The organism is Bradyrhizobium sp. S3.7.6, assembly GCF_054061875.1.
Genome location: NZ_JBSSEQ010000001.1, coordinates 4110823 through 4552724, shown reverse-complemented (window position 1 = coordinate 4552724; position 441902 = coordinate 4110823). Strand labels below are relative to the sequence as shown.

General features: G+C 63.9%; 450 protein-coding genes, 8 tRNA genes and 16 pseudogenes. 179 read left to right on the top strand and 295 right to left on the bottom strand.

The genetic code is table 11. The features are described 5' to 3' along the window. Positions 1–151: 151 nt before the first annotated feature. Positions 152–853 carry a response regulator transcription factor gene (locus ACVJ5M_RS21990; protein ID WP_063986614.1) on the bottom strand — a complete coding sequence of 234 codons (702 nt, stop codon included), beginning with the start codon at positions 851–853 and terminating at the stop codon, positions 152–154. A gap of 266 nt (positions 854–1119) precedes the next feature. Between ACVJ5M_RS21990 and ACVJ5M_RS21985 the strand changes: the two are divergent. Further along, positions 1120–1332 (top strand): annotated as a pseudogene (locus tag ACVJ5M_RS21985) (hypothetical protein); the annotation flags it as partial. A 607-nt stretch (positions 1333–1939) separates the two neighbouring features. Further along, positions 1940–2632 carry a helix-turn-helix domain-containing protein gene (locus ACVJ5M_RS21980; RefSeq protein WP_063983365.1) on the top strand — a complete coding sequence of 231 codons (693 nt, stop codon included), beginning with the start codon at positions 1940–1942 and terminating at the stop codon, positions 2630–2632. A gap of 462 nt (positions 2633–3094) precedes the next feature. On the opposite strand, the gene ACVJ5M_RS21975 is transcribed toward ACVJ5M_RS21980, so the two are convergent. The 7 genes and pseudogenes from ACVJ5M_RS21975 to ACVJ5M_RS21945 all read right to left on the bottom strand — a co-directional run. Beyond that, positions 3095–3457 carry a response regulator gene (locus tag ACVJ5M_RS21975; RefSeq protein WP_354100586.1) on the bottom strand — a complete coding sequence of 121 codons (363 nt, stop codon included), beginning with the start codon at positions 3455–3457 and terminating at the stop codon, positions 3095–3097. Positions 3458–3465: 8 nt separating this feature from the next. Further along, positions 3466–3867 (bottom strand): response regulator, encoded by a 402-nt coding sequence (locus tag ACVJ5M_RS21970; RefSeq protein ID WP_085398163.1) that lies wholly within the window; start codon positions 3865–3867, stop codon positions 3466–3468. Continuing rightward, a complete protein-coding gene (locus tag ACVJ5M_RS21965) occupies positions 3864–4214 on the bottom strand; it encodes a PilZ domain-containing protein (protein ID WP_341850513.1) in 351 nt (116 codons plus the stop codon). Before ACVJ5M_RS21965 ends, ACVJ5M_RS21970 begins: the two co-directional genes overlap by 4 nt. A 202-nt stretch (positions 4215–4416) precedes the next feature. Next, on the bottom strand, positions 4417–4662 hold the full coding sequence (locus ACVJ5M_RS21960; RefSeq protein ID WP_354079306.1) for a hypothetical protein: 246 nt from the start codon (positions 4660–4662) through the stop codon (positions 4417–4419). 91 nt (positions 4663–4753) lie between these two features. Further along, positions 4754–4960: a hypothetical protein gene (locus ACVJ5M_RS21955; RefSeq protein WP_231141861.1), complete on the bottom strand. Its 207-nt coding sequence runs from the start codon at positions 4958–4960 to the stop codon at positions 4754–4756. A 439-nt stretch (positions 4961–5399) separates the two neighbouring features. Further along, positions 5400–5786 (bottom strand): DUF1236 domain-containing protein, encoded by a 387-nt coding sequence (locus ACVJ5M_RS21950; RefSeq protein ID WP_231145284.1) that lies wholly within the window; start codon positions 5784–5786, stop codon positions 5400–5402. Positions 5787–6209: 423 nt separating this feature from the next. Next, positions 6210–6608 (bottom strand): annotated as a pseudogene (locus ACVJ5M_RS21945) (ATP-dependent DNA ligase); the annotation flags it as partial. A gap of 20 nt (positions 6609–6628) precedes the next feature. Here ACVJ5M_RS21945 and ACVJ5M_RS21940 point away from each other — a divergent pair. The 7 genes from ACVJ5M_RS21940 to ACVJ5M_RS21910 all read left to right on the top strand — a co-directional run bounded on the left by ACVJ5M_RS21940 (position 6629) and on the right by ACVJ5M_RS21910 (position 14831). Continuing rightward, positions 6629–6799 (top strand): ATP dependent DNA ligase, encoded by a 171-nt coding sequence (locus ACVJ5M_RS21940; protein ID WP_456679634.1) that lies wholly within the window; start codon positions 6629–6631, stop codon positions 6797–6799. Positions 6800–6975: 176 nt separating this feature from the next. Beyond that, entirely contained in the window at positions 6976–7434 is a 459-nt protein-coding gene (locus ACVJ5M_RS21935; protein ID WP_063979756.1) for an Hsp20 family protein, read from the top strand. 70 nt (positions 7435–7504) lie between these two features. Next, on the top strand, positions 7505–7825 hold the full coding sequence (locus tag ACVJ5M_RS21930) for a hypothetical protein (RefSeq protein WP_063979757.1): 321 nt from the start codon (positions 7505–7507) through the stop codon (positions 7823–7825). 15 nt (positions 7826–7840) lie between these two features. Continuing rightward, complete coding sequence (locus ACVJ5M_RS21925; protein WP_084794892.1) at positions 7841–8062, top strand: hypothetical protein; 222 nt, start codon at positions 7841–7843, stop codon at positions 8060–8062. Between the two features lie 771 nt (positions 8063–8833). Then, complete coding sequence (locus ACVJ5M_RS21920) at positions 8834–11947, top strand: GAF domain-containing hybrid sensor histidine kinase/response regulator (protein ID WP_354100585.1); 3114 nt, start codon at positions 8834–8836, stop codon at positions 11945–11947. A gap of 450 nt (positions 11948–12397) precedes the next feature. Beyond that, the gene (locus tag ACVJ5M_RS21915) at positions 12398–13831 is read left to right on the top strand and encodes an HWE histidine kinase domain-containing protein (protein ID WP_354079303.1); all 1434 of its coding nucleotides are present in this window, start codon (positions 12398–12400) and stop codon (positions 13829–13831) included. A gap of 622 nt (positions 13832–14453) precedes the next feature. After that, positions 14454–14831, top strand: coding sequence for an ester cyclase (locus ACVJ5M_RS21910; RefSeq protein WP_063983369.1), 378 nt, complete (start codon positions 14454–14456; stop codon positions 14829–14831). Positions 14832–15665: 834 nt separating this feature from the next. Here the strand turns inward: ACVJ5M_RS21910 and ACVJ5M_RS21905 are convergent. The 3 genes and pseudogenes from ACVJ5M_RS21905 to ACVJ5M_RS21895 all read right to left on the bottom strand — a co-directional run bounded on the left by ACVJ5M_RS21905 (position 15666) and on the right by ACVJ5M_RS21895 (position 16672). Next, positions 15666–15908, bottom strand: coding sequence for a hypothetical protein (locus ACVJ5M_RS21905; protein ID WP_063983370.1), 243 nt, complete (start codon positions 15906–15908; stop codon positions 15666–15668). 51 nt (positions 15909–15959) lie between these two features. Further along, positions 15960–16356: pseudogene (locus ACVJ5M_RS21900) on the bottom strand (Ku protein); the annotation flags it as partial. A 34-nt stretch (positions 16357–16390) separates the two neighbouring features. After that, positions 16391–16672, bottom strand: a complete 282-nt coding sequence (locus ACVJ5M_RS21895) for a hypothetical protein (protein ID WP_085398433.1) — start codon at positions 16670–16672, stop codon at positions 16391–16393. A gap of 830 nt (positions 16673–17502) precedes the next feature. Here ACVJ5M_RS21895 and ACVJ5M_RS21890 point away from each other — a divergent pair. Next, positions 17503–18699, top strand: coding sequence for an MFS transporter (locus tag ACVJ5M_RS21890; protein WP_085400064.1), 1197 nt, complete (start codon positions 17503–17505; stop codon positions 18697–18699). Positions 18700–19797: 1098 nt separating this feature from the next. After that, entirely contained in the window at positions 19798–19941 is a 144-nt protein-coding gene (locus ACVJ5M_RS21885; protein ID WP_231141855.1) for a hypothetical protein, read from the top strand. On the opposite strand, the gene uvrA is transcribed toward ACVJ5M_RS21885, so the two are convergent. Further along, on the bottom strand, positions 19938–22466 hold the full coding sequence (gene uvrA / locus ACVJ5M_RS21880) for an excinuclease ABC subunit UvrA (protein WP_063983379.1): 2529 nt from the start codon (positions 22464–22466) through the stop codon (positions 19938–19940). The two genes, ACVJ5M_RS21885 and uvrA, sit on opposite strands and share 4 nt — an antisense overlap. A 189-nt stretch (positions 22467–22655) precedes the next feature. On the opposite strand from uvrA, the gene ACVJ5M_RS21875 reads away from it, so the two are divergent. The 7 genes and pseudogenes from ACVJ5M_RS21875 to ACVJ5M_RS21845 all read left to right on the top strand — a co-directional run bounded on the left by ACVJ5M_RS21875 (position 22656) and on the right by ACVJ5M_RS21845 (position 28027). Next, positions 22656–23681 (top strand): aldo/keto reductase, encoded by a 1026-nt coding sequence (locus tag ACVJ5M_RS21875; protein ID WP_456679386.1) that lies wholly within the window; start codon positions 22656–22658, stop codon positions 23679–23681. Next, positions 23678–25459 (top strand): thiamine pyrophosphate-requiring protein, encoded by a 1782-nt coding sequence (locus ACVJ5M_RS21870; protein WP_354100584.1) that lies wholly within the window; start codon positions 23678–23680, stop codon positions 25457–25459. Before ACVJ5M_RS21875 ends, ACVJ5M_RS21870 begins: the two co-directional genes overlap by 4 nt. Before the next feature lie 437 nt (positions 25460–25896). Next, a complete protein-coding gene (locus ACVJ5M_RS21865) occupies positions 25897–26217 on the top strand; it encodes a PepSY domain-containing protein (protein WP_028152961.1) in 321 nt (106 codons plus the stop codon). Positions 26218–26254: 37 nt separating this feature from the next. After that, positions 26255–26875: a general stress protein gene (locus ACVJ5M_RS21860; protein WP_038936815.1), complete on the top strand. Its 621-nt coding sequence runs from the start codon at positions 26255–26257 to the stop codon at positions 26873–26875. Positions 26876–26948: 73 nt separating this feature from the next. Next, a pseudogene (locus tag ACVJ5M_RS21855) lies at positions 26949–27409 on the top strand (YidB family protein). A gap of 9 nt (positions 27410–27418) precedes the next feature. Then, complete coding sequence (locus tag ACVJ5M_RS21850; protein WP_063983383.1) at positions 27419–27682, top strand: GlsB/YeaQ/YmgE family stress response membrane protein; 264 nt, start codon at positions 27419–27421, stop codon at positions 27680–27682. Positions 27683–27778: 96 nt separating this feature from the next. Next, a complete protein-coding gene (locus ACVJ5M_RS21845) occupies positions 27779–28027 on the top strand; it encodes a hypothetical protein (RefSeq protein WP_354079293.1) in 249 nt (82 codons plus the stop codon). A 397-nt stretch (positions 28028–28424) separates the two neighbouring features. On the opposite strand, the gene ACVJ5M_RS21840 is transcribed toward ACVJ5M_RS21845, so the two are convergent. The 4 genes from ACVJ5M_RS21840 to ACVJ5M_RS21825 are packed head-to-tail and all read right to left on the bottom strand — an operon-like array spanning position 28425 to position 30859. Then, complete coding sequence (locus ACVJ5M_RS21840) at positions 28425–29420, bottom strand: L,D-transpeptidase family protein (RefSeq protein WP_063983384.1); 996 nt, start codon at positions 29418–29420, stop codon at positions 28425–28427. Between the two features lie 12 nt (positions 29421–29432). Continuing rightward, complete coding sequence (locus tag ACVJ5M_RS21835) at positions 29433–30509, bottom strand: glycosyltransferase family 4 protein (RefSeq protein ID WP_063983385.1); 1077 nt, start codon at positions 30507–30509, stop codon at positions 29433–29435. A gap of 12 nt (positions 30510–30521) precedes the next feature. Continuing rightward, complete coding sequence (locus tag ACVJ5M_RS21830; RefSeq protein WP_256376410.1) at positions 30522–30656, bottom strand: hypothetical protein; 135 nt, start codon at positions 30654–30656, stop codon at positions 30522–30524. Continuing rightward, a complete protein-coding gene (locus tag ACVJ5M_RS21825; RefSeq protein ID WP_063983386.1) occupies positions 30650–30859 on the bottom strand; it encodes a hypothetical protein in 210 nt (69 codons plus the stop codon). Before ACVJ5M_RS21825 ends, ACVJ5M_RS21830 begins: the two co-directional genes overlap by 7 nt. A 601-nt stretch (positions 30860–31460) precedes the next feature. On the opposite strand from ACVJ5M_RS21825, the pseudogene ACVJ5M_RS21820 reads away from it, so the two are divergent. Both ACVJ5M_RS21820 and ACVJ5M_RS21815 read left to right on the top strand, forming a co-directional pair. Next, a pseudogene (locus ACVJ5M_RS21820) lies at positions 31461–32596 on the top strand (YihY/virulence factor BrkB family protein). Between the two features lie 60 nt (positions 32597–32656). After that, complete coding sequence (locus ACVJ5M_RS21815) at positions 32657–33007, top strand: response regulator (protein ID WP_084795139.1); 351 nt, start codon at positions 32657–32659, stop codon at positions 33005–33007. 331 nt (positions 33008–33338) lie between these two features. Here the strand turns inward: ACVJ5M_RS21815 and ACVJ5M_RS21810 are convergent. Then, a protein-coding gene (locus ACVJ5M_RS21810; protein WP_425364243.1) for an IS630 family transposase occupies positions 33339–34278 on the bottom strand; the annotation gives its coding sequence in 2 pieces (ribosomal slippage) (positions 33339–33941 and positions 33943–34278; 939 coding nt in all). A gap of 231 nt (positions 34279–34509) precedes the next feature. Between ACVJ5M_RS21810 and ACVJ5M_RS21805 the strand changes: the two genes are divergently transcribed. Next, complete coding sequence (locus ACVJ5M_RS21805) at positions 34510–35025, top strand: YciE/YciF ferroxidase family protein (RefSeq protein ID WP_063983388.1); 516 nt, start codon at positions 34510–34512, stop codon at positions 35023–35025. A gap of 33 nt (positions 35026–35058) precedes the next feature. On the opposite strand, the gene ACVJ5M_RS21800 is transcribed toward ACVJ5M_RS21805, so the two are convergent. Genes ACVJ5M_RS21800 through ACVJ5M_RS21785 form a run of 4 tightly spaced genes read right to left on the bottom strand, consistent with a single transcriptional unit; the run spans position 35059 to position 37043 of the window. After that, positions 35059–35526, bottom strand: a complete 468-nt coding sequence (locus ACVJ5M_RS21800) for a hypothetical protein (RefSeq protein WP_354079289.1) — start codon at positions 35524–35526, stop codon at positions 35059–35061. Then, positions 35523–35870, bottom strand: a complete 348-nt coding sequence (locus ACVJ5M_RS21795) for a DUF3147 family protein (protein WP_063983390.1) — start codon at positions 35868–35870, stop codon at positions 35523–35525. Before ACVJ5M_RS21795 ends, ACVJ5M_RS21800 begins: the two co-directional genes overlap by 4 nt. Beyond that, a complete protein-coding gene (locus ACVJ5M_RS21790; protein ID WP_085401472.1) occupies positions 35867–36472 on the bottom strand; it encodes a cupin domain-containing protein in 606 nt (201 codons plus the stop codon). The genes ACVJ5M_RS21795 and ACVJ5M_RS21790 overlap by 4 nt, the downstream gene beginning before the upstream one ends. Beyond that, on the bottom strand, positions 36459–37043 hold the full coding sequence (locus ACVJ5M_RS21785) for a phosphatase PAP2 family protein (protein WP_063983392.1): 585 nt from the start codon (positions 37041–37043) through the stop codon (positions 36459–36461). Before ACVJ5M_RS21785 ends, ACVJ5M_RS21790 begins: the two co-directional genes overlap by 14 nt. A 193-nt stretch (positions 37044–37236) precedes the next feature. Here ACVJ5M_RS21785 and ACVJ5M_RS21780 point away from each other — a divergent pair, with 193 nt between their 5' ends. The 6 genes and pseudogenes from ACVJ5M_RS21780 to ACVJ5M_RS21755 all read left to right on the top strand — a co-directional run bounded on the left by ACVJ5M_RS21780 (position 37237) and on the right by ACVJ5M_RS21755 (position 39498). Further along, the gene (locus ACVJ5M_RS21780; RefSeq protein ID WP_161495837.1) at positions 37237–37392 is read left to right on the top strand and encodes a hypothetical protein; all 156 of its coding nucleotides are present in this window, start codon (positions 37237–37239) and stop codon (positions 37390–37392) included. Positions 37393–37400: 8 nt separating this feature from the next. Further along, the gene (locus tag ACVJ5M_RS21775) at positions 37401–37691 is read left to right on the top strand and encodes a SemiSWEET family sugar transporter (RefSeq protein WP_063983394.1); all 291 of its coding nucleotides are present in this window, start codon (positions 37401–37403) and stop codon (positions 37689–37691) included. Positions 37692–37727: 36 nt separating this feature from the next. Then, a complete protein-coding gene (locus ACVJ5M_RS21770; RefSeq protein ID WP_063983395.1) occupies positions 37728–38366 on the top strand; it encodes a cysteine hydrolase family protein in 639 nt (212 codons plus the stop codon). Further along, complete coding sequence (locus ACVJ5M_RS21765) at positions 38363–38674, top strand: hypothetical protein (protein ID WP_063983396.1); 312 nt, start codon at positions 38363–38365, stop codon at positions 38672–38674. The genes ACVJ5M_RS21770 and ACVJ5M_RS21765 overlap by 4 nt, the downstream gene beginning before the upstream one ends. A 60-nt stretch (positions 38675–38734) precedes the next feature. After that, positions 38735–39240: pseudogene (locus ACVJ5M_RS21760) on the top strand (YciE/YciF ferroxidase family protein). Between the two features lie 63 nt (positions 39241–39303). Beyond that, positions 39304–39498, top strand: coding sequence for a hypothetical protein (locus tag ACVJ5M_RS21755; RefSeq protein ID WP_144030747.1), 195 nt, complete (start codon positions 39304–39306; stop codon positions 39496–39498). A gap of 1620 nt (positions 39499–41118) precedes the next feature. Here the strand turns inward: ACVJ5M_RS21755 and ACVJ5M_RS21750 are convergent. The 11 genes and pseudogenes from ACVJ5M_RS21750 to ACVJ5M_RS21700 all read right to left on the bottom strand — a co-directional run bounded on the left by ACVJ5M_RS21750 (position 41119) and on the right by ACVJ5M_RS21700 (position 49274). Next, a pseudogene (locus ACVJ5M_RS21750) lies at positions 41119–43260 on the bottom strand (DUF3987 domain-containing protein). Between the two features lie 298 nt (positions 43261–43558). Further along, positions 43559–43822: a hypothetical protein gene (locus ACVJ5M_RS21745; RefSeq protein ID WP_304490105.1), complete on the bottom strand. Its 264-nt coding sequence runs from the start codon at positions 43820–43822 to the stop codon at positions 43559–43561. Next, complete coding sequence (locus ACVJ5M_RS21740; RefSeq protein ID WP_304490106.1) at positions 43819–44022, bottom strand: hypothetical protein; 204 nt, start codon at positions 44020–44022, stop codon at positions 43819–43821. The genes ACVJ5M_RS21745 and ACVJ5M_RS21740 overlap by 4 nt, the downstream gene beginning before the upstream one ends. A gap of 53 nt (positions 44023–44075) precedes the next feature. After that, positions 44076–44282 (bottom strand): helix-turn-helix transcriptional regulator, encoded by a 207-nt coding sequence (locus ACVJ5M_RS21735; RefSeq protein WP_049808087.1) that lies wholly within the window; start codon positions 44280–44282, stop codon positions 44076–44078. Positions 44283–44529: 247 nt separating this feature from the next. Continuing rightward, positions 44530–44607, bottom strand: a tRNA-Pro gene (locus ACVJ5M_RS21730). Between the two features lie 109 nt (positions 44608–44716). Continuing rightward, entirely contained in the window at positions 44717–45301 is a 585-nt protein-coding gene (locus ACVJ5M_RS21725) for a MerR family transcriptional regulator (protein WP_071913245.1), read from the bottom strand. 24 nt (positions 45302–45325) lie between these two features. Then, positions 45326–45667 (bottom strand): integration host factor subunit alpha, encoded by a 342-nt coding sequence (locus ACVJ5M_RS21720; protein WP_028152484.1) that lies wholly within the window; start codon positions 45665–45667, stop codon positions 45326–45328. 134 nt (positions 45668–45801) lie between these two features. Continuing rightward, positions 45802–46782, bottom strand: coding sequence for a beta-ketoacyl-ACP synthase III (locus tag ACVJ5M_RS21715; RefSeq protein ID WP_456679385.1), 981 nt, complete (start codon positions 46780–46782; stop codon positions 45802–45804). After that, the gene (plsX, locus tag ACVJ5M_RS21710; protein WP_354098463.1) at positions 46779–47840 is read right to left on the bottom strand and encodes a phosphate acyltransferase PlsX; all 1062 of its coding nucleotides are present in this window, start codon (positions 47838–47840) and stop codon (positions 46779–46781) included. Before plsX ends, ACVJ5M_RS21715 begins: the two co-directional genes overlap by 4 nt. 298 nt (positions 47841–48138) lie before the next feature. Further along, positions 48139–48708 (bottom strand): YceD family protein, encoded by a 570-nt coding sequence (locus tag ACVJ5M_RS21705; RefSeq protein WP_354079241.1) that lies wholly within the window; start codon positions 48706–48708, stop codon positions 48139–48141. Continuing rightward, positions 48705–49274: a ubiquinol-cytochrome C chaperone family protein gene (locus ACVJ5M_RS21700; RefSeq protein WP_354079239.1), complete on the bottom strand. Its 570-nt coding sequence runs from the start codon at positions 49272–49274 to the stop codon at positions 48705–48707. Before ACVJ5M_RS21700 ends, ACVJ5M_RS21705 begins: the two co-directional genes overlap by 4 nt. Before the next feature lie 98 nt (positions 49275–49372). Here ACVJ5M_RS21700 and ACVJ5M_RS21695 point away from each other — a divergent pair, with 98 nt between their 5' ends. Next, the gene (locus ACVJ5M_RS21695) at positions 49373–49858 is read left to right on the top strand and encodes an outer membrane protein assembly factor BamE (protein ID WP_028152489.1); all 486 of its coding nucleotides are present in this window, start codon (positions 49373–49375) and stop codon (positions 49856–49858) included. A 117-nt stretch (positions 49859–49975) separates the two neighbouring features. Then, the gene (locus ACVJ5M_RS21690) at positions 49976–50977 is read left to right on the top strand and encodes a Bug family tripartite tricarboxylate transporter substrate binding protein (RefSeq protein ID WP_354098462.1); all 1002 of its coding nucleotides are present in this window, start codon (positions 49976–49978) and stop codon (positions 50975–50977) included. 169 nt (positions 50978–51146) lie between these two features. Here ACVJ5M_RS21690 and ACVJ5M_RS21685 read toward each other — a convergent pair whose 3' ends face one another. The 13 genes from ACVJ5M_RS21685 to ACVJ5M_RS21625 all read right to left on the bottom strand — a co-directional run bounded on the left by ACVJ5M_RS21685 (position 51147) and on the right by ACVJ5M_RS21625 (position 62677). After that, positions 51147–53267 (bottom strand): sodium-translocating pyrophosphatase, encoded by a 2121-nt coding sequence (locus ACVJ5M_RS21685; RefSeq protein ID WP_071913231.1) that lies wholly within the window; start codon positions 53265–53267, stop codon positions 51147–51149. A 281-nt stretch (positions 53268–53548) separates the two neighbouring features. Then, entirely contained in the window at positions 53549–54157 is a 609-nt protein-coding gene (locus ACVJ5M_RS21680; RefSeq protein ID WP_283016747.1) for a hypothetical protein, read from the bottom strand. Between the two features lie 121 nt (positions 54158–54278). After that, positions 54279–55277 (bottom strand): thiamine-phosphate kinase, encoded by a 999-nt coding sequence (gene thiL, locus ACVJ5M_RS21675; RefSeq protein WP_283016748.1) that lies wholly within the window; start codon positions 55275–55277, stop codon positions 54279–54281. Positions 55278–55452: 175 nt separating this feature from the next. Continuing rightward, the gene (gene nusB, locus ACVJ5M_RS21670; protein ID WP_063982855.1) at positions 55453–55950 is read right to left on the bottom strand and encodes a transcription antitermination factor NusB; all 498 of its coding nucleotides are present in this window, start codon (positions 55948–55950) and stop codon (positions 55453–55455) included. Between the two features lie 2 nt (positions 55951–55952). Then, the gene (ribH, locus tag ACVJ5M_RS21665; RefSeq protein ID WP_354098460.1) at positions 55953–56444 is read right to left on the bottom strand and encodes a 6,7-dimethyl-8-ribityllumazine synthase; all 492 of its coding nucleotides are present in this window, start codon (positions 56442–56444) and stop codon (positions 55953–55955) included. Positions 56445–56628: 184 nt separating this feature from the next. Further along, entirely contained in the window at positions 56629–57237 is a 609-nt protein-coding gene (locus tag ACVJ5M_RS21660) for a riboflavin synthase (protein WP_085399860.1), read from the bottom strand. Beyond that, positions 57237–58385, bottom strand: coding sequence for a bifunctional diaminohydroxyphosphoribosylaminopyrimidine deaminase/5-amino-6-(5-phosphoribosylamino)uracil reductase RibD (gene ribD / locus ACVJ5M_RS21655; protein WP_354079234.1), 1149 nt, complete (start codon positions 58383–58385; stop codon positions 57237–57239). The genes ACVJ5M_RS21660 and ribD overlap by 1 nt, the downstream gene beginning before the upstream one ends. Further along, positions 58382–58864 carry a transcriptional regulator NrdR gene (gene nrdR, locus ACVJ5M_RS21650; RefSeq protein ID WP_007603426.1) on the bottom strand — a complete coding sequence of 161 codons (483 nt, stop codon included), beginning with the start codon at positions 58862–58864 and terminating at the stop codon, positions 58382–58384. The genes ribD and nrdR overlap by 4 nt, the downstream gene beginning before the upstream one ends. 16 nt (positions 58865–58880) lie before the next feature. After that, positions 58881–60179 carry a serine hydroxymethyltransferase gene (gene glyA, locus ACVJ5M_RS21645; RefSeq protein ID WP_028152497.1) on the bottom strand — a complete coding sequence of 433 codons (1299 nt, stop codon included), beginning with the start codon at positions 60177–60179 and terminating at the stop codon, positions 58881–58883. A 253-nt stretch (positions 60180–60432) separates the two neighbouring features. Continuing rightward, a complete protein-coding gene (locus ACVJ5M_RS21640) occupies positions 60433–60654 on the bottom strand; it encodes a hypothetical protein (protein ID WP_008131709.1) in 222 nt (73 codons plus the stop codon). Between the two features lie 37 nt (positions 60655–60691). Further along, entirely contained in the window at positions 60692–60928 is a 237-nt protein-coding gene (locus ACVJ5M_RS21635; RefSeq protein ID WP_028152498.1) for a hypothetical protein, read from the bottom strand. Between the two features lie 199 nt (positions 60929–61127). Next, a complete protein-coding gene (gene ldtR / locus ACVJ5M_RS21630) occupies positions 61128–61646 on the bottom strand; it encodes a transcriptional regulator LdtR (protein WP_011087797.1) in 519 nt (172 codons plus the stop codon). A 527-nt stretch (positions 61647–62173) separates the two neighbouring features. After that, positions 62174–62677, bottom strand: a complete 504-nt coding sequence (locus ACVJ5M_RS21625; protein ID WP_354079230.1) for a DUF6163 family protein — start codon at positions 62675–62677, stop codon at positions 62174–62176. 138 nt (positions 62678–62815) lie between these two features. Here ACVJ5M_RS21625 and hemB point away from each other — a divergent pair, with 138 nt between their 5' ends. The 3 genes from hemB (at position 62816) to ACVJ5M_RS21610 (ending at position 65599) form a co-directional block, all read left to right on the top strand. Next, the gene (gene hemB / locus ACVJ5M_RS21620) at positions 62816–63877 is read left to right on the top strand and encodes a porphobilinogen synthase (RefSeq protein WP_063986325.1); all 1062 of its coding nucleotides are present in this window, start codon (positions 62816–62818) and stop codon (positions 63875–63877) included. A gap of 275 nt (positions 63878–64152) precedes the next feature. Next, positions 64153–64692, top strand: a complete 540-nt coding sequence (locus ACVJ5M_RS21615) for an RDD family protein (RefSeq protein ID WP_063982851.1) — start codon at positions 64153–64155, stop codon at positions 64690–64692. Positions 64693–64822: 130 nt separating this feature from the next. Then, a complete protein-coding gene (locus tag ACVJ5M_RS21610) occupies positions 64823–65599 on the top strand; it encodes an arginyltransferase (protein WP_014494765.1) in 777 nt (258 codons plus the stop codon). 130 nt (positions 65600–65729) lie between these two features. Here the strand turns inward: ACVJ5M_RS21610 and ACVJ5M_RS21605 are convergent, their stop codons facing one another. Then, positions 65730–67082: an Nramp family divalent metal transporter gene (locus ACVJ5M_RS21605; protein WP_354100281.1), complete on the bottom strand. Its 1353-nt coding sequence runs from the start codon at positions 67080–67082 to the stop codon at positions 65730–65732. A gap of 166 nt (positions 67083–67248) precedes the next feature. Here ACVJ5M_RS21605 and ACVJ5M_RS21600 point away from each other — a divergent pair, with 166 nt between their 5' ends. Next, complete coding sequence (locus ACVJ5M_RS21600; RefSeq protein ID WP_354098457.1) at positions 67249–68493, top strand: MFS transporter; 1245 nt, start codon at positions 67249–67251, stop codon at positions 68491–68493. Here ACVJ5M_RS21600 and pdxR read toward each other — a convergent pair. Next, positions 68490–69974 carry a MocR-like pyridoxine biosynthesis transcription factor PdxR gene (pdxR, locus tag ACVJ5M_RS21595; RefSeq protein ID WP_354098456.1) on the bottom strand — a complete coding sequence of 495 codons (1485 nt, stop codon included), beginning with the start codon at positions 69972–69974 and terminating at the stop codon, positions 68490–68492. The genes ACVJ5M_RS21600 and pdxR overlap by 4 nt on opposite strands. Positions 69975–70136: 162 nt before the next feature. Between pdxR and ACVJ5M_RS21590 the strand changes: the two genes are divergently transcribed. Then, positions 70137–70700, top strand: coding sequence for a pyridoxamine 5'-phosphate oxidase family protein (locus ACVJ5M_RS21590; protein ID WP_354079221.1), 564 nt, complete (start codon positions 70137–70139; stop codon positions 70698–70700). On the opposite strand, the gene ACVJ5M_RS21585 is transcribed toward ACVJ5M_RS21590, so the two are convergent. Further along, positions 70697–71956: an adenylate/guanylate cyclase domain-containing protein gene (locus ACVJ5M_RS21585; protein ID WP_354079219.1), complete on the bottom strand. Its 1260-nt coding sequence runs from the start codon at positions 71954–71956 to the stop codon at positions 70697–70699. The two genes, ACVJ5M_RS21590 and ACVJ5M_RS21585, sit on opposite strands and share 4 nt — an antisense overlap. A gap of 175 nt (positions 71957–72131) precedes the next feature. Between ACVJ5M_RS21585 and ACVJ5M_RS21580 the strand changes: the two genes are divergently transcribed. Together ACVJ5M_RS21580 and ACVJ5M_RS21575 are read left to right on the top strand one after the other, a co-directional pair. Beyond that, positions 72132–73289, top strand: coding sequence for an MFS transporter (locus tag ACVJ5M_RS21580; protein ID WP_354079324.1), 1158 nt, complete (start codon positions 72132–72134; stop codon positions 73287–73289). 31 nt (positions 73290–73320) lie between these two features. Beyond that, positions 73321–73512 (top strand): hypothetical protein, encoded by a 192-nt coding sequence (locus ACVJ5M_RS21575; RefSeq protein WP_071913207.1) that lies wholly within the window; start codon positions 73321–73323, stop codon positions 73510–73512. On the opposite strand, the gene ACVJ5M_RS21570 is transcribed toward ACVJ5M_RS21575, so the two are convergent. From ACVJ5M_RS21570 to dmeF, 3 genes are all read right to left on the bottom strand, one after another. Continuing rightward, positions 73509–74387 carry a DMT family transporter gene (locus ACVJ5M_RS21570; protein ID WP_354079217.1) on the bottom strand — a complete coding sequence of 293 codons (879 nt, stop codon included), beginning with the start codon at positions 74385–74387 and terminating at the stop codon, positions 73509–73511. The genes ACVJ5M_RS21575 and ACVJ5M_RS21570 overlap by 4 nt on opposite strands. Positions 74388–74468: 81 nt before the next feature. Then, a complete protein-coding gene (locus tag ACVJ5M_RS21565) occupies positions 74469–75302 on the bottom strand; it encodes an N-acyl homoserine lactonase family protein (RefSeq protein WP_354079215.1) in 834 nt (277 codons plus the stop codon). An 86-nt stretch (positions 75303–75388) separates the two neighbouring features. Then, complete coding sequence (dmeF, locus tag ACVJ5M_RS21560) at positions 75389–76363, bottom strand: CDF family Co(II)/Ni(II) efflux transporter DmeF (protein ID WP_354079213.1); 975 nt, start codon at positions 76361–76363, stop codon at positions 75389–75391. A gap of 194 nt (positions 76364–76557) precedes the next feature. Between dmeF and ACVJ5M_RS21555 the strand changes: the two genes are divergently transcribed. Both ACVJ5M_RS21555 and chrA read left to right on the top strand, forming a co-directional pair. Next, the gene (locus ACVJ5M_RS21555) at positions 76558–77376 is read left to right on the top strand and encodes a chromate resistance protein ChrB domain-containing protein (protein WP_354079211.1); all 819 of its coding nucleotides are present in this window, start codon (positions 76558–76560) and stop codon (positions 77374–77376) included. Continuing rightward, entirely contained in the window at positions 77376–78761 is a 1386-nt protein-coding gene (gene chrA, locus ACVJ5M_RS21550) for a chromate efflux transporter (RefSeq protein WP_354079322.1), read from the top strand. Before ACVJ5M_RS21555 ends, chrA begins: the two co-directional genes overlap by 1 nt. Here chrA and ACVJ5M_RS21545 read toward each other — a convergent pair. Next, on the bottom strand, positions 78758–80383 hold the full coding sequence (locus ACVJ5M_RS21545) for a hypothetical protein (protein ID WP_144030670.1): 1626 nt from the start codon (positions 80381–80383) through the stop codon (positions 78758–78760). The two genes, chrA and ACVJ5M_RS21545, sit on opposite strands and share 4 nt — an antisense overlap. 356 nt (positions 80384–80739) lie before the next feature. Between ACVJ5M_RS21545 and ACVJ5M_RS21540 the strand changes: the two genes are divergently transcribed. Next, positions 80740–81471 carry an outer membrane protein gene (locus tag ACVJ5M_RS21540; RefSeq protein ID WP_354079209.1) on the top strand — a complete coding sequence of 244 codons (732 nt, stop codon included), beginning with the start codon at positions 80740–80742 and terminating at the stop codon, positions 81469–81471. A 2-nt stretch (positions 81472–81473) separates the two neighbouring features. On the opposite strand, the pseudogene ACVJ5M_RS21535 reads toward ACVJ5M_RS21540, so the two are convergent. The 13 genes and pseudogenes from ACVJ5M_RS21535 to rpoZ all read right to left on the bottom strand — a co-directional run bounded on the left by ACVJ5M_RS21535 (position 81474) and on the right by rpoZ (position 95845). After that, a pseudogene (locus tag ACVJ5M_RS21535) lies at positions 81474–83019 on the bottom strand (GMC family oxidoreductase). 4 nt (positions 83020–83023) lie between these two features. Then, positions 83024–84574, bottom strand: coding sequence for an ABC transporter substrate-binding protein (locus ACVJ5M_RS21530; RefSeq protein ID WP_354079205.1), 1551 nt, complete (start codon positions 84572–84574; stop codon positions 83024–83026). Between the two features lie 380 nt (positions 84575–84954). Further along, positions 84955–87213 carry a DNA topoisomerase IV subunit A gene (gene parC / locus ACVJ5M_RS21525; protein WP_354079203.1) on the bottom strand — a complete coding sequence of 753 codons (2259 nt, stop codon included), beginning with the start codon at positions 87211–87213 and terminating at the stop codon, positions 84955–84957. Positions 87214–87273: 60 nt separating this feature from the next. After that, positions 87274–87552 carry a hypothetical protein gene (locus ACVJ5M_RS21520; RefSeq protein WP_283016766.1) on the bottom strand — a complete coding sequence of 93 codons (279 nt, stop codon included), beginning with the start codon at positions 87550–87552 and terminating at the stop codon, positions 87274–87276. A gap of 105 nt (positions 87553–87657) precedes the next feature. Further along, positions 87658–88410, bottom strand: coding sequence for a DNA repair protein RecO (recO, locus tag ACVJ5M_RS21515; protein ID WP_283016767.1), 753 nt, complete (start codon positions 88408–88410; stop codon positions 87658–87660). 140 nt (positions 88411–88550) lie between these two features. Further along, positions 88551–88931 carry a hypothetical protein gene (locus ACVJ5M_RS21510; RefSeq protein ID WP_135215711.1) on the bottom strand — a complete coding sequence of 127 codons (381 nt, stop codon included), beginning with the start codon at positions 88929–88931 and terminating at the stop codon, positions 88551–88553. Positions 88932–88952: 21 nt separating this feature from the next. Continuing rightward, positions 88953–89879, bottom strand: coding sequence for a GTPase Era (gene era / locus ACVJ5M_RS21505; protein ID WP_354100283.1), 927 nt, complete (start codon positions 89877–89879; stop codon positions 88953–88955). Further along, positions 89869–90735 (bottom strand): ribonuclease III, encoded by an 867-nt coding sequence (rnc, locus tag ACVJ5M_RS21500; protein WP_166097080.1) that lies wholly within the window; start codon positions 90733–90735, stop codon positions 89869–89871. The genes era and rnc overlap by 11 nt, the downstream gene beginning before the upstream one ends. Beyond that, positions 90732–91496, bottom strand: a complete 765-nt coding sequence (gene lepB / locus ACVJ5M_RS21495; protein WP_014494746.1) for a signal peptidase I — start codon at positions 91494–91496, stop codon at positions 90732–90734. The genes rnc and lepB overlap by 4 nt, the downstream gene beginning before the upstream one ends. A 250-nt stretch (positions 91497–91746) precedes the next feature. Further along, positions 91747–92166: a holo-ACP synthase gene (gene acpS / locus ACVJ5M_RS21490; RefSeq protein WP_014494745.1), complete on the bottom strand. Its 420-nt coding sequence runs from the start codon at positions 92164–92166 to the stop codon at positions 91747–91749. Then, positions 92163–92915 carry a pyridoxine 5'-phosphate synthase gene (locus ACVJ5M_RS21485; protein WP_354100284.1) on the bottom strand — a complete coding sequence of 251 codons (753 nt, stop codon included), beginning with the start codon at positions 92913–92915 and terminating at the stop codon, positions 92163–92165. Before ACVJ5M_RS21485 ends, acpS begins: the two co-directional genes overlap by 4 nt. Before the next feature lie 44 nt (positions 92916–92959). Then, the gene (locus ACVJ5M_RS21480; protein ID WP_071913178.1) at positions 92960–95245 is read right to left on the bottom strand and encodes a RelA/SpoT family protein; all 2286 of its coding nucleotides are present in this window, start codon (positions 95243–95245) and stop codon (positions 92960–92962) included. A 207-nt stretch (positions 95246–95452) separates the two neighbouring features. Then, the gene (gene rpoZ / locus ACVJ5M_RS21475) at positions 95453–95845 is read right to left on the bottom strand and encodes a DNA-directed RNA polymerase subunit omega (RefSeq protein WP_014494742.1); all 393 of its coding nucleotides are present in this window, start codon (positions 95843–95845) and stop codon (positions 95453–95455) included. Between the two features lie 329 nt (positions 95846–96174). Between rpoZ and ACVJ5M_RS21470 the strand changes: the two genes are divergently transcribed. Then, positions 96175–96822 carry a LabA-like NYN domain-containing protein gene (locus tag ACVJ5M_RS21470; RefSeq protein WP_071913176.1) on the top strand — a complete coding sequence of 216 codons (648 nt, stop codon included), beginning with the start codon at positions 96175–96177 and terminating at the stop codon, positions 96820–96822. After that, on the top strand, positions 96803–97477 hold the full coding sequence (locus ACVJ5M_RS21465) for a uracil-DNA glycosylase (RefSeq protein WP_354100285.1): 675 nt from the start codon (positions 96803–96805) through the stop codon (positions 97475–97477). The genes ACVJ5M_RS21470 and ACVJ5M_RS21465 overlap by 20 nt, the downstream gene beginning before the upstream one ends. Here ACVJ5M_RS21465 and ACVJ5M_RS21460 read toward each other — a convergent pair. The 4 genes from ACVJ5M_RS21460 to dapA are packed head-to-tail and all read right to left on the bottom strand — an operon-like array spanning position 97474 to position 99963. Continuing rightward, positions 97474–98055, bottom strand: a complete 582-nt coding sequence (locus ACVJ5M_RS21460) for a peroxiredoxin (protein ID WP_354096596.1) — start codon at positions 98053–98055, stop codon at positions 97474–97476. The genes ACVJ5M_RS21465 and ACVJ5M_RS21460 overlap by 4 nt on opposite strands. A 17-nt stretch (positions 98056–98072) precedes the next feature. Then, positions 98073–98546, bottom strand: a complete 474-nt coding sequence (gene smpB, locus ACVJ5M_RS21455; RefSeq protein WP_008133025.1) for an SsrA-binding protein SmpB — start codon at positions 98544–98546, stop codon at positions 98073–98075. A gap of 59 nt (positions 98547–98605) precedes the next feature. Beyond that, positions 98606–99022 carry a large conductance mechanosensitive channel protein MscL gene (mscL, locus tag ACVJ5M_RS21450; protein ID WP_135215741.1) on the bottom strand — a complete coding sequence of 139 codons (417 nt, stop codon included), beginning with the start codon at positions 99020–99022 and terminating at the stop codon, positions 98606–98608. Between the two features lie 50 nt (positions 99023–99072). Next, complete coding sequence (gene dapA, locus ACVJ5M_RS21445; protein WP_038975901.1) at positions 99073–99963, bottom strand: 4-hydroxy-tetrahydrodipicolinate synthase; 891 nt, start codon at positions 99961–99963, stop codon at positions 99073–99075. A gap of 280 nt (positions 99964–100243) precedes the next feature. Between dapA and ACVJ5M_RS21440 the strand changes: the two genes are divergently transcribed. After that, positions 100244–102640 (top strand): lytic transglycosylase domain-containing protein, encoded by a 2397-nt coding sequence (locus tag ACVJ5M_RS21440; RefSeq protein ID WP_354096595.1) that lies wholly within the window; start codon positions 100244–100246, stop codon positions 102638–102640. Positions 102641–103116: 476 nt separating this feature from the next. Here ACVJ5M_RS21440 and ACVJ5M_RS21435 read toward each other — a convergent pair whose 3' ends face one another. The 10 genes from ACVJ5M_RS21435 to ACVJ5M_RS21390 form a co-directional block, all read right to left on the bottom strand. Continuing rightward, positions 103117–104691: a porin gene (locus ACVJ5M_RS21435; protein ID WP_354096594.1), complete on the bottom strand. Its 1575-nt coding sequence runs from the start codon at positions 104689–104691 to the stop codon at positions 103117–103119. A gap of 576 nt (positions 104692–105267) precedes the next feature. Continuing rightward, a tRNA-Ser gene (locus ACVJ5M_RS21430) sits at positions 105268–105361 on the bottom strand. Between the two features lie 445 nt (positions 105362–105806). After that, positions 105807–106073, bottom strand: coding sequence for a hypothetical protein (locus ACVJ5M_RS21425; RefSeq protein ID WP_354100286.1), 267 nt, complete (start codon positions 106071–106073; stop codon positions 105807–105809). A 1501-nt stretch (positions 106074–107574) separates the two neighbouring features. Continuing rightward, positions 107575–109053: an Asp-tRNA(Asn)/Glu-tRNA(Gln) amidotransferase subunit GatB gene (gene gatB / locus ACVJ5M_RS21420; RefSeq protein ID WP_354096593.1), complete on the bottom strand. Its 1479-nt coding sequence runs from the start codon at positions 109051–109053 to the stop codon at positions 107575–107577. Continuing rightward, positions 109050–109352, bottom strand: a complete 303-nt coding sequence (locus ACVJ5M_RS21415) for a hypothetical protein (RefSeq protein WP_094183808.1) — start codon at positions 109350–109352, stop codon at positions 109050–109052. The genes gatB and ACVJ5M_RS21415 overlap by 4 nt, the downstream gene beginning before the upstream one ends. Next, positions 109343–110818: an Asp-tRNA(Asn)/Glu-tRNA(Gln) amidotransferase subunit GatA gene (gatA, locus tag ACVJ5M_RS21410; RefSeq protein ID WP_247310028.1), complete on the bottom strand. Its 1476-nt coding sequence runs from the start codon at positions 110816–110818 to the stop codon at positions 109343–109345. Before gatA ends, ACVJ5M_RS21415 begins: the two co-directional genes overlap by 10 nt. Next, positions 110815–111030, bottom strand: coding sequence for a hypothetical protein (locus ACVJ5M_RS21405; protein ID WP_014494728.1), 216 nt, complete (start codon positions 111028–111030; stop codon positions 110815–110817). The genes gatA and ACVJ5M_RS21405 overlap by 4 nt, the downstream gene beginning before the upstream one ends. Before the next feature lie 79 nt (positions 111031–111109). After that, complete coding sequence (gene gatC / locus ACVJ5M_RS21400) at positions 111110–111397, bottom strand: Asp-tRNA(Asn)/Glu-tRNA(Gln) amidotransferase subunit GatC (RefSeq protein ID WP_028150645.1); 288 nt, start codon at positions 111395–111397, stop codon at positions 111110–111112. A gap of 77 nt (positions 111398–111474) precedes the next feature. Then, positions 111475–112551 (bottom strand): NAD(P)H-dependent flavin oxidoreductase, encoded by a 1077-nt coding sequence (locus ACVJ5M_RS21395; RefSeq protein ID WP_354096591.1) that lies wholly within the window; start codon positions 112549–112551, stop codon positions 111475–111477. 105 nt (positions 112552–112656) lie between these two features. Then, complete coding sequence (locus ACVJ5M_RS21390; protein WP_354096590.1) at positions 112657–113682, bottom strand: NAD(P)H-dependent flavin oxidoreductase; 1026 nt, start codon at positions 113680–113682, stop codon at positions 112657–112659. Positions 113683–113779: 97 nt separating this feature from the next. Between ACVJ5M_RS21390 and ACVJ5M_RS21385 the strand changes: the two genes are divergently transcribed. Next, positions 113780–114670: a LysR family transcriptional regulator gene (locus ACVJ5M_RS21385; protein ID WP_354096589.1), complete on the top strand. Its 891-nt coding sequence runs from the start codon at positions 113780–113782 to the stop codon at positions 114668–114670. 187 nt (positions 114671–114857) lie between these two features. Then, a complete protein-coding gene (locus ACVJ5M_RS21380; protein ID WP_071913117.1) occupies positions 114858–115793 on the top strand; it encodes a cyclase family protein in 936 nt (311 codons plus the stop codon). Between the two features lie 67 nt (positions 115794–115860). On the opposite strand, the gene ACVJ5M_RS21375 is transcribed toward ACVJ5M_RS21380, so the two are convergent. After that, complete coding sequence (locus ACVJ5M_RS21375; protein ID WP_028155062.1) at positions 115861–116076, bottom strand: hypothetical protein; 216 nt, start codon at positions 116074–116076, stop codon at positions 115861–115863. 46 nt (positions 116077–116122) lie between these two features. On the opposite strand from ACVJ5M_RS21375, the gene ruvX reads away from it, so the two are divergent. Further along, positions 116123–116608, top strand: a complete 486-nt coding sequence (gene ruvX, locus ACVJ5M_RS21370; protein ID WP_028150651.1) for a Holliday junction resolvase RuvX — start codon at positions 116123–116125, stop codon at positions 116606–116608. 3 nt (positions 116609–116611) lie between these two features. After that, positions 116612–117535: an AEC family transporter gene (locus ACVJ5M_RS21365; RefSeq protein WP_354096588.1), complete on the top strand. Its 924-nt coding sequence runs from the start codon at positions 116612–116614 to the stop codon at positions 117533–117535. Between the two features lie 15 nt (positions 117536–117550). Here the strand turns inward: ACVJ5M_RS21365 and ACVJ5M_RS21360 are convergent, their stop codons facing one another. Both ACVJ5M_RS21360 and ACVJ5M_RS21355 read right to left on the bottom strand, forming a co-directional pair. After that, positions 117551–118315 carry a CPBP family intramembrane glutamic endopeptidase gene (locus ACVJ5M_RS21360; RefSeq protein WP_354096587.1) on the bottom strand — a complete coding sequence of 255 codons (765 nt, stop codon included), beginning with the start codon at positions 118313–118315 and terminating at the stop codon, positions 117551–117553. 54 nt (positions 118316–118369) lie between these two features. Further along, positions 118370–119128: a M15 family metallopeptidase gene (locus tag ACVJ5M_RS21355; RefSeq protein ID WP_354096604.1), complete on the bottom strand. Its 759-nt coding sequence runs from the start codon at positions 119126–119128 to the stop codon at positions 118370–118372. 213 nt (positions 119129–119341) lie between these two features. Between ACVJ5M_RS21355 and ACVJ5M_RS21350 the strand changes: the two genes are divergently transcribed. The 4 genes from ACVJ5M_RS21350 to ACVJ5M_RS21335 all read left to right on the top strand — a co-directional run bounded on the left by ACVJ5M_RS21350 (position 119342) and on the right by ACVJ5M_RS21335 (position 123654). Continuing rightward, positions 119342–120289 carry an aspartate carbamoyltransferase catalytic subunit gene (locus ACVJ5M_RS21350; RefSeq protein ID WP_014494716.1) on the top strand — a complete coding sequence of 316 codons (948 nt, stop codon included), beginning with the start codon at positions 119342–119344 and terminating at the stop codon, positions 120287–120289. Positions 120290–120294: 5 nt separating this feature from the next. Further along, positions 120295–121596 carry a dihydroorotase gene (locus tag ACVJ5M_RS21345; protein WP_354096603.1) on the top strand — a complete coding sequence of 434 codons (1302 nt, stop codon included), beginning with the start codon at positions 120295–120297 and terminating at the stop codon, positions 121594–121596. A 47-nt stretch (positions 121597–121643) separates the two neighbouring features. Further along, complete coding sequence (gene plsY / locus ACVJ5M_RS21340; protein WP_166342106.1) at positions 121644–122240, top strand: glycerol-3-phosphate 1-O-acyltransferase PlsY; 597 nt, start codon at positions 121644–121646, stop codon at positions 122238–122240. Between the two features lie 211 nt (positions 122241–122451). Then, positions 122452–123654, top strand: coding sequence for a patatin-like phospholipase family protein (locus tag ACVJ5M_RS21335; RefSeq protein WP_354096586.1), 1203 nt, complete (start codon positions 122452–122454; stop codon positions 123652–123654). Here ACVJ5M_RS21335 and ACVJ5M_RS21330 read toward each other — a convergent pair. Further along, the gene (locus ACVJ5M_RS21330) at positions 123646–124890 is read right to left on the bottom strand and encodes an amidase (RefSeq protein WP_354079153.1); all 1245 of its coding nucleotides are present in this window, start codon (positions 124888–124890) and stop codon (positions 123646–123648) included. The genes ACVJ5M_RS21335 and ACVJ5M_RS21330 overlap by 9 nt on opposite strands. 312 nt (positions 124891–125202) lie before the next feature. On the opposite strand from ACVJ5M_RS21330, the pseudogene ACVJ5M_RS21325 reads away from it, so the two are divergent. The 4 genes and pseudogenes from ACVJ5M_RS21325 to dprA all read left to right on the top strand — a co-directional run bounded on the left by ACVJ5M_RS21325 (position 125203) and on the right by dprA (position 128280). Then, positions 125203–125627: pseudogene (locus tag ACVJ5M_RS21325) on the top strand (DoxX family protein). Between the two features lie 106 nt (positions 125628–125733). After that, positions 125734–125847, top strand: a pseudogene (locus tag ACVJ5M_RS21320) (DNA-processing protein DprA); the annotation flags it as partial. Positions 125848–126176: 329 nt separating this feature from the next. After that, a complete protein-coding gene (locus ACVJ5M_RS21315) occupies positions 126177–127028 on the top strand; it encodes an ABC transporter substrate-binding protein (protein WP_354100287.1) in 852 nt (283 codons plus the stop codon). A gap of 109 nt (positions 127029–127137) precedes the next feature. After that, entirely contained in the window at positions 127138–128280 is a 1143-nt protein-coding gene (gene dprA, locus ACVJ5M_RS21310) for a DNA-processing protein DprA (protein WP_354100288.1), read from the top strand. Here the strand turns inward: dprA and ACVJ5M_RS21305 are convergent. After that, on the bottom strand, positions 128277–128687 hold the full coding sequence (locus ACVJ5M_RS21305; RefSeq protein ID WP_028152772.1) for a winged helix-turn-helix transcriptional regulator: 411 nt from the start codon (positions 128685–128687) through the stop codon (positions 128277–128279). The genes dprA and ACVJ5M_RS21305 overlap by 4 nt on opposite strands. 84 nt (positions 128688–128771) lie before the next feature. On the opposite strand from ACVJ5M_RS21305, the gene ACVJ5M_RS21300 reads away from it, so the two are divergent. Further along, entirely contained in the window at positions 128772–129380 is a 609-nt protein-coding gene (locus ACVJ5M_RS21300; protein ID WP_354079145.1) for an FMN-dependent NADH-azoreductase, read from the top strand. Positions 129381–129438: 58 nt separating this feature from the next. On the opposite strand, the gene ACVJ5M_RS21295 is transcribed toward ACVJ5M_RS21300, so the two are convergent. Both ACVJ5M_RS21295 and ACVJ5M_RS21290 read right to left on the bottom strand, forming a co-directional pair. Beyond that, positions 129439–129621, bottom strand: coding sequence for a hypothetical protein (locus ACVJ5M_RS21295; protein ID WP_354079143.1), 183 nt, complete (start codon positions 129619–129621; stop codon positions 129439–129441). Positions 129622–129795: 174 nt separating this feature from the next. Then, entirely contained in the window at positions 129796–130569 is a 774-nt protein-coding gene (locus ACVJ5M_RS21290) for an SDR family NAD(P)-dependent oxidoreductase (RefSeq protein WP_354079141.1), read from the bottom strand. Between the two features lie 123 nt (positions 130570–130692). Here ACVJ5M_RS21290 and ACVJ5M_RS21285 point away from each other — a divergent pair. Continuing rightward, a pseudogene (locus ACVJ5M_RS21285) lies at positions 130693–131161 on the top strand (winged helix-turn-helix transcriptional regulator). A 263-nt stretch (positions 131162–131424) separates the two neighbouring features. Here ACVJ5M_RS21285 and ACVJ5M_RS21280 read toward each other — a convergent pair. Further along, positions 131425–131664: a hypothetical protein gene (locus ACVJ5M_RS21280; RefSeq protein ID WP_354100289.1), complete on the bottom strand. Its 240-nt coding sequence runs from the start codon at positions 131662–131664 to the stop codon at positions 131425–131427. A 227-nt stretch (positions 131665–131891) separates the two neighbouring features. On the opposite strand from ACVJ5M_RS21280, the gene topA reads away from it, so the two are divergent. Genes topA through ACVJ5M_RS21260 form a run of 4 tightly spaced genes read left to right on the top strand, consistent with a single transcriptional unit; the run spans position 131892 to position 138229 of the window. Then, positions 131892–134636 (top strand): type I DNA topoisomerase, encoded by a 2745-nt coding sequence (gene topA / locus ACVJ5M_RS21275; protein ID WP_354096584.1) that lies wholly within the window; start codon positions 131892–131894, stop codon positions 134634–134636. Between the two features lie 19 nt (positions 134637–134655). Then, positions 134656–137013 carry a ribonuclease R gene (rnr, locus tag ACVJ5M_RS21270; RefSeq protein ID WP_354096583.1) on the top strand — a complete coding sequence of 786 codons (2358 nt, stop codon included), beginning with the start codon at positions 134656–134658 and terminating at the stop codon, positions 137011–137013. Next, complete coding sequence (locus ACVJ5M_RS21265) at positions 137007–137447, top strand: DUF983 domain-containing protein (RefSeq protein ID WP_014494700.1); 441 nt, start codon at positions 137007–137009, stop codon at positions 137445–137447. The genes rnr and ACVJ5M_RS21265 overlap by 7 nt, the downstream gene beginning before the upstream one ends. Before the next feature lie 32 nt (positions 137448–137479). Beyond that, positions 137480–138229, top strand: a complete 750-nt coding sequence (locus tag ACVJ5M_RS21260) for an NUDIX hydrolase (protein ID WP_354100290.1) — start codon at positions 137480–137482, stop codon at positions 138227–138229. Between the two features lie 27 nt (positions 138230–138256). Here ACVJ5M_RS21260 and ACVJ5M_RS21255 read toward each other — a convergent pair whose 3' ends face one another. Continuing rightward, complete coding sequence (locus ACVJ5M_RS21255; RefSeq protein ID WP_354079134.1) at positions 138257–139615, bottom strand: metallophosphoesterase family protein; 1359 nt, start codon at positions 139613–139615, stop codon at positions 138257–138259. Between the two features lie 76 nt (positions 139616–139691). Beyond that, positions 139692–140234, bottom strand: coding sequence for a hypothetical protein (locus ACVJ5M_RS21250; protein WP_354100291.1), 543 nt, complete (start codon positions 140232–140234; stop codon positions 139692–139694). A gap of 300 nt (positions 140235–140534) precedes the next feature. On the opposite strand from ACVJ5M_RS21250, the gene ACVJ5M_RS21245 reads away from it, so the two are divergent. After that, positions 140535–141860: an LLM class flavin-dependent oxidoreductase gene (locus ACVJ5M_RS21245; protein ID WP_456679384.1), complete on the top strand. Its 1326-nt coding sequence runs from the start codon at positions 140535–140537 to the stop codon at positions 141858–141860. 207 nt (positions 141861–142067) lie between these two features. Continuing rightward, positions 142068–142235, top strand: a complete 168-nt coding sequence (gene rpmG / locus ACVJ5M_RS21240) for a 50S ribosomal protein L33 (protein ID WP_007603295.1) — start codon at positions 142068–142070, stop codon at positions 142233–142235. A gap of 94 nt (positions 142236–142329) precedes the next feature. Here rpmG and ACVJ5M_RS21235 read toward each other — a convergent pair whose 3' ends face one another. From ACVJ5M_RS21235 to ACVJ5M_RS21225, 3 genes are all read right to left on the bottom strand, one after another. Then, positions 142330–143490 (bottom strand): c-type cytochrome, encoded by a 1161-nt coding sequence (locus ACVJ5M_RS21235; RefSeq protein ID WP_354096578.1) that lies wholly within the window; start codon positions 143488–143490, stop codon positions 142330–142332. 82 nt (positions 143491–143572) lie between these two features. After that, a complete protein-coding gene (locus tag ACVJ5M_RS21230; protein ID WP_354100293.1) occupies positions 143573–145351 on the bottom strand; it encodes a GMC family oxidoreductase in 1779 nt (592 codons plus the stop codon). A gap of 1 nt (position 145352) precedes the next feature. Further along, on the bottom strand, positions 145353–146102 hold the full coding sequence (locus ACVJ5M_RS21225; RefSeq protein ID WP_354098447.1) for a gluconate 2-dehydrogenase subunit 3 family protein: 750 nt from the start codon (positions 146100–146102) through the stop codon (positions 145353–145355). 1420 nt (positions 146103–147522) lie between these two features. Here ACVJ5M_RS21225 and ACVJ5M_RS21220 point away from each other — a divergent pair. The 3 genes from ACVJ5M_RS21220 (at position 147523) to ACVJ5M_RS21210 (ending at position 150619) form a co-directional block, all read left to right on the top strand. Further along, entirely contained in the window at positions 147523–147849 is a 327-nt protein-coding gene (locus tag ACVJ5M_RS21220) for a BA14K family protein (RefSeq protein ID WP_014494689.1), read from the top strand. 440 nt (positions 147850–148289) lie between these two features. After that, a complete protein-coding gene (locus ACVJ5M_RS21215; RefSeq protein ID WP_354100294.1) occupies positions 148290–149138 on the top strand; it encodes an SDR family NAD(P)-dependent oxidoreductase in 849 nt (282 codons plus the stop codon). Between the two features lie 350 nt (positions 149139–149488). Beyond that, positions 149489–150619, top strand: coding sequence for a murein L,D-transpeptidase family protein (locus ACVJ5M_RS21210; RefSeq protein WP_354266140.1), 1131 nt, complete (start codon positions 149489–149491; stop codon positions 150617–150619). A gap of 41 nt (positions 150620–150660) precedes the next feature. Here ACVJ5M_RS21210 and ACVJ5M_RS21205 read toward each other — a convergent pair whose 3' ends face one another. Beyond that, complete coding sequence (locus tag ACVJ5M_RS21205) at positions 150661–151017, bottom strand: hypothetical protein (protein ID WP_223154002.1); 357 nt, start codon at positions 151015–151017, stop codon at positions 150661–150663. A 579-nt stretch (positions 151018–151596) separates the two neighbouring features. Between ACVJ5M_RS21205 and tnpA (ACVJ5M_RS21200) the strand changes: the two genes are divergently transcribed. The 4 genes from tnpA (ACVJ5M_RS21200) to ACVJ5M_RS21185 all read left to right on the top strand — a co-directional run bounded on the left by tnpA (ACVJ5M_RS21200) (position 151597) and on the right by ACVJ5M_RS21185 (position 154740). Continuing rightward, positions 151597–152049 (top strand): IS66-like element accessory protein TnpA, encoded by a 453-nt coding sequence (gene tnpA / locus ACVJ5M_RS21200; RefSeq protein ID WP_144030647.1) that lies wholly within the window; start codon positions 151597–151599, stop codon positions 152047–152049. After that, positions 152046–152402, top strand: coding sequence for an IS66 family insertion sequence element accessory protein TnpB (gene tnpB / locus ACVJ5M_RS21195; RefSeq protein ID WP_007606730.1), 357 nt, complete (start codon positions 152046–152048; stop codon positions 152400–152402). The genes tnpA (ACVJ5M_RS21200) and tnpB (ACVJ5M_RS21195) overlap by 4 nt, the downstream gene beginning before the upstream one ends. Before the next feature lie 69 nt (positions 152403–152471). After that, positions 152472–154001, top strand: a complete 1530-nt coding sequence (gene tnpC / locus ACVJ5M_RS21190; protein WP_456679383.1) for an IS66 family transposase — start codon at positions 152472–152474, stop codon at positions 153999–154001. Between the two features lie 331 nt (positions 154002–154332). Continuing rightward, the gene (locus ACVJ5M_RS21185; RefSeq protein WP_085405561.1) at positions 154333–154740 is read left to right on the top strand and encodes a hypothetical protein; all 408 of its coding nucleotides are present in this window, start codon (positions 154333–154335) and stop codon (positions 154738–154740) included. A gap of 189 nt (positions 154741–154929) precedes the next feature. Here the strand turns inward: ACVJ5M_RS21185 and ACVJ5M_RS21180 are convergent, their stop codons facing one another. Beyond that, complete coding sequence (locus ACVJ5M_RS21180) at positions 154930–156168, bottom strand: MFS transporter (protein ID WP_135217315.1); 1239 nt, start codon at positions 156166–156168, stop codon at positions 154930–154932. Between the two features lie 129 nt (positions 156169–156297). Here ACVJ5M_RS21180 and ACVJ5M_RS21175 point away from each other — a divergent pair, with 129 nt between their 5' ends. Further along, a complete protein-coding gene (locus ACVJ5M_RS21175; protein ID WP_354078253.1) occupies positions 156298–156906 on the top strand; it encodes a TetR/AcrR family transcriptional regulator in 609 nt (202 codons plus the stop codon). A gap of 403 nt (positions 156907–157309) precedes the next feature. On the opposite strand, the gene ACVJ5M_RS21170 is transcribed toward ACVJ5M_RS21175, so the two are convergent. Next, entirely contained in the window at positions 157310–158683 is a 1374-nt protein-coding gene (locus ACVJ5M_RS21170; protein ID WP_028150565.1) for a PleD family two-component system response regulator, read from the bottom strand. Positions 158684–158697: 14 nt separating this feature from the next. After that, positions 158698–159063 carry a response regulator gene (locus ACVJ5M_RS21165; protein ID WP_008566616.1) on the bottom strand — a complete coding sequence of 122 codons (366 nt, stop codon included), beginning with the start codon at positions 159061–159063 and terminating at the stop codon, positions 158698–158700. Between the two features lie 228 nt (positions 159064–159291). On the opposite strand from ACVJ5M_RS21165, the gene ACVJ5M_RS21160 reads away from it, so the two are divergent. Beyond that, on the top strand, positions 159292–159603 hold the full coding sequence (locus ACVJ5M_RS21160; RefSeq protein ID WP_028150563.1) for a DUF3572 domain-containing protein: 312 nt from the start codon (positions 159292–159294) through the stop codon (positions 159601–159603). Beyond that, complete coding sequence (locus ACVJ5M_RS21155; protein ID WP_354078250.1) at positions 159600–160892, top strand: DNA polymerase IV; 1293 nt, start codon at positions 159600–159602, stop codon at positions 160890–160892. The genes ACVJ5M_RS21160 and ACVJ5M_RS21155 overlap by 4 nt, the downstream gene beginning before the upstream one ends. Positions 160893–160908: 16 nt before the next feature. Here ACVJ5M_RS21155 and ACVJ5M_RS21150 read toward each other — a convergent pair whose 3' ends face one another. Then, positions 160909–161064, bottom strand: coding sequence for a hypothetical protein (locus ACVJ5M_RS21150; RefSeq protein ID WP_193375984.1), 156 nt, complete (start codon positions 161062–161064; stop codon positions 160909–160911). Between the two features lie 202 nt (positions 161065–161266). Here ACVJ5M_RS21150 and ACVJ5M_RS21145 point away from each other — a divergent pair, with 202 nt between their 5' ends. Beyond that, positions 161267–161668, top strand: coding sequence for an ACT domain-containing protein (locus ACVJ5M_RS21145; protein ID WP_354078247.1), 402 nt, complete (start codon positions 161267–161269; stop codon positions 161666–161668). Between the two features lie 89 nt (positions 161669–161757). Here ACVJ5M_RS21145 and ACVJ5M_RS21140 read toward each other — a convergent pair whose 3' ends face one another. Both ACVJ5M_RS21140 and ACVJ5M_RS21135 read right to left on the bottom strand, forming a co-directional pair. After that, the gene (locus tag ACVJ5M_RS21140) at positions 161758–162159 is read right to left on the bottom strand and encodes a RidA family protein (RefSeq protein WP_014494674.1); all 402 of its coding nucleotides are present in this window, start codon (positions 162157–162159) and stop codon (positions 161758–161760) included. Between the two features lie 72 nt (positions 162160–162231). Next, positions 162232–163077, bottom strand: coding sequence for a cell envelope integrity EipB family protein (locus ACVJ5M_RS21135; RefSeq protein ID WP_247341615.1), 846 nt, complete (start codon positions 163075–163077; stop codon positions 162232–162234). 233 nt (positions 163078–163310) lie between these two features. Here ACVJ5M_RS21135 and ACVJ5M_RS21130 point away from each other — a divergent pair, with 233 nt between their 5' ends. From ACVJ5M_RS21130 to ACVJ5M_RS21115, 4 genes are all read left to right on the top strand, one after another. Continuing rightward, the gene (locus ACVJ5M_RS21130) at positions 163311–163778 is read left to right on the top strand and encodes a RidA family protein (RefSeq protein WP_008130072.1); all 468 of its coding nucleotides are present in this window, start codon (positions 163311–163313) and stop codon (positions 163776–163778) included. A 16-nt stretch (positions 163779–163794) separates the two neighbouring features. Further along, on the top strand, positions 163795–164541 hold the full coding sequence (locus ACVJ5M_RS21125; RefSeq protein ID WP_085405555.1) for a glycerophosphodiester phosphodiesterase: 747 nt from the start codon (positions 163795–163797) through the stop codon (positions 164539–164541). A 208-nt stretch (positions 164542–164749) separates the two neighbouring features. Continuing rightward, entirely contained in the window at positions 164750–165991 is a 1242-nt protein-coding gene (locus tag ACVJ5M_RS21120) for a GNAT family N-acetyltransferase (RefSeq protein WP_354078244.1), read from the top strand. 51 nt (positions 165992–166042) lie between these two features. Beyond that, positions 166043–166471, top strand: a complete 429-nt coding sequence (locus ACVJ5M_RS21115) for an HIT domain-containing protein (protein WP_063982784.1) — start codon at positions 166043–166045, stop codon at positions 166469–166471. 121 nt (positions 166472–166592) lie between these two features. Here ACVJ5M_RS21115 and tsaA read toward each other — a convergent pair whose 3' ends face one another. The 4 genes from tsaA to ACVJ5M_RS21095 form a co-directional block, all read right to left on the bottom strand. Further along, positions 166593–167084: a tRNA (N6-threonylcarbamoyladenosine(37)-N6)-methyltransferase TrmO gene (gene tsaA, locus ACVJ5M_RS21110; protein ID WP_028150555.1), complete on the bottom strand. Its 492-nt coding sequence runs from the start codon at positions 167082–167084 to the stop codon at positions 166593–166595. 31 nt (positions 167085–167115) lie between these two features. Beyond that, entirely contained in the window at positions 167116–167466 is a 351-nt protein-coding gene (locus ACVJ5M_RS21105; protein ID WP_063982782.1) for an AzlD domain-containing protein, read from the bottom strand. Then, positions 167463–168203, bottom strand: a complete 741-nt coding sequence (locus tag ACVJ5M_RS21100; protein ID WP_063982781.1) for an AzlC family ABC transporter permease — start codon at positions 168201–168203, stop codon at positions 167463–167465. Before ACVJ5M_RS21100 ends, ACVJ5M_RS21105 begins: the two co-directional genes overlap by 4 nt. A 108-nt stretch (positions 168204–168311) precedes the next feature. Next, entirely contained in the window at positions 168312–169352 is a 1041-nt protein-coding gene (locus tag ACVJ5M_RS21095) for a transglycosylase SLT domain-containing protein (protein ID WP_456679382.1), read from the bottom strand. Between the two features lie 21 nt (positions 169353–169373). Between ACVJ5M_RS21095 and ACVJ5M_RS21090 the strand changes: the two genes are divergently transcribed. Beyond that, complete coding sequence (locus tag ACVJ5M_RS21090) at positions 169374–170390, top strand: TRAP transporter substrate-binding protein (RefSeq protein ID WP_354078238.1); 1017 nt, start codon at positions 169374–169376, stop codon at positions 170388–170390. Positions 170391–170472: 82 nt separating this feature from the next. Here the strand turns inward: ACVJ5M_RS21090 and ACVJ5M_RS21085 are convergent, their stop codons facing one another. The 6 genes from ACVJ5M_RS21085 to ACVJ5M_RS21060 all read right to left on the bottom strand — a co-directional run bounded on the left by ACVJ5M_RS21085 (position 170473) and on the right by ACVJ5M_RS21060 (position 175238). Then, complete coding sequence (locus tag ACVJ5M_RS21085) at positions 170473–170667, bottom strand: hypothetical protein (RefSeq protein ID WP_063982779.1); 195 nt, start codon at positions 170665–170667, stop codon at positions 170473–170475. A gap of 42 nt (positions 170668–170709) precedes the next feature. After that, positions 170710–170952: a hypothetical protein gene (locus tag ACVJ5M_RS21080; protein WP_063982778.1), complete on the bottom strand. Its 243-nt coding sequence runs from the start codon at positions 170950–170952 to the stop codon at positions 170710–170712. 59 nt (positions 170953–171011) lie between these two features. Further along, positions 171012–172310 carry a glycoside hydrolase family 130 protein gene (locus tag ACVJ5M_RS21075; RefSeq protein WP_085405552.1) on the bottom strand — a complete coding sequence of 433 codons (1299 nt, stop codon included), beginning with the start codon at positions 172308–172310 and terminating at the stop codon, positions 171012–171014. A 34-nt stretch (positions 172311–172344) separates the two neighbouring features. Next, entirely contained in the window at positions 172345–174630 is a 2286-nt protein-coding gene (locus ACVJ5M_RS21070) for a glycosyltransferase family 4 protein (protein WP_354078235.1), read from the bottom strand. 108 nt (positions 174631–174738) lie between these two features. Next, positions 174739–174987: a type VI secretion system-associated protein TagO gene (locus ACVJ5M_RS21065; RefSeq protein ID WP_063982775.1), complete on the bottom strand. Its 249-nt coding sequence runs from the start codon at positions 174985–174987 to the stop codon at positions 174739–174741. A gap of 56 nt (positions 174988–175043) precedes the next feature. Beyond that, entirely contained in the window at positions 175044–175238 is a 195-nt protein-coding gene (locus ACVJ5M_RS21060; RefSeq protein ID WP_063982774.1) for a hypothetical protein, read from the bottom strand. 295 nt (positions 175239–175533) lie between these two features. Here ACVJ5M_RS21060 and ACVJ5M_RS21055 point away from each other — a divergent pair, with 295 nt between their 5' ends. Further along, complete coding sequence (locus ACVJ5M_RS21055) at positions 175534–176172, top strand: HAD family hydrolase (RefSeq protein WP_085405549.1); 639 nt, start codon at positions 175534–175536, stop codon at positions 176170–176172. Here the strand turns inward: ACVJ5M_RS21055 and ACVJ5M_RS21050 are convergent. Beyond that, on the bottom strand, positions 176169–177209 hold the full coding sequence (locus ACVJ5M_RS21050) for a phenylacetaldoxime dehydratase family protein (RefSeq protein WP_354099980.1): 1041 nt from the start codon (positions 177207–177209) through the stop codon (positions 176169–176171). The two genes, ACVJ5M_RS21055 and ACVJ5M_RS21050, sit on opposite strands and share 4 nt — an antisense overlap. 28 nt (positions 177210–177237) lie before the next feature. Then, a complete protein-coding gene (locus tag ACVJ5M_RS21045; protein WP_354099979.1) occupies positions 177238–178254 on the bottom strand; it encodes a carbon-nitrogen hydrolase family protein in 1017 nt (338 codons plus the stop codon). Between the two features lie 196 nt (positions 178255–178450). Here ACVJ5M_RS21045 and ACVJ5M_RS21040 point away from each other — a divergent pair, with 196 nt between their 5' ends. The 5 genes from ACVJ5M_RS21040 (at position 178451) to ACVJ5M_RS21020 (ending at position 183063) form a co-directional block, all read left to right on the top strand. Beyond that, positions 178451–179407, top strand: coding sequence for an AraC-like ligand-binding domain-containing protein (locus ACVJ5M_RS21040; protein ID WP_456679381.1), 957 nt, complete (start codon positions 178451–178453; stop codon positions 179405–179407). A 99-nt stretch (positions 179408–179506) separates the two neighbouring features. Further along, positions 179507–179743, top strand: a complete 237-nt coding sequence (locus tag ACVJ5M_RS21035; RefSeq protein WP_354095843.1) for a hypothetical protein — start codon at positions 179507–179509, stop codon at positions 179741–179743. Positions 179744–179856: 113 nt separating this feature from the next. After that, the gene (locus ACVJ5M_RS21030; RefSeq protein ID WP_354078228.1) at positions 179857–180882 is read left to right on the top strand and encodes an aldo/keto reductase; all 1026 of its coding nucleotides are present in this window, start codon (positions 179857–179859) and stop codon (positions 180880–180882) included. Between the two features lie 183 nt (positions 180883–181065). Further along, positions 181066–182487, top strand: a complete 1422-nt coding sequence (locus tag ACVJ5M_RS21025; protein ID WP_354099977.1) for an MFS transporter — start codon at positions 181066–181068, stop codon at positions 182485–182487. A 117-nt stretch (positions 182488–182604) separates the two neighbouring features. Next, positions 182605–183063 (top strand): PEGA domain-containing protein, encoded by a 459-nt coding sequence (locus ACVJ5M_RS21020; RefSeq protein WP_166342146.1) that lies wholly within the window; start codon positions 182605–182607, stop codon positions 183061–183063. A 71-nt stretch (positions 183064–183134) separates the two neighbouring features. On the opposite strand, the gene clpA is transcribed toward ACVJ5M_RS21020, so the two are convergent. Together clpA and clpS are read right to left on the bottom strand one after the other, a co-directional pair. Further along, a complete protein-coding gene (gene clpA / locus ACVJ5M_RS21015; RefSeq protein ID WP_014494656.1) occupies positions 183135–185549 on the bottom strand; it encodes an ATP-dependent Clp protease ATP-binding subunit ClpA in 2415 nt (804 codons plus the stop codon). A gap of 291 nt (positions 185550–185840) precedes the next feature. Continuing rightward, entirely contained in the window at positions 185841–186173 is a 333-nt protein-coding gene (gene clpS, locus ACVJ5M_RS21010) for an ATP-dependent Clp protease adapter ClpS (RefSeq protein ID WP_014494655.1), read from the bottom strand. A 456-nt stretch (positions 186174–186629) separates the two neighbouring features. Between clpS and ACVJ5M_RS21005 the strand changes: the two genes are divergently transcribed. After that, a complete protein-coding gene (locus tag ACVJ5M_RS21005; protein ID WP_166340944.1) occupies positions 186630–186893 on the top strand; it encodes a hypothetical protein in 264 nt (87 codons plus the stop codon). A gap of 117 nt (positions 186894–187010) precedes the next feature. Here the strand turns inward: ACVJ5M_RS21005 and ACVJ5M_RS21000 are convergent, their stop codons facing one another. Next, the gene (locus ACVJ5M_RS21000) at positions 187011–187349 is read right to left on the bottom strand and encodes a phasin family protein (RefSeq protein ID WP_014494653.1); all 339 of its coding nucleotides are present in this window, start codon (positions 187347–187349) and stop codon (positions 187011–187013) included. A gap of 389 nt (positions 187350–187738) precedes the next feature. Between ACVJ5M_RS21000 and ACVJ5M_RS20995 the strand changes: the two genes are divergently transcribed. Then, positions 187739–189589: a D-alanyl-D-alanine carboxypeptidase gene (locus ACVJ5M_RS20995; protein WP_166342147.1), complete on the top strand. Its 1851-nt coding sequence runs from the start codon at positions 187739–187741 to the stop codon at positions 189587–189589. Between the two features lie 219 nt (positions 189590–189808). Here the strand turns inward: ACVJ5M_RS20995 and ACVJ5M_RS20990 are convergent, their stop codons facing one another. The 4 genes from ACVJ5M_RS20990 to ACVJ5M_RS20975 all read right to left on the bottom strand — a co-directional run bounded on the left by ACVJ5M_RS20990 (position 189809) and on the right by ACVJ5M_RS20975 (position 193608). After that, positions 189809–190534 carry a DnaJ domain-containing protein gene (locus tag ACVJ5M_RS20990; protein WP_063982763.1) on the bottom strand — a complete coding sequence of 242 codons (726 nt, stop codon included), beginning with the start codon at positions 190532–190534 and terminating at the stop codon, positions 189809–189811. 59 nt (positions 190535–190593) lie between these two features. After that, positions 190594–191337 carry a vWA domain-containing protein gene (locus tag ACVJ5M_RS20985; RefSeq protein ID WP_039147674.1) on the bottom strand — a complete coding sequence of 248 codons (744 nt, stop codon included), beginning with the start codon at positions 191335–191337 and terminating at the stop codon, positions 190594–190596. Between the two features lie 144 nt (positions 191338–191481). Continuing rightward, entirely contained in the window at positions 191482–192342 is an 861-nt protein-coding gene (locus ACVJ5M_RS20980) for an alpha/beta fold hydrolase (protein WP_063982761.1), read from the bottom strand. Between the two features lie 342 nt (positions 192343–192684). After that, a complete protein-coding gene (locus tag ACVJ5M_RS20975; RefSeq protein WP_063982760.1) occupies positions 192685–193608 on the bottom strand; it encodes a division plane positioning ATPase MipZ in 924 nt (307 codons plus the stop codon). Positions 193609–193888: 280 nt separating this feature from the next. Here ACVJ5M_RS20975 and panC point away from each other — a divergent pair, with 280 nt between their 5' ends. Then, entirely contained in the window at positions 193889–194740 is an 852-nt protein-coding gene (panC, locus tag ACVJ5M_RS20970; protein WP_354099976.1) for a pantoate--beta-alanine ligase, read from the top strand. Positions 194741–194816: 76 nt separating this feature from the next. After that, positions 194817–195566, top strand: a complete 750-nt coding sequence (locus tag ACVJ5M_RS20965; RefSeq protein ID WP_084795098.1) for a COG3904 family protein — start codon at positions 194817–194819, stop codon at positions 195564–195566. Positions 195567–195575: 9 nt separating this feature from the next. Here the strand turns inward: ACVJ5M_RS20965 and ACVJ5M_RS20960 are convergent, their stop codons facing one another. The 5 genes from ACVJ5M_RS20960 to ACVJ5M_RS20940 form a co-directional block, all read right to left on the bottom strand. Continuing rightward, positions 195576–196016: a DUF1489 family protein gene (locus ACVJ5M_RS20960; protein ID WP_028155001.1), complete on the bottom strand. Its 441-nt coding sequence runs from the start codon at positions 196014–196016 to the stop codon at positions 195576–195578. Between the two features lie 43 nt (positions 196017–196059). Next, complete coding sequence (locus tag ACVJ5M_RS20955) at positions 196060–197055, bottom strand: hypothetical protein (protein ID WP_354099975.1); 996 nt, start codon at positions 197053–197055, stop codon at positions 196060–196062. Positions 197056–197211: 156 nt separating this feature from the next. Beyond that, complete coding sequence (locus ACVJ5M_RS20950; RefSeq protein ID WP_014494643.1) at positions 197212–197403, bottom strand: hypothetical protein; 192 nt, start codon at positions 197401–197403, stop codon at positions 197212–197214. A 205-nt stretch (positions 197404–197608) separates the two neighbouring features. Continuing rightward, the gene (locus ACVJ5M_RS20945; protein WP_166342151.1) at positions 197609–197977 is read right to left on the bottom strand and encodes a YidB family protein; all 369 of its coding nucleotides are present in this window, start codon (positions 197975–197977) and stop codon (positions 197609–197611) included. An 89-nt stretch (positions 197978–198066) separates the two neighbouring features. Next, positions 198067–198729 carry a glutathione S-transferase family protein gene (locus ACVJ5M_RS20940; RefSeq protein WP_063982756.1) on the bottom strand — a complete coding sequence of 221 codons (663 nt, stop codon included), beginning with the start codon at positions 198727–198729 and terminating at the stop codon, positions 198067–198069. A 124-nt stretch (positions 198730–198853) separates the two neighbouring features. On the opposite strand from ACVJ5M_RS20940, the gene ACVJ5M_RS20935 reads away from it, so the two are divergent. Further along, positions 198854–199570, top strand: a complete 717-nt coding sequence (locus ACVJ5M_RS20935; protein ID WP_063982755.1) for a DUF599 domain-containing protein — start codon at positions 198854–198856, stop codon at positions 199568–199570. Positions 199571–200197: 627 nt separating this feature from the next. Beyond that, positions 200198–200635: a hypothetical protein gene (locus ACVJ5M_RS20930; RefSeq protein WP_354099974.1), complete on the top strand. Its 438-nt coding sequence runs from the start codon at positions 200198–200200 to the stop codon at positions 200633–200635. 245 nt (positions 200636–200880) lie between these two features. Here ACVJ5M_RS20930 and ACVJ5M_RS20925 read toward each other — a convergent pair whose 3' ends face one another. The 4 genes from ACVJ5M_RS20925 to mgtE all read right to left on the bottom strand — a co-directional run bounded on the left by ACVJ5M_RS20925 (position 200881) and on the right by mgtE (position 204889). Then, complete coding sequence (locus ACVJ5M_RS20925; protein WP_063982753.1) at positions 200881–201885, bottom strand: hypothetical protein; 1005 nt, start codon at positions 201883–201885, stop codon at positions 200881–200883. Between the two features lie 49 nt (positions 201886–201934). Next, on the bottom strand, positions 201935–202753 hold the full coding sequence (locus ACVJ5M_RS20920) for an aldo/keto reductase (protein ID WP_231142135.1): 819 nt from the start codon (positions 202751–202753) through the stop codon (positions 201935–201937). A gap of 151 nt (positions 202754–202904) precedes the next feature. After that, positions 202905–203240, bottom strand: a complete 336-nt coding sequence (locus tag ACVJ5M_RS20915; RefSeq protein ID WP_063982751.1) for a helix-turn-helix domain-containing protein — start codon at positions 203238–203240, stop codon at positions 202905–202907. 227 nt (positions 203241–203467) lie between these two features. Further along, positions 203468–204889 carry a magnesium transporter gene (mgtE, locus tag ACVJ5M_RS20910; RefSeq protein ID WP_028150524.1) on the bottom strand — a complete coding sequence of 474 codons (1422 nt, stop codon included), beginning with the start codon at positions 204887–204889 and terminating at the stop codon, positions 203468–203470. A gap of 82 nt (positions 204890–204971) precedes the next feature. Here mgtE and ACVJ5M_RS20905 point away from each other — a divergent pair, with 82 nt between their 5' ends. Continuing rightward, entirely contained in the window at positions 204972–205778 is an 807-nt protein-coding gene (locus ACVJ5M_RS20905) for a polysaccharide deacetylase family protein (protein WP_354099973.1), read from the top strand. Between the two features lie 161 nt (positions 205779–205939). After that, on the top strand, positions 205940–207253 hold the full coding sequence (locus ACVJ5M_RS20900; protein ID WP_354078196.1) for a polysaccharide deacetylase family protein: 1314 nt from the start codon (positions 205940–205942) through the stop codon (positions 207251–207253). A gap of 3 nt (positions 207254–207256) precedes the next feature. Here the strand turns inward: ACVJ5M_RS20900 and ACVJ5M_RS20895 are convergent, their stop codons facing one another. After that, positions 207257–207631, bottom strand: a complete 375-nt coding sequence (locus tag ACVJ5M_RS20895; RefSeq protein ID WP_063982749.1) for a hypothetical protein — start codon at positions 207629–207631, stop codon at positions 207257–207259. Between the two features lie 215 nt (positions 207632–207846). Here ACVJ5M_RS20895 and ACVJ5M_RS20890 point away from each other — a divergent pair, with 215 nt between their 5' ends. The 3 genes from ACVJ5M_RS20890 to ACVJ5M_RS20880 all read left to right on the top strand — a co-directional run bounded on the left by ACVJ5M_RS20890 (position 207847) and on the right by ACVJ5M_RS20880 (position 209724). Then, entirely contained in the window at positions 207847–208104 is a 258-nt protein-coding gene (locus tag ACVJ5M_RS20890; RefSeq protein WP_225005221.1) for a hypothetical protein, read from the top strand. A 223-nt stretch (positions 208105–208327) separates the two neighbouring features. Continuing rightward, complete coding sequence (gene zigA / locus ACVJ5M_RS20885; RefSeq protein WP_354078193.1) at positions 208328–209542, top strand: zinc metallochaperone GTPase ZigA; 1215 nt, start codon at positions 208328–208330, stop codon at positions 209540–209542. Continuing rightward, on the top strand, positions 209539–209724 hold the full coding sequence (locus ACVJ5M_RS20880; RefSeq protein WP_085405527.1) for a hypothetical protein: 186 nt from the start codon (positions 209539–209541) through the stop codon (positions 209722–209724). Before zigA ends, ACVJ5M_RS20880 begins: the two co-directional genes overlap by 4 nt. A 45-nt stretch (positions 209725–209769) precedes the next feature. Here the strand turns inward: ACVJ5M_RS20880 and ACVJ5M_RS20875 are convergent, their stop codons facing one another. Beyond that, positions 209770–210945: a lipase family protein gene (locus ACVJ5M_RS20875; protein WP_354078191.1), complete on the bottom strand. Its 1176-nt coding sequence runs from the start codon at positions 210943–210945 to the stop codon at positions 209770–209772. Between the two features lie 200 nt (positions 210946–211145). Between ACVJ5M_RS20875 and ACVJ5M_RS20870 the strand changes: the two genes are divergently transcribed. The 3 genes from ACVJ5M_RS20870 (at position 211146) to ACVJ5M_RS20860 (ending at position 213207) form a co-directional block, all read left to right on the top strand. Then, positions 211146–211457 (top strand): hypothetical protein, encoded by a 312-nt coding sequence (locus ACVJ5M_RS20870; protein WP_187388027.1) that lies wholly within the window; start codon positions 211146–211148, stop codon positions 211455–211457. Positions 211458–211706: 249 nt separating this feature from the next. After that, a complete protein-coding gene (locus tag ACVJ5M_RS20865; protein WP_063982744.1) occupies positions 211707–212336 on the top strand; it encodes a DUF1326 domain-containing protein in 630 nt (209 codons plus the stop codon). Between the two features lie 49 nt (positions 212337–212385). Further along, on the top strand, positions 212386–213207 hold the full coding sequence (locus ACVJ5M_RS20860; RefSeq protein WP_354099985.1) for a DUF2182 domain-containing protein: 822 nt from the start codon (positions 212386–212388) through the stop codon (positions 213205–213207). Positions 213208–213362: 155 nt separating this feature from the next. Here ACVJ5M_RS20860 and ACVJ5M_RS20855 read toward each other — a convergent pair. Further along, a tRNA-Leu gene (locus ACVJ5M_RS20855) sits at positions 213363–213447 on the bottom strand. 218 nt (positions 213448–213665) lie between these two features. Then, a complete protein-coding gene (locus ACVJ5M_RS20850) occupies positions 213666–213908 on the bottom strand; it encodes a FliM/FliN family flagellar motor switch protein (protein ID WP_015685538.1) in 243 nt (80 codons plus the stop codon). 82 nt (positions 213909–213990) lie between these two features. Between ACVJ5M_RS20850 and lipB the strand changes: the two genes are divergently transcribed. Together lipB and ACVJ5M_RS20840 are read left to right on the top strand one after the other, a co-directional pair. Further along, positions 213991–214728 carry a lipoyl(octanoyl) transferase LipB gene (gene lipB / locus ACVJ5M_RS20845; protein ID WP_283016791.1) on the top strand — a complete coding sequence of 246 codons (738 nt, stop codon included), beginning with the start codon at positions 213991–213993 and terminating at the stop codon, positions 214726–214728. A 199-nt stretch (positions 214729–214927) separates the two neighbouring features. After that, positions 214928–215641, top strand: a complete 714-nt coding sequence (locus ACVJ5M_RS20840) for a DNA helicase (RefSeq protein WP_354078185.1) — start codon at positions 214928–214930, stop codon at positions 215639–215641. Between the two features lie 45 nt (positions 215642–215686). Here ACVJ5M_RS20840 and ACVJ5M_RS20835 read toward each other — a convergent pair whose 3' ends face one another. Next, positions 215687–216109: a tautomerase family protein gene (locus tag ACVJ5M_RS20835; RefSeq protein ID WP_354099972.1), complete on the bottom strand. Its 423-nt coding sequence runs from the start codon at positions 216107–216109 to the stop codon at positions 215687–215689. A gap of 113 nt (positions 216110–216222) precedes the next feature. Here ACVJ5M_RS20835 and ACVJ5M_RS20830 point away from each other — a divergent pair, with 113 nt between their 5' ends. Further along, positions 216223–217074 carry a LysR family transcriptional regulator gene (locus tag ACVJ5M_RS20830; RefSeq protein ID WP_063982682.1) on the top strand — a complete coding sequence of 284 codons (852 nt, stop codon included), beginning with the start codon at positions 216223–216225 and terminating at the stop codon, positions 217072–217074. On the opposite strand, the gene ACVJ5M_RS20825 is transcribed toward ACVJ5M_RS20830, so the two are convergent. From ACVJ5M_RS20825 to ACVJ5M_RS20810, 4 genes are read right to left on the bottom strand one after another with little or no spacing between them, the layout of a single operon-like run. Further along, positions 217071–217502 (bottom strand): hypothetical protein, encoded by a 432-nt coding sequence (locus ACVJ5M_RS20825; RefSeq protein WP_063982681.1) that lies wholly within the window; start codon positions 217500–217502, stop codon positions 217071–217073. The two genes, ACVJ5M_RS20830 and ACVJ5M_RS20825, sit on opposite strands and share 4 nt — an antisense overlap. A gap of 9 nt (positions 217503–217511) precedes the next feature. Continuing rightward, positions 217512–218948 (bottom strand): TIGR01777 family oxidoreductase, encoded by a 1437-nt coding sequence (locus ACVJ5M_RS20820; protein WP_354099971.1) that lies wholly within the window; start codon positions 218946–218948, stop codon positions 217512–217514. After that, positions 218945–219610 (bottom strand): DUF4166 domain-containing protein, encoded by a 666-nt coding sequence (locus ACVJ5M_RS20815; protein WP_063982679.1) that lies wholly within the window; start codon positions 219608–219610, stop codon positions 218945–218947. Before ACVJ5M_RS20815 ends, ACVJ5M_RS20820 begins: the two co-directional genes overlap by 4 nt. 16 nt (positions 219611–219626) lie before the next feature. Next, positions 219627–220184 carry a GbsR/MarR family transcriptional regulator gene (locus ACVJ5M_RS20810; RefSeq protein ID WP_063982678.1) on the bottom strand — a complete coding sequence of 186 codons (558 nt, stop codon included), beginning with the start codon at positions 220182–220184 and terminating at the stop codon, positions 219627–219629. Positions 220185–220335: 151 nt separating this feature from the next. Between ACVJ5M_RS20810 and ACVJ5M_RS20805 the strand changes: the two genes are divergently transcribed. After that, a complete protein-coding gene (locus tag ACVJ5M_RS20805; RefSeq protein ID WP_231142144.1) occupies positions 220336–221856 on the top strand; it encodes a PAS domain-containing sensor histidine kinase in 1521 nt (506 codons plus the stop codon). A 67-nt stretch (positions 221857–221923) separates the two neighbouring features. Here ACVJ5M_RS20805 and ACVJ5M_RS20800 read toward each other — a convergent pair whose 3' ends face one another. The 4 genes from ACVJ5M_RS20800 to ACVJ5M_RS20785 form a co-directional block, all read right to left on the bottom strand. After that, entirely contained in the window at positions 221924–222223 is a 300-nt protein-coding gene (locus ACVJ5M_RS20800) for an acylphosphatase (RefSeq protein ID WP_014494616.1), read from the bottom strand. After that, a complete protein-coding gene (locus tag ACVJ5M_RS20795) occupies positions 222220–223086 on the bottom strand; it encodes an isocitrate lyase/PEP mutase family protein (protein WP_063982676.1) in 867 nt (288 codons plus the stop codon). Before ACVJ5M_RS20795 ends, ACVJ5M_RS20800 begins: the two co-directional genes overlap by 4 nt. A 157-nt stretch (positions 223087–223243) precedes the next feature. Next, positions 223244–225259 (bottom strand): acetyl/propionyl/methylcrotonyl-CoA carboxylase subunit alpha, encoded by a 2016-nt coding sequence (locus ACVJ5M_RS20790; protein ID WP_354099970.1) that lies wholly within the window; start codon positions 225257–225259, stop codon positions 223244–223246. 175 nt (positions 225260–225434) lie between these two features. Next, positions 225435–226505, bottom strand: coding sequence for a zinc-binding metallopeptidase family protein (locus tag ACVJ5M_RS20785; protein WP_063982675.1), 1071 nt, complete (start codon positions 226503–226505; stop codon positions 225435–225437). A 212-nt stretch (positions 226506–226717) separates the two neighbouring features. On the opposite strand from ACVJ5M_RS20785, the gene ACVJ5M_RS20780 reads away from it, so the two are divergent. The 5 genes from ACVJ5M_RS20780 (at position 226718) to ACVJ5M_RS20760 (ending at position 232608) form a co-directional block, all read left to right on the top strand. After that, positions 226718–229195 carry a PAS domain-containing hybrid sensor histidine kinase/response regulator gene (locus ACVJ5M_RS20780; RefSeq protein WP_354099969.1) on the top strand — a complete coding sequence of 826 codons (2478 nt, stop codon included), beginning with the start codon at positions 226718–226720 and terminating at the stop codon, positions 229193–229195. A 10-nt stretch (positions 229196–229205) separates the two neighbouring features. After that, positions 229206–229646 (top strand): EamA family transporter, encoded by a 441-nt coding sequence (locus ACVJ5M_RS20775; RefSeq protein ID WP_063982673.1) that lies wholly within the window; start codon positions 229206–229208, stop codon positions 229644–229646. A gap of 68 nt (positions 229647–229714) precedes the next feature. Further along, positions 229715–231001 carry an MFS transporter gene (locus tag ACVJ5M_RS20770; RefSeq protein ID WP_354099968.1) on the top strand — a complete coding sequence of 429 codons (1287 nt, stop codon included), beginning with the start codon at positions 229715–229717 and terminating at the stop codon, positions 230999–231001. A gap of 25 nt (positions 231002–231026) precedes the next feature. Further along, the gene (locus tag ACVJ5M_RS20765; protein ID WP_063982671.1) at positions 231027–232277 is read left to right on the top strand and encodes an arsenic transporter; all 1251 of its coding nucleotides are present in this window, start codon (positions 231027–231029) and stop codon (positions 232275–232277) included. Between the two features lie 97 nt (positions 232278–232374). After that, entirely contained in the window at positions 232375–232608 is a 234-nt protein-coding gene (locus tag ACVJ5M_RS20760; RefSeq protein ID WP_063982670.1) for a hypothetical protein, read from the top strand. A 46-nt stretch (positions 232609–232654) separates the two neighbouring features. On the opposite strand, the gene ACVJ5M_RS20755 is transcribed toward ACVJ5M_RS20760, so the two are convergent. Both ACVJ5M_RS20755 and ACVJ5M_RS20750 read right to left on the bottom strand, forming a co-directional pair. Then, the gene (locus tag ACVJ5M_RS20755; RefSeq protein ID WP_063982669.1) at positions 232655–234019 is read right to left on the bottom strand and encodes an MFS transporter; all 1365 of its coding nucleotides are present in this window, start codon (positions 234017–234019) and stop codon (positions 232655–232657) included. Between the two features lie 25 nt (positions 234020–234044). Then, on the bottom strand, positions 234045–234812 hold the full coding sequence (locus tag ACVJ5M_RS20750) for a GntR family transcriptional regulator (protein ID WP_028152288.1): 768 nt from the start codon (positions 234810–234812) through the stop codon (positions 234045–234047). 174 nt (positions 234813–234986) lie between these two features. Between ACVJ5M_RS20750 and ACVJ5M_RS20745 the strand changes: the two genes are divergently transcribed. The 3 genes from ACVJ5M_RS20745 to ACVJ5M_RS20735 are packed head-to-tail and all read left to right on the top strand — an operon-like array spanning position 234987 to position 238024. Continuing rightward, positions 234987–236186, top strand: a complete 1200-nt coding sequence (locus ACVJ5M_RS20745; protein WP_085405508.1) for a mandelate racemase/muconate lactonizing enzyme family protein — start codon at positions 234987–234989, stop codon at positions 236184–236186. A 12-nt stretch (positions 236187–236198) separates the two neighbouring features. Continuing rightward, a complete protein-coding gene (locus ACVJ5M_RS20740; RefSeq protein ID WP_247301815.1) occupies positions 236199–236966 on the top strand; it encodes an SDR family oxidoreductase in 768 nt (255 codons plus the stop codon). A gap of 26 nt (positions 236967–236992) precedes the next feature. Continuing rightward, positions 236993–238024 carry an L-idonate 5-dehydrogenase gene (locus ACVJ5M_RS20735; RefSeq protein ID WP_354099967.1) on the top strand — a complete coding sequence of 344 codons (1032 nt, stop codon included), beginning with the start codon at positions 236993–236995 and terminating at the stop codon, positions 238022–238024. A gap of 14 nt (positions 238025–238038) precedes the next feature. On the opposite strand, the gene ACVJ5M_RS20730 is transcribed toward ACVJ5M_RS20735, so the two are convergent. After that, positions 238039–238905 (bottom strand): DUF3280 domain-containing protein, encoded by an 867-nt coding sequence (locus ACVJ5M_RS20730; protein ID WP_063982666.1) that lies wholly within the window; start codon positions 238903–238905, stop codon positions 238039–238041. Between the two features lie 188 nt (positions 238906–239093). Between ACVJ5M_RS20730 and ACVJ5M_RS20725 the strand changes: the two genes are divergently transcribed. Continuing rightward, positions 239094–240479: a HAMP domain-containing sensor histidine kinase gene (locus ACVJ5M_RS20725; protein WP_063982665.1), complete on the top strand. Its 1386-nt coding sequence runs from the start codon at positions 239094–239096 to the stop codon at positions 240477–240479. Beyond that, on the top strand, positions 240476–241162 hold the full coding sequence (locus ACVJ5M_RS20720; RefSeq protein ID WP_063982664.1) for a response regulator: 687 nt from the start codon (positions 240476–240478) through the stop codon (positions 241160–241162). Before ACVJ5M_RS20725 ends, ACVJ5M_RS20720 begins: the two co-directional genes overlap by 4 nt. On the opposite strand, the gene ACVJ5M_RS20715 is transcribed toward ACVJ5M_RS20720, so the two are convergent. The 3 genes from ACVJ5M_RS20715 to ACVJ5M_RS20705 all read right to left on the bottom strand — a co-directional run bounded on the left by ACVJ5M_RS20715 (position 241143) and on the right by ACVJ5M_RS20705 (position 243070). Continuing rightward, a complete protein-coding gene (locus tag ACVJ5M_RS20715; RefSeq protein ID WP_063982663.1) occupies positions 241143–241985 on the bottom strand; it encodes a hypothetical protein in 843 nt (280 codons plus the stop codon). The two genes, ACVJ5M_RS20720 and ACVJ5M_RS20715, sit on opposite strands and share 20 nt — an antisense overlap. Before the next feature lie 204 nt (positions 241986–242189). Beyond that, positions 242190–242681: an SRPBCC family protein gene (locus ACVJ5M_RS20710; RefSeq protein WP_354099966.1), complete on the bottom strand. Its 492-nt coding sequence runs from the start codon at positions 242679–242681 to the stop codon at positions 242190–242192. Further along, positions 242681–243070, bottom strand: a complete 390-nt coding sequence (locus ACVJ5M_RS20705; protein ID WP_063982661.1) for an ArsR/SmtB family transcription factor — start codon at positions 243068–243070, stop codon at positions 242681–242683. The genes ACVJ5M_RS20710 and ACVJ5M_RS20705 overlap by 1 nt, the downstream gene beginning before the upstream one ends. 280 nt (positions 243071–243350) lie before the next feature. Between ACVJ5M_RS20705 and ACVJ5M_RS20700 the strand changes: the two genes are divergently transcribed. Continuing rightward, a complete protein-coding gene (locus tag ACVJ5M_RS20700) occupies positions 243351–244406 on the top strand; it encodes a serine hydrolase (protein ID WP_166342240.1) in 1056 nt (351 codons plus the stop codon). Between the two features lie 67 nt (positions 244407–244473). Here the strand turns inward: ACVJ5M_RS20700 and ACVJ5M_RS20695 are convergent, their stop codons facing one another. After that, positions 244474–245301: an outer membrane protein gene (locus ACVJ5M_RS20695; RefSeq protein ID WP_166342241.1), complete on the bottom strand. Its 828-nt coding sequence runs from the start codon at positions 245299–245301 to the stop codon at positions 244474–244476. Between the two features lie 280 nt (positions 245302–245581). After that, on the bottom strand, positions 245582–246286 hold the full coding sequence (locus tag ACVJ5M_RS20690; RefSeq protein ID WP_166097168.1) for an SDR family oxidoreductase: 705 nt from the start codon (positions 246284–246286) through the stop codon (positions 245582–245584). Between the two features lie 100 nt (positions 246287–246386). Here ACVJ5M_RS20690 and ACVJ5M_RS20685 point away from each other — a divergent pair, with 100 nt between their 5' ends. Then, on the top strand, positions 246387–247229 hold the full coding sequence (locus tag ACVJ5M_RS20685; protein ID WP_354099965.1) for a GNAT family N-acetyltransferase: 843 nt from the start codon (positions 246387–246389) through the stop codon (positions 247227–247229). 18 nt (positions 247230–247247) lie between these two features. On the opposite strand, the gene ACVJ5M_RS20680 is transcribed toward ACVJ5M_RS20685, so the two are convergent. Continuing rightward, complete coding sequence (locus ACVJ5M_RS20680) at positions 247248–247697, bottom strand: hypothetical protein (protein WP_166342243.1); 450 nt, start codon at positions 247695–247697, stop codon at positions 247248–247250. 514 nt (positions 247698–248211) lie between these two features. On the opposite strand from ACVJ5M_RS20680, the gene ACVJ5M_RS20675 reads away from it, so the two are divergent. After that, a complete protein-coding gene (locus ACVJ5M_RS20675; protein WP_063982655.1) occupies positions 248212–250065 on the top strand; it encodes an alkaline phosphatase family protein in 1854 nt (617 codons plus the stop codon). Positions 250066–250135: 70 nt separating this feature from the next. Here the strand turns inward: ACVJ5M_RS20675 and ACVJ5M_RS20670 are convergent, their stop codons facing one another. Then, entirely contained in the window at positions 250136–250708 is a 573-nt protein-coding gene (locus tag ACVJ5M_RS20670) for a hypothetical protein (protein ID WP_354099964.1), read from the bottom strand. A gap of 381 nt (positions 250709–251089) precedes the next feature. On the opposite strand from ACVJ5M_RS20670, the gene ACVJ5M_RS20665 reads away from it, so the two are divergent. Continuing rightward, a complete protein-coding gene (locus tag ACVJ5M_RS20665; protein WP_014494579.1) occupies positions 251090–251749 on the top strand; it encodes a peroxiredoxin in 660 nt (219 codons plus the stop codon). Positions 251750–251875: 126 nt separating this feature from the next. Here ACVJ5M_RS20665 and ACVJ5M_RS20660 read toward each other — a convergent pair whose 3' ends face one another. Beyond that, positions 251876–253606, bottom strand: coding sequence for a methyl-accepting chemotaxis protein (locus tag ACVJ5M_RS20660; RefSeq protein ID WP_354099963.1), 1731 nt, complete (start codon positions 253604–253606; stop codon positions 251876–251878). Positions 253607–253775: 169 nt separating this feature from the next. Between ACVJ5M_RS20660 and ACVJ5M_RS20655 the strand changes: the two genes are divergently transcribed. Both ACVJ5M_RS20655 and ACVJ5M_RS20650 read left to right on the top strand, forming a co-directional pair. Next, positions 253776–255167 carry a cryptochrome/photolyase family protein gene (locus tag ACVJ5M_RS20655; protein WP_354099984.1) on the top strand — a complete coding sequence of 464 codons (1392 nt, stop codon included), beginning with the start codon at positions 253776–253778 and terminating at the stop codon, positions 255165–255167. A 66-nt stretch (positions 255168–255233) separates the two neighbouring features. Continuing rightward, on the top strand, positions 255234–255482 hold the full coding sequence (locus ACVJ5M_RS20650) for a histone (RefSeq protein ID WP_354099962.1): 249 nt from the start codon (positions 255234–255236) through the stop codon (positions 255480–255482). A gap of 56 nt (positions 255483–255538) precedes the next feature. Here the strand turns inward: ACVJ5M_RS20650 and ACVJ5M_RS20645 are convergent, their stop codons facing one another. From ACVJ5M_RS20645 to ACVJ5M_RS20635, 3 genes are all read right to left on the bottom strand, one after another. Next, the gene (locus ACVJ5M_RS20645) at positions 255539–256285 is read right to left on the bottom strand and encodes a hypothetical protein (RefSeq protein ID WP_063982651.1); all 747 of its coding nucleotides are present in this window, start codon (positions 256283–256285) and stop codon (positions 255539–255541) included. Between the two features lie 97 nt (positions 256286–256382). Beyond that, entirely contained in the window at positions 256383–257255 is an 873-nt protein-coding gene (locus ACVJ5M_RS20640) for a DMT family transporter (RefSeq protein ID WP_085405495.1), read from the bottom strand. Between the two features lie 98 nt (positions 257256–257353). Next, positions 257354–257800 carry a hypothetical protein gene (locus ACVJ5M_RS20635; RefSeq protein WP_063982650.1) on the bottom strand — a complete coding sequence of 149 codons (447 nt, stop codon included), beginning with the start codon at positions 257798–257800 and terminating at the stop codon, positions 257354–257356. A 291-nt stretch (positions 257801–258091) separates the two neighbouring features. Here ACVJ5M_RS20635 and ACVJ5M_RS20630 point away from each other — a divergent pair, with 291 nt between their 5' ends. Further along, positions 258092–258355, top strand: coding sequence for a hypothetical protein (locus tag ACVJ5M_RS20630; protein WP_063982649.1), 264 nt, complete (start codon positions 258092–258094; stop codon positions 258353–258355). A gap of 30 nt (positions 258356–258385) precedes the next feature. Here the strand turns inward: ACVJ5M_RS20630 and ACVJ5M_RS20625 are convergent, their stop codons facing one another. After that, on the bottom strand, positions 258386–258847 hold the full coding sequence (locus ACVJ5M_RS20625; RefSeq protein ID WP_354099961.1) for a host attachment protein: 462 nt from the start codon (positions 258845–258847) through the stop codon (positions 258386–258388). A gap of 311 nt (positions 258848–259158) precedes the next feature. Between ACVJ5M_RS20625 and ACVJ5M_RS20620 the strand changes: the two genes are divergently transcribed. From ACVJ5M_RS20620 to ACVJ5M_RS20605, 4 genes are all read left to right on the top strand, one after another. Continuing rightward, on the top strand, positions 259159–259437 hold the full coding sequence (locus ACVJ5M_RS20620) for a hypothetical protein (RefSeq protein ID WP_071912916.1): 279 nt from the start codon (positions 259159–259161) through the stop codon (positions 259435–259437). A 141-nt stretch (positions 259438–259578) separates the two neighbouring features. After that, a complete protein-coding gene (locus tag ACVJ5M_RS20615; RefSeq protein ID WP_063982646.1) occupies positions 259579–259797 on the top strand; it encodes a hypothetical protein in 219 nt (72 codons plus the stop codon). A 146-nt stretch (positions 259798–259943) separates the two neighbouring features. Then, on the top strand, positions 259944–260909 hold the full coding sequence (locus ACVJ5M_RS20610; protein WP_166342249.1) for an AraC family transcriptional regulator: 966 nt from the start codon (positions 259944–259946) through the stop codon (positions 260907–260909). Positions 260910–261096: 187 nt separating this feature from the next. After that, on the top strand, positions 261097–261249 hold the full coding sequence (locus ACVJ5M_RS20605; RefSeq protein ID WP_166342250.1) for a hypothetical protein: 153 nt from the start codon (positions 261097–261099) through the stop codon (positions 261247–261249). A 50-nt stretch (positions 261250–261299) separates the two neighbouring features. Here the strand turns inward: ACVJ5M_RS20605 and ACVJ5M_RS20600 are convergent. From ACVJ5M_RS20600 to ACVJ5M_RS20590, 3 genes are all read right to left on the bottom strand, one after another. After that, positions 261300–261376, bottom strand: a tRNA-Arg gene (locus tag ACVJ5M_RS20600). A gap of 151 nt (positions 261377–261527) precedes the next feature. Beyond that, entirely contained in the window at positions 261528–262061 is a 534-nt protein-coding gene (locus ACVJ5M_RS20595; RefSeq protein WP_166342251.1) for a hypothetical protein, read from the bottom strand. A 161-nt stretch (positions 262062–262222) separates the two neighbouring features. Next, positions 262223–262795 (bottom strand): hypothetical protein, encoded by a 573-nt coding sequence (locus ACVJ5M_RS20590; protein WP_166342252.1) that lies wholly within the window; start codon positions 262793–262795, stop codon positions 262223–262225. A 181-nt stretch (positions 262796–262976) separates the two neighbouring features. On the opposite strand from ACVJ5M_RS20590, the gene ACVJ5M_RS20585 reads away from it, so the two are divergent. Then, positions 262977–263363, top strand: a complete 387-nt coding sequence (locus tag ACVJ5M_RS20585) for a VOC family protein (RefSeq protein WP_085405489.1) — start codon at positions 262977–262979, stop codon at positions 263361–263363. A gap of 50 nt (positions 263364–263413) precedes the next feature. On the opposite strand, the gene ACVJ5M_RS20580 is transcribed toward ACVJ5M_RS20585, so the two are convergent. Next, on the bottom strand, positions 263414–263908 hold the full coding sequence (locus tag ACVJ5M_RS20580) for a hypothetical protein (RefSeq protein WP_085405488.1): 495 nt from the start codon (positions 263906–263908) through the stop codon (positions 263414–263416). A gap of 260 nt (positions 263909–264168) precedes the next feature. Here ACVJ5M_RS20580 and ACVJ5M_RS20575 point away from each other — a divergent pair, with 260 nt between their 5' ends. Beyond that, complete coding sequence (locus ACVJ5M_RS20575; RefSeq protein ID WP_063986297.1) at positions 264169–264522, top strand: GrlR family regulatory protein; 354 nt, start codon at positions 264169–264171, stop codon at positions 264520–264522. 8 nt (positions 264523–264530) lie between these two features. On the opposite strand, the gene ACVJ5M_RS20570 is transcribed toward ACVJ5M_RS20575, so the two are convergent. The 9 genes from ACVJ5M_RS20570 to ACVJ5M_RS20530 form a co-directional block, all read right to left on the bottom strand. Further along, on the bottom strand, positions 264531–267218 hold the full coding sequence (locus ACVJ5M_RS20570) for a PAS domain S-box protein (protein ID WP_283016825.1): 2688 nt from the start codon (positions 267216–267218) through the stop codon (positions 264531–264533). Positions 267219–267342: 124 nt separating this feature from the next. Then, a complete protein-coding gene (locus ACVJ5M_RS20565) occupies positions 267343–268257 on the bottom strand; it encodes a DMT family transporter (protein WP_354099960.1) in 915 nt (304 codons plus the stop codon). 80 nt (positions 268258–268337) lie between these two features. Then, on the bottom strand, positions 268338–269132 hold the full coding sequence (locus ACVJ5M_RS20560) for an NUDIX hydrolase (protein WP_354099959.1): 795 nt from the start codon (positions 269130–269132) through the stop codon (positions 268338–268340). 4 nt (positions 269133–269136) lie between these two features. Further along, a complete protein-coding gene (locus ACVJ5M_RS20555; RefSeq protein WP_354099958.1) occupies positions 269137–270090 on the bottom strand; it encodes a dihydrodipicolinate synthase family protein in 954 nt (317 codons plus the stop codon). Positions 270091–270163: 73 nt separating this feature from the next. After that, positions 270164–271042, bottom strand: coding sequence for an SDR family oxidoreductase (locus ACVJ5M_RS20550; RefSeq protein ID WP_354099957.1), 879 nt, complete (start codon positions 271040–271042; stop codon positions 270164–270166). A gap of 194 nt (positions 271043–271236) precedes the next feature. Continuing rightward, the gene (locus ACVJ5M_RS20545; protein ID WP_354099956.1) at positions 271237–272097 is read right to left on the bottom strand and encodes a MaoC family dehydratase; all 861 of its coding nucleotides are present in this window, start codon (positions 272095–272097) and stop codon (positions 271237–271239) included. Between the two features lie 292 nt (positions 272098–272389). Continuing rightward, positions 272390–272779 (bottom strand): Zn-ribbon domain-containing OB-fold protein, encoded by a 390-nt coding sequence (locus ACVJ5M_RS20540; RefSeq protein WP_135214949.1) that lies wholly within the window; start codon positions 272777–272779, stop codon positions 272390–272392. Further along, the gene (locus ACVJ5M_RS20535; RefSeq protein ID WP_354099955.1) at positions 272779–273936 is read right to left on the bottom strand and encodes a thiolase domain-containing protein; all 1158 of its coding nucleotides are present in this window, start codon (positions 273934–273936) and stop codon (positions 272779–272781) included. The genes ACVJ5M_RS20540 and ACVJ5M_RS20535 overlap by 1 nt, the downstream gene beginning before the upstream one ends. 495 nt (positions 273937–274431) lie before the next feature. Next, entirely contained in the window at positions 274432–277923 is a 3492-nt protein-coding gene (locus tag ACVJ5M_RS20530; protein ID WP_354099954.1) for an indolepyruvate ferredoxin oxidoreductase family protein, read from the bottom strand. Positions 277924–278195: 272 nt separating this feature from the next. Between ACVJ5M_RS20530 and ACVJ5M_RS20525 the strand changes: the two genes are divergently transcribed. Beyond that, the gene (locus ACVJ5M_RS20525) at positions 278196–279404 is read left to right on the top strand and encodes a c-type cytochrome (RefSeq protein ID WP_354099953.1); all 1209 of its coding nucleotides are present in this window, start codon (positions 278196–278198) and stop codon (positions 279402–279404) included. A 161-nt stretch (positions 279405–279565) separates the two neighbouring features. On the opposite strand, the gene ACVJ5M_RS20520 is transcribed toward ACVJ5M_RS20525, so the two are convergent. Continuing rightward, positions 279566–280210 carry a trimeric intracellular cation channel family protein gene (locus ACVJ5M_RS20520; RefSeq protein ID WP_354099952.1) on the bottom strand — a complete coding sequence of 215 codons (645 nt, stop codon included), beginning with the start codon at positions 280208–280210 and terminating at the stop codon, positions 279566–279568. A 167-nt stretch (positions 280211–280377) separates the two neighbouring features. Between ACVJ5M_RS20520 and ACVJ5M_RS20515 the strand changes: the two genes are divergently transcribed. Beyond that, positions 280378–280773 (top strand): hypothetical protein, encoded by a 396-nt coding sequence (locus ACVJ5M_RS20515; RefSeq protein ID WP_063982629.1) that lies wholly within the window; start codon positions 280378–280380, stop codon positions 280771–280773. A 162-nt stretch (positions 280774–280935) separates the two neighbouring features. Here the strand turns inward: ACVJ5M_RS20515 and ACVJ5M_RS20510 are convergent, their stop codons facing one another. From ACVJ5M_RS20510 to ACVJ5M_RS20500, 3 genes are all read right to left on the bottom strand, one after another. After that, positions 280936–281745, bottom strand: coding sequence for an isocitrate lyase/PEP mutase family protein (locus ACVJ5M_RS20510; RefSeq protein WP_354099951.1), 810 nt, complete (start codon positions 281743–281745; stop codon positions 280936–280938). Positions 281746–281816: 71 nt separating this feature from the next. Next, positions 281817–282167, bottom strand: coding sequence for an antibiotic biosynthesis monooxygenase family protein (locus ACVJ5M_RS20505; RefSeq protein ID WP_018456489.1), 351 nt, complete (start codon positions 282165–282167; stop codon positions 281817–281819). Positions 282168–282191: 24 nt separating this feature from the next. Continuing rightward, on the bottom strand, positions 282192–282500 hold the full coding sequence (locus tag ACVJ5M_RS20500) for an NIPSNAP family protein (RefSeq protein ID WP_028151164.1): 309 nt from the start codon (positions 282498–282500) through the stop codon (positions 282192–282194). A 149-nt stretch (positions 282501–282649) separates the two neighbouring features. On the opposite strand from ACVJ5M_RS20500, the gene ACVJ5M_RS20495 reads away from it, so the two are divergent. The 3 genes from ACVJ5M_RS20495 to ACVJ5M_RS20485 all read left to right on the top strand — a co-directional run bounded on the left by ACVJ5M_RS20495 (position 282650) and on the right by ACVJ5M_RS20485 (position 285086). Further along, a complete protein-coding gene (locus tag ACVJ5M_RS20495; protein ID WP_028154913.1) occupies positions 282650–283348 on the top strand; it encodes a winged helix-turn-helix domain-containing protein in 699 nt (232 codons plus the stop codon). A gap of 196 nt (positions 283349–283544) precedes the next feature. Then, complete coding sequence (locus ACVJ5M_RS20490; RefSeq protein ID WP_354099950.1) at positions 283545–284555, top strand: alpha/beta fold hydrolase; 1011 nt, start codon at positions 283545–283547, stop codon at positions 284553–284555. A 282-nt stretch (positions 284556–284837) separates the two neighbouring features. After that, on the top strand, positions 284838–285086 hold the full coding sequence (locus ACVJ5M_RS20485; RefSeq protein ID WP_063982626.1) for a GCG_CRPN prefix-to-repeats domain-containing protein: 249 nt from the start codon (positions 284838–284840) through the stop codon (positions 285084–285086). Positions 285087–285234: 148 nt separating this feature from the next. On the opposite strand, the gene ACVJ5M_RS20480 is transcribed toward ACVJ5M_RS20485, so the two are convergent. After that, entirely contained in the window at positions 285235–285516 is a 282-nt protein-coding gene (locus ACVJ5M_RS20480) for a hypothetical protein (RefSeq protein ID WP_028154910.1), read from the bottom strand. Positions 285517–285650: 134 nt separating this feature from the next. Next, positions 285651–285980 carry a hypothetical protein gene (locus ACVJ5M_RS20475; protein WP_071912884.1) on the bottom strand — a complete coding sequence of 110 codons (330 nt, stop codon included), beginning with the start codon at positions 285978–285980 and terminating at the stop codon, positions 285651–285653. Positions 285981–286086: 106 nt separating this feature from the next. Here ACVJ5M_RS20475 and ACVJ5M_RS20470 point away from each other — a divergent pair, with 106 nt between their 5' ends. Then, on the top strand, positions 286087–288045 hold the full coding sequence (locus tag ACVJ5M_RS20470) for an alpha/beta hydrolase domain-containing protein (RefSeq protein WP_354099949.1): 1959 nt from the start codon (positions 286087–286089) through the stop codon (positions 288043–288045). Positions 288046–288241: 196 nt separating this feature from the next. After that, positions 288242–288898, top strand: coding sequence for a glutathione S-transferase family protein (locus ACVJ5M_RS20465; protein ID WP_354099948.1), 657 nt, complete (start codon positions 288242–288244; stop codon positions 288896–288898). A gap of 105 nt (positions 288899–289003) precedes the next feature. Here ACVJ5M_RS20465 and ACVJ5M_RS20460 read toward each other — a convergent pair whose 3' ends face one another. Continuing rightward, positions 289004–289351 (bottom strand): hypothetical protein, encoded by a 348-nt coding sequence (locus ACVJ5M_RS20460; protein ID WP_354099983.1) that lies wholly within the window; start codon positions 289349–289351, stop codon positions 289004–289006. 65 nt (positions 289352–289416) lie between these two features. Beyond that, positions 289417–290949, bottom strand: coding sequence for an acyl-CoA carboxylase subunit beta (locus ACVJ5M_RS20455; RefSeq protein ID WP_247301730.1), 1533 nt, complete (start codon positions 290947–290949; stop codon positions 289417–289419). 149 nt (positions 290950–291098) lie between these two features. On the opposite strand from ACVJ5M_RS20455, the gene ACVJ5M_RS20450 reads away from it, so the two are divergent. The 3 genes from ACVJ5M_RS20450 to ACVJ5M_RS20440 all read left to right on the top strand — a co-directional run bounded on the left by ACVJ5M_RS20450 (position 291099) and on the right by ACVJ5M_RS20440 (position 293306). Beyond that, entirely contained in the window at positions 291099–291503 is a 405-nt protein-coding gene (locus ACVJ5M_RS20450; protein ID WP_354099947.1) for a DUF4260 domain-containing protein, read from the top strand. A gap of 143 nt (positions 291504–291646) precedes the next feature. Further along, entirely contained in the window at positions 291647–292240 is a 594-nt protein-coding gene (locus ACVJ5M_RS20445) for a hypothetical protein (RefSeq protein ID WP_354099946.1), read from the top strand. Between the two features lie 73 nt (positions 292241–292313). Continuing rightward, complete coding sequence (locus tag ACVJ5M_RS20440) at positions 292314–293306, top strand: dienelactone hydrolase family protein (protein ID WP_456679380.1); 993 nt, start codon at positions 292314–292316, stop codon at positions 293304–293306. A 191-nt stretch (positions 293307–293497) separates the two neighbouring features. Here the strand turns inward: ACVJ5M_RS20440 and ACVJ5M_RS20435 are convergent, their stop codons facing one another. The 5 genes and pseudogenes from ACVJ5M_RS20435 to ACVJ5M_RS20415 form a co-directional block, all read right to left on the bottom strand. After that, positions 293498–294154 carry a carboxymuconolactone decarboxylase family protein gene (locus ACVJ5M_RS20435; RefSeq protein WP_354099944.1) on the bottom strand — a complete coding sequence of 219 codons (657 nt, stop codon included), beginning with the start codon at positions 294152–294154 and terminating at the stop codon, positions 293498–293500. 63 nt (positions 294155–294217) lie between these two features. Then, a pseudogene (locus ACVJ5M_RS20430) lies at positions 294218–295076 on the bottom strand (penicillin-binding transpeptidase domain-containing protein). Between the two features lie 88 nt (positions 295077–295164). After that, complete coding sequence (locus tag ACVJ5M_RS20425; RefSeq protein WP_028151179.1) at positions 295165–295428, bottom strand: EscU/YscU/HrcU family type III secretion system export apparatus switch protein; 264 nt, start codon at positions 295426–295428, stop codon at positions 295165–295167. Next, a complete protein-coding gene (locus ACVJ5M_RS20420) occupies positions 295425–297017 on the bottom strand; it encodes a flagellar hook-length control protein FliK (RefSeq protein ID WP_354099943.1) in 1593 nt (530 codons plus the stop codon). The genes ACVJ5M_RS20425 and ACVJ5M_RS20420 overlap by 4 nt, the downstream gene beginning before the upstream one ends. A 56-nt stretch (positions 297018–297073) precedes the next feature. Continuing rightward, positions 297074–297868: an ATP12 family chaperone protein gene (locus tag ACVJ5M_RS20415; protein WP_354099942.1), complete on the bottom strand. Its 795-nt coding sequence runs from the start codon at positions 297866–297868 to the stop codon at positions 297074–297076. 68 nt (positions 297869–297936) lie between these two features. Here ACVJ5M_RS20415 and ACVJ5M_RS20410 point away from each other — a divergent pair, with 68 nt between their 5' ends. Continuing rightward, positions 297937–298383 carry a hypothetical protein gene (locus ACVJ5M_RS20410; protein ID WP_354099941.1) on the top strand — a complete coding sequence of 149 codons (447 nt, stop codon included), beginning with the start codon at positions 297937–297939 and terminating at the stop codon, positions 298381–298383. Positions 298384–298580: 197 nt separating this feature from the next. Here the strand turns inward: ACVJ5M_RS20410 and ACVJ5M_RS20405 are convergent, their stop codons facing one another. The 3 genes from ACVJ5M_RS20405 to ACVJ5M_RS20395 are packed head-to-tail and all read right to left on the bottom strand — an operon-like array spanning position 298581 to position 302588. After that, on the bottom strand, positions 298581–299795 hold the full coding sequence (locus ACVJ5M_RS20405; RefSeq protein ID WP_354099940.1) for an RluA family pseudouridine synthase: 1215 nt from the start codon (positions 299793–299795) through the stop codon (positions 298581–298583). A 52-nt stretch (positions 299796–299847) separates the two neighbouring features. Continuing rightward, positions 299848–301185 carry a replication-associated recombination protein A gene (locus ACVJ5M_RS20400; RefSeq protein WP_028151184.1) on the bottom strand — a complete coding sequence of 446 codons (1338 nt, stop codon included), beginning with the start codon at positions 301183–301185 and terminating at the stop codon, positions 299848–299850. Continuing rightward, positions 301182–302588: a DegQ family serine endoprotease gene (locus ACVJ5M_RS20395; protein WP_354099939.1), complete on the bottom strand. Its 1407-nt coding sequence runs from the start codon at positions 302586–302588 to the stop codon at positions 301182–301184. Before ACVJ5M_RS20395 ends, ACVJ5M_RS20400 begins: the two co-directional genes overlap by 4 nt. 313 nt (positions 302589–302901) lie before the next feature. Here ACVJ5M_RS20395 and ACVJ5M_RS20390 point away from each other — a divergent pair, with 313 nt between their 5' ends. Continuing rightward, on the top strand, positions 302902–304533 hold the full coding sequence (locus ACVJ5M_RS20390) for an OprO/OprP family phosphate-selective porin (protein ID WP_354099938.1): 1632 nt from the start codon (positions 302902–302904) through the stop codon (positions 304531–304533). 41 nt (positions 304534–304574) lie between these two features. Here ACVJ5M_RS20390 and ACVJ5M_RS20385 read toward each other — a convergent pair whose 3' ends face one another. After that, the gene (locus ACVJ5M_RS20385; RefSeq protein ID WP_354099937.1) at positions 304575–304958 is read right to left on the bottom strand and encodes a winged helix-turn-helix transcriptional regulator; all 384 of its coding nucleotides are present in this window, start codon (positions 304956–304958) and stop codon (positions 304575–304577) included. Between the two features lie 134 nt (positions 304959–305092). Between ACVJ5M_RS20385 and ACVJ5M_RS20380 the strand changes: the two genes are divergently transcribed. After that, on the top strand, positions 305093–306106 hold the full coding sequence (locus ACVJ5M_RS20380) for a zinc-binding alcohol dehydrogenase family protein (protein ID WP_283016849.1): 1014 nt from the start codon (positions 305093–305095) through the stop codon (positions 306104–306106). 188 nt (positions 306107–306294) lie between these two features. Here ACVJ5M_RS20380 and ACVJ5M_RS20375 read toward each other — a convergent pair whose 3' ends face one another. The 33 genes from ACVJ5M_RS20375 to rpsL all read right to left on the bottom strand — a co-directional run bounded on the left by ACVJ5M_RS20375 (position 306295) and on the right by rpsL (position 327568). Continuing rightward, entirely contained in the window at positions 306295–307083 is a 789-nt protein-coding gene (locus tag ACVJ5M_RS20375) for an SDR family NAD(P)-dependent oxidoreductase (protein ID WP_354099936.1), read from the bottom strand. Between the two features lie 210 nt (positions 307084–307293). Next, the gene (locus tag ACVJ5M_RS20370) at positions 307294–308133 is read right to left on the bottom strand and encodes a c-type cytochrome (protein WP_283016850.1); all 840 of its coding nucleotides are present in this window, start codon (positions 308131–308133) and stop codon (positions 307294–307296) included. A 120-nt stretch (positions 308134–308253) separates the two neighbouring features. After that, on the bottom strand, positions 308254–308670 hold the full coding sequence (gene rplQ / locus ACVJ5M_RS20365; protein WP_014494513.1) for a 50S ribosomal protein L17: 417 nt from the start codon (positions 308668–308670) through the stop codon (positions 308254–308256). 163 nt (positions 308671–308833) lie between these two features. Beyond that, positions 308834–309865, bottom strand: a complete 1032-nt coding sequence (locus ACVJ5M_RS20360) for a DNA-directed RNA polymerase subunit alpha (protein ID WP_038942308.1) — start codon at positions 309863–309865, stop codon at positions 308834–308836. A 112-nt stretch (positions 309866–309977) separates the two neighbouring features. Continuing rightward, positions 309978–310367 (bottom strand): 30S ribosomal protein S11, encoded by a 390-nt coding sequence (gene rpsK, locus ACVJ5M_RS20355; protein ID WP_007603045.1) that lies wholly within the window; start codon positions 310365–310367, stop codon positions 309978–309980. Positions 310368–310490: 123 nt separating this feature from the next. Beyond that, entirely contained in the window at positions 310491–310859 is a 369-nt protein-coding gene (rpsM, locus tag ACVJ5M_RS20350) for a 30S ribosomal protein S13 (RefSeq protein ID WP_014494511.1), read from the bottom strand. Positions 310860–311046: 187 nt separating this feature from the next. After that, on the bottom strand, positions 311047–311916 hold the full coding sequence (locus tag ACVJ5M_RS20345; protein WP_354099935.1) for an adenylate kinase: 870 nt from the start codon (positions 311914–311916) through the stop codon (positions 311047–311049). A gap of 276 nt (positions 311917–312192) precedes the next feature. Beyond that, complete coding sequence (secY, locus tag ACVJ5M_RS20340) at positions 312193–313524, bottom strand: preprotein translocase subunit SecY (protein ID WP_071912844.1); 1332 nt, start codon at positions 313522–313524, stop codon at positions 312193–312195. A 148-nt stretch (positions 313525–313672) separates the two neighbouring features. Continuing rightward, complete coding sequence (gene rplO, locus ACVJ5M_RS20335; RefSeq protein WP_014494508.1) at positions 313673–314158, bottom strand: 50S ribosomal protein L15; 486 nt, start codon at positions 314156–314158, stop codon at positions 313673–313675. A 75-nt stretch (positions 314159–314233) separates the two neighbouring features. After that, positions 314234–314428 carry a 50S ribosomal protein L30 gene (gene rpmD / locus ACVJ5M_RS20330; RefSeq protein ID WP_011088137.1) on the bottom strand — a complete coding sequence of 65 codons (195 nt, stop codon included), beginning with the start codon at positions 314426–314428 and terminating at the stop codon, positions 314234–314236. A gap of 25 nt (positions 314429–314453) precedes the next feature. After that, a complete protein-coding gene (rpsE, locus tag ACVJ5M_RS20325; protein WP_028152981.1) occupies positions 314454–315044 on the bottom strand; it encodes a 30S ribosomal protein S5 in 591 nt (196 codons plus the stop codon). 44 nt (positions 315045–315088) lie between these two features. Beyond that, the gene (gene rplR, locus ACVJ5M_RS20320) at positions 315089–315451 is read right to left on the bottom strand and encodes a 50S ribosomal protein L18 (protein WP_007603036.1); all 363 of its coding nucleotides are present in this window, start codon (positions 315449–315451) and stop codon (positions 315089–315091) included. An 11-nt stretch (positions 315452–315462) separates the two neighbouring features. Then, entirely contained in the window at positions 315463–315996 is a 534-nt protein-coding gene (rplF, locus tag ACVJ5M_RS20315) for a 50S ribosomal protein L6 (protein WP_063982587.1), read from the bottom strand. Positions 315997–316012: 16 nt separating this feature from the next. Further along, the gene (gene rpsH / locus ACVJ5M_RS20310; protein ID WP_008136338.1) at positions 316013–316411 is read right to left on the bottom strand and encodes a 30S ribosomal protein S8; all 399 of its coding nucleotides are present in this window, start codon (positions 316409–316411) and stop codon (positions 316013–316015) included. Between the two features lie 14 nt (positions 316412–316425). Further along, entirely contained in the window at positions 316426–316731 is a 306-nt protein-coding gene (rpsN, locus tag ACVJ5M_RS20305) for a 30S ribosomal protein S14 (RefSeq protein ID WP_063982585.1), read from the bottom strand. A 46-nt stretch (positions 316732–316777) separates the two neighbouring features. Next, positions 316778–317335 (bottom strand): 50S ribosomal protein L5, encoded by a 558-nt coding sequence (gene rplE, locus ACVJ5M_RS20300; protein WP_063982584.1) that lies wholly within the window; start codon positions 317333–317335, stop codon positions 316778–316780. Then, positions 317328–317642: a 50S ribosomal protein L24 gene (gene rplX / locus ACVJ5M_RS20295; protein ID WP_063982583.1), complete on the bottom strand. Its 315-nt coding sequence runs from the start codon at positions 317640–317642 to the stop codon at positions 317328–317330. Before rplX ends, rplE begins: the two co-directional genes overlap by 8 nt. Beyond that, positions 317642–318010 carry a 50S ribosomal protein L14 gene (rplN, locus tag ACVJ5M_RS20290; protein ID WP_007603030.1) on the bottom strand — a complete coding sequence of 123 codons (369 nt, stop codon included), beginning with the start codon at positions 318008–318010 and terminating at the stop codon, positions 317642–317644. Before rplN ends, rplX begins: the two co-directional genes overlap by 1 nt. An 84-nt stretch (positions 318011–318094) precedes the next feature. Further along, entirely contained in the window at positions 318095–318343 is a 249-nt protein-coding gene (rpsQ, locus tag ACVJ5M_RS20285) for a 30S ribosomal protein S17 (RefSeq protein ID WP_063982582.1), read from the bottom strand. A 13-nt stretch (positions 318344–318356) separates the two neighbouring features. Beyond that, complete coding sequence (gene rpmC, locus ACVJ5M_RS20280; RefSeq protein ID WP_063986292.1) at positions 318357–318563, bottom strand: 50S ribosomal protein L29; 207 nt, start codon at positions 318561–318563, stop codon at positions 318357–318359. 5 nt (positions 318564–318568) lie between these two features. Beyond that, positions 318569–318982 carry a 50S ribosomal protein L16 gene (gene rplP, locus ACVJ5M_RS20275; RefSeq protein WP_063982581.1) on the bottom strand — a complete coding sequence of 138 codons (414 nt, stop codon included), beginning with the start codon at positions 318980–318982 and terminating at the stop codon, positions 318569–318571. A gap of 32 nt (positions 318983–319014) precedes the next feature. Next, entirely contained in the window at positions 319015–319740 is a 726-nt protein-coding gene (gene rpsC / locus ACVJ5M_RS20270; protein ID WP_063982580.1) for a 30S ribosomal protein S3, read from the bottom strand. 18 nt (positions 319741–319758) lie between these two features. Then, positions 319759–320148 (bottom strand): 50S ribosomal protein L22, encoded by a 390-nt coding sequence (gene rplV / locus ACVJ5M_RS20265; protein WP_011088147.1) that lies wholly within the window; start codon positions 320146–320148, stop codon positions 319759–319761. 10 nt (positions 320149–320158) lie between these two features. Next, a complete protein-coding gene (gene rpsS, locus ACVJ5M_RS20260; protein ID WP_008136357.1) occupies positions 320159–320437 on the bottom strand; it encodes a 30S ribosomal protein S19 in 279 nt (92 codons plus the stop codon). 12 nt (positions 320438–320449) lie between these two features. Next, positions 320450–321283, bottom strand: coding sequence for a 50S ribosomal protein L2 (gene rplB, locus ACVJ5M_RS20255; RefSeq protein WP_028152985.1), 834 nt, complete (start codon positions 321281–321283; stop codon positions 320450–320452). 12 nt (positions 321284–321295) lie between these two features. After that, complete coding sequence (locus ACVJ5M_RS20250; protein ID WP_007603019.1) at positions 321296–321598, bottom strand: 50S ribosomal protein L23; 303 nt, start codon at positions 321596–321598, stop codon at positions 321296–321298. Then, on the bottom strand, positions 321595–322215 hold the full coding sequence (rplD, locus tag ACVJ5M_RS20245; protein WP_011088150.1) for a 50S ribosomal protein L4: 621 nt from the start codon (positions 322213–322215) through the stop codon (positions 321595–321597). Before rplD ends, ACVJ5M_RS20250 begins: the two co-directional genes overlap by 4 nt. Before the next feature lies 1 nt (position 322216). After that, a complete protein-coding gene (gene rplC, locus ACVJ5M_RS20240) occupies positions 322217–322930 on the bottom strand; it encodes a 50S ribosomal protein L3 (protein ID WP_063982578.1) in 714 nt (237 codons plus the stop codon). Between the two features lie 53 nt (positions 322931–322983). Then, positions 322984–323292 (bottom strand): 30S ribosomal protein S10, encoded by a 309-nt coding sequence (gene rpsJ, locus ACVJ5M_RS20235; protein WP_002712302.1) that lies wholly within the window; start codon positions 323290–323292, stop codon positions 322984–322986. 84 nt (positions 323293–323376) lie between these two features. Further along, the gene (gene tuf / locus ACVJ5M_RS20230; RefSeq protein WP_063982577.1) at positions 323377–324567 is read right to left on the bottom strand and encodes an elongation factor Tu; all 1191 of its coding nucleotides are present in this window, start codon (positions 324565–324567) and stop codon (positions 323377–323379) included. A gap of 40 nt (positions 324568–324607) precedes the next feature. Then, entirely contained in the window at positions 324608–326680 is a 2073-nt protein-coding gene (gene fusA, locus ACVJ5M_RS20225; protein WP_071912837.1) for an elongation factor G, read from the bottom strand. A 30-nt stretch (positions 326681–326710) separates the two neighbouring features. Then, complete coding sequence (rpsG, locus tag ACVJ5M_RS20220; protein ID WP_063982575.1) at positions 326711–327181, bottom strand: 30S ribosomal protein S7; 471 nt, start codon at positions 327179–327181, stop codon at positions 326711–326713. A 15-nt stretch (positions 327182–327196) separates the two neighbouring features. Further along, on the bottom strand, positions 327197–327568 hold the full coding sequence (gene rpsL, locus ACVJ5M_RS20215; RefSeq protein ID WP_007603006.1) for a 30S ribosomal protein S12: 372 nt from the start codon (positions 327566–327568) through the stop codon (positions 327197–327199). A gap of 698 nt (positions 327569–328266) precedes the next feature. Between rpsL and ACVJ5M_RS20210 the strand changes: the two genes are divergently transcribed. Next, the gene (locus ACVJ5M_RS20210) at positions 328267–329520 is read left to right on the top strand and encodes an FAD-dependent oxidoreductase (RefSeq protein ID WP_354099934.1); all 1254 of its coding nucleotides are present in this window, start codon (positions 328267–328269) and stop codon (positions 329518–329520) included. Here the strand turns inward: ACVJ5M_RS20210 and ACVJ5M_RS20205 are convergent. The 12 genes from ACVJ5M_RS20205 to ACVJ5M_RS20150 all read right to left on the bottom strand — a co-directional run bounded on the left by ACVJ5M_RS20205 (position 329433) and on the right by ACVJ5M_RS20150 (position 347817). Then, positions 329433–331466 carry an ABC transporter ATP-binding protein gene (locus tag ACVJ5M_RS20205; RefSeq protein ID WP_283016854.1) on the bottom strand — a complete coding sequence of 678 codons (2034 nt, stop codon included), beginning with the start codon at positions 331464–331466 and terminating at the stop codon, positions 329433–329435. The genes ACVJ5M_RS20210 and ACVJ5M_RS20205 overlap by 88 nt on opposite strands. Before the next feature lie 132 nt (positions 331467–331598). Further along, a complete protein-coding gene (locus ACVJ5M_RS20200; RefSeq protein ID WP_354099933.1) occupies positions 331599–333662 on the bottom strand; it encodes an FAD-dependent oxidoreductase in 2064 nt (687 codons plus the stop codon). Positions 333663–333854: 192 nt separating this feature from the next. Next, positions 333855–338051: a DNA-directed RNA polymerase subunit beta' gene (rpoC, locus tag ACVJ5M_RS20195; RefSeq protein ID WP_071912831.1), complete on the bottom strand. Its 4197-nt coding sequence runs from the start codon at positions 338049–338051 to the stop codon at positions 333855–333857. Positions 338052–338180: 129 nt separating this feature from the next. Further along, positions 338181–342299, bottom strand: coding sequence for a DNA-directed RNA polymerase subunit beta (gene rpoB / locus ACVJ5M_RS20190; protein ID WP_028152884.1), 4119 nt, complete (start codon positions 342297–342299; stop codon positions 338181–338183). Positions 342300–342782: 483 nt separating this feature from the next. Continuing rightward, a complete protein-coding gene (gene rplL / locus ACVJ5M_RS20185; RefSeq protein ID WP_063982571.1) occupies positions 342783–343160 on the bottom strand; it encodes a 50S ribosomal protein L7/L12 in 378 nt (125 codons plus the stop codon). A 54-nt stretch (positions 343161–343214) separates the two neighbouring features. Beyond that, positions 343215–343733, bottom strand: coding sequence for a 50S ribosomal protein L10 (gene rplJ, locus ACVJ5M_RS20180; RefSeq protein ID WP_063986291.1), 519 nt, complete (start codon positions 343731–343733; stop codon positions 343215–343217). 584 nt (positions 343734–344317) lie between these two features. After that, positions 344318–345271 carry a 2-hydroxyacid dehydrogenase gene (locus ACVJ5M_RS20175; protein ID WP_063982570.1) on the bottom strand — a complete coding sequence of 318 codons (954 nt, stop codon included), beginning with the start codon at positions 345269–345271 and terminating at the stop codon, positions 344318–344320. A gap of 118 nt (positions 345272–345389) precedes the next feature. Then, entirely contained in the window at positions 345390–346082 is a 693-nt protein-coding gene (gene rplA / locus ACVJ5M_RS20170; protein ID WP_014494487.1) for a 50S ribosomal protein L1, read from the bottom strand. 6 nt (positions 346083–346088) lie between these two features. After that, positions 346089–346517, bottom strand: coding sequence for a 50S ribosomal protein L11 (gene rplK / locus ACVJ5M_RS20165; protein ID WP_006611824.1), 429 nt, complete (start codon positions 346515–346517; stop codon positions 346089–346091). Between the two features lie 131 nt (positions 346518–346648). Further along, on the bottom strand, positions 346649–347206 hold the full coding sequence (nusG, locus tag ACVJ5M_RS20160) for a transcription termination/antitermination protein NusG (protein ID WP_063982569.1): 558 nt from the start codon (positions 347204–347206) through the stop codon (positions 346649–346651). Continuing rightward, positions 347206–347397, bottom strand: coding sequence for a preprotein translocase subunit SecE (secE, locus tag ACVJ5M_RS20155; protein ID WP_007611620.1), 192 nt, complete (start codon positions 347395–347397; stop codon positions 347206–347208). Before secE ends, nusG begins: the two co-directional genes overlap by 1 nt. A 344-nt stretch (positions 347398–347741) precedes the next feature. After that, a tRNA-Trp gene (locus tag ACVJ5M_RS20150) sits at positions 347742–347817 on the bottom strand. Positions 347818–347969: 152 nt separating this feature from the next. Here ACVJ5M_RS20150 and ACVJ5M_RS20145 point away from each other — a divergent pair. Next, on the top strand, positions 347970–349193 hold the full coding sequence (locus tag ACVJ5M_RS20145; protein ID WP_231142169.1) for a serine hydrolase domain-containing protein: 1224 nt from the start codon (positions 347970–347972) through the stop codon (positions 349191–349193). A gap of 176 nt (positions 349194–349369) precedes the next feature. On the opposite strand, the gene ACVJ5M_RS20140 is transcribed toward ACVJ5M_RS20145, so the two are convergent. The 3 genes from ACVJ5M_RS20140 to ACVJ5M_RS20130 form a co-directional block, all read right to left on the bottom strand. Then, positions 349370–350743 (bottom strand): IS30 family transposase, encoded by a 1374-nt coding sequence (locus ACVJ5M_RS20140; RefSeq protein WP_210168703.1) that lies wholly within the window; start codon positions 350741–350743, stop codon positions 349370–349372. A gap of 198 nt (positions 350744–350941) precedes the next feature. Then, positions 350942–351709: an SDR family NAD(P)-dependent oxidoreductase gene (locus ACVJ5M_RS20135; protein WP_063982568.1), complete on the bottom strand. Its 768-nt coding sequence runs from the start codon at positions 351707–351709 to the stop codon at positions 350942–350944. 69 nt (positions 351710–351778) lie between these two features. Further along, a complete protein-coding gene (locus ACVJ5M_RS20130) occupies positions 351779–352477 on the bottom strand; it encodes a histidine phosphatase family protein (RefSeq protein ID WP_063982567.1) in 699 nt (232 codons plus the stop codon). 134 nt (positions 352478–352611) lie between these two features. On the opposite strand from ACVJ5M_RS20130, the gene ACVJ5M_RS20125 reads away from it, so the two are divergent. Further along, entirely contained in the window at positions 352612–353397 is a 786-nt protein-coding gene (locus ACVJ5M_RS20125) for an SDR family NAD(P)-dependent oxidoreductase (RefSeq protein ID WP_063986290.1), read from the top strand. A 929-nt stretch (positions 353398–354326) separates the two neighbouring features. On the opposite strand, the gene ACVJ5M_RS20120 is transcribed toward ACVJ5M_RS20125, so the two are convergent. Next, positions 354327–354809, bottom strand: coding sequence for an anthrone oxygenase family protein (locus tag ACVJ5M_RS20120; RefSeq protein WP_063982566.1), 483 nt, complete (start codon positions 354807–354809; stop codon positions 354327–354329). A 94-nt stretch (positions 354810–354903) separates the two neighbouring features. Here ACVJ5M_RS20120 and ACVJ5M_RS20115 point away from each other — a divergent pair, with 94 nt between their 5' ends. The 3 genes from ACVJ5M_RS20115 to ACVJ5M_RS20105 all read left to right on the top strand — a co-directional run bounded on the left by ACVJ5M_RS20115 (position 354904) and on the right by ACVJ5M_RS20105 (position 357317). Then, on the top strand, positions 354904–355554 hold the full coding sequence (locus ACVJ5M_RS20115; protein WP_063982565.1) for a TetR/AcrR family transcriptional regulator: 651 nt from the start codon (positions 354904–354906) through the stop codon (positions 355552–355554). 104 nt (positions 355555–355658) lie between these two features. Beyond that, positions 355659–356846: an acetylornithine deacetylase gene (gene argE / locus ACVJ5M_RS20110; protein WP_063986289.1), complete on the top strand. Its 1188-nt coding sequence runs from the start codon at positions 355659–355661 to the stop codon at positions 356844–356846. A gap of 168 nt (positions 356847–357014) precedes the next feature. Continuing rightward, positions 357015–357317 carry a hypothetical protein gene (locus tag ACVJ5M_RS20105; RefSeq protein WP_354100622.1) on the top strand — a complete coding sequence of 101 codons (303 nt, stop codon included), beginning with the start codon at positions 357015–357017 and terminating at the stop codon, positions 357315–357317. 199 nt (positions 357318–357516) lie between these two features. Here ACVJ5M_RS20105 and ACVJ5M_RS20100 read toward each other — a convergent pair whose 3' ends face one another. The 3 genes from ACVJ5M_RS20100 to ACVJ5M_RS20090 form a co-directional block, all read right to left on the bottom strand. Beyond that, on the bottom strand, positions 357517–358143 hold the full coding sequence (locus ACVJ5M_RS20100) for a LysE family translocator (protein ID WP_063982563.1): 627 nt from the start codon (positions 358141–358143) through the stop codon (positions 357517–357519). Positions 358144–358352: 209 nt separating this feature from the next. Next, a complete protein-coding gene (locus ACVJ5M_RS20095; RefSeq protein WP_063982562.1) occupies positions 358353–359411 on the bottom strand; it encodes a phosphotransferase family protein in 1059 nt (352 codons plus the stop codon). 131 nt (positions 359412–359542) lie between these two features. Beyond that, positions 359543–360778 carry an acyl-CoA dehydrogenase family protein gene (locus ACVJ5M_RS20090; protein WP_063982561.1) on the bottom strand — a complete coding sequence of 412 codons (1236 nt, stop codon included), beginning with the start codon at positions 360776–360778 and terminating at the stop codon, positions 359543–359545. A gap of 209 nt (positions 360779–360987) precedes the next feature. On the opposite strand from ACVJ5M_RS20090, the gene ACVJ5M_RS20085 reads away from it, so the two are divergent. Beyond that, positions 360988–361650, top strand: a complete 663-nt coding sequence (locus ACVJ5M_RS20085; RefSeq protein ID WP_166092677.1) for a TetR/AcrR family transcriptional regulator — start codon at positions 360988–360990, stop codon at positions 361648–361650. 3 nt (positions 361651–361653) lie between these two features. Here the strand turns inward: ACVJ5M_RS20085 and ACVJ5M_RS20080 are convergent, their stop codons facing one another. The 13 genes from ACVJ5M_RS20080 to ACVJ5M_RS20020 all read right to left on the bottom strand — a co-directional run bounded on the left by ACVJ5M_RS20080 (position 361654) and on the right by ACVJ5M_RS20020 (position 375052). Next, complete coding sequence (locus tag ACVJ5M_RS20080) at positions 361654–362046, bottom strand: RidA family protein (RefSeq protein ID WP_354100621.1); 393 nt, start codon at positions 362044–362046, stop codon at positions 361654–361656. Positions 362047–362250: 204 nt separating this feature from the next. Continuing rightward, positions 362251–362466 (bottom strand): hypothetical protein, encoded by a 216-nt coding sequence (locus ACVJ5M_RS20075; protein ID WP_208087445.1) that lies wholly within the window; start codon positions 362464–362466, stop codon positions 362251–362253. A gap of 239 nt (positions 362467–362705) precedes the next feature. Then, the gene (locus ACVJ5M_RS20070) at positions 362706–363935 is read right to left on the bottom strand and encodes a CaiB/BaiF CoA transferase family protein (RefSeq protein ID WP_063982558.1); all 1230 of its coding nucleotides are present in this window, start codon (positions 363933–363935) and stop codon (positions 362706–362708) included. A 219-nt stretch (positions 363936–364154) separates the two neighbouring features. Beyond that, complete coding sequence (locus tag ACVJ5M_RS20065) at positions 364155–364841, bottom strand: outer membrane protein (RefSeq protein ID WP_231142171.1); 687 nt, start codon at positions 364839–364841, stop codon at positions 364155–364157. Between the two features lie 137 nt (positions 364842–364978). After that, entirely contained in the window at positions 364979–366184 is a 1206-nt protein-coding gene (locus ACVJ5M_RS20060) for an MFS transporter (protein ID WP_354078101.1), read from the bottom strand. A gap of 145 nt (positions 366185–366329) precedes the next feature. Further along, on the bottom strand, positions 366330–367157 hold the full coding sequence (locus ACVJ5M_RS20055; RefSeq protein WP_231142173.1) for a BKACE family enzyme: 828 nt from the start codon (positions 367155–367157) through the stop codon (positions 366330–366332). 120 nt (positions 367158–367277) lie between these two features. Further along, positions 367278–368675: an MFS transporter gene (locus tag ACVJ5M_RS20050; RefSeq protein WP_354100620.1), complete on the bottom strand. Its 1398-nt coding sequence runs from the start codon at positions 368673–368675 to the stop codon at positions 367278–367280. 475 nt (positions 368676–369150) lie between these two features. Then, on the bottom strand, positions 369151–370467 hold the full coding sequence (locus tag ACVJ5M_RS20045) for an NAD(P)/FAD-dependent oxidoreductase (protein ID WP_231142175.1): 1317 nt from the start codon (positions 370465–370467) through the stop codon (positions 369151–369153). A 59-nt stretch (positions 370468–370526) separates the two neighbouring features. Further along, on the bottom strand, positions 370527–371843 hold the full coding sequence (locus ACVJ5M_RS20040) for an NAD(P)/FAD-dependent oxidoreductase (RefSeq protein WP_231142176.1): 1317 nt from the start codon (positions 371841–371843) through the stop codon (positions 370527–370529). An 86-nt stretch (positions 371844–371929) separates the two neighbouring features. Beyond that, entirely contained in the window at positions 371930–372676 is a 747-nt protein-coding gene (locus ACVJ5M_RS20035) for an amino acid ABC transporter ATP-binding protein (protein ID WP_283843392.1), read from the bottom strand. Further along, a complete protein-coding gene (locus tag ACVJ5M_RS20030; RefSeq protein ID WP_231142177.1) occupies positions 372673–373491 on the bottom strand; it encodes an amino acid ABC transporter permease in 819 nt (272 codons plus the stop codon). Before ACVJ5M_RS20030 ends, ACVJ5M_RS20035 begins: the two co-directional genes overlap by 4 nt. Next, the gene (locus ACVJ5M_RS20025; protein WP_063982553.1) at positions 373488–374204 is read right to left on the bottom strand and encodes an amino acid ABC transporter permease; all 717 of its coding nucleotides are present in this window, start codon (positions 374202–374204) and stop codon (positions 373488–373490) included. The genes ACVJ5M_RS20030 and ACVJ5M_RS20025 overlap by 4 nt, the downstream gene beginning before the upstream one ends. A 17-nt stretch (positions 374205–374221) precedes the next feature. Further along, positions 374222–375052, bottom strand: coding sequence for a transporter substrate-binding domain-containing protein (locus tag ACVJ5M_RS20020; protein ID WP_231142178.1), 831 nt, complete (start codon positions 375050–375052; stop codon positions 374222–374224). A gap of 235 nt (positions 375053–375287) precedes the next feature. On the opposite strand from ACVJ5M_RS20020, the gene ACVJ5M_RS20015 reads away from it, so the two are divergent. Beyond that, positions 375288–376019, top strand: coding sequence for an IclR family transcriptional regulator (locus ACVJ5M_RS20015; protein ID WP_231142179.1), 732 nt, complete (start codon positions 375288–375290; stop codon positions 376017–376019). A 123-nt stretch (positions 376020–376142) separates the two neighbouring features. Here ACVJ5M_RS20015 and ACVJ5M_RS20010 read toward each other — a convergent pair whose 3' ends face one another. The 7 genes and pseudogenes from ACVJ5M_RS20010 to ACVJ5M_RS19980 all read right to left on the bottom strand — a co-directional run bounded on the left by ACVJ5M_RS20010 (position 376143) and on the right by ACVJ5M_RS19980 (position 378920). After that, positions 376143–376346 carry a hypothetical protein gene (locus ACVJ5M_RS20010; protein WP_063986285.1) on the bottom strand — a complete coding sequence of 68 codons (204 nt, stop codon included), beginning with the start codon at positions 376344–376346 and terminating at the stop codon, positions 376143–376145. A gap of 236 nt (positions 376347–376582) precedes the next feature. Then, a pseudogene (locus ACVJ5M_RS20005) lies at positions 376583–376750 on the bottom strand (GDP-L-fucose synthase); the annotation flags it as partial. 488 nt (positions 376751–377238) lie between these two features. Continuing rightward, positions 377239–377526, bottom strand: a complete 288-nt coding sequence (locus tag ACVJ5M_RS20000) for a hypothetical protein (protein WP_354099103.1) — start codon at positions 377524–377526, stop codon at positions 377239–377241. 40 nt (positions 377527–377566) lie between these two features. Next, positions 377567–377740 carry a hypothetical protein gene (locus tag ACVJ5M_RS19995; protein WP_231142181.1) on the bottom strand — a complete coding sequence of 58 codons (174 nt, stop codon included), beginning with the start codon at positions 377738–377740 and terminating at the stop codon, positions 377567–377569. Between the two features lie 165 nt (positions 377741–377905). Continuing rightward, positions 377906–378097, bottom strand: a complete 192-nt coding sequence (locus ACVJ5M_RS19990; protein ID WP_231142182.1) for a hypothetical protein — start codon at positions 378095–378097, stop codon at positions 377906–377908. Next, complete coding sequence (locus ACVJ5M_RS19985) at positions 378094–378561, bottom strand: hypothetical protein (RefSeq protein WP_354078087.1); 468 nt, start codon at positions 378559–378561, stop codon at positions 378094–378096. The genes ACVJ5M_RS19990 and ACVJ5M_RS19985 overlap by 4 nt, the downstream gene beginning before the upstream one ends. Then, complete coding sequence (locus ACVJ5M_RS19980; protein ID WP_231142184.1) at positions 378558–378920, bottom strand: hypothetical protein; 363 nt, start codon at positions 378918–378920, stop codon at positions 378558–378560. The genes ACVJ5M_RS19985 and ACVJ5M_RS19980 overlap by 4 nt, the downstream gene beginning before the upstream one ends. A 115-nt stretch (positions 378921–379035) precedes the next feature. On the opposite strand from ACVJ5M_RS19980, the gene ACVJ5M_RS19975 reads away from it, so the two are divergent. The 6 genes from ACVJ5M_RS19975 (at position 379036) to ACVJ5M_RS19950 (ending at position 384163) form a co-directional block, all read left to right on the top strand. Beyond that, complete coding sequence (locus tag ACVJ5M_RS19975; RefSeq protein WP_231142185.1) at positions 379036–380247, top strand: hypothetical protein; 1212 nt, start codon at positions 379036–379038, stop codon at positions 380245–380247. A 471-nt stretch (positions 380248–380718) separates the two neighbouring features. Further along, on the top strand, positions 380719–381141 hold the full coding sequence (gene tnpA / locus ACVJ5M_RS19970; RefSeq protein ID WP_231142008.1) for an IS66-like element accessory protein TnpA: 423 nt from the start codon (positions 380719–380721) through the stop codon (positions 381139–381141). Next, the gene (gene tnpB / locus ACVJ5M_RS19965; protein ID WP_231142412.1) at positions 381135–381488 is read left to right on the top strand and encodes an IS66 family insertion sequence element accessory protein TnpB; all 354 of its coding nucleotides are present in this window, start codon (positions 381135–381137) and stop codon (positions 381486–381488) included. Before tnpA (ACVJ5M_RS19970) ends, tnpB (ACVJ5M_RS19965) begins: the two co-directional genes overlap by 7 nt. Before the next feature lie 51 nt (positions 381489–381539). Beyond that, positions 381540–383105 carry an IS66 family transposase gene (gene tnpC / locus ACVJ5M_RS19960; protein ID WP_456679379.1) on the top strand — a complete coding sequence of 522 codons (1566 nt, stop codon included), beginning with the start codon at positions 381540–381542 and terminating at the stop codon, positions 383103–383105. Then, complete coding sequence (locus tag ACVJ5M_RS19955) at positions 383102–383704, top strand: plasmid pRiA4b ORF-3 family protein (protein WP_456679378.1); 603 nt, start codon at positions 383102–383104, stop codon at positions 383702–383704. Before tnpC (ACVJ5M_RS19960) ends, ACVJ5M_RS19955 begins: the two co-directional genes overlap by 4 nt. Before the next feature lie 282 nt (positions 383705–383986). Then, positions 383987–384163, top strand: coding sequence for a hypothetical protein (locus ACVJ5M_RS19950; RefSeq protein ID WP_354098544.1), 177 nt, complete (start codon positions 383987–383989; stop codon positions 384161–384163). A 246-nt stretch (positions 384164–384409) separates the two neighbouring features. Here the strand turns inward: ACVJ5M_RS19950 and ACVJ5M_RS19945 are convergent, their stop codons facing one another. The 3 genes from ACVJ5M_RS19945 to ACVJ5M_RS19935 form a co-directional block, all read right to left on the bottom strand. Next, positions 384410–384652 (bottom strand): hypothetical protein, encoded by a 243-nt coding sequence (locus ACVJ5M_RS19945; protein ID WP_354098545.1) that lies wholly within the window; start codon positions 384650–384652, stop codon positions 384410–384412. 173 nt (positions 384653–384825) lie between these two features. Continuing rightward, positions 384826–384899 (bottom strand) — tRNA-Gly (locus ACVJ5M_RS19940). A gap of 331 nt (positions 384900–385230) precedes the next feature. Further along, positions 385231–387645 (bottom strand): ATP-binding protein, encoded by a 2415-nt coding sequence (locus ACVJ5M_RS19935; RefSeq protein ID WP_354100395.1) that lies wholly within the window; start codon positions 387643–387645, stop codon positions 385231–385233. Positions 387646–387964: 319 nt separating this feature from the next. On the opposite strand from ACVJ5M_RS19935, the gene ACVJ5M_RS19930 reads away from it, so the two are divergent. After that, the gene (locus ACVJ5M_RS19930) at positions 387965–388678 is read left to right on the top strand and encodes a substrate-binding periplasmic protein (RefSeq protein WP_231142188.1); all 714 of its coding nucleotides are present in this window, start codon (positions 387965–387967) and stop codon (positions 388676–388678) included. Here the strand turns inward: ACVJ5M_RS19930 and ACVJ5M_RS19925 are convergent. Continuing rightward, a pseudogene (locus tag ACVJ5M_RS19925) lies at positions 388653–388891 on the bottom strand (hypothetical protein). The gene ACVJ5M_RS19930 and the pseudogene ACVJ5M_RS19925 overlap by 26 nt on opposite strands. 26 nt (positions 388892–388917) lie before the next feature. After that, the gene (locus ACVJ5M_RS19920) at positions 388918–389097 is read right to left on the bottom strand and encodes a hypothetical protein (RefSeq protein WP_028149875.1); all 180 of its coding nucleotides are present in this window, start codon (positions 389095–389097) and stop codon (positions 388918–388920) included. A gap of 197 nt (positions 389098–389294) precedes the next feature. Between ACVJ5M_RS19920 and ACVJ5M_RS19915 the strand changes: the two genes are divergently transcribed. Continuing rightward, the gene (locus tag ACVJ5M_RS19915) at positions 389295–389675 is read left to right on the top strand and encodes a YciI family protein (RefSeq protein ID WP_231142189.1); all 381 of its coding nucleotides are present in this window, start codon (positions 389295–389297) and stop codon (positions 389673–389675) included. Positions 389676–389684: 9 nt separating this feature from the next. On the opposite strand, the gene ACVJ5M_RS19910 is transcribed toward ACVJ5M_RS19915, so the two are convergent. Further along, positions 389685–390275, bottom strand: a complete 591-nt coding sequence (locus ACVJ5M_RS19910; RefSeq protein WP_231142190.1) for a TMEM175 family protein — start codon at positions 390273–390275, stop codon at positions 389685–389687. Positions 390276–390403: 128 nt separating this feature from the next. Between ACVJ5M_RS19910 and ACVJ5M_RS19905 the strand changes: the two genes are divergently transcribed. Further along, positions 390404–392461, top strand: coding sequence for an ATP-dependent helicase (locus ACVJ5M_RS19905; RefSeq protein WP_231142191.1), 2058 nt, complete (start codon positions 390404–390406; stop codon positions 392459–392461). Between the two features lie 62 nt (positions 392462–392523). Here ACVJ5M_RS19905 and ACVJ5M_RS19900 read toward each other — a convergent pair whose 3' ends face one another. From ACVJ5M_RS19900 to ACVJ5M_RS19890, 3 genes are read right to left on the bottom strand one after another with little or no spacing between them, the layout of a single operon-like run. Next, a complete protein-coding gene (locus tag ACVJ5M_RS19900; RefSeq protein ID WP_354078083.1) occupies positions 392524–393771 on the bottom strand; it encodes a metal-dependent hydrolase family protein in 1248 nt (415 codons plus the stop codon). Between the two features lie 12 nt (positions 393772–393783). Then, positions 393784–394287, bottom strand: a complete 504-nt coding sequence (locus tag ACVJ5M_RS19895) for a GAF domain-containing protein (RefSeq protein WP_071912729.1) — start codon at positions 394285–394287, stop codon at positions 393784–393786. Continuing rightward, complete coding sequence (locus tag ACVJ5M_RS19890; protein ID WP_166092534.1) at positions 394284–395642, bottom strand: MFS transporter; 1359 nt, start codon at positions 395640–395642, stop codon at positions 394284–394286. Before ACVJ5M_RS19890 ends, ACVJ5M_RS19895 begins: the two co-directional genes overlap by 4 nt. Positions 395643–395756: 114 nt before the next feature. Between ACVJ5M_RS19890 and ACVJ5M_RS19885 the strand changes: the two genes are divergently transcribed. Continuing rightward, positions 395757–396680: a LysR family transcriptional regulator gene (locus ACVJ5M_RS19885; protein ID WP_341850573.1), complete on the top strand. Its 924-nt coding sequence runs from the start codon at positions 395757–395759 to the stop codon at positions 396678–396680. Between the two features lie 138 nt (positions 396681–396818). Beyond that, positions 396819–397850, top strand: a complete 1032-nt coding sequence (locus tag ACVJ5M_RS19880; protein WP_231142194.1) for an LLM class flavin-dependent oxidoreductase — start codon at positions 396819–396821, stop codon at positions 397848–397850. Between the two features lie 121 nt (positions 397851–397971). Here ACVJ5M_RS19880 and ACVJ5M_RS19875 read toward each other — a convergent pair. Continuing rightward, positions 397972–398057: transfer RNA gene (locus ACVJ5M_RS19875), tRNA-Tyr, on the bottom strand. Between the two features lie 206 nt (positions 398058–398263). Between ACVJ5M_RS19875 and rlmB the strand changes: the two genes are divergently transcribed. Continuing rightward, positions 398264–399094 (top strand): 23S rRNA (guanosine(2251)-2'-O)-methyltransferase RlmB, encoded by an 831-nt coding sequence (rlmB, locus tag ACVJ5M_RS19870; protein ID WP_028149880.1) that lies wholly within the window; start codon positions 398264–398266, stop codon positions 399092–399094. Between the two features lie 123 nt (positions 399095–399217). Here the strand turns inward: rlmB and ACVJ5M_RS19865 are convergent, their stop codons facing one another. Then, positions 399218–399754, bottom strand: a complete 537-nt coding sequence (locus ACVJ5M_RS19865; RefSeq protein WP_231142195.1) for a hypothetical protein — start codon at positions 399752–399754, stop codon at positions 399218–399220. Between the two features lie 56 nt (positions 399755–399810). Next, positions 399811–400296: a hypothetical protein gene (locus ACVJ5M_RS19860; protein WP_354100397.1), complete on the bottom strand. Its 486-nt coding sequence runs from the start codon at positions 400294–400296 to the stop codon at positions 399811–399813. Between the two features lie 306 nt (positions 400297–400602). Here ACVJ5M_RS19860 and ACVJ5M_RS19855 point away from each other — a divergent pair, with 306 nt between their 5' ends. Both ACVJ5M_RS19855 and ACVJ5M_RS19850 read left to right on the top strand, forming a co-directional pair. Further along, the gene (locus ACVJ5M_RS19855) at positions 400603–401076 is read left to right on the top strand and encodes a hypothetical protein (protein WP_231142197.1); all 474 of its coding nucleotides are present in this window, start codon (positions 400603–400605) and stop codon (positions 401074–401076) included. Positions 401077–401173: 97 nt separating this feature from the next. After that, complete coding sequence (locus ACVJ5M_RS19850; protein ID WP_231142198.1) at positions 401174–401314, top strand: hypothetical protein; 141 nt, start codon at positions 401174–401176, stop codon at positions 401312–401314. Between the two features lie 109 nt (positions 401315–401423). Here the strand turns inward: ACVJ5M_RS19850 and ACVJ5M_RS19845 are convergent, their stop codons facing one another. Continuing rightward, positions 401424–401810, bottom strand: a complete 387-nt coding sequence (locus ACVJ5M_RS19845; protein ID WP_231142199.1) for a hypothetical protein — start codon at positions 401808–401810, stop codon at positions 401424–401426. 374 nt (positions 401811–402184) lie between these two features. On the opposite strand from ACVJ5M_RS19845, the gene ACVJ5M_RS19840 reads away from it, so the two are divergent. Then, positions 402185–402259 (top strand) — tRNA-Thr (locus tag ACVJ5M_RS19840). 244 nt (positions 402260–402503) lie between these two features. On the opposite strand, the gene ACVJ5M_RS19835 is transcribed toward ACVJ5M_RS19840, so the two are convergent. The 5 genes from ACVJ5M_RS19835 to ACVJ5M_RS19815 form a co-directional block, all read right to left on the bottom strand. After that, entirely contained in the window at positions 402504–403133 is a 630-nt protein-coding gene (locus ACVJ5M_RS19835) for a TerC family protein (protein ID WP_231142200.1), read from the bottom strand. A gap of 114 nt (positions 403134–403247) precedes the next feature. Continuing rightward, positions 403248–403619 (bottom strand): hypothetical protein, encoded by a 372-nt coding sequence (locus ACVJ5M_RS19830; protein WP_081369447.1) that lies wholly within the window; start codon positions 403617–403619, stop codon positions 403248–403250. Positions 403620–404142: 523 nt separating this feature from the next. Beyond that, positions 404143–404556, bottom strand: coding sequence for a GFA family protein (locus ACVJ5M_RS19825; protein WP_231145319.1), 414 nt, complete (start codon positions 404554–404556; stop codon positions 404143–404145). Positions 404557–404576: 20 nt separating this feature from the next. After that, on the bottom strand, positions 404577–406409 hold the full coding sequence (locus ACVJ5M_RS19820) for an outer membrane protein assembly factor BamB family protein (RefSeq protein ID WP_231142201.1): 1833 nt from the start codon (positions 406407–406409) through the stop codon (positions 404577–404579). A gap of 104 nt (positions 406410–406513) precedes the next feature. Beyond that, positions 406514–407227, bottom strand: a complete 714-nt coding sequence (locus ACVJ5M_RS19815; RefSeq protein ID WP_231142202.1) for a class I SAM-dependent methyltransferase — start codon at positions 407225–407227, stop codon at positions 406514–406516. Positions 407228–407314: 87 nt separating this feature from the next. Here ACVJ5M_RS19815 and ACVJ5M_RS19810 point away from each other — a divergent pair, with 87 nt between their 5' ends. Further along, a complete protein-coding gene (locus tag ACVJ5M_RS19810; RefSeq protein ID WP_231142203.1) occupies positions 407315–408076 on the top strand; it encodes a dienelactone hydrolase family protein in 762 nt (253 codons plus the stop codon). Between the two features lie 226 nt (positions 408077–408302). Here the strand turns inward: ACVJ5M_RS19810 and ACVJ5M_RS19805 are convergent, their stop codons facing one another. Further along, positions 408303–410000: a methyl-accepting chemotaxis protein gene (locus ACVJ5M_RS19805; RefSeq protein ID WP_456679377.1), complete on the bottom strand. Its 1698-nt coding sequence runs from the start codon at positions 409998–410000 to the stop codon at positions 408303–408305. Between the two features lie 246 nt (positions 410001–410246). Between ACVJ5M_RS19805 and ACVJ5M_RS19800 the strand changes: the two genes are divergently transcribed. Further along, positions 410247–410438, top strand: coding sequence for a hypothetical protein (locus tag ACVJ5M_RS19800; protein WP_456679376.1), 192 nt, complete (start codon positions 410247–410249; stop codon positions 410436–410438). A 3-nt stretch (positions 410439–410441) separates the two neighbouring features. Here ACVJ5M_RS19800 and ACVJ5M_RS19795 read toward each other — a convergent pair whose 3' ends face one another. Further along, a complete protein-coding gene (locus ACVJ5M_RS19795; protein ID WP_193375949.1) occupies positions 410442–410606 on the bottom strand; it encodes a hypothetical protein in 165 nt (54 codons plus the stop codon). 102 nt (positions 410607–410708) lie between these two features. On the opposite strand from ACVJ5M_RS19795, the gene ACVJ5M_RS19790 reads away from it, so the two are divergent. Together ACVJ5M_RS19790 and ACVJ5M_RS19785 are read left to right on the top strand one after the other, a co-directional pair. Continuing rightward, positions 410709–411098 (top strand): hypothetical protein, encoded by a 390-nt coding sequence (locus ACVJ5M_RS19790; protein WP_071912705.1) that lies wholly within the window; start codon positions 410709–410711, stop codon positions 411096–411098. A gap of 296 nt (positions 411099–411394) precedes the next feature. Then, on the top strand, positions 411395–411649 hold the full coding sequence (locus ACVJ5M_RS19785; RefSeq protein ID WP_014494365.1) for a hypothetical protein: 255 nt from the start codon (positions 411395–411397) through the stop codon (positions 411647–411649). Positions 411650–411682: 33 nt separating this feature from the next. Here the strand turns inward: ACVJ5M_RS19785 and ACVJ5M_RS19780 are convergent, their stop codons facing one another. The 4 genes from ACVJ5M_RS19780 to ACVJ5M_RS19765 all read right to left on the bottom strand — a co-directional run bounded on the left by ACVJ5M_RS19780 (position 411683) and on the right by ACVJ5M_RS19765 (position 414187). Beyond that, positions 411683–411925, bottom strand: coding sequence for a DUF6719 family protein (locus tag ACVJ5M_RS19780; protein WP_038935984.1), 243 nt, complete (start codon positions 411923–411925; stop codon positions 411683–411685). A gap of 251 nt (positions 411926–412176) precedes the next feature. Then, entirely contained in the window at positions 412177–412884 is a 708-nt protein-coding gene (locus ACVJ5M_RS19775) for an outer membrane protein (RefSeq protein WP_071917379.1), read from the bottom strand. 287 nt (positions 412885–413171) lie between these two features. Then, positions 413172–413606: a hypothetical protein gene (locus ACVJ5M_RS19770; RefSeq protein WP_187388016.1), complete on the bottom strand. Its 435-nt coding sequence runs from the start codon at positions 413604–413606 to the stop codon at positions 413172–413174. Positions 413607–413818: 212 nt separating this feature from the next. Then, a complete protein-coding gene (locus tag ACVJ5M_RS19765; protein ID WP_354098557.1) occupies positions 413819–414187 on the bottom strand; it encodes a His-rich protein BRANT in 369 nt (122 codons plus the stop codon). A 251-nt stretch (positions 414188–414438) separates the two neighbouring features. Between ACVJ5M_RS19765 and ACVJ5M_RS19760 the strand changes: the two genes are divergently transcribed. The 3 genes and pseudogenes from ACVJ5M_RS19760 to ACVJ5M_RS19750 all read left to right on the top strand — a co-directional run bounded on the left by ACVJ5M_RS19760 (position 414439) and on the right by ACVJ5M_RS19750 (position 416480). Further along, entirely contained in the window at positions 414439–414981 is a 543-nt protein-coding gene (locus ACVJ5M_RS19760) for a tetratricopeptide repeat protein (protein WP_354100398.1), read from the top strand. 109 nt (positions 414982–415090) lie between these two features. After that, positions 415091–415819, top strand: a pseudogene (locus ACVJ5M_RS19755) (serine hydrolase domain-containing protein); the annotation flags it as partial. Continuing rightward, positions 415779–416480 carry a serine hydrolase gene (locus ACVJ5M_RS19750; RefSeq protein WP_456679633.1) on the top strand — a complete coding sequence of 234 codons (702 nt, stop codon included), beginning with the start codon at positions 415779–415781 and terminating at the stop codon, positions 416478–416480. The pseudogene ACVJ5M_RS19755 and the gene ACVJ5M_RS19750, both read left to right, overlap by 41 nt. On the opposite strand, the gene ACVJ5M_RS19745 is transcribed toward ACVJ5M_RS19750, so the two are convergent. After that, positions 416467–418038 (bottom strand): S10 family peptidase, encoded by a 1572-nt coding sequence (locus tag ACVJ5M_RS19745; RefSeq protein ID WP_354098559.1) that lies wholly within the window; start codon positions 418036–418038, stop codon positions 416467–416469. The genes ACVJ5M_RS19750 and ACVJ5M_RS19745 overlap by 14 nt on opposite strands. A 250-nt stretch (positions 418039–418288) precedes the next feature. Between ACVJ5M_RS19745 and ACVJ5M_RS19740 the strand changes: the two genes are divergently transcribed. Further along, positions 418289–419068 (top strand): NAD kinase, encoded by a 780-nt coding sequence (locus ACVJ5M_RS19740; protein WP_208087499.1) that lies wholly within the window; start codon positions 418289–418291, stop codon positions 419066–419068. A 62-nt stretch (positions 419069–419130) separates the two neighbouring features. On the opposite strand, the gene ACVJ5M_RS19735 is transcribed toward ACVJ5M_RS19740, so the two are convergent. Genes ACVJ5M_RS19735 through ACVJ5M_RS19725 form a run of 3 tightly spaced genes read right to left on the bottom strand, consistent with a single transcriptional unit; the run spans position 419131 to position 420528 of the window. Next, complete coding sequence (locus ACVJ5M_RS19735; protein WP_354100399.1) at positions 419131–419673, bottom strand: hypothetical protein; 543 nt, start codon at positions 419671–419673, stop codon at positions 419131–419133. A 34-nt stretch (positions 419674–419707) separates the two neighbouring features. Next, a complete protein-coding gene (locus ACVJ5M_RS19730) occupies positions 419708–419962 on the bottom strand; it encodes a helix-turn-helix domain-containing protein (protein WP_049807677.1) in 255 nt (84 codons plus the stop codon). Between the two features lie 2 nt (positions 419963–419964). Then, positions 419965–420528: a DUF2975 domain-containing protein gene (locus ACVJ5M_RS19725; protein WP_208087501.1), complete on the bottom strand. Its 564-nt coding sequence runs from the start codon at positions 420526–420528 to the stop codon at positions 419965–419967. A 172-nt stretch (positions 420529–420700) separates the two neighbouring features. Here ACVJ5M_RS19725 and ACVJ5M_RS19720 point away from each other — a divergent pair, with 172 nt between their 5' ends. Together ACVJ5M_RS19720 and ACVJ5M_RS19715 are read left to right on the top strand one after the other, a co-directional pair. After that, a complete protein-coding gene (locus ACVJ5M_RS19720; protein ID WP_008549760.1) occupies positions 420701–421246 on the top strand; it encodes a response regulator in 546 nt (181 codons plus the stop codon). Between the two features lie 27 nt (positions 421247–421273). Then, positions 421274–421852: an Hpt domain-containing protein gene (locus ACVJ5M_RS19715; RefSeq protein ID WP_354100400.1), complete on the top strand. Its 579-nt coding sequence runs from the start codon at positions 421274–421276 to the stop codon at positions 421850–421852. 176 nt (positions 421853–422028) lie between these two features. On the opposite strand, the gene ACVJ5M_RS19710 is transcribed toward ACVJ5M_RS19715, so the two are convergent. From ACVJ5M_RS19710 to folE, 4 genes are all read right to left on the bottom strand, one after another. After that, a complete protein-coding gene (locus tag ACVJ5M_RS19710) occupies positions 422029–423204 on the bottom strand; it encodes a DUF2336 domain-containing protein (protein WP_208087502.1) in 1176 nt (391 codons plus the stop codon). Between the two features lie 180 nt (positions 423205–423384). Continuing rightward, positions 423385–424404, bottom strand: a complete 1020-nt coding sequence (locus ACVJ5M_RS19705) for a lytic transglycosylase domain-containing protein (protein ID WP_225005258.1) — start codon at positions 424402–424404, stop codon at positions 423385–423387. Positions 424405–424544: 140 nt separating this feature from the next. Beyond that, complete coding sequence (gene hisI / locus ACVJ5M_RS19700) at positions 424545–424967, bottom strand: phosphoribosyl-AMP cyclohydrolase (RefSeq protein ID WP_028150232.1); 423 nt, start codon at positions 424965–424967, stop codon at positions 424545–424547. Between the two features lie 46 nt (positions 424968–425013). Beyond that, on the bottom strand, positions 425014–425706 hold the full coding sequence (gene folE, locus ACVJ5M_RS19695; protein ID WP_063982517.1) for a GTP cyclohydrolase I FolE: 693 nt from the start codon (positions 425704–425706) through the stop codon (positions 425014–425016). A 242-nt stretch (positions 425707–425948) separates the two neighbouring features. On the opposite strand from folE, the gene ACVJ5M_RS19690 reads away from it, so the two are divergent. Continuing rightward, on the top strand, positions 425949–426404 hold the full coding sequence (locus ACVJ5M_RS19690) for an iron-sulfur cluster assembly scaffold protein (protein WP_014494348.1): 456 nt from the start codon (positions 425949–425951) through the stop codon (positions 426402–426404). Between the two features lie 51 nt (positions 426405–426455). On the opposite strand, the gene ACVJ5M_RS19685 is transcribed toward ACVJ5M_RS19690, so the two are convergent. Beyond that, entirely contained in the window at positions 426456–427352 is an 897-nt protein-coding gene (locus tag ACVJ5M_RS19685; protein WP_063982516.1) for a COG3904 family protein, read from the bottom strand. 248 nt (positions 427353–427600) lie between these two features. On the opposite strand from ACVJ5M_RS19685, the gene yidD reads away from it, so the two are divergent. Together yidD and ACVJ5M_RS19675 are read left to right on the top strand one after the other, a co-directional pair. Next, the gene (gene yidD / locus ACVJ5M_RS19680; RefSeq protein ID WP_063982515.1) at positions 427601–427939 is read left to right on the top strand and encodes a membrane protein insertion efficiency factor YidD; all 339 of its coding nucleotides are present in this window, start codon (positions 427601–427603) and stop codon (positions 427937–427939) included. Positions 427940–428040: 101 nt separating this feature from the next. Next, a complete protein-coding gene (locus tag ACVJ5M_RS19675; protein ID WP_063986275.1) occupies positions 428041–428247 on the top strand; it encodes a hypothetical protein in 207 nt (68 codons plus the stop codon). A 128-nt stretch (positions 428248–428375) separates the two neighbouring features. Here the strand turns inward: ACVJ5M_RS19675 and ACVJ5M_RS19670 are convergent, their stop codons facing one another. Further along, the gene (locus ACVJ5M_RS19670; protein WP_456679375.1) at positions 428376–429578 is read right to left on the bottom strand and encodes a hypothetical protein; all 1203 of its coding nucleotides are present in this window, start codon (positions 429576–429578) and stop codon (positions 428376–428378) included. A gap of 14 nt (positions 429579–429592) precedes the next feature. Then, positions 429593–430957 carry an APC family permease gene (locus ACVJ5M_RS19665; RefSeq protein WP_354098560.1) on the bottom strand — a complete coding sequence of 455 codons (1365 nt, stop codon included), beginning with the start codon at positions 430955–430957 and terminating at the stop codon, positions 429593–429595. 329 nt (positions 430958–431286) lie between these two features. Between ACVJ5M_RS19665 and ACVJ5M_RS19660 the strand changes: the two genes are divergently transcribed. Next, complete coding sequence (locus tag ACVJ5M_RS19660; protein WP_354100401.1) at positions 431287–432612, top strand: alpha/beta hydrolase; 1326 nt, start codon at positions 431287–431289, stop codon at positions 432610–432612. Positions 432613–432780: 168 nt separating this feature from the next. Further along, the gene (locus ACVJ5M_RS19655) at positions 432781–433107 is read left to right on the top strand and encodes a GrlR family regulatory protein (RefSeq protein ID WP_063982511.1); all 327 of its coding nucleotides are present in this window, start codon (positions 432781–432783) and stop codon (positions 433105–433107) included. Between the two features lie 54 nt (positions 433108–433161). On the opposite strand, the gene ACVJ5M_RS19650 is transcribed toward ACVJ5M_RS19655, so the two are convergent. Both ACVJ5M_RS19650 and ACVJ5M_RS19645 read right to left on the bottom strand, forming a co-directional pair. Continuing rightward, a complete protein-coding gene (locus ACVJ5M_RS19650) occupies positions 433162–433539 on the bottom strand; it encodes a hypothetical protein (RefSeq protein ID WP_028150242.1) in 378 nt (125 codons plus the stop codon). A gap of 91 nt (positions 433540–433630) precedes the next feature. Next, positions 433631–434806, bottom strand: coding sequence for an MFS transporter (locus tag ACVJ5M_RS19645; RefSeq protein ID WP_354098562.1), 1176 nt, complete (start codon positions 434804–434806; stop codon positions 433631–433633). A gap of 185 nt (positions 434807–434991) precedes the next feature. Here ACVJ5M_RS19645 and thrS point away from each other — a divergent pair, with 185 nt between their 5' ends. The 3 genes from thrS (at position 434992) to ACVJ5M_RS19630 (ending at position 439014) form a co-directional block, all read left to right on the top strand. Further along, positions 434992–437034 carry a threonine--tRNA ligase gene (gene thrS, locus ACVJ5M_RS19640; RefSeq protein WP_354098563.1) on the top strand — a complete coding sequence of 681 codons (2043 nt, stop codon included), beginning with the start codon at positions 434992–434994 and terminating at the stop codon, positions 437032–437034. A gap of 93 nt (positions 437035–437127) precedes the next feature. Further along, positions 437128–437691 carry a nitroreductase family protein gene (locus tag ACVJ5M_RS19635; RefSeq protein ID WP_231142212.1) on the top strand — a complete coding sequence of 188 codons (564 nt, stop codon included), beginning with the start codon at positions 437128–437130 and terminating at the stop codon, positions 437689–437691. Between the two features lie 63 nt (positions 437692–437754). Then, positions 437755–439014 carry a serine hydrolase domain-containing protein gene (locus tag ACVJ5M_RS19630; protein WP_354098564.1) on the top strand — a complete coding sequence of 420 codons (1260 nt, stop codon included), beginning with the start codon at positions 437755–437757 and terminating at the stop codon, positions 439012–439014. Here ACVJ5M_RS19630 and ACVJ5M_RS19625 read toward each other — a convergent pair. Beyond that, positions 439000–441463, bottom strand: a pseudogene (locus tag ACVJ5M_RS19625) (putative bifunctional diguanylate cyclase/phosphodiesterase). The gene ACVJ5M_RS19630 and the pseudogene ACVJ5M_RS19625 sit on opposite strands and share 15 nt — an antisense overlap. Positions 441464–441902: the final 439 nt, after the last annotated feature.

The window sequence follows — 441902 nt, the reverse complement described above, 5'->3', positions numbered from 1 at the left end:
TGGAGCGCGCCGGTTGCGCCTGGCGCGAGACGGATGAGGCTGACACCAACCTCGAGGGCGTCCTGCAAACTCCCCTATCGCTAGAGCCATCCCGGTCCCGATGGAACGAGAACCGGCGATGCTCTCAGTCTTTCGTGAAGGCGCGTGAGCCTCAGGCTTCCTTGAAGCGGTAGCCGACGCCGTAAAGTGTCTCGATCATCTCGAACTCGTTGTCGACCACCTTGAACTTCTTGCGCAGCCGCTTGATGTGGCTGTCGATGGTGCGGTCGTCGACATAGACCTGGTCGTCATAGGCGGCGTCCATCAGCGCGTTGCGGCTCTTCACCACGCCGGGGCGGGTCGCCAGCGCCTGGAGGATCAGGAATTCGGTGACGGTCAGCGCCACCGGCTCGTTCTTCCAGGTGCAGGTGTGCCGTTCGGGGTCCATGCGCAGCAGGCCGCGGTCGAGCGCCTTGGCATTGTTCTCCTTCGGCGCGACAGTCGGGTCCTTCGGCGCCGAGCGGCGCAGCACGGCCTTGACGCGCTCGACCAGCAGGCGCTGCGAGAATGGTTTGCGGATGAAGTCGTCGGCGCCCATCTTGAGGCCGAACAGTTCGTCGATCTCTTCGTCCTTGGAGGTCAGAAAGATCACCGGCAGGTTGGACTTCTGCCGCAGCCGGCGCAGCGTTTCCAAGCCGTCCATGCGCGGCATCTTGATGTCGAGAATGGCAAGATCGGGCTGGGTGGTGCGGAAGCCGTCGAGCGCGGAGGCGCCGTCGGTGTAAGTCATGATGCGGTAGCCTTCCGTCTCCAGCGCGATCGAGACGGATGTGAGAATGTTGCTGTCATCGTCGACCAAAGCGATTGTGGGCATGAGCCTCTGCTTTCTGCTTTCCGTTTGGGTCGTGCTTGAAACGGCGAGCAATCCACTGATGTGCCGCATACATGGGTGCCGAAGTCGGCGATCGAACCTTGTCGCCGAGCAATGCAAACTGGGCTGAGGTGTGACCAAGTTCCACAAAGCGCGACAGATTCGCCCCGTTTCGCCCCTTAACCTGACCCCCGTTTACCCGAAAAAAGACCTCCCTTGCAACCACCTGACCCGAGAAGGCCGATGCACCCGACCCCCGATTTCGACCCTCGGGCCAGTACGCCTATCCGCTCCGGATTGTATCCTTCAATCCCGTCGAGGGGTGGTCGCGGGACGCGACTTCCGAGGTAGCCGATGCGTAGGCCCGGCGCGCGGCCGACACCGACGCCGAGGTCTCGTCTGCGTTGCAAGACTTCATCGCCGCCAACGCCACAAGGCGCTTCGACACGCAGCTCGCGCTGCCCTTGCGCGGGGTCGCCTGACGGTGGCGGACTTCCGCTCTAGCAAGAGGGCAACGCAGATTCGAAACAATCGAGTCAATGACCCGGCGCTGGCTCGGCTGTTGAAGGTCGACGCTTTGGCATGGCGTGGTATCGCAAAGAGATACCGAGCTGATGCGCTTTAACAGCCACCGACGAGACGCCTCGGTTCAATTCAGCGGCTATCTCTTCGCGGCGGTGATTCCCGGCCATCGCCTTGAGCGTCTCAAGGTCTTCCGAGGTCCATGGGCGAACAGAATTGGCCATATGGCGGCCTCCCAAACAACAAATTTGGCTCACGTAGCGCAATAGCCCATGGGACCAAAAGTTTCATTCCGCCCTCTTGGATAGATCGCACGTCGGCTCTGTTATGAGCGCCACCGCGCTAACCGCAAAAATCTAGAAGCACACCGCAGAACGACCCTATGCAGACCCGGAGGCGTCCGCGCGCGAGCTCCTCGAAACGCAACATTGCGGCCAGGGACGCCAGCAACCTGACATTGTCCTTTGGTACAATGATCTAAGGGACATGGAATGAATATGGTCGCTCGTCGAACGACCTGGTGGCAAAGGATTATTCAAAGGATTTGATGCGGAAGAGGAATGACCGATGTTTGTGCGTATCACAACGGATCGACGACCTCAGCCCAATACGCTCGATGAATTCGGTTTAGCGGGTACATTCAACCGAATCATCGGCCTCAGCGAATTTAAATACCGAAAAGACACCGAAATCTTCGGTGAAAAAGAGCCCGCTGTGTATGTCTATCAAGTCAAGCATGGTGCGGTGCGAAGTTACAAGTTGCTCTCGGACGGTCGGCGTCAAATCGCCGCCTTTCACTTAGTGGGCGATATCTTCGGGATTGAGAATGGCGACACGCATCGATTTACCGCAGAGGCGGTCGTCGAAACCGTCGCGCGCCTGATTAAGCGAGAAAGCATTCAATTGGTGGCCGCAAGAGACGCGGTTGTCTCGCACAACCTGCTCAGCATGACTACCCGCAACCTGGAGCACGCAGAAAACCATATGCTGCTTCTGGGCCGCAAGACCGCGGTAGAAAGGGTTGCCGCCTTCTTACTTGAGATGGATTGCCGCACCGGAGCAGACAATGTGTCGCTCCCGATGACTCGTCGCGACATTGCGGACTATCTCGGCCTGACGTTGGAGACGGTTTCTCGCGTGCTATCTAGCTTGCGTAAAGCGGGCGTCCTTACGTTCCTCGACGGCGATCAGCGAGAGATCATGTTAAACGACAGGAGCCGGCTTGCCGATTTCGATCGGCAAGAACCGGCACAACCCTGATACCAAAAGCGACGAGCCGTACTGGCGACGATGATGAATACGCAGACTCACATCATGATCGCGGATATTGCGGGAGCTAGCACGAAGGTCCGTTGACTTAGATCAAGGATTGCCGGCGATCTAGGTTCAAGGCCTCTGCCATGAACAAGCCTTCCGATACCGAGCCCAAGCCAACCGAACCCGAGCCCAAGCCAACTCGCTTGGAGGAGGCGCGCCGGATCGTTGAGGATTATGCGAATGACCTTCGCGAGTTCATCCGAAAGCTCCGTGAGAAGATGAATTGAAGCGGATTGGCGCCGGGCTCAGATATGAGATCGAGCGCGGCTGGTGATCGCAGCATGAAAGCGGACGCCGCCCGGGGAGGATCTGCTGACTCGCAAATAGGAGGTGCTGGGCGGGGTAGCCCGCCAACTGAGGCGGCCTTGCTTCGCAAAGGGCAACCGCAACGGTTGTCTTGCGCTTTCAAGTTTCTCCGTTCGGCAAAACAGTATCGATTGTGTGCCTAAGCTTATCCAGCGTGCACCGTTTGACTAAGACGGGCGTTCCTTCAAATCCATGCGGCACGCCGCTGCTGCCGTATCCGCTCAAGAAAAAGAACGGCAGCCCTCGTCTCCTTATTGCTTGGGCAACGGGCCCCACGTTCATACCATGCAAATTGATGTCGAGGATCGCGAGATCGTATTCCCCGATCTCGGCAACGGATCGCGCATCATCTATATTCCCCACTTCAGCGATGACCCTGTGTCCGAGTTCCTCGACCATCTCGACAAGCATCATTCGAATAAGCGCCTCATCTTCCACGAGGAGTATTGATGCCTGCGTCATCTCTCGCCTCAAGCCTTGCCTAAATCGGCCACCGAGCGCTCGTTAAGGAGCTGAGAGACCGCCGTTGTAAGCTGCGCGAGGGCAAACGGTTTCTGAAGAATTATGCTGTTGGGAACGCCTTGTGCCGGCCAGTCGTGGGCCGCTGCGCCCGATATGTAGACCACGGGCAAATTGGGATCGGTCTCGCGTGCCGCCCGCGCGACCTCCCAGCCGGTGAGGCTTCCTAACAGATTGATGTCAGTCACTAGAGCGCAGTATGCAACGAGCCGACCTTTGAGCAGTGTTACCGCCTCCTCGCCGGTCTTGGCGCTGGTGAACTCGAAGCCCCCCTCCCTCAATGCTTCCTCGACAATGCCTTGGATCGCATCGTCGTCTTCTACCAGAAGAACTGTCGGCAGCACTTCCGTCATAGTTTTCCGCCGAGCACACGTGAACTGGAGGTTACAAAGTGCACACAAGCCAAAGGTTCCCGGGAAAGTTTGGCAGTCTTGAAATCCGGGGTCCAGCTCCTGTCGGAGGATTTTTTGGCCTTGACCTTTTCGCGGATGAAGCTGACCCGCAACTGGTCGCCGTTTACTCGTTCGAGCTGACAGCGACGATAGGCAAGTCCAGTGGACGAAAGCAGAAGAAAGAACTCGTTCAGGGTCAGCCCCTCAATCGAGGTCTCAACTTGAAGTGTTGCTCCGACATTTGAGACCTCCTTAAGCGTGCACGCGCGACGCCACGTGCCATCAATGGCCATCATTTGCGCAGGCAACGGATGCTCGAAGGTGACCCTTCGGTCTTCTTGCTCTTTTTATGCTGGCATCGGGTAAACGGAAGTGGTCCCCCCCTATATCCCCGATCAACTAAAAGGTAGTAGCCGCGGTCGGGAAAAGTTGGCAAATTGGGATCTGCTTGGGACACCGAAGTTGAAATACGAACAGCGTCCGTGAAGTCGCAAGCAGGCCAGTGCCGCCTTACTTCAGCTCCATTGTCTGCTCGTTCCGCGCGAGAGACGCCAGTCTATCCAGTTGGCCGGCCAAACCGACATAGGTTCGGGCGATGTTTCTCAGGGCGGTGGCGCGGTCCTTGGAGATGCCGCTCGCGGAAGAAAGTCTCTTGTAGTGGTCAGAAAGTCTCTTGTAGTGATCCGCATGTTCGCGGCACTCAGCAATGTTGTGGTCGAGAGGGGCGGCTGGCATGATCGAGAGCGAGGAACGCATACGTTACTCCGATATGACAACGTAGAGAGACGGCCCCGGCTCTAAGGGCTCAATCCAGCAATCAACACGTCCTGTTGGGACGCATCCATCGCTAATCCCGGCGGAAAATCTGGCCCCGCTCGGCCGCGAGCGCGAGCTCTGTCCATTCGCCCGCAAGCTTCAGCCAGCCTTCTCGATCGACCTGGTCGAGGCTGCGAGCCGCCTCCCCGCGACAGGCCGTCGCCTCCTTGAAAAATTGCTGAGCGGAGGCGGCCATCTTATCGTAGTGGGACAACTTCCCGGGTAGCTTGGTCTTCATCGTTGCCTCGGCGCATAACCATGCAACACAGACGGTTCGAAAACTCGTGGAATTGCCACTTGTTCCCGCAACCAATAAGTACGGCCAGCGCCTAAGGTCGGACACAAGCCAGTGCCCATTTTTGGAATGATGGTCCCAATAGGAACGACGAGCGCGGGCAATTATTGAGTCGTCGCTGGCTCGCCGGCAGAGCTGGCGGAGCGGCCTCGGCCTACCCCCTTGACCCCTGCAGCCGGGGCCGTCTCTCCGCCATTATCGTACACCCGGCTCGGCGGCCTCGAGCACGAGAAGCCCGCCACAGTTGCCTAGGGCCTTCTCGCAACGACTGATCTCCCAACCGCACCGGCGGTTCGCGCCAATTCGGCAATGACGAACTAAGGCCCCGCGGAGTGACGCTCCGCGGGGCCTTAGCTCTTAACAGCCTACACGCCTTGACCGATCAGTCGATGATTTTCACGACCCGGCGCGTGCGCGGTTCGACGATGACACGGCGGTCGTTCACGACCGCGTAGCGATACTCGGTGTAGTTCGGCACCGGGCGCAAGACCACGGTCGGGGGCAAGGGCTCGCCGACGACGACGCGCTCGTGGATCACGACGGAGTCGTCGCGCGGAATTCCGCCGAGCACGGCATTCGGAATTTCGAGGCCGGCGCCAACGGCCGCACCGACGGTGCCGCCGACCATCGCGCCGACCGGGCCACCGATGTCGCCACCCGCACGCGCGCCGTCCCTAGCGCCCTGTTCGGTCGTCGACTGGGCAAAGGCCGCAGTCGACGCCGCCAGCAGCGACACAGCAGCCAATGAAATCGCAAGACGGGTTTTCATGTCCACTCTCTCCAGTGGTTGTTGATGCGCCGTCAACCGCTGGGCCAGAGCATTGTTCCGGTTCCTCCGATGAAAGGCGCGTCTGGAGAATGTTACTGCGTAACAGTTCAGGCCGCGGTGGCGCAGCGTTGCTGTCAGGCATACGTTGCTAAGACGGGTAGCTCTTGATTGGAAAGCCGCAGTATCATGGGCCGGTTGCAAGAAGTTGCGACGAAGAAGGCTATCGCAATTATTGCAATCTTTTGCTCGACGGATTCGAAATCCGCGTTTTCTTGAACGACGCGTAGCAAATCGGATACACTGCGGCAAATCCTGAAGAAGGGTGGGTTCGGGTGATTCAAGGCGAGCTCGGCCATCATAAACGGCGAGGTCGTGATGCCGGCCGCCGATGGCAGCACCGATTTCTCCGTCTTGCAGAACGACATGGTCGACCTTGCCGGCATAGATTAGGTGGTCGCCCTTGCGCCTCGCGAGATAAATACCGTCCCATTTGCCCTCGTCGAGCGCGAAGCCGGCAATTGTTAAGGTCTCGCGTTGGGCGCATGTCTTTTTGATCCAATTGTTGCCCCGGCCGCTGGCGTAGATGCTGTCACGCACCTTCGAGACTACGCCTTCGAGCCCGACCTTGCAGGCGTGCGTGAACATCTCGCGGCCATCGATCTCGAAGCTATCGCTTAACTGTAGGTCGCTGCCGGTGATGATCTTCTTCAGCGCCGCCTTGCGCTCCAACAGCGGCACATTCCGGAGGTCCCTGCCGTTGAGATAAAGCAGGTCGAAGGCGACGAGCACGATCTTCGTCGAGGCGCCCTTGAGCTGGCTTCGACAAGACATCGGCGGCCGAGCTGCGGCGGCGCCTCGAGCCGCTGGTCCGTAAGACACAGCCCTATGCCAAGAGGATTGCGCACAAAGGCATCTGGGTCGAACCGAAGCTGCTTGCTGAGATCGAATACCAAGCGAAGTCGGCCGAGGGGAAGGTGCGGCTCCCGTTCTTCAAGGGGTGCGAGGACCTGTAACGGCGCGGCGATCGGCGGCAAAATTTTTTCAGCCCCCTCTTGAAACCAAAACCGGCTTTGCTAATTTTTTTGTCGCCATCTGACGATGTGTCCGGGCGCCTCATGGGCCCGGGCCAAGAGACGGGCACCGTGTCCGGTGCCGCTCGTAGACATCTTGCTCTTAGGAGGATTTGGCTATGCGCACCTACGATTTTGCCCCCCTCTGGCGCTCGACCATTGGTTTCGACCGCCTCTTCGACCTCGCAGAAACCGCTCAGCGGGCCAGCGAGGACAATTACCCGCCCTACAACATCGAACGGCTGGCGGAGGATCGCTATCAGATCTCGCTGGCGGTGGCGGGTTTCTCGCCCGAGGATATCGTCATCACCGCCGAGCAGAACGTGGTGACGGTTGAAGGCAGCAAATCCGACAAGACCGAACGTGATTTCCTCTATCGCGGTATCTCGCACCGCGCCTTCAAGCGCCAATTCAGCCTCGCCGAATATGTCCAGGTGAAAAGCGCCGCATTCGACAACGGCTTGCTGACCATCGAACTCGTCCGCGAGATTCCGGATGCGATGAAGCCGCGCCGGATTGCGATCGGCGATGCCTCGACCGGCAGCGTGCGGAAGCTGGAAGCCAAAGCCGCCGCCTAGTAGAGGCGCCATGGAGCCGCGCTGCAAGTCGTGCGGCTCCCATCCATTCGTCAATGAAAAGGAGAGGACCATGCGGCCGACGACCGCTGACGACAACGTTTTCGACTTCGACGCGCTGCTTCATCCCGGCACGGTCTTTGAGACACCCAAAGACGTTCTGGATCACCCTGCCCTGACGCTGGCCGAGAAGCGCGCAATCTTGGCATCATGGGCGTCCGACGCGTCCGCGATCGCCTCTTGCCCGTCGATGCGCGCACCTGCCGGCCTCAAGAAGCCGGTATCGATCGACGAAATCTTGGACGCGTTGCGCGCCTTGGACGGTGGCCCCCGGACGCCACCCGGCGGAAAGCCCTACCGTCTCCGTTCGACCGAACGTGCGGCCGCGGCGTGAAGTTCGGAGCCTCAGATGACAACGGACGAAAAACTAGCGCGGCTTCGCGCCCATCGCAACAACGTCCACCGCTACCGCCGCCTGCTGAGCACTCGGCTCTCAGATCTTGAGCGCGAGTTCTTGATGAAGCGACTCTCGGAGGAGCAAATCGCTATTGATGCGCTATCGACGACGACTTTCCCATTTTCCTTGAATCTCGACGGTCCAATCACCGGTGCAGCATCCAGGGTGGCTTAGCTTCAATGCTGGACCTTATATTGATCGATCGCAATCGGCGTGGTTGGGAATGGCGAGTTTGCGACCAGTCTGGCACTGCCCTGGGTAAGGGCCGTGAAAGAACGCGAATGGCCGCGAGATATCGCGGTTATCAGGCGATGTTTCTATTGCTCGCAAGCGGAGCCCGGTTAATCGATCCGGGGCCGTTGGCGCCATAAGATGAGCTTACGGCTCCTCCCCGGCAATGGCCGAAAGCGGCGGGCCTGCAACAATGTCCTTCCTGACCGGCCCCGGGGCCACCAGGTAGGCGCCACTCCCCTGACGGACTCAGTTTCCGTAATTGGCCGGTAGCGGTCGTCACGGCAACGATGACGAGGTGTTGGATTCACGGGGCATCAGACGTGGTCGGCAAGTCCGGCCCGGCATCCAGGGACATCCCTCCGTTACCGCGATTGCCGCTATGGGCTTCATGTCGCGCGGCACTCTTCATCGATACTTGGTGCTAAGTCCTCAGGACGCATTCCGCGGATGATCCAGCTCAGTGCGAATTGGTCCTTTGGCAGGATTTCGGGAAACCCCTCGGCCTCACGCCCTCGGCCGTCCGAACCACGGTTAGCAGCTGCTTTTTGTAGGCATATCCGGAACGGGAACCTAGGCTTGCTGCCCGCCGTTATGCAATTCCTCTGCGGATCGCCTGGCTCAGGGCACGCCCCTGAAATATTAAGAAATCAATATGCTCAAAGACACAAAGGGGGATCGATGACGTTACGGGCTACGCCATCGGTCGACCGCATGTCCGTCCTTGACACCCTGAGCGATTTCATCCGTCGGATCGACGATCCCGATGCTCTTGCGTATGCCGCGGCTGAACTTCTCGGAAGCAGCCTGGGGGTCAGCAGGGCCGGCTACGGTACGGTCGATACATCGGCCGAAACGATCACCATAAGCCGTGACTGGAATGCGCCGGGCATATCGAGCCTGGCGGGCGTTCTTCGCTTCCGCGACTACGGTAGCTACATCGAGGATCTGAAGCGCGGTGAGACGGTCATCTGTGCGGATGCGGAGAAGGACCCTCGTATCGGCGAGCGTGCCGATGCTCTTGAAGCAATATCGGCTCGCGCCCTGGTCAACATGCCAATCTCCGAGTCCGACGGTGTTGTGGCACTCCTGTACTTGAACAACGCGGAGCCACGGGAGTGGACCGCAGAAGAACTCGAACTGGTGCGCGACGTTGCCGAGCGAACCCGCACAGCTGTGGAACGTCGTCGGGCCGAGGTCGCTGTCAGGGGAAACGAGGCTCGCCTGACGTTTCTAGATGCCCTCAACAGGGAAACCGCCAAAACCAGAGACGCAGACGGCGTTTTAGCTGTGACGACTAGGATGCTTGGCGAACATCTGATGGTATCGAGCTGTGCCTACGCCGATATGGATCCGGACGAGGACGGCTTTACCATTCGGGGAGATTGGGCGGCACCAGGGGCAATGCACATTCTTGGGCACTATAGCCTGGCCGATTTCGGTCAAAAGGCCGTAACCGAGCTCGGAGCGGGCCGCCCCCTGGTCATCAATGACAATTTGAAAGAGATTGCGCCCGAAGAAGCGGCTACGTTCCAGAACATTGGAATCGGCGCTACCATTTGCATGCCCTTCGTGAAGGAAGGACGGCTAACAGCTTTGATGGCGATCCATCATCGGCAAGCGCACCGGTGGAGCAAGCGCGAACTCGCATTGCTTACAGAGGTGACCGAACGCTCGTGGGCGCACATCGAACGTGTACGGTCGGAGCAGGCAGCCCGGGAAGCGGCAGAGCGACTCGGCCTCGCCAACAAGGCTGCCGGCATAGGCACTTGGGACTATGATCCGGTCAATGACGTTCTGCGAAGGGACGATCGTTGCAAAGAATTGTTCGGCTTGTCGCCTCAGGCGGAAATAAGTTACGAAGGCGCGTTCCTGAAGGGCTTGCATCCGGACGACAGGCAACGTGCGCACGAAGCGGTCTCTGAAGCACTCGAGCCGACGTCTCCCAAGCCTTATAACATCGAATACCGAACCATAGGTGTCGAGGATGGAACCGAGCGCTGGATCGCGGCGACCGGCGAGGCGATCTTTTCGGGAGGAAAGGCCGTCCGCTTCATCGGCACCGTTCTGGACATCAGTGCGCAGAAGAAATCCGAGCGCCATCTGCGCATACTGAACGACACCGGGGCTTCCGTGGCCCGCGAACGAGATCTCGAGAAGATAGTTCAGACCGTAACCGATGCCGGCGTCGAGCTCTCGGGGGCTCAATTCGGCGCCTTCTTCTACAACGTCCTTACACCGGACGGTGGAAGCTATATGCTTTATTCGTTGTCTGGCGTACCACGATCGGCATTCGAAAACTTCCCTATGCCACGCAATACGGCGGTCTTCGAGCCGACGTTCTTGGGTACGGGCGTGGTGCGATCAGACGACATCCTGAAAGATCCGCGCTATGGCAAAAATGCTCCGCGAAAAGGAATGCCGGAAGGTCACCTTCCCGTCAGGTCATATCTGGCGGTACCCGTAATTTCACGTTCGGGCAAAGTACTTGGCGGACTTTTCTTCGGTCACGCTGAGCCAAGGAAGTTTCAAATCGAGCACGAAACCACACTTCTGGGCATCGCCGGCCACGCCGCCACTGCGATCGACAACGCGCGTCTTCTGATGCGACTGGAGTCCCTCAATGCCGATTTGGAGCGACGCGTAGCCGAGGAGATATCGGAACGTATGAAGGCCGAGGAGCAGCTCCGACAGTCTCAGAAGATGGAAGCTGTCGGTCAATTGACGGGCGGGATTGCTCACGACTTCAACAACATGCTGGCCGTGATCATCGGCAGTCTGAATCTTGCCAAACGACGACTGGGCAAGGGAGAAATCGACGTGGACCGCTTCATCGAGGGAGCCATAGATGGTGCAAATCGGGCAGCCACACTAACTCAGCGCCTACTGGCGTTTTCACGCCAACAGCCGCTTGCGCCCGAGGTCATGGACCTCAACAAGATGGTTGGCGGGATGAGCGAGCTGCTCGACCGATCGCTGGGAGAACTCGTCCGTCTCGAGATGGTTCTGGCGGCCGGAGTTTGGCGAGTCAAAGCTGACCCCGCTCAGCTGGAAAGTGTCGTGCTAAATCTCGCAGTGAATGCGCGTGACGCCATGCCGAGGGGCGGCAAGCTGACGATCGAAACAAGCAATTCGTCTATAGACCAGAAGTATGCGCGTGAGTACGCGCTGACGCCCGGTCAATATGTCCTGCTTGCCGTCACTGACAATGGCGTTGGAATGCCTGAAAACGTGCTTGGTAAAGCATTTGACCCATTCTTCACGACGAAGGCGGTGGGCAAGGGCACCGGCCTAGGTCTCAGCCAAGTCTACGGCTTCGTGCGGCAGTCGGGCGGTCACGTAAAGTTATATTCCGAAGTGGGAGTAGGAACGACGGTCAAAGTCTATCTTCCGCGCTTTTTCGGCGTCGAGGAGACATCGGGTGCGCCCGAGCCGAAGGCGAACATCGGCGCGAGCCTGCACAAAGAGACCATCCTCGTCGTGGAAGATGATGACCGGGTTCGCAATATCTCGTCGGAAAGCCTGCGTGACCTGGGCTATACCGTCGTCGAGGCGGCAGGTGCTAAAGAGGCGATCAGAAAGATCGACGACGGACTCGTCCCGGATCTGCTCTTTACGGACGTGGTCATGCCCGACACGACAGGCGCCGAATTGGCGAGCCGGGCCTTAGAGCGATTGCCCGGGTTGAAGGTGCTGTTCACGACCGGCTATACGCGCAACGCCATCGTCCACAATGGCATGCTCGATGCCGGCAGACACTTGATTTCCAAGCCATTCAATATCGAAGACCTAGCGGCGAAGGTCCGCGGACTGCTCGATGAGATCTAGGTCCAATGCTGGTCTGTCCGACTTCGCGAATCGCGCTGCTACGTTTGTTTGTTCAGTTCGGCGTAAGCTCTCTGGTGCATCGGCTTGATAGCACACTCCAGAGACATGTCTGGAGCAAGAGCTCGTGCAGAAGTGGTCCGACTCAGAGACCGCCCCCTGCCCTTGACCCGACTTCTTGCAGCACGGTAAAGCTCACTACCGGGACCAGCTGTGATTGAGCAGACTCCAAGCCCTTTCGGGGCCCCCGCCTCCTCCATGCCGCTCGGAGGGCAAGCCTGACGTTCGCTGAACAACGCCTCTGGAAGCTTTGCGAAACTGACGGACCTCGCCTCGAACTCGTCCGATTAAACCGGAAGAAACGCGGCCGGCTCAGACAGGTTCCTATCGCTCCGGAAATAAGCTTCAGGCGGCTGCATTGGTTGCCGCTGCACTTTCTGATAGCCTAGAGCGATGTCGCTTCTGAACTTCAGCCTGCCTGCCCGGGCACCCGCTCTCTTTGCGTCTTTCCTATCACTCGACCAGACCATCCTCGACGCGCTCCCGATCGGCGTTTATGCCTGCGATATTGAGGGACGGATCGTGAGGGTCAATGAGCGGGCGATCCAGCTTTGGGGACGCGCTCCGAAGCTGCTCGATCCCGAGCAGAAGTTCTGTGGCTCGTTCTGGCTCGAGACCCTGCAAGGCGATTTCATTCCGCCCCACGAAACGCCGATGGCGCGGGCCGTGCTAGCGGGGGAGAGCTTCGAAGGCGCCGAGGCCGTGGTGCGAAATCCCGACGGACGGCGATGGGTGGCGCGCGTCAATGTTGCGCCCATGCGCGACGCTGGCGGCCAAGTCGTCGGAGGGATCAATTGCTTCCTGGACGTCACGCATGAGCACGACATGCGGCTGGCACTAGAGCGTCAGCAGCGTACCTTCGATCTCGCCATGGTCGCTTCGAAGATGGGCACGTGGCGCTACAGCATGGCAGACAACGTCTGTGTCTACGATGAGAACGCCCAGCGGCTCTATGGTCTGACTGAGGCGCGCTTCCTCCACGACACGGCCGGCGTTGAAGCCAAGTTCCATCCGGACGACATGGATCTGATGTGGGCCCGCGTCGCCAGAGCGATCGATCCCGAAAGCGACGGACGCTATGAGGTTGAGTACCGGGTGAAGCAGACTGACGGGAGCTGGCGCTGGCTGAGTGCCTGGGGCCTCGTGGAGTTCGAAGGGCGCGGCGCCGAGCGCCAACCCGTCGCCATCGCCGGCGCGAGCCGCGATCTGACTGAATTGAAGCAGTCCGAGGAGTTGCAGCGCCTGCTCACCAACGAGCTGAATCACCGCGTCAAAAACAGCCTTGCCACCGTGCAATCGATCGTCAATCAGACGCTTCGGGACGCGACGAATGTGCAGGCGGCCCGCAGGACGATCGACGCACGCATCGTTGCCCTCGCCGGAGCACACGATCTGCTCACTGCCCGCAGTTGGAAGGGCGCCGATATCGCCGATCTCGCTGCGGGGGCGGTCGCGCCCTTCGCCACGGATCAGATCCTTACCGAGGGGCCTTCCCTGGATGTTTCCCCCGGCCAGGCTCTGGCACTCTCGCTGGCGCTGCACGAGCTTGCCACCAACGCCGTAAAATACGGAACGCTCTCACGGCCCTCGGGCCGGGTCGAGCTTCGCTGGCGTGTGCAGGAGGAGATGCTCAATCTGAGCTGGCGCGAAAGCGGCGGCCCGCAGGTTTCTCCGCCGACTCGCCGCGGGTTCGGCAGCCGCCTGATCGAACATGCAAGCCGCGACGTGAACGGGAAAATCCGGCTCGACTTCGCGCCGGAGGGGCTTGTCTGCTCGATCACCGCCGCGCTTGAGGCGATCGAGACACGACCGCAGACGGCCGTTTGATGTTGCTGGTCTGACTTACACGGCGAAGCTAGGCTCTGCCGACAGACGCGTCGGGTAAAACACCTATAATGTGGCACCATCACAAAACTCGTCGAGCTCGATGTCAACGGTCGCGGGCTTCTGCGCCATCCAACACTTGTGCCCCTCCGCATCGACCTCATAAACCCGATAGCTTGGCATGCCTCCCTTTCTCCCTGCGTCCTCGCTGAAGCGCTGTTCTGCCCAGAACGGCGGAGCCCGATCCTTAACATTTGTGCGCTGGATGAGAAGTGCCCAGAAAGTTAGCCTATGGACAGGAACGAAAATCGCTCACGAAGCGTTCTGCGTTCATTGGGTAGGAACTCATTCTTAAGCAAACAATCAGACAGATTGAGGGAGCAAGCTTTTCGGGCGGAGCGGCTCTCCAACACCGTCAGCGACATGTCGGCATCCCGTACCTTACGGTCCCTTGCCGAGCAATACCATGCGCAGGCCGACGAGCTCGAACAGGCAGAGATGTCAGGCCAGGCGGCTCCGCAAGCGACGCCTCTCCAAATTGCCGCTTCCAAAGGGGTAGTTAGGCGAGTCTACCTCTTAGGATGACTGGCGACATCGTTGTGGTGATGCCAAAGGTTATTCAGTGATGGACCTAAAGCAGATTTATCGCGACTATATCGACTGCCTGAATGAGCAAGCTTGGTCGCGCTTGGGCACGTTCGTCGCCGACGACATCACCCACAATAGCAATCCCCTCGGCCTGGCGGGTTATCGAAAAATGCTCGAACAGGATTACGCGGCAATTCCCGACCTTCGCTTCAACGTGGAAATGATGATTAGTGAGTATCCCCACCTAGGAAGCCGGCTACGGTTCGATTGCTCTCCAGCAGGCGTCTTTCTCGGCTTGCCGGTAAACGGCAGGCGAGTTTCCTTTCACGAGAACGTTTTCTATGAATTCGATAGCAACAAGATAATGCGCGTTCGATCGGTTATCGATAAGGCGGCCTTGGAGGCGCAACTGTAGACAGTTGGCGTCAAGCGGCTAGCGCTCACACCGCCGAGTCTCGAGCACGCCGCGCAATCACCCTAAATACGAAATGTCCTTCGCTCGCGACGCGAGCTCACCCTCCACTTTGTCGAATTCGGTTGATTGCGCTCGATGAAAGCCGCGAGCTCATCCGCGACATCTCAGAGAGGGCTTTCTGCTGGGACGACGGGTCCTTGCGAGTAGGAGCAATGTGCCCTGCCCGATCTAGAACTTTGATCGACAGATCGGCTCGGACACGGGCGCTAATGCTTGTGTCTTGGAGGAGCGACTTCGCAACTCGATAAGCAAGCGGGGCACCTACGACTGCAAGGTCAAGCTGTATCGATTCCGAGATCGCAGCCGCGGCCGCTGGCAGTCGCATTGTCTTATAACCCGATACTTGGGGTGATATCCGGCGAGGTCGGCCGCTTCTTCAAGCTTCTTCCCGTCGTTGACGATTAGGCGCACCAGCGTCCGCTGCTATTCGCTGAGGTCGTAAGCTGCAATCCACGGCATCCTAAGCCCCTTAGTTTTCACGGGATGCGTTGGCGGCCGCGATAAGACGACGCAAGTCAATGTTGTACTGCGGCACGTTCGGGTTCTTTACAGCCCGCTCCAGCAGGAGCTGCCACGTTCGGATCGAACCGAGCCATGTGCATGATCTCGTCCGCGTTCTGCTTGTTCGAAGGAAGCTGCTCGAGAAGCAACTTAAACCGCTTGATCAAGCCTCCGCCGGCGAGATCGCCCTTGAAGTGGCGAACGACCTGTTATTCGGCGCATGGTTTGCCCCCCGATCGGCGCCCAAGGCTGACCCCGCCCAACACCATCGACCTAGCGCCGACTCGCCACCCAGATCCCAAGCAGGAACGCCACAAACAGGGATTGCAGCGGCGCCTTCAAAGTCATCTCGCGCAACTGTTCGGCCCAGCGCATCGCGGCATCATGCGAATGCGACGGGCGACGGCTCGCATCCGCCTGGCGGCTCGACCTCGCTAAGGAAGCCTGCTCTATGCCGCCGTCATCATTCGTCAGCCCGGAGGCTTCCGTCATTGCCGAGGTTTCTTTCATATCCATGCGGTCCTCCTACGATAGCGTCGGAGCAACCGATCTCCCGACGGCTCGTTCCTACGCGGACTTCCGCCGCGTCCCGGCCCCCGGCTTCTTGGCGGCCGCCTCCTTCGCCGACTTCTTGCCGGCGATCGGCATCAACATCTCCTTCTGAACGGCCGAGGTCTCTTTGGCCTTCTTGGCCGACTTTTTTGGAACCTTGGCTACGGCTGCGGCGCCCCCAACGCTTTTCCGCCGCGTCCATCAGATCGACGACGTTTTCGCCGCGCGGACGCTCCTTCGGAGTGATCGGCTTGCCGGCGCGCTTCTGATTGATGAGCTCGATCAGAGCCGTTTCGTAGTGGTCCTCGAATTTCTCGGGATCGAACGTGCCGGACTTCTGGTTGACAATGTGCTTTGCGAGATCGAGCATATCCTTGGTGACTTTGACGTCTTGGATCTCGTCAAAATGCTGGTTCGCTCCTTCGCTCTAGTGTTATGGCCTAAAGCTACGTGTCAGATTGTGCATTGCGTGATGCTGAAAACTCGGCCAAAACTTGATCTGCCGCGAGTCTCGCACATCGGTCGTCATGCAATTCGTCGAGTTTTCTCAAATAGGCGACTGCCGCTATTTGCAAGAGATCGAAATCATCTTCGCCGGTATTACGAAGATGAGCGACGTAGCGATAGAGGGCGGAACACCTGTCGTCGTTCTCGCTGATGCCACTGTGGAGCAGCAAGTAGTTCCGCCACGCGAACGCGCACGCACCATCTACGGCCTGAGATGTCATGGGCGTCTCCCAAAGTCAGAGAAAGACTGACGATGCCTTTCGTTCCGCGAATCTCACAGATGTAACGTTGTTCCGTAGTTGCGCCGCAAGATGGATTCCACGGGGCAATGTCGATCGTTGCACAGAACGGTCAATGCGATTGGCTGTTCGAAAAAGCGTCGAGCTGGGCTGGCCGCCTTGCAAGTAGCTGCTTTGCCCGAATGAGCCTGCATATGTTCCCTAGAAAAGAAGATTTGGGAACATGCCACCTTTGCTCATGGGGGCCCTTAACCGACCTCGGCATCGGCACCAATGTCCGCTTTGCGCGCGACAAGCTTCCGCCCCAATGAAACGCGTCGTAGCCCAAAGCTTACCCCTGAGCTAAAAGTGCGAATTGGGTGGTGCGTCCCGACGGGTTTTGAACGGCCGACCTCCGCCATGTCACAGCGGCGCTGCTACCAACTGTGCTGCGGACGCGGGCCGGTATCGACGCTCTGACGCGTACGTCGCTGGCGTTTACCCCAGCGGCCGATCTCCGGCTCTGCCCCTTCCAATTCACATATTGCCCCTCGTCCTCGCAGTTCAGGCGCGAGGCAGGTGGATTTCCGCTGTCTGAAATCGGGCGCCGCAGGTTTCGCGGGTCCAGAGAGGCATGGCCATGATCCAGGAGAAGCAAGGGGCACCCACGAGATGACGCCGTAACCATCCCATCGCAGGGGCGGAGGAACCACCGCGATTGGCCCATATTATCCTCTGGTCCGCCCCCGCGCCAATTGGCTGGCCATGTCATCGCGTCTTGTCAGCCCTGCGTGTACGGGACCACATTCTGTCGGAAGTCGTTCAGCGTCTCGATGGCATCGCGCTCCCCTCCCCGCCTCTGGCCCCTCTACGCAGTCAACTTCTTCATGGCCGACATGCAGTCGGGCATCGGACCGTTCGTCGGCGTGTTCCTCCAGGAGCGCGGCTGGGCGACCGGACTGATCGGTACCGCGCTGACGATCGGCAATGTCGCCGGCATGCTGGTCACAACGCCGATCGGCGGCTTCATCGATTCGAGCCGCAACAAGCGCCTGTGGGTCGTCATTCCCGGCATCTGCGTGGTGCTTGCGTCCGCGATCATCCTGATCTCGCAACATTTCTGGGCGGTCACGTTGTCGCAAGTAGCGCAATCGCTCGCGAGCGCTGCGATCGTGCCGGCGGTCACAGGCATCACGCTCGGCATCGCCAGGCAAAAGGGCTTCAATGCGTTGAACGGCCGCAACCAGGCCTTCAACCACGCCGGCAACATGGTGGGCGCGGCGCTGTCGGGCTATCTCGGCTACAAGTTCGGCTACGTCGCCGTGTTCGTGCTTGCGGCGGTATTCGGCGCCATCGCGATAGCCTGCGTGCTGATGATCCCGGACAACTCCATCGACGATCGCCAGGCCCGCGGCAGCAAGGAAGACGAGAGCAAGAACCCGCCGGATGGCATGTCCGTCCTGCTCAAGCACAAGCCGCTACTGGTGCTGGCGTTTGCGCTTGCCATCTTCCATCTCGGCAATGCAGCGATCGTGCCGCTCTATGGACTTGCAGCGGTCGCCGAAGGCCAGGCCAACGGACCGAGCTTTGTTGCGACCACCGTGGTGATCGCCCAGGGCGTTATGGTGGTGACCTCGCTGATCGCCATGCAGGTCGCGGGAAAGCGCAACTACTGGCCGGTGATCCTCATCTCCTTCATGTTTCTGCCGATCCGCGGCGTGCTCGCCTTCTTCGTAACGGGATGGTGGGGGGTGATTCCGACGCAGGTGCTGGACGGCATCGGCACCGGGCTGCAGACCGTCGCCGTGCCTGGCATGGTGGCGCGCTCGCTTGACGGCACCGGCCGCATCAATCTCGGCCAGGGCGCCGTCATCACCGTGCAGGGCGTCGGCGCAAGCCTGAGCCCCGCGCTTGGCGGCTGGATCGCGCAGTGGATCGGCTACGGCCCGACCTTCTTGCTGCTGGGCGGCTTCGGGCTCGCATCGATGGGGCTGTGGCTGGCGTTCGGTGCCGCAGTGAAGAAGTATTGAGGCAAGCGGCCGGCCGGACATCACGGCGCGAATTGCTTTTGCGATCCGGGCACACCAAGCTGCGGCACCTTTGGCACAAGACCAGCCATGCGCCGAAGTCTCGCCGGTACCAATGGCGGCGACCACGGCGGTCGAGATCAGAGGGCCGACGCCCGGAATGCTCATGAGGCGACGGCAGTCAGTTTCCTTCTCACCGATCTGGTCAATCTCGCCGGAAAGGCTCTCGACCCGTTCATCGAGAGATATCCAGTCTTCGTACAAGCCAGCAATCAGGCCGCGCATTCGTGGCGATATCTCATCCTGACGGCTCTCCAGGATCGCCAATGAGCGCGGGGGCGCGAAATGCCACTGTTCCCCAGCGATACGTGAGTTGGTTCAGGCGCCCTTCATATTCGGCCCGCTAAACTGGCGGACTGGGATTTGAGACCAGCGGAATAAGCGCCGCCAGGACAATGTATTTTGAGCCTGGCGGCGTTCAATTTTAAGGCCAATGAGAAGCCCGCCCGCTGAACCGGCGCATACGAAGAGGCTGCCAATTGAGGGCTTCTTTATTTTGGCGCCGTTTCACCGATCAGATCGAATAACCGCGTTCAACGCACGACTCATGTACCGGGCGCGCGCCGGATTGGGTTATCCCGCCCGGAGGCGGTTTTCGGCGGTGCACACATTGGCGAAAGCTCGATTCTTCCCAATTCCGTTGGCTCCATCAGGACGCTTGTGCCGTCAATCTTGCGGCCGGGTGCAATCAATCTCGTGCGCCATAAGAACCACAGAGACCTAGAGCTGCGCCCGTTCGATACGAAAGTGAACTAGCGGCGTCGTGCACAACTTCCCCACGTGCCGCCGCCTCCAATGCGTTGCGCTGTGATTTGGTAAGAGTCGATCGGCCAACCCCGCTCACGATTTGACTCCGAAGCATCGCCCTTAATGGGCTCACCAGGTGTGGGCCCGCCAGCGTGAACCGGCGGGCCATGATCGCTAGCTAGCCAGAGCCGAAGCGCAATGTTGTCGCCGCGATCGAGACAGTGGCGAAGCAACTCGGCAACACGCCTGCCATCTGCCGCAAGAGCTACGTACACAGAGGTCTTGACTGCCTACATGTCCGGCGAATTCGTCGATATGATCGAAGCGAAAATAGCTCAAAAATTCAAGAAGCAGTACGCGCAACTGACGCCCATCATGGTTCTGGCCTTTCTACACATGCGCCTGGCGGCGTTGAAGGCGGCAGATTCAGGATCTTAGAGGACGGCTGCGAGATAATTCGCTGTCCGGCTCCGTGATTTCTTCGCGACCTGCGACGGCGTGCCTGAGGCTACTATCCGACCGCCTTCGTCGCCGGCACCGGGCCCGATATCGATGATCCAGTCGCTGGCGGCAGCCACCGTCATGTCGTGCTCGACCACGATGACCGTATTGCCGGCCTCAACGAGGCCGTGCAGTTGCCTCATCAATTTGGTGACGTCCGACGGATGAAGTCCAGTCGTCGGTTCATCCAAAACGTAGAGTGTCTGACCACGTTGCGCCCGTTGCAGCTCGGTGGCGAGCTTGACCCGCTGCGCCTCACCTCCTGACAGTTCGGTCGCCGACTGGCCGAGCCGGACATACCCGAGCCCGACGTCGCGAAGCACGCCCAGACAACGACGTAGAAAATCCTCACTACTGAAGAACTCGAACGCTTCGTCTACAGTCAACGCCAGCACGTCAGCGATTGATTTGTTCCGGATCTTGACCTCCAACGTTTTGGCGTTGTACCGCGCGCCTTTGCAAGTCGGACAGGGAGCGTAAACGCTCGGCAGGAAGAGAAGCTCGACACAGACGAAGCCTTCCCCTTGGCACGTCTCGCAACGGCCTTTCGCTACATTGAAGGAGAACCTTCCCGCGTCATAGCGCCTTGCACGCGCCTGTTTGGTTGAAGCGAATATCTTGCGAACATGATCCAGCAGGCCGGTGTAAGTCGCGAGGTTCGATCTCGGCGTGCGGCCGATCGGCTTCTGGTCCACTACTACCAATCGCTTGATGTCATCGAGGCCTTCCGCAATCTCGCCACCTAAGGTTTCGACCGAAGCCTCTAGCTTGTCGTCCTCGTCGCCCGCCTCTTTGCGATGGCCCAGTTCGTCGCCCACGGCATCGACAAGAAACTGACTAATGAGGCTCGACTTGCCGGATCCCGAAATCCCCGTGACGCTCGTAAACACGCCGAGCGGAATTTCCGTGTCTAGCCGATTGAGATTGTTGCGCGTGACACCGCGAAGCTTGAGCCATCCGCGGGGGTTTCGTGGAGCCCTTGCCACGCTCTCGTGCTGGCCACAGAGGTAAGGTCGCGTCCGAGACGCTTCCACGTCTTTCAGTCCTGCCAGGGGACCGCTGTACATAATACGCCCTCCCTGCGCGCCTGCGTCGGGGCCGACGTCGACGATCCAATCGGCGTGCCGCACCACGTCGAGCTCGTGTTCGACGACAAACAGCGAGTTGCCGGCCGACTTCAGGCGGTCGAGAGCGCGCAACAAGGCTTCCGTGTCCGCCGGATGCAGTCCCGCCGAGGGCTCATCCAGGACATAGACCACTCCGAACAGATTAGAGCGGACCTGCGTCGCCAATCGAAGCCGCTGAAGCTCGCCTGGCGACAGCGTCGGCGTGCTGCGTTCGGGCGTCAAATAGCCAAGACCGAGATCAAGTAGCACTTCAAGGCGTGCCGACATGTCCTCCGTTATCCGTTGCACCACGAGAGCCTTCTCAGGATGGCCGACGAATTGATTCCTTTTCTTGTCGAGATGCCCGCCGAGCAACAAGCGGAGCTGGTTCAACGGCAGTCGCGAAACCTCGGCAATGTCCATTCCGGCGAAGGTGACGGACAGCGGTTCGGGTTTAAGCCGCTTCCCCTTGCAGACTGGGCAATTTGAGCTCGACAGAAATTGCGCCACCCGGCGTTTCATCATAGCGCTCTGCGTCGTGGCGAACGTCTGCAGCACGTATTTGCGCGCGCCGGTAAAAGTACCTTGATAGCTCGGCTCCTCCTTCCGCTTCAGCGCCCGCCTCGTCTCGGCAGGCGTATAGCCGGCGTAGACCGGCACGGTCGGCTGCTCGTCAGTAAACAGAATCCAGTCCCGATCTTTCTTCGGCAATTCGCGCCACGGCCTGTCTACGTCGTAGCCGAGGGTAACGAGAACATCGCGTAGGTTCTGGCCTTGCCACGCGCTTGGCCACGCGGCTATGGCCCGCTCGCGAATGGTCAACGTGTCGTCGGGAACGAGCGAACGTTCATCGACCGCATGGACGCGTCCGATGCCATGACAGTTGGGACAAGCGCCCTCGGGCGTGTTGGGCGAGAACGACTCCGCATATAGCAACGGTTGATGCTGCGGATAGTCGCCGGCGCGCGAGTACAACATCCGCAGCAGATTGGACAGGGTCGTCACGCTGCCGACTGATGACCTTGTCGTCGGCGAGCCTCGCTGTTGCTGCAAAGCGACTGCGGGGGGAAGCCCCTCGATCGAGTCCACTTCGGGCACTGCCATTTGGTGGAAAAGGCGGCGGGCGTACGGTGAGACCGATTCCAAGTAACGCCGCTGGGCCTCTGCGTACAAGGTCCCGAAGGCGAGCGACGACTTCCCGGATCCGGACACGCCCGTGAACACCACGAGCGCATTTCGGGGTATCTCGAGCGAAACGTCCTTCAGATTGTGCTCGCGGGCTCCGCGGACGCGGACGAAACCGTCGTCTGTATGGATATTCCGCTCGCCCTTATCGCCGATCAGCGACTTGTCCATCGTACGGTTCCTCGCCACTCGCGGAACGCTATGGCCGTCTCGAAGAGGAAAGTCTCCGGGAAATGACCGGTTCCGTAACGGTCACTGTCCGTCCCTTCAGCGCCGAAAACCCAAGCTCCTGTGAATTTACATCTAGGAACCGGCTCTCGCGCCCGTCGTTCAATTCCCGACAAATGTTGAGGATTCTCTATGAATGACCGCGCGCGACAGATCTTCAAACCGGAATTCCGTTTCGGCCTCGGTGGCGTTTCCCTCGGCAACGAGTTCAACAAGCATACCGATAAAGAAGCCGAGGCAACCCTTGAAGGCGCATGGGCGATGGGCGTTCGATATTTCGATGTAGCGCCTTGGTATGGGCTCGGACTCTGCGAGCGTCGCTTCGGTCATTTTCTGCATAACCAGAAGCGCGACGATTATATGCTCTCGTCGAAGGTCGGGAAGCTTTTCAAGGCGTCAAAGAACAACAAACATGCGGATATTTATCCGCTGTCAGATTCGCCCAATGACATCATTTTTGACTATACGGCGGACGGTGTGCGCCGCTCGATCGAAGACAGCCTGCAGCGCCTCGGCGTCGACAGCCTGGACGTCGCTTTCGTGCACGACATCTCACCCGATTTCGCGTTCTTTCCGAACGGCTGGGAAGAACAGTACGAAATCGCCCGTAAAGGCGCGTTTCCGGCGCTCTCCAAAATGCGTGACGAGGGCATCATCCGCGCTTGGGGCATCGGCGTGAATACACCGCTTCCCATCCTCAAAGTCATGGAAGATGCGGATCCTGACGTCTGCCTTTGCGCCCGCCAATACTCGTTGATCGATCACGCAAGTGCGGTGAACGAACTTTTCCCGGTCGTGCGAAAAAAGAACGTTTCGCTCGTCATCGGCTCCTCTCTCAACGCCGGCTTCATCTCAGGAAGTCCACGTTACAATTACGGAAAAGAGAACTTCAAGATTCCCGCTGCTGTCATCGAGAAGCGGGAGAAGCTCAGGACGATCGCCTCTCGGTATGGCGTGGACCTCCGAACTGCCGCACTTCAGTTTTCGGCGGCGGCCGACGTCGCGGTCGCTCTGGTCGTGGGGGCACGGAGCGCTCAACAGATCCAGGAGGACTGGAATTCGCTCCAGGCCAAGATCCCTTCGGATTTCTGGGGTGATCTCAAGCAACAAGGCCTCATCGAGAAAAGCGCCTCGCTCCCTGCTGCTTCGGAGGCTTGAGCATGAAGGTCGGCGATTTTGTGGTCGAACGGCTCCACGCTTGGGGCGTGCGCCGCATCTATGGCTATCCGGACGACGGCATCAACGGTGTGATCGGCGCCCTGCAGCGCGCCGACAGCATTGAATTCATCCAGGTGCGGCACGAGGAGATGGCCGCCTTCATGGCGGTCGCACACGCCAAGTTCACCGGTGAATTAGGGGTGTGCTTGTCGACCGGCGGCCCGGGAGCAACTCACCTCATCACGGGATTGTACGATGGTAAACTGGACCATGCTCCCGTTCTTGCTATCTGCGGGCAAGCTGAGGCAACCGTTCGAGGTGCCAGTTACCAGCAGGAACTTAACTTAGACCGGATGTTTGCGGACGTCGCTGGCTTCGTACAGGAAGCGTCATCCCCTGCCCAGGTGCGGCACCTCCTTGACCGCAGCATCAGGGTCGCTAAAGCCGACAACATACCTTCCGTCATTATCTTGCCGAAAGATATTCAGGACGAGGAATACGAAGAGCCCGCGGTAGCGCACGGGTTTACGCGGTCTGGAGTGGGCTATTCCAAACCCAAGATCATTCCAGAGGATGCGGACCTATCCAAGGCGGCCGAGGTCCTGAATGCCGGCAAGAAGGTAGCCATTCTGGTCGGCGCGGGCGCTCGTGGCACCGCTCCTCAACTCATCGAAATGGCGACCTTGCTCGGCGCCGGCATTGCGAAGGCATTGCTGGGCAAGGATGTGTTGCCGGACGACCTGCCGTTCGCTACCGGCGCGATAGGCCTACTCGGGACCGAGCCAAGCTGGGATCTTATGCAAGGCTGCGATACGCTCCTGATGGTCGGCACGGGCTTTCCCTGGTCGGAGTTCTTACCCAAAGACGGGGCCGCACGCGCCGTCCAGATCGACATCAAAGCCTCGATGCTGTCGCTGCGGTATCCGGTCGACGTCGGCCTTCACGGCGATGCCGCCGCAACGCTTAAGGCGCTCCTGCCCCTAATCCAGCGCAAGGAGGACCGGGAATGGGCGAAGACGATCGAGACCAACATAACTGGGTGGTGGAAGAAGCTGGAAGGTCGGGCTAAGGCGGAAGCCAATCCCGTCAATCCGCAGCGCGTCGTTTGGGAAATGTCACCCTTGCTACCTGCTAACGCCATCGTGACCAGTGACAGCGGATCCTGCGCCAACTGGTATGCCCGCGATTTCCGGGTGCAGCAGGGCCAGGCTGCATCGCTTTCGGGAGGCTTGGCGTCGATGGGCGCAGCAGTCCCCTATGCCATCGGGGCCAAGTTCGCCCATCCGGACCGGCCGGTCATCGCACTTGTGGGCGATGGCGCAATGCAAATGAACAACATGACCGAACTCATCACGGTCCAGAAGTACTGGAAGCGTTGGGCGGATCCGCGATGGATCGTATGTGTATTCAACAATCAGGACCTCAACGAAGTCACTTGGGAGCAGCGGGTCATGGAGGGAAACCCAAGATTCGAGGCTTCGCAGGATATCCCCGACTTTGCCTATGCCAAATTTGGCGAACTGCTCGGGCTCAGGGGGATCTTCGTTGATTCTCCGGGTCGCCTGGCATCCGCATGGCAGGAGGCACTTTCGAGCGATCGCCCTGTCATCCTGGAAGTGAAGACAGATCCTGAGGTGGCTCCGCTGCCGCCGCACGTCACGTTCAAGGAGGCCCGCTCCTTTATGCCTGCGATGGCTAAAGGAGACAGAGGCGCTGGCCGTGTCATCAGCGACACCGCAAGACAAGTTGTCGACGGCCTATTCGGCAAGAGAGATTGAATTTGGGGCCCGCGGCGCTTCAACGCGTTGCGGACCTCCGCCGACGGCGGGTAGCTTACTTAACCCACGAATCTTCCAACTTCGAAGGCGATGCGGTGTTCCGAATCAAAAAGACACGGTGCACGCCTGAACACAGCTAAGGACGGATCACACGTTGCGCTTTGGGATACCGCGCCTGCCGCATCAGCCTCAGCAAATGTACTACCCGCGCTGCGCTTCTTGCGAGGTTCGCTATTACTTCTGACAGGGGCGCGTTGGCGCACGTCGCCCCAGGCCCGAGTTGGACCACGTCCGGGCTCTCCTTCTAATAGGTTCAAGTACGCGCCCCGGAGCTCGCTCCCGCTTTCTTGTAGATGCTTTGCAAGCCCTGCGGACCGGGAAAACTTGGAACTTCTCAGTTCAGCGTATGTTGGGCCTTGCCACGACAGGAGGACGATATGAAAAAGACATTTCTTTTGCTGCTGACGGCTGCTTCGCTTCTGGCGGGTCCGTCGTTTGCGCAAAATCCGCCGGCGACCGATCGGCCCAACAACAATGCGGTCAACAGTTCCGGCCAGAACAATTCCAGCAAGCCGGTTGAAGGCGCCAACAGCTTCACCGAGGGCCAGGCCAAATCGAAGATCGAGGACGCGGGCTACAGCAACGTCACATCCCTGAAGAAGGACGACAACGGCGTTTGGCGCGGAAAGGCCAGCAAAGGCGGTGCCTCGACCAATGTCAGTCTGGATTTCCAGGGCAACGTGAACGCGGCCAAGTAACCTGGCGACCACCAGCGAAAATTAAGAGGGATTCAGCATGACCGTTACGATTTCACGTCTCTACGATAACTACTCCGATGCGCAGCGCGCGGTGACGAGCCTGGAGGCCGCGGGCGTGCCGCATTCGGATCTGAGCATCGTCGCGAACAATTCCGACAACTGGTACAGCACCGACAAGAAGGTCGATCGCGATCGCGATGGGGTGGACGATCGGGCGGAAGGCGCAGCCACGGGAGCGGGCGTCGGCGCAGGTCTTGGTGGCGCTGCCGGCTTGCTCGCGGGCCTTGGTTTGTTGGCTATCCCCGGCCTGGGTCCGGTCGTGGCGGCCGGATGGCTCGCATCGACCGCGCTCGGTGCCGTTGCCGGCGGCGCCACAGGCGGGGTCGTTGGGGCGCTGACGCAGGCCGGCGTATCCGATGAGGAAGCACCACTCTACGCCGAAGGTGTGAGGCGCGGCGGTACGCTGGTTTCAGCTCGTGTGCCGGATGCGGATCGGACGCGATACGAAGCGATCTTGAATCAGTCCGCCGTCAACCTGCGCGACCGGAGCGCAGCCTGGCAGAAGGCAGGGTGGAAAAATTATGATCCATCCGCCCAGCCTTATGGCGCGGAGGAGGTCCGGAGAGAGCGCCAGCTCTACGGCACCGGCCTGCGATGAATTACCCGGCGGCCCGCCAAGGCGGGTCGCCCTTTTCTTGCGTACGTTTGCCCATCGAACTCAGGAGCCGAAGATGAGTCGCGGAATGCCATCAATGACCGCCCTCTTGGGTATGCTCGCAATCGCCGGTTACCAAAATCGGGACTCGCCGACATGTTTCGCAACGCTACCTCCGGTCAGCCGGCGGGTGCCAAGGATTCCCTGAGCGGTATGCTCGCAATCTTGGCGGCCTTGTGGGAGGCGGCGGCGTGAGTTCGCTGCTGAACGGCAGGATCGGCGAGTTGCTTGAGCACTTCAAGCAGAACGGACAGGGCGATGCGGCCCAATCCTGGATCAATCAAGGGCCAAACCGGGAAGTCACCCCGCCCGAACTCCAGCAGGCTATCGGTCCGGACGTCCTTCAAAAACTGGAGCAGCAGACCGGCCTGTCCCGGCAGGAGATTCTCGACCGATTGTCTCGCGAGCTGCCGGCAAGCGGTGGACAAATACACGCCTGATGGACGTCTTCCGGCTCCATCGGGATCGCAAGGCTAGGGGAGAGACATGAGCATCATCTGGACGATCATCATTGGCTTCGTCGCAGGCGTCATCGCGAAGTTCATCATGCCTGGCGACAACGAGCCCTCCGGCTTCATCCTGACCACTATCCTGGGAATAGTGGGAGCGTTCGTTGCGACCTATCTTGGCCAGTCACTAGGCTGGTATCGGCCCGGAGAAGGCGCAGGGCTGGTGGGGGCGGTCGTGGGCGCCATCATCGTGCTTTTTGTCTACGGTTTTGTGGCCGGTCGCAGTCGACGGGCTATCTAACCGCGGTAACCGGAAATTCTTCGCGTAAACGCGAATATCCGTCCGGCGCGAAAGGCACAGCAGATGAAATGGATGCTCGTTGTCCTGGTAGGAGGCATGACACCGGTCAACACCGACCTGGTCTTCGACAAATTCGCCGATTGCCTTGCAGCCAAGGAGCAGATGCGAAAGCACTACACCGACGCCTTCGAGGTCTGGGACCGATGGGCCGCGGCAAATATCGAGCGACGACGCGAATACTCAAAGATGCGCGACCTCCAGGCCAAACGCCTGCTTAGCAACATCGGTACGTGCGTTCCTCATGCAGGCGGCGATACCATAGCGCCGCAGCAGCCGAGCAATTGATGCCCTCTCAGCCTCCTCAAGCCGCACCCACGCCGCCGCCAAGTCCGAAACCGTGACGTCTGAACGTTCGGAACATAGGGGTCGCAAACGAGTGTTGTAGCTGCCTTGAAAAAGCTCTTCACCGCCGTTGCCGTCGGCGGGCGTAAGCTCCGGCGGCTTAGTGTGCGTCGCGAGGCAGCCTGGTAGGGAAGCTAGCGCTCGAACCTTCGGCCGTATCCATTCCGCTCCTCCTCCAATGGCTCCTCGATAAACAGCCGGCGCCAACCAGGCTACTCAACGCCAGAACAGGTTCCGGGTTCGATGCTGCGCTTACCTCGATAAACACTCGCCGACCTGACCGACCGGAGTCATTCACGCCAATCGGCGCCGGGGGGCCACGCTCGCGGTGCATTTGCTGTCATCGTGAGCCGTCGACGAAGGCGATCGGAGTGCCCTTCGCGACGCTCGTTGCAACCCGCTCCGCATCCCAGTTGGTCAGACGGACGCAGCCATGGGATTCCGCCTTCGAGACCTTGTCGGGCGACGGTGTGCCATGAATGCCGTATCCTTCAGCGGTGAGGTTGATCCACACCGTTCCAACCGGATTGTTGGGGCCCGGCTTGATGGTGAAAGGTTTTCGGGATTGAACGCCCTTAAAGTGGTAGGCCGGATTGTAGCGATAGGTCGGATTTCGGTCGACCTCGGTCACCTTCAGAGTGCCGGATGGCGACGGCTTCTCCTCGCTCCCGACCGTTGCCGGATAGAAGCCGATAAGCACGTTAGACTTGTCGAACAGCTTCACGGTCTGCCGACTCTTGTCGACCTCGACCCTGTCCGCCCTCGACGGCGCGCCGGCCTCTGCACTGCCAGTATCCACAACGATGATGTCGTCGCCGGGGCGGTCGAAGCGCTGCCCGGGATTGAGCGCCGCCAGCAGTTGCTCGCTCATATGAAATTTCTCGGCCAGTCCTTCTCGCGGACTGGTGAAACCCAGCTTCGGCAGGTCTTTCATTTCCTCCATCTTCGACGGGAGCTTGCTAAGAAAAGGTCCGGCGACATCCTGCTCGGTGATCGTGTAGTTCGCCGTGACTCGCCGATCGTCCGCGCGCAGTGCGTTCCAGACGTCCTCGGTCGGAACGTCCGAGCTCGGCAATTGCCGCGCCTCCGCGAAGGCGCGGAGGGCCTTCTTCGCGTTCTCGCCGAATCTGCCGTCGATCTCACCTGGCGAGAAGTGGGCCCGGTCGAGCAGGACTTGTAACCGAACGCCCGCCGGCGTCGGCTTCTCGTTCGACAAGATCTTCTTCGATGGTTCGGCGGCATCGATAGCAGCCGCCCCCATTTCGGCGCACCGCGCCGCCGGGTCGGCCATCACGGCCAGGAGAACAATGATGTGTTTCACCTTTCGAGGCCACATCGCCAAATCCTTTCATGGTATCGATGGCTGAGCACCTGGGCAAAGGTCCGTTTCCTTCACGCCGGGATCGGCGATCAAGCCTCGGTAGGCGCGCTCATACTCTCGCGCCATCCGGCTTGCGGAGAAGCGCGCTTCGAAGCGGGCGCGGGCTACCCTCCGGTCGAGACGGCCAAGCTCTCCAACCGCCCTTACCGCCTGGTCCTCATTCTCGACGATGAAACCCGTCACGCCGTCCTCAACGACTTCCGGCACGGATCCGGATCGGTAGGCAATAACGGGCGTTCCGCATGCCATCGCCTCGATCATGACGAGACCGAACGGCTCAGGCCAATCGATCGGGAATAGGAGGGCCGCTGCGTCGGCGAGGAACGGCTGCTTCTTCGCATCGTCGACTTCCCCCACAAGCTGAACCATTCGACCATCGATGTGCGGCTCTAGCTTCTTCTTGAAGTATCCGGTCTCACCGCGCGGGATCTTTGCGGCGATGCGCAGTGGCTTGCCGGCCGCCCGCGCGATCCGGATTGCGTCCTCGGGACCTTTCTCCGCCGTGAGGCGACCAAGGAAAGCGAGATAGGATCCCTCATCGAAAGACGGGCGGAAGAGGTGCGAAGGCAGCCCGTGCTGGATCGTGGCGATCCAGTTCGCCTCCGGAAGCGGCACGCGCTGGTGCTCGGATATCGAGACGAAGCCGGCGCCGGGAAACTCGCGCACCACGTCCGGCAGGCCCGGGAGGTCTAGCCGACCATGCATCGTGGTCAGGAAGGGCACGCCGAGCCGACTGAGCAGCGGAAGCGGCAACCAATCGATGTGTGCGTGGATCACGTCGAAGTCTTTCGCGCGCCTGGCGATGGCCTCCAGCAGCACGGCACTGGCCGCATTGGGGTCCACGCCCTTCCGACCGAGGCGCAGCGCGCGTGGCCACACGGGATGGAGTTTGCCTTTCGTCCTGGAGTCGCCGCTCGCGAATAGTGTGACCTCGTGACCGAGCTCTACCAACTCGTCCACCAACCATGCCACGACCCGCTCGGTGCCGCCGTAGAGCTTTGGGGGAACGCTTTCGGCGAGGGGAGCAAGCTGAGCAATGCGCATATTGCCGATCCTCTAGACTGGAAACATCAAAAGGAGGATCAGCATGATGGCAGCCGAAACGAGCTTGGAGATGATCAACAGCGTCCAGTCCGGCCTCGCGGTGCTTGCCACCAATTGCCTGACGAGCTTCTCCATAAGCCTCAACATTCGTCCTTGGGGAGACGGTTCAAGTAGGCCAGGCCGAACCCGGTCAGTTCTTCGACCTCGCTCACGCGCGCTTCCCATCTTCCTTGAAGGTGGCGCTGCAGCAGACAACGCCGGCTGTCCGCGGCATCCACGTCGCGATGCTTCGCACGATAGAGGGACCAAACTGTATCCACGGCTCGCCGCCGCAGGGCTTCGTCGACCATGTTCCGGGTCCAACAAAATTGACGTCGTGGGACGGCAACTCATCGCCCGAGCGGAGGTTTCCAGTTTTTCCCGAAAATCTTAAGCCCAGTGACGGAGATGGACCGTATCGAGGCCGTGACGGCTCACGGGACACCTGGAGTTCGCCATCGCCGTCCAAGCGCAATCCCATCGCTTCGAGCTCCAGTGCCAATGCTAAACCATGGCCGATGCGAATAAGATCGACGAGCAAGAGCAAGCCCTGCGCCGGATTATTTCCCTACTTGTCGAGCGGCCGGAGAAGACCCTCGATCCAACAGCGCCTAATGGGATCCTCCAACCGACTTAAGTCATAGCAGTTCATACAAACGTACCGATCCCGCCCCCGCCGGGTTCTGTCAGGCGCGCGTTCATTGGACCCGCCTCACAACGGTCAAGGCTTCCGCATCGGTTGGTCTATCGCCGACATCTGAGTATCCCCACCGAGTTAGCATAGGCTCCTCTCAGGCCGCAGCTCAGGCGCGTGGCGCATGTTTCCCCAACCGGGGGCTAAGGCCGGAAACCTCCGAAGTCGCCGCGAGGAATTCCCTTCAACCACTCCGATTAACTTTCGCGGAGAGGCTCATGAAACATGTTGTCGATGGCACGCCCCGCGGTCGCGCCGACCATAGTGGTTGGAGTATCGCCGCGGCGCTCGGCTTGTTGGCCGCGGCATTCCTGGTCGAGCGCTTTGCCCCTTTAGAGGACGAAATCCATCCGCCGCTGGCGGAGGCAAAGCGGGACACCGCCGCTGCCGGCCTGGCGGCGGAAGGCGACGGTCGCGGCCGGAGCGCGACTTCTCCGTTGGAGATCCCGGCGGAAGGGTGGAAAGACATTCTTTGGCGTGTATACGGCAACATCGGCGAACATCGCATTCTCGCGCTGGCCGCCGGTATGACCTACTACAGCATACTCGCGATCTTTCCGGCGATCGCCGCTCTCGTCGCCATCTACGGGTTGTTTTCGGATCCAGGCAGCATCGCCAGGCACCTCGACGACGTGTCCGGCTTCATCCCGGGCGGTGCCGTCGACGTGGCACGCGAACAACTCATGCGCGTTGCCACCAAGGGAGATCGGACCCTGGGCTCTTCACATTCGCGATCGGGCTGGGAATCTCGCTGTGGAGCGCGAACGCCGCTATGAAGTCGCTTTTTGACACCTTAAACATAGTCTACTGCGAACAGGAGAAGCGCGGCTTTCTGAAATTGAATGCGATGTCCCTAGGCTTCACCGCCGCCGGGATCGCGTTTGTTATAGCGGCGCTGGGTGCGGTCGTCGTCGTTCCGCTGCAGTACGTTGGCCTGTCGAACGCAGCCAAACTCCTGGTCCGGATTGGGCGCTGGCCGGCGCTCTTTGTCGTCCTCGCGCTCTCTCTCGCCTGTATCTACCGCTTCGGGCCAAGCCGCCAAGCGCCACGCTGGACGTGGATCACCTGGGGCAGCACGGGCGCGACCGTGCTCTGGCTCGTGGCTTCGGCGCTGTTCTCCTGGTACGCCGCCAACTTCGGCACGTTCAACCAGACCTACGGCTCGCTCAGCGCCGTCATCGGCTTCATGACGTGGCTCTGGATCTCAGCGATCGTGATCCTGCTCGGATGCGAACTTAACGCGGAGATAGAGCATCAGACCGCACGTGACACCACGACCGGCGCGCCTAAGCCGCTCGGCGCGCGGGGCGCGAAGATGGCGGACACGGTCGGCGCGGCCCGTGTGGACCGATAGACCAGCAGGAACCGCCCAAACATTCGGCGGTTCAGACTCCTGAGTGAATCGGAGTTCCGCGTGCGCATCCTTTTCGTCGAAGACGACCCTCTGATCCGAGAATTCATCGTCGAAGCGCTACGCGAGGAAGGCTATGACGTCATCCACGCCTGCGACGGCGAAGAAGCGCTTGCGTGGTGCAAACGTACGGCGGCCGACGTTCTTGTCACCGATGTGAGGCTGCCCGGAAAGATCGACGGCTGGCAGATCGCCGAACACTGCCGTCAACATCATCCGGAGTTGCCGGTGATCTATGCGACGGGCTTCTCTCCCGTGACGCCCCGACCGGTGCCGAACAGCCTCATGTTACGGAAGCCCTACCATCCGGAGCAGATTGTCGAAGCCGTGAGAGAGATGACGGCGGGTCGCTAACGTCTGCTAGTTTTTGCCGTTGCCGCGGTTGGTGACGCGGGCGTTGCCCAGTCCCGTCCCGATCGTCAGCACGCCCCACCGCTTCATGTCCTCGGATGCCGGTCGAGTAGTGGCGCAGCGAGCTCGTCGCGCTCTGCGTCGCGCGACGCAGGAACGGCGACCGACATCGAACGTTGAATAAGCTTCGAGGATGTCACGATACTCGAAGAGCAAAACTTAGGGCCCGCGCCCTCGTGGCGCCGGCCCCTTTTCCCGCCATCGCTCCTGCCGACGTTCGAGGAAGAGTGTCTCTTAAATATGGCGTGGCACGTCGCTCTAAAGCGTGATGGCATTAAGTTCGATAGCCTGAATTTTTCAGGTAATTGGCGCATTCCTCGGGGGTGAAGGCATCGAGTGCGTGGCCGATTGCGGCGCAGACCGCGTCGACGGTTCGCGCGGCAGCTTTGCGGAGCAGATGCTTGAGCTTGGCAAAGACCTGCTCGATCGGGTTCAGGTCGGGTGAGTATTTGGGCAGGAAGAAGAGTTTGGCGCCGACCGAACGGATGAGTTGGCGAACTGCTTTGCTCCTGTGGCTACCGAGGTTATCCAAGACGACGATATCGCCGGGTCGAAGGACAGGCAGAAGAACCTTCTCGACATAGGTGCGGAAGCTCACGCCATCGATCGGCCCCTCGATGAACCATGGTGCATCGATCCGGTCATGGCGCAGCGCCGCCAGGAAGGTCATGGTCTTCCAGCGGCCGTGGGGAACCGTGGCAGGAAGTCTGTGCCCGCGCGGCGCCCATCCCCGCAAAGGCGCCATATCGGTTCTGGTCCATGTCTCGTCGATGAAGACGAGCCGCTCAGCTTCGACGCGTCCTTGATATTTTGTCCACTGGGCTCGCCGCCGCGCGACCGCGGGTCGATCGCGTTCGCCAGCCGCCACGCTTTTTTTTGAAGCTGAGCTTCTCGGCATGCACGAAGTCCCACACCGAGTGATAGTCGACCTTCAGGCCGCGTCCAGCAAGCTCGGCAACGAGCCCCCGTATAGTGAAATCGCCGTCCTTGATCCGTTGCGACAGCCAAACCGCGTGGTCTCCCGAAACCGCCTTCGGCTTATGACCGCCCATCTGACCAGGCTCAACGCTGCCGGTCTCCTCTACCCGTTGCATCCAACCGATTGCTGTGCTGATCGCGACCCCAAACTGCTTGGCTGCCTGATTGCGGGACATCCCGCCCTCGATCGCGGACACGACACGCTTGCGAAGATCCAGAGAATAAGGCTTGCCCATCCATGCTGGCCTCCAACCCAGCCAGCATGGTGAATCAGAAACACACCGATTTGGGAATCCCAAATCGATTCAACCTAACCCCATCCTGCTTTAGTCGCCCATGGCCGCTCGATCGAGCCGCGCTACGAAGGTATTGGTTCGATCTGTCATCAGTGTCTCCGTGTCGCAAGGCGGAACCGCCGAAGACCCTTCGGCGTTCCGTTGACATCATTGCGAGAGGAGAAATCGATTATGGGCTTCTTCACCAAAGACATCAAAACCATGGATGACCTTCTGATCCACGGTATTCAGGACATCTACTACGCCGAGCAGCAAATCTTGAAAGCGCTGCCGAAGATGATCGAAAAGGCCACCAACCGCGACCTGGTTACCGGCCTCAAGAACCATCTGGAAGAGACCAATAAGCAGGTAGAGCGGCTCGAGAAGGCCTTCGCAAAGCTCGGCAAGGAGCCCAGCGGCACGAAGTGCCCGGCCATCGACGGCATCATCAAGGAAGCCGACGAGACCGCCGGCGAAATCGAAGACAAGGCGGTGCTGGACGCGGCCATCGTCGCCAACGCGCAGGCCGTCGAGCACTACGAGATGTGCCGCTACGGGACGTTGATCGCCTGGGCCGAAGAACTCGGCCATGACGAGATCGTGCGCTTCCTCACGACCAACCTGAACGAAGAGAAGGCGGCGAACACCAAGCTCAACACGGTCGCGCTGCGCAAGGGCGTCAACGCCAAGGCCTCCGACGCTGCCTGACGGCTGACCAACTTCAGAAGGGCCGGCTTCGCGTTAACGCGGGCCGGCCCTTTCGGCTACGGGCGAGCTCCGACATGATCTCGCCTTGCGTCGCACGAACCAAGCCGCGACCGACACCGCCAGCCACGCCAGCGAGGCGCTCGCAAATGCGCCGGCGACGCTTCGTTCGACCAGTAGCCAGAACACTCCGGCGAACGCCAGCATCCCGAGCGCGCCGAGCGCAGCGCCGGCGGCGTCGAGCGCTGCGGCTTGTTGCCCTCGCCGCTTTCCGTCAAGTCCGGCCTCGCGCATGCGGCGGATCTCATGCTTCTCGATGAGAGTGGCGCTGGCGCAGAAGATCGCCGGTAGAGCAAGGAATAGGCCGCCGATCGAAGCCCCGTACCAACTGCTGACCAGGCCGGCGAAGACGGTCGCTGCGCCGCCCAGCGCGAAGCGGACCGCGTATTCGTGCCAGCGTCCTTCTCGCAGCGAGGACGGCGAGATTTCAATCGGCGCGCTCATGTCTGACCTCCCGCGGCCGCCCACAGGCCGAAGGCAGCTGCGAGCCACACGACGATCGACAGCAGCGTGGCCGGCAGCGCACGCATGCGCGCCCGGATCAAGAGCTGGCAGACGACCAAGCTGTAGATCCCGAGCGCGATCGCACCGGCCATCATCGAATGGGTTTGGACGGCTGCGTAGGATTCGCCGTGCTGATAGATCGCGATGCCTAGAGTGGCGAGCGCGACCGAGGGCGCGGCTCCGAACAGGCCGGCGAAGCTCTTCGGCCTGAGCACGTCTCCGAGCATCGCGAAGGCCGACACAACGGCGCCGCCTACCAGGAAGCGGACGACGTACTCGCTCATTTCGGTTTCTTCCATAGCTTTGAGAGCAGGCCTCCCGCGCCGTACACCGGATCCTTGCGCGGGACAGGCACCTTTGGAATCGTCTTCAGAGCTTTCGGACGGTCCTCGACCTGCGTGCACTCGTCGTAGGTGCCGACGCGCGGATAGGCGCCGACGACGAGGAAGTCCTCATCTGCGAACAGGCATTGGTGTCCCGTGCCCGCCGGCAGGATGGCGACATCGCCCGCCTTAAGCTTGAAGATCCGGCCTTTGCTTCCGCCGAAGCGTACACGTCCCCTACCCCGCGCGATGCCAAGCACCTCATGGATACGTGAATGGTAGTGAACGTAGTCGTAAATCCCGTCCCGCCAAGTTTCGCCCCAGCCGTTGGCCTCGAACAGGTCCTCCATGACGGCCGCCGGATCATGCCCGTCGCCGAGATCCACAGCGCCTCGGTAGATGACGAGAGGCCAGCGCGGATGGTTCGGGATGAGACCGTCGTCCTTGAAACGAGCCGTCTGAGGCTTTCTTGGCCGCGCTAGGTCAGGCGCCTCCTTCTTTCCGGGTCGGCGCAGACCGGTCGCGCGCTGCACGTATTCCTTCACGTCCTCAAGGATTGGCATTGTCATCCTCCTTCGGTGGCGACATTGGATAGCCGGTCCAGAGACGCAGTAACCGCTCCATGATGACTCCGAGCGCGAAGCCCGCGATCACGTCGCTCGCCCAGTGCGCCAGCACTATGACCCGCGTCAGGGAAAGGCCGACCGCCAAGGTACGGATTAGTCGCCGCAGCAGAGGCGGCAATGTGCCCGCAGCGGATGCCAGGGCGCCCATGTGGAGCGCGTGGCCGGACGGAAATGCGTCCTCGCGCTTGCCGGAAAACGAGACCCCGTGCAGATGACCGAGCACCGTCGTGCGATCCGGGCGGGTCTGGTCGAAAACCGATTTCATACCGTGAGGCGCCAGGGAGGCTGCGACTGTGACCAGGAGAGCGTGGTTGCCCGCGCGCTGCAGCTGCTCCGATCTGCCCCTCGTCACGACCCAACCGGCGACGGCCAAAGCCAGGAGGATCTTTTCGTCGCCGCCCCACGTCAGGCCGCGCGAGACCCTCTCCGCGCAATGGTTGGTCTTACTCGCCACGGTCCGTGCAATGAGCACGTCAGGCTTGGTAGGTTTGACAGTGACCAGCGCCATCACCTCGATCCGTGACGGCGTCCGCGTAGTCGCGGACGCCTCGTTTGAATTGCCTTTGCCATCATAACGTCGGAGCAGGTTCCAAGTTCATCTGCCTGTCATGGAACCAATCGACCAGGCCAAGATTTGGAAAACGATGGGTACAATCGGGAAGAAGCGGAAATCGCAATGGCTCGCATCTAGTGGAGCGCTGGTGCTCGCGACCGTTTTCCTCAGTTACCCGCTGATCGGCGGGAAGAATTCCGGCTCCGTCCACGCCAACTCCGGTGTGAGCACCGAGCAGGCCGCGGCCGATGTCGGCGCGAAAGTCCTTCCTACCGATCCTAAGCTCAAGATCGAGCCCAAGTAGCTACCGGCTTGTCGACCCTTGCCCCCTACGTCGGCGCACTTGCCGCCTTTCTCGCCTCCCTGTCCTACGTGCCGCAGGTCCGGAAGGCTTGGCCACGCGGATCCACGGACGACCTCTCTCTCGGCATGCTCACGGCACTCACGCTCGGCCTGACGCTCTGGATCGTCTACGGCGCCATTAAGGGAGATTGGGTCATCGTCGGCTCCAACGTGGTCGGCGCCGCCCTCGCCGGTGCCGTCCTCGGCTGCAAGCTCCGCGACCGCAAGTGCCACTCGCACAAGCGAGGAACCAAGCCCTAGCAGGTCCGTTGGGGCTGGCTTTCGAGGATGGGAGCGATGTCAAAAAAGGACGAGCTCAGGTACGGGCCCGTGGGCGCCGAGGCGATCCACCTCTGCGTCGATATGCAGCGCATGTTCGCCGAAGACACGGATTGGAAGATGCCGTGGCTGCCCCGCGTCCTGCCGAACGTCGTGGCGATAACGGCCGCGCACCCGGCGCGCACGGTCTTCACCCGCTTCATTCCGGCGAGCGCTCCCGGCCACGGCGTCGGCATGTGGCGCCGCTACTATGAGCGCTGGAGCTCGATGACCATCGACGAGATCGGTTCCGACATGATCGATCTTGTACCGAATCTCGCCCGCTTCGTTCCACCTGCCCGCACTTTTGACAAGTACGTCTACTCGCCGTGGATCGGCAGCGACCTGCACGCGCAACTGCGCGCCGCCGGCGTCGACACCGTGATCGTCACGGGCGGCGAGACCGACGTCTGCGTGTTGGCGACCGTGCTGGGCGCGGTCGATTGGGGCTTTCGAGTCGTCCTCATGACCGACGCGATCTGCAGCTCCGCCGACGAGACCCACGACTCCATGATGACCATCTACGCGAACAGGTTCGGGCAGCAGGTGGAATGCGTGACGACGGAAACGCTCCTCGCCGCCTGGCCCGGCGGCACCCGCACGGGCCTTCTGCCATGAGCGAGTCCTATCTTGTGCAGATCCTGCTACCGAAGGAGACGGGCAAGGGAGAAAAGATCCCGAAGGATTGGTTCGACGGGCTTCTGAGAGAGCTGACCGACAAGTTCGGCGGCGCAACGAGCTTCATCCGAGCGCCCGGCGAAGGTCTGTGGCGAAGCGGCGGCGGCACCGAGCACGACAATATCGCCGTCGTTGAGGTCACGACGGAGCTTCTCCTCCCGGACTACTGGCGCGGTCTTCGCGAGCGACTGGAGTCGGAGCTCGCGCAGCATAAGATCGTCATCCCCGCGCAGCAAATCCCGCTGTAGCGCGTAGGAACGGTCCCCCCGCCGGTCGTTTGGAGTGCGAACCCAACACAGGAGGACGCCATGGGCTTTTTCACCAGGGACATTAAAACGCTGAACGACCTTCTTCGTGCATACGCTGCAGGATATCTATTACGCCGAGCAGCAGATCGCGAAGAACCTTCCGGACATGATCGAGAAGGCAAGCGATCCCGGCCTCAAGAACGGCTTCCAAACGCATCTCTCCGAAACCAAGGGCCAGATCACCCGGCTTGAGAAAGTCTTCGAAATGCATGGCGTCGCGGCGAAGGGCGTCGATTGCCCCGCGATCGACGGCATCCTCAAGGAAGCGAGTGAGGTCGCGGGCGACGTCGACGACAAGCAAGTGCTGGATGCGGCTCTGATTGTGGCGGCCCAAGCCGTCGAACACTATGAAATCACCCCGGTACGGCACACTGATCGCATGGGCCAAGATGCTCGGCCGCGATGATTGCGCCTCCGTCCTGCAGCAGAATCTCGATGAGGAGAAGGCGACGGACGAGAAGCTCAATACGATGGCGCTGCGCAGCGTGAACCGGAAAGCCGCCTAGTCCGTTGGCAGGATTGACGTGGAGGGCCGCCCGGAAGGCGGCCCTTGTTTTGAGCAGGAAAGCATGAGCCTTGAAGTATTAAGGACACTGGCAGCCGCCATGACGATTATCGCTGCCGCCATGGTGGCGGCGAACTGGAACGCGCGCATCACCGTGTGCGGGTTCGCTCTCTTTATCGCCGCGTCTCTCGCATGGATCGCCGACGGGATAATGAACCGAAGAACTCGCTCATCATCCAGAACGCCGTTCTTCTTCTGATCAACTTACTGGCGTACAGCGCTGGCTACCGCGCGCCGACAAGGAAGCCGCCGCGTCTCGGCCTGCGGATCACGCGGCCCGGTAGAGAAGATCAGGCCTGCTTCCTGTCTGAAATGGCCCGGCGCGCGAGCGCGGCTTCTCCCGCCTCCGTCAAACCGCCGATCGATGTCTGCCCTTTCCTCGCGCAGGCGATGATGCTGTCGGCGATATGGCTATCATTGATGAGGCGGCCGTCCCATGCTTGCGACTAATCGGCATCCGCAACTGATTTACTTGTCGACGACCAAAGAAAAGCGGAGCGCGTTGCTAGCGGGTTCATGAAGGATCTATTCTTCGACTACGGAGCACTGATCTCGCCGCGCTTTCGCGCGGCATGGGTCTTCTCGTCAGGTGCGTTTACAATACAACCTAAGATACCCCATATTTTGATTTGTGGATGCGCGAAATTTCGGGGGCCGCCGGTGGTTAGTGGCGAAGGTTGGAAGGATCTGACCCACCCCTCCCCGGTCCATGCGCCTCAGATGCTAAGCGAGATTTGTCGACGGCACATGCCCCCTCAACCCTGCGGCGCGCTGCCACGTCGGGATCAGCATCCCTACACTTGTATACGTTCCCAGATAGGGTCGAGGGACGCGCGTCTACAAAGACATAGGCAGTCAGTTCAGAAACTTCACGGCGAGACGGCGCTCATCACGCCATACAACCGAGCAATCCGTATCCAAGCCAGCACTTGGAACGCGCAGGCCGAAGGCTGCGGGCACGAGAGGCGCGTTATCTACTTGTACGACCGCAGAGGAATCAGTGAGGTGGCGGACCTTGCACCGCACAGGACTGCCGTCGACCATTATCTGCGCAGCATAGACATTACGTCGCCGCTCGTTCGCCACGACTCGCAGTCTCCCCCGCTCTGGCGCGCGGGAGATACTGATCGGCGATTCCAGGCTCAAATGAGGCTAGACCATGATTTCATTGCTAGGCTGCGATCTCCGGCGCGGCGAACGCCAATAGAGCGGCATCCTGCAGCCCCCGATCCTGCGCTCGCCGCCTTGCCATCGCCCCAACCGTTCGCAGCGGCAATCTCCCGCGCGGTCGCGCCATCGAGTGACTGCTCCAACACATCACGGTGTTCGCCCAGCGCAGCAGCAACGCGTGGCGTATCCAGGACGGGTGTGTTTCATGGATTGTCTCTTCGTGACGTGACGTTCTGGCCATTCACTGGCTCTTGGTATGGCTGCACACAGGGGAAAACAATTTGAAAACTTGCGGGATGACGTCCGTAACTGTGGGGCCGGAAGTTAAGGCCGATGGTGGGAGAGATTGAGTCGGCCCCACCCCTATGCAGCCAGCCACGGTAGCAGATCGCCGAGGCCACCCTCCATAAGCGACTCCACCGCAACCCATTCCCATGTCCACTCGCCAGTGGCGACGTCGCGCCCATATGCGTGCAGCGCCTCGCCATCGCATTCCTCGGCGTCTTCGATATCGTCCCCTTCGTGAAGTGGCCGCGAGAGTCCCTTGCGCGCGCGAGTCAGTAAGATTGAGAATGTCCCTTGAAGATAGAAAAGAACGGGATTTGCTCTATGTGACGCGCGCGCAAGGGCCAGTTGCGGCCACTTGCTATTACTGCAACGAGCCGGAGATAATCCGGCGGACCTCTTCACGGCGTGCCTTCTCTGCCTCGGCACGGTCAGCGAACAGTTTGTGGACCGATGGCAGCACCTGCCATGTCAAGGAGTCGCGTCGGCCTGTTTGCACGGGCTCTAGCCAGCCAAAGGCATCCAACTGCTCCAGAACCGCCTGGGCCTGGTCTACGTCCATCCCCCGCATTATGCGGTCACCTCGCCTGACGTCTCGCACCGAGATAGTCTCCAGCTTGCGCGCTAGAATAAACCCAGCCGCCGCCAACACCATGTCATGCCGATCCGAGAGTCCGAGGATATCGACGTAGAACGCGACAGCGTGCGGAAACAGGAACTTCTCAAGGAACGCAGCGGCCCGGCTCGCGGTGTCTTCCTTGATGACGGATGCCGGTCGCGCACCGTCGCTCTCAATGCAGTGAAACACGATGCAAAGACGAGCGAATAGGCCGTCATATTTCCCGAGGTGCGAAGCAAGTTTCTTATTCACCGCCTCCCACGCACACTGCATCTCGAAGTACTTCTGCGCTAGCGAGCTGCGCAGATCCTGCGCGGCGTCATCGAACTGCAGCGGCACTTCAACATAGGTACTGAGCGCACCCTCTCCTGTCGGCCTGCGTAATCGCGTCAGGCGGGCCACGGTAGCCTCATATGCGGCAGCGGCATCTGGCATGGGCTTATCGACACCGGCACCGGCGGCGCCGAGAACGATGGGAAATAGCCTCTGAAGCAAACCATCGTCATGGGCTTCGGCAGCGAGAGCGCGGATTGGCTCGGGCTGGATGCCGCCTAAGAGCGAAACCGATAGGTTCTCAATCAGCACGGCGCCGCGCCCAATGCGATTCACCGTGTACGGGCCGCCATTGAATGATTGCAGCCAGAAGCCCCGGTCCTTCGCAGAGCCACGGCCGGAACTGTACTTGTCCATAGACCCAAACCAGCCCGATAACTCATCCTGCAGGCACAGAACACCATCAGGACTATCCTTTAGGACTTCCTGTGCAGCTTCGATCGTTGTGTCTTCTAGGCGCAGACGAACATGCTTGGGTGCGGGCGCGTCCTTCTTGTCTGCTGGTGACTGAGAATCATACTTGCGCCGCGCCTAATCGTAAGTACGAAACATATCGCGATCGAGCCGTTTTAGTGGCGCGGCAGCAGCGGAAATCAGCGGGGATTTCTTCGTGGATGGGTCACCAATTGGCGCGACCCACAGGCGAGCAGATTCCAGCCAATTCGGATCATGGCGCTTAACCCTCAACCGAATGGAATCGGGAATTGCAGCTGCACATACCGCAAGGGCAGCAGCCGCCAGGCCGCCGGGATCAACACCCATCAGTTCGCCCTGTGCCAAGGCGAACTCCTCAATGACTGGCGGAAGAAGCCCAAAGGGAAGCGGTGGGTGCGCACGACGCTGCCAAAGGTCCACCGGAGGTACGTTGTCATTGGCCGCCGTCAGAGACGACGCAAGCGCTGCTCCAGCCTCACGCATCTCCGCATGCCTCTCTCCGTATTTGCCCCAGAGGCGCGTGAAGTCCACGCGAGCACGGTCTTCAGAGCTATAGCGGGCAAACCAATTGCCCCTAGCTGATAAGAAGAGAGCCGCCGCGGCCTCAGCACTGTGACCGTCGAAGGCCATCTGCTCGACGACCACTGCCGCGTAGTCAGAACGGTTGCCAACATCGTTGGCCGCAAGCATCGCCGCCAGCTTTTCCGACACCACGATGCCGTCAATATCGGGGAGGTCGCCAAGCTCCATGGGCTTTGCCTCCGTCGCTGGTGGAGATGCCCAAGGCGCCAGCGCCCCGCGGAAGGCATCCACGTTAGTCAGATCTCCGCACCATTCTTGCAGATAGCGCACCGGAGCTGGATCTGGTGATCGACCGCGCTTCAGTTTGGCTTCATTTGGCCAATTCTTTGTTCCCGGAACGCGCCACACGTGGTCGACATCAGCGGTGCCGTGATCAGATCCTGTTGCGCGCTTCAGGGCCAACGCGAGCGGCGCAGCCTCGGCCACAGACAATGGCCGGTCAAACAACCAGCATGGCTGTTGATTGCCGGGGCTGGTTTCGACGATATAGTTGGGCTCGAGCGGCAAGTCGCCAGCGTTGCCCGTGTCCGCGTCCATGTCTGCCGTCAAACCGACCACGACGACGATGTCGGCCTTCGTTCCGCGTTTACCGCGCGGCAAGCCCCGCTTCATGATGTGGGGGGCGGTGTAGACGTTCGCGCCAGGCGTATCTTGATGCGCCAGGATGGCCTCGACCATGCCGTCAACGTCGCCCACCCTGTGGTGCGTGATGGTGCCCTTGTCGCCCTTAAGATTGGCATTGAACGCAGACACAACGAACACGCCGTCAACGCGCTTAGCAAGCCCATGCAGCATTTCGCAGTGCGTGCGGATCGGATCGGTATTGTCGGTGATCTTAGCTGCGGCGAATCTCGTCACTGGCGTTCAAGCCCCCATCAAATGCATTGCTGGCAAGTTGCGTAATTTCATCGGCAAAGGTGCCAACGAAGGTCGCGGTACGCCGTCCCGCGGCGTTCTGTGAGTAAGTGAGGCGACGACCGCTTTCGGTCTGCACGAGTCTTAGGTCGTACATTCGCAGTTCTGGCGTCAGCTCAATATCAAAGCGAGCCAACGTCTTTCCCTCTCCAGGCGGTGCCGGGCGGATGGATAGGATTTTCACCGTTTCCCGTCTTCCTCTACGGCCTTAAAATACGCCGCGCACAACTGGTCGTGCTTCCACACATCGAACTCGCTGCAATCGCTCAGCGTTGCGTCGGGGATACTCGCCCGCGCGGCCCGTAACATTTCGTCCTCCAGTGCATCGATTTGGGCAGCAATGCGCGCGGATTTGCTGTCGCCGGAATCTGGCGTGCCCGTCATGTTTGGATTTCCTAGTTTGGTTACGGGTGCACCTGGCTAAAGGGCCAGTCGTGCTAGGCGGCTTGGGTGCCGCTCTTTGAATTGTCGTTGGCGATGGTGCAGGTCCGCGCCCATTCGTCGAGTGCTTCGGTAGAATAGACTACGGCTTTGCCGAAACGCATGAACGCGGGACCGCTGGTCCCGTAGCAGCGTGCTTTATCCAGAAAGGATTTCGAAACGCCGAGATATTCGGCCGCCTCCCGAACCCTGATGTTCGCCACTAGTTGCCTCCGTGTGTTGGCGTTGGAAGCACAAATGGATATCAAATCAAATTCGAACAAATAGGGCACAAACCGTAATTGCAATCGCTTTGAAACCAAACGTTATTGCGACTGGGGTTTTTGCCGCCTCTTGGGCGAGGAAGTCAATCGCGCGGGCCATTCCACACATGGGAGGTAGGCTGGCTACATAGTGGCTAAAAATCTTTTAGCCAGCTCTTCAGACCTCCGGCTAAGTCTTTGATTTTAATGGTCGGAGCGAGAGGATTTGAACCTCCGACCCCTAGTCTCCCAGACTAGTGCGCTAACCGGGCTGCGCCACGCTCCGAACGTCGTTCCATTAGCTAGGATCGCCGCTTTGCGCAAGGCGAGGTCGCAGCATTTTGGCGTCCGTGCCCACAGCCCCGGAACTGCCGGCAAAGCTCGCGAAAAGCGCCCTAGCCGTCCTTCAGCGCCTGATCCAGCATCTCCCGGCACGCGACGAGGTCAGCGAGCACCCGTCCGAGCCGCTCCCGGTCGATGGCGCTGGGCCCGGCAGGTGCGGCGGGAGTGCCGCCCTTGCGGAAGGTGGTGAGGATGTCCTCGTCGTCGACCTCCGTGAAGCGGAAGTCGATGCCTTCCTCCTCGTCGCCCTGGTAGTCGTCTTCGTCGGCATCCGTGACGCCCTTGATGGGCGCCTCGTCGTCGTCGTCGGGCTCCATCAGGCTGGCGCCGATGGCATCCTCAATGGCCCCGAACGAGACCGCGGCCGCGCCGTCGGCGAGGCCCTGCACCGACTTGACGCCGTGCTCCTTGAGAATCCGCTGCACCCCGCGGATGGTGTAGCCCTCCCCGTAGAGCAGGCGGCGGATGCCCTTGAGCAGGTCGACATCGTCGGGGCGGTAGTAGCGGCGGCCGCCGCTGCGCTTCATCGGCTTGATCTGGGAGAATCGGGTCTCCCAGAACCGCAGCACGTGCTGCGGAATGTCGAGTTCCTGCGCTACTTCGCTGATGGTTCGGAACGCATCCGGCGCCTTGTCCAAATGCCAAATCCTTCGCGCAGGCGGTTACGCCTCGGGTTGAGCCTTGCTGGCGTCGCCATTGCCGCGATGCTGGGTGTTGATCCGCTGCTTCAGGATGGCCGACGGCTTGAACACCATGACGCGGCGCGGCGAGATCGGCACCTCGGTGCCGGTCTTCGGGTTACGGCCGATACGCTGACCCTTCTTGCGGACCATGAAGGAGCCGAAAGAGGACAATTTCACCGTCTCGCCCTTCTCCAGGCAGTCGGTGATCTCCTTCAGGACGAGTTCCACGAACGCAGACGATTCCGTGCGCGACAGGCCCACCTTCTGGTAGACGGCCTCGCAGAGATCAACACGCGTTACGGTTTTGCTTTGGTCGGTCATCGCCCTGCCCCACATCACGGCGAACAATTGTTGTCTGAAATTATGAGGTTACGATACGCCGGTCAACAGCGCTCATCAATGCAGGCGCATCGATAATGGCAGCTAATTCCGGCAAAATTTTATCGAATGTGGCGCTACCAGCGCACCAGCGCGGAGCCCCAGGTGAACCCGCCGCCCATCGCCTCCAGCAAAACCAGGTCGCCGCGCTTGATGCGGCCGTCCTTGCGCGCCACCGACAGCGCCAGCGGGATCGAGGCCGCCGAGGTGTTGCCGTGGCGGTCCACCGTCAGCACCACCTTCTCCGGCGCGATGTGGAGCTTGTGGGCGGAGGCGTCGATGATTCGCTTGTTGGCCTGGTGCGGCACGAACCAGTCGATGCTGTCGGCATTGAGCCCGGTAGTCTGGAAGGCGTCGACGATCACGTCGGTGATCATGCCGACCGCGTGCTTGAAGACCTCGCGGCCCTCCATGCGCAGATGGCCGACGGTCTGGGTCGAGGACGGACCGCCGTCGACGAACAGCTTTGCCTTGTGGCGGCCGTCGGAGCGCAGGTGAGTGGTCACGATTCCGCGGTCGGTCGCGGCATTGCCCGGCTGCTCCTGTGCCTCCAGCACCACCGCGCCGGCACCGTCACCGAACAGCGCGCAGGTGCCGCGATCGTTCCAGTCGAGGATGCGCGAGAAGGTCTCGGCGCCGATCACCAGCGCGCGCTTGAAGGCGCCGGTGCGCAGGAAATTGTCGGCGGTGGCGAGCGCGAACACGAAGCCCGAGCACACCGCCTGGAGATCGAACGCCGCGCCATGGTTGATGCCGAGCGCGTGCTGCACCGCGACCGCGGTGGCGGGGAAGGTGTTGTCAGGCGTCGAGGTCGCAAGCACGATCAGCTCGATCGACTGCGCGTCCACGCCGGCGTCGCTGAGCGCAGCCTGCGCCGCCTTGATCGCCAGATGCGAGGTGAACTCGCCCTCGGCCGCGATATGCCGCTCGCGAATGCCGGTGCGCTGCACGATCCATTCGTCGGACGTGTCGATGCGCGCCGCCAGCTGGGCGTTGGTCACCACCTGCTCCGGCAAATAAGAGCCGCAGCCCAGCACGACCGAACGAATTTGAGTCACGAAACAGCCTCCTGCGCGGTCTGCACGGAACTAAGTGCACCACCCTCGCGGTTGAGCATCTGATTGATCTTGTTCAGGAGATCGTAGTGAGCCATCTCATAGCCAACATCGATCGCATAGGCAAAGCCTTCGGCGCTGATTCCACCATGGCTCTTGACCACGATCCCGTTCAATCCAAGGAACACACCGCCGTTGGACTTGTTCGGGTCCATCTTGTCCCGCAGGGCCTGGAAGGCGCTGCGCGCCAAGAGGTAGCCGAGCTTGGACAGCCAGCTCCGCTGCATCTCGTTGCGGAGTAATTCCGCCATCTGCCGTGCGGTTCCCTCGGCGGCCTTGAGCGCGATATTGCCGCTGAAGCCTTCGGTGACGATGACGTCGGCCAGCCCTTTGCCGATACCATCCCCCTCGACGAAGCCGAGATAATCGAGCTCCGGCAGGTTCACCGCACGCAGCCTGTCCCCGGCCTCGCGGATCTCCTCGTGCCCCTTGATCTCCTCGGTCCCGATATTGAGCAGGCCGACCGTGGGCCGGGGCTTGTCGAACAGGACACTCGCCATCGCGGCGCCCATGACGGCGAGCGACACCAGATGGTGTGCGTCGCCACCGATGGCGGCACCGAGGTCGAGCACGACCGATTCGCCGCGCTTGGTCGGCCATACCCCGGCAATCGCCGGGCGGTCGATGCCCGGCAGCGTGCGCAGGTGGAAGCGCGACATCGCCATCAGCGCGCCGGTATTCCCGGCGGAGATCACGACATCCGCCTCGCCCTTCTTCACCGCGTCGATGGCGAGCCACATCGAGGAGGTCTTGCGGCCGCGCCGCAGCGCCTGGCTCGGCTTATCATGCATGGCGACGGCGACGTCGGTATGGATGATCTTCGAAGCGGCCTTGAGGGCGGGATGCTTCTCGAGCTCGGGCTCGATCTTGGCGCGGTCCCCGACCAGCAGGAATTCGATCTCGCGATGCCTGTGAAGCGAGATGGCGGCGCCTGGAATGACCACGGCGGCGCCGACGTCGCCCCCCATGGCGTCAAGCGCGATGCGAACCTTGCTTGGCATAAAAGTCCTGGAAACCTGGTCTGGTGCGGTCTTGAACGAGCGGTGCCGCAAAATGGGTCCGCCATGGACATGGCGACCGGTCAGGCGCCACGCGGCGCCCGGACCGGGGCGCGACAATAGCGTTTTGTTATCCCGAAACAACCTCTTGCCCCCAGCCTTTTGCATTCGGGGCGACCCGCGGGCGGCGGCGAAAATTCACAATAAGCGCATTGAAATCAAACAGATATAAGCTCCTTTCAAAGCATCCGGACAGGCATCTCACGCACCCCGCAAAGCGATCCCCACCGGGAATGCCCAGCTATTTGCCCTTCTTCTTGTCCTGGAGCGCCTTCAGCGCCGCGAACGGATGGTCCTCGGGGTCCAGCGCGGTGACCTCGGCCTCGAACTTGACGCCCGGCTTGCGCGGATAGGGATCGACCGCCAGGAACAGCGCATCGGTGGCAATCCGGCCGAGATCGATGATGCCGTTCACGATTGCCTCCGGCGGATCGATCACCTCCGGCGGCTCCGCATCGTCCTGCCCCTCCTCGATCAGGTCGGCCATCTTCCGAACCTCGGCTTCGGGGGCGAACACCAGATCGACCTCCTCCTCGATCTCGCTCTCGATCGGATCGAGGGTGACGACGCAGATCTGGCCGATCCGGGCACGGACGTGCCCCGTAACCTGGATCCGGCCGCCGCTCTTGGGCACGACGTCGAAAGCAGCCTGGGCGGAGAGCACCTCCCGCAAGCCGCCGACCTCGGCGATGGCCTGCAGTTCGGCGGCTGAAGCCTCGAGCCTGCGGTGCAGGCCGGTGTCGGGGATCTGCGCGACGATGACGGGGGACCGCCAGGGATCGGCTCTGGATTCGGCGTTCGGTCGGCTCATCGCGTGATGTCCTCAGTGAGCGCTGGGGGATACTTGAAGGATGCGCACAGCAGCGTGGCCTCATCTGTCCGGCCGAGATCGGCCTCGGTGGCCCGGGCGTAGGCCGCGAGCTGCCGCGCCTGGTCCATGCCGGTCCCATTCAGGATATTCTTGCAGATGGCGGCCGCCAGCGCCTCGCCGCCCCCTTCGATGGCCTGGTCATAGGCCTGAACGCGGCCGTAAAACGCCTCGCCGAAGGCCCGCATCCGCTTCGGCACAGTCTGGTCGCCTATCCCCATCTCGCGCAGATTGTCGTCCATGTCCTCGCAGAAACGGTCGAACAGCGCCTGCGACAGCTCCGTGGCGCCTTGGCCCTGGTTGGCGCTCTGGACCGTGCGAAGGCGTCGCAGCAGCAGCCAGAGATGCAGCAGCAACAGGTCGAAACGCCCGTTAACCGTATCGGGCACGCCCAAGTCGCGGTAAAATATGGGTTCTCGCGCCTGCGTCACGATCATGCCATAGATGGCTTCAATGGTGCCGCGCGGGGCTTGCCGGGGTTTCCTGAAGTGATTGAACGGCCAAACCATTGTGGGTTCCGCAAGCGGGCGTGCGCGTGTTGCAATTGCAGTCTCCGCCCGGTACTTCAGCGCCTCGCGCGACGCAAGGGGACGGAATCAGTTCCACGATGACGATAACGAACCAGACCAGCCTGCGCGCCAACAAGCCGCGCGGCCTTCATGCACGCTGGCGCGGTTTGCGCATGCTCGCGGCCGTCGCCCTGGTCGGCGCCGCCCTTGCCGGCTGCACCGGCGAGCAGTTCCAGAAGGGTTACATCCTGCCGCCCGGCGCGCTGGAGCAGATTCCGATCGGCGCGAGCCAGGACCAGGTGCTGATCGTGATGGGCACGCCCTCCACGGTCGCAACCCTCGACGGTGAGGTGTTTTACTACATCTCGCAGCGCTCGGAGCGGATGGTCGCCTTCATGAACCAGAAGGTGGTCGACCAGCGCGTCATCGCGGTCTATTTCGACAAGAATCGGCGCGTGCGCCGGCTGGCGAATTACGGCCTTCAGGACGGCAAGATCTTCGACTTCATCAGCCGGACCACGGCGACGTCGGGTCAGGAGATGAACTACCTCACGCCGCTGTTCAAGCTGCTCAGCTTTAACTGAGTCTTCAGCCTGCGGCGTCGTGCCGCCCTCCGCGCGGCACTTGCCGTCGCGTGCGGCTTGCCGTTGCGCGCCCGGTTCCATACGCTCCCTGCAAAACAAGAAGCAGGGAGTGGATTCGTGCCCAAGACTTTGTTGTCCCGCCGTCGCGTGCTCGCCGGTGCTGCCGGCCTCTCGGCCGCAGCGATCCTGCCGCGATCGAGCCTGGCGGACTGGAAGCCCACCGAAAACGTCCGCATCATCGTGCCGGCTGCGGCCGGCGGCTCGACCGACGTCATGGGCCGGCTGCTGGCCGCGCATCTGCAGACCGCCTGGGGCCAGTCGGCGGTCGTGGAGAACCGCTCCGGCGGCGGCGGTACGATCGGCACGGCCGAGGCCGTCCGCGCCAAGCCTGACGGCCACACCATCCTGATCGGCAACCCCGGGCCGAACGCGATCGCCTACAGCATCTTCAAGAACCTCACCTACAAGCCGGACCAGCTCCAGCCGGTCTCCAACATGATCCGGATCCCGAACATCGTCTCGGCGCATCCGAAGACCGGCATCAAGTCGGTCGCCGAGCTGATCGCATATCTGAAGACCAACCCGGACAAGCTCAGCTACGCCTCGTCCGGCGTCGGCCAGAGCCCTCACCTCACCGGCGCCTGGTTTCTCCAGCTCACCGGACTGAAGATGACGCATATCCCGTTCCGCGGCGCGGGCCCCGCGCTCCAGGCCGCGCTGGCCGGCGACATCCAGATCCTGTTCGACAACCTCTATCCGAGCCTGCCGCAGGTGCAGAACGGCACCCTCACCGGCCTCTGCGTCACCACGACCGACCGTAGCGACCTCGCGCCGAACCTGCCGACCATGCGCGAGAGCGCGCCGGAGCTGGCCAATTTCGACGTGTCGTCGTGGTTCTCGGTGTTCCTGCCGAAGGGCGTGCAGCCCGCCGTGCTGGAAGCGCTCAATCTTCAGGTCAAGGCGATGCTGGAGCGCGACGACATCAAGAAGAACATCTCCGCCATGGGCGCCCACGCCGATTACGGCTCGCCGCAGCAGTTCGCCGACTTCGTGGACGCCGAGACGAAGAAGTTCGCCGGCATCATCCAGAAGGAAGGGCTGCAGATGGACGTGCAGTAGGCACCACATCCGTCATTGCGAGCGCAGCGAAGCAATCCAGACTTTCGCCGCGGGAAGATTCTGGATTGCTTCGCTACGCTCGCAATGACGTGGTGAGAGGCTCCGGCCCACCAAAACAAAAACCCCGCGGCTCGCGCCGCGGGGTTTTGTCTTGTGTCGCTTGCGCCGCTCAGTGCGCGAGGATCGCCAGCAGCAGCAAGGCCACGATGTTGGTGATCTTGATCATCGGGTTCACCGCCGGTCCCGCCGTATCCTTGTAGGGATCGCCGACGGTGTCGCCGGTCACGGCCGACTTGTGGGCATCACTGCCCTTGCCGCCGAAGTGACCGTCCTCGATGTACTTCTTGGCGTTGTCCCAGGCGCCGCCGCCCGAGGTCATGGAGATCGCGACGAACAGGCCCGTCACGATCACGCCGAGCAACATCGCGCCCACCGCGGAGAACGCAGCCGACTTGCCGGCCGGGCCGCCACCCGCGATCGCATAGATCACGAAGTAGACGAAGATCGGCGACAGCACCGGCAGCAGCGAGGGGATGATCATCTCCTTGATCGCCGCCTTGGTCAGCAGGTCGACCGCCTTGCCGTAATCCGGCTTGTCGGTGCCCTGCATGATGCCCGGCTTTTCGCGGAACTGCCGGCGCACCTCCTCGACGATCGCGCTTGCCGCGCGACCGACCGCAGTCATGCCCATCGCGCCGAACAGATACGGCAAGAGGCCTCCGAACAGCAGGCCGACAACCACGTAGGGGTTGTTGAGCGAGAAGTCCGGATTGACGCCGGCGAAGTACGGATGGTGCGCGGAGTCCGCAACGAAGAACTTGAGGTCCTGGTTGTAGGCCGCGAACAGCACGAGGGCACCGAGACCGGCGGAACCGATCGCGTAGCCCTTCGTCACCGCCTTGGTGGTGTTGCCGACCGCATCGAGCGCGTCGGTCGACTTGCGCACCTCCTTCGGCAGGCCCGCCATCTCGGCGATGCCGCCGGCGTTGTCGGTGACCGGGCCGAAGGCGTCGAGGGCGACGACCATGCCGGCCAGCGCCAGCATGGTGGCCGTCGCGATCGCGATGCCGAACAGGCCCGCCAGGCTGTAGGTGACCAGGATGCCGGCGATGATGACGATCGCGGGCAGCGCGGTCGCTTCCATCGAGACGGCGAGACCCTGGATCACGTTGGTGCCGTGACCGGTCACCGACGCCTGGGCGATCGACTTCACCGGACGATAGTCGGTGCCGGTGTAGTATTCGGTGATCCAGATGATCAGCGCGGTGACGACGAGGCCGACGATGCCGCATTGGAACAGCGACATGCCGGTGTAGTCGACGCCGTCGAGCTTGCCGAAGCCGATCAGATAGTAGATCACGCCGGCGATGCCGATCAGCGACAGGATGCCGGTTGCGATCAGGCCCTTGTAGAGCGCGCCCATGATCGACTGGCTCGGCCCGAGCTTCACGAAGAAGGTGCCGATGATCGAGGTGATGATGCAGATGCCGCCGATGGCGAGCGGCAGCGTCATCATGTTCATGAGGATCGGCGTCTTGGCGAAGAAGATCGCCGCGAGCACCATGGTGGCGACCGCAGTCACCGCATAGGTCTCGAACAGGTCGGCAGCCATGCCGGCGCAGTCGCCCACGTTGTCACCGACATTGTCGGCAATGGTGGCCGGGTTGCGCGGATCGTCCTCGGGGATGCCGGCCTCGACCTTGCCGACGAGGTCGCCGCCGACGTCCGCACCCTTGGTGAAGATGCCGCCGCCGAGACGGGCGAAGATCGAGATCAGCGAGGCACCGAAGCCGAGCGCCACCAGGGCGTCGACCACGAGACGGCTATCAGGCGCCAGTTTCAGCGAGTGCACCAGGAAGCCGAAATAGAGGGTCACGCCGAGCAGCGCGAGACCCGCCACCAGCATGCCCGTGATGGCGCCTGCCTTGAAGGCGAGCTCGAGGCCGCCGGCAAGCGACGTGGTCGCTGCCTGGGCGGTGCGCACATTGGCGCGAACCGAGACGTTCATGCCGATGAAGCCGGCCGCCCCCGACAGGACGGCGCCGATCAAGAAGCCGATGCCGACGTAGAGACCAAGGAAATAGACAAGCAGGACGAAGATGACGACGCCGACAATACCGATCGTCGTATACTGGCGCCGCAGATACGCCTGTGCGCCTTCAGCGACTGCGCCTGCAATTTCCTGCATGCGCGGTGACCCCGCATCCGCACTCAACACCGAAGACGTCGCCCAGATCGCGTAGACGATGGAAAGCACTCCGCAGAGCACTATCAACCATAATGCTGTCATGTGATTTTTGCCTCAGATCCTTGATGTACGTACCCCCGGCGCCTTTTGTTTTTCCGTCATGCGGTGGGCGCCCTTATTTGAACAGGGCCGCCCCTTGCACGAAGGTGTGGCCCTGGTCGGTCACAAGCTTGCCAAAATCAAATTGAGGGTGCAACGCCGGATGAGGCCGAAAAAGCCGATCTCGGCAAGTATTTAGACCTAATCCCGAGCGCTTGGCCGCCGGCCTGGCGCAGCACCGGGAGGCGACCTCAGAACCGGGCGAGGCTTGGCCTGGGCCACGCCTAGGCCATCGCCCTCACGGGATGGCGAGAGGCTGACGCCATTTCCAGGGTCTGCCCGTCGGCTGTTGTACGCCGGTTGAAGATCTTGACCTCGTAGACGCCGCCATTCGGGCCGACCTCGTGCGTCACCGAAACGACCTGCTCGCGTGTGAGGCTGCCGAGCTGCACATCCTGGTCGGGCAGGATGAGCGTCGCCAGCTCATTGACGAACACCACCACGAGATGGCCTTTCGGCATGTTGCTCTTCGACAACAAGCGCAACTGGCCGTGATAAGGCTGCCGCGTCCAGGCCGATGGCACGCCGGGATCGACCACGACCTGGATGTTGTTGGTCTCGGGGTGCAAAGTGAGCACCATCTTCGACTGATCGGGCTTCCATTGCATGGACATCGTCGGCTCGGTTTTCCAGAGACAATTGAACGCCGCGCACTCGCTCGGCAGTTTGTCGTGGATCGTGCAGCCTCGGCCGGGCTTGCAATGCGAGCACCACTTGCCGGCGGCCTTGCCGAGCTCGACCACGTTGTAAACCTTGCAGCAGAGCGTGCAGCTTCCGCACTCCCTCCCGGGAACAATCTGCGCCTCGCTCAAACCCGCAACGGCCGCCGTCATCGAATCAAATCCATTGGCTGCATTCGCACCAACGGTTCGGATACATCTACTTGCTTTCGTCGGGGTTGCGGCAAGCGGCGACCGGCAAATCCGGATAGATCGGGCTTGAGGCGAGTCGAATTCAGAAGTGGCTGTAGGACAGGCGCTTCAAGGCCAGTTCCTGGCCCTGACCGTCCAAAAAGCGCGGCCGTTCGCGGCCCGCGACGATCGTGCCGATCGCCGTGACGGCCACGCCCGCCGCCTGCCCTGCGGCAATCAGCGCCTCACTTTGCGCCGGCGGCACCGTGCACAGCACCTCGTAGTCGTCGCCCCCGGCGAGCAGCGTCTCAACGCAAATAGCGTTGCGCGCGATCAGGCCGGCCGCAGCAGCCGAGAGCGGCACGTTCGCGACGTCAACCGTGGCCGAGACGCCCGACGCTGCACAGAGTTTCGCCAGATCGCCGGCGAGCCCGTCGGAGACATCCATCGCGGCCGTCGCGTGGTCGCGCACGGCCTGCGCCAGCACATTGCGCGGCTGCGGGATGCGATAGCGCGAGACCAGCATTTCCCTCGCTTGCGGTTCGGACGCGAGCGCCCCGGCTGCGGCGCCGCCTGTGAGCAGGTCGAGGCCGAGCGCGGCATCGCCGATCGTTCCCGTCACCAGGATGCGGTCGCCCGGCCGCGCGCCGGTACGGCCGACCATCCGCCCCTTCGGCACGCGGCCGAAGGCGGTGATCGAGATCATCTGCGGCCCCGGCGTCGACACCGTGTCGCCGCCGAGCAGCGGGCACACGAAGGTCCTGCTGTCCTCGCCGAGCGCGTCCGCGAACGGCCTGAGCCAGGCATCCTCCCGGCTGCGCAGCGCCAGCGTCAGCACGAAGCCGGCGGGCGCCGCGCCCTTGGCGGCGAGATCGGACAGGTTCACCCGCAGCGCCTTGCGCGCGATGGTGTCGGGCGGATCGGTTGCAAGATAATGCACGCCCTCGACGACGGCATCGGTGGTGACCACGATGTCGTCGCCGGACGGGGACAACACCGCGGCATCATCGACCAGCCCGAACGCACCGGGGTCAGTCGCCAGCGGCTTGAAATAGCGCGCGATGAGGGAGTCTTCGGCGGAGGGGTTTTGAGAGTCTGCCATCGGCCTTAGCCACACCCAATGCTGTCATCGCCCGGCTTGACCGGGCGATCCAGTACGCCGAGACGGCAGTGATGAATTACGACCGCCGCGGCGTACTGGATCACCCGCCTTCGCGGGTGATGACAGCGGAGTATGGGGCAGCCGCATCGCATCTCTTCACCGCCCTCGTGGATAACTACCCCCGCCCGAACTCATCGCCGCGGAACTGGCGGCCGATCTGGTCGAGCACGGCGTTGACCATGCCGGTCTCCTCGCGGTCGACGAAGGCATTCGCAACGTCGACATATTCTGACACGACGACGCGGCCCGGCACGTCCTTGCGATGCTGGAGCTCATAGGCCCCTGCCCGCAGCACCGCGCGCAGGATGGCCTCGATCCGCTTCAGCGGCCAGCCCTTCGACAGCGCCTCGTCGATCAGGGGATCGAGCATCTTCTGGTCGCGCACGACGCCGGAGACCACGTCGCGAAAGAAGGCGGCTTCCGCCGGCAGATAGGTATCGCCCTCGACCTCGTTGCCGAGCCAGTGGCTCTCGAACTCCGCAAAGATGTCGTTGATGCCGGCGCCGGCGATGTCCATCTGATATAGGGCCTGGACGGCCGCGAGCCGCGCCGCACCGCGCCGGTTCGCTTTCTTCTCGGTGCCAGCCGGCGGCTTTTTGCTGTGATCGGCCATGATCAAGCCCGCGCCAGCCGGCGCTTGATGCGCAGCATCGCAAGCGCGGCGCGCGCGGCATCGCCGCCCTTGTTGAGCTCGCTGGCGCGCGCCCGCGCCCAAGCCTGCGCCTCGGTGTTGACGGTGAGGATGCCGTTGCCCAGCGGCAGCTTTCGCGAAACCGCAAGATCCATCAGCGCGCGCGAGGATTCCTGCGAGACGATCTCGAAGTGGATTGTGTCGCCGCGGATCACGCAGCCGAGCGCGATCACCGCGTCATAGGGCTTGCCGTTCGCCGCAGCGGCATCGATCGCGATGGCGACCGCCGCCGGGATTTCCAGCGCGCCGGGAACCGTGATGACGTTATGCGTCAGACCGGCTGCCTTCAGCTCGGTCACCGCGCCGTCCAGAAGCGCATCCTGGAGATCGTCATAGAACCGCGCCTCGACAATCAGCGCGCGTGCGCCGGAAATGTCGGTCTGGTCCTTCAGGGGTGCGCGTCGCGCGTCTGCCATCGTCTAAATCCGTTCTACAGAGGTCGGCGCTATGTAGTCGCCGGACGCATGTAAGCCAAGTTCAAAGACACTGTCATTCCGGGGCGATGCGAAGCATCTAGCCCGGAATCTCGAGATTCCCCGGTGCGCAATTGCGCACCTGTGGTCTGGTCCATCGGACCATCCCGGAATAACGGCTCCGCCGTCACTTCATTTCCGTCAGCCGCGCTGCATAGCGGGCCATCAGGTCGACCTCGATATTGACCTCGGCGCCCGCTTTCCAGCCGCCGATCGTCGTGACCGTCAGGGTATGCGGAATGATCAGCACCGAAAAGGTCACGTCTCTCACCGTATTGACCGTCAGCGACACGCCGTCGAGCGTGATCGAGCCCTTGGTGGCGATGAAGCGCGCGAGCTCCCGCGTGGTCGAGAGCTCGAACCGCGCCATATCAGGCAGGTCCTCGCGACTGACGAGGGTGGCGACACCGTCGGCATGGCCGGCGACGATATGGCCGCCGAGTTCGTCGCCGATCTTGAGCGCGCGCTCGAGATTGAGCCTCGTGCCGACCTTCCAGTGCTTTGCAGTTGTCAGCGCCAGCGTCTCGGCGGCGGCATCGACGTCGAACCAGGTTCTGCCGCCTTCGACTCCGGAAGCAACCACCGTCAGGCAGACGCCGTTGCAGGCGATCGAGGCGCCGTCGGCGATGGTGGTCTGATCGTAGCGGCAAGCGATGCGCAGCCTGTGCAACTGGCCCTGCGCTGTCGGCGTGAAGCCGACGATCTCGCCGATATCGGTGACAATGCCAGTGAACATTACGCGCGCTCGTAGGTGGTGAGAGTATCCTTGCCGAATGTCTCGCTAGCATGAACCTTATAGGCCTGCGACTGCGTGATTTTCGACAGGGGCAATGCATCGAGCGCATCGACGCCGCCCGGGCCGACCCCTTCCGCTCCGCGGAACAGCCAGATCTCGTCGGCGAGGTCGGCCGCGACGAAGGACGCCGCGACACGGCTGCCGCCCTCGACCATCAGCCGTGTGATGCCTTTCTCCGCCAGCACATGCAGCACGGCCGAAAGATCAAGCCCGGAAGCGTTTCCCGGCGGTACGCGGATGATCTGAGCGCCTGCCGCTCCGAGCCGCGTGGCGGCGGCGGCTTCCGCAAGCTCCGAGCCGATCACCCAGAGCGGCGTCTCCCGCGCGGAACGACCAAGCTGGCTCGCGGCCGGAATGCGCAGATTCTGGTCGAGCACGACGCGTATGGGAGAACGCGCTTCCATGCCCGGCAGGCGACAGTTGAGCTGCGGATCATCCGCCAGCACCGTGCCGATGCCGACCAGGATGGCGTCGCTCTGGGCGCGGAGCAGATGCACGCGATTGCGCACGGCCTCGCCCGTGATTGCAAGCGGCTTGCCGCCAGCCGCACCGATCTTACCGTCAGGCGAGACCGCGAGCTTCAGGATCACATGCGGGCGCTCGTCACGGATGCGGCGAAAATGCCCGGCATGGTCGAACGCGGCCTCCGCCGCGCACAGACCCACATCCACCGTGATGCCGGCGGCGCGCAAGCGCGCATGACCCTGGCCCGCGACTTCCGGATTGGGATCCTCGATCGCCGCGACCACCCGCGTGATGCCGGCGGCAATCACCGCGTCTGCGCAAGGCGGCGACTTGCCGAAATGCGAGCACGGCTCCAGCGTGACATAGAGCGTAGCGCCTCGCGCGGCCTCGCCGGCCCGGCGCAGCGCTTCGGGCTCGCCATGCGGTCGCCCGCCTGGCTGCGTCCAGCCACGGCCGATGATGAGCCCGTCTTTCACGATGACAGCGCCCACGGCAGGATTGGGCCAGGTGCGCCCCTGCCCGCGCTTGCCCAGCGCCAGCGCCAGCTGCATGAAGCGGCGATCGGCGTCCTTGGACTCGCGGGCCTTCTGCGCGAACTGATCCTCCAGGATCCGAAAGATCATTTGCGGATCGCGGCGAGCCGCGCTTCCTCCTCACCGGAGAGCTCGCCGAGCACGTCGGCGAAATCCTTGGCCTCGCGGAAATTGCGATAGACCGAGGCAAAGCGCACATAGGCGACGTCGTCGAGCGTGCGCAGATGCTCCATCACGGTCTCGCCGATCACCTCGGAGGAGATCTCGGCCTCGCCACCGGTCTCGAGCTCGCGGACGATGGTGGAGACCATCTTCTCGACCCGCTCCGGCTCGACCTGTCGCTTGCGCAAGGAGATCGACACCGAGCGCATCAGCTTGTCGCGGTCGAACGGCACGCGGCGGCCGTTGCGCTTGATCACCGTGAGCTCGCGCAACTGCACACGCTCGAAAGTGGTGAAGCGGAAATTGCAGGCGACGCACACGCGCCGCCTGCGAATCACGGAAGAATCCTCGGTCGGACGCGAGTCCTTTACCTGCGTATCGAGACTGTTGCAGTTCGGGCAGCGCATCCGTTTACCCTAGGCTTTACTGATAGATCGGGAACCGATCGGTGAGCGCCTTGACCCGCTCCTTGATCGCGGCTTCGACCAGCGGCGCCTTGCCGTCGTCGGACTGCGCGATCGCGTTGAGGACCTCGGCGATCATGCCGCCGACCTGCTGGAACTCGGCGACGCCGAAACCGCGGGTCGTCGCCGCCGGGGTGCCGAGACGCAGGCCCGAGGTAACGAAGGGCTTTTCGGGGTCGAACGGAATGCCGTTCTTGTTGCAGGTGATGGCGGCGCGGACCAGCGCCTTCTCCGAGACGTTGCCCTTCAGGCCCTTCGGCCTGAGGTCGACCAGCATCAGATGGTTATCGGTGCCGCCGGAGACAATATCGAACCCGTGGCTCTTCATCGCCTCGGCCAGCGCCTTGGCGTTCTCGACGACGTTCTTCGCATAGATCTTGAAGTCCGGACGCAGCGCTTCGCCAAAGGCGACCGCCTTCGCCGCGATCACATGCATCAGGGGCCCACCCTGCAGGCCCGGGAAGATCGCCGAGTTGAGCTTCTTGGCGAGCGCCTCGTCGTTCGAGAGGATCAGGCCACCGCGCGGACCGCGCAGCGACTTGTGAGTCGTCGTGGTGGTGACGTGGGCATACGGCACGGGCGAGGCATGCACGCCGCCGGCGACGAGACCGGCGAAGTGCGCCATGTCGACCAGGAGGTACGCGCCGACGCTGTCCGCGATCTCGCGGAAACGCTTGAAGTCCCAGGCGCGCGAATAGGCCGAGCCGCCGGCGACGATCAGCTTGGGCTTGACCTCTTCGGCCTGCTTGGCGACCGCGTCCATGTCGATGATCTGGTCCTCGCGGCGCACGGTGTAGTGCGCGGCCTTGAACCACTTGCCGCTCATGTTGACGGGCGAGCCGTGGGTGAGATGGCCGCCGGCCGCGAGGTCGAGGCCCATGAAGGTGTCGCCGGGCTGCAGCAGCGCCAGGAACACCGCCTGGTTCATCTGGCTGCCGGAGTTCGGCTGCACGTTGGCGAAGTTGGCGCCGAACAGCTTCTTGGCGCGATCGATCGCGAGGTTCTCGGCGACGTCGACCCACTCACAACCGCCATAGTAGCGCGCGCCCGGATAACCCTCTGCGTACTTGTTGGTCATCACCGAACCCTGCGCTTCCAGCACGGCACGGCTGACGATGTTCTCGGAGGCGATCAGCTCGACCTCATGGCGCTGCCGGCCGAGCTCGCCCTTGATGGCGGCGGCGATTTCCGGGTCGGCCTGGTCGAGCGAGGCGGTGAAAAACGAGTCGGGCGCGGAGGCGGTTCTGGCTGAGGTCATCTTGCGAATATCTCCACCGCCGCAGCCTTTTGGCGGGCTACGGGCGGTCTGGTGTGGCGATCGGAAGCGGCGAGCGCGATCTACCACATCACCCGCCACCGGCCAAGTATTTGCGGGTCGGGCCTGATATTTATGCAAGATATGGTGGGGATTGAAGGATCTGGGCGAACGGACGGCTGCTTGAACCGTCCGCCCCGATCAGTCCTGAAGGGTCCGATTTGGACCTTAAAATCCGTGCGGGCCGGACCTGCCCCTACAGCCCGGTATACCCCGCCTTTACGGGATCGACGCTGCCGTCGAGCTGGCGCAGATAGGTCAGTCCGCACACCGTCAACCTGTGAGTGTCTTTCTCGCCGGCTTCCATCAACGTATTGAGATAGTTCGTGACCTTGGCCCGCGCCTCCGCGCTCGCCGCGGACGTGCGGTTGGCGAGCAGGTCGTAGGTCTGCATGATGCGGTCGATGGCAGCTTCCATGGCACCCTCTGGTTCTGTCGAATTCTGGGAGTTTTGCTCAGGCAACCGCGCGGGCCCCGGACTGGGCCTCGAACCGGCCAATGGCCTTGTTGGCGAGCCTGATCTTGTTCAATTCGCCGTGCTGGAGCAGCTTGATGATGATCTCGAGCAGGCTTTCGTTGGTGACCAGCGTGTCGGGAATCGCGCCGGAGCGGCGGAGGTAATTCGCTGCGATGGCATAGGCGTCGCTCACGAGTTCGACGTTCATTGCCTGAAGCCCGCGCTCAACCAGCATCGCATCCTCCGATCCGCAGTAACAACTGCGCTGCGGGGAACTGGTTCCGCCCGGCCGGGTCATTATTTCGCAGTCGCGAAACGACAAAACGCACCGGTCCGGGCAAAGCCGGGCCGGCGCGCTTGGGGAGGTCAGGCACGTTCGGGAGGCTTGCCGGTCTTGTTGTGGGCCGGCTTGGCCAAGTCCCGTCGTAAAGAACTCAGAGACGATACAGGATCTGGTCGGTCCAGAACCGCTCGAGGCGGTGCAGCGACTTGTTGAGGGTCGAGAACTCCTCGCCCGAGATGCCGCCGACCTGCTCCACCGTCTTGACGTGCTTCTGGTAGAGGGAGTCGACGATGCGGCGGACTTCCTGGCCCTGCGGGGTCAGGCGGATGCGCACCGAGCGGCGATCAACGCGCGAGCGCTGATGATCGAGGAAGCCGAGCTCGACGAGCTTCTTCAGATTGTAGGAGACGTTGGAGCCGAGATAGTAACCGCGCGTGCGCAGCTCGCCCGCGGTCAGCTCCTTGTCGCCGATGTTGTAGAGCAGGAGCGCCTGGACCGAGTTGATGTCCGCACGGCCGCGGCGATCGAATTCATCCTTGATGACGTCGAGGAGCCGGCGATGCAGCCGCTCCACCAGAGTCAAAGCTTCCAGATAGAGCGACTGCACCGAACCCTGCTGGCCGGAGACGCGCTCTGCGGTATCTGCCGCAGTTGCGACGGCTTTCATCATGACACTTCCCCTGTTGTCGTTTTTATCGACACTCATTCGACGAAACTTGTGCTTCGTCTGATAGGTGCAACTTAAGGGGGGCGTTTGAAGATCGGCTTAAATAAGAGAATAAAGAGATCATGAATTTAAGACAGTGAATTGCGGATTAAGCCTGTGTCACAAGGGCTTTTCGCAACCGTCTGTTGACCCTCGCAAGGTCCTGTTCACCCTCCGTCCGCCACCTCTGTCGCATTCCAGTACAGGGCCGCCCCGTTTCGAAACGGGCGCGTAAGAGCTGTGGCGGAACGCACGGAGTCAATGAAAAGTTACCTCGAATTTTAGGCAACGAACGGTCAACCAAGCCACGACTTCGGAAATGCCGCTCTCGTGTCCCGGACAAGCGCAGCGAAGCGGAGCGCAGAGCCGGGACCCAGAAGCCGCAAACGAGATCGTGGAGAGCTGGGCCCCGGCTCAGCAGCGCAACACTGCGTGCTGCGCTGCGTCCGGGGCACGAGAGAGTGTGAGTGTGCGTTGAAATCGTAAGCGCGCTACGGCGGCCGCTCGCGCGCGGCCATCCAGGCGAGCGCGAGATAGGCGGCGAGCATGAAGGCTTCGACACCGACAACGATCAGGCTGCCGCCGTAGATGCCCGGGAACATCAGTTCGATCACCGCCATCGACACCACGGTCGTCAGCCACACCACCGCGCCCCAGGGCGTCGCGAGCCAGAGGCCGACCGCGGCAACGAGCTCGATCACGGCGAAATAGACAGTGGCGGCCTGCCAGGCCATCGACTGGTTTTCGAACGCCTCGTCCTCGCCGCCGACGAAGCCGGTGACCTGGGCCCAGTGATAGAGGCCCTTCAGAATCGACAGCAGCGCCATCACGCGCAGAAACAGCACGAGCCGGCGCGTCCAGACATTGTCGTCGGACTCGGAGCGCTCCGACGAGATCGCCGCCACCGACATCGCGTTGTCCTTGGCGTTGTCTCTGGCGGCGTCCCTGGCACTGGCGCCGTCGCGGGCCGCATCGCGGGTGGAGATTTCGGACATGGCCCCCTTCTGGCTGCTTCGCCCCGCAAAATCAATCGGCTGCCCGAGCGACCTCAATTTTGCCTTGCGGCAGGTCAAGCCGCGGTGGCGGGAACCATGCGAGCTGGTATAAGAATAATTCCAGCCGGAGGAAGAATGATGGCGATCAAATACGGACGTCCGATCGAATTGCGCGAGGTTTCGCGCCGGGATGGCGCCAGTGCCTCCCCTGCCCTCGATCTGGCCGTCCGCCCGCGCCGCAACCGCAAGGCCGAATGGGCCCGGCGCATGGTGCGCGAGAACGTGCTGACCACCGACGATCTGATCTGGCCGCTGTTCCTGATCGACGGCAACAACAAGCGCGAGCAGATCGCCTCAATGCCGGGCGTCGACCGCCTCAGCGTCGACCAGGCCGTGCGCGAGGCCGAGCGCGCCATGAAGCTCACCATCCCCTGCCTCGCGCTGTTTCCCTACACCGACCCGTCCCTGCGCGACGAGGAAGGCTCCGAGGCGACCAATCCGAACAACCTGGTCTGCCAGGCGGTGCGCGCGATCAAGAAGGAGTTTCCCGACATCGGCATCCTCTGCGACGTCGCGCTCGATCCCTTCACCAGCCACGGCCATGACGGCCTGATCTCCGACGGCAAGATTTTGAACGACGAGACGGTCGCGGTGCTGGTGCGTCAGGCGCTGGTCCAGGCCGAAGCCGGCTGCGACATCATCGCGCCCTCCGACATGATGGACGGCCGCGTCGCCGCGATCCGCGAGGGGCTGGACCGCTCTGGCCTGCTCGACGTGCAGATCATGGCCTATGCGGCCAAATACGCCTCCGCCTTCTACGGCCCGTTCCGCGACGCCATCGGTTCGGCCAAGACGCTGACCGGCGACAAGCGCACCTACCAGATGGACAGCGCCAACACCGACGAGGCGCTACGCGAGGTCGACCTCGACATCTCCGAGGGCGCCGACATGGTGATGGTGAAGCCCGGCATGCCCTATCTCGACGTGGTCCGGCGCGTGAAGGACACCTTTGCGATGCCGACCTTCGCCTACCAGGTCTCCGGCGAATACGCGATGATCGCAGCGGCCGCCAACAATGGCTGGCTCGACGGCGAGCGCGCGATGATGGAGAGCCTGTTGGCGTTCAAGCGCGCCGGCGCCGACGGCGTGCTCAGCTATTTTGCGCCGAAGGTGGCGGAGAAGCTGCGGAGCCAAACGTAAGGTATCGCGGGATGGGCCAAGCGGCTTGTCCGCCGTAGCTCGAAGAGCGAAGGTGGAAGCGTGCCCACCATGCCAGCTAGCGATCGCGGAACGATGGTGGGCACGGCGCTAACGCGCCTTTGCCCACCCTACGACGCCTTCCCTGAACGACAGCGGTAACAGCCCCGCCCCCGAATTGCCGGAATATTTCGGCTTGTTGACGCCCGCACGCCCTTGGCACGGGGATGACTTGCTCCCATGTCCTGCCACGGGAGTTTCCCTTGGGAGAACGGACCATGTCGTATTCGGACTCGGGCAATGCCTGGCGCAATGACGGCGCCATGCAACCGCACGCCTTCGATCCCTATCTGCACCCGGAATTGTTCCGTGGCGTGGCAACGCGGCGGGCGTTCGCGTTCCTGATCGACATGGTCGTGATCTCCGTTCCCGTGATCCTCGGCTACATCTTCATCGCGCTGTTTGGCATCGTCACGCTCGGCATCGGCTGGGCGCTGTTCTGGCTGGCCTGGCCGGCCTCCGTTGTTTGGGCGATCGTCTATTACGGTGCCTGCATCGGCGGTCCGTCGTCCGCGACGATCGGCATGCGCCTGATGGATCTGGAGTTGCGCACCTGGTACGGCGCGCCCGGCTATTTCGTGCTCGGCGCCACCCATGCCGTGCTGTTCTGGGTGACGGTCTCGTTCCTGACACCTTTCGTGGTGCTGGTTGGGCTGTTCAACGGCCGCCGGCGCCTGCTGCATGATGTCGTGCTGGGAACGGTCGTGATCAACAATTCCGTCCGCGCGCCCGTTCCGCAGGCCGCAAGGACCTACTGAGAGCCTGATGATCAAGAACCTATCAACCAGGACCGACTAAACTGACTGATCTGACCTGCCGAGTAGACCGATTGACCGAGGGCCTTCGTAGCGCGATGCTAATGCCCACTTTGGAGGCCCACGACGTCCCTTGACCCAACACTCGCGCGACACCCCCCAATTTTACCTCACGGCGCCCTCTCCCTGCCCGTATCTGCCGGGCCGGCATGAGCGCAAGGTGTTTACGCACCTCGTGGGGGAGCGCGCAGGTGACCTCAACGACCTCCTGACCCATGGCGGGTTCCGCCGCAGCCAGTCGATCGCCTACCGGCCGGCCTGTGACCAGTGCCGCGCCTGCGTCTCGGTCCGGGTGGTCGCCAACGAGTTCCGCCCCTCCCGCAACTTCCGGAAAGTCATCGCGCGCAACGCCGACATCATCGGCGAGCAGCGCAGTGCGGTGCCGACCTCCGAGCAATATTCGGTGTTCCGCGCCTATCTCGACTCCCGCCACCGCCATGGCGGCATGGCCGACATGACCGTGCTCGACTACGCCATGATGGTCGAGGACAGCCATGTCGAGACCCGCATCATCGAGTACCGCAAGCGCGGCCCCGACAGCGGCATCACGGGCCGCGGTGAGGAGCTGATCGCGGTGGCGCTGACCGACGTACTCAGCGACGGCCTGTCGATGGTCTATTCGTTCTTCGAGCCGAGCCAGGTCAGCCGGTCGATGGGCACCTTCATGATCCTCGACCACATCGCCCGCGCCCGCCGCCAGGGGCTGCCTTACGTCTATCTCGGCTACTGGATCGAAGGCTCGAAGAAGATGGACTACAAGGCCCGCTTCCTGCCGCAGCAGCGCCTAGCGCCGTCAGGCTGGCTGCGCATCGATGCGCAAGGTGACGCGACGTCAGAGCCGCAGGACTAGCTCGCTGTCATGCCCCGGCTTGACCGGGGCATCCAGTACGCCGCGGCTTCTCGGCTCAATCACAACCGTCTCTGGAATACTGGGTCGCCCGGTCAAGCCGGGCGACGACGGCGGTGTGTTGGGCGAACACTCACCCGAACAGTGTATCCACCAGCAACTTCACGTTCAAAACCACGATCACGCCCGCGACGATCCACGCGATCGCGGCGACGTATGGCGGTATCGCGAACTTCCCCATCTTGCGCCGATCCGAGACGAAGCGGACCAGCGGGATCACCGCAAAGGGCAGCTGCATCGAGAGCACGACCTGGCTGAACACCAGCAGATCCGCCGTGCCGCGTTCGCCATAGATCGCGGTGACGACGATCACCGGAACGATGGCAATGCCGCGCGTCAAGAGGCGGCGTGCCCAGCTCGGCAAACGCAGGTCGAGAAAACCCTCCATCACGATCTGGCCGGCAAGCGTCGCCGTCACCGTCGAGTTCAGGCCCGAGGCGAGCAGCGCAATCGCAAACAGCGTCGAGGCGATACCGAGGCCAAGCAGCGGCGACAACAGCTCGAAGGCCTGGCCGATTTCGGCGACGTCGGAATGGCCGCTCTTGTGGAAGGTCGCGGCTGCCACGACAAGGATCGCCGCATTGATGAACAGTGCCAGCATCAGGGCGATGGTCGAATCCGTCGTCGCCCATTTGATCGCTTCGCGCCGGCCGGTGTCGTTGCGCTCATAGGCACGCGTCTGCACGATCGACGAGTGCAGATAGAGATTATGCGGCATCACGGTCGCGCCGATGATGCCGATCGCGATGTAGAGCATTTCCGGGTTGGTGAAGATCTCGGTCTTCGGCATGAAGCCGTGCAGGACTTCCGCCATCGGCGGCGCGGCGGCCACGATCTGGACCACGAAGCAGACCGCGATCACGACAAGCATCGCGATGACGAACGCTTCGAGGAAGCGAAAGCCGCGGTTCATCAGGAGCAGCAGCAGGAACGCATCGAGCGCGGCAAGCAGCGCGCCGCCGATCAGGGGAATGCCGAACAGCAGTTTGAGCGCAATCGCTGTGCCGATGACCTCGGCGAGATCGCAGGCGATGATCGCCGCCTCGCAGGCGAGCCAGAGCAGGAAGTTCACCGCCGGCGAATAGGTCGCGCGGCAGGCCTGCGCGAGGTCGCGGTCGGTGACGATGCCGAGCCGCGCCGCCAGCGACTGGAGCAGGATCGCCATCAAATTCGAGAGCAGGATGACCGAAAGCAGCGTGTAGCCGAACCTCGACCCTCCGGCGAGGTCGGTCGCCCAGTTGCCGGGGTCCATGTAGCCGACCGAGACCAGGTAGCCGGGGCCGACAAAGGCAAGCAACCGCCGCCACCACACCCCCGCCGTGGGGATGGCGATCGTGGCGTTCACCTCGGCGAGGCTCTTGGTAGCAGGCGCATCAGTGCGCCAGCCGGCGGCATCTTGGGTCAAATCGGGGGAGCGGGCATCCATATCAGCAGAATACCGAAGTCGAAGCTTATTGCAACTCATTTGCAACTGCATCTAGCCGGTGAGGTCCCGACGCGGCGGTTATCCGCCGCCCTGTCGGGAAGCGGGTGGGTTTGGCCGTCCTCGGGGGCGGATACTGGCGCCAACACGACTTTGCAGGAAATGCGCCATGTCAAACCCCCTTCGCCTCCCCGACACCTTCAACCGCCTCGCATGGTCCAACCTGGCGGCGCAATCGGCCGAGCAGATCGCGCTGGCCGCGGCCCCGATCGTCGCCGTGCTCACGCTGGGTGTTGCGGAAGGCCAGACCGGTCTGCTCCAGACCGCCCTCACCCTGCCCTTTGTCCTGTTCGCCATTCCGGCCGGCCTGCTCGCCGACCGCATCTCCCGCCGCTCGCTGATGGCGGGTGCCGAAGCGCTGCGCGCGGTCGCGCTGGCGGCCATCGTGCTGCTGCTCACACTGGGCGCGCTCAATTTGCCGCTGCTGGCTCTGCTCGGCTTTGCCGCCGTATGCGGCACGGTCGTCTACAGCGTGGCGGCGCCGGCCCTGGTGCCCTCGCTGGTGAGCGCGGAGCTGTTGCCGTCGGCAAATGCCCGCATCGAGCTCGCCCGCACCATCGCCTTTGCGAGCGGGCCTGCGCTCGGCGGTGCGCTGGTCGGCTGGTGGGGTGCGAGCCCGGCCTTCGGCTTTGCCGCGGCGCTCTCGGCCATCGCCGTCGTGCTGCTCTCCGGCATCTACGAGCCCACCCGTACGCCCTCGCCGCGGCGCCATCCGTTCCAGGACATCCGCGAGGGCGCGGCCTTCGTGTTCCACCATCCGCTGCTGCGGCCGGTGTTCATCACCCAGTTCATCTTCAACACCGGCTGGTTCCTCCAGATCGCCGTGTTCGTGCCCTATGCGGTGCGCCATCTCGGCCTGACCGCCGCAGGCGTCGGCACCGTGCTGACGATGTACGGAATCGGCATGGTGATCGGCGCGCTGTTCGCCACGCGCGTGATGAAGCGCATCGCCTTCGGCACGGTGGTCGGCCTTGGCCCGGTCACGGGTTTCGTCGCCGCCGTGGTGATGGCGCTGACGGTGCTGGTCCCCTCGCCCTGGCTCGCGGCCTTGAGCTTCTTCCTGCTCGGCGTCGGGCCGATCCTGTGGGTGATTTCGACCACGACCCTGCGGCAGTCCGTGACGCCGCCGCGCCTGCTCGGACGCGTCTCCGCCATCAACATCATGAGCTACGGCGCCCGCCCGCTCGGCTCGGCGCTGGGCGCGATTGTCGGCGGCCTCTGGAGCGCGGAAGCGTGCCTCTATCTCGCAGCCGCCGTGTTCGGCGTGCAGGCGCTGGTGATCTGGCTGTCGCCTGCAGTGACGCTGGACCGGCAGCCGGCCATGGTAGGGGACGAAGTGCCGGCGCGGTGCTAGTCCGGTACGCAACCAGCGGCGATGGCCCGCGCCAGTCGGGCAACCGCCGGCGCAATGGTCTGCTGCGGGTAGCCGCTAAAGCCAAGCATCAGCGCCGACTGCGCCGGCGCCTCGATATAGTGGCGGCTCATCGCGCGAACGGTGACGCCGTGGTCGCGAGCGGCCCGCTCGATCTTCACGTCGGACAGTCCCCGTCGCGTGTAGGCAACCAGGTGCATGCCCTGGTCCGGCGGCTCGACCGACAAATGGTCGCCCAGGCGCCGCCTCAGTGCCGCAACGAGGGTATCGCGCTGGCGGCGGTACACTTCCCGCATTCTGCGGATGTGGGCTGCGAAATGCCCCTCTTCCATGAAGGCCGCAGCAACGGACTGGCAGAGGCTCGACGGTTGACGGTCGATCAGATAGCGCGCGGTAACGAAATTCCGCACCAGCGGGTGTGGTAGCACGGCGTAGCCAAGCCGCAGTCCGGGGAAGAGCGCCTTGTTGAGAGTTCCGACGTAAATGACACGGCCGGCCTCATCCAGGCCCTGGAGCGAAGCGAGGGGACGGCCGCCGTAGCGGAATTCGCTGGCGTAATCGTCCTCGATGATCCAGGCGCCGGACTCGCGGGCCCAGGCGAGAAGTTCGAGGCGGCGCGCCATCGACAGGGGAACGCCTGTCGGAAACTGGTGCGAGGCCGTTATGAAAACTGCGCGCGCCTTCGGGGCGCGGCGGATCCCTTCCGTGACGTTGACGCCGTGCTGGTCAACCGGGATGGCGCAAACCTTCGCGCCTGACGCAGCGAGCGTAAGACGGGTCAGGGTATAGCCGGGGTCTTCGATCCAGACCTCCTTGTCCGGCCCGGGCATGACACGTGCGACGATGTCCACGGCTTGCTGCGTGCCGGCGGTGATCACGATCTGGTCGACCTCGCAGCGCACGCCGCGTGCAGCCCGAAGGTAGTCGCAAACCGACTTGCGCAGCTCCAGCAAGCCACGCGGATCGCCATAGCCGAGATGATGTCGCTCAAACGATCGCAGCGTGCGCGCAGTGAGCTTGCGCCACAATTCGGCGCTACGTGCATCCAACAGCGTGCGACCCAGGTTGAAGGGACGCCCGTCATTCTGCGTCGTCACATCGACGAAATCGCCGAGGCCGTGAAAGGAGGCCGCGCCTGCCGCGGCCGGTGCCGCCCGCGTCTTGCGGCCATGAGGCGCGGCAAACGGTTCAGGCAGATCGGACGCAACGTAAGTCCCCGCCCCCTTCCTGCCGAAGGCATAACCTTCGGCTAGCAGCTGCTCGAAAGCCGAAACAACTGCGGTACGCGAGACACCGAGCTGCGCCGCAAGGTCGCGCGTCGAGGGCAACTTGGCCGCCGGACGAAGCGCTCCGGACAGAATTGCCGATCGTAGTTCGAGATAGATTTGGCGGAATACCGGCGCCTCCGCCGTGCGGTCGACGCTGAAGGAATAGAGTTCTGCCCAGCTCTGCCTGCTCTTCACGGGTCCTCGTCCGACAGGGTGAGCCGCACGTCGAGAAGTGGTATGCCGCAAGAGGACCAAGTGGACCTTTGCTCAAGACCACTATTTTTCTATCCTGTTTCGGATAACAAGGAAACCTGAAATGTCCGCTCATTCGGATGGCGGCGCGGAGCGTCTTGCACCATGAGTTCACCGCAAATCCGTCGCGAGGACCGCACCATGTCGCAGGAGCGGATCCTGGAGATGCTGGCACGCGGATATGCTGGCCATCTTGCGACAGTCAGCGAGGACGGCTTTCCCTACTGTATCCCGCTCCTCTATCTCTGGCTCGACGGTGAGGTGTATCTGCACACGACAGCCGCCCGGGGACATCTGCGCGCAAACATCGAGCGAGATCCCCGCGTCTGCATCGAGATCGATGAGCACGAAGGTGTCTTCGACTATGGCCGGTTCGAATGCGATTCCGGTCTCGCCTATCGAAGCATATGCCTGTTCGGCCGCATCAGGGTCGTGGGCGACACGGGCATCAAGCAGCGATTCTGCGAAACGTTGATGGCCAAATACGGCAAGCCGGATACGACGCGACCGAAGGGGTTCTTCCCGCGGCTCGACATCATCACCGTCTACGCCGTCGCCATTGAGCGCATGACCGGCAAGGAGACTTCGATGCCGCCGCTTTCCGAACAATGGCCCGCCAAGGATCGAACGAAGACGCCCAATGTCTCGGCCCCTGCGATCCGCCGCTAATTCGCCAGATACCGCTCGTAGCTCCCGGTCACCGGCTCGCTCGTATCGACCTCGGGATCGAGCGTGTAGAGGTCCTGCGCGCGGCCGATGCCGCGCAGCGCGTAGCGTCCGGTGGAGACGAGGTAGCGACGGCCGGTGGCGTCCAGGCCCTTGTAGAACTCGGCCGAGGCCAGCAGCTCGCGGTCGACCGAGCGGCTCATCGAGGCGATGCGACTGACCTCGTTGACGGTGGGGCCGACGACGGTGAAGTCGAGCCGGTCCGCGCTGCCGATATTGCCGTAAAAGACCTCGCCGACATGCAGGCCGATATAGGCCGACGTCGTGGGACGGCCATCGGCCTCCCGCCGCTTGTTCAGCGCAGCGACGTTCTTGCGGAACAGATGCTCGGCGCGTAGCGCAGCGCGCCGCGCGTCCGACATGTCCTCCCCCCAGAACATCGCGAGCACGCCATCGCCGATCAGCTTCAGGACGTCGCCGCCGGCATCGTGGATCGCGTCGATCACGGCCTGGGCATAGTCGTTGAGGAACGGGATGATCTCGTCGGGGCCGATGCTCTCGCTGATCCCGGTCGCGCCGCGCAAATCCGAATACCACAGCACGGCATTGATGCGCTCGGTGACGCCGCGTGTGATGCGCCCGCCCAGCACCTGCGCGGAGGCATCGCGGCCGAGATAGACGCGGCCGAGGGTTCGCGCGATGTCGACCTGCTGCGCCGACTTGATCGCGAGCCCCAGCACCGGCACGAGATCGCGCAGAGCTTCGAGCTCGGGTTCGGAGAAGCCGCTGTCGCGGCGCGTGGTCCAGCAGGAATAGAGGCAATCCATCAGGCCGAGCGCGCCGTTCTCGCCGAAGCGATGCACGAAGGCGAGATAGTGCTTGTGGCCTTTTTCCGCGAGCTCGCCGATCTGTGAGAAATCCATTGAGGGCGCATCGGCGAGATCAATCACCATCTCGTCGTTGCCGTGCTCGAGCATGTGGAAGAACACCGAGCGGCGCCAGCTCTTGGCCGCGTCGCCCTCGGCAGTCGAGCCGTATTCGAATGCGTCGCTCTCGTTGCTGGGACGGTCGCTCCAGCGGAAGCCGCGGCCCTCATAGATCGGATGCAGCGTGTCGATCACGACGAGCCCGCGCGAGAGTTCCAGCCCTTCGGCGCGGCAGCGCTCGCAGAAGCCGCGGAGCAGCTCGTTTTCGGGCAGGCCCGTCAGCCCTTGGCCGGTCAGCCAGTTCATCAGCGCGAGGCGCGAGGTCAATTGCATGCGCCATTATGGCGTGCATTCGTGACGAGCGAAAGGCCACGCGCGAACCGTGCGCAACCAAGGCTCCCGTCCGCAGCAGATCGAATATGTCGCGGACGCTGTTGACGCACTCTCGCCGCGGGCCGCAAATGCAACCGATGACACCGCCGCACACCGAGACCAGAATCGCACCGAGATGAGCCAGCGCCAGCTTCCAATCATCCTGGCGCTCGGCACCACGCAGACCCTGGCCTGGGCTTCCAGCTACTACCTGCCGGCGCTGCTCGCCGATCCCATGGCGCGCGACCTCGGCGTCTCCTCCAACTGGATCTTTGGCGCGTTCTCGGCCTCACTCGTGATCTCGGCGATGCTCGGCCCGCGCATCGGGCGGCAGATCGATCTGTTCGGGGGCCGGCAGGTGCTGTCGGTCTCGAACCTGACGATGGCCGCGGGTCTCGCCCTGCTCGGCCTCTCGCACTCATTGGCGGTGATGGCGTTCGCCTGGCTCGTGCTCGGCATCGGCATGGCGATGGGGCTCTATGACGCCGCCTTCGCCGCGCTCAGCCGCATCTACGGCACCGAGGCGCGCAGGCCGATCACCGGCATCACGCTGATGGCAGGCTTCGCCTCCACCGTCGGCTGGCCCCTCACCGCCTGGGGCCTGTCCCATATCGGATGGCGCGAGACCTGTTTCGCCTGGGCGGCCGCCAACATCCTGATCGGCCTGCCCCTGAACTTCTTCATGCTGCCGGCGATCAAGGGCGCCAAGCAGGCCGCGGCGACGGCCGAGAAGCCGCATCTGCCGCTCGACCGCACCATGGTGCTGCTCGCCTTCGTGTTCGCGGCGGTCTGGACCGTCACCGGCGCAATGGCCGTCCATTTCCCGCGCCTGCTGGAGGCCATGGGCGCGACGCATGTCGAGGCCATCGCCGCCGGCGCGCTGATCGGCCCGGCACAGGTGGCCGCGCGCATTCTCGAAGCGGGTTTCCTGAGCCGCTTCCATCCGCTGTGGTCGACGCGCCTTGCCTGCGTCACCCACCCCCTCGGCGCCGCCGTCCTCGCCATCTTCGGCGCGCCTGCCGCAACCGCGTTTGCGCTGCTCCACGGCTCGGGCAACGGCATTCTCACGATCGCGCGCGGCACGCTGCCGCTGTCAATCTTCGGCCCGAAGGATTTCGGCTACCGCCTCGGCATCATCGGCGCGCCGGCACGGATGGCGCAGGCGGTGGCGCCGCTGGCCTTCGGCCTGCTCATCGACGTCATGGGCGCCAAGGTGCTGATCGTCTCCTCCGCGCTCAGCCTCTCGGCGCTGGCCGCGCTGTTCCTGATCCGCGCCGAACGGCGCCCGGATTGACCGCGCAGCCCCTTTCGCGCACAAGCGGGCCATGAGCGAAGACAACAGCCCGCCCCGCACCTTCAAAGGCCTGCTGCGCTGGGCAACCACGCCGCCACAGGCCTGGGGCGTCTATCTCCTCGCCATCATCCTGGTCTGGCTGCTCTCGTTCTACGCCGGCACGCTCAAGCCGAAGAAGACACCGGACGCCAGCCCGCCCCCGGTCACGGCACCGCGCAACTAGGCCGGCTTCGCCTGGCTGGTCGCGATCCAGATGCCGGCGAACACAGCAACTAGCCCGATCAGAAGGTTTGCGGTGATCGGCTCGCCGATGAGCAGCGCCGCCAGCAAGGTCGCGGCAATCGGATTGACCGTCATGGTATTGGCAACGCGGGTCGGCGTCGCCCGCGCCAGCGCCATCACCCAGAGGATGAAGGCGAGCGCGCCGCCGCCGGCGCCGAGATAGATGCCGGCAATCCATTGCGCCGTCGTGAAGTGATCGAGCGCCGCAAAGCTGCCCTTCACGAGTCCCGCCAGCACCAGCACGGCGGCGCCCGCGCCCATGCCGACGGTGAGAAAACCCAATGCGCTGGAGCGCTGCATCAGCGGGCGCGACAGCACGTTGTAGAACGCCATGCAGAACACGGCACCGGTCATGATCAGTTCGCCGCGCCATGCGCCGGGCGGGCTCTGGGCGAGCCCCGCTGCCAGCGCGGCCGTCACACCGAGCACGGCGATGCCGACGCCAATCATCTTGCGCGCCGTCAGCCGCTCGACGCCGAGGATCGCACCGACCACCATGGTGTGGAGCGGCAGCGTCGCCAGCGCGAGACTGGCGCGCGCCGCGGTCGTGTAGGACACCGCGATATTGTAGAGGATGAAGAACAGGCCGAAGAAGCAGATGCCGAGCAGCGCCACCGCCGGCCAGTCGGGCCGCTGCGGCCAGCGCACGCCGAGCAGCAGCGCGCAAGGCAACAGGCAGAGAAAGCCGATCCCCCAGCGCAGGATCGCGAGCAGAACCGGATCGGCGCCGACGACGAGATAGCGGGTGATCGCCGCGGCGGTGCCGCCGAGGCTGCTCGACGCCAGCGCGATCGCAACCCCGGCCCACTCTCCCACGATCATCTCCTGTCGCGGAGCTCTCCGGGGCCGTAACACGCTGCTGCTGCCAGCGTCATGGCAGCAGCCTCGGCGCAAACGTTAGTCGTAAAACTCAGGCGCCATCTTCTGGCTGTCGCGCTGGGCCTTGTCGTGGTTGATCCAGAGCTGCGCCTTCTCCTTGACGAGCGTGTCCGCGATCTTCTGCATCGACGCCGCGCTCTGGTCCTTGTTGGCGTTCATGCTGGGGACGCGGCGGTTATCCCAATTGTCCTTGAAGTGGACGGCGTCGCCCGACAGCACCACCGCGCCGGTTTTCGGCAGTTTCACCAGCAGAGACTGGTGTCCCGGCGTGTGGCCGGGCGTCGACAGGATGGTCACGCTGCCGTCGCCGAATACGTCCTTGTCACCCGCGAGCAACTCGACCGGATGCGAGGGCTTGAAGCGCGGTTCGTTGTTGGCGCCGGGCCAGTCATATTCGGCCTTCTGCACGTAGAGCATGGCCTGCGGGAACAGCTCGACATTGCCGGTGTGGTCGGGATGCGTATGCGACACCGCCATCGCCTTGACGTCATCCGGCTTGAGGCCGAGCTGTTCGAGCTGGGCGGCCAACGTCTTCGGCCGGCGCCAGGTGACGGCCTTGGGATCGGCGGGGACAAGGCCATTCGGCATGGCGGCGACGGCATCGGCGATGCCGGTGTCCCACAGGAACCAGCCCTTGCTGCTGTGCTTGATGAGATAGCAGCTGTCGACGAAATCCATCGACTTGCCCTCGTTCAGGCCGGGCGTCCAGCGCGAGATGTCCCCGGCGGTGCCCTCCCCGCAATTGAGGACGTAGAGCTTTTCGACGCCCGATTTCTCGGACTGCGCAACGGCCGCGTGGCCGGACAGAGCCAGTGCTGCAACGGCGAGAGCAAACTTGATCCTGGGCATCATCCTTGGTCCCTCTTGCAGAGCCGTGTATGGCTGCGACCGAGGATCAACCCCGGCCGCGCCGCCGAATTCCGTTTCGGCAGATCACATCAATGCGGGCAGATCTCGACCTCGACCGTGACGTGGCTCAGGCCCTTCAGCCCGGCGAGCCGCTTCTTGTAGACGGCCGGCTGCTTCGGCTTGTCCGACACCACGGAGACCAGCACGGCGCAATGGCCGGGCCCGACCTGCCAGAGATGCAGGTCGGTGACGCGGTCCTCTCCGACCTCCATGCGGGCGCGGATGGTGCGTTCGAGCTTCTCGTCGGCGCGCACGTCGAGCAGCACCGCGCCTGATGACTTGACCAGGCCGAACGCCCAGCTCGCGATCACGGCGCTGCCGATCAGGCCGACGGCCGGATCGGCCCAGACCCATCCCGAATACATCGCGACCACCAGCGCTGCGATCGCCAGCACCGAGGTCGCCGCATCGGCCATGACGTGGACATAGGCCGCACGAAGATTGTTGTCGTGATGATGGTGGTGATGACCGTGATCGTCGTGATCATCATGCGCATGCCCAAGGCCGTAGTCATGGCCGTGGTCATGGCCGTGATGATGGTGATCATGGCTGTCACGCAGCAGCCACGCGCTGACGAGATTGACGCAGAGGCCGAGGGCGGCGACCGCGATCGCCTCGCCATAGACGATCGGCACCGGCGTGAACAGCCGCAGCACACTCTCATAGGCGATCTCGACCGCGATGAGGCCCAGGATGATCGCGCTGGAGAAGGCGGCGAGATCGCCGAACTTGCCCGTGCCGAAGGTGAAATGCGCATTCCCCAGATGCCGGCGCGCGAAGCGGTAGGCAAAGGCTGCAATGCCAAGCGCGGCCGCATGCGTGCCCATGTGCCAGCCGTCGGCCAAAAGCGCCATCGAGCCGAACAGCGAGCCGGCAACGATCTCGCCGACCATCATGACCAGGGTCAGGACGACCACGAGCCAGGTGCGCCGCTCGTTCTCGTCGTGCCTCTCGCCCAGAAAGGCGTGGTCATGGGTCCATTGCTCGGTCGAATGGGAATGCATCGAAAAGTCTCCGAAAGGTCCGGTCCGTTGACCCGCAATATAGACCTGCGGAATGTCCGGGCAAAATCAAGTCAACGAGCCGATTGACAGCCCGGCGCGGTTTCGTTGTAATGACGCTCATGGGGATTGAGCGATCTCCCCACGAGGCGACAAGCCCAAGTATCGCGTCCCGTTTGTCTTTACGAGGGCGCATCATGTCTTCCTACACAACGATATCTGCTGACAAATTGGCACGGCTGATCGGCACGGCGAACGCCCCTGCCCTGATCGACGTGCGCACGGACGAGGATTTCGCCGCCGACCCGCGACTGATCCCCGGCTCGATCAAGTTCAGCCACAACAACGTTCCGGACTGGGGCGGCGAATTTTCCGGCCGCTCCGCCATCGTCGCCTGCCTGCGCGGCGAAAAGCTCGCGCAGGGCACGGCCGCCTGGCTGCGCCAGCTCGGCGTGCAGGCCGAGACGCTGGAAGGCGGTTTCGAGGGCTGGAAGAACGCAAAGCTGCCGCTGGTCGATGCTGCAAAACTGCCGGCGCGCGACGCCAAGGGACGCACCGTCTGGGTGACGCGGGCCCGGCCGAAGGTCGACCGCATCGCCTGCCCCTGGCTGATCCGCCGCTTCGTCGATCCCAACGCGGTGTTCCTGTTCGTCGCGCCCTCTGAAGTGGTCGCCGTGGGCGAGCGTTTCAACGCGGCGCCGTTCGACATCGAGAACGTGTTCTGGAGCCACCGCGGCGAGCTCTGCACCTTCGACGTGATGATCGAGGAATTCGGAATTGCCACGCCACCGCTGCTGCGGCTCGCCACGCTGGTGCGCGGCGCCGACACCGCGCGGCCCGACCTCGCACCGGAAGCCCCCGGCCTGCTCGCGGCCTCGCTCGGGCTGTCGCGGATGTACGACGACGATCTTGAACAGCTCGAAGCGGGCATGACGCTCTACGACGCCTTCTACCGCTGGTGCCGCGACGCTACGGCCGAGACCCACAACTGGCCGACCAACAAGGTGAAGGCGTGATGGACACCCGCGCCAATCAAACGGGGGCTGATGCCGGTCACGGCATCAGCTTCGGTGAAGCCTTCCGCGTCTGGCTCCGCGTCGCCTGCCTGAGCTTTGGCGGCCCCGCGGGCCAGATCGCGGTCATGCATCGCATCCTGGTCGAGGAGAAGAACTGGATCTCCGAAGGCCGATTCCTGCATGCGCTGAACTACTGCATGCTCCTGCCCGGACCGGAGGCGCAGCAGCTGGCTACCTATGTCGGCTGGCTGATGCATCGCACCGCCGGCGGGCTGATGGCGGGCGGGCTCTTCATCCTGCCCGGCATCATCGCCATCATGGGCCTCAGCTACATCTACGCGGCTTTCGGCAATGTCAGCTTCGTCGAGGCGCTGTTCTTCGGGCTGAAGGCGGCCGTGCTGACCATCGTCCTCGAAGCCGTGGTGCGCGTCGGCAAGCGCGCGCTGAAGAACCGCATCATGATTGCGCTCGCCGCAATCGCCTTCGTCGCGATCTTCTTCTTCGCGGTCCCCTTCCCGATCATCATCATCGCCGCCGGCGTGATCGGATATGTCGGCGCGCGGGCCGGCCGCCCGGAGTTTGCCCCGGCGGCTCACGGCCCCGGCGGCAGCACCGCCGTGATCGACAGCATGCTCGGCGAAGCCGTTCCCGAGCATGTGCGCCCCAACACCGCGCGCGCGATCCGCGTCGGTGCGCTATGGCTCGCGCTCTGGCTGGTGCCGGTGATCGCGCTGCTTTTGATTCTTGGTCAAGCCAGCGTGTTCAGCCAGATCGCGCTGTTCTTCTCGAAGATGGCGCTGGTCACTTTCGGCGGCGCTTATGCGGTGCTGGCCTATGTCGCCCAGCAGGCGGTCGAGCATTATCACTGGCTGAAGCCGCACGAGATGCTCGACGGTCTCGGCATGGCCGAGACCACCCCAGGGCCGTTGATCATGGTGCTTCAGTTCGTTGGCTTCATGGCCGCCTATCGCGATCCAAGCGGCCTGTCGCCAATGCTTGCAGCGACGCTCGGCGGACTGCTTGCGACCTGGGTCACGTTCACCCCCTGCTTCCTCTGGATCTTCGTCGGCGCCCCCTACATCGAGCGCCTGCGCGGCAACACGGGCCTCGCCGGCGCACTCAGCGCGATCACCGCCGCCGTCGTCGGCGTGATCCTTAACCTCTCGATCTGGTTCGCGCTGCACACGCTGTTCCGCGAGACCGTGCCGGTGCACGCCTTCCCGCTGTCCTTCGACAGGCCGGTGCTGACGAGCGTTGACGTCCCGGCGCTGCTGCTGTCGATCGCGGCCGCGACCGCGATCTTCCGCTTCAAGCTCGGCATGCTCACCGTGCTCGCCGGCAGCTGCGCCGCGGGCGTGGTGCTAAGGCTGGTGGGCCTGATCTAGGCCGCGGCAGCCGCACGACCGGGGTCGAACTCTCCGTCGCGCGGCTCAAGCAGGCGCGACGGTTGCTCCGCGCCCGGCTGCGCCGAGGGACGCTGCGCGGCATCGCAGGTGCCGCGCCACTGCTCGATCAGATCGAGATTCGAATTGGTGCGGAGCGAGTCCTCCAGCGCCGGCATCGCGCTGGCGCCATCGGCCCCCTGCAAAATCCGATCGAACTCCTCGGACCTTCCCTGGAGTCGCGCCTGCCACGAAGCCCACAGCAGCGAGCTCGCCGTGCGGATACCGTGCGTGCGTAGCTTTTCGCGTGCGCTGCCTCCTTCCTTCGGCTTGGGCTGCGGCCCAAGCTGCGTGTAGAGGATGGCCTGGTCGGTCCAGTCGATGATCCGCTCCGGCGGAAGGCGCGTGTTGAGCAGGAGCTCGACGATGTCGGCAGTCGCCATATTCGGGACGTTCTCGATGTCCTCCTCCTCGAGCCTGACCTCGTGCCAGACGGTGAGACCATCGAGATCGCTGATCGGCAATTGCGAGACCATGCTCGGCAAGATGAGGCCCGCCGCCTTCTTGAACATCTGCTCCACGACCTGCCAGAGCACGCGCGGGAATACGCCGAAGACGAAGCCGGCGAGCAGAAGCAGATGGTCGTTCGCGCTAGACACAGCCGTGAAGGTCCAGATCCCGATGACGGCCAGAATGATGCGCAGCGACACCGCGACATAGGCGCTGCCACCGAGATCCTCCAGGACGTAGCGGCGAAACAGCATCTGGAGCGAGAAGAAATAGGCGCCGAGGAACGCGAGCTGGACCGGCGTGCCCGACGGCGTCAGTGCCTGCACGCCCGGACTCACGGTGAAGACAACGTCGGCCTGATACGGCGGCAGCGTGACAAACCAGCCGAGCGAAATCAGCACCGTGGCGAGCAAGACCGGGACCGTCGCAGTCGAGAGTGTCGTCACGCCGCCGGTATCCGCCCTTGAATATTTGCCGAGACGGCCGCTCAGCACATCCGCATAGACGTTCGGCGCAAGCTCGCCATAGATGGCTTCGAACTTCTGAAGATACCCCTGAACGCGACGTCCCCGGATCGCCGCATCCTCGTTCCGCACCTGGCGCAACAGCCCCAGACGATCGAGATTGACCAGGTATTCGTTCAGCAGGCTCGCCTTGCGCGTTCCGACGAAGAGATACCACATTGCGCCGGGCAGCAGGCACACCACGGCCAGGAACACGCCGCGCAGCACCGTGTACTGGTAGAATTTGCCGAGCGAGGCAACAATGGCCACGATCGACACCAACACCAGCATGAAGAATATGAAGAGTCCCGCACGTGTGGACGCCTTGCTCTCTCTCAGCCATCGCTGCCCGATCGGCATCAGCAAGATCGTCGGGATGACGACAGCGGCGAACACCACGATCGGGATGATCACCTGGCGTGAGTCCCAGATGAAATTGCGGAGCGGCTCCACGCTGAGGACCACGATGAAAACGCCGCCAAGAAATGGAATCACCTCGAAGAACGATTCCAGCCGTTTGGCGAATCCGGATGCGGGCGCCGGAGCTTCAGAATCTGCAAGGTCCGCCTGAGCCGACTCGTCGGCGGGCACGGGTTTTGGAGTGTCGCTCATTGCCAGACCTCCCTTCATTGCGGGAACAGCGTCTGAAAATGCGAACCGCCAGCGCTTATCGGGCATGGCGTAATTTGAGCCGAACTCCGGCCATGGTGCTGGGTCAGCCAGCGCTGTCGAATGCTAGCACGACCCCGCTGTGACCGCTGTGAAGTGGTTCACCTTCGATGGCACCAGGTAAAATCAGCATCGACGTCAACGAGCCGTCATGCTCGCCGCGTGCATCGGATCCGAGCGTGACATTTGCGCCACGGCTCTACCCCAAATTGTGCACATCATGCGAATTGCACTTTCCCGAGCAGCGGCATTTCTGGCAGACATGTGCCAAGTTGTCGCAGGCGGGAATGGGGACTGACATGGGGCGTTTCGCGGTCGCTTGGGTGGGCGGGCTTTTGGCAGTGGGATTTTCCAGCGCGGCCTTGGCGGCTGATCTGGCGGTGAAGGCACCTCCCCTCGCGCCCATCCCCTTCACCTGGACCGGTTGCTATGTCGGCGCACACGTCGGCGGTGTCGTCAGCGACGACCGAACCACCAACTCGCTTGGAAACTCTGTCTCCTTCAGTTCAACAGGCTTCGTTGGGGGCGGACAGGTCGGCTGCGACTATCAATTCGCGACCAGATGGGTCGTGGGTGCCGAAGGCCGCGCGGCCTGGAGCAGCCTCCGCAACTCGCACGCCGGCACCGTCAGAAACCTCGTGACCGGCGTCGTCGTCCCCAGCCAGTTCACGATGAGCAACGACTTCCTGGCCTCGGCTACCGCGCGGCTCGGCTACGCGTTCGCTGATCGCTGGCTGGTGTTCGTCCGGGGCGGCGGCGCCTGGACGCGTGAAAAGCTTGACGAGGCCTTCACGCCCGCTGGCGGCGTCCCCGTCAATCCCAGCGGAGCCAGCACCCGAACCGGCTGGACCGCCGGCACCGGCGTCGACTGGGCGTTCGCGCCGCATTGGTCTGCGGTTTTCGAATACGACTATTACGACTTCGGCGACCACAGCGCGTTCCTGAGCAACGGGGCCGGCACGACCGTCAACATCTTCAGCCTGAAGGATCGCATTCACGCAGTGACCGCAGGCGTGAACTATCACTTCTAGCGCTAACGCATCAGCATCCGCGCAATCGCCTCGCCGATCACCACCGTCGTGAAGTGGGTGTTGGCGCGGCAATCGGACGGCATGATCGATGCGTCTGCGACGCGCAGGCCTGAAATGCCTTTCACGGAGCCATCGGGGTTTACCACACCATCGGCGTCGTTGACGCCGGTCATGCGGCAACTGCCTGCGGCATGCTGGATGTCTCCTGTCTCTCGCAGCAGCAGCGCATCGAGCTCGCGATCCGGCAAGGCCGCAGCTTGCGGAAGCGTCAGATCGGTGTCGGTCAGCCTGATCCAGTCGGCAATACCTGAAAGCGCCGGCTGGGAGGTGATCACGGCCAGTCGTTTCACCGCATCCTTCATCCGCAGCATGTCGCGGGGATCGGCCAGCATGTTCTCTTCGACGATGGGATCGATCGCGGGGTCGGTCGAAGCCAGCTTGAGCGTGCCGCGCGAATAGGCGTTGAACAGGCCGGCGCCGATCGCCCCGGGCACGCCGATGCCGCGGTGGTTGAACGCGATCAGGATCATGTCGCGCTTGCCGCCATCGGCGAGGCCGGAGGAATAGGTCACGCAGCAATTGGTGTGGCGGGTGTCCGGATCGGTCGGCCGCAGGTTTTCGTGGAGCTGGATCGTGGCGCGAAACAGCGGGTGATCGAAGAAGTGGCGGCCGACCGGCAGATCGCGCTCGACCGCGATCCCCATCGCCTTCAGCTCATCCGCCGGTCCGACGCCTGAACGCAGCAGGATCGCCGGACTGTGGATGGCGCCGGCGCCAGAGCACGATCTGGCGCGCGCTGATCTCGTGGGTGCCCTGCCCTTCGATGTGAACACGAAGGCCGGTCGCCCGGCCGTCGCTGATCAGCACGCGATCGACCAGCGCATGCCCGCGAATCTCGAGATTGGCACGGCCGCGCGCCGGCTCGAGGTAGCCCTCGTTGGTCGTGATGCGGCGGCTGTCGCGGCTGTTGATGGGATAGCAGGCGACGCCCTCGCCATCAGGACCGTTGAGGTCGGCGCACCAGGGATAGCCGCTCGCCAGCGCCGCATCGCGCAGGCCGCGATCGATCGGGCCCCACTTCTCGGGCGGAGCGCGATAGACCGGCAGCGGTCCGCCGCGTCCATGGCCGGGGGCGTCACCAAATTCCAAATCATCCTCGATCACCGAGAACAGCGGCATCACGTCCTTGGCCGACCAGCCGGTGCAGCCGCCGGCGGCCCATTCGTCGAACGCGTCGGCGACGCCGCGGATGGCAATCTGGCCGTTCATCATCGATGAGCCGCCAAGCCCCTTGCCGCGCCAGTAGAAGCGCGGCTCCTGTCCAGCCACCCGGCGCGTCAGGAGATCGGGCCATTGCCATTTCTCCTGGTACTCGCGCTTGTGGATGATCGGGATGGGATTTGGCGTCATCACCTCCCAGGGCGCCTCGTCGGCGCGCCAGTCCAGCCCCGCCTCGATCAGCAGGACACGCCGTGCGGGATCTTCGGACAACCGTGCCGCAACAGCGGCGCCGGCGGAGCCGCCGCCGACAACAATGACATCGTACATCGCGTTACTTCTCAACGTTCCAGAACACCGGGATGGCGGACGGTATCAGACCACGCAGGGTGGCGCGATAGGCCGCCGGCTGCGCGAACTGGCCCCACGGGATCGCGGGCGCCTGATCGTACATGACGCTCTGAATCTCGCCGGCGATCTTCTTGCGATCCTCCTCGGCGGGCGCCTTGGCGAAGGCTTCCATCAGCGGCGTGATGCGCGCATCGCATTGCCAGCCGGTGAAGTCGGCGCAGTTGAAGGCGACCATGACGTTGGTCAGCGGCGAGCCCAGGTCAAAACCGCCGGCGTGAACGCCATAGACGCTCCAGCCCTCTTTCTTGGCGCGGCGCGCCAGCACGCTCGCCCAGTCCATCACCTGGAGATCGACGTTGAACCCGGCCTGCTTCAGCCGCTCGGCCAGCACCTGCGCCGAGACACGCGGGGCTTCGAGGTCGTTGGCTTCCATGACGACCACGGGCTCGCCGGCATATTTGGTCGCCTTCAACGCGGCTTTCGCGGCTTCAATCGACGTCTTTGCGGCCGCTTCCGTGCCGGCCTTGCTCTCATAGGTGGTGCCGCAGGTGAAGAACGTCGCGCAGGGAGCGGCGTATTTGGCATCGAGCCCGAGCGCATCCAGCACCTCGCGCTGGTCGACCAGCTTCCACAGCACGCGGCGAATTTCCGGATCATCAAACGGCTTCGATGCGGCGTTGAGACGGTAGGCGCCGGCGAACATGTTGCCGCCGGTGAAATTGACCAGCTTGACGCGGGAATTCTTTTCCAGCTGCGGCAACAGATCGAACGGCGCATATTGCATGAAGTCGACCTCGCCCGCCTGCAGCGCGGACGCGGCGGTCGCACCATCAGGGATGACGCGGATCTCGAGCGTGTCGATGCCGACGCGCTTGCCGCCGGCGAGGAAATCGGCGGGCTCGGGGCGCGGCACATAGTCGGCGAATTTCTTCAGGATCATGCGATCGCCGGTGCGGTGATCGGCCTTGCTGTAGACGAACGGGCCGGAGCCGATGATCTCCGTGATGCGCTGGTCGCCGGGTGTTTTCGCGATGCGCTCGGGCATCATGAAAGCGACCGGGCTGACGGGATTGCCGAGCGCATCGATCACGAGGCCGGACGGCTCCTTCAGCGTCAGCACGAAGGTTTTCGCATCCGTCGGCTCGAGCGAGGCCGTGATCGCGAAGATCCGACGGCCGAGCGCGCTGCGGGTGCCCCAGCGGCGCAGCGACGCCACGCAATCGGCCGCCGTGACCGGCTGGCCGTCATGCCATTTCAGGCCGTCGCGCAGCGCAAACGTATAGGTCAATCCGTCGGATGAGACTTTCCAGTCCTGCACCATCTGCGGCTTGATGTCGCCCTTGGAGTCTTTCGCAAAGAGCGTGTCGAACACCATGTAGCCAAACGTGCGCGAAATGTAGGCCGTGGAAAAATGCGGATCGAGCGTGACGATCTCCGCCTCGAGCACCGCAACGAGATTGCCCGCCGCATGCGCGGGCGCCGCGACCAGCGCGAGGCCGAACAGCGCGGGGATGAAAGCCTTCAGTTTGAACATTGGTGTATTTTTGCCTTTTGACTGAAACGTTCGCAGTCACTAGGAAAAAGCAATGTTCGTGCCCCCACGTATGCTCTCGTGGTTATCTGCCACGCGTTTGCGGGATGCGCACTTTTGAGTTGGAGAGCGGCGCTATCGCATCTCGTCATTGCGAGCGCAGCGAAGCAATCCAGAGTCTTTCCACGGCGGCAGTCTGGATTGCTTCGCTGCGCTCGCAATGACGGTGGGGAGACAGATGCGCGCCACTCTCTCGCTCTCATCGCCCGCGAAGGCGGGCGATCCAGTACTCTGTGACGTCAGTAATTGAACCGAGAAGCCCCGGCGTACTGGATGCCCCGGTCAAGCCGGGGCATGACACCGTTGTTGTGGCGTGAGCCGCCCTAGCCGATCACCTTGCCGAACTTGTTCGACTTCGGGAAACCCTTCGGCGGCATGCGGCCGGCATCCGCACGGGTACCTTGCCACTCAGCGAGCTCCTTCATGGTCGCGGAGAATTCGCGGCCGGCGGAGTCCTTCCAGGTCAGGCCCGCCTTGGCCTCGAACACGGCGACATCGGACAAGCCGCCGTCCTTGTACTTCTGCAGGCGCACGCCGCGACCGCGGGCCATCTCCGGCACCTGGTCGAGCGGGAAGATCAGCATCTTGCGGTTCTCGCCGATGACCGCGACTGTGTCCCCGATCACCTCGGTGACCGTGCGCGCCTCGTTCGGCATGTCGACGTTGAGGACCTGCTTGCCCTTCTTGGTCGTGCCGACGCAATCGTCTTCGTTGACGACGAAGCCCTGGCCCTCGTGGCTCGCGACCAGGAATTTACGCCCGCCCTTGTTGACGAACAGCGCAACGGGAGCGGCCTCCTGCTCGAGGTCGATGAACAGACGGATCGGCTCGCCGTGACCGCGACCGCCCGGAAGCTTTGCGACATCGAGCGAGTAGAATTTGCCGTTGGTGGCGAACAGCAGCAGCTTCGAGGTCGTCTCCGCAAAGAAGGCAAAACCGAGCTTGTCGTCCTGCTTGAAGGCCAGCCCCGAGAGATCCTCGACATGGCCCTTCATGGTGCGGATCCAGCCCTTTTCGGAGACCACGACCGTCACCGGCTCGCGCTCGACGAGGGCTTCTTCCATTGCGGCGAGGTCGTGCTCGGGCGCATCCGCAAAGGTGGTGCGACGCTTGCCGAGGGGCGTCTTCGGTCCAAACATGTCGCGGACCTTGCCGACCTGCTCGCCGACCTTCTTCCACTGCTCCGGCTCCGAGGCGAGCACCGCGTTGATGCCCTTGAGCTCGGCGCGGAGGTTCTTGTCCTCGGTGCGGATCTCCATTTCCTCGAGCTTGCGCAAGCTGCGCAGGCGCATGTTGAGGATGGCTTCGGCCTGCACCTCGGTGAGCTTGAACGCCTTGATCAGCGCCGGCTTCGGCTCGTCCACGGTGCGGATGATCCTGATCACCTCATCGAGGTTCAAGTACGCGATCAACAAACCGCCCAGAACTTCGAGCCGGTGCTCGATCTGCGTCTTGCGGAAGTTGGTCCGGCGGATCAGGACGTCGCGCAGATGGTCGAGCCATTCGCGCAAGCACTCCGCGAGCCCCACGACCTTGGGGATGCGGCCCTTGATCAGCACGTTGAGGTTCAGCGGAATCTTGTTTTCGAGCTCGGTCAGCCGGAACAACGATTCCATCATCAGGGCGGGATCGACGTTCTTCGACTTCGGCTCGATCACGATGCGGACGTCTTCGGCCGACTCGTCCCTGATGTCGCCGACCAGCGGCAGCTTCTTCTGGTCCAGCAGCTCGGCGACCTTCTCGATCAGGCGCGACTTCTGCACCAGGAAGGGGATCTCGGTGACGACGACGACCCAGGTGCCGCGCGTACCCTCTTCCTGCTCCCATCGAGCGCGAACACGGAACGAGCCGCGACCGGTCGCATAGGCTTCAGCGATCGCCTGCTTGGAATCGACGCAGATGCCGCCGGTCGGGAAATCCGGGCCCTTCACCCACTTCAGCAACGCCTTGGATTTCGCGTCGGGCTTCTCGATCAGGTGCAGCGCGGCGTCGCAGAGCTCGGCCGCGTTGTGCGGCGGGATCGAGGTCGCCATGCCGACCGCGATGCCTTGCGCGCCGTTGGCAAGCAGGTTCGGAAAGCCGCCGGGCAGCACGACCGGCTCTTTCGACTGGCCGTCGTAGTTGGGCCGGAACTCGACGCCGTCCTCGTCGATGCCCTCGAGCAGAAGCCGCGCGACGTCGGTCATGCGCGCTTCGGTGTAGCGATAGGCAGCCGGGTTATCGCCGTCGATATTGCCAAAATTGCCTTGGCCGTCGACCAGCGGGTAGCGCGAGGAGAAATCCTGCGCGAGGCGTACCATGGCGTCATAGATCGCCTGGTCGCCATGCGGATGGAACGAGCCCATCACGTCGCCGACGATCTTGGCGGATTTCTTGAACGCCGTGCCGGGGTCGAGCCGGAGCAAGCGCATGCCGTAGAGGATGCGCCGGTGCACCGGCTTCAGACCGTCGCGCGCATCCGGCAGCGCACGGTGCATGATGGTGGAGAGCGCATAGGCGAGATAGCGCTCTTCCAGCGCCTCACGCAGCGGCACCTCGTGAATTTCGGCCGGTTCCTCCGGCGGAATCAATCGTTTTCCCATGCCGCCCGGTTAAACCGTGGAAACGAATCGGGCAAGGATCGATTGGTTCCCTGTGGGCGGCTATTGCCCTGCCCAGCCGGCGGTCACTGGCTGCTGGGTCTTGGCTTGCGCGGTGACCGGCGCATTGGTCAGGCAACGCCGGGCGACCTCGATTTCGGCCTCCGTTGCCCCCTTGGACCGCGCCCAACTCTCTGCGGCCGCAGCGGAATATTTCGCCACGTAATACCGGATCACGGTGCAGGATGCCCGGCGAAAGACACCCAGTTGCGGCTCGCCAGCCGCGGCGTCAGGCGCGAACGCAAGCAACGCCGCCGACACGGCGAATCCCTTGATCAACATTTTTGGCTGTCCCCGTTGTGGAACCCTGCGAGGGCCAATTCGACCAGGCGGATTTCGTTCCCGGGGAACTTCCATGTCTGGCGACAGGGCAGAAGCGCTCTCAGGTCATGGCGCCGGAATGGCCAAATTCGCCTGCTGCCGCGTCAGCGCATTGATGAAGCCGGCGCGCGCGTCGGAATGGCCTTGGCCGCGCGGCTCCAGCACATGGCGCAGCAGGAACAGGCCGGTGAGCCGGAAGCCGTCCTGGAGATCCTGGTCGGTGAGGTCGCTCGCGGCCTCGCCACGACGCAGGAACGGCGGCAGGCGCAACAGCCGGTCGCGCCATGGCTCGCCGGCCCCGCGCGACACCGCGCCGCCGGATTTCGGCGAAACATAGATCAGATCCGTGGTCTCGCCGGTCACCGCGCAGTTTTCCAGCGCCAGCCCAAAGCCGAGCTCGGCGAGCATCGCCAGCTCGAAATGGATGAGGTGCACCGCGGCACTGCCGATATCGTCGAAATCATCGAGTGAATGTTCGAGCATCGCAAAGATGTCTTCGTGCGGATCGCGCTCCGGCAGCAGCCGCGCAATCGAGGCGAGATGGGTGACGCCATAGACCCCGTGGGCGGATCCCAGCAGCGTCGCCGCGCGCAGCTTGAGGCCCTCAATCGCATAGGTGCCGAGATGCTCGTCGAGCCGCGCCCGCCACACCACACCGACGCTGTTGCCGGGCTGCAAGAGCGGCCGCATCCGCGAACCGGCGCCACCGCGCACGAGGCCGAGATGCCGGCCGTGCGCACGCGTCAGCAGCTCGACGATGGCGCTGCTCTCGCCATGCCGCCGCACGCCCAGCACGATGCCTTCGTCGGTCCATTCCATGGAACGGAGCTTATCGCATTTCAGGTGAGTGTAGGACGGGCAAAGCGAAGCGTGCCCACCAATTTGATCCGCAGCGCGATTATGGTGGGCACGGCGCGCAAGGGCGCGCCTTTGCCCACCCTACGGCATCGCGCAAGACGTTAGGCGTTGAACCAGCCCTGGGCGTCGCCGCTGAACGAGAAATACAGCCCCATCGCGGTCAGCACGCAGGAGACGATCTCGATGACGCTGTCGAGCTCCAGACCCTTCTCGCCGATGATCTGGCCGAGCGAGATCACGGACAGCACGAGGGCCGCCGCCAGCACCCAGCGCGGCCAGTTCTTGCGCCAACGCGCAGCCAACCAGACGAAATAGACCAGCAGCAGGATCATGCCGCCGGCGAGCAGGGTCGCCATCATGATCATCGGCTCGGTCATCTCGGCACTGGGCGTGCGGTCCTGCACCGCGACCGACAGGGCATCCAGCATCAATGACGCATAGAGCAGCGCTTCGAAGCGCCGGACGTTGCTGGGTACGCTCATCGGTGACCGATCTTTTCTTGGTTATTCTTTGGGAAATTCCAGGCCCATCTCGCGATAGCGATCGGGATCGTCGCCCCAGTTTTCGCGCACCTTGACGAACAGGAACAGGTGCACCGGCACGCCTAGGATCTCGCCGATCTCCTTGCGCGAGTCCGCGCCGATCGACTTGATGGTGGCGCCGCCTGCGCCGAGCACGATCTTGCGCTGGCTCTCGCGCTCGACGAAGATCGTCTGCTCGATGCGCACCGACTTGTCCTTGCGCTCCTCCCACTTGTCGGTCTCGACCGTGGATTGGTAGGGCAATTCCTGGTGCAGCTTGCGATAGATCTTCTCGCGCGTGATCTCGGCCGCAAGCTGCCGCATCGGCGCGTCCGACATCTGGTCTTCGGGGTAGAGGAACGGGCCCGGCGGCACGATTTCGGCCAGCGTATGCCTGAGGTCGTCGACGCCGTCGCCCGAGATCGCCGCGATCATGAAGGTCTTTGCAAAGGCCATGCGCTCGTTGGCGGCCTGCGCCAGCGCCAGCAGCTTCTCGCGCTGGACCAGATCGACCTTGTTGATGACCAGGATCTTCTCGTGCTTGACGCTGGCGACCTTGGTGAGGATCGCCTCGGCCTCTTCATCAATCCCGGCCTTGGCGTCGAGCAGCACGCAGACGAGGTCGGCGTCGTGCGCCCCGCTCCAGGCCGTCGAGACCATGGCGCGGTCGAGCCTGCGCTTGGGCAGGAAGATGCCGGGCGTGTCGACCAGGATGATCTGCGCGTTGTCCTCGATGACGATGCCGCGGATCAGCGCGCGCGTGGTCTGCACCTTGCGCGAGACGATCGTGACCTTGGCCCCGACCAGCGCATTGACCAGTGTGGATTTTCCGACATTCGGCGCGCCGATCAGCGCAACGAAGCCGCAGCGCGTTGTGGAGGGCGCCTCGCCGCTTGCTTCAGCCGTCATTGCCGCCGCCAACACCTTCACGTTCGATCATCACTGAGGCCGCCACCTTCTCCGCTGCACGCTTGCTGCCACCGATGCCTTCGGCCGACGCCAATCCCGGCAGATCCACCGCGACGCGGAACTGCGGATCGTGATGCGGGCCGGTGCGCTCGACCTCGCGGTAGACAGGCGTCGGCAGCCCCTTCCCCTGCGCCCATTCCTGCAGCACGGTCTTGGGATCGCGCAAGGGACGCCGCGGCTTGTGCATCCGTTCGGTCCAGTTGCGCCTGACGAATTCCGCCGCCGCCGCATAGCCACCGTCGAGGAAGACGGCGCCGATCACGGCCTCGCAGATGTCGCCGAGCACGCTCTTGCGCAGGCGGGCATCGGCGCTCGGTCCGACCGAACCGAGCTTGACGTCGTCGAGCAGACCGAGCGACTTGGCAACGTCGGCGCAGCTCTCCTTGCGCACCAGTTCGGCAAGTCGCTTGGACAGCTCGCCCTCGTCGGCATTCGGGAAGGCGTGATACAGCATGTCGGAGACGACGAGCCCCAGCACGTGGTCGCCCAGGAATTCCAGCCGCTGATAGCTGTCGCCGCGCTTGCGCCCAGACTTCAGCGCCGAGACATGCGTGATCGCCTGCATCAGCAGATTCGGATCGGCAAAGCTGTGGCCGATGCGCGCCTCGAGCGCCGCGTTCGCATCCGAGGCCTTGGCCTTGCTGCTGCGCACCCGCTTCTTCTTTGCAGGCGTCTTGGTTTCAGGTGTCTTGGTTTCAGGCGTCTTGGTCGCAAGCGTCTTGGTCGCAGCTTCGCCGTCGGCGCCCGCCGCGGGCTCGGTCGATTGGATCGGGATGTCCTTGGCTTCGTCTTTCATCGGACGATTTTGAAGAAACGGTTCCAGCGCACCGCCCAAGGCCAGCGCCAGAACATCCAGGCATGCTCGCCTTCGGCGATGGAGAAGAAGATCATCTGGGCGCGGCCGATCAAATTCTCCTGCGGCACGTAGCCGACCTGGCCGAGGAAGCGGCTGTCGGTGGAGTTGTCACGGTTGTCGCCCATCATGAAGAAATGGCCCGGCGGCACGTTGTAGACGTTGGTGTTGTCCATGTAGCCGTTGTCGGCGCAGTCCAGCGTCTCATAGGACACGCCGTTCGGCAGCGTTTCCTTCCAGCGCTTCACCCGCGAGATGCCCCCGCCTTCGGAGCCGCAGGGATCCTCGCCGACAAATTCGCTCATCCGCTGCCGCTCGACCGGAGTGTCGTTGATGTAGAGCAACCCATCCTTCATCTGGATGCGGTCGCCGGGAAGGCCGATGACGCGCTTGATGTAATCGGTGGAGTCGTCCTTCGGCAGGCGGAACACGACGATGTCGCCGCGGTTCGGGTCCGAGCCCCAGATCCGCCCCGAGAACAGCGGCGGCGAGAACGGGATCGAGTAGTGGCTATAGCCGTAGGAATATTTCGAGACGAACAGATAGTCGCCGACCAGCAGCGTCGCCTTCATCGAGCCGGACGGAATGTTGAACGGCTGGAACAGGAACGTGCGGATCACGAGCGCGATCAGGAGAGCGTGGATCACGACGCGGATCGTTTCGCCGACGCCGCTTTCAGTTTTCGTTCCCGAAGTCACGCTCATTGCTCTCTCAATTCCGGCCGGCGGTCACAGAGCGCCCTCCTTCCGCGAACAGCCCATCGCTTCGCGGCCCAAGGAGATTGTCCTGATTCTGATAATGAGGGCCAATTCCGGCGTAAAGCCGAATTCGCCCAGCCTGATTTGCGTTCGCGGACTTTTAGACGGTTGTCGGGGGCCACGCAATCAAGGATCGCATCAAAACTGCATAAGACATTGATTTTTAATGTGAATTATAAAAACAGCCCGCCGACGGTCAGGGCTTGGCCAGCGGCACCGCGGAAATGATGACGAAGGCCTGCGCCAGCGGCCAGTCGTCGGTGATCGACAGGTCGATTTTCGCCTCGAACCCCTCGGGCGTCAGGGCCTGGAGCCGGGCCAGCGCCCCGCCCGTCAACTGCATGGTCGGCCGCCCTCCCGGCAGGTTGACCACCCCCATGTCGCGCCACCAGACACCGTTCCGGATGCCGGTACCTAGCGCCTTCGAGCAGGCCTCCTTGGCCGCGAAGCGCTTGGCGTAGGTTGCAACCACCATCTTCTCGCTCTTGGCGCGCCGCTCCGCCTTGGCCCGCTCGGCCGCGGTGAAGATGCGGTCGAGGAAACGCTCGCCATGGCGCTCGATCACCTTGCCGACGCGGGTGATGTCGATCAGGTCGGAGCCGATGCCGATGATCATGCCCGGCTCCGGCCGCGGTCCATCGCCGCGCGCATGCTGCGCACCGTCTCGGCGAGCCCGACGAACAGCGCCTCGCCGATCATGTAGTAGCCGATGTTGAGCTCCATGATCTCCGGCAGCGCCGCGATCGTCTCCGCCGTCGCATAGTCGAGCCCATGGCCCGCATGAACCTCGAGCCCCGCTTCCTTGGCCAGCTTCACCCCTGCCACGATCCGCTGCCATTCCGCCTCGGCCTTCCCGGTGTGGCCGTCGACGACGGCGTCGCACCAGGCCCCCGTGTGGATCTCGATCACGGGCGCACGCAGCCGCGCCGCCATCTCGATCTGCGCGGGATCGGCGGCGATGAACAGCGAGACCCGGATGCCCGCATCGTTCAGCCGTGCGATGTAGGGCGCGAGCGCATTGTGCTGGCCGACCACGTCGAGGCCGCCTTCGGTCGTCACCTCCTGGCGGCGCTCCGGCACGAGGCACACCGCGTGCGGCTTGGTCGCAAGCGAGATCCGCATCATGTCGTCGGTCGCCGCCATCTCGAAATTGAGCGGCTTGGAGATCCCGGCCTTCAGCCGCGCCATGTCCTCGTCGCGGATGTGCCGCCGATCCTCGCGCAAGTGAGCGGTGATGCCGTCGGCGCCGGCCTCGATCGCCAGCAGCGCGGCACGCACCGGATCGGGATGGCGGCCGCCGCGCGCGTTACGCACGGTTGCGACGTGGTCGATATTGACGCCGAGGCGGAGCGGAAGTGCGGGCATTTCAGGACTCGCGAGATCGGGGGACGGACGCCTACGAAAGGCGTCTATCCATTAACACGTTCGACGCGGGCGACGACCGCCTTGGCGCGCAACTGGGCGAGGATCGCGCTCAGATGCTTGAGATCGTAGACTTCGAGATCGATCGTCGTCTCCGTGAAATCGGGCGAGCGGCGCTGCATGCTGATGTTGTCGATGTTGCCGTCGTGCTCGGCGATCACGGTCGCGATCTGTGCCAGCGCGCCGGGCTCGTTGACGTTCTCGACCTTGATGCGGGCCGGGAAGCGCTGCGGGGCGGAATCCTCGATGTCCCAGCGCACGTCGAGCCAGCGCTCCGGCTCCTCCTCGAAATCCTTCAGGGCCGGCGCCTGGATCGGGTAGATCGTGATCCCCTCGCCCGGCGTGACGATGCCGACGATGCGGTCCCCGGGCACGGCGCCGCCGTTCGGCGCGAACTTCACCGGCAAATCGGAATTGATGCCGCGGATCGGGATCGCGACCGGGCTGCGCGGCGGCTCCGACGACTTCTCCCTGAGCTTGGCGGCGAGCCCCTTCTTGACGCCGTAGCGCGCGATGCGCTCCTCCTTGTAGTCGGGATACATCGCACGCGCGACGTGGGAGGCCTTGATCTCGCCGCGGCCGACCGCCGCCATGACGTCCTCGATCGAGGTGCGCGCGAGCCGCGGCAGCGCGCCCTTGAGCTTGTCGTCGGCGTATTCGATCTTGGCGCGCTCGAACAGGCGTTCGACGATGCGCCGGCCGAGACCGACATATTGGTCGCGCACCGCCGTCCTGGTGGCGCGGCGGATCGCGGCGCGCGCCTTGCCGGTGACCGCGAGCGTTTCCCAGGCCGACGGCGGCGCCGCCTGCGCCTCCGAGGTCAGCACCTCGACCTCGTCGCCGTTCTGGAGCTCCGAGGACAGCGGCGCGAACTGGCCGTTGATCTTGCAGCCGACGGCGCTGTTGCCGACGTCGGTGTGCACGGCATAGGCGAAGTCGATCACATTGGCATGGCGCGGCAGCGCGATCAGCTTGCCCTTCGGGGTGAAGCAGAACACCTGGTCGTGGAACAGCTCGAGCTTGGTGTGCTCGAGGAATTCCTCGGGGTTGGCGCTCTCCGAGAGGATGCCGATGGTGTGGCGCAACCAGGCGAACGCATTGGACTCGCGCTTGAGAAACTCGGTCGGCGAGCCCACGTCTTCCTTGTAGAACACGTGTGCGGCGATGCCGCGCTCGGCGATCTGGTCCATCGCCTCGGTACGGATCTGCAGCTCGACGCGCTGGTTGCCGGGGCCGATCACCGTGGTGTGGATCGAGCGGTAGTCGTTCTGCTTCGGCGTCGAGATGTAGTCCTTGAAACGCCCGGGCACGACCGGCCAGTTGGTGTGGACGATGCCGAGCGCGCGATAGCAGGCCTCGATGTCGTTGACGACGAGGCGGAAGCCGAAGATGTCGGACAATTGCTCGAAGCCGACCGACTTGCGTTCCATCTTGGTCCAGATCGAGAACGGCTTCTTGCGGCGGCCATAGACCCGCGCGCCCAGCCCCCGGTGGCGCAGATTGTTGGAGAGCTGGTCCTCGATCTCGCCGATCAGGTTGCGGTTGCGCTCGGCGAGCGCGTCGAGCCGCTGCATCACCACCGAATAGGCTTCGGGATCGAGGGTGCGGAAGGACAAATCCTCCAGCTCCTCGCGCATTTCCTGCATGCCCATGCGGCCGGCCAGCGGCGCATAGATGTCGAGCGTCTCCTCGGCGATGCGCCGTCGCGACTCCGGCGGCACGAAGTCCAGCGTACGCATGTTGTGCAGGCGGTCGGCGAGCTTGACCAGCAGAACGCGGACATCGTCGGCAATGGCCAGCAACAATTTGCGCAGGTTCTCGGCCTGCTTGGCCTCGCGCGACACCAGCTCCAGCCGCTTCAGCTTGGTCAGGCCCTCGACCAGCGCGCCGATCTCAGGCCCGAAGATCTGGTCGATCTCGGCACGCGTCGCCTCGGTGTCCTCGATCGTGTCGTGCAGCAGGGCGGCCACGATGGTGGCGTCGTCGAGCTTTAGATCGGTGAGAATCGCCGCCACTTCGAGCGGGTGCGAGAAGTACGGATCGCCCGAGGCACGGGTCTGCGAGCCGTGCGCCTTCATGGCGTAGACATAGGCGCGGTTCAGCAAGTCTTCGTTGGTATTGGGATTGTAGGACCTGACGCGCTCGACGAGGTCATATTGACGCATCATGCGCGCGCGAGGCTTGGCCGGGCGCCCCACCGGCGCAGTCGGGGCCACGGCAACCGATTCGGTTGCGGCCAGCATCTGCGTTTGTCTCCGGCGCCGATACACCATGCCATCCTGCCTTCAAACGGACCATGAGCCGCCCGTTGCATACATCTTAGCCCCGATCGCGCGTGCGTCCGATCAATTCGGTGACAGGCAAGCAACGCGATGCGGCAACGCTATGGTAACCACGAAAACGCCAACAAAAGCAAAGGCCCGAACACGGGTTCGGGCCTCTGATAAGATCACAAGAAATCGACGACTGCGACGGGACGATTACTCGTCCTCCTCGGGCTGTTCTTCCGGCGGCGCGAGGCCCTCGAGGCCCTTCAGGAGCTCCTCTTCGGTCATGCGCTCAACGGCAACTTCGGTATCGTCGGCATCGACGCTGGCACCGGCGGAACCGATCAGCGGGACCGTATCGGGCTCGGGCTCGTCGACCTCGACGAATTTCTGGAGCGAGTGGACCAGCTCCTCGCGGAGGTCCTCCGGCGAGATGGTTTCGTCCGCAATTTCGCGTAAAGACACAACGGGGTTCTTGTCGTTATCGCGGTCAACCGTTAGTTGTGAACCGGACGAAATCATGCGGGCCCGGTGGGCGGCCAGCAGGACCAGGTCAAACCGGTTGTCGACCTTGTCGATACAATCTTCTACGGTGACGCGAGCCATGGACTGTCGCTCCGTTGTGGGTGGGACGAAATATGTGGATGATTGGGGCTAGTTATAGGGGACAGGGCGATTTCGCAAGGCCAATTTGTGATTTGGCCTCGCCAAACGGCTCTGCTACCCCCACATTGGGGCTGGGATGGGTGGTTTGCCGGGCTGCTATTGAGGGTGGCACCGGGCGTATGCAGGTCCGCCATAACTATACCTTGATTGCGACGACTTCTCCGGATTTGCGGTTTCGACGGGCTTCGGCGGCACCATAGACCTGCGCGGCTTGCTGTCGCCGCGCCAACAATAAACGATCAATCACGAACGCTACGCGAGCAAACTGAATGTCACCTTCTGCCACTAACAAGATCGCGCTCTTCATCGATGGGGCCAATCTCTACGCGACGGCGAAAACTCTCGGCTTCGACATCGACTACAAGCGCCTGCTGAAGGAGTTTCAGAGCCGCGGGACGCTGTTGCGGGCGTTCTACTACACCGCGATCATCGAGGATCAGGAGTACTCCTCGATCCGCCCGCTGATCGACTGGCTCGACTACAACGGCTACACGGTCGTCACCAAGGCGACCAAGGAGTTCATCGACGCCTCCGGCCGCCGCAAGGTCAAGGGCAACATGGACATCGAGCTCGCCGTGGACGCCATGGAGCTCGCCGAGCACATCGACCAGATGGTGCTGTTTTCGGGTGACGGCGACTTCCGCTCCCTGGTCGAGGCAGTCCAGCGCCGCGGCGTACGGGTCACCGTGATCTCCACCATCGCGAGCCAGCCGCCGATGATCGCCGACGAGCTGCGCCGCCAGGCCGACGTCTTCACCGACCTCGTCGAGCTGCAATCCAAGCTCGGCCGCGACCCGTCCGAACGCCCCGCCCCGCGTGAGCGCGGCGAGCGTGGCGAGGGACGCCATCACGCCCCCCAGTTCCTCCAGCGCGCGACCACGATGGCGCCGAGGGGCGATGACGACTTCGAGGAGTGAGGCGGCCCGGTCAAGCCGCCAGCCTCTCACCCTCGTCCCTGACCGTGACTGTCCGCTTTGTCCGCGCCTGGTCGCCTTTCGCGAGGCGAACCGCGCGCGCGAGCCGTTGTGGCACAACGCGCCGGTCCCCCCCTTCGGCGACATCAAGGCACGCCTGCTGATCGTCGGCCTGGCGCCAGGCATGCAGGGCGCCAACCGCACTGGCCGCCCCTTCACTGGCGACTATGCCGGCGACCTGCTCTACGCCACGCTGCTCGAATACGGCTTCGCCAAGGGCACCTATCAGGCGCGGCCCGACGACGGCCTGAAGCTGGTCGACTGCCGGATCGCCAATGCCGTGCATTGCGTTCCGCCGCAGAACAAGCCGCTGCCGGTCGAGATCAACACCTGCCGCCAGTTCCTCGGGGCTACGCTCGCGACGATGCCGAACTTGCGCGCCATCGTCGCGCTCGGACGGATTGCGCACGACACGGTGCTCAAACCGCTGAACCTGAAGGCCTCGCAAGCTCCCTTCGGCCACGGCGCCGTGCATCAGGCCGGCGCATTCAGGCTCTACGACAGCTATCATTGCTCGCGCTACAACACGAACACCGGCGTGCTGACGACGGACATGTTCCGCAGCGTGTTCGCGAAGGTGAAGGCCGACCTGGACTAGGGCTCGGCTGGATTGGCCTTCAGCCAGTCCAGGACATCGCCGGCGTTCCGGTCGGGCGGAAACACCGGATAGAACACATGCGTGACTTTGGCGTCGTCGATGATCAGCGCAAGCCGCTTGATCAAGGTCAGGCCAGCGACCTCCATGGTCGGCAGATTGAGGGCGCGCGTCAGCGCCAGCTTCTCGTCCGACAGCACGGGGAACGGCAGGTGCAGCCGCGATGCCATCTCGGTCTGGTACGCGTTGCTCTGGGTCGAGAGGCCGTACACCTGGGCGGCGCCGGCAGCTTTCAGCTCGGCAAACAGATCACGAAACGCGCAAGTCTGCGGCGTGCAACCGCGCGCGCCCGGGATCATGTCCCAATCGTCGACCAGTCCGATCTTGCCGGGCTCGCCGGTGCGCGGATAGGCGAACACCACGGTCCGGCCGGAGAGTGCTGACAGATTCACCGACGTATCGTCGGTGGCGAGCAGGCTGATCGCCGGTAGCGTCGTGCCCTTGAGATGCGCGGCGCCGCCGTCGTCGGCGGGTGCGGGAATCTGGCTCCAATCGACCTCGAGCAGGTTCTTCTGAGTCATCCACCAACCTCTTGCCGCTATCCCCTCGCCCGCAACAGTCGGCCCTTCTCCCGGCTCCAGTCGCGCTTCTTCTCGGACTCGCGTTTGTCGTGCAGCTTCTTGCCCTTTGCAACCGCCAGCTGCAGCTTGGCCCGCCCGCGCTCGTTAAAATAGAGCTTGAGCGGGATCAGCGTCATGCCTTCGCGGTCGACCGCGCCCATCAGCTTGTTGATCTGCTTGCGATGCAGAAGCAGCTTTCGCGGCCGCTTGGGCTCGTGATTGAAGCGGTTGCCCTGGAGATATTCGGGAATGGTGGCGTTGATCAGCCAGATCTCGCCGTCCTTGGAATCGGCGTAGGACTCCGCGATCGTGCTCTTGCCGTTGCGGATCGATTTGACCTCGGTGCCGGTGAGCGCAATGCCCGCCTCGATCGTGTCTTCGATCGCATAGTTGAAGCGGGCCTTGCGATTTTCCGCCATGACCTTGATTGGACGTTCGTTCTTATCGGCCATGGAAGACAAACCTGATCGAGATGCGCGAGGACGCTAACAGTTTGGATGAAGCGCGCGCGTCAAGACTTCTTGAGGAGATCGCGGATCTCGGTCAGCAGCTCGACCTCGGCCGACGGTTTTGCCGGAGCCGCAGGCGCCGCCTCCTCCTTGCGCTTCAGCGTGTTCATGGCGCGGATCACCAGGAACAACACGAAGGCGACGATGATGAAGTTGATCGTCAGCGTCAGGAAGCTGCCGTAAGCAAGCACTGCACCTTGCTTTTTCGCATCCGCTAAGTTGGTGGCGGTCACCGCCTTCGACAAGGGGGCGAAGTAGTTCGAGAAGTCGAGGCCGCCGGTCGCGGCGCCGATGATCGGCATGATGACGTCACCGACCAGCGACGTGACGATGGCGCCGAAGGCCGCACCGATGATGACGCCGACGGCGAGGTCGACGACGTTGCCTTTCATGGCGAACTCGCGGAACTCCGTGAGCATCTTCCTGCCCTTCTCGTCGACGCTCATGAACGGCTCCCCGGTTGGCTAAATCAGTTGATCAGCCCAGCATGAACCATCGCGCTGCGCACGGCAACGCGCGTCGGCTCGGTGACCGGAACCATCGGCAGGCGCAGCGTCTCGTCCAGCTTGCCGAGCAGCGACATCGCGTACTTGATCGGCGCCGGATTGCTCTCGATGAAGAGGTTGTTGTGCAGCGGCATCAGCTTGTCGTGGATTGCGAGCGCCGCCTTGGTGTCGCCCTTCGCCCAAGCGGCCTGGAATTCCGAGCACAGCCGCGGCGCGACGTTCGAGGTCACCGAGATGCAGCCATGGCCGCCATGCGCCATGTAGCCGAGGATGGTCGCGTCCTCGCCGGAGAGCTGGTTGAAATCCTCGCCCATCGCCGCGCGCTGCTGCGAGACGCGGACCATGCTGGCGGTGGCGTCCTTGACGCCAGCGATGTTCTTCAGCTCCCACAGCCGCTTCATGGTGTCGACCGACATGTCGATCACCGAGCGCGGCGGAATGTTGTAGATGATGATCGGGATGCCGATCGCATCGTTGATCGCCTTGAAGTGCTGGTACATCCCTTCCTGGGTCGGCTTGTTGTAATAGGGCGTCACGACCAGCACGGCGTCCGCGCCGGCCTTCTCGGCGTGCTGCGCGAGCTCGATCGCCTCTTTCGTCGAATTGGAGCCGGCACCCGCGACCACGGGTACGCGCCCCTTGGCTTCAGCGATGCACCATTCGACGACCTTCTTGTGCTCGTCATGGCTGAGCGTCGGGCTCTCGCCGGTGGTGCCGACCGGGACCAGGCCGTTGGTGCCTTCCGAGATCTGCCAGTTGACCAGCGAGCGGAACGCCGCCTCATCCAGCGAGCCGTTCTTGAACGGCGTGACCAAGGCGGTGAACGATCCCCGGAATTTCGTCTTGGCTGCCATGGACTTCCTCCGTACGCGGCTATCTCTTGAGCAAGCTGCATTCATATCGGGTCTATCCCGCCGGTAAAAGACCCGCTTCCGTGTGACGCACCGTTTAGGCCGCGATTTTGCCGCGGTGGTGGTGCAAACCGGGCAAAGGTAAGCAGCTGTTGGTATTTTGTCCGCATATTCAAGCGAATACAGCTAGGTCTTGAGCCAACTGACTGATTCGGGGCGACCAAACGCCGTGACCTCCTTTCCTCGTTCCGCATGGCGATCCACCGGTCTGGCCGTGTGCCTCATGGCCGGGCTGTCGGTCGGCTGCGCCGCCCTGGCCAAGTCCAATGAGACGACCGCGGACGGGGCCAAGGACACCGCGAAGCCGGCGGCCAAGGACGCCGCGAAGGGATCAGCCAAAGAAACAACGAAGGGAACCGGCAAGGAAACACCGAAGGGCGCGAGCAAGGGAGCAGCTGCCGCCCCGGCCAAGGATGCCGCGAAGAAACCCGGCAAGGATGCTGGCAAGGACGCCGCCAAGGATGCAGGCAAAAGCGCCGGCAAGGAACCCGCCAAGGACAAGCCCAAGCCCGCAGCCGCCGCGCCAAAACCACAGCCGGCCGCCAACGGCTCGCCCCCCAAGACCGCACCCGCGCCGGCCGTGACGGCCACCGTCAGGCCTGCCGCCCCGGCGCCCGTCGCCAAACCCGTCGCAGCTCCTCTGCTTGCGCCGGCGACCCGCCAGCACGCCACGCCGCGCAAGCCGGTCACGCCGGCCGCGGTCGCTGCGACCTCCTCGACGTCGCAGGCCGACAAGGACACGCTTGAGAACGTCATCGAGCTCGTGCGCAAGCGCAAGGCGGCCGACGCCACCAATTACGCCGCCTCGATCTCGGATCCCGTCGCACGAAAGCTCGCCGAATGGATCATCCTGCGCAGCGAGGACAATGGCGCGACCGTGGAACGCTATCGCGCCTTCCTCTCCGCCAATCCGAGCTGGCCGTCGCAGACCTTCCTGCGCCGGCGCCTGGAGGCCGCGATGTGGGACGACAGGCGCGACGATTCGGTCGCGTGGTCGTGGTTCGAGAATGAATCGCCTGTGTCCGCCAAGGGCCGCTTCACGCTCGCCAAGGCGATGCTGGCGCGCGGCGACCGCGCCAACGCCGAGCGGCTGGTGCGCGAGGCCTGGCGTAGTGATCCGATGTCGGAGGAGACCGAGAACAACGCGCTCGACCAGTTCGGCGCCCTGCTGACGCCGAGCGACCAGAAGGCGCGGATGGACACCTTGCTCTACGGCAGCGAGAACGAAGCTGCGCTCCGCGCCGCAAAGCGCCTCGGCGCCGGCTACGTCGCGCTCGCCAAGGCCCGCATCGCCTCCGTCAAGAAGGCGCCGAACGCGCGCGCGCTGCTCGACGCCGTGCCACGCGAGCTGCACAACGATCCCGGCTTCATCTTCAGCAAGATCCAGCTCCTGCGCCGCGAGGAGAAGTTCGCCGAAGCCGCCCAGCTGATGCTGTCGGCGCCGAAGGATCCGAACCGGCTCTACAATCTCGACGAATGGTGGATCGAGCGGCGCCTGCTGGCGCGCAAGATGATCGACACCGAGGAATTCCGCAGCGCCTATCTGATCGCGCGCGACGCGGCCCTGCCCTCGCGCGACATCTACAAGACCGAGCAGGAGTTCACCGCCGGCTGGATCGCGCTGCGCTTCCTCAACGACCCCGCCGCCGCCACCCAGCATTTCGCCCGCATCGGCGTCGGCAGCGTCAATCCGACCACGCTGGCGCGCGCCGGCTATTGGCAGGGCCGCGCGGCGGAAGCGGCGGGCCGCCAGCAGGAGGCGCGCAACGCCTACGCCCGGGCGGCCGAGCAATCCACCAGCTATTACGGCCAGCTCGCGCGCGCAAAACTCGGCCTGCCGCAGATCGAGCTCAACAGCCAGCCGCGCGGCCGCGGCGCCGAACGGCTGGAGATCGTGCGCGCCGCGCACCTGCTCTACGAGCTCGACGAACGCGAGATGGCGATACCTGTTCTCGCCGACATGGGCGAGAACGGCGATCCCGAGGCGCTTGCCGGCCTTGGCGAGCTCACCCAGCGCTACAACGACGCGCGCGGCATGCTGCTGCTGGGCAAGGCCGCGCTCAACCGCGGCCTCCCCTTCGACTTCTACGCCTATCCCGTCAACGGCATTCCGCAGTTCACGCCGATCGGCCCCGAGGTCGAGCGCAGCATCGTCTATGCGATCGCGCGGCAGGAAAGCGCGTTCAACCCCTCCGTGGTCTCGCCGGCGCAGGCTTACGGCCTGATGCAGGTGACGCCGGACGCCGCGCGCTATGTCTGCAAGCGGCACGGCGCGACCTACGATCTGGGGCGGCTGAAGAACGATTCGGTCTACAACGCCACGCTCGGCTCGGCCGAGCTCGGCGGACTGCTCGAGGACTACCGCGGCTCCTACATCATGACCTTTGCCGCCTACAATGCCGGCCGCGGCAGCGTGAAGAAATGGGTCGACCGCTACGGCGACCCGCGCGATCCCAAGGTCGACGCGGTCGACTGGGTCGAGCTGATTCCGTTCTCCGAGACGCGCAACTACGTGCAGCGGATCATGGAGAATCTTCAGGTCTACCGCGCCCGCTTCGGCGGCGGCACACGGTTGCAGATCGAAGCTGACCTGCGCCGCGGCACCGGCAGCGTGGAATAGAGCCATCCTCCTGTGCGCTCCCGATTGACCGCCGAGAGCGTCGGCGGCGAGCGCCGCAGCGCCTCCGGACGTGAGCTGCTGAAGAAGAGCTGAAGCTCGCGCGTGATCTTCAGGCGAGCCTTGCTCGACGCTGAGCCCTGAGCGCTCCCTGGTCGTAGTCCGATCGGCAAGCTCGCCGTTCCACGTCCTCGAACATGAAGGCGTCGATCGCCGCCTGCTGCAGCGTCAGGACGGTGGGGCGCTTGCAAGGCCATGCCGGTCAACGGCAGGCGGCCCGTTGCATACATTGCGCGGAGATGCCCGCAGCGCAGAGGCCCTCCTCCGTAACAGCCTCGTCGAGATCGTCACGGACGATGGAGCACGGGAGCAACGCCAGCCCTCCGCCAGCATTCCGCGGCGTTAGAACAGCCATGCCGCCAAAAGAAAAGCCCCGGCGGTTTCCCGCCGGGGCTCTCTGTCAGGTCGTTAGACCGAACTTACCAGTTGCGCTGAGCGCGGAGCAGCATGCTGACCGTGCTCTGATCCTTCAGCTGGTACACGGCACCCGGCTTGGCCACAACTAGCGCAGGGCCGGCGGCCACCGTGCTGATCGTACCAGCGTACTTCTGGTCGAGCATGGTGTAAGCCACGTCCGCCGAGAAGGTCAGGTTCTTCACCGGGGTCCAGCGGGTGATCAGACCGATCGTGCCGATGTTGAAGTTCGGATTACAAGTGGTGATACCCGCAGTGGCGGCACCCAACGTAGCGAGTTGGCCGCAAATGAGAGCCGCACCACCGTTGCTGTACGTCAGCTGAGCGTACGAACCGTAGATCGCGGTGTTCCAGTACGGATCCCAGTTGTGGGTGTAGGCGCCGCGCATACCCCAGCTCGTAACCGTGTTGATACCGGTCCCGTTGGCGAACACACCATCAGCCGCACCGGCAAGGCCAATGCTCTGATAGGCGCCAGCCACGTTAGTACCGCCGAACATTGCATAGTTCTGCGAAGCCAAGCTCTGGAAGTTGTAGCGGGTCGCACCATCGGTGTAGACCGCCTGGACGTTGATCACGTCGCCCGCGCCAGTCGGAATGTTCTTGATGGACAACGCCGCTTGGACAGCCCAGCCCCACTTGTCGCCCGGATGACCGGCCGCTTCGGTTCCGACAAGACCAGGGGTCGCGTAGTATGCGACATGGTTGTTATGCGCCGCTGCGGACAACTGGAACAGACCCCAAGCCTGGTCAATACGGACCATACCCTGGATGTCAGGAGCCCGCGTGCCGCCGAAGGCATTGATGCCGTAGCCGCCGGTACCAAAACCCGCGACCGAAATGCCGGAGCTGGTGTTGTACAGGTTGCTCTGGTAGTAAGCGGTCGGGTCAACGGCCGAAATCGCGGCAGTGATGCCCTGACCAAAGTCAGCGGTGTAGGTGAACTGGTTCACACCAGTGACCGTGCCGCCGCCACCAGTCAGACCGTCGAAGTTGTTACCCGGATAATTGGTCCAGGGGGCGTCGAACTGGGCAACCGCCTTACCCATCGTGAAGCCAGCGAACTGGATGAAGGCGTAGTACACGCCGAGCGTACCGCCGGCGATTGCGCCTGCGTTGGCATTGTTAGGGGCGCTAATGCCCGAAGCGCCGAGCTGCGAGTAGATGGTGGAGCCGTTAGCGGAGGCGCCGTTGCCCGAGTAGGTGTCCGTCGTCCACGAGAACACAACGTCGGCGAAGGTACGAACCACGCCGTATTCGGTCGCGGTGCGCGTATCGACGTTGAAGTCTTCACGGGCACGAGTGACGTAGTAGTTCGTCAGACGGTTCGCAGAACCGTTAACACCGCTGAAATTACCGTTGAAATCGGTTGCGTTGACCGCGACTTCAGCACGCAGGTAACCACCCAGCTTGATGCAGGTGTCAGTGCCCGGGATGTAGTAGAATCCGGCACCGTACAGGGAGCAGATCTTCACGTATTCGACCGCTTTGGCCTTCACGGGGAGATCGGCTGCCTGTGCTCCGCCAACGGCAATCAGACCTGCCGCTGAACCGAGCAAAAGGCTCTTAACCAACTTCATGTTAAACCTCCAAGTTTGCTCTATAGGGAAGGTTCCGGATCCGCTGGGTGACGACACCCTAAGGTTGGTTCCCTTGTCCCTTAACTCACCGCTTAGTCGCTTCGCGCCTTCGGACACACCCGCTGAACGCGAGGGACTTAAGCGAACCACCTAAAACGGGACGACCTCGGGATGCCCCCCTCCGTCGCTCAGTCACAATTACCGAACGTCTTTGCACACACAACAAGAGAACGCTCCGTAGCGAGCCCATGACGTTTGTTTTCCGAAGGGTGTTGCACAAATAACACGCAGATGTGATCGAAGCGCGCTCGCAACATATTGTTTTTGCTTATGTTTCTAGGACGGTTCCGTTTGCCGTCAAAATTCCCCACCTGAGGCGTTGTGGACGGAACTCCGGCCTGAACAGGCTTTGACGCGCACGAATCGTGGAATCAGAAGGAGACTCAAGGAGAAGGCACACAGGTCTTCCCGCGACTCTCCACCAGGCGCAGACATGGTCGCGGCAACGCCCAAGGCGCGCTGCGAAGGCTCTTTGTCGATGGTGGGGATGATTGAGACCGGAGCGGACAGCTCGGCTGGCGGAGACGGAGGGATTCGAACCCTCGATAGGCCTTTACAAGCCTATAACGGTTTAGCAAACCGCCGCCTTCAGCCACTCGGCCACGTCTCCAATATGCCGGGTATGCCCGACACGGCGGCGAGCCGCAAGCGGCAGAATCAAGGTCTGTGCGTTCTTTCACCTGAAAGCGACCGCCGGACGACCGCGAAAGCCTGGCGCATGGATCAGCGCGGCACGCGCAACCGATTCGCGCTCTCTATATATGTGCGCATCCATCCACGGGATTGCCGGATCCGCCGCTGCCAGGGCGCATTCAGCACCACCTCGCCGGCTCAGATATTGAACCAGACGCCGGAGCTGCGCCGGGACGGAAGGCCCAAGACCTCTACATCCCCGGCAAGAGGCCCGTCTTGTGCGGCCGTCCGGGTTCCAGAGCGGAATCGTCGGGCGGCGGCTCGGTCATGCCGCGCGGGTCCGGGTGGCGACACGACGAAGGAACCTGATTGAGCGCAATCGGGCTACCCGTGAAGACAAGGGTGCGGATGCGATTCTCGGCTCAGTGAGCCGAGACCCACGCCCTCGCCTCGCGCTGCGCGGCCGAGATCTCGGCGTCCGACATATGCCCGGCGACTTCCTGGCGGAGCGCCACGGCGTCCTTGCGGCCCTTCAGCGCGGCGAGGTTGAACCATTTATGTGCGGCGACGAGGTCGACGAGGCCGGAGCGGCCGCTCGCCCAATAGATCCCGCGCTTGAACAACACGTCCGACAGCGCGCTCGCGTCGATCGGCGTCGCCGTCTCCAGATCGAAAGTACCCTGAAACATAACGCATCCCCTTTTTTTCTGCCGCCTCGTTCCCCCGAGCGCGGCTCCCGTCCAAAGACCTGTTCAACTCATCCCCATGCCGTTTGCCGGCTTGTTGAAGGCGATGATGGCGGGCAAATTTGAATGGCAGTTTAAGTATCGCGATGAAGCAGACGTAAACGCACCCGCACGGCGCGCGCGCGACGAATGCAAGAAGTCCCCGCTTTGCAGGCACTTCTGCGATTCGTCAGATTCGGTTTACCCTGGGATTTTGGGAGAACGATAACCATCGCGCGCGGTGACGCGCGCCCTGCGGTTACAATTCATGGGAGGGGCGCGTTGTGGGAGGGGCGCGCTGGCAAGGCCACACAGGCGCCTCGCGCGGCGGCGCCACCCCGTGGCCGGCAGGCCGCGCAGCGCGAAGCGCGCGACTTTAGGAATCGGAGCGCCGGCCTCGCATTGCGCCTGCGCGGCGAACGACAGTTCGCCCCAGCCCTCGCCTGCCCCAAGGCAGCGCGGCCACGTCACGGTCAGATCAGCAATGTGGGAAAAGGGAATGCCGGCAATACCCCGGCCTCAAGAGAACGAGGGCGTCGGCGAACACGTCAGGACCAGATTCCACGTTGGCCCGAAGGCCGCTTGTGAAATTGCGGAGCCCTTGAGAAGGAGAACCGCACCGAACGAAGAAAACTTGTTTCTTCTGCCGGACCGTACTTTGGCGAGCGAACCCGCGAAAGAGAACGATCCGACCGTTGGCCTGATGTCTCGCCGACACCCTCTATCGCCGACCAGAACCTGTTAGAAGGCGCTGATGACGTGCCGGCTCTCTAGGAGCCGGCAACTTCAGAAGCGAAGTTACTTCTTCTTCGCGACCTTGCGGGTCTTCTTCGCAGTCTTCTTCACTGCGCTCTTCGCCTTCTTCGCCTTCTTCGCCTTCTTCGCTTTCTTGGCCATGTTGCCCTCCGATGTGTGAGATGGCTGTAATCGCTGCATGCAGTCGGGGATCGAATGCACACTCATCCCGAATACACCAACACGACGAAAAAAACAGCTTCTCGCTTAAAGAAGTGTTGACGGCACAACGCGCCTGCGCTTGGCGAGCGCGATGCGGGCGCACTGCATGACGCGTGCTTGCGATCGCGGGGAGTGCCCGCATCGTCGATGTTTGCGCGAGATGCGATTGCAGAAAAACACTACACGGCAAGTATTTTTCTGCACGCGCGCATTGCGCATGCGCGATGCGATGATGTGCATCGTCGATCCCGCGATCGCCGCGCAAGGGCGCTTCGCGGACTCTGAGTCGCGAGTTTTGGCAACGAAAATATTTTCATGCTTAACGGCGCAAGCGCTCGTCAGCGCGTGTGGAAGCCGCCGTTTTGCGCGAATCGCGTGGCGGCGATTCGGCCGCCGCATCGCCGTCGGTCGGGATGGAGTTTGCCGCCGAGGGTGCGCGCGAGCGTCGCAGCGCGAACCGGAAGCGAGGTGACGAAGCGTATCCGTCACCTCGTTCGAACGTGTGACGTCAGATGCCGAGCTTCGACTTCAAGAGGTCGTTGACGCTCTGCGGGTTGGCCTTGCCGCCGGACGCCTTCATCACCTGGCCGACGAACCAGCCGAGCGACTGCGGCTTGTCCTTGACCTGCGCGGCCTTGTCGGGATTGGCCGCGATGATGTCGTCGACCACCTTCTCGATCGCCGAGAGATCGGTGACCTGCTTCATGCCGCGGCTTTCGACCAGCGCGCGCGGATCGCCGCCCTCCTGCCAGACGATCTCGAACAGATCCTTGGCGATCTTGCCGGAGATCGTGCCCTCGCCGATCAGGTCGATGATCGCAGCCAACTGCTCGGCGTTGACCGGAGCGCCCGTAATATCCCGCCCTTCCTTGTTGAGACGGCCGAACAGCTCGTTGATCACCCAGTTCGCCGCCACCTTGCCGTCGCGGGCACGGTTGCCGAGCGTATCCAGCACCGTCTCGTAGAACACCGCGCTCTCGCGCTCGGCGACCAGCACGCTCGCATCGTAAGCCGACAGGCCGAAATCAGCGACGAAGCGCGCCTTCTTCTGGTCCGGCAGCTCCGGCAGCTCTGTCTTCAGCTCGTCGACGAAGCTTTGCGAGAATTCCAGCGGCAGCAGGTCGGGATCGGGGAAGTAGCGGTAGTCATGCGCCTCTTCCTTGGACCGCATCGATCGCGTCTCGCCCTTGTTGGGATCATAGAGCCGCGTTTCCTGGTCGATCTCCCCGCCGTCCTCGAGGATCTCGATCTGGCGCCGCGCCTCGTACTCGATCGCCTGGCCGATGAAGGTGATCGAGTTCATGTTCTTGATCTCGCAGCGGGTGCCGAGCGGCGCGCCCGGCTTGCGCACGGAGACGTTGACGTCGGCGCGCAAGGATCCCTTCTCCATGTCGCCGTCGCAGGTGCCGAGATAGCGCAGGATCGAGCGCAGCTTGGTCACATAGGCCTTGGCCTGCTCGGCGTCGCGGATGTCGGGCTTGGAGACGATCTCCATCAGCGCCACGCCGCAACGGTTGAGATCGACATAGGACATGGACGGCGACTGATCGTGCAGCAACTTGCCCGCGTCCTGCTCAAGATGAAGGCGCTCGATGCCGATGGTCGCGGTCTTGCCGCCATCCAGTTCGACCACGACCTCACCTTCGCCGACGATCGGCGACTTGTACTGGCTGATCTGGTAGCCCTGCGGCGAGTCCGGATAGAAATAGTTCTTGCGGTCGAACACCGAACGCAGATTGATCTGCGCGTTCAGCCCGAGCCCGGTCCGGACAGCCTGTCTGACGCATTCCTCGTTGATGACGGGCAGCATGCCTGGCATCGCGGCATCGACCAGCGACACGTGGCTGTTCGGCTCGCCGCCGAACGTGGTCGAGGCGCCCGAGAACAGTTTTGAGTTCGAGGTCACCTGGGCGTGGATCTCCATGCCGATGACCATCTCCCAGTCACCGGTGGCGCCCTTGAGAAGCTTGTGCGTGGCCGTGCTCATGTCCTGCTCCCGAGCAGCGTGGCAGCGATCCGCTCCCACTCCGCCTCCAATGAATCCTTTGCCGCGGGTTGGCCGGCCTGGCGATACCAGTAGCCGGCATTGCCGAGATCGCCTTCGACCCGGTGCAGATAGGCGTGCACCCAGGCGGCGTCACGGCTGTTCTCGTCCTGAACGATCTTGTGCGCCTGATCCCAGTCGCCCTTCGCGGCCCACCAGAGGCCGGCGAGCGGCGCGTTCAGATCCGGCGCGGGCGCCGCGCCGTCGAGGCTCGCGATGAACGCGGCGACATTCACCACCACCTCGCGGGCGTGAAGCGGCCGGCGGCCTGCTCGATCACCTCGCCGAGCGAGAACAGCGTCTCCTCATCGAACGGACGGCCGATCAGCTGCAGGCCGAGCGGCAGGCCTTGCGCGTCCTTGCCGGCGGGCACGGCGATGCCCGGCAGGCCCGCCATGTTCACGGTCACCGTGAAGATGTCGTTGAGATACATCTCGACGGGATCCGCCCCGCCCTTCTCGCCGATGCCGAAGGCCGCCGACGGCGTCGCCGGCGTCAGGATCGCGTCGACGCCCTTGGCGAAGCAGTCCTCGAAATCCTTCTTGATCAGCGTCCGCACCTTCTGCGCGCGCAGATAATAGGCGTCGTAATAGCCGGCCGAGAGCACATAGGTGCCGATCATGACGCGGCGCTTCACCTCCGCGCCAAAACCCTCGGCGCGGCTGTTCTCGTAGAGCTCGATGATGTTCTTGCCCTGCTCGCGCAGTCCGTAGCGCACGCCGTCATAGCGCGCGAGGTTGGAGGACGCCTCCGCCGGCGCCACGATGTAATAGGCCGGCAGCGCGTATTTGGTGTGCGGCAGTGACACCTCGACGAGCTCGGCACCGGCCGCCTTCAGCCAGGCCGCGCCCTCGCTCCAGAGTTTCTCGATCTCGGCCGGCATGCCGTCGAGGCGATATTCCTTGGGGATGCCGATCCTGATGCCCTTCACGGACTTGCCGATCGCGGCCTCATAGTCCGGCACGGCAATGTCGACCGACGTCGTGTCCTTCGGATCGTGCCCGGCCATCGAGCGCAGCAGCATCGCGCTATCGCGCACGCTGCGCGCGATCGGACCGGCCTGGTCGAGCGAGGAGGCGAAGGCGACGATGCCCCAGCGCGAGCAGCGGCCGTAGGTCGGCTTGATGCCGACGGTCGCGGTGAACGCCGCCGGCTGGCGGATCGAGCCGCCGGTGTCGGTCGCGGTCGCACCCATGCACAGCAGCGCCGCCACGGCCGAAGCTGAGCCGCCGGACGAGCCGCCCGGCACCAGCGTCGTGTTGCTTCCCTCACGCCGCCAGGGATTGCCGACGGGGCCGAAGCACGAGGTCTCGTTGGCCGAGCCCATCGCGAACTCGTCATTGTTGAGCTTGCCGAGCATCACCGCACCATCGCGCCAGAGCTGGGAGGTGATCGTGGACTCATAGGTCGGCACGAAATTGCCGAGAATCTTCGAGCACGCCGTGGTGCGCACGCCCTTGGTCGCGAACAGGTCCTTGATGCCGAGCGGAATGCCGGCGAGCGGGCCGCCCTCACCCTTGGCGATCTTTTCGTCCACGGCCTTCGCCATGTCGCGCGCGCGATCGGGCGTCTCCATCACGAAGGCATTGAGCACGCGTGCTGCTTCGATCGCGTTCAGATGCGCGTCGGTCAGCTCGAGGGACGTGAAAGTCTTGGCCGCGAGACCCTTGCGGGCCTCGGCGAGCGTCAGCGATGTCAAATCGGTCATTTATTGATCGGGCTGCAGAAGAACGGAGACAGGGTTTTGTCGTTGGCCGGGTCGTCTTTTTTCTTGGCGGCGGCGTTCGCGGCGGCCTCGATCTCGTCGAGCACGGCATTGACGGCGACGTTGGGATCGGCAGCCTTGCCCTGCCGCTCCATCTTGTCGAGATAGTTCATGTAGGCCTGATAGGCCTTCTCATCGTCGCAAAGCATGCACATCGGACTTGGTCCTAAGGCTCTTTAGTTTGACGCGTTTTCTTTACGCGAACCGGCTTCCACTTCGCTCGAAAACGCTACGTCACTCGACCACCTTGGGCACAAGAAAGAAGTGACCTTCGGTCGCGGGCGCGTTGGCAACGATATCGTCGGCGATCTCGCCGTCATTGACCACGTCCTGCCGCTTCTTCATCTGCATCGGGGTGACCGAGGTCATCGGCTCCACGCCCTCGACGTTGACCTCCGAGAGCTGCTCGACAAAGGCGAGCATGGCGTTGAGCTCGCCCTGCAGATGCGGAACCTCGCCCTCGGAAACCGCAATGCGCGCCAGATGCGCGATGCGGCGGACGGTAGTGGCGTCGACGGACATTATATAAGGCCTCTCACGGCAAAATCTAACTGCCGTATAGCAGAGGCCGGTTTTGCGCCGCAACCGGCGGCGCGACCTTAGCCAGCCAGTCCCTTCATGCGGGCCAGGGCCGATTTGGCAAAATCCCGGGTCAATTCGGCTGCGGGGACCTCGCGGCCCAGGGCCACGGCCTGGCCGGCCCAGAGATTGGTGAAATCCACCCTGCCCTGCTTTTCGGCAGCTGCCTTGAGCGGCCCCAGCGCGGTCGCGGCATGGGGAAAAGGCGGCGCCTCGGGCGAGATCGGGCCGGCTTCGCGCATCAGGCGATTCTGGACGCCGCGCGCCGGACGCCCGGTCATGACGTTGGTGATGACGGTGGAATCGTCCCGCGCTTCAGCCAGCGCCTTGCGCCCGCCCGCGCTGACCTTGGATTCCGGGCAGCGCAGATAGGCGCTGCCGATCTGCACGCCGGATGCGCCGAGCGCAAAGGCTGCGGCGATGCCGCGCCCGTCGGCAATGCCGCCGGCCGCGATGACAGGCACCTTCACGGCGTCGGCGACCTGCGGCACCAGCGCAAAGGTGCCGGGCTGCTCGGAGATCTTGTCGGTCAGGAACATGCCGCGATGGCCGCCGGCCTCGGCGCCTTGCGCAATGACGGCATCGACGCCGCGCTCTTCCAGCCAGACTGCTTCCTTCACCGTCGTGGCGGACGAGATGACGAGGCAGCCGGCAGCCTTGACGCGCTTGAGCAGCGCCTGATCCGGCAGGCCGAAATGAAAGCTGACGATCTCCGGCTTCAGCTCCTCGACGACCTCGCAGAACGCGGCGTCGAACGGCGCACGGTTCGCGGCGTTGATGGGCGCTGCGGGATCGAGGCCGTGCTCGGTGTAATAGCCCGTAAGCCGCTGCTTCCAGCGCGCTTCGGCTTCGGCCGTGAGGTCAACCGGCGTGTGGCAGAAGAAGTTCATGTTCACCGGCGCCTTCACGCGCTGGCGAATGATGTTGACCTGCTCGCGCGCCTTCTCCGGCGACAGCATCGCGCTCGGCAGCGAGCCGAGCCCGCCGCCCTCCGCCACGGCGATCACCAGTTCGGCATCCATCACACCAGCCATCGGCGCCAGCACGATCGGGAATTCGGTCTTGAAGAGATCGATCAGTCGACGGTCAGGCCACATAATTCTTGCCTCATGTTCGCTCTTCCCTCGCCCCTTGTGCGAGAGGGTGGATCGCCGCGCAGCGGCGAGACGGGTGAGGGGTTTGCATCCGCGGAGACAGACCCCTCATCCGGCGCGGATTGCCTCCGCGCCACCTTCTCCCACAAGGGGGGAAGGAAAAGAAGAAACCGAGTTGCGCCGGCCGGCGAGCAATTGCCCCGCTTCAATCGCAATCCGCTCCACGATCTCGGCCGCCGGTGCAATATCATGAATCAATCCGACCGCCTCGCCCGCGATCACGGCCGCGACATCGAAATTGCCGGCTGCTTTCGCGGCCGCATAGTCCGCCGCGACTGCGGCAACATTCTGCATCAGCTCGACCTCGCGGCCGATCCAGCGCCTGGCGTGGTCGTTGATGAGGCACCTTCCCGTGAACGGCGCCGGCCAGACATTGTTGCGCGAGAGATCGAAGATGATGCCGCGCACGGTCGTGCCGCTGTTCGCTGCGCAGATACGCCGCTTGGCCTCCTCCGCGCCATCAGCCTCCTGGCTCGCATAGAAGCGCGTGCCGAGCAGCACGCCGCTCGCGCCCAGCATCATCATGGCGGCGAGACCGCGCCCGTCGGCGATGCCGCCGGCCGCGACGACAGGCACGTGGCCCGCGGCAAGATCGACGATTGCAGGCACGAGATCGACGGTGGTGCGAGAGGCGCCGTGACCACCTGCCTCCGTGCCCTGCGCGATCAGGATGTCGGCGCCGGCATCGAGCGCCTGCCGCGCCATGGCTTCATCCTGCACCTGGCAGATCAGGCGTGCACCTGCGGACTTGATCTTCGGCGCGAACGGCGCGGGATCGCCAAACGACAACATGATCGCAGACGGTTTTGCGGCAAGAGCGACATCGAGAAGCTCGGGCCGCTTGGCGAGGCTCCAGGTGATGAAGCCGATCCCGAATGGCGCCGACAACCCCGCGAGCTTCGCAGTCTCCTGCTCCAGCCACACCTTCTCGCCATAGCCGCCGCCCAGAATGCCGAAACCGCCGGCACGGCTCACGGCCGTCACAAGCCGGCTGCCGGCAACGATGTCCATCGGCGCCAGCAGGATGGGATGCTCAATCTCCAGCAGCCTAGTCAGCGACGTCTCAATGGGCATAGCCCCTCCCTGATCTGGACAGGGAGACTAGGCGCGACTAGCATTCTCGAAAAATGAATTGTTGCGAACGCTGCCATCACAAAAGCGAAACGACGCCATGGAACTCAGCGATATCCAGACCTTTGCCGCCGTCGCCCGCACCGGCGGCATCACCCGCGCCGCGGAGGAGCTCAACACGGTGCAATCCAACGTCACCCAACGCGTGAAGGCGCTGGAAGCGGAGATCGGCACACCGCTGTTCGAACGCCACAGCCGTGGCATGACGCTGACCGGCGCCGGCAAACGCCTCCTGCCCTACGCACAGCGGATGGCCGCGCTATCACGGGAGGCCGTGCTCGCCGCGCGTGACGACGGCGAGCCGAAAGGACCGCTCGCGATCGGCTCGATGGAGACGACGGCAGCCGTGCGCTTGCCGTCCCTCCTCGCCGATTTCCACCGCAACTTCCCTGCCGTACGGCTGAGCCTGCGCACCGCGACCACCGCCGACCTCGTCGCGGGCGTGCTCGAAGGCACGCTCGACGGTGCCTTCGTCGCGGGCCCCATCGCACATGCCGACCTCACTGCGACGAGCGCGTTTCGTGAAGAGCTGGTGCTGGTCAGCGCGCGGCGCTGGGCCTCGCTTGCCGAGCTGCGCGCCGGCACGCCGGAGTCCGGTCCGACCGCGCTGGTGTTCCGCACCGGCTGCACCTACCGCCAGCGTCTCGAACAGATCTTTGTCGAGTTCGGCTGGCCGTCGGCGGCACGCTTCGAGCTCGGCACGCTCGACGGCATGATCGGCTGTGTCGCCGCCGGCATGGGCGTGACGCTGCTGCCGCGCGCCGTGGTCGAACGCAGTGCGATGGCCGGCAGCGTGTCGATCCACGCGCTGAGCCCGTCACATGCGCGCGTCGAGACGCTCTTCATCCAGCGCAGCGGCGGACATCAGTACAGCGCACTCAGCGGTTTCATGTCCTGCCTGAAGAAAGACAACGACGTCATCGCGGCCTGACACCGGCGCAGCGTTCCACGTGGCGAAATTCGTCACAAATCCATCGCGCTTGAATTGGTCTGCGCTGCGTTCAGCCGCCGCAGCGCAGCACCTCGAAATGCTTTGAAGCACGCATCCGTTCTACGTTAGGATGTGTCACTGGCCAGCGCAAAAACACAACGAAGCCAAAACATCGGGAGGACTATCGATGCGCAATACGCTCGTGTTGTGCTGTGTCGCCGCGTTGTCGGCGATATCAGGAACTGCAAGCGCACAAGACTGGACCAAATCGAAATGGGGACCGAACGACGAGATCGGTGCCGCCAATTACATGACGCCGGAGCTGGTGGTGAAGGCCGCCTCGCTGGTGAAGACCGGCAAGACCTACGCCCTCGGCATTCCCGTCACGCCACAGACACCCGCCTATCCGCCACGCACGTTCAAGCTCACCATCGTTCAGCCCGGACAGGCCGGCAGCCCGGGCCTCGGTCCGAACAAGGCGACCTATAACGACGACATTCTTGATACGTGGGTCGGCATCGGCAGCCAGCTCGACGGCCTCGGCCATCTCGGCGTCGAGCACGTCTATTACAACGGCAACAAGCTCGCCGATTTCGCCGATCCGAATGGCTTGAAGAAGCTCGGTATCGAGAAGGTCCCACCGATGGTCACGCGCGGCGTGCTGCTCGACATGGCCGCCTATTTCAAAACCGACATCGTGAAGGAAGGCACCGCCTTCAACGTCAAGGAGATCGAGGAAGCCGCCAAGCAGCAGAACGTCGAGATCCGCCAGGGCGATGTCGTCATCTTCCACACCGGCTGGCTCAGTCTGATCGGCAAGGACGACAAGCGTTATTCGGCCGGCGAGCCCGGTCTCGGCGTCGAAGGCGCGAAGTACCTGACCGGCAAGGGCGTGGTCGCCATCGGTGCCGACACCTGGGCGCTCGAGGTGCTGCCGTTCGAGTCCAAGAACGTGTTCGAGGTGCACCAGATCCTGCTCGCGATGAATGGGACCTACATTCTCGAGAACATGGACACCGCCGCGCTCGCTCGCGACAAGGGCTACGAATTCCTGTTCGTGCTCGGACAGCCGCGCTGGACCGGCGGCGTGCAGGCGATGATCAACCCGATCGCGATCCGCTGATCGGCGACGTACTCAGCGGGCGAGGATCGGCCTGCCGCCCGGCAGGCGCCCTCGCCCGACCTGTCCGTCATCGCGGCCTCAGATGCCATCGCCGCAATGCAACGAAGGCCCAGATGGCTTCGACGAGACCAAACGGCCAGGCGCCTTGCAGGAAGCCGTAAGCCGAGCCGAGCGCGCAGGACACCGCGAACAGCAGCACGAACCAATGGCTGCGATCCTCCAGGGCATAGCAGACCAGCATCGCCGTCACGGCAAACAGGCCGAATAGTGTCAGTGCATCCATGTTCCGGGTTCACTCCGCAGCGCGACGCGTGATAAGCGCTAGTCCCATGCCGGCTCTTATCCTGCCCCTGATCGATGCTGCAACCCACTGGCCCGAACGCGGCGGGTTGGTCGGCCTTGACCTCGGCACCAAGACCATTGGCGTTGCCGTGTCCAATCCGGACCGGCGGTTAGCGACCGGCGTCGAGACCATCCAGCGCAAGGCGTTCAAGCAGGATGCCGCCCGGCTGCTCGCGATCGCGGCCGAGCGCAAGGCGGTCGGCTTCGTGCTCGGCCTGCCCATCAACATGGACGGCAGCGAGGGCCCGCGGGCGCAATCGACCCGCGCCTTCGCCCGCAACCTTGCCGGGCTGACCACACTCCCCATCGGCCTCTGGGACGAGCGTCTGTCGACCGCCGCCGTCGAGCGCGAACTGATCGGCATGGATGTCAGCCGCGCCAAGCGCGCCGAAGTGATCGACGAGCACGCCGCGATCTTCATCCTGCAAGGCGCGCTCGACCGCCTCGCCAATCTTCGCGCGGCATCGGGCTGATCCATGGCCGTCGTGATCGCGGCGCTGCTGCCGGTCTTCATCCTCATCGTGCTCGGCGTGGTGCTCAGGCGCACCCTGATGCGGCTCGACACGCAATGGCATGGGCTGGAGCGGCTGACTTATTTCGTGCTGTTCCCGATGCTGCTGATCCAGACGCTGGTGAAGGCCGACCTCTCCAGGGTGCCGGTCGCCGGCGTCGGCGGCGCGCTGCTGCTGTCGGTGCTGGCGATGTCGCTGCTCTGCCTCGCGCTCCGCCCAGCGCTCGCGCGGTTCGACATCGACGGTCCCGCCTTCACCTCGATCTTCCAGGGCGCGACGCGCTGGCAGACCTATGTGGCGCTCTCAGTGTCCGCCAACATGTTCGGCGATGTCGGGCTGGCGCTGGCCTCCGTGGCGATGGTCGCGATCATTCCGCTGGTCAACGTGTTCAGCGTCGCCGTGCTCGCGCACTATGCTTCACCCGAGAAGCAGTCCGCCCGCGCCATCGTCATGACGGTGGTCCGCAATCCCCTGATCTGGGCCTGCGTGGTCGGCCTCGTCATCAACGTCATTCATCTGCCGCTGCCAAGAATCTGGCACGAGGTCGCGGATGCCCTCGGCCGTTCCTCGCTCGCCATCGGCCTGCTCGTCACCGGCGCTGGTCTGCAGCTCAAGGGCCTGCTCCGCCCGAGCGTGAGCGCAACCATCGGCGTGGCGTTCAAGCTGGCGCTGATGCCCGTGCTGGCGCTGGCGCTCGCCGCCTGGTTCGGGCTCTCGGGCGACAGCCTGGCGATCGTCGCAATCTGCGCGGCGGTGCCGACCTCGCCCAGCGCCTATGTGCTGGCCCGCCAGATGGGCGGCGATGCGCCGCTGCTGGCGCAGATCATCACGCTGCAGACGATCTTGGCGGCGGTCACGATGCCGATCGCGATCGCGCTGGTGGCTTAGGCCTCGTGCGAGGCCTCAGCTCCCCAGCCACATCGTCAGCACCACCGCAGTCAGATTGTTCAGCGCATGCAGCACGATGGTGAGCCAGAGCGAGTTGGCGCGATAACGCATGTAGCCGAACCACAGGCCGATGGAGAAGACCTCGGCGAGGAAGTACATGTCGTACTGCAGGTGCACGACCGTCCACACCAGTGACGACAGGATGATCGCGCCGGGCACGCGCAGGAAGCTCGCCGACCAGCCGCGAAACAGGAAGCCGCGCGCCAAAACCTCTTCCGACATCGGCGCAGCGACACTGAACGCGAACAGCAGCATCACAGCCGCGCCCTTGTCGCGGCCCGATTTCAACAGATCGGTCATGAAGCCTGGCGTCGCCTCGCGGCCCAGGCTCCGCGACATCGTCTCCCAGGCGACAACGATCAGGACAAGCCCGATGGCGCCGAACAGCATTTGCTTCCAGGACGGCCAACGCAGCGCGAGGTAGTCGACGAACGAGGCCTTCTTGATGCGGATGGCGAGCCACACCGCGGCCAGCGTCGCCGGCAGGCCCATGGTCACCGACAGCGCGAGCGCCGCGGGCTCGCGACCGACGCGCTGTAGCGACATCAGGTCGAGGGGGTCGCCACGGTCCCAGACCAGATAGAGGATGGCACCGACCTGGCCGAGAAACATCGCGACGAAGATGAGCAGGCCCCACACCGCCGTGCCCCAGAATTTCCAGACGCGCGGCGCGGCTAGCGTCACGGTCATCGGCGGGAGATCGGGATTGAGGGAGTCCATTCAAGCGCTTTCGTTGGGACGGCACCGTCATTCCGGGGCCGTTCGCACGACGATCTACTTCGTTCGCGGCGGAATCGGGAAATCATAGGCCGCCCCGCCCGCCCCCGGCAGGGAAAAATGCCACCACTCCTTCGCATAGTTCACAAAGCCTTGCTTCGCCATCGCGGCCAACAGCCGCTTGCGCCAGGCACGCTGGTCCGGATTGATCGACGTTACAGCAGTATGCCCCTTCGCGTCCGTGCAGTCGTAGCCCGTGCCCATGTCGACGCTGCCCTCCGGCAATCGTGCCTCGACCGGCGCCGTGCAATCGGCATAGGTTTTCGACGGGTCGTATCTGGCGGAATTGTCAGCCTTGAGATCGACCAGCGTGAGATCGAGCGCCGCGCCCGTGGAATGCTGCGAGCGGCTCGCGATGTAGCCGAGGCGGAACAGCTCGCTCTTCGGGATCTTCGGATTGTAGCGCCGCTCGGCCGCCGTCTCGTAGCCGTTCTGCGACCACTTCACCATGTCGAGCGAGGCCCGCGCCGGCCGGTAGCAGTCGAACATCTTCAGCGACAGGCTTTGCGCCGCCAATTCCTGCTGGACCGCCTTCAGCCGCAGCCCCACCTCGCGCCTCACCACGCATTCGCCGGCGCCGTAGCCGGCGAGCGGACGGCCGACGAAATTGTTGGACGTGGCGTAGCGGATGTCCTGGATGATGCCGGGATCGATGTCGCGCAGATAGACGAAGCCGCCGGGGAGCGACTGGGCGTGGGCTTCGGCCGTTATCATCGTCAGCGCAATCACAATTCGGATTAACTTCACGTGATCCATCCCCATCGTCATGGCCGGGCTTGTCCCGGCCATCCACGTCCTTTGCCTCAAATGCGGTAGAAGATCGTGGATGCCCGGGACAAGCCCGGGCATGACGGAGATACTGGCGACAGGCCACGCCAGAGCGACGAACTTGACAGATCAGGGGATAACTCCCCGCCCCGGCATTGGCCCTTGCCCCCCCAGCCATCCCCGCCTATAGCTCTCGTTTTAATGACATCGAAATCGACCTTCGTCCTCGGCCACCGGCATTTGCTGGGCATCGAGGGCCTTTCCGCGGCCGACATCACCGGCCTCCTCGACCTGTCCGAAGAATATGTCGAGCTCAACCGCCAGGTTGACAAGAAGCGCACCGTCCTGCGTGGACGGACGCAGGTAAATCTGTTCTTCGAGGCCTCGACCCGGACCCAGTCCTCGTTCGAGCTCGCCGGCAAACGGCTGGGCGCCGACGTCATGAACATGTCGGTCTCCTCCTCGTCCATCAAGAAGGGCGAGACGCTGGTCGACACCGCGATGACGCTGAACGCCATGCATCCGGATATCCTGGTGGTGCGCCATCACGCCTCCGGCGCGGTGGAACTGCTGGCGCGCAAGGTCGACGGTTCCGTGATCAATGCCGGCGACGGCGCGCACGAGCATCCGACGCAGGCGCTGCTCGACGCGCTGACCATTCGCCGCAACAAGGGCCGGATCGAGGGCCTCGTGGTCGCGATCTGCGGCGACGTGCTGCATTCGCGTGTCGCCCGTTCCAACATCATCCTGCTCAACACCATGGGCGCCCGCGTCCGCGTCGTCGGCCCTTCCACGCTGCTGCCGCCCGGCATCGAGCGCATGGGGGTCGAGGTTGCGCGCGACATGCGCGAAGGGCTCAACGGCGCCGATATCGTCATGATGCTGCGGCTCCAGCGCGAGCGCATGAACGGCTCCTTCGTGCCGTCGACCTCCGAATATTTCAACTATTTCGGGCTGGACCAAAAAAAGCTCGCTTACGCCAAGCCGGATGCTCTCGTCATGCATCCCGGCCCGATGAACCGCGGCGTCGAGATCGACACAGCGGTCGCCGACGGCGCGCAATCGCTGATCCGCGAACAGGTCGAGATGGGCGTGGCGGTACGGATGGCCGTGCTCGAAGCGCTCGCCCGCAATTTGCCGAACGCGTGATGCTCATGCTGACTGACCGCCGTCCCATCCTGCTCGCCAACGCCCGCGTCGTCGATCCCAGCAGGGATTTCGACGGCCCCGGCGATGTCCTGATTGCCGACGGCATCATCCGCGAGACCCGTCGCGGGATCGGAGCGGCCGGCGTCCCCGAGGGCACCGACGTCGTCAACTGCGCCGGCAAGATCGTGGCCCCCGGCCTGGTCGACATGCGCGCCTTCGTCGGCGAGCCCGGCTTCAGCCACCGCGAGACCTTTGCCTCCGCGAGCCAGGCGGCCGCGACCGGCGGCATCACCACCATCATCTGCCAGCCCGACACGTCTCCGGTGATCGATAACTCGGCGACCGTCGACTTCGTGATGCGCCGCGCCCGCGACACCGCGATCGTCAACATCCAGCCGATGGCGGCGCTCACCAAGGGCATGCACGGCGAGGAGATGACCGAGTTCGGCCTGCTCAAGGCCGCCGGCGCGATCGCCTTCAGCGACAGCGACAAGAGCGTGATCAACGCGCAGGTGATGCGCCGCGCGCTGACCTACGCGCGCGATTTCGACGCGCTGATCGTGCATTACACCGAGGATCCCGATCTGGTCGGCGAAGGCGTGATGAACGAGGGCGAGTTCGCCTCGCGGCTCGGCCTGATGGGCATCCCGAACGCGGCGGAGGCCGTGATGCTCGAGCGCGACATGCGTCTCGTCGCGCTCACCGGCGGGCGCTATCACGCGGCCTCGCTGACCTGTATCGACTCGCTCGACGTCCTGAAGCGCGCCCGCGACGCCGGCCTCGCCGTGACCGCCTCCGTCTCGATCAATCATCTTGCGCTGAACGAGAACGATATCGGCCCCTACCGGTCGTTCCTGAAGCTGTCGCCGCCGCTGCGGACCGAGGACGACCGCCGCGCGCTGGTCGCCGCGGTCGCCTCCGGCCTCGTCGACGTCATCATGTCCGACCACAATCCGCAGGACGTCGAGGTCAAGCGCCTGCCGTTCGCGGAAGCCGCACCCGGCGCCATTGGGCTCGAGACCATGCTGCCGGCGGGCCTTCGCCTCGTGCACAACGAGGAACTCGACCTGAAGACGCTGATCCGGGCCATGTCGACGCGGCCGGCCGAGATCCTGGGCCTGCCGGGTGGAACCCTGCGCACGGGCAGCCCGGCCGATGTCATCGTGATCGATCCCGATGTGCCCTGGATCGTCGATCCCGCCGACCTCAAATCGCCCTGCAAGAACACGCCGTTCGACGAGGCCCGCTTTACAGGCCGCGTGGTGCGCACCATTGTCGGCGGACGGACGGTGTACGAGCATGTCTGACGGGCAAATTCATGCGTGGCGTCGCGGTTCAGCATGGAGATGCGGCCATGGGGCTTGAAGCCTTCCTGCCGGTGGCCTTTGTCATCGGCTACCTGCTCGGCTCGATTCCGTTCGGGCTGGTCCTGACCAGGCTCGCCGGCACGCAGGATATTCGCTCGATCGGCTCCGGCAGCATCGGCGCCACCAACGTGCTGCGCACGGGACGCAAGAGCCTTGCCGCGGGCACCCTGCTGCTTGACGCGCTCAAGGGCACGGTCGCGGTGGTGATCGCCGGCTACATCGCGGGACCCAATGCCGCCATGGTGGCCGGGCTCGGCGCCTTCCTCGGCCATCTCTTCCCGGTCTGGCTGAAGTTCAAAGGCGGCAAGGGCGTCGCCGTCTATATCGGCATCCTGCTCGGCCTGTTCTGGCCCGGCGCGATCGTGTTCTGCCTGCTTTGGCTCGCCACCGCCTTCACCACCCGCTACTCCTCGCTGTCCGCGCTGGTGGCGGCGTTCATCACCCCGATTTTCCTGTGGTGGTTCGGGCACCTCGCGCTCGCATCGCTGTTCGCCGCGCTGACGCTGCTCTTGTTCTACGCGCATCGCGAGAACATCAAGCGACTGCAATCCGGCAAGGAAAGCCGGATCGGCGAGAAGGCCTAGAGCGTTTTCGAGCGAAGTGGCTACCGGTTCGCGTCAAGAAAACGCGTCAAAACAAAATCCAAGGCCGGAAAAAGTACGGATATCGCCGCACCGCCTCCGCATTATGTGCCAATTCCTGTTCGCAACTCGGAAGCTGCTCGCGGCCGGAGTGGCGAACGAGTTCCACGCCTGTCATCCTGACAGCGGAAATGGCGTTACGCGGTAGCTCAGAATGAGCGAGAAGGTTGTCGGCACGCATGACGGGTCCGGTTCGCACGGTGCTTCCAGCACCGCAGCAAGCCGGCTGCTCTCGATGACCAATATCTGGTCCGATGCGCCATCGCCGCTGCCCGCGCCCGAGCCTGCTCCCGTACCCCCGCCAGTGACCCGGCCTGCGCCCGTCGCGCAAGCCGCCGCGCCAGTCGAGATCGTGACCATTGCAGCGCCGGTCGCGGCCGTGCAGCCGCGCTCCAGCCAATGGCCGCCGCAAAGAGTGTCGCTGGCCCTTCAGGGCGGCGGCACTTTTGCGGCCTTCACCTGGGGCGTGCTGGAGCGGTTGCTGGAACACCCGACCATCCAGATCGACACCATCAGCGGCGCCAGTGCCGGCGCCATCAATGCGCTGCTGCTCGCCTCCGGCCTCGCCGAAGGCGGACGCGAAGGCGCCCATTCGCGGTTGAACCGGTTCTGGGCCCGCCTGATGCACGAGGCCTCGTTCCGCTCCTTGATGCTGGTCGGCGGATTCTCGCCGGCGGGAAGCTCGGTCGCATTCGGTCCGACGTTGCGCTCCGGCCAGTTCGATCCGTTCGATCTCGATCCGCTGCGGCTGGCGCTATCGCGCGACATCGATTTTGCCGCCTTGCGCGACGCGGCCTGCCCAAAACTGCTGATCGCCGCGACGCGAATCCGCGATGGGCAGCAGCAGATCTTCCGCAACGATTGCATTACCGCCGACGTCGCGCTGGCCTCGACCTGCCCGCCTTTGGTTCACTGCGCCGTCGAGATCGACGGCGAGGCCTATTGGGATGGCGGCATTGGCGGCAATCCGCCGCTGGTGGGCCTGGCGCAGGAATCGACAGCCTCCGATCTGCTGCTCGTCCAGGTCACGCCCACGCGCGACAGCTACGTGCCGATCACGCTCGCCGCGATCGACCGCAGGCTCGACCAGATCGCAGCCAACGCCGCCCTCAACGCCGAGATCGCGGCACTCGAATGGGCGCGAGCCACGGCTGCACCTTCGCTGCGGCTCTCCAGGATCGCGGCCGAAGACTCCGTTGAGGGCCTGGCGCAGCGCTCATCCACCGATCTCGGCCGCGGCTTCATTCGCACGCTGCACCGGAGTGGCCGCGAGGCCGCCGAGCGTTGGCTCGGACAAGGCGCTGCAGGCGCCGAGGCCGAACGCGCGCTGCCCGCCGCTGAGCCTGCGCTAGCCTGATTTCGCCAGCGCGTCCTCCAGGAACCATGCCGCCGCAAGCGCGCCCGGATCGTTGCCGAAGCGCGCGATCACCTGCACGCCGATCGGCAGGCCGCCCACTTTCATCACCGGCACGTTGACGCACGGGTTGCCCATCAGCGTCCAGAGCCGGTTGTAACGGGGCGAGCCGGTCGAGGCGAGCTCCTTGGCCGGCGCGGTGCCCGGCGCCGAATAGGTCAGCAGCACGTCAAACCCCTCGAACAGTTCGCCGAGCTCGCGGCGGCCACGGCGGGCGATCCGACGCGCGTCGTCATACTGCTTCGGCGTCAAGCCGACGGTGTCATCGAGGCTGGCACGCAGCATCGGCGCGATCTCGTCGTGATGCTCCGAAAACTCCCAGGCCAGCGCGCGATGCGCCTCGAAATCCTGGATGATCGGGTGGATGCGCCAGGCTTCCTGCACCGACTCCGGCAGATCGATGGTCTTGACACTGGCGCCGGCCTTCTCGGCCGCCTTGATCGCAGCCTGCAAGCCCTCTTCCGCCGCCGGCTCCACGGCCTCGGCAAACTCCTGCCTCACCACGCCGATGCGCGGCGCCTTGGCCGCGGCGATGCCATCGAATTCAGTGCGGCCGGTGATCGCCAGCAGCCCGCGCGCGAGATCTTCCGCGCGCGATCCGAACAGGCCGACAGTATCGAGCGCCCACGAGTAGCACTTCACGCCGATGGTCGGCAGCATCCGGAACGACGGCTTGATCGCGGCAGCCCCGCAATAGGCGGCGGGCCGGATCACCGATCCGCCGGTCTGGGTGCCCAGCGCTAGCGGAATCATGCCGGCGCCGACGGCCGCAGCCGAGCCCGAGGACGAGCCGCCCGGCGTATGGCCGAGATTGTGCGGATTGAGCGTCGGGGTCGGATCGCGCGAGGCGAACGCCGTGGTGGTGGTCTTGCCGATGATGGTGGCGCCTGCCCGCTTCAGCATCATCACGACCGGCGCGTCCGAGCGCGGCTGCCAGCCGCGATAGATCTCCGAGCCCATCTCGGTCGGCATGTTGGCGGTGTCGATGATGTCCTTGATGCCGACGGCGATGCCGCGCAGCGGGCCGGAGGCTTGCGCCTTCGCGGATTTGTCGTGACGGACGAAGGCGTGGACGTCCTTCTCCCTGGCCTCGATCGCCGCGTGCGACTGGGCGATTGCGTCATCGGGCGAAAGCTCGCCCGCTTCGATGCGGCGCTGGAGGTCGGCGAGTGAGATCATGGCAATACCCTTCTTATTGCCATCGCTTTTAGCATCGGGACGAGGTCGCGCAAGCGCACGTGGACGCGGTCGATCCATGCGTGCAGTCGACCGGGACCAGCGGCTCGACCAGAGCATCCGCGTCCGCGGGCGCCGCGCGGATGAGATCAAAAATGGAAACAGTATCTTTCAATTATTTCTATTTTTATCGCGATTCAATCGAGCCAGTGTGAGGTCACAACGCAGGGCCCTGCGGCGCGCACTCTCTTACGAACCACAAACGCCTGGTGCGTCACCGCCGTCGGACCTCAACCAAGCACAGGAGCGATGACCATGGATACGACCCGTTATGCTTCCCTCGTTGGCCGCCTGCTGATCGGCCTCCCGTTTGCAATGAGTGGCTTCAGCAAGCTCACCGCTTATGGTGCGACGACCGCTTACATCGCCGCTGCGGGATTGCCGGTGCCCCCGTTGGCATATGCGATCGCAGTTCCCGTCGAGCTCGGTGGCGGTCTCCTGCTGATCGCGGGCTATCAAGCCCGCTCGGTGCGCTGGCGCTCGCCATATTCTCGCTAGCCGCGGCAGTCTCGTTCCACAACAACTTTGCAGACCAGAATCAGATGATCCACTTCCTCAAGAACGTGATGATGGCAGGCGGCCTGCTCCAGATCTTTGCCTTCGGTGCCGGTGCGCTTAGCCTTGACGCTCGCGTCTCCCGTGGCGGCGTCGCTGTCGCTCAGGCGGCGCACGCGCGTTGAATCGACGACCTTGCGGAAGACCCGTCGACCACGTCGGGTCTTCCGGCAGCGCCTTTGAAGCCCGATCAAGCGCACGTAACTGTTGCCCACGCCCTCAGGTTGTTCCATGCTGCTCCCACAAGGAGACGCCGTGGACGCCATCAATCCGAGCGTGGAGCTGACTGAAGCCGAGCGGATCGACCGCCTGCGGCTGATCCGCTTCGACAATGTCGGGCCGCGTGGCACTAACGCGGAAACGCCGCAACCTTTGCGTTAGTTCTAAATTGCCCCGACAATCAAGGCGATGAGATTCGAATTGCCGGACTGTTGGACGCTCACGCCGTCTCGGCTTAGGCTGTGCGCCTTCTGACCCAACCTGTTCATTGACGCGGCTGGACCAATGTCGAAAAATGCTTACTCTCTGCCAGAGGATAAGCGATTTAGCGGTGCTATGAAACGACGCGGATTCATCACTTTGGCTGGCGGGGCGTTGGCGTGGGCAACGGCCGCACGCGCTCAGCAAGTGAAGCGCGTCTCGCGGATCGGCCTTTTCCTCCCCCACCGCGAAATTTGGAGGTCGACGCGTTCCTCGTTGCGCTTCGCGGTCTCGGTTGGGTTGAGGGCGAGAACGTCCACGTTGAATATCGCGACGCCGACGGCGACGATAACCGGCTTCCGGCGCTGGCTGCTGAACTGGTCGCCCTCGGCGTCGACGTTCTCGTGACAGCCACATTTCCCGGGGTTCTTGCCGCGCACCGTGCGACGACCACAATTCCAACCGTGATGATCGTGGGTCCCGATCTGGTGACCTTGGGCCTTGCAGCCAGCATGGCTCATCCCGGTGGCAACATTACGGGACAGACCTTTTTCCTTACAGAACTAGCTGCGAAGCGGTTAGAGGTTCTTGCGAGCATAGCTCCCTCGATGACCCGCGCAGGGGTGCTCATGCAGCGAGGCAACCCCCTGAACAACGGCACCATGAGTGCCATGACGAACGCCGCGCGGGCAATGAAGGTTGAGCTGCGACCGATCGAGCTTGACGTCCCCGGCGACCTCGACAACGCGCTATCAATCTTCGGCTCCACCGCCATGGACGGTCTCGTCATCACGGACGCCAATGCGTTTGTCACCAATTCGGCGTTGGTCGCGGCGATTGTCGACAAGTGCCGCGTGCCATCGATTGCCGCACCCATCGTCGCGTCCCGGGGGGGCGCACTGGTAGGGTACGGGGTAGACTTCACCTCCATGTTTCGCCGCGCCACTGTTTTCGTTGACAAGATATTGAAGGGCGCGAACCCGGCCGACATCCCCATCGAGCAGCCGACGCTGTTTAAGACGGTCATCAACTTGAAGACCGCCAAGGCGCTCGGCCTCGAGATACCGCAGTCGTTGCAGGTGCGCGCGGACGAGGTCATCGAATAGCAAAAGCCTTGAGGAATGAGGCAGCGCGTTGCTCCATTCCTCCTCCGCCCATGATTGGGGCGATAGAAACAACCACACGCCACTGTTGCCCACGCCCTCAGGTTGTTCCATGCTGCTCCCACAAGGAGACGCCGTGGACGCCAGCAATCCGAGCGTGGAGCTGACCGAGGCTGAACGGATCGACCGCCTGCGGCTGATCCGCTCCGACAATGTCGGGCCGCGCACCTTCAAATCGCTGGTCGATCATTTCGGCAGCCCGCGCGCCGCACTGGAGCGGCTGCCCGATCTGGCGCGCCGCGGCGGCGCTCAACGATCGGGGCGCATCTGTAGCGTGGACGAGGCGAAGGCCGAGCTCGACGCAAGCCGCAAGTTCGGCATCGCGTGGCTTGCACCCGGCGAGGACGGTTATCCGGCGCGGCTCGCCACGCTCGACGATGCGCCGCCGCTGCTCGCCGTGCGTGGCGACAACGCAACCTTGATGCGGCCGATGATCGCGATCGTCGGTTCGCGCAACGCCTCCGGCGCCGGCTTGAAATTCGCCGGGCAGCTCGCGCGCGAGCTGGGCGAAGCTGGCTTCATCGTCATCTCGGGGCTCGCCCGCGGCGTCGACCAGGCCGCACACCGCGCCAGTGTCGAGAGCGGCACCATCGCCGTGCTCGCCGGCGGACATGATTGCATCTATCCGCCCGAGCATGGCGACCTGCTCGCCTCGATCCTCGATCACGCGGGCGCTGCGATTTCCGAGATGCCGCTCGGCCACGAGCCGCGCGCCCGCGACTTCCCCCGCCGCAACCGGCTGATCTCGGGCGCAGCCCTCGGCGTGGTCGTGGTCGAGGCGGCGCATCGCTCGGGCTCGCTGATCACCGCGCGCATGGCGGCAGAACAGGGCCGCGAGGCGTTCGCGGTGCCCGGCTCGCCGCTCGACCCGCGCGCCGCCGGCACCAACGATCTGATCAAGCAGGGCGCAACGCTCGTCACCGAAGCGTCCGACATCGTCAACGCTGTCGCACCGATCATGGAGCGGCCGCTGATGCATCGGGCGAGCGAGCCCGACAGCGAACCGTTCGAGAGCGATCCGCAATCACACGACCGCGACCAGATCACCGGCCTGCTCGGCCCCGCCCCCATCTCGATCGACGATCTCGTGCGGATGTCCGGCGCATCGCCAGCCATCGTGCGCACAGTGCTGCTGGAGCTCGAGCTTGCCGGCCGCCTCGAACGCCACGGCGGCGGTCTCGTTTCTCTTCTCTAGGTGTCGTTGCGCTCATCGAACCGCGTGCGTGCCGCCGCGATCTGCGCCTGGTGCTCCTTCGCCCATAGCCCAAGCGCCATCACGGGCTGCTGGAGCCCGCGGCCAAGATCGGTCAGCTCATAGTCCACGCGCGGCGGAATGGTCGGGAAGATCGTGCGCGTGACCAGGCCGTCGCGCTCCAGCCCGCGCAGGGTCAAGGTCAGCATCCGCTGCGAGATGCCGTTGATCATCCGCTTCAGCTCATTGAAGCGCTTGGGCCCGTCGCTCAGCATCATGATGACGAACACGCTCCATTTGTCGCCGACGCGCGCCAGGATCGAGGCGACCCCGCGGCAGTCCGCGTGGTCGCGATCCGGCATCTGGGGAGCAGGAAAATCGGTGTGTGCAGGTCTCAAAGATGTGCCCATGGCTCAAAAAAGTGCGTTCTTGCGGGGAATTTGACAGTCACTCATGTAGTGCGGGTTACAAATCTATACCATAGGTGAACCCCAATGAAACTCCTCCATATCGACTCCAGCGTGCTCGGCCCCCACTCCGTCTCACGGCAGGTTTCCGCCGCCATCGTCGACCGTCTCAGGCAGGCGACGCCGTCGCTCGACCTCGTCTACCGCGATTTGACGCAGATTCCGCTCGCCCACCTCTCCGGCTCGCACCTTGCGGCCGCGCAAGGCGCGCCGGCGCCGGCGGAACTCGGTCCCGACCTGGCCGCGAGCGCGGCCGTGCTCAACGAGTTCCTTGATGCCGATATCGTCGTGATCGGCGCGCCCATGTACAATTTTACGATCCCGAGCCAGCTCAAGGCCTGGATCGACCGCGTCCTCGTGGCGGGGAAAACGTTCAAATACGACGCGAACGGCCCGCAGGGTCTTGCCGGCGACAAGCGCGTGATCGTGGCGATCTCGCGCGGCGGCTATTACGGCCCGGGCACGCCGGCCGCCTCGCTCGAGCACCTCGAAACCTATTTGCGCGGCGTGTTCGCGTTCATGGGCATCACGAGCCCCGAATTCATCGTCGCCGACGGCATCCAGGTTGGCCCTGAGCATCGTGAGAAAGCGCTGGCCGGAGCGCTTCAGGCTGCCACCAGCCTGCAGGCGGCGTAACACTTACGCCGACACCAGCCGCTGCCGGACTCCGGCGGCGGCTGAGAGTTCGACAGCGCTAAAACCAGGCGCCCTGAACGCCAAGAATGACGGCGATGAGCGAAATGAAAAGCCCGATGCCTGAGAAAAGTGCCACCCCGATGAACTCGGACGTGTCGGAGTGCTTGGCGGGAATAGCGGAATGTTCGGTGTAAATACGCGGTTCTGAAATCGACGAAGAAATACGAGCTGCTTTTGACATCGCGGGCTCCCTGAAAGTGAGTCTTATGACCCTGCCCGCAAAAGGGTCTTGGCAGCGCAAGCGAAGGTTCAACGCCTCACGGAAGGTTCAGAGGAATACAGCCACCGAGGTGTAGGAACAGGCCGGCGCAACCGATGTCGTCGCGCCGACCGATTCAATTTTCGCAAACGTTGATCAGCCGCGATAGATCGGCGCGCCGCTCGGAGACGCCACCGCGCCGCCGTCGACGAAGATCTCCTGGCCCTGGATGTGCCCGGCATCGTCGGAGGCGAGGAACAGCACCGTCTTCGAGATGTGATCCGGTTCAGCAATGCGGCCGAGCGGCGTGGATAGTCCAAGGCGCTTCTCGAACGCCTTCTCCGCTTCAGGCGTTGCGATCGCGGCGCCCCAGATCGGCGTGCGGGTCGCGCCGGGCGCAACGACGTTGACGCGGATGCCGCGCGGCGACAGTTCCGAGGCCATGATCCGCGCCAGCGCGCGCACGCCGGCCTTGGCGGCCCCGTAAGCGGAGTAGCCGGGAACGCCGAGCACGGAGATCACCGAACCGTTGAGGATGATCGAGGCGTTGTCGTTGATATAGGGCAGCGCCGACTGCACCGTGAAGAACACGCCGGTGAGGTTGGTGCTGATCACCTTCTCAAAGACATCCAGCGTCGTCGAGCCCAGCGGCGTGCTGCCGGGGATGCCGGCATTCGCGAACACGATATCGAGCTTGCCGAATTTTTCGGTGCCCTTCTTGATCGCCGCTTCAGTCGCGGCGACGTCGGTCGCGTCCGCAACCAGCGCGAGCCCGTTCGGCCCGAGTTCCTTTGCTGCGGCCTCCAGCGTCTCCTTGTTGCGCCCGGTGATGATCACCTTCGCGCCCTCGGCCACGAACAGCTTTGCCGTTGCCAATCCAATTCCGCTGTTGCCGCCGGTGATGAGTGCCGTCTTGCCGCTCAGTCTCATGCTCGCCTCTCCAATAGTTTCATTATGAAACCATATTGCAATCTAGGCGGATGGTTTTATGATGCAACCACACAAGCGCGTGATTGGCGCCGACATCGTGCGAATGTGAGGGGACCTCAGACGATGGTGAAACGAACGAGTTTTGAGGGTGACGGCTGCCCGGTCGCGCGGTCGCTGGGAGGCGATCGGCGACTGGTGGACGCTGCTGATCATCCGCGAAGCGATGCTCGGTGTGCGCCGCTTCGGCGAGTTTCAGGGCAAGCTCGGCATGGCCAAGAACATCTTGTCGGCGCGCCTGCGCTCAATGCTCGAACACGGCATCCTGGCGACCGCCCCCGCCTCCGATGGCAGCGCCTACCAGGAGTATGTGCTGACGCCGAAGGGACTTGGCCTTTTCCCGATCCTGGTCGCGCTCCGGCAATGGAGCGAGGAGTTCGACGACACGCCTGAGGAGATCGACACCGTCATGGTCGATCGCGTCAAAGGCCGCCCGGTGAAGAAGCTCGAGCTGCACGCCGAGGATGGACGGTTGCTCAGCCTGGCCGACATCACGCTGAAGCCCCGACCGGCACCGCGGCGGCGGTCGGCCTGATCGCGGCACGCTGCCACCACACCGTCATTGCGAGCGCAGCGAGGCAATCCAGAGTTTCACCACGGAGGGATTCTGGATTGCTTCGCTGCGCTCGCAATGACGGGATTGATGCGGCGCGCCTCCATATATCGCCGTCACCCTGAGGTGGCCGCTTCTTCAGCGGCCCTCGAAGGGCGACGGCCCGGCTGCGGCATCTCGGCCGCTCATCCTTCGAGGCTCGCTACGCGAGCACCTCAGGATGACGGATTGGATGGTGAGCGCCGCTACGACAGCTTGCGCTTGCTCCGCAGCCGCAGTTGCTCGTCGGCCTCCAGCTTGGTCATGCCCAGGAGATAATGCAGCACGTCGAGCTTGTGGCGCTCGGCGAGCTTGCGCAACGCCCCGACCTGCTCGGCGATGAAGGCGACGGCCTCATCGACGCCGCCCTCCCCTGGTTCCTCACCGCGCGAGCCCCCCGGCGCGCCTGATGCGGCGCGCGCCCGTTTCTTTCCTGGCTTAGTCACCAGACCCCACCCGAATCCATGCCCCGGGAGGACTCTACGCCGACATTGACCGCAACTCCAAGGTGGTATTTTGCAACTTTCTCGATATGAAACTTTTCCCATTTGGGGTGCTTTCAACACCCCTCGATTTGACAGCGAGGGCCTCACCACCCATGTTCGGGTCGAAACGGCCGATCCGAATCTCATCGAAAGCGGCTCGTAATTTCCCCGTAAGCTACTGGAACTACATGAATATCGTCATTGTGGAGTCGCCGGCGAAAGCCAAGACGATCAACAAGTATCTGGGCTCGTCCTACGAGGTTCTGGCCTCGTTCGGCCATGTCCGCGACCTCCCGGCGAAGAACGGTTCCGTCGATCCGGACGCAAATTTCAAGATGATCTGGGAGGTCGACCCCAAGGCGGCCGGCCGGCTCAACGATATCGCCAAGTCCCTGAAGAACGCCGACCGCCTGATTCTGGCGACCGACCCTGATCGCGAGGGCGAGGCCATCTCCTGGCACGTTCTGGAGGTGCTGAAGGAAAAGCGCGCGCTGAAGGACCAGAAGATCGAGCGCGTGGTGTTCAACGCCATCACCAAGCAGGCGGTCACGGATGCGATGAAGAATCCGCGCCAGATCGACGGCGCGCTGGTCGACGCCTACATGGCGCGCCGCGCGCTGGACTATCTGGTCGGCTTCACCCTCTCCCCCGTGCTCTGGCGCAAGCTGCCGGGCGCCCGTTCGGCGGGCCGCGTGCAGTCGGTGGCGCTGCGGCTGGTCTGCGACCGCGAACTGGAGATCGAGAAGTTCGTCGCGCGCGAATACTGGTCGTTGATCGCGACCCTGCTGACGCCGCGCGGCGACGCCTTCGAGGCGCGCCTGGTCGGCGCCGACGGCAAGAAGATCCAGCGTCTCGACATCGGCACCGGTGCGGAAGCCGAAGACTTCAAGAAGGCGCTGGAAGCGGCCGCCTACGCCGTGACCGCGGTCGATGCCAAGCCGGCCCGGCGCAATCCGCAGGCGCCCTTCACCACCTCGACGCTGCAGCAGGAAGCCAGCCGCAAATACGGTTTTGCGCCGGCGCACACGATGCGCATCGCCCAGCGCCTTTATGAAGGCATCGACATCGGCGGCGAGACCACCGGACTCATTACTTATATGCGTACCGACGGCGTGCAGATCGATCCGTCCGCGATCACCCAGGCGCGCAAGGTGATCGGCGAGGACTACGGCAACGCCTATGTGCCGGAGGCCCCGCGCCAGTATCAGGCCAAGGCCAAGAACGCCCAGGAAGCGCACGAAGCGATCCGTCCGACCGACATGTCGCGCCGCCCCGACAGCATGAGCCGCAAGCTCGATGCCGACCAGGCGCGACTCTACGAGCTGATCTGGAAGCGCACCATCGCGAGCCAGATGGAATCGGCCGAGCTCGAGCGCACCACCGTCGACATCACCGCGAAGGCAGGCTCCCGCACGCTGGAGCTGCGGGCGACGGGCCAGGTCGTCAAGTTCGACGGCTTCCTCGCGCTCTACCAGGAAGGCCGCGACGACGAGGAAGACGAGGACTCCCGCCGCCTGCCCGCGATGAGCCCGAACGACGCGCTCAAGCGACAGTCGCTCGCCGTCACCCAGCATTTCACCGAGCCGCCGCCGCGCTTCTCGGAGGCCTCGCTGGTCAAGCGCATGGAAGAGCTCGGCATCGGCCGTCCCTCGACCTATGCCTCGATCCTCCAGGTCCTGAAGGACCGCGGCTACGTCAAGCTCGAGAAGAAGCGCCTGCACGGCGAGGACAAGGGCCGCGTCGTGGTCGCCTTCCTCGAAAGCTTCTTCAGCCGCTACGTCGAATACGACTTCACCGCCAATCTGGAGGAGCAGCTCGACCGCATCTCCAACAACGAGATCTCCTGGCAGCAGGTGCTGAAGGACTTCTGGACCGGCTTCATCGGCGCCGTCGACGAGATCAAGGATCTGCGCGTCGCCCAGGTGCTCGACGTGCTCGACGACATGCTGGGCCAGCACATCTATCCGCCCCGCGCCGATGGCGGCGATATCAGGCAGTGCCCGAGTTGCGGCAACGGCCGGCTGAATCTCAAGGCCGGCAAGTTCGGCGCCTTCGTCGGCTGCTCGAACTATCCGGAATGCCGCTACACCCGCCAGCTCGCCGCCGACAGCGAGACCACCGCCGACCGTTCGCTCGGCCAGGACCCCGACACCGGTCGCGATGTCTGGGTCAAGGCCGGCCGCTTTGGGCCCTACATCCAGCTCGGCGAGCAGAAGGATTATGAGGAAGGCGAGAAGCCGAAGCGCGCGGGCATCCCGAAGGGCACCTCGCCGGGCGACGTCGAGCTCGAGCTTGCGCTGAAGCTGTTGTCGCTGCCGCGCGAGATCGGCAAGCATCCGGAGACCGGTCAGCCGATCACGGCAGGTCTCGGCCGCTTCGGGCCGTTCGTGAAGCACGAGAAGACCTACGCCAGCCTGGAGAGCGGCGACGAGGTCTTCGACATCGGCCTCAACCGCGCGGTGACGCTGATCGCGGAGAAGGTCGCCAAGGGCCCGAGCCGCCGCTTCGGCGCCGACCCCGGCAAGGCGATCGGCGATCATCCGACGCTGGGCACCGTCACGGTGAAGAGCGGCCGTTACGGCGCCTATGTCACGGCAGGCGGCGTCAACGCGACGATCCCGGCCGAGTTCGAAAAGGACACCGTCACGCTGCCGCAGGCGATCGCGCTGATCGACGAGCGCGCGGCCAAGGGCGGCGGCAAGAAGCCGAAGAAGGCGGCGAAGCCGCCCAAGGCCAAGAAGGCTGCGGCGAAGGCCGCCGACGGCGATGACGCCGCGCCGAAGCCGAAGAAACCGGCCGCGAAGAAGGCGGCCAAACCAAAATCCGAATCCACCAGCAAGGCGCGCGCCGCCGTGTCGTCGACCGCAAAAACGTCGCCGACCAAGGCCGCCGCCCCCAAGGCTCCGGCCAAGAAGAGTGCCGGCAAGACCTAGATCAAGAATTAGAGGTTAAGTGAAACGCAAGAATGACCATGGCTTTCCCGACCGGAGCGCCATCGTCGCCTTCATCAAGGCAAATCCCGGAAAGGTCGGGACCCGCGAAATTGCGCGCGAGTTCGGCCTGAAGAACGCCGATCGCATCGAGCTCAAGCGCATGCTGCGCGAGCTCGCCGACGACGGCACCATCAAGAAAAAACGCCACAAGGTTTCCGAGCCGGACGCGCTCCCGTCGACGCTGGTCGCCGACATCACCGGCCGCGACAGTGACGGCGAGCTGATCGCCTCCCCCACCGAATGGGACGAGGTCGAAAGCGGCGAACCGCCAAAAATCCTCATCGTCATGCCGCGCCGGCCAAAGCCCGGCACCGCGGCCGGTGTCGGCGATCGCGCGCTGCTGCGCGTCGAGCGCTCGGACGAGAACGAAGGTCCGGCCTATCGCGGCCACATCATCAAGGTCTTCGACAAGACGAAGAGCCGCATCCTCGGCGTGTTCCGCGAGCTTCCCGAAGGCGGCGGACGGCTGGTCCCGGTCGACAAGAAGTCCGCCGACCGCGAGCTGAACATCGCCGCAGCCGACGCGCACGGCGCCCGGGACGGCGACCTCGTCAGCGTCGACATCATCCGCTCGCGCAGCTTTGGGCTGGCATCAGGCCGGGTCAAGGAGAAGCTCGGCTCGGTCAAGTCGGAGAAGGCAATCAGCCTGATCGCGATCTACGCGCACGACATCCCCCTGCAGTTCCGGCCCGCGGCAGAGCGTGAAGCCGAAGCGGCAGAGCCGGCCAATCTGAAGGGACGTGAAGACTGGCGCGACGTGCCGCTCGTCACCATCGACCCGCCGGATGCGAAGGATCACGACGACGCGGTGCATGCGCAGCCCGATCCTGATCCGAACAACAGAGGCGGCTTCATCGTCGATGTCGCCATTGCCGATGTGAGCTTCTACGTGCGGCCGGGCACCGCGCTCGACCGCGACGCGCTCGATCGCGGCAACTCGGTGTATTTCCCGGACCGCGTTGTGCCGATGCTGCCCGAGCGCATCTCCAACAATCTCTGCTCGCTGGTGCCGGGCGAGCCGCGCGGCGCGCTCGCGGTGCGGATGGTGCTCGGCCCCGACGGGCGCAAGCGCTCGCACAGCTTCCACCGCATCCTGATGCGCTCGGCGGCGAAGCTGAACTATGCGCAGGCGCAGGCCGCGATCGACGGCCGGCCCGACGACACCACCGGACCCCTGCTCGATCCGATCCTGAGGCCGCTCTATGCCGCCTATGCCTGCGCCAAGCGCGCCCGCGACGAACGCGATCCGCTCAATCTCGATCTGCCCGAGCGCAAGATCCTCTTGAAGAGCGACGGCACGGTTGATCGCGTCGTCGTGCCTGAACGTCTCGATGCGCACAAGCTGATCGAGGAGTTCATGATCCTCGCCAACGTCGCGGCGGCCGAGATGCTGGAGAAGAAGTCGCTCCCGCTGATCTACCGCGTGCATGACGAGCCGACGCTGGAGAAGGTCCACGCACTCGCGGAGTTTCTGGAGACGCTGGACGTTCCCTTCGCGAAAGGCGGCGCGCTGCGCCCGGCTTTGTTCAACCGCGTGCTGGCGCAGCTCGAAGGCCACGACCACTTCCCGCTGGTGAGCGAGGTCGTGCTGCGCGCGCAGGCACAGGCCGAATACTCCTCCGAGAATTACGGTCATTTCGGCCTGAATTTGCGCCGCTACGCGCATTTCACCTCGCCGATCCGCCGCTATGCCGACCTCGTCGTGCACCGCGCGCTGGTCCGCGCGCTCGGCCTCGGCGAAGGCGCACTGCCCGACAGCGAGACGCCGGAAAGCCTCGGTGAGGTCGCAGCCCATATCTCGGTGACCGAGCGGCGCGCGATGAAGGCGGAGCGCGAGACCGTCGACCGGCTGATCGCCCATCACCTCGCCGACCGCATCGGCGCAAGCTTCCAGGGCCGCGTCTCCGGCGTCACGCGCGCCGGCCTGTTCGTCAAGCTCGCCGAGACCGGCGCCGACGGCCTGATCCCGATCCGATCCCTCGGCACGGAATATTTCAACTATGACGAGAGCCGACACGCGCTCGTCGGCACGCGCAGCGGCACCATGCATCAGCTGGGTGACGTCGTTGACGTCCGTCTGATAGAAGCAGCTCCCATCGCAGGCGCGCTGCGCTTCGAGCTGCTGTCGTCGACCGGCGAGACCGCGCCGCGCGGCCGCAGGCCATCCGGTCCGCAACGCCGCCCCTCGTTCAAGGCGCATCCTGGACGCAGTCCGGATAAAAAACGCAAGCCGCCGAAGCAAAAGTCCGGCAAACCCAAGAAGGGCAAGGGCAAGAACAAAGGAAAAGGCGGGGGTCAGAAGGGCAAGGCATGGTGACGACGAGCACGGCCCCAAAGATCTGGACGCGCGAGACCGGCCTCGTCGAGAAGCGCGACGTCTGGACGGCCATGAAGCGCGGCTTTCGCAGCCGCTGCCCGCGCTGCGGCGAGGGCAAGTTGTTCCGTGCCTTTCTCAAAACCGCGGACAATTGCGCGGTCTGCGGCCTCGATTTCACGCCGCATCGCGCCGACGATCTGCCGGCCTATCTCGTGATCGTCATCGTCGGCCACATCGTGGTGCCCACGATCCTCTGGATCGAGACCAACTACACCACGCCGGTCTGGCTCAGCTTCGCGGCCTATCTGCCCTTCACCTTCGTCGCCTCGCTCGCGCTGCTCCAGCCGGTCAAGGGAGCTGTGGTCGGCTTGCAATGGGCTCTGCGCATGCACGGCTTTGACGACAACCCTCCGGATGGTATTCCGCCGGTCTAAGCAAATAATCAAAAAGCGGTTTGGGTGAGGACATGACGGATACGTCGCAGGGAGCCGAGAAGGCCAAGATCCACGAGGGCAAGGAAGCCGACCACCATCCCTATTTCCGCCCCCGCGATGCGGCGACGCTGATCCTGGTCGATCGCAGCGGCAGCATTCCAAAAGTCCTGGTCGGCAAGCGCCACGACAAGGTGGTGTTCATGCCCGGAAAGTTCGTCTTCCCCGGCGGTCGTGTCGACAAGGACGATTACCGCGTGCCGTGTGCAGCACCCATCACCGCCGAGCTGGAAGCCAATCTCGCCAAGGGCAGCCCGAAGACTCCGGCCTCGCGCGCAAAGTCGCTGGCGATTGCCGCAATCCGCGAGGCCTGCGAAGAGACCGGCCTCTGCCTCGGACGCAAGGCCGAGGGGAAAGCGAAACTCGAAGGCGCCTGGAAGCCGTTCGCGGATGCGGGCCTGCTGCCCGATCCCTCCAGCCTGTTCCTGATCGCACGCGCGATCACCCCGCCCGGCCGCGTCAAGCGGTTCGATACCCGCTTCTTCACCGCGGATGCCTCCGCGATCACCCACCGCGTCGAGGGAGTGATCCATGCGGATGCCGAGCTGGTCGAGCTGGTCTGGGTCGAGCTCGGCTCAAAGCCGCTCGCCGATCTGCATCCGATGACACGCAACGTGCTCAACGAGCTCGACACCCGCCTTGCCACCGGCCCGCTCCGCCACGACGCGCCGGTGCCGTTCTTCCATTTCTACGGCGGCAAGATGCAGAAGGATATTTTGAGTTGATCCGGCCACAAAGCTCTCCAGGCTCGTTCACGCGATCAGCAAACTCAGCGCGGCACCTCTGAAGGCGCGGTCTTCGCTGCCACCTTGTCCGTGGCCGATCGCCCATTGCTGCGGCCACACAAGCTGCCCCAACCCTCGCGCCGTCGCAGAGGTGAAGGACGACCAACGCGGGGAGCCGTGATCGCGGTACAAGAGACCGCCGGGGCCCATATCCGGGTAGATCGCGACGTGAATATCGAAACCCTCGCCCGCCGGAAGATCAGGTCCAAACCAATAGGTTGGGCTTCGCCCCGGCTCACGAGCAACGATGGCTGTCAGGGTTTGCCTCGGTCCCCGAAGCCCAAGCCAGAACGGCGCGATCGAACCCGGCGCGAAAGCCGTGAAAATCGTCTGGGCCGCTGCGACTTCGGTCGCAGCGCTTTGCCCCACAAGCCTCAGCTCGATCCGCCGCCCGCTCTCCACACATCCGCTGAACGGCGCTTCGGCTTCACCGAGCGCCAGCTCCCTCCACAGGGCGGGATCAGGATCGCGCAGCGGCCATTCCATCTTCTCCCTGACAACGCCGTCGGTATCGAGCACCTGATAACGCAGGCCTTCCTCGTCAAGCGCGGCCTGAATGCAATGCAGATACTCGACGCCTTCCGGCATCCTGTGAGCCGTTCCCGCGCCCGCAGTGCAGATCTGCAGGACACCGCGATGCGCCTGCACGTCAAAGGCGAGGATGTGGCTGCACAGATAGGCAAGCACGTTTTCGTTCACCAGGATGTCCCAGAACGGGCGAGCATATTCGTGGCCGATCTCGCGCTGATACGTCCCCGTAAAGCCGTTGATCGGAAACACCGGATGATGGCCAAGGACGAGCTTGTGTCGGGCATCGCCATGCTCTCTGAGCGTTGTTTCGAGCCACGCGAGCTCGACATGGCCCTCACCTCCCAGGCCGCTCCAGAGCGTGTTGACGAACACCATCAGGAGGTCGCCGCGCCGCACGAAGTAGGAGAGGCCCGCCTGTCCCGGCGGTCCATTTTTCGGCAGCTCGAGCACCGCACGAAACACCGCCTCGCTCATCAAATCATAGGTCGTGTGATTGCCGGTTGTGTGCCACATCGGAATGGCCGCACGGTCGAGCCATGCCATTTCCGTATCCAGCCAATAGCGCCACTGCGCGCGCAGCGCGTCCGGATCCGGCGTCAGTCCGATGATTTCATCGCCCGGGAAGAGAACGAATTCAGGCTGCGGTCTCAGGCGTTGAACGACCGCATTGACCGAGGCGAAGGTCTTTTCGTGCAAGGCACCCGGCACACCCGAGCAGGAGTCGCCATACAAGAGAAACTGATGGCCCTTGCCGCGCGGTCGAAGCGCGGGAATGGAGTTATTCGCTGAGGTCATGGCCTTCCATTGCGGTGTTCGGCCGCGAGGATGGCAATTTCCGCAACGGGTAGCAACAGGTCGTGGCTAGACCTAATCAGGAAGCATCAGGCTCGGTGCCGACATAGTCGCGCGCCGGCAATTTCAGGACGCGACCGATCTCGCTTGCGAGCTTGTCCGCCTCCTCGCGCCTGGTGAAGCTCTGAAGCGTGATCGGCTCGGTGCCCCTGTTACCGCAGAGATTGACGTCGTAGGTCGTCAGATCCGCATCATAGTCATCGGTGATGCTGACGAAGTGATAGTCGGCGAGATCGCGCTGGCTGCGGATACTGAGCGGGCCGAACTGCCTGGTGATGACAATCTGGCGCAGCGTCTCGTTGAGCACGACGAAAGTGCGGTACGTCAGCAGGATCATTCCGGGGATGCCGACGAGCAGTCCCAACCCCGTGAACACCAGTACCGGCACGAGATCATCGGCGAGCCGGCCGAAGCCGGAAAAATCCTGGCGCAGGCCGAGGCCGACATTCCACAAGAGATAACCGCTCGCGGCCAGCAGCGGCAGCGACAGCAGGCGGCCAATCCAGGGCATGGGCCGGTCGATGCGAACGGTGCCGCCGTCCACGGTCATTGCGCCTGCCATGTCGGGTCTCCTCACGAGGTCATGGCTTGGTCGGGGCGAGCGGCGGATCGGTTCGATGGTTCCCCCTTGTCATTCCGGGGCGCCGCGGAGCGGCGAGCTAGGGTGCGCAATTGCGCACCTGAGAATCCATAACCACGATCGTGAGTATGGATTCCGGGCTCGCGCTGCGCGCGCCCCGGAATGACGGAAACATGCTGAGCATGTCGCGAAAAACGAAAAAATCTTCCCGCCTCCCCCAATGGCGGAGTTCCCGCGCGCACCTATGTCTTCCCTAACGACACCCAGAACGGATACGGGGCGATGGCACAACGGCAACTCAAGCTTGGCGCGTTCATGCGCCCGATCAGCATCCACACCGGCGCCTGGCGCTATCCCGGGGCTTGGCCGGACGCCAATTTCAACTTCGGCCATATCAAGACGCCGATCCAGAAGCTCGAGGCCGGCAGGTTCGACGCCTTCTTCATGGCCGATCACCTCGCCGTGCTGAACATGCCGGTCAACGCGCTCAAGCGCAGCCACACCGTGACCTCGTTCGAGCCGTTCACGCTGCTGTCGGCGCTGTCCGCCGTCACCGAGCGCATCGGCCTGATCGCGACGGGCTCGACGACGTTTGACGAGCCCTATCACGTGGCGCGCCGCTTCGCCTCGCTCGACCATCTCAGCGGCGGGCGCGCGGGCTGGAACATCGTCACCACCTCGAATCCGGACGCGGCGCTGAATTTCGGCCTCGACGACCACATGGAGCATGCCGAGCGCTACAAGCGCGCCCGCGAGTTCTACGACGTCGTCACCGGCCTCTGGGATTCCTTCGCCGACGACGCCTTCGTGCGCGACGTCAAAAGCGGCGTGTTCGTCGATCCCGCGAAGATGCACGTGCTCGACCACAACGGCAAATATCTGAAGGTGCGCGGCCCCCTCAACATCGCGCGGCCCGTGCAGGGCTGGCCGGTGATCGTGCAGGCCGGCGCATCGGAGGACGGCAGGCAGCTTGCGGCGGAGACGGCGGAAGCCGTGTTCACCGGCGGCGGCCCCCTCGCCGACGGCCAAAAACTCTATGCCGACATCAAGGGCCGCATGGAGAAGATCGGCCGTGATCCCGAACATCTCAAGATTCTTCCCGGCGCCTTCGTCGTGGTCGGCGACAGCGTCGATGAGGCCAAGGAGAAGCGCGCGCTGCTCGACAGCCGCGTGCATTACGACAGCGCCATCGCCTCGCTCTCGGTCATCCTCGGCACGGATGCCTCGGGCTTCGATCCGGACGGGCAACTGCCGGAGATTCCGGAGACCAACGCCAGCAAGAGCGGCCGCCAGCGCATGGTCGACCTCGCCAGGCGCGACAATCTCACGGTGCGCCAGCTCGCCCAGCGCGTCGGCGGCTATGGCGGGCTGTCCTTCGTCGGCACCGCCAAGACCATCGCCGACCAGATGGAGGAATGGCTGGTCGGGCGCGGCTCCGACGGCTTCAACATCATGTTCCCGTTCCTGCCCGCCGGCCTCGACGATTTCGTCGACAAGGTGGTGCCGGAGCTGCAGCGTCGCGGGATTTTCCGCAAAGAGTATGAAGGGGCCACTTTGAGGGAGAATCTGGGCCTGCCGCGGCCGAAAAACCGGTTCTTCGAGGCGTAATGGGACCGTTTTGGGTGGTTTTCCGCCCTAGAGCCCCGTTCGGGGCTCTAGGTTGTTGTTTTTGACGCGTTTTCTTGACGCGAACCGGTGCCCACTTCGCTCGAAAACGCTTCGAAACCTTGACATCAGGCGGTTTCTGGCTAGGTTGCCGGCCAACGCGGGCCGTTTGGCCGGCTCCAGATTCCCTTCATTCCTGAGGTTCTGAACATGGCCAAAGCGGTCACCATCAAGGTCAAGCTCGTGTCCTCGGCTGACACCGGCTTCTACTACGTCGCCAAGAAGAATTCGCGCACCATGACCGACAAGCTGGTCAAGAAGAAGTACGATCCGGTCGCGCGCAAGCACGTCGAATTCCGCGAAGCCAAGATCAAGTAAGAAGATCAAGTAAGATCGCGGAATAAGCTACGGACTTTTGACGGGGCCTCACGGCCCCGTTTTTATTTTGCGGCTCACGTCTCGGACGGCCGGCTCAGTCGTTGCGTAAAGCGGTGTCGGACCGAACACGCGTCACTTCGGCTGCATCGATCGGGGCAGCGGCACCACCCCAGCTATTTCTGACAAAGCTGAGCACCGCCGCGACCTGGCGATCATCGAGCTGCCAGCCGTAGGACGGCATGCCGGGTGCCGTCGGCTCGGCCTTGGTGCCGACGCTTCGCGCACCACGGAGCACCATTCGGATTGCCGTTGTGGGATCATTTGATTGCACCATCGTAGACTCTGCGAGGGCGGGAAACAGGTGTGGAACGCCCTTGCCTTCGATCCCGTGGCAGGCGGAACATTGGTCTCGGTAGATCGCGCCTCCGGCCGCCATCACGTTCGCACCCACCGGGGCAAGCCTCGCCTCATCCTTGTTGCCCGGCAATGATTTCAGATACGTCGCAATAGCCTTCGTATCCTCATCCTTCATCCTGGACGTCGACAGCTCGACGGCCTCCGCCATCGGCCCTGTCGCAGCGGTAGCGCGATTGTGCCCCGTCTTGAGGTAGAGCGCGACATCGTCTGCCGTCCAACTGCCCAGTCCTGTCCGCCGGTTGTTGGTGATGTCAGGCGCCGACCAGCCCTGGAGATTTGCTCCCTGCAGATATTGATCGGTTCGATCGCCTCCGAGCAGCGTCTTCGGCGTGTGACAGGCTCCGCAATGCGCCGGCCCGTCGACGATGAACTTGCCGCGATTCCATTCGGCGGATTTGGTCGGTTCCGGCTTGTATTCACCTGCCGTGAAGTAGAGCGCGTTCCACACGATCATCGTTGAGCGGATATTGAATGGAAACGGAAGCGTATCCGCGTTGCGCGAATTTCGGACCGGCTCCAGCGAAGTCAGATAGGCCCGGATTGCCATCACATCGTCACGCGACATCCGAGTGTACGCATTGTAAGGCATGGCCGGATAGAGATGCGCGCCGGTTCGTCCGATACCCTTTCTCACCGCGGCATCGAATTGATCGTCGCTCCAGGCTCCAATGCCCGTTTCCAGATCGGGCGTGACATTGGGCGATATGATGTTGCCGAACGGCGTTTCGATCGGCCGCCCACCCGAAAACGGCTTGCCGCCGGGAACGGTATGGCAGCCGGCACAGTCCGACAGGATCGACAGATAGCGCCCGCGTTCGATCTGGGTGAACTCTTGCATGTTTGCGGAGCCGGCATGCGCGCGGCCAGCCAGCGACGCCGAAGCGAGCACTGCGCAAACGAGCGTGCATACGCGAGGAATCCTACGCATCGACCAGCCTTCCGGGATTCTTGAGGTACTGGTTCCGGATCGCGGCCGCCGACCAATAAGCGAGCGCGCCGACCGTGAGCGTCGGGTTGTAGCCGGCGTTCTGCGGAAAGGCGCTTGCCCCCATCACGAACAGATTCGGGACATCCCAGCTCTGCAGGTATTTGTTGAGGACGCTTGTCTTGGGATCGGCCCCCATGATCGCACCGCCGTTGAGATGCGTCGTCTGGTAGGTCGTTATGTCGTATGGCGCGGTCCGATACTGCACGGCGAGCTTTTCAGCGCCCATCGCCTTGATGATCTCGGCGAACTTGTCGGTGAGAAACTTATTCTGCTTGATCTCGTTCTCCTTGAGATCCATCGTGATCCGCATCAGCGGACGCCCGAACCGGTCCTTATAGGCGGGGTCGAGATCCAGGTAGATGTCGCGGTAGGCGTAGAAGCTGCCATGCACACCAGTGCCGGGCTTGACCGTGCTGAGATAATTGTCCTTCACCGCCTTCTTCCAGTCGGCGCCCCATGCCGGCGTTCCCGGCGGCACCAGGGTGCTTTCGATCGGACGAGCACCTGTCTGCACCTGGCCGACATAGCCGCCGCCGACGAAACCATGCGGCCCGTGATCGAAATTGTCGCCGTTGAACTCGTCGATACACATCCCGATCGAACCCGATGCGATGAACGGGTTGAAGTTGAACTTCTTGTTGTCGAAGAAGCCATTGACCGACGAGATCGTCTGGTGGGTGTAGTTTCGGCCGACGACCCCAGTGTTGGTGACGGGGTCGTAGGGCTGCCCGATTTGCGAATGCAGAAGAAGCTGCACGTTGAACATCGTGTAAGCCGACAGGATCACGAGGTCGGCCTGCTGCTCCCATTCTTCGCCGCTCGAGTCCACGAATGTCACGCCGGTAGCGCGCTTGCCTGAACGATCGACATTGATCCTGACAACCTCTGAATTGTCGCGGAGGCTGAAGTTCGATTTTCGAATGAGATGCGGCAGGATGGTTGTTTGCGGGCTAGCCTTGGAATAATTGCCGCAGCCAAACCACTCGCAGAAGCCACAATAGGTGCAGGGGCCAAGGCGCATGCCCAGCGGGTTCGTATAGGCTTGCGAGAGATTGCCCGAAGGCTGCGGGAACGGCTTGTAACCAAGCTCGCGCGCGGCTTTCCCGAACAGCGTATGGCTGAACGGCTGGGCCTGCGCCGGGGTCGGATAAGGACGGGACCGAGGCCCTTCGAACGGATTGCCGCCGTCCATGATCTTGCCGCTCAGATTTCCGGCCGTCCCCGACGTGCCGCACAGATATTCGAAGCGATCGTAATGCGGCTCAAGCTCGTCATAGGTCACGCCCCAATCCTGGATCGTCATATCCGGGGGCAGGAACGCCGCGCCATAGCGTTCGGTCAGATGTGTCTTCAGCACGAAATCCGACGGAAGAAAACGCCACATCTCGGCGTTCCAGTGCACGCCCCCGCCGCCGACACCGTTCGGCGGCATGAACGCACCCCAGCTTCGGATCGGCAGGGCGGTCTGACCCATATTGTTTCGAAACGTGAACGTCAACTGGTCCGGACGGAGGAACAACTCGTGCCGGATGCGGTAACGAAGCTCGTCCTGCATGTAGCCCGGCGGAAAGTCCGTCGGCGCATCGCGCCACGGACCGCGCTCAAAGGCGATGACCTCGAGCCCCTCGTCGGTCAGCTCATTTGCCATGATCGCGCCGGTCCAGCCGAAACCGACGATGACGACGTCCTTCCTGGGAAGCCTTCGGGACATGCTACGACCTCGTCCATTGCGCGTTGCCGGTCATCCCGACCGGCGGCAGTGGAAAGCGCTCGTTGTGGCGGTTCACCCAATCGAGATAGTTGTAGCGCGCGCCCGGATAGCCGATCATCTTCCACGCGACCATGTCGCGATTGCCGCCATAGATCGGGTCCGCGAAGAATCCCATCTGCACGTCCTTGACGAGTTGCGCGAAGAACGATTTGCCATCGACACCGTCGAGTTTGAGCTCGCCCTTCTCAACCGCCTTCAGAACCGCGATCCTGTCGTCGCCCGACAGCTCGGCGAAGGGCTTTCCCCCGCCCCTCTGCTTGCACGCACGATCGAGTGCAGCGAGGCCTTCCCGGTAGTCTTGTGCGGGGCCGTTCGCCGACTGATGGCCCTGGTTCTTCGCACCGGCCTGAAACGGCGGGCGCACATACAATCCCTCCTGCCGGCCATAAGGCCCGGCCAGCTGCCGGTCGATAAACACGGCACAGCCGGCCTCCTTGCCGCCCGGTGTCTCCGGGTCCGGCGGGATGATGCAATCCACGAGCGCCTCCATGGCCCGGCCTTCTTCCCCGTTGAAGAACTCCCACGGTCCGACCTTGATTGGCGGCGGGGGATTTCCCGCATTTGGAGCCCAGGGCAACCTCCCTGCGATTGTGGCGGCTTTGACGGTCGTCGCGCTGAACAGCAGCAGGGCCGTCCCAGCAAGAAATTCCCTGCGTCGCAGGCCGATCATTGTGGGCGTCCCCTGTTTCATTTTTCTTCCTCGTCGGTCCACCGCGCTGGAACTTCGATGAGCTTTCGGAGAAGTGAAACGCCTCCACGTCGCTCACGACCTGCATCTATCGGTCATGATCGACAACAATTGCCCGTGAACACCTCACCGACTCTCAACGCGCGGCTTCTCGTTGTACGATCGCAAATTGATCGCGTATTTCACGAAGCCGGCGCGTTTCCAAAAAAACACGGAGCCGATTGCTGCGAGCAGGCAGCGGAATCTCGCGGCAAGTCTCCTGTGTCCCGGACGCGCTGCAGTGCGCAACGTTGCTACGCTGCGTCCGGGGCACGAGACCGAAGTTGACGCGCTGCTCTTTCTCCACGCCGTCGTTGCGGGGAGTTCTTGCGACGGAGCAATCCAGAGCCGTTCCGCCGAGGGCCACGCTTTGTGTGGATGGCGAGTTTATAGGCAGATGCCACCTCAACCCTCGGTTGCCCAATCCGAAATGTATGTTACCGTGCATTTACCGGGGCGGCATCTCCGTCCCGAATTTGGGAAGGACATGCTCATGAAATTCTCGTCAAGCTTTGTCGTGCCCTCAGCCGTCGCTGTCTTATCAACTGCCTTGCTGTGCGCCCCGGCAGCGTCGCAAATCCCGACTGGCTCCGCCGCCACGATTCCCCCTGTCACGGTCGACGCGCCGAAACAGGTGGCAAAGCCGCACGTGTCGGAGCGGGGAGCAAACACAACGGCGCCGCGTCGGACTGCGTCAACCGCTCGAACGTCAACCGCGAGCACGCCTTCGTATGCGCCGGGCTCGGTGATGGGGAGGCTTGCCAGCCTGGAGAAAGTCGCCAGGAGCTGCAACGGTGGCTGTGCATCAAGCTTCCCAAGCGGCAAAGATCCCTGGGTCGGATGCAGCGAGTCGGGCGGCGGTACGGACTATGGACCTTTCTCGCCAACGTGCCGAGACACCATCACCCATAAATCCTACCTGGATTGCGTTGAAACCAAGGTGTTCCTGGGCGAAAACCGAAACAAGGCCCACTGGTTTTGCAGCAGCCTGGCCGCCGGCAACAGGTTTAAGGTCGCCGAACTCAAGCGATCAGGACGTCGCTAGTCCATACCGCCCGCTGGCTTTCTGTTTCAGTTGAACCTGGACCCGATGTCGGCCAGCGCTGGCCGCTGCTAGCCCCAGCGTCGCCCGCCGGTCGCGCGCAAGCGCACCGGCGAGGTGACGCTGCGCTGCGCCGGGGCACGAGAGCAAAGACAGGCGTGCTCCTGGCGGCGGTGGACCATTCTTTTGCGTTCCGCAAGCAAACGATTCTTTCTGTATTTGAACGACGAGATCGCGCTAGGTCGCGCGTATGCGATCAAGCGAGCTTGTTCAGCGCAGATGTCGATCCAACTCCTCTCGCACCGGCAGCACGATTGCACCGGGCAATGATGGAGATGGACCATGACTGGACTTAAAATTCTCGCTGCCGTGGCTTTGTTGTCGGGCCTGACCGCAAGCGCCGCCTACGCGCAATCCGGCTTTGCGAGCAGCCATCCCGATACGTACGAGGCCGAGAACCCCAATCGCAACCTGAACGGCACGCTGACGCCGGCCGGTCGGCTGGGCCTCGAGTTGCCGGATGGCGCAGCTCCTGCGCAAGGCGCGGACAGCGCCATGGCTCGCGCGGATGGCACTGCTTCACGTTCCTGCGCGGAGCGTTATCGATCCTACGATCCGGCAACGGGCACCTACCTCGGGTGGGACGGCAACCGCCATATCTGCAGGTAATGCAAAGCCGCAAGTCACCGGATCACGTGGACGTCCGAACGGATGGCCAGATGACCCGGTTGGATTCGAGGCGCCGTCGAGATGGCGTCTCGAACTTTCCATGACACCTTACGCGTCACGGCCAACGCGTGATTCTCCTCGGGTCTTCATGCTCATCGTTCTGCCGGAGGAGACACCTCGGGTGCCGACGCTCGTGACAGCGCGCCCCGAAGCGCCGCGTTGCCTCCAAGGCACGAGCGCAGAAGTAGATGTGTGCTCCTGACTTGTCGCGTCCGCTATGCGCATGGAAGACGACGTTGATACCTGGTTGCCCATGTCAATGATGGGCCACGAACGGACATCCGGCACGCTTCCCAATCCCTCGAAAACGCGGTCATATGGCGTCCGGGTACACTTGGCGTTTTGGCGCGAGGGTATCCGCTTGCACGGGGAGAACGCGCGTGAAGGAACTCGCTGGAAAGACTGTGTTCGTGACCGGTGCAGCGTCAGGCATTGGACTGGGGATCGCGACCGCCTTCGCCCAAGCGGGGGCGAAGGTCATGCTTTGCGACATTGAAGAAGCGGCTCTGTCCGCAGCGCTCGAGCAACTGAGGCTCACCAACGTCGATGTCGACGGCGTGAAAGCGGACGTTTCACTCAAAGCCGAACTCGCGGCGGCCGCCGAAGCCACGACTGCTCGCTATGGCAAGGTGCATATCCTCGTCAACAACGCGGGCGTCGGCGGCGGTGGGCCTTATGGCGCCTGGACCGAGGCGTCGTGGAACTGGACCTTGGGCGTCAACCTGATGGCGACCATTTGGGGGATCGAGATTTTCGGGCCGTTGATCGAGCAGCATGGCGAGGGTGGACACATCGTCTCCACAGCCTCGATCGCTGGCCTCATTTCAGGGGAGAGCAACCCATACAACGTCTCCAAGTATGGCGTTGTCGCGCTGTCCGAGGGCCTGCGGCGTGAACTTGCGCCCCGAGGGATTGGCGTATCGGTGCTGTGTCCAGGGATCATCCGCACTCAAATCATGGACTCGAGACGCAATCTCCCCAAACGCTTCGAGGGGGCGCTTCCTCCCTTGCCGACTTCGGGCCCACGTGCCGAGTGGATCAATATGCTCCGGGAACGCATCTCTCAGGGCATAGAACCCAACTATGTCGGCGAACTCGTCCGCGAAGGCGTCGAAAAGGACTTGCCATATATCTTCACCGACCTCGAATTTGAGCCGATGATCGAAGCGCGCTTCGCCGCAATCAAGCAAGGCTTTGACCACATCCGCGGGCGCACCCCGAAACGTTGAGCGCGCAGCCCTTCCACCAGCCTTAGCGGCTAACACGAATATTCGGATAGGGCTGAAACCGGCTTCAAAGCCGTTGCGCAGTGGACCGCCAATGTCTCAGTTGGATCAAAATGCGAAGAACTCAGAGTGAGCAAAGTCAGTCCGCTCTACCTCACCAGGCGGACCTCAATGAAAGGTGTCGCCACTTCGCTGATGGGCCAGAAGCGGACGACGAGACCGAGCGTCTTGGCATCCCCAAGGCCAACGATAAGCTCGAACTTCTCCGGTGACTGCGTCCATCTGGGCTTGCCTTACGAACCCACTGACTACACGCTACCCAAATGAGCAGATTCCACGCCCGAGGTAAGGTCGTGATCGGCGCCACGGCACTCCGTGCGCTTGTGCTGACTGCAGCTTTTTTCGCGGCGTTGTCGCCGGCCACCTGCCTTGGCGAAAACAGCAACCGCTTGCCGGCCAAGGCTACAAAGGAGCTACCACCCGAGTTGCTCTCGCTGCTCCGACAAAAGAAGATGCCAAAATACTCGCCTATCCTTGTGCGCGTCTTCAAGCAAGAGGCGGAGCTCGAAGTCTGGAAACAGGACACCACCGGCCTCTTCAAAATCCTCAAGGTGTACCCGATCTGTCGGTGGTCGGGGGATCTCGGGCCGAAACTGAAGGAGGGTGACCGTCAGGCTCCAGAGGGGTTCTATACGATTACTCCCGAGCTGATGAATCCCAACTCCGATTACCATCTCGCGATCAACGTCGGCTTTCCCAACAGCTTCGACAAGGCAAACAATCGCGACGGCAGCTTACTCATGATCCATGGCGACTGCTCATCGAGCGGTTGCTATGCCATGACCGACGAACAGATAAGCGAGATCTATTCGCTAGCGCGGGACTCCCTCGGCGGCCGACCGTCCTTTCAGGTCCAGGCTTATCCATTCCGCCTGACGCCGGCAAACCTGGCGCAGCATCGAAATAGCCCGAACCTCTCCTTCTGGAAAATGCTCAAAGTCGGCAACGATCACTTCGAGACGACGCATCTCGAACCTAAGGTGGGCGTGTGCAATCGACGCTATGTGTTCGATGCGCAAGCTCCACCAAATTCGCCGTATCCTCTCGTGTTCAGTCCCACCGATAAATGCCCCGCGTTTGTCATGGATTCCAAAATTGCGCGGCGGGCGCTTGAGAAGCAACGTACCGACGAACTCGAATTCGCGCGATTGCTCAATGACAACGTGCCGGCAGCCCCGATCTATAGCGGACTGGACGGCGGAATGAACGAGGCTTTTCTAGCAAAGTATCTGGTCAGAGCGACGCTTGCGAAAGTGATGCCGTATGCATCTTATCTGCCGCAACTGCCGCCAATCCCCTGGGTCACCAACGATGGTTCGTTGACGAGTAGATGGTTTGGCACCTCGTTCTCGAAACCCATTGCATGTGATCTGGCTCGTTCCAGCTTCCTGTCGACCGTCGTGGAAGGAGACGACGGGTGCTAGAGCGCCCGGTCTACTTCAGGCTTGCATCCCCGCGCTCGCTATCAGCCCATGCTCCCCGGCATGAAGCAGCGCGGCTTCGGATGACCATCTAGGTAGTAAGGCCAGACCATCGTACGGCCAGCGCGGTTCGGTCCATCCACGACAGCTTCGTTCGGAACATCAACCCACTCGCCATCAAGGCGTACGCGATAGTGACCGTCCTTAGTTTCCCAATCGGCGTCATCAACGCGCTTCGCATCACTGCCATCGCAGCAAGGCCCTTTGCCACTGTGCAAGCTCTCATACCAGCTGTTCAACTCGGGGTGCTGATAATCGTGGGCGCGAGCGTGACCGATTGTAAAGATCGGCAGCATGACAGTGAATACAGCAAGCGCTGCATGCCGAAGGTGATTGTTCATCTTACTCCTAATCCCGCAGTGGAAGTCCCACACGCCGAACACGTCAAGGCACGCCAAACTTGGGCCCGTAGTAGCCACTCCAGGGCCACACACATCGCCGCCCCGGTACCGCAAGTTTAAGCTTGCTCACTCACCACCGGATATGAAAGGCCAACAGTGCTTGTATTCTCTCTGGAGATGGAGAATCGATCGACCGATTAAAGGAATATTTCGTCACATCGTTTTCAACGATGCGCGATGTCGACGCGTCGTATGATCACGAGTTCCGGCGCATGCTGAAGAAGTTGAGTTTGGCCCTAAGCACGCCCTCCGCATCGCAGCGCCCGGTCCGCAATCTCAACGACGCAGCAGTATCTCCGTCCGAGATGACAAATCCGCCTGCTCCGATCGTCAACCCGCTATTAATTTCGATGTCGGCACAGTAGGCGGATATCGCTGCGACCACGACGCACGTCCGCTTCGGGTCACCCCCCGAAGAACTCGGGCTGAGCATATCAAGTCTGTAAGCGCTGTTTCGGTCCCACCTTCCATTGAAGGCGTCGAGCGAGGAATGATCGATCTCTGATTGGAGATCGGCTTGTGTCTAAGCTTGAACATATGCTTGAGCCCAGGACCTCGGTTCGTCTGGTCGAGGTCATCACGGAGAGCGGCCGACGCCGGCAGTTCTCGGCCGACGACAAGGCGCGGTTCGTCGAGGAGACGCTGGCCCCGGGAGCCGTGGTATCGGAGGTCGCGCGGCGGCACGGATTGTCGCCGCAACAGCTGTTTACGTGGCGCCGGCAAATGCGACAGCCGGTTGCGATCCCTGTGGCTCCCGAGCCGCAGACGTTCGTGCCCGCTGTCGTTACCCCATCGTCCACGCCGCCGGAGCGCTCACCGCGGCAGCGCCGACGCCTCCGGAAGGCGCTCGAGGGCGCCGAGAACAGCAGCATCATCGAGCTCGAGATCAACGGCGTCGCGGTCCGGGTCGGCCGCGGCGCGGATGCCGCGACGATTGCGGCCGTGATCCATGCGCTGAAGACCTGCACGTGATCGGTCCGACGGGCGCGGTGCGGGTGATGGTGGCGACCAGGCCGGTCGACTTCCGCAAGGGTGCCGAAGGGCTCGCGGCCCTGGTGCGTGAGAGCATCCAGGCCGATCCGTTCTCCGGCGCCGTGTATGTGTTCCGCGCCAAGCGCGCCGACCGGGTAAAGCTGATCTATTGGGACGGCACGGGTGTGTGCCTGTTCGCCAAGCGGCTTGAGACCGGTTCGTTCTGCTGGCCCAACGTGCAGGACGGCGTCATTCGCCTGACCGCGGCGCAGCTGTCAGCCTTGCTCGAAGGACTAGACTGGAAGCGCGTCCACGCCGCGCGCGAGACACCGTCGCCGATCCAAGCGAGTTGAACTGCGGCACAGTGAATCAGTATGCATGTCGCGCTCGCGGGATGCCGCGACGCATGGTGTAATCGCATCATGGCGACGACGGCCGACACGCTTCCGGACGATCCCGGCACGCTCAAGGCGATGCTGCTGGCCGAACGGGCGCGCGCCGCGCGGCTCGAGCAGATCATCAAGGAGTTGCAGCGTCATCGCTTCGGCCGCCGGGCCGAGACGCTGCCGGAGGACCAGTTGCTGCTCGGCCTGGAGGAGGTCGAGCAGGTCGAGGCGAGCAGTGATGCGGCGACCGATGCAGCCAATGCTGCCGAGCGATCGAGCCGAGCCGCACGGCGCCGCAGGAACAGAGGAGCGTTGCCGGCGCATCTGCCGCGGGTCGAGATGCTGGTCGACCTCGACGATCACGCCTGCCCGTGCTGTCAGCAGGCGCTGCACCGGATCGGCGAGGATGTGAGCGAACGACTGGATATCGTCCCGGCCCAGTTCCGGGTCCTAGTCGTAAGGCGGCCGAAGTATGCCTGCCGGGCCTGCGAGACCATGGTACAGGCACCGGCGCCAGCGCGGCTGATCGAGGGCGGGCTACCGACCGAAGCCACCGTGGCGCAGGTACTCGTCGCCAAATATGCCGACCATCTGCCGCTGTATCGGCAGGCTCAAATTTACGCCCGCCAGGGCCTCGAGCTGGATCGCTCGACCCTGGCCGATTGGGTCGGGCGGGCAGCCTTCCTGTTGCGGCCGGTGCATGAGCGACTGCTCGCGAGGCTGAAGCAGTCGCCAAAACTGTTTGCCGACGAGACCACCGCCCCGGTGCTCGATCCCGGACGCGGCCGCACCAAGACCGGCCAGCTCTGGGCCTATGCCCGCGACGACCGGCCCTGGGGCGGCACGGACCCGCCCGCCGTCGCCTATGTCTACGCTCCCGATCGCAAGGCCGAACGGCCGATCGTCCACCTCGCGGGTTTTGCCGGCATCCTCCAGGTCGACGGCTATGCCGGCTATCGGGTCATGGCCGAGCGCGGTGACGTAGAACTGGCGTTCTGCTGGTCCCATGTGCGCCGGCGCTTCTACGAACTCGCCGCGGCCGGTCCCGCACCGATCGCCAGCGAGGCACTCGAACGTATCGCCGGGCTCTACGTCATCGAAGCCGAGATCCGCGGCCGCACCGCCGACGAGCGTCGCGCCGTCCGCCAAGAGAAGAGCCGGCCGATCGCCGACGAGTTCGAACCCTGGATGCGCGCCAAGCTTGGTCTGATTAGCCAGAAGACCAAACTCGCGGAGGCCGTCCGATATGCGCTGTCGCGTTGGGACGGGCTGACGCGCTTCATTGCCGACGGCCGCGTCGAGATCGATTCCAACGTCGTCGAGCGCGCTATCCGCCCAATCGCGCTCAACCGCAAGAACGCCCTGTTCGCTGGCTCGGACGGCGGCGGCGAACACTGGGCCGTCATCGCCTCACTGATCGAAACCTGCAAGCTCATCGGCGTCGAACCCCACGCCTATCTCGCCGACGTCATCACCCGCATCGTCAACGTCCACCCGAACAGCCAGATCGACGAACTGCTACCCTGGGCCTATCTCGCTACCCAAGAACGCTGGCGCGTGGCCTGAGAACATCGCTTACTCAAGTCTGCTTCAGCCCCAAGGAGCGGACATCTAGCGGACATGCCGGGTCGACCGCTTGGGGCCAAATCCGGACCTTCCCGTGGGCTAGGCAGAGACTTCGTTTCACATGTTCCCCAGACTCGTCAGGTGACGTAGAATGTCGTTGCCCTTAAAGTGGGATGTGCCGAAATCACCGTCTGGGCAAACGAGCAGCACTGGTGCCATCGGCAAGCACGCTCTCTTAGAAGCCGTTCTTTTTTCGGTTTCGACCACCGTTCACCACGAACTTTGCGCGCTGCTTATGCGGCGGCTCGTTCGGTAACGTCGGGAGAAAGCGATGAGCAAGATCGATCGAAGGTCCGCACTGGGAATCGCGTTGGCAGCGGCCTCGGCTGCCATGGTCAGGCCAGCCGCCGCTCAAACCACAGGCTACAAGGATATGACGCCTTGGCCAGGTGTCGTGGTGCGTGAATATGAAGGCGAGACACCATCCCTGATCCCAGGTTTTAAGACCGTCTCAATGCGCGATGTCATCATGCAGCCGGGGGCGAAGACCATGGGGCCCCCGATGATGAATGCCATGATCTGCCATATCACCGAAGGGGAGCTTCGGCTTGAGCAGGACGGAAAGACCTTTACGGGCAAGAAGAATTTTGTCTGGACCTGCAACAAGGAAACAAAAGAACAGGCGTACAACGACGGGAATGTGGTCGCGATTATGCGGATCACGGACCTGAAAGCTTAGGGCCCATGTGGAGGAGCGGATGGCGCACGCGACGACGCGCCATCCGCCTGCAGGATCATGAATTGTTGCAACGTCACAGCCGGAGAAAAGTTCGTCCGCGCGCCAAGCTTCGGGTCACACGCTGCCATCACGACGAAACAGCACGGCGTCCCCTGCAAGCTCCCTCTGACGTTCGCGAGCACCGCCCCGCTACGCCGTCCGCAGCACCGGCGACGGCGGCTGCGATGGCCGGATCAGCGCGAATGCGACCTGGATGATGCCGCCGGCCAGACCGAGCGCCACGCCGATGCGCCAGGCCATGGTGTAGGAGCCGAGCGTGTCGTAGAGCACCCCTCCTCCGTAGGCGCCGAGGAAGCTGCCGATCTGGTGGCTCATGAAGGCGAGGCCCTGGATCATCGCCTGCCAGCGCAGGCCGAACATCTCGGCGACCGCGCCGGCGACCAGCGGGCCGACCCCCATCCAGAGAAAGCCCATGATCGCGCCGAACAGCAGCGTCGAGAACGACGTCGCCGGCAGCATGAAATACCAGGCGAGCGCGAGCGAGCGCAGGATGTAGATGCCGCCCAGCAGCGCCAGCTTGTTCCAGCGCTGGCCGGCCCAGCCGAAGAACAGCGAGCCCAGCACGTTGAAGCCGCCGATCATGCCGAGCGTCTGTGCGCTGAGCATCGGATCGAGGCCGCAGATCGCCAGATAGGACGGCAGATGCGTGGTGAGAAACACGAGCTGCATGCCGCAGACGAGATAGGCGCAGGTCATCACCACGAAGGACGCGTTGCCGAACGCCGTCTTCGCAGCCGTCGCGGCGGTGGCATCCCCGATGTCGTCGGCGGTCGGCTTCGGCAGCGGAATCGCGTCGACACGGCCGGCATACCAGGCCGCAGGGATCATCAGCACCGACATGATCACGAAACCGGCGAGCCCGACGCGCCAGCCAAATCCTTCGTTGAGCATCTGTCCGAGCGGCGCCGACAACAGCGCGCCGAGCGAGCCCGCGCCGGAGACGATGCCGAGCACGGTCGAGCGTACAGTCTCCGGCACCGCGCGCGCCGCCACCGACATCGCGATCGCGGCCGCGGTGCAGGCCAGCGACGTCCCGATCAGCACGCCGGCGCCGATCATGATGCTGACGAGCCCGTTCGCGGTCGCCATCAGAATGAGGCCCACGATGTACATCAGCGAGCCCACGATCATGATCGGGCGGAAGCCGTAGCGCACCGTCATCGCGCCGGCGAGCGGCTGGAGAAAGCCCCAGGCGAGGTTCTGCACGGCCAGCGCCAGCGTGAAATCCGAGATCGAAATGTGGATGTCATGCGTCAAAGGCTGCATGAAGATGCCGAGGCTCTGCCGCAGCCCCATGCTCAGTGTCAGCATGATCGAGGCGCCAATCAGGATGGGCAATGTCGGACGCAGGACCTGCAAAAGGGGCATATTTTTCTCCCTCGTCGGCGCGACGCGCGCGCCGGCGTCTGCAATTCTCGATGTTTTTAGTTACACAGACCTGTGTACTTAGGCTATGAAAGGTGCACGCTGTCAAGCGAACAGGACGCACGCTGCCGCATGGCTCCCCCGCCCACACCACAGACGATGAAGGAGCGGATCCTCGAGACCGCCGACAAGCTGTTCTATCTGCAAGGCATTCGCGCCATCGGCGTCGACACCATCGCGGCCGAGATCGGCATCTCCAAGCGCACGCTCTACAACCACTTCCCCTCCAAGGACGCGCTGATCGCGGCCTATCTGGAGCGCCGTTTCGTCGCTCCGCGCCCCTCCGACAAGCCGCCGGCCGAGCAGATTCTTGGTACCTTCGATTCGCTGGAGCGGCGCTTTGCGGCCAAGGATTTTCGCGGCTGCCCGTTCGTCAATGCGGTCGCCGAGCTCGGCCCAAAGGACCGCGCCGTGAAGAAGATCGCAATCGCCTTCAAGGAAAGCCGCCGCGTCTGGTTTCGCGAGCGGTTGAACGAGCTAGGTGTTGCGGATGCGGATGCGCTCGCCACACAGCTCGTGCTCCTGGTCGATGGCTCGATCGCACAGGACCTCGTGCGTGACGACCCCGCGATGGCCCGCGCCGCGAAGGAAGCGGCGAAGGTGCTGCTGCGGAATGCCGGGGTGGATGTGGGTGATGCGGAGAAGACGGCCGTGACGCACAGCAAGCGCACGCCGCACTAATCAGCATGGCCGTATCGTTCGGTGTCATCACCCGCGAAAGCGGGTGATCCAGTATTCCAGCGGCGGTTGTGATTGAACCGCGAGGCCGCGGCGTACTGGATTCCCCGCCTGCCGCCTACGCTAAAGCTTCGGCGCCCCTCGACCTCAAACCCCGGCGAAGCCTTGGCGTAGCCGGGTCGCGGGGAATGACGGCGGAGCTTGTGGAACAGCGGAGCTTGGGGAGAGGGCTTCGCGCAACAACCGCGCCCTGCCCGATCCTATCAAAATGCTCCTGTTTTGCCCGACGTGTCAAACCCCCGGGCAATCGGCATAGGCCCGCCTCGCTACCCGCATAAGCCATTGATCCGGCTAACGCCGGCCACTGTGCATGGGGTTGTTCTCGCAGTTTTTGTTGCAGGCGGCCTCACGCCGCCTGCGACACCACCCGATTGCGGCCGTCGTGCTTGGCGCGGTAGAGCGCGGTGTCGGCGCGCTTGAGGACGTCGGCGACCGCCTCGCCCTTCTGCTCCAGCGTGGTGAGGCCGATCGAGATCGTGACCTCGATGCGCTTGGTGCCCTTGTGGACGGCGAACGGCTCGCCCGCGATTGAGCGGCGCAGGCGCTCGGCGACCATGCCGGCGACGTGGAGATCGGTCTCCGGCATCACGATGACGAACTCCTCGCCGCCGTAGCGGCAGGCCAGGTCGATGCCGCGGATCGACTTGCGCACGCGCACCGCGAACTCGCGCAGCACGTCGTCCCCGGCGTCGTGGCCGTAATTGTCGTTGATCGACTTGAAATAGTCGATGTCCAGAATCATCAGCGCCAGGGGCTTGCCGCGGGTCGAGGCTTGGTCAGCGAGCGTCGCCAGATGGCTCTCCATGTAGCGGCGATTGTGCAGGCCGGTGAGCGCGTCGGTGATCGCCATCTCGATCGAGTTCTGCACGTTGTCGCGCAAATGATCGGTGTAGCGGCGGCGGCGGATCTGGGTGCGGGCGCGGGCCAGCAGCTCGGTCTTGTCGATCGGGCGCAGCAGGTAGTCGTTGACGCCGATCTCGAGGCCGCGGAGCAGCCGCGTCGAGTTCTCGGGGTCCGCGATCGCCAGGATCGGCACGTGGCGCGTGCGCTCCAGCGAGCGCGCCTGGCTGCACAGCCGCAGACCATCGAAATTGTTGAGGTCGAGCGAGACGATCAGCAGATCGTAATTGCCCTCGGCGGCGTGGAACAGCGCCTCTGTCGGGTTCGGCTCGACGTCGATGGTGTGCTCGGCGGCGAGGATCGTCGCCAGCCGCTCATAGGAGGACTGACGGTCGTCGACCAGCAGAATGCGGCCGCCCCGGCCGGTGTCGGCCACGGCGCTGCGCTCGGGCGCCTGCATGCCGATCTCGAGCGAAGTGATGGCGCGCATGCGCAGCTCATCGGTCATCATCTTCAACCGCGTCAGCGAGCGCACGCGCGCGATCAGCACGACGTCGGAGACGGGTTTTGTCAGGAAATCGTCGGCGCCGGCTTCCAGCCCGCGATTGCGGTCGGCGGGGCTGTCGAGCGCGGTGACCATCACGACGGGGATGTGGTGCGTCGCCGGATCGGTCTTGAGACGGCGGCAGACTTCAAAGCCGTCCATGTCGGGCATCATCACGTCGAGCAGGATGATGTCGCATTCGGCGCGGCTGGCCAGCGCCAGCGCTTCGGTGCCGTTCGAGGCGGTCATCACGTCGAAATATTCGGCAGACAGGCGAGCTTCGAGGAGTTTGACGTTGGCGGGAACGTCATCGACAACCAGGATACGCGCGGACACTTTGAACTCACTTCCTATCCGATAAAACGCCGGACCGTCTCAATGAATTTGCCGACCGAGATCGGCTTGGACAAATAGGCCTCGCAGCCGCCCTCGCGGATGCGCTCTTCGTCGCCCTTCATCGCGAACGCCGTGACCGCGACGACGGGAATGGCACGCAGCTCCGGATCGTCCTTGATCCAGCGCGTGACCTCGAGGCCCGAGACCTGCGGCAATTGGATATCCATCAGCACGAGGTCGGGTCGCATCTTGCGAACGAGGTCGAGCGCCTCGTAGCCGTTGCTGGTGCCGGAGGTCTGGTAACCGTGCGCCTCCAACAGGTCGCGGAAGAGCTTCATGTTGAGCTCGTTGTCTTCCACGATCAGGACGGTCTTAGCCATCCCGCCCTCCTGATTGGCACGAAGCCCTATACATGTGACGCCTCAGGCGCCGCTCGCCGGCGCTTCGAAAACTGGATTCAAACTAGCCTCAGATTCGCTTGAGTTTCGTTAAACCCGAGGGCCGACTTTCTGCGATGTGGTTTCCAGTTGCTTGTCGGGGGTCTTGAGACTCGGGCATGATGGTTTCAAAGTAGACACCGAAAGTTAACGGAAAGGCAAACCGAACCCTTGAAAAAGCCTGTTCACAACCCTCGCGAAGTCGCTGAAATCGTTGCGATTCAGGCGCTCTCCTTCGTGGCCGGCGATCCGGAGCGGCTTGGCCTGTTCCTAGCTGAGACAGGCGTCGGTCCGGAGACCCTGCGCAATGCCGCCTCGGACCCGAATTTCCTCCTCAGCGTACTCGATTTCGTGATGCGCGATGACGCCACCGTAAAGGCCTTTGCCTCGACCGCGGAGCTGCATCCGACCAACGTTGCTGCGGCGCGGCAGGTGCTGGGCGACGCGCTCGGCGACCCCTCCTGGGAGCGCGACGTGCCGTGACCGTCCCTGATACGGCCGGACCCCGCTGCTTCTGCCGGGATTGTCTGGCTGATCTGGATATGGGCGTGCGGCGCTGCTCCGCCTGCGGTTCCCCTCGCCTCGTCCGCCACCGCGCGCTCGCAGGCCTGACCATCGCCCATATCGACTGCGACGCCTTCTATGCGACGGTCGAGAAGCGCGACAATCCTGACATCGCCGACAAGCCCGTCATCATCGGCGGAGGCAAGCGCGGCGTGGTGTCGGCCGCCTGCTACATCGCCCGCACCTATGGCGTCCGCTCGGCTATGCCGATGTATAGGGCGCTCGAGGCCTGCCCGCACGCGACCGTGATTCCGCCCGACATGGCCAAGTACGTCCGTGTCGGCCGCGAGGTGCGCCAGGCCATGCAGGCGCTGACACCGCTGGTCGAACCGCTCTCGATCGACGAGGCCTTTCTCGATCTGTCGGGCACCGAGCGGGTGCACGGCATGATTCCGGCCAAGGTGCTGGCGCGGTTCGCGCGCAACATCGAGCGCGACATCGGCATCTCCGTCTCGGTCGGCCTGTCCTGCAACAAGTTCCTGGCCAAGATCGCCTCCGACCTCGACAAGCCGCGCGGCTTTGCCGCGCTCGATCAGGAGGAAGCCCGTTTGATGCTGGCGGAGAAGCCGGTCGGCTTCATCTTCGGCGTCGGCCCGGCCACGCAGGAGCGTCTGGTGCAGCGCGGCTTCCGCATCATCGCCGACCTGCAAAAGGCCGACGAGATCGAGATGATGCGTCAGTTTCCGAGCGACGGCCGCAGGCTGTGGCGGCTCGCCCGCGGCATCGACGACCGCCACGTCGAGCCCGATCGGGGCGCCAAGACGATTTCGAGCGAAACCACCTTCGAGACCGACATCCGCGATTTCGCGACGCTGGAGAAGATCCTGTGGCGGCTCTGCGAGAAGACGTCGTCGCGGCTCAAGAACAGCGAGCTTGCCGGCTCGACCGTCACACTGAAGCTGAAGACCGCCGATTTCCGCCAGCGCACCCGCTCGCAATCGATCGCAGGCCCGACGCAGCTTGCCGCCAAGATCTTCTCGATCTGCCGCGAGATGCTGGCGAAGGAGATCGACGGCACCGCGTTTCGCCTGATGGGCGCCGGCGTCAGCGCGCTGCGCGAAGGCTCGCCCGCCGACGACACCGACATGCTCGACCGCCGTGCTGCGCATGCCGAGCGCGCGGTGGACAGCCTGCGCAAGAAGTTCGGCAACTCCGCCGTCATTCGCGGCATCGCGTATGATGGCCCTGAAACAGGACAGCAGGAATGATCGAGTCCTGCTCAATTCAGTCGCGTTCGAAGATCCGTGCACCCGGATAGACACGCCGGGCATACTGAATGACCAACTGCCGATCCTGAGTCGCCAGGAACGGAGTTCGGATCTGACAAGACCCGACTATGAGGTGCCACAGGCCGTTGAGCTTTCCAATCATGACGTTCATTTGAGCTTCCTCGCAGTGACCCGAGTAGACTCAAATTGTAAGAATCTCCGGCCGTCGCTCAATTGTACCAGCGTAAGGTCAGCGTATGAGAAGGATTGGAAGAGATATACAAAGGTATGTTGGCGAGGCCCCTGTCAGGTTCCGGCGTTGATGGGTTTCGCAAGGGCTGTACGCATCCGAACGCGCTGAGAGGCTGGCCATCGTGACAGGCGAACGCGACCTCGACGCGCTGTTGAGAAACATGAAGCCGGAGCTGCTGGACGGCACCTTCGTGTTTTGCACGATCCCACCCAGCGAGCCGATTCCCGCAGCGGTCAACCCGCTGCTGACGTTCCGCGAGCAGGAAGGAACCACGCTGGTGATCCTGCGCGAAGAAGCCGAGGCGTCAGGCTTACGCTACGCGTTCGCCTCGCGCCTGATCACCCTGACGGTTCACTCCGCGCTCGATGCGGTGGGCTTCCTGGCTGCGGTCACGGCCCGCCTGGCCGAAGCCGGCATCAGCGTGAATGCGGTGTCGGCCTTCCACCACGATCATCTTTTCGTACCTGCCGACAGGGCCGATGAAGCGATGACTGTTTTGCGAGCTATGTCCGCAGCAAAGTAGGATGGGTAGAGCGAAGCGAAACCCATCGAGCTCTTCCCGCGCAACAAGGGTGATGGGTTTGGCTTCGCTCTACCCATCCCACGGTCGGATCAATCCGCGACCGCCACCGCCTCGATCTCGATCAGCCATTCCGGCGCGGCGAGCGCGGAGACGCCGACGAGGGTGCTGGCCGGCGGCTCCATGCCTTCGAAGAAGGCCGAGCGGGCCTTGCCGATGATAGGGCGCAGCTCCGGCTTGTAGTTCACGACGAAGGTCGTGATCTTGACGATGTTGGCGTAGGTCGCGCCGGCCGCCTTCAGCGCATGGCCGAGATTCTGCATCACCTGCGTCGTCTGCGCGGCAATATCGCCCTCGCCGACGATCCGCCCTTCCTCGTCCACCGACACCTGGCCGGAGATGTAAATCGTGCGCGCACCGGAAGCGGTGACGACGTGGGAATAGGCCGGATTGTGATGCAGGCCGCTGGGGCGGAGATGGTCGAGCTTGGGCATGGTGCTTGCCTCCCGGGTTTGTGGTTGGGAGGGAGCGTAGCTGGAGAGCGAGCGGAGGGCCAGCCTCGCCCCTCAATTGCAGGGCTTGCTGTCCTTCGCGTCGAACTTGCCCATCGCGCCGGAAATCACGAAATCATTGTAATCAAGCACGAGCTGGCGCGAAACGCCGTTTTCGTAGAGCTCGAACGCCATCGCGTAGACCGGCGTCTGCTCGCCTTCCTTCTGCTGGGACTCGCGGTCGAAATAGCTGACGGTAACCGGCCAGCGCTTGAGCGACTTCATGTGCTCGTCCGTGGTCGATGCATCGGGCGAAGCAGTGCGGTCGGCGGGAATCGGCTGACCGATCACGGTCAGCGTGTTGTAGACCTTCTGGCCGTCGTCGGAGCCGTCATAGACCGACAGCTCGAGCAGCGACTTGCCGTCCTTGGCGGCGGCAATGATGCGCTGGATCTGCTCGGTCGGGAACACGATCTTGCCGTCGAGGGTGAAGCTCTTCGGCGCCGGCAGCTTCAGCTTGACGTTGATGTGGTCACCGTCGCGCTCGGCCGAACCGTCGACCCGGCCGGCATCGGCCTCGTTCATCCGCGTCTCGATCTTGAAGCGGTAGCTTTTTCCCGCGGCGTCCTCCCAGGAGTTCGAGCGGAGGTCGCTCAGCGTGATCTTGCCCTCGCCGCTGTCGAGCTCGGAGACCTGGCGGAATTCGGAGGTGTAGCCCTCGCACGAACTTCCCGTGAAATTGTAGAGGATGCGGCCGCGCGCGCTGTTGATCGAATTGGAGCGCGATTTGACGAGGCTTAGGTCATAGAGCGCCTGGTGCGCAAGGAACGGACCGCTGGCCGCCTGCGCTCCACCGCCTGCACCGAAAGCAGCCGCCGCGAGCGCCATCACACCAAGCGAAGTCCGGAAAAGGTGCACCATGTGTCATCCCTGGGGAAAGCGCAGATTCGACATTTTAATGACCGTTCCATTGCGTCGCAACTGAGGCCGTTTCACGTAAAGTTGCGGCCCCCGCCTTGAACCTGCTGCCTGGCCACAACAAAATGCAGTCGCTCCGGTTGCTTGCATGTGACGGCACGATGGGCGAAACAGGGCGCGCCCGGCCTCCAAATGGACGCAGCCGGGCGGATGAAATTTGGACAACGAGGTCGAACATGGCGGGCACGGTCGAGCAGAAACTGGCGGAACAGGGCATCAAGCTGCACGAGGCCCCTACCCCTGTCGCCAATTACGTGCCGTTCGTGCGCACCGGTAACCTGCTGTTCGTCTCCGGCCAGGTCTGCTTCGACCCCGCCGGCAAGCTGATCGCCAAGGGCAAGCTCGGTGCCGGCGTTTCGATCGAGGAAGGCGCTGCCGCCGCACGCGGCTGCGCCGTCAACCTGCTGGCCCAGGTCAAGGCGGCGCTCGGCGACCTCGACAAGGTCGTGCGCGTGGTGCGCCTCGGCGGCTTCATCAACTCGGCACCCGACTTCCTGGACGGGCCGAAGGTGCTGAACGGCGCCTCCGACCTGATGGTCGCCGCCTTCGGTGACAAGGGCCGCCACGCCCGCACCACCGTCGGCGTCGCCTCGCTGCCCGCGGATGCGGCGGTCGAGGTCGAAGGCGTGTTCGAGGTCGCCTGACACGGAGCTGACGGCGTTGCGCGCTCCTGATTGGCTGACAGCCCGGCCGGTCGCCCATCGCGGCCTGCATGACATTTCCCGTGGCATCGTCGAGAACATGCCGGGCGCGGTGCAGGCTGCCATCGCAGGCAATTTCTCGATCGAGGTCGACATCCAGCTCTCCGCCGACGGCGAGGCCATGGTGCACCATGACCACGCGCTCGGCCGTCTCTCCGAGGCCACCGGCGAGGTGGTTGCGAAGACCGCGGCCGAGCTGAAGGCGGTCAAGTTCAAGGACACGAACGAGCGGATGATGTCGCTGTCCGACCTCTGCGCCATGGTCGCAGGCCGCGTGCCGCTGGTGATCGAGGTGAAGAGCCATTTTGGCGGCGACCGCAAGCTGGTGAAGCGGATGGCGGAGGTGCTGGCGTCCTATGACGGGCGTGCGGTCGGCATGTCCTTCGATCCCGACCAGGTGCTGGCGCTGCGTGAGCTGTTGCCCTCCCGCCCCCGCGGCATCGTCGCCCAGCGGACCTATGAAGACGAGTATTGGGCGAAGCTGACGCAGGCGCAGCGCGACAGCATGCTGTACCTGCGCCATGGCTTTCAGACCCAGCCGCATTTCGTCGCCTTCAAGGTCGACCACCTGCCGGCCCCGGCCCCCTGGATCGCCCGCAACGTCCTCGGCTGCGCCCTGCTCGGCTGGACCGTGCGCACTCCGGAGCAGCGGACGCGGGTCGGGCAATATGCGGATCAGATGATCTTTGAGGGGTTCGTCCCGTAGGGCTTGCTCACGCCCGCTCTCGTGTCCCGGACGCGCTGCAACGCGCAGCGTTGCTGTGCGGAGCCGGGACCCAGAAGGCGGCACGCTATGCGGAGAGATGGGCCCCGGCTCTGCATCGCACCGCTGCGCGCTGCGATGCGTCCGGGGCACGAGAGTGCTCGGTTCCCGCCTCTTGAAGTCGCTGCTGCAATGCACGATCTTGGGCACGATGGCATCATCTGAAATCACACTCGAGGCTGTACCCTCGATTGACGAGGTATCTGCCGAGGATTGGGACGCCTGTGCCAATCCCGACAAGGCTTGCAACGGGCATGGCGCGGGAACTTCATCCGGGCTTCCAGGCGATTCCCTCGGCCTCTCAAAACCCGCTTATAACCCGTTCGTCTCGCACGCGTTTTTATCCGCAATTGAGAAATCGGGTTCAGCAACCATTCGCACCGGCTGGGGGCCCCGGCATCTGGTGGCCAAGGTCGATGGCCGCGTCGCCGGGGTCGTGCCCTGCTATCTGAAATCGCATTCCCAAGGCGAGTACGTGTTCGACCGAGGCTGGGCGGACGCCTATGAGCGCGCCGGTGGACGGTACTATCCGAAGCTCCAGGTCTCGGTTCCCTTCACCCCGGCCACAGGGCCCCGGCTGCTGGTCCGCGACGGCGTCGATCGCGAGCGCATCGCGGAGGCACTGGCGAGCGGGCTGGTGGCGCTGTGCGGCATCAGCAAGGCCTCCTCGGTGCACGTGACCTTCGCGCGTGAGGCGGAGTGGAAGCGGCTCGCCGGGCACGGCTTCCTCCAGCGTACCGATCAGCAGTTCCACTGGCATAACGAGGGATTTGCGACCTTCGACGATTTCCTCACCACGCTCAATTCGCGCCACCGCAAGTCGATCAAGCGCGAGCGGCGCGATGCGCTTGCCACCGGCATCACCATCCACTGGCTCACCGGCAGCGACATCACCGAGGATGCCTGGGACGCCTTCTTCGAATTCTACATGGAGACCGGCTCGCGCAAATGGGGCCGGCCTTATCTCACGCGCGAATTCTTCTCGCTGATCGGCGAGACCATGAGCCAGGACGTGCTGCTGGTGATGGCCCGCCGCAACGGCCGCTGGATCGCGGGCGCGATCAACTTCATCGGCTCGGATACGCTGTTCGGCCGCAACTGGGGCGCGGTCGAGCATCATCCGTTCCTGCATTTCGAGGTCTGCTACTATCAGGCGATCGATTTCGCGATCAAACACGGCCTCGACAATGTCGAGGCCGGCGCGCAGGGCGAGCACAAGATCGCACGCGGCTACCTGCCGCGGACGACCCATTCCGCCCACTTCATCGCCGATCCCGGTCTGCGCCGCGCCATCGACGATTACCTCAAGCGCGAGCGCGCCTATGTCGCCGAGGCCGGACGGGAGCTGGCCGAGCTCGGCCCGTTCCGCAAAGGCGTCGACGAGGCGCCTTGACGGTTTGCCACGGCTGATGACAGTAAGCGCAAAATTCGAGGAGCCGCCGCCATGACCGCCTACGACCCCAACAACATCTTCGCGAAGATCCTGCGCGGCGAGTTTTCCTGCCACAAGGTCTATGAGGACGAGCATGTGTTTGCCTTCCTCGACATCATGCCGCGGGTATCGGGCCATACGCTGGTGATCCCGAAGGCCCCTGCCCGCAACATCCTCGACATCAAGCCTGACGACTACGCCCACGTCGCCCGGGGCGCGCACAAGATCGCGGCCGCTGCGATGAAAGCGTTCGAGGCCGACGGCATCACCGTGCAGCAGTTCAACGAGCCCGCCGGCGGCCAGGTGGTGTTTCATCTCCACATGCACGTGATGCCGCGCCACGACGGCGTGGCCATGCTGCCACCCGCCAGCCGCAAGGAAGACGTCAAGGTCCTGGAAGAGAATGCGGCCAAGCTGATCGCGGCGCTGAAGGCGGGATAGCGCCAGATACACTCCGTCATTGCGAGCGCAGCGAAGCAATCCAGACTGCCTCCGCGGAAACAGTCTGGATTGCTTCGTCGCAAGAGCTCCTCGCAATGACGAGGTCAGGGCGGCGCGCCCCTCACTCCGTCTGAAAATCCCCTGCCTGCGGAGCGGCCAGCGGCGTGAATTCGCAACGATCTGGCTTGATGTCGATCAGCGGCGTGTTGTCGATGCAGTCGAGCCCGCGCACCAGAATGGCATTGCCCTCGATGCCGACGAGCTTGACGATCGAGGTGCCGATCGGGTTGGGCCGGACCGGTGAGCGCAGCGAAAACGTGCCGCGGGTCTTCTCGTTGTTCTTCGGGCTTTGCAGGACGATGTCGCGGCGCGACTTGTCGAGCCAGTAGAGCACCTCGAGATTGCTGTAGAAATCGACGCCCTTGATGGCCGGCACGAACGGCTCGAAGATCTCGAGCCGGCACACCGGGCCGTCCTGACGCCCCTGTCGCGGCGTCTCCATCCGCGAGGTCCAGGGCGTGCGGATGCGGCCGATGAAGACGAGGCCGGCATCCTCCGTCGACGGCAGCTCGATGGCGATCTCGCCCTCGCGGAGCTCGTTTTCGCGAACCATATTTCCCATTCCTTGCTGTTCGCCGGTGGTTTTAGCCTAACCACCACTTTCCGGCCAGCATGAAGACTTCGCCTGTCACCACGCCCGCGAAGATCGAGCGGCGGGTCAGCAGGAAGGCGACGAGGCCTGCGCCGACCGCGCCATAGCGCAAGACGTCCGGCACGCTGGCGAGCGCCCCCGGCGGCTCCACCACGATCTGGGCGATGACGCCGGCCAGGATGGCGGTGGCGACCGCCCTCACCCAGACCAGCAGCTCCGAGCCCTCGTCGATGCCGCCGCCGAACCACAGGCCCAGCATGCGCCATATCTGGTTGGGAACAACGCCCGCAACGAACAGCACGACGAGTGCGTGCCAGTCGCCGATGAGCTGCGCAAAGCTCATGCGCGCACCTCCCGCCACCAATGCACGCCATAAGCGATCGTGCCGGCCACCAAACCGCTGACGAGAATGTCGAGCCCGGAGTTCATCTTCGCAGCTAGCGGATAGAGCAGAACCCCGAGCGTCAGCGCGACGACGTCGGCGACCTCGCGACTGTTGCGCGCGGTCGAGAACAGGAACGACAGCGGCGTCAGCATCAGGATCGCGGCGCCGAGCGTCTGCGTCAGGTTGGCGGCAAGGAAATAGCCGACCGTGTTGGCGGTGAGACACACGGAGACCAGACCAAAACCAAGTCCGTTGACGAAGGCGATGCGCCGCTCGCGCGGCACCTGCGGCAGGAAGCGATGGCATTCGACCCACAGTGTCACCGCCGTAAGATGCGCGGCGAAGAACAGCTCGCGCCGCTTGGTCGTCGGCGTGCGCATCAAGGGCAGCACCGAGACCACCATGGGAAACAGCCGGATCGCGCTGACGGTGACCGCGATCGCCGATTGGATGATGGTCGCGCCGGAGCCGAGCGTGGTGATCAAAATGATCTGCGCGGGGCCCGCCCAGACGAACAGCGTCGAGCAGAGCGCCCAAAGCAGGCTGAAATGGGTGTCATGGGCGAGCGCGCCGATGCCGAGATAGGTCGCGAACAGGACAAGCGTGAGGATCGTCTGCGTGATCGAACGCAGTCCCCACGCAAACGCGCGCCAGGAACTTTGCCATTGAGGGGAATCGAGCGGAGGAAGCGCCACGGGAGTCTTTGGCCGGATTGCGGAATCGTGCTCGCATAACGGGCAATGCCGTGGCTGGCGTCAAGGAAGCGCGCGGCGGGGCTGGCATGCGCGCGCGGGCAGACGCGCCTACCCGCTCACACCCCGGTTCTTCAGCACGAAGCAGGCACCGCCGGCCTTGCGGATACGGTTGCACAGATCATCCGCCTCGCTGCGCGTGTCCGCGCCGATGCGCACCTGGTAGAACGCGCGCGTACCGCGGCTGCGCATCACCGAGCTTAGCAGGCTCGGATCGCGGTCGCCGATCACGGTGTTCAGCCGCGTGACGGCGCGGGAATACATCGCCAGCGCCCTGTTGCGGTCGAAGCCTGCAGCGAGCTGTACGCCCCAGACCTTTGCGGCGGCGAGCTCGACATGCTGTTCGAGCTCGGCGACAAAGGCATTCGGCGCGCGCTTCAGCAGCGCCATGAGATCGCGGCAGCTCGTCGGCGGCGAACTCGGCGGTCCCTTGCCGGTCGCTCCCGCCTTGGCCCACGCGTCAACGCTCGTGCCGGTGATGGCATAGACGTAGTTGCGGGTCTGCTCCGGCATGCCGCCGGTGCCGGCGAGCCATTCCTGCACCCGGCGCGGCCCGGCGTTATAGGCGGCTGCGGCCAAGCCGAGATTGCCGAACTGGTTGCGCAGCTCGTTCAAAAATTCGGCCGACTTCGGCAGCGCCTGCACCGGGTTGAAGGGATTGAGCAGCCCGCGCTCGCTCGCAGTGCCCGGCATGAACTGCGCGATCCCCTGCGCATGCTCGCCGCTGCGCGTCATGGGTCCCACGGCATCGGCCTGGAATCGGCTTTCCTGCCAGATCACGCGGGCGAAGAATTCCAGCGGCAGATTGGCATCCCGTGCGGCGGCCTCGACGATCAGGCAGATCGATTCCCGCGTATCGCTCTCGCGCGCAGCGACCGGATTCGCCGGTGGCATCGCAAGCTCCTCGACGCTGGGGACAGCAATATTGGTCTTCGCGGGCGAACTGTCCCACGCCGCCACCCGTGTCGCCGAGACGAGCAGTGCGGCGATGATGAGTGATGCAGTTCGCGTCAGCCGTGCCCAAGCATCGCTGTGGCGTGCTCCGGCGCGGCATGCAACAAGATGATCTGCCATGTTGTGGCATCGTGCCATGGTTCGACGAGTTGCCAATATATGCTGTTTGACCCGCTTCTCCCAATGCGCTGCCCCGCCCAGGGGATCCGCGCGATCCTCGTCCTCCTAGCCCTCGTCCTGTCCGCCGCGCCCGCCATGGCGCAAGTCAACTGGCGGATGACCACGGAATATCCGCAAAACAACATTTCCGGGATCGGGCTCACCAGTTTCGCCGATCGCGTCGCGGCGCGCACAAACGGTTTCGTGACCGTAGCTAGCGCTTTCGACAACGAGCTCAAGATCAACTCGGGCGAAATGCCGCGCGCCGCGCTGGATGGTCGCATCGCCGGCGGCGACGCCTTCGCGGGCGTGCTTTCGGGCCTCGACCCGGTGCTCGGATTGTCCACCCTGCCCTTTCTGGTGCAGTCCGTCGACCTCGCCCGCGCCACCAATCTGCGGGCGCGCCCGCTCTACGAGAAGGCGCTCGCGGCGCGCGGCCTGAAGCTGCTCTACGTCACGATCTGGCCGGCCACGGGCCTCTGGTCGGACCATGCGCTGGAAGGCGCCGACGCCCTGCCGAGACTGAATTTGCGGGCCTACGACGCCAACTCCGGCGAGGTCATGCGCGCGGCCGGCGCGAATGCACAGTTCCTGCCGATGGACGCGGCACTCGCTGGCCTCAGGGAGCACCGGCTGAATGCGTTCCTGACCTCCGGCGACGGCGGCGCGGGACGCAAGCTCTGGGACTTCCTGCCCTACTTCACAGCGATCAACTACGCGATGCCGGTCTCGATCGCCTTCGTCCGCAGCGACGCATTTGCCGAACTGTCCGAGCCGGTGCAGCGCGAGGTCCTGGCCGCGGCGGCCGAGACCGAGCAAAGCCAATTCGCGCTATTGACCCATCGCACCATCGAAAATTATGCGCGCATGCGCGACAACGGCGTCCGCATCGCCGAGCCGGCGCCGGCGTCCCTCGTCGCCGCGCTCCGGAAAGCGGCAACGCCCGCGATCGCCACCTGGGAGACGCAGGCGGGCGCCGATGCCGCGGCGATCGTCGAATGGGCGAGACAGCAATAGGGCGAGCCGTGGCGGCCGCCGGCTTGCCACAGCGGTGCTGCGTTGAAATGTCCGCCAGTCCCGCCCTTCACTCGCTTCGGTCCTATGCCGAGGCCGGCTTTTCTGCGCTGATTGCGCGGTCCAGGGCATCGATCAGCGTTTGAAGCTCGACAAACTTGTTCCGTGCTCGCTCGGCATTGTCGCGATCAAAGGGAGCGGCCAGCACCTTCGCATGCGTGTCCCTGTCCTCGATCATTCGATCGCGGGCCTTCTTCAATATGTCCAGTCGCTCGTTCATCTGTGCCTCTCCGCCAATATCTGCTCGACCACGATCAGGGCCTCAGTCGAAACCAGCCGGAAGCTCGCCCTTTCGGAAGAACACCGTAGGCTCATCGTCATAGTCACCCATTTCGGGATCGCCGCTGGACGAGAACGCGACGACGCCGAGTTTGCTCAAGGCCAGTCTCTCCGCCGTGCGCAGCGCGCCGCTTTCCGACTTGCAGACGATGGGAGAGTCGGCCTTCAGATTTCCACCCTTGCCGGCGTTGAACGCCTGCACCACGTAGGTTGTTTCGCGGACCATGACGGCACCTCTGACCTGTTGACACACGGAGTTGACGTCAACGACCGCGACAACCGCGCTCAGCCGCGCATCGCTTCGATGAGCGCGGAAATCCTGATCGTTGCAAAGCTGGAGAAGGTGTCCGACACGGCATATGGCAGGATGATCTGGTCATTGTGCCTCATCGCACCGCAGGTATAGACGACGTTGGGGACATACCCTTCGCGTTCGGACGGTTCAGGCCGCAGCAGCGGCTCGGCCGAGCGAGCCAGCACCCTGGACGGGTCGCGCTTGTCGAGCAGAGCCGCTCCGATCGAGTATTTCCGGATCGGGCCGACACCGTGCGTCAGCAGCAGCCAACCTTCGTCAAGTTCGATGGGTGCCCCGCAATTGCCGATCTGGACGAACTCCCAGGGAAATTGCGGTTTCAAAAGCACCCGGCCGCCCTCCCATGTGTAGAGGTCGTCCGAATAGACCAGATACAGGTTCTCATTGTCCTGTCGCGCGATCATGGCATAGCGGCCGTCGATCTTGCGTGGGAACAGCGCCATGCCCTTGTTGTGGGCTGCAGCCCCCCGCAAAGGCGTTAGCCGAAACGACATGAAGTCGCTGGTCTCGATCAATTCAGACCGGATCGCACGTCCGCTATAGGCCGTATAGGTCGCGTAGTAGATCGCCCGATCACCGTCGTTGAATTTGACGAAGCGCGCATCCTCGATGCCGTTAGATTGGGATTCGGTCACGGGAAAGATGACCCGCTCGCTGAGGTCTTCCTCGGGCCTGAACACCAGTTCCACACGGTCGCCGTCCGATCCGGATACGCGATGGCTGATCCGGGGGACCGAGGCAAGGCGCGCCGTCGGATCGACGGCCAGGCTTCCGTCAGCCGCAATCGTTCCGGTTCGAAACGTCAGTGACGACACATGCCCCTCGCCGATGGCCCGGAGGCTGACGATGAATCGCGAACCTCCGTTCGGTGCTCCCGATTGATCGGGGTGCGGGACGATGCTGGGGTTGAACAAGGCAGAGGCTTCGAACGAATACTCACTGAGAAAATAGGCACCAATCAGCTGGCGCTGCGTCTTCGAGAAGACGCCATGCGTGGCGAAAGCGTCCTCCATTTCATCCGCTCGGGTCTCGAACCGCTCCAGGAGGTTACGATGTCGCCCCTGGAAATTGTCGAGCACATCCGCAAGCTGAACTGCAACGGCCTCCGAACTGAGCGCCAGAACCCGGTCGACGATATGATTTGCACGCATCTTGTCGGTCGGGTTCAGGTCGCGGGGTTCGGTTGCCGGCTTGAAGGGCCGCACGATGACTCGCGCTGGATCGGGGCGCAGATTAAGCCCCTGCCGGTTCAGGAAAGAAGCTTGTGACACGGTATCCTCGGCGTGCTGAATGAAAAGATGAAGTTTAGGCGCTCACGGCGCGCAAGGCTGTGGGCCTCGTCAAGCTCGGGTTGACGCGCGCAAGCTGGCGCATCTCAGCAAGCCCGAGGAGATAGCAAACAACGGACTCGCCCCCGCGGTTTTCGTTGGCGCGATCAGCGTGCAAACCATCCCGGCAACTGCCAGTGAGCGGATCGACCAGCGCCACTGAGAGATCGTTGCTGCCCAGGAACCAGGCGAAGGCCCGAGTTGCCATGGCTTTCCATTCGGCATCGCCGTCGGCACGCCACGCAGCGAGGCAGGCGGCGATCGTCGCCGTTGCCTCCACGGGCTGCTGATCAAACGCACGGGGACGTTGCCGCCGCTCGCCGAAGCCGGCGGTGCCGACCGGCCGGAAATGCCCTGCCGCGGTCGTCTGCTGCGTCATGAGCCAGCGCAGAGACCTCAATCCGGCATCGAGATATTGGGGCGCCTGCGTCGCCATGCCTGTGAGGATCAACGCCTGCGGCAGCCGCGCGTTGTCGTAGGCCAGCCCTTCCTCAAACCACACCCAGTCCGACGTCTCGACCGACGCCAGACACGCCATCAACCTGCCGGCAAGGGAATGCCGGACGTCCCTGGCGTGGAGATCGTCCGGAGCCACAGCGCAATAGGCGTCCAAACCCAGCAGCATGAATGCCCATGCGCGGGGCGAACGAAAGCTCGTCGCGATCGACAATGCCTGGGCGAACAAAGCAGCGGCCCACAGGCGCCGGGCCGGGCTCGCGTCTCTGCGTGCAGCCTCGCCCAAAGCCCATAGCGTCCGCCCGTGACTGTCTTCTGACCCTCTGTCCTCAAGCCAGGTTCGATTGAACCCCATGAAGTTGCGAAATTGCCCGGTGTCGGGATTCCAGGCGTGCTGCACGAATGCCGCAAACCGGCTCGTTAGGATTTCCGACAGCGGCTGTTCGCCTGGACCATTGAGGGCGCAGGCCAGCAGCAGCGCTCGGGCATTGTCGTCGACGCAATAGCCGTGCGCGCGATCCGGCACCGAATGGACCGCATGCTGGAACAGGCCGACATCATCGCACATCGACAGGAAATGGCCGATCTGCATATCGGGCGATGCGGGGCTACGTGGCTCCGGCACATTGATGTCCGAGCACGCGAAGAGTTTAAGCCGATGGCCTTGCCGTACATTCTCGAAGACGGACACGTAGCGCTCGGCCACCCGTTCCCATGTCATCATCCGGCTCGCCGCATAGGCGCGCCGCGACATCGCCTGCCGGCGGGCGTCGTCGGTCAGCAGGCCTGCGATCTCGTTGCCGATCGCCGCGGCGTCGCTGAAAGGCACCAGCACGCCGCACCCGTCGGCAAGCAGCTCGCGGGCGTGCCAGTAAGGCGTCGAGACGACCGGCTTCCCCAATCCGAAGCTGTAGGCCAGGGTTCCCGAGGTCATCTGGGCCTCGTTGAGATAGGGCGTGACATAGACGTCGCACATCGAGATGAATTCGAGCAGCGTGGCGAGATCCGCGAACCGGTCGAAGAATACCACGTGGTCGTCAATTCCGAGTTCGCGCACCCGCGCCATCAGGCTCTCGCGATAGGCCTCGCCCTGATTTCGGACCAGGTTGGGGTGCGTTGCGCCAAGCACGACATACACCGCATTCGCGCAGCGCTTCAGAATCGACGGCATGGCGTCGATCATGATTTCGATGCCCTTGTTCGGTGACAACAGGCCGAATGTCAGGATGACCGATTTTTGCTCAAATCCAAGCTTGGCCTTCGCTGCATCGGGCTCGACGAAGGCGACATCCGGAATGCCGTGGGCGATGACCTCGATCTTGTCATCGGCCACCCGGTAGACGTCGCGCAGCAGTTCGCGGCCCTTATTGGCCATCACCACGACCTTCGACGACGCCTCGACGATGCGCTCCATGACCGTCCGCTGCGCAGGTGTCGGATCGGCGAGCACGGTATGGAACGTCGTCACCACCGGCATGGCAAGGCGGGACAACAGCACGAGGATATGGGCCCCGGCCTCACCACCGAAAATCCCGAACTCGTGCTGCAAACACACCGCATCGAACCGGCCGGCATTGAGGAAATCCGCGGCCCGCATGTAGTCTTCGATATTGCCGTCCTTGATCTGGAACGCGACCGCCGGAGGATAATCATAGGCTTGACCGCGATCGGTCATTGCCACGATGCTGGTCTCCAGATCCTGGCGCGAAATCGATATCGCGTTCTTCAGGTCGGTCGTATAGGTCGCAATTCCGCATCGTCGAGGCAGCGAGTTGCCGATCACGGCGATACGGCGGAGCGGCGTCATGTCGGCACCTCTATGATTTCGCTTGATGTCGGAGCGTGCACGGCGGGCGGACGCGCCGGCGAATTCTGTCGTCCGTCACCTCCGCCACGCGCTGCTTGATTGCAAACCTCAACAGCCGCGACAGATATTCTTCAGCTTCGCTGCGGTTCTGGCCTCTTCCGCAATGAACGGGTCCTTGTAGGCAGCCCGCGCTGCGTCTTGTTCGGCAGCAGTGGGTTGCTTCGCTTTCGGCGGAAACGCAGCGTCGTAGCAGGCAAGCCGTCCGCTCGTGCTCTCGATCGCGCGGCAGTCCGGCTCTTTGGCGACTGCACTTTGCACGAATGTGCCAAGCGCCAATGCGACAATAAGGATTTTCATACGGGTATCGTTCCTCGCGAAGGATCCGGGCGCGCCGTTTGACGCCCCTGCGCTCCTCATGCCTCGAACTGGTCGAACTCGTCAGACAGCAGAACCCGGCCCTGCGGCGTGCATATCCGCACGTCGACATAGCCTTCCTGCAACAGCTCCCTTGCCTTCTTCAGAGCGGCGGCCGTCGTGGTGCGGGCCAGGCTGACGTAGCCGCTTTGATCGCGTCCGCTCACCAGATATTGGAGCGGCGTCCTATCCATGCAGAAAAGCTGCAGCAGCCACCAGGAGCAACAGAAACAGAGGGACGATCACCGGCGGCACGATCCAGTCGGCCAGATTAAAGCGAGGCATGCGCGCTCCTCCTCGTTCGGCGGGAGCGCTAGTGACCCTCAGTCACCGATGGATGCCATGGGAAGGGCGGTGATCGCAGGACCCTACGCTTATGCCCTGCCAATAGCGAGCCTTAAAACGGCACGCATCGACGCGGCGGCGTTGCCTTGAGCAGCGGCCTCGTTTAGGTCAAACAACGGCGGTATCAACACGGGCACGACTGGCATGGCTACAATCTTCTTCGATCTCGACGGCACGCTGACCAACCCGAAGCCCGGGATCACCCGCTCGATCCAATACGCGCTGGAGCGGCTCGACCTTGCCGTGCCGAGCGAGGACGAGCTGACCTGGTGCATCGGGCCGCCCCTGCACGCCAGCCTGAAGAAGCTCACCGGAAGCGACGAGCTCGCCGACCGTGCGCTACTGCTTTATCGCGAGCGATTTGCCGATATCGGCCTGTTCGAGAACGAGGCCTATGCCGGCATCATCGACACGTTGACGACGATCGCGGCAACCAGCCAGCGTATGTTCGTCGCCACCAGCAAGCCCGCGGTCTACGCCACCCGCATCGTCGATCATTTCGGCCTGAAACCGTATTTCGAGCGCGTGTTCGGCTCCGAGCTCGACGGCACGCGTGTCGACAAGCGCGACCTGCTGCGCTATGCGCTCGACGAAACCAAGGTCGATCCCGGCAGCGCGATCATGATCGGCGACCGCAGCCACGACGTGATCGGCGCCCGCACCAACGGCATGACCGCGATCGGCGTGCTCTATGGTTATGGCAGCGAGGCCGAGCTGCGGGATGCCGGCGCACATCACATCTGCGCCGCGCATCCCGAACTGCTCGGTCACTGCGCAGCCTAGGCGCTGACGGTCTCGACGGCCGCCAGTATGCCGGTCTTCGAATGGCAGTTCAGATATTCGAAGAGCTGCTCGTCCGCGGCCGCCACCGTGACCTCGTGATAGAGCCGTAGCTTTGCCGACGGCCCGAGCGTCGACAGGTATTTCATCGCCGCGCCGAATATCTTGACGTGGGTCAGATGTGACTCCGCCCAGCGTTCCAGTGCGGCGAGGCTCTTCCACCAGCTCTGGCCGTAGGACTTTTCGCTCACGTTGCCGTCGGCGGAGAGCACCTGCATGTAGCGGTTGGCGTAGCATCCGATGGCTAGCCCGTCGTCGCGCAGGAAATCCATGCCCTCGCGCAGCACCGGCTCGACATCGTCGAGATAGAGCTTGCGTTCCGATGCCTCCGTATCGCTCCAGTCCTGCCCGGAGCGGATCAGGCAGAGATTGTCATGCGCCTTCACCCGCAGCCGCGCGCCGTCGCGGATCAATTCCGGCGCGCCGCCCGGCGTCATCGGATCGGTCTGCGACAGCGGAATGCGATCGCGCATGCCGCCCCAATAGGCGTGCTCCTGCACCTCGCCGCTCATGCCGTCGGCGATTGCGGCCACGCCCTCGGGCCGGTCGAGCGAGGAGAACAGCGTCTCGTGCCGGGCGACCGTGGGACGCAGCACCTCGATGAAGGTGCCGATGCCCTCGCGCGCCTTCACAGTCCACGCCTCGCGTGCCGGCGCGAACCATGCGTCGAAGCGCGCGATGTCATCCCAATAGGCAACCGACACGGCGGTCTCATAACCGGCGCGGTCGACGTAGCGGGCGCGGTCCCAATGCGAAGGCCCGCCCTCGGCAGCAAACCGCGCCGCAATCTCGGCGAGTGCCTCCGTCGCAGCCGCCGGCGCCGCGCCGCGATGCTGCACACCGAAATAGGCCATCACGACGCTGCTTACGGCGGGCTTGTAGCGCGCCACGAACGACGGATATGGCGGCTGGTAATCGTCCGGCACGCGCTTGTGGCGCGTGCGCTGGGTCTCGAGATGCAGAGGAATTGCGGATTCCATGATCGTACCCTCCCCTTGATCCCGGCGATCAGCTCGCCGCCGCCGCGATGTCCGTGGGCTCAATGGTGTCGACCGGCAGCGCGAACTGCTCGACGCGCTGATATCGCTTCTTGTTAAGCAGGAGCCGCGTCACGTCGGGCCGCGAATAATGCCCGGCGGGATCGGCAGCGTTCTTGGCAACACCGATGGCACCGAGATCGATCTCGGCCATCAGCAGCCCTTCCTGGTCCGGCGCCAGCTTGTCGCCGATCTGGCTGCCGTCGGGACCGTAGATCGCGGCGAATCCGCCACCGACATGCAGCAACGCATTCTTGTCCGGCCGGTCGCAGAGCTCATCGATCATGGCCTGCGAGACCGTCGCGCACGGCGCGAGCACGAAGCAGGAGCCCTCCACCGCATAGACGCGCGAGGCGGCATTGTTGACCTCGGCGCCGAGCGCCGGCGCGAAGGGATCGTAGAGCGAGAAGCTCGGCCAGGCCGCGACATGCACCTGCTCGTTCTGGGCGTACATCGCATATTTCGACAATGGCTGGAGATGCTCCCAGCAGCACAATGCTCCGATGCGGCCAATGTCGGCTCTTGCGTGGACGGCAAGATCGCTGCCGTCACCCTCGCCATAGACCGTGCGCTCGGCATGGGTCGGCCGCAGCTTGCGGCGCTTTGCGATGGTCTCGCCGTCCGGCCCGATCAGCCATTGCGCCAGATAGAGACTGCCGCCGTCACGCTCGGACAGGCCGAGCACGGCGGTGAGCTTTGCCTTGCGTACGGCGTCGCGCAGCCGCTCGGCCTGCGGACTGTCATAGGACAGCGAGTTGTCGAAGTAGCGCTGCACGAAGCCGCGGCCGATCGCCCAGGCCGGCGAGTCCATCCAGATATGCCAGGGGTAGCCGGGGATGAAGGCCTCGGGAAAGGCGATCAGCTTGGCGCCCTTCTCGGCGGCGTCCCTGATCAGCGCGATCGACTTGTCGATCGACGCGTCGAGATCCAGCCAGGCCGGCGCCGCCTGCACCACCGCGACCTTGTATTTCGGATGTTCGATGCCCATTCCCGCCTCCATTGCCGGTTGATCGGAAGCCACGTCCGATGCAGTCTATTTGGCCAAGCCACCCGGCCGGGCGCTCGACCGCAGTGGAACAAAAACTCGACTGGCCGGGATCGCCGACGGGTACGGGACTTGCCTTCGGCCTGGCTGGATCTGCGCCTACATGCGGTTTTGCTGGATGTGACAGGGAGGCTTGCCGATGCCAATCCAGTTCACGACAAACGGCAGCCCCGGCTACCGGCGGCTGGCGCTGTGGCAGGACATTGTCTGCGACGTCTTCGTCGGGCTCGACTGCAAGTCCGACCTCGGCAGCGCCTTTCGCGGCTCGGTCACGCAGGCCCCGCTCGGCAAGGCCGTGTGCTCCGAGGTCTGCTCCGACCGCCAGCACGTGTTCCGGACGCCGTCCCGCATCGCGCGTTCGGATCAGGATTTTGTCCTGGTTGCGCTCGGCAATCGCGGCGACGGAGGCGTGGTGCAGGACGGCCGCGAGACCGTGATCCATCCCGGCGAGTTCGCGCTCTACGACACGACGCGTCCCTATGAGCTGAAGTTCAACCACGCCTTCACGCAGACCATCTTCAAGCTGCCGCGCGAGATGTTGCAGCGCCGGCTCGGCGCCACCGAGACACTCACCGCGATGTCGTTCGGCGCCGATGTGCCGCTCGAACGGCTCGCCTATGATTTCATCTTCAGGCTTTGCCAGAGCGCGGACCGACTTGCCCCGGACAACGCTGCGTCGTTGTCGGAGCAGGCCGTCGATCTGCTCGCGATGGCGCTGAGCGAACGGCTCGGCAAGACATCGCTGCCGTCCTCCACCCACCGCTCCGCCCTGCTCTATCGCTTGAAGGCCCATATCCGCGCTCATTTGGCGGATCCCGACCTCTCGCTGTCGGAGGCCGCTGCTGCACTCGGCATCTCGCCGCGCTATGTGAACGATCTCCTCGCCGACGAGGATACCTCGTTCCAGCGCCATGTGCTTGCCGAGCGTCTCGCCCAATGCCGGCGAGACCTCGCTTCGCCCGTGCTGGCCCATCGCCACGTCAGCGAGATCGCCTTCGCCTGGGGCTTCAACGATCTCTCGCATTTCGGCCGCGTTTTCCGCGAGCATTTCGGAATGTCGCCGCGCGACTTCAGGCAGAGCCAGTTGCGGCACTGACATCCAGCCAGCTATCACCTCGAGCCTTCGCTGCAGGCGAAGGCAAGGCTCGTCAATTCCAGATTGCCTTGTCCGGCTGTGCGCATCAGGCTCGCGTGCATGAGGACTCACGCCACCATAAGCGGATCGGAGCTGTTGCTGGGTGTGATCGCGATCAGGCTCGCGGTGCTGGTCCTGGTGGGGTGGGGGCTGACGCTGCTGCCGCGGCAGGCGCGTGACGGCGAAGCCGCCTGCTTCCCCTCGCCCGCAACCAGGGTCGAGGTTCAGTCATCGGTGAAGTCGCCCGGCGCGCGCGTTGCCGATGCAGCATTCGATGACATGCGCCTGCACGACTAGGCCATTCCCGAGCAAGGCCGGTATGTGAGCGCGTGATAGGACGCGGCCCGCGCTTGCATTACCATCGCCCAAAGGCCGCACCGGTCAACCAGCGGCCAGCCGAGGAGCATATCATGGAATACCGACGCTTGGGCCGATCCGGCCTCATGGTGCCCGCTTTGAGCCTGGGAACGGGCACCTTCGGCGGCGTCGGCCGCCTTGCTGCATGGGGTACGACGGACGCGGCCGAGGCGCGGCGCCTTCTTGATATCTGCCTCGATGCCGGGGTGTCGATGTTCGACACCGCCAACGTCTATTCGCTCGGCGAATCCGAGCGCGTCCTCGGCGAGGCCATCAAGGGCCGCCGCGACAAGGTTCTGATCTCGACCAAGGCCACCTTCCGCTTCGGCGATGGGCCCAACGACATCGGCTCGTCGCGGCAGCATCTGCTCGCGGCAATCGACGGTTCGCTGAGCCGGCTCGGCACCGATTACATCGACCTGTTCCAGCTTCACGGCTTCGACGCGTTCACCCCGCCTGAAGAGGTGCTTGCGACTCTCGACGTGCTCGTGCGCGCCGGCAAGATCCGCTACGTCGGCGTCTCCAACTTTTCGGGCTGGCACCTGATGAAGTCGCTCTCGGTTGCCGACAAGCATGGCTTCCCACGCTACGTCGCCAACCAGACCTACTATTCCCTGATCGGGCGCGACTACGAATGGGAGCTGATGCCGCTCGGCGTGGACCAGGGGTTGGGCGCAGTGGTCTGGTCACCGCTTGGCTGGGGGCGCCTCACCGGAAAAATCCGACGGGGTCAACCGAAGCCCGAGGTCAGTCGCCTGCCCAAGACCGCCGATTTCGGCCCGCCCGTGCCCGATGAGCACGTCTATCGCGTCGTCGAGGCGATCGACGAGGTCGCCAAGGAGACGGGCAAGAGCGTCTCGCAGATTGCGCTGAACTGGCTGCTCCAGCGTCCGACGGTCTCGACGCTGATCATCGGCGCGCGCAACGAGACGCAGCTGCGCGAAAATCTCGGCGCGGTCGGCTGGACATTGACCCAGGACCAGATCGCAAAGCTGGATGCCGCGAGCAAGGTGACCTTGCCCTATCCCTACTGGCACCAGCGCACCACCTTCACCGACCGCAATCCGCCGGCGGTGTAGAGACGGCCAACTGCCCGACCGCTCGGCTCCCCGAGCCCTCGCGAAAGCGGTCCCGACGCGTTTTCCTGTGCCGGAAGGCCTGCTTCCGGCACAGGAACCGTCCGGGTCCTGCCGGGTTGCGATCCATCCTGCAACTTCCTAATTCGGGGATGAATCAAGGCTCCAATCAGGCTCGCCTCCATCATGTCGTCTGCCCCGATCGAGCATGCCGACGGCCTGCCGCAGCCGCTGCGCAACCAGGCGGTGCTGACGATTGCACTCGGCATCATCATGGCGGTCGTCGACAGCGCCATCGCCAACGTGGCGCTGCCGACAATCGCGGCCGACCTCGATGCGAGCCCGGCCTTCTCGATCTGGATCGTCAATGGCTACCAGCTCGCGATCACGATCTCGCTGCTTCCACTGGCGTCGCTCGGCGAGATCGTCGGCTATCGCCGCGTCTATCTGGCCGGGCTCGTACTGTTCACGCTCGCATCTGCCTTCTGCGCGCTGGCGCATACGCTACCGCTGCTGACGATCGCGCGCATCATCCAGGGTTTTGGTGCGGCCGGCATCATGAGCGTCAACGCGGCATTGGTGCGCTTCACCTACCCGCGCAGCCAGCTCGGTCGCGGCATCGGGATCAACGCGCTCGTCGTCGCCTTCTCGGCCGCGGTCGGCCCGACGCTCGCCGCGGGCATCCTGGCGGTCGGAACCTGGCCCTGGCTGTTCGCCATCAACGTCCCGCTGGGTGCGGTGACGCTGGTGCTCGGCCTGCGCAGCCTGCCGCACACAAAACCCGCCAGCCGTTCCTTCGACTGGCAGAGCGCAGGACTATCCGCGATCACCTTCGGCGTCGGCATCGCGGCCGTCGACAGCGTCGGTCATGGCGAAGCCGCCATCACCTGTCTCGTTCAATTCGCCATCGCAATCGTCGCAGGCGCGCTGCTGATCTACCGCGAAACCCACATGACCTCGCCGCTGCTGCCGGTCGACCTGTTGCGCATCCCGGTGTTCGCGCTGTCGATTGCGACCTCGATCGCCTCGTTCTGCGGACAGATGCTGGCCTTCGTCGCGATCCCCTTCTACCTCCAGAGCCGCTTCGGCTATTCCGCCGTGCATATGGGACTTCTGATCACGCCCTGGCCGATCGCGGTGGCGCTCGCAGCCCCGCTCGCCGGCCGCCTGGTCGAGCATTATCCGGCCGGCCTGCTCGGCGGCATCGGGCTCACGCTGTTTGCCTGTGGCCTCGGCGCACTCGCCTTCCTGCCTGTAAGCCCGACACCGCTCGACGTGATCTGGCGGATGGCGCTGGCGGGGGCCGGCTTCGGCCTGTTCCAGACCCCCAACAACCGCACCATGATCGCGGCCGCCCCGCGCGAGCGCGCCGGCGGCGCCAGCGGCATGCTGGGCACGGCGCGCCTGCTCGGCCAGACCACCGGCGCGGCGCTGGTGGCGCTGCTGCTCGGCCGCTATCCGACCGAGGGAACCAGGATCGCGCTCCTTGTCGGCGTCGGATTTGCGCTGTGCGGTGCAGTGCTGAGCATGCTGCGGCTGTCGCCCGCGGGCGCGCGCGGCGCCGAGCACGTCCGGGTACAGGACGACCAGCGCCTGCGCGGCGAATAGCTCACGTCCAGGTTCTGCTGCTCTCGCGCGCAACTTGTGCGTGGCTTAACTATCTGGACCAATGACGTATTGCCCTCCCGGTTGCGCTTCATTGACGCGGGGAATAAGGGGCATTTCATGCGTTCATTTGGAATTGTGGCGCTCAGCGTCATGCTGGGCGGCTGCGCGTCTGTCACGCGAGGCACGACCGAAAACATCAGCATCTCATCGACACCGTCGGGCGTGGAAGCCGTCGTCAGCGGAATGGAAGTTCCGACCACCTGCACGACGCCGTGCTCCGTGGTCGTCAAGCGGAACGCCGACATTTCGATCACCTTCCAGAAGGAAGGCTATGAACCGCAGATCGTGCCGCTCAGCCGGGACATACCGACCTCCGGGGCCGCCGGCTTCGCCGGAAATCTTTTGCTCGGCGGTGTCGTCGGCATGGGCGTCGATGCTGCCACCGCGGCGGCAACCGATCACAAGCCCAACCCTGTCATCGTGACCATGCAGCCGTCAGCTCCCGCTCGCGCACGGCCACCCGCGCCGAAGAAGCCGCGGCCGCCGGCGGCGCCTGCGCCTGACACCGGCACCTAGCGCCTCGCAACTGCCACGCAAACAAAAAGGCCGGCTTTTCAGCCGGCCTTTTCAATTCATATCGCTCGCAATCAAGCCTTGACCAGCGGGCCCTTCGAGGTCGGCCCCTTCGAACCGCCGGAGCCACCACCGCCCGGCTTGGACTTGCCCGGCGGACGCTTGCGGGCGCCGGGCAGCTTCTCCTGCTTCGGCGTGATCGGACCGTCGAGGAACTCGAACCCGATCTTGTCCTTGGTCTCGTCGGCCTCGTCCTTGACCAGGACGACGCGGACGTGGCCGCCACCCTTGAGCTTGCCGAACAGCACCTCGTCAGCCAGCGGCTTCTTGATGTGCTCCTGGATGACGCGGGCCATGGGCCGTGCGCCCATCTGCTCGTCGTAACCATGCTGGACCAGCCAGGTCTTGGCGGGCTCGGACAGTTCGATGGTGACGTCGCGATCGCCGAGCTGAGCCTCGAGCTGAAGCACGAACTTCTCCACGACCGTGCCGATCACCTCGACGCTGAGATGGCCGAACGAGACGATGGCATCGAGACGGTTGCGGAATTCCGGCGCGAACTGCCGGTTGATCGCCTCGTGGTCGTCGCCTTCCCGCTTCGAGCGGGTGAAGCCGAACGCCTGCTTGGCGAGATCCGAAGCACCTGCGTTCGTGGTCATGATCAGGATCACGTTGCGGAAGTTGACCTGCTTGCCGTTGTGGTCGGTGAGCCGGCCGTGATCCATGATCTGGAGCAGCACGTTGTAGAGGTCGGGATGCGCCTTCTCGATTTCGTCGAGCAGAACCACGCAATGCGGATGCTGATCGACGCCGTCAGTGAGCAGACCGCCCTGGTCGAAGCCGACATAGCCGGGAGGCGCGCCGATCAGACGCGACACAGTGTGCCGCTCCATGTATTCGGACATGTCGAAGCGCAACAGCTCGACGCCGAGCGACGCCGCGAGCTGCTTTGCAACCTCGGTCTTGCCGACGCCGGTCGGACCCGAGAACAAATAGCAGCCGATCGGCTTCTCCGGCTCGCGCAAACCGGCACGCGCCAGCTTGATCGATGCGGCAAGCGACTCGATCGCCTTGTCCTGACCGAACACGGTGCGCTTCAGGGTCTGCTCGAGATGCTTGAGCACCTCGGCATCGTCCTTCGACACGCTCTTCGGCGGGATCCGCGCCATCGACGCGATCGTGGTCTCGATCTCCTTGATGCCGATGGTCTTCTTGCGCTTGTTCTCAGCCACCAGCATCTGCGCCGCGCCGGACTCGTCGATCACGTCGATCGCCTTGTCGGGCAGCTTGCGGTCGTGGATGTAGCGCGAGGAGAGCTGCACCGCAGCCTCGATCGCCTCGTTGGTGTACTTCAGCCGGTGGTAGTCCTCGAAGTAAGGCTTGAGGCCCTTGAGGATCGCGATCGCGTCCTCGACCGTCGGCTCGTTGATGTCGATCTTCTGGAAGCGCCGCACCAGCGCGCGGTCCTTCTCGAAGTGCTGGCGGTATTCCTTGTAGGTGGTCGAGCCCATGCAGCGGATCGTGCCCGAGGCAAGCGCCGGCTTGAGCAGGTTCGACGCATCCATCGCCCCGCCCGACGTCGCGCCCGCACCGATCACGGTGTGGATCTCGTCGATGAACAGGATGGCGTTGGGATGCGCTTCGAGCTCCTTCAGCACCTGCTTCAGGCGCTCCTCGAAGTCGCCACGATAGCGCGTGCCCGCGAGCAGCGTGCCCATGTCGAGCGAGAACACGGTCGCAGCCGCAAGAACCTCCGGCACCTCGCTGTCGACGATGCGCTTGGCGAGGCCCTCCGCGATCGCGGTCTTGCCGACACCGGCCTCGCCCACGAACAGCGGATTGTTCTTCTGCCGGCGGCACAGCACCTGGATCGCTCGGTTGATCTCGGAATTGCGTCCGATCACCGGATCGATCTTGCCGTCGCGCGCCTTCTTGTTGAGGTTGACGCAATAGGTCTCGAGCGCTTCGCCCTTCTTCTTGGCGTCCTCGGTACCCTTTGCCTCGGTCTCTTCGTCGACGCCGCGCACCGGCCGCGCCTCGGAGACGCCCGGCCGCTTGGCGATGCCGTGGCTGATGTAGTTGACGGCGTCATAGCGCGTCATGTCCTGCTCCTGCAGGAAGTACGCGGCATGGCTCTCGCGCTCGGCGAAGATCGCGATCAGCACGTTGGCGCCGGTCACCTCTTCGCGACCGGACGACTGCACATGGATCACCGCGCGCTGGATCACGCGCTGGAAACCGGCGGTCGGCTTGGCGTCGTCGGCGCCATCCGTCACCAGATTCTCGAATTCGGTTTCAAGGTAATTGACGAGGCTCGTGCGGAGCTTGTCGAGATCGACGCTACAGGCGCGCATGACGGCGGCTGCATCGGAGTCGTCGATCAGGGAGAGCAAGAGATGCTCGAGCGTCGCGTATTGGTGATGACGCTCGTTTGCGATCGCCAGCGCACGATGCAGGGATTGTTCAAGGCTTTGGGAAAAAGTCGGCATTCGCGTCCTCTATGGCCCCCACCATCATGATCGCCATCGCCCGGTCAGGCAACAACAACCTTTGTCACATATAGTTATACAAGACCGCGGCGAAAGACCGGTTCCGCGACTCAAATGGGCATTACGCGCCCACGGCATGCTCGATGCAAAACCCGTTCCGATTTGGGCAGAACTACCCATTTGGGCAGGATTGACGCCGCTGATTTTCGCGGGATCACGCAGCAGGATGTGCTGCCGTCACATACCGCGCGACCAGAACCGATCTAAATAACTCTGGATGTGAACGCGCAGCTATTTCTTTTCCATCACGCATTGCAGCGGATGCTGGTGCTTGCGGGCGAAGTCCATCACCTGCGTCACCTTGGTCTCGGCGATCTCGTAGGTGAATACGCCGCACTCGCCGATGCCGTGATGATGGACATGCAGCATGATCTTGGTCGCGGCCTCGATGTCCTTCTGGAAGAACTTCTCCAGCACATGGACGACGAATTCCATCGGCGTGTAGTCGTCGTTCAGGATCAGCACACGATACAGGTTCGGCCGTTTGGTCTTCGGCTTGACCTTGGTGATGACAGACGTATTCGGCCCCGTCGGTCCGCCCGAACGGTTCTCGTCATTGCTCATACGAGGAGCGTGGGCAGCGGCTTGCGCGGACAGGTCTAGTCTGAAAGTCAGGTGCGGCATGGCTCAGGCGTTCAAATTCCCCACGGAAGCGAGTGACGGTCAGCCGCGCGGCCCCGCCCTTCGGAGCTTTGCACGGGCGCGCCGCCTTGTTGGATCACCGCTTCCAACCGGTCCGGTCAAGCCCGGCTCGATTGTAGGGAATATGGGCCCGCCCCCGGCTCGCCGCAAGCGTGCAACGGTCTGGCCAAAATGGTCGAGGCAGTCCCGATTCCCGGTCCGGCGATCCTGACCAAGGTTAGTCAATCCGGACCGATTTGACAAAAGTTTCGGCCGGCACCGTTTAGAACATCTTCACCAGGAATCCGGCCGTTAAGCGGCAGCGGCGATTTCGCGGGATACCTCCGGTTTTCTACGGTCCCATCGAGCTGCCGTTCAATCGCTTGGCGCCTGGTGCGCATGCGCGTCGCCATGCTGCTCGACAACGCCGGCTCGATGGCCCAGGACGGCAAGATGTCGGCGATGCCGACGGCCGCGAAGAACCTGGTCGATCAGCTCAGTGGCCTCGTGCTCCTCGCCGGCGCTCTCGATGCGCAGAATCGCTGGTGGTACAGCAATGCCTCGCAGATCGACACGCGGCGGAAGAAGCTGCGCGATGACGCCGAAGCGGCGAGCATTGCGCGAGCGGCATCGACACGTTCTGTCCAGACCGTGTGGGGTTGACGTCGGTACGTCGTTGTCGAAGCTGCGCGTGGCGCGCTGAACCGGATCTCTGTCGCGACAACAAAAAAACCCGGCTGAACCAGCCGGGCTTTTCGATTCCAGGAGTTCCAGAGGACGTTAGTTGGCAGCCGGGGTGAACTTCGAAACGATGGTCTCGACCGGCTTGAACGCCTGCTTGGCGAGGTCGCTGTAAAGGCCGGCGATCTTCTGCGATTCCGCAACGAAGGTCTCGTAGCTGGAACGGGCGAAGTCGGTCTGCGCTTCCACGGCCTTGTCCAGCGACTTCACGCCGGAAAGCTTCTCGACGAAGGACTTGGTGTCTTCAAACGACTTCTTGGTGTAGTCGCCATACGCGCTGGCGATCGCCTGGAGGCCATGCTGCATCGAGGTCGCGGAAGCAACGCACTGCTCGAACTGCTCTTTCCCGTAGCTCTGAAAGTCTTCAACCTTGAACATTTCGGAATCCTTTTTCCCTGGCTTTGGTCCGGAAGCCCCGGCTCCCTGACTCCGCCCAAAAATAGTGCAACGCACAAAAAAGTCAAGAATCTTGTGCGGCGCACAAAATTAGATGCAAATCGCTGAGATTCCCGGGGTTTCCCGCAATGGTTCCTTAAGCTTTTGGAAACCGCGGACCCCTACCCTGATTCCCTGGACGTGTTCAGCTTCCGCGAACGGTCAAAAGCCGTTCGAGAACATCACCTTAGCCAGAACAGCGGCTCAGGCCCAACGTTTCCCGCAGCGAACACCAGCGGAGAGACAGCCTGAGCAGGTAATGATCCCGGGTCGAGTGGGCACAATTTCGCCTCACGGGCCGGTGATCAAGTCAGAAACGGGGACGGGGTTTCATGCTTCGTAAAAACTTGTCTTCCTCGCGCTTGGCGCGGGTTGGCGTTTTCGGGCTTCTTACGGTCACCGCCGTAGTCATCTTCACCGATGCTGCCGAGGCACGGCGTCACCGGCGCCAATACGCTCACCACCGGGTGCAGCGCGATGTGTCCGACAGCTCCAGCCCGAAATTCGCATCGATCATCGTCGACGGCAATTCCGGCTCCGTGCTCCAGGCAACGAGCCCGGACGGAATCCGCCACCCCGCCTCGCTCACCAAGATCATGACGCTCTATCTGCTGTTCGAGCGCCTCGAGTCCGGCAGGATGAAGCTCGACACCGAGATGCCGGTCTCGCAGCACGCCGCCGATCAGGATCCGACCAAGCTGAACCTCCGTGCCGGCCAGACCATCCGCGTCGAGGACGCGATCAAGGGCCTCGTCACCCGCTCCGCCAACGATGCGGCCGTCGTGATCGCGGAAGCGATCGGCGGCGACGAGGACGACTTCGCCCAGATGATGACGCGCAAGGCGCGCTCGCTCGGCATGTCCAAGACGGTCTACCGCAACGCCAACGGCCTTCCCAACGACGAGCAGGTCACGACCGCGCGCGACCAGGCCACGCTCGGCCGCGCCATCCAGGAGCGCTTCCCGCGCTACTATCGCTATTTCGCGACCTCGACGTTCAATTGGCGCGGACAGTCGATCCGCAACCATAACCACCTGCTCGGCAGCGTCGAGGGCGTGGACGGCATCAAGACCGGCTACACCCGCGCCTCCGGCTTCAACCTCGTGACCTCGATGCGTCGCGGCAACCGCCACCTGATCGGCGTGGTGCTCGGCGGCCGCAGCGGCGGCTCGCGCGACGCCACCATGCGCAACCTGCTCGCGGAGAACCTCGAGAAGGGCGCCACCACCCACACCGTCGTCGCCGTCACCGAGCGCAACGGCGCAGATGCCAATACCGACGTCGCCGATGCATCGGAGACCCCGGCCCGCCCCGCTCCGCAGGTCCAGCAGGCCGCGGCCGCCCCTGCCCCCGAAACGGCCCCGCAGCGCCTCGCCTCGCGCCTCTCAGCGCTGGCGGCTGCGACCGCCGCGATGCCGCCGGCTCAAGCCAGGCCTGACACCAGCAAGCCTGAGGTTCGGCCAACTGAATCCAGGATCGAGCCCGCGCCGCTCACCAATGGCGTGATCTCCAGCCAGCCGCTCTCCATCATCCCCGGCTCGTCCGAGCCGATGAAGCCAGTCCGGGTGAAGACGGTTCAGGTCAAGGCCGGCACCGTGAAGGTCGCCTCCGCCGCGCCGGCTCAGGTCACACCGCAGGTCACGAGCACGATTGCGGCCCGCTCCGACGTCGCGGAGACCTCCGGCGCCGTCGTCGCCCGCGCCGATCTCATCAACAAGCCCGAGATGGCGAGCCAGCCCGAAGCGCCGAAGGCCGAGCTCGCCCGCACCGAGATGCCCCGTCAGCCGGCGGGCTTCGGCACCGGCAATGGCATCCTCGGCGTGCTGCCCGCCGCAACGGCCGCGGCGCCCACTCCGGCTGCTGCGAAGCTCGCTTCGGCCGATCCTGTGCCGCAGCCGATCCAGATGAGCGCCACCACCAAGCCGGTCGTCACCCATAGCGGCTGGATCGTCCAGGTCGGCGCACTCGAGAGCGAGAACGAAGCCCAGCAGCGCATCGACGCCGCCCGCAGCTCCGCCCGCGGCCTGCTCAGCAAGGCCGACCCGTTCACCGAGCCGGTCCTCGCCAAGGACAATCGCAAGCTTTACCGGGCCCGTTTCGCCGGGCTCGAGCGGGACCAGGCCGAAGCCGTCTGCCGCGCCCTGAAGCGCGCCGACATCTCCTGCATCACCGTCCGCAACTGATCTGTCGTACCGCTCCAATCAAAATGCCCGCGCCTTGCGCGGGCATTTTTGTTTTGGGGGATGCGGCGATGCCAGTTCCGCGACAACCTCTCGTCAAGGATTTACGGTTAAAACTTTACTCAAGGGATCGACCACGCCGACAAAGGCGGGCATCGGGGCGACGGCAGACAGAGCAAGCGGAGCTTACGCGGTACGGGCGTTTGTAGCGTAGTGCCGGAGTTAGCCGTTATGCGTGCGAAGCAGAGTATCCTTGGCCTCGTTCACACGGGCAGCGAGATACGTCGAGCCCCCCTGGTCGGGATGGAGTTTCTTCATCAGGGACTTGTGCGCCCGGCTGATGTCGTCGCGCCCCGCGCCCGGCTGCAGGCCAAGGATCTGATAGGCTTCCTCCGCCGTCATTTTGCCGCTCGGCGCCGTGCGGCGCTGCCGCCCTGCCGCATCGCCCTGCGCGTTCTGACGCCAGGCGGGAAACCGGCGGTCCAGATAGCTTTCAAGTAGGGCCACGCTCTCGGCGTCGAACGCCGGAGCCATCGCCAGCAGGCCAGCGAGATCGAACTCCTGGAGATCGCGCCCGGCGTGAGGACCGGCGACGATCTGGCCGGCGAGCTGACCCGAATCGTGGTCGAGCCGCATGTCCAGGAATTGCGAGCGTACGCGCGAGGCCTGTCCGGCCGGGCGCGTTGCGCCACCGCCGAACAGCCCGCCGATATTGCCGAAGCCGGCATTCGCCAGCGGCGTCCAGCCCAGGAGCCCGGCGCCGAAAATCCCGAGCGGGATCGCCACCGCCAGCTCGCCCCGCAGGCCAGTGAACGCTGCGACCGCGAGCGCCACCACGCCGCCACCGAACTTGATGGTGCGCGCCAGCACCGCCGGATTGGCGGAGCGGAACATCTGGAGCAGCAGATAAAGCGTGATAACGGCGATGGCGCCGGCGATCAGGGTCATGGCCGGAATATAGTCGCCCTCACGGCAAAATGCATGGCGTCCGTCTCCGACGCGGGCCGCTACTTCATCTGCCCGATCAGCTTGGCCGCACCGCTCGCACTCTTGGCAAGTTTCAACAGCGCCTCGCGGCCGCCGGCGGCATAGGCCGCGGCCGCGCGCAACAGCTCGCGAAGCTGCGCCGCCGCGCCGGGATCGAACCGGCACCAGGCCCCGCCGGTCAGCCGCGCGATCTCGCGAAAGGCCTGCTCGGCCACGGCGTCGGCGCCTTCCTGAAACACGAACACGGGGACCTTGAGCATGCCGAGCTCGCCGGCCTTGGCGCAGAGCTCGTCGACCTTCTCCTCCATGGCATCGCCGACGAAGACGACGGCACGCACGCCCGAGGCGACCGCCTCGCGCCGCACGTCGCTCAGCACCTTGCCGATCTGGGTGTCGCCGCCGCGACAGTCGATCTTGCTCATCAGCGTCGCGAGCTTCGCGCTGTCGGAGATCCAGCCCGTGGCGCGACACTCGTTCAAGCCGCGATAGTAGACGAGCCGGATGTCGAGGCTGCCGATCGCTGCGGCCTCGCGGAACATGTCCGCCTGGAGCGCGCAGGCCATGTCCCAGGTCGGCTGCCGGCTCATAGTCGCATCCAGCGCGAAAATCAGCCGCCCCTTCGCGCCGGGGGCATGCGGCGACAGCGCACGCGCCTTGGCGACGAACGCGGCGATGTCCTCCGCGGTGCTGGCTTGAGGCAGCGTGCCGCCGGTTTGGCTCGAGACGGCATCACGGCCACGCGGTTTGACGGGTTCGCCGGGCATCCCTGCTCGCTTCTTGCGTGAGCGGCTAATGTGGATAGCGCCTGCGGCCCGGTCAATGTGCAAAGCCTCCGCTGGCGGATGCCGGCGGAGGCTTTGCAGGTCGTGCTGACGATCGGAGCGGGTCGGTGTCAGCTGGTGTCGGTGTCAGCTCTTGGCAGGCGCCATCAGAGCAACCGGACCGGGCTCCAGGATATTGGGCGGGGCCGAGCGCGTATCGACGGGCGCCACGGCGCTGTCGCCGTCGCTCAGGAACTTGTCGAGCATGCTCTGGATCGAGTTCTTCGCTGCATCCGGACCGGTGTCGCGCATGTCGTTGTGCTGGAATTCGGTCTTCACGACCTGGATGCCGGCCTTCTCGCATTCCTCATCGGTTGGGATGACACCCGCGTCGGTCTTGAACTGCGGATCCTGCGAACGGAACGACAGGATCTTGAACTTGCCGGCAGTGACGAAGGGCACGCGCAGATTGTCGAGCGTGACGACCTTCTTGACCTCATCGGGATACTGCTTGGCGAAATACATCGTGATGTCGCCGCCCATGGAGTGGCCGACCATCGTCACCCTGTCGTAATCGGCGTTGGGCTGAACCTTCTTCATCTCCTGCATGGCGAGATGGATGTTGGCAACGCCGCGCAGGATCTGCGGCAGCCGGCCGACATAGAGCTCACCGGGCTTCGTCACCATGGGAGGATCGGTCGGCAAATCATGCTGCGGGCTTACGACCATATAGCCGCGCGCCGCGAAGATGTTGGCGAGGAAGCCGTACTCGGTATTCTTGACGGTGTTGCCGTGATTGATCACGGCAACCGGCAGCGTGATCATGCCGGCATTGGCCTGCATTTCCTTGTCGCGGCGAACCGCGATATCGACAGGCACGGGACGGTTGTCGCGCGAGGCGTCGTAGAAGGTGACGGTCTCGTGCCTGATCGCCCACTTGCTCGCCGTGACATAGGCGACGCCGAAGAGGGCACTAACCGAAACCAGAACGGCAATTCCACGCTTCATTTTCGTCCTCAGCCTCAGGCTCTTGCGGCCTGAATCCCTGTTGAAAATCGTGTTCTTCCGGGGCTCTTCGGCCCCTGGTCGCCTATTCCCTAATATATGTCACAGCCGCGTGACAGGAAGCTTAAATATTGTGAACTTCAGCCCTTTCATTGTGCGGCGCACGCGTTTCTTGGGCATCCCATTCTCAGGCGGCTACGTCAGGTGGCAGGCTACCATCCGACGCAACCGGTCTCGATTGGCTTCAATTTCACGGTAAACACAGGGTGAAACGGCCAAGCCCGCACTCAGTTCCGGCGGGAACCGGCAGCTTCAATCGGCTGGAAGTAGCGATATACCGCCGCCTCAGGCGCCGAGGATGTCGTGGACTTCGAGCGGCTTGTCGACCTGGCTGAACCACTCGGCGCGATTTGCCGCACGGCGGCGGCCGCGTTCGTCGAGCGGCAGCTTGAGCTGGCGGAGCAGACCCGTCACCTCTTCCCGCGCGGTGAGATGGCCAAGGTTGGGCCGCATGCCGAGCGTGGCCTCGTCGATCTCATCGAGCGCGGTCAGGCCGCGCGGAAAAAATTCGCGATAGACGACGCGCTCGGCAAAGCCGTCGACGTAGCGGAAGCCGAGCCGTAGCGACAAATCCTTGAGGCCCTCGGCGACGAGCTGCTTGTTGCGGGAGCCGAGCATCGACAGGCGGTTGCGCACGACGATCCAATCGGTGCTGGAGCCGTCGAGCTGGCGCCGCTTGCGCCTCACATCCCGCACCATCTCGGCATAGTGGCTCTCGCCCGTCACTGCGTAGTTGGCGGGATCGACGGTGCCGAGCACGTCGAAATCGAGGAAGCTGTCGTTGATCGGCGTGACCAGCGTGTCGGCCATCGAGTGCGCCAAGCGCATCAGATAGCTGTCGGTGCCCGGCGTATCGATGACGATGAAGTCGAAATTGCTCTCGACCGCCGAGACCGCCTCCATGAACTGCTGGAACTCGGAATTCTCGTTCTCGGCGATCTGCATGGTCTCGCCGAGCTTGATGCAGCGATGCACCGGCAGCTCGAGGCCGAGGCCGGTGCGGCGCGCCCAGGCGGAACGGTTGCCGATGTAGCGGGTAAAGCTCTGCTGACGGCAGTCGAGGTCGATGGTGGCGACGCGCTGGCCGGCCTTCAGCAGCGCGACCGCGATGTGCAGGGCGGTGGTCGACTTGCCGGAGCCGCCTTTTTCGTTGCCGAGCACGACGACATGCGCCGAGCCGGATTGGCCTTGGCTAGCCTGCACAAGCATAGCGATCCTCAACACCCCTGATGAATATCTTCGAGTTGGCCGCGTCTGCGGTCAAGTGAAATGCGTGACAGTAAATGCAAATCGCAGCGCGCCGTGTTCGAAATGAATCACGGCACCATCTCTCGCTTGTGATTCAGCCATGTCGCGACATCGTGCGCGGCCTCGCGCGGGATGCTGTGCCGCATCCGAATGCATGGCGTCCACGATCGGCGCTTGTTAAGGTTAGCCGGCCGGGCGCCGGGACGCGCCCGCTTCCCATTCCCAACCCCGTCGAGTCCTGATGTCACGAAGCCCCTTGATCGCCCGCACGGTCCCCGCCTTGCGACGCGCCGTCGACAATCTTCGCAAGCGAAAGGCCACGATCGCGCTGGTCCCGACCATGGGGGCGCTCCATGACGGACATGTGTCGCTGGTGCGCCTCGCCAGGCGGCGCGCGAGTCGCGTCGTGGTGTCGATCTTCGTCAACCCGACCCAGTTCGCGCCGACCGAGGACTTTGGTGCCTATCCGCGCACCTGGAAGTCCGATCTCGCCAAGCTCGCCGCCGAGGACGTCGACATCGTCTGGCACCCCGGCGCCGAGGCGATGTATCCGGACGGCTTTGCGACCCGCATCGTGCCGGAGGGGCCGGCGCTGGCCGGCCTCGAGGACCGCTTCAGGCCGCACTTCTTCGGCGGCGTCGCCACCGTCGTCGGCAAGCTGTTCACGCAATGCCGGCCGGATGTCGCAATCTTCGGCGAGAAGGACTTTCAGCAACTGCGGGTGGTGACGCAGATGGCGCGCGACCTCGACCTCGGCGTCAAGGTGACCGGCTCCCGCACCGTGCGCGAGCGCGACGGGCTCGCGATGTCTTCGCGCAACGTCTATCTCTCGCCGGAGGAGCGGCAGACCGCGACCACGTTGTACCGCGCCATGAAGGACAGCGCCGGGCGCATCCGCGCCGGCGAAGCGATCGCATCCGCGATGGCGCGCGGCGCCGGGATGATCACGGCGGCCGGCTTTGCGCTCGACTATTTCGAGGCGCGCCATGCCGAGACGCTGGCGCAGGTCACCTCGCGCAAGGACGGCCCGTTGCGGATCCTGGTGGCGGCCAAGCTCGGCACGACCCGGCTGATCGACAATATCGCGGTGTAACCGCCAGGGTCGATCTTGCGCGTTGCCTCGCCCGGATGGATGATCGGGGCGAGGAAACGAGCCGACCGGCAGGGGCATGTCATTCATCCGCACGATGATCGTGAACGGCGTGCTGGCGCTTGTCGCCGCGACTGCCGCCCAGGCACAACAGCGCCCGCCGATCGGCCTCTACGGGTCGCCGCCGGATGCGATGATCTTCTACGTCGCCCATGGCGCCGCCGGGGCCTGCGGACCGGGCTGCTCCGACTGGATCGCCGCCGAGGGCACGGTGCAATGGGACAGCTACAAGCGGCTGATCGCAATTCTCGATCGCCAGGCGGGACACAAGCTGCCGCTCGTCATCCATAGCCGGGGCGGCTCCAACCTCAATGTTGCGGTCAGCATGGGCCGCATCCTGCGCGACCGCGGCCTGGATGCCACCGCCGGCGCGACCGAGGTCGAGGCCTGCGCCGGCAAACCGGAGGCGGATTGTTTTGCGCTGAAGCGCCCGGGCGGGCCGCTCGACGCCAAGGTATCCTTGCCGGATCCGGCGTGCGATTTCGCGTGCGTCCTCATGCTCGCCGGCGGGGTGCATCGCAGCCTCCCGCAAGGTGCGACGGTGGTGCTGGCCGGCCGCTCCATCCGCAATCGCCGCGCGCCCAACGTGGCGCCCGAACAGCGCGAGAGCCTGACGGCGATCTTTGGCGAGCAGTATCGCAAGTACCTGCACGAGATGGGCGTCGAGCCCGAGCTGGTCGACATCATCGACGCCATCGGCGAAGGCGGACGTCCGGTCGTGATGCCGTCCTCCGACTGGGCGCGGCTGCACATCGTCACGCCGCCATGAGCGGCCGCGTCAGAGCAGTCCGAGATCGCGCAGCTCGCGTCGCATCGGCTCCGGCATCGCCGCGATCGAGCCGGCGGCCGACTTGCCGAGATCGGGCGGCACGGAATCGTCGCTGAGGTAGCGCCAGCCCTGGAACGGCCGCATCGGCCGCGGCGATACCGAGATCACCTTCGGCTGCATCACGATCCGGCAACGGCCGATGCCGTCCTTGTCGCGGAACGGCTCGATGCCGATGATCTTTTCACGCGCGGCGATCTCGCCCTTGATCACCCAGTAGAGCGATCCGCCCGCCAGGATCTCGGCGTCGCGCTTGGGCACCATGCGGGTGATGTGGATGTGATGTTGCGGCAGACCCTTCTTCTTGGCGGTCTGCATCCGTTCGGCGACCCACCCCTTCAATTCCTTGACGGAGTCGCAGCCGACGGCGAGCTTGATCAGATGTAGCGGCATGGCCCCAGCATTAGCCGGGCCGCCACGCATTTGGAATGCCGAACTATTCGTTATCCGCAGCCGCAGGAGCCGCGGCTGGGGGGGCCGGCGGGGCGAGCGGAACCGGTGCTGCGGCCGGCGCACGCGCGGCCTTCGGCGCCGGCGGCTTCTTCGCAGCCGGCGCCGCAGGAGCAGCAGCCTGCGCCGAGGTCGGAGCGGACGCGCGCGGCGCCGAGGCTGCGCCTCCGGCAGGCGCCGCCTGTCGCACCGCCGCCGTGGGCGGCTCCGGATTCATGATGCTCACCGGCGGCGTCGAAGACGCGCTCGGGAACTCCGCATTGGTCGGCCTGCCCGTCGGCATCGATGGCGGCATCCCGGCAAGCGCCGCGGTGGCCGGCATCGCCGGGGCCGTTGCGGGCGCGTTCCAGCCCGGCGCATAGCGTGCGACCAGCGTGTCGTAGAGATGGGAATCCATGTTGGCGGCGACCCGCTGCTGATCGGTCAGCGAGCGGAAGGCGGGGCAGTCGAACTGCGTGCAGCCGTCGCGCGCAACCAGCACCTGCGCGACGAAGCCGTAGCGATCGCGCTCGAGCGCCTTGCGCAGCACCTTCACGTCCAGCGTCAGGCTCTTCTCGGCGGTCGCGGCATCGCCGAGCGCGGTGAGCCGGTCGATCCGTGCGGCGGTGTAGGAGACCGCCGCAGCCGCCGCGTCAGGCGAGCCGAACAGCGCCTTCTCGCAACCAATCGCCACGGCATTGCCGGCGAGATCGTCGAGACAGGACAGCGCCGGCAGGCTGGCGATGACCGCGCTCTGCGCGCGCGCCTCGCCGGGCGGCGCCTCCTCCGCCGGACCATAGACGCGCACGGTGGCAGCCACGGCGATGGCAATGGAAAGCAGCGTGATGACGGTCAGCGCGCCGTTGGCAACCGACCTTTCGGCGCGCACCAGCGTAATCAGGAGAATCAGGCCGAGGAGGCCGGCGGCTACCAGGATCATCCACATCGGAAAGGCCTGTGGGCGCGAGATTTGGTCGAACGAAGTGGCCCATGCCCAGTTCATGCGCGACGTCCCTCACGCGAGCAAAGAGCGAATGGTCAAAGCGAGCCCCCGCGAGTCGGCAACTGCCCCCGGTTCACCATGTCGAGGCGAAGGGGGCCTTTTGACGGCGAGCGAAGCAAATTCCTTCGCGATGTCAACGCGCGGCACCGTCATCCGTCAGGATTGGGCGAGCTGGCTTTCCTTGGCGACGCGCTCGAACGCTTCAGTCGAACTCTTGATGCGGTACTGGCAGTCGTCGCCATCCGTCGGCAGCAGGCGGATGATCTCGTATGAGCCACTCGCAGCCGGGCGCGCGACGTTGCTGGCAGTGAACAGTACGCGCGTTCCCACGGGGAATTTATGCTTCAACGCCCATCTCCATGACTCAAACAGCGCCGGCCGTGCCCAGGGTCCCACTGCGTCGGACCGGCTGAAAACCCGGCGTGACATATAGCACGCAATGCGGCGTTTTGGCCAGCGGTATACAGGCATGGCAAATAGGCCGATCCGGCAGTATTTTCAGGACGATAGTGCGGGAACCGGTGAGTGGAGGATACCGCTGGAACCGGCTCCCTCAGGCGGTGTGGGGCAGATGCCCCTCCGGGCTTGCCTGGTCCACGGCCTTGGGCAGTTCCTGGGCCAGAATCTGGCCGAGCTGATCGACCGGGATGTTGTAGCGCGCCGCAAGCTGCCGAACCGTGTCGCTGCCGAGCACCGCGCGGAGCTGGTCGGCCGAGATCGGCAGGTTCTGGCCGTTGCCGAGCCAGGATTTGACCTGGTCACCGAAGCCGGACTGCTGGAGCTTCGCGACGATTGCGCTGAGGCCGCCCTGATTGTTGCTGCCGAGCACCTCGTTCAACACCGCCGGCAGGACCGCGGCGCCGAGCTGGCCGAGCGCGCTGCGAAGCGCCGGATTGTTTTCCAGCGAGTCCAGAATTCCCATGCCCCTGCCCTCTCCCAAGCGGTCCTTCCGCCGCGATTGAGCGCCGCCAGCCTGCACATCGTCAAGCGGCGCCCGATCACATTCGCGGGTTAGACGTTCTCGAATTTCTCGATGACGAGCGTTTCGGCGATCCCGTCACGGGTCCATTCCTGGAACGCCGGCAGCGCCATCATCGTGTCCATGTAGGCTCTGGTCTCCGGCGTGACCTCGATCGCGTAGGTGCGGAAACGGTGCACGACCGGGGCGTACATCGCATCCGCCGCACCGAAGCGGCCGAACAGGAACGGTCCCTTGGCACCGTAGCGCGCCCGGCACTCCCGCCAGATCTCCTGCACGCGCGCGATGTTGGCCCTGGCGTCCGCCGACAGCGTCACGGCGCCCACGGGGCGGTGCAGGTTCATGCCGCATTCGTTGCGCAAGGCCATGAAGCCGGAATGCATCTCGGCGCACACCGAACGGGCGTGTGCGCGGGCGGCGACATCGTCGGGCCACAGCTTCACGTCCGGATAGCGCTCGGCGATGTACTCGATGATGCTGAGCGAATCCCACACCGTGATGTCGCCGTCGACCAGCACCGGCACCTTGCCGGCGCGGCTGAAGGACAGGATCCGATCCTTGTCCGCGGGATTATCCGTGTAGAGCGGAATGACGGTCTCGACGAACGGGATGTCATTGGCGCGCAGTGCGAGCCATGGCCGCATCGACCATGACGAGTAGTTCTTGTTTCCGATCGCGAGCTTGAGCGCTGCCATGTCGCTGGTCCTTCCCTAGGTCCTTTGGATGCGGCTGCTTTTAGCGCCATCGCCTGCTGCCAATCAATCGTTGCCGCACCCGGCCGCGCGTGGCAATCGTTGCGATCTTCGTGAGGAGTGAGACATGGGCAGGCATTGGGTCGACATCACGGCCGTCGGCTTCTTCATCATCGAATGGCTGGTCTATGCCCTGACGCTGGAGCACTCGGCCTATGGCCGCGACAGCCTGTCGGCGCGCATGAACCGCTATCGCGAGGTCTGGGTCCGCCGCCTGCTCGACCGCGACACCCGTATGGTCGACATGCAGATCATGGCCTCGCTCCAGAATGGCACCGCCTTCTTCGCTTCCACCAGCCTGTTCGCGCTCGGCGGCGCACTGGCATTGCTGCATGCCACCAACGACGCCATCACGATCCTGAGCAAGCTGCCGATCGACCTCAGCACCTCGCCCGCAATGTGGGAGCTGAAATGCGTCGGCCTCGTGCTGATCTGCGTCTACGCCTTCTTCAAATTCGCCTGGGCCTATCGCCTGTTCAACTATGTCGCGATCCTGTTTGGCGGCATGCCGCCGGCTGACCGGCGCGACACGCCCGAGGCCGAGGCCCACGTCATCCGCACCTCGCGCCTGTTCGAATCCGCCGGCCGCCACTTCAACCGCGGCCAGCGCGCCTTCTTCTTCGCACTCGGCTATCTCGGCTGGTTCGTCAGCCCCTGGGTGCTGTTCGTGACCACGGCGGCGGTGGTGATCGTCACCTGGCGAAGGCAGTTCGCATCGAGCGCATGGGCGGCGATGGCGCCGGAGGAGATGGATGGTGCGGAGACGCGGAAGCGCGGCTATTGAGGCATCTGCTGCGCGCGAGCGAAGGGCGGCACGCGTTTTCTCCACACCGTCACTGCGAGCGCAGCGAGCACTCCAGGATCTTTTCACGGTGACAGTCCGGATTGCTTCGCTACGTTCGCAATGACGACGCGACTAGCTCCGTCATCCCAAGGCGCGAGGCTCGCCCACTCGGCGATATCCCGGCCTACTTCCTGCGCATCGTCCCGGACCGGCAATCGAATCTGGCCACAGGCCGATCCATCTGCCAGAGCTCCACGTCGCGACCGTCGACGAGCCTCTCCGCGGAGCTGATCGCGGCTTCATCATCGATGCAATCCATGTGAATCATTCTGATAGGACGATCGTGTAGTCCCACGATCAATGCACGGTAAGCGGACATTTTTTGTCTCCAGGCAAGGCGCGATAGCACGCGCGGGCCGGAAGAATGGCGCTGACGGCATTTGAATGCGATGGGGAGTGCATCGTCTGTTTATAAGCGCGGCGTAAGTTTCCGGCAGCGCGCGGCCGAGGCCGGTCCTATGCCGATCCTATGCAACCGCGATCGCGCCAATCTCGAAATCATACAGCCTCCGGCACCATATCCGCTCCGTTGCGCAAGCTCGCGCGGCGTAGCGAACTGGTGAAATGATGTCGAACTCAGGGGTCAGCGACAGGATCATCGATCCGATGATGGCCATCGCGAACTGCTCGACGCGGCAACGCATCGTCGTGGTCGGCGCGAAGAGCATGGAATTAGTGATTGAGCTGCATCGTCGCGGATATCTGCTGGCGGCTGCTGCAGGTAATTGCGGCCGGCCGGCAGGTCAATATGAAGTCGCGCTCGTGGATTGGCGGCGACGCACGCTTCACGCACTCGATGCGACAGTGGATTGGCTCGACGATTTCCTGAGCCCCCGCGCCGTGCTGGTGATCTGGCTCGACGCGCAGAAGGCAGCTGCGAAGGACACTCTTCGTGCCGCAGTGACGAAGCGCGGCTTCGTCGTCCTGCAAGGCGCCGAGCATCCATGTGGCAGCGTGTTTCTGGCGCGGCGCTCGGAGGCCATCCCCCTTCGGCAGGCCGCGTGAACATCCACCCGAACTCATGGATTTGATCCGATGCCAAAATCGAAAATTCGACGTGCCGTCATTCGCGAGTGGATGGCTCTCGCGCCGGCGCAGCGAGGCTCCGCCGAGCAGGCCGGCGCCTTTGCACGGCGCACCATCGAAAGACATAGCTTGCCACGCAGCCGGAGAACGCCGCACGCCGTGATCATGGCATGGCTGAAGCCGCGAACCGGGAGGCCTTAGCTCGCAGGATGGGTACGAGCCGCCTACCCTCCGCCAAAATCCCGCGGCGAGAACGGCAGGTCCAAGATCTTCCATTCACCATACTTGTCGGGCGGCAGCATCTTGTAGGGCTGGCAGGCCTGGAGCGCGGCGGTCGCGGATTTCACGATGGCCACGCCCTTCGCGGATGGCGGAGCTTCGATCAGGATCGGCGGGCGGGCCAGCGTGCCGTCGGTGGCGAACACCGTGCGCAGCTTGATGTTGACGTTGTCGGTCGGGTCGACCCCGGCCGGCAGTTTGGCGCAGCTCTTCAGGTGGCGACGCAGCGCGGCGATGACCTCGGGTGGCAGCTTGGCTGCGATCGAATCCTTGGCATCGCCGCCATCGTCCTTGGGGGCGTCTTTCGGCAGCTCCGGCGGCAATTCCGGCGGCAAGCCCAGCATGACGCCGTACTTGACCGTCACGTCAGGCTCCGGCGCCTGATAGGCCGGCGGCGCCGCTTGCGGCTGCTGCATCGCTTGTGGCGGCGGCTGTTGCGACGGCGGCTGCGGCATCACCTGGGGCGGCGGTTGTTGCTGGGGTTGCGGAGGCGGCTGTTGTGACGGCTGCGGCTGTTGAGGCTGCGGCTGCACATTGGCCTCCCGCTGCTTCGGTGCCTGCGAGGGTTGCGGCTGCGGCTGTTTCTGCTGCGGTTCAGGCGAGGCCTGCGGTGACGGCGACGGCGCCGCGGCCTGCTGCTTGGTCGCAGGCTTCGGCGCGGGTTCCGCCTTGTCCTTGTCGGTGAAATCCAGCTTCGGCAGTTTCAGGTCCGGCAGCGGCTCCGGCGGCTTCTCCTTCGCCTGCTCCTGAGCCTGCTCCTGAGCCTTCTCCTCGGCCTTGGCCTCCTCCTCCTTCACCTGCTCCGGCGTGACGATGTCCACCGAAACAGTCTCGGGCACCGCGGCGTGAAACGGATGGACTTCGCTGATCAGGATGATCAGCGCCACCAGCGTCAGATGCGCGACCGCCGACGCTGCAATGTCCGTCCGTATGATCTTCCGCAGTTCCATCGATCGATCTTGGGTTGCCACGCCGGTCCTAGCATACAGCGGCCCCCTCTCAATCCCATTTTGGCGCGAAGCCGAAATCGGTCAGGCGGCCCTTGGGATTTGCCAGCGCGGCGATCTGGGCCATCTCGTCGTCCGAGAGCTCGAAATCGAAAATATCGATGTTTTCCGACAGACGTTCGACGCGCGAGGTGCGCGGGATCGCAGCGACATTCTGTTGCACCAGCCAGCGCAGGCAGATTTGTGCCGGCGTCTTGCGATGCGCGCGCCCGAGCCCGGCGAGCGTCTGGTCGGCCTTGACGCGCCCCCTGGCGATCGGGCTGTAGGCGACCAGTGCGAGGCCATGCTGGTCGCAGGTTGCCCTCACCTTCGTCTGGTCGAGATAAGGATGATATTCGACCTGGTTGCAGACGAGTGGCTCCGGCGACAGCGCCACCGCCTGCTCGGTCAGCGCCACGGTGAAATTGGAAACGCCGATGTGGCGGGTCAGGCCCATGCGCTTGGCATGCGACAGCGCACCCAGCGTCTCCTCCAGCGGCACGTGCGAATTGGGCCAGTGCAGCAACAGGAGATCGACGGAGGAGAGCCGCATCCGGGCGAGGCTCTCCTTGACCGAGCGTTCGAGATCATGGGGCGCGAAATGGTTGGTCCAGACCTTTGTCGTGAGGAAGATGTCGTCGCGGCGCACGCCTGAGCCGCGCAGGCCGTCGCCGACCTCGCGCTCATTGTCGTAGACCTGCGCAGTGTCGATGTGGCGATAGCCGAGCCGCAGCGCCTGCTCGACCACGCGGCCGCAAGCGCGCCCGCCCAGCTCCCAGGTCCCGAGCCCGATCGCCGGTATCCTTGCGCCATTGGCCTCGACGAACAGCATGAGGAATCCTCTCTGTTGCGATCGCCTCAAAACATCATCCGGGCGCCATTATGGACCCGGCCCGTGACACTGCCAACGGACGACGCCGGCGCCGGCGCCGGGCCGGATATTCAGGGCAATGCTAACGGGAGGTTCGCGCCCGGCCTTGACGTCAGGCTTTGGCGAGCGCCTGGAATACGGTGTCCGGCGCATGCGCGATCACGGCGAGCAGCGCGCGGGCGGGTCCTCGCGGGGCGCGCTTGCCCTGCTCCCAGTTGCGGATGGTCTCGACGGGAACGCCGAGCTTGGCGGCGAACTCCATCTGGGTGAGACAGGCGCGACGGCGCAGAGCGCGCACCGCAAGCGAGCTGGCATCTTCGCCAGGGGCGGCATTGGCCGCCGGCTGGACCGGCAACGGCTGGACTGGAAACGGCTGGACCGGAAGCTCCTGCCCATCCCGCAACTCGACGACCCGTCCGTCCGCCTTCAGCCGCAACCGCATGTTCATTCCCCCAAGCACGGGCAATGATGCGGCAGGTCGCTTAAGTTCGGATTAAAGATGATGGTGGGCGAAGACGGTCTCGTGCCCCGGACGCAGCGCAGCGCGCAGCGGTGCGCTGCTGAGCCGGGGCCCATTTCGCCACCACGTGCCGTGCTGCTTTCTGGGTCCCGGTTCTGCGCAGCAACGCGAAGGGCGTTGCAGCGCGCCCGGAACACGCGAGGGCATAGCGCGCCTTACCTCAACCCGAACCACAGCGTCGCGATGCCGAGGAAGGAGAAGAAGCCGACGACGTCGGTCACCGTCGTGACGAACGTGCCTGACGCGACCGCCGGATCGGCCCTGACACGTTCGAGCGCCATCGGGATCAGGATGCCGCCGAGCGCGCCCGCGACGAGGTTGCAGATGATCGCAAGCCCGATGACGATGCCGAGGCCCGGGATCTTGAACCAGGCCACCGCCGCGATGCCCGTGATCAAGGCGAAGGCAAGGCCGTTCACGAGCCCGACCAGGCCTTCGCGCATCACCACCCGCCAGGCGTTGGAGGAGCCGAGCTCGCGCGTCGCAAGCGCGCGCACCGCGACCGTCATGGTCTGGGTCGCGGCATTGCCGCCCTGGCTCGCGACGATCGGCGCCAGCACGGCAAGCGCGACCATCTTCTCGAGCTGCCCCTCGAACAGGCCGAGCACCGAGGATGCAAGAAAGGCGGTGGCGAGATTGACCAGCAGCCAGTTGAACCGCGCGCGCGCAATGGTGAACACGGTGTCGGAGAGTTCTTCGTCGCTGTTGACGCCGCCGAGCGCCTTGAGGTCTTCGTCCGCCTCCTCCTCGATCACGTCCACGACGTCGTCGACGGTGATGACGCCGACCAGGCGATCCTGGGTGTCGAGCACCGGGGCCGCGACGAGATTGTACTTGCCGAACATGCGCGCCACCTCCTCCTGGTCCTCCAGGACGGAGACGCGACGGCGATCCTCGTCGGTCAGCTCGGCAAGCGCGACCGGGCGGCGGGCGCGGAGCAGGACGTCGAGCGAGACCGCACCCTGCCAGTGCTGGTCCTTGTCCACGACGTAGATCTCGTAGAAGCGGTCGGGCAGATCCGGCGTCTCGCGCATGTAGTCGATCGCCTGCCCGACGGTGAAATCCTGCGGCACCGCGATGAACTCGGTCTGCATCCGGCGGCCGGCGGAATTTTCGGGATAAAGCAGGCTGCGCTCGAGCGCGACGCGCTCCTGCAACGGCAGCTTCTCGAGGATCTCCTCCTGCTCCGCCTCGTCGAGGGTTTCCAGCAGCTCGACCGCGTCGTCGGATTCGAGCTCGCGGACGCCTTCCGCAACGGTCTCCGGCGGCAGCTCCTCGAGGATCTCCTCGCGCACGCCCTCGTCGAGTTCGTTCAGTGCCGAGAAGTCGAAGTCGCGCCCGGTCAGCTCGACCAGGCGAACGCGGTGGTCGGGCGCGAGAGCTCCGATCAGATCGCCGAGATCGGCCTCGTGCAGCTCGGCAACGCAGGCGCGCAGCGCGGCGCTGTCGCCGGCCTCGATCGCATGGGCAATCTCCTCGACGAATTCGTGACGAATTTCGCCGTCTTCATTGCGCATCGGAACGTGGTCGAGTACCGAGGCCTCGGCGGATGGGGCACCGTCCATATGTTCATCCATGGCGCGCCTCGCCGTTTGACAGGTTGGAACGAGTGGTCTGAGCTGACGGTCAGGCAATACCCACAAGCGAACTGCGAGCGCAATGGCAAAGATGCTTCGGCTGAAATGGATGTCGATCTCGGTGGGCGCGGTCTTCGCGGGCCTCGCCGGCATCGCCGCTTCGGAGGCCGCGGACTGCCCGCGCAAGGACGCGCTCGGCACCTCGCGCGTTCTGAGCGTCGACGCCAAGACCACGCCGCGCGTGGGCCTGAAGAGCTTTCCGCAGACGCTGCCGCTCGCCGATCACGAGGTCGTGCTGACCTTCGACGATGGCCCGCATCCGCCGACGACGTCGAAGGTGCTGGCGGCGCTGGCGCAGGAATGCGTGCGCGCGACCTTCTTCCTGATCGGCCTGCACGCCTCCGAACATCCTGACATGGTCAAGCGCATTGCCCGCGAGGGCCACACCATCGGCCACCACACCTGGTCGCACCCGTTCATGGCGCGGATCCCGCTCGAGAAGGCGAAGAGCGAGATCGACCGCGGCATCGCAGCCGACGAGACGGCGCTCAAAGGCGCGTCGACGACGACGCCCTCGACGCCGTTCTTCCGCTTCCCCTATTTCGAGGGGACGCCAGCGCAGCTCGACCTGCTCCAGTCACGCGGCATCGTCGTGTTCGGGGCCGACCTCTGGGCCAGCGACTGGAACGAGATGACGCCGGAGCAGGAATTGAAGCTCGTCACCGAGCGCCTCGCCGCCGCCGGCAAGGGCATCATCCTCTTCCACGACCCCAAGGCACGCACGGCCGCGATCATGCCGGCCTTCCTGCGGTACCTCAGGGACAACGGCTATCGCGTCGTTCACGTCGTGCCGGCGGGCACATCACAGAAAAGCGCCGATGCGCATTGATGCCGTAATGTCACGCCGGTGCAAAATGGGGTGATTTGGGCCCTATTAACAGTCTGTTCATGCTACGGCATGCAAGGATGTAGAGGGTATTGCGCCTGAACCGTTTCTGGGCGTCTCCGACCAATTAAGGCGGCAGTCGCGTAAGGAGGCAGACGAGGTTCATGATCGGAAGTAGCGTTGTTGTTCGGACGCGATCGTGGATCGTCCTGTGTCTGGGGCTGTTGGTCGTCGGTTCACCGGCGGCCCTTGCGGCGGACTGTCCCGGCCATCCGGACGCGCTCGGGACTTCCCGCACCCTCGTGGTTGATCCGCGCGAGCATCCGCGCATCGGCACCATGCAGTACCGCGAAACGCTGCCGCTGAAGGACCATGAAGTCGTCCTGACCTTCGACGACGGTCCGCTGCCGAAATATTCGAACCAGATCCTCAAGATGCTCGACGACGAGTGCATCAAGGCGACCTTCTTCATCATCGGCGAGCAGGCCAAGGCGAACCCGGAAGGCGTGCGCAAGCTGATTGCCGCGGGCCACACTGTCGGCACGCACAGCATGAACCATCCGCTGACGTTCGACCGGATGCCGCTCGACAAGGCCGAGGCGCAGATCAACGGCGGCATCGAGTGGACCTCGGCCGCGATGACCGATTCGTCCAAGCTCGCGCCGTTCTTCCGCATTCCCGGCCTGATGCGCGCCGAAGGCGTCGAAAACCTGCTGATCTCGCGCGGCATCCAGGTCTGGAGCGCCGACTTCCCCGCCGACGACTGGCGCCATGTGTCGTCCGACCGCGTCTACCAGCTCGCGATCCAGCGGCTGGAAGCCAAGGGCAAGGGCATCCTGCTGCTGCACGACATCCAACCCCGTACGGTGGCGGCGCTGCCGAAGATCATCCGCGACCTCAAGGCGCGCGGCTATCGCATCGTGCATGTGGTGCCCGCGACCGCCGACCGGCCGGCAACGCCGACCACGCCGGTGGAATGGCTGCTGCATCCACCGACCGAGACCGTGCCGATCGCACGCTGGCCGTCCGTGCCGAACTTCGTGTTCGCGCAGACGAAGACGCTGCCGGCGCCCTCGCTTGCCGACCTCAACGCGCAGACCGAGCATCAGCCGCTGCTGCCGCGCAAGACGATGGCGCTGGCGAATGTCGCGGCCACCCTGCCCGTGCCCAACCGCGATCTCTTTGCCATCCCCGAGGGCTCGGTCGAGGTCCTGCTGTCGACGACCTTGTCGCGGCGCGCCGCGATGCGGCTGGCAATGGCGGCCGAGACGCCCCATGCGGCCAAGGGCAAGGCCGGCAAGTCGCGCGGACATCGGACCGCACATACGGCGCCGGCCGGAGCGAAGCACACCGCGCAGGCTACGGGCACCGCCCCCAAGAGCATTGCCCCCAAGAGCACGGCGCCCAAGGGCGCCACACCGCGGAGTTCCGCGACGCATCCGACCCGCGTCGCCAGCCTGAAGAAGCGCGCGCAGTAAGCTCTACTGGCGCATGATGTTGGCGACACAGAGCAGCACGATCAGCGCCAGGAAGAACAGGTCCATATAGGACTTGAGCTCGCCGTCGCGGCGCAGCCGGCCAACGTCGGCCACGACCTGCTTGCGCGCGTTCGTTGCGCCCGAACCGTCATTGATCGGAGCCTGCAGGCGCTTGGTCTCCGCCTCGAGCTTCTCGATCTTCTGGAAGAAATAGAACGCACGCAGCGTCGAGGCCGCGCGCATGCCGGCATAGACCAGCACCAGGATCGCGAGGATCGCCCGGTTCTGGTATTTCTCCATGAAATTCAGGCTGAAATAGACCATCGCCATGAAGGCGAAGTTCGTCACGAAGCGGTAGACGAAGCTAAGAAAGACCATGCTGGCTCCAGCCCTGAGCGGTGCGATCCGTCTACGCCATCTTTATTTCGACAAAGATACGATCGCCGGCCGCCTTTTAGCCACGCGCGTTCATAATGCAAGCGAGAGAACCGGGGCCTGCCTGTTCCACGTAAACGCAAGGTTGCCAGCTGCGCGATGGAGATTCGCCGGAAGCTACGGTACATTGGCACAGCCACCGCATGTGGGGTCTGCCGATGCCGAAGAAGGGAATCACGGGCCACGACGACTGGGTTCTGACCGAGGCCCTGGCGACCGCGCTCGTCGCGCTGGAGCAGCTCGAAGCAAAACACCAGCCGAGCGCGCATATGGACGACATCCGCAAGATGCTGGCGAACGGCAAGGAGCCGTCGGCGGTGAGCCTGCACCTCGCCCAGGCCAAATGCCGCCTGTTTCCGGACACGGATCCGCTCGAGATCTACCGCGAATACGGGATTGGCGACGAATACGGCTAAGTCCGTCGCGCCGGTCCTTCGAGCGCGCTGCCCTGGGGCTGAGCGGCAGCCGATCGCTACAACGATCATCCACCTCAATGTTCGCGTGAATTTCAGCTGAGCTGCGAAACGACTTGACGACGGCGCCGCCAGCGAATGTAATGTTATAACATTACATATCCGGTCCCAATGCCCCTCCCCAAGCGTCACCGTCCTATCCCGTTGAAAAGGCTCTTCGATCTCCATGCAAAAACTCCCCGTCACCGTCTTGTCCGGCTTCCTCGGGGCTGGAAAGACCACTTTGCTGAACCACGTCCTGAACAACCGGCACGGCCTGAAGGTGGCGGTGATCGTCAACGACATGAGCGAGGTGAACATCGATGCGGATCTGGTTCGCGATGGCGGTGCGAACCTGTCCCGGACTGACGAGAAGCTCGTCGAGATGACGAACGGCTGCATCTGCTGCACACTGCGAGACGACCTCCTGAAGGAGGTGCGCGCCCTCGCAGAAAACGGCCGCTTCGATTATCTCTTGATCGAATCCACCGGCATCTCCGAACCTCTGCCGGTTGCGGCGACCTTCGATTTCCGTTCCGAAGACGGCGAAAGCCTCTCCGATGTGGCGCGTCTCGACACCATGGTCACCGTGGTCGACGCCGTGAACCTGCTCAAAGACTATTCGTCGACGGATTTTCTCGATCAGCGCGGCGAAGCGCTTGAGAACGACAAGCGCACGCTGGTCGATCTCCTCGTCGAGCAGATCGAATTCGCCGACGTCATCGTCCTCAACAAGGTCGATGACGCGTCGCCCGCACAACGCGAGGCAGCGCGAAAGATCATCCGCGCGCTCAATCCGGACGCGGATCTAATCGAAGCCAACCACAGCCGGGTCGCCTTCGATCGCATTCTCGACACCGGACGGTTCGACTTCGAGCGGGCGCAGCAGCATCCGCTCTGGTTCAAAGAGCTCTACGGCTTTGCCGATCACGTGCCGGAGACCGAGGAATACGGCGTGACGAACTTCGTCTATCGCGCGCGCCGGCCGTTCGATCCCGAAAAGTTCGACAAGTTCGTCAGGGAGCCCTGGCCCGGCGTCATTCGCGCCAAGGGACATTTCTGGCTGGCAACGCGCCCGCAATGGCTTGGCGAGATCAGCCAGGCTGGCACGATCACGCGCACGCAGGCGCTTGGCTTCTGGTGGGCGGCCGTACCTGCGGAAAGATGGCCCGATGACCCGTCCTGGCGGAAGCAGCTGCGCGCGAACTGGAACGACATCTACGGCGATCGCCGCCAGGAAATCGTATTCATCGGCACCGGTATGGATGAAGGTTCGCTCCGCGCCCGTCTGGATGCCTGCCTCGTCCCGGGAAAGCCGGCGATGAACGTCACGGAATGGGCGAAGCTCGCGGACCCCTTCCCGGTCTGGCGCCGCGCCGACGAAGCCGCGGAACGCAAATGACCAACGTCGTTCGATTCGTTCCGAAATCCGAGCTCGAGCGGCAGCGCCTCATCCGTGAGGCGCGTGCGATCTACGACAGCATATTCCCGCCGGTCACTTTGACCGGCGGACAAGCTGATGATCGCTTGGACCAACGAGCACCGCGCGAGGCAGCCACCGAAATCCAGCCAAAACAGCGATAAGGATGAAGGTGGTGCGCTCGGAGGGCACACGCAGTCCTTCCCGGCTCAGCCGCCATATTGCTGCTTCATGTATTTCAGGTAGTTGCCGAGGTGGTGCTGCCAGAAATAGTCCAGCTTCTGGCATCCCGGCGTCCCATCGGTCGGGTTGCCGCCCGGGTTGGCGAAGAGCGGCAGCAGCGCGCCGGCGTCAGCATAGTTCAGCGAGGCCTGAAGCTGGTCGAGGATCTGTTGGATCAAGTCCGAGATCATTGACCCCGTGATCGGTGCGGCGGTTGCCGCGCCGAGATCGGCGGCGGTCAAATGGATCGTCTCGGATATCAGTCTCCGAGAAAGACTCTCGACCCGCTGCTTGAGCCGCCTCACCGCATCGTCGCGAACGCGATTGACTGCGCTCTCACCGTCGGTGACCACGCTGCCGAGCGCGATCGTTGCTTCAGGATTGAGACTGCCGCCGAACCCACGCAGCGGATTTGGCGTGTTGAGGTCTGATATCCACTCCAGGGCAAACGGTGCCTGCGGCACCCAGTCCTGCGTCGACGTCACGGCCCAACCGTATCCGTCGACGGCGGCAAGCCGCGCGTAATCGTATGCGTAATGGTCGTTGCCGGCCTTGGCAGGCGCGAAGGTATAGGTCTTGTAGGCCGGCCCCTTAAAAACATCCGTCGAGTGCCGGACCAGCGAGGTCAGCAGCGTGGCGATCGAGGCACCCTGGCTGTGCCCGGTGATGTAGACGTCGTTGCCCTGCTCCGCGAGCAGCCCCAAGGTCACGAACAATGGGCTATCGGTGGTGAACAGCATGAGCAGCAAACTCAGAGCGAAGCCCGAATGCACACCGCCTTTCACCGCACTGTCACCCTCATCGCGGGCAAGATAGAACGGCAGCGAGATCGGACCGAGCTTCACGTCAAAGCGCGCGTTGATCAGGGGGAACAGCAAGTCGGCCAACACGCTGGCCGCACTTGCGACCGTGCCGCGCACTGCGATCGCGTATTGGGTGGTGTCACTCTGGTTCTGCCAGACCTGCCAGTAATTATCCAATAGCGTGGCACTCGTCGGGGTGAGGTCCTTGCGGATCGCCCAATTTGAGCTTGGATCTGGCACGGAGGGCACGCCGCAGGTTGCCACCGCTTCGGTCAGCGATGGCGTGCCCGCGTAGGCACGCTGCGCCATCTCAAGCAGAAGTTGCGCCTCCGCGAATTGGAATCCCGACTTGAGCGTCATGCTGCCCTCCTTGCAAAGGCGCTCGACTCCAGCCGCCCGTGTTCGGACCCGGAAGCCAGCGACCGATATTTCGTGTCTCTCGGAGTTCATCAATTATAAGATGTGATATCGTAGAAACGCAATAAGAAGGTGTCGATCGACCAGCGCCCCTGGCAGACTACGTCCGGGAACAATTGCGTGAGCAGGGAGGATCCCGCGGGGTGGCCGGTGTTCCAGGCTTTGCCCGCTCCAACTCATTCCAACCGGACGACATGAGGCATCTGCGGATTCATCGGCCACAGGTTTCGATGATCACGCCGGAGGAAGTCTATAATTTCAGTTTCGACACAATCGATTGGGGACCGCCGCCGCACCAGGCTGCCGTGGTCAATCTCGGCAAATCAGATTGGCTGAATAGATTCGCTCAGACGCATCTCGTCCGATGCAGCCAGTTTCGTCTGATGTTCTATGATCAGATCGTCGACTTGATCTGCGAGGGCATTTCGGCAGAAACAGGCCCCTACCCCGGCTAAAGCGGCGCGATCCGCCGTTTGGTGCGTTCGGAGGGCGGTCGCATTTATTGAAGTTTCAATGGCTTGCGGAAATGGGCAAAGAGTTCAGGTGGATCTCCAGCTGATAGGTGCTTTTTCCAGTCGATTGACCGAGCCTCACAATAGCTTGCGGGACTTCAGCTTGCGGGACTTCGCCGCGCAGCGTAACTTTCAACTCCACGTAGCTCATTCGAAAGTGATCTGACGGGTTCGGCCTAGCGGGAGATAGCGATGGCGGATGTCCCATGGCACCTTTCCGGCGACTACTTCGAGAATTGCAGTTGCAGCATCGTGTGTCCCTGCCTCGTGTCGGCGGCTCCCCCGCTGACCGCGCGACCGACCGAGGGCTTCTGTAACGTACCGCTGATCTTCCACGTCGAGAGCGGCCGCTACGGCAACATCGAGCTCGATGGACTCAATGTCCTGGTCATCCTCCACGCGCCGGGGATCATGGCAGACGGAGATTGGTCGGTGGCCGCCTATATCGACCAGCGCGCCAACGATGAGCAGACCGAGGCTCTAGCTGCGATCTTCACTGGCGCCGCCGGTGGTCCGATGGCTGCGTTCACACCGCTGATCAGCAAGAACCTGGGGGTTCGCAAGGTCCCGATCACATTCCGAATCGAGGGCAAGACGCGATCCGCGGAAATCCCTGATATTCTGCACATGTCCGTCGACCCGTTGCCGACCATGCATCCGAGCGGGGAAATGTGGGCCAACATCGGCCATCCAGTCAGCCCCGACAGGATGGTCATGGCAGTCGGCGCCGCCGGTAATACGTTCAGCGATCATGGCATGCGCTGGGACAATTCCGGCAAGAACGGCCTCTATGCGCCGATCCGCTGGTCGAACCAGGCGTGATGCAACTCCTGATCCGGCCTTGCGAGAAGGCCGGCAACACTTATCGCAAATGACCGACGGCCCCCTGGAAACCGTGCTGCGGCGCGATCGCTGGATCGTCGGCGGCGCGATCGGGATCATTGTCGCGCTGGCATGGGGCTATGTGCTCTGGCTCGCCAAGGACATGGACATGGGCGGCATGGACATGACCGGGTTCCGCATGATCCCGGCCGGGATCGGAATCATGTTGCCGGCGAGCGAGCCTTGGCGAGCGATCGAGTTCGCGTATGTGTTGCTGATGTGGGTGGTGATGATGGTCGGAATGATGGCCCCCTCGGCAGCGCCCATGATCCTCATGTACGCCCGCGTGGGTCGACAGGGGAAAGCGCAGGGCAAGCCGTTCGCTGCGACCGGCTGGTTTGCGGCCGGTTATCTCCTCGCCTGGGGCGGCTTTTCGCTGGCAGCAACCCTACTCCAATGGGCGATCGAGCGGGCAGTTCTGCTGGATTCCCGGATGACAATCGCCAGCAATCTACTCAGTGCAATCGTGCTGATCGCAGCGGGAGTCTATCAATGGACACCGCTCAAGGACGTCTGTCTCGCCCAATGCCAGTCGCCATTTCTGTTCCTGATGCGCAACGGCGGCTTTCGCGACGACCTGCGAGGCTGCCTGCTGCTGGGGCTCCGGCACGGAGGCTATTGTGTCGGCTGCTGCTGGGTCTTGATGGCGCTTTTGTTCGTAGGCGGGGTGATGAACGTGCTTTGGATTGGGCTTTTGGCCCTGCTCGTCCTGTTGGAGAAACTTACGCCGATCGGACGATGGATCGCGCGCGCCGCCGGCATTGCGTGTGCGGCCGCCGGCGTCTGGCTACTGGTGACGTTGCCACGGTGATGAGCAACCTGCGTGATGTTCAGTACGCGTGCCCTGTTGCAAACGGCGATCACGCCGAGCCGCCAGCCCTACACTCGAACCGTCAGGCGGGGACGGCCGAACGGCGAAGACCTGGGCTGCCAGAGCCGGTCTCTCCATCGATCGGCTTTCGAGGTTGGTGCGCTCGGAGGGACTCGAACCCCCACGATTTTACTCACTGCCACCTCAAGGCAGCGCGTCTACCAATTCCGCCACGAGCGCTTTGGGGATGCCGGCTTAGGGCTTGAGGCCTGCCGGATCAACGGCGCCGATCTAACAAATCCATCAGAGGGGTACAAGCCTGCAAAGGCCCAGAATTCCACAAGCTTGGCAGGAAAAATCCGGACCCCTGCCCGGATCGGCCCTATCGAGGGCCCCGGCCCTGCCGGCTACCCCGGGCCGCTACCGCGTGCCCGGGCCGCTACCGCGTGCCCGGGCCGCTAACGCGTGCCCGTCGTGCGCGGCAGCATCTGCTTGACCTCGACCGCGATCCGGTTGCGGTCGACCAGCACGACGCCGGAGGCGACCGGCAGATTGTTGGCGAGAACCTTGACCTCGTCGGCCTCGGTTGCGTCCAGCTCGATGATGGCGCCGCGGGAAAGACGTAATACTTGATGGATCGGCATGGTGGTCGTCCCGAGGACGACCATGAGATCCACGGTGACTTTATCGAGAGTGGGCACTGTCAGGACCGCCGCAACTTGGGACTTAAGCCAAAGGACTTGGCATTTGCTCCCCAGATGATCACCACGTTATGGTTAGCCAATGGTTAATTCGCCTCAAAACCCCCGCCAAGACCTCGATTTGACGTCGTTTTCCGCCTCCACCGGCGAGCCCGTGGAGTGGCGGATCTCGGACGCGCCGGTGCCCTATCCGGAGGCCGTGGCCGCCATGGAGGCGCGAGTCGCTCAGATCGCCGCCGGCGAGGCGCCCGAGCTGGTCTGGCTGCTCGAGCACCCCCCGCTCTACACCTCCGGCACCTCGGGCAAGGAAACCGACCTGCTCGATCCCCGCTTCCCGACCTTTGCCACTGGGCGCGGCGGGCAGCTGACCTATCACGGGCCCGGCCAGCGGGTGGCCTATGTCATGCTCGACCTCAAGCGGCGCCGGCCGGATGTCCGGGCCTATGTCGCGAGCCTGGAGGAATTGATCCTGCGGACGCTCGCCGCCTTCAACATCCGCGGCGAACGGCGCGAGGACCGGGTCGGCGTCTGGGTGAAGCGCCCGGACAAGGGGCCCGAGCACGAGGACAAGATCGCGGCGATCGGCGTGCGGCTGAAGCGCTGGGTCTCGTTCCACGGCATCGCCATCAATGTCGAGCCGGAGCTGTCCCATTTCGCCGGCATCGTGCCCTGCGGCGTCGCCGACCCCCGCTACGGCGTCACCTCGCTGGTCGATCTCGGCCAGCTCGTGACCATGGCCGATGTCGACGTGGCGCTGCGCCAGGCGTTCGAGGAGCTGTTCGGACCAACCCGCGCGCTGGTGGCGGAAGCGGCGGTCTAACTTTTCCTGTTCGAGCCTGACCGGCGCATATTCTCCGCTTGTGGTGGAATCGGCTATGCTCGTTTCAGGTGCCGCCCACGCCTCCCCCCTCCGCCGGGAAAGCAGACATCATGCCGGGCGAATGATCATCGGACCGACTGTTCGAGCGCCAGGCATAAGGAGGGATTGCGCTTTCTGCTCGCAATGGGAGGTTTTAACGATGAGACTCTCTGCGCCGATCTATCATCTGAAGCGCAAGGCGAAGCGCCTGTCCCGCGAGGAAGGCATTCCGCTCCACGACGCGCTTGACCGCATCGCCGCGACGGAAGGCTTTTCCGCCTGGAGCATGCTCGCGGCAAAGGCCGCCGCACTGACGCCCGCCAATCGCCTGTTCCCGCAATTCCGGCCGGGTGATCTGGTGCTGGTGGGCGCGCGCCCCGGCCAGGGCAAGACCCTGATGACCCTCGAACTCGCGGTGGAGGCCATGAAGTCGGGCCATCGCGCTGCGTTCTTCTCGCTCGAATACACCGAGAAAGACGTCTTCGACCGCTTGCGGGCGATTGGCGTGGACCCCGCGCAATTCGCTGAGATGTTCGAGATCGACTGCTCCGACGCCATCAGCGCCGACTACGTCGTCAAGCAGATGGCCGCGGCGCCTCGTGGCACGGTCGTGGTGATCGACTATCTGCAACTGCTCGACCAGAGGCGGGAAAATCCTGATCTCGCTGTTCAGGTGCGCGCGCTGAAATCCTTCGCGCGCGACGCGGGGCTGATCGTCGTCTTCATCTCGCAGATCGATCGATCCTATGATCCGTCGGTCAAGCCGTGCCCAGACCTCGACGATATCAGGCTGCCGAACCCGCTGGACCTCAAGCTGTTCGACAAGACGTGCTTCATCAACAACGCCGAAGTCCAGTTCCGCGCGGCGGGCTGATGGCTTCAGCCCGCGGGTGAGTTTCTTCACCCGCGGCTTGCGACCTCAAGCTGCCTGCAACGCAACTTCGAGCTTGCCGGCAATGTAGCGCCGCTCCTGGGTCAGGCCGCCAAAGCCGTAGGCGTCGCCCTTGACCTCGTCGACATGCAGATACGTCTCGGGATGCAGCGGGCCCAAAATCTCGGCCATGCGCTTGAACATTGTGGCGAGATAGGCCGCCTTCTCGTCCTTGGTGTTGGTGCCTTCGCTGACATGGATGTCGATCCAGTAGCTGGCCAGTTTCTGCTCGGCGAGCGACTTGCCGCCGGCGAACCAGTCGCCTGCGTCGACCGATTTCACGATCATGGCGGTCACCCTGGGATCCTTGTGCAGGATCTTTGCGGTCAGCTCGGACACGGCGTTGGCGATATCGGCCTTCAGCGACGGCGACTGGCGGGAGGTGGTGTAGGACACGGTGATCAGGGGCATGGTGGTTCTCCTCAAGATGCTGCGCGGAGTTTGCGCGGCGTTGATGAGAAGGTAGACCTTGCTCTGTCATTTTGGTATCTTATCTCTGTTGATACCAGTGATAACACTTCATAATGACAGCAACGCTCGACATCGCCACCATCAAGGCCTTCCTGCTGGTCGCCGACCTCCAGAGTTTTACGCGCGCCGCCGAAGCACTCGGCACGACGCAGGCCGCCGTCAGCCTCAAGCTTCAGCGGCTGGAGGCTCTGCTGGGAAAACGCCTCGTCGAGCGCTCGCCGCGGGCGGTCCGGCTCACGGCCGACGGCGCCGCGTTCCTCGATCGCGCCCGCGCGCTGATGGAGGCGCATGACCGCGCGCTGTCGGACGAAACATCGACCGCGCAATCGCTCTCGCTCGGCATCTCCGATCACGCCGCGGGCCCCGAGCTGGTGCCGCTGCTCGAACGCCTGCACGCGATGTCCTCAAGCCTCACCCTCGCCGTCACCATCGGCTTCTCGCGCGAGATGCAGGACGCCTATGACGCAGGTCAGCTCGATGCCGTGATCGTGCGCCAGGAAGGCAGCCGCCGCGGCGGCGAGAAGCTGGCCGAAGACGAGTTCGGCTGGTTCGCGGCCAGACGTTTCACCCTGCCGAAGGGTGAGCCGCTGCCGCTCGCAACCCTCGCCCCGCCCTGCGGCGTCCGCGCCATCGCCGTGCGCGCGCTCGACAAGGCCGGCATCGCCTGGCGCGAACGCTTTGTCGGCGGCGGCGTTACGGCGGTCGTTGCGGCTGCGCTTGCCGGACTTGCGATCGCACCGCTGGCGCGGCGGATCGCGCCTCCCGGGCTGATCGACATCGGGCCTGCGCACAAGCTGCCGAAGCTCGGCAGCTCGAAGGTAATGCTGCATTCGAAGGTCAGCGATCCCGCCAAGCTGACAGCGCTGCGCGCGGTCGCTGCGACGTTCCGGAGCGCGGCGGCTTAGCTCTTAGGTTGCTCCGTCTCCGCGCCCGCATATCTGCCTGCGATACACCAATAATTCAGCCCGGCGAAGCAACCGGCGGTGACGTATAGCCAACCCAATTCATTGACAGACCTGTAAAGCACCATCTGGCTCGCGGACCCGATCAAACCACCGGCAAGCACGAAGAACACAAGCGAGCGGATGCAAAGCCGTTCGCTCAGCCAGATCGTGGCGATCGACGGAATGCCGCTGAGCACGCAAACGAAGAACAGGATCAGTGGCACGCCGATCAAGATCGCGAAGACAAAATCCCACGGGGACATTGGGGTGACGCGATTGGCACTAGCCAACGCCAGGATGAACAGAAAGAACAGCTGAATAACGGCCGTCGCCGTCAGGCATCCGCCCAACCAGCCTCGTGTCGTCCGGGCGCAGGTCTCGCAAGCCATGACATCACCTCACAGGATCGCCTCGAACGCGCTGCGCAGCGTTTCATGCCGAAACACAAACCCGCGGCTCAGCGCCTTGTTCGGCAGCACGCGCTGGCCGCCGAGCAGAAGCTCGTCGGCAAAGCCGCCGCCGATCCGGCGCAACAGGCCGCCGGGGATACGAAACACCGCGGGCCGGTGCAGACGGCGGCCGAGCTCTTCGGTGAACTTTGCGTTGGTGACCGGGATCGGCGCGGTGGCGTTGACGGGCCCAGTGAGATCAGGCGTCGCCATCACATAGGCAATCAGCCGGATCAGATCGTCGCGCTCGATCCAGGACATCCACTGCCGCCCGGTGCCGAGCGGACCGCCGAGGCCGAACTCGAACGGCGTCAGCATCCGCGTGATGAAGCCGCCTTCGGTGCCCAGCACGAGGCCGATGCGCAAACAGACCACGCGGACGCCGAGCTCTTCCGCCGGCCGCGCCGCCTTTTCCCACGCCGCGCACAGCTCGTGGCTGAAGCACGCATGTGACTTCGCCGATTCCGTCAGCACCTGATCGGCCCACAGGCCGTACCAGCCGATCGCAGAGCCGCTAACGAGGACCTCCGGCTTGCGCTCGAGCCGCGCGATCAGTTTGACGACCTCGCCGGTCATGTCGATGCGGGAGCCGAGAATTTTCGCGCGCTTTGCCTCGGTCCAGAGGCCGTTGCCGATCGGCTCGCCAGCGAGATTGACGATGGCGTCGATTGGCGTGTCCGATGCGAGCTGATCGAGGCTGGTGATCAGCGTGACCGGCGGCGGCAGCATCTCGGCCTTCGCGGGGTTGCGGATCAGTGCGATGACGTCGTGCCCTGCCCCGCTGAGGCTCGCGGCAAGGCGGCTGCCGATGAAGCCGGTGGCGCCAGTGATCAGCACGGTCTTGCGGCCGGCGAGCTTCTCGACGAGCCCGTGCGCGGGCACGCTTCGCATGCGGCCGAGCCGGCGCATCGCCGCAAAGTCCCTGACGCCGCAGAGCGCTGCACCGACTGCGCAGGCAGTGGCGGCGATGCTGAGCAGGCCCTGATACACGACACTCACGCCGAACGGCTGCATCGCCCATTCGATCAGCACCGGCAGCAGCAGCACCACGATGGCGCCATAGTTGATCGCAAGCAGCGTGTGGTTAATCCGCTCGCTCGGCGGCAGTTTGCGGCTCAGATCCTCCTCGACGAAATCCATCAGCGTAATGACGATCTCGGCGACCAGGACTGCCACGATCAGGATCGCCAGCACGCCGTAAACCTCCAACCAGCCGAGCAGCAGGAACAGCAGCGCATAGAGCATGTTGCGGATACCGTGCAGCTTCAATTCGAAGCGCTGCGACGGGCGCCAGGCCAGGCGCTCGGTGAATTCGTGGTGATAGAAAGTGTCGAACACGCCCATCACGATCTGGATGGCGATGAGGATCCACAACAGCGGCGTCATGATACGGCCTCCCTGAAGACGGCGTACTGGTGGATCAGCACGCCGTAACGCGGGTGAGTGACATCGAGGGTGAAACGGAAGGCGCCCTCGCCGAGATCGCTATGCGTCACCGTGAGATCGCCGGGCGTGAGCCATTGCGGCAGCGGGATCCACAAGCGTCCGAGCTGGAGTCCGTAACCGGCACTACGGAAGGTCAGCGCCTGTCCCTCGACCGCGATGCGGAGCGCCATCGAGACGCCGAAGCCGACATACTCTTCGAGCCCGGTCGGACCGGCGAAACGCTTGGCGGAATGGATCACTTGCGGAAAGCCGCGCTTGCGCGCGCAGATGCGGGTCCAGGTCTGGCCGCCGGTGCCGCCGTCCTCGGTGACCGTGACGATCATGGGCACACCGGTGTCGCGGCCGGTCGGCAGCGGTCCGCCGATCAGGCGGGCGGCTTGCGCGAACCACCAGCCGATGTCGCTGAAGCTGATTTCGTCGACCACGGCGACATAGACGACGCTGTCGCCATCAGCGACCCGTTTCGAAAAGCGCCGCCAGGTCGCGAGCGGCAGCCGGCCCCAATCCTCGTCCGACAGCAACGCGCGGAAGCGGCGGTCGTCGAGTAGTTTGACGTGAGCTGAGGGAGATGCGTTGGAGCCTGATAATCGAGCCGACGTCATCGCACCCTCCTCAACGCTATTTGGCCTTGCCCAGCGGCAGCAGGTTGGCGATCTTCTCGCCAAGCCGCACCAGGGCGACCAGCCGCGGCCGCGGCACCTTCAGCATCTGCATGAACCAGTGGTCGGCGAGCTCGGTGAAGGCGAGCATCTCCTTCAGCCGTTTGGCTGCGACCGGATTGATGGTCGGATCGTCCGCGGCATCGGACACGCAGGCCCGGAGCGCCGTGATCGCCGGATCGAGCTCCCGCTCCTTGCGCCGTGCCGCGATTCTCGCGGCGACCTCCCAGATGTCGGTCTCGGCCTCGTAATGGTCGCGACGGTCGCCGAGGATCGGCACCCGCCGGATCAGGTTCCAAGCGAGCAGCTCCTTCAGCGAGTTCGAGACGTTGGAGCGCGCCATGCCGAGCGTGTCGGCGATGTCCTCGGCCGTCATCGGCGCCTCGGCGAGATAAAGCAGCCCGTGGATCTGGCTGACCGAGCGGTTGACGCCCCACCCGTCCCCCATGTCGCCCCAATGCAGGATGAAGCGCTCGACGGCGGCAGGCAGTTTCTTCTTTCCGGTTATTTCTGTCATGACAGAAATGTCTGACGAGCGCGACTGATTGTCAAGAGCGCTCGGCGGCTTGCGTCCTGCATACCGTCCGTCATATTTGCCTAAAAACGACCCAGAGAACGGGAACCAAATACCCTTCCGGGCGTTTGCCCCGGTTCCAGGCGGGTTGAGAATGACGACAAAGTCCAGTCAACAGAGAGACTTGTTCGAAAGCGAGCGCAGTTTTCGGCTGTTGGTGGAAGGAGTCGCGGACTACGCGCTCTACATGCTCGATCCCACCGGGATCATCACGAGCTGGAACATCGGCGGCGAGCGGATCAAGGGCTATTCGCCCGAAGAGATCGTCGGCCAGCATTTCTCGCGCTTCTACACCGAGACCGACCGCGCCAACGGCAAGCCCGCGCGTGCCCTCGGCATCGCGCGAGACCATGGCCGCTACGAGGAGGAAGGCTGGCGCGTTCGTAAGGATGGCACCTTCTTCTGGGCGAGCGTCATCATCGATCCGATCTACGAGCACGGCAGCCTGGTCGGCTTCGCCAAGATCACCCGCGACATCACCGAGCGGCGCAATTCGCAGCTCAAGCTCGAAGCGATGCAGCGGCAGCTTGCCGAGTCGCAGAAGTTCGATGCGCTCGGGCAGCTCACCGGCGGCGTCGCGCACGATTTCAACAATCTCCTGATGATCATCAGCGGCAGCCTTCACATCCTCAAGAAGCGCGATGAGGACGACGCCAAGATTCAGCGCGCGATGTCCGCGATCGAGACCGCAACCAAGCGCGGCGCCGCACTGACCGCCCAGCTCCTGACCTTCGCGCGGCGGCAGAGCGTCAATCCCCAGGCGATCCGCTTCGGCGACCGCATCGAGGCGATCCGCGAAGTGCTTCACGCCGGCGTCGGGAGCGCCGTTCGTCTCGCCTTCGACATCGACCGCGAGGTCTGGTCGGTCAAGGCTGATGTCTCCGAGCTCGAGACGGGGCTGCTCAATCTCGTCATCAACGCTCGCGATGCCATGCCCGACGGCGGTACCGTGACGGTCGGCGCACGCAACGTCGTCCTGGATGATCCGCTCTACCGCGGGGAGTTCGTCGCCATCACCGTCGCCGATACCGGGCTTGGCATCCCCTCCGACGTCGTCAACAAGATCTTCGAACCGTTCTTCACGACCAAACCCGTCGGAAAAGGCACCGGCCTCGGCCTGTCGCAGGTGCACGGCTTCGCTCATCAGGCGGGCGGCACGGTCAAGGTCACAAGCGAGCTCGGCAAGGGCACGACCTTCACCATCCTGCTGCCGCGCGAAACCGCGACCGCACCAATCGATATCCCTGAAGCAGTGCCGGTTCCCGGTAGCGGCACCGTGCTGCTGGTCGAGGACAATCCCGACGTCGCGCTCGTCAGCATCGGATTGCTGGAGCAGCTCGGCTATCGCGTGCACCGGGTTGCCGACGCCGAGTCCGCCTTGCGCGAGCTCGAGAAGAACGGCGTCGACTTCGTGTTCACCGACATCGTGATGCCCGGCAAGATGGACGGGCTCGGTCTCGCCCATCATCTGCGCCAGATCCACCCTAGCCTGCCGATCCTGCTCGCCACCGGCTACAGCGAAGCCGCCGCCGATGTCCGCGGCGACTTCCCGATCCTGCGCAAGCCCTACGAGATTCACGAGCTGAGCGAGGCGATCTCGAAGCTGCCGCGGTGATTTTTCACCTCTCTCCGTAAGAACGGGGCGAGGGAGCGCACCGCCCGCGCGGAAAGAGAATCCGCTCTCACACCGTCGGCAACACCGAAAACGCTTCCCCTGCCCTCCGCAGGTTCAACTCATCCGCACCGGCCGTCTCGCTCGTCACGCTATCCACACGCGATGACGGCGGGCCGTGGCGGCACAGCGCGACCATGTCGGCGACATGCTTCGGCGTTCCTGCGAACAGTGCTTCCACGCTGCCGTCGCGGCGGTTGCGAACCCAGCCTTCGAGGCCACTTGTTGTCGCCTGGTACTCGACCCAGGCCCTGTAGCCGACGCCCTGCACGCGGCCGCGGATCATGACCTGGAGGATCGCCCGGCTCATTTCTTCAGCCCGAGAAGATCGGCGCTGCGCGCCTTGACGTCGGCCTCGCGCATGACGCGGCTGGTCAGGTCCGGCGATGGGAGGCCCTTGAGGTTCTTCGGCGGCGTGCCCTCGCGCAACGCTTTCTGCGTCTCGTAGACGGCCTGTATGGCAGCCGCGATCGGCGCGTGGCCCTGAAGCGCGATGCGGACGCGCTGGCTGGCGAGATAGTCAATCGCGTTCAACTCGTCCGGCGCGCCGCCGAGCACGATGGGGAGATGCGTCGCGGCTACGATGGCTTCAAGCTCAGCGCGCGACTTGACGCCGGTGAAGAACAGCGCGTCGACGCCGGTCGCCTCATAGGCCCTGGCGCGGCGGATCGCATCCTCGATCGAGGTGACCGAGGCAGCTCCCGTGCGGCCCATGATGACGAGCGAGGGATCGCTGCGGCCATCCAGCGCCGCCTTCATCTTGCCGACGCCTTCTTCCAGCGAGATCAGCTGTGTCTTGGCCTCGCCAAAGGCGGCCGGCAATAGCGTGTCCTCGATGGTGAGGCCGGCGGCGCCCGCGGTCTCCAGCTCCTGCACCGTGCGGCGCACGTTGAGCGCATTGCCATAGCCGTGATCGGCATCGACCAGCACCGGCAGCGTCGCCGCGCGCGACATCCGCCGCATCTGCTCGGCAAGCTCGGTGAGCGTGATCAGCGTGACATCGGGGTCGCCGAGCACCGCGAGCGAGGCCACCGAGCCGCCGAACATGCCGAGCGGAAAGCCGAGATCCTCGGTGATACGGATGGAGATCGCGTCATAGACCGAGCCGGGATGAACGCAGGTCGAGCCCGTCAGGATCGAACGCAGTTTTTCTCGGCGGGAACGAAAGGCCATGGTGCCCTCTCAACTGTTGCGACGCAGCCGCAACATACTCCGTCATTGCGAGCGCAGCGAAGCAATCCAGAATCTTTCCGCAGAGGCAGTCTGGATTGCTTCGCTGCGCTCGCAATGACGGTGTTGGTGGGGCCAGTGAGGGCCCCACTCACTTGCTTTACGCAAACTCCAGAATCAGCGCGTCCACCGCGAGCGTCGCGCCCGCGCTGGCGTGGATCTTCTTCACCGTGCCGTCCTGCTCGGCGCGGAGCACATTCTGCATCTTCATGGCTTCGATCACCGCGAGCGTCTCGCCGGCCTTGATCTCCTGCCCTTCGGTCACCGCGATCGAGACCACAAGGCCCGGCATCGGGCAGAGCAGCTTCTTGCCGCTGTCGGAGGCCGTGGTCACCGGCATCAGCCGCGCCGAGGCTGCTTCCGCCTCGGTCCAGACATAGACCGGCACCTCGACGCCCTGATGCGCCAGACGGATGCCGTTGGCGATCGGGCGCGCCTGCACCGCGACGAAATGGCCGTCGATGGTGCCCTGCCAGACCGGATCGCCCGGCTTCCACGGCGACTGCAGCAGATGCGCGTTGCCGGCCTTGCCTTCGGCATCGACGAACCGGATCGCGATCGCCTCGCCCTCGCGTCCGACCTCGAGCAGAATCTCCTGGCGGTCGAGCCAGACCGCGCGGCGACGCTCGCGCTGCACGATGCGGCCGCCCATCTGGCCCGATATCTGTCGCTTGCGCTCGCCGAGCACGTGGTCGATGGCGGCGCCGACCGCCGCGATCCGACGCGCGACCTCGCCTTCGGGCACGCGCACAGCAAAGCCCTTGGGGAATTCCTCGGCGATGAAACCGGTCGAGAGCCGTCCCTCGCGCCAGCGCGGATGGTGCATCAGCGCCGACAGGAACGGGATGTTGTGCCTGATACCCTCGACATAGAACGAATCCAGCGCGGTGGCCTGCGCCTCGATCGCGGCCGCGCGCGACGGCGCATGCGTGACGAGCTTGGCGATCATCGGATCGTAATGGATCGAGATCTCGCCGCCCTCCTGCACGCCGGTGTCGTTGCGCACGGTGATGCCGTCCTGGCTGGCTTCGGCCGGCGGCCGATACTTCACGAGGCGCCCGATCGAGGGCAGGAAGTTACGGAACGGGTCCTCGGCGTAGAGGCGGGATTCCACCGCCCAGCCGGTGAGCGTAACGTCCTTCTGGGTGATCGCGAGCTTCTCGCCGGCGGCGACGCGGAGCATCTGCTCGACGAGGTCGATGCCGGTGACGAGCTCGGTGACGGGATGCTCGACCTGAAGGCGCGTGTTCATCTCCAGGAAGAAAAAGCTCTTGTCCTGCCCTGCGACGAATTCGACGGTGCCGGCGGAGTCATAATTCACCGCCTTTGCCAGCGCGACGGCCTGCTCGCCCATCTTGCGGCGGGTGGCCTCATCGAGCAGCGGCGACGGCGCCTCCTCGATGACCTTCTGGTTGCGGCGCTGGATCGAGCATTCGCGCTCGCCGAGATAGATGACGTTGCCGTGCTTGTCGCCCAGCACCTGGATCTCGATGTGGCGGGGATCGACGATGAACTTTTCGACGAAGACGCGGTCGTCGCCGAACGAGGCTTTCGCCTCGGCCTTGGCAAGGTTGAAACCCTCGGCAACCTCGCTCCTCGAATGCGCGATGCGCATACCCTTGCCGCCACCGCCGGCGGAGGCCTTGATCATCACGGGATAGCCGATCTCGTCGGCGATCTTCACCGCGTGCTTGTCGTCCTCGATGACGCCGAGATAACCCGGCACGGTCGAGACCTTGGCCTTCGCGGCGGCCTTCTTGGATTCGATCTTGTCGCCCATCGCGGCGATCGCGCCCGGGTTCGGGCCGATGAAGACGATGCCGGCGGCCTCCAGCGCACGCGGAAACGCCTCGCGCTCGGACAGAAAGCCGTAGCCGGGATGCACGGCCTCGGCGCCCGTCTTGCGGCAGGCCTCCACGATCTTCTCGATCACCAGATAGCTCTCGGAGGCTGCGGGCGGGCCGATCAGCACGGCCTCGTCGGCCAGCTCGACATGGAGGGCATCGCGGTCGGCCTCGGAATAGACCGCAACCGTCTGAATTCCCATGCGGCGAGCGGTCTTGATGACCCGGCAGGCGATTTCGCCGCGATTGGCGATCAGAATGCGTTTGAACATGCTTTTCTTGAGTCTCGACCTTGGGCGGGACCCTTCCCTGGCCGTTGGGGCCTGCGGGGACGGGCCGTGTGACCCCCGTGGTACATCAAAATCGGCCGGAGGCAACGGTCTAAATCCGCGCCCTCTGGCGTACCAGCGCAAGACCGAAATCGGCCTGGTCAGCCCATGAGCGGACCTACGGCTTCGCGGCCTTGGCCACGTCCCGGACCAGGCAGTGAATGAAGCCCAGCTTGCCGACCACCGCCGGAGACAGGATGAACGGATAGAGATCGCGCAGCCCCATGGCGCGGTTGACGCTGTTGATGGCGAAGGTGAAGGGCAGCCATGCATTGACGAGCGCCTCGACGTCCCTCGTCTCATAGGGGTTGAAACGGATGCGCGCCGTCAACTCCCCGTCGCGATCGACCCTGGGGCGCACCTCCATGCCGAACTCGGAGGCCATCTCCAGGGTATCGACGATGTGGAGGTAGTGCGCCCAGGTCTCGGCGAAATCCTCCCAGGGATGCGTGGTGGCGTAGGCCGAGACGTAGGTCTGCTGCCAGTCCGGCGGCGCGCCTTCGGCATAATGGAGCTGCAAGGCCTGGCCGTAATCGGCGGAATCGTCGCCGAACACCGCGCGGCATTCCTCCAGCCTGCCGCCCTCGCGCACGAGCACGTCCCAGAAATAGTGGCCGACCTCGTGGCGGAAATGCCCGAGCAGCGTGCGGTAGGGCTCGCCCATCTCGAGCCTGCGCCGCTCGCGCTCGATCTCGTCGGTCTCGGTCAGCGCGATCGTGATCAGGCCGTTATCGTGGCCGGTCATGATCCTCTGCCCGCTGTTCGGATCGTCCGCGAGGAAATTGAAGATCAGCCCATGTTCGGGATTTTCCTGCCGCGTCTGGAGCGGCAGCTTCCAGCGGATCAGGGAATAGAACAGCCGGTGCTTCGCCACCTCCAACTCGCGCCAGCCGGCAAGCTGAACCGGATCGGACAGATCGGGCACGATGCCGTTGTGGCGGCAGGCGCGGCAATAGCCGGTGGTATCGCCCGCATCCGTCAGCCAGTTGCACGCGTCGTATTCGGCGTTACGGCAGAGCATCCGCCCCTTGCCCTTGTCGGCGAGCGTCATCCAGGCCTTGCCGTCGGGCTCGATCGCCGACATCGTCTCCTTCTCCGGCAGGAACGCGACGCGGTGGCCGCAGCGTTCGCAGGCGCGGTTCTCGAAATAGAGGACGTTGCCGCAGTCCTGGCAGACAAAGAGCTTCAAGATTTAGCCTCTTCGGGAAGGGAGTCTTATGATTAAGAGTTGCGACGCCTCGCAAATACGCGCGCGGGGGCTCATCGTTCCAACATTCGGGAACAAATAGCCAGACCCGGCGTTCGTTCATACCCGCCCCTGCGATCGGTGGCCCTTTCCGTCCTTATCCCCTTTTGAGTAATGGCTATCACGCTTTGTCTGTGGGAATATCGGCCCGGCACGTGCGCTCTAGCATCACAACGGCCGACACCTTGAACGATCCCTTGCCCGATACCACCGCCGCCGAAAGGCTGCGCCAGCACCTCGAAGAGATCGCGCGCGAGCGCGACGACGCCTATCACGCGCTCCAGGAGCGCGAGGCAGAGCTGGCGCGTATCCAGCGCATCGGCAAGGTCGGCGGCCTCGAGGTCGACTTCCGCGAAGGCTTCAAGAACCGCCGCTCGCCGGAATATCTGATGCTCCACGGGCTGCCGGCGGATGCCACCGACGAGTCGCATGAGGATTGGGTCAACCGCATCCATCCCGAGGATCGCGACGCCGCGGTCAAGCACTTCCTCGATGCGCTGGCCGGGACGAACGAAGACTACACCGCCGAATACCGCATCATCCGCCCCAACGACGGCGAGACCCGCTGGATCCGCGTCGTCGCCAAGTTCGAGCGCGACAGTGACGGCCGCGCCATTCGCCTCGTCGGCGCCCATATCGACATCACCGCCCAGGCACTCGCGCGCGAGACGCTGCGCGAGAGCGAGGAGCGCTTCCGGCTGATCGCCGACAGCGCGCCGGTGCCGATCTGGGTCACGAAGCTCGACCGCACGCGCTCCTTCGCCAACCAGGCCTATGTCGACTTCATCGGCCTGCCCTACGACCAGGCCATCGATTTCGACTGGCGCAAGATATTGCATCCGGACGACCTGCCGCATGTGCTGCAGCAATCCGTCCAGGGCGAAGCGTCGCTGAAGCCGTTCGTGCTGGAAGCGCGCTACAAGAACGCCAGCGGTGAATGGCGGTGGCTGCGCTCGGAATCGCAGCCGCGCTGGGACCCGACCGGCAAGCACATCGGCTTCATCGGCGTCGCCCACGACATCACCGCCGCCAAGCAGGCCGAGATCGAGCTGAGGCGACTCAACGAGACGCTGGAGGAGCGCATCACCGAGCGCACCGCCGAGCTCGAATCCAACGAGGCGCGGCTGCGCGCGATCCTGGAGACGAGCAACCAGTATCAGGGGCTGGTCAATCTCAGGGGCGAGCTGCTCTACGCGAACCGGACTGCGCTCGATGGCATTCGCGTGGAGGCCCGCGACGTCATCGGCAAACCGTTCTGGGACACGCCCTGGTTCAACCAGACCCAGGGCATGAGCGCCGTCGTGCGCGAGGCCTTCGACACCGTGCTCAGAGGCGAAGCGGTGCGGCTGGAGATGCGCCTGCGCCTGCCCATCGGAGAGCGCGATTTCGACTTCGGCATGCGTCCCGTGCTCGACCGCCACGGCAACATCACCGGTGCGGTGCCCGAGGCCGTCGACATCACCGAGCGCCGCCGCGGCGAGGAAGCGCTGCGGCAGTCGCAGAAGATGGAGGCGATCGGCCAGCTCACCGGCGGCGTCGCCCACGACTTCAACAACCTCCTCACCATCATCCGCTCCGCGACCGACTTCCTGCGCCGCCGCGAACTGCCGGAAGAACGCCGCCGCCGCTATGTCGACGCCATCTCCGACACCGTGGAGCGCGCCTCCAAGCTCACAGCGCAGCTTTTGGCCTTTGCGCGCAGGCAGCCGCTGAAGCCGCAGATCTTCAACGTCGGCAGCCAGGTCGAGGCCGTGGCGCAACTGGTCCGGCCACTGGTCGGCGGCCGCATCGCGATCGCCGTCGAGGTGAACGATGCCGACTGCTTCACGGTGGCCGACATCGCGCAGTTCGAGACCGCGCTGATCAACCTCGCAATCAACGCCCGCGACGCCATGGATGGCGAAGGCCACCTCACCATCGCCGTGCGCAAGGTCGCGGGCATCCCGAGCCTGCGTGCGCAGTCGGCGCGCGGCGGCGACTATGTCGCGATCTCGGTTGCGGACACCGGCAGCGGCATCGCCCCTGAAAACATCGACGCCATCTTCGAGCCGTTCTTCACCACCAAGGAGGTGGGTAAGGGCACCGGCCTCGGCCTCAGCCAGGCCTTCGGCTTCGCAAAGCAGTCCGAGGGCGACATCGCGGTGACGAGCACACGCGGCGAAGGCGCGACCTTCACCATCTACCTGCCGCAGGCGCACAGTCCCGCCGCGGAGAAGGACGCTGCGGCGCTGACCAGCGAGGCCGCCACCACCGGGCGCGGCTATCGCGTGCTCGTGGTCGAGGACAATGACGACGTCGGCCAGTTCTCGACCGAGCTGCTGGAAGATCTCGGCTATGTCGTCCGCCGGGTCGCCAACGCCAATGCGGCGCTCGGCATTCTCGGCGAGAACGAATTCGCGGTCGACCTCGTCTTCTCCGACGTCATCATGCCCGGCATGAACGGCGTCGAGCTCGCCGGCGTCATCCGCGAGCGCTATCCGGGCCTGCCCGTCGTGCTCACAAGTGGCTACAGCAACGTCCTCGCCGAGAACGCGCATCGCGGGTTCGAGCTGATCCAGAAGCCGTACTCCGTGGAATCGCTGTCGCGCATTTTGCGCAAGGCGATCACGGAGAAGTTGGCGGCGGCAAGGTGAGAGATAATCGATGAAACCCGCCCTCTTCTCCGCCTGGCAGACCTGGGCGCTTCTGTCGGCCTGCTTTGCGGCGCTCACCGCGATCTTCGCCAAGGTCGGCGTCGAGAACATCAATCCGGATCTGGCGACGTTCATCCGCACGATCGTGGTGCTGCTCGCCTTCTCGGTGCTGCTGTTCTTCACCGGACAATTCGCGGTGCCGTCGGCGGTCTCGTCGAAGACCTGGCTGTTCCTGGTGCTGTCCGGGCTTGCGACCGGCGCGTCCTGGCTGTGCTATTTCCGTGCGCTGAAGCTCGGCCCGGCGACGCTGGTGGCGCCGATCGACAAGCTCAGCGTCGTACTGGTCGCCCTTTTCGCCTTCACCTTTCTCGGCGAGCGTCCGACTGGACAGGGCTGGCTCGGCATCGCCATGATCGGCGCCGGCGCGGTGCTGCTGGCCGTGAAGTTTTGAAGGGCGGAACAAAGGTGGCGTGAGATCGGTTTCTGGCGGATCGCTTCCCAGCCTCGATCGAGAGACCGATGTCGAGCCAAGCCTCCCATTACCCCACCGACCAGACGAGACGCGCCGGCCGCGCGCTGGATGCGGCCAACTTCTTCCTCGCCGACGTCCGCGACGGGCTTGGGCCCTATCTCGCCGTCTATCTCCTCACCGAGCAGCACTGGGACGAGGCACGCATCGGCCTCGTGATGTCGATTGCGACCATTGCCGGCATCGTGGCGCAGACGCCGGCCGGCGCGCTGGTCGATGCGACGCGGGCGAAGCGGCTGGCGATGGTCATCGCCGCCATCATGGTGACGCTGGCGTCATTGTCGCTGCCGCTGTTTCCCAGCTTCCTGCCGGTCGCGGTCTCGCAAGGCATCGCGCAGGCCGCCGCCGTGATCTTTCCGCCGGCGATCGCCGCCGTCTCGCTCGGCATCTTCGGTCATGCCGCCTTCACCCGGCGGATCGGCCGCAACGAGACCTTTAATCACGCCGGCAATGCAGTCGCCGCCGGGCTGGCGGGACTTTCCGCCTATTGGTTCGGCCCGACCGTCGTGTTCTACCTTCTCGCTGCCATGGCGGTCGCAAGCCTCGTGAGCATTCTCGCAATCCCCGCCCGCGCCATCGACCACGACCTCGCGCGCGGGCTGCACGACGCCGATACCGGTGACCAGCCGGAGCAGCCTTCAGGTCTCACGGTGCTCCTGACCTGCCGCCCCCTCCTCGTCTTCGCAGTCTGCGTCGTGCTGTTTCACCTGTCCAACGCGGCCATGCTGCCGCTGGTCGGGCAGAAACTCGCGCTGCAGGACAAGAACATGGGCACCAGCCTGATGTCGGCCTGCATCGTCGCAGCTCAAGTTGTCATGGTGCCGTTCGCGATGCTGGTTGGCGCGAAGGCCGACCGCTGGGGCCACAAGCGCTTCTTCCTCGCCGCATTGTTGATCCTGCCCATTCGCGGCGCGCTCTATACGCTCTCCGACAATCCGTTCTGGCTGGTCGGCGTGCAGCTTCTGGATGGCGTCGGCGCCGGCATCTTTGGCGCGATCTTCCCCGTCATCGTCGCCGACCTCATGCGCAACACCGGCCGCTTCAACGTCGCGCAGGGCGCCGTCATCACCGCCCAGAGCATCGGCGCGGCACTGTCGACGACGCTTGCGGGCCTCGTCGTGGTCGGAGCCGGCTACAGCGCGGCGTTCATCACGCTCGGCGCGGTCGCCGCGATTGGTGCCGTCGTCTGCCTCCTCGCTTTGCCCGAGACCCGGCGTGGCACCTTGCAGGCACAGGGGAAGACAGCGGCTCCAGCATCGGTTATCGCTGCCGAATGAACCGACCCAACCTCAAGGACTGAACGTGCCGTCTGACGCCATCTGGGCCTGGAGCATCATCGTCGCCGCGACCGCAGGCGTCATCATCCGGCCTTTTCGCCTGCCCGAGGCGATTTGGGCCGTGATCGGCGCCGGCGCCCTGGTGCTGCTCGGCCTCCTGCCGTGGCAGGACGCGCTCACCGGCATCGAGAAAGGCGTCGACGTCTATCTCTTCCTGATCGGCATGATGCTGATCGCCGAGCTCGCCCGGCTCGAAGGCCTGTTCGACTATCTCGCCGCCCTCGCGGTCGAATATGCAGCCGGCTCGCCGCAGCGGCTGTTTCTGCTGATCTATCTCGTCGGCACGGTCGTCACCGTGCTGCTCTCCAACGACGCCACCGCGATCGTGCTGACGCCCGCCGTCTACGCCGCGACGCGCGCGGCCGGCGCCAAGCCGCTGCCCTATCTCTTCGTCTGCGCCTTCATCGCGAACGCCGCGAGCTTCGTGCTGCCGATCTCGAACCCCGCCAATCTCGTGGTGTTCGGCTCGCGCATGCCGCATCTGACCGAATGGCTGCGTCAGTTCGCCCTGCCCTCGCTCGCCTCGATCGTGCTGACCTATGTCGTACTGCGCATCACCCAGCATCGGGCGCTGAAACAGGAGGTCATCGAGCGCCGCGTGCCGCACAAGGTGCTCAGCCGCGGCGGCAAGCTGACCGCGATCGGCATTGCTGCGATCGGCGTGGTGCTGATCACGGCCTCCGCGCTCGACAAGCAGCTTGGCCCGCCGACCTTCATCTGCGGCGCCGTGACGACCGGCCTCGTCCTGCTGCTCAGCCGTCAGTCGCCCATGCCGGTACTGAAGCACGTGTCCTGGAGCGTGCTGCCGCTGGTCGGCGGGCTTTTCGTTATGGTGGAAGCACTGGTGAAGACTGGCGTGATCGGCCATCTCAGCGCACTTCTGCACGAGGCCGTCGCGCAGTCCGTACCCGGGGCCGGCTGGAGCGTTGGGATCGCCACCGCCATCGCCACCAATATTGCCAATAACCTGCCGGTCGGCCTCGTCGCCGGGTCGATCGTGGCCGCCGATCACCTGCCCACCTCGGTCGTCAGCGCCATCCTGATCGGCGTCGACCTGGGACCGAATTTCTCGATCACCGGTTCGCTCGCGACGATCCTGTGGCTGGTTGCGCTTCGCCGCGAAAAAATCGAGGTCGGCGCCTGGCCGTTCCTCAAGCTGGGCCTGCTGGTGACGCCCCCCGCCTTGATCGCAGCGCTTGCGGCTGCGATCCGGTAATCGCGCGCAATTTGCGGCGCATCAATGTCGCCACCAAGGCCGGACCTATGCTTCTTCGCGTCGCGCAGTCTCATACGGCGCGGCACGGAGGTCCATCATGCAGATTCAATCAAAGGCATTGCCGCAGAGTTTTTCCCTACGCCGGTCGTTTCGGAGCTTCACCGCGCCGGAACAAGGTGGCGGGACATATCACCCCCTGCTCGTCGTCTCGGTCGTGGTGCTGCTGACCCTGTTTGCGATCGTGGAGATCGACCTCCACAGCGCCCAGCTTCAGGCGATCGGCCTGCTCGGCCATGGGTCCGGGATCAATCCCGTCTTCCTGAGCCCGTAGCGGGAAAAGCCCGATCGCGGCCACAAGGCCGCGACCGGGCAACGCGTTAGTCGTTCTCGTAGCCGTAGACTTCCGGCAGGATGAAGATTGCGGCGAGCAATCCGATCAGCGGGAAGATCGCGACCATCAGCGTGGCATTGGCCTGCCCGATCGCGGCGAATACCGTCGGGAACAGGAAGATCGCCAGGAACGACGGCAACTTCACGAACATGTAGGCGAAGCCACTGGCGGTGCCGCGATACTTGGGCTTCGCAACCATGGTCGGGATCGTCATGCAGTTCGACGCGTCCCAATAATGGCCCCACAACATGGCGGCCGCTGCGAACGGCAGCAGGATCTTGTTGTCGGTGTAGAGCGCGAAGGCCGCGACCAGCAGCGAGGCCAGCACGATGCTGAAACCGGCGATCGAGATGCCGCGGTGGCCGATCTTGGGCGTCAGCAGCGGACCGACCCAGCCGGACAGGGCCGCGAAGGAAAACAGCGCCATCGTCACCAGATTGATGCCGAGCACGCTCGACACGCCAACCATCACGAACAGCACCGGCAGATAGAATGCGAAGGTCGAGAACTCGCTGCCTTGCGCGAAACAGGCGATCCAGCCGTAGATCGTGGCGCGCCAGCGGATCGGGTCCTTCCTGAGGTCGGCGATGAAGGCACGTGTGCTGACCTTCGGCACCTTCACGTCCTGGTCCGGCAACATGTCGAGATTGTCGTTGAACATCTCGCGCGCGACCTTCTTGGCCTCGCGGTAACGTCCCTTCTGCACCAGCCACACCGCCGTCTCCGGCACGTCGTGACGCATGATCAGGATGATCAGCGCCGGCACTGCGCCGAGACCGAGCGTCACGCGCCACAGCATCTCGTGCTGCATGTCGATCAGCAGGAAGATCACGATAACACCGATAGTGAGAACTTCACCGACGGCGAACATGAATTGCCAGCGATTGCCCATGACCTCGCGCTCACCCTTGGCCATGGATTCCATGATGTAGGTGTAGCCGGTCGAAATATCCGAGCCGAGCGGAATGCCGAGCAGGAAGCGGATCACGATGAGCCAGGTCACGTTCGGCACGAAGGCCTGCGCCAGCGCCAGCACGATGAACAGCACCATCGTCACCAGGAACATGACGCGGCGGCCGATCTTGTCGGAGAGCCAGCCGCCGAGCAGCGCGCCGATTAAGGCGCCGCCCTGCGTGCCGGCTGCAGCGAGACCGAGCATCAGCGGATCGGGATTGTACTGCTCCTTGATGAAGATCAGCACGAAGGCGATCGAATAGAGATCCCAGGCTTCGACCAGGATCGAGGCCATCATCAGCCAGCCGACCTTGTTGCCCTTGGGACTGTAGTTCGTGATGAGGTAGCGGACCGCGGCTTCGCTCGCGGTCGGTTGTGGCATCGCCGTCGTTAACATCTTTGGTCCTCTCTTCAAAACTTTCTTACGTGCCGAGCAGCGGCTCGATGCTGCAATCGAGCAGGCGCGGATCGATCCCCGCCTCCATGCCCGTGAACATGTGGTCCATGTAGTCGATCAACGCATCGCTCGCCTTCACGGCGTCCTCGACATGGCGGCCGGCGACCGCAACGAGAATGGCGAGGTGGCGATCGATCGTGCCCGACAGCTCGGCCTGTCCCGGCATGAAGCGATGGTGGATGTAGCCGATGCGGCGGTACAGCGTGTGCAACGGCCGCAGCGTGTGCACCAGGAAGGGCTCGCCGGCGGCTTCCAGCACCAGCGCGTCGATGCGGCGATCGATGCTGTTGAATTCGTCGAGGGTCAGGGTGGCGCGGCGTTCGCGCAGCAGACGCTCGATGTGCAGCGCCTGATTGCGATGCGACAGGCTGGCGCGATCGGCCGCGAGCCGCACGACAAAGCGCTCCATGTCGCGGCGCAAGGCCAGCAGCATCCGCTCGCGCGCAAGATCGATCGGCGCGATGTGCAGGCCGTGGCGCGGACGGATGATGATGAGCGTGTCGGCGGAGAGACGATTGACGGCGTGATGCACTGGTGTGCGCCCGAACCCGGTGATGTGCTGCAATTCCAGCATCGTCATGAATTGTCCGGGCTTAAGCTCGCAGTGGACGAGCAGCTCTTCGATCCTCTGGTAAGCCAGCTCGAAGAAGTTGAGCCGGTTGCGCCGGGAGGGCTTGCCCTCGCCGTCGTCCTCGTTTCTCACCACCTCGAGCGCGCGCTTGCGCCGTGCCATGTCGTCCTCCTGTCAGCCGCGCTCTCATTGCTGGGTGGCGCCTTAGTTGTGGGACCCTTAAAACATGTTGTGATATATTACAAGCAAGCGTAAGACGTTCGCGCGACCTGCAACATGTTGCAGTGCGAAATGAGACGTCAGGCGCGAGGCGCCTGTGATGGGAGGATTATTGCCGTGAAGATCACGTCAATCGAGACGCTGCGCACCGAGGAATTTTCCAACGTCATCTGGGTACGCGTTCACACCGACACGGGCATGATCGGTCTCGGCGAAACCTTCTATGGCGCGGGCGCGGTCGAAGCGCAGATCCACGACACCTTTGCCGGCCGCCTGCTCGGCCGCAATCCGCTGCACATCGAGGCGATCCACCGCGACATGCTGAACCTGCCGATGGCGCAATCCTCGACCGGCGTCGAATACCGCGCGGCGTCCGCAATCGACATCGCGCTATGGGATTTGTTCGGCAAGGTCTGCAATCAGCCTGTGCACCAGATGCTCGGCGGCCTCTGCCGCGACAAGCAGCGCATCTACAACACCTGCGCCGGCACTCAATATGTCCGCTCCACCAATATCAGCCCCGTCGCCAACTGGAATCTCGGCGCCTCCAAAGGCCCCTACGAAGACCTCGACGGCTTCATGCACCACGCCGACGCGCTGGCCGAAAGCCTGCTGGAGAGCGGCATCTCCGCGATGAAGATCTGGCCGTTCGACCCGGCGGCACAGGAGAACAAGGGCCTCTACATCACCGCAGCCCAGATGAAGCGGGCGATCGAACCGTTCGAGAAGATCCGCAAGGCCGTCGGCGACAAGATGGAGATCATGGTCGAGCTCCACTCGCTCTGGAACCTGCCGACCGCCAAGCAGATCGCGCGCGCGCTCGAGCCCTACAAGCCGACCTGGTACGAAGACCCGATCCGGATGAACTCACCGCAGGCGCTGGCCGAATATGCCCGTTCGACCGATGTTTGGGTCTGCGCCAGCGAGACGCTGGGCTCACGCTTCCCCTACAAGGACATGCTCGACCGCGACGCCATGCATGTGGTGATGGCAGACCTGTGCTGGACCGGTGGCCTCACCGAGGGCCGCAAGATCGCGGCGATGGCCGAGACCTATCACCGCCCGTTTGCGCCGCATGACTGCATCGGCCCGATCGGCTTCATCGCCGCCATCCACATGTCGTTCAGCCAGCCCAACACGCTGATCCAGGAATCGGTACGCGCCTTCTACAACGGCTGGTACAATGAGCTCGTCACCACGATGCCGACGATCAAGGACGGCTTTGTCTATCCGATGGAAGGACCCGGCCTCGGCGTCGACCTTCTGCCCGCCGTATTCGACCGCTCCGATCTGACCGTGCGTCGCTCCAACGTCTGAGGATTTTTTGAGATGAGCACCGCCCTCTTCGACCTTTCCGGCCGCACCGCGCTCGTGACCGGCTCCTCCCGCGGGCTCGGCCGTGCCATTGCCGAGGGCATGGCCAAGGCCGGCGCCAAGATCATCATCAACGGCGTCGACCCCAAGCGCGTCGAGCAGGCCGTGGCCGAGTTTCGCGCCGCCGGACATCAGGCCGAGGGCGCCGCATTCAACGTCACCGACGAGCCCGCGATCGTCGCGGCCTTCGAGCGCTTCGACCGTGAAGGGCTCGCGGTCGACATTCTCGTCAACAATGCCGGCATCCAGCACCGCAAGCCGCTGGTGGAATTCACCACCGACGAATGGCGCAAGGTGATCGAGACTGACCTCACCAGCGCCTTCGTGATCGGCCGCGAGGCCGGCAAGCGCATGATCCCGCGCAAGCGTGGCAAGATCATCAATATCGGCTCGCTCGGCAGCGAGCTCGCGCGTCCCACCATCGCGCCCTACACCGCGGCCAAGGGCGGCATCAAGAACCTGACCCGCTCGATGGCGGTGGAATGGGCCCAGCACGGCATCCAGGCCAATGCGATCGGCCCCGGCTACATGCTGACCGACATGAACGAGGCGCTGGTCAACAACACCGACTTCAACAACTGGCTGATGGGCCGCATCCCCTCCAAGCGCTGGGGCAGGCCGGACGAGCTGGTGGGCGCGGCGATCTTCCTGGCGTCGGACGCTTCGACCTACGTCAACGGACAGATCATCTATGTCGATGGCGGCATGATCGCCGCGATGTAATCGCGAAAGCCTAAGGGAACGAGACCATGCGCGCCGTCGTCATCCACGCCCCGAAAGACGTGCGGATCGACAGCTATCCCGATCCAGCCCCCGCCCCGGGCGAAGTCCGCGTCAAGATTGCGAACGGCGGCATCTGCGGCTCCGATCTGCACTACTACCATCACGGCGGTTTCGGCGTCGTGCGCATCCAGCAGCCGATGGCGCTGGGCCACGAGATCGCGGGCGTGGTCGCGGCCGTTGGTGACGGCGTCACCAATGTGAAGCCGGGCGCGCGCGTCGCCGTCAATCCGAGCAGACCGTGCGGCCAGTGCCTGCATTGCCAGGAAGGCATGCGCAACCAGTGCCTCGACATGCGCTTCCTCGGCAGCGCGATGCGCTTCCCCCATGTCCAAGGCGGCTTTCGCGAGTTCATCACAGTAGATGCCACGCAAGCCGTGCCGATTGCTGACAAGCTGTCGCTGGCGGAAGCTGCGGTGGCCGAGCCGCTCGCGGTGTGCCTGCATGCCGGCAAGCAGGCCGGCCCCCTCCTCGGCAAGCGCGTGCTGATCACGGGTTGCGGGCCGATCGGTGCACTGATGATCCTGGTGTCGCGCTTCGGCGGCGCGTCCGAGATCGTGGTGACCGATGTCGCCGACGCACCGCTCGCGGTCGCGAGAAAGCTCGGCGCCACCCACGCCATCAATGTCGCGACCGATGCCACAACGCTCGATCCCTGGCGCGCCGGCAAGGGCGTGTTCGACACCCTGTTCGAGGCCTCCGGCAACCAGGCCGCGCTGCGAACGGCGCTCGACGTGCTCAGGCCCGGCGCCACGCTGGTGCAGCTCGGTCTCGGCGGCGAGATGACGCTGCCGATCAACTCCATCGTCGCCAAGGAATTGCAGCTCCGCGGCACCTTCCGCTTCGACCCCGAATTCGAGCTCGCGGTGCGGCTGATGGGCGAAGGGCTGATCGACGTGAAACCGCTGATCACGGCCACCATGCCGTTCGAGAACGCGGTCGCCGCGTTCGAGCTCGCCAGCGACCGCTCGCGGTCGATGAAGGTGCAGCTGACGTTCTAGGGCTGGTATCGCGGTTACTGGCTCCCGATCAGCTTATCGCTGACCAGCCTGACCGCGCCCCGTTTCCACGAATAGTCCGCGCCCATGCGCAGGCCGCTGTCGCCACGCGACAGCACCGCACCGGTCCTGGCATCGCGGACCTGGAAGCCGAGCGTGTATTCGGTGCGGCTGACCCGCCGCACCACGCCGATCAGCGACTGATCCGCGCCGAGCTTTTGCGCGAGCGCCGCCTCGCAGCCACCGCAATCCCGCAAGGCGCGCGCCTTGACCGCCTCGCCGCCGGCATCAACGATGCGGTAGCGGCCGGATTGGCCCAGCGCCTCGCGCACGCTGGCGGTAACTTCGGCCAAGTATGACGTATCCGACGTGGCTGAAGCGCCCGCCGAGGCGGCGGTCGTATCCTCGAGCTCGAAATCGAACACGGCCAACGCGACCGGCGCGGGCGTGGCGAGCGCGGTCATGACCTCGCGAGACACGAAAATCTCGGCACGCTCCCATGATTCATCATTGTCGCCGCGGAAGGTGTAGAGCTTGTCCATCACGAGCTTCTTGGCGCCGACGTCGATGACGGCGACCTTGGCCCATTGCACCAGCGTGCTGGTCTTCTGGATGCCGCCGATGACCTTGAATGCCGCGCCGTCCTGGGCAGACGGCACCGGCCGGTAGCGGCCGTCCGCACTGATATCCCGCCTGAGCGCGGCCATGAACGCCGACAGCCGCCGCTCATGGGCGGCGGTCTGGTTGGCCGGCTCGGCCGACGTATCGGTGTAGCTGAAATCGTCCATGGCAACGCCGATGGCATCCTCGGCGCCGGCAGGCGAGGAGGCCGCCGGGAGGACGAAGAGGAGGAAAGCAGAGAGGATCAAGCTGATACGGCGCATGCGGGCCTCGTGTGATGGAGCGGCGGCGCAATCTGGACGGCAACCTCATGCCATGCAGCTGCGCTGGTCCCGATCAAGGCCGGGAAAATTTCACGACGTTGCACCGCGGTATGCGCAGTGCTTTCCGCCGCTCGCGTTCTGCCGTTTAATGCGCCGGCGACAATTCCGTTCGCGCCAGGTGCCCGCCGATGTGGAACCGCCCGAGGTTCGATCTCAAGGTCCGTCTGACGTTGCGCGTGGCCGCCATATCGGCCGCGTGCTTCGCCGCGATCTCCGCCTATTTCCTCATCACCGCCGACCGCGCGGCCCATGCGCGCCTCGACGACATCGCCGCCATCGTGGCCAAGACGCTGGAGCTGCAACAGGGCAAGATCCAGTGGGTGGCGAGCCCGCGCTCGGACTTTCCCAACCTCGACCCCGTTTCGGCCTATGTGATGACGCCCGGCCTGTGCCTGGCGTTCCGCGGCGTGAGCGGCGACATCATCCAGCGATTCTGCAGTGGCGCGCCGATCCCGGCGAACCCGCCGCCGCAAGTCTTCGTGGCTTTCTATCGCAGCCTGTTCGACCCCGGCCGCGAGGCGGCACGGCCCGTGATCGTGCGCGGAACGAAGCTCGGCGAGACCGTGGTCTCGGTCGACCCGGCCGTGCAGACCGCCGACGCCTGGCACGAGGCCGGCCGCCTGATGCTCGCACTTGCAATCGCACTGCCGCTGTTGTGCGTCCTGGTCTACGCCGCACTGGCGCGTGCCCTGCGCCCCACCCGCATGATCCGCTCCGGCCTCGAACGGATCGCCGCCAATGACCTGTCGACGCGGCTGCCGCCGTTCGATCTCGCCGAGCTGTCGGCGATCCGCGACGTCTTCAACCATCTCGCCGAAAGCCTCGACACCGCTCTGGCCGAGCGCAGCGAGCTGACGCGGAAACTGATCGCACTCCAGGACGAGGAGCGCCGCCATCTCGCGCGCGAGCTGCATGACGAGTTCGGCCAGTCGCTGGCCGCCATCCGCGCGCTCGCCTCCTCTGCCCGCCAGACCGCCGTACAGGACTGCCCCTCCCTGCTTGGCGAGTGCGACGGCATCGCGCGGACCGCAACCGGCATGATGGAGACGTTGCGCGGCGCGCTGTTCCGGCTGCGCCCGCCTGATGTCGAGGAGCTCGGGCTCGTGGCGAGCCTCGAAGGCCTCGTCGCGGGCTGGAACGGGCGTAGCCGCGGCCAGACACGGTTTTCGATCCGTTTCGACGGTGCGTTCGCGACCCTGCCCGCCACGATCAGCGCGAGCCTGTACCGTATCGTGCAGGAGGCGCTCACCAACGCCGCCAAGCATGCCGGCGCCACGCGGGTAAGCCTGGAGCTTGCGATGCGTGCCGACGAGATCGCACTTGCGATCGACGACGACGGACGGTCGAACGATCCCGTCGCAAAATCCGGAATGGGCCTGCTCGGCATGCGCGAGCGCGTTGCGGCCTTGCGCGGCCAGTTGAGCTTCGAGGCCGCGCCGAACGGCGGCTCCGCGCTGCGCGTGGTCATTCCGCTTGCAGGCCTCGATCGGCAGCCACTGGAGCGCGCGGCATGAGCGCGGCCGATGCGACCATTCTGCTGGTCGACGACCATTCCGTCGTCCGAGAGGGCTATCGCTCCGTGCTCCAGAAGCAGCCGGGGCTTCGCGTCGTCGCCGAAGCCGCCGACGGCGCCGAGGCCTACCGTCTCTTCAAATCCGAGGCGCCCGACCTCGTCATCATGGATCTGAGCATGCCCGGCATCGGCGGCATCGAGGCCGTCAGGCGCATCAGGCAATGGGACAAGGCGGCACGGATCCTGGTCTTCACCATGCACGAGAATGCCGGCTTCGCCGTGCAGGCGATCCGCGCCGGCGCGCGGGGCTATGTCACCAAGACCAGCCCGCCCGAGACGCTGGTGCGCGCCGTGATGGACGTGCTCGCCGGCAAGATCGCCATCAGCCCCGACATCGACCACGAGCTCGCGCTCAGCCGTATCAGCGGCGAGAGCTCGGCCGCCGACGTCCTCACGCCGCGCGAGTTCGAGGTGCTGCGGCTGCTGCTCGCCGAGAACACGACGGAGGAGATCGCCGAGACGCTCCACGTCAGCCCGAAGACGGTGGCGAACCTGCATTCGCTGATCAAGGACAAGCTCGGCGTCGGCTCCGACATCGAGCTGGTCCGGCTGGCGCTGCGGCAAGGCCTGCTGACGCAGGCCGATCTCGGCGAAGCCCGGTCGCTCAGGCCAGATAACGCGTGAGATAGCCTTCCATGGCGTAGAGCGCGCAGAGCGCGAGGCTCGACCACACCGCAGCGGTGAAATACAGGAACATCCAGGTCAGCTCGCCCTTCCAATGCGCGATGTCGTGGGTCACCACCCAGCGCGTCGCGACGTCATGCAGACCTTCGAGGAAGCCGAGGAGCTTGTTGCCCTCTTGATGCCCTGCCCGCCAGCGGCTGAGATACATCGGCACGTCGACGGTGACGAGGAAGGCGAGGAAGCAGGCGATGCCGACGATGCCGGCGATCAGCGCCCATCGCACCGGTCCCTGGAATTCCGGCATGAGGCGGCACAGCGCGATGCCGGCGAGGAAAAACGTCACCGCCCACAGCGAGTTCTCGATCGCGTTGTAGAGGAAGTTGGTGGTGACGACCGCGTACCAGGAGAAGCACTCCGCGACGATGATGATGGGCACGATCACCAGCGCGATGTTCACCGCGGTCTCCGCGCCCGTCATGTGACCCAGCTGATGCAGGATGATCGCCCATTGCGCGACGAAGCACAGTTCGGCCACGGTCGCGACGGTGCGGCCGACGAAGACGCTGGAGAGCCAGGTGTCGAACAGGCAGATGCGCTGCACGTCGGCGCGCGGCAGGAACGATCGGAACGCGCAGCCGAACACATAGCCGGCGCAGAGCAGGAACATCAGCCCGATATCCGAACCGCCGCCGGCGCTGCCGGCAACCGTCGGATAGAACTCGCGGTACAGCATGAACCAGACGAGAATGTTGGCACTGCTGACAAGCGTCAGGGACCCCCACCACCACGCGAGGGGATTTGACCGCGCCTGCCACTGCAACATGAATCGCTCCGCCGTAACCGATATGACATTTAGTGGTAGCAATTCTGTCATAAATCGGCGGCACGACGCGACAAAAATCTACGTTATGGCGCTGTCATAATTGACCTGCGCGCTGTCATATTCGCGAAGGCGGCTGCTCTCCCCATGCGTTTCCGAGCTTATTCCGGGGCGCCTCTTCGAGGCCCCCGGAATAACGCGGGGACTCTATTTCTTCATCCCACCAACATACGCCGCGAGCTTGTCCAGCGTCTGGTAGCCATATTCGACGGCACCGAAGCCGATCATGCCGTCGCGCTGCTCGGTGCTCGAGGCCAGTTGCCGCATCATCAGCACGGTCTTGCCGTTGGCCTGCTCGGCAAAGGTAACAGTGAAGCGGAACATGCCGGGATCCTCGTCCTGGTCGACGCCGTGATCCATCTCCATCAGCGCCGGCCGCTCGATGCGGCGGAAGCGCATGCGGTTCGGATAGACGATGCCGTCAGGACCGATCATGTTGAAGCGCCAGACGCCGCCGACACGCACGTCGATCTCGAAGGTCTCGAGCTTGAAGCCCTTCGGCCCGAACCATTGCGGGAGATGTTTTGGATCGGACCACGCCTCGAACACCAGATCGCGCGGCGCGTCGATCACGCGCGACATCACGATCTCGCGGTCCATCGACCATTGCGACAGAGCGGGATTGGCAGAATTCGTCATCACTCAGAACCTTTCCGTTTGGTTGTGCGGGACGGTCGCTTGGCGGCCGCCCTCTCCTTCTCTTTCTTCAGTTGCATGACGTAAGCCTCGAACCGGTCGAGCCGCGCCTCCCAGATCGCGCGCTGCTGCTGGAACCAGTCCTCCGCGCCGACGAGCGCGTCCGGGCTGAGACGGCAGGTGCGCACGCGGCCGGATTTCTCCGACTGAACGAGCCCGCTCGTCTCCAGCACATGGATGTGTTTCATGAAGCTCGGCAGCGCCATCTCGAACGGATCGGCGAGCTCGCCGACCGACGCCTCGCCGGCGCAGAGCCGCATCACGATCGCCCGCCTTGTGGGATCGGCAAGGGCTGCGAAGACATGGTCGAGCTGGGACAATTGGTTAGCCATGAAGCTAACTATAGACCCGCTGCCGCCCAGCGTCAATAATTGTTAGCTCACAAGCTAAGTATTTTTCCGCAAGCCCCCGCCGGCGGAACCCACAACGCGGAATCGTGAATTGGGGCACCCGGCCCTCCCCGTTAAAACAGAGAGGGGGCGCATCGCATCAAGCGTCAGAGCCGTGCCGTCTGTTGTCACCTCATCACACCTCACCCGGCGGGCCCTCGCGCGGGCTGCGCTGGTTCCCCTCGCGCTGGCCTGGCCGCGCCGCGCATCCGCGGATTCCGACATGATCGCGCAGATGCGCGACATCGTCGCCAACGAGCTGGCGCCGACCGCGACGCCGGACCAGCCGGGCGGCCTCGCCGCCGCGCTCTATGCCGGCCGCCATGTCGAGTTCTTCAACTACGGCTTCGCCGACGACGGCACGCGACGACCGGTCACACCGGACACGCTGTTCAACCTTGGTTCGCTGCGCAAACCGTTCGAGGCGACGCTGGTGGCGCTGGGCTCGCTCCGGAGTGAATTGCGGCTCGACGACCGCCTGCCGAAATATCTGCCCGAGCTCACGGGAGACTATGTCCGCCGCGTCACCGTCGGCCAGCTCGCCACGCACACGTCGGGCATGCTGCTTTCGACCGACCATCCGCCCTGGCCGAACGACTCATTCTCGCAGGCGCAGTTCATCGACATGTTCAACGCCTGGAAGCCGCAGGCCGGCGAAGCGCCCGGCAAGCAGCGCATCTACAGCCATGCCTGTTACGTTCTGCTTCAGCTCGTGCTCGAGCGCTGCTACGACGCTCCGATCGCAACCTTGTTCGAAGAGCGCATCCTTGGGCCGATCGGCATGAATGCAACCTCTCTGCCGGAGCGCGGCGAGGACAACCGCGCCGTCATGGACGCGGCGTGGATGCAGCGCGTCGTGCAAGGCTATTCGGATCAGGGCATGGCGCTCGGCCCACCCGGCAACCAGCAGAGCTATTTCGACTTTCCCGGCGCCGGCCAGATGTTTTCGTCCGCGCGGGATCTCGCGACCTTCGTTGCGGCCTGCGTCGACGGCCGCTCGGTCGATCCACATTTGCGCGAGGCGCTGCGGATGACGCAGCGCGAGACCTTCCGCGTCGACGACAAATTCGGACAAGGCATGGCCTGGGAGACGGTCCACCTCCCCGACGCCACCATCGTCGACAAGCCCGGCGGCCTCAACAATGCCTCCGGCTATCTCGGCCTCGTCCCTATCAGGCAGATCGGTTTCGTCCTGCTCGCCAATCGCGGCGAATACCCGCACGAGATCGTTCGCTACAAGATCCTGCCCGCGCTGGCGAAGCTCGTCGCCTCGCACTGAACCGTCCCTCGCAACAGAAAGCCCCGGCAGAGCCGGGGCTTTCCGCGCCAGATCAGGAACGGGATGCTCAGTACCTGGCGACGACCGGTCCGCCGAACTTGTAGTTCACGCCGACGCGCACAATGTTCGACTTGAGATCGACCGAGTGGGTATAAACGTTACTCGGATATTGCGTTACGCCGCCGACCAGATTGGTACTGGTCGCGCTGGCGCGGCCGAGATCGACGTAGAGATATTCGGCCTTGAGCGACCAGCCGCCGCCGAAGGCATATTCGGTGCCGACGCCCGCGGTCCAGCCGAGGCGCGTGTCGCGAATCGCGGCCGACTCGGTCGCGGCTGAGAACGTGTCGGTGAAATTGAAATTGCCCTTCACCTCGGAGATCGCCGCGCCGCCCGTCGCGTACAGCAGCCAGGTCGGAGCCGCGAGGAAGCCGATGCGACCGCGGATGGTGGCGAGCCAATCGGCCGAGACCTGCGACGACACGGTAAAGCCTGTCGGCGCGCAGCAGGGATAGAGCGCAGAGCCCGTCGCGCTGCCCTTGAAACCGAGATAGTTGATGTCGCCTTCGAGGCCGAGCACAGCGTGGTTGACCTGCCAGTTGTAGCCCGCGGTAAAGCCGCCGGTCACGCTGGAGCTGTTGACGCCCTGGGCGCCGACCGTGTTGATGGCGGGGACGCTGCTCGCCGCAAAATAGCCGGCCGGCGTCCAGATGGTCGAGGTGTTCAGATCGGCGTTGCCCCACTGCCCGCCGACATTGCCGCCGACGTAAAAGCCGGTCCAGTTGTAGGCCGGCGCCATCACCGGCGCCTTGGTGTATTGCGCCGCGAGGTCGGCCGCATGCGCGGATGCGGTGCCGAGCACAATTGAAGCGACCGCCAGCAAAAACTTGTTCATTCCGAGTCTCCATGCCCCACGCGATCGACGCTCGCGTTTCAATTGCGCACCGGTGGGAGCCATCCGGCGCAGATTGGGGATAGGGAGTGGATCGCTCGCCGTCTCGGTCTGCGGCGCAGTTCGTATGGACTGTGACGTAGTCAGTGACTTATCGCGCAAGACCAGTGACGAGTGTGACCCGAACGCCACGCGTCGCCCCATCCGCAGCGGCGCACCGCGCAGGCCGCGCGTCGCGTTACGACAAGTGCACTGGAATGGCGGAGCGAAGCCGCGCGACGACTCACACCGAGCGCGTCAGTCCGCCGTCGACGCGGATATTCTGGCCGGTGATGTAGGCGGCACCCTCGGACGCCAGGAACGACACCGTCGCCGCGACCTCCTCGACCTTGCCGTAGCGCTTCATCGGCACGCTGTCGCGCCGCGCATCCAGCTGCGGCAGGCTGTCGATCCAGCCCGGCAGAACGTTGTTCATGCGGATGTTGTCGGCGGCATGGGTGTCGGTGAAGATCTTCGTGAAGGCGGCGAGGCCCGCGCGGAACACCGCGGAGGTCGGGAACATCGCGCTCGGCTCGAACGCCCAGGCGGTCGAGATGTTGATGATGGCGCCGGCCTTCTGCGCCTGCATCACCGGCGTCACCAGCCGGGTCGGCCGGATCACGTTGAGGAGATAGGTGTCGAGGCCGGTGTGCCACTGCTCGTCGGTGATCTCCGTGATCGCCGCGCGCGGCCCGTGGCCGGCGCTATTGACGAGCACGTCGATGCGCCCCCATTTGGCCATCGCCCCGTCGACGAGCCGCTTCAGATCATCGTTCGACTTGTTGGAGCCGGTGACGCCGAGGCCGCCAAGCTCGACTGCCAGCGCCTCGCCCTTGCCGGAGGACGACAGGATCGCGACGCGAAAGCCGTCGGCCGCGAGCCGCCGCGCAGCCCCTGCCCCCATGCCGCTGCCGCCAGCCGTGACGAGTGCGACCTTCTCTGCTGCCATGACCGATCATCCCTGTGTTGAGGCGAGCCCCGGGCCCGGCCTATCATGAGGCCTTCTACCGCCGGACCTGCCGGCAGGTCCACCGCCGAAGGCATCCGTCATGAGCGATCTGCAGATCCGCAATTTGCGCCCCGAGGAGATCGCCATCGCCGTCGACTGGGCCGCGGCCGAGGGCTGGAATCCGGGCCTCGGCGACGCCGCCTGTTTCGCGATCCCGGACGCGAAAGGCTTCTTCGTCGGCGAGATCGACGGCCAGCCGGTCACAACAATCTCCTGCGTCAATTACGATGATCGCTTCGCCTTCCTCGGCTTCTACATCGTGCGCTCAGGCTTTCGCGGCGCGGGCCACGGCCTGCGCATCTGGAACGCCGCGATCGCGCATGCGGGCGCCCGCGTGATCGGGCTCGACGGCGTCGTCGCGCAGCAGGATAATTACAAGAAGTCCGGCTTCCAGCTTGCCTACGCCAATATCCGCTACGGCGGCATCGTCGCCGCGCTGCCGAATCCGCCCGCCGAAATCGTCGCGCTCGACAATGTCCCGTTTGCGCTCGTTGAAGCCGACGACGCGACCGTCTTCCCGGCCGCGCGCAGCGCCTTCCTGCGCGCCTGGATCAACACATCGGGCCATCTCGGCGGCGCGCTGCTGAGCGACGGCAAGCTCGCGGCATGGGGGGTGATCCGGCCCTGCCGGACCGGCCACAAGATCGGCCCGCTCGTCGCCGACGTCCGCGGAGCGGCGGAAGCGATCGTGCAGGCGCTGCTGGCGAGCGCAGGCGGCGGCGAAGTCTTCTTCGACGTCCCTGCGATCAATCGCGAGGCCATCGCGCTCGCGGAATCGCTCGGGCTCAAGCCGGTGTTCGAGACGGCGCGGATGTACACAGGGCCGATCCCGCCGCTGCGGATCGACCGCGTCTTCGGCGTGACCAGTTTTGAACTGGGCTAGCTGGGCGGACGACGCCGCTCAGTAGCAGCGCATGATGTTGACCGTGTGCTCGGCGCCGCCGCGGCCGGGCACCGTCACCTGCTCCGTCGGGCAGCTTGGCACATAGGGCCGGTCGGACGGCACCACGTTCGGCGGGAAGCGATGGGTCCAGTCCCAGGGAACGTCGTACGTATAGGTGTAACGCACATCGGTGGAGGCCGGCTGCCCGGCATCGACGAAAGGCTGGTTATAGCCTGCGTTGTCGTAGAACCCGCCGCCGCCCGGCCAATAGACCCAGGGCGTGTTGCGGCCGCGGAACCGGGCGCCAGGACCGATCTGCGGACGCGCGATCGCGCCGGAAGGCGCGGCGGCCATCCCGTGCGCGGCGGTGGTGGTGGCGCCGGGCCTGGCAAAACCGTCATTGGCAGACAGGAGCAGCGCGGCTGCGCTGAGCGAGGCGAAGAGCGCCCCATATGATCTGGACATCATGATACGCACCAACTCGTTTGGCTTCGGCGGCTCCCCACCGCACGCTAGGCCGGGCCGTCGCCCACCCGCAAACGTATAATTAATTGTTGGTTAAGGCACGGGATTAACGGGGTACCTGGTGCGGCAAGTCGCCCGGGATTCTGTGCTGATTTCAGACACTTCGTTCCGGGGTAGTCCTCATGACCCGTTGATCGGAGTTGATCGCGCTCGCCGAATTTGGCGGCGGCAATTTTGCTTGAAGTCGCCTCCTCCCCGAGCGCAGCGAAGCAATCCAGGGTCTTGCCGCGGAGGAATTCCGGATTGCTTCGGTGCCCTCGCAGTGACGGCGTCGAGGCGGCTGAGCGCAACAACTGTGATCTCGTGCCCGACAACGCCCCATCCGTGGGTGCCTGGTCACCTCCCCGTCACTTCTGCTTGCTCCCTGGGTCTTGTAACAAAACTGTCATGCAGCAAAACTAAACGATGGCCGGGGGCCGCGGTCGCGGCCATTGCCGCCTCACCGCAGGAGATTTCGATGCGCCGTTCACTGGTGTTGCTGTCCGCCGGACTGACAGTCTTGTCCACCGGACTTGCCTCCGCCCAGAACAACACGCCCCGCAACCTGATCCTCTTCATCCCCGATGGTTTGCGCGCACTGAAGGTGACGCCGGAAACCGCGCCGGCGATGGCCGAGGTCCGTGACAAGGGCGTCAACTTCAAGAACCCGCATTCGCTCTTCCCGACTTTCACCATGGCCAACGGCTCGGCGATGTCGACCGGTCACTATCTCGGCGACACCGGCGTGTTCTCCAACACGATCTGGACCAACTACACGTCCGTCCCCGCCGGCGACACCGTCGTCCCCTTCATCGAGAACGACGCCGTGCTTGGCGACATCGACGAGCATTTCAAGGGCGACTATCTCAACGAAGAGACGATTCTGAAGATGGCCCGCGACAAGGGCTTCAGCACCGCGGCGATCGGCAAGGTCGGTCCGACCTACCAGTTCGACCACACTGACAAGCCCGAAAAGGCCGGCCTGCATTCGGTCGTGTTCGACGACTCCACCGGCGGCAAGAACGGCGTGGCGCTGTCGGACGAGGTGAAGGACGCGCTGACCAAGGCCGGTCTGCCCCTCGCCACGCCACCGCGCGGCGACAATTCCAAGGCGGGCGATGCCAAGACGCCCGGCACCGTTGTCGCCAACGTCGCGCAGCAGGCTTATTTCGCCGACGTCGCCGCCAAGGCCGTGCTGCCGATGTTCAAGGCGCGCAACAAGCCGTTCGTGCTGGTGTTCTGGTCGCGCGACCCTGACGGCACCCAGCACAACCAGGGCGACAGCCTCAACCAGATCAAGCCGGGCATCAACGGCCCGAGCACGATGGCGAGCATCAAGAACGCCGACAACAACCTCGCCCAGCTCCGCAAGGCGCTCGACGAGCTCGGGCTGGCCGCGAATACCAACATCATGATCCAGGCCGACCACGGCTTCTCGACCATCTCCAAGGAGAGCAAGACCAGCCCCTCAGCCAAGGTCAGCTATGACGACACGCCGAAGGACTTTTTGCCGATGGGCTTTTTGGCGATCGACCTGGCCAAGGCGCTCGACCTGCCGCTGTTCGACCCCAACGACAAGAACGCCGCCGTCACCGGCAACGCCCATCCGAAGGCCGGCAACGGCGTGCTCGGCAAGGATCCGACCAAGCCTGACCTCGTCATCGCCACCAATGGCGGCTCGGACCTGATCTACCTGCCGAACAAGGACAAGAAGCTGGCGGTCAAGACCGTCAAGGCGCTGCTCGAGCAGGATTACGTCTCCGGCCTGTTCGTGGACGACTCGCTCGGCCGCATCCCCGGTACCCTGCCGCTGTCGAGCATCAATCTGCGCGGCAAGTCGGCGACGCCAACGCCGGCGATCGTCGTCAATTTCCGCTCCTATGCCAGCGATTGCGGTGAGGCGCCGACCAACTGCTCGGTGCAGGTCGCCGACACCGTGCTGCGCCAGGGCCAGGGCATGCATGGCAGCTTCAGCCGCGGCGACACCATGAACTTCATGGCCGCGATCGGTCCGGACTTCAAAGCCGGCTATGTCAGCCAGATCCCGGTCAGCAATGCCGACGTCGGCATGACGGCCGCCCAGCTCATGGGCCTGCGCGGCCCGCAGAACGGCGGCCTTGTCGGCCGCGTGATGTCGGAGGCCCTGCCCAACGGCATCGTGCCGAAGGCCTATACCGGCACGCTGAAGTCCAAGCCCGCAGAGGGCGGCCTGGCGACCGTGCTGAACTTCCAGCGCGTCGGCAGCCAGCGCTATTTCGACGCCGCCGGTTTCCCGGGCCGCACGCTCGGGCTCGAGCCGGACGCCGGCAAACAAAAAACGGCGGGGAAATAACCCCGCCGCTGTCTGTCGCGCCTCGCAAGGGGCGCGACAGTCTCGTCTAACTCTTACATTCCCAGATCTTTTACATGCCGATGTCGAATACGTTCGGCAATTGGCCTGCCAAAGGCAGCGCAGTGGCGCCCAGGAAGGTCGCCACCATCGCCATCAGGCGACGGTTGTTCTGGCGCTTGCCGCGCATCTGTCCGGCGATCCACTCCAGCATCTCGCTGTTGACCTTGGCGGCGTAGGACGGAGCCCAGCTCTCGATCTCAGACTCTGCCGACAGCGCAACGCTGCGCGGCGGCACCTTCAGGCCCGAGGCGCTCGCGGCGTAATGGGCAACGGCCTTGGCGAGCAGGTCGTCGAACCGGCCGCCATCGGTGCGCTCGGTTGCGGCTTCATTGATCTCGAACAGCGCCTCGGCTTCGGCGCGGCTGACCGGCTGGTCGTTGACGGCCGTGGCGGTCAGGATGCGCGCGCACCAGGCGGTGTCATCGGCATCGAGCGAGCGGGAAAAGTGGACCCGGCCCTTGGTGGTCGGGCCTTCGCCCGTGATCACGCCGTCGCGCACGACGGTCAATGCATGAGCCGCGGTATCGCGGCAGGACGGTTCGAGGGACGGCGACTCAACAAACTTATGCGCAGCGGCAGACATAGTTCACTTCCAGATTTCTTCTGATCGACCAGCATTTTCATGCGGGCGTAAAGGGGTGGTTAATGATTCGATACGGGGATCGCGACTTTTCTCAATGGTTGCCGATTAGTCGCTACGAGGACCATTTCGGTTCCGGAGGCGTCGGGGCGAGCGTGATGCGGGTCATAAAAGGCTTTATGGGGGCAATCGAGACCGTACGGCTCCGGTCGAGATGTTTCGTCGCAGGCGCGGCTGTAACAGAAAGGTGCTAGGAAATCGGCCCTTCAGAGAAGAAATTCACATTTTACTTGAAGCGGTTCACTTAGGGCCGCGAAGACCCTATACTGACCGCGACGGCCAAAGATAAATTACCAAGTAAATTCAATGAGATGAGGTAGAACCATGACACTCCCGATCGGCACCACCGCGCCCGACTTCGAAGCCGAGACCACCGAAGGGAAGATCAAGTTCCACGACTGGATTGGCAATAGCTGGGCTCTCCTGTTCTCTCACCCCAAGGACTTCACGCCGGTTTGTACGACCGAGCTCGGCGCGCTTGCCAAGCTGAAGCCGGAATTCGACAAGCGTGGCGTCAAGCTGATGGGCCTTTCGGTCGATCCGGTCGACCGCCATTCCAAATGGTCGGAGGACATCAAGGAGACGCAAGGCGCCGCCCCCAACTACCCGATGATCGGCGACACCGACTTCAACGTCTCGAAACTCTACGAGATGCTGCCGGCCTCGACCTCGGGCGATCCCCTCACCCGCACGCCGGCCGACAACCAGACCGTCCGCAACGTCTTCATCATCGGGCCGGACAAGAAGATCAAGCTGGTTCTGGTCTATCCGATGACCACAGGCCGGAATTTTCAGGAGATCCTGCGCGTCATCGACTCGCTTCAGCTGACGGCCAAGCATCGCGTCGCCACGCCGGCCGACTGGACGCAGGGCGAGGACGTCATCATCGCCGGCTCGGTTTCCAACGACGAGGCGAAGACGATCTATCCGCAGGGCTGGAAGGAACCGAAGCCCTACATCCGCATCGTGCCGCAGCCGAAGTGACTTCTGGCGGTCGCGGATAGCGACCGCAAAAAAGTCATCCCGGGCGATGAGTCAGCATCGAACTCTGGTGCGCCATTGCGCACCAGGGCTCGGTCCTGCGGACCACCCCGGAATGACTAAGCTGGATTAGGCCGCGTGCACGCGGTCGAGGAAGCTGTCGACCTCGGCCTTCAGATGCAGGCTCTCGCCTGACAGCGCCTGGGCAGAGGCGAACATCCGGCTCGACGTCTCTCCCGTCTCGCTCGCGCCCTTGGCGGCGTGACGGACATTGACCGCGACATCGGCAGTACCGGAGGCCGCAGCGCGAACGCTGGCTGCGATGTTGTGGGTGGCGCTCCTCTGCTGCTCGACCGCGGCCGAGATCGAGCCCGCGATGCCGCTGATGCGCTCGATGGTCTGGCCGATCGCCTTGATGGCGGTGACCGATTCCTCCGTTGCAAGCTGCATGCTGGCGATCTGGTTCGAGATCTCGTCCGTCGCCTTGGCGGTCTGGCCGGCGAGCGTCTTGACCTCCTGGGCCACCACCGCGAAGCCGCGACCGGCGTCCCCGGCGCGTGCGGCCTCGATGGTGGCGTTCAGCGCCAGAAGATTGGTCTGCTCGGCGATCGAGGTGATCAGCTTGACGACGTCGCCGATGCGCGCCCCCGCTTCCGAGAGCTGCGCCATGCGCTGGTCGGTGGCTTCGGCCTGCCGTACCGCCTCGGCGGAGATCTCGTTCGATTCCTGCACCCGGCGGGTGATCTCGGAGATCGAGTGGGACAGTTCGTCGGAGGCCGAGGCCGCCGTGCGGACGTGCTCGGAGGCGTTCTCGGATGCGCCTGCCGACTGCGCCGACAGATCGGCGGTGGAGCGTGCGGTGTCGGTGAGTTGCCGCGCCACCCGCTCGAACTCACCGGAGGAGCTCAGCACCTTATCGAGGATGCCGCCGACGCTGCCGCGGAACTGCTCGACGAAATTGCGCAGCTCCGCCTTGCGCTGCTCTGCCGCGGCAGCCGTGGCCGCGGTCTGCTCGCTGCGCAGGCGCGCCCGCTCCAGCGAGTTGCTCTTGAACACCGCGACTGTGCGGGCGATCTCGCCGATCTCGTCGGCGCGATCCTCGCAATCGATCTCGACGTCGCTCTTGCCTTCGGCGAGCGCCGTCAGCGAGCGCGTGACCGAGGTGAGCGGCCTGGTGATACGGCGGACGACCAGCAAGGTGAGGACTAGGACCAGGAGCGCGGCAACGCCGGCCGCGATCGCCATGCTCTCGATGGCCTGGGTCAGCATGCTCTCGAACTGCGCCATGGGGATGCCGACATAGAGAATGCCGACGACCTTGCCGGTGGCATCCGCGACCGGGAAATAGGCGGTCATGAAGGTTTTGCCGAACAGCGTGGCCGGGCCCTTGTACGCCTCGCCGCGGCGCAGGACGGCCTGCCCGGGATGATCGGCGGCAAGCTGGGTCCCGACAGCGCGGTCGCCGTTCTCCTTCTTCACGTTGGTCGAGCGGCGGACGAACTGCCCGCTCGCATCATCGAACACGAACAGGGTCGCGTTGCCGCGGACATAGGACACCGCACGATCGACGATGGCGTGATCCCTGAACTCCGGCATTTTGGGAATCTCGGCGCGCGCCACCCCGCCATCCCGCATCGTGATCTTCGCGTCGGGAACGACCTCGGCAAAAGCCAGGGCCAGCGTGCGCAAATTGACCTCGATGTCGCGCAGCGCACGATCGTTGAAGGCGGAGGTGAGCGACCAGTATCCGGCGCCGACCACGAGCGCCGTGTTCACGGCGATCAGCAGCACGGCGCACAGGACGGCCTTGGTACCCAGCTTGAATTGCGGCAAGAACTTTGCCGTCGCACGGTTGGACATGAATGGAACTACCCCCGGAATTCCTGCATATTCATGCAATCGGCTTACGACCGAATTAACGACGGTTCACACCGCCGCACGCGGCATGCTTGCCAAATTGTAAACGAGGCCTGCCCTGACCACGCCAAGCGCGCCGCCTGTCATCGTCTGGTTCCGCGATGACCTCCGCCTGTCCGACCATCCCGCCCTCCATGCCGCCACGAAGACAGGCGCGCCGGTGATCTGCCTCTATGTGATGGATGAGATGGCCGGACGGGCGCTGGGCAGCGCGACGCGCTGGTGGCTGGCGCAGTCGTTGCGGGCGCTCGGCGCCGAGATCGCCACGCGCGGCGGATCGCTGATCCTGCGCAAGGGGCCGGCGGCCAAGGTGATCCCCGAGGTGGCGCGCGAGAGCGGAGCGGGAGCGGTCTACTGGAACGGGGTCGCGCAGGCGCCACATCAGGCCGTCGAGAAACAGCTTGAAGCTGCGCTGGCAAAGCTCGGCGTGGCCTCGCAGAGCTTCCCTGGCGACTTGCTGGTCCCACCCTCGGCGATCCGCAACAAGGAGGGCCGCGGCCTTCGCGTGTTCACGCCGTTCTGGCGGCGGGTGCTGTCGCTGGGCGATCCGCCCAAGCCTCTGCCCGCACCGCGGGAGCTACGCCCTGCGCCGCAGCTCGCCAGCGACGCGCTGGAGAGCTGGACGCTCGAGCCGACAAAGCCCGACTGGGCTGGCGGCCTGCGCCAGACCTGGACGCCGGGAGAAGCCTCGGCCCGCGTGCGCCTCCGCGACTTCCTCAAGCACACCGCGCGCGTCTATGTCGGCGATCGCGACCGTCCGGATCGCGAGGGGACTTCAAGCCTGTCGCCTCACTTGAGGTTCGGCGAGCTCAGCCCGCGGCAGATCTGGCACGCCGCGCGCTTTGCAGCAGCGGAGAATCCCGCGATCGGGCCCGGCGTCGAAAAGTTCCTGAGCGAGCTCGGCTGGCGCGAATTCTGCCGCCACCTCCTCCACGATCACCCGAGCCTTGCCACCGAAAACCTGCAAACGAATTTCGATGGCTTTCCCTGGAAGGGAGACAAGAAAGCGCTCGCCGCCTGGCAGCGCGGACGCACCGGCTATCCCATCGTCGATGCCGGCCTGCGCGAGCTCTGGCACACCGGCGTGATGCACAACCGGGTGCGGATGGTGGTGGCGTCCTTCCTGGTCAAGCATCTCCTGATCGACTGGCGCGACGGCGAGAGCTGGTTCTGGGACACGCTGGTCGATGCGGATGCCGGCAGCAATCCCGCCAACTGGCAATGGGTCGCCGGCTGCGGCGCCGACGCCGCGCCCTATTTCCGCGTGTTCAATCCAACTCTCCAGGGCGAGAAGTTCGATCCTGATGGAGCCTATGTCCGGCGCTGGGTGCCCGAGCTGAAAGACGTGCCGGCCAAGCTGATCCACCTGCCCTGGCAGGTATCACCGATCGAGCTTGCGAGCGCGGGCGTCACGCTCGGCAAGACCTATCCGCAGCCGATCGTCGATCACGCGAAGGGGCGCGAGCGCGCGCTCGCCGCCTACGCAAAGATCCGCAAAGGTTGAGCGCTGCTTTGACTCGATTTTGAAACCCGCTATCGTCATCGCTCCATACAAACCGTGGGGGACGATATGGACGACGAGAAGCCGATCACCGAACAGGCGCTGGACACGATCACCACCGCCGTGGAAGCAACCAGCGAAGCCGCAGTCACCGCCGTCAAGAAGGTCAGGAAAGCCGCCAAGAAGGTCGCGAAGAAAGTAGCGCCGAAGAAGGCTTCCAAGAAATCTGCGAAGAAAGCTTCGAAGAAGGCTGCAAAGAAGGCCACCAGGAAGTCCGCGAAGAAGGCAGCCAAGTCGAAAAAGAAGGCCAAGCGCTGATCGCAGCGCTCGAGCAGGTCTCCGGGTACGGGCGCGCCCGGAGACTTCTCCCGCCCCTACCCTCGCCGCTTGGCGGCGCGCCGGCCCGGGTGATGCTCGCCTTGCGGATCACGAAATTCGCTGCGATGGCCGCGCCGGTCCTCCTTGGCGAAGCGCCTCCGCTTCTCGGATGAGCCGAACTGCTTGATCACCTTCCGGCCGTTGACCTTCTTGATGACATAGCCGCCTTCCGTCATCGAGAACGGCGCCTTGAGCGACCCCATATGGTCGAACTTGGTGCCGCGGGGATGCTCGAACGGTTCGAACCAGGACGGATAGACGAAGTTCGACATCGGAAAGCCGTTGACGAGAAAAGACTCCTCTTCCACGGCGTCGCAGACCTCGTAGGCATATTGGGTGTGCCGAGTCTTGTCGGCCCACAGATTGGCCATGGGATCGAGCACCATCTCGAACAGTTCGTGCGAGGCCGCCAGGCTGACCGGATCGTCCTCGCCGAGTGCCTTCAGAAAGATCTTTGAAATCGGCTGGCCGCGGTGCGTCAGCTCGTGCCGCCCGAGGAAGTTCTTGTGGGTGGCGTCGTCAAAATAGAGCAGCTGCCAGTCCGTCGGCTTCGGGTTGCGGGTGACGTCGAGATCGATGGGATAGCCCCAGACCGGCAGGAAATGCTCGTCGTAGCATTTCTGCAGCGCCGCCGTGAGCCTCCCCATCATCCGCTCGCTCATCATCTCCTCGGCGTAGTTGATGCAGGCAATCCGGACCGGCCTCAAGGACCTGCCGAGCAGTGCACGCCGTGCTTTTTTCATGGAAATCACCTTGCCAAAGGGAAGCTGAAATCAGTCCAGCCTAGCACGAGCGCGCGCCGCACGTCAGGGATGTACTCCGACGTACTGGCCTGCCTGCCTAGAAACGCCGGTTGACCACGAACACCGCCGCCGCGCACATCGCCATGCCGGCAATCGCCAGCGCATCGAGCTTCTCCCCGAACAGCAGATAGGCCATCAGCGCCGTGACGGCGGGCACCAGGTAGAACAGGCTCGCAACCGAGGTCGCGGCAGCGTGGCGGATCAGCCAGTACAACAGCCCGATCGATCCGATCGAGAGCGCCACGGCGAGCCAGGCAAGCGCGAGCACGAACTCCCGCGTCCAGTGCACCACGCGGTCCTCGAACAGGAAGGCGCCGACCGTGAAGAAGACGGTGACGGCGATATATTGGACGAGATTGCCGGCGCGCCAGTCGATGTGGTTGCAGTAGCGGCGCTGATAGAGCGTGCCGAGCGTGATGCTGATCAACGACACCACCGAGGCGAGCCAGCCGAGCCCCGCCTCGCCCGTCATCGGGCGGCCGTGCAGGATCAGCGCTACACCGCCGAGGCCAAGCACCAGGCCCGCCCATTGCACCGGCGTCACGCGTTCGCCGAGCCAGCGATTGGCGATGGTCGAGGTCAGGATCGGCTGAAGGCCCGGAATCAACGCCGAGAGTCCGGCCGGGATCGAATGCGCGATCGCAATCGCCGTGCCGCCGAGATAGAAGCCGTGGACGAGAATGCCGGCAACGGCGCTATGCGCGACGTCGACACGGTCCGGCCATTTCGGTCGCGCGATCGCCACGATGATCGCCATCAGGCCGACCACGATCGCCATGCGAATGGCGAGATAGGTCAAGGGATCGGCGTTGTTGATGATGTATTTGGTGCCGATGAATCCGGTGCTCCAGAGCACGACGAACAGGATCGGCGCGGCGCGGGCGGTCAGGGCTTCTTGATTATGGTTCATTGCCGCCCTCATTGCCCGACCGGGGCCTGTGCGGCAATGCGAATTTCCGAACGAGCGATGCTGCGCTGCGACGGTCAGCGGGAGCGCAGCTCAGCCGCTCACCATTCTTCCGGACAGGGGTCGATGATCTTCCAGAGCTCGACACCGTTCTTGATCTTCTTCATGTCGGTGGTGAGCCCGCCATTGCGGCGGATCCAGTCCTTCACCGTGTTGGGGTAATAGGACATCAGGTCGGACGTCCCCTCCGCGCTGGTGACCTTGATGCCGAAGGTGAAGGCCTTGTCGTAATAGGCCTGATGGAAGCCGAGGCTGGCGCGCGGCGTCACGCAGATCTTGTTCATCGGCACCATGCCGAGCACCAGGGTGCAGGCCGAGTTGCAGATGCCGTCGATGATGACGCGCTCACCCTTCTCGCGGACGCGCTTGTACTTGGCCTTGTACTCCTCGACGTAGCCGCCGTGGTCACGGGTGATGTGCAGCTCGGCGCGCGCCGGCGTAGCGGCGGCGACGGAGAGCAACAGCAGGCTCAAAAGCGTGATGCGCATGGTGCGTGACGGCGAAAGCCTTCAGGAATGGACCGGCCTCGAAGGACCCCCAAAGGGCCGGCGACAGGATTCTTAAGCGAATTCTCTTTGGCCATACTTGTGTGGGGAATTCGTTAAGCATCCCGAAAAGGCCAAAAATGGGCAGCCTTCGACCCTGCTTCCGGCAATTCTGTCACACCCACCCGGGAATCGGCGGGATTGGCCCCGATTTCGGGGTGCCGGACGGGTGTCCCGGCGGCTCGAAATGGCTATAAACACCTGACCTATTCGCGCGGGTTCCGGAGAATCGAGATGAGCACGTTGAAGCTTGTAGCCGCGGTTGCTGCCCTGTCGGCCGCCATCCTCGCCCCTAGCCTTGCCGAGGCGCGGGGACACCACCGGTACCACCGCCACTACACCAACCCGCTGCCCTACCCGATCAGCTATCTGCACAATTACGGGCCCGGCGTTACCCCCGGCACCTTCGCCTTCTACGACGGCCCGTCGAACAACCGCTGCTACCAGAGCTCGGCCACCTATATCGGCCAGGACGGCCGCCGGCACCCCTGCTTCTGAGGGGCGCTGGCGCGTCCTCTGCGGGTGCCGCTATTTGGCGGCGCCCGACAGCAGCAATTGCTTCTCGATCTCGTAGACCGGCAGCTTGACGAGGTCCTTGCCGACCTCGCCTTGAAGCGCCTTGCGCACCACGACCGAATAATCGGCGCGGATCATACCGAGCGCGCGTGGTGAGGCCACCATGGTCAAGGCCGAGGTCTCGCCCGCGCTGACGGCGGCATCGAGCCGGCCGGCCAGGCTCCGCAGGAAGGCCCGCTCGGCCTCATCGTGCCAATCGGTCTGCTCGACCGAGCTGCGCGCGCCGCCGACGGCGGCGTTCAGCCGGCCCGGCGCATCGGTCCCTTGCGCACCGGTCGAGGGATTGGGCTGCTCGTGCACCTCCCGGGTCTGGAGGTTCGGAAACATCTCGTCGCCGAGGTTTTCCAGAATGAGCGCCTTGCGCCCGTCGCACACGATCAGCCAGTCACCCTTGTCTAGTCTCATCTTGTCCATTGCACAGCTCCAGGCAATCTCGCGAGCCTGCTCTTCGAATTCCTCAAAGCGCTGGCTACGGCAAGACTAGGGATGAAGTCGTGCCGGCGAATTGCGCAGGATCAAAGATGAACGCAATGTCCTGCCAGGCAGCGCCAGTGCAAGCGCAGCATTGGTCACGCGCGCGAACCTGGGATAGTCTTGCGAAGCGAAAGGTCGGGTCTGCGGCGAGCTTTGCTGAAGATTTGTTCATCAGCATTACATTTCGGTTCCGCCACAATTTGATCAGAACAACTTCGATATCCTGTATTGCGTAAGCAGAGGAAGACATCATGAATCTCAAGACTGGCCTCGTCGCCGCATCCCTGTTCGGTGCCATCATGGCATCGCCGGCGGCGTCCGCCATGCCCATCGCGCCCGCACCTGCGACGCCGCAGGTCTCCGACGTCGAGCAGGTCCGCATGGTCTGCGACGCCTGGGGGCGCTGTTTCTGGCGCCCGAACTATGATGGGTATTACGGCCCGCGGCCGTATTACGGGCCCCGATATTATGGGTATGGGCCACGCGCCTATGGGCCTCGCTATTACGGACCACGCTATCGCCGCTGGTGATCTCCAAAGGGGCCCTCTCGGGCCCCTTCGCTTTTGCGAGATCGCGCGTTGCGTCCATTCGCGTGCGCGCGGCTTGCGTGGAGCGATTCCAAAACTGATCTAGATCAAAGATGAAATTCGATGCGCCGTCATTCTACGTCGATGGCGGATTTCATTGTTTTCCGATGCCCCCAGACGGGCATGAATGTGCAGACGCATCTCGAGAGGCAGCCAAGGCTTGACGAGCGAAGGCCTGACGAGCGGAGGCTTGAGGGGCGGCGGCTCGAGGGGCGGAGCTTCGAGTCCTTCGCATGTCCCGCCTGCACGCGCCTCCATTTCATCGACCTCGCCTCAGGCCAACCGATGAACCGGGACCGTTGACGGTGACATCGAACTGCCGCGCCGCGTGGCATGATGTCCGCAATACTACGGCCCGGAATCCGGTTTACTGAATCATCCTGTTTCGCCATTGATTGCGATGTATCGAATTTTATTTAATTGTCACATTTCAGCATTCGGCCAGAAGCATGTTCTTCGACGCTCTCGCCCCCTCCTCCGCGCTCCAGTTGATCCGGTTTTCCGATGTCGACGCGTTTCGACCGGCCGAGTCGATGGAAGACGCCCGCAGCATTCCGCTCGACGTCGCCAACTTCGCTGCGGCGCGTGCGATCGTGAACCTGCCGGGGTGCCGGCTCATCGTGGCGAGGTCGTTTGCGCGGATTCTCGATACCGCCTATCGCGCACCGGGCGGCATGGTGATCCTGCCGATGACCGACGATCTGCGCGCCAGCTCGAGTGGGATCGAACTCGACTCGCGCTTTTTCATCGCCTTGCGCGGCAATCATCATTGTCATTTCGTCGAGCATCAGACCAATTACCACGCGCTGATCATGTTCTCCCCCGCGCTCAGGGATCGCGGCTGGTTCGATCGCGCCGATGCATTGTGGGTTCGCATCGCGGACCCCGTGGCGCATCTCTACGCGCGTCAGCTTGTTCTCGACATCCTGCGGACCGCGTCCGTAGAGCCGCACATGTTCGAAACCACAGAGGTCGCCGCGCATCTCCAGGAGGGTCTGCTGCTCGCCTTCGACGACCTGTTTCAAATCGACCCGTTGTCTGATCGCACCGCCCCGAATGCAGGCGCGCGATCAGCCAGGCTCGTGCAACAGATCGACGATTACGTCTCGGCCTATCCGACCGCTCCGATCTATACGGCCAATCTCGCCGGCGAGTTGGGCGTTTCGGTCCGAACGCTCGGCGGCGCGGTGAGCAAGGTGCGCGGCATGAGCCTGCATCAATACATCCGCCTGAAGCGGCTGTGGGCCACACGCTCGCGGCTCCTGAAGGGCGGCGGCGCGACGGTCGCCACGTGCGCACGCGCCCAGGGATTTCATCACCTCGGCGAGTTTGCCGCGGCCTACCGCGCGACCTTCCACGAGGCGCCCTCCGACACGCTGGCACGGGCCCGGCACACCTGCCGTTCCGCAAGCTGACATCACAGGCGCGACGCCGATGGCTTGCCTTGACCACGCGTCGGGGGGCTATGGAACAGGTTCCCTCGAACGAGGTTGTCAGGTCCGAGCAGTGCGCGCCAGCCAGCCCCGGGGGCGCGCTGAGAAACCCCGCGTGCCCTACGCGCGGGGTTTCTCTCGCCGCCAATCAAGTGGTTCAGGGAAGAGAATGTCTATCAACCGTAACGTCCTGTTTCTGATCATCGGCGCTCTGGTCGTCGCGGCAGCCATGCTCGGCTTCAATCTCTACCAGGCGAAAAAGCAGCCCGACGGCCTGCAGATCAATGTCGGGCCCAACGGGCTGAAGATCCAGGGCAAGTAAGGGGACCCGCGGATTGAGCCGGCCGGGCCTCGAGGCTCCGGCCTGGCAAGTGGCGCGCTCGGAAGGATTCGAACCTCCGACCCTCGGAATCGAAATCCGATGCTCTATCCAGCTGAGCTACGAGCGCCCCGGCCCGGGTATTGGGCCGCAACCGAGAAGCGCCTGACCGCTGCTGGCAAGCCAGCGCACCGGACGGCGTTCGGATCGGTTCGAATTAGCAGAGAGATTGACCAATAAAAAGCCCTCTCCGTCTCGTTTCGAGACGGTCGGAGGCGCCCTTACCAGGTCGTGTTGAAGAGACCGAAATGGGGCTGCTGCGCGACCAGCATCATCGACCGGCCCTGCTGTGGAGCCGGATGCGCCCTGGCGACCTTGCGCTTGGGCTGAGCCTGGATCTGAGGCGTCTGCCCCTGGGGAAGCTGAGCCTGCGCCTGAACTTGCGGCTTGGCCTCGGTCTTCCTGGCCGCAGCGGCGTTGGCCTTCGGGGCCGGCGTAAACTGGGCGAAGGTCTCGCGCACCCGCGCCTTGGCCGACATCTCGGCCAGTTCCGGCGAAGCAGCCTCCTGCACCGGCGCCTGAGGCGCAACGACCGCGGCGGTCTTCACTGCGGGAGCGGCAATCGTCGGCTGGCTGGTGTCGAGCACGACACGCTCAGGCAAATGGCGATCCGACCGAATCCGGATCAAGGGCTGATCGTTGCTTGCGGTGACAATGGCCCGTGCGACCGGTTGCGACGGCAGAACGTAATTCGCCGCGAACAACAGTGCGAGCAACGCTCCACCGACGAAAACGAAGTACCTGAAAATGGGCATCGGCCACGCTCCGCCCCCCGCATCCCCGCGTGGGCTCTTCGCCTTAAACCGGCGATACTCTAATTGGTTCCTGCACCCGGCCCTTGGTTCAAATGGCAACGCCAAGTTTTTCGGCCAAGGCCTGCCGACAGTAACTTTTCCGCTACCGGGAACTCCGGGCGTTACGCGCGCCGTGCTGCGACCAGCGAACACTTCGCCTGATCGGCATTAACGTTGATGAAGCCGACAGCAATACGGGCAAAGGTCTTGCGGCTCTTCATCGTTACCGTGTCGGCAAGCACGCGGCTGCGGTCGGTGAGATGACTGCCATCGCGCCGCGTGAACGCGCAGACGATCTCCAGATCCTTAACGGCATAGTCATTGTCGTTTCGCAGCGTGAACGTCACCAGCGCCTTCGAGCCGAGCCCGCCTCGGCGCCAGGTCTGCGATGAGATTTTGAGGCGATCGAGTTCTGCCGCAGCTGGCGCCTGAGCTTCGACAATCGGCGAGACCGCCGCCGCCGTACTGCCCGGAGGTGCCGGTTCGACCGTTGCCACGTCAGACTTCACCGGCTCGGTGCTGTTGCCCCTGGAGAGCGGCAGCAGCATCCACACCCCGCAGCCGACGATGATCGCCGCCAGTAGCCAGAGCAGGCTTCGCCCGAACGAGACGCTCGCGATCGTCACGGCTCGCGCCAGGCGCTCGCCGCTCCCGGCGAAACGTCCCCACCCGATCCGATCAAACCTGGCGTTCATGGCTGTATCACCGACCGCGGCCTGGGCTCGTTCGACGACGGACTCGGCCACTGCTTACCTTAATCCGGGAGACGAACTAAGGTTCCCGCGCTCATGCCGAGTCGGCAAGGACGGTGGCGATCACCAGCCGGGGCCGCTAACATGCGCTGCAACATCGAAGACCCCGTTGGGAGAACATGAAATGCCAGTCGTCGTCACTTGGGATCACGTCCATCTGCGCAGTCCCGATCCGGAGGCCACAGCGGCTTGGCTGCGGGACATCCTCGGCGGCGAGATCGTGCGCGCACCGGGACGGATCGACGTGAATCTCGGCGGCGCAAAGATCTTCATCGCATCGCTCGAGGGCGACAACGCCGTCAACCCGCCGCCGCCGCACCCGCATCAGGGCCTCGACCATCTCGGTCTCACCGTGAAGGACATCGACGCCGTCGCGGCCGAGATCAAGGCCAAGGGGGTCACCTTCACGCGCGAGCCGACCACGATCCGGCCCGGCGTGCGCATCTGCTTCATCCGCGGCCCGGAAGGCATCTCCATCGAGCTGCTCGAGCGCGACAAGAAATACACCTAACGCGGCGCCGCATCTGAGGTCGACGAGAGGCCGGGCGTGCTGTCGCCCGGCTAGCTCATGCTGCCGGGCATAAAGCAGCGGATGGCGACGCCCATGTAGCCGTAGATCGGCCACACCATGGTGCGCCCGACCCGGTTCGGCTCCGAGATGACGGCCTCTTCGGGCACATCAACCCAGACGAGCTCCTGCTGCTGGCCGTCGAGCACGTGGCCCAGGCGCGGGATGCGGACACGATAATGTCCGTCCTTGCTCTCCCAGTCAGTGTCCGAGAGCGCCGAGCCGTCGGCATCGGAACAGCAAGGCCCCTTGCCGCTGCGCAGGCCGTCGAACCACGCCTTCAATTCGGCATTGGTGTTGACGAACTGGCCGCGGTCGCGTGCATGCCCCGAGGGGGCTGCGAGCGCGATCAGAGCCAAGGCGCAAGTGAGGCTCACCATGCTTCGCCAGCGTGGCGCACCACCGGTCGGCCGTTGTGTTTCGCAAATCGTGGGACGCACACTGTACAGACGCGGCTCATCGCCGCCGGAATCGATCCAGTTGCTCACGTTTGTCTTGCTCCAGCACCCCGCGGCCAGTGCAACAATGGTTATGCATTTCGCGGGCCAACTTGATTCGCAACGACTGGCCTCGCGTCATGATCAGACCGTCATGGCGGTGTCATAGACAAGCCGGGACAACTACGGCTGGCGGCGGCAAGATCGCACCGCCGCCCGGCAAACTGCCGCGTTGCGCGCGGGAACGCGCTTTGGCATAAAAGCTCTACCGGTTACGCCGTTGGGCGATGGCGGCCGGCCTGTGGGACGTGATGAAGAACGGCCTCTATTCGATTCACGTGAACCTGCTCGACGGTCGAGTCGGTAAGGGCAGCGGCGTGATTCTTTTTCGCGACGGCAAGATCCTTGGCGGCGATGCGTACCTCTATTACACCGGCAGCTACGTCGTGAAGGACGACCACACCTTCAAAGGCGAGGTGCTGGTGCAACGGCACACCTCACCGCGGGGCGATGACAATCCGCTGTTCGGCGGCCCTGCCCCGGTCGGCATCGGCGTCAGCGGGACCTACACGGACACCCGCGCGGAGATGACGGGCACAGCGCTCGTCGGCAAGGCCAGCCTGATTTTCGGCGCCACGCTGCACAAGCTCGCGGAAGCTGATTAGGCGCGGGACTATTCCGCAGCCTGCTCGAGCGGCGCGGTACGCGGCAGGATGATCTGGATGCGCGTCCCCTCGCCCGGCTCGGAATCGAGATCGAGCCGCCCGCCGAGGCGATTGGTGACGATGCTGTAGACGATGTGCAGTCCGAGGCCGGTGCCGCCCTGGTCGCGCCGCGTCGTGAAGAACGGATCGAAGGCGCGGCGGCGGACGTCGAGCGACATGCCGCAGCCATTGTCCGAGAAGATGATCTCGACATTGTCCTTGCCGGACTCGCGCACCTGGATGTCGATGATCCCCGGCCGGCCGTCCGGGAAGGCGTGCGCCACCGAATTGAGAAACAGATTGGTCAGCACCTGGCCATACGGGCCGGGATAGCTGTTCATGGTCAGGCTCGGCTGGCACTCGACGTTGAGCGTCAGATTGTGTTTGCGCAAGCCGGGCCGCAGGCTCATCACCACCTGCTCGGTGAGGTCGCCGAGATCGAAGCTGCGCTGGTCCGAGTAGTTGCGGTCGGCCGCGACCTGCTTGAACGACTGGATCAGTTCGGCCGCGCGGTTCAGATTGGAGACGAGCTGCGAGGACGCATCGCGGCTGGTGTTGAGGAAGTCGTTGAGCGTGGAGCGACGGAGCTCGCCGCGCTCGACTTCGGAGGTGAACATCGCGGTCTTGCGCTCCAGCGCGGATGCGACCGTGAGGCTGATACCGACGGGATTGTTGACCTCGTGGGCGACGCCGGCGACGAGCCGTCCGAGCGCGGCGAGCTTCTCCGCCTCGATCAGCGAGGCCTGGGTCTCGCGCAGGTTTCGCAACGCGGTCTCGGCCGATTCCTTGGCTTTGCGCATCTCCTGCTCGCCGCGCTTGCGCTCGCCGATGTCGAGCGCCACGGTGACGATCCGCTCGATCTCGCCGTCGGCATCGAGCAGCGGCAGCTTGTTGACCAGCCATTGCCGCATATTGCCGGAGGAATCCTTGTACTCCTCTTCGTAGAAGCCGAGACCTTTTCGAAGCCTGAGCACCCGCTTGTCGTTCTCGTCGGTCTTGGCTGCACCGTAGCGCGACATCAGATCCGCGGTGGTGCGGCCGAGCGCATCGGCGGGCTCGATGCCGAAGATGCCGGCCATGTAGCGGTTCATCAGCACGTAGCGCAGCTCGCGGTCCTTGACGTTGATGACCGCGGGCACGGTGTCGATGACCTGCTGGAGCAGGCGCCGTCCTTCGGCGATCGCGTCTTCCGCCCGCTTCTGGTCGGTGATGTCGCGCAGCGTGCCCTCGTAGCGGACGATGTTGCCCGCCTCGTCCCGCACGCCCGTGGCGCTGTCGGAAAGCCACAGGATATTGCCGCTGCGCTGGCGCACCTGGTACTCGAACTCGCGGACGATGCCGTCGCGCGCCATCAGCCGCTGGTATTCGGCGCGCGCCTCGGGGTGGACATAGATGGTGTGGGCGATGTCGTTGATGCTGTCGATGAGCTGCTGCGGGCTGTCATAGCCCATCATCCGCGCCAGCGCCGGATTGGCGTTGAGGAGATCGCCGGCCGGCGTCGTGACATAGATGCCGTCGACCGAGCCCTCGAACAGTTTGCGGTAGCTCTCTTCGGCGAGGCGCTGCTCGGTGAGCGCCCGCACCGCCGCCTCACGCGCCGTGTCGGCCTCCTCCAACGCGCGGCGGAACACTTCGGCCGCGCGCGCGATGTCGCCGATCTCGTTGTCGAGGTCGGCCGACGGGATCGAGGTGTCCTTCTCGCCCGCTGCGAGCGCACGGATGGATCTCGCGATCTTCGCAAGCGGCCGGACGGTCCGCCGCACCACGAACCCGGCCGCGAGAATGCCGATCAAGACGCCGATGGTGCCGAACACGATGCTCTGCCACCGTGCCTCCGTCAGCGTACGGGCGAAATCGCGCGACAGCACGTGGCCGCGCCGGGCGCTGACCTCGCGCAGGAGTTCCGTGACGCGGCCGATCAGGCGGCCCTCGGTGCCCAGCACCTCGCGGTCGATATCGGCGATCTGCCGCTCCCGGACCGCCACCGCGATGATGGCCTCGGCATAGTCGTTCACGGCCGTCTTCAGCCTGGCGTCCGCGATGTCCATCGCCCGCATCCCCTGCGCGGCCTGCTCGGCGGCGGACGGGTTGCGCGCGAGCAGCCCGAGTGCGATCCGGCTCTGCGATTCCGACAGGCGGGAGGCGAGCTCGCGGTCCGCCGCGGCTCCGACGGCCACGTCGAACCGGTCGCGCAGCGGCGGCAGGCCGGCGAGCAGCTGGGCGCGGCGGTCGATCAGGGTCGAGATCCGCTCGAGGCCATTGCGATAGGTCGCAAGGCGCTCGGTGACCCCGTCGATCATGTCCTGCTGCTCGGGCGCGAGCTCGATGCGGGTCTTCCTCAGGATGTCGTTCAGTGTCGAGGCCGCCTCGCCGACCTGCTTGAACTGGGTGCCGGCGCCGGGATCTGTGACGAAGTCGCGCGCGGCGAGCCGCAGCTCGTTCATGCGGCGGTCGATGTCCTCGGCGAGGTCGCCGACGCTCTGGAGCCGCTGCAACTCGGCGAAGGTCGTATCGATGTGCCGGATCGCGATCACGCTCGCGGTCGAGGTGACGATGATCACCGCCAGCACCAGGAGGAAGCTGCCGAAGGTGAGCTGGCCGATGGAGAGCGAGAATGTTCGCTTTTTCTCAGGGGTCGGCGTCAATTCGGCGGACATTGGGGCTTTTGAGGACCGGGCTATTGGAGGCCCAATATACGATGGTTTGCGGCCCCGGGGGAACATGCCTCGCGCTGCCGAATATCCTTAATATCGCGAGACCGCCGCCCTTCTCCCCACCTGATTATGACGTTTTGACGCTGACCGGCCGCCGGGCCGGGATCGTCATGGCGGCGACGCCGAGGACGACGCAGGCAAGCCCGATCCAGGCGGTCTGGCTCAGGGTTTCGCCGAGGAAGGCGACGCTGATGGCGACCCCGATGGGCACGCGCAGATAGGCCTGCGCGGTGGTGCCGACCGAGCCCAGCGTCTGGATCAGGCGGAAGTAGATCGCGAACGCCGCCGCAGTCGAGAAGGTCGCCAGCGCGAGCAGCGCCAGCACGGAACTCGGCGAGGGCGACAGCGTCCAGGGCTGTTCGACGATCAGCGAGGCCGGGATCAGCGCCGCCGCACCCGCAAGCAGCGAGCCCGCGGCTGGTGCCATCGGATCGAGGCCTTTAAAGCTGCGGCCGAAGATCGCGGCGCAAGCGTAGCAGATGGTGGCGGCGACGATGGCGGCCTCCGCGACGAGGCCACTGCCGACGTCGTGGAAAGCGTCAACGCCGACGATCAGCAGGATGCCCGCCAAGCCGGCGACCACGCCGAACAGTTTTCGCGGCGTCGTCACCTCGTGGCGCGTGACGACGGCCGTGAGCAGGAAGGTGAAGATCGGCCCGGCCGAGTTGAGGATGGTCGCGAGCGACGCGTCGACATGACGCTCGCCCCAGGCGATCAGCGTCCAGGGGATGACGCTGTTGAGCACGGCCTGGAACGCGAAGCGCTGCCAGGTCGCGGCATCCGTAGGCATCCTGATGCCGCGCGCCCACATGACGACGAGCAGCAGCAGACCGGCGATCGTGGTGCGCGCCGCGATCAGCGTGATCGGCGGAATGGTGGCGACGCCGAGCTTGATGAAAGTGTAGGAGCCGCCCCAGAGCGTTGCGAGCGCGACCAGCAGCGCCAGCTCGACGGCGATGTTGGGGTCCCGTCCCTTATCCATTTTGCACGTCCCGTCCATTCGCGATGGACGGAACCTAGCGCGTCCGTGGCCGCCAATACTTCGTTTGGTGTCGAAGTATCCTAGCCGACCGCCCCGACCTCGAAGACCTCGCCGTCATAGCCGGCTTCGCGGGGAATGCGGAGCTGGCGGCCGCCTTCGGTCTTGGTCATGACCGGCATCACCGTGACGATCGACATGCCGCGGGCGTGCTCCAGCGCGGCGCCCACGCTGCCCTGCTTGGCGAGCCGGATCAGGTTGCGCGTGGTCGGGAACGGCAGCTTGAAGCGGCCGCTCTCGCCGCCCTCCACCGCCTCGCGCGGCGACACCCAGATCGAGTCGGTCGACTCCCGGCCGTCATGGGCGCCGAGCTGATCGGGCGGTGCGGCCGCGAGGAAGAACCAGGTGTCGAACCGCTTCGGCATGCCCTCCGGCGTGATCCAGTGCGCGTAGGGCACGAGCGTGTCGAGCGCGAGCTGGAGGCCGTTGTCGGCCAAGATGCTCAGGAAGCTGATCTTGTGTTCGTTGAGGGCGACGCGATGCTTGTCGGCGATCTCGCCGGCGCGCCTGGCATCGATCGGCGTACCCGCGCCCTTCGCCCGCGCCAGCAGGATGCCGCTCTCCTCAAAGGTCTCGCGGATCGCGGCGATCCGAAAACCGCGATCCGATTCACTTAAGGCTTCGCCGCCCGAATAGAGGTCGGCACGGGCGACGATCTCGTTGTCGCCGGCATCGACACTGCCGCCGGGAAACACCAGCGCGCCCGAGTTGAACTCGATCTGATGATGGCGGACCATCATGAAGACTTCAATTTCCTTTGCGCCGTCACGGAGCAGAAGGATGGTCGAAGCCGGGCGTGATGCTGATGTCTCTGGCATTCAACTAACCTGCGGCGCTGGATTGCGGGCCAAGATTGGCGCGCTTGTCGACGCGGGCGACGCGCGACAGGAGGTAATCGACCTCCGCCTTGGCCGCCGGCGTGATGGTCGCGCCCGGCTTGCGCTGGGCGCTGGACGAGATGATGCCGCGCTTCTGCAGCACGTATTTGCGCACGGCCAGACCCGCGCCCGGCTGCTGCTCGTAGCGGATCAGCGGCAGATGCGCGTCGAACAGATCATGCGCGGCGTCGCGCTTGCCCTCCTTCGACAGGCGCACGACGTCGATCAGGAGCTCCGGGAAAGCGTAGCCGGTCATGGCGCCGTCGGCGCCGCGCTCCATCTCGAAATCGAGGAACAGGCCACCATTGCCGCAGAGGATCGAAAGCGGACGGAGCGAGCCGTCCTTCTGGAAGTTGCGCAGCGTCGAGATCTTTTCGAGGCCCGGCCAGTCCTCGTGCTTGAGCATCACGCAATTCGGATTGTCGGTGACGATCTTGCGGATCACCGCAGTGGTGAAGATCACCGAGAGCGTCAGCGGATAATCCTGCAGCACCCAGGGCACATCGGGCCCGATCGCCTCCGCCGCCTGCTTATAGTAGCCGACGATCTGGTCGTCGGTACGGAGCGACGGCGGCGGCGCGATCATCACGCCGGCCGCGCCGGCATCCATCGAGGCCTTCGCCAGCGAGCGCATGATGGCAAAGCCCGGCGCGGAGACGCCGACGATCACCTGCATCTTCTTGGCGCGCTTGACGAAGCGCACCGCCACCTGCTCGGCCTCCGCGGCATCGAGCTTCGGCGCCTCACCGAGGATGCCCAGCACCGTGACGCCGTCGCAGCCGACCTCCTCGTAGAAATCGGTCAGGCGGTCGATCGAGCGCTCGTCGATCCGGCCGTCATCGTGGAACGGTGTCGGCGCGATTGCGAAGGTGCCCTTGGCGTCGGCGGTCAGTTTCATCGGGTCTCTCAATCCTATCGGCTATCGTCTTTCCGGGCTCGCGACGTCGTCGCGTCCCGGAATGACAGTGTGGCTAAAACCGCCGCGCCCCCATCTTGATCTGCTCCTCGGAGAAGAAGATCTCCTTGGCATGATCGACGATGTCCTGGGCGTTCCAGCCCGAGTGCGGCGGTTTCCAGCCGTCCATTTCCATCATCCGCATTTCGCGCACGCCGCGGGGCCCGGACACACCCAGTACCTTGCCGGTCTGGTCGCCCGACAAGTCGCTGACCATGTATAGCACGGCCGGCGCGATGCCGTCCGGCCCCAGCGCCGCACCGGGGTTCTCCTTATAGCGGGGCAGGTCTGCGGTCATGCGGGTCAGCGCGCCCGGCGCCAGCGTCCAGATCCGGATGTTGTACTTCCGGCCCTCGATCGCCAGCACGTTGGACAGGCCCCAGATGCCGCCCTTGGCCGCGCCGTAGTTGGTCTGACCGAAATTGCCGATCAGCCCTGATGTCGAGGAGGTGTTGACGATGACGCCACCGCCGTTTTCCCGCATCCAGCGAAACACCGGCATGGTGCAACAAAAGGTACCCTTCAGGTGCACCTTGATCACCTTGTCCCAGTCGGATTCGGACGCCTTCGCGAAGGTCTGGTCGCGCAAGATGCCGGCATTATTGACGAGGATATCGGCGCGGCCGAAATGCTTGATGGCGTCGTCGAACACCGACTGGCCGCCCTCCATGGTCGAGATGTCTGCGCCGTTGGCGACCGCCTTGCCGCCGTCGGCCTTGATCGCGTCTACCACGAGCTGCGCCATCGACTTGTCGGCGCCAGAGCCGTCACGGGGGCCGCCGAGATCGTTGACGACGACGGACGCCCCTTCCCGCGCGAACAGCTTTGCGTAGGCCTCACCGAGCCCTCCGCCCGCGCCGGTAATCAGCGCAACCTTGCCGTCGAGTAGTCCCATGGTGGCTTCTCCCTGTTTTTGTTTCTTCCTTCGCCTCTCCCCGCTTGCGGGGAGAGGCCTGAAATCAAGCGCAGCTTGATTTCAGGGTGAGGGGGAGCCTCCGCGTGCTCGACTGTCACCGTCCCCGAGGAGACTCCCCCTCACCCCACCCTCTCCCCGCAAGCGGGGCGAGGGAGCGAACCGCCGGTGCCCGCCTAACCCAGCACCGTCTTGCCGTTCTTGATCACGGTGACGCCGCGCGACTTCACCTTGGCTTCGAACGAGATCGTGTTGCCGTCCTTCCAGAGGTCCATGGTCACGGTCTCGCCGGGATAGACCGGCGATGAGAACCGCGCGACGTGCTGGCGGAAAGCAGAGGCGTCGTAATCGGCATAGGTTTGGAGCACACCGCGGCAGGTGATGCCGTAGGTGCACATGCCGTGCAGGATCGGGCGCGGGAAGCCGGCCTTCTTGGCGAACTCGGGATCGCTGTGCAGCGGGTTGCGGTCGCCGCAGAGGCGATAGACCAGCGCCTGGTCCGGACGCGTGACGATGTCGATGGTCCTGTCCGGTGCGCGCGACGGAATCTTGTGCGGATCGGGCTGCGTCAGGTTCGGCCCGCCAAAGCCGCCGTCACCGCGGGCGAAGCGCGAGGCGACCAGCGTTGCCAGTTTCTCGCCCTTCTCGTTCTTGAGCACGGTCTGGTGGCTGATGACGACGCCCTTGTCCTTGCCCTTGTCGTAGACCTCGACCACGGAGGAATCGGCGGTGATGTTCGCGGCGACCGGCAGCGGCTGGTGGAAGGTGATGTCGCGCTCGCCGTCGACCACCATGACGCGGTTGAGATTCATTTCGCCCGGCCCAGAGCCCCACGCCGCCACGGACGCAAAGGTCGGCACCACCTTCAGCGGCCGCGGCGTCAGCGTGCCCTCATTGACGAAGGCGAGTTCCTTCTCGTCCATCGGATCGGCGCCGAGGCCGATCCCATAGGCGTAGAGCATGACCTCGCGATCGCTGTAGGCATATTTCTGGCCGATGTTTTTCAGGCCTTTGAGTTCTTCGTATCTAGCGGACATTTTTCTGGTTTCCTCCCGGCATTCGTCTCAGCGAGCAACGGCGCTCGTTAATGTGCCCTCTCCCTTGTGGGAGAGGGCCACGAGGTGCTCGCAACAAACTCACTGGGGTGAGGGGTTGCCTCCGCACGGAAAATTTTCTCCGCGGAGCGATACCCCTCATCCGGCGCTTCGCGCCACCTTCTCCCACAAGGGGAGAAGGAAGAACTCGTAGGATGGGTAGAGCGCAGCGAAACCCATCATTGCCGACGTCGGTGGGTTTCGCTTCGCTCTACCCACCCTACGCAGCTTCGCCCTAGACCGGCGTGAAGAACGGCAGCGGCGCGCCATCCGTCGGCTTGAACACCACCTTCACCTTCTGACCGATCTTCAGCTTCTCGAGATCGCAGTCGACGATGTTGGTCTGAAGCGACGGCCCTTCCTTCAGCGTGACATAGGCGATGGCATAGGGGCCGGTCGGCGATTTGCGCATCAGGCTCCAGGTGTAGATCGTGGCCTCACCCGAACTCTCCTCCCACACCGTCTTGTCCGAATAGCAGAACGGGCAGATCGAGCGCGGGAAGTAATGCGCTTCGCCGCACGCGGTGCAGCGCTTGATCATGAACTTGCCCTGCTTGGCCGCGTCCCAGAACGCCGCGGTCTCGGGGTTCGTGACCGGTGCCGGATACTTTTTCGCTTCGCTCATCACACGCGCTCCAGAATGGCCGTCGAGGCGGCGTGGCGAACGCCCAGAAGGCCGCCGGTGCCGTGGGCGATGGCGAGATCGCAATTCTTGACCTGCACCTTCGGATGCGCCTCGCCCCGCAGCTGCCTGACGGCCTCAATGATCTTGGTCATGCCGCCGCGATTGACGGGATGGTTGCTGCAGAGCCCGCCACCGTCGGTGTTGAGCGGCAGCTTGCCGACGCCCGAGATCAGATTACCGTCGGCGACGAACTTGCCGCCCTCGCCCTTCTTGCAGAAGCCCAGGTCTTCGAGCTGCATCAGCACGGTGATGGTGAAGCTGTCGTAGATCGATGCGTATTTGATGTCCTTCGGCGTGATACCGGCTTCCTCGAACGCGCGCGGGCCGGACCAGATTCCGGCGGAGTAAGTGAGATCGAGATCCTTGCCGCCGCGCGGGCCCTTCATCGCCTCGCCATGGCCGATCAGCTTGACCAGCGGCTTCTTCAGGCTCTTCGCAATCTCCGGCGTCGTCACGATCAGCGCGCCGCCACCGTCGGAGACGACGCAGCAATCCATGCGATGCAGCGGATCGGAGATCATCGGCGAGTTCAGGACGTCCTCGACGGTGACGACATCCTTGAGCATTGCATGCGGATTGTACTGCGCGTGATGCGAGGCCGCGACCTTGATCCAGGCGAGCTGCTCGCTGGTGGTGCCATAGTCGTGCATATGGCGCATGGCACACATGCCGTAGGCATTGTGCGTGGTCGCACCGTAAGCGGACTCGAAATCGGCTTCCGCGCCGGCTGCGCGCGGCGGCATCACCCCGGTGCGCGGTTTGCCGGCGAGCGTGATCAGCGCGATCGAGCACTTGCCGGCCGCGATGGCTTCAGCGGCATGGCCGAGATGGATGATGTAGGAACAGCCGCCGGTCTCGGTGGAATCGACGTGGCGGAGTTTCTTGGTGTTCAGGCCGAGATAATCGACCATCGGCCAGGCGCCGCCCGGGGCATCGCCGGCGCAGAAATAGCCGTCGACATCGTCCTTGGAGAGCCCGGCGTCCTCGATCGCCCCCTTGGCGACCTCGGCATGGAGCTGGGCGGTGGATTTGTCCGGCGCATGCCGGGTCGGGTGTTCGTAGATCCCGGCAATGTAGGCCTTGCCCTTGATGGTCAAAACGTCAGGTCTCCGCGCTCGCGTTTCTTCTTGCTCCGTTTTTCTGAACCGCGGGGGCCAGCTTGGCAAGCGCGGAAATATTCCGTCGGGCGAGAGGGCAGCGCGTCGGCGCAACTCCCGGCTACCGCAATCTCGAAGTGCGGCGGGAAGGCCACTCTGCCACCGCGTCGTCATTGCGAGCGCAGCGAAGCAATCCAGAGTCTATCCGCGGAGGCATTTCTGGATTGCTTCGCTGCGCTCGCAATGACGGCCAGAGTCCTAAAGGTGTTTTGCCCGACGGCACAAGCGATTTTCTTTTTTGCGAAAACAACCCCATGCACAGTAGGACGGTGGTTGATTTCAAAGACGAAATCGTAGGGTCGGCAAAGCGACTTGTCCGCCGTAGCTCGAAGAGCGAAGGCGGAAGCGTGCCCACCTCTTGCGTTGCAGTCGTGGTGCGATGGTGGGCACGGCGCTTTGCGCCTTTGCCCACCCTACGAGATTGGGGCTCCGTCCCTACTCCGCCGCGATCTGCCTTGGCGCGGGCGGCGGGCTCGCGAGGTCGGCCGCGAGCTGGGCGTAGCGGGCTTTCGCGTCCGCGACGGCCTTCTCCTTGACCGGGCCGTAGCCGCGGATGCGGTCGGGCAGCGATAGCAGCTCGACCGCGGTGTCGATCGTGAGCGGCGACAACAGGCCGAGCACGGTGGCGACGTCCTTCTCGTAGCCCACGATCAGATCGCGCTCGAGCTTGCGGTCGGCGCTGCGGCCGAAAATGTCGAGCGGCGTGCCGCGCAGGAACTTGAATTTCGCCAGCACGCGGAAGACCTTCAGCATCCACGGGCCGAAGGCGCGCTTCTTCGGGCGTCCGAGCGCGTCGACACCACGGCTGAGGATCGGCGGGGCAAGGTTGAAGTTGAACTTGAAGTCGCCCTCGAACTGGTCGCGGAGCTGCTGCTCGAAAGCACCGTCGGTGTAGAGGCGCGCAACCTCGTATTCGTCCTTGTAGGCCAGGAGCTTGGCGTAGTTCACCGCGACCGCGCGCGGCAGCGCATCGTCATAACCGCCCTGCTTGGCGGCATCGCGAACCTGATCGACCAGCTTGTGATAGCGTTTTGCCAGGCGGCCGCTCTGGTACGCGGTCAGGTGCTTGGCGCGGTGCGCGACGACCTCATCCAGCGTCATTGCGTCGAGCGTCTTCGGCGCAACCACCTCGTCAGTCCCCTTCAACATGTCGGCGAGGCGCTGGGGATCGGCGACCGCGAGGCGGCCGAGGCGGAAGGCCTCCTTGTTCATCTTGATCGCCACGCCGTTGACCTCGATCGCCTGCTCGATCGATTCTGCCGACAGCGGGAACAGGCCTTTCTGATAGGCATACCCCATCATCATCATGTTGGTGGCGATGCTGTCGCCAAGCAACTGCTCGGCCGGCTTGGTGAAGTCGAAGAACACCGAGTCCTTGTGCAGCGCCGTTTCCAGGAGCCCGTTCAGCTTGCGGGTCTGGAAGTTGAAGTCGCGGTTGAGGACGAAGTCGGCGGTCGGAATGACGTGGCTGTTGATGATGCCGCGGGTGCGGCTGGTGTCGCAGAGCGAGATCGTGTCCTTGGCGACCGCGACCACCTCGTCGGCGGCGAGCACGAGATCCGCCGTACCAGTGACGATGCGCGAGCAGGTCACCTCGGCCGGATGATCCGACAGACGGACGTGACTGAGCACCGCCCCGCCCTTCTGCGCCAGGCCCGACATGTCGAGGATCATCGAGGCCTTGCCCTCGATATGAGCGGCCATGCCGAGCAGCGCGCCGATCGTGAGGACACCGGTGCCGCCGACACCGCCGACTGCGATGTTATAGGGCTTGTCCACCGTCGGCCGAGACGCGGGCTCCGGCAGCTCGCCGATGTCACCGAGATCGGCCGGCGCACGATGGCGCGGCTTGCCGCCGTCGACGGTGACGAAGGACGGGCAGAAGCCCTTCACGCAGGAATAGTCCTTGTTGCAGGACGACTGGTTGATGGCGCGCTTGCGGCCGAACTCGGTCTCCAAGGGCTCGACCGAGATGCAGTTCGACTGCACCGAGCAGTCGCCGCAGCCTTCGCAGACCGCCGGGTTGATCATGACGCGGCGCGCCGGATCCTCCATCAGGCCGCGCTTGCGGCGGCGTCGCTTTTCGGCCGCGCAGGTCTGCACGAAGACGATCGCCGAGGTGCCCTTGTACTCGCGGCACATCTTCATGACGTTGTCGAGTTCGTCGCGGTGATACAGCTTCACGCCGGGCGCGATGGTGTCGGCTGGATAGGTGTCGGGCGCCTCCGAGACCAGGTAGATCTCGCGGATGCCTTCGGCGTGGAGCTGGAACGTGATCTGCTGCGGCGAGAGATCGCCGTCATGGCGCTGGCCACCCGTCATCGCGACGGCATCGTTGTAGAGGATCTTGTAGGTGATGTTGGTCTTGGAGGCGACCGCCTGCCGGATGGCGAGAAGGCCGGAGTGGAAGTAGGTGCCGTCGCCGAGATTGGCGAAGATGTGGTTCTCGTTGGTGAAGGGCGCGATGCCGACCCACGGCACGCCCTCGCCGCCCATATGCGTGAACGTCTCGGTCGAGCGATCCATCCACAGCGCCATGAAGTGGCAGCCGATGCCGGCGAGCGCGCGGCTGCCTTCGGGGACCTTGGTGGACGTGTTGTGGGGACAGCCGGAGCAGAAATACGGTACGCGAGAGACAGGCGCCGTCGCCTGCATTTGCGTGGCCTGGCGGCCGTTGAACCAGTCGGCCTTGGCGCGGAGCATCTCCGCGATCTCGGGGTTGAGATTAAGGCGGAGAAGCCGCTCGGTGAGCGAGGTCGCAAGCGAGGCAACGCTGAGCTCGGCAGCGAAGGTCAGGAAGCGCTTGTCGTGCTCGTCCATCTTGCCGACGATGCGAGGGCGCACGTCGTCGCGCCAATTGAACAGCTCCTGCTTGACCTGGTTCTCGACGATCTCGCGCCGTTCCTCGATGATGAATATCTCTTCGAGGCCGACCGCAAACTGGCGTACGCCTTCCGGCTCCAGCGGCCAGGGCATGCCGATCTTGTAGAGGCGAAGCCCGATCTTGGCGGCGACCTCCTCGGTGATCCCGAGCTCGCGCAGCGCCTGGCGAACGTCCTCATAGCTCTTGCCCGACGCCATGATGCCGAAACGGGCGTTCGGCGAATCCATGGTGACGCGGTTGACCTTGTTGGCGCGCGCAAAGGCGATCGCGGCAAAGCCCTTGTAGTCCTGGAGGCGGCGGTCCTGCTCGAAGCGGTCGTCGGGCCAGCGCAGATTGAGGCCGCCGGGCGGCAGCTCGAAATCGGGCGGGATGATGAACGGCTTCATCTCGTCGGTGAGGTCGATCTCGGCGGTGGTCTCCACCGTCTCCGTGATCACCTTCATGCCGACCCAGCAGCCCGAATAGCGCGACATCGCGATGCCGAGCAGGCCCATCTCGATCATTTCGTGGATGCTGGAGGGATAGAGATACGGCATCAAAGCCGACATGAAGGCGTGGTCGGACTGATGCGGAACAGTGGAGGATTTTGCACCGTGGTCGTCGCCGGCCAGACACAGCACACCGCCGTTCTTGGCCGAGCCGGCGGCATTGCCGTGGCGGAACACGTCGCCGCAGCGGTCGACGCCGGGGCCCTTGCCGTACCAGATGCCGACGACGCCATCATATTTGGCGCCGGGCGAGAGGTTGAGCTGCTGCGAGCCCCACACCGCGGTCGCCGCCAAATCCTCGTTCACGCCGGGCTGGAACTTGATGTTGTACTGCTCGAGATGCTTTCGCGCCGCGAAGAGCTGCTGGTCATAGCCGCCGAGCGGCGAGCCGCGATAGCCAGAGATGAAGCCCGCGGTGTTGAGGCCGTTGGCGCGGTCGCGCCGGATCTGGGCCATCGGCAACCGGACCAGGGCCTGGATGCCCGTGGTGAAGACGTGTCCGGTTTCCTGGGTGTATTTCTGGTCGAGACTGATCGGACCCTGGTTGATACCCATTCTTGTCCTCTTCCGCCCGTTTGAGCGTTTGGCCACTTAAGCCGTTGCCTGCCCGTTGTTTTTAGCTAGGGCGCGCCGACCAACTCCGCCACTCTATGTCGGATATTTAACGCTCCGCATCACAAATCTGGACCAAAGGAAGCGCCGGGTAATAATCGCAATTTCGTGGCTGCAAAGGCATCAAGCATTTTCAATTTGTGTCACCATACCCCCACCGACGCGAAACGACGTGAGGCTCCTATCCGGGCGATTGGTCGCAGGGGAAGCTTTCGATGCGAATGATTCTGGCTGTTGTCGCATTGTGCAGTGCAGTTGCGAGCGCGGCCCGCGCCGCCGAGCCATCGCCGGAGCTGATCGCCTATGGCAAGGCGCTGGTCGAGGCCGGCGACTGCGCGGGCTGCCACACCACCGATCCGGCAAAGCCATTCGCTGGCGGAAAGCGCATCGATACGCCCTTCGGCGCGATCTACGCGCCGAACCTGACGCCGGATCGTGACACCGGGATCGGCGCCTGGACCGACGCCGATTTCACCCGCGCGGTGCGCACCGGCATCGCGCCCGACGGCTCGAACTATTACCCGGCCTTCCCCTATCCCTATTTCACGAAGGTGACGAAGGACGACACGCTGGCGATCCGGGCCTATCTCGGAACGCTGGCGCCCGTGGCGAGCCGCAACAAGCCGCCGGAGCTGCGCTGGCCGTTCGGCTATCGCGGCCTGATGCGGGTCTGGAACGCCATGTATTTCAAGCCCGGCCTGTTCGAGCCGGACCAGAGCCAGAGCGCGGCGTGGAACAGAGGCGGCTATCTCGTCACCGGGCTCGGCCATTGCGGCGCCTGCCACACACCGAAGAACTATTTCGGCGCGGACAAAACGGCGCAGGCGCTGTCGGGCAACGAGGTCGGCGGCTGGTACGCACCAAGGCTCGATGGCGCCGCGCGCACCGGGCTGAAGTCATGGAGCGTCGAAGACATCACCGAATATCTGCAAAGCGGGCGAAACGTCAAAAGCCATGCCGGCGGGCTGATGGCCGAGGTGGTCGTCGGCTCGACCTCGAAGATGAGCGATGCCGATGTGCGCGCCATCGCGGAATATCTGAAGAGCCTGCCGCCGTCGCGGCGCGAGACGATCGTGACGCCGCCCGACGATGCCGAGATGAAGGCCGGTCAGGCCGTCTACGCAAAACTTTGCATCGCGTGCCATGAAGCCGACGGCTCCGGCGCGCCGCGCATCTATCCGCCGCTGCCCGGCAACGCGCTTCTGCAATCGGTCAATCCGTCCTCCAGCTTGCGCATCATCCTCGACGGCGCCCACACCGTGACGACGCCACGCGCGCCCAACAGCGGCGAGATGCCGGGCTATGCCAAGCAATTGTCCGACGAAGAGATCGCCGCAGTGACGAACTACATCCGCAATTCCTGGGGCAACGCCGCGCCGCTGGTGACCACGGCGCAGGTGGCGAAGGCGCGGAAGGAGCAGTAGTTCACGCTCCTCAGTATTCACCAGAGGTCGTCATGCCCGGGCTTGTCCCGGGCATCCACGTTATTTCGTGCCGTGGCAAAGGTCGTGGATGGCCGGGACAGGCCCGGCCATGACGCCGTGGATGCGATAGCGCTCAAACTCTACGAAAGGCGAAGTAAGCCCTACCGCTCCTCACCTTCCGTGAACACGAATTTCGGCATCTCCCATTTGTAGCGCACCGCGAGCAGGCGGAAGCTGACGCCGAGGATAAACGTCAAAATGGTCCAGAGCTCCGCGTTGAGATTGAGGCCGAAGGCGGTGGCGTAGAACAGGCCGGTCGCCACGGAAACGGTCGCGTAGAGCTCGGAGCGGAACAGCAGCGGCACGTCGTTGCAGAGCACGTCGCGCAGCACCCCGCCCGCGCAGCCGGTCACCATGCCGGAGACGATGACGATCGGCAGCGCGGCGTTCGTCTGCCAGGCGATGTCGCAGCCGGCCATGGTGAAGACGACGAGACCGATGGCATCGAGCACGATGAAGGCCACCTTCAGCCGGTGCACGAGCCGCGCGATCAGAATGGTGAGGAAGGCGGCGCCGCCGGCCAGCGCGAGATAGATGGGATGAGCGACCCAGGCCAGCGGATAGTGCCCGAGGAAGAGATCGCGCAAGGTGCCGCCGCCGAGCGCGGTGATACAGCCGAGGAAGCAGACGCCGAGCCAGTCCATGCTCCGGCGGCCGGCCGCGAGCGCGGCGGTCATGCCTTGCGCTGCCACCGCGACCAGCGACAACAGATGCAGCACGCTATCGCTTGGCGGCAAGCTCCACATCGCCTCGTTCCCTTCCCCTTCGATGGAACCGACGCGCAACTGTTCCAAAATGAACAGGTTCCCGATTCCTCGCGCAAGGGCAACATGCGACGAAAGCACTAAGGAGGGCGGAACAGAATCTCGCATCTAGGGGTTGTCCAGCCGCAATAATCGAGGAGACAAAATCGATGGCTGACGACCGTTTTCCCAACGATCCGTATCGCCCGAATCTCGCCGATGATGAGTATGTCCGTGCGGCGCGACGGGATGCCGAGCTTCAGGTCGATCCCGAGCTTGGCGAAGGCCCCGCCTCCAGCGGCAAGGTAGCCTTGTTCGCAGTGGCGATCGCCTTGGTACTGGGTGCCGTGTTCTACGGACTGAACAACACGAGCACCGGCAACCAGGCCAGCAACACGCCGGCGACGCAGACCGCCCAGCAGGCTCCGCCTGCGAATCCGGCCGCGCCTCCCGGCATGCGTGACGTGACGCCGCGCAACAACACGGGACCCGGCGTGACCACGGGTGCTGCCCCGAGCAAGCCGGCGGCGCCTGATCCGGCCGCCCCGTCCGAGGGCGCGAAGTAACGACAACAGCTGTCGTCGCCCGGCTTGACCGGGCGACCCAGTATTCCACCAGCGGCGGAGATTGAATCGTGAGGCCGCGGCGTACTGGATGCCCCGCTTGCGCGGGGCATGACACCGAGAGGATGAGAGAGCGGCGGGACCTCACATCCCGCCGCTTTTCGTTTAGCTGAACATCTTGTTGAGTTCGCCGCCGGAATAGCCGGTGCCGAGCTCCGCAAAGGTCCCCTTCTCCGCCATCTCCTTCGCGGCGCGCATGAAGCCGCCCCAGGCGGCGCGGGCGAGCGAGCCGCCGACGCTGATGCGGCGCACGCCGAGATCAGCGGCCTCCTGCAAGGACAGGCCGGACGCGCCGATCAGCAGGTTGAACGGCTTTGGTGCGACAGCCTTCACCACGGCGGCGATGTCCTCGCGCGTCTTCAGGCCCGGCGCGTAGAGGCAGTCGGCGCCTGCGTCCGCATAGGCCGTGAGCCGGTCGATGACGAGCTTGAGGTCGGTCACGCCCCACAGATACGCCTCGCAGCGGCCGACCAGCAGCGTGCCGCTGTCGCCGATCGCCTTGCGCGAGGCCTTGATGCGCTCGACCGCGAGCGCGCGCTCGTAGAGCGGCTTGTCCTTGTCGCCGGTGGAATCCTCGATCGAGAGGCCGGCGACGCCGGTGCGCACACCGCGCTCGACATTGTCCGCGACCTTGTCCGGCTCGACCGCAAATCCGCCCTCGAAATCCGCATTCACGGGGATGTCGACGGCCGAGCACAATGCTGCCAGATGCTGACAGACGTCGTCGACCGTGACGTGGTTGTCGGCCTTGCCGATGGTCCAGGCAAAGCCCGCGCTCGATGAGGCCAGTGCCTTGAAACCGAGATGCTGCAACGCCTTGGCGCTGCCGACGTCGACCGGATTGGGCAGGATGAAGCAGCCGCTCTCGTGCATCGTCTTGAACGTCGCGCGCTTGTCAGCGGTTGTCACATGCATGTTTCTCTCCCTTGTTGGCCGCGCAGACATAAGCGCGCGCACTGGGCAGCGCCAGTGCGCGCCCGCAAAAGCTAGTGCGCGTCGTGCACGGCGCGGCTGTCCTTCGGCGCCTGCTCGCGATCATTCATGCTGTAGTCGCGGATGACGCTGGCGATGCGCAGGTGATAATCGGCAAAGATCTTCGCCCTGCCCTTCGCCTGCGTGCGCCGGTGCTCCATCGTATTGCGCCAGGCCTGGACTGCTGCCTCGTCCCGCCAGAACGACACCGACAGGATCTTGCCCTTCTCGGTCAGGCTTTCAAAGCGCTCGACCGAGATAAAGCCATCGATGGTTTGCAGGATCGGCTTCAGGTCGGCCGCGAGGTCGAAGTAGTCCTGGCGATGTTCCGGCTTGGGCCAGACTTCGAAAATCACGGCAATCATGGGCGTCTCCTTTGCGTTGGCGGTCTACAATACCACCTTGCGCAGGAAGGTGCGCTCTTCCGCGAGGATGAATTTGTTCTCCTCGGCGAAATGGAAATTGGCCATGCCGTCTGCGTCCTGCCGCAGCCGGGCGCGATAGGCCTCATAGGCGGCCAGACTCTCGAAGGTGATCAGCGCAAACGCGATGTTGTTGGTGCCCTCATGCGGCATGAAATAGCCGATCAGGTCGCCGCCGCATTTCGGGATGATGGTGAGCCAGCGCTTCGAATACTCCTCGAACTGCGCGCGCTTGAAGGGATCGAGCTGGTAGCGGATGAAGACGGTGACGGACATGGTGAGCTCCTTGATTTTTCATTGCGGCAAGCGCGAGTAACACCGTCGCCGCTGAAGCAACTGGATTGCTTCGCTTCGTTCGCAATGACGTGTTCGCAGAAACAGACTACGTCCTTGCTCCACCGCAATGCTTCGGCTACCATCGAAGCATGAAATCAGGTCCTGACATCGCCATGATTGCCTCGCTGGTCGGCGACCCCGCCCGCGCCAACATGCTCACCGCGCTGATGAACGGGCGCGCGCTGACGGCGAGCGAGCTCGCGCAGGAGGCCGGCATCACGCCGCAGACCGCGAGCTCGCATCTGGCCAAGCTCGAGGCCGGCGGGCTGATCGAGCCGGAGAAGCAGGGCCGCCACCGCTACTACCGCCTCACCGACGATGACGTCGCCGGCGTGCTCGAAGGCCTTGCGGGACTTGCCGCGCGGACCGGCCACATGCGCGTGCGCACAGGGCCGAAGGATCCGGCGCTGCGGCGCGCGCGGATCTGCTACGACCACCTCGCCGGCGATCTCGGCGTGCAGATGCTCGACAGCCTGCGCACGCGAAACCTGGTCAGGCAGAAGAAGCAGGACATCGAGCTGACGGCCGAGGGCGAGCGGTTTCTCGCAAAGCATTTGCAGATCTCGCCCGACATGCTCACCCATCCGCGCCGTCCGGTGTGCAAGGCCTGCCTGGACTGGAGCGAGCGGCGCCACCATCTCGCCGGCACGCTGGGCGCCGCCATGATGCAGCGGTTCGCCGAGCTGAAATGGGCCGCGCGCGACGCCACGCCCGGCAGCCGCGTGGTGAACTTCACCCGCACCGGCGAGAAGCAGTTTGCGACGCTGTTCGGGACCGGGAAGGATTGATCACGCCAGGTGCGTGAGATCGCACGTTTGCGTGTGAACCACGGCTTCCGTCATGGCCGGGCTTGACCGGGCCATCCATCGCTTTAAGCGCAGTATCGTTCCGAGGCGATGCGAAGCATCGAACCTGGAACTTCAAGATTCCGGGTTCGCGTGTTCGACGTGCCCCCGGAATGACGGCTCCAATTACGAGATCTTCATGAACCGCCTCCTCCCGGTCGCGCTTGCCGCCGCCCTCCTCGCTTCCCCCTTCACGTCCGCCCACGCCGCCGACGCCGCCCCGCGCGAGCCCTACGGCATCGCGCTCGAAGGCTTCGCCTATCCGTATCCCGTGCATCTGCTGCCTGTCATCAATGACGGCGAGCAGCTCAGCATGGCTTATATGGACGTTGCGCCAGAGCGGCCGAACGGCCGCACCGTCGTGCTGCTGCACGGGCGCAATTTTCCGTCGAGCTACTGGGCGCCCGTCATCAAGATGCTGAGCGAGGCAGGCTTCCGCGTCGTGGTGCCGGACCAGATCGGCTTCGGCAAATCTTCGAAGCCGACCGGCGAATTGCACTTCGACAATCTGGCGCGCAACACCATTGCGTTGCTCGATCATCTCAAGATCGACAAAGCCGAGGTCGTCGCGCATTCGCTCGGCGGCATGCTGGGCGTGCGCATCGCCCGCGCCTATCCGGACCGCGTCGCCCATCTCGTGCTGACCGCACCGATCGGGCTGGAAGACTACCGTCTCTATGTGCCGCCGACGCCGACCGAGAAGATCATCGAGAGCGAGGACAAGCTCACACCCGACGGCTATCGCAAGCAGCTCCAGACCAATTACGCGATCAAGCTGCCGGGCGACGCGATCACGCCGTTCGTCGACGCCCGCTTCAACATCAAAGGCAGTCCCGATTATCCGCGCTGGCTGCGCGCCTACGTCAGCTCCGGCCAGATGATCTATCGCGAGCCGGTCGCGCACGAGGTCGCGTTGATCACAGAGCCGACGCTGTTCATCATGGGCGCCGACGATCACAACGCGCCGGGCCGTCCGAACGCGCCGGAGGCATTGCGCGCGAAAATGGGCCAGAACGCGGAGCTCGCGAAAGCGCTTGCGGCCAAGATGCCGAACGCGCGGGCCGAAGTGATCCCGGACACCGGCCACCTCGTCTTCCTGGAGGCGCCGGAGAAGTACAAGGAATTGGTGCTGGGCTTTCTCGGTCGCTAGAGCGTTTTCGAGCGAAGTGGATACCGGTTCGCGTCAAGAAAACGCGACAAAACAAAAAACATGGAGCCCCGTTCCGATTCCATCGGGACGGCGCTCCAGCGCCATTGCTGTCGCCGGAAGCCGCATGCGGAGAATGTTCATGCCGCATTCAGGTCATGATTGGCAGGTTTGGATCGCGACGTGTCGGCACGTGCCCAAATTTAACGTGTCGAATCGTGTCTTTTGATTCATTGTGCGCCGCAAGCGCCCCAAAAACCTGCCCAAGGACAAGAGGAAGTTCACATGAAATACCTGTTTGCCGCCGTCATGCTCGCCAGCGCGGTCGTCGGTTTCAGCGAAGCGGCCAGCGCCGCCGGTGGCTGCGGCCCCGGCTGGTACCGCGGCGCCTATGGCGGCTGCCGCCCGATGCGCGGTGCGGTCGTTGTGCGGCCCGGCCCGGTGGTGGTTGCCCCGCCGGTCGTCGTCGTGCCCCGCGCCCGCGTCTGCCCGTACGGCTTCCGTTGGTGGGGTGGCCGCTGCCGCCCGATCTGATCTGACCTTTTCGTATTGCGAGATGGCCGTGCGGCAAAAGCCTGCGCGGCCATTTTCGTTTTGAACGCCTGACGTCGCATCCGCCAGCTCCGAATCAAAATGGGGACCGCAATCGCGATCCCCGTTCAAGGCCTGGCTTGTGCCGAGCTTACCAGTGGTGGCGGTGCCAGCGCCGGCGATGCCAACCCCAGTGGCGGCGGCGCCAGCCCCAATGGCGGTGATGGCCATGCCAATGCACCTGCTCGGGCTTGAGCTGCGCGGTCTCCTCACTGGTGGTGACGGCGGGACGAGCGTCGGGATTGCCTTGCGGCGCGCGCGCGGGATCACCGAGCGGCTGCGGCGCCAACGGCGCAGCTTGTGCGGTCGCGGTCAACGTCGCGGCTCCAGCCGCGACGCCGAATGCAAGTTTCAAAAAGTTCCGACGCTCCATGACATGTCCTCTAGGCTATCGAGCAAGTGATGCAGAGGGAGTGTCGTGGTCACGACATGAACGAAAGCTGAATCGCATCTTCAGGTTCATGACATGGGTGTCAGGGACAAGCGAGCTACGGGACTCGGTGCGCGCTACGCTCCGGCGTCCTGCTTCGCAAACTCCTGCGCGAGCACCAGCGTCTCGCGCGTGCGCTTCACGTCGGGCCAGTCGCGATTGAAATCGGCGACGAGCTGCTTCAACGCATCGCCCCTCAGCATCGCAGCCAGCTTGGCCTCGTCATCGAACTGATACATGGCCTGATGCAGCGAGGGATCGTCCAGGCTCCAGAACCGCCAGGCCTTAGCTACGCCGAACGCCTTCACCGCGTCGGGCACATGCGCGGTCTCGTACCATGTGTCGAAGGCGGCGCGCTTGCTGGCGTCGGTGACGGTGGCGCGAACGACGAAGTAGGCAGCAGGCATGTGTTTCCTCCCGTTGTTTGGCCGCAGCATAGACGGTTATAGTGGCCGCAACAAAAAACCCGCGCGACGGAACTTCATGATCGCGCCGATGGGGGAAGGAATGGCCATGCGCAGGATCATCACGGGCCTCGTTGCGATCACCTGCCTGTGGCCTACGGCCTCACTCGCCGAAATCGTCCGCTTCGACATCCTCGCGCGCGAGCCCGCCTTTGCAGGGCGCAGCTTTGGCGATGTCGGCACCTATGAGCGCATCACCGCGCGTGCGACCTTCGCGCTCAACCCGTCGGACGATCGCAACGCCGTCATCACCGACCTCGCGCTCGCGCCGCGTAGCTCCGACGGCAAGGTGGCAGCCACCGCCGACGTCGTGATCCTGCGGCCCACCGATCCCACTCACGGCAACGGCACGCTGCTGCTCGAGGTGCCCAATCGCGGCCGCAAGCTGGCGCCACAATTGTTCGATGATTCCGCCCAGCCCGGCGCCAACAATGCCGACAAGGCCGAGGACGCCGGCATCGGCTTCCTGCATCGCCAAGGCTTTACGATGGTCTGGGTCGGCTGGCAGGGCGACATCCCCTCCAAGCCCGGCCAGATGGCGATGACGGCGCCGGTGCTGAAGACCATCACCGGGCCCGCGCGCGAAGAGGTGGTCTTTGACAACACGACCAATCCCGCGCGTGCGACGCTGACCTGGCCGGCGACTGATGCCGCCGACCTCAAGGTCTCCGTGCGCGCCGCCTGGGTCGATGCGCGGCAGACGCCTTCCGGCCTCCTCGCAAAGCTCGTCGATCCCGTGACGGTGGAGATCACCCGGCCCGACGGTTTTGATGCCGGCGCGCTCTACGAGATCACCTACACCGCGCGCGATCCTGTGCCACCCGGCATGGGCTATGCCGCCGTGCGCGACGTCGTCAGCTTTCTCCGCCACGATGAGACGCAAGCGAACCCGCTGCTGAACGGCCCGCATCCCTCCGTCAGCCGCGCGATCGGCTTCGGCGTGTCGCAATCCGGCCGCTTCCTGCGCGACTTCCTCTATCTCGGCTTCAACGAGGACCTCCAGGGCCGCACGGTGTTCGACGGATTGATGCCGCATGTCGCGGGCACGCGGCGGATGGCGACCAACGTCCGCTTCGGCCAGCCCGGCCGCAACCCGCGCCATCCGCAGGATCCGGCGTGGCAGGCCGATCTGTTCCCCTTCACCTATGCGAGCCTCAGCGATCCCTATTCCGGCAAGACCGACAGCCTGCTCCGCCGCTGCGCGCTCTCGGCGACGTGCCCGAAGGTGATGCAGACCGACAGCGAGCACGAATGGTGGGCCTCGCACGCCTCGTTGCTGGTCACCGACCTCGCCGGCAATCACCTCGACCTCCCCGACAACGTCCGCGCCTATATGATCGCAGGCACGCCGCATTTCGCCGAAGCTTCCGACGTGATGCGCAAGGGCGTGCCGGCGATGTCGCTGCCGCAGAACCCGATGCATGCGGGCGGGCCGATGCGCGCGCTGCTCACCGACCTCAACGCCTGGATCAGCGACGGCATCAAACCGCCCGCAAGCCGCGTCCCCATGCGCGCCCACGGCACGCTGGCGCCGGCGCAAGGCGCGGTGCCGATGGATATCCCCGGCCTGCCCTATGCCGGAATCCATACGCTGGCCGCCTTCTCCGACCAGAGCGTGCTGCCGCCCAAGGAGATCGGCCGCTATCCCGTGTTCGTGCCGAAGGCGGACAATGACGGCATGGCAATCGCAGGTATCCGCCAGCTTGCGCTCGCGGTCCCGCGCGCGACCTACACCGCATGGAATCCGCGCGCGCAAGGATTTGGCCCGACGGCGCTCTATCCGCTGCAAGGCGCGGTCGTGCCATTCGCGCCGACCGAGGCTGCGCGTAAGGAAGTGCATGATCCCCGACTGTCGATCGCGGAGCGCTATGCGGATGACGGGGCGTATGTGGCCGCGGTGCGGCGCGAGGCGGCGCGGCAGGTCGCGGAGCGGATCCTGTTGCCGGAGGATGCGGAACGCGCGGTCGAGGCCGCGAAGCAAGGCAAGCTGGCGAAGCTTGGGCAGTGAGCGAAGCCCAGTGGCCCCGTAGGGTGGGCAAAGCGGAGCGTGCCCACCACTTCTATCGTCGGCCAAAAGATGGTGGGCACGGCGCAAGCGCGCCTTTGCCCACCCTATGGTCGCTGCCCGCGGAGAAAAAAAGTCTCACGCTGTCGGAACGCCCGCCCCTCATCCGTCCTATGCCCAGACAGCACGGAGACACCGCATGGCCAACCTCACCCTCACCACCTTCGACTGGGTTCCCGAGATGCCGCGCGGTTTCGTGCGTGACCTGCGCGTACGCTGGGCGCTCGAAGAGGCCGCACTGCCCTATCGCGTCGCGAGCGTGCCGTTCGGCCCGAGGGACGCCGCGCATTTCGCGCACCAGCCGTTCGGCCAGGTGCCGTGGCTGACCGATGGTGACCTCTCGATCTTCGAGAGCGGCGCAATCCTGCTGCATCTGGGTGAACTAAGTGCGAAGCTGATGCCTACCGATCCGTGCGGCCGCAGCGATACGGTCGAATGGGTGTTCGCGGCGCTCAATTCGGTGGAGATGCCGGCCCTGCCCTGGACGATGTTCAAGTTCACCGGCAGTGACGATGGCTCACCCGCCGTGAAGTTCGTCGACGACTTCCTAAAACTCCGCCTCAAGCACATGGAGACGGTGCTGGCCGGCCGCGAATGGCTGGCGGGCTCCTTCTCTGTCGCCGACATCCTGATGTCGGACGTGCTGCGCGTCGTCGATCGCTTCGACGGGTTGGCGGCACATCCAGCCTGTCGCAACTACGTCGCGCGCGCCATCGCTCGCCCGGCCTTCGCCAAGGCCCGCACCGACCAGATGGCGCATTTCGCTGCGGCGGATGTCAAACGCAGGGCGGATTAGCGCAGGCGTAATCCGCCAGCGCATGTTTCAACAATGATGGTGGGTTACGCCGCGCGAACTGCGCTTCGCGCAGTCGCGGGGCTAACCCACCCTACGAACTTCGCCTCACACCAATTTCAGCGGCGTGTCCTCAACCACGCGAAGATCGATCCTGCCGATCAGTTGCGCGCGAAGCGCCTCGGCTGCACCGATGGCGCTCTCGGTTTGCTGCAACGTGCTGATGTTCGAACCGAGCGACACGATCCCGCCTAGCACCAAGGCGATCGATCCGAGCGCCGCAGTCAGACCTGTCCCGAACAACCCAAGGATCGTGATCAACAACAGCGCGCCGCCGCCGCCAATCGCGATTTTGGATGCCAGAATGTACTTCCGGCATCGCTCGGCGATCTCGGCCAGCCGCTCGATCCGCGCCTCAATGTCTGAAATCTCGTCGGTCGAATCGTCTTCGGTCATCAGCGACATGCGGCACTTGGGTTAAAAACCCGGATTTCGCTACGCTCCATCCGGGCTACTTGTCGTCACAACGGCAAATTGTCGTGCTTCTTCGCCGGCGTTTCCACCTTCTTGTCCTTCAGCATCGCCAACGCCCGGGCGATCCGCTTACGGGTCGAGTGCGGCATGATGACGTCGTCGATGTAGCCGCGCTCGGCAGCGATGAAGGGGGACAGGAAGCGGTCTTCGTATTCCTTGGTGCGCGCGGAGATCTTGTCGGGGTCGCCGATGTCACTGCGGAAGATGATCTCGACCGCGCCCTTGGCGCCCATCACCGCGATCTGGGCGGTCGGCCAGGCGTAGTTCATGTCGGCGCCGATCTCCTTGGAGGCCATGACGTCGAAGGCGCCGCCATAGGCCTTGCGGGTGATGATGGTGACCAGCGGCACGGTGCACTGCGAGTAGGCGAACAGCAGCTTTGCGCCGTGCTTGATCAGGCCGCCATATTCCTGCGCGGTGCCCGGCAGGAAGCCTGGCACGTCGACGAAGGTGACGATCGGGATGTTGAAGGCATCGCAGAAACGGACGAAGCGCGCGGCCTTGCGCGAGGCGTCGCTGTCGAGCACGCCGGCCAGCACCATCGGCTGGTTGGCGACGAAACCGACGGTGCGGCCGGCGATGCGGCCAAAGCCGGTGACGATGTTCTTGGCGAAGGCATCCGCGATCTCGAAGAAATCGCCCTCGTCCACGACCTTCAGGATCAGCTCCTTCATGTCGTAGGGCTTGTTCGGATTGTCGGGGATCAGCGTGTCCAGGGACATGTCGACCCGGCCGATGTCGTCAAAGCTCGGCCATTCCGGCACGCCATCGGTGTTGTTGGACGGCAGGAAGTCGATCAGGCGACGCATCTGCAAGAGCGTCTCGACGTCGTTCTCGAAAGCGCCGTCCGCAATCGAGGAGCGCGTGGCGTGCACCGAGGCACCGCCGAGCTCTTCCGCCGTGACGACCTCGTTGGTGACGGTCTTCACCACGTCGGGGCCGGTGACGAACATATAGCTGGTGTTCTTCACCATGAAGATGAAGTCGGTCATCGCAGGCGAATAGACGTCGCCGCCGGCGCAGGGGCCCATGATGACGGAGATCTGCGGGATCACGCCCGAGGCGAGCACGTTGCGGCGGAACACATAGGAATAGCCGGCGAGCGCCGCGACGCCCTCCTGGATGCGGGCGCCGCCCGCGTCATAGAGGCCGATGATGGGCGCCCGCGCCTTCATCGCCATGTCCTGAAGTTTCGTGATCTTCAGCGCATGGGTCTCCGACAGCGAGCCGCCGAACACCGTGAAGTCTTTCGCGAAGACAAACGTCTTGCGGCCGTTGACGGTGCCCCAACCGGTGACGACGCCGTCGCCGGGGATCTTGTTCTTCTCCATACCGAACTCGGTGGAGCGGTGCTCGACGAACATGTCGAACTCCTCGAACGATCCCTTGTCGAGCAGGAGCTCAATGCGCTCGCGCGCGGTCAGCTTGCCGCGGGCGTGCTGCGCCTCGATGCGCTTCTCCCCGCCGCCGAGCTTTGCGCCGGCGCGACGATCTTCAAGGGCGTCCAGGATATTCTTCATTTGCTCCCGCCAGTTCTTAGCCTAAATGCGATTGTCGGGGGTTCTAACACGGCATTTTGCGGGCCGGGAAGCCGCTTTCGGCGCCGCAGGGCTGCCTTGCCGCAGCGGGAAAGCGCAAGGAATTACAGAGTTTTGCCTGGGAGACGACGATGGATGAAACAACGGCCGAGACCGGCGCGGCGACCGGCGGCGTCAATATCCTGCTGCGGCTGGAAGGCCTGACCCTGTTCACGGGCATGGTGATGCTCTACGCCTCCTGGGGCGGCTCGTGGCTGGTGTTCGCCCTGCTCTTCTTCGTCCCCGATCTGAGCTTCCTAGCGTACCTCGCCGACGCCAGATTCGGGGCGCTGGTCTACAATGCCGCCCACAGCTACATGGCGCCGGTGGCGCTGCTGACGCTGGGCTTCGGCTTCGCCTCGCCGCTCACGCTGTCCATCGCCATGATCTGGCTCGCCCATATCGGCATCGACCGGGCGCTCGGCTACGGCCTGAAATATTCGGCCGGGTTCGGCTTCACCCATCTCGGGCGGATCGGCCGCCAGAAAGACGCCTGAGGGGATTGCCGTCGTTTTGTCGGCCCCCACCGGTTGACCGGGCCGGCCGATTCAGGCTTGCTCCCTTCACGATCAGGCGCCGAATGTTGCGTGAGCTCAGTCGGTACGGCGGCGGTCACCACGTCTGGCTGCAAGCATCACCCATGTCCGCCACGGTCGTCCCTCTGCCGCCGAACTCATCGTCCGAAACCACCGACTTCCTGCGGCGGATGGCCAGCATGGTGTCGGGGCGCAACGGCGAGATGCTGCTGCGCGCGGCCGCGCTGATCGAATCACTCAAGCAACGGGCGATGTCGGCCGAACGGCTGTTTCACGAGCAACAGGAAGAGAACAAGCGCCTTGTAGACCTGCGCGAGGCGACCGCGCTCGCCTCTGAAGCCATGGTCAGCCAGATCGCGGCGCTGGGGACTCAGCTCGCCGAGGTAACCGCGGCCGCGGCGGCCGAGCGCGCGGCGTTCGACGCCGAGCGCGGCAAGCTGCTCGGCCTGATGCAGGATGCGGAAAGCCATATCGGCAAGCTCACCACCGAGCTCGACGGCTTGCGCGCCTCCGTCGACAGCTTCAACGAGACCGTGGTCTCGGTGCCGCTCGAGGTGCTGCGTCTGGCACGGACGCAGTTCGATGTCCTCTCCGCGGGTTTTGCCCGCAAGGGCGACGTGATCTCGGAAGCGATGAGCGAGATCGGCGGCTTTGCGATCGACCAGGCGCTGATGGCGAAGAAGGCGGATAAGGCCTGAGGTCGTCGCGCATCAAATTGACAGTGCGCAGACCGGTTGTTCTACTCCATGAAAATCATAGGGGAGGATCACGATGCCGACGGCATTCCGCGTCGCTATGGCGCTCTGCATTTCAACACTGTTCGCCGGTAGCGCCAACGCGCAATCCCTGCCGAAGGAAGTCGCCACCCGCGCCGAGATCTACCCGATCCCCTCGCTCACCCTCTCCGACCAGCAATTCCTCAGCGGCGATGCGGCGGCCGGCAAGCCGGTGACGGTCGCCGGCGAATTCCGCGTCGCCCAGGGCACCGGCAAACTTCCCGTCGTGGTGCTGATGCACGGCTCGAGCGGCGTCGGCGCCACCACCGAGGCCTGGGTGCACGCGTTCAACGCCATGGGCATCTCGACCTTCGTGATCGACGGTTTTACCGGCCGCGGGCTGACGGTGGTGGGGCCGAACCAGGCCCTGCTCGGCCGGCTCAACCTGATCGTCGACATCTACCGCTCACTGGAGATTCTTGCGAAGCATCCCCGCGTCGATCCTGACCGCATCGTGCTGATGGGCTTCTCGCGCGGAGGACAGGCGACGCTCTATGCGAGCCTCGATCGCTTCAACAAGCTCTGGAACAAGTCCTTCGTGCAGTTCGCGGCTTACATTCCCTTCTATCCGGATTGCTCTACGACGTATCAAAGCGACGGCGACGTCGCCGCACGCCCGATCCGCATCTTCCATGGCACGCCCGACGACTACAATCCCGTGACGAGCTGCAAGGCGTTCGTCGGACGGCTCAAGACGGCCGGGCGCGATGTGGTGCTGACCGAATACCCCGACAGCGCGCACGGCTTCGACAGCGGCCTGCTCGGCGTCAGCGCCGTTGCGGTGTCGGCCAACGCGCAGACCGTGCGCAACTGCCGTATCAAGGAAGGCGACGGCGGCGTGCTGATGAACGGCGATACCAACGCGCCGTTCACCTACAAGGATGCCTGCGTCGAGCTCAACCCGCATGTCGGTGGCAATCCCACGACCGCCGCGGAGTCGCGCAAGGCGGTGGTGGAGTTCTTGCAGGCGCTGTTCAAGCTGGGGTGAGACTGCTCAGCTTGCGCCGATGCCGTAGGGTGGGCAAAGCGACTTGTCCGCCGTAGCTCGAAGAGCGAAGGCGGAAGCGTGCCCACCGACCTATAGATCACCGTATGGAGAGATGGTGGGCACGGCGCTGCGCGCCTTTGCCCACCCTACGGTATCGCAATTTGTCGTGAGCTCCTCGCGACGACGAGCCCTTACGGCTTGCCCGGCTTGAACGGCTCCTGCTTGTCCGGCGGCACCGTCTCTTCGGCCATCGCCAGCAGCATCGCAACCATCACGTAATTGCCGGCAACCGCGGTGAGATCGACGATCTGCTGATCGTTGAACACCTTCTTCGCCCGCGCGTAGGTCTCGTCGGAAACTTTCTTGGCCGTGGTGATCTCGGTGACGAAGTCGTAGACCATGGCCTCGTCCTCGGCCATTTTCGACGGCCGCTTGTTGGCCTTCAGCTCCGCGATGATATCCGCCGACAGGCCGGCCTTGGCCGCCAGCGGCGCATGCGCGAACCATTCCACCTGCGAGCGCCACTGCCGCCCGATGATCAGGATCGCGAACTCGTTCAGCTTGGTCGGGACCGAGGTTTCCCAGCGCAGATAGTAGAACAGGTCGAACAGTCGCTGGCCGAGCACCGGGCTGCGGATCATCGGATTGTAGGGACCGCCGATGCCGACGCTCGACACCTTCATGATCTGCTCGCCGAGCGGCTTCTGCTTGGCGTCGAGCTGGTCCATGGTGAGCTGCGGAAAGCGCGGCTCCTTGCTGGTGGCGGGTGCGGCAAACATCGTGGCTGCGAGCCAGCCGCCGGCGGCGGCCAACGTGAGCGACGACAGCCAGAGTGGCGTTGAATTCATTTTATCCTCCCGACCTTTTCTTTTGTTTGGTCGGAAGGATGCTAGCAGGTTCGTACGCGCCAGCTAGATCGCGCCGATCTCGGGCAAGGCAGGCTTGCGTCAACGGCATGTGCTCGCCGACGAGACGCGGCTCCTTGCAGTCCATGTTGAGCGCGAACACGGTGTGCGCCTCGCCCTTCTCGGCCCAGCCGACCATCCAGCCAAGCGACGGCTCGCCGCGCTCGGCGCCGAGCAAGCCGGATTTGGCGCGGATGACGCTGTCGCCGACCTTGGTCACCGGCAGGATGTCGGCGACGAGGTCCTGGCTGCGCTTGCTGATCGGCAGCGCGCGGCGGCGCAGCCGGTCGACGAAATCGATCTGCTCGACCGGGTCAATGCGCAAATTGCCGGTGAGCCAGAACTGGTCGATGCCGCCGCCGATATCGCGATTGCCGTAGTCGAACAGATCGACGTACTTTTGCATCCGCTCTTGCCCGATCCGGCGCGCGATCTCCTGATAGACCGGCACGGCGCTGACCGCGATGGCGCTGCGCATCGTGTGGTCCTTGTTCCAGGCCTCGATCGGCCGCTTCACGCCGTCCCAGGGGAATACGTCCTTGTCGGGATCTGTGACGACGCCGGTCTCCAGCGCAATCAGCGAGTTCGGGATCTTGAAGGTCGAGGCCGGCAGCTTTGCTTCGCCGGAGCGGTCCTTGTCGCTGGCGACGATCAGATAGTCCTCGACCTTGTAGCCGACGAAGGTGCCTGATGTGCCGAGGTCGGTGAAGCGTTTTGCCAGGCTGTCGCGAATCTCGTTGCGCGGCGGCGCGACGTGGCCGAACGCGCGCTGCGGCATGGTGGCAGCTGCGGCAAGAAGGCCCAGAGTGGAACGGCGGGTCAGCAAGAGCGGTATCCGTTGAGCAATGAAGATGGCCGCGACCATGCGGCCGCTATCGTGGTGAAACGATGACAGGTTATTTCTTGAGCACGATCTTGTCGGAAAACCGCTGCACACTTTTCCGGATCATGCTCTACCGCCCCCGGCCCGACAGCCGCAGCACGAACACCAGCACTTCGGCGACGGCCTTGTAGAGGTCGGGCGGGATCTCCTCGCCGAGCTCGACCTTGGATAGCGCGCCGGCCAAGATCTCGTTCTCCTCGATCGGGATGTCGTTGGCTTTGGCGATCTCGACGATCTTTTCGCCGATCGTGCCCTTGCCCTTGGCGACGACGACGGGCGCGTTGCTGCCCTTCTCGTAATGCAGCGCAATGGCGAGCTTGGATGGATCGCTCATGTGGCGCGATCCAGGAAGTGGCCGGCGCGGGTCGGCGCCGGCTGCGGTGGCGCGCCGTCGCGCACCAGGATGTCGCCGGGCTTGAGCTCGGCGCGCGTCAGGGCCTGATTGAGCTCGCCGATGCCGGCGCGGAGCTGCTGCGCGGTCGCGGGCCGCTCCGCCCACATCCGCACAAAAGTCTTGTCGCCGTTGAGCGTGATCAGGGCATGCACGGGGCCGGCCGGCTCGACATTGAGCGTGAAGCGCGCGCGCCAGGCGCGCTTGGCGGGATCGGCGGATTCGTTGCCGCCGTCGCGCGAGATCTCGAACTGCGCCATCGCGGTGCCCTGCGGCGTTGCAAAGGGAATCTCGAAATTCCACTGCGGCACGGTCGGATCGATGCGATGGCCAGAGGCATCTGTGCGATCGGGCAGCGAGGCGACCTGCAACAAGGTCTGCCGCGCGATCGCGGCATCGGTGTCGTCGAGCAGGCGGTGCACCGTTGCGGAGAGCGGCGTATCCGGCGCGAGCGATGGCGATGCGATCGCCTGCGGCGCCGGCAGCGCGCCGCGGAACGGCGGCGGTGTCGCGCGCGCGGCGGCCTCGAAGAGATGGCCGTCGGGCACGGCCTTGTTGGAGCCGGGCACGTTGCCGATCAGGCGCGGCAGGTTTTGCGTGACCTCCTGAAGCAGGGCCGCGGCAAGGCCGGCGGACATGGTTCGCGGCATCGCGGCCTGCGGAGCGCCGCCGGCGATGTCGGCGAGCACAGCGGCCGCGAGATTGGCGCTGCGCGGCATCTGCGGCTGCTGGGCCATATCGAGCTCGGTTGACGGCGATGCAGCCTGACCCGGCACGGCGGCGACCTGCGGTGTCCCCGCCGTAGCGATCGCGGCGCCTTGCGCCTGTGGCGCGGCGGTCTCGAGCGTGGCCAATGTCTGGCGCAGCACCAGCAGCGCGGCCTTCAGGTCCGGCATTGTGCCGGAGGACGGCGTTGCGCCTGCGGCCAATGACGCCTCGAGAAACAGACCGGACTTCTGGAAGGCGGATTCGATATCGCCGCCATCGAGGGCGGTGTTGAGCGGCGTCTGCTGCGCCAGCACGTCCAGCACCGCCTGCTTCAGTCCCGCCGGCAGATCGCTGCCGGTGACGACGGAGGCGAGATTGGCGAACAACGGCGCCTGGCTGCCCTGTTTCGTGACCGCCTCGGCCGAAGCCACGGTGACGGCGACCTGCTCCAACGGCGTCAGCGTGTTGCGTGCGGTGGTCGCAGATGGCGCCAGCGACGGGCTGTCCACGAGTGACGCCGCCCGCGGCGTCAGCGTGATCTGGTCCGCCGTCGGCTCGCCTGCCCCGTTCATGATGGCGAGCCTGATGGTGCCGTCGTTCTGCGACACTGCGAGCTGGAGATTTTGCCCCGGCGTCAGCGACACCTGGGACATCACATCCATCGACAGATTGGCGATCGCGATCCGCACCAGATTGTCGGCCATCACGCTGACGACCCTTGCGTCCACGACGCTGCCGGCCTGGAGCACAAGATCGGGCGTCGCCGCATCAGCCACGGGGCTGGCGGCACTGACCGGAACGATCGAGCTTATCGGCGTTGGCATTTCAGGGGCCCAGGGAACGCTGGCCCCACCCTAAGGCCGCCCTCGTAAACCTCTCGTTAAGGACCTTTGTCCGCTTGCGGCTTCACGGCCGCCAGAACCGCCACGGCGGCCTGAAAATCCTTCAGGCGGGCGGCGCGGCGGGCAGCTGCCTCCTCGTCCACGCCCCATTTCTCGGCGTTCCAGTCCTCGTCGACATGGGCGGCGGCCCAGACCTGGCCGGCATCGCGCACGCCATGGGCGAGCGCCAGCGCCAGCAGCGCCGAACCGGTCAGGGTCGTCACCACGTGGAGCGCCGCGATCGACCAGGGATCACCGGGCAGCGCCGCGCGGGCGGCCTGAACGGCCTCGTCCGGCTGCTTCACATGCATGATGCCTTCGGACAGGATGAAATGCGCGCCCAGCGTCTCCGCGGCCCAGAACAGCACGGGATCCCAATGCGTGGCCTCGCGGGCGACCAGCCCTTCGGGGTGGCCGGCGCGATAGAACAGCAGGTCGGTCTCGAAGTATTTTGCAAGGTCGGCGCTGACGAGCTCGACGCGATCGATGACACCCTCGACGACGCTGTTGGCGATCCGCGTCAGCGGCATGGTCACTGGATTAATCGTCTCGCCCTGGGCCGCCCATTCCGCGGCCACAGCATCGGCCAGCGCGCGCGACGGGATCACCACCTGCCGGGCCGATGGCGTCCGGATCGGCCTGCCGTCCAGCGTGATGGCGAGGCCGCCCTCGGCCTCGGCCACGCCCGCCTCCTTGTAGAAGCGCTTGCGCTGCGGCGTACGCGCGGCCTGGCGCACCGCCTCCTGCGGATCGAGCGGGGACCGCCCCGCAACCTCATCGAACAATTCGCGCATCTCGTTTCGGCCCCGGTCTCTGAATGCTGTAAGCCAAGACCGGCGGCTGATAAAGCGAGCGGCAAGGCATGAGGGAACTTGCGGGCATTGCGGCCCTACTCGCCGGGCTCTGGCTGGCCGCGGCGGACGCCGGTTTCCGCACCCCGGAATCGCTGGTCCGCAATGTCTACGCGCATTACGGCGATGGGGCGCCGGAACTGTCAAAAGGCCTGCCGCGCGATGCCGCCTCCGCCCGGCAATTCTTCGACCCCAGCCTGCGCAAGGCCTGGAGCGCGCCGAGGGTCGAGCCCTACGACTTCCTGGTGCAGAGTCCGAGCTGGAAGCTCGGCCCGGTCGCGATCGCGGTCGTCCGCAGGCAATACGACAAGACCTATGTCGCGGCGAATTTCGACAATCGCGGACGGAAGGTCACGCTGAACTTCGTCCTGGTCAACGGACCCGAAGGCTGGCTGATCACGGATGTCGAGAGCCCGCATGACAGTCTGCGGATGTTTCTGGAGCAGTTTCGGAAGTGAGGGGGTTGTTCGACTCACAGCTGTCATGCCCCGCGAAGGCGGGGCATCCAGTACGCCGCGGCCTATCGATTCAACCGCGGCCGTCTCGGAGTACTGGATCGCCCGCCCCAGTGCGCAATTGTGCACAAGGCGGGCGATGACACCGGAGAATGTGGCTTACTCGGTCGCGCAACTGCCGCAGCCGGCACGTCCAATCCCTACTCTTCCGGCGCGTTCTCGATCGGATCAAACCGGCTCGCATCGAGCCCGAGCAGATTCCACGACTGCTGCATGTGCGGCGGCAATGGCGCGGTGGCGTCGATCACGCCGCCGCGGGGATGCGGAATGACGATGCGGCGCGCCAGCAGATGCAGCCGGTTTTGCAAGCCGCCCGGCAGCTGCCAGTTCTCGATGTTGAAATATTTGGGATCGCCGACGATGGGGTGGCCGATATGCTCCATGTGGGCGCGCAGCTGGTGGGTGCGGCCCGTCACCGGCTTCAGCGACACCCAGGTCAGCTTGTTGCCGGCGGTCTCGACCACCGCATAATACGTCACCGCGTGGCTGGCACCTTCGTCGCCATGCTGGGCGATGCGCATGATGGTGTCGTCCTCGCTCTCTTCCTTCGCGAGGAAGGTCGAGATGCGGCCCTGCTTCGGCTTCGGCAGACCCGGCACCAGCGCCCAATAGGTTTTTCGCGCGGACCGCGAACGGAACGCGCCGGTCAGATGCGAGGCGGCAAACCGCGTCTTGGCGATCAGGAGACAACCCGAGGTCTCCCGGTCGATGCGGTGCACCAGGCGCGGCTTCTGACCCTTGGAATCGCGCATCACCTCCAGCATCTGGTCGATGTGCCGTGTCATGCCCGAGCCACCCTGCACGGCGAGGCCGAGAGGCTTGTTCAGGACGAGGACGTCGTCGTCCTCGTAGATCGTCATCTCTTTGAGCGCCTGAAGCGTCTTTTGGGCACCTTCCGACAGCTCACCGGCGGCCTTCGGCGTGTCGAGCTTCAACGGCGGAATGCGGACGCTCTGGCCCTCCTCCAGCCGATCCTTGCTGTCGACACGCTTGCCGTCCACGCGCAGCTCGCCTTTGCGGACGACGCGCTGGATGTGGGAGAACGACAGGCCGGGAAAGCGCGCTTCCAGGAAACGATCGACGCGCATGTTGTTCTCGTCAGCCGTCACCTTGACGGTCTGCACCTTCGTCGGCAGCAGCGCCTCGACGGGCTTTGCCGGCGCAGGCGCTTCGGGCGCAGCCTTGGGCGGCCGCCGCTCAGCACGCTCCGCCGCAAAGCGCGGCGGCTTCGCACCCGGCTTGCCACCCGGCCGTGGTCCCGCCTTCTTCGCAGTGCGCGCCTTGAACGGACGCGAATCGTCGCGCTCGTCACGCGAGCGGGGCTTTGGGTTCATTCTCTTGATGCGGCGGCTCATGGTTGCCTGCGTACCCTAAAAGCCGGCTCCCGTCACGGCGAAATGGCCGCTTCTAGCGCGAGCCTCCCCGCTCCTTCCGCAGCTTGGCCCAGTAATCCAGCCGCTTGCGGATCTCGCGCTCAAAACCGCGCTCGGGCGGGTCGTAGAAGGTCTGGCGGCCCAGGGCTTCCGGAAAGTAGTCCTGGCCGGAGAAGGCGTCGGGGGCGTCGTGGTCGTATTCGTAGGCCGCGCCGTAGCCCTCCGACTTCATCAGCTTGGTCGGGGAATTGAGGATGTGCTTTGGCGGTAGCAGCGAGCCGGCCTGTTTTGCGACCTGCATCGCGGCCTTGAAAGCCGTGTAGACGGCATTCGATTTCGGCGCGGTGGCGAGATAGACGACGGCTTGCGCGATCGCGAGCTCGCCCTCGGGATGGCCGAGGAAGTCGAAGGCGTCCTTGGCCGCGTTGGCAATGACGAGCGCCTGCGGATCGGCAAGGCCGATGTCCTCGACCGCCATGCGTACGACGCGGCGGGCCAGGAACAGCGGGTCCTCGCCGGCATCGAGCATGCGCGCGAGGTAATACAGCGCGGCGTCGGGGTCGGAGCCCCGCACCGACTTATGCAGCGCCGAGATCAGGTTGTAGTGACCGTCGGCCGACTTGTCGTAGATCGGCGCGCGGCGCTGCAGGATCTCCTGCAACTGCGCCGCGTTGAAAATCTCGTCCGCCCGCGCCGAACGCCAGACCTCCTCGACAAGCGTCAGCGAGGCCCGGCCGTCGCCGTCGGCCATGCGCACCAGCACAGCGCGCGCCTCGTCATCGAGCGGCAGCTTGCGGCCCTCGACCTCTTCGGCATGCGCGAACAGTTTTTCGATCGCGGCGGCATCGAGCGAGCGAAACACCAGCACGCGCGCGCGAGAGAGCAACGCCGCGTTGAGCTCAAAGGACGGGTTTTCGGTGGTCGCGCCGACCATCACGACGGTGCCGTCTTCCATGACGGGCAGAAACGAATCCTGCTGGGCGCGATTGAAGCGATGCACCTCGTCGACGAACAACAGCGTGCCCTTGCCCATCTCGCGGCGGGCGCGTGCGGCGTCAAACGCCTTCTTCAGATCGGCGACGCCGGAGAACACCGCGGAGATCTGCTCGAAATGCAGATCCGTCGCATCCGCCAGCAGCCGCGCCACCGTGGTCTTGCCGGTGCCGGGCGGGCCCCAGAACACCAGCGAGCCGAGCGTGCGCGTCTCCAGCATGCGCGTCAGCGCACCGTCGGGACCGAGGATATGGTCCTGGCCAACGACCTCCGACAGCGCGCGCGGGCGCAGCCGGTCCGGCAGCGGATGCGGAGCCTCGTGGTCGAGCCCCGCCGCGGCGAAGAGAGTTGGCGTCTCCTGTGGTCGCTTCGGGCTCATCCGCCCAGCGTGACGTTGATCTGCTGGCCGCCACGCACCAGCGTGATGCGCCAGATCCGCGGCCGTTCGCCCGCCGCCTTTTCGAGGTCGGCAGTCCTGCCGATCTTCTGGTTGTTGACGGCGAGGATGATGTCGCCCTTCTGGAAGCCGACACTCGCAGCCGCGCTGTCGCCGCCGAGATCGGTGATCACGACGCCTTCGGTGTCGGCGTCCAGATGCAGCTCGTCGGCAACCGCCGGCGTGATGGACGAGACCTTCGCGCCCTGGAACGGCGAGCGCGCGGTGACGACGAGTTCGTTGCGGCCGGAGTCGGGTGCGGTCTCGAGCGAGATCGTGACCTTGAGTGGCTTACCGCCGCGCTGCACGTCGATCTGCGCCGTGCCGCCGAGCGGACGCGTGGCGAAACGGTAATCGAAGGCGTTGGGATCATCCACGGTCTGGCCGTCGATCCCGGTGATGAGGTCGGAGGATTTCAGGCCGGCCTTGGCCGCAGGGCCGGTCGAGACCACGCTTGCGACCAGCGCGCCGGTCGGCGAACGCAGGCCGAGGCTCTCGGCGATCTCGGGCGTCACCGCCTGCAATTTTGCCCCTAGCCACGGCCGCTTCACCGCCTTGCCGCCGCTCTTGGCGGAGGCCACGACGACGCGCACCATGTTGGCGGGGATCGCAAAGCCGATGCCTTGCGAGCCGCCGGAGCGCGAATAGATCGCGGTATTGATGCCGGCGAGCTTTCCGCTCATATCGACCAGCGCGCCGCCGGAATTGCCGGGATTGATGGCCGCATCGGTCTGGATGAAGAACTGGTAGTCGGTGATGCCGACTTGGGTGCGCGCGAGCGCCGAGATGATGCCGTGGGTCACGGTCTGGCCGACGCCGAAGGGATTGCCGATCGCGAGCACGACGTCGCCAACCAGCAGCTCGTCGGAATTGGTGAAGTCCAGGGTCGGAAACTTTTCCTTGGTGTCCTTCAGGCGCAGCACGGCGAGATCGGTGCGCGGATCCTTCAGCAGGATCTCGGCCTCGAATTCCCGCTTGTCCGACAGCGATACTTTCACCTGGTCCGCGCCCTCGATGACGTGGACGTTGGTGACGACGAGGCCGGAGGCATCGACGATGACACCGGAGCCCAGCGAGCGCTGCATCTGCTCGGGCTGCTGGCCCGGTACGCCGAAGAAGCGGCGGAAGATCGGGTCGTCCAGCAGCGGATTGCGGTTCTGCACCACCTTGCCGGCGTAGACGTTGACGACGGCCGGCTGCACCCGCTGCACGATCGGCGCATAGGACAGCCGCAGCTCGGCGGGCGAGGACGGGACACGACGGTCCTGCGCGGCGGCCGGATTGAGGTGGGCTGAAAACGCTATGCACAATGCCGTGATGACGGCGGTCCGGGTCGATCGAAACATTCCTACCTCTCGGAAAAGACGCCGGAATATAGGCGCGTTCGCCCGCCAATAGAAGGGCGCCAGGGGGCATTATTCAGCCGCCTTTCCGGTGTGTCCGCCTTGCAAGTCCCGCATGCGAAATGACAATTTACCTGGGCGGTGGATTGGCATGATGCGCGTCATCCACCATTGTGGTGTCGAGCGGATTCGGTTGCGGCGAATTGGCATCAGTGGGAACCGCGCAACCGGGCGCAGCGTCGCGGGGCAGTCATCGTTCATACCTAGGCTCTCCCGTTGCGACTTGGGGAAGTTCGTCAAACGATGGAGTCATGATGTGAGCAGGACAAGACTTGCAGCCACCGCGATTGGTCTCGCCGGTGCGCTGGCGGCCTCGCAGGCCCAGGCCCAAACGGCAAGCAGCAGCGATCAGGAGATCGCACTGCTGAAGCAGCAATTGAAGATGCTGGAGCAGAAGCTCGACAAGCTCCAGAGCCAGACCGCCGCCAACACGGCGGCCACGGCGAAGGCCAAAGTCGAAGCAAAGGCAGAGGCCAAGGCCGAAGCGCGCTCGGAGGCGAAGGCGGTCGTGGCCAATGCCAGCGCGGCGATCCCGCTCAAGGGACCGGCGCCCGCGTCCGGCGCCGTCGTGACGATGCCGAACAACCGGCCGACCATCTGCACCGCCGACGGGGCGAACTGCGTCGCGATCACCGGTCGCGTGCACTACGATATGGGCGGCTATGACTATCGTCCCAACACGGCGGCAACTGTGCCGCAAAAGCTGGACAGCGGCGAAAACGTGCGTCGCGCGCGCATCGGTGTCGTCGGCAAATTCCTCGAAGACTGGAATTTCGCGCTGATCTACGATTTCGGAGGCTCGTCCGACGGATTTGGCGGCACGGGCGCCGCCGGCGCGACCCCTGTCGGCTTCCTGCCGGGCGGAGGCACCTCCGGCATCGAGAATGCTTGGGTGAGCTACACGGGGCTGAAGCCGTTCGGCGGCAAGATGGCAATCGAAGCCGGCATCATGGACCTTGCCTGGACCCTGGATGAATCCACGAGTTCCAACGACATTGCCTTCATGGAACGCGCCTCGGTCGGCATCATCGCGCAAAATATCGCCGCCGGCGACTTCCGTTCCGCCGCCGGTGCCCGCTGGTACAATGACGTGTTCTGGGCCGGCGCTTACGTGACCGGCCCGACCTCGGGTGCCATTCACTCGGCCTCGAGCGTGTCACCTCCCGGGACCAGCGAGCAATACGGCGCGACCGCCCGCGTTGCGGGTCAGGTCGTGAGCGGCAACGACTACTCCGTGCATCTCGGCGCCGACGCGGAATGGCTGATCCAGCCGCCGCGCAATCTGCTCGCGAACACGCAAACGCTCACGCTCAGCGATCGTCCCGAGCTGCGCATCGATCCCACGACGCTGATCTCGACCGGTGCGATTGCAAATGTGTCGGGCGCGCAGGTCTATGGCGTGGAAGCCGCGGCCACCTATGGACCGCTCTGGGTCCAGGGCGAATACTACTGGTTCAACATCGATCGCGGTGCGAACACCGCGGTGGCGCCCATCGGTACGTCGAGCCTCAAATTCCAGGGCGGCTACGCACAGGCGGCCTATGTCCTGACCGGTGAATCGCGCAAGTACAATCCGAGCAACGCGGCCTATGGCGGCGTCAAGCCGAACAATCCGTTCTCGATCAACGGCGGCGGCTGGGGTGCCTGGGAGATCGCCGGTCGCTACTCGACCATAGATCTGAACGATCAGTTGGCGACCGCCGCCGGCATCGCCGGCGGGCGGCAAACCGTCTACACGCTGGCGCTCAACTGGTACGTCAACGGCAATGTGCGCTTCATGCTCGACTATCTGCATGGCACGGTGTCGAAGCAGGCCTCGGCGGTGTCGGCGGCGGACACCGGCTCGAAGTTCGATGCGGTCGCGTTGCGCACGCAGTTTGCGTTCTGATGCAATCTCTTCCGGGAGCGGCACAGTCCGCTCCCGGAGAGTTACGCTGCGCGCTTCGGCTTCTTGACCGGCTCCGCTGCGGGCGGCGGCGCGCAGGACAGCCGTTGCTGATGGCTCTCGCCCCAGGCCTTCAAAATATCGATCACCGGCCGCAGGCTCTCGCCGAGCTCGGACAGGCAATACTCCACGCGCGGCGGCACCTCGGCATAGACCTTGCGGATGACGAGCTTGTCCTCCTCCAGCGCACGAAGCTGCTTTGTCAGCATGCGCTGGGTGATGCCGGGCATCCGGCGGCGCAGTTCGCCGAAGCGCTGGGTGCCGTCCTGGAGATGGTAGAGGATCACGCCCTTCCACTTGCCGTCGATCAGGTCCAGCGTCGCCTCGACCGAGCAGCCGGGACGCCGGGTAAAATCTCGCCGCTTCATGCGTATTTTCCCAATAGTATCCAAACAGGGACTATATCCCCGAATTTACAGTACTTGCCAAATCGGGGCTAGCGGGACAGTTAGCGGGGTCAGGCGCAGATCACAAGCTACGCGCCATTTGATGGAGACAAGCCATGAAGGCCGTCGGCTACAAAAAATCGCTTCCGATCGAGGATCAGGACGCGCTGATCGATTTCGAGACCGCAAAGCCCGAGCCCAAGGGGCGCGATATCCGCGTCGCCGTGAAGGCCATCTCGGCGAACCCGGTCGATTACAAGGTACGCAAGCGTGCCGCCCCGCCCGAGGGCGAGACGAAGATTCTTGGCTATGACGCGGCCGGAATCGTCGATGCCGTGGGTCCGGACGTCACGCTGTTCAAGCCGGGCGACGAGGTGTTTTACGCCGGCTCGATCCTGCGCCAGGGCACCAATTCCGAATTCCACCTGGTCGACGAGCGCATCGTCGGCAACAAGCCGAAGAGCCTGTCGTTCGCGCAAGGAGCAGCCCTTCCCCTCACCTCCATCACCGCCTGGGAACTGCTGTTCGACCGGCTCGGCGCCGTGCCCGGCAAGAGCGTCGATCCGCGCACGCTGTTGATCACGGGCGGCGCCGGTGGCGTCGGCTCGATCCTGATCCAGCTCGCGCGACGCCTCACGGGCCTCACGGTGCTCGCGACGGCGACGCGGCCGGAGTCACAAAAATGGTGCCTCGATCTCGGCGCGCATGCGGTGATCGACCACGGCAAGCCGATGAAGGAGCAGATCGAGAGCTTGAGGCTGCCGCCGGTCGCGCTGGTGGCGAGCCTGACCTTCACCGACCAGCACTACAAGGCGATCGCCGAGTTCATGGCGCCGCAGGGCCGGTTCGGCCTGATCGACGATCCCCCGGAGTTCGCCGTGAGCACCTTCAAGGGCAAGGCGATCTCGGTACACTGGGAATCGATGTTCACGCGCTCCTCTTTCCAGACGCCCGACATGATCGCGCAGCATCATCTGCTCAACGACGTCTCCGACCTCATCGACAAGGGCGTGCTGCGCACCACGCTCGACCAGACCTTTGGCACGATCAACGCGGCCAACCTCAAGCGCGCGCATGCGCTGCTCGAAAGCGGCAAGTCGCGCGGGAAGATCGTGCTCGAGGGGTGGTAGGCAGCCGCAACGTTGGTGCGTGGCTGCGTAGGGTGGGCAAAGGCGCGCTCGCGCCGTGCCCACCATCTCGCAACGGGTGCGACAAAAGTGGTGGGCACGCTTCCGCCTTCGCTCTTCGAGCTACGGCGGACAAGTCGCTTTGCCCACCATACGGTGCCACGCTTCCGGTGCCACGCCTTCGCGTAGTCTCAGGCGATCGTGTTAACGATACCGCCTTCCGCGCGCAGCGCCGCACCGTTGGTCGCGGACGCTTCCTTCGACGCGACATAGACCACCATGTTGGCGATTTCGTCGACGCTGGCGAAGCGCTGGATCAGCGAGCTCGGGCGGTGCTGCTTGACGAAATTGGCCGCGGCCTCATCGACCGACTGGCCATTCTGCTTGGCGAGATCCTTCACGAAGGTCTCGACGCCTTCCGACATGGTCGGACCCGGCAGCACGGAATTAACGGTGACGCCGGTGCCGCGGGTGAGCTGCGCGAGGCCGCGGGCGACCGAGAGCTGGGCCGTCTTGCTCATGCCGTAGTGGATCATCTCGACGGGAATGTTGAGCCCGGACTCCGATGAGATGAAGACGATGCGGCCCCAGTTGCGCTTGAGCATGCCCTTCATATAGGCGCGCGACAGCCGCACGCCGCTCATGACGTTGACCTCGAAGAAGCGGCTCCAGTCCTCGTCAGGGATCTCGAAGAAGTCTTTTGGCTCGAAGATGCCGGCGTTGTTGATGAGGATGTCGACCTCCGGCAGCGCCGCCACAAGCGCCTTGCAGCCCGCTGCGGTCGAGACGTCGGCGGCGATGCCGCGGACCTTAAGGCCCGCCCCTTCCAGCTTGCGCACGGCGGCATCGACCTTGTCCTGGCCGCGACCGTTGATGACCACGCTCGCGCCGGACGCGGCGAGACCTTTTGCGATGGCGTGGCCGATGCCGGCGGTGGAGCCGGTCACGAGGGCGGTCTTTCCGGAAAGGTCGATCTTCATGAATCATCTCCATTGTTGCTGAAGCGGATATCGTGTCCAGCGCACGCCGCTTCAATCGCCACAAGTGCGAAATCGTAGGGTGAGACAAAGCGACTTGTCCGCCGCAGATCGAAGAGCGAAGGCGGAAGCGTGCCCATTTTTTCGACACGAGTTGAAAGCGAAATGGTGGGCACGGCACGCGAAGAGCGCACCTTTGCCCACCCTACGGCACTATTGCCGCGGCGGTAGCGTCCTGAGAAACGCGACGATGGCATCGAGATCCTGGGCCGTCATGCTGGCATAGGCAGCATAGGCCATCGGCGGCTTGAGCTTGTGGCCGTCGCGCGCGATGCCTTGCGTAATCGCACGTTTGATTTCGTCGTCGCTCCAGCCGCCCAGGCCGGCCGCGGGATCGGCGGTGATATTGGGGGAGATGGATTCGCCCCACGGCCCCTTGAACGTGCGGCCACCCTTGCCGCTCGCACCCGCGAAATCATGCACGGCGGACGGGCCCTCCGGCGTGTGGCATTCCAGGCAATGGGCGATGGTCAGGAGATAGCGGCCGCGCGCGAGCTTGTCGGAGAGCTCGGCCTCGGTCGCCTGCTTGCCGGCATAGGTCGGCGTTTCCGGCTTCAGCGCGATCCTGTATTCCGGCGCCGGCGTTTCGTGGCGCACTGCGGGTACTGAGCGCAGGTAAGCGGTAAGCGCATCGAGATCCCGGGCCGTGAGCACCGTGTAGAATGCGGTCGGCATGATTGGCGCGACCTTGGTCCCGTTCGGCCTGTGACCGCTGACCAGAAACCGCTTCAGCTCGGCATCGCTCCAGTTGCCGATGCCGGTGTCCTTGTCCGGCGTGATGTTGGAGCCGGTGACCTTGAAGGCAGGCTCATCGAAGACCTGGCTGCCGCCCGCTAGCGCGCGCGAGAGATCGAGGCCCTGCGGCCCGCGCGGCGTGTGGCAGTTGTGGCAGACCATCACGCTGTTGACGAGATAGGCACCGCGCTCGACCAGCGTCTCGCCAGAGGCCGGCGACATCAACAGCGCCAGCGTGATCCCAAGCACAATCCTCATCGACAGCCCCCCGGCCGGAATCGCGTTCACCAGACGATGCGCGGCATGAGATATCGCCGCGCCATACAAAAAAGCGGCGCCCAGGGGCGCCGCTTTCTGAAAACTGAGGTACCGGCCGGCTTACGCCGCCTCGGCTTCCTTCTCCTGCACCGGACCGGAGTCCTGGCCCTTGGCATCGACGTCACGGTCGACGAACTCGATCACGGCCATCGCGGCGTTGTCGCCATAGCGGAAGCCGGCCTTGATGATGCGGGTGTAGCCGCCCTGACGGTCCTTGTAGCGGGGCGCCAGCACGTCGAACAGCTTCTTGACCTGGTCCTTGTCGCGCATCTCGGAGATGGCCTGGCGACGCATGGACAGGCCGCCCTTCTTGCCGAGAGTGACGAGCTTCTCGACGATCGGACGGAGCTCCTTGGCCTTGGGCAGCGTGGTGACGATCTGCTCGTGCTTGATCAGCGCGGCGCACATATTGGCGAACATCGCGCGGCGATGCTCGGCCGTGCGGTTGAGCTTCCGATGAACCTTGCCGTGACGCATGTAACTATTCCTTAGTTTGAAACTGCCGCGACGGTTCGTCGGACATGTTGCTCAGGTGGGCTGCCTGCGTTCGCCCGCGAAAGCGCGTTGCGCTTTCGCTTTCTTGTTTGAGCATGATCCTTATCGGAAAACCGCTTCGCACTTTTCCGGGATCATGCTGCGCTCAGTAGTGATCCTCGAAGCGCTTGGCGAGCTCGTCGATGTTCTCCGGCGGCCAGCCCGGCACTTCCATGCCGAGATGCAGACCCATCTGGGCCAGCACTTCCTTGATCTCGTTCAGCGACTTGCGGCCGAAGTTCGGGGTGCGGAGCATTTCCGCTTCGCTCTTCTGCACGAGGTCGCCGATGTAGACGATGTTGTCGTTCTTCAAGCAGTTGGCCGAACGCACCGACAGCTCGAGCTCGTCCACCTTCTTGAGGAAGGCCGGGTTGAAGGCGAGGTCCGGGATGATCTCCTGGGCGACTTCCTTGCGCGGCTCTTCGAAGTTGACGAACACGTTGAGCTGATCCTGCAGGATGCGGGCGGCATAAGCCACCGAGTCATCCGGCGTCAGCGCGCCGTTGGTCTCGATCGTCATGGTCAGCTTGTCGTAGTCGAGGATCTGGCCCTCACGGGTGTTCTCGACCTTGTAGGAGACCTTGCGGACCGGCGAGTACAGGCTGTCGACCGGGATCAGTCCGATCGGCGCGTCCTCGGGACGGTTGCGCTCGGCGGGCACGTAGCCCTTGCCGGTGGCGACCGTGAACTCCATGCGGATCTCGGCGCCCTCGTCGAGCGTGCAGATCTGGAGGTCCGGGTTGAGCACGACCACGTCGCCCACGGTCTGGATGTCGCCGGCGGTGACGACGCCCGGGCCCTGCTTCTTCACGACCATGCGCTTGGGGCCTTCGCCCTGCATCTTGATCGAGATGTCCTTGATGTTGAGCACGATGTCGGTGACGTCTTCACGGACGCCAGCGATCGAGGAGAACTCGTGCAGCACGCCGTCGATGTGCACCGACTGCACCGCCGCGCCCTGGAGCGAGGAGAGCAGGATACGGCGCAGCGCGTTGCCGAGCGTCTGGCCGAAGCCGCGCTCGAGCGGCTCGGCGACGATGGTCGCGAAACGGGTCGAATCGCTGCCGGGCTGGATCTGGAGCTTGTTCGGCCGAATCAGTTCTTGCCAATTTTTCTGGATCGTCACTGTTTCACCCATACAGGCCAGTCAAACTGCTAGTGCAGACACTGGCGTTGGAGAAAGGCCGCGGATCATTCGCGCGGCTTTGCAAAAAGTCATTGCGGGCGACCAATGCGCCCGCAACTTGGTATCAAACGCGCCGACGCTTGCGGGGACGGCAACCGTTGTGCGGGATCGTGGTCACGTCGCGGATCGAGGTGACGGTGAAGCCCGCGGCCTGAAGCGCACGGAGCGCCGACTCGCGGCCCGAACCGGGACCAGCGACTTCGACTTCGAGCGTGCGCATGCCGTGCTCCTGCGCCTTCTTCGACACGTCCTCGGCGGCAACCTGCGCGGCGTACGGGGTCGACTTGCGCGAACCCTTGAAGCCCATCGTGCCGGCAGAGGACCAGGCAATCGTGTTGCCCTGCGCGTCGGTGATGGTGATGGTCGTGTTGTTGAACGACGAGTTCACATGCGCGACGCCGGAGGCGATGTTCTTGCGCTCACGACGACGAACGCGGGTGGCTTCCTTGCCCATAGAGTACCTTTCCTGAAGATCTCAAACGCCGCCGTAATGCCAGCGGCTACACCTGTGGAACGAAAGGCGTGTGGCGAACGGGATGTCCCCTGTTCGCCACACGCCGCGATTGGATTCGAAAACTTACTTCTTCTTGCCGGCGATGGCCTTGGCCGGACCCTTGCGCGTACGCGCATTGGTGTGGGTACGCTGACCGCGCACCGGCAGGCCACGACGATGACGCAGGCCGCGATAGCAGCCGAGGTCCATCAGACGCTTGATGTTGATGCCGACCTCACGACGCAGGTCGCCCTCGACGAGATAGTCGCGGTCGATCACTTCGCGGATCTGGAGCACTTCGGCATCGCTGAGCTGGTTGACGCGACGATCCTCGGGGATCTTCACCTTCTCCAGGATCTCACCAGCGATCTTCTGGCCGATGCCATGGATGTACTGGAGCGCGATCAGCACGCGCTTGTTGGTCGGAATGTTCACGCCGGCAATACGGGCCACGGCCTTCTCTCCTGTTGCCGATCCCTCGTCAGGAATCAGGCTTTAAGTGCTTGGTTTCTCGGGCAGGTGTTCACAAACGCGAACACGACGCCCACCCCTGGTCTTCCTGGGGCCCGGCATCGTTTGAAACTATCCGACTTGGATGCGGGGCTTATTAGGGGATTCAGGGGGCTTTCGTCAACCGCTGCTAGCGCTTAGCTCGCTTTTTCGTGACCTTTTTTGCGGCCTTTTTGGCACCTTTTTTGACAGCCTTCTTGGCGGTCGTTTTGGCTGCCTTTTTGATCGTTTTCTTGGCCGCCTTCTTGGCGCCCTTCACGGCCTTCTTGGCGGCCTTTTTAGCGGATTTGGCAGCCTTTTTGGCCGTTTTCGCCGGCTTTTTGGCTACCTTGGCCTTCTTGGTACCCTTCTTGGCAGGCCCCGACTTGGCCGCGCTGCGCGCTTGGGCCTTGCCATGCGTCTTGGGTTCGACCGCCCCGAGGGCCAGGAGCTGGCGGTGAATCGCGCGGGTCACCTCATCAATGGCCATCATGCCGTCGATGGTCGAGAGCTTCCGCCGCTCGGAATAGTAGTGAATCAGCGGTTCCGTCTGGCTGCGGTAGCTGGCGAGCCGCTTGGTCAGGACCTCCGGGGTGTCGTCGACCCGGACCTCCTCCCCGCGCTCCCGCATCTGGGCGACGCGGGTCTCGACGCGACTCAGCAGCGCGCTCTCGTTGACGCGGAGCTCGACCACGGCGTCGAGCTTGAGATGCTTGTGCTTGAGCAGCTCATCCAGCGCCTCGGCCTGCGGCACGGTGCGCGGGAAGCCGTCGAGGATGAAACCGTTCTTGGCGTCCGGCTGGTCGATGCGGTCGGAGATGATTCCCACCACGATCTCGTCGGGCACGAGGCCGCCGCTGGCCATGATCTCCTTGGCCTTCAGCCCGACCGGCGTTCCCGCCGCAACGGCCGCGCGCAGCATCTCTCCGGTCGAGAGCTGGACGATGCCATAGCGCTGCACCAGCAGTTGCGCCTGGGTCCCCTTGCCCGACCCCGGCGGTCCCAGAAGTATAATTCTCATCGGCGTACGCCCCCCGGATTGGTGAGCGATACGTCGCGCACCTGTGTTTGAAGTCCAATGACAGTGCAAATCATAATCGGCGTCGCACCGCTACCCATATCATAGGGGAGCAAATGCCAGGACGCCAAGAAGGCCTTTGAAATCAGTGATTGCGTCGCAGGGAGAGCAGCTCTGCCGATGTCTTGGAATGGCTGACTGGTCGCCTCGGCGGGCGCCGCGCGCTGCTCGCGCGGCGAATCGGCGGCGCTGTCGCGTCGCCCTCGGAGAACGCCGCGCTTAGCGGCGGCGGCCGCGCAGCTTCGACTTCCGGATCAGGCCCTCATACTGATGCGCCAGCAGATAGCCCTGCACCTGCGCCACCGTGTCCATGGTGACGCTGACGACGATCAGCAGCGAGGTGCCGCCGAAGTAGAACGGCACCGAGGCGTAGGAGATCAGGATTTCCGGGATCAAGCAGACGATCGCCAGATAAACAGCGCCGAGCACGGTGATGCGCGACAGCACGTAGTCGATATATTCCGCGGTGCGCTCGCCCGGGCGGATGCCTGGAATGAAGCCGCCATGCTTCTTCAGATTGTCCGCGGTCTCGGTCGGGTTGAACACGATCGCCGTGTAGAAGAACGCGAAGAACACGATCAGCGCGAGATACATGATCAGGAACAGCGGACGGCCGTGGCCGAGCTGGGTCGTGATCCACTGGAACCATTCCGGCCCGCTGCCGGCGTTGAAGTTGGCAACCGTGGTCGGCAGCAGCAGCAGCGAGGACGCGAAGATCGGCGGGATCACGCCCGAGGTGTTGAGCTTGAGCGGCAGATGCGAGGACTGGCCCTCGAACATCTTGTTGCCGACCTGGCGCTTCGGATACTGGATCAGCAGCCGGCGCTGGGCGCGCTCCATGAACACGATGAAGGCGATCACGGCGACCGCCATGATGATGACGACCAGGATCAGGCCGGTCGACATCGCGCCCTGACGGCCGAGCTCGAGCATGTTGGCGAGCGCCGCAGGCAGCTCGGCGACGATGCCGGCGAGAATGATCAGCGAGATGCCGTTGCCGATGCCGCGCGAGGTGATCTGCTCACCCAGCCACATCAGGAACATGGTGCCACCGGTCAGCGTGATCGCCGTGGACAGGCGGAAGAACATGCCGGGGTCGCTGACGACGTTGCCGGCGCCTTCGAGGCCCACCGCGATGCCGTAAGACTGGAACGCGGCCAGAATCACCGTGAGATAGCGGGTGTACTGATTCAGCAGCTTGCGGCCGGACTCACCTTCCTTCTTCAGCGCCTCGAGCTGCGGCGAGACGGTGGTGAGGAGCTGGATGATGATCGAGGCCGAGATATACGGCATGATGTTCAGCGCGAAGATCGCCATGCGGTGGATACCGCCGCCGGCGAACATGTTGAACATGCCGAGGATGCCGCCCGCCTGGGAGCGGAACACCTGTTCCCAGATGTTGGGATCGATGCCGGGAAGCGGGATGTAGGTCCCGAGCCGATAAACGAGCAGCGCACCCAGAGTGAACCAGATGCGCTTCTTCAGTTCGTCAGCCTTGGCAAACGCACCGAAATTGAGATTGGCTGCCAGTTGTTCCGCTGCAGAGGCCATCTTGGACTTTCTCCCGCCGCCTATTGCGCCGTCATGCCCGCGGCCGGGCTACTCTAGCGGACGCCGGACATTATCTGGGGCTCGGCTTCGATAAGTCCACGTCCCACACGCGTAAAGGCCCGCGAGCCGCGGGCCAATGACGCAGTTGTTACGCCGCCTCGCCTTCTTCCTTGGCAGGGGCGAGGATCTTCACCGAGCCGCCCGCCTTCTCGACCGCGGCGATCGCGGTCTTCGTGGCGCCGTGCACTTCGATGTTGAGCTTGGACTTGAGCTCGCCGCGGCCGAGCAGCCGCACGCCGGCCTTGGCGCGGCGCAGCACGCCGCCCTTCACCAGGGCCTCGACGTTCACGACGCTGCCGGCGTCGATCTTCTTGGCATCGACCGCTTCCTGGAGCCGGTCGAGATTGATCTCGGCGAACTCGACGCGGAAGATGTTGTTGAAGCCGCGCTTCGGCAGACGGCGATGCATCGGCATCTGGCCGCCTTCGAAACCCTTGATGCGCACGCCCGAACGCGCGGTCTGGCCCTTGCCACCGCGGCCGGACTGCTTGCCTTTGCCCGAACCAATGCCACGGCCGACGCGCATACGCTTCTTGCGCGAGCCGGCGTTGTCGGCGATATCGCTGAGCTTCATCGCCCTGCTCCTTGTTTCTTGCGCATGATCTTCACCGAAAACGGGTGCCCGCTTTTCGGGATCCTGCGCCTTTGCTTACTTCTCGTCGACGATGCGAACGAGATGGTGAACCTTCTCGATCATGCCACGAACCGCCGGGGTGTCCGGCAGTTCGCTGGTGCGGCCGATCTTGTTGAGCTTGAGTCCGATCAGCGTCGAACGCTGCGAGTGATGGCGGCGGATCGCGCTGCCGGTCTGCTCGAGCTTGATCGTCTTTGCTGCCTTGGCCATGGGAGTCTACTCCGAAAAGCTTCCGTTAGTCGGCAGCCGCCTCGGCGTCACCACCGATACGGCGGGACTGGAGGGTGGACACCTTGATATTGCGGCGGGCTGCGACCGAACGCGGCGAATCCTGATGCTTCAGCGCGTCGAAGGTTGCGCGAACCATGTTGTAGGGGTTCGACGAGCCGATCGACTTCGCGACCACGTCCTGGACGCCGAGCGTCTCGAACACGGCGCGCATCGGGCCGCCGGCGATGATGCCGGTACCGGCCGGAGCAGCACGCAGGTAGACACGGCCCGCGCCATGACGGCCGGCGATGTCGTGATGAAGCGTACGGCCCTCGCGCAGCGACACGCGGGTCAGGTTGCGCTTGGCGGATTCAGTCGCCTTGCGGATCGCCTCAGGCACTTCGCGCGCCTTGCCGTGACCGAAGCCGGCGCGGCCCTTCTGGTCGCCGATCACGACCAGCGCTGCGAAACCGAAGCGCTTGCCGCCCTTGACGACCTTTGCCACGCGATTGATGTGGACGAGCTTGTCGACGAACTCGCTGTCGCGCTCCTCCCGGCGTTCACGTCCGCCGCCGCCGCGTTGATCGCGTCCACCACGTTGTTCGCGTTCTGCCATTTTTCCAATCCTTCAGAGGCTTGCGCCTCAATCCTCAAATTCTGTTAGAAGCTCAGCCCGCTCTCACGCGCAGCGTCGGCCAGTGCCTTGACGCGCCCGTGGTAGAGGTAGCTGCCGCGATCGAACACGACTTCCTTGACGCCCTTCTCGGCGGCGCGCTCGGCCAGCAGCTTGCCGACCGCCTTCGCCGCATCGATGTCGGCGCCGGTCTTGCCGCCGTCGCGCATCGACTTCTCGAGCGACGAGGCAGAGGCCAGCGTCTCGCCCTTCAGGTCGTCGATGACCTGGGCGTAGATGTGCTTGGACGAGCGAAACACCGACAGACGCGGACGACCGCCACCGGAGCGGCGCAGCTTCAGCCGCACACTCCGCTTGCGCCGGGCATTGGTAACCTTGGCTTTGGACATGACCGGCTCCGTTACTTCTTCTTGCCTTCCTTGCGGAAGATGAATTCGCCAACATACTTCACGCCCTTGCCCTTGTAGGGCTCCGGCGGACGATAGGAGCGAATCTCGGCGGCGACCTGGCCGACACGCTGGATGTCGCTGCCGGTCACCGTGATCTCAGTCGGCTTCGGCACGGTGATCGTGATCCCTTCCGGGATCGCGTAGACCACGTCGTGGCTGTAACCGAGCGCGAGCTGCAGGTTCTTGCCCTGCATCGCGGCGCGGTAACCGACGCCGGTGATTTCGAGCTTCTTCTCAAAACCCTTGGTGACGCCTTCGACCAGATTCGCGACCTGGGCGCGAGCGGTACCGTACAGCGCCCGCGCGCGGTTGGTCTCGACCCGCGGGTTCACCTTGACCTGGCCGTTCTCGAGCTTCACCTCGACGTCGTTATGGACGACGAACTGAAGCTGGCCCTTGGGCCCCTTCATCTTGACGGTCTGCCCGTCGACGGTCGCGGTCACACCCGACGGAACCGCCACAGGCCTTTTGCCAACACGTGACATGGATCAACAATCCTTCTCAGAACACCGTGAAGAGAACTTCGCCGCCCACATTCGCTTCGCGCGCGCTGTGGTCGGCCATGATCCCCTTCGGGGTCGACAACACCGAAATGCCGAGCCCGTTGTTGACCCGCGGCAGAGCCTTCACCGAGGCGTAAACACGACGCCCGGGCTTGGAGACTCGTTCGATCTCGCGGATGACGGGCTCGCCGTCGAAATACTTCAGCTCGATCTCGATCTCACTGCGGCCCGAGGAGTGCTCGAGCGTGGCGTAACCGCGGATGTAGCCCTCGGTCTTGAGCACTTCGAGCACATTCTCGCGCATCTTCGAACCAGGCGTCGAGACCTTGCTCTTGGAGCGCATCTGCGCGTTGCGGATACGGGTGATCAGATCGCTGATTGGATCGTGCGTAGACATCTAAACGACCCTCCTTACCAGCTGGACTTCACGAGGCCCGGGACCATGCCCTTGGAGCCAAGGTCGCGCATCGCGATGCGAGACAGTTTGGTCTTGCGGTAGTTCGAGCGCGAACGGCCCGACAGCTCGCAACGCAGACGGATGCGGGTCGCCGACGAGTTGCGCGGCATTTCCGCAAGCTTCAGGGTGGCGGCGAACCGCTCCTCCATCGGCAGCGTCTTGTCGGCGATGATCGCCTTCAACCGCTCGCGCTTCGGGGCGGCGTTCTTCGCCATCCGCTTGCGCCGGTTGTTCTTCTCGACTGAACTCTTCTTTGCCATGCTTGGCTCCTGGGTATCCGCGTTTGAGAGGCTTTAGGTCAGCGTCTCACTGCCGGAACGGGAAATTGAAAGCGGTCAACAAGGCCCTCGCCTCGTCGTCGGTCTTGGCCGTGGTGCAGACGGTGATGTCCATACCGCGGGCTTCCGTGACCTTGTCGAAGTCGATCTCGGGGAAAATGATGTGTTCCTTGAGGCCGAGCGAGTAGTTGCCGCGGCCGTCGAAGCTCTTCGGGTTCAGGCCGCGGAAGTCGCGGACGCGCGGCAGCGCGACCGTCACCAGGCGATCGATGAACTCGTACATGCGGGCCTTGCGCAGCGTGACCTTGCAGCCGATCGGCTGGTTCTCACGCAGCTTGAAGGTCGCGATCGCGATACGCGAATAGGTCACGATCGCCTTCTGGCCGGCGATCAGCGTCAATTCAGCGGCGGCGTTCTCGGCCTTCTTACGGTCGTTGACGGAGTCGCCAACGCCCATGTTCAGCACGACCTTGTCCAGACGCGGAACCTGCATGACGTTCTCATAACCGAACTTCTCGGTCATTTCCGTCCGGATCTTCGCGTCATATTCCGCGCGCAGGCGCGGCGTGTAAGCGACCTCAGCCATCGATCTCAGCTCCCGAGCTCTTGGCGATGCGGACCTTCTTGCCGTCCGCCAGAATCTTGAATCCGACGCGGGTCGGCTTTCCATCCTTGCCGACGAACGCGATGTTGGACAGTTGGATCGGCGACTCCTTCGAGATGATGCCGCCCTCCTGGGCCTGCGTCTGCTTCTGATGACGCTTGACCATGTTGATACCGCGCACCAGCGCCGTGCCGGCGTCCGGGCGAACCTCGAATACTTCGCCGGTGCGACCCTTGTCGCGACCGGTCAGCACGACGACCTTGTCGCCCTTGCGGATCTTCGCAGCCATCACAGCACCTCCGGCGCGAGAGAGATGATCTTCATGTGGTTCTTCGCGCGCAGCTCGCGCGGCACGGGCCCGAAGATACGGGTGCCGACCGGCTCGGACTGGTTGTTGATCAGAACGGCGGCGTTGCGGTCGAAGCGGATGACCGAACCGTCGGCGCGGCGGATGTCCTTGCGGACGCGCACTACGACGGCCTTCATCACGTCGCCCTTCTTCACCTTGCCACGCGGAATCGCTTCCTTGATCGAGACGACGATGATGTCGCCGATCGTGGCGTAGCGGCGCTTGGAGCCTCCGAGCACCTTGATACACATGACACGGCGTGCGCCAGAATTGTCGGCCACGTCGAGGTTGGTCTGCATCTGAATCATTGATGCACCTCGTCCTCTTCTCTCTTGCGCCAGCCCAGCCGGCGCTCAACATTTTCCTGAAGTCAGTCGGCTAAAGCCAACAGATCAGGCGCTTTTCTTGTGTTCGCCCCGGATCACGATCCAGCGCTTCAACTTCGAAATCGGCTTGGTTTCCTCGATCCACACCATGTCGCCCGGCTTGAACTGGTTGTCCTCGTCGTGCGCGTGGTAGTTCTTCGAACGGCGGATCGTCTTCTTGTAGATCGGGTGCGTGAAGCGGCGATCGACGCGCACCACAACGGTCTTGGCAGTCTTGTCGCTGACGACCACGCCTTGCAAAGTACGTTTCGGCATATTCGTAAGCCCCTTACTTCTCTTTCGCGCGCTTCTGCGCGGCGACGGTCTTGATGCGGGCGATGTCACGGCGAGCCTCGCGCAGGCGCGAGGTGTTCTCGAGCTGCCCGGTGGCGCGCTGGAAGCGCAGGTTGAAGCGCTCCTTCTTCAGATTCAGGATGGCGTCATCCTGCTGATCAGGGCTCAATGCACGGATGTCTTCGATCTTCATCTGGGCCATGGCCATTACTCCGCAATGCGCTCGACGAAGCGCGTCTTGATCGGCAGCTTGGCGGCCGCCAGGGTCAGCGCTTCACGCGCCGTCTGGGTGTTGACGCCGTCGATCTCGAACAGCACCCGGCCGGGCTTGACGCGCGCGACCCACAGTTCCGGAGCACCCTTGCCGGAGCCCATGCGGACTTCGGCCGGCTTCTTCGACACCGGAACATCGGGGAACACGCGGATCCAGACGCGGCCGGCGCGCTTCATGTGGCGGGTCAGCGCGCGGCGAGCGGCTTCGATCTGGCGCGCGGTAACGCGCTCCGGCTCGGTCGCCTTCAGGCCGAACTGGCCAAAGGCCAACGTCGCACCCGAAGACGCAACGCCGTGGATGCGGCCCTTATGCGCCTTCCGGAACTTCGTTTTCTTAGGTTGCATCATGGCTTCAAGCCCTCAAATTCTCTGTGCTGGCGTCAGGCCGCAGCGTTGTCACGGCGCCCACGGCCACCGCGATCACCACCGCCGCCGGTCTCGCCTTCGGCCATTCTCTTGTCCTGGGCCATCGGATCGTGCTCGAGGATCTCGCCCTTGAAGATCCAGACCTTGACACCGCAGGTGCCGAAGGTCGTGAACGCGGTCGCAACGCCGTAGTCGATGTCGGCGCGCAGCGTGTGCAGCGGCACGCGACCTTCGCGGTACCACTCCATGCGCGCGATTTCCGCGCCGCCCAGGCGACCCGAGCAGTTGATGCGGATGCCTTCCGCGCCGAGACGCATCGCCGACTGCACGGCGCGCTTCATGGCACGGCGGAACGCCACGCGGCGCTCGAGCTGCTGCGCGATCGACTCGGCCACCAGCGTCGCATCGAGCTCCGGCTTGCGGATCTCGACGATGTTGATGACGACGTCGGACGAGGTGATGTCCGCGACCTTCTTGCGAAGCTTGTCGATGTCGGCGCCCTTCTTGCCGATCACCACGCCCGGACGAGCCGAGTGGATGGTGACGCGGCACTTCTTGTGCGGACGCTCGATCACGATGCGGGCGACGGCCGCCTGCTTGAGCTCCTTGTGCAGGATCTCGCGGATCTTGACGTCCTCGTGCAGCAGCTTGCCGTATTCCTGCTTGCCGGCGAACCAGCGGGAATCCCAGGTCCGGTTGATGCCGAGACGCAGACCGATTGGATTGATCTTTTGACCCATCGTTTTCTCCTGCGACCCTTAAGCCGCTGCTGCTTCGGCTTCGACCTGACGAACAATGATCGTCAGCTGCGAAAATGGTTTGTAGACACGGCCCGAGCGGCCACGGCCGCGGGCGGCAAAGCGCTTCATCACGAGGCCGTTGCCGACGAAGGCCTGCGCCACGACGAGATCGTCGACGTCGAGGTCGTGGTTGTTCTCGGCATTGGCGATAGCCGATTCCAGGCACTTCTTCACGTCAACCGCGATCCGCTTGCGCGAAAACTGCAGGTCGGCGAGCGCAGCAGCCGCCTTCCGGCCGCGAATGAGCTGGGCGACCAGGTTGAGCTTCTGCGGGCTCACCCGCAGCATCCGGGCGACCGCCTTGGCCTCGTTCTCGGCGAGGCTCCGTTCGCGCTTAGGTTTGCTCATCGTTTAATCCTCAAGCCTTCTTGGCTTTCTTGTCGCCGGAGTGGCCATGGAAGGTCCGGGTCGGCGAGAACTCGCCGAACTTGTGACCGACCATTTCCTCGTTGACGGCAACCGGTACGTGCTTCTGACCGTTGTAGACGCCGAAGGTCAGGCCGACGAACTGCGGCAGGATCGTCGAGCGACGGCTCCAGATCTTGATGACGTCGTGACGGCCGGACGCGCGGGCGGCATCTGCCTTCTTGAGCAGAGAACCCTCGACGAACGGGCCTTTCCAGACTGAACGAACCATGTCCGGCGTTCCTTACTTCTTCCGCTTGTGGCGGCTTAGGAGAATGAATTTGTTGGTCGACTTGTTGCTGCGGGTCTTCTTGCCCTTGGTCGGCTTGCCCCACGGGGTGACCGGGTGGCGACCGCCCGAGGTACGACCTTCACCACCGCCGTGCGGATGGTCGATCGGGTTCATCGAGACACCGCGGTTATGCGGCTTGCGGCCCAGCCAACGATTGCGGCCGGCCTTGCCGATCGAGGTGTTCATGTGATCCGGGTTCGACACCGCGCCGATCGTGCCGCGGCAACGGCCGTGCACCAGGCGCTGCTCGCCCGAGTTCAGGCGGATGATCACGTAGTCGTGGTCGCGGCCGACGAGCTGGGCGTAGGTGCCGGCGGAACGAGCGAGCTGGCCGCCCTTCCCGATCTTGACCTCGATGTTGTGGATGATCGTGCCGACCGGCATGTTGCCGAGCGGCATGACGTTGCCCGGCTTCACGTCGACATAGTTGCCGGCAACCACGGAATCACCGACGGCAAGGCGCTGCGGCGCCAGGATATAGGCCTGGGTGCCGTCTTCGTACTTGACCAGCGCGATGAACGCAGTGCGGTTCGGATCGTATTCCAGCCGCTCGACCGTCGCGGGTGCATCGACCTTGTCGCGCTTGAAGTCGACGATGCGCAGCGTCTGCTTGTGACCGCCGCCGCGGAAGCGCACGGTGATGCGACCGGTGTTGTTGCGACCGCCCGAGGAGTGCTTGCCTTCGGTGAGCGCCTTGACCGGCTTGCCCTTGTAGAGGGCCGAACGATCGACCATGACCAGCTGGCGCTGGCCCGGCGTCGTGGGATTGAATTTTTTCAGTGCCATCGTCGTACGACCTTACAGACCGGTGGTCACGTCGATCCGGTGGCCCTCTTCGAGGGTCACGATCGCGCGCTTGCTGTTCGACTGCGAGCCGAGATTGCCGCGGAAGATCTTGGTCTTGCCCTTGCGGACCAGCGTGTTGACGCTCTTGACCTTGACGTCGAACAGCTTCTCGATCGCTTCCTTGATCTGCGGCTTGGTCGCCTTCGCGGCCACCTTGAACAGGACCTTGTTGTGCTCCGAGGCGATCGTCGCCTTTTCGGTCACGACCGGCGACAAGATCACGTCGTAGTGGCGAGGCTCGATGTTCTTCGTCATTTGAAGCGCGCCTCCAGCGCATCGATGGCGGCCTTGGTCAGAACGAGCTTCTGACGGCGCAGGATGTCATAGACGTTGATGCCCTGGATCGGCAGCACGTCCATGTTCGGGATGTTGCGGGCCGCAGCGGCAAAGCCGTTGTTGAGCTCGGCGCCGTCGATGATCAGCGCGTTGGTCAAACCGAGGCCCGAGAAGTGGCCGAGCAGCGCCTTGGTCTTGGCGGCTTCCAGCGCGGCCTTGTCGATCACCAGCAGATCGCCGTCCTTGGCCTTCGCCGACAGCGCATGCTTGAGGGCAAGCGCGCGGACCTTCTTCGGCAGATCGGTGGCGTGCGAACGCACCACCGGACCGAAGGCACGGCCACCGCCGCGGAACTGCGGCACGCGGGCCGAGCCGTGACGAGCACCGCCGGTGCCCTTCTGCTTGTACATCTTCTTGCCGGTGCGCCAGATCTCGGCGCGGCCCTTGGCCTTGTGAGTGCCGGCCTGACGCTTGTTGAGCTGCCACTGCACGCAACGCGCAATGATGTCCTGGCGCGGCTCGAGGCCGAAAATGGCGTCGGAAAGCTGGACCGAGCCGGCTTCCTTACCTTCGAGGGTCGTGACCTTCAATTCCATCTCACGCCTCCTGCGCAGCCGGAGCAGCGTCCGCTTCGCCAGCAACCTTGAACTTGCCGGGCTTCGGAGCATCCTTCGGCAGCGGCTTCTTGACAGCGTCGCGCACGCGGATCCAGCCGCCCTTGGAGCCGGGAACGGCGCCTTCGACGAGGATCAGGCCGCGCTCGACATCGAGCTGAACGACTCGAAGGTTGAGCGTGGTGATGCGGTCGACACCCATGTGGCCGGGCATCTTCTTGTTCTTCCAGGTCTTGCCGGGGTCCTGACGGCCACCGGTCGAACCGATCGAACGATGCGAGACCGACACACCGTGGGTGGCGCGCAGACCGCCGAAGTTCCAGCGCTTCATACCGCCGGCGAAGCCCTTACCGACCGAGGTGCCGGTGACGTCGACGAACTGGCCGACTACGAAATGATCGGCAAGGATCTCGGCGCCCACGGGGATCATGGCATCCGCGGAGACGCGGAATTCCTCGACCTGCCGCTTCGGCTCGACCTTGGCGACCGCGAACTGGCCGCGCTCTGCCTTGGGCATGTACACGGTCTTGCGGCTGCCAGAACCAAGCTGGAGCGCGACGTAACCGTTCTTCTCTTCAGTGCGGTGGCCTACGACCTGGCAATTGCCGAGCTTCAGCACGGTCACGGGGATATGTTCGCCGGCCTCTGTAAAGACCCGCGTCATCCCGACCTTTTGTGCGATCACTCCGGAGCGCATCGGCGTGCTTCCTGTTCTTTCTGTCCGCTAGTCGCGAACGTGATCCAAAAATCTTAGAGCTTGATCTCGACGTCGACACCGGCGGCCAGGTCGAGCTTCATCAAAGCATCGACGGTCTGCGGGGTCGGATCGACGATGTCGAGCAGGCGCTTGTGAGTGCGCATCTCGAACTGCTCGCGGCTCTTCTTGTCGACGTGCGGCGAACGGTTGACGGTGAACTTCTCGATGCGGGTGGGCAGCGGAATGGGTCCGCGGACCTGCGCGCCGGTGCGCTTCGCCGTGTTCACGATCTCGCGGGTCGACGTATCGAGGATACGATGGTCGAACGCCTTGAGACGGATACGAATGTTTTGGCCGTTCATTGCCGTGGTCTCTCTTTAGTGGGGGGTGGCGAATAGCGAATAGCGAATGTCACACTCGCTACGCGCCAATCCCTATTCTCGTAATTACTCGATGATCGAGGCGACGACGCCGGCGCCGACGGTGCGGCCACCTTCGCGGATCGCGAAGCGGAGCTTCTCTTCCATCGCGATCGGCACGATCAGGTGCACTTCCATCGCGATGTTGTCGCCCGGCATCACCATCTCGGTGCCTTCCGGCAGATGCACGACACCGGTCACGTCGGTGGTGCGGAAGTAGAACTGCGGACGGTAGTTGGTGAAGAACGGGGTGTGGCGACCGCCCTCTTCCTTGGTGAGGATGTAGGCCTCAGCCTTGAACTTGGTGTGCGGCTTGACCGAACCCGGCTTGCACAGCACCTGGCCGCGCTCGACGTCCTCGCGCTTGGTGCCACGGAGCAGCGCACCGATGTTGTCGCCCGCCTGGCCCTGATCGAGCAGCTTGCGGAACATTTCGACGCCCGTGACCGTGGTCTTCTGCGTGGCGCGCAGACCGACGATCTCGATTTCCTCGCCGACCTTGACGATGCCGCGCTCGACACGGCCGGTCACGACGGTGCCGCGGCCCGAGATCGAGAACACGTCTTCAACCGGCATCAGGAAGGGCTGGTCGACCGGACGCTCCGGCTGCGGAATGTACTCGTCGACGTTCTTCATCAGCTCGAGGATGGCGTCATGGCCGAGCTTCTTGTCGGAATCTTCGAGAGCGGCGAGCGCCGAACCCTTGATGATCGGGATCTTGTCGCCCGGGAAGTCGTACTTGGAGAGCAGTTCGCGGACTTCGAGCTCGACGAGCTCGAGGAGTTCCGGATCGTCGACCATGTCGCACTTGTTGAGGAACACGACGAGCGCGGGCACGCCGACCTGGCGGGCGAGCAGGATGTGCTCGCGGGTCTGCGGCATCGGGCCGTCAGCGGCCGACACGACCAGGATCGCACCGTCCATCTGGGCGGCGCCGGTGATCATGTTCTTCACGTAGTCGGCGTGGCCGGGGCAGTCGACGTGGGCATAGTGGCGGTTCTTGGTCTCGTACTCGACGTGCGCCGTCGAGATCGTGATGCCGCGCGCCTTCTCTTCCGGCGCCTTGTCGATCTGGTCGTACGCCGTGAACGTCGCACCGCCGGTCTCGGCGAGGATCTTGGTGATCGCAGCCGTCAACGACGTCTTGCCATGGTCGACGTGACCGATGGTGCCGATGTTGCAGTGCGGTTTGTTACGTTCAAACTTTGCTTTGGCCATTTGACTCTCCGTTCAATCGTCAGTTCGAGACCGACGACAATCAGGCAAACTTCTTCTGGACTTCTGCCGACACATTGGCCGGCGCTTCTGCGTAGTGGTCGAACTGCATGGTGAAGGTCGCGCGACCCTGGCTCATCGAGCGCAGGTTGTTCACGTACCCGAACATGTTCATGAGCGGCACCATCGCGTTGATGACGTTGGCGTTGCCGCGCATGTCCTGACCCTGGATCTGACCGCGCCGGGAATTCAGGTCGCCGATGACCGAGCCGGTGTAGTCTTCCGGGGTCACCACTTCGACCTTCATGATCGGCTCGAGCAGGACGGACTTGCCCTTCTGCAGCGCTTCGCGGAATGCCGCGCGCGATGCGATTTCGAAGGCGAGCGCCGACGAGTCGACGTCGTGGTACTTGCCGTCGACGAGCTGAACCTTGACGTCGACCACGGGGAAGCCCGCGACGACACCAGAGCTCATCACGCTGTTGAGGCCCTTTTCGACGCCGGGGATGTATTCCTTCGGAACCGCACCGCCGACGATCTTGGACTCGAACTCGTAGCCCTTGCCGGGCTCGTTCGGCTCGACCACGATCGACACTTCCGCGAACTGACCGGTACCGCCGGTCTGCTTCTTGTGGGTGTACTTGACCTCGGCCTTCTTGGTGACGCGCTCACGGAACGCAACCTGCGGCGCGCCGATGTTGGCGTCGACCTTGTAGGTACGCCTGAGGATGTCGACCTTGATGTCGAGATGGAGTTCGCCCATGCCCTTGAGGATGGTCTGGCCGGACTCCTGGTCGGTCGACACGCGGAAGGACGGATCCTCCGCGGCGAGCTTCGCCAGCGCCACGCCCAGCTTTTCCTGGTCGGCCTTGGACTTCGGCTCGATCGCGATCTCGATGACCGGCTCGGGGAATTCCATCTTCTCCAGGATCACCTGCTTGTCGGGATCGCACAGCGTGTCACCGGTGCGCGCTTCCTTCAGGCCGGCCAGCGCGACGATGTCGCCGGCATAGGCTTCCTTGATGTCCTCGCGGTTGTTCGCATGCATCAGCAGCATGCGCCCGATGCGCTCCTTCTTCTCGCGCGTCGAGTTCACGACACCGGTGCCGCTCTGCAGGACGCCGGAGTAGATGCGGCAGAAGGTGATGGTGCCGACGAACGGGTCGTCCATGATCTTGAACGCGAGCAGCGCGAGCGGCTCCTTGTCGTCGGCCTTGCGCACGACCTCGTTGCCGCGGTCGTCGGTGCCCTTGATCGCGGGGACGTCGATCGGCGACGGCAGATAGTCGACGACGGCGTCGAGCAGCGGCTGCACGCCCTTGTTCTTGAAGGCCGAGCCGCACAGCACGGGATAGAACGCGCCGGTCAGCACCGCCTTGCGGATCAGCCGCTTCAGCGTCGCTTCATCCGGTTCGTTGCCGTCGAGGAAGGCGGCCAATGCGTCATCGTCGAGCTCGACGGCAGCTTCCACCATCTTCTCGCGGTATTCCTTGGCCTGCTCGACCATATCTTCCGGGATGTCGACATAGTCGAACTTCGCGCCGAGCGATTCATCGTTCCAGATGATGCCCTGCATCTTCACGAGGTCGACGAGACCCTTGAAGTTGTTCTCGGCACCGATCGGAAGCTGGATCGCGATCGGCTTGGCGCCGAGGCGGTCAACGATGTCGGCCAGGCACTTGAAGAAGTCGGCACCCGTTTTGTCCATCTTGTTGGCGAAGACGATGCGCGGAACCTTGTACTTGTCACCCTGGCGCCAGACGGTCTCGGTCTGGGGCTCGACGCCCTGGTTCGAGTCGAGCACGCAGACGGCGCCGTCGAGCACGCGCAGCGAACGCTCGACTTCAATGGTGAAGTCGACGTGGCCGGGGGTGTCGATGATGTTCAGGCGCTTGCCGGCCCAGAATGCGGTGGTGGCAGCCGAGGTGATCGTGATGCCACGCTCCTGCTCCTGCTCCATCCAATCCATCGTCGCGGCACCTTCGTGCACTTCGCCGATCTTGTGGCTCTTGCCGGTATAATAGAGGATGCGCTCGGTGGTCGTGGTCTTGCCGGCATCGATATGCGCCATGATACCGAAATTGCGGTAGTTCTCTATGGCATGAACGCGAGGCATGGGCTGATCCTTAGATTCCGTGTTTCGCCGTTACCAGCGATAGTGCGAGAAGGCGCGGTTGGCTTCCGCCATCCGGTGCACGTCTTCGCGCTTCTTGACGGCGTTGCCGCGGTTGTTCGAGGCGTCGAGCAGCTCAGCCGAGAGCCGCTCGGTCATCGTCTTCTCGTTGCGATCGCGCGCGGCCGAGATCAGCCAGCGAATGCCCAGCGCCTGACGGCGCACCGAACGAACTTCGACCGGCACCTGGTAGGTCGCGCCGCCGACGCGGCGGGAGCGCACTTCGATCGTCGGCATGACGTTCTCGAGTGCCTGCTCGAACACGCCGAGGGGGCTCTGCTTGGTCTTGGCTTCGATGATGCCGAACGCACCGTAGACGATGCCTTCGGCGACCGACTTCTTGCCGGCGTACATCACCGAGTTCATGAACTTCGTGACGATGATGTTCCCGAACTTCGGATCGGGAAGAACTTCGCGCTTTTCCGCTGAGTGGCGACGAGACATTGAGCTGGTTCCCGCTTACTTCGGACGCTTCGCGCCGTACTTCGAACGACGCTGCTTACGGTTCTTGACGCCCTGGGTATCCAGAACGCCGCGGAGGATGTGGTAGCGCACGCCGGGCAAGTCCTTGACGCGGCCGCCGCGGATCATGACCACCGAGTGCTCCTGGAGGTTATGACCTTCGCCGGGGATGTAGCCGATCACCTCGAAGCCGTTGGTCAGGCGCACCTTGGCGACCTTACGAAGCGCCGAGTTCGGCTTCTTCGGGGTCGTGGTGTAGACGCGGGTGCAAACACCACGCTTCTGCGGCGACTGCTGCAGCGCCGGCACCTTCTTGCGCGACTTCTGCACTTCACGCGGTTGAGCGATCAGCTGGTTGATCGTCGGCATCCTGGCCTTACCCTTTGTTCTGCCGCGGTCCCTTCCGGGTCCGCTGTCTTGGCGCGGCCCGTTGCCGGAACCGCAATTTTTTTCGGGCCACCCGCCCGACGAGGTCGCCTCGCACGGAACAATCCGCACAAAGCGAAATTGCGCCAACCGCTCCATCACCGAGCGGAAAGCGTTACGACGCCACAGAGGACCGCAGTTTCAGGGCAATCAGCATAAAGCTGCGGCCCGCGCACCGAGGTCATGCATCCGAATTCGATCTCAAGAGAACGAGCTCAAGAGACCTAAAATCGCACTGGCATTGCCTAGCTATGATCGACAGCGTTTGAGCGGCATTCGTCGAGGTTGGTGCCCGCCTTAGCGATCCCTGAGGATCCGATCCTTGGGGATCTAATCCCTGCGGATCAACGGGTGGCCCGTTCCGACGCTGGCGATGCTCACCGCCTGTCGTTAAGTGAGGCGCTTTCTATAAGTGAGAGTCGGCCAAGTCAAGGTCAAACGACAGTCAGAAAACGCTTCTGCCACCTGACGAAATCGCTGTTTGCCCGCACTCACCGCGCCTGCCGGATATGGGGACCGGACGTCCGTTCCGCCAGCCCAAAAACAATTTATACCCGGGTTAAATGTACTTTTATAACCCTTGCTAAGGCTTTTTTTCCTGTTGATGCGTCAATCTGCCGCCTGCGGCAGAGATTTGCACCATGCGCTACACCGACACTGCCATTATCGGCGGGGGATTGTCCGGCTCGACCGCCGCCGCAATGCTCGGCCGCGCCGGCATTTCGACGGTGCTGATCGACCCGCATGAGAGCTATCCGGCGGACTTTCGAGTCGAAAAACTCAGTGGTCACGTCCAGGTCGAGCGATTCCTGAAGACCGGAATCGGAGAATCGGTGCTGCGCCGCGCGACCTTTGCCGGCGAAAACTGGATCGCTCGATTCGGCCGTTTGCTCGACAAGGCACCGAGTCGGCAGTTCAACATCCTCTACGATTCGCTCGTCAACGCCGTCCGTGACGAGATCCCTGCCGGCGTCGAGCGCATCTGCGCCAAGGCGGTCTCGCTCGAGACGAGCCCGGAGCGGCAAAAGATCACGCTCTCCAATGAGGAGACGATCTCGGCCCGGCTGGTCGTGCTCGCCAACGGCCTGAACGTCGGCCTGCGCCACCAGCTCGGCATCGCGAGAAAAGTCATCAGCGCCTGCCATTCGATCTCGATCGGGTTCGACGTGGTGCCGGCGGGACGGAATTCGTTCGACTTCCCGGCACTGACCTATTTCTCGGAACGGCCGAGCGACCGAATCCCCTACATCACACTGTTTCCGACCGGTCCGCGGATGCGCGCCAATCTGTTCGTCTATCGCGGCGTCGACGACCCATGGCTGCGCGAATTGCGCCGCGCGCCAGCCGAGACGCTGAACGCCGCCCTGCCCCGGCTCAAGCGCATCACCGGCGCCTTCGACATCGCCGGCGAGATCAAGATCCGTCCGGTCGACCTCTATGTGAACGACGCAAGCGGCCAGCCCGGCCTCGTGCTGGTGGGCGATGCGTTCTCGACCTCCTGCCCCGCCGCCGGCACCGGCTGTGACAAGGTCTTCACCGACGTCGAGCGGCTCTGCAACGTCCATATCCCGGAGTGGCTCGCCTCCGACGGGATGGACGGGGCCAAGATCGCCACCTTCTACGCCGATCCGGTCAAGCGGGCCTGCGACGAATGGTCGGCGGCGAAGGCGTTCGAGTTCCGCTCCGTCTCGACCGCGACGAGTCCCTACTGGACCGCGCAGCGCTGGGCGCGCTTCATCGCTTGGTCAGTTCAAGGCTTGCTGCGGCCGCTCGGAGGAGCAATTCATCTGGAGCCGAACTTCCTCGGTCACGCCTCCTCGTCGTCCTCGTCCTCATCATCCTCGTCGAGGTCGTCTTCATCCTCGTCGTCATCGTCGCTGTCGTCATCGGCCTGAGCCACAGCGCCATGCGGCTGGTGGATCTGGTCGTTCCACAGCTTGCGATAGGTGCCGTTCCTGGCGAGCAGCTCGGCATGCGAGCCGCGCTCGATCGCCCTGCCCCCTGAGATCACGATGATCTCGTCCATCTCGACCACGGAGGTCAGGCGATGGGTCGACCAGATCATGGTGCGCCCCTTCGCGACCTTCAGCAGCGTGCGGTTGATCGCGGCCTCGGTGGTCTGGTCGAGCGCCGAGGTGGCTTCGTCCAGCAGCAGCACGGAAGGGTTACGGATGACCGCGCGCGCAATCGCGATGCGCTGGCGCTGGCCGCCCGACAGCGTATCGCCGCGCTCGCCGACCGGCGTGTCGTAGCGCTGCGGCAGGCTCATGATGTAGCGGTGGATCTCGGCCTTCTTGGCGGCGTCCTCCACCTCCTCGTCGGTCGCGCCTTCCTTGCCGAGCCGGATGTTCTCGCGAATCGACATGTTGAACAGCATGTTCTCCTGGAACACCACCGCCATGCTCCGGCGCAGCGAATCCAGCGTCACCTTGCGCACGTCGACGCCGTCGATGGCGACGCGCCCCTCGTTGGGCACGTACAGCCGCAGGATCAAATTGAGCAGCGTGCTCTTGCCGGAGCCCGAGGGGCCGACGATGGCGATGCGCTTGCCGGCGTTGAGCTTGAGGCTGAGATTGTCCAGCACCGGCGTCTGGCTGCCTTCGTACTGGAACGTCACGTGGTCGAAGGTGATGTCGTTGGTGATGCGCGGCAGATCGGGCGCGCCGGGACGATCGGCGCCGCGCGTCGGCTCATCCAGCAGCTCCTGCATGTGGCGGATCGCGGCCGCCGAGGAGATCGACACCGGGATGAAGTGCATCACGTGGGCGATGTTGTAGGAGACCTCCCAGAACGCGCTCTCGAAGGTGACGAAGGTGCCGATGGTGATCTGGCCCTTGGTCGCCAGATAGGCGCCGATCGCGAGCACGACGAGGTGCAGCAGCAGCACCGAAATGGTGACCGTCCGCTCCACCATGGTCGACAGGAACGCAGCCGAAGCGATCTTGCGGCGGGTCTCGTCGTTGCGGAAGCTGAAGAAGCCGAACATCTTGCGTTGCAGGCTGAACGCCTTGATCACGGCCTGCGCGGCCACGTTCTCCTGCACCATGCCGAGCAGCGCGCTCTCGTTCTGCTTCTGCTCGTAATTGGCCTGCACCGCCTTCGGGGTGAGGATGCGCGGCCCGATCAGCGTGATCGGGAACACCAGCAGCGCGACCGCGGCGAGCTGCCAGTTCAGGAACAACATCAGGATGATGCCGGCGATCAATTCCAGGAACGGCAGCGCCGCACTGTTGGCGAAGGTCTTGACCGAGCCCTCGAAGGCCGAAAGGTCGACGGAAAAGCGCGACAGTATCTCGCCGCGCTTGGTGCGGCCGAAATAGGCCGCCGGCAGGTCCTGGACATGCTCGAACAGGCGCTTGCGGACATCGGAGATGATGCAGGCAGCCAGCCTGGCGTCCCAGCGCTCGTACCAGACCGCCACGATCGAGGTGAAGATGCCGGCGACCGCGAGCACGCCGAGGATCTTGTAGAGCGCCTGGAAATCCTCCTCGCCGAGCGCGTCGTCGATCAGGTACTTCAGGCTGAGCGGCATGATGACGTTGAACAGCGTCTCGACGCAGACGCCGAACGCCACGAATGACAGCATCCGCTTGTAGTTGGACAGGAACGGCTTGACGAAACCCAGGATGGTCGCGAGCGCGCCTGCGGCCTCGCGCGCGGTAAAGACGACGAGCTCCTCGTCCTCATCGTCGTCGTCGAGCTCCAGCTCGTCATCCTCCTCGTCTTCGTCGTCCTCGTCGTCTTCGAGGTCCGCCTTGACGGGGACAAGCTTGTCGTCGAGCTCGGCCGCCTCTTCCGTGGCGAGTTTCTGTTTGTCGGGCGGGAGGGGCTTGGACGCCATGAAACCAACCGATGCTGACGGCCGGCATGACCGCGGAGAAAGCAGGAAATAGCGGCAACCGCTATCGCACCGATTCTATGCGATCATGACGAATTCGGCAAAGCAATTGGCTACGCCGGTCCGATCCTGTCTCTAGTCGTCGTCCTCATCCTCGACCTTGTCGAAGAAGGAATAACGCAGGCTGTCGGCGTCGGCGTACCACTGGCCCGGGCCCTTGTTGGCGGCAAGCGTCGCCTCCCAGAGCGCGTCGGTGCAGTCCTTGCGATGCATCGACAGGTCAAAGCCGTTGCCGAAGAACAGCTCGGACCATTCCCACCAGGTGCCGAGCTTCTTGACGCCGCGCAGCAGGTCGTAGCGGTCGATCACCACTGAAGCCATGTCCGAGGTGATCGAGCCGAACACGAGGCCGGTCTTGACCACGCGGTTCAGTTCGCGGATCGCGCGGACCACCTGCTTCGGGGAAACATGGCAGAGGCTGGTCTCGAACACGAAGTCGAAGGCGCCGTCCTTGAACGGCATGTCGGTGATCGAGCCGAGCTTGTTGTACTTCTTCAGCGCCTTCGGCGTCCTGGCGTGGATGGCGCGGTTGTTCTCGATGCCGAAGGCATCGATGCCGCGATCGCGCAGCGCGCCGACCAATTCGCCGCTGGCCGAGCCCGCGACCAGCAGCTTGGCGCCCTTGGCCTTGCCCCAGACGATGCCGATCAGCTTGGTGAGATAATCGGGATCGGTGAAGTGGCGCCAAGCTTCGCTGTAGGGACCGAGGCCGCGATAGTTCTCGAAATAGTCGCGGTCGATCTTGTCCGAGACCGGCTCGCCCTCCTCCTGTCCGCGCTCGCGGCGCAGGCGCATCATCTCGGTCAGGATGATGTCGGTCGCCGCGTCCGAGGAGTCGAGCAGACCGTTCAGCGTGGAGTCGAACAGATAATCGCCGACCACCACGATGCCGGGATGCTCCTTCGGCTCCGGCCGGTGATTGGTCATGACGTCGCGCACGGGCAGACCGCCGGGGATGGCGTTCACCGACGACAGCCAGCGGTGGATCTTGCCTTCCACGAAATGCGAACGCGCATCGCCGAGCGAGGCGGGCAGCGATTTCAGTGCGGCGTCGATCAGCTCCTGATCCGACAAATTGGCGAAGGCCAGCGCGTCGGAGCCGGGAATCAGCCAGTTCAGCACGCCGTGCTTGCCAACGTCATGGCGCGCGCCCTCGTTGTAGACGCAGCAGCCGCCGAAGGCTTCCGACATGAACCAGGCGCCAGAAATCTTCTCGCCCCAGAACGGCGTGTCGAACAGGATCGAGACGCGCAGATAGTGCGCGGGACGATCGAAATACGAGACGTGCTTGACCATCGACTTGCGGAGCTGCTCGCCTTCCCAGCCCATCGTCGCGAGCCACGAATGCGGCAGGCAGACCAGCACGAGGTCGAAGTCGCGCGTCTCCGGCCCCTTGCCGTTCATCATCTTCAGCTGGTAGCGGCCGGTCGGCGCCTTGCCGACGGTGAGCACGCGGTGATTGAGCTGGACGTCGGCGTTGACCTCCGACTGCAGGCACTCGATCAGCTGCTCGTTGCCGTTCTGGATGGAATAGAGGCCGATATAGCCGTCGACGTCCATCAGGTAGTTCTTGAGCGCGTTGAGCCCGTTGGTGTTGTGGCTTTCGGTCGCGATGTCGGAGCGCGCCATCACCTTGAAGAAACGCTTTGCGGTTTCGTCCTCGACCTCCTCGTCGAGCACCTGCTCGGCGGTCTTGTAGGCCCAGGGATTCTCGTTGTCGTGCGCGCCGACGCCCTCGTAATATTCGATCGGCGTCATCGCCTCGGCGCAGCGGTTCCGGAACGCCTCGATCGCAGCCGCAGTCTTGGCGCCGTATTTGCGGCGCATGCCCGCGACGTCGTTGAGGAGCTCGCCGCCGAACTGCACCTGCTCGGCGTCCATCGGAATGGTCTGAAGTCCGAAATGCTGGATCAGCTCGCGCAGCGGATCGGGACCGGTCATCGAGTAGTCGTAGATCTCGGCAACGCCGGCCTCGTACATCGCCGGCGCGGAATCGAATTTGCGCGTGACGATCTTGCCGCCGAGCCGGTCGGAGGCCTCGTAGATGGTGATGCGGCAGAGGTCGCCGAGCTTACGCTTCAAGTACCAGGCGCTCATCAGCCCGCCGGGGCCGCCGCCTACGATTGCGAGATCAAGCATATGAGTTCCGTGGTCTCCGGCCCTGCCCCCGTCACGGGACCACCGGTCTAACTTCCCTTAGCAGAAGCGCTTTTGCGCCTGAAGGAAAGATGAACAAAGGTTGATCCTGCACCGCAACAGGCAAACAAAGCAGCAAAAAGGCCGGCTTGCGCCGGCCTTTTCATTGTCCTCGGTATTCCTACGGATGAACGATTATTCCGCAGGAGGCAGCGCAGGAAGCTCCGCTTCCGGCGCGGGCGACACGACGGCCGCCTGCTTCTCGCGCTCGTCCAGGATCAGCTTGTCGCGCTTCATCGCGACTTCGCGGATCTTGGCCATGGAGGCGCCGGTGCCCGCCGGGATCAGCCGGCCGACGATGACGTTCTCCTTGAGGCCTTCGAGCGGATCGACCTTGCCGTTGACCGCCGCTTCCGTGAGGACGCGGGTGGTCTCCTGGAACGAGGCCGCCGAGAAGAAGGAGCGGGTCTGGAGGCTCGCCTTGGTGATGCCGAGCAGAACCGGCGTTCCCGTGGCGATCTTCTTGCCCTCTTCCTTCGCCTTCTCGTTGAGCGCGTCGAACTCGATCTTGTCGACCTGCTCGCCGGAGATCATGTCCGTGTCGCCCTGGTCGGTGACTTCCACCTTCTGGAGCATCTGACGGACAATCACCTCGATGTGCTTGTCGTTGATGAGCACGCCCTGGAGCCGGTAGACCTCCTGGATCTCGTTGACCAGATAGGCCGCGAGCTCCTCGATGCCCTTGACCGCCAGGATGTCGTGCGGCGCCGGGTTGCCTTCGACGATGAAGTCGCCCTTTTCGACGACGTCGCCGTCCTGAAGGTGGATGTGCTTGCCCTTCGGGATCAGGTACTCGCGTGCCTCGTCGGTCTTGTCCATCGGCTCGATCGAGATGCGACGCTTGTTCTTGTAGTCGCGTCCGAACCGGATGGTGCCCGAGATTTCGGCGATGATCGCCGCATCCTTCGGACGCCGTGCCTCGAACAGTTCCGCCACCCGCGGCAGACCGCCGGTGATGTCACGCGTCTTGGCGCTTTCGGTCGAGACACGGGCGAGGATGTCGCCCGTATTGACCTTGGCTCCGACGTCGACCGAGAGAATGGCATCGACCGACAGCATGTAGCGGGCATCGCCGCCACGGGCGAGCTTGAGCACCTTGCCGTCCTTGCCCTTAACCACGATGGCCGGACGGAGGTCCGCGCCGCCGCGGGTCGAGCGCCAGTCGATGACCACGCGCTTGGCGATACCGGTGGCCTCGTCGAGCGTTTCCGAGATCGACTGCCCCTCGACCAGATCCTCGAAGCCGATGGTACCTTCGACTTCGGTGAGCAGCGGACGGGTGTAGGGATCCCACTCGACGATGCGCTGGCCGCGCTTGACGGTGTCGCCCTCGTCGACGTGCAGGCGCGAACCGTACTGGATACGGTGCGTCGCACGCTCGGTGCCGTCGGCATCGACGATCGCGATCACCATGTTGCGGACCATCGCGACCAGGTGACCTTCGCTGTTGCGGGCGATGGCCTTGTTCCTGATCACGATCTTGCCGTCGAAGTTGGATTCGACGAACGACTGCTCGTTGAGCTGCGCCGCACCACCGATGTGGAAGGTGCGCATGGTCAGCTGGGTGCCGGGCTCGCCGATCGACTGCGCCGCGATGACGCCGACGGCTTCACCGTGGTTGACCGGCGTGCCGCGGGCGAGGTCGCGGCCGTAGCACATGCCGCAGATGCCGTTGACGAGCTCGCAGGTCAGTGCCGAGCGGATCTTCACCTCCTGCACGCCACCCTGGTGGATGGCGTCCAGATGGCTCTCTTCCATCAGCGTACCGCGCTTGATGATCACCTTGCCCGAGCTGTCACGCACGTCTTCGCAGGCCGTGCGGCCGAGGATGCGCGAGCCGAGCGAGGCGACCACGGTGCCGGCATCGACGATGGCGCGCATCTTGATGCCGAGCTTGGTGCCGCAGTCGTTCTGCGTGATGATGCAGTCCTGCGCCACGTCGACGAGACGACGGGTCAGGTAGCCCGAGTTCGCGGTCTTCAACGCGGTGTCCGCGAGGCCCTTACGGGCACCGTGGGTCGAGTTGAAGTACTCGAGCACCGAGAGGCCTTCCTTGAAGTTCGAGATGATCGGCGTCTCGATGATCTCACCCGACGGCTTGGCCATCAGGCCGCGCATGCCGGCGAGCTGGCGCATCTGGGCCGGCGAACCGCGGGCACCGGAGTGAGCCATCATGTAGATCGAGTTGATGTCGGCATCCGCCCCGCTCGCCGTCTTCTTGGTCGAGGAGATCTCCTTCATCATCGCCTTGGCGATTTCTTCCGTGGCCTTCGACCAGGCGTCGACGACCTTGTTGTACTTCTCGCCATGGGTGATCAGACCGTCGTTGTACTGCTGCTCGAAATCCTTCGCCAGCGTACGGGTGGTGTCGACGATCTTCCACTTGGAGTGCGGCACGACCATGTCGTCCTTGCCGAACGAGATGCCGGCCTTGAACGCGTTGTAGAAGCCGAGCGCCATGATGCGGTCGCAGAAGATCACAGTCTCCTTCTGGCCGCAGTGACGGTAGACCTGGTCGATCACGCCCGAGATTTCGCGCTTGGTCATCAGCTTGTTGATGATCTCGTACGAAATCCGCGGGTTCTTCGGCAGCAGGTTGCCGAGCATGACGCGACCCGCGGTGGTCTCGATCCAGCGCGTCGAGACCTTGCCGGTCTCGTCCATGCCCTGCCACCGATACTTGATCTTGGTGTGGAGGTGGATGACCTTCGCGTGCAGCGCGTGCTCGAGCTCAGCCATGTCGCCGAAGATCTTGCCCTCGCCGGGCAGGCCTTCACGCATGATCGAGACGTAGTAAAGACCGAGCACGATGTCCTGCGACGGCACGATGATCGGCTGGCCGTTCGCCGGATGCAGGATGTTGTTGGTCGACATCATCAGGACGCGCGCTTCCAGCTGCGCCTCGAGCGACAGCGGAACGTGCACGGCCATCTGGTCGCCGTCGAAGTCGGCGTTGAACGCGGCGCAGACCAGCGGATGCAGCTGGATCGCCTTGCCCTCGATCAGCACGGGCTCGAACGCCTGGATGCCGAGACGATGCAGCGTCGGTGCGCGGTTGAGCAGCACCGGATGCTCGCGGATGACCTCGTCCAGGATGTCCCAGACCTCGGGCCGCTCCTTCTCGACCAGCTTCTTCGCCTGCTTCACGGTGGTGGACAGGCCCTTGGCGTCAAGCCGCGAGTAGATGAACGGCTTGAACAGCTCGAGCGCCATCTTCTTCGGCAGGCCGCACTGATGCAGGCGCAGCTCGGGACCGACCACGATCACCGAACGGCCCGAATAGTCGACGCGCTTGCCGAGCAGGTTCTGACGGAAGCGACCCTGCTTGCCCTTGAGCATGTCGGCGAGCGACTTCAGCGGACGCTTGTTGGCGCCCGTGATGACGCGGCCGCGGCGGCCGTTGTCGAACAGCGCATCGACCGCTTCCTGAAGCATGCGCTTCTCGTTGCGGATGATGATGTCCGGCGCGCGCAGCTCCATCAGCCGCTTCAAGCGGTTGTTGCGGTTGATGACGCGGCGGTAGAGGTCGTTGAGGTCCGAGGTCGCGAAGCGGCCGCCGTCCAGCGGCACCAGCGGACGCAGGTCCGGCGGGATCACCGGAACCACGGTCATGATCATCCATTCCGGCTTGTTGCCGGAGTGGCGGAACGCTTCCACGATCTTCAGGCGCTTGGCGAGCTTCTTGTGCTTGATGTCGGAGTCGGTCTCCTGCATCTCGAGGCGCAAGGTGGCTTCGAGCTTCTCGAGGTCCATGCCCTTGAGCAGCTCGCGGATCGCTTCCGCGCCGATCATGGCGGTGAAGGAATCCTGGCCGTACTCGTCCTGTGCCTTCAGATACTCGTCTTCCGACAAGAGCTGACGGTCCTTCAGCGCGGTGAGACCCGGCTCGAGCACGACGTAATATTCGAAATAGAGGATCCGCTCGAGATCCTTCAGCGTCATGTCCAGCAGAAGGCCGATGCGCGAGGGCAGCGACTTCAGGAACCAGATGTGCGCGACGGGGGCTGCGAGCTCGATATGGCCCATGCGCTCGCGCCGGACGCGCGACAGCGTGACCTCGACCGAGCACTTCTCGCAGATGATGCCCTTGTACTTCATGCGCTTGTACTTGCCGCACAAGCACTCGTAGTCCTTGATCGGCCCGAAGATGCGGGCGCAGAACAGGCCGTCGCGCTCGGGCTTGAAGGTACGGTAGTTGATGGTCTCCGGCTTCTTGATCTCGCCGTAGGACCAGGACAGAATCTTCTCAGGAGACGCGATCGAAATCCGGATCTGGTCGAAGACCTGAGCCGGAGTCGTCGGGTTGAAGAGATTCATAATTTCTTGGTTCATCGTCTTCTCCTCGCGTGCCGGTCGCCTACGGCCGCAAATTCGAAAATCACTCAATCGGGGCGCCCTGCCCTCAAGGCCTCGGGAGGGGCGCCGATGCCCGGCCGTGAAGGCCGGGCATGAAAGGTCGTATTACTCGGCTGCTTCCGACGTCGGCGCCGGTCCCACCTTGGAGTTGTGCAGGTCGACGTTGAGGCCGAGCGAGCGCATTTCCTTGACCAGCACGTTAAACGATTCCGGAATACCGGCCTCGAACGTGTCGTCGCCGCGGACGATCGCCTCGTACACCTTGGTACGGCCGGCGACGTCGTCCGACTTGACCGTCAGCATCTCCTGGAGCGTGTACGCCGCGCCGTAAGCCTCGAGCGCCCACACTTCCATTTCGCCGAAGCGCTGGCCACCGAACTGCGCCTTGCCGCCCAGCGGCTGCTGGGTGACGAGCGAGTACGGACCGATCGAACGCGCGTGGATCTTGTCGTCCACGAGATGGTGCAGCTTGAGCATGTAGATGTAGCCCACCGTCACCTTGCGATCGAAGGCATCGCCGGTACGGCCGTCATAGACGGTCGACTGACCCGAAGCGTCGAGACCGGCAAGCTTCAGCATCTCCTCGATGTCGGCTTCCTTGGCGCCGTCGAACACCGGCGTCGCGATCGGCACGCCGCGGCTCAGATTGTGACCAAGCTCGATCAACTCGTTGTCGTTGAGCGACTTGATCGTCTCGTCCTCGCCGTAGACCTTCTTCAAGGTTTCCTTCAGCGGCTTGATGTCCTGCTTCGACAGATAGGCATCGACCGTCTGGCCGATACGCTTGCCGAGGCCGGCGCAAGCCCAGCCGAGATGGGTCTCGAGGATCTGTCCGACGTTCATGCGCGAGGGCACGCCGAGCGGATTGAGCACGATGTCGGCATGCGTACCGTCTTCGAGGAACGGCATGTCCTCGATCGGCACGATCTTCGACACCACGCCCTTGTTCCCGTGGCGGCCGGCCATCTTGTCGCCGGGCTGGATCTTGCGCTTCACCGCGACGAAGACCTTGACCATCTTCATCACGCCGGGCGGCAGTTCGTCACCGCGCTGAAGCTTCTCGACCTTGTCGAGGAAGCGCTGTTCCAGCCCCTTCTTCGACTCGTCGTACTGCTTCCGCATGGCCTCGATCTCGGCCATCAGCTTGTCGTTCGGCGAAGCGAACAGCCACCACTGCGACTTCGGGTACTCCTCGAGCACCGCACGGGTGATCTTGGTGTCCTTCTTGAAGCCCTTCGGGCCCGCAATGCCCTGCCGTCCCTCGAGGAGCTCGGCAAGACGGTTGTAGACGTTGCGGTCCAGGATCGCCTGCTCGTCGTCGCGGTCCTTGGCCAGACGCTCGATCTCTTCCCGCTCGATCGCCAGCGCACGCTCGTCCTTGTCGACGCCGTGACGGTTGAACACGCGCACTTCCACGATCGTGCCCTGCACGCCCGGAGGAACGCGCAGCGAGGTGTCGCGAACGTCGGAGGCCTTTTCGCCGAAAATGGCGCGCAGAAGCTTTTCTTCCGGCGTCATCGGGCTTTCGCCCTTCGGCGTGATCTTGCCGACCAGGATGTCGCCGGCGCGCACTTCCGCGCCGATGTAGACGATACCGGCTTCGTCGAGGTTCTTCAGCGCTTCTTCCGAGACGTTCGGAATGTCGCGGGTGATTTCCTCAGGGCCGAGCTTGGTGTCGCGGGCCATCACCTCGAACTCCTCGATGTGGATCGAGGTGAAGACGTCTTCCTTCACGATCCGCTCGGAGAGCAGGATCGAGTCTTCGAAGTTGTAGCCGTTCCACGGCATGAACGCGACCAGCACGTTGCGGCCGAGCGCGAGCTCACCGAGATCGGTCGACGGACCGTCGGCGATGATGTCGCCCTTCTTGACGATGTCGCCGACCTTCACCAGCGGACGCTGGTTGATGCAGGTCGACTGGTTGGAGCGCTGGTACTTCATCAGACGGTAGATATCGACGCCCGACTTGGTCGGATCGAGATCTTCCGTGGCGCGGATGACGACGCGGGTCGCGTCGATCTGGTCGATCACGCCCGAACGGCGCGCCGCGATCGCGGCACCCGAGTCACGCGCAACCACACCTTCCATGCCGGTGCCGACGAACGGCGCCTCGGCGCGAACCAGCGGCACCGCCTGGCGCTGCATGTTCGAGCCCATCAGCGCGCGGTTGGCGTCGTCGTTCTCGAGGAACGGGATCAGCGCCGCGGCGACCGAAACGAGCTGCTTCGGCGACACGTCCATGTAGTCGACCTTGTCCGGCGTCACCGGCAAGACTTCGCCGGCGTGACGGCAGACCACGAGATCTTCGGTGAAGCGGCCCTTCGGGTCGAGCGGCACGTTGGCCTGCGCGACCGTGTAGCGGCCCTCTTCCATCGCCGAGAGGTACACGACCTCGTCGGTGACGCGGCCGTCCTTGACCTTGCGGTACGGCGTCTCGACGAAGCCGTACTTGTTCACGCGCGCGAAGGTCGCGAGCGAGTTGATCAGGCCGATGTTCGGACCTTCCGGCGTCTCGATCGGGCAGATGCGGCCGTAATGCGTCGGATGCACGTCGCGCACCTCGAAGCCGGCGCGCTCGCGGGTCAGACCGCCCGGTCCAAGCGCCGACAGGCGGCGCTTGTGGGTGATCTCCGACAGCGGGTTGGTCTGGTCCATGAACTGCGAGAGCTGCGAGGAGCCGAAGAACTCGCGCACGGCGGCAGCCGCCGGCTTCGCGTTGATCAGGTCCTGCGGCATGACCGTGTCGATGTCGACCGAGGACATGCGCTCCTTGATCGCGCGCTCCATGCGCAGCAGGCCGATGCGGTACTGGTTCTCCATGAGCTCGCCGACCGAGCGCACACGGCGGTTGCCGAGATGGTCGATGTCGTCGATCTCGCCCTTGCCGTCGCGCAAATCCACCAGCGTCTTGATGACGGAGAGGATGTCTTCCTTGCGCAGCGTACGCTGGGTGTCGGGCGCATCGAGGTCGAGGCGCATGTTCATCTTGACGCGGCCGACCGCGGACAGGTCGTAGCGCTCGGCGTCGAAGAACAGCGACTGGAACATCGCCTGCGCCGAATCCAGCGTCGGCGGCTCGCCCGGACGCATCACGCGGTAGATGTCGAACAGCGCGTCCTCACGCGTCATGTTCTTGTCGGCCGAGAGCGTGTTGCGGATATAGGCGCCGACATTGACGTGGTCGATGTCGAGCAGCGGCAGCTCCTTGTAGCCCTGCTCGTTGAGGGCCTTCATCGACTTGTCGGTGATCTCTTCACCGGCTTCCGCGTGGATCTCGCCGGTCTTCGGGTTGACGAGGTCCTCGGCGAGATAGTTGCCGACGAGCTCCTCATCGGACAGCCGCAGCGCCTTCAGGCCCTTCTCCTGCATCTGACGCGCACCGCGCACGGTGAGCTTCTTGCCGGCCTCGAGCACGACCTTGCCGGTGTCGGCGTCGATCAGGTCGTTGATGGTCGAGTAGCCGCGGAAACGGTTGGCGTCGAACGGAACGCGCCAGCCTTCCTTGGTCCGCTTGTAGAGAATCTTCTTGTAGAACGTGGACAGGATCGCCTCGCCGTCGAGGCCGAGCGCGAACATCAGCGACGTCACCGGAATCTTGCGGCGACGGTCGATACGCGCATAGACGATGTCCTTGGCGTCGAACTCGATGTCGAGCCAGGAGCCGCGATACGGGATGACGCGGGCGGCGAACAGCAGCTTGCCCGACGAGTGGGTCTTGCCCTTGTCGTGATCGAAGAACACGCCGGGCGAACGGTGCATCTGCGAGACGATGACGCGCTCGGTGCCGTTGACGATGAAGGTGCCGTTCATCGTCATGAGCGGAATGTCGCCCATGTAGACGTCCTGCTCCTTGATGTCCTTCACCGACTTCGCGCCGGTTTCCTCGTCGATATCGAACACGATGAGGCGCAGCGTCACCTTGAGGGGTGCCGCGAAGGTCATGCCGCGCTGGCGGCACTCGTCGACGTCGTATTTCGGCTGCTCGAACTCGTAGCGGACGAATTCCAGCATCGAGGTGCCCGAGAAGTCGGAGATCGGGAACACCGAGCGGAACACCGCCTGCAGGCCCTCGTCAAGACGCCCGCCCGCGGGTTCGTCGACCATCAGGAACTGGTCATAGGACGCCTTCTGAACCTCGATGAGGTTCGGCATCTCGGCGACTTCCTTGATGTGTCCGAAGAACTTGCGAACGCGTTTGCGACCGGTGAATGTCTGCTGCGCCATCGTGGCCTCTCATTTCGTCGCCCGCTCCGGGCGCGCCGTCCAGGAGGCGGTTGCCACCGCTCCCCGGGTTGAATTTTTCGAACCCGTTTTGGGGACCAAAAATCCAGATTCAGACCGTCATGTCCTGAATCTGTTCTTCAGACCTTCAAAACGCAAAACGACGCGCGGGGCGCATAGGCACGCCCGCCCGTCACAACGATTGTCTTCACGGACTGCAAAAGCCCGAAATAGCCTGCTCTCCCAACGGCTTACAGGGAATCCGGCATCCCTGCCCACCGCGCTTTCGTGCTGTCGAACCGATATGGGGCGACAATAGTCGAGATTCGAGGGGTTAACCTTCAAATCCCAACACTTTTTCGTGTTCGGCCCGCGTCGGGATGTTCCGTCGCACGCCTTTTGCATATTGCCCACCCCTTAGATGGGTGGTCCGAGACCCCGGACTTCGCTGATGCTCGCCCGGGATCTCGCGCCAGTAAGCGTTGCTTACTTGAGCTCGACCTTCGCGCCAGCCTTCTCGAGCTGGACCTTGAGCTTCTCGGCCTCGTCCTTGTTCACGCCTTCCTTGACAGGCTTCGGCGCGCCCTCGACGAGGTCCTTTGCTTCCTTCAGGCCCAGGCCGGTGATGGCGCGGACTTCCTTGATGACCTCGATCTTCTTCTCGCCGGCGGCGGCGAGAACGACCGTGAACTCGGTCTTCTCTTCAGCCGGAGCGGCGGCAGCGCCACCACCAGCCGGGCCGGCCACGGCGACAGCCGCGGCAGCCGAAACGCCCCACTTCTCTTCGAGGAGCTTCGCGAGTTCGGCAGCTTCGAGCACGGTGAGGCTCGAGAGGTCGTCAACGATCTTCTGCAAGTCAGCCATTGTTCAGTTTCCTTGAGTGTATGTCTGGTTCGGGTTTGAGTTTTGCGAAGGGCGTCAGGCCGCTTCGCCCTTTGAGGCATGAGCCTGGATGACGCGCGCGAGCTTGCCCGCGGGCGCATTGGCGAGCTGAGCGATCTTGGTCGCCGGGGCCACAAGAAGGCCGACGATCTTGGCGCGCAGTTCATCAAGCGACGGCAGCGAGGCAAGTGCCTTCACGCTGTCGACATTCAGGACGGTCTTTCCCATCGAGCCGCCAATGATGACGAACTTTTCGTTCGTCTTGGCGAATTCGACGGCGACCTTCGGCGCCGCTACCGGATCGTTCGAAGTGGCGATCACGGTCGGTCCCTTCAGCATGGGGCCGATGGCAACGACGTCAGTGCCTTCAAGAGCAATTTTGGCGAGACGGTTCTTCGAGACCTTCACCGAGGCGCCAGCCTGCTTCATCTGCATACGCAGCTTCTGCATCTGGGCAACGGTCAGGCCGGAATATTGAGCAACGACCGCGACGCTCGTGGTCTTGAAGACCCCATTGAGCTGTTCGACCGCTTCCTTTTTTGCCGCTCGTTCCACAGCAAGCTCTTTCCGGTTGGCGGTCATCGCAAGAAGCGGGACCGCCGGGTTGCACCCATCGTCCCACCCAAAACCTGAACCTCGGGGCCAAAACCCCTTGGACACGCGCCGGGCGAGACGACAATTCAAAGCCTGCCCTCCGGGAGCCCTTAAGGCCCACGGCGTGTCGAGGTCCGAACCAGACCCGTTTCGCAAGCCAGCCGTTAAAGCTGGGCGCGAAGTGAAATCCGGTCTTCACCCGTCTATGCAGGCCATGCGATTAAGCCGTTGAGAAATCGAAATTTCCCGCGGGCGCCTGCAGTCTTGGACAGGACAAGGTCAGCCGGCGAACCGCCCGACCCCTGCCCGCACTCCACCAACCGACGGGTTTTCCTTCCTTTTCGGGCAAATCCTCACGGACGTCCTGAAAAGGAATGATCTCCTGTCTTGTCGGGTTTTCGGAATACGTGCACGAACGCGCCAGCCGAGGCCGGCACGTCCGGAAGCGGTTCTTTAACCGCTCGGAGCCCGCTTGCCAAGAGCAAAATTCACACCAGTTCCAATCGACTGGCGGCAGGGCTTGAGACGGCCCGACAAGGGCCGATTCAGGCCGATTTGACCCCGTATGGCAGCGGCTTGCCCGCGAAGAATGCCGTCAGGTTCGCCAGCACGCAGTTCTGCATGGCGACGTGTGATTCGAGGGTGTGGCCGCCGATATGCGGGGCGAATACGACATTGGGGAGCGCCGTCAGCGCGTCGGGGGCGTGCGGTTCCTTCTCGAAGACGTCGAGGCCGGCGCCGGCGATGGTCCTGTCGGTCAGGGCCGCGACCAGGGCCTTCTCGTCGATCACTGAGCCGCGAGAGATGTTGACGACATAGCCGTGCTCCCCGAGTCGCCCCAGGATATCGGCGTTGACGACGTGCTGGGTCTCGGCCCCTGCCCGGACCGCGATCATCAGCACGCTGCACCAGTCGGCGAGCGCCTCCAGCGTCGGGAAATATTGATAGGGCAGATCGTATTTGGTGCGGCTGAAATAGCCGACCTCGCTCTCGAAGGCGGCGCAGCGGGCCGCAATCTTGCGGCCGATCTCGCCCATGCCGTAGACGCCGATGCGGCGGCCGGGCATGCCCGCCTGCGGGCGCATCATCGGCGACTGCTTTGAGCCGGCCCAATCGCCGCTGCGGACATATTGGTCGGCGACCAGGATCCGCCGCGTCGTCGCCAGCATCAGGGTCATCGCGATGTCAGCGACGGAAGCCGCATTGGCACCGGGGCTGTGGCCGACCGCGATGTTGCGGGCGGCGGCCGCCTTCAGGTCGACGCCATCATAGCCGGTGCCGTAGCAGACGATGGCGCCGAGTTTTGGGAACAGGTCCATCGCATCTGCGGCGAGCGGCGAGCCGCCAGCGGTGAGCATCGCGCGGATGCCGCCGAGCTCATCGGCCGAAAACACCTCGCGCGCCGGCTTGCCGCCGGTGTCGAGCAGTTCGAACCGCTCGGCGAAACGCGCCATCATCGTCTTCGGGAAGCGCGAGTAGATCAGGACCTTGTCAGCCATTTTTTCTTGTTTCCCGGTTCTTGCTTCCGATGACAGCCACAAACGACGAGGGGCGGAATCGGTTGCCCAATTCCGCCCCTCGCCTCATGCAATTTCCAAACCTCAGCCGAGGCAAGCCTTAACCGAGAATGGTGCCCGGCTCGACCTTCACGCCGGGGCCCATCGTCGAGGACACCGCAACGCGCTGGATGTAGGTGCCCTTGGAGCCAGCCGGCTTCGCCTTCGAGACAGCATCGGCCAGGGCCTTGATGTTCTCGACCAGCTTCTCCTCGGAGAACGAGGCCTTGCCGACGCCAGCCTGCAAAATGCCGGCCTTCTCGACGCGGAACTCGACCGAGCCGCCCTTGGCACCCTTCACCGCACCGGTGACGTCCATGGTCACGGTGCCGATCTTCGGGTTCGGCATCAGGCCGCGCGGGCCGAGCACCTTACCGAGACGGCCGACCAGCGGCATCATGTCGGGGGTGGCGATGCAGCGGTCGAAATCGATCGAGCCGTTCTGCACCTTCTCGACCAGGTCTTCGGCGCCGACGACGTCGGCACCAGCAGCCTTGGCTTCGTCAGCCTTGGCGCCGCGGGCGAACACGCCGACGCGGAGCGTACGACCGGTGCCGTTCGGCAGGGTCACGACGCCGCGGACCATCTGGTCGGCGTGACGCGGATCGACGCCGAGATTGATCGCGACCTCGATGGTCTCGTCGAACTTCGCCTTGGCGCGTTCCTTGACCATCTTGATGGCGTCCGCGAGCGGGTAAAGCTTTTCGCGGTCAACACCTTCGCGGGCTTTGTTCAAACGCTTTCCGATTGCCATGACCGCTTACCCCGCCACTTCCAGACCCATCGAACGGGCAGAGCCCTCGACCATCTTCATGGCCGACTCGATGGAATCGCAATTGAGATCCTTCATCTTCTTCTCGGCGATCTCGCGCACCTGCGCCTTGGTCACCTTGCCGGCCTTATCACGGCCCGGCGCCTTCGAGCCGGACTGGATCTTGGCGGCCTGCTTGAGGAAGAAGGACATCGGGGGGGTCTTCATCTCGAACGTGAACGAACGATCGGCGTAGATCGTGATCACGACGGGAATCGGGGTGTTCTTCTCTTCCTTCTGGGTCTGGGCGTTGAACGCCTTGCAGAACTCCATGATGTTGAGACCGCGCTGACCAAGCGCGGGACCGATCGGGGGCGAAGGATTCGCCGCACCGGCCGGGACCTGAAGCTTCAGGTATCCGGTCACTTTCTTTGCCATGTATCACTCCTGTTGTGCCGGCCAGGCCGGCGGTTTCAGGTTCGTGGTCTGGGTCGGATGCGGCTGGCAACCGCCCTCTCCCTCCCACGGCCTCTTGCTAGCGTGAGACCGAAGCCTCACGCCTCAATCGATCAGACCTTCTCGACCTGACCGAATTCCAGTTCGACCGGCGTGGCGCGGCCGAAGATCGACACCGCGACCTTCACGCGCGAGCGCGCCTCGTCGATTTCCTCGACCACACCCGAGAACGAGGCGAACGGGCCATCGGCCACGCGCACGTTCTCGCCGATCTCGAACGACACCGACGCCTTCGGCCGTTCCACGCCCTCCTGCACCTGGTGCAGGATGCGCATGGCCTCGGCTTCCGAGATCGGCATCGGCTTGTTCTCGGCGCCGAGGAAGCCCGTGACCTTCGGGGTGTTCTTGATCAGATGGAACGCCTCGTCGGTCAGCTTCATCTTCACCAGCACGTAGCCCGGGAAGAACTTGCGCTCGGCGTCGATCTTGCGGCCGCGGCGCACTTCCGTGACCTTCTCGGTCGGAACCAGCACCAGCTCGAACAGCTCCTCGAGCCCGCGCTGCTTGGCCTGCTCGCGGATCGATTCGGCGACCTTCTTCTCGAAGTTCGAGTAGGCGTGGACGATGTACCAGCGCTTGTCGGTCGATTGGGTTGCAGCGGCTGTTGCCATCAGTGAATGCCCAAAAGGAAGGTGATGAGGTAACGGATGATCTGGTCGGCGGCGAAGAAGAATATCGAGGCCACGGCGACCATCACGAACACCATGATGGTGGTGATCGTGGTCTCACGACGGGTCGGCCAGGTGACCTTGGCGGTCTCCGAGCGCACTTCCTGCAAAAACTTGAACGGGCTGACTGCCATCGTTTGATGTCCAACGTCCGTCGACAGACGCGAATGAATTTCAGGGATCCGAACAGCCGCCGTTGGCCCAGCCCTCTGTCTCGAAGGATGAGCCGGGAACCGGGCTCGATTGTTCGGGGATTTCAAAGCCGCGCCGGAAATCCGCGTTTAACGGGCCGGCTGCGAGTGCCGGGTAGATACTGCGGATGGGGCCAAAGGTCAAGGTGTGGGCTGCCCGGGACACGCGCGGCCGAGGCCAGCGGACCCGATCCGGATCAAGGGCTTACCCGGTCCGCATGATCCACGGTCCGAGCTTGTCGGCCCGCTGCCGTCCTGCCTGTCGATCCTGGTTGTCTGGGATTAGCTGGCAGGAGTGGCAGGGCTCGAACCTGCGACCCCCGGTTTTGGAGACCGGTGCTCTACCAATTGAGCTACACTCCTACGGACCCTCGCGTCGCCACGCGGATCAGGGGCGCTTTCAAGCACAGGGGACGGCTGGTTTGCAAGGGTGAAGCGCGCTGGCTTCGCTTGTTTGTGCCGCGCCTTCTGGGCCACAGTTCATTCCCGATAATAATGTGCCCCCGGGAGTGAACATGACTGCCACAGCCGCCGCCCAAGCCGCCTCCGCGCCGAAAACCCCGCCTTTGCCCGAGGCCAGGCCGGAAACGCTGGGCCTGTCGCGCCCTCGCCTCCAGGCGATGTCGGACGCCTTCAAGCGCGAGATCGACAAGGGAACCATTCCCGGGGTGACCGTGCTGGTGGCGCGGCGCGGCCAGGTCGGCTGGTTCGAGGCGCTCGGCAAGCAGAGCCCGGTGGGGGCCGCGCCGATGGCGCTTGATTCGATCTTCCGGATCTTCTCGATGACCAAGCCGATCGTCTCGGTCGGCATCATGGCGCTGGTCGAGGATGGCCATTTGCTGCTCGCCGATCCCGTCGCCAAGTTCATTCCGGAGTTCGCTGACCAGAAGGTCGGCGTGGTCAGCGGCGGCAAGCTGGAACTGGTTCCGCCCCGGCGGCCGATGACGGTGCAGGACCTGCTCCGCCACACCTCTGGTCTCACTTATGAGCACCAGGGCGACGGCCCCGTGCACAAGCTCTACCAGGAGTCCCGCGTCCGCAGCCGCAAGATCACCAATGCCGAGCATGCCGCGCTGGTCGCGAGCTTCCCGCTGGTCTGCCATCCCGGCGACGAGTTCAACTACAGCCGCTCCACCGACATCCTCGGCCGCATCATCGAGGTCGTCAGCGGCAAGTCGCTCGGCGCCTTCCTCACCGAGCGCATCCTCGCCCCGCTGCAGATGACTGAAACCGCCTTCTCCACCAGCGAAGCCAATGCCGGCAGGCTCGCCCAACCTTTCGAAGCCGATCCCTGGACCGGCGACAAGGTCGCGCTGTTCAACATGCTCGAGCAGCCGGTGATGGAGTCCGGCGGCGGCGGTCTCGTCTCGACCACGATGGACTATGCCCGCTTCGCGCTGATGCTGCGCAACGGCGGCACGCTCGACGGCAACAGGATCATCGGCTGCAAGACGCTGGAGCTGATGGCATCCGATCACCTTGGGCCGCACGTTGTGACCAACGGCACGCTGCTGTCGCCGGGCCACGGCTTCGGCCTCGGCTTCGCCGTGCGCCGCGAGGCCGGCATCGCGCCGTTCCCCGGCAGCGTCGGCCAGTATTTCTGGAGCGGCATTGCGGGGACGTTCTTCTGGATCGACCCGAAGGAAGATCTGTTCGTCGTGTTTATGTCGCAGGGACCGGGGCAGCGCGACCACACGCGGACGCTGGTGCGGGATCTGGTTTACGCGGCGGTGGATTGAGGAGACGCCAGTTAGACGCGGCGTTGCATCTCCGCACTCACTGTCATGCCCCGCGACCCGGCTACGCCAAGGCTTCGCCGGGGCTCAGGTCCAGGGCCGCCGAAGCTTTAGCGTAGGCGGCAAGCGGGGCATCCAGGGCGGATTCAAACGGTCGTCGCAACACCAGTTGTTTTCACTCATAACAGCAATTCGTCAAGCGCCTCCGCCGGCGTTTTCCAGCCTAGTGTCTTTCTCGGACGGGCATTGAGGGCCGCTGCCACAGCGGATATCTCGTCGGCGCTATGGATGCTGAGGTCTGTGCCTTTCGGGAAGTACTGTCGCAGCAACCCGTTGGTGTTCTCGTTAGTACCGCGCTGCCAAGGGCTTTGCGGGTCGCAGAAGTAGACCTGGATACCCGCATCGATCTTGAGACGATCGTGCTGAGCCATTTCGGCTCCCTGATCCCAGGTCAGCGAGCGACGCAGTTCTTCGGGCAAGGTGATGACGGTGCGCGTGATCGCGTCGCGCACGGCCTCGGCCCCGTGTCCCGCGAGCGCAGGTCCGTTCTTCGCGCGCGGAGCTTCGCCGTGCCCCGCCAACCGGGGAAGGTGCAATAGCATCGTGAAGCGCGTCGTGCGCTCGACCAGCGTGCCGATTGCCGAGCTGCCAAGACCGAGGATGAGGTCTCCCTCCCAATGTCCCGGCACTGCTCGATCGGCAGCTTCAGCAGGGCGCTCACTGATCATGATCTCCGGCGAGACAAACCCCTTGCCTCGCCTGCGTACGCGCGCCCTGGGCATCCGTAATACACGCCCGGTTCGCAAGCAGGCCGTCAGCTCGCGGCGCAGTGCCCCACGGCCCTGAACGAAGAGAGCTTGATAGATAGCTTCGTGGCTGATGCGCATCGTCTTGTCGTCCGGGAAGTCGATCGGCAAGCGTCGGGCAATCTGCTCGGGACTCCAGGCTTTGGCCCATCGCCGATCCTTGCGTGGGCCATGCCGGCGGCCCTTCCACAGAACGGCGGGACCAGGAACGAGCGCGCCGCTCGGGGCTACGACGCCGCCAGCAAGTCTCTCCTCCACATAAGTGCGCAAGGTTGCATTGAGCGCAAGCTTGGTCGGCTTGGGTCGGCGGGCGGATCGATTCGCATGCCATTGGGCAGTTGTTGCCCGATACTCCAACCCGCCGCCGCGGGTAGCCGCGTTGCGTCGCAGTTCACGGGATATTGTCGAAGCAGCCCGCCCCAGGCGACGTCCAATCTCTTGCCTGGAATGGCCCTGCACCTTGAGGAGTGCGATCTCCTCGCGCTCTACCAATGAGAGGTACCGCCCGGAGAGTACCTTTGCCGAAGATCTGAACATCGCTGGTGGCATGCCGCCCGCCTTTCGGAATAATCTGCTTCCGACAGGTTGTGACAATCCGGCTTCCAGCGCAGCATCCTCGCTGCTTAGCCCCGCGGCAATCGCCAGCCAAAATCTATTCTGTTCATCGCGTCCTGCAACAGACGGCCGTCCTGGCGATGGCAATGGGGCTCGTCCTGACCGCGCCGATCGGCGCCTTACAACGTTCATCGCAACCTCCAACCTCCGAGTGTTGCGACGACCGTTTGAATCCGCCCAGTACGCAGCGGCGGATGTGGTGAAAGCGAGCTCTCTAGCGCCGGCCTCTGGGATACTGGATCGCCCGCCCCAGCGCGCAATTGCGCACAAGGCGGGCGATGACAGCTGTGTGTGGGCGGGCTGGGTGCCCCTTCCCTCCCACGCAACGCCTCAACTAATCGTCGCGCCGCCGTCGATCACCATGGTCTGGCCGGTCATGAAGTCGCCGGCCTTCGATCCCAGGAACACGGCGGCGCCGGCGATCTCGTCGGGGATGCCGATGCGGAGCAGCGGCGAGCGCGAGGTCGAGGCCTTCAAATTCTCCGGATTGTCCCACAGTGCCTTGGCAAAATCGGTCTTGATCAGACCGGGCGCGATGCAGTTCACGCGGATGTTGTGCTTGCCGTACTCGCAGGCGAGGTTGCGCGCGAGCTGCATGTCGGCGGCTTTCGAAATTGCGTAGGCGCCGAGGATGGTCGAGCCCTTGAGGCCGCCGATCGAGGAGACGATGATGACCGAGCCGTCCTTGCGCTCGATCATCTGCGGCACCACCATCGAGATCAGCCAGTTGTTGGCGACGATGTTGTTGTCGAGAATCTTCCTGAACTGATCGTCGGAGATGCCGGCGAGCGGACCGTAATAGGGGTTCGACGCGGCGTTGCAAACCAGCACGTCGATCTTGCCGAAGGCGCGGTTGCTCTCGTCGATCAGGTTTTGCAGATTTTCCTTCGACGAGATGTTGGCGGCGATCGCGACCGCCGTGCCGTTGCCGAACTTGTCGTTGATGCCCTTCGCAACCTGGTCGCAGACATCGGCCTTGCGCGAGGAGATCACGACCTTGGCGCCGTGCTCGGCCATGCGCTCGGCGATCGCCAGCCCGATACCGCGCGTCGAGCCGGTGATGACGGCGACTTTCCCCTTCATGTCGAACAAGGTCATGGTTTCCTCCCAGATTATGGTTTGATTGACTTGAAGCTTACGCCGTGTCCGCGCGCGCGGACAACTGTATCAGGCGAGCTTCTTGACTTCCGGCCCCGCCAGCTGATGCATCTCGGCGTGCGCGTCATCAGCGATCCACGGCTGCTGGTTGACCATCGGCAGTCGCCAGACCGAGCGTTCGGGGCTTGAGAAATAATCGAGCCGCGTGATCGACACATTGTCGATGTCGAACGACAGGGCCCGCTCTACCTGGCCGTCGAGTGCGAGGCCGATCGCCGCCTTGATGGTGCCGCCATGCGCGACCGCGATCACATCCTGCCCGGCCGCCTCGTTGTTGATCCGCTCGACGGTGCGGCGCGTGCGGTTGTAGAGATCCATGAAGCTTTCGCCGCCGGGCGCGGGCTCGTTGATGTCGGCGAACCAGCTCGAGCCGACGGGGCGGCTGGCGATGAACTGGGCGCGGTTCATGCCCTGCCAGCGTCCGAGATTCTGTTCGGCCAGGTCTGCTTCCCATTTCATCGATGCGGGCCTTGGGAAGCCGGCCGCCCAGATCGCTTCCGCGGTCTGGTGGGTGCGCATCAGATTGCTCGAATACCAAACCGCCTTGCGTGGCAGCACCTTGGCAACAGCGTTGAACACGTAGGTGTCGCTGGTGTCGCAGGCGAGATCGCTCTGGCCGTAAATGTTGCCGCCGTCATTGCGCACCGGCGCATGACGGACCCACCACCACCGCGTCGTGACCACTTTGGGCTTGTCTGTGCCTGTCATCGAAACTCTTCCATCCCGTGTGATGTCGCTGTACGTCAGGTGTGAACGTGTCTCAAGACACTTTACCGTTTGAAATCTTGTTTGAAATTCCGTTGCGCGGCAAGCGTCGCGCAGCATACCAAAGGGAGAAACGCATGGGCCGTCTGCAAGGCAAATCCGTCATCATCACCGGCGCCGGCAGCGGCATCGGCCGCGCCGCCGCACTCCTCTTCACCAGGGAAGGCGCCAAGCTGATCGCGGTTGACCGCACCGAGGCGGTGAAGGAGACCGTCGACGAGGTGAAGAAGGCCGGCGGTGTCGCGGAAGCCATGGTGGCCGACGCGGGCTCCGAAAAGGACGTCATGGCCGTCATCGACAAGGCGGTGAAGACGCATGGCCGGCTCGACGTGATCTGGGCCAATGCCGGCGTCTCCGGCGGGCTCGTGCCGCTCGGCGAGCAGACCGTGGAACAGTGGCAGGAGGTGCTGCGCGTCAACCTGATCGGCCCGTTCCTCGCGGTGAAGCATTCGATGCCGCACATGGTGAAGCAGCAATCCGGCGCGATCGTGCTCACGGCGTCCGTCGCGGGCCTCAAGGCCGGCGCCAGCGGACATCCCTATGCGGCGAGCAAGGCCGGCGTGATCAGCCTGGTGCAGACCACGGCGTATTCGCTCACCGGCACCGGCGTGCGCATCAACGCGGTCTGCCCGGGCCTGATCGAGACCGGCATGACCAAACCGATCTTCGACCGCGCCAAGGAGCGCGGCACCCAGGACAAGATCGGCCAGCTCAATCCGTTGAAGCGCCCCGGCCAGCCGCACGAGCTCGCGGCGATGGGGCTGTTCCTGGCCAGCGACGAAGCATCGTATGTCAACGGCCAGGCGTTCCCGGTTGACGGTGGTTTGACGGCGTCGATGCCGTATACGGGCAAGCCGGTTTAGCACGCGCTCTCTCGCATCCCGGACGCGCTGCGTCCGGGATGCGAGACCGGAGTTTTGGCGCGCAACTGCCTCAACATCGTCATTGCGAGCGCAGCGAAGCAATCCAGAATCCCTCTGCGGAGGCAGTCTGGATTGCTTCGTCGCAAGAGCTCCTCGCAATGACGGAGTGTGGGGGGACACGGCCGCTTCATCATACGCATCTTCATTGCGGACACACCCTCGCATCCTCGCGGCTTGCTTCGCCCGAGCTTTGCTTGGTCGCCTCACCCCCAATTGAAAGAGGGCGCAGGGAAGGCCGGGAGCCGGCTGGCTCCCATTGTCCGCTATGCCATGAGTAGTTTGCGCTACAATGCACAGCGGGTAACAGGGCAACCGGAGCATCCCGGCCTTCCCTGCGCAGTGGTTGGAACGGCTTATGTCGTGCTCTCCCCGGGGAGCGATGCACTATTGCCCCCGTCGCCGTTGCGGATGGCTGCTGCGCATGCCCGGTCGGGCTGCCACATCACCGCAAGACTTGGCGCACAGACCCCGGGCGCCAGGACGACACGATTTGGCCGTACGCCGATCACATCTGTCGTTGGCGCGAGGTCTTCGCTCACGGTCGCCCGCCCTGCGAAGCTTTTCGTGCCGATGTGACCTGCGTCCACCGCCGCCCGGCCCGCGTTCGTGACGATCGCGATACGCCCCTCTTCCTTGGGCCGGGTTGCGGCAACAGATACGCCGTTTCCGAATTTCGGTAAAGTGGAATATTTTGGCGAGTACACATTGACCGAGAGTTTGAGTGTTTTGCCCGACGGGCAACGCAAGGTCTTGTAGACTGGAGATCTTGTAGCCCGGATGGAGCGAAGCGTAATCCGGGGTTTGCGCCCCCCGGACATAGTGGCCCCGGATTTCGCTTCGCTCCATCCGGGCTACGATGCCGATTTGGCCTACGAAGCCAGCGCTGCGACAAACAACCCGCTCGCGACCACCGACGCAACCGTCCGCACGTGGTTCCAGAACGTCCAGTCCTTCAGATACGCCGCCCACACCGCGCCAGCCTCCGGCGCGGACGGCTGCAACGCGGCGAGCGCGTTGTTGAGCGGGACGTTGAACACCATCGTCACCACGAACATCCCGATGACATAGAGGCCGCCGCCGGCGATCATGCTCACTGCCCCCGGCTCGCTGACGCGCAACGTACCCATCACCACCAGCGCCGCGCCTGCTACCGTCGTGCCGAGAAACAGCGGCATGAACAGCGAGCGCACGATGTCGACATTGATCGCGTTCATCGCCGCGATGCCGGCCGCCTGGCCGAGCCGGCCGAACGCGGCCATGATAAAGGTCGAGAAGGCGAAATAGATTCCGGCCATGAGGCCGCAGCCGATCGCCGAAAACCAGAGCAGTCCGGTCGTGAAACCCTGCCACATGCCGCAGCTCCCTATAATACGATAAACTCTCGTATTTGATAAATGCGATAAACTCTCTTATTTGTGACGTCAAGCGCGGATGGCGGGAACCAGGATGCCGGAACGGAAAAGCAGGACGGACAAGACGACGCACGCGGCCGCGCGACGCACGCCGCTGGTGCCGACGCAGGAGCGAAGCCGCGAACGCTTCGACCGCATCCTGACCGCTGCGGCCGAGATTCTCACCGAGAAAGGCAGCGACGCCTTCCGGATGAGCGACATCGTCGAGCGCACCGGCATCGCGTTCGGCTCGCTCTATCAATATTTTCCGGACAAGAGCACGGTGATCGGGACGCTCGCCGAGCGGTGCAATGTCATCGGCCGCGAATGCGTCCAGCGCGACCTCGCCGAGATGAAGAAGCTATCCGACCTGCACGCTGCTCTGTGCCGCATCACCGACGGCTATGACCAGATGTTCCGCGAGCATCCCGTGATGCATCACATCTGGCAGGCGACGCAAGCCGACCGAAGCTTGCAGAAGATCGACGAGGAGGATGTGGCCTTTCTCGCCGGCCTCTTGCGCGAGGCGCTCAAGCGCGTCGCGCCGAAACAGCCCGCCGCCGCCCTCACCTCCTTCTCGCAACTGGCGATGATCCAGATCGCCGCCGCGGTTCGTCACGCCATCGCCTTGCCGCCGGCGGAGGCGCGGCGTACGCTCGAGCTGTTCAAGCGAATGCTGCCGAAAGATCTCTCCGCGCTCGGCTGAGGTTCAGCGAAAGCACCCTTCGCGATCCGATTTGCCCGAACCGCCACTCCGTTGGTATGTTTCGTGCAGGCGGCGAAGCCATCCTCCATCTCATGAACGAGACAATGCCCAACCCGATTTTCCCGAGTTCACGACCCGATCGCATTCGCAACCTCCTCGCCGACCTCGTCGGCTTCGACACCGTCAGCGACCGCACCAATCTGCCCTTGATTGCCCATATCGAGAGCTATCTCGCTTTCCTCGGTGTCAAGGGCGAGCGCATCGTCGACGACACCGGCCAGAAGGCCTCGCTCTGGGTCACCATCGGACCGGAGGACCGTCCAGGCCTCGTGCTGTCGGGACACACAGACGTCGTGCCGGTCGTGGGCCAGGACTGGAGCCACGATCCGTTCAAGCTGGTCGAGCGCGACGGCAAGCTCTACGGCCGCGGCACCACCGACATGAAGGGTTTTGTCGCGGTGTGCCTCGCCATGGTGCCGGAGATGCTGGAAGCGAAGCTGACGACGCCGATCCATCTCGCCATCTCCTATGACGAGGAGATCGGCTGCGTCGGCGTGCGGCCGATGCTGCGCGAGGTCGCGAAGAAGAAGATCAAGCCGCTCGGCGCCTTCATCGGCGAGCCGACCGAGATGAAGGTCATCATCGGCCACAAGGGCAAGCACGGCGTGCGCGCGACATTCCGTGGTCTCGCCCGCCACTCCTCGATCGCGCCCGACGGCGTCAACGCGATCGAATACGCGGCCGAGCTGATCACCGAAATCCGTCGCCGTGCCGTGAAGCTTGCGGCCGCGCGATCGAATGACAGCCTCTACGACGTTCCGCATTCGACGCTGCTCACCAGCATCGTGCATGGCGGCGCCGCGCTGAACATCGTGCCCGATACCTGCACGGTGGATTTCGAATGCCGCGGCATCGGCATCACCGAGTCGCGCGAGGTGACGGATGCGATCGTCGCCTGGGCCAAGGCCGAGCTCGGGCCGGAGATGAAGGCGAGACATCCGGAGTGCGGCATCGATTTCGAGGAGATCCTTGATTATCCCGCGCTCGACACGGCGGCCGACGCCGCCATCGTCACACTGGCAAAAAGCCTCGCCGGCCGCAACGACCACGCCAAGGTCGCCTTCGGCACCGAGGCGAGCCTGTTCGCCAGCATGGCGGATATCCCGTCGGTGGTGATCGGCCCCGGCGCGATCGCGCAAGCGCATACGCCCGACGAGTTCGTGGCGATGGCGGAGCTGGAGAAATGCGCAGGCTTCGTGGAAAGGCTGATCGCGCATTGTGTGAAGGGCTGACCCGTAGGGTGGGTTAGCTTAGCGCAGCGTAACCCGCCACTTCTGTTGCGCCGTGCGAATGGCGGACAACGATGCGCCTTTGCCCACCCTGCGGGAGCTGATTTGCCCGACAGGCAAGGCTCCCTTCTGCTAGGCTCCAGACTCTCGCCTAACCGAAGGGAGAACTCCATGAAGGCCATCGCACTGGGCGCACTCGGGGCCGTGCTGGTTGCGGCCGCCGCTCCCGCCGCGCCGCTCAACGCAACGACGATCGGCTCTGCCGAAATCTCCGACGTCGACCAAGTCGGTCTGATCTGCAACGAGTATTATGGACGCTGCTGGCGGACCCGGGGACGCTATGTCCTGCGCTACTTTGACGACCCCAGCTACTTCCCCGGCAGGGGCTACAACTACTACGCCGGTCCCGGCTATTACGATCGCGGATACGGCGGCTACTACGTCGGACCGAGGTTCACCATTCGCGCCCAGTAGCAGGCCAATCACCATCAGAGCGGCCCTCGACGCCGTCGCGTCGAAGAAGAAGGGCATGAACAGCGAGCGCAGGATGTCGACATTGATGGCGTTCATCGCCGCAACCGTTCAGAGCGTAGCCCGCATGAGCGTTAGCAACATGCCGGACCGCCGTCCCGGGTGTCGCTGCGCTCACCCGGGCTACGGGAGCACGCGTTCCTCATCGCTCCTGCAACGCCAGCCGCACGCCGACAGCGCAGTAGATGGTCCCGACCACCTTGCCCTGCCATTTCACCACGGCCGGATGGCGGCGCAGGAGATTGCCCAGACGACCGGCGCCGACGGCGAACACCACGGTGCTGACGAGACCCAGCAGCACGAAGACGATGCCGAGGATCGCAAGCTGAAGTGCGATCGAACCGTGCTCCGGCCTCACGAATTGCGGCAGGAACGCAAGGAAGAACAGCGCGGTCTTGGGATTGAGCACTTCGGTCAGCACGGCCTGCCGGAAGGCCCGGCCCGCGCCGATCGCGGGCGCGCCGCCGTTCAGCTCGACCGGCGCCTTGTCGAGCATCGCGCGAATGCCGAGATAGATCAGGAACGCAGCGCCCGCATATTTAACGATGCTGAACAGCAGCGCAGAGGTCGCGATGATCGCCGAAAGACCGACGATCGCCATCGAAGTGTGGATCAAGTCACCGGCCGCAATCCCCGCGCCGGTCGCGATGCCGACCTTCGTTCCCGAGCTAACCGCGCGCGCCATGGTGAGCAGCGTCGCAGGCCCGGGAATGAAGACAAAACCGAGTACGATGAGGATGTAGGTGATGAGGGTGGCGTGATCGATCATGTGGCTGGCCGTTCTTTCACTGATGTCGCTACGACAGCGGTGTCATGCCCCGGCTTGACCGGCGCATCCAGTACGCCGCGGCTCCTCTGCGTCCACGCGCTGTCTCTGGGATACAGGATTGCCCGCTTTCGCGGGCAATGACACCGAAAGTGTGGAGACGGCGAACCACAAAGCGAAAAGGCGCGGCCATCAGCCGCGCCTTTGTGTGTCTAAACCGCGCCCGCCTTCTGCGCGTACTCCCACGACGCCTTCGACAGCGGCACGGTGCGCTTGGCTGACTCCAGCGCCTTGGCATTGGCCGCGGTGCCGTCGCGAACGCGGCCGGCGATGCCTTGGGTGATGCCGGCGAGGCGGAACAGGTTGTAGGCAAAATACCAGTTGAGATCAGGCACCGTCATCTTGGTGACGTTGCAATAGATCTGCGCGGCCTCTTCCACGCTTGGGATGTTGAGCGCCTTGAGGTCGGCGCCCTCCAGGCCCGGCATGATCCACTGCATCAACAGATAGGTGAAGTCGGCCATGGGATCGCCAAGCGTCGACAGTTCCCAGTCGAGCACGGCCTGCACGCGCGGTTCCGTCGCGTGGAAAATCATGTTGTCGAGGCGATAGTCGCCGTGGACGATCGAGACGCGCGCCTGCTCCGGCACGGTTTTGGGCAGCCATTCGGCGACCTTCTCGAACTCCGGAATGTGCTGCGTCTCGGACGCCCGGTACTGCTTGGTCCAGCGGTCGATCTGCCGCGCAAAGTAGTTGCCGGGCTTGCCGAACTCGCCGAGGCCGATCGCTACGGGATCGTACATGTGGAGTTTTGCCAGCGTCTCGATCTTGCTGGTGAATATCTTGCGGCGGTCCTCCGGCGTCTGGCTCGGCAGCGTCGGATCCCAGAACACCCGGCCGTCCTCCATCGACATGATGTAGAAGGCGGCGCCGATGATGCTGTCGTCCTGGCACAGCGCGTAGGCGCGCGCGACCGGAAAACCCTGCTTTCCAAGGGCTGCGATGACGCGATATTCGCGATCGACCGCGTGCGCCGACGGCAGCAATTTGCCGAACGGCTTGCGGCGCATCACATATGAGCGGTTCGGCGTGTTGAGCCGGTAGGTCGGATTCGACTGGCCGCCCTTGAACTGGAGCACGACCAGCGGGCCCTCATAGCCTTCGACGTTGTCGCGCATCCAGGCTTCGAGCCGCATCTCGTCGAAGCGATGACGCTCCTCGACCGGCTTGGTGCCCGAGAATTCTTCGTCTTTCCTGACGCCGTCAGCCACGATGACGCTCCCTCTTCAGTCCGAACATGATCCTAATCGGTAACCGCTGACGCACTTGCGTCAAGCGGTCACCGAATGCGGATCAGCCCTGTCGTCTTTTTCAAGTCGGGAGCGCCGCAGGACTCTCCCTCTTAATGCTTGGGAGAATTGGCATACTTCCGAACTTCGAGCCTTGCAATGGCGCGATTGTGCACCTCGTCCGGACCGTCGGCGAGCCGCAGCGTGCGGATGCCGGCGTAGTCCTTGGCAAGACCCGCTTCGTCGGAGACGCCCGCGCCACCAAAGGCCTGGATCGCCTCGTCGATGATTTTCAGCGCCATGTTGGGTGCTGCGACCTTGATCATGGCGATCTCGGCCTGCGCGGTCTTGTTGCCGACCTTGTCCATCATGTCGGCGGCCTTGAGGCAGAGCAGACGCGTCATCTCGATGTTGGTGCGGGCCTCGCCGATGCGCTGCTCCCACACGCTGTGCTCGACGATCTTCTTGCCGAAGGCGGTGCGCGACATCAGGCGCTTCACCATCTTCTCCAGCGCCTCCTCGGCCTTGCCGATGGTGCGCATGCAGTGGTGGATGCGGCCGGGACCGAGGCGGCCCTGCGCGATCTCGAAGCCGCGGCCTTCGCCGAGCAGGATGTTCTCCTTGGGCACGCGCACGTTCTCGAGCAGCACCTGGGCGTGGCCGTGCGGCGCGTCGTCGAAGCCGAACACCGGCAGCATCTTCTCGACCTTGATGCCGGGAGTGTCGAGCGGAACCAGGATCTGCGACTGCTGCTGGTGCTTGGCCGCCTTGAAATCGGTCTTGCCCATCAGGATCGCGATCTTGCAGCGGGGATCTCCGACACCGGACGACCACCATTTGCGACCGTTGATGACGTAGTGATCGCCATCCTTCTCGATGCTGGTCTCGATGTTGGTGGCGTCGGACGAGGCGACCGCCGGTTCCGTCATCAGGAACGCCGAGCGGATCTCGCCGTCCATCAGCGGACGCAGCCATTTGCGCTTCTGCTCCTTGGAGCCGTAGCGCATGAACACTTCCATGTTGCCGGTGTCGGGCGCGGAGCAGTTGAACACTTCCGAAGCCCAGGAGATGTGGCCCATCTGCTCCGACAGCAGCGCGTATTCGAGATTGGTCAATCCCGCGCCACGGAATTCGTCGTCCTCATGCTCGTTCGGCGGCATGAACATGTTCCAGAGGCCTTCGGCCTTCGCCTTCTTCTTGAGGTCCTCCAGAACCGGGATCACCTTCCAGCGCTCGCCGCTGTGATCCTGCTCGTTATAGATCGGCACCGCCGGACGCACGTGCTTGGTCATGAACGACTGCACGCGGTCGAGCCATTCCTTCTGCTTGGGGGACAGATCGAAATCCATGGGACGCTCCTCGGTCTCTCTTTGCAAAGCTGTTTTGCGCCGGACTGTCCTCCCGCCGCACGCGACCCGCAAGCGCGAATGCTTGCGGACGCCTCGGAACCGGCTCGCGCGTTGCGAACGAGTCTCGATTGCGGATTGACTTTCTCCGGCCTTCAAACGATAGTTTCATACAAGTGTTTGAATTGCAACTCCCTCCCCGAGGGGCATCCATGGCCAGCGATCATACGAGGTCTGCCATTCTCGCCGCCGCCGAACGGCTTTATGCCGATCGCGGCTTTGGCGACGTGACGCTGCGCGACATCGTCGCGGAGGCCAACGTCAACCTCGCGGCGGTGAATTATCATTTCGGCTCGAAGGACGAATTGATCGCAGAGCTGTTCGTCTCGCGCTCGATCGCCACCAACCGCGAACGCCTGCGCGAATTGAAGGCCGCGGAAGAACAAGGCGGCGGTCGTGCGCCGATCGAGGTGATCTTGCGCGCCCTGGTCGGCCCGACCTTGCGCGGCTGCCTGGGTCCGGAAAACCAGCGCTCTACCGCGGCGCGCTTCATGATCCGCGCCTCGATCGAATCCGTGCCGCCGATCCGCCGCATCAAGAACCGCGAGATCGATCATTTGCGGAAATTCGCCGGCGCCATGCGGCGCTCCCTGCCCGACCGCAGCGACGTCGATATCTATTGGGGCCTGAACTTCGCGCTCGCCATGGCGCACCACACCATCCGCGAGAGCGAGCGGTTGACGAAGCTGTCGGAAGGCAAATGCGATCTCGACGATGTCGAGGACGTCGTCGCGCGCGTCGTCAGCGTCGCGACGATGGCGCTGACGGCGGGGCGGACCGAGACGAAGGCGCCGTCACGGGTTGTCGCGCGTTAGCGCTCACATCATCGCGATGCAGTCGATCTCGACGTCGAAGGGGCCGAACCATTCCGGGGTGCAGACGAAGATGCGCGCCGGCGGATCGATCGGGAAATAGCGCGCATAGATCGCGTTGAAGACGGCGAAGTGTTTGGTCGAGGTGCAGTAGACGTTGCACTTCATGACATTGTCGAGCGAGGCGCCTGCCGTCTCGAGGCAGAGCTTCATCTGCTCCATGATGATCCCGCTCTGCAGCGCGATTGGCATCCCCCCGATCTCGCCCGTCTCGGGGTCGAACGGCGGCAGGCCGGCGACGAAGATCATGTTGCCGGCGCGCGTGACCGGCGAGGTCGGCGCCTTGACGCGGTCGAGAAAGGACGAGATCGGTTCGACGCGGAGCGCTTCGCGTTTCATCGGCGGCCACCTTCGGTTCGAGCGAGACTGGCGCCTTGCTACATTATTCTGCAGCCGGCATGCTTCGCTAAAGCTCGAAGTGTGGTTGCGGGCCTAAAGCGCGATGAGATCGCGCTCTAGTTTTTGTTTGAGCATGATCTCCGCGCAAACGCGTTCCGCGTTTGTCGCGAGGGAAAACCGCTGCGCAGTTTTCCGGATCCTGCCTTACACCCGCTGCGGCATCTCCTCGGCCTCTTCCTTGGCGAGCAGCAGCAGCATCTCGATGCCCATCTCGCCTTCCTGGGGCGAACGGATGAACTTTATCTCGTCGGCGCTTTGCCGCAGCGCTGCAATGATGGCGACGGCCTGATTGGCCGTTGCTGCCTCGGTTGCCAGAACTGCCTTCTGGTTCTTGGCCTGAAACCCGATCGTGTAGGACATGCGTTCCCTCCCGGACTTACGTGGGGAGGATGGCATCAGAGTCGCGCGCAAAGCGGAAGCCTGTGCGAGTACGGACCGGGTTTATCTGGGGGTTGCGCGCAAGCCTCAGGCAAGGCCGAACATGGCGCGCGCGTCGTCCGCGGTCGCAACCGTCGCTCCCAGGCTGGTCAGGATCGCTGTCGCATGCGCGCCAGCATCGGTCTTCGCCGGCACGCCCCTGGGAGGGTCAGGACGCGAAGCTAGATGATCCCCTGCTGCTTCAGCTGCTCGATCTTGCCGGCATCATAGCCGAGCTTGCCGCCGAGCACCTCCTGGGTGTGCTCGCCGAGCAGCGGCGGGGCGCGGTAATTCTCGATCGGAGTCTCCGAGAGGGTCAGCGCGTTGCGGATCAGCGACAGATCGGGCTCGAACGGATGATCGACCTTCACCCGCATGCCGCGCGACTGGACGTGCGGATCGGAAAACACCTGCTCGAAATTGTTGATCGGGCCTGACGGCACGCCGGCCTCCTCCAGCTTGTCCAGCCAGTAGGCCACCGGCTGCTTCAGGAACAGGCCGGCAAAGATCGCCATGATTTCCTTGCCGTGCACGACGCGGTCGTTGTTCTTGACGAAGCGCTTGTCGTTGGCGAGCTCGGGCTCGCCGAGCACGGCGCAGGTGCGCTGGAACTGGCCGTCATTTCCGACCACCAGCATCAGCTCGCCGTCGGTGCAGCGGAATACGCCGGCCGGCATGCCGCCATTGCCCCAGGTGCCGCGGCGCGGCGGCATCTTGCCGTTGACGAGGTAGATCTGCAGCCAGTGCGACAGCGATGCGATGACGGTATCGAACAGGCAGACGTCGATGTGCTGTCCCTGCCCGTCATTGGCGTCGCGATGGTACAGCGCCGAGAGAATCCCGATCGAGGTGTTCATGCCGGTCATGTAGTCGACGATCGACGGGCCGACCTTCATCGGACCCTCGCCGGGCTCGCCGTCGATATGGCCGGTGACGCTCATCAGGCCGCCCATCGCCTGCAGGATGGCGTCATAGCCGGCGCGCGGGGCGTAGGGGCCGGTCTGGCCGAAGCCGGTCACCGAGCAATAGATGATGCCGGGGTTGATCGCCTTGATCGTCTCGTAGTCGAGGCCGTAGCGCTTGAGATCGCCGACCTTGTAGTTCTCCATGAAGACGTCGACGTCCTTGGCGAGCGCGCGGATGATCGCCTGCCCCTCCGGCTTGGCGATGTTGACGGTGACCGACTTCTTGTTGCGATTGGCGCAAAGGTAGAACGAGTTGTTGTTGTTGGCCTTGCCCTCGGGGTCGGTCAGATAAGGCGGACCGAAGGCGCGCGCGTCGTCGCCGGTGCCCGGCCGCTCGATCTTGATCACCTCCGCGCCGAGATCGCCCAGCATCTGGGCCGACAGGGGCCCGGCCAGCACGCGGGTGAGGTCAAGGATCTTGATGCCTGAGAGCGGCAAGGCCGACATATCGATTTCCTCCGGGAACTGGATATTGGCGCGGCGGCCTTAAGCCCTGGCCGCGCTCCCTGCGGATACACCATTTTGGAGTTCTGAGCACTGCGTTCGGGGCATACGGCTATCCATCGCCCGGCAGCAGGAGCGGCCCTGCGGCGGGCGAATTTCCGCGCCACGGCTATCACGCCTGCGCCGGCGCTCCGCCACGGCGATCCGCGCCGCTGATGACGGCTAGAACCTGACGCTGATTCCACCGCGCACGGACTGGAAGCGAGGATGCTGCTCGTAGCTCCCGACGTCGGGCCAGTCGAAGCGGGACGTGCCGAAATCGCTATAGCGATATTCCAGGCGCGCCGTAACCCGATTGGTCAGCGCCGCTTCTCCGCCGACGCCTGCGGTCCATCCGGTCTTCGAAATGTCGGCATCCACCGTGGGAACTGCCAATGTCGACGTCCACCGGTACTTCAGCTCGGTGAACGCCAAGCCACCCGTCACATAGAGCAGCAGGCGCTCAGTCGGTGTAAAGCCGAGCCGTCCGCGAACGGAGGCCTCCCACTCCTTGCGCGCGTCGTATCGGAGAAACGGGATGTTAAATCCGCCGTTCACCGGGCCCACGTCTACATCGGCCTCAAGGCCAACAACGAGCCTGTCCAATTGATGGTTGTAGCCCACATGGACACCGCCGAAGCCGCCGTCCGCGCGGAACCCATGCGTGAAGCCGGTCGGAGGCCCGCCCAAGAAGAATTCGACAGTGCGATCCTGGCTCCACGCGTAACCACCTTGGACACCTGCATAGAAGCCACTCCATGCGAAGGGCGACACGGCGACAGAGCGCACTGCCTTAACGGGCAAGTCGGCAGCATCCGCAGCGACGGCGGAGCAGGCCAGCGCGGCGAGGCAGATTAGCGTGCGTTTCATTGCAAATTCCAGCCCATGGGATTGACGATTCCAACTCTAGCGGGTTCCCCCCGCGTTTGCTGTGGCGGCCGGGCGACACTCGGTGAAAACGAATAGGAAGCGACCGGCAACTCGCGGCAACCGACGTGCCGCCGACCTCACACCACACCGGCCGCGGCCACCTGCGGTCGGCGGCGGCCGAGCAGAACCAGGATCAGCACCGCTGCGCAGGAGCAGACGAAGGTGAGACCGAGCGCGCCGCGGCTGCCGAACTGGGTGAGCAGGCCGGCAAGAACGGGCGGCGAGATCGCGGAGGCCAGATTGAGCGGCAGCGCAATCATCGACGACGCCTTGGCGAACTCGGCCTGATCGTAGAACACCAGCGGGATCGTCGCCCGCGCCACCGCCATGGCGCCGCTGCCGGCGCCGTAGAGCAGGATGAAGACCGCGACCGCCCAGGTCGCCCCCTCGCTCAGCATCAAGAGCAGCATGGCAACGGGCAGCGCCGTGCCGGCGACAAGCCCCGTCGTAATGCCGTCCCAGCGCCCGCCGCCGAGGAAGTCGAGCCCGCGGGCGCTGACCTGGATCACGCCGAGCATCGAGCCGAAGGCGATCGCCTGCGCCGGCGCCAGCCCCTCTGCCCGCAGCAATTCGATGAAAACGGCACTCAGGCCGAACGTGACGAAGGCATTGACGGTGATCGCGGCGACGACGAGGCCGAACGTGCTCCGCGGAATCGACAGCGCATTGGCCTGTTTTGCGGGAGCGGTGCCCCCCTCCTTCGCGATGGCCCGGCGCGGAGTTGCGAAAGCATAAAGCGGCAGCGAAACGAGAAACAGCATGGCGGCGTAGACGAGGCAGGTGCCGCGCCAACCGAAATGGCCGCTCAGGAACGAGGTGGTCGGCCAGAAGATGCTGCCGGACAGTCCCGTCACCAGCATGAGCGCGCCAATCGCGCTCTTGGCCTGTCGCCCGGCGACCTCGTTGAGCATGATATAGGCGCCGGTCGACAGCGTGGCGCTGCCGCCCATGCCGAGGATGACCCAGGCCACGAAATAGAGCATCGGCTCGTGCGCAAAATACAGAAGGACATAGCCCGGCACGGCCACGACGGTGCCCACCATCATCACCTTGCGTGCGCCGTGCCGCGCAAAAGCCCTGGCGAGCCAGGGCGCGCAAAGGCCCATGGTGACATAGAGCGTCGAGGTGCCCGCAAACACCATCGGCAGGCTCATGCCCAGATCGGCCGCGAGGTCGCGGCCCACGATCGGCGGAAGGCCGATCGTGCCCCATCCAATGAGCTGGGTGATTGCAAGCACCAGCAGGACCCCGATGAGCCTGCCGTCAGATTTCAAGAACCGCATTCAGATCGTCGCCTGCCCCAGCTGCATGCGTGCGCACAGACACGTCATAGCGGGAGTCTTGATAACGGAAGTCCTGGCGCAGCGGAACGCCGGCCGCCGAATGGCAGAAGGCGGCCGGGAGCATGTCAGCAGGAGGCAGTAGCCTCTACCCCGCGAGCCCGAGCACGGATCGCGCCTCGGCCGCGGTCGCGACGCGCCGGCCGTGGCGCGCGACAGCCTCGCCGGCGATGGTCACGAGCTCAGCATTGCTGGCGGCCAGGCGGGTCTTGTCGATCCTGATATTGTCCTCGAGCCCGGTGCGCACCGCGTCGGCGCCGCGCGCAAGCGCCCAGCCCATGACCTCGGCCTGATGGCGTCCGATCCCGGCAGCGGTCCACGTCGCTTTCGGGATCAGCCGCTTCAGCTCTCCCAGGAGGATGTCGAGGACATGCTCGTCCGCAGGCATCGCGTTCTTGACGCCCATGACGAATTGCACGTGCGGACGCGAGTCCATCAGCCCCGCCTCGATCAGACGCCGCGCACCGTGTAGATGCGACAGATCGAAGATCTCGATTTCCGGGCGGATGCCATTTGTCTTCATGCCGGTCGCGAGAGTCTCGACCAGGGCGGCGCCGTTCTCATAGACGATCGTCGGAAAGTTCACCGATCCTGTCGACAGCGAGGCCATGTCCGGCTTCAGATAAAGCGATGATCCCCGCGCCGAGGGATCGCGGCCCCGCCCGCCGGTCGAGAACTGAACGATCATCCCCGGACAATGCTTTTTGATCCCCTCCTGCACCTGCGCGAAGCGCGCGGGGTCGGAGGACGGCGTCTCGTCATCGTTGCGAACATGGATATGGGCAAGCGTGGCGCCGGCCTCGAAGGCCTCCTGCGTCGACTCGATCTGCTCGGACGGCAAGATCGGCACCGCGGGATTGTCCTTCTTGCGCGGAACGGAGCCGGTGATGGCGACAGCAACAACAACGGGGTTCATCCCTTGACCTCATGATGATCGCGCTCGCGCGCACGGACTTCGAATAGGCACTCAAGTAACGCATCGAGCCCTGCCGCTGCAAACATCATCGATCGCAGCGGCAGGCCCCTTGCGTGCCCTTCAGGTCGGAATTGCGGCCGCACCACTCGCCGCCTCCGCACGCTGCCGCTCATAGTCGGCCCGCGGCATCGGAACGGCCTTGGGATTGCCGAGATCATCGATACTGACCCGATAGGTCTCCCGGGCCGTGACGGCCGCCAGCGCCGCGATGACAGTGATACCGAAGGCGATCGCTCCCACCGTCAAGGGGACATTGTCCGAGCCGGGAGGTGCCACGGTCGCAAACAGGGCCGGAAGCAATGCGGTGATGGTCGTTCCGATGTTCTGCGAGATCGCCATCGCCGACACGCGGGTGCGTGTCGGAAACAGCTCGGGGTAAAAGCTCGGGAAGATCGCGTTGTAGCCCTGATAGACGACGCCCCACATCAGCAGCGACACCAGGATCGCCAGCGGCACATTCCTGATGCTGATGGCATAGAGATAGACGAAGGCAAGCAAGCCTGAGAGCAGCGCGCCCACGATGATCGGAGGCTTGCGACCGACCTTGTCGGAGAGATTGCCGACGAAGGGAATGACGAATATGGCCAGCATATTTCCGAGGACCGGGATCCACAGATAGACGTCCTTGGCAAAACCGATGCCATAGGCCGGCTGCACCGCGTAGGCCGCACCGAAGATGGTCGCAACGACCGGGATGACGTTCATCAGAGCCATGCAGATGACCCTGAGCATGTCGCGCCAGCTCAGCTTGATGGCCTGAACAATGGGCGACCGCGGCGTTTCTCCCCGTGCGCCCTCTTGCGCAAAGGCAGGGGTTTCGTCGACTTCGCGACGAATGATGTAGCCTGCGACAATGACGAAGAAGCTGAGCAGGAACGGAATCCGCCATCCCCAGCTATTGAATGCGTCGGTCGGCATATAGGCCGCCAGCGGCAGGAACACGGCTGCCGCGAGGATTTGTCCGGCCTGCACGCCCTGAAGGGCGAAACTGACATAGAAGCCGCGCCGGCCGAACGGCGCATGCTCCAGGATCATCGAGCTCGCGCCGGAGATTTCACCGGCCACCGCAAATCCCTGCACAAGGCGCAGGATGACGAGCAGGATCGGCGCCAGGATGCCGACCTGCTGATAGGTCGGCAGAAAACCCACCGCCATCGTCGAGATGCCCATCAGGAACATGCAGACGATGAGAACGGTCTTGCGGCCATGGGTGTCGCCCCAATGTCCGAGAACGAAAGCCCCGATCGGCCGGGCCACATATCCCACACCATAGGTCGCCAGCGATGCGACGATGGCGACGGTGGGATTTTCCGACGGGAAGAAGATTTGCGGGAAGATCAGCGACGCGGCGGTCGCGTAGATGAAGAAGTCATAATATTCGAGAGCCGAACCGATCCAGCCGCTGGCAGCGGCCTTCCTGGACTGACTCATGTGACGGATCGTGCGAGTCGTGGTCATCGCAGAAAATTCCTCCACTGGGTTTGCTGACGTCCCGTTGTCGGGCTTCGCTAGAAATTGGGCAGCATTCTCCGGGCGCTCTGCCGACTTCCGCGAGCGCTTGTCACTGCCGATGGGTATCCGATTGGTCGCGACAATAGGCTTTCGCCGGGCTAACACAATTACCCAGTTATGCGATAAACCTAACATGATGTTATTTTCGCCGGACTTGAACAGAGTTGGCGATTGTGCGCCGATCAGCAGCGCTCCGGCGGAGACGCGTCGTCGACATCCGACGCAGAGACGACCAGATATTTTCAGACCGTCCGTTCAAAACACGCTTTTCGCCACAAGCGCACGCTGGGCTCGCTTCTCCCATGCCAGCAAGATTGCCCGCATCAGACAGCGCGACTGTGTGTGGGAGACCAGCCGCCGCCGTCTGCCACGAGAAGAGCTCCCGTGACGACTACACCTTGTTTGGCGTGGGCATCAAAAATCAGGCGGCCCTCTTCAAGCGCTTGAAGCGCTCCATCCGGAAGGGTGCGGGATCTACGCAAGGCGTCGAACCGGTCACGAGATCGGCCATCAGGGCGCCGGCGCCAGGACCGATACCGAAGCCGTGGCCCGAGAAGCCGGTCGCGAGATAGAAGCCTGGAACGGAGCCGACCGGAGCGATAACTGGAACGGCATCCGGCGTGACATCCATCAGGCCGGCCCACATTTGCATGATCTTGGCGCCGCGGAACGCCGGGAAGGCTTCGCACAGATGGGTGACGCCGCCGTGGACGAACCGCAGCGACGGATCGGGATCAAGAATGCGGACATGCTCGAAAGGACTAACCTCATCACTCTTCCAGCTGCGGGCCATTTTCACCTCGCGAACGAACTGACCGCCGATGCGAAGCGTCAGTTCGTTCCAGCTCTTGATGAGCGTCGGCGCATAGTCGCAGAACAATCGAAAACTGTCCGGCGTAATCGGGGCGACGTTCGCGTTGCGCTGGGCGACGGTGAACCCGCCATCTAGACGGCGGCGGAAAGCGAAGTTGCCCGCACCAACGGCAAAATCCGGAACGCCCTCGATCGAAGAAACGCGGGCGACGCTGCCGAGGATCTTCAGGACCGGAAGATCGATGCCCATGTTGCCGGCGAAGAGGCGCGACCAAGCCCCTCCCGCCAGCACGACGGACGAACAGCGAATCTCGCCGCGCTCGGTGACACAGCCGCTCACCCTGCCCGCCGATCGCTCGATGGAACGGACCGCGCAGTTGGTGAGGATATGCACCCCTTTCGCGGCCGCGCCGCGCGCGATTGCAGGGACGGCGATAAACGGCTCCGCCTTGCCGTCGCTCGGCGTATGCAGCGCGGCACGGAACGGTTTCGCCATACCCGGCATGAGCGTCTTCAGCGCCTCGCCCCTTACGAAGCGAGAGTCGAGATCGAAAGACGTGGCGTGTTTCAACCACTCGTCATACATCGCAACGTCGGCATCCGTGTCGCAGAGATAGGCGATGCCGGCCTGCCGAAAGCCGGTTTCGCCGCCGATACGCTCGTTCATGCCACGCCAGAGCCGAAGACTCTCGATCGCGAGCGGCAACTCGGCCGGATCGCGCCCCATTTGGCGTACCCAGCCCCAGTTTCGCGACGACTGCTCTGCTCCGATCAATCCCTTTTCGCACAGGGCAACGGAGACGCCACGCTCAACCAGCGAAAGCGCGGTCGACACGCCGATGATGCCGCCGCCGATCACGACGACGTCCACATGCGCAGGCAGCTCCTGCGGCGCGACGACAAGATCGGGAATAATCCTGGACACGTGGTCCTCCTTGAAACGGGTACGCGGAAGGCGAGCCGGGCCGGATGTGCCGCCCGGGCTCAGCGTCCCGGACGGTCGAGGAAATCGCGCAGGCGATACCAGCCGGCAAAGAGCGGCACGAACCAGGGCTTGCCCGAATAGAAGGGCACGGCCGTGAATGTCTCGCGATCGAAGGCCGATGGCATGTTCTGCTCGCCGAGAATTTTGCGTGCTGTCTGGTAGCCGAGAAAGGTCATCAGCGCGACGCCGTTGCCATTGCAACCAGCCGCGAAATCCGCGCCGTCGCGAGCCCCGAGATGGGCTATCTTGTCGACGGTCATGGCCACGCGCCCGCTCCAGGCATGAGTGATCTTCACGCCCGCAAGCTGCGGCCAGATGGCCAACATGCGCGCATAAAGCCGCTTCGCGGCCAGCTTGTCGGGCATGTCGAAGATGCCCGGGCGTGAACCAAACAGAAGCCGTGTCCCGTCAGGCGACGGCCTGGCGTAGATCAAATCACGGCGTGTGTCGGACACCATGCGGGCCTGCGGAACGAGCTCGGCCAGGAGATCGGCCGGCAGCGGCGCGGTGGCAATCTGATAGCTCTTGACCGGCACGATACGGCTGGCGAGGCCAGGCGTCGCATCGGCGGCGGTGTAACCGTTTGTGGTTGCGACCACGTGGGCAGCCCGGATGGCGCCTCGAGCGGTCGGCACGATCTTCTCTCCTTTCGCACCATCCTGCACCATACCCGCGCGCGCATGCGAGCGCAGCATGACGCCGGCGGCGCGCGCCCGGTCGCGCAGCGCCTTGTGATACTTGCCCGGATGCAGACCGCCATATTCGTCGATCACCATGCCGCCGTGATAATAGTCCGAACCGATGGCCGATCGCTGATGCGCGCGATCGAGGAAATGTACGGTCACGCCGGTCTTTTCCGCCAGAAGCATGCCGTGCCGCTTCAGGGTTTCGTAATCGCCCGCGGCGTGGGCGCCGAAAAAGCGGCCGCTGAGCGCAAGCCCCGCATCCAGCTTCTCCGTCTCGACCAGCATCTTCAGATAATCGAAGCTCTCGTTGCTCTCGCCGATCAGGCGCGAGAAGAGCACGGGATCGATTCCCTTGATCGCACCACTAACCACCAGCTTCTGGCCACTCGACACCATCCCGCCCGAACGCGTCGAGGCTCCCTCCCCGATCCGGTCACCGTCGATGACGACGACGGAGCGCCCGGCGCGCGCCAGATGAGTCGCTGCATTCAACCCGGCATAGCCCGAGCCGATGACCACGACGTCGGCTCGCTCCGGCAGCGGATCGAGATCGGTCTCCGGTTCCGCGGCCTCCCACCAGTAAGGCGTCTCCTTGAAGTCCTTGGCGTAGATGTCATCAAAACGAGGCATGATGTATTGGGCCTTCCGGCTCACCTTTCATTTTCATTGCACGTGGGATGGCCGCACCACGCAGCGCGTCCGCCCCGGTGGTGCGATCAGAGAACCTGACCGAGGAATTCGCGCGTGCGCGGGTCTCGCGGATTGTCGAAGAGTTCCGCAGGAGGTGCACTTTCCACGATCAGACCACGATCGGTGAAACAAACGCGTTGCGAGACTTCCCGGGCGAACTTCATCTCGTGCGTCACGAGAATGCAGGTGAGGCCCTCCTCCACCAGTTCGCGGATCGCGAACAGCACGTCCTTTACCGTTTCGGGATCGAGCGCAGCCGTCACCTCGTCGAACAGGATCGCTTCCGGCTGCATCGCGAGTGCGCGGGCGATTGCCACGCGCTGCTGCTGGCCGCCGGACAGCTGCCCCGGATAGCTGTCCGCCTTCTCCGAGAGCCGCACCTTCTTCAGGAGCTTGCGGGCCCGCTCCTCGACTTCGGCGCGATCGTGTCCGAGAACCTGGATCGGCGCCATCATGATGTTTTCCAGTGCCGTACGATGCGGGAAAAGATTGTACTGCTGGAACACCATCGCGACCTGATGGCGCAGCACCCGCATCTGCTTTTCCGACCTCATTTCATGCACACGGTGTGCGCCGACGCGGACAAAGCCTTCGTCCACGGGAATCAGGCCGTTGATGCAGCGCAGAATGGTGGACTTTCCCGACCCGGAAGGACCGATAATGCAGACTGCCTCGCCCTTCTGCACGAACATCGAAATGCCCTTGAGAACAGGGACGTCACCGAAGGACTTGCGGACGTTGTCGAGCTCGATCAGCGCGTCGATGCGGTTCACAGGCTTTCTCCCTTCACGGCGCGCTCCAACCGGCGCGCGACGACCGCGATCGGATAGCAATAGGCGATGAACAGGAAAAGGATGGTCAAATAGAAGTAGACGATCACGCGCTCGTTCTCCATGGCGAGCAAAGTATTCAGAATTGTCAGCACGTCCTGGATACCGGTCACCGTGGCGAGCGCTGTCGCGATCATCAGCAACGCGTAGGAATTCATCCAGCCCGGGATCATGCGCCGCAGCGCCTGCGGCATGATCACGTGGCGATAGATCTGGCCGGTGCCATAGCCTAGCGAACGTGCCGCTTCCCACTGACCGCTGTGAATGGACTGAACGGCGCCCCGGATCACCTCGGAGAAATTCGCCGCCGTCGGCAGCGCAAGGCCAATCACGGCCTTCACGAACGGCGGGAACGCAATGGTCGTGCCGAAGACATGCATCTCAAACGGCAGGAAATAGAGCGTTGCAAAAAGCAGAACGAGCCAGGGTGAATTGCGCAGGAAATTCATCAGCAGAAGAGACGGGACCCGGATCGGCCCGAACCTGGCGAGCGTCGCAAGACCCATGATCGTACCGAGCACCGTCGCCAGTGCCATGGAGGCGATCGAGAGAATGATATTGAGGGCAAAGCCGCCATTGATCGGCCAGCCGGACGCCGAGCCGGTGAGAAGCAGAGGAAGCCGCGCCAGCACGCGGCTCCAGTGCGCCGAGCCGCCCGCCGCCGCATCGACCCCGATCCAGACGGCCACGCCAAAGGCGATCAGCAGCAGAACGGCGCGCTTCTTTCCGTCGTAGGAGAGCATGGAGCCCGCGATCAATGCCCCCTCCCGTAACCTGGGAAGGCCATGAAGGCTTCGAGCCTCGCCATTGCAAATGTGAGGATGGACACCAGCACCACATATATGAGGAGGACCAGAATCATGACCTCGAGCGTGCGGAACGTGTCATTGTAGATCTGCCCGGCGTAGTACATCAGTTCCGGCACGGTGATGACGGATGCCTGCGACGTCGTCTTAAAGAGGTTGGTCAGGATGTTCGTCAGTCCCGGCAGGCAGATGCGGGTGGCGATCGGCGCCTCGATGCGCCAGAAGCGGGCCCATCGGCCGTACCCCAGCGACCGTGCGGCATCGATGATCGACCGCGGCATGGTTTCGATGCCCGAGCGGAAGGCTTCGGTCGCCAGCGCCCCGCCGAAGAGACTGAGCGAAATCGCAGCACAGGCAAAAGCACTGAGAAGCGGAACCGATAATCCCGTCGACGGATCGGTCACCTTGAGGCCGAGGTTCGAGAAGGTGAAATAGGCAAACAACATCTGCAACAGCGGCGGCGTGTTGCGGAACACCTCTACGAACAGCTCGATCAGGGCATCGAGCCAGAAAATCCGCAGCGTGAGCCCGAGGGCCCCGAGCATCCCGATGAGGATAGCGGCCGCCGATGAGAGCGCCGCCAGCTTCAGCGTGTTGACAACACCGGTCAGCAGCCATTGCTGGTACGCAGGATCCGCGAGCCAGGAATAGTCGAGTCCGAACAAAGGCCGCTCCGTGTGCGTCAGTTCTTCTTCGCGACCGCAGCCTTCGCCCGCGCGGCGATGTAGTCGGAGTGCGGCATGCCGAACTCCGTCTCCCACGCGATCAGCTTGCCTTCGGCCTCGGCCTTCGCGATGGCCTTGTCGACGGCTTCGCGGAATTCCGTATCTCCCTTGCGAAGGCCGCCCGCCATCGGCTGGAATTCATAGGGCGCCACCGCGATCTTGTAGTTTGCCCAATCGGGCTCCTTGAGCTTCTGCTGAAGCGTCATGTCGTCAAAGACGAAGCCGATGCAACGATTGTCCTTCAGCGCACGATAGGCTTCCGGCTGGGTCTTGAAGGCCACGAGATTGATGCCGAACTCCTCGGTCATCTTCTTGTTGTAGTAGGAGCCCTGGATACCGCAGACCGACTTGCCCTTCAGCTCTTCCCACTTGGAGACCGTCGCTTCCTTGGCCGCCAGCACGGACGGGCCGGCAGCGGAAACGTATTCCGTCGTGAAGTCGATGACCTTGGCGCGCTCGGCCGTGACGCCGAGCGTGGCGAAGATCGCATCGATGCGGCCGGCGGTCAGGAATTCGATGCGATTGGACGCGACGACAGGCACGAGCTCGATCTTGTCCTCGGAGCCAAGGAGCTCCTTGGCAACGTACTTCGCAAGCGAGACCTCGAAGCCGACGATGTCGCCCTTGTCGTTCAGATAGCCATAGGGCACGTAATCATTCTTCACGCCGACGACGAGCTTGCCGCGCGCCTTGACGTTCTCAAGCGTGCCCGCCACGGCGGCGCTACCAGCAAAAAAAGCAGCGAGCGCAACAGCGGAAACGCCCATCATCGTTTTGAAGCCTGTCATCCTGTTCCTCTGGATAAATCACGGCCCTCCAGCCCTGTTGCCACAGCGCCGCGTCAGCCATCAGCTTTGCGAATGCAGAAATCAGGTCGCTCAAAAAATATGCATCAATCCCAAGCGACCTAATTTTCATCATTGGAGACGCATCTTTCTCAATGTACAAGTTGTTGAGACCGCTTTTTTCATGATGTGAGATACTGTGCCGGTGATCGCCCAACCGCCCTCCAGTGGAGCCCAGTTGCTCGACCGGACCGTCATCCTGCTGGATCTCGTCGCCGATGGCGGCGTCGAGGGCCTATCGCTCAAGGACCTGGCGGCCCGCTCCGGGCTAAACACCGCCACCTGTCACCGCATCCTCAACACGCTGGTCGGTCACAAGCTGCTTGCCCGCGACGACAAAAAACGGCGCTACAGGTTGGGTGCGCGCATGGCGATCTACGGCGTCCGCGCGGCTCGCGGCCCCGGCATCATCAGCCGCTGCGAGATCGCGCTGTCCCGGCTCAGGCGCCGCACCGGCGACACGACCCATCTGATGGCCCGCTTCAACCACGATTCCGTTTGTCTCGACCGGCGCGACGGCGAATGCATCGTGCCGACGCTGACGGGATCGATCGGCGGCTTCGTCCCCCTCGGCGTGGGCCCGGGCTCGATCGCAATGCTCGCATTCCTGGACGAGGACGAGCAGGACTACATCATCCGCGCCAACCTCGGGCGCTACGCGTCCTATCGCAACCTCACCGAGAACAAGGTTCGACAGCTGATCGCCGACACCCGTCGCCGCGGTTACGCGGTGGATGTGGGCGAGCTCATTCCCGGCATTGCCGGAGTTGGATTGCCGATCATGACGCCGGGCGAAAAGCCGGGCGCGGCGCTCAGTTTCACGCTGCTCTGCGCCAAGCTGACGCCGGGCGTCCTCGAACATTACGGCGCCCTCCTGAAAGAGGAAATCGACGCCATCGTCGGTCAGTAGGAAGGATCAGGGTGGCGTGGCGACGGCCGGAAACAGGTTAGCGGATCTCGTTCACTAGGGATGATGCGCAGTCGTGGCGCGGTACTCGCTCAGGATCACAAGCGCACGGGCTTGATCGTATCCCTAGCTTCCCAGCGCATTCTCGCCGGCTTCACGACCGGGAACGCTGACATGCACCTCATGCCCCTGACGGATCGCCAGGGAGGCGGCAGCGACCGCGGACTCGAACGCGGCTTCCTTGGTCGCGTATTTGCTTTTGACGTCGCCGTCATGCAGCACGCCCCATTCATCCTCGACCGGCACGATCGCGTATTGAGCAAGGCCCATGGTGCAACTCCTCGATATCTAGCGCTGCGTGACCTGCCGATGGGCCGCCGTCACCCGCCACACGGCGTTGCCGCTGTCGTCGGCGACCAGCAATGTGCCGGCCTTGTCGATGGCACCAGCATCGGATGACCCGCGATTTGCGCGGTGGAGCGCACGCGCACGGCTTGTTGCACGGTCGGCCTCGTGTGGCTTTTCGCCCTACCCGACCGGCCAACTCTTGTTTGCGGTGAAGGTTCCTACTCTCGCGCCGCCACCGGCGCGCCGGCCTGATACGCCGCATAGGCGCACTTCAAGCCATCGTGAAGCGAGGTCGTGGCACGCCAGCCGAGCTTGGCGAGACGGCTAACGTCGAGCAGTTTGCGCGGCGTTCGATCGGGACGCGAGCTATCGACACTGATATCGCCGCACGCATTTGTCGCGGTTTCGAGTTCGACGTCGGTATTGACGCAACACCTCACCACCGCAGTAGCCGCGGCCCGAGCGCGGCCCCCGCCAGAGTGCACACCACGATCGTTCCACCGCGAAACAGTCGATCGCAAAGCGAGCATCAGGACGTGTCAAGCAGCCGATTTGTCAGACTGAAACCTGACCACTCTCGCAAAATCTTCGAAAAATTTGGAGCGGGTGAAGGGAATCGAACCCTCGTATTCAGCTTGGAAGTCAAAACCATATCTATCCCGCGACTTCACCGAAGTTCACCAAAGTGCTTAAAACAAGCACTTTACTGAATTTTCGACTGCACGCGATGTCACTCGAAATACCCAAAAAGCCGTCCAAGTCACGCCCTATTGCGCCCTATGAGCGCCCTGAAAAATGGAACTTTCGGCGACGCCGGCCAACAAAAAAGGCGCCGTGTCAACCGGCGCCTCGCACTCTATCAGCTGTTTCGATTCTATTCAGCCGCTATCAACCGTCCGGTGGCACGCTTGATAGCCTCAGCTACTGCAGCGCTTACGTCCGCGAATGCGATCTTGCGATAGCCGCCTACCAGGGGATCATCGAACGGCACGATAACCAGCGGCTCCAGTTCATCATCCGGCCCGGACACGGTGCCATCAAGCACATGCGGGAAATTCCCCGTCGGCGCCGTGGCATCAGCCACAGCAGCGAATTCACCGCCGCCCAGATGGCGCCAGCCGTTCACCAGCGCACCCACTGGCAGTTTAAATTTGACCTTCATGATTCTCTCCTAATAAAAAATTCCGACGCTAACCTAACTGTCATTCGGTCGCCCCTGCCCCAGACTGGAGCTTGGCCAGATCCCGCTCCGCCCGCGCCCGGTCCTCGTCGTCCTCTGCCTCCTTCACCCGCTCCTTGAAGATCAGGACCAGCTTGTCGTGCAGCGGCATCTTGTTGTCGCTGCCGTCGTCAGTGGATTTGAGGAAGAGGATCATACCGGGATTGTCGCATCACGACATATGGTGGCCGATCTTGGCGGCGGCGCAGACGATGGCGCTGCGAGTGGCTGCGGCCTCATCGCCGTCGTGATCAGCGAAGTCTACCATGCAGGTATTTGACGAAAGTCGCCCAGGTAGCAGGAAGCGCGCTGTGGTGGCCCATCAGTCATCGCGCTCAATCTGCACCGTCAGCCCGAGCTTCACCGCCAGGCGCAGCGCGTCACCGTCGTCGGTGAGCGGATTCCATGACTCTGGGCCATTATCAGTGACGACGAACGCTATCATCTCGTACCAGCCGATATCGATCCCCGCCACCTTCGCTGCCAACGCCAGCAGCTCGCGGTCGGCGGTCACGATTCACTGCCCTTCAGGAACATGCGGATGCGCTCGGCCAGCGGCGGCGCGTCAACCAAGCCGCCAGCCTTCTCGATCGCTGCGATGTCGTCATCGGATTTCTTCATCACGGCGGACAGCATCGCGCGGGCGGCATCAAGCTGCGCACGCAACTCATAAATCTCGCCGGCGTTGCATGACAGCGTGTTTTCGATCAACTCTGATTCCAGCCGATCAGTCGGCAGCCCCTCGCACGCATTCCAGCACGCCGCTAAGCGGCGGGCGTCAGGTTCAAGAACCGATCTCGCCACAGCAACCACCTGCCCAGGTTGATACGGGACCACTAAGCTGAAATAGATTACGCCGTCATTTTTCTCTGGGTATGCGTAGTTCAGCCGGCCTTGTGTGTGCTGACTTTCTCGATTGATTTCCATACACCTCCCTTGTGAGTGTTTCGTCAGTGGGCCCTGCGTGAAGGCGGTCATTCTGCATCCTGCTCGGCGTCAGGATTCATGTCAGCCAGAGAGTCCCAGCCGACCCCCAGAGTGAACAAATTTCTGATTGGTTGGATCGCTGCTGGGGCTTTGAACGGCGCCGAGAAATCCCACCCTTCGGATCCATCGTATTCACCGCGCCACATTTTGGCGCCATCGGAGAAAACGATGATCAGGTCTTCGGCTACTTTCTGCGAGCCGAAGCCTGCATCATATTCCTTATCAGCGAGGATCTGGAATTGCTCCCATGTGCAGCTGTGTCCAGTTTCCTCTGATCCGATAAAAACAATATCATCCGTGGAATGGCCTGATTCCTGAATTGCCGCCACGGTCTCAGTCAGTAAGTTCATACACCTCCCTTGTAAGTGTTTCGTTGTTCGGTTGATTTCAGGTTGTATTGTAGCTCATATTTGAGCAATCGTGCTTCTATGTTGTTGCTGCACTACGCTTCAAGGGCAGGTCTTCATGTTCGAGCTACCACCATTTCGTCAGTGCCCTCGCTGCAAGAAGGAGACGTTCGGCACACTTTCTGTCGGCGACAACAGCGTAACGAAGCGCTGTCAGCAGTGTCGCTACTCGCACGATGAAGGACTGCCCGACCTAGACAAGCGCGTCATATACCTGGATCAGTTCGCAGTCAGCGAGCTGTACAAAACGAAATCAAAAACGCGAAAGCCAGGCGCTGCTCACGAGAAATTCTGGCAAGATTGCTATGCTGCGGCAAATCGAGCCTATCTGCGCCAACAGGTAATCTTCCCGATCTCGAACCTCCACGCCGACGAGACTATCGTCTGGCATTCTCCTGAGGAGCTCAGGCTGGCGCATGAAATGTTCAGCGGGGAAACCTCCCTTGAGCGTACTGAGGTGATTGCCGCTGAGCAGGAATGGCAGTTTGCCGAAGCTTACATAAAGAAACAGCCGGCGCCGGCGATTAGCTTCAACGTGGACGACATTCTCACGGGCGAGCGCAATGTGTGGCTACCGGTGTTCCACATCAACGTGAACTCTAACATGTCGATTTTCGCTCCAGGCATTCGGAGCGACCGCGCAACAGCAGAAGCGAGTTTGCAGGATCTCGCAGATCAATGGGCTCAGAAAAAACCAACATTCGACGAGGTGTTGAAGCACGAACTCAACGCCTACGGACCGGCGATGCGTCAAGCGTTAGTGGCTCAAATTAAGAGGAATGAAGCCGCGATGGCTTCCAACGATCCATCGAGCGTCCTGCAGTTGAGCTTCAACCTGATCAATCGATATCAGCAACTGACTGATCTCTTCATAAAAAGTGGCACGCCTCGTAACGCAGCATTCAACGAAGTCTTGAAGTTTCTGGATTGGCCCGAAAATCATTTCCAACCGGCGCACCGGATTTTTGCTTACCTTTTCGCTGCGCTTGCTTGGAGGATCTCTTCCGGGCAGCGCACAGCGATGAAGGCGAGCATCCTCAACGACTTCAACGCAATCGCGACGTATGCCCCATTTGTCGACGCAATGTTCGTCGATCGCCAGTGCGCATCGCTGCTAACCCAAGGGCGCCTTAGATCAGAGATAAGTTACAGGGCAAAAATCTTTTCGATGAACGATCCGAACGCATTCATCGGTTATTTGGATGACATCTCAGAACAAGCTCCGCCGGAGATCGTAATGCTCTCGAAAGACCTGTACGGAGCGACGTGAAGCAGTGACATTGCGTGACATCGACGCGCGATCATCATCGAATCAAAAACAGCCGCCTAATCTGTTGATGTAAGCACACGAACATCACTGCACTTCACGAAAACGCTTTGAAAAAAGGCCGATTCGGAATTCTATAAACAAAACTGCGGGCAAGTTGCTGTTTGTGCTGTCGATTTAGAGTGCGCCCTATGAGCGCCCTAAGAATGTCGTGGACAGTCTTATTTCGGACTCTTGACGACGATTCCACCCCATGCAACTCATTGAATCGTAAGTGATTTTCGAGGTAGGGGAAATTGGAGCGGGTGAGCGGAATCGAACCGCCGTTCTCAGCTTGGAAGGCTTCCCCGCCCGCATAATTTGGCGTCACGCTGTCTCACCCTAAAGTAAGCGTGGCGTTGAGGCCCTTGAGAATTTTTGTACTCAGTCCTGAGAGCACCGCCAGAAGAGTCTTCTTCTGCAAGGGTGCTCACAATGGACGACCATTCGGATGACATAAGACGACCGTTGTCATCGCGTATCGAAGTGTACGCAGGCGCAGGTCGAAAGCGCTGGCCGGACGACTTGAAGGCACAGATTGCCGCGGAAAGCCTCGAGCCGGGGGCGATTGTCACAGATGTCGCGCGTCGCCATGGGTGCCGGCCCCAGCAGGTGCACGACTGGCGGCGCCGGGCGCGTTTGGGCCAGTTGGTACTGCCGGCTTCGGCGGACACGCTGTCGTTCGTGCCGGTGGTATCGGAATCGGCGCTACCGGCGGCCGCAGAGCCCACCGGGTCGCCGGAAGCAGCCGTTGTGACGGTTGAGCTCCAGGGGGCACGAGTTGAGGTGCGAGGGACGCCTGGCCTTGCTGTGTTGAGTGATGTGTTCTTGGCGCTTCGACGGACACGTTCATGCTGACGCCGCCCGCGAGCCTCATGATTTACGTGGCGACGCAACCTGTGGACTTCAGAAAAGGTGCGGAGGGCTTGGCGCTCTTGGCAAAGGAGACGCTGGGCCATGACCCGATGAAGGGCGTGGCGGTGGTCTTCCGTGCGAAGCGCGCTGACCGTGTGAAGATTGTCGTCTGGGATGGCAGCGGCCTTGTGCTGTACTGGAAGCGGCTCGATGGCAGCGGCTTCAAATGGCCTCCCATCGTGGCCGGCGTGATGCGGATGAACGCTGCGCAGCTGTCGGCGCTGCTTGCTGGCATGGATTGGACGCGCATGCACGCACCTCGAATCCCGCAGCCGAAAGCGCTTGCGTAAAGATATAAATCTTCGCTGCATCGGGGCGCGAAGCATGGCAGACTCGGGCCAATGAGTGATTTGCCTGATGAGCTGCCGAGCGATCCAGCCGAGTTGCGCGTCTTTGCCGCGGCTCTGCTGGATCGCTGCGCCAGGCTCGAGCGGTTGCTCAAGCTTGCAAAAGATGCGCAGTTCGGTCGATCCTCGGAAAAGCTGGACGCTGATCAGTTACAGGTTGTTCTGGAGGACATCGAAGAGGCCGTCGCGGCTCTCGAAGCAGCCGAGGATCGCGCCAATCCCAGAACCTGCGAGAAGAGAACTGCCGAGCGTAGAACCAACCGTGGTCAACTTCCGGAACATTTGCCGCGCATTGTCGAAATCCTGATACCGGCCGAGACCTGTTGCCCGTCTTGTAAGGGCGACCTCTTCGAGATCGGTCACGATGAGAGCCAGAGGCTAGACGTCGTACCGGCGCAGTATCGCGTCATCGTCACCCGCCGGCCCAAACTGGCCTGCCGCGCCTGTCATGGCGTCGTCCTCCAGCACGCTGCTCCCGAGCGATTGATCAGGGGTGGATTGCCCACTGAGCGGCTCGTCGCGCATGTGATCGACGCCAAGTATCATTGGCATTTGCCGCTTTACCGCCAGGCGCAGATGCTGGCGACGCACGGTATCGCCATCGACCGTTCCACGCTCGCCTTCTGGGTAGGCTATGCCGCCCAGGAATTGAAGCCCTTGTGGCATCGTCTGCGCCAGCTTCTGCTCGCCTCTTCGAAGCTCTGTGTCGATGAGACCCCGGCGCCGGTGCTGGACCCGGGGCGCGGCAGGACCAAAACCGGCTACTTCTGGGCGCTGTCACGCGATGACAGGCCCTGGGCCGGACCTGACCCACCTGGCGTGGTTTACGCCTATGCACCGGGCCGTGGGGCCGTTCATGGCTTGCAGCTGCTTGAGGGCTATCGCGGCATCATCCACTGCGACGGCTATCAGGCTTACAAGACCATGACCCGAGAGACGCGTGTGGACGCCTTGTCCGGGACGCTCGCCTTCTGCTGGTCGCATCTGAGGCGCCAGTTTGTGAAGATCGAGCGCGAGGTTGCTCCGGCGCCAGCTCCGGTTGCCCGCGAGGCTCTTGAGCGCATCGCCCAGCTTTACGCGGTCGAGAAAGCGCTCCGCGGCCGATCAGATGCCGAGCGCCGTGCTGGCAGGCAGGCGCATGCCCGACCTCTGGCTACAGCCTTGAAGCAGTGGTTTGAGGCCAAGCTTGATCACCTTGCACAGAAGAGCGACACGGCGAAGGCCTTGCGTTACGCGCTGCGTCATTGGGATGGCCTGACGCTCTACCTTGATGACGGGCGCATCGAGATGGACACGAATGCTGTCGAGCGTGCGATGCGGCCGATCAAGCTCAACGCCAAGAACTCCCTTTTTGCCGGTTGCGACGAGGGCGCCGAGAATTGGGCAGTTCTGGCTTCGTTAATCGAGACCTGTAAGCTCAATGGCGTCAGTGCCGAGCACTGGCTCGCTGATGTTCTCGCGAAGCTCGTCAATGGTTGGCCTGCGGCGCGACTGGACGAACTGCTCCCTTGGGCGTCGATCTACACGATGCATGCACACGATCCGAGGCTGGCGGCATGAGCCTGAACACGACCGCGGTCCGGATCAAGGTGACCCTCGAGGACGTGAAACCGGAGGTGATGCGATGCCTTGTCGTGCCGCTCACGCTGCGCCTTGATCGGCTGCATCTGACGCTTCAGGCGGCGTTTGGCTGGACGAATAGCCATCTCTTCGAGTTCCTGGCTGGCGAAGGACGTTGGGGTATTCCTGATCCCGATGGAGATTTTGGCCCTCAGCCCATCGATGCTCGCAAGACGCGGCTCTCCAATATCGTTCACGAGACCGGCGCGAAGACGATCCATTATCTCTACGACTTCGGCGACAGCTGGGATCACGTGATCAAGCTCGAAAAGTGGTTCGACAACACGACAATGGAGGGACTTCCCGTCTTGCTCGAGGCCGCGAGCCGTTGTCCTCCGGAAGATGTCGGCGGTGCGTCAGGCTATGCCGAATACCTCGACGCCATTAGCGACCCCACCCATCCGGAGCACGAACAAATGCGCCTCTGGGGCCCCGAGCAGTTTGATCCCAACGTCGTCGACCGGAAGGCGCTCGAGGCCGCAGTCAACGCATTGTCGGAAATATGGAAGCCGCGCCGGCGCACCACGCGTTCAAAATAGACGTCAAGCACCAATCAAATGGGCCTCAGAGCTACGCTTACACCCTAAACCACCGCAAACATCTTGTTTTATAGGGTTTTTCGACGTTTTCCGCGAATTATCGTTACCCTTCAAATGCTTGGTCACTCCGACCCTTTTGCCACCAAAGTTGCCACCAAAACGAAGAGCATGTTGTTTTCGCGCTACGTGCGCTGCAAATTATTTACAACTGTAAATAGAATTCAGGTATAGTTCTATTCATGGGCAGCGCAAACAGCGAAGCCAAACCAACCGGAGCAGATCATGAATAAAGTAATCGCACAAAACGGCAGCCGCGTAGTTCGTACCTGCAACATGAATTCAGCTGGCCTGTTTGAAAGCCGCCTGTATGTGAACAAAGGCGATACCGCCACCCTGATCTGCGCCAAACATAAAACCCTGGCTGGCGCTCAAAAATGGGCATCGAAAGCTGTTGCGTAATGGGAGCCGCCGAAGCAAAGGCGCTTCAACAGCGCCAGCGCCACTACGACGAGGCGCACCATCAATTGCGTGTGCAATGGCTTAATAGCGAATCGCCAACTTGGGGCGACGGATCGCCAGTTGGTTCGCATGATCGTCTTATGCTAAAAAGTGGCAGCGAAGAATGCCTGCGTTTAATTCGCGATCAAGGCATGTCGACAAATTCAGTTGATCTTTCCGACCTGGCATATATCGCCGAGCTAGACGCTAGTGCGGCGGTGGATACACGTACGCCATCACCGCCATGGCGGCCTGAATAACCGTACCAAGAGCAGACAGACCGGCGGCGATTGCAGCATAGATCGTCGCCTTTTTCATTGTGTCGTGCTGACGCGATGCGAGGATGTGCCGCGCTAAGTGGCCGCGCTGCGATCCTTGAGTTTCAGTAACGAAGTCCAGCAAATCGGCGTCGCTCATTTTCGAATATGTCGCGTAGTCTTCCTGTTTCATGCGTCCACCCTCCCCCCCCCCGCAATCAAGGATAGAGTGAGTCGTGGAAAACAAGAACAATTCACTTGATTTGAGAAGTGCCTGCAACACAAAGCGCGAGGCAACTTACCACCGAAGTTGCCACCAAAATAAATTGCGCACGACGAAAACCGCCGCTAACCAATTGAAAACATTGGAGCGGGTGAAGGGAATCGAACCCTCGTATTCAGCTTGGAAGGCTGCTGCTCTACCATTGAGCTACACCCGCATCACTGGCTCCCTAACACGACCGGGCGGCAGTCTCAACTGCTCCGGACCGGACTTTCCCGCCTTGCGGACAGGCCAGTTCCCGCCCCCGGGGCGCCCCTTAACGGCGGCGGGATTTCGGCCTATATTCAGAGTCCCGAAACCAACGAAAGGAGGTGATCCAGTGTCTTATCTCAAGCGCTGTCACCTCGCTGGGATCGCCCGCTAGGCTTTGACGAAAGGCCTGGCATCGGGGCGCTCTCAGCCCTGGACCAGCGAGCAAGAAATCGGGCGCGACGGGGCCTCCCCGCCGCGCCTTTTTCGTGGGTGGGCGCCTGCGTGGATGGCTCCGCTCAGGCCGGCGGCTCGCCTGCAAGCACCTCGCGGATCTTCTGCGACAGCTCCGATTTCCGGTACGGCTTCCTGAGCAGCGCCAGGCCGGGATCGAGGTGTCCTTCGTGGACGATGGTGTCGTCGGTGTAGCCGGAGGTGTAGAGCACGCTCGTCCCCGGCCGTCGACGCCGGACGGCTTCGGCCAATTCCCGTCCGTTCATGCCGCCGGGCATGATGATGTCCGTGAACAGGAGATCGAATTTGACGCCCTGGTCGACCAGCGCAAGCGCGGCTGCGCCGTCGCTGGCGGCGAGCGTGCGATAGCCGAGGGTGCCGAGCTGGGCGATGACATAGCCCTGCACCAGCGGATCGTCCTCGACCACGAGGATCGTCTCGTGCCCGCGTGCCGCCGCGGGCGGCTGAACCGGCGTCGTCCTGGCCGGCGCCTCGCCCTTCGACCGCGGCAGGAACAGCCGCATCACCGTGCCGCGCCCCTCCTCGCTCTCGATGACGACGGTCCCGCCGGTCTGGCGGGCAAAGCCGTAGACCATGCTCAGCCCAAGTCCGGTGCCGCGGCCGACGCCCTTGGTGGTGAAGAACGGCTCGAACACGCGCTCGCGAATATCGGCCGGGATGCCATGACCGGTGTCGGCCACCGCGATCATCACGAAGGCGCCGCGCATGACATCGCCGTCGCCGGCACCGCTGGTGCCGTCGAGCTCGCGGTTCGCGGTCTCGAGCGTGAGCCGGCCGCCGGCCGGCATCGCGTCACGCGCATTGACGGCGAGATTGACGATCGCCGACGAGAGCTGCGACGGATCTGCCATCGCGGACCAGGCGTCCTCCGCGAGCCGGGTCACGAGCTCGATATGCTCGCCGAGGATCGGCTTGAGCAGCTTCGCCGTTTCGACCACGAGTGCGTTGACGTCGATGTCACGGGGCTCCAGCGGCTGGCGGCGCGCGAAGGTCAGCAATTGCGATGTGATCTCGGCGCCGCGCGCCGCCGCATCGTCGATCAGCTGTGCGATCGCGGCGAACTCGGGCTTGTCGGCAAGCCCTTCCTGGATGATCTCGATGGTGCCGGTGATGACCGTGAGCACGTTGTTGAAGTCGTGAGCGACGCCGCCGGTGAGCTGACCGATCGCGTCCATCTTCTGGGATTGGCGCAGCCGCTCCTCGGCCTCGTGCTGCGCGGTGAGGTCGGTGGCCGACCCGCGATAGCCCATGAAGCGTCCGTCCGCGGCGAAGATCGGCTGGCCGTTGACGTTGAAATGATGCATACGGCCGGCCACGTCGCGCCCGCGATATTCGAACTTCCGGAATGGCTCATGGCGGTCCAGCGTCGCCACGTGCGCGCGCCATTTCTCAGGCTCGGCCTCGCGGTCGGAGGCGGCATCGACGCGGTGCTTGCCGACCAGCGCCTTGTTGTCCATGCCGAAGGCGCCGGCCCGGTCGGATACGTAGGTGAAGCGATGATCCGGTCCGGTCTCCCAGAACCAGTCGGACGCGGTCTCGGCATAGTCGCGGAAACGCTCTTCACTGGCACGCGCGTCCTCTTCGGCGCGCCGGCGGATATTCAGGTCGCGCTCGAGATTTGCGTTGGCCTCGCGCAGCTCGCCATAGGCGCGCCCGAGGTTCGCGCACATCGCGTTGAAGGCGTCGATCACCTTGTCCAGCTCGTCGGGATCGCGGGGCGGCCGGCGCTCGAGGTGCAAAGGCGGCGGCGGCCGCGACAGGCTGTATTGGCCGACGAACTCGGCGATGGCGGCCAGATGCCGCGTCACCAGCAGATGGAACATGTAGATGATGAACAGCGAGACGACAAAGGTCTTCGCGGCCTGGCTTGCCAGGATGACCAGGGCCCGGTTCAGCAATTGCTGATAGACCTCGGCCAGCGTCGCCTCGACATGGAGCACGCCGATCGGGCGTGACGTCCCCTGGACGCTGTAGTTCAGCGGATAGTCGCGTGTCACGGCTGAGCGGGTGCTCGGCTCGCCGACCGCGACACGGATCGGATTGGGGCGATCGGCGACCTCGCGCACCTCGGCGGCGCGAATGTCGGGCAGCCGCATGATGCCGTCGAGCTGGAGCTTGAGCTGGTTCTGGTCGAGATTCCACAGGCTCTCGCCGAGGCTGCCGGTCGTGCTGCGGCCGATCTCGTCGAGCCGCGTCTCGATGACACCGACCTCGCGGTCGTAGTCGAGATAGAGCTGAAGCGCGGTCAGCATCAGCGTGACGATCGAGGAGAACAGCAGCACGGCGGCCAGCAGGCGCGGCCCCACGCCGCTGCGCGACCAGTTGAAGATCCGCGACAACAGCGCTCCGATCATCCCTGGCGCAAATGCAGCGCCGATCCCGCTCAAATCCTGCTTCGCGGCCGCCGGGGGACCGGCGCGACTGCTGCGCTTGGAGTCCTCGTCGCCTGCGTTGCCCATGCACCACGTCCCCGGAATGGCGGCACCCTGCTCCGGACGGCGGGTCGCAGCCGCGAGCAATTCGACAGTTGAAATTCTTTCATCACGCGACCTGCGTGGCGATCCTGCCGGCCCATCGGCGGCTTGGCGGGGTCTGATCTTGCGCCCAGCAGCAGGATTCTCGCGCAAACTATCACTTCGCGTGCTGGAATGACATTGGTTAAAGTCCGCAGTCGTCTGCAAGACGGGCGAGCGGTGCGGCCGCCACACGGGTGCCACCCCAGGTGGATCGCGGCCATCCGAATCCAATGGTAGCCATGCAGGGTAAAGGAGACGCGTCATGTGGCGGATCATCGTCGCCTGCCTGTCATTGCTCGCCGCCGGTCCGTCGCACGCGCAGGAGCTGATCCGGCTCGCGCGGATCGCCGACATCCCCGATCAATATGTCGGCGGCGAGATGCTGCGGGCCGTCTACGCCAAGCTGAATATCAAGCTGGAGTTCGAGGACGTCCCCGGCAAGCGCGCGCTGGCGCTGTCGAGCGCCGGCGCGGTCGATGGCGAGATCCAGCGGATCGGAACGCTCTCCAGCGACTACCCGACGCTGATTCAGGTCACGCCGGCGATCAACTACATCGAGCCGGCGGTCTTCACGACGAAACTCCGTTTCGACGTTGCCGGCTGGAATTCGATCAGGGAGTACAGCATCGGAATCGTCCGCGGCGTCGGCTCCTCAGAGGCCGGGACACGCGGCATGGCCCGCGTCACCGCGACCACCAGCCTCGAGAACATGATCAGGATGCTCGACGCCGACCGTTTCGAGGTGATGGTCACCGATCTCTTCAGCGGGCGCGTCGCGGTGAGGAAACTCAATCTGCAGGCCAGGATTGTCCCGCTCTCGCCACCGCTGGAGCGCATCCACATCTACCATTATTTGCACGAACGCCATCGCGATCTGGTGCCGAAGGTCGGCAAGGTGATCGCGCAGATGGAAGCGAGCGGCGAGCTGGCAACGCTGCGCGAGGCGCTGGTCAAACAGGTCCTGAGCGCGCCGTGACAGCGCTGGCTGAGCTCGCGCGAAGCCGCTCACGCAGGGCAACGGCGGCAATCAGCACGCCGACGCACCAGGCCATGACCGCCCGATGAGGCTCGTCGCCGAGCAGCACGGTGATGAGCTCATCAGCAGGCACGGCGCGATTGCCTTCCCCGTCCGGCTCATCAGCGCAAGCAGGAACGGCATCGGCGCGATCGATATTTGCAGGACGTCCATGTTGAAAGACAGTATCGCCGAAGGCGTCAGAAGCCACACACATTGAGCGCGCGCGGGCGTTTTCCGCGGCGGCTTTCGACGATCCGCTCGCCGCCGTTCTCGGCCGAGCTGCCGTAATAGCGGTGGTGGCCGGACTGGTCGTGCAGATCCGCGGCTTCCGATTTTCCCGCCCGACGCGCGTCGCAGATGATCTTTATGGTCGACATGGCCGCCTCCGAAGTGTTCTTGGTGGCAATCAGTCGCCTCGGCTTTGGGCAGCGTTCACCTCCGAGGGCGGCAATCGGGTTTCAGGACGGTTTCGTCGCAACTTCCGCGACGCAATATGTTAGTCTCCGGGATTGTCGGTATCGGCGGCGCTCATACATCCTTCCGACTGCGAGCTTGAAAAACAAACGAGGTGACGATGCTTTACGCCATCCTGGCCTACCACGTGGAAGACGAGATTTTGTGCTGGACGGCAGAGCAGGACGCCGCGGTCGTGGCCAAAGTGATCGAGGTTCAGGCGCCCTTGAGGGCAAGCGGACACCTTGGGCCGGCCGCCCGTCTGGATGAGACCCGAAAGGCGCACACCTTGCGCGGCCCCGGCGCGGGCATGGTGCTGGACGGCCCGTTTGCCGAGACCAAGGAGCAGCTTCTCGGCTTCCACCTTGTCGACTACGATACCGATGAGGAAGCGATCGCGGCGGCGCGGAAGCTGCGCGAGGTCAACCCGTCAGCGGTCTACGAAATCCGCCCGGTCATGCTTTACGTGCCGGCCGACGGGTTCGGCGCGACAAAGGGATGAGCCGCCGCCTCAAGCCTCTGGTTCGGCCCGCCCGACGTAGAAGCGCTGGATCAGCAGCCCGCCAAAGGCGATGAACCACACGTAGGGCGCGACGTGCGGCGCGAAGGCCGCAACGATCGTGCCCGGAATGAACACCAGCAGCGGAAACATCGAGGCCATGATCTCGTGGCGCCAGCCGCCCAAAATCGTCCACCACAGCCAGGCATTGAGGCCGGCGATCGCGGTCAGATGCAGGCCGTAGAGCACGGCCACCGCGCTGCTCATGCTGTAATTGGTGTAGAGGCCGTTGGTCACCGGCAGCAGCACGATCGACAGCAGGAAGAACAGGTTGAGGATCACCATGCCGCGGCCGCCCACGGGCTGGCGTGCGAGCCGGCGGTGGTGGCTGATCCAGAACACGCCAGCGATGATGAAGCTGAGCGCGAGACCGGCGAGCTTGCCGGAATAGACATGGGCGAGATCGCTCCAGCTCGGGGCACTGGTGAACACCGCGGCCTTGGGCAGGTCGTAGGCGAGTAGCGTCATGGCGACACCAAAGATGGTGTTGCTGAGCGACTCCAGCCGCCGCATCTCGAACTGGTCGGGCTTGAGCTCGGTCATGCCGGTTGCGCGGTTCTCGGGCTGGAACTTCGGGCCGTCTTGTCCCTAGATCTTAACATTGGTTCCGTCCAGCCGCATTGCGATTCATGCCGGGATCGCCGACTCTCACCCTTTCACCGGGGCGATTCGTGGCGACATATCTGGACACGCTCAATGCGGAGCAGCGCCGCGCGGTGGAGCATGGCGTCGCCGACGGCGCGACCGTGGGCGCGCCCCTGCTCGTCATCGCCGGCGCGGGCTCCGGCAAGACCAATACGCTCGCCCATCGCGTCGCGCACCTGATCGTCGCGGGCGCCGATCCACGACGCATCCTCCTGATGACGTTCTCCCGCCGCGCCGCGGCCGAGATGGCCGGCCGGGTCGAACGCATCGCACGAAAGGTACTGGGCGAGAACAACGCCGCAATCATGCGCGATGCCCTCACCTGGGCCGGCACGTTCCACGGCATCGGCGCGCGGCTCCTGCGCGAATATGCCGAGCGGATAGGCGTCGATCCAGCCTTCACCATCCACGACCGCGAGGATTCCGCCGACCTGATGAATCTGGTTCGGCACGAGCGCGGCCTGTCGAAGACCGAGAGCCGCTTTCCGGCCAAGGGCACGTGTCTGTCGATCTACTCGCGCTGCGTCAATGCCGAGATGGAGATCGAAAAAGTGCTCGGCCAGCACTATCCTTGGTGCGCGGGCTGGGCCGCCGAGCTGAAGGGCCTGTTCGCGGCCTATGTCGAGGCCAAGCAGACCCAGCACGTGCTGGATTACGACGACCTCCTGCTCTACTGGTCGCAGATGATGAGCGATGCGCTGATCGCCGAAGAGATCGGCGGCCGCTTCGATCACGTGCTGGTCGACGAATATCAGGACACCAACCGCCTGCAATCCTCGATCCTGCTGGCGCTGAAGCCGGATGGACGCGGGCTGACCGTGGTCGGCGACGACGCGCAGTCGATCTATTCGTTCCGCGCCGCCACTGTCCGCAACATCCTGGATTTTCCGCAAAGCTTCTCCCCCCGCGCCGAGATGATCACGCTCGACCGCAACTACCGCTCGACGCAACCCGTGCTGGCGGCGGCCAACGGCGTCATCGGGCTAGCGCGCGAGCGCTTCACCAAGAACCTGTGGACCGACCGCACCTCGTCGCAGAAGCCACAGCTCGTCACCGTCCACGACGAGGCCGACCAGGCGCGCTACATCGTCGAGGAGGTGCTGGCCAACCGCGAGCAAGGCGCGCTGCTCAAGCACCAGGCGGTGCTGTTCCGGACGTCCTCGCATTCCGGTCCGCTGGAGATCGAGCTGACCCGCCGCAACATTCCCTTCGTCAAGTTCGGCGGACTGAAATTTCTCGATGCCGTGCATGTCAAGGACGTGCTGGCGCTGCTGCGCTTTGCCGAAAATCCGCGCGACCGCGTCGCCGGTTTCCGCATCCTGCACCTGTTGCCCGGCGTCGGCCCCGCCACCGCGCAGCGCGTGCTCGACCAGATGGCGGAGAGCACCGACCCGCTTGCCGCGCTCGGCCAGCTTGCGGTGCCGCCACGCACCGGCGACGAGTGGACCGACTTCGTCCGCACGGTCGGAAATCTGCGTTACTCGGAATGGCCCGCCGATCTCGAGCGCGTGCGGCTCTGGTATGAGCCGCATCTCGATCGCATCCACGAGGATTCCGAGACGCGCCGCGCCGATCTCATGCAGCTCGAGCAGATCGCGAGCGGCTATGCCTCGCGCGAAAAATTCCTGACCGAGCTCACGCTCGACCCGCCGGATGCGACCAGCGATAAATCCGGTCCTCCGCTCCGCGACGAGGACTATCTGATCCTCTCCACCATCCATTCGGCCAAGGGCCAGGAATGGAAGTCGGTGTTCGTGCTCAACGTCGTCGACGGCTGCATGCCGTCGGATCTCGGCGCCGGTACCTCGGCCGAGCTCGAGGAGGAGCGCCGCCTGCTCTATGTCGCGATGACGCGCGCCAAGGACGATCTGCATCTCGTCGTGCCGCAGCGCTTCTTCACCCACGGCCAGCAAGCCAAGGGCGACCGCCACGTCTACGCCTCGCGCACCCGCTTCGTCCCGGAATCCCTCGTCTATCTGTTCGAACGCACCGCCTGGCCGAAGGCGGCTTCGGCTGCGGCCCGCGCGGCGGCGCAGGGCCCGAAGATCGATATCGGCGCGCGGATGCGGGGGATGTGGCGGTAGCGCAGGCTTGTTTAGACGTGTTTTCCCAACGCGAACCGGTATCCTCTTCGCTCCAAAACGCTTTAGGCGTTCAGCCGGTCGAACTGGACCTTGCCTGCCTTCATCACCATCGGGATATGCTCGCCCTGGCCGAGCAGGCCGGCCACATCGCGCAGCGGGTTGCCGTCGACCACGAGCAGGTCCGCAATAGCGTCGGGCGCGATCCGGCCGAGCTTGCCCTCCATGCCGAGCACTTCGGCGCCGATCAAAGTCGCGCTGGCGATGACGGAGCGCGCTCCCAGAATTTCGGCGCGAATGCGGAATTCGTCGCTCTGGAGGCGTTGAGAAGCTCCAAGCAGATCGCTGCCAAATCCCATCTTTACCCCGGCGTCGCGATAGATCGCGAGCGAACGCAGACCGGCGTCGCGGACATCGGCGATCTTGGCCACGCTCTCCGGCGGCAAGCCGTATTGGGCGCCCTCGTTGGCCAGCGCCTCGTAGGTGACGAGGGTCGGCACCACATAGGCACCCTTTTCGGCCATCAGGCGCGCGGTCGGAGCATCGACCAGATTGCCATGCTCGATGGTGCGCACGCCGCAGCGGACCGCGCGTTCGATGGCGGCAGCGGTGTAGGCGTGGGCGAGCACGTAGGTCTGGCGCCCGCGCGCCTCCTCGACGATGGCGCGGATCTCGTCCTCGGAGTAGCCGAAGGCGCCGACCGGATCGGTCGGTGAAGCGACGCCGCCGGACGCCATGATCTTGATCTGGTCGGCGCCCATCTGGAGCTCCTCGCGTGCCGCCCTGCGCACGCCATCGACGCCGTCGGCAACGCGCGCCAGCGCCCCGACACGCACGCAGCAGGGACACGGGGCGTCGCTCGCGAGGTAATCCGAGCGCGCCCGCATATCACCGTGGCCGCCGGTCTGGCTGAGCGCACGGCCGGAGACGAACAGCCGCGGCCCGTCGGTCAGGCCGGTCTCGATCGCCTGCTTCAGCGCATGGCCGGCGCCGCCGGCGTCGCGGACGGTGGTAAAGCCACGCCGCAGCATGCCGCGCAGCAGCAGCGTCGAGCGCAGCGTCACCAGCACGTTCGGCATGTGCACCTGCTGCGCCAGGTTAAGCTCAACGGCGATGGCGTGCACATGCAGGTCGATCAGGCCGGGCATCAGCGTCCTGCCCTTGAGATCGATGGTGCGATCGGCGGTGGCCTGGATCGGCCGGTCCGAGACCTCCTTGATCAGGCTGTCTTCGACCAGCACATCATGGCCTGCCAGCAATTCCGCCTGGAGCGGATCAAGCAGCGCGGCGTTCTTGAAGAGGATGCTGGACATCGCGGAATCCTGTCAGAAGTCGGCCGGCGCAAGCAGCGCCGGCAAGGTGAGCTGGGCAAAGGGAAGGCACGCGGCGATATCGTCCTCGCCATACCAGCCCGCCTCGTGAAGCAGATTGAGCGAGCCGAGCGTACGGCCGCGCCAGCGCACGGGCATGTTGAGCACGCTCGCGCAGCCGAGCGAGGCGATCAGCTCGTGGTCGGAGAACACCTTGCGCAGATCGTCCCGCGTTCGGCCGATATAGGCCTCGCCGCGGTCGAGCACGGCCTCGGTCCACGGGCCCGGCGCGAGGCGCTTGCGTCCGCCGGTCGGATACGGACCGGGAAGATTGGAATAGACCCGCGCGGCTTCGCCGCTGTCGCCGTCGTAGGTCAGGATCGTGAACAGCTTGTGCCCGATCGCCGACTTCACGGCTTCGTCGAGTGCCGCGAACAGTGCATCCGGCTGATCCGCCCTGCTCTGCGCCGCCGCGACGGCGCAGAGCCAGGGATCAGCGGTAACTTTCGTCCGCGTCATGCAACTTCACCCGCCGCGATCTCTTCCAGCGAGCGGCCGCGCGTCGGCACGCCCATCAGCACGACGGTGACTGCCCCGAGCAGCAGCACAGTGGTGGTGACCCCGAATACGCCGGCGAAGCCGAAATTCGGATAGAGATAGCCGACCAGGATCGGCGAGACGATCGCGCCGATGCGACCGATTGCGGAGGCGAGCCCGGCGCCCGTGGTCCTGACCGGCGTCGGGAATACTTCGGCGGTATAGGCATAGACGCCCGCATAGGTGCCGTTCATGAACAGGGACAGGAAGATCCCCGCCGCCATGATCTGCTGGTCGCTTTGCGCGAAGGCGAGCCCGAGCGCGCTGGCACCGCCGAGCACCATGTAGGTCGCGATCGTCGCCTGCCGCCCGATGCGCTCGTTGAAATACGCGGCGCTGAAATAACCGGGGATCTGCGCGCAATAGATCGCGATCGAATAGGCGAAGCTCTTGGTAATGCTCATCCCGTTCTGGACCAGCAGGCCGGGGATCCAGACGAAGAAGGAATAATAGCTGAAGGTGATCGCCAGCCACATGATCCACGTCATGATGGTGATGCGCGCCTGGCGGCCGGCGAGCAGCGCCGCGAAATTGGCGAGCAGCGTTCCGGTAGCTCCGGCCGGCGCCGTCGCTTCGACGACCGGCTGCGGCAGGACATGGCCCGCGCGCGCAAAGCCTGCCTCGATCCTGTCGAGGACGGCTTCGGCTTCCTTCTCCCGCCCCCGGCTTTCGAGCCAGCGTGGCGATTCCGGCAGCGCCCGGCGCCACCACAGCAGCATGACGACCGGCACCGCTGTGATCACCAGCACGATGCGCCAGCCGTTCTCGTAGGCGGGAACGATGAAGTAGCCGAGCAAGGCTGCGGCGACGAAGCCGAAGGAGAAGAAGCCGGCGAGTGCGCCGGTAAAGCTGCCGCGATAGCGCCGCGCGACGAACTCCGCGAGATAGGGCGCGATGATCGCGCTCTCCGCGCCGGTCCCCATGCCGGCGACAACGCGGGCGGCAAAGAAGGACGGCCAGGTATCGACCATCGCGCTCACGATCGATGCTGCGCAGTAAAGCGCCAGCGCCGACATCATCACCGCGCGGCGCCCGATCAGGTCACCGAGCGTACCGGCGAACAACGCGCCGAACAGGAAGCCGATATAGGTGCTGCTGCCGAGCACGCCGATCTGGACGCTCGACAGATTCCACGCCGTGCGCAGCACCGGCAGGATGAAGGCCAGCACGGCAGCGTCCATCGCGTCGAATGCGTAGCCGAGCCCGCCCATCAACAGCAGATGCGTGTGGAAACGCGCGAATGGAAGGCGCTCGACGCGCGCCGAGATCATCGACATGAAAGTCCCCTCAGTCTTGGCGGCCCGGCGCTCCGCGTGTCCCTTGGGGAACCATAGACAAAGTGACATTATCGTCATAATTTATAATCATGATCTAATATATCACCATGGTGAATATCTGTGTCGTTCCGCGCGCTCGACCTCAACCTCCTGAAAGTCTTCGAGGCGCTGATGACCGAAGGCAGTGTCACCCGCGCGGCGAGCGCGCTGACGATGACGCAGCCCGCGGTCAGCAACGCACTCGCACGACTGCGCGGCGCGCTCGGCGACCCCCTGTTCGTCCGATCAGGCACCGGGATTCGTCCGACCCAGCGCGCCGTGGTGCTGTGGGAGCCGATCGGCGAGGCGCTGGAAAGCGTCCGTGGCGCGCTCGACGAGCAGGTATTCGATCCCGCCCGCGCGCAGACCGAGTTCAGCCTGTCGATGTCGGACTACGTCGCCTCGCTGGTGATGCCGAACCTCCTCGGTCATCTCGGCAAGGTCGCGCCCAAGGCGCGCGTCCACACCGTCCCCAACACCATTTTGGAGATCGCCGATCAGCTCGAGGACAACAGGGTCGATTGCGTGCTGAGCGTCTACGTCAACGAGGCGCAACAGCCGGCCGCCATTCGCTCGCGGTCGCTGTGGACCGTCGACTACGCCTGCTTCATGCGGCGCGGCCATCCGCTCGCCGCGATGAAGCGGCTGAGCACGCGCAGCTTCCTCAATGCGGGGCACGTGGACGTGAGCCTCGCCGGCAAGACCTTGCCGTCCTACGATCTCTTCCTCGCCTCGCGCGGGCTGTCGCGCAACCTAGTCGCGACCGTCAATCATTACAGCGCCGCCTACGAGGTCGTGCGCCAGTCCGACCTGATCGCCGTGCTGCCGAGCGATCTGCGCTCGCAATCCCGGCACGCGCCGTTCCTGCACGCCATGCCGATTCCGCTCAAGGCGCCACCGCGCATCGTCAGCCTGTTCTGGCACCAGCGCAACGACACCGTGCCGGCGCAGCGCTGGCTGCGCGAGACCCTGGTCGAGATGTTCGCCAGGTCCGATTGATCCCGCCGGCGCGGTGAAAAACTGGAAACCATGCCTTTCCCGGAGCAGCATTGTCGAAGCGGCCTCCGCGCCCTAGCTGCACAGCAAACAATTTCCCACATGCGGGCGCCGCTCGCGCCCCCCACAGAGACCTGATCGATGACCGCACCGCTCGAATTCGGACTGGATACCTTTGGCGACGTCACCAGGGACGGCACAGGCAAGACGCTCGCGCATGCGCAGGTGATCCGCAACGTCGTCGACGAGGCGGTGCTGGCCGACGAGCTCGGCATCGACTTCATTGGCCTCGGCGAGCACCACCGCGCCGACTTTGCGATCTCCTCGCCCGAGACCGTGCTGGCCGCGATCGCGTCGCGCACCAAGCGCATCCATCTCGGCTCGGCCGTGACGGTGCTGAGCTCCGACGATCCGATCCGCGTATTCCAGCGCTTTGCCACGCTCGATGCGCTCTCCAATGGCCGCGCCGAGGTCATCCTCGGCCGCGGCTCCTTCACCGAATCCTTTCCGCTGTTCGGCTTCGACCTGCGCGCTTACGAGGCGCTGTTCGAGGAGAAGCTCGATTTGTTCACGGCACTCTTGTCGCAGCAGCCGGTGACCTGGGAAGGCAAGCTGCGTCCGCCGCTGAAAGATCAACTGGTCTATCCGCCGGTCGAGAGCGGCCGGCTTAAGACCTGGATCGGCGTCGGCGGCAGCCCGCAATCGGTGGTGCGCGCCGCGCATTACGACCTGCCCCTGATGCTCGCGATCATCGGCGGCGATCCCGCGCGCTTTGCGCCTTACGTCGATCTCTATCACCGCGCCTTCAAGGAGTTCGGCCGCCCCGCGCAGCCGATCGGCGTGCACTCGCCCGGTTACGTCGCCGAGACGGACGAACAGGCGCGCGAAGAGCTGTGGCCCGACTACAAGGCGATGCGCGACCGGATCGGCAAGGAGCGCGGCTGGCCGCCGATGGGCCGCGACGAGTTCGTCAATGAGGCCGAGCACGGCTCGCTCTATGTCGGCTCGCCGGAAACCGTCGCGCGCAAGATCGCCAAGACCGCAAAGGCGCTTGGCATTTCGCGCTTCCAGCTGAAATATTCGGCGGGGCCTTTGCCGCACGGGAGGCTGATGAAGAGCATCGAGCTTTACGGGCGGAAAGTGGTGCCGATGGTGCGGGAGATGATGGGGTGACTTACGCTCTGGACCGGTCCGCCTACGCCCTCCGGGCTACGGCGTGACAGCCTTCGCTAGCTTCGCGTGACGGTGATTTGGTCTGGCTTGCCCAGCCGTAGCTCGCGAAGCGAGCGAAGGCTGGTGGGGGAGGCAGGACTCGAACCTGCGAAGCCATGAGGCGGCTGATTTACAGTCAGCTCCCTTTGCCACTCGGGACACTCCCCCGCTCGACGGCAGCACAATCGGGCCGGACCTTGCCGGCGACCGAAAACGGCCATGGAACGTGAAGGCCGCGACAGCCCGGATGGGGGCGCGACCGGGCGCGTTTATGGGCGATGCGGTGGGGCAAAGTCAACCGAGGCGAACAGCTAAAATCGCCCCCGAAGCCACCCAAATTGCCATATTCCGGGACCCGTGACACAAGCGAGCCCATGAAGGATCGAAAATTTACCCCAAGGGGCCCCCGCGGCGGGGCTAAGCCCTTCAACAGGCCCGGAAAATCAGCCGGCCGGCCGGCCTGGCGCGACCGCGATTCGCAGTCCGACGGACCGGTCATCCTCTATGGCTGGCACACCGTGACCATGGCGCTGGCCAATCCTCAGCGGCAGATCCGCAAGCTGACGCTGACCGAGAACGCCGCAAAGCGGCTTGCGGACGAAAACATCGCGACCCGCGTCACCCCCGAGATCGTCCGGCCCCAGGAGATCGACCGCCTGCTGTCGCCCGACGCCGTGCACCAGGGCCTGCTCGCCGAGGCCGACGCCCTGCCCTCGCCCGACATCGAGACCCTGGAGCAGGAAGGCATGGTGCTGGTGCTCGACCAGATCACCGATCCGCACAATGTCGGCGCCATCCTGCGCTCCGCAGCGGCATTCGCGGTGAAGGCGATCGTCACCACGGCACGGCACAGCCCCGAGGCAACCGGCGTGCTGGCCAAGGCCGCCTCCGGCGCTCTCGAGCTGGTGCCAATGGTGACCGTGCAGAACCTCGCCCGCGCACTCACCGCGCTGAACGAGCGCGGCTTCCAGACCGTTGGGCTGGACAGCGAAGGCAGCGAGGACCTCTCGAACGTCACGCTGCGCGAGCCGCTCGCGCTGGTGCTTGGTGCCGAAGGCAAGGGCCTGCGGCAACTGACCCGCGAGACATGCAGCGTCGTGGCGCGGCTCGACATGCCCGGCGAGATCAAGAGCCTCAACGTCTCCAACGCCGCCGTGCTCTCGCTCTATGTCGGCGCGAGCCGGCTCGGGCTGATGAAGCGGTAGAGCGTTTTCGAGCGACGTGGATACCGGTTCGCGTAAAGAAAACGCGTCAACTAAGAATCCAAACAACAAAACGCCCATCCGCATCGCGCGGACGGGCGTTTCTCAATTCAACCGATCAAACGATCAGTAATAGCGGCGCAGCACGCGGTGGCCGCCGTAATAGTACGGCGCGGCGCGACGGGCATAGCCGTATCGGGGACCGTAGCCGTAATGCACGCGCGGCAGATAGCCGTAGCGCGGGCCATAGCCGTAGCGATACGGACGGTAGTACGGGCGCTGATAGGGATAGGCGGCCGGGGCTTCGACCGCGGCGGCACGATAGCCATAGCCGTTGCCGTAGCCATAACCACGGCCGTAGCCGTAGTTAGCGGGCGCGGCGACCGCGTCCTCACGATAGGTCGGGTACGGCGCGAATGCGCCCGGTCCGGTGTAGGTCGGCCCCTGGTTGACGTAGTAATACTGCGTGGCCGGCTCGGCGAGGTGCTCAAAGCCCCATCCGCCATAACCCGGGCCATAGCCCCAGCTACCGCAACCCGTGTTGCAGCCGCTATAGACCGGCGCAACCGGTGCGCACGTGCTGAAGCCGCAAGCCGCGGCGGGCGCGGTGGCGACGAACATCACGGCAACCGCCGCAACCAGTCCCGAAATCATCTGACGCATTACTCTCTCCTGTTGATTTTCGTATCTTGGATTTTTTCTTGAATTTTTGACGTTTCTTAAGTTGGCGGCCTTCCGGGCGCCTCTGCATGCGGCCGCGGCCGAGTACGCCGCGGACGGTCGTTGATCTCAGGCGCAAAGATCACCGGCGGCGGATTGACGGGCACGTCCATCTGCGGCGGCAGCGGCGCCGATTGCACACCCCAGCTCTTGTGATAGCTCTCGGCGGGCCTGGGCAATTTGCGGTTGGCGGGCGGCTCGACCTCGAGCCGGCCGTAGCCGGGCCGCAAGCCCATGGTCGGATAATAATGGCCGACGTCCTCGGGCTGCCGCTCGGCGATGTAGCGCCCGCCATAGATCGTCGGCTGCACCTGGACGTTCTTGCCGAGACCCCAGACACCCTCGACCACGCTGTAGGACGCGTCGATGTTGTCGATGATGATGGGCACGCCCGGGCGGCCGGGAACGACGATATCGAAGCCGCCGCCGGCAAACGCCGTCGCGGGCAATCCGATCAGAAAGGCGGCGAGCGCGAGAGCGCGCATGGAAGGATCCCGGTTTATCCGACGCGCAACCTATCCGATCGCCACGCGGAGAGGGTTAAGGCCCGCTCACCAATTTCCGGTAAGCCTAACGTGCAAGGGTCGATAGCGGCTCAAATGCCGCAAGCTGCGCTAGCGAAGCGTTAACGGGACACAAACCCGCCGCACTGCCGGATCGCACGAGGTTGTGTGGCGCAAACGGCACATCCTCGGCGGGCTCACGTCGATGTGACCCCACATGCGAGAAGCCGCGGAACGACTGCCGGATGGCGCGCTTAGCACAGGTCTCAACAACATGGAGCAAATGCCATGACGAGCCTGAAGCGTCTTGGCTTGGCCGCGATCGTCGCGTCCACGCTGGCAACACCGGCCTTCGCGCAAACCACAGTCGACAATTCGGGCCGCTGCACGGGGCTCTTCCAGGATCCCAATTGCCAGAATCTCACCCCCGGCAACCCCACCACCGATCGCGCCTATCGGCGCCGGCACATGGCCCGCGACCAAGTGAATCCGAATGACGGAACTCGATCGGGCTTCTGGCCGGTCGACACCGCAGGCGCAGTTGCTGGCGCCGCCGTCGATACCGCGGCAGCCGTTGCATCCGCGCCGTTCCGCGGCTGGGACAATTCCTACGCCTATGACACTTCCGGTGGATATGCCGGCGGCCGTAGCGAAATGGGCTGGTACGGCAATTGGGATACCTATGCGGCCCGCAACGGCATCGTTTGCCGGCCCGGGACCTGGTACAAGGGAGCGGACGGCCTCCAGCACATCTGCCAGTAAGGCCTTCTTCCATCGGGTTGAATGGTTTCAGGCGGCGAAACGCACCTCTGGAAGCATGGAATGCCGAAAAGTTCACTTCGCGGATATGAGGTGACACATGAAACGACTACCCGGCACCGCCGCCATCGGCAGCACCGCTGTCATCGGGTCGTGGAACGGCGACAAGGCTGCGATGGCAAAGTGGTGCGCTGGCGCTCCCAAGACGCTGCGCATGATCGAAGAGGGTATGAAGCCATGAAGTTTGCCCTCACCTCCGTCACCATTCGCGCTCTGCCCTGCAATGCGCAGGCGCAGACGATGGAGGAGAAAGGTCGCTAGTGCTTTAGCGCGGCGCGTTCGCTATCATCTTAGCGACCCTTTCCCTTCATGATCTCGTCTATCATCATGAGCGTATCTTTATACGCTTGATCCATCACCGGGCGGCAAGTGCCCTCGAATTGATCACGCAACACTTTGATGTTGTCGCACTTGCGCGACATCTCGTTTGTCATCTTGTCGTTGGCGATAGTAGCCAAGGCTCCAATCGCTTCTTTGGAAACGCCAGCCTGCGCACCTATGCGAATGCTGCGACCGTGCAACACGCCTGCTGCAGTCTTGAGTTTGCCGAGCAAAGGGTCGCTTGGGTCTTTTTGCTCACGACAGACGGCATCAATAGTCGCGTAATTCGCGCAGTTAGGCGCCGCGTGAGCGTCGGCGGCTGCGAGTGCAGCGGCGATGGCGAGAAAGCGTTTCATGTCTCGTCCTCACTCCAAAGGGACGTATTTGGTTCTGAGACCGCGCAAGGCTTTGACAGCTTTGGAGCACCATTCGTTTTGTCAGCTTTAGTCTTCCAAGAATTGATTGACGGTTGCGCCGACGATCATCCGCTCTTTTGGTTCTGACATCCTTCGCCCGTACGTCCTTGAAACGGGGCAGTCTGGTTTCACAAAGCGATTTCCGGCTCTACACATTTTCTGCCAGGCGGCGGTGCGGACAAGAGCGCAAGCCAGTCAGACTAGACCTACACCCCGACTGCGGCTATATCGACGCAAACGCTGCCCGACCGTGCACCCCAACGTGCCGACCGGACAAGTTTCTTCTGGTTAACTGCTTATAATCATTTGGTTTTGCCGGCTTAGCTCAGCGGTAGAGCAGCGGTTTTGTAAACCGAAGGTCGGGGGTTCAATCCCCTCAGCCGGCACCAGCGCTTAGCTTGTTTTATTTCGATGTCCCTCAACCGGGCGCGGCGCTTGTACCCTTAGTGTTTTCATTCCCGGGGCAGGCTTTGCTCTAACCTAATTTTTTTGACCGGCGTCGATAGACTTTGGACAGGGCCGCCCCACAAAGGCGGCCCTTTCTTCTGCGGGCTTCACACCCCATCTGCAGCCTATGCGTACCGCGTTCGAATTCTGCCTGACGACTTAGGATACCTAGGGTGAAACAGCATCTCATATCGACGCAACGCTGATGACATCCAACGTCCCGCGAAAGACCATATCACCCGCCACATAAAGGATGACGGCTAGACCGACGTAAGCAATCCATCGATAAGTTTGCAGAAGGCGCGCAATGAAAGAAGCGGCCACACCCATCATCGCGATGGAAAGCCCCAGGCCGAAAATCAAGATCATCGGATGCTCGCGTGCTGCCCCTGCCACGGCCAGAACGTTGTCGAGCGACATGGAAACGTCGGCCACGACAATCTGCCAACTCGCTTGAGCGAGTGTTTTGTGAGCTTTGCTGCCTGCAATTGCTCCAGCGGCGTCCATCGCACCTGTTGGCCCTGTGGAGAATGTGCGCAACTCTCGCCACATTTTCCAGCATACCCACAACAACAGGATCCCGCCAGCGAGCAAGAGGCCGACGATCTGGAAGATTTGCGTCGCCAACCCGGCGAGTAAGACGCGCAGTATCGTCGCGGCAACAATACCGATCAAAATCGCCTTGCCTCGTTGCGCCTCAGGAAGTCCGGCTGAAGCAAGACCGATGACGATGGCGTTATCGCCAGCGAGCACCAGATCGATCAAAACGATCTGCAAGAAAACGCTAAGGACATCTGTATCGTAATAATCAGGCACGGGTCATGTCCCCGCCGCAGGGGAATGGCAGCTGCAAGCGAGATCGCATACGTCTATCGGATCGGTTGACCGATACCTGCCCCCAAGAAACGGGGGTCCTAACGCCGCCGGTTATCAGGGGCTAGCGCTATCGCCTAGAGCCGCGTCCGAATGTAGTCTGACCGGTTGCTCGAAAAGCAGTGCCACTTGATCTGGTTCGCCAAGAATCGCTGCGGCACAACCCAACATGGTCAATGCCCCGGCAACATCCCATAGCGTTACATTTTCTAATGTCGCATTTCCCGACTTTGCCCAAGCCAAGACCGCAGTGATCATCGCGTCTGAGAAAAATAGAATACTGAGCGCTGGTAAGACGAGCTGGGAATCCAGCAGGAGTATCATCAAGAATGCAGGAGCTGCGACCAGTATGCTCAACACCGCGCATGTGCAAAATGCTTGCCGCCAAGAAGCATTCCTGTTTGTCCAACTTGCACGAGAAAGGATCATTTGATCCTCCTGCATAGGAGCACTTTTTAGCGCCACTCACCTGCTGAACTACTCTGGTCTAGCTGATCGTTTTCCGACGTCTCCCCATCAATGTTTTGTCCTATGCCGCTGACTCTCGATTAGCGTAAGAATGCCAGCGGTCACCACGGCAATAACGACGACGGCTGCCAGCGCCTCGACAGAGGCCAAGGTCCCGTACCACTTGTTCCAAAGCTCAATCATGTGCTGGCTTCTCACGAGAGCGCACCCACGATCGACAAGATCTGCTCTCCAAGAAGAACGAACCGGGCGATCAAAAAAGCAATGCTACTCATCGTCGCGCGGTTTTTCACCGCGCGGCAAGGTGACTTATGTGGCAAGCCTAAGCTGAGCTTCATTGCTGAACCGGAACTAAGAACCTAGCGTTCCCACAGTGAACGGGAACGCGCACCACATGCCCAGCGCTGTGGTCAAGCTTCGTAGATCGCCTCGAAGGTCGGGGGTCCAATCCCCTCAGCCGGCACCAGCGCTTGAGGCGGAAACCTCAGCTTGCATTCTTCGTCGCACTGCTTTGCTGAAAGTGCTCCGCACCGTTGATTTCGACCCAGCCATGTTTCGACTGCTCAAAAACCGATCTTAGCGGAGTCGGGAAATTCGGGTCCGCCATCGCGCCGACGGCGACGCCGATCATCCCTGGCAGATTGTCCGCCTTCCAGTAGACCGTCGAACCGCAATGGGTGCAAAAATAGCTGCGGACCTTGCCGCCGCTCGCGGCCTTGCGAACGTATTCGCTTGGGGTCCCCGAGATCGTGACGGCCTCAGCCGCGTAGAAGGCACCGACGCCGAAGGGCGCACCGGTTCGGCGCTGGCAGTCCATGCAGTGACAAGCAACGACCGCGCGGGATGGCTCCGCGAGCGACAATGCAACGGCGCCGCAACTGCATCGGGCATCGATCATCGCGCCTCCGAACGTCGCGTTCACTCCGTCCCCACCTCGAACGCCAGCAGCACGTTGCCGGCGACGCCGCTCCATTGGCCGTAGCCGGAATTGGTGTAGAGCATGCCGCCGGCGATGACCGGTCCGGGACCGTCGATCGCGCCGCCATGGGCGGGGACGCCGTTGACGGCCTTGTAATCCTGCGCGGTGTCGAACTCCCAGAGCAGCTTGCCGTCGCTGGCATAGGCCCGCAGGAAGCCGCTGACGCCGCCGGAGAACACGACGCCGGGGATCAGGCTCACCGCCGCCGACAGCGCGGGACTGCATTGGAGACGATCGCCACAGGCGACCGGGGGCACCTCCATCACGACTGTCCCGCTGGCGAGATCGAGCCCGAACAGGCCGCCGCCTTGCGTGGAGTCGAGACGTCTGGTGCCGTCACGCAGGAAACGCACGTCGGAGTTCGCGACATAGATGCGATCCTGATCGGCCGCCGAGCCCCATTCGCTACCGCCGAGCGCACCGCCCTTCCCGATCCGCGTCTGCCACAGGATCTTGCCGCCGTCGTCGGGATCGAGCGCGTGCACGACGCCGGATTTCTGTGCGATGGCAAGAACGCTCCTGCCGTCGCGCAGGGTCACCAGGATCGGCGACTGGCCGAAATCGTGGTCGGGTCCGTGATCCTCGGGACAATTGGTCTTGTCCACGCCGTAGCATGCCACGACATAAGCGTCCTTCGGCGTGGCCTGCTGGCTCCAGAGCAGCTTTCCCGTCGCAAGATCGAAGGCGAGAATCGCGTCACTCATCGCGGATGGCGGATTCGAATAGGAATTGCTGGTCGCGACATAGATCGCGCCGCGCTTCACATCGATCGTCGGCGCCGACCAGATCGCGGCACCGGACGGGCCGAACAGCTGGACGCCCTTCGCGTTCTTGTCGGTCGGATGCGGCACTTCCGGGATCGTATAGGCTTGCCAGACCGGCTTGCCGGTCGCGGCCTCCAGCGCCACCACGCTGCCGCGGAAGGTGCAGCATTCGTAAGAGGGTTGCGAGCCGGCGGCTTCCTCGAGCGAGGACACCGGCACGTAGAGCACGCCGGAATGCAGCACCGGTGCGCCGGTGATGCGCGCGGCCGGATGCTCCTCCACCTTCGTCTTCCAGATCAACGCCCCCGTCAGCGCGTTCACGGCATAGGCGTTGGCACGCAAATCACCGAAGAAGATCGCGAACTGATCGGAGCCGGGAAGCGGTGCGACCGTGATCGCGGCGCGCACCGCCGCATCGATCGCGAACGTCCACAGCGTGCAGCCGGTTCGCGCGTCGAGCGCATGCACCTTGCGGTCGGTGCCGCCGATGAACAGCAGGCCGCCCATGATCGTCGGCGGCGCAAAGGACACCGAGGCGCCGGGAAACGCGTAGGCCCATTTCAGCCGCAGGCGCGGCACCTGCGCCGCGGTCAGGCCCGCCATGTCGGCCGGCTGGAAGCGGCTGTTGTTGAGATCGACGCCCCACCCGTTCCAGCGTGGACCGTCGAGCGGTTGCGGAAAGCCGCTGATCTGCTGCGTGCAGCGGCCCTGCCCGTCGGACGCGCTGTTGATCGTGGCCTTGCCGGTGACGAAAGCGGCAATCGCGCGACGCTCGTCGTCGCTGCGCTCCTTCGCCATCGCGGCCATGCTGCCGGAGGTCAGCGTCCCCAGCACGTGATCGAACGACATCGCCTGCATGGCGCCGCGCGCGGGCGCGCGGTTCTGGGCATCGCCGGCATCGTGACATTGCGCGCAGTGGGTGGCGTAGAGCGCGGCGCCGTCCTGCTGCGCCAGTGCCGGCGTCGAGCACCAGATCAACAGAGCCGCTACGGCAAAACTCGGCCTCATGGCGTTCTCCGGCATCGTCGACACGCGACCCGAAGATCGCGTCACACAACCTGAAGTGTATCGCCAGTGCGGTCACGGACGCAATGGAGTTCCGCCTGCGTCCGTCACATCGCCGTGGCCATGCGGATACGATCGGGCAGTTCATCCAGCCGCCATAGGGCAAGGCTCTTGTCGCGCCAGCCGCCGCCGCCCTCCTCGCAACGCTCGTTGATCAGCGCGCGCGGCGACGGCCAGTTGAATGGTGCCCTCTCCATGTTCAGCGCGCGCCAATCGCCATCCGCGCAATCGCGATTTGCATCCCATTCGGGAAATGTCGTGACCAGCAGGAAACCCGCGCCGCTCTCGGTAAAGCGGGCAACGGCGCGGGCGATGTTGTCGAAGCTCAAATGAACCAGGCAGTCCCGGCACAGGATGACATCCGCGCGCGGCAGCGCATCGCGCGTGATGTCGGCAACGAGAAACCGGCCGGACAATTCGCCGCCGGCCACACGCCGCCGATTGGTCTCGATCAGCGACGGGACGATGTCGATGCCGGTGTAGTCGAGGTCGAGCTTGATGCGGCCGATCCAGCCGGCATCGCCGCAGGGCGCATCGAGCAGCGAGCGCGCGTCGAGCCGTTGCAGCAGAGGAGGAAGCTCCTCCCGGATCGCGGCGGTCGACGGGTCCTCCGAGCCGAGGCCCGAGACTGATGTGGCCGCGCCCCACAGGTTGGTCCGCTCGATCCGCTCGAACCGCGCGGCGAGATCGAGGCCGTCAAAGCTCTCGCGGTCCGCAACGAAGCGCTCATGGGCGAGCACGGGTGGACGATTGGGGATCATCGGGCGGGACTCGCGTCAAGATTCCGTCGCAAGCACACTATACAGCCGACGCGTCGCCTCCGAAATCTCCCTGGCGCGAGTTCGCTGATGATTACCCGACGAACGGCCATGACCGGCATCGCCGCGCTGCTGACGTCTATCCCTGCACACGGTGCACCAGGCGAACAGTTCAGCGTCACCTCCGGCAATGACAGCCTGCCTGTATCACGTTACGCGGCGACGGTGGCCGGGAAGCGCCCTGCCGTGATTTTGCTGCACGGGTCCCGCGGCATCGAGCTTAGGCTCCGCGCCTACGAGCGATATGCCGATGCGCTGTCCGCCAAGGGCATCGACGTCTATTTTCTCCGCTATATGACACCGGCCGATACGGCCGCGCTGACGCCGAAATCTAGCACGCATGAGAGCCGCGATGCCTATGACACGACGCGGTTCGACGATTGGGCCAACACGGTCTCCGCCACCGTGACGGCCATCCTGGGCCGGTCCGACAGTTCCGGGCGCATCGGCCTGCTCGGCTTCTCGCTGGGCGGCTACGTCGCCGCCGACACCGCCGCGCGGGACACGCGTATCGCCGCGCTCGCGGTGCTCTATGGCGGCATGCCCGACGCTATGGCCGCCAAGGTCAAGCACCTGCCGCCCCTGATCGCATTGCATGGCGAGGCGGACAGGAACGTGCCGGTCGCGAAGGGACGGCAACTGGTCGAGCTCGGCAAGTCGGTCGGCGCCGAGGCCGAATTCGTGCCCTATCCAGGCAAAGCCCACGGCTTTGATTTCTCCGACACCGACCCGATGACATCCGATGCGATCGATCGCGTCACACGGTTCTTCCAGCCAAGGCTCGCCGCCTGACCGAGGCGGGTCACGAAGATGGCTCTTGACCGCAGATTGGACCGAAGTTCAACATGAGGTAGCATGCAGCCCGCATGCGCTCGACCACCAGCAAAGAGAAGGCAAAAATCGTTGCCGGCGCCGTGACGGCCGTCGTCATGACGGCCATGCTGTTGGTGTTCGCGCTCGGCCTCTTGCTTCCGCACTAGGCGCGGTGAACGCGGCGGACGAGTGCTGCCGCACAAACTTACGCCGCGCGCACGGTCTGCAAGAATTTTCCGACTTCGTCCTTCAGCCGGTTGCTGTCGGTCGCCAGCATCTTGGCGGTCGAAAGCACCTGCGAGGACGCCGAGCCGGTCTCGGCCGCGCCGCGCTGCACGTCGGTGATGTTGGTGGAGACCTGCTGGGTGCCGTGAGCGGCCTGCTGCACGTTGCGTGAGATCTCCTGGGTCGCGGCGCCCTGCTCCTCGACGGCGGCGGCAATGGTGGACGACACCTCCGATAGCCGCTCGATAGTCGCGGAGATGTCGCGGATCGCGTTGACGGATTCCTGGGTCGCGGTCTGGATGCCGGAAATCTGCTGGCTGATCTCGCCGGTCGCCTTCGCGGTCTGCTCGGCCAGCGTCTTCACCTCGGAGGCGACGACCGCGAAGCCGCGGCCGGCCTCGCCGGCGCGTGCCGCCTCGATCGTGGCGTTCAGCGCCAGCAGGTTGGTCTGGCCGGCAATGGTGTTGATCAGCTCGACGACATCGCCGATCCGCGTCGCCGCGATCGAGAGCTCGCTGACCCGCTCGGTCGTGGTGCGCGCCTGGGTGACGGCCTCGCCCGCCATCCGCGCGGATTCTTGCACCTGCCGGCTGATCTCGTTGACCGAGGACGACAGCTCCTCCGTGGCGGTCGCAACCGACTGCACGTTGCCCGTGGCTTCACCCGAAGCGACCGCGACCACCGAGGTCAGCTCCTGCGCGCGGTGCGCGGTGGTGGCCAGCGTCGAGGACGACGCTTCGAGCTCGGTGGACGCCGAGCCCACCGTCTCGATGATCTCGCCGACCGCACGTTCGAAGCCGTCGGCCAGGTTGACCATGTCACGGCGGCGCTGCTCGGCAGCCTGCTTCTCGATCTCGAGCTGCGCAGCCTTGAGACGTTCGACCTCGAGCGCGTTGGTCTTGAAGACTTCGACGGTCCTGGCCATGTCGCCGATCTCGTCGCTCCGGTCCTTCTCGGGCACCTCGGTCTTGAGATCGTTGCGGGCGAGACCCTCCATGGCGAGCTTGAGCCGGGCGATCGGCCGGGACATCGCATTGAGGCCGATGAACAGCGCGATCGCGATGCCGACGATCAGGCCGCCGGCGCTGACGCCGATCACGGTCCACGTCGCGGACCTGGCGTCGCGGTTGATGGCTTCCTTGCGGTTGCTGACCGCCTGTGCGGACTCGGTCACGAACTGGACGATGCGTGCGAGCGCCGCGTCCAGCACCGGATCGCACTCCTTGTGCGCACGTTCGGCGGCCTTGGCATTCTCCTCCACGCTGCTTGCCTGCGCGCCGGCCTGAAGTACCGGATCGCAGCTGGCGAACGCGGCCTTCAGCTGGTCCCCGATGCTCTTGACCTGGCTGGCGCGCGACGAGTCGTCCTGCACGGCCGCATCGAGGTACTGGCCGATTTCGCTACGGTTCTGGTTCGCGATCTTGAGACGGCCAGCGTTGCCCGCCTCCGTCGCCTCGGTGAAGACCGCATAGAGCGCGGCATGATAGGTCTCGGCGCGGCGCTGGGCCCGCGTCAGGTTGAGCGCCGAGGATTGCGCGGCGGAGAGTTCGGCAAATCCGTCGACGGTCGCCGAAAGTTCACGCGCGGCGAAGCCGGCGACGGCAAGCATCGCGCATCCCATCACCGCCACGATCAGTGCGACCTTCCACACGATTTTCAGATTGTTCAAAAAGCTCATCACAGCCGCCCCAATGCTTCTGCCGACGCATAATCCCAGCAACGGGCATTGGAACCGGCGGACGTTAAGATTTGATGCCAAATCCCCCGAGTAGTCTTACGGAAAAATAACTATTCGGGGGCTCGGCGTAAGCCTCGTGTAAGCTTCTGCCTGTTTTGGGGGCGTGATCCGGACATGACCGGCCGGAACGGGTCGCCGACGTCAGTCGTTGTCGGCCCATGCGGATCAAGGAAGAAAAACCGAAACATGTTTCTGCTGGCGACGGTGACGCTGTGCTGTGTCGCCGTGGCCGGCACCGTTGCGCTGTTCGAGCTGGCACCAGCGCCGGCTCCGGCAACGCAGGTCGCCGAACGCGCGGCGATCGACCTTACGGCTCCAACACCGGTCCGGGTGGTGGGGGCGCCGTTCGAGCCCAACATTAACCCGCGCGAGCGATAGCGCTCACGTCGGCGATGCCTCTGTGCCTGCCTCGGGCCGGCCTTGGGCCCGCGCCAATTCCTCCACGAACGCGATCACCTCCGCCCGCTTGTCGGGCGGCAGCGCCAAGAACGCACGAACGAGCCGCAGGCCCTGCGCTTCGTCCGACTGGTCTGATTTGACGTCCATTCCCCACTGTCAGGCGGGCGGGAAAAATATGCAATCCCCAGCCGAACACCTCCTTGATTCGGCCGGCCAGCTTTGCTGGAATAGCTCCAACAGAGGTGGACCATGAAGTGGATCAGCGAGCGCGACGCACTGATCGCGCAGACAATGGCCTTCGTCCAATCGGTGACCGGCAAGAAGGGTGACTTCCATCCGCCGGAGAGACCGACGGCTGCACCGGACGTGCCGGTGGAGACCGTCACCGTCGAGACCGTGGCGGTCGACACATTGGCGGTCGAGATCAAGCCGCCGCCAGTCCCGCTCGCCCCGCCCGTCATGATCCCGCCAGCACGGACAAGCGGCGATTTCCGCTCCGAGATGCAGGCCCGCATCGCCAATTTCCGCAAGCATCAGGAGCGGTTCGAGCGTGAGCGGGAGGAGTATTGCGCGGCGACCCTGACCAGGCTCCGCGCGGCCATTCGTGACCCCTCCCTCCGTCCGCCAGCCGAAAACTAGGGCCGGCGGTCGATCAGACGCCTACAGCCAGGACCAAACCAACCAGAGATTGGCCGCACAGGCGCTGAGCAATCCCAGCGTCAGTGGCAGCAGCATGTGCCCGCAGCAGGTCTTGAGGTCGGTCGTCATGGCCGAAAACATCCCCTGATTCCGGCAAATGAGTCCCAGGGATTCTTTTTTTGGGGATTCAGGACTCGTTAAAGACTCAGGGCCCGCGGCTCCGATCACGCCCCCGTGACCGCCCCGGAACCCCTTGCCCCGTGAAGCCGTTAACGCGCTTTCCGGGAGCGGGAAGAATGCCCTACGCCCTGTTCTGCAACGACGCCCAAATCAGCAAGGCCTATCCCAGCGAGGCCGACGTCTGGCAGCTCGCGCAGCAAAGCGGCCTCGTCGTGGATGTCAGCACCGACGACCAGCGCCACGGGCCGCGCCGGGTCCTGGACAATGATTACGAGATCAAGCCCTGCCGGGCCGCCCAGGGCGAGGACCCCGCCAGGAACAAGGCCGAGGCCGAACAGCAATCGAGGATGGAGCTTGCGCTGAATTCCTGAGGTTAGACCCAGGGTATCTCAGGAAGGGATCTCTCAGGGGGTCGCGGTCGCCAGCGAGGCCTGCTCGCCCGCCAGCACCACGCAGGCCTTGCGACGGTGCAGCCCGCGGATCGCGCCCGTTACCTTCAGCACCTTGCCGGATGGGCAGGAAGCGTCCTTGACGAAGGCCACCTCATAGGGTGCCAGCATCAGAGGCTCGGATTTGAGGATTGTCTGTGCAGCGCACGGCAGGGAGATGAAGCACGAGAGCACTACTGCCGACACAAAGATACGCATGTCCGTCGTCCCACCAGCCCGGTAATTCTCATATAACGCCTTCCGGAGCGCGAGTTCCGTAGGCGGCAAAAATTATTTTTGCTTTACGCCAGTCCCATGACGCGCGTGAGAACGCGCGCCCCAGACCGTTTGCTTGCAAATGACGCGCCAGATGGTTCACGCAAAGCAAACAACAGGCAGGCAAACAAGGGCCAGGCAAACGAAAGGCCGACGTGAGCCGGCCCTTGTCAGGTCGTGGTCGCTGTTGGGCGTCAGTAGCGCGAGGCCGCCGGTCCGCCCCAGCCGAAGCGGTAGTTCACACCGACCTTGACGGTATGCTCGTCCTCCCGGCCCCGGACGCCGACGACGTCGGCCGGACCGGAGGTGAAGGTCGTGCTGCCAAAGTTGTAATACTGGTACTCGGCCTTGGCCGACCAGCTCGGTGCGAACATGTATTCGAGGCCGGCACCGACAGTATAGCCGTCCTTGTTGTTGCCAGTGGCGGTGAAGGGCTGCGCCACGCCGGCGACATTGACGCCGAGGCCGCCATTACGCCAGGCGTAACCGCCCTTGGCATAGACCAGCGCCGGTCCCCAGGTGTAGCCGATGCGGCCGGTCACCGACCCGAGCTGGTCGGTGTTCGACGTCACCTGCGTCCCCAGCGGGAACGTGACACCGTTGTTGTTGGTCGGCAGCCAGGAGTACTGGGCCTCGATGCCCACCACCCAATTGGGCGCGAACTGGTAGTCGAAGCCGCCCTGCACGCCGCCCAGGAAGCGGGCGTCGCTCGACTGGAAGCTGCTGTCACCGGCGAACGCGCCGCCGACATGGCCGCCGATGTAGAAACCGGTCCAGTTGTAGATCACCTGCGGCGGCGTATAGGCGGGCGCCTTGGTATAGGTGCGCGGCTGCATGTCGGCCGCGGCGGCCGGTGCAGCCAGCGCCAGCAGAGCGACGGCGCCCAGCAAAATCGTCTTCATGATCATCCCCGTTCTTTCAAATTCGACACTCAGGAAACAACGTGGCGTGAATTAGGTTGCTTCGCGGCGATGCCGGAACGTTGATCGTCTGTAACTGTGACGGGTTGGCAACAACGCGATTTTGTTCCGTCACACCTGCTTGCACCGACTGTTTTCGTCGTCTGCGCAAGGCGGGCTGTAACGATCTGTCGCAAGGCAAACCAGCCCCGTTCAAAGCTCGCAAAATTGTGATCCAGCGGCTCCGGCGGCCCCTGTCCTAGCACCTGCCGATGAAGGCCGGCTTTGCGCTACCGCGCCATCTTTTCCAGTTCCGGAAAGGGTGCGTAAACCGCACCGGCGCAGAGCTCGCCGGCGCGATCGACGATGCGGTCGCCCCGCCCGTTGACGAACACGGCGGCCCGTTCGCGCATGCCCTTGTAGCTGCCGTCGGTCTCGCGTGGCGTGAAGTGCAGGCAGGCGACGTAGAACTGCCGTCCGCCGATCTCGCGGAGCACCGGATCGGCCATGGTGGCCTCGCGCACGCCGACGGGATTGTTGAGGTAAGCGCGCATCAAGGCCAGCGTGTCACTGCGAAAATTGTCGGGAAACGGCTGCGGCCCTCCCGCCTGGGTCCCCTCCATCAGGGATGGACGATCACCGTCGCTGCCGAAACATGCCGCGAGCGCCAGCGGCAAGACCAGAACCAACGCCAAGATCACCGCACGCTTCGCCAATCGCCCCACAGGCCACGCTCTCCGCTCGATCAGACTCGGAGGATGTTCTAGCTCCAAGGTTGCACGAAGGGAATTCGGTCCTGCTCGTAGGCTGCGCAAATAACGCACCGCCCCGCCGCCGGCGCCTGCGCTTTCGCGCTGACGCCGAGACGACGGGCCGGGCCTGAATTCCGCACGCGGCGGCGGGCAATGCCAGGGATGCCGCCGCGCCGGATCAGTCGTTAGCTGCGCTTGTCGATGGCCGCCGGCTTGGTCACGTCAGGCTGCGCCTTCAGCGACTTCTTGGCCGACAGATGCTTGTGGTGGTGACGATGCGTGCGCACGGCCTTGTGCTCATCGGGCGTGACCGCGGCATTGGCGTTCATCGCCTTCGACTTGGTATCCACCTTGGCGTCCGCCTTGACGTCGGCGGCCTTCGTGTCGGCCTTGACGCCGGCCTCGGGTTTCACGGTGGTGGTCGACACCTTGGTCTGGCTCTGGTCCGCCTTGATCACCGGCGCGGTCGTGGTGGTCTTGCCGGCTTCAGCGGCGAAGGCCGGGGCTGCGATTACGGAAGCGGCGAGCAAGGCTGCGGAAATGGTCTTCAACATGGTTGGTCTCCTCTTGGAAGGATCTTGAGGCGGCGCCCTCTCGCCTACTCTTCGATCGTGGGTGGGAGCCTAGGCGGCGCGCGCTGAACCCAGTCTGAAGTCCCTTGCAGGCTTCTGTTCATCTCGATGACAAGTTTGTCATCTGCGGAGGGGCGAATAGATCGTGCGAAGCGGGAATGTTTTTGCCCTCTGGGTGTTCCGGTCTTTGGGCAATCGTGTAGGATCGCCACGTTCCATACGGGAGAAGATAGATGCGCAAACTTTCCATGCTTCTGGTACCGGGGCTTGTCTCGATGGCGTTGGCCGCCGGACCGATGCTGACCAGCGCCTACGCCGCGGGCAGCGACGAGCCCTCGCCGCCGCCGAAGTCGGACAGCTCGACCAAGAAGGGGAAGAAGAAGAGCTCCTCCATCAGCGATCCCAAATTCCTCGCGGCCTATCGCACCGCCTACACCACGATCTACGACGGTCACGACTACACGAGCGCGATCGGCCAGCTGAAGTCGCTCGAGCGCGACGACGTCGCCGACGTCGCCAATTTGATCGGCTACTCCTATCGCAAGCTCGGCGACTACCAGTCATCCAAGGTCTATTACGAGATCGCGCTGAAGGACGATCCGAACCACGTCCGCACCTGGCAGTATTACGGCCTCTGGCAGCTCGAGCAGGGCAACCGCGAACAGGCGCAGTACCACCTGAACAAGATCGCCTCGCTCGCCGGCACTGACAGCTCCGAGTATCGCTCGCTCGCCGCGGCGCTCGACAAGCCGACCGGCGCGACGCTCGTCTACTGAGACATCGCATCCTCGAACGAAACGAACGGGCACAACCTCGGGGTTGTGCCCGTTCCGCTTTCTCGGTTAGCCTCTCGCATCAAGTGCTCCCCTCGCAAATTGGTGCGCAATGGATACGTGGCTGCGATCCGCGATCGACTACATCGGCTCCTGGATCGAATTCCAACAGACGACATTCCAGCAGCCCGGCGTCATCGTCGCATTTGCCCATCGCGGCGAAATCGTCGCCGAGCACGCCTTTGGTCTTGCCAATCTCGACACCGGCGAAAAACTCACCCCGCGCCACCGCTGCCGTATCGCCTCGCATTCGAAGAGCTTCACCTCCGCCGGCATCATGAAGCTGCGCGACCAGCGCAAGCTGCGGCTCGACGACACGGTCGGCCAACATGTCGGCGGCCTGCATCCGCGCGTCGCCGAGACGACGATTGCGCAGGTGCTCTCGCACAGCGCGGGGCTGACGCGCGATGGCGCCGATTCCGGGCAGTTCATCGACAACCGTCCCTATCTCAACGCCAGGGAGTTGCTCGCGGAATTGAAGCTGCCGACCGCGATCGAGCCGGGGACGCGCTTCAAATACTCCAACCACGGCTTTGGCCTGCTCGGCCTCGTCATCGAAGCCGTGTCGAAGGAGCCCTACGCCGCCTGGATCAAGCGCGAGATCATCGAGCCCGCAGGCCTGCGCGAGACTGAGCCGGATGCGCCGCTTCCCAAGGGCGCATCGTTCGCGCGCGGCCACACGCGAAAGGTGCCCTTGGGCGGAGCGTTGCGTGATCCCCGGCGACAATCCGACGCACGCGATGGCGTCCGCTACGGGCTTCGCCGCCACCGCCGGCGATACGGCCCGCTTCTTCGCGCAGCTTGCGCCCAACGCCAGGAAGAGCGTGCTCTCAGTCGCAAGCCGCCGCGAAATGACCCGGCATCACTGGCGCATCCCGCAGAGTTTCGAGGCCTATTACGGCCTTGGCATCAACGCCGGCAAAACCGACGGCTGGGACTGGTTCGGCCATGGCGGCCATTTTCAGGGTTACATCTCCCGGACCTGCTCCATCCCCGCTTGCGAGCTCGCGATCAGTATCCTCAGCAACTCCATCGACGGCGCGGCGCCGTTCTGGATGGACGGCGCGATGCAGATCCTGCGCGTGTTCAGGACTCGCGGCGCCCCCGACCGCCGCGTGCGCGACTGGAACGGCCGCTGGTGGACGATCTGGGGCGCAACCGATCTCGTCCCCGCGGGCAACCGCGTGCTGGTCGCCAATCCGCAGTTCATCAATCCGTTCATGGATGCCGCCGAGATCGAGGTCACCGGCCGCGACACCGGCAAGCTCGCCTGGGCTGCCGGCTATTCCAGCCACGGCGAGCCGGTGCGCCGCGTCCGTGACGCGCGCGGCAAGGTCAGCGACATCTGGATCGCCGGCGCCAATATCAAGCCGGAGCGTGTCGTGGCGCGCGAGATCGCGCGGAGATATCCGCCGCGCAAGCGGCGGCCTACTCTCGGATAAGAGCCTCGACCTCGCTCCGAAACGCCTGCCGCGAGCCGTCGCGCGAATAGAACATGTGGCCGCCGGGATAGACGACGAACTTGACCCGCTGCGTGGCGAACGCCGGAAGCTGGTCGAGCACCCGCTTCGATCCGAAATAGGGCGTGGCGAGATCGAACAGGCCGTGCGCGACCAGCACGTTCAGCTTTCCGTCGGTGGCGAGGATCTGGCGCAGCTCCGACACCGACTGGGGCGGGTTGATGCCGCGGCCGAAATCCCAATTGCCCTCGACGGCGCCGTTGAGGACTTCATAGGAGCCATCCGGCCGCCAGTTGAGCTTGCGCGTGAGAACATCGACCGCCGCGCTCGTCAGCGGCGCCTGGAGCGCATCGCCCGAGGGATCGCCGAACCGGGAGCTGCTCGAATCCGGATAGGGATCATAGCCTCGCACCGAGGCGTCGTAGCGCCCCGTGACCTTGCCGTTCTTGCGGTCGAACTCGCGGCGGAATTCACCGACGTCGAAACGGCCGGCGAGCCGGCGGCTCACGGCCTGATCGATCCCGGTGAGCTCAGCAACCTTGTCGGCAAGGCGATTGGTGGCCTCCTTGTCCGCCTCGCCCTTGACGAGGTCGGCCAGGAACTCGCCCCGCGCGTAAGCCTCGACGTCGGCGAGATCGGCGCGCTTGACCGCTCCCTTGGCTTCGCGCGCCACCGCGACATAGCTCGGCAGCGTCGCGACATATTGCAGGAGGCTGGTGCCGGTGAACTCGCGGAAGTCCAGGAGCGGCGACACCAGGATCAATCCCCTGACGCCGACGCCGTGCTGGAGCTGCAACTGGCGCACGACCTTCGGCCCGCGAATGCCGCCATAGCTTTCGCCGCCGACATATTTCGGCGAGGTCAGCCGGTCGTGCTTCTCCAGCCAGCGGCGGATCACGAGCGCGATCGAATTGGCGTCGCCGTCGACGGAGTAGAAGGACTTGCGCGCGTCCTCGCCGCTGGCAACGAAACGGCTGTAGCCAGTGCTGACGGGATCGATGAAGACGAGATCGGTGAAGTCGAGCCACGTCTCCGCGTTCGGCTTCACATCCGGTGAGGCGGACGGCGACAGGGCTTCGCCATCGAGCGGCAGCCGCCACGGACCCGCAGCGCCGAACTGGAGCCATGCCGAGGACGCGCCGGGACCGCCGTTGAACAGGAACGTCACGGGGCGCGTCGCGCGGTCGGCACCATCGAGCTCATAGGACGTATAGGCGATGTCGGCGAGCGGCTCACCCTTGCCGTCGAACACGCGGATCGAGCCGGCAGTCGCGGTAAAGTCGAGTGCACGGCCCGGCAGATCGAGCGTCTGCTTGGTGGTCGAATCCGACGGAAGGCGATGCGGCTCGGCGGCGGACGATGAACCCTGTGACGCGCCTGGCGTGTTGCCGCCGCGCCCACCACCCTTCTGTCCCGCTGGGGCCGCCGTCTCGGCGCGCGGCTGCGGCGGATCGTCCGCGCGGGCAAATCCCGCGAGCGCGAAAGTCGACACCGCCAGTACCAGGGTCGCGCGGCGGAGCGCCGGCAAACGCATGACCATGATCGTTCTCCTTGTCCGGCTGCGAGAGCCGGCGAGCATCGCAAGGCTAGCGAGAAATTGCGACAGTTTGGGGGATAGCTGGCCCGGCGGCGCCTGAAGAAGCCGGGCGAGCACAAATCGATCCGGATTTGCCCTGAATCGGGATGGACGCTGTTTGCCTTGAACAGCGGTCCTTCTCGACAATGCAGGCCCAGGTCGTATAGACGAGCCCGGCGGAACTTTCTCCAGCCAGCGGCCCTGCCCGGAAGCCATGACCAAGCCAGCGCGATACAACCGGATCGCCTTTGTCGCGAGCCCAAGCAGCGAGGCGCAAACCGCCTTCGGCCAGCTCACTCGGGACTATGGCAATTGCGACCCGAACGACGCCGATGTCGTGGTCGCGCTCGGCGGCGACGGACTGATGCTCCAGACGCTGCACCAGAACATGCACTCGGGCAAACCGATCTATGGCATGCACCGCGGCACCGTCGGCTTCCTGATGAACGAGTACTCGACGGTCGACCTTCGCGACCGTCTCGAGGCGGCGCAGGAATCCGAGATCAACCCGCTCCTGATGCGCGCGACCGACGTGAACGACCGCGTCCACCTGCATCACGCCATCAACGAGGTCGCCCTGTTCCGGCAGACCTACCAGGCCGCGCGCCTGCGTATCCTGATCGACGAGCGCGAGCGCATGGCTGAGCTGATCGCCGACGGCATCATGGTGGCGACGCCCGCCGGCTCCACCGCCTACAATCTGTCCGCGCAGGGACCGATCCTGCCGATCAACGCCGCGCTGCTGGCGCTGACGCCGATCAGCGCCTTCCGCCCGCGCCGCTGGCGCGGCGCGCTCCTGCCCAATACGGCTTACGTCGTGATCGAGGTGCTGGAGGGCGACAAGCGGCCGGTGGCGGCGGTGGCCGACCATGACGAGGTGCGCGACGTCCGCCGCGTCGAGGTGCTGTCCGACAAGACCATCTCGATGCGCATGCTGTTCGATCCCGGCCACAGCCTGGAAGAGCGCATCCTGCGCGAGCAGTTCGGCTATTGAGCGCCGGCGCGGATCACTGGCCGCAAGGCTGAATCGATTCCAGGCCGCCCGCCATGGCGGGATCACCGAGCAGATCGAAATCCCTGACGACGGGAACGAAGCTCGAAGCTCTTCGTCTCCGACGTCATCAGATAGATCGTGACAAGCAGCGATCCCTGCGGCGCCGCGTTCGCACGACAGAATTCCTTGGCTGCCACGCCGAGCCCCATCGACCCGCGTTTGCCTTGCTTCCCCTGCTCGACCATCGACGCACGCAGCGCTTCGAAGCGTGCAGCATCGCCCGGCGACAAGCGATAGGCGTAGGTCGAGGAGCCCAGCGGCGGCGCAGGCAGGCCGGCGCGATCTCGCGCGTCGCTCATCTCCATCATGGCGAAGCTCGTCTTGGTCTCGGCCTCGCCGGCCACTTTGGTGACGACGTCGAGCTTGACGCCGCCCGAACGTGGCCGCAGCGCGTCAGGCAACTGCACGGCGACGCGCAGCATCGACAGATCCGTCGTCCTGGCATCGATGCGGGCAAGCGGCGGGATCGATGTCAGCGGCACCGAGCTGCAACCGGCAGGCATGAGCGCAGCCGCGCTCGCAAGAACACGCGCCAGGCGGTTCATCGCAGGCATCTCCAATCTGGACTTGAAGGATTGGCTAGGCCGATTTCCGGCCGGCCCCGCGCGGCTCCAGCGCGTCGTCCGCGCTGTCAGGGACATATTCCAGGATATCGCCGGGCTGGCAGTCGAGCACGGCGCAGATCCGCTCGAGCGTGTCGAAGCGGATGCCGCGCACCTTGCCCGACTTCAGCAGGGAGACGTTCGCCTCCGTGAGCTCGATGCGCGCGGCAAGCTCGCGCGACCTGATCTTGCGCCTGGCGAGCATGACGTCGAGGTTGACGATGATCGGCATGGTCAGATGATCTCACTGTTCTCGTGCCACATGCGAACGGCATCGGCCATCACGGTCGCGAAGGCGACGAGCGCGAGGCCACTCAGCACCGACAGCACATGCGACTGCTCGATGCCGAACATGACCACGAGCTGGCCCGGCTGGTTGGCCCGCGTCAGGTTGATCGTGGTGAGCATCTGCACCAGCGGCGACATCAGCGCGTTGGCGATCAGCGCGAGGCCCATCCGGCGGATACGCCAGGCGTTGTCGGTCACGAAGACCTCGCCGCGCGCGAAGCGGGAGAACAACATCGAGAGCTGCAACAAGGCGTAGAGAACAGGCGCAAGTCCGATCAGGCTGATCAGGGCGCCGGCGAGGCGCGTACTGAAATTGAGCGTGAAGGGCCGCGCCCCCAGCGGGGACTGGGTCGCGATCCAGTGCCGGAGCATCTCGTCGCTCGACCAGAGCAGCGGCACCGCAAGCACAGCGCCGGCGACGCACAGGAGCGCGCCGACGGCCACGATCCGTCCGATGCGCCGCAACCGCGGCTCGACCGGCGCAGGAAAAGGAAACGCGACGACGCTCATCGGACTAGCTCCCATTTAATTGTATATTTTTATCGTTTTACAATAAAAAATGGCAGAATTACGATATTAACCCCTTCCCTCGTCACGTACTCCGCGAAATGCCGGCAGCAACCCTTCCTTAACCCCCGCCGCGATATGGTTAACGAAAGTTGACCGCTCCGGCCCAGGCGTCATGTTCCGCATCGATTTCAACAAGCTGCGCTTCCTCGTCTGCGACGACAATCCGCACATGCGCCGCATCCTGCGGACGCTGCTGCACTCCTTCGGCGCGCGCGAGGTTTATGAGGCCGAGGACGGCGCCACCGCGCTGGAAATGTACAGCCATTACGTGCCCGACATCGTCATCACCGACTGGGCGATGCCGATCTTCGACGGGCTCGAGCTCGCGCAGATGATCCGGCAGCCGGAATCCAAGGGCAATCCCTACGCGCCGATCATCATGCTGACCGGTCATTCCGAGAAACGCCGCGTCACGGTCGCGCGCGATGCCGGCGTCACCGAATTCCTGGCCAAGCCGATCTCCGCCAAGGGCCTCTACCAGCGCATCCTCAACGTCGTCGCCAATCCCCGGCCCTTCATCAAGACCAAGACCTATTTCGGTCCGGACCGACGCCGCAACACCAACTCCGCCTATATGGGCCCCGAGCGCCGCGTCGGCGAAAAGCACGAGGTGCTCCAGCAACCCTCGCTGCTCGACAAGGCTCGTTCCTCCATCTAGCGCAACGTTTCGATCGGGGCAGACATCATGGCGAACAACGGCGCAAAGGACATCGAGGTCACGGCCTTCGCCACGCACCAAGTGATCACGCAGCCCAATCCGCTGCGCAAGGTTCTGCGCCGTGTCGAAGAAAAGGACCTGGACGATCCGGTCGCCCGCGCCGAGCAGGCGCTCGCGGGCCTCTCCAGTGAGTTCAAGGACTGGATGACGACCGAGGTCAATCGTCTGTCGGCCGCTTACGTCGCTGTTCGCCATGAGGGCTTCACCAAGGAGCGGCGCGACGAGCTGTTCCGCGCCGCGCATGACATCAAGGGCGACGCTGCGACGTTCGGCTATCCGGCGGCGGCGGGAGTTGCGGAGAGCCTGTGCCGCGTCATCGAGCACGCGCCCGATCTCGACAAGGTGCCGGCCGAGCTGTTCACGCACCACATCAACGCCATCCTGGCCATCGTGCATGAAAACACCAAGCTCGACAGCATCAGCGTCTCGGCCGAGCTCAGCCGCCGCCTGCGCAAGGTCGCCGACGACTATCTCGCCCACGCCAACCGCGACCGCCCCGAGCATCTCGAGGTGATTTTGGCACCGAGCATCGTGCCGGCGGAGTAGCGGCTCCCGCTCTCTCCTCTCGTTATTGCGAGCGCAAGTGTCGTAGGGTGGGCAAAGCGACTCGTCCGCCGTAGCTCGAAGAGCGAAGGCGGAAGCGTGCCCACCTACTAATATAAGCCGTGCGGATCAATGGTGGGCACGGCGCTACGCGCCTTTGCCCACCCTACGGCGTCTCGCTACGCCGCGATCAGGTCGTCATAGATCGGATCGAGCGCGTCATCCGCGACGAGCTCGTCGCAGAACAACCTTGCCTCTTCGCGCGCGGATTCCGTGGCGAAGCGGCGGAGCAGGACCATCAGCGGTTCGGTCGCGCCGCGGTCGGTCTCGCAATGGGTGAGCACGCGCTCGACCATGCGCCGGCGCAGCCGCGCCGCGCCATCATCGGTATCGACAAAACCTTGCTCGTGGCAGGCATCGAGTGCGACCTGGAACGCCGCGAAGGTCGCCTCGGGAAGTCCGGCGCGGCGGAGCAGCGCGTGCAGGCTGTTGCCGCCACGGTCGTGCAGCAGCGCACAGACGCGTGCCAGCGGCAGGTCGGCGAGTTCGGCGAGTGCCGCGTCGAACAGATCGAGATTGCTCGACAGCAGCGCGCGCAGGATGAGGCCGGCGGTGAGCTGGCCCGTGATGCGCAGGTGGCGCACGAGGCCCTGCATGTCCTCGCCGCGCGAGCGCGCTGCGATGTTCATGGTCGAGCGGTCGCGCGCCTCGACCGTGATGCGCTCGGCACGATCGGCGCTCAGCCAGTTCCGCGCCACCACGAATTGTGCAAGGGTCTCGGAGAGCTTGGCCACCAGAGCGGCGCGCGTCGCGGCCGGCAGATCCTCAAGCACCAGCATCGCCTCGCGGATCGCGGCGAGATGGCCGTGGCGCTCGACGATGCGATTCCAGGAGAACGGCGCGAGCTCGGCGTGGGGATTTTCGATCAGCTCGAGGGCTGCCGCCGCGCAGCCGACTTCGGCGATGGCGGCGCAGACCGACACCGGCAACGCGATGCGGCGGGCGACCGCGCATTGCACCTCGTCATTGCCGGTTGCGACGATGTCGACGAGATCGGCGTCGATCAGCAGCGGCGAATGTTCGAGCACGGGCAGCGCGACGGTCGGCTGGTCCGCCGACAGCGCCCGCACGATCGACGCCGGCGCATCCGTGCTGCGCGCAAAGGCCTCGGCCATCGCCTGCCGCACCAGCGGCGAGGGATCGTCGAGCAGCATCAGGAGCGCGCCTTCGGCCGCGATACGGTCGTCATGGGAAAGGTCTGAGATCAGCCAGGCCCGGGCCAATGCCCGCGTCGCCTCGGCCCGCTCGCCGGCGGGCGCCGTCCTGATCCAATTGATGAACTGCCGAACAATCATGCTGCTTCCGGCTTACACAACAAACGAAAACGGTGACGGCTTGTCACCTGCAACACAAAATAAACCACGACGCTTAACAAAGCGTTCACCATAACTGGCTGGTTTTATTGACGTTTTGTTAAGGGAACAAAGGCGCCTGCCACGCGTCCGGGACACGAGAGCGGGTTATTCGCGCGACGATCAGCTCGAGAACGTACCGCTGCGATCGCTGAAGAGATCGAGCGGTTGCGGCGGGCGCACGTCAGGCGTCGCCGATGCGATCGAAGCAAGCGAGGCGTTGTTGCCCCACAATTTCTGCACCGTGGTCGAAACCGGCTGCGTGGTATCGCCGGGCTGATAGATCGAGCGGAATGCGGGCGTGATCGGCGTGTTGTCCGCAGCCGTTGACGACGACGTCGCACTCACCGGCGTCACGCCGCGCGCCTCCGGAAAGGTCTGCAGATAAGCGGCGTTGTCGATGACAGGCGCGGTGGGCTGCACGCCGTTGGCACTTGCGACCTGCGTCGTGGATGGCGAGTCGCCATACATCGCCATTGCGCTGCGGGTCGTTTTCGAATTCGCCGCGCTGGCGTAGCGCGCGTCGAGCACCGAATAGACCTCGGAGACGCTGCGTGCGCGGCCGTCCCTGGCGTAGAAGATCGAGCGGTTGGCGGAGGCCGCATTAGGAAACAGCCGCGCGCCGACCGCTTGCGGATTGTCCTCGGCATTGGCGATCAGCTTTGCGGCGCCGCCGAGACCCATGAAATGCGCCATGTAGAGTTCGCTGTCAGACGGCCTGCGGCCGAGCAGTCCGGTGAGCTTGAAACTGTTCGACTGCGTCAGCGCTGCGGCCATGGTGGAGGCGGCTTCCGGATCGTCGCGCAGCTTCATGATCGACCGCTTCATGGCGGGATCATCGACCGCGTAGCCGCCCGACGACGTCCTGGTGATGGCGTCGGAATAATTGCCATAGCCGAGCTGGGTGCCCGCCTCCTTCACCGTACCCAGCCAGGTCTGGTCGATGAACTGGTAGAGCCCGTGGGCGGACGACGTGGTGGCTCCCGCCGTCGGATCGAAATCCGATTCCATCTTGGCGGTCGTCAGCATGTACTGAAAGCTGACGCCCGTCCGGTTGGAGACCTGCTTGATCGCGCCGGCGACGCGTGCCCGCGACGGATCGAGACCCGTCGTCTGAGAGGCACTGGAATTGTCGACCGACATGATGGAGTGCCCGCCCCGTGCGGCGTTGAGCGACGCCGGCAATTCGGCGCCTGTCGTCTCACCGTGGGACAGGTATGGTTAATGCGGGGTTAATCTGGCCGTTCGCCGTCATTCCGGCCCGAACCCGGCGTGACGACGGGCTATTTCTTGTAGACGGCGTCCGGATCGAACAACCTGTCCGCATCGACAAAGACCAGCTTGGCGCCGCCGCCCTCGGCCTCGACCTTGCGGTAGAAGCAGGACCGGCGGCCGGTGTGGCAGGCCGCGCCGATCTGCTCGACACGGATCCAGACCGCGTCCTGGTCGCAATCGGTGCGGATCTCGACCACGCGCTGGGTCTGACCCGACGTCTCACCTTTTCGCCACAAGGCATTGCGCGATCGGCTGAAGTACCAGGCCTCGCCGGTCGCAATCGTCTTGCGCAGCGCCTCGTCGTTCATGTGCGCGACCATGAGCACATCACCGGTGGCAACGTCGGTCGCCACGCAGGTCACGAGGCCGGCAGCGTCGAACCTGGGCAGGAAGGCGAGGCCTTCCTCGATCTCATGGGAGTGAGCGGACACGGGCGTCCTCGCTTGGAGCATGACGCGGACATAGACCTTCGCGAGGTCAGCGCGTCGTGCCTCGCACCAGGGACAGGAAACGTGCTTGCTCCGCCGGATTGTCGCGGAACATGCCAGTGAAGCGGCTGGTGAAGGTCGAGGCACCATGCTTGGCAACGCCTCGCACCGACATGCAGGTATGCTCGGCCTCGATCAGCACGGCAACGCCGCGGGGCTTGAGGATCTCGTCGATGGCCGCCGCGATCTGCGCCGTCATGTGCTCCTGGGTCTGGAGCCTGCGGGCGAAGATGTCGGTCAGACGCGCAAGCTTCGACAGGCCGACGACGCGTTCCACCGGCGTATAGGCGATGTGCGCCTTGCCGTAGAACGGCATCATGTGATGCTCGCACTGCGAGGTGAACTCGATGTCGCGCACCAGCACGAAGTCGTCATAGCCGGCCGTCTCGCCGAAGGTGCGGTCGAGCACCTCGGCCGGGCACTGGTGGTAGCCCTGATAGAGCTCGTCGAAGGCCTCGACCACACGGCGCGGCGTGTCGAGCAAGCCTTCGCGCGCGGTGTTCTCGCCGATATAGGCGAGCAGCGTCTTCACCGCCGCTTCCGCCTCTGCGCGCGCGGGGCGCGGCTGGTCGGCGCGGACGGCGGCCGCGAGGAATTCGGCAGGGTCAAGCTCAGCCGGGCGGCTCTCGGGCTGGCGGTCGGAGGGCTTGCCCGGGCGGATGGATTTGATCGTAGCGTCCATGTCTACTCCGTTCGACGGCCTCGCGGCCGGAGTGTCACCGGCAGACGGGGCGGCAAGCCGCCGGACGCCTGAAGAGAACAGTTTTGACGAAAAAGGTCCTTTGGGTCATCACGCTGGCAGCGCAGATCTGGACCGCTGCCGCCGCACCGCTGGACTGTTTTTCCGCCAGTTCCGCCCCTATATAGGACCGTGGGCGGCGCCCGCCAAGGCCGATCCGGTGCGGAAGTGTTGGACTCCATCACATGCTGAACGACATCTATAACAAGCGGATCATCGAACTGGCCGGGAATATTCCACGCCTCGGACGGCTGCCGGACCCCGACGCCACCGCCACCGCCCACTCCAAATTGTGCGGCTCGACCGTGAAGATCGACCTCAAGATGGAGGGCGACAAGGTCACCGACTTCGCCCATGACGTGAAGGCCTGTGCCCTCGGACAAGCCTCTTCATCCATCATGGCAAGTCGCGTCGTCGGCTCGACCGCGAGCGAACTCCGCGAGTTACGCGAAACCGTTCGCAAGATGCTCAAGGAGAACGGTGCGCCTCCTGAAGGCAAATGGGAAGAGATCAAATTCCTCGAGCCGGTCCGCGACTACAAGGCGCGACACGCCTCGACCCTCCTGACCTTCGATGCCGTGGTCGATGCCATCGGCCAGATCGAGGCGAAAGCCAAGCAGCCGGCCGCGGCGCAGGGCTGATTTGGCCGAGGTCATTCCGGCGCACGCGCCGGCATGACGATCAGGGAAATCCTACTTCTGCGAGCCCGCGCTTTGCGCCGCACCGGTCGGCACCACGGCTTCCGCCGTCTTGGTCGACTTGACAGGCTGCGGTTCCGCTTCCGCGCCGAACCTCGCCTGGGTCTTCGGTGCAAGTTCCGCCACCGCGGGCGCAGCGACGTCCACATGTGGCAGCACGTCGGCCACCAGGTTGGTGGTGACGAGATTGGTGAGCTTCAGCTCGCCAGCATCCAGCTCGTGCAGATCTTCCCACGGCGGCACGCTCAGCGCGAGCGAGAGCAAGTCGCCGGCGCCGCCCATATCGAACGTGTATTTGGCGAGCCGGCCGATGTCGCGCTCCACGATCATCAGGTCCTGCGCGCTGTAGCTCGCCGCCTTGGCATCGTCGGCACGATCGCCCATCCAGATCTGGTGGACCCGGACGTGAGCTGCTTCCGGCACGTAGCGCTTCTTGCCGGCCAGCAGCAGGAACACGCACATGGATTCGCAATAGGCTTCGGGCGCAACCGCCGGACGGGCCGACTGCCCGCTGCGGTTCTGAACGCTGATGCCGACGGTGGTCGAAAGTCCAAGATTGCGGAAGCGCCGGCCGAGCGTGATCGCGTCGTTGACGGAACCGCCGCTGGAGTCGAGCACCACGGTCGCGCCGCCAAGTTGGCGTCCGCGCGAAAACTCCTCGAAATCCCTCGGCGTATCGGCGGTGATGATGCCGACCGCGCTGACCCAGCCGCGGCAGTTCGGGTCGCAGGCGACCCAGTTGAACTTCATCGGCAGCTTGCGCTCTTCGAGGGCGGCACCGGCATGAGCCGTTGTGCCGGTCGTGGCCACAGCTCCGAAGAGTGCGGCGCCAAGTGCGGCTGCCCCAAGCAACAACCAACCGCGACGATCGAGGGAGTTCAGAAGTCTCAATCTGGTTCCTTCCCCAAGCCCCAAAGGTTCCCCAACAGTCCTCGGTAGCGCCCTCTGAGTCCATCATACGGGCGTATGTTTCTACACACGGTCGTCATAAAAATGGTATCCGGGGGAATACAGATCGTCCACAGGTACTTGCTGCACTGCTCCCAAAAAGCACGGGAAATATGGCGCAGAAACAACAACTTGCGGTTCCCTGCGCCGGAACCGCGCAATACGTCGCTCACGATCGCAGCACAGCGCCCATGAAGCATTCAACCTGCGAGCACTGTTCCACTCCCATCGAGGGCGCGCTCCGGCTCCCGCGCCGATTCGGCCGCGCATTGATCTGGCTCTACCGCCACACGCTCTCGCCGCTGGTCGGCTACAATTGCCGGCACCTGCCGACCTGCTCCGTCTATGGCGACGAGGCGATCGAGCGGTTCGGCCTGTGGGCCGGCGGCTGGATGACGCTCGCGCGACTGCTTCGCTGCAATCCTTTCGGCACATCGGGAATCGACAACGTGCCCCTCAGCGCACCGCAAGGCGCGCGCTGGTATCTGCCCTGGCGCTATGGCAGGTGGCGCGGCGTCAACGCATCCTGAATATCACCAGGAACGCCGCGGCGCTTCGCGCATCGCTGCCTTGAATGGAACCGGAACTTCCCCCTCGCGTTGTTGTGATGCTCCTACGGGAGGAAACAAGAATGCGCTGGAAAATCAGCCCTCTTCACTTCAGGCTTGGTCCACATCCTGGTTCCAGAGGGCATCACGACCCCAGAACCCTCGACATGATTGCCATCATTGCGCTGCTGGCGCTCGTGGTCGGCTCCGGCTGGTATCTGGCAACGAGCCTTGCCACGGCGCCGAGCACCACGGCCTTCATCGTGCCGAGCCAGAGCGTGCACTGGTAGGCTGGACGTTAGAGATCGAGCACCAACCGATCCGCATCGGGTTTGGCGACATATCATCAGATGGCGTTCGCGTTCGTACGGCTGGTTGTCATCGCCCGGAGCGCGTGACACCCGCCTCAACAGGCAACCTAACGAAACCAGAAAAAGCGCCCGGGCGGTGGCGGGATCGACTCGGGCGGACGCAGCCGCTTCGGACGCGGCGGCTTTGGCGACGGCTCGGCGGACGAGGTGGTCTCCGCAGCCGGCGCGGTCTCGCTTCCCGGCACCCTCACCGACAGCAGCAAGTTCGATTCATGCGTCCGCCAGCGATAGCCGACGCCGAAATCGATCGGCTGGGCGCGCGTGAACAGTTCGGCGTAGCGCTCCTGGTGGCGGCCGGGGAATTCGTCGATCGGTCCGAGATAGCGGCCGAACGGGAAGAACCGCCACTGTTGCGCATTGTAGTTCGCAAGCGGAATGCCGGAATCGTCCTGGATGATGGTCGCGCTGTTGGCCAGCAGCCAGTTGCGAGCGACGGAGAAGTCGCCCTTGTGCAGGAGATAGGACGCGCTCTTGAGCAGGCTGTTGCCGGGCCCGAGCGTCTCGCAGAATTTCAGAAATCCCGTGTTGCGCGCGCTGGCATTGGAGAGATCGGTCGAGAAATAGTACAGCGTGCGCGCCTCGCCGTCGCTTCCGGCAAAGGTGATGCGGACACCGCGCGTCGCGTTCCGTCCCGGATTGTCGCCTCCCGTATGCACCCCGCCTTTGTCGTCGAGCGCGATCATCTCGACATTGCGGATGGTCTTGCCGGAGCGCGCGAGGAAGACATAGAGGATCGGCAACGTGCCGTTGACCTGGTTGGCGTGCAGGTCGACCTTCATGTGCTTGGTGATGAAGAAGGAGAAGCTCAGGATCGAGCCGAGCGAACGCTCGACATTGTAGAGCGCGGCACCGACCGAGCCGCGCGGCAGCCGCGTCAGGTCAGGCACCGCGCCGACCGGCTCCAGCGCGCCGAGCACATAGGTGCTGGCCTTGGAGTAGAACGCATCGGCGTAGAGGAAGTCGGGGCCGCTGAACAAGTAGAACATGGTCGGCCGGGGCGCGGCCAGATTGACGTCGGCCCAATTGCGGATCTTCGAGAGCTGCCGCTGCTCGAGCTGGGCGAAGGCGCCGTCGAAGAATTTTGCGTGGCGCTGCCAGCCCGGGTTTTTGGTGAGCGGCACCAGCGGCGAGTCCGGCGAAGGCTGCATGCCCGCGAGAAAGCGCGCGGTATCATCGAAGGTGACGTCGGCGGCACGTGCAGACGAGACGGCCGCGGCCAGCAGGGCAAGAGCGACGGCCGCAATTCTCATGGGTCGAAACATGTCTATTCGCGGTGTGATGACGTACCAGCGGCGACCGGCCGCCTGCGGAAAACAGCATAGATCAACAGGCCCGAGAGCATGAGCAGCATCCCCGCCAGCGACTGCACCGGCCGCTCGGTCAACAGGTAGTACATCATGAACGCGGTCACGAGCAGGAAAACGAGCGGCGTGAACGGGTATCCCCAGGCGCGATAGGGCCGCGGCAGGTCGGGATCGGTGATGCGCAGCTTGACGACGCCGGCGACCGTGAAGAACGAGCAGAACAGCAGCGCGAACTGGATGAAGTCGAGCACCGCCTCGAAGCTGCGCGTGAACAGCAGCAGATTAGCGACGGCAAGCTGAAACAGGATGGCATAGGCCGGCGCGCCGCCCCCCGATCGCTTCGAGAACACGCGCAGGGCCGGAATGTCCTCGCCCATCGTCATCATCACGCGCGGGCCGATCCACATCATCGCGCTGATCGAGGAGATCAGGCCGACGCAGATCATCGCACCGACGATCCGGCCGCCGAGGCTGCCGAAGATCGCGCTGCCGGCGACGCTGGCAACATCGAGCTGGCCGGCCAGCGCACTGACCGGCGTCGAGTAGAGAAACACCGCATTCAGCGCGACGTACAGGACGAGCACGATCATCGTGCCCGCGAGCAGCGCGCGCGGCAGATCGCGTTGCGGCATGTTCATCTCGCCGATGATGTAGGTCGCAGCATTCCACCCGGAGAACGAGTACATCACGAAGACGAGCCCGATCGCGAAGGGCGCGCTAACGATATGCGCGAGATCACCCGGCTGCGGCGTGAAGGCAATCGGCTGCGGCGTGCCGATGACGAAGCCCGCGAGCAGGAAGGCGACGATCAGCACGACCTTGAGGATGGTCGAGATCAGCTGGAAGGTCGATGAGTGCCTGACGCCGGTCAATTGCACGATCGAGACCAGCCACACCACGCCGATGGCAAGCGGGATCGGCGGCAGATCGGGAACGACCGATTTCGCGTATTCGCCGAACGCCATCGCCGCAAGCGCGACAGGCGCTGCGAAGCCAACTGTCGCCGAGACCCAGCCGGCGAGAAAGCCGAAGGCGGGATGATAGGCGCGGCCGAGGAAATTGTACTCGCCGCTCGAGCGCGGAAACATGGCGCCGAGCTCGCTGTAGGAGAACACCCCGCACAGCGCGACGATGCCGCCGACGGTCCAGAGCAACAGGATCGAGAAGCCGGACGGGATGTCCTTGACCTGGAAGCCGAGGCTGGTGAAGACGCCGACCCCGATCATGTCGGCAACGACGATGGCGGTTGCGACCAGAACGGAGACCCCCGGCCCGCCCGTCAGCCGGCCGGTCCAAGGTGCGGGTCCCGCATCTGATGCCGTCATCGGGGTCCTCAACCTCAGGCGTCACGTGTCGTTGGGAGCATCGTGCAGTCTGGTCCAGTCAATTCAAGCAGGGTTAACAAGGGTTAAATGTGGCGCGTGGAATCGGTATCGCGGCACCTTTTGTGCGCGATCCTGGGCAATAAAGCCCCGCAAACACCGGAGAATCCCGTTTCGCACCCCCACAATCAGGACACGATTGCATGGTCCCTTTGAGCATTCCGGATTTGGGGAAGTTTATCCGGACACTTAACGTCGCCTAAACGCCAGTCGGCTCAATTAGCTTGAATATTGCCGCTGGGCTTGTGGACATGACTTGGGGTCATGGGTGGATGGTCGGGGCCGCTCCGAAATTGAGAGCTGACATTCGTGCTGATCGGACGCTGTCCGGCGCGCGCAGTGGTGCGCGCCGGATCGCGCTGGTCTCAGCCTTGGTGCCGCTGTCGCTCACGCTGGTTCAATGCGGCAGGGCCCCCAACCCGGCGGCGCTCGCGGCGAACTCGCAGGCCAACGTCCAAATCGTCGCGAAGACCAATCCTCAGGTCGCAAGCAGCGACACGTTCGAGGATCGCTTCCCCGCCCCGCAATTCAAGGAGCGCTTCCCGTCGGCGAGCGAGAGTCTTCTGCAACGGCAGATGTCGGACTTCTCGCCCAAACGCGCCGTCCAGCAGCAGCCTCAGCCGGAGCAGGCGGCGTACAAGGTCGCCTCACTCGCACCGCAAATCCCCTACCAGCGTCCGGCACGTGAAGACCTGACGACACTCGTCAGCATGAAATCGTCGGCCTTCCCCTATTTCGGCAACAACCCCGCCTCCGACGCGCCGTTCCTCAACATCTCCAAGGGCGATCGCCGCGGCCACCGCAGCTATTCCGGGCGCGTCTACTGGCAGGACGAGACCTACAGCGACAGCCGCGTGCTGATGCACGTGCCCGAGCATTTCGACGTGCGCAAGCCCGGCGTGATCGTGGTGTTCTTCCACGGCAACGGCGCAACGCTGGAGCGCGACGTGCGCGACCGCCAACTCGTACCGCAGCAGGTCACCGATTCCGGCGCCAACGCCATCCTGCTGGCGCCGCAGATGGCGGTCGATGCCGCCGATTCCAGCGCCGGCAAGTTCTGGCAGGCGGGCGGCCTCAAGCGCTTCATGGAAGAGTCGGCGGCCCATCTGGCCCGGCTCACCGGCGATCCCAACAACGCCCGCGCCTTCGCCAACATGCCGATCGTGATCGTCGGCTATAGCGGCGGCTTCCTGCCGACGGCCTGGAGCCTCGAGGTCGGCGGCATCAGCGACCGCGTCCGCGGCGTCGTCCTGCTCGATGCCGTCTACGGCGAAATGGACAAGTTCGCCTCCTGGATCGAGAGCCACCGCTCCGGCTTCTTCGTCAGCTCCTACACCCGCTACACCGCGCGGCGCGACCGCGAGCTGATGAGCATGTTGCGGCAAAAGGGCATTAGCGTCTCCGAGGACATGGACGGGCCACTCCGTCCCGGCAGCGTGGTGTTCGTCGAAACCGGCGACGGCATCACGCATCGTGATTATGTGACGCGCGCCTGGACCCGGGACCCGCTCAAGGACGTGCTGGTGAAGATGTCGGCGACGCCGTCGTTGGCGCTGACGCGCGTTGCGTCCACCAATCCGGCCGCATCGAGCCGCTAGCCGATATTGCGCGCGCCGGCATTTGGCCGCGCTGCCCGCAATTGCCGCAGGCTTTGATCAAAATGTGATGTTGATGGCCGACATCCCCGGGAGCCACCGGATTGCTTCCGCTGGCAACGATCATAATTTGCCGGCCAAGTTTTAGCTTGAATTCTGCGGGGACAGACGGTGCGTCAGGGACTGTACAAGGTCGACTTCCACACGGTTCATGGAACCGGCTGCGGCGTCGTCTATGTGACGGATGGCAAGATGCGCGGCGGCAATTCCGCCTTCGCTTTCATCGGGACCTACGTCGGGGAAGGCGACAGCATCAAGGTCAAGATTTCGACCCAGCGCTACAACGACGACCCGTCCTTCAAGCCGCTGTTCGGGCACGACAGGATCACGCTGACGCTGGCCGGCCGTGAGGACGGCGACACGGCGGAATTCGAAGGCACCGCGCTGCAAGTGCCGGGCGTTGCCTTCAGAGCCGTGCTGAGCCGGATCAGCGACTAGCCGTCCGGCTTCCAGGCTCTCGATCTTCAGGTCTTGATGATCAGGTCTTGATCTTCAGGTCTTGGGCAGCTTCGGAATGCTCTCGGCAAAGCCGTTGAAGCAGGCCAGCCGCTCGTCCTCTTCCTTGAAGAAGCGGCAATCGGCGTAACCCTTGGCCTTCGCCGGTTTCGGCTTCGGCTGCGGCGCGATCACGGCGTCGTAGCAGTTGAGGCGGTCCTTGGTGCCGTCATCGAGGTCGAGGCAGGCCTGGAGCCGTGCCGCGATCGACTGCGGCTTGCCCTTCGGCGCTGCGGCCGGCTTGGCCGCGGCTTCCTTGGTGCCCTTGGGCGTGACCTGCACCAGCGGCTTGTCCCCCACCATGGGTGGCTTGTCGGTTTGTGCAAACGCGGAGGCTGAATAGAGCACCGCGGCAACCGCCAGAATCATCCTCATGTCAGTCAACTCTCTTTGGTCCCCATGCCTCGCCTTCTAGCGCTCCCGCGCGTGGTTTGCCAAGCACCTTGCGCATAGGAAAACGCACCCTTCAGGCCGTGGTGGCAGCAGCCGGCCGGGGTCGGGTCAGAACCACGAGGATCAGCGCCAGGACGACGAAGCCGACCGCGACGAAACCAAGCGGATGCAGCAGTTCGCGGGCGAACAGCAGCCCGCCGATGGCGGAGCCGACAGCCTGGCCGACATAGAGGACGGAGGTGTTGAGCGCGACGGTCGCCGATGCGAGCGGCGGCGCAGCCGCGACCAGCCGCACTTGCTGCATCGAATTGGTCGAGGCAAAGCCGAGGCCCCAGATCGCGACCGCGAGCGCCATCAACACCAGGCTCCCCGCGCCGAGCGCCCAGCCGGTGATGCCTGCAAGCAGCAGGCAGGTGAACAGCAACGACGCCCGATAGGGCCCCCAGGTGTCGACGATGCGGGTCGCGATGACGACGCCGAGGAAGCCGCAAACACCGTAGATGCCGAACACCATGCCGATTGCATCCGGGCTCGCCTCGGTCAGCTTCTTGAGCAGCGGACCCATGAAGGTGAACACCACGAACTGCCCGGACATTTGCAGCATCGTGATCGCAAGCAGCAGCAGGATCGTCCTGCTGCGGCCGACCGCGCTCCAGGTCTTCAGGTCAACAGGCGTGCCCTTCAGGCCCGCCGGCAGGCGCAGCAGCAACAACAGGAAGCTGATGCAACCGAGCGCGCCGATCCCGCCATAGGCCGCGCGCCAGCCGTAGCGGCTGGCAATGAAAGTGATCAGCGGAAGACCGACGGCCGCAGCTAACGACCAGCCGAGAAAGATGTAGGCGATGGTGCTGCCCCGCCGCTTCACCGGCACGATCAGCGCCGCCGTGCCCGCAGCCTGCGGCGTGTAGAGCGCGCCGACCGCCAGCATCAGCAGGCGAATGATGAGGAGACTTGTGTAGTCAGGGGCAAATGCCGAGCCGAGATTGCCGAGGGCCAGCACCGCCAGTGTCGTCGCGAGCAGCGTCCTGCGGTCGATGCGGCTGGTGAGCCAAGCCGTCAGCGGCGAGCCGATGCATAGCGTGACCGCACCGAAGGTGATCAGCAGCCCGGCCGCGTGAATGCTGACGTCGAGCCCCGTTGCCAATTCCGGCAGCATCCCCGCCGGTGCCAGCACCGAGCAGCCGGTGACGAGATTGCCGAGCATCAGGGCGGTTGCGGTGAAACGGCCGGCGGCGGGCGGATTTTCCATGCAAGTGCATGTAGAGCAGGCCTGCGACCAGTTAAAGGGCGCGTTGCGAAATAGTTGGAGCATCGCCCAAGCTTTTGCGCGCGACTTTCTTGGAAATGCCGGATTGCACAGGCCGAATCGCCTGATATATCGCTCTTTCCCGCTTACCTGCGCTCGTTCGCAGGAGTGAGCCTCAGGAGAAAAGCATGACCGACCAGCCCAAATCCGAATCCGGCTTTCAATACAGCCTCAGCAATCTGAGACCCGTGACCCCGCCCGAAAAGATCACCCTCACCTTCCCCGACGGCGCCCGGCGCGAATACGCCAAGAGCATCACCGGCCTCGAGATCGCCAAGGGCATTTCGCCGTCGCTGGCCAAGCGCACGGTTGCGATGGCGCTCGACGGCGTAGTCGCCGACCTCGACGATCCCATCGAAGCCGATGCCAAGATCGAGCTGATCAACCGCGACGATCCGCGCGCGCTCGAGCTGATCCGCCACGACTGCGCCCACGTGCTCGCCGAAGCCGTGCAGACGCTGTGGCCGGGCACCCAGGTCACCATCGGTCCCGTGATCGAGAACGGCTTCTACTACGACTTCTTCCGCAACGAGCCGTTCACGCCGGAAGACTTTGCCGCGATCGAGAAGAAGATGCGCGAGATCATCGCGCGCGACAAACCCTTCACCAAGGAAGTCTGGGATCGCGAGAAGACCAAGCAGGTGTTCCGCGACAAGGGCGAGGCCTTCAAGGTCGAGCTGGTCGACGCCATTCCCGGCACCGAGCCGATCAAGATCTACTACCAGGGCGACTGGTTCGATCTCTGCCGCGGCCCGCACATGACCTCGACCGGCAAGGTCGGCAACGCCTTCAAGCTGATGAAGGTGGCCGGCGCCTATTGGCGCGGCGACAGCAACAACCCGATGCTGACCCGCATCTACGGCACGGCGTTCGCGAAGCAGGAGGACCTCGACGCTTATCTGAAGCAGATCGAGGAAGCCGAAAAGCGCGACCATCGCAAGCTCGGGCGCGAGCTCGACCTCTTCCACTTCCAGGAAGAAGGTCCGGGCGTCGTGTTCTGGCACGCCAAGGGCTGGACCATCTTCCAGCAGCTGATCGCCTATATGCGCCGGCGCCTCGCCGGCGACTACAGCGAGGTCAATGCACCGCAGATCCTCGACAAGTCCTTGTGGGAGACCTCGGGCCATTGGGGCTGGTATCGCGAGAACATGTTCGCGGCGCAGTCGGCCGGCGACGAGGCCGAGGACAAGCGCTGGTTTGCGCTGAAGCCGATGAACTGCCCCGGCCACGTGCAGATCTTCAAGCACGGCCTGAAGAGCTATCGCGACCTGCCGTTGCGCCTCGCCGAGTTCGGCGTGGTGCATCGCTATGAGCCCTCCGGCGCCATGCATGGCCTGATGCGCGTGCGCGGCTTCACCCAGGACGACGCGCACGTCTTCTGCATGGAAGACCAGCTCGCCGACGAGTGCCTCAAGATCAACGATCTCATTCTGTCGACCTACGCCGATTTCGGCTTCACCGGCGACCTCACGGTGAAGCTCTCGACCCGGCCCGAGAAGCGCGTCGGCACCGATGCGATGTGGGATCACGCCGAGCGCGTGATGGCGACGGTGCTGCGCGAGATCCAGTCGCAGAACAATCACATCAAGACCGAGATCAATCCGGGCGAAGGCGCCTTCTACGGGCCGAAGTTCGAATATGTGCTGCGCGACGCCATCGGCCGCGACTGGCAGTGCGGCACCACGCAGGTCGACTTCAACCTGCCGGAGCGGTTCGGTGCGTTCTACATCGACCATGACAGCGGCAAGAAGGCGCCGGTGATGGTGCACCGCGCGATCTGCGGCTCGATGGAGCGCTTCATCGGCATCCTGATCGAGCACTATGCCGGCAACTTCCCGCTCTGGCTGTCGCCGGTGCAGGTGGTGGTCACCACCATCACCTCGGAGGCCGACGAGTATGCCAAGCAGGTGCTGGAACAGGTCCGGCGCGCGGGGCTTCGGGCCGAGATCGACCTGCGCAACGAGAAGATCAACTACAAGGTCCGCGAGCACTCGCTGGCCAAGGTTCCGGCGCTGCTCGTGTGCGGGAAGAAGGAGGCCGAGACGCAGTCGGTCTCGGTCCGCCGGCTCGGAAGCGACGGCCAGAAGGTGATGACGACGGTGGAGGCGCTCGCCGCCCTCGTCGACGAGGCCACCCCACCGGATGTCCGGCGGGCGCGCGACGCGGCCTGATCGCTGAAATCGATCTAAACTCGCTTTCGGTTGCGGGCGTGCATGCTTATCTCGGCATGGCACGCCCGACGACCAGCCGAAGAGGACATCGCAGTGCCCGACGCCATCGAACTCCTGAAAACCCGTCGCTCGGTCAAGCCGCGCGAGATGACCGGGCCCGGCCCCTCCCCCGCCGAGCTCGAAACCATCCTCACCATCGGTGCGCGCGTGCCCGACCACGGCAAGCTCGCGCCCTGGCGCTTCATCATTTTCGAGGGTGACGCCCGCGAGCGGGCCGGCGAGGTCATCGCGAAGGTCTTTGCCCGCAAGAATCCGGACGCACCGGCGGCGAACATCGAGACCGAGCGCAAACGCCTCACCGACGCGCCGCTGGTGATCGGTATCGTCAGCTTCACCAAGCCGCATCCGAAGGTGCCGGCGTTCGAGCAGGAATTGTCGGCCGGCGCCAGCGTCATGAACATTGTCACGGCCGCGACCGCGCTCGGCTACGGCGCCTGCTGGCTGACCGGCTGGTTCGCCTTCGACCGCGACGTGCTGGACGGCCTCGGCCTCAAGCCGGACGAAAAGCTCGCCGGCCTCGTCCATATCGGCACGCCGACCAAGCCCAGCGAAGACCGTCCGCGGCCGTTCCTTTCGGAAATCGTGACGCGTTTTTAATCGATGTATTGTTGACGCCTCCAGCGTCTTGCGGCTTTGATCCCGGCGAGGGAGGAAGCCCGGATGAAGCGTCGTGAATTTCTGGTCGGGGCCGCGCTGCTGGCCGGCACGATGGGGCGCAGCCGCGCCGCCGACATCCCTGCCCCGTCGGCCGACGGACTTGAGCGCATCACCGCGTATTTTGACAACGAGTTGGGAAGCGGCCGGCTGCCGGGCGCCGTGATCCTGGTCCAGCAGCACGGCAAGCCGGTGTATCTGAAGAACTTCGGCGTGCGCGACACCAGGACCGGCCTCGCCATGACGCCGGATACGATCTTCGCCATCCACTCGATGACCAAGCCGATCACGTGTCTCGGCGCGATGATGCTGATCGACGAAGGCAGGCTCGCGCTCACCGACCCCCTGTCGAAATACGTCCCGCTCTTCGCCGACACCAAGGTGGGCGCGGAGCCGGAGGGCACCTCGAAGGTCGAACTCGAGCCGCCGATCCGCCCTGTCAACATCGAGGATCTGCTGCGGCAAACCTCGGGCATCAGCTACGACTATATCGGCGCCCCATGGGTGATGCAGGTTTACCAGGCCGCCAATATTTTCGAGGGGCCCTTCAACAACAGGCAATTCGCCGACCGCATCGCCAAGCTGCCGCTCACGCGCCAGCCCGGAACGCTGTGGCGCTACGGCCATTCCACCGACGTGCTCGGCGCCGTCATCGAGATCATCTCGGGCCAGACGCTGTATGAATTCCTCAAGCAGCGCATTCTCGATCCGCTCGGAATGAACAGCACCAAATTCGTGCTGAAAACGCCGGAGGAGCGCGCCCGGATGGCGCGGCCGCTGCCGAGCGACCCGGTCCTGCTCGCCGGCGAGCGCGACCGCCTCGACCATCCCGAATGGGAGTCCGGTGGCGGCGGGCTGCTCTCGACCATCACCGACTATCAGCGCTTCTCGCAGATGCTGCTCAATGGCGGCGAGTTCAAGGGCAAGCGTTACCTCAGCCCCGCCGTGTTCAAGGCCATGACGACCGATCACGTCGGGCCCGGCTCCGGCGTGGGACGCGACTATTTCTATTTCCCGGGCGACGGCTTTGGCTATGGCTACGGCATCGGTGTGCGCACCGATCCCGGTAACGCGAAGCCGCCGCCGGCCGGATCGATCGGCGAATTGAAATGGGACTCAGGCAGCGGCACCTATTTCGGCGTCGATCCCAAGCTCGACATGGTCTATCTCCTGATGCAGCAGACCCAGAACGAGCGCAGTCGCATCACGCCCGCCTTCAAGGAACTGGTCTACGGCTGCTATCCCGAAGGGTTACGCCGCCCGTGAGGCGCGCTGGCCGAAATCGGCCAGCAGCTTTGCGATCTCGGCGGCGGGCCGCGCCGCGCTGAACAGAAACCCTTGCACCTCGTTGCAGCCTTCGGCGCGCAGCCAGTCGAGCTGATCCTCGGTCTCGACGCCTTCAGCCGTCGTGGTGATGTTGAGGCTGCGGCCAAGCCCCGAAATGGCGCGCACGATCGCGACGCAATCGGGCCGCTGCGCCAGATCCTTCACAAACGAACGGTCGATCTTGATCTTGTCGAACGGGAAGCTACGGAGATAGCTGAGGCTGGAATAGCCGGTGCCGAAATCATCCATGGAGATGCTGACGCCGAGCTCCCGCAATTGATGCAGGATCGCAAGATTGGCATCGGTCTCCGCCAGGAAGATCGACTCGGTGATCTCGAGCTCGAGCCGCTTCGGCGACAGGCCGGACTGCGCAAGCGCGGAGATCACGACCTGGACGAGGTTGCGGCTGCGGAATTGCGCCGGCGACAGATTGACCGCAACCTTGACATCGACAGGCCATTTCACCGCTTCTGCGCAGGCTTCGCGCAGCACCCACTCGCCGAGCTGGGTAATGAGGCCGATGTCCTCGGCGACCGGAATGAATTCCGCCGGCGAGATCATGCCCTTGTCGGGATGACGCCAGCGCAAGAGCGATTCAAAGCCGGAGATGCGGTCGGACGCGATCGACACCAGCGGCTGGTAGTGCAGCTCGAACTCGCCATTGGCGAAAGCGCGGCGCAGATCGAGCTCCATGTCGCGGCGCTTCTGCGCCTGGAGGTCCATCTCGCGCTCGAAGAAATGGTGCACGCCGCCGCCGTCGGACTTCGCCCGGTACAGCGCCATGTCGGCATTGCGCATCAGCTCCTCCGACGTCGTGCCGTCGCCGGGCGACAGCGCGATGCCGATGCTGGCGCCGATCACCATCTCCTGGCCGTCGAGATCGTAGGGCGCCTTCAGCATGTCGATCAGCAAGGTCGCGCAGGCGCTGGCTTCGTTCGGCGAGACGTCGGCTGCCAGAACCACGGCGAACTCGTCGCCGCCAAGCCGGGCCGCGAGATTGCCGCCGCGGACCGCGGTGGTGAGGCGTTCGGCAACTTGCTTCAGCAGGCGATCCCCCACCGGATGCCCGAAGGAATCATTGATGTTCTTGAACAGGTCGAGATCGATATAGAGCACGCCGACCCGTTTTCCGCCGGCCTGGTCGAGCGCCTGCTTCAAGCACTGCTGGAAATGTTCGCGGTTCGGCAGATCGGTGAGCCCGTCATGGTGCGCCATGTGGGCGATCCGCGCCTCGGCCTTGCGCCGCTCCGTGATGTCGACCACCGCGACCAGATAGCCGTCGCGATCGTCGAAGGCGACGCGGCGGCCGAAAGTGAGCACCTCGATCTCGCTGCCGTCGGCACACAAATGGCGCCAGTTGCGCGAGGAATGATAGGTGTCGCCGATGCGTTCGAGCGCCTCGGCGTGGCTGTCCCACTCGTCCTCGGGCCAGATCTCGTGCAGCTTCATCCGCAGGAAGGTGGCGCGGCTGTAGCCGTAATGCTGGACCGCGGCATCGTTGACGCTGAGGAATTCCTTGGTCTGTGCCTCGAACACCCACATCGGCATCGGGTTGTTGTCGAACAGCAGGCGAAACGATGCGTCGCGCCGCTTCAACGCGGTGACGTCGGAGATCGTCAGCGAGACCAGATCGGCGAAGGCGGTGGCACTGAGCCGAAGGTAACGGTCCGTCGTCTTCGATCTCGAGCTGCTCGCCGCGGCCGCCGGAGACGACCTTGAGCAGGAAGTCCATGATTTCGGGCGCGGCCAATAGCGTGTTCCCCTCGCCGATCCGCCGCCACAACAGGCCCGCGCTCGCGACCTTCAGCAGCGCACCGGCGCTCTTGTTGTGATGCACGATCTGGAGATCGAACGGCTTGCCTGCGGCATCGCGCAGCGTCGCCAGCGAAACCACGGCGTCATCGGTCGACGAGAAGATCGCGTCCAAGAGATTGTATTGCGCGCCGCGCTCGTTGATGTAGGCGCCAACCAGCGTGGCGCCCCAGCGGGAGGCGGTCGGCAGCGCCAGCACATCGTAGGTCCGGACCATGCCGTCGCGCACGCAATGCGCGCTGGCCTGGTGCGGACGTCCGTTCTCGAGCGCGCTCGCCACAGCTTCCGACAGCGCCGTGGCGCAATCGGGCGAGAGCTCGGCGACCGGGATATCCCAGCGCTCCTCGCCGAGCCATTTCTGCACGTAACGCCCGCTGCGCGACAATTCGAGCGCGCCATCGTTCTTCAGCAGCGCGATGTGGTCGGCGAGCCGTCCGAGGCTCCCAAGCATCACGTCCTCATAGCGCGGCAGCCGTTCGCCCGGCTTCAACGCGGCACGCCATTTGCGTTGAAGCACCGGGATGTCGTCAAACATTTCGGCGGCCGGTTTTCCCGGCATCTTCTTCGCGGCAGTCATTGCAGTCCCCAACGCACTTTCCCCGCGCATCCAATGCAGCCGCGCTTAATGCCGTGTAAAAAGGACGCAGCCGCGGGTTCCATTCGGCGATTATGACAGTTTTAAGTCAGGTGTTGGTTAGTGCGCGTTAGAGACTATGACAGTTGCCTAAAATGCGATGCGTGCGCGTGAGAGTGAAGTTATGCTGCACAGCTGCTTCATCCTCGTCATTGCGAGCGCAGCGAAGCAATCCAGACTGCCGCCGCGGAAAGATTCTGGATTGCTTCGCTGCGCTCGCAATGACGGAGTGCGCAGGAGCCGCGCCCGCCCCTCTCGAGTCCCGGACGCGACGCAGCGCGTAGCGGTGCGGCGCAGAGCCGGGACCCAGCAGATGACACAACACACTGACGCATGGGCCCCGGCTCTGCAGCGCATCACTTCGTGCTGCGCAGCGTCCGGG

Bases quoted from the DNA above. Each gene is read 5' to 3' on its own strand.
- ACVJ5M_RS21825 (WP_063983386.1), bottom strand. From the start codon at position 30,859: ATGGTCGACGAAGCCCTGCGGCGGCGAGCCGTGGATACAGTTTGGTCC.
- ruvX (WP_028150651.1), top strand. From the start codon at position 116,123: ATGCCGGCTCTTATCCTGCCCCTGATCGATGCTGCAACCCACTGGCCC.
- ACVJ5M_RS20640 (WP_085405495.1), bottom strand. From the start codon at position 257,255: ATGAACCATAATCAAGAAGCCCTGACCGCCCGCGCCGCGCCGATCCTG.
- ACVJ5M_RS21260 (WP_354100290.1), top strand. From the start codon at position 137,480: ATGACGGATACGTCGCAGGGAGCCGAGAAGGCCAAGATCCACGAGGGC.
- ACVJ5M_RS21740 (WP_304490106.1), bottom strand. From the start codon at position 44,022: ATGACGGGCACGCCAGATTCCGGCGACAGCAAATCCGCGCGCATTGCT.
- ACVJ5M_RS21025 (WP_354099977.1), top strand. From the start codon at position 181,066: ATGTCGTCTGCCCCGATCGAGCATGCCGACGGCCTGCCGCAGCCGCTG.
- ACVJ5M_RS20560 (WP_354099959.1), bottom strand. From the start codon at position 269,132: ATGCCAGAGACATCAGCATCACGCCCGGCTTCGACCATCCTTCTGCTC.
- nusB (WP_063982855.1), bottom strand. From the start codon at position 55,950: ATGGCCGATCACAGCAAAAAGCCGCCGGCTGGCACCGAGAAGAAAGCG.
- ACVJ5M_RS20075 (WP_208087445.1), bottom strand. From the start codon at position 362,466: ATGTCCTACACGATCGGGTTTCAGGCCAAGAACCAGAAGGCAGTTCTG.
- ACVJ5M_RS21355 (WP_354096604.1), bottom strand. From the start codon at position 119,128: ATGGATCACGTGAAGTTAATCCGAATTGTGATTGCGCTGACGATGATA.
- rplA (WP_014494487.1), bottom strand. From the start codon at position 346,082: ATGGCAATCGGAAAGCGTTTGAACAAAGCCCGCGAAGGTGTTGACCGC.
- ACVJ5M_RS20375 (WP_354099936.1), bottom strand. From the start codon at position 307,083: ATGAAGATCGACCTTTCCGGAAAGACCGCCCTCGTGACCGGCTCCACC.
- ACVJ5M_RS21290 (WP_354079141.1), bottom strand. From the start codon at position 130,569: ATGAGACTGAGCGGCAAGACGGCACTCATCACCGGCGGCAACAGCGGA.
- ACVJ5M_RS19850 (WP_231142198.1), top strand. From the start codon at position 401,174: ATGAAACGACTACCCGGCACCGCCGCCATCGGCAGCACCGCTGTCATC.
- ACVJ5M_RS20630 (WP_063982649.1), top strand. From the start codon at position 258,092: ATGAGCACGTTGAAGCTTGTAGCCGCGGTTGCTGCCCTGTCGGCCGCC.
- ACVJ5M_RS19780 (WP_038935984.1), bottom strand. From the start codon at position 411,925: ATGCGTATCTTTGTGTCGGCAGTAGTGCTCTCGTGCTTCATCTCCCTG.
- ACVJ5M_RS19825 (WP_231145319.1), bottom strand. From the start codon at position 404,556: ATGATCGATGCCCGATGCAGTTGCGGCGCCGTTGCATTGTCGCTCGCG.
- ACVJ5M_RS21990 (WP_063986614.1), bottom strand. From the start codon at position 853: ATGCCCACAATCGCTTTGGTCGACGATGACAGCAACATTCTCACATCC.
- ACVJ5M_RS21180 (WP_135217315.1), bottom strand. From the start codon at position 156,168: ATGCCCCTTTTGCAGGTCCTGCGTCCGACATTGCCCATCCTGATTGGC.
- ACVJ5M_RS20250 (WP_007603019.1), bottom strand. From the start codon at position 321,598: ATGACGAAGAACATCGAGCCTCGCCACTACGACGTGATCTTGTCGCCG.
- ACVJ5M_RS20450 (WP_354099947.1), top strand. From the start codon at position 291,099: ATGGATGAAACAACGGCCGAGACCGGCGCGGCGACCGGCGGCGTCAAT.
- ACVJ5M_RS20550 (WP_354099957.1), bottom strand. From the start codon at position 271,042: ATGGGACTACTCGACGGCAAGGTTGCGCTGATTACCGGCGCGGGCGGA.
- ACVJ5M_RS21265 (WP_014494700.1), top strand. From the start codon at position 137,007: ATGGTGACGACGAGCACGGCCCCAAAGATCTGGACGCGCGAGACCGGC.
- ACVJ5M_RS19800 (WP_456679376.1), top strand. From the start codon at position 410,247: ATGTTTCTGCTGGCGACGGTGACGCTGTGCTGTGTCGCCGTGGCCGGC.
- ACVJ5M_RS21405 (WP_014494728.1), bottom strand. From the start codon at position 111,030: ATGTGCATGCTTTGCGACGATGAGAAGGCCTATCAGGCCTACATGAAC.
- ACVJ5M_RS20715 (WP_063982663.1), bottom strand. From the start codon at position 241,985: ATGTTGCAGTGGCAGGCGCGGTCAAATCCCCTCGCGTGGTGGTGGGGG.
- ACVJ5M_RS20740 (WP_247301815.1), top strand. From the start codon at position 236,199: ATGAGCACCGCCCTCTTCGACCTTTCCGGCCGCACCGCGCTCGTGACC.
- uvrA (WP_063983379.1), bottom strand. From the start codon at position 22,466: ATGGACAAGTCGCTGATCGGCGATAAGGGCGAGCGGAATATCCATACA.
- rpmC (WP_063986292.1), bottom strand. From the start codon at position 318,563: ATGGCCCAGATGAAGATCGAAGACATCCGTGCATTGAGCCCTGATCAG.
- ACVJ5M_RS21840 (WP_063983384.1), bottom strand. From the start codon at position 29,420: ATGTGGCCTCGAAAGGTGAAACACATCATTGTTCTCCTGGCCGTGATG.
- ACVJ5M_RS21465 (WP_354100285.1), top strand. From the start codon at position 96,803: ATGACGACTTCGAGGAGTGAGGCGGCCCGGTCAAGCCGCCAGCCTCTC.
- ACVJ5M_RS19935 (WP_354100395.1), bottom strand. From the start codon at position 387,645: ATGGGCAACGCAGGCGACGAGGACTCCAAGCGCAGCAGTCGCGCCGGT.
- ACVJ5M_RS21095 (WP_456679382.1), bottom strand. From the start codon at position 169,352: ATGGCACGATGCCACAACATGGCAGATCATCTTGTTGCATGCCGCGCC.
- ldtR (WP_011087797.1), bottom strand. From the start codon at position 61,646: ATGATGAAAGCCGTCGCAACTGCGGCAGATACCGCAGAGCGCGTCTCC.
- ACVJ5M_RS20895 (WP_063982749.1), bottom strand. From the start codon at position 207,631: ATGGTCTTTCTTAGCTTCGTCTACCGCTTCGTGACGAACTTCGCCTTC.
- ACVJ5M_RS21150 (WP_193375984.1), bottom strand. From the start codon at position 161,064: ATGAACGTCATGATTGGAAAGCTCAACGGCCTGTGGCACCTCATAGTC.
- dprA (WP_354100288.1), top strand. From the start codon at position 127,138: ATGCTGCTCCCACAAGGAGACGCCGTGGACGCCAGCAATCCGAGCGTG.
- ACVJ5M_RS21565 (WP_354079215.1), bottom strand. From the start codon at position 75,302: ATGATGCCCAGGATCAAGTTTGCTCTCGCCGTTGCAGCACTGGCTCTG.
- ACVJ5M_RS20875 (WP_354078191.1), bottom strand. From the start codon at position 210,945: ATGACGCTCAAGTCGGGATTCCAATTCGCGGAGGCGCAACTTCTGCTT.
- rpoB (WP_028152884.1), bottom strand. From the start codon at position 342,299: ATGGCGCAGCAGACATTCACCGGTCGCAAACGCGTTCGCAAGTTCTTC.
- ACVJ5M_RS21790 (WP_085401472.1), bottom strand. From the start codon at position 36,472: ATGCCAATCCTTGAGGACGTGAAGGAATACGTGCAGCGCGCGACCGGT.
- ACVJ5M_RS20750 (WP_028152288.1), bottom strand. From the start codon at position 234,812: ATGGCACGGCGCAAGCGCGCGCTCGAGGTGGTGAGAAACGAGGACGAC.
- ACVJ5M_RS19785 (WP_014494365.1), top strand. From the start codon at position 411,395: ATGCCCTACGCCCTGTTCTGCAACGACGCCCAAATCAGCAAGGCCTAT.
- ACVJ5M_RS20945 (WP_166342151.1), bottom strand. From the start codon at position 197,977: ATGGGAATTCTGGACTCGCTGGAAAACAATCCGGCGCTTCGCAGCGCG.
- ACVJ5M_RS20920 (WP_231142135.1), bottom strand. From the start codon at position 202,753: ATGCTGTTCGTCGAGGCCAATGGCGCAAGGATACCGGCGATCGGGCTC.
- ACVJ5M_RS21120 (WP_354078244.1), top strand. From the start codon at position 164,750: ATGGCATCATCTGAAATCACACTCGAGGCTGTACCCTCGATTGACGAG.
- folE (WP_063982517.1), bottom strand. From the start codon at position 425,706: ATGGACGCTACGATCAAATCCATCCGCCCGGGCAAGCCCTCCGACCGC.
- ACVJ5M_RS21640 (WP_008131709.1), bottom strand. From the start codon at position 60,654: ATGGAAGCTGCCATCGACCGCATCATGCAGACCTACGACCTGCTCGCC.
- ACVJ5M_RS19805 (WP_456679377.1), bottom strand. From the start codon at position 410,000: ATGAGCTTTTTGAACAATCTGAAAATCGTGTGGAAGGTCGCACTGATC.
- ACVJ5M_RS20620 (WP_071912916.1), top strand. From the start codon at position 259,159: ATGAATCTCAAGACTGGCCTCGTCGCCGCATCCCTGTTCGGTGCCATC.
- ACVJ5M_RS20675 (WP_063982655.1), top strand. From the start codon at position 248,212: ATGCGCCGTTCACTGGTGTTGCTGTCCGCCGGACTGACAGTCTTGTCC.
- ACVJ5M_RS21305 (WP_028152772.1), bottom strand. From the start codon at position 128,687: ATGGGCACATCTTTGAGACCTGCACACACCGATTTTCCTGCTCCCCAG.
- rpmD (WP_011088137.1), bottom strand. From the start codon at position 314,428: ATGGCCAAGGCAGCAAAGACGATCAAGCTCGAGCAGACCGGCAGCGCG.
- ACVJ5M_RS20660 (WP_354099963.1), bottom strand. From the start codon at position 253,606: ATGTCCAACCGTGCGACGGCAAAGTTCTTGCCGCAATTCAAGCTGGGT.
- ACVJ5M_RS20905 (WP_354099973.1), top strand. From the start codon at position 204,972: ATGGCAAAGATGCTTCGGCTGAAATGGATGTCGATCTCGGTGGGCGCG.
- ACVJ5M_RS21920 (WP_354100585.1), top strand. From the start codon at position 8,834: ATGTCCGTCCTTGACACCCTGAGCGATTTCATCCGTCGGATCGACGAT.
- ACVJ5M_RS21090 (WP_354078238.1), top strand. From the start codon at position 169,374: ATGCTGTTTGACCCGCTTCTCCCAATGCGCTGCCCCGCCCAGGGGATC.
- ACVJ5M_RS19765 (WP_354098557.1), bottom strand. From the start codon at position 414,187: ATGTTGAAGACCATTTCCGCAGCCTTGCTCGCCGCTTCCGTAATCGCA.
- ACVJ5M_RS20795 (WP_063982676.1), bottom strand. From the start codon at position 223,086: ATGGCCTTTCGTTCCCGCCGAGAAAAACTGCGTTCGATCCTGACGGGC.
- ACVJ5M_RS21700 (WP_354079239.1), bottom strand. From the start codon at position 49,274: ATGGTTTGGCCGTTCAATCACTTCAGGAAACCCCGGCAAGCCCCGCGC.
- ACVJ5M_RS19705 (WP_225005258.1), bottom strand. From the start codon at position 424,404: ATGTCGGTCGACAATTCCAGTGCCTCTCAGACGACGGGTCTCGATCCG.
- hemB (WP_063986325.1), top strand. From the start codon at position 62,816: ATGGCGATCAAATACGGACGTCCGATCGAATTGCGCGAGGTTTCGCGC.
- ACVJ5M_RS20645 (WP_063982651.1), bottom strand. From the start codon at position 256,285: ATGAAAAAAGCACGGCGTGCACTGCTCGGCAGGTCCTTGAGGCCGGTC.
- ACVJ5M_RS21255 (WP_354079134.1), bottom strand. From the start codon at position 139,615: ATGACCTCAGCGAATAACTCCATTCCCGCGCTTCGACCGCGCGGCAAG.
- ACVJ5M_RS20000 (WP_354099103.1), bottom strand. From the start codon at position 377,526: ATGAAGGTCAAATTTAAACTGCCAGTGGGTGCGCTGGTGAACGGCTGG.
- ACVJ5M_RS19950 (WP_354098544.1), top strand. From the start codon at position 383,987: ATGAATAAAGTAATCGCACAAAACGGCAGCCGCGTAGTTCGTACCTGC.
- ACVJ5M_RS19945 (WP_354098545.1), bottom strand. From the start codon at position 384,652: ATGAAACAGGAAGACTACGCGACATATTCGAAAATGAGCGACGCCGAT.
- ACVJ5M_RS20105 (WP_354100622.1), top strand. From the start codon at position 357,015: ATGAAGGCCATCGCACTGGGCGCACTCGGGGCCGTGCTGGTTGCGGCC.
- ACVJ5M_RS20625 (WP_354099961.1), bottom strand. From the start codon at position 258,847: ATGGACAAGATGAGACTAGACAAGGGTGACTGGCTGATCGTGTGCGAC.
- acpS (WP_014494745.1), bottom strand. From the start codon at position 92,166: ATGATCATCGGCATCGGCTCCGACCTGATCGACATCACCCGCGTCGGC.
- rplB (WP_028152985.1), bottom strand. From the start codon at position 321,283: ATGGCACTGAAAAAATTCAATCCCACGACGCCGGGCCAGCGCCAGCTG.
- ACVJ5M_RS19750 (WP_456679633.1), top strand. From the start codon at position 415,779: ATGGCGTCCGCTACGGGCTTCGCCGCCACCGCCGGCGATACGGCCCGC.
- ACVJ5M_RS20020 (WP_231142178.1), bottom strand. From the start codon at position 375,052: ATGACAGGCTTCAAAACGATGATGGGCGTTTCCGCTGTTGCGCTCGCT.
- ACVJ5M_RS19665 (WP_354098560.1), bottom strand. From the start codon at position 430,957: ATGACGGCATCAGATGCGGGACCCGCACCTTGGACCGGCCGGCTGACG.
- rpsN (WP_063982585.1), bottom strand. From the start codon at position 316,731: ATGGCAAAGAAGAGTTCAGTCGAGAAGAACAACCGGCGCAAGCGGATG.
- ACVJ5M_RS21510 (WP_135215711.1), bottom strand. From the start codon at position 88,931: ATGAGCGTACCCAGCAACGTCCGGCGCTTCGAAGCGCTGCTCTATGCG.
- ACVJ5M_RS20125 (WP_063986290.1), top strand. From the start codon at position 352,612: ATGGGCCGTCTGCAAGGCAAATCCGTCATCATCACCGGCGCCGGCAGC.
- ACVJ5M_RS20410 (WP_354099941.1), top strand. From the start codon at position 297,937: ATGAGGGAACTTGCGGGCATTGCGGCCCTACTCGCCGGGCTCTGGCTG.
- ACVJ5M_RS21390 (WP_354096590.1), bottom strand. From the start codon at position 113,682: ATGCCCATTGAGACGTCGCTGACTAGGCTGCTGGAGATTGAGCATCCC.
- ACVJ5M_RS21850 (WP_063983383.1), top strand. From the start codon at position 27,419: ATGAGCATCATCTGGACGATCATCATTGGCTTCGTCGCAGGCGTCATC.
- ACVJ5M_RS20965 (WP_084795098.1), top strand. From the start codon at position 194,817: ATGTCATTCATCCGCACGATGATCGTGAACGGCGTGCTGGCGCTTGTC.
- ACVJ5M_RS21975 (WP_354100586.1), bottom strand. From the start codon at position 3,457: ATGACGCAGGCATCAATACTCCTCGTGGAAGATGAGGCGCTTATTCGA.
- ACVJ5M_RS20725 (WP_063982665.1), top strand. From the start codon at position 239,094: ATGTGGAACCGCCCGAGGTTCGATCTCAAGGTCCGTCTGACGTTGCGC.
- ACVJ5M_RS19985 (WP_354078087.1), bottom strand. From the start codon at position 378,561: ATGACCGCCTTCACGCAGGGCCCACTGACGAAACACTCACAAGGGAGG.
- tnpC (WP_456679379.1), top strand. From the start codon at position 381,540: ATGAGTGATTTGCCTGATGAGCTGCCGAGCGATCCAGCCGAGTTGCGC.
- thiL (WP_283016748.1), bottom strand. From the start codon at position 55,277: ATGGCAGACTCTCAAAACCCCTCCGCCGAAGACTCCCTCATCGCGCGC.
- ACVJ5M_RS20475 (WP_071912884.1), bottom strand. From the start codon at position 285,980: ATGCCTGCTGCCTACTTCGTCGTTCGCGCCACCGTCACCGACGCCAGC.
- lepB (WP_014494746.1), bottom strand. From the start codon at position 91,496: ATGAGCGTGACTTCGGGAACGAAAACTGAAAGCGGCGTCGGCGAAACG.
- rpsS (WP_008136357.1), bottom strand. From the start codon at position 320,437: ATGGTTCGTTCAGTCTGGAAAGGCCCGTTCGTCGAGGGTTCTCTGCTC.
- rpmG (WP_007603295.1), top strand. From the start codon at position 142,068: ATGGCCAAAGCGGTCACCATCAAGGTCAAGCTCGTGTCCTCGGCTGAC.
- argE (WP_063986289.1), top strand. From the start codon at position 355,659: ATGCCCAACCCGATTTTCCCGAGTTCACGACCCGATCGCATTCGCAAC.
- ACVJ5M_RS21860 (WP_038936815.1), top strand. From the start codon at position 26,255: ATGACCGTTACGATTTCACGTCTCTACGATAACTACTCCGATGCGCAG.
- ACVJ5M_RS19890 (WP_166092534.1), bottom strand. From the start codon at position 395,642: ATGTCGATGATCTCGGCGCGCGTCGAGCGCCTTCCATTCGCGCGTTTC.
- tuf (WP_063982577.1), bottom strand. From the start codon at position 324,567: ATGGCCAAAGCAAAGTTTGAACGTAACAAACCGCACTGCAACATCGGC.
- ACVJ5M_RS21235 (WP_354096578.1), bottom strand. From the start codon at position 143,490: ATGCAAGAGTTCACCCAGATCGAACGCGGGCGCTATCTGTCGATCCTG.
- ACVJ5M_RS21375 (WP_028155062.1), bottom strand. From the start codon at position 116,076: ATGGATGCACTGACACTATTCGGCCTGTTTGCCGTGACGGCGATGCTG.
- plsY (WP_166342106.1), top strand. From the start codon at position 121,644: ATGGGGCTTGAAGCCTTCCTGCCGGTGGCCTTTGTCATCGGCTACCTG.
- ACVJ5M_RS20510 (WP_354099951.1), bottom strand. From the start codon at position 281,745: ATGCATGTGACAACCGCTGACAAGCGCGCGACGTTCAAGACGATGCAC.
- rlmB (WP_028149880.1), top strand. From the start codon at position 398,264: ATGAAGGATCGAAAATTTACCCCAAGGGGCCCCCGCGGCGGGGCTAAG.
- ACVJ5M_RS20930 (WP_354099974.1), top strand. From the start codon at position 200,198: ATGTCGAACTCAGGGGTCAGCGACAGGATCATCGATCCGATGATGGCC.
- ribH (WP_354098460.1), bottom strand. From the start codon at position 56,444: ATGGCAGACGCGCGACGCGCACCCCTGAAGGACCAGACCGACATTTCC.
- clpS (WP_014494655.1), bottom strand. From the start codon at position 186,173: ATGAGCAATGACGAGAACCGTTCGGGCGGACCGACGGGGCCGAATACG.
- ACVJ5M_RS21895 (WP_085398433.1), bottom strand. From the start codon at position 16,672: ATGACATCTCAGGCCGTAGATGGTGCGTGCGCGTTCGCGTGGCGGAAC.
- ACVJ5M_RS19730 (WP_049807677.1), bottom strand. From the start codon at position 419,962: ATGCCGATCATCGTCAACCTCGACGTCATGCTCGCCAGGCGCAAGATC.
- zigA (WP_354078193.1), top strand. From the start codon at position 208,328: ATGCAAAAACTCCCCGTCACCGTCTTGTCCGGCTTCCTCGGGGCTGGA.
- ACVJ5M_RS20955 (WP_354099975.1), bottom strand. From the start codon at position 197,055: ATGAACTGGGCATGGGCCACTTCGTTCGACCAAATCTCGCGCCCACAG.
- ACVJ5M_RS21360 (WP_354096587.1), bottom strand. From the start codon at position 118,315: ATGGACTCCCTCAATCCCGATCTCCCGCCGATGACCGTGACGCTAGCC.
- ACVJ5M_RS20775 (WP_063982673.1), top strand. From the start codon at position 229,206: ATGAAACCCGCCCTCTTCTCCGCCTGGCAGACCTGGGCGCTTCTGTCG.
- ACVJ5M_RS20730 (WP_063982666.1), bottom strand. From the start codon at position 238,905: ATGCGCCGTATCAGCTTGATCCTCTCTGCTTTCCTCCTCTTCGTCCTC.
- ACVJ5M_RS20865 (WP_063982744.1), top strand. From the start codon at position 211,707: ATGGCGGATGTCCCATGGCACCTTTCCGGCGACTACTTCGAGAATTGC.
- ACVJ5M_RS20575 (WP_063986297.1), top strand. From the start codon at position 264,169: ATGAAGAACGGCCTCTATTCGATTCACGTGAACCTGCTCGACGGTCGA.
- ACVJ5M_RS21440 (WP_354096595.1), top strand. From the start codon at position 100,244: ATGGCCGGGCTGTCGGTCGGCTGCGCCGCCCTGGCCAAGTCCAATGAG.
- ACVJ5M_RS20470 (WP_354099949.1), top strand. From the start codon at position 286,087: ATGCGCAGGATCATCACGGGCCTCGTTGCGATCACCTGCCTGTGGCCT.
- ACVJ5M_RS20755 (WP_063982669.1), bottom strand. From the start codon at position 234,019: ATGTTAACGACGGCGATGCCACAACCGACCGCGAGCGAAGCCGCGGTC.
- ACVJ5M_RS19860 (WP_354100397.1), bottom strand. From the start codon at position 400,296: ATGCGCGCTCTCGCGCTCGCCGCCTTTCTGATCGGATTGCCCGCGACG.
- ACVJ5M_RS20145 (WP_231142169.1), top strand. From the start codon at position 347,970: ATGACTGCCACAGCCGCCGCCCAAGCCGCCTCCGCGCCGAAAACCCCG.
- ACVJ5M_RS21795 (WP_063983390.1), bottom strand. From the start codon at position 35,870: ATGAGCGAGTACGTCGTCCGCTTCCTGGTAGGCGGCGCCGTTGTGTCG.
- ACVJ5M_RS20790 (WP_354099970.1), bottom strand. From the start codon at position 225,259: ATGTTCAAACGCATTCTGATCGCCAATCGCGGCGAAATCGCCTGCCGG.
- ACVJ5M_RS21115 (WP_063982784.1), top strand. From the start codon at position 166,043: ATGACCGCCTACGACCCCAACAACATCTTCGCGAAGATCCTGCGCGGC.
- ACVJ5M_RS21435 (WP_354096594.1), bottom strand. From the start codon at position 104,691: ATGAAGTTGGTTAAGAGCCTTTTGCTCGGTTCAGCGGCAGGTCTGATT.
- ACVJ5M_RS20080 (WP_354100621.1), bottom strand. From the start codon at position 362,046: ATGAAACGCGAAGCGCTCCGCGTCGAACCGATCTCGTCCTTTCTCGAC.
- ACVJ5M_RS21485 (WP_354100284.1), bottom strand. From the start codon at position 92,915: ATGCCCGCACTTCCGCTCCGCCTCGGCGTCAATATCGACCACGTCGCA.
- ACVJ5M_RS21545 (WP_144030670.1), bottom strand. From the start codon at position 80,383: ATGAGCGACACTCCAAAACCCGTGCCCGCCGACGAGTCGGCTCAGGCG.
- ACVJ5M_RS21330 (WP_354079153.1), bottom strand. From the start codon at position 124,890: ATGATCTCACTCGCCGACCTCCAGCGCCGCATCGAAGCGGGCGAGCTT.
- ACVJ5M_RS20385 (WP_354099937.1), bottom strand. From the start codon at position 304,958: ATGAAGCGGCGAGATTTTACCCGGCGTCCCGGCTGCTCGGTCGAGGCG.
- ACVJ5M_RS21395 (WP_354096591.1), bottom strand. From the start codon at position 112,551: ATGTGGCCTGACCGTCGACTGATCGATCTCTTCAAGACCGAATTCCCG.
- ACVJ5M_RS19865 (WP_231142195.1), bottom strand. From the start codon at position 399,754: ATGCGTCAGATGATTTCGGGACTGGTTGCGGCGGTTGCCGTGATGTTC.
- ACVJ5M_RS20465 (WP_354099948.1), top strand. From the start codon at position 288,242: ATGGCCAACCTCACCCTCACCACCTTCGACTGGGTTCCCGAGATGCCG.
- ACVJ5M_RS21175 (WP_354078253.1), top strand. From the start codon at position 156,298: ATGGCTCCCCCGCCCACACCACAGACGATGAAGGAGCGGATCCTCGAG.
- ACVJ5M_RS21220 (WP_014494689.1), top strand. From the start codon at position 147,523: ATGACTGGACTTAAAATTCTCGCTGCCGTGGCTTTGTTGTCGGGCCTG.
- ACVJ5M_RS20395 (WP_354099939.1), bottom strand. From the start codon at position 302,588: ATGTTTCGATCGACCCGGACCGCCGTCATCACGGCATTGTGCATAGCG.
- rplL (WP_063982571.1), bottom strand. From the start codon at position 343,160: ATGGCTGACTTGCAGAAGATCGTTGACGACCTCTCGAGCCTCACCGTG.
- gatA (WP_247310028.1), bottom strand. From the start codon at position 110,818: ATGACCGATTTGACATCGCTGACGCTCGCCGAGGCCCGCAAGGGTCTC.
- dmeF (WP_354079213.1), bottom strand. From the start codon at position 76,363: ATGCATTCCCATTCGACCGAGCAATGGACCCATGACCACGCCTTTCTG.
- ACVJ5M_RS21615 (WP_063982851.1), top strand. From the start codon at position 64,153: ATGTCGTATTCGGACTCGGGCAATGCCTGGCGCAATGACGGCGCCATG.
- ACVJ5M_RS20710 (WP_354099966.1), bottom strand. From the start codon at position 242,681: ATGACGAATTCTGCCAATCCCGCTCTGTCGCAATGGTCGATGGACCGC.
- ACVJ5M_RS21935 (WP_063979756.1), top strand. From the start codon at position 6,976: ATGCGCACCTACGATTTTGCCCCCCTCTGGCGCTCGACCATTGGTTTC.
- ACVJ5M_RS20065 (WP_231142171.1), bottom strand. From the start codon at position 364,841: ATGAAACGCACGCTAATCTGCCTCGCCGCGCTGGCCTGCTCCGCCGTC.
- gatC (WP_028150645.1), bottom strand. From the start codon at position 111,397: ATGTCCGTCGACGCCACTACCGTCCGCCGCATCGCGCATCTGGCGCGC.
- ACVJ5M_RS21185 (WP_085405561.1), top strand. From the start codon at position 154,333: ATGAGCAAGATCGATCGAAGGTCCGCACTGGGAATCGCGTTGGCAGCG.
- ACVJ5M_RS20400 (WP_028151184.1), bottom strand. From the start codon at position 301,185: ATGAGCCCGAAGCGACCACAGGAGACGCCAACTCTCTTCGCCGCGGCG.
- ACVJ5M_RS20545 (WP_354099956.1), bottom strand. From the start codon at position 272,097: ATGTCCGCTAGATACGAAGAACTCAAAGGCCTGAAAAACATCGGCCAG.
- ACVJ5M_RS21425 (WP_354100286.1), bottom strand. From the start codon at position 106,073: ATGTTTCAGGGTACTTTCGATCTGGAGACGGCGACGCCGATCGACGCG.
- ACVJ5M_RS21575 (WP_071913207.1), top strand. From the start codon at position 73,321: ATGAGCGAAGACAACAGCCCGCCCCGCACCTTCAAAGGCCTGCTGCGC.
- ACVJ5M_RS21225 (WP_354098447.1), bottom strand. From the start codon at position 146,102: ATGAAACAGGGGACGCCCACAATGATCGGCCTGCGACGCAGGGAATTT.
- ACVJ5M_RS20720 (WP_063982664.1), top strand. From the start codon at position 240,476: ATGAGCGCGGCCGATGCGACCATTCTGCTGGTCGACGACCATTCCGTC.
- ACVJ5M_RS21635 (WP_028152498.1), bottom strand. From the start codon at position 60,928: ATGCTGGTTGAGCGCGGGCTTCAGGCAATGAACGTCGAACTCGTGAGC.
- rplV (WP_011088147.1), bottom strand. From the start codon at position 320,148: ATGAGCAAACCTAAGCGCGAACGGAGCCTCGCCGAGAACGAGGCCAAG.
- ACVJ5M_RS21540 (WP_354079209.1), top strand. From the start codon at position 80,740: ATGGGGCGTTTCGCGGTCGCTTGGGTGGGCGGGCTTTTGGCAGTGGGA.
- ACVJ5M_RS20505 (WP_018456489.1), bottom strand. From the start codon at position 282,167: ATGATTGCCGTGATTTTCGAAGTCTGGCCCAAGCCGGAACATCGCCAG.
- ACVJ5M_RS20405 (WP_354099940.1), bottom strand. From the start codon at position 299,795: ATGAGCCGCCGCATCAAGAGAATGAACCCAAAGCCCCGCTCGCGTGAC.
- ACVJ5M_RS19955 (WP_456679378.1), top strand. From the start codon at position 383,102: ATGAGCCTGAACACGACCGCGGTCCGGATCAAGGTGACCCTCGAGGAC.
- ACVJ5M_RS21300 (WP_354079145.1), top strand. From the start codon at position 128,772: ATGAAACTCCTCCATATCGACTCCAGCGTGCTCGGCCCCCACTCCGTC.
- ACVJ5M_RS19650 (WP_028150242.1), bottom strand. From the start codon at position 433,539: ATGAGGATGATTCTGGCGGTTGCCGCGGTGCTCTATTCAGCCTCCGCG.
- rpsH (WP_008136338.1), bottom strand. From the start codon at position 316,411: ATGTCTACGCACGATCCAATCAGCGATCTGATCACCCGTATCCGCAAC.
- ACVJ5M_RS20585 (WP_085405489.1), top strand. From the start codon at position 262,977: ATGCCAGTCGTCGTCACTTGGGATCACGTCCATCTGCGCAGTCCCGAT.
- ACVJ5M_RS19855 (WP_231142197.1), top strand. From the start codon at position 400,603: ATGACGAGCCTGAAGCGTCTTGGCTTGGCCGCGATCGTCGCGTCCACG.
- ACVJ5M_RS20810 (WP_063982678.1), bottom strand. From the start codon at position 220,184: ATGACAGAAATAACCGGAAAGAAGAAACTGCCTGCCGCCGTCGAGCGC.
- ACVJ5M_RS21865 (WP_028152961.1), top strand. From the start codon at position 25,897: ATGAAAAAGACATTTCTTTTGCTGCTGACGGCTGCTTCGCTTCTGGCG.
- ACVJ5M_RS20210 (WP_354099934.1), top strand. From the start codon at position 328,267: ATGCGCTACACCGACACTGCCATTATCGGCGGGGGATTGTCCGGCTCG.
- ACVJ5M_RS20060 (WP_354078101.1), bottom strand. From the start codon at position 366,184: ATGCGGTTCTTGAAATCTGACGGCAGGCTCATCGGGGTCCTGCTGGTG.
- ACVJ5M_RS20700 (WP_166342240.1), top strand. From the start codon at position 243,351: ATGATCGCGCAGATGCGCGACATCGTCGCCAACGAGCTGGCGCCGACC.
- ACVJ5M_RS20735 (WP_354099967.1), top strand. From the start codon at position 236,993: ATGCGCGCCGTCGTCATCCACGCCCCGAAAGACGTGCGGATCGACAGC.
- ACVJ5M_RS21925 (WP_084794892.1), top strand. From the start codon at position 7,841: ATGACAACGGACGAAAAACTAGCGCGGCTTCGCGCCCATCGCAACAAC.
- ACVJ5M_RS21520 (WP_283016766.1), bottom strand. From the start codon at position 87,552: ATGTTGATCAAGGGATTCGCCGTGTCGGCGGCGTTGCTTGCGTTCGCG.
- ACVJ5M_RS20440 (WP_456679380.1), top strand. From the start codon at position 292,314: ATGCCGACGGCATTCCGCGTCGCTATGGCGCTCTGCATTTCAACACTG.
- tnpC (WP_456679383.1), top strand. From the start codon at position 152,472: ATGGCGACGACGGCCGACACGCTTCCGGACGATCCCGGCACGCTCAAG.
- ACVJ5M_RS21600 (WP_354098457.1), top strand. From the start codon at position 67,249: ATGTCAAACCCCCTTCGCCTCCCCGACACCTTCAACCGCCTCGCATGG.
- ACVJ5M_RS21680 (WP_283016747.1), bottom strand. From the start codon at position 54,157: ATGACGGCGGCCGTTGCGGGTTTGAGCGAGGCGCAGATTGTTCCCGGG.
- ACVJ5M_RS19715 (WP_354100400.1), top strand. From the start codon at position 421,274: ATGGCGAACAACGGCGCAAAGGACATCGAGGTCACGGCCTTCGCCACG.
- ACVJ5M_RS21385 (WP_354096589.1), top strand. From the start codon at position 113,780: ATGGAACTCAGCGATATCCAGACCTTTGCCGCCGTCGCCCGCACCGGC.
- ACVJ5M_RS21980 (WP_063983365.1), top strand. From the start codon at position 1,940: ATGTTTGTGCGTATCACAACGGATCGACGACCTCAGCCCAATACGCTC.
- ACVJ5M_RS20530 (WP_354099954.1), bottom strand. From the start codon at position 277,923: ATGGGTATCAACCAGGGTCCGATCAGTCTCGACCAGAAATACACCCAG.
- ACVJ5M_RS19995 (WP_231142181.1), bottom strand. From the start codon at position 377,740: ATGATCCTCTTCCTCAAATCCACTGACGACGGCAGCGACAACAAGATG.
- ACVJ5M_RS19980 (WP_231142184.1), bottom strand. From the start codon at position 378,920: ATGAACTTACTGACTGAGACCGTGGCGGCAATTCAGGAATCAGGCCAT.
- ACVJ5M_RS21020 (WP_166342146.1), top strand. From the start codon at position 182,605: ATGCGTTCATTTGGAATTGTGGCGCTCAGCGTCATGCTGGGCGGCTGC.
- rplF (WP_063982587.1), bottom strand. From the start codon at position 315,996: ATGTCACGTGTTGGCAAAAGGCCTGTGGCGGTTCCGTCGGGTGTGACC.
- ACVJ5M_RS19660 (WP_354100401.1), top strand. From the start codon at position 431,287: ATGGTCGGGGCCGCTCCGAAATTGAGAGCTGACATTCGTGCTGATCGG.
- mscL (WP_135215741.1), bottom strand. From the start codon at position 99,022: ATGCTCACGGAGTTCCGCGAGTTCGCCATGAAAGGCAACGTCGTCGAC.
- ACVJ5M_RS19670 (WP_456679375.1), bottom strand. From the start codon at position 429,578: ATGAGAATTGCGGCCGTCGCTCTTGCCCTGCTGGCCGCGGCCGTCTCG.
- rplK (WP_006611824.1), bottom strand. From the start codon at position 346,517: ATGGCAAAGAAAGTGACCGGATACCTGAAGCTTCAGGTCCCGGCCGGT.
- ACVJ5M_RS21955 (WP_231141861.1), bottom strand. From the start codon at position 4,960: ATGAAGACCAAGCTACCCGGGAAGTTGTCCCACTACGATAAGATGGCC.
- ACVJ5M_RS21530 (WP_354079205.1), bottom strand. From the start codon at position 84,574: ATGTTCAAACTGAAGGCTTTCATCCCCGCGCTGTTCGGCCTCGCGCTG.
- ACVJ5M_RS21345 (WP_354096603.1), top strand. From the start codon at position 120,295: ATGCTGACTGACCGCCGTCCCATCCTGCTCGCCAACGCCCGCGTCGTC.
- ACVJ5M_RS21770 (WP_063983395.1), top strand. From the start codon at position 37,728: ATGTCAAAAAAGGACGAGCTCAGGTACGGGCCCGTGGGCGCCGAGGCG.
- ACVJ5M_RS21105 (WP_063982782.1), bottom strand. From the start codon at position 167,466: ATGAGCTTTGCGCAGCTCATCGGCGACTGGCACGCACTCGTCGTGCTG.
- ACVJ5M_RS21960 (WP_354079306.1), bottom strand. From the start codon at position 4,662: ATGCGTTCCTCGCTCTCGATCATGCCAGCCGCCCCTCTCGACCACAAC.
- dapA (WP_038975901.1), bottom strand. From the start codon at position 99,963: ATGGCAGCCAAGACGAAATTCCGGGGATCGTTCACCGCCTTGGTCACG.
- ACVJ5M_RS20935 (WP_063982755.1), top strand. From the start codon at position 198,854: ATGGGCAGGCATTGGGTCGACATCACGGCCGTCGGCTTCTTCATCATC.
- ACVJ5M_RS20860 (WP_354099985.1), top strand. From the start codon at position 212,386: ATGACCGACGGCCCCCTGGAAACCGTGCTGCGGCGCGATCGCTGGATC.
- ACVJ5M_RS21035 (WP_354095843.1), top strand. From the start codon at position 179,507: ATGAGGACTCACGCCACCATAAGCGGATCGGAGCTGTTGCTGGGTGTG.
- ACVJ5M_RS20840 (WP_354078185.1), top strand. From the start codon at position 214,928: ATGAGACTCTCTGCGCCGATCTATCATCTGAAGCGCAAGGCGAAGCGC.
- ACVJ5M_RS20990 (WP_063982763.1), bottom strand. From the start codon at position 190,534: ATGACCCTGATCGCCGGCGCCATCGCCGTTATCACGCTTTATCTGCTG.
- ACVJ5M_RS20140 (WP_210168703.1), bottom strand. From the start codon at position 350,743: ATGAACGTTGTAAGGCGCCGATCGGCGCGGTCAGGACGAGCCCCATTG.
- ACVJ5M_RS20085 (WP_166092677.1), top strand. From the start codon at position 360,988: ATGGCCAGCGATCATACGAGGTCTGCCATTCTCGCCGCCGCCGAACGG.
- ACVJ5M_RS21625 (WP_354079230.1), bottom strand. From the start codon at position 62,677: ATGTCCGAAATCTCCACCCGCGATGCGGCCCGCGACGGCGCCAGTGCC.
- ACVJ5M_RS20800 (WP_014494616.1), bottom strand. From the start codon at position 222,223: ATGAGCCGGGCGATCCTCCAGGTCATGATCCGCGGCCGCGTGCAGGGC.
- ACVJ5M_RS20485 (WP_063982626.1), top strand. From the start codon at position 284,838: ATGAAATACCTGTTTGCCGCCGTCATGCTCGCCAGCGCGGTCGTCGGT.
- rplD (WP_011088150.1), bottom strand. From the start codon at position 322,215: ATGGAATTGAAGGTCACGACCCTCGAAGGTAAGGAAGCCGGCTCGGTC.
- ACVJ5M_RS20435 (WP_354099944.1), bottom strand. From the start codon at position 294,154: ATGAATTCAACGCCACTCTGGCTGTCGTCGCTCACGTTGGCCGCCGCC.
- rpsG (WP_063982575.1), bottom strand. From the start codon at position 327,181: ATGTCTCGTCGCCACTCAGCGGAAAAGCGCGAAGTTCTTCCCGATCCG.
- mgtE (WP_028150524.1), bottom strand. From the start codon at position 204,889: ATGGATGAACATATGGACGGTGCCCCATCCGCCGAGGCCTCGGTACTC.
- nusG (WP_063982569.1), bottom strand. From the start codon at position 347,206: ATGGCAACAGCCGCTGCAACCCAATCGACCGACAAGCGCTGGTACATC.
- ACVJ5M_RS20685 (WP_354099965.1), top strand. From the start codon at position 246,387: ATGAGCGATCTGCAGATCCGCAATTTGCGCCCCGAGGAGATCGCCATC.
- panC (WP_354099976.1), top strand. From the start codon at position 193,889: ATGTCACGAAGCCCCTTGATCGCCCGCACGGTCCCCGCCTTGCGACGC.
- ACVJ5M_RS20130 (WP_063982567.1), bottom strand. From the start codon at position 352,477: ATGACAGGCACAGACAAGCCCAAAGTGGTCACGACGCGGTGGTGGTGG.
- ACVJ5M_RS19675 (WP_063986275.1), top strand. From the start codon at position 428,041: ATGCGCTGGAAAATCAGCCCTCTTCACTTCAGGCTTGGTCCACATCCT.
- ACVJ5M_RS21000 (WP_014494653.1), bottom strand. From the start codon at position 187,349: ATGTTCAAGGTTGAAGACTTTCAGAGCTACGGGAAAGAGCAGTTCGAG.
- ACVJ5M_RS21470 (WP_071913176.1), top strand. From the start codon at position 96,175: ATGTCACCTTCTGCCACTAACAAGATCGCGCTCTTCATCGATGGGGCC.
- rnc (WP_166097080.1), bottom strand. From the start codon at position 90,735: ATGAAAGACGAAGCCAAGGACATCCCGATCCAATCGACCGAGCCCGCG.
- ACVJ5M_RS19900 (WP_354078083.1), bottom strand. From the start codon at position 393,771: ATGTCCAGCATCCTCTTCAAGAACGCCGCGCTGCTTGATCCGCTCCAG.
- ACVJ5M_RS21080 (WP_063982778.1), bottom strand. From the start codon at position 170,952: ATGGTCCGCGAAACAACCTACGTGGTGCAGGCGTTCAACGCCGGCAAG.
- thrS (WP_354098563.1), top strand. From the start codon at position 434,992: ATGACCGACCAGCCCAAATCCGAATCCGGCTTTCAATACAGCCTCAGC.
- ACVJ5M_RS21885 (WP_231141855.1), top strand. From the start codon at position 19,798: ATGTCCGGCGAATTCGTCGATATGATCGAAGCGAAAATAGCTCAAAAA.
- rplC (WP_063982578.1), bottom strand. From the start codon at position 322,930: ATGCGCTCCGGAGTGATCGCACAAAAGGTCGGGATGACGCGGGTCTTT.
- rplQ (WP_014494513.1), bottom strand. From the start codon at position 308,670: ATGCGTCACGGCAAGGTTCATCGGAAGCTCAACCGCACGGCCGAGCAT.
- ACVJ5M_RS21905 (WP_063983370.1), bottom strand. From the start codon at position 15,908: ATGGATATGAAAGAAACCTCGGCAATGACGGAAGCCTCCGGGCTGACG.
- ACVJ5M_RS20690 (WP_166097168.1), bottom strand. From the start codon at position 246,286: ATGGCAGCAGAGAAGGTCGCACTCGTCACGGCTGGCGGCAGCGGCATG.
- ACVJ5M_RS20815 (WP_063982679.1), bottom strand. From the start codon at position 219,610: ATGACGTCGGCTCGATTATCAGGCTCCAACGCATCTCCCTCAGCTCAC.
- rpsL (WP_007603006.1), bottom strand. From the start codon at position 327,568: ATGCCGACGATCAACCAGCTGATCGCTCAACCGCGTGAAGTGCAGAAG.
- rplN (WP_007603030.1), bottom strand. From the start codon at position 318,010: ATGATTCAGATGCAGACCAACCTCGACGTGGCCGACAATTCTGGCGCA.
- ACVJ5M_RS19690 (WP_014494348.1), top strand. From the start codon at position 425,949: ATGCTGAACGACATCTATAACAAGCGGATCATCGAACTGGCCGGGAAT.
- ACVJ5M_RS19880 (WP_231142194.1), top strand. From the start codon at position 396,819: ATGACCGCACCGCTCGAATTCGGACTGGATACCTTTGGCGACGTCACC.
- ACVJ5M_RS19710 (WP_208087502.1), bottom strand. From the start codon at position 423,204: ATGATTGTTCGGCAGTTCATCAATTGGATCAGGACGGCGCCCGCCGGC.
- era (WP_354100283.1), bottom strand. From the start codon at position 89,879: ATGACGGCTGAAGCAAGCGGCGAGGCGCCCTCCACAACGCGCTGCGGC.
- ACVJ5M_RS20200 (WP_354099933.1), bottom strand. From the start codon at position 333,662: ATGCTTGATCTCGCAATCGTAGGCGGCGGCCCCGGCGGGCTGATGAGC.
- ACVJ5M_RS21845 (WP_354079293.1), top strand. From the start codon at position 27,779: ATGACACCGGTCAACACCGACCTGGTCTTCGACAAATTCGCCGATTGC.
- ACVJ5M_RS20670 (WP_354099964.1), bottom strand. From the start codon at position 250,708: ATGTCTGCCGCTGCGCATAAGTTTGTTGAGTCGCCGTCCCTCGAACCG.
- ACVJ5M_RS20415 (WP_354099942.1), bottom strand. From the start codon at position 297,868: ATGCGCGAATTGTTCGATGAGGTTGCGGGGCGGTCCCCGCTCGATCCG.
- ACVJ5M_RS20500 (WP_028151164.1), bottom strand. From the start codon at position 282,500: ATGTCCGTCACCGTCTTCATCCGCTACCAGCTCGATCCCTTCAAGCGC.
- ACVJ5M_RS19845 (WP_231142199.1), bottom strand. From the start codon at position 401,810: ATGAAACGCTTTCTCGCCATCGCCGCTGCACTCGCAGCCGCCGACGCT.
- ACVJ5M_RS20050 (WP_354100620.1), bottom strand. From the start codon at position 368,675: ATGACCACGACTCGCACGATCCGTCACATGAGTCAGTCCAGGAAGGCC.
- ACVJ5M_RS20925 (WP_063982753.1), bottom strand. From the start codon at position 201,885: ATGGAACTGCGGAAGATCATACGGACGGACATTGCAGCGTCGGCGGTC.
- ACVJ5M_RS20820 (WP_354099971.1), bottom strand. From the start codon at position 218,948: ATGACGCCGCTGTTGTGGATCCTCATCGCCATCCAGATCGTGATGGGC.
- ACVJ5M_RS20555 (WP_354099958.1), bottom strand. From the start codon at position 270,090: ATGAAACTGACCGCCGACGCCAAGGGCACCTTCGCAATCGCGCCGACA.
- ACVJ5M_RS21890 (WP_085400064.1), top strand. From the start codon at position 17,503: ATGGCATCGCGCTCCCCTCCCCGCCTCTGGCCCCTCTACGCAGTCAAC.
- ACVJ5M_RS19775 (WP_071917379.1), bottom strand. From the start codon at position 412,884: ATGAAGACGATTTTGCTGGGCGCCGTCGCTCTGCTGGCGCTGGCTGCA.
- ACVJ5M_RS19815 (WP_231142202.1), bottom strand. From the start codon at position 407,227: ATGATCCCCAATCGTCCACCCGTGCTCGCCCATGAGCGCTTCGTTGCG.
- ACVJ5M_RS21295 (WP_354079143.1), bottom strand. From the start codon at position 129,621: ATGTCAAAAGCAGCTCGTATTTCTTCGTCGATTTCAGAACCGCGTATT.
- rpsC (WP_063982580.1), bottom strand. From the start codon at position 319,740: ATGGGTCAAAAGATCAATCCAATCGGTCTGCGTCTCGGCATCAACCGG.
- ACVJ5M_RS21460 (WP_354096596.1), bottom strand. From the start codon at position 98,055: ATGACTCAGAAGAACCTGCTCGAGGTCGATTGGAGCCAGATTCCCGCA.
- ACVJ5M_RS20010 (WP_063986285.1), bottom strand. From the start codon at position 376,346: ATGGGCCTTGCTCAATACGCGATCGTGCCGGTCGAGGATGAATGGGGC.
- ACVJ5M_RS19740 (WP_208087499.1), top strand. From the start codon at position 418,289: ATGACCAAGCCAGCGCGATACAACCGGATCGCCTTTGTCGCGAGCCCA.
- rpsE (WP_028152981.1), bottom strand. From the start codon at position 315,044: ATGGCAGAACGCGAACAACGTGGTGGACGCGATCAACGCGGCGGCGGC.
- ACVJ5M_RS20040 (WP_231142176.1), bottom strand. From the start codon at position 371,843: ATGCCTCGTTTTGATGACATCTACGCCAAGGACTTCAAGGAGACGCCT.
- ACVJ5M_RS20770 (WP_354099968.1), top strand. From the start codon at position 229,715: ATGTCGAGCCAAGCCTCCCATTACCCCACCGACCAGACGAGACGCGCC.
- ACVJ5M_RS20915 (WP_063982751.1), bottom strand. From the start codon at position 203,240: ATGAACATGCGGTTGCGGCTGAAGGCGGACGGACGGGTCGTCGAGTTG.
- ACVJ5M_RS21580 (WP_354079324.1), top strand. From the start codon at position 72,132: ATGAGCCAGCGCCAGCTTCCAATCATCCTGGCGCTCGGCACCACGCAG.
- ACVJ5M_RS20805 (WP_231142144.1), top strand. From the start codon at position 220,336: ATGACGACAAAGTCCAGTCAACAGAGAGACTTGTTCGAAAGCGAGCGC.
- ACVJ5M_RS19645 (WP_354098562.1), bottom strand. From the start codon at position 434,806: ATGGAAAATCCGCCCGCCGCCGGCCGTTTCACCGCAACCGCCCTGATG.
- ACVJ5M_RS20460 (WP_354099983.1), bottom strand. From the start codon at position 289,351: ATGACCGAAGACGATTCGACCGACGAGATTTCAGACATTGAGGCGCGG.
- ACVJ5M_RS21135 (WP_247341615.1), bottom strand. From the start codon at position 163,077: ATGGTGCACCTTTTCCGGACTTCGCTTGGTGTGATGGCGCTCGCGGCG.
- rpsJ (WP_002712302.1), bottom strand. From the start codon at position 323,292: ATGAACGGCCAAAACATTCGTATCCGTCTCAAGGCGTTCGACCATCGT.
- ACVJ5M_RS21165 (WP_008566616.1), bottom strand. From the start codon at position 159,063: ATGGCTAAGACCGTCCTGATCGTGGAAGACAACGAGCTCAACATGAAG.
- ACVJ5M_RS21065 (WP_063982775.1), bottom strand. From the start codon at position 174,987: ATGAAAATCCTTATTGTCGCATTGGCGCTTGGCACATTCGTGCAAAGT.
- ACVJ5M_RS20345 (WP_354099935.1), bottom strand. From the start codon at position 311,916: ATGAGAATTATACTTCTGGGACCGCCGGGGTCGGGCAAGGGGACCCAG.
- rplE (WP_063982584.1), bottom strand. From the start codon at position 317,335: ATGGCTGAGGTCGCTTACACGCCGCGCCTGCGCGCGGAATATGACGCG.
- ACVJ5M_RS20635 (WP_063982650.1), bottom strand. From the start codon at position 257,800: ATGCGCATCACGCTTTTGAGCCTGCTGTTGCTCTCCGTCGCCGCCGCT.
- ACVJ5M_RS20480 (WP_028154910.1), bottom strand. From the start codon at position 285,516: ATGGAGCGTCGGAACTTTTTGAAACTTGCATTCGGCGTCGCGGCTGGA.
- ACVJ5M_RS21085 (WP_063982779.1), bottom strand. From the start codon at position 170,667: ATGAACGAGCGACTGGACATATTGAAGAAGGCCCGCGATCGAATGATC.
- ACVJ5M_RS19745 (WP_354098559.1), bottom strand. From the start codon at position 418,038: ATGGTCATGCGTTTGCCGGCGCTCCGCCGCGCGACCCTGGTACTGGCG.
- ACVJ5M_RS21705 (WP_354079241.1), bottom strand. From the start codon at position 48,708: ATGAGCCGACCGAACGCCGAATCCAGAGCCGATCCCTGGCGGTCCCCC.
- ACVJ5M_RS21050 (WP_354099980.1), bottom strand. From the start codon at position 177,209: ATGGAATCCGCAATTCCTCTGCATCTCGAGACCCAGCGCACGCGCCAC.
- ACVJ5M_RS20515 (WP_063982629.1), top strand. From the start codon at position 280,378: ATGGCTGACGACCGTTTTCCCAACGATCCGTATCGCCCGAATCTCGCC.
- rpsQ (WP_063982582.1), bottom strand. From the start codon at position 318,343: ATGCCGAAACGTACTTTGCAAGGCGTGGTCGTCAGCGACAAGACTGCC.
- ACVJ5M_RS20985 (WP_039147674.1), bottom strand. From the start codon at position 191,337: ATGCCCGGCGAACCCGTCAAACCGCGTGGCCGTGATGCCGTCTCGAGC.
- topA (WP_354096584.1), top strand. From the start codon at position 131,892: ATGAATATCGTCATTGTGGAGTCGCCGGCGAAAGCCAAGACGATCAAC.
- ACVJ5M_RS21045 (WP_354099979.1), bottom strand. From the start codon at position 178,254: ATGGGCATCGAACATCCGAAATACAAGGTCGCGGTGGTGCAGGCGGCG.
- recO (WP_283016767.1), bottom strand. From the start codon at position 88,410: ATGGAATGGACCGACGAAGGCATCGTGCTGGGCGTGCGGCGGCATGGC.
- ACVJ5M_RS21685 (WP_071913231.1), bottom strand. From the start codon at position 53,267: ATGACAGCATTATGGTTGATAGTGCTCTGCGGAGTGCTTTCCATCGTC.
- ACVJ5M_RS21380 (WP_071913117.1), top strand. From the start codon at position 114,858: ATGCGCAATACGCTCGTGTTGTGCTGTGTCGCCGCGTTGTCGGCGATA.
- ACVJ5M_RS21555 (WP_354079211.1), top strand. From the start codon at position 76,558: ATGTCTTCCTACACAACGATATCTGCTGACAAATTGGCACGGCTGATC.
- rpoC (WP_071912831.1), bottom strand. From the start codon at position 338,051: ATGAACCAAGAAATTATGAATCTCTTCAACCCGACGACTCCGGCTCAG.
- ACVJ5M_RS21755 (WP_144030747.1), top strand. From the start codon at position 39,304: ATGAGCCTTGAAGTATTAAGGACACTGGCAGCCGCCATGACGATTATC.
- ACVJ5M_RS20705 (WP_063982661.1), bottom strand. From the start codon at position 243,070: ATGGCTAACCAATTGTCCCAGCTCGACCATGTCTTCGCAGCCCTTGCC.
- ACVJ5M_RS21800 (WP_354079289.1), bottom strand. From the start codon at position 35,526: ATGAGCGCGCCGATTGAAATCTCGCCGTCCTCGCTGCGAGAAGGACGC.
- ACVJ5M_RS21585 (WP_354079219.1), bottom strand. From the start codon at position 71,956: ATGCAATTGACCTCGCGCCTCGCGCTGATGAACTGGCTGACCGGCCAA.
- ACVJ5M_RS21230 (WP_354100293.1), bottom strand. From the start codon at position 145,351: ATGTCCCGAAGGCTTCCCAGGAAGGACGTCGTCATCGTCGGTTTCGGC.
- ACVJ5M_RS20205 (WP_283016854.1), bottom strand. From the start codon at position 331,466: ATGGCGTCCAAGCCCCTCCCGCCCGACAAACAGAAACTCGCCACGGAA.
- ACVJ5M_RS20605 (WP_166342250.1), top strand. From the start codon at position 261,097: ATGTCTATCAACCGTAACGTCCTGTTTCTGATCATCGGCGCTCTGGTC.
- ACVJ5M_RS19790 (WP_071912705.1), top strand. From the start codon at position 410,709: ATGAAGTGGATCAGCGAGCGCGACGCACTGATCGCGCAGACAATGGCC.
- tsaA (WP_028150555.1), bottom strand. From the start codon at position 167,084: ATGGTTCGCGAAAACGAGCTCCGCGAGGGCGAGATCGCCATCGAGCTG.
- ACVJ5M_RS21030 (WP_354078228.1), top strand. From the start codon at position 179,857: ATGGAATACCGACGCTTGGGCCGATCCGGCCTCATGGTGCCCGCTTTG.
- nrdR (WP_007603426.1), bottom strand. From the start codon at position 58,864: ATGCGCTGCCCGAACTGCAACAGTCTCGATACGCAGGTAAAGGACTCG.
- ACVJ5M_RS21365 (WP_354096588.1), top strand. From the start codon at position 116,612: ATGGCCGTCGTGATCGCGGCGCTGCTGCCGGTCTTCATCCTCATCGTG.
- rpsK (WP_007603045.1), bottom strand. From the start codon at position 310,367: ATGGGCAAGGAAGCCACCCGCGTTCGTCGTCGTGAGCGCAAGAACATC.
- ACVJ5M_RS19810 (WP_231142203.1), top strand. From the start codon at position 407,315: ATGATTACCCGACGAACGGCCATGACCGGCATCGCCGCGCTGCTGACG.
- ACVJ5M_RS20090 (WP_063982561.1), bottom strand. From the start codon at position 360,778: ATGGATTTCGATCTGTCCCCCAAGCAGAAGGAATGGCTCGACCGCGTG.
- ACVJ5M_RS20890 (WP_225005221.1), top strand. From the start codon at position 207,847: ATGCCGAAGAAGGGAATCACGGGCCACGACGACTGGGTTCTGACCGAG.
- ACVJ5M_RS20590 (WP_166342252.1), bottom strand. From the start codon at position 262,795: ATGAACGCCAGGTTTGATCGGATCGGGTGGGGACGTTTCGCCGGGAGC.
- ACVJ5M_RS19720 (WP_008549760.1), top strand. From the start codon at position 420,701: ATGTTCCGCATCGATTTCAACAAGCTGCGCTTCCTCGTCTGCGACGAC.
- ACVJ5M_RS21835 (WP_063983385.1), bottom strand. From the start codon at position 30,509: ATGCGCATTGCTCAGCTTGCTCCCCTCGCCGAAAGCGTTCCCCCAAAG.
- ACVJ5M_RS21910 (WP_063983369.1), top strand. From the start codon at position 14,454: ATGGACCTAAAGCAGATTTATCGCGACTATATCGACTGCCTGAATGAG.
- ACVJ5M_RS20055 (WP_231142173.1), bottom strand. From the start codon at position 367,157: ATGAACCCCGTTGTTGTTGCTGTCGCCATCACCGGCTCCGTTCCGCGC.
- ACVJ5M_RS21915 (WP_354079303.1), top strand. From the start codon at position 12,398: ATGTCGCTTCTGAACTTCAGCCTGCCTGCCCGGGCACCCGCTCTCTTT.
- ACVJ5M_RS21130 (WP_008130072.1), top strand. From the start codon at position 163,311: ATGGCGGGCACGGTCGAGCAGAAACTGGCGGAACAGGGCATCAAGCTG.
- ACVJ5M_RS20360 (WP_038942308.1), bottom strand. From the start codon at position 309,865: ATGGGTGAAACAGTGACGATCCAGAAAAATTGGCAAGAACTGATTCGG.
- ACVJ5M_RS20680 (WP_166342243.1), bottom strand. From the start codon at position 247,697: ATGATGTCCAGATCATATGGGGCGCTCTTCGCCTCGCTCAGCGCAGCC.
- ACVJ5M_RS20980 (WP_063982761.1), bottom strand. From the start codon at position 192,342: ATGAAGCGTGGAATTGCCGTTCTGGTTTCGGTTAGTGCCCTCTTCGGC.
- ACVJ5M_RS21660 (WP_085399860.1), bottom strand. From the start codon at position 57,237: ATGTTCACTGGCATTGTCACCGATATCGGCGAGATCGTCGGCTTCACG.
- ACVJ5M_RS20995 (WP_166342147.1), top strand. From the start codon at position 187,739: ATGCTTCGTAAAAACTTGTCTTCCTCGCGCTTGGCGCGGGTTGGCGTT.
- ACVJ5M_RS21060 (WP_063982774.1), bottom strand. From the start codon at position 175,238: ATGGATAGGACGCCGCTCCAATATCTGGTGAGCGGACGCGATCAAAGC.
- ACVJ5M_RS19895 (WP_071912729.1), bottom strand. From the start codon at position 394,287: ATGACGCGGACGAAAGTTACCGCTGATCCCTGGCTCTGCGCCGTCGCG.
- ACVJ5M_RS21070 (WP_354078235.1), bottom strand. From the start codon at position 174,630: ATGACGCCGCTCCGCCGTATCGCCGTGATCGGCAACTCGCTGCCTCGA.
- rpoZ (WP_014494742.1), bottom strand. From the start codon at position 95,845: ATGGCTCGCGTCACCGTAGAAGATTGTATCGACAAGGTCGACAACCGG.
- ACVJ5M_RS20610 (WP_166342249.1), top strand. From the start codon at position 259,944: ATGTTCTTCGACGCTCTCGCCCCCTCCTCCGCGCTCCAGTTGATCCGG.
- ACVJ5M_RS20175 (WP_063982570.1), bottom strand. From the start codon at position 345,271: ATGGCTGACAAGGTCCTGATCTACTCGCGCTTCCCGAAGACGATGATG.
- ACVJ5M_RS20835 (WP_354099972.1), bottom strand. From the start codon at position 216,109: ATGCCCCTGATCACCGTGTCCTACACCACCTCCCGCCAGTCGCCGTCG.
- ACVJ5M_RS21930 (WP_063979757.1), top strand. From the start codon at position 7,505: ATGCGGCCGACGACCGCTGACGACAACGTTTTCGACTTCGACGCGCTG.
- ACVJ5M_RS21140 (WP_014494674.1), bottom strand. From the start codon at position 162,159: ATGCCCAAGCTCGACCATCTCCGCCCCAGCGGCCTGCATCACAATCCG.
- ACVJ5M_RS21805 (WP_063983388.1), top strand. From the start codon at position 34,510: ATGGGCTTCTTCACCAAAGACATCAAAACCATGGATGACCTTCTGATC.
- ACVJ5M_RS19795 (WP_193375949.1), bottom strand. From the start codon at position 410,606: ATGGACGTCAAATCAGACCAGTCGGACGAAGCGCAGGGCCTGCGGCTC.
- ACVJ5M_RS21055 (WP_085405549.1), top strand. From the start codon at position 175,534: ATGGCTACAATCTTCTTCGATCTCGACGGCACGCTGACCAACCCGAAG.
- rplR (WP_007603036.1), bottom strand. From the start codon at position 315,451: ATGTCCAAAGCCAAGGTTACCAATGCCCGGCGCAAGCGGAGTGTGCGG.
- ACVJ5M_RS20695 (WP_166342241.1), bottom strand. From the start codon at position 245,301: ATGAACAAGTTTTTGCTGGCGGTCGCTTCAATTGTGCTCGGCACCGCA.
- chrA (WP_354079322.1), top strand. From the start codon at position 77,376: ATGGACACCCGCGCCAATCAAACGGGGGCTGATGCCGGTCACGGCATC.
- plsX (WP_354098463.1), bottom strand. From the start codon at position 47,840: ATGCCAAGCAAGGTTCGCATCGCGCTTGACGCCATGGGGGGCGACGTC.
- ACVJ5M_RS20070 (WP_063982558.1), bottom strand. From the start codon at position 363,935: ATGTCGGCCTTGCCGCTCTCAGGCATCAAGATCCTTGACCTCACCCGC.
- yidD (WP_063982515.1), top strand. From the start codon at position 427,601: ATGAAGCATTCAACCTGCGAGCACTGTTCCACTCCCATCGAGGGCGCG.
- ACVJ5M_RS20975 (WP_063982760.1), bottom strand. From the start codon at position 193,608: ATGCTTGTGCAGGCTAGCCAAGGCCAATCCGGCTCGGCGCATGTCGTC.
- ACVJ5M_RS21605 (WP_354100281.1), bottom strand. From the start codon at position 67,082: ATGGATGCCCGCTCCCCCGATTTGACCCAAGATGCCGCCGGCTGGCGC.
- ACVJ5M_RS20540 (WP_135214949.1), bottom strand. From the start codon at position 272,779: ATGAGCGAAGCGAAAAAGTATCCGGCACCGGTCACGAACCCCGAGACC.
- ACVJ5M_RS21765 (WP_063983396.1), top strand. From the start codon at position 38,363: ATGAGCGAGTCCTATCTTGTGCAGATCCTGCTACCGAAGGAGACGGGC.
- ACVJ5M_RS21695 (WP_028152489.1), top strand. From the start codon at position 49,373: ATGACGATAACGAACCAGACCAGCCTGCGCGCCAACAAGCCGCGCGGC.
- ACVJ5M_RS20940 (WP_063982756.1), bottom strand. From the start codon at position 198,729: ATGGCAGCGCTCAAGCTCGCGATCGGAAACAAGAACTACTCGTCATGG.
- ACVJ5M_RS20825 (WP_063982681.1), bottom strand. From the start codon at position 217,502: ATGGCTTGCGAGACCTGCGCCCGGACGACACGAGGCTGGTTGGGCGGA.
- ACVJ5M_RS20370 (WP_283016850.1), bottom strand. From the start codon at position 308,133: ATGAGGATTGTGCTTGGGATCACGCTGGCGCTGTTGATGTCGCCGGCC.
- ACVJ5M_RS21590 (WP_354079221.1), top strand. From the start codon at position 70,137: ATGAGTTCACCGCAAATCCGTCGCGAGGACCGCACCATGTCGCAGGAG.
- ACVJ5M_RS20900 (WP_354078196.1), top strand. From the start codon at position 205,940: ATGATCGGAAGTAGCGTTGTTGTTCGGACGCGATCGTGGATCGTCCTG.
- ACVJ5M_RS20420 (WP_354099943.1), bottom strand. From the start codon at position 297,017: ATGCCAACGCCGATAAGCTCGATCGTTCCGGTCAGTGCCGCCAGCCCC.
- ACVJ5M_RS20455 (WP_247301730.1), bottom strand. From the start codon at position 290,949: ATGAAGAATATCCTGGACGCCCTTGAAGATCGTCGCGCCGGCGCAAAG.
- ACVJ5M_RS20665 (WP_014494579.1), top strand. From the start codon at position 251,090: ATGACACTCCCGATCGGCACCACCGCGCCCGACTTCGAAGCCGAGACC.
- ACVJ5M_RS21040 (WP_456679381.1), top strand. From the start codon at position 178,451: ATGCCAATCCAGTTCACGACAAACGGCAGCCCCGGCTACCGGCGGCTG.
- ACVJ5M_RS21970 (WP_085398163.1), bottom strand. From the start codon at position 3,867: ATGACGGAAGTGCTGCCGACAGTTCTTCTGGTAGAAGACGACGATGCG.
- ribD (WP_354079234.1), bottom strand. From the start codon at position 58,385: ATGATCTTTCGGATCCTGGAGGATCAGTTCGCGCAGAAGGCCCGCGAG.
- rplX (WP_063982583.1), bottom strand. From the start codon at position 317,642: ATGGCTGCGAAGATCCGCAAGGGCGACAAGGTCGTCGTGCTGACCGGT.
- secE (WP_007611620.1), bottom strand. From the start codon at position 347,397: ATGGCAGTCAGCCCGTTCAAGTTTTTGCAGGAAGTGCGCTCGGAGACC.
- fusA (WP_071912837.1), bottom strand. From the start codon at position 326,680: ATGCCTCGCGTTCATGCCATAGAGAACTACCGCAATTTCGGTATCATG.
- ACVJ5M_RS20525 (WP_354099953.1), top strand. From the start codon at position 278,196: ATGCGAATGATTCTGGCTGTTGTCGCATTGTGCAGTGCAGTTGCGAGC.
- ACVJ5M_RS20520 (WP_354099952.1), bottom strand. From the start codon at position 280,210: ATGTGGAGCTTGCCGCCAAGCGATAGCGTGCTGCATCTGTTGTCGCTG.
- ACVJ5M_RS20880 (WP_085405527.1), top strand. From the start codon at position 209,539: ATGACCAACGTCGTTCGATTCGTTCCGAAATCCGAGCTCGAGCGGCAG.
- ACVJ5M_RS21830 (WP_256376410.1), bottom strand. From the start codon at position 30,656: ATGTTGAGGCTTATGGAGAAGCTCGTCAGGCAATTGGTGGCAAGCACC.
- parC (WP_354079203.1), bottom strand. From the start codon at position 87,213: ATGGGAAAACGATTGATTCCGCCGGAGGAACCGGCCGAAATTCACGAG.
- ACVJ5M_RS20570 (WP_283016825.1), bottom strand. From the start codon at position 267,218: ATGTCCGCCGAATTGACGCCGACCCCTGAGAAAAAGCGAACATTCTCG.
- ACVJ5M_RS21245 (WP_456679384.1), top strand. From the start codon at position 140,535: ATGGCACAACGGCAACTCAAGCTTGGCGCGTTCATGCGCCCGATCAGC.
- ACVJ5M_RS20960 (WP_028155001.1), bottom strand. From the start codon at position 196,016: ATGCCGCTACATCTGATCAAGCTCGCCGTCGGCTGCGACTCCGTCAAG.
- ACVJ5M_RS20120 (WP_063982566.1), bottom strand. From the start codon at position 354,809: ATGTGGCAGGGTTTCACGACCGGACTGCTCTGGTTTTCGGCGATCGGC.
- rplP (WP_063982581.1), bottom strand. From the start codon at position 318,982: ATGATGCAACCTAAGAAAACGAAGTTCCGGAAGGCGCATAAGGGCCGC.
- secY (WP_071912844.1), bottom strand. From the start codon at position 313,524: ATGGCCTCTGCAGCGGAACAACTGGCAGCCAATCTCAATTTCGGTGCG.
- ACVJ5M_RS21785 (WP_063983392.1), bottom strand. From the start codon at position 37,043: ATGGCGCTGGTCACTGTCAAACCTACCAAGCCTGACGTGCTCATTGCA.
- ACVJ5M_RS20445 (WP_354099946.1), top strand. From the start codon at position 291,647: ATGTCCGCCACGGTCGTCCCTCTGCCGCCGAACTCATCGTCCGAAACC.
- ACVJ5M_RS19820 (WP_231142201.1), bottom strand. From the start codon at position 406,409: ATGAGGCCGAGTTTTGCCGTAGCGGCTCTGTTGATCTGGTGCTCGACG.
- tnpB (WP_231142412.1), top strand. From the start codon at position 381,135: ATGCTGACGCCGCCCGCGAGCCTCATGATTTACGTGGCGACGCAACCT.
- ACVJ5M_RS20760 (WP_063982670.1), top strand. From the start codon at position 232,375: ATGCAGATTCAATCAAAGGCATTGCCGCAGAGTTTTTCCCTACGCCGG.
- ACVJ5M_RS21335 (WP_354096586.1), top strand. From the start codon at position 122,452: ATGAGCGAGAAGGTTGTCGGCACGCATGACGGGTCCGGTTCGCACGGT.
- ACVJ5M_RS21205 (WP_223154002.1), bottom strand. From the start codon at position 151,017: ATGAACAATCACCTTCGGCATGCAGCGCTTGCTGTATTCACTGTCATG.
- smpB (WP_008133025.1), bottom strand. From the start codon at position 98,546: ATGGCCGATAAGAACGAACGTCCAATCAAGGTCATGGCGGAAAATCGC.
- gatB (WP_354096593.1), bottom strand. From the start codon at position 109,053: ATGAGCACGGCCACGCACAAGCTTCTCAAGGGCGCCACCGGTGACTGG.
- tnpA (WP_231142008.1), top strand. From the start codon at position 380,719: ATGGACGACCATTCGGATGACATAAGACGACCGTTGTCATCGCGTATC.
- rplO (WP_014494508.1), bottom strand. From the start codon at position 314,158: ATGAAGCTCAGCGATATCGCCGACAACGCCGGCTCGCGCAAGAAGCGT.
- ACVJ5M_RS19920 (WP_028149875.1), bottom strand. From the start codon at position 389,097: ATGTCGACCATAAAGATCATCTGCGACGCGCGTCGGGCGGGAAAATCG.
- ACVJ5M_RS21480 (WP_071913178.1), bottom strand. From the start codon at position 95,245: ATGGTGTATCGGCGCCGGAGACAAACGCAGATGCTGGCCGCAACCGAA.
- ACVJ5M_RS19930 (WP_231142188.1), top strand. From the start codon at position 387,965: ATGTGGCGGATCATCGTCGCCTGCCTGTCATTGCTCGCCGCCGGTCCG.
- ACVJ5M_RS20650 (WP_354099962.1), top strand. From the start codon at position 255,234: ATGGACGACGAGAAGCCGATCACCGAACAGGCGCTGGACACGATCACC.
- ACVJ5M_RS20380 (WP_283016849.1), top strand. From the start codon at position 305,093: ATGAAGGCCGTCGGCTACAAAAAATCGCTTCCGATCGAGGATCAGGAC.
- ACVJ5M_RS20115 (WP_063982565.1), top strand. From the start codon at position 354,904: ATGCCGGAACGGAAAAGCAGGACGGACAAGACGACGCACGCGGCCGCG.
- ACVJ5M_RS19630 (WP_354098564.1), top strand. From the start codon at position 437,755: ATGAAGCGTCGTGAATTTCTGGTCGGGGCCGCGCTGCTGGCCGGCACG.
- ACVJ5M_RS20425 (WP_028151179.1), bottom strand. From the start codon at position 295,428: ATGAGCGATCCATCCAAGCTCGCCATTGCGCTGCATTACGAGAAGGGC.
- lipB (WP_283016791.1), top strand. From the start codon at position 213,991: ATGGTTAATTCGCCTCAAAACCCCCGCCAAGACCTCGATTTGACGTCG.
- ACVJ5M_RS21350 (WP_014494716.1), top strand. From the start codon at position 119,342: ATGACATCGAAATCGACCTTCGTCCTCGGCCACCGGCATTTGCTGGGC.
- ACVJ5M_RS19910 (WP_231142190.1), bottom strand. From the start codon at position 390,275: ATGACCGAGCTCAAGCCCGACCAGTTCGAGATGCGGCGGCTGGAGTCG.
- ACVJ5M_RS19830 (WP_081369447.1), bottom strand. From the start codon at position 403,619: ATGATCCTTTCTCGTGCAAGTTGGACAAACAGGAATGCTTCTTGGCGG.
- ACVJ5M_RS19725 (WP_208087501.1), bottom strand. From the start codon at position 420,528: ATGAGCGTCGTCGCGTTTCCTTTTCCTGCGCCGGTCGAGCCGCGGTTG.
- ACVJ5M_RS21950 (WP_231145284.1), bottom strand. From the start codon at position 5,786: ATGAAAACCCGTCTTGCGATTTCATTGGCTGCTGTGTCGCTGCTGGCG.
- ACVJ5M_RS20565 (WP_354099960.1), bottom strand. From the start codon at position 268,257: ATGGATAAGGGACGGGACCCCAACATCGCCGTCGAGCTGGCGCTGCTG.
- ACVJ5M_RS20615 (WP_063982646.1), top strand. From the start codon at position 259,579: ATGGCGGATTTCATTGTTTTCCGATGCCCCCAGACGGGCATGAATGTG.
- ACVJ5M_RS20495 (WP_028154913.1), top strand. From the start codon at position 282,650: ATGAAATCAGGTCCTGACATCGCCATGATTGCCTCGCTGGTCGGCGAC.
- ACVJ5M_RS21250 (WP_354100291.1), bottom strand. From the start codon at position 140,234: ATGGCAGGCGCAATGACCGTGGACGGCGGCACCGTTCGCATCGACCGG.
- ACVJ5M_RS20830 (WP_063982682.1), top strand. From the start codon at position 216,223: ATGACAGCAACGCTCGACATCGCCACCATCAAGGCCTTCCTGCTGGTC.
- ACVJ5M_RS19975 (WP_231142185.1), top strand. From the start codon at position 379,036: ATGTTCGAGCTACCACCATTTCGTCAGTGCCCTCGCTGCAAGAAGGAG.
- ACVJ5M_RS19760 (WP_354100398.1), top strand. From the start codon at position 414,439: ATGCGCAAACTTTCCATGCTTCTGGTACCGGGGCTTGTCTCGATGGCG.
- glyA (WP_028152497.1), bottom strand. From the start codon at position 60,179: ATGACCTCAGCCAGAACCGCCTCCGCGCCCGACTCGTTTTTCACCGCC.
- ACVJ5M_RS21720 (WP_028152484.1), bottom strand. From the start codon at position 45,667: ATGACCGACCAAAGCAAAACCGTAACGCGTGTTGATCTCTGCGAGGCC.
- clpA (WP_014494656.1), bottom strand. From the start codon at position 185,549: ATGCCGACTTTTTCCCAAAGCCTTGAACAATCCCTGCATCGTGCGCTG.
- ACVJ5M_RS20100 (WP_063982563.1), bottom strand. From the start codon at position 358,143: ATGATCGATCACGCCACCCTCATCACCTACATCCTCATCGTACTCGGT.
- ACVJ5M_RS20490 (WP_354099950.1), top strand. From the start codon at position 283,545: ATGAACCGCCTCCTCCCGGTCGCGCTTGCCGCCGCCCTCCTCGCTTCC.
- ACVJ5M_RS21005 (WP_166340944.1), top strand. From the start codon at position 186,630: ATGCGCGTCGCCATGCTGCTCGACAACGCCGGCTCGATGGCCCAGGAC.
- ACVJ5M_RS20595 (WP_166342251.1), bottom strand. From the start codon at position 262,061: ATGCCCATTTTCAGGTACTTCGTTTTCGTCGGTGGAGCGTTGCTCGCA.
- ACVJ5M_RS21875 (WP_456679386.1), top strand. From the start codon at position 22,656: ATGAATGACCGCGCGCGACAGATCTTCAAACCGGAATTCCGTTTCGGC.
- ACVJ5M_RS20135 (WP_063982568.1), bottom strand. From the start codon at position 351,709: ATGACCTTGTTCGACATGAAGGGGAAAGTCGCCGTCATCACCGGCTCG.
- ACVJ5M_RS19735 (WP_354100399.1), bottom strand. From the start codon at position 419,673: ATGAACCGCCTGGCGCGTGTTCTTGCGAGCGCGGCTGCGCTCATGCCT.
- ACVJ5M_RS19915 (WP_231142189.1), top strand. From the start codon at position 389,295: ATGCTTTACGCCATCCTGGCCTACCACGTGGAAGACGAGATTTTGTGC.